The organism is Amycolatopsis australiensis (assembly GCF_900119165.1).
Classification (GTDB): domain Bacteria; phylum Actinomycetota; class Actinomycetes; order Mycobacteriales; family Pseudonocardiaceae; genus Amycolatopsis; species Amycolatopsis australiensis.
The window spans coordinates 559,945-1,011,202 of record NZ_FPJG01000006.1; the positions used below are offsets into that span (position 1 = coordinate 559,945).

At 71.1% G+C, this 451,258-nt stretch carries 451 protein-coding genes, 11 tRNA genes and 2 pseudogenes (2 of these 464 running past the window's edge); 191 read left to right on the forward strand and 273 right to left on the reverse strand.

What is annotated here, in order from left to right; all coding sequences use genetic code 11:
- Positions 1-418: the 5' portion of an SRPBCC family protein gene (locus BT341_RS03805; protein WP_072474934.1), read on the reverse strand. The gene continues 17 nt to the left of window position 1, outside the view; the window shows 418 of its 435 coding nt (coding positions 1-418); it begins with the start codon at positions 416-418; its stop codon lies beyond the left edge, outside the window.
- An 84-nt stretch (positions 419-502) separates the two neighbouring features.
- Here BT341_RS03805 and BT341_RS03810 point away from each other — a divergent pair, with 84 nt between their 5' ends.
- The 4 genes from BT341_RS03810 (at position 503) to BT341_RS03825 (ending at position 3,309) form a co-directional block, all read left to right on the forward strand.
- On the forward strand, positions 503-985 hold the full coding sequence (locus BT341_RS03810) for a MarR family transcriptional regulator (RefSeq protein ID WP_072474935.1): 483 nt from the start codon (positions 503-505) through the stop codon (positions 983-985).
- Between the two features lie 30 nt (positions 986-1,015).
- Positions 1,016-1,792, forward strand: a complete 777-nt coding sequence (locus tag BT341_RS03815; protein WP_072474936.1) for a class I SAM-dependent methyltransferase — start codon at positions 1,016-1,018, stop codon at positions 1,790-1,792.
- A gap of 79 nt (positions 1,793-1,871) precedes the next feature.
- A complete protein-coding gene (locus tag BT341_RS03820) occupies positions 1,872-2,435 on the forward strand; it encodes a winged helix-turn-helix domain-containing protein (protein ID WP_072474937.1) in 564 nt (187 codons plus the stop codon).
- Positions 2,422-3,309, forward strand: coding sequence for an SRPBCC family protein (locus tag BT341_RS03825; protein ID WP_072474938.1), 888 nt, complete (start codon positions 2,422-2,424; stop codon positions 3,307-3,309). The genes BT341_RS03820 and BT341_RS03825 overlap by 14 nt, the downstream gene beginning before the upstream one ends.
- Before the next feature lie 40 nt (positions 3,310-3,349).
- Here BT341_RS03825 and BT341_RS03830 read toward each other — a convergent pair whose 3' ends face one another.
- Complete coding sequence (locus BT341_RS03830; protein ID WP_072481766.1) at positions 3,350-4,273, reverse strand: ABC transporter substrate-binding protein; 924 nt, start codon at positions 4,271-4,273, stop codon at positions 3,350-3,352.
- A 137-nt stretch (positions 4,274-4,410) separates the two neighbouring features.
- Here BT341_RS03830 and BT341_RS03835 point away from each other — a divergent pair, with 137 nt between their 5' ends.
- The 3 genes from BT341_RS03835 (at position 4,411) to BT341_RS03845 (ending at position 6,896) form a co-directional block, all read left to right on the forward strand.
- Positions 4,411-5,109, forward strand: a complete 699-nt coding sequence (locus BT341_RS03835) for an ABC transporter permease (protein WP_072474939.1) — start codon at positions 4,411-4,413, stop codon at positions 5,107-5,109.
- Entirely contained in the window at positions 5,106-5,816 is a 711-nt protein-coding gene (locus BT341_RS03840) for an ABC transporter permease (RefSeq protein ID WP_072481767.1), read from the forward strand. The genes BT341_RS03835 and BT341_RS03840 overlap by 4 nt, the downstream gene beginning before the upstream one ends.
- A 144-nt stretch (positions 5,817-5,960) precedes the next feature.
- Positions 5,961-6,896, forward strand: coding sequence for a GNAT family N-acetyltransferase (locus tag BT341_RS03845; RefSeq protein WP_072474940.1), 936 nt, complete (start codon positions 5,961-5,963; stop codon positions 6,894-6,896).
- Positions 6,897-7,079: 183 nt separating this feature from the next.
- Here the strand turns inward: BT341_RS03845 and BT341_RS03850 are convergent, their stop codons facing one another.
- The 6 genes from BT341_RS03850 to BT341_RS03875 form a co-directional block, all read right to left on the reverse strand.
- Positions 7,080-8,525 carry an aromatic amino acid lyase gene (locus BT341_RS03850; protein ID WP_072474941.1) on the reverse strand — a complete coding sequence of 482 codons (1,446 nt, stop codon included), beginning with the start codon at positions 8,523-8,525 and terminating at the stop codon, positions 7,080-7,082.
- The gene (locus BT341_RS03855; protein ID WP_072474942.1) at positions 8,522-9,529 is read right to left on the reverse strand and encodes an ornithine cyclodeaminase family protein; all 1,008 of its coding nucleotides are present in this window, start codon (positions 9,527-9,529) and stop codon (positions 8,522-8,524) included. Before BT341_RS03855 ends, BT341_RS03850 begins: the two co-directional genes overlap by 4 nt.
- The gene (locus BT341_RS03860; RefSeq protein WP_072474943.1) at positions 9,526-10,068 is read right to left on the reverse strand and encodes a YbaK/EbsC family protein; all 543 of its coding nucleotides are present in this window, start codon (positions 10,066-10,068) and stop codon (positions 9,526-9,528) included. Before BT341_RS03860 ends, BT341_RS03855 begins: the two co-directional genes overlap by 4 nt.
- A 52-nt stretch (positions 10,069-10,120) precedes the next feature.
- Positions 10,121-10,414: a DUF2516 family protein gene (locus tag BT341_RS03865; protein ID WP_072474944.1), complete on the reverse strand. Its 294-nt coding sequence runs from the start codon at positions 10,412-10,414 to the stop codon at positions 10,121-10,123.
- A gap of 84 nt (positions 10,415-10,498) precedes the next feature.
- Entirely contained in the window at positions 10,499-11,179 is a 681-nt protein-coding gene (locus BT341_RS03870) for a hypothetical protein (protein ID WP_072474945.1), read from the reverse strand.
- Complete coding sequence (locus BT341_RS03875) at positions 11,176-11,589, reverse strand: helix-turn-helix domain-containing protein (protein ID WP_072474946.1); 414 nt, start codon at positions 11,587-11,589, stop codon at positions 11,176-11,178. The genes BT341_RS03870 and BT341_RS03875 overlap by 4 nt, the downstream gene beginning before the upstream one ends.
- Positions 11,590-11,737: 148 nt before the next feature.
- Between BT341_RS03875 and BT341_RS03880 the strand changes: the two genes are divergently transcribed.
- Positions 11,738-12,910 carry a methyltransferase domain-containing protein gene (locus BT341_RS03880; RefSeq protein WP_072474947.1) on the forward strand — a complete coding sequence of 391 codons (1,173 nt, stop codon included), beginning with the start codon at positions 11,738-11,740 and terminating at the stop codon, positions 12,908-12,910.
- Here the strand turns inward: BT341_RS03880 and BT341_RS03885 are convergent.
- From BT341_RS03885 to BT341_RS03895, 3 genes are read right to left on the reverse strand one after another with little or no spacing between them, the layout of a single operon-like run.
- Positions 12,907-13,518 carry an AAA family ATPase gene (locus tag BT341_RS03885; protein ID WP_072474948.1) on the reverse strand — a complete coding sequence of 204 codons (612 nt, stop codon included), beginning with the start codon at positions 13,516-13,518 and terminating at the stop codon, positions 12,907-12,909. The two genes, BT341_RS03880 and BT341_RS03885, sit on opposite strands and share 4 nt — an antisense overlap.
- A gap of 1 nt (position 13,519) precedes the next feature.
- On the reverse strand, positions 13,520-13,882 hold the full coding sequence (locus tag BT341_RS03890; protein ID WP_072474949.1) for a TFIIB-type zinc ribbon-containing protein: 363 nt from the start codon (positions 13,880-13,882) through the stop codon (positions 13,520-13,522).
- Between the two features lie 7 nt (positions 13,883-13,889).
- Positions 13,890-14,258, reverse strand: a complete 369-nt coding sequence (locus BT341_RS03895) for a VOC family protein (RefSeq protein WP_072474950.1) — start codon at positions 14,256-14,258, stop codon at positions 13,890-13,892.
- 90 nt (positions 14,259-14,348) lie between these two features.
- Between BT341_RS03895 and BT341_RS03900 the strand changes: the two genes are divergently transcribed.
- Entirely contained in the window at positions 14,349-14,813 is a 465-nt protein-coding gene (locus BT341_RS03900) for a CGNR zinc finger domain-containing protein (RefSeq protein WP_072474951.1), read from the forward strand.
- A 211-nt stretch (positions 14,814-15,024) separates the two neighbouring features.
- Here BT341_RS03900 and BT341_RS03905 read toward each other — a convergent pair whose 3' ends face one another.
- Complete coding sequence (locus tag BT341_RS03905; protein WP_072474952.1) at positions 15,025-16,323, reverse strand: DUF445 domain-containing protein; 1,299 nt, start codon at positions 16,321-16,323, stop codon at positions 15,025-15,027.
- Positions 16,324-16,352: 29 nt separating this feature from the next.
- Here BT341_RS03905 and BT341_RS03910 point away from each other — a divergent pair, with 29 nt between their 5' ends.
- Together BT341_RS03910 and BT341_RS03915 are read left to right on the forward strand one after the other, a co-directional pair.
- Entirely contained in the window at positions 16,353-17,519 is a 1,167-nt protein-coding gene (locus tag BT341_RS03910; RefSeq protein ID WP_072474953.1) for a pyridoxal phosphate-dependent aminotransferase, read from the forward strand.
- A 398-nt stretch (positions 17,520-17,917) separates the two neighbouring features.
- The gene (locus tag BT341_RS03915; RefSeq protein ID WP_245804880.1) at positions 17,918-19,291 is read left to right on the forward strand and encodes a hypothetical protein; all 1,374 of its coding nucleotides are present in this window, start codon (positions 17,918-17,920) and stop codon (positions 19,289-19,291) included.
- A gap of 495 nt (positions 19,292-19,786) precedes the next feature.
- On the opposite strand, the gene yczR is transcribed toward BT341_RS03915, so the two are convergent.
- Positions 19,787-21,235, reverse strand: coding sequence for a MocR-like transcription factor YczR (gene yczR, locus BT341_RS03920; RefSeq protein WP_072474955.1), 1,449 nt, complete (start codon positions 21,233-21,235; stop codon positions 19,787-19,789).
- A gap of 60 nt (positions 21,236-21,295) precedes the next feature.
- Here yczR and yczE point away from each other — a divergent pair, with 60 nt between their 5' ends.
- Entirely contained in the window at positions 21,296-21,937 is a 642-nt protein-coding gene (gene yczE, locus BT341_RS03925; protein WP_072474956.1) for a membrane protein YczE, read from the forward strand.
- Here yczE and BT341_RS03930 read toward each other — a convergent pair.
- Both BT341_RS03930 and BT341_RS03935 read right to left on the reverse strand, forming a co-directional pair.
- Positions 21,934-22,473, reverse strand: coding sequence for a Clp protease N-terminal domain-containing protein (locus tag BT341_RS03930; protein ID WP_072474957.1), 540 nt, complete (start codon positions 22,471-22,473; stop codon positions 21,934-21,936). The two genes, yczE and BT341_RS03930, sit on opposite strands and share 4 nt — an antisense overlap.
- Complete coding sequence (locus tag BT341_RS03935) at positions 22,473-22,682, reverse strand: sigma factor-like helix-turn-helix DNA-binding protein (protein WP_072474958.1); 210 nt, start codon at positions 22,680-22,682, stop codon at positions 22,473-22,475. Before BT341_RS03935 ends, BT341_RS03930 begins: the two co-directional genes overlap by 1 nt.
- 65 nt (positions 22,683-22,747) lie before the next feature.
- Here BT341_RS03935 and BT341_RS03940 point away from each other — a divergent pair, with 65 nt between their 5' ends.
- Both BT341_RS03940 and BT341_RS03945 read left to right on the forward strand, forming a co-directional pair.
- Complete coding sequence (locus tag BT341_RS03940) at positions 22,748-23,533, forward strand: protein phosphatase 2C domain-containing protein (RefSeq protein ID WP_072474959.1); 786 nt, start codon at positions 22,748-22,750, stop codon at positions 23,531-23,533.
- Positions 23,534-23,569: 36 nt separating this feature from the next.
- A pseudogene (locus tag BT341_RS03945) lies at positions 23,570-24,130 on the forward strand (DUF998 domain-containing protein); the annotation flags it as partial.
- An 84-nt stretch (positions 24,131-24,214) separates the two neighbouring features.
- Here BT341_RS03945 and BT341_RS03950 read toward each other — a convergent pair.
- Positions 24,215-25,249: a D-cysteine desulfhydrase family protein gene (locus tag BT341_RS03950; protein ID WP_072474961.1), complete on the reverse strand. Its 1,035-nt coding sequence runs from the start codon at positions 25,247-25,249 to the stop codon at positions 24,215-24,217.
- A gap of 85 nt (positions 25,250-25,334) precedes the next feature.
- On the opposite strand from BT341_RS03950, the gene BT341_RS03955 reads away from it, so the two are divergent.
- Genes BT341_RS03955 through BT341_RS03965 form a run of 3 tightly spaced genes read left to right on the forward strand, consistent with a single transcriptional unit; the run spans position 25,335 to position 28,107 of the window.
- Positions 25,335-26,711 (forward strand): amidase, encoded by a 1,377-nt coding sequence (locus tag BT341_RS03955; protein ID WP_072474962.1) that lies wholly within the window; start codon positions 25,335-25,337, stop codon positions 26,709-26,711.
- Positions 26,678-27,253 (forward strand): TetR/AcrR family transcriptional regulator, encoded by a 576-nt coding sequence (locus BT341_RS03960; protein WP_072474963.1) that lies wholly within the window; start codon positions 26,678-26,680, stop codon positions 27,251-27,253. The genes BT341_RS03955 and BT341_RS03960 overlap by 34 nt, the downstream gene beginning before the upstream one ends.
- Positions 27,253-28,107 carry an oxygenase MpaB family protein gene (locus BT341_RS03965; RefSeq protein ID WP_072474964.1) on the forward strand — a complete coding sequence of 285 codons (855 nt, stop codon included), beginning with the start codon at positions 27,253-27,255 and terminating at the stop codon, positions 28,105-28,107. The genes BT341_RS03960 and BT341_RS03965 overlap by 1 nt, the downstream gene beginning before the upstream one ends.
- 28 nt (positions 28,108-28,135) lie before the next feature.
- Here the strand turns inward: BT341_RS03965 and BT341_RS03970 are convergent, their stop codons facing one another.
- Positions 28,136-28,687 carry a CGNR zinc finger domain-containing protein gene (locus BT341_RS03970; RefSeq protein ID WP_072474965.1) on the reverse strand — a complete coding sequence of 184 codons (552 nt, stop codon included), beginning with the start codon at positions 28,685-28,687 and terminating at the stop codon, positions 28,136-28,138.
- A 53-nt stretch (positions 28,688-28,740) separates the two neighbouring features.
- On the opposite strand from BT341_RS03970, the gene BT341_RS03975 reads away from it, so the two are divergent.
- The 5 genes from BT341_RS03975 to BT341_RS03995 all read left to right on the forward strand — a co-directional run bounded on the left by BT341_RS03975 (position 28,741) and on the right by BT341_RS03995 (position 33,236).
- On the forward strand, positions 28,741-29,595 hold the full coding sequence (locus BT341_RS03975; protein ID WP_072474966.1) for an alpha/beta fold hydrolase: 855 nt from the start codon (positions 28,741-28,743) through the stop codon (positions 29,593-29,595).
- A 96-nt stretch (positions 29,596-29,691) separates the two neighbouring features.
- Positions 29,692-31,089: a hypothetical protein gene (locus tag BT341_RS03980; RefSeq protein ID WP_177328734.1), complete on the forward strand. Its 1,398-nt coding sequence runs from the start codon at positions 29,692-29,694 to the stop codon at positions 31,087-31,089.
- Entirely contained in the window at positions 31,086-31,478 is a 393-nt protein-coding gene (locus BT341_RS03985; RefSeq protein ID WP_072474967.1) for a FixH family protein, read from the forward strand. The genes BT341_RS03980 and BT341_RS03985 overlap by 4 nt, the downstream gene beginning before the upstream one ends.
- A 14-nt stretch (positions 31,479-31,492) precedes the next feature.
- Positions 31,493-32,635, forward strand: a complete 1,143-nt coding sequence (locus tag BT341_RS03990) for a hypothetical protein (protein ID WP_072474968.1) — start codon at positions 31,493-31,495, stop codon at positions 32,633-32,635.
- Positions 32,636-32,639: 4 nt separating this feature from the next.
- On the forward strand, positions 32,640-33,236 hold the full coding sequence (locus tag BT341_RS03995) for a hypothetical protein (RefSeq protein ID WP_072474969.1): 597 nt from the start codon (positions 32,640-32,642) through the stop codon (positions 33,234-33,236).
- Positions 33,237-33,383: 147 nt separating this feature from the next.
- Here BT341_RS03995 and BT341_RS04000 read toward each other — a convergent pair whose 3' ends face one another.
- Complete coding sequence (locus tag BT341_RS04000) at positions 33,384-33,638, reverse strand: DUF397 domain-containing protein (protein ID WP_072474970.1); 255 nt, start codon at positions 33,636-33,638, stop codon at positions 33,384-33,386.
- A gap of 429 nt (positions 33,639-34,067) precedes the next feature.
- On the opposite strand from BT341_RS04000, the gene BT341_RS04005 reads away from it, so the two are divergent.
- Positions 34,068-34,322 (forward strand): hypothetical protein, encoded by a 255-nt coding sequence (locus BT341_RS04005; protein WP_072474971.1) that lies wholly within the window; start codon positions 34,068-34,070, stop codon positions 34,320-34,322.
- 70 nt (positions 34,323-34,392) lie between these two features.
- On the opposite strand, the gene BT341_RS04010 is transcribed toward BT341_RS04005, so the two are convergent.
- From BT341_RS04010 to BT341_RS04025, 4 genes are all read right to left on the reverse strand, one after another.
- On the reverse strand, positions 34,393-34,995 hold the full coding sequence (locus BT341_RS04010; RefSeq protein ID WP_072474972.1) for a class I SAM-dependent DNA methyltransferase: 603 nt from the start codon (positions 34,993-34,995) through the stop codon (positions 34,393-34,395).
- Positions 34,992-35,840 carry an SAM-dependent methyltransferase gene (locus BT341_RS04015; RefSeq protein WP_072474973.1) on the reverse strand — a complete coding sequence of 283 codons (849 nt, stop codon included), beginning with the start codon at positions 35,838-35,840 and terminating at the stop codon, positions 34,992-34,994. The genes BT341_RS04010 and BT341_RS04015 overlap by 4 nt, the downstream gene beginning before the upstream one ends.
- Entirely contained in the window at positions 35,837-36,664 is an 828-nt protein-coding gene (locus BT341_RS04020; protein ID WP_072481769.1) for an SAM-dependent methyltransferase, read from the reverse strand. Before BT341_RS04020 ends, BT341_RS04015 begins: the two co-directional genes overlap by 4 nt.
- Before the next feature lie 88 nt (positions 36,665-36,752).
- Complete coding sequence (locus BT341_RS04025) at positions 36,753-37,616, reverse strand: helix-turn-helix domain-containing protein (RefSeq protein WP_072474974.1); 864 nt, start codon at positions 37,614-37,616, stop codon at positions 36,753-36,755.
- Between the two features lie 235 nt (positions 37,617-37,851).
- Between BT341_RS04025 and BT341_RS04030 the strand changes: the two genes are divergently transcribed.
- Together BT341_RS04030 and gndA are read left to right on the forward strand one after the other, a co-directional pair.
- Positions 37,852-38,772 carry an MBL fold metallo-hydrolase gene (locus BT341_RS04030; protein ID WP_072481770.1) on the forward strand — a complete coding sequence of 307 codons (921 nt, stop codon included), beginning with the start codon at positions 37,852-37,854 and terminating at the stop codon, positions 38,770-38,772.
- 64 nt (positions 38,773-38,836) lie between these two features.
- Positions 38,837-40,276: an NADP-dependent phosphogluconate dehydrogenase gene (gndA, locus tag BT341_RS04035; RefSeq protein WP_072474975.1), complete on the forward strand. Its 1,440-nt coding sequence runs from the start codon at positions 38,837-38,839 to the stop codon at positions 40,274-40,276.
- A 141-nt stretch (positions 40,277-40,417) separates the two neighbouring features.
- Here the strand turns inward: gndA and BT341_RS04040 are convergent, their stop codons facing one another.
- From BT341_RS04040 to BT341_RS04060, 5 genes are read right to left on the reverse strand one after another with little or no spacing between them, the layout of a single operon-like run.
- Positions 40,418-41,155, reverse strand: a complete 738-nt coding sequence (locus BT341_RS04040; RefSeq protein WP_072474976.1) for a Clp protease N-terminal domain-containing protein — start codon at positions 41,153-41,155, stop codon at positions 40,418-40,420.
- A gap of 48 nt (positions 41,156-41,203) precedes the next feature.
- Positions 41,204-42,427, reverse strand: a complete 1,224-nt coding sequence (locus BT341_RS04045; protein ID WP_072474977.1) for an NAD(P)/FAD-dependent oxidoreductase — start codon at positions 42,425-42,427, stop codon at positions 41,204-41,206.
- A 24-nt stretch (positions 42,428-42,451) separates the two neighbouring features.
- Entirely contained in the window at positions 42,452-43,243 is a 792-nt protein-coding gene (locus BT341_RS04050; protein WP_072474978.1) for an IclR family transcriptional regulator, read from the reverse strand.
- On the reverse strand, positions 43,240-43,563 hold the full coding sequence (locus tag BT341_RS04055) for an NIPSNAP family protein (protein ID WP_072474979.1): 324 nt from the start codon (positions 43,561-43,563) through the stop codon (positions 43,240-43,242). The genes BT341_RS04050 and BT341_RS04055 overlap by 4 nt, the downstream gene beginning before the upstream one ends.
- Positions 43,563-44,702, reverse strand: coding sequence for a 5-methyltetrahydropteroyltriglutamate--homocysteine S-methyltransferase (locus tag BT341_RS04060; RefSeq protein WP_072474980.1), 1,140 nt, complete (start codon positions 44,700-44,702; stop codon positions 43,563-43,565). The genes BT341_RS04055 and BT341_RS04060 overlap by 1 nt, the downstream gene beginning before the upstream one ends.
- 119 nt (positions 44,703-44,821) lie before the next feature.
- On the opposite strand from BT341_RS04060, the gene BT341_RS04065 reads away from it, so the two are divergent.
- Complete coding sequence (locus BT341_RS04065; protein WP_072474981.1) at positions 44,822-46,144, forward strand: nucleobase:cation symporter-2 family protein; 1,323 nt, start codon at positions 44,822-44,824, stop codon at positions 46,142-46,144.
- Here the strand turns inward: BT341_RS04065 and BT341_RS46270 are convergent.
- Complete coding sequence (locus tag BT341_RS46270; protein WP_425426289.1) at positions 46,095-46,355, reverse strand: TetR/AcrR family transcriptional regulator; 261 nt, start codon at positions 46,353-46,355, stop codon at positions 46,095-46,097. The genes BT341_RS04065 and BT341_RS46270 overlap by 50 nt on opposite strands.
- A gap of 39 nt (positions 46,356-46,394) precedes the next feature.
- Between BT341_RS46270 and BT341_RS04075 the strand changes: the two genes are divergently transcribed.
- Positions 46,395-47,591, forward strand: coding sequence for an alkaline phosphatase (locus BT341_RS04075; RefSeq protein WP_072474982.1), 1,197 nt, complete (start codon positions 46,395-46,397; stop codon positions 47,589-47,591).
- A gap of 71 nt (positions 47,592-47,662) precedes the next feature.
- On the opposite strand, the gene BT341_RS04080 is transcribed toward BT341_RS04075, so the two are convergent.
- On the reverse strand, positions 47,663-48,187 hold the full coding sequence (locus BT341_RS04080; protein ID WP_072474983.1) for a hypothetical protein: 525 nt from the start codon (positions 48,185-48,187) through the stop codon (positions 47,663-47,665).
- 170 nt (positions 48,188-48,357) lie between these two features.
- Here BT341_RS04080 and BT341_RS04085 point away from each other — a divergent pair, with 170 nt between their 5' ends.
- Both BT341_RS04085 and BT341_RS04090 read left to right on the forward strand, forming a co-directional pair.
- Positions 48,358-49,110 carry a rhomboid-like protein gene (locus BT341_RS04085; RefSeq protein ID WP_245804881.1) on the forward strand — a complete coding sequence of 251 codons (753 nt, stop codon included), beginning with the start codon at positions 48,358-48,360 and terminating at the stop codon, positions 49,108-49,110.
- A gap of 33 nt (positions 49,111-49,143) precedes the next feature.
- Complete coding sequence (locus tag BT341_RS04090; RefSeq protein ID WP_072474984.1) at positions 49,144-51,465, forward strand: sensor domain-containing protein; 2,322 nt, start codon at positions 49,144-49,146, stop codon at positions 51,463-51,465.
- Here BT341_RS04090 and BT341_RS04095 read toward each other — a convergent pair.
- From BT341_RS04095 to BT341_RS04130, 8 genes are all read right to left on the reverse strand, one after another.
- The gene (locus BT341_RS04095; protein WP_072474985.1) at positions 51,459-52,250 is read right to left on the reverse strand and encodes an arylamine N-acetyltransferase family protein; all 792 of its coding nucleotides are present in this window, start codon (positions 52,248-52,250) and stop codon (positions 51,459-51,461) included. The two genes, BT341_RS04090 and BT341_RS04095, sit on opposite strands and share 7 nt — an antisense overlap.
- 33 nt (positions 52,251-52,283) lie before the next feature.
- Entirely contained in the window at positions 52,284-52,634 is a 351-nt protein-coding gene (locus BT341_RS04100; protein ID WP_072474986.1) for a YciI family protein, read from the reverse strand.
- A gap of 107 nt (positions 52,635-52,741) precedes the next feature.
- Positions 52,742-53,323: a class I SAM-dependent methyltransferase gene (locus BT341_RS04105; RefSeq protein WP_072474987.1), complete on the reverse strand. Its 582-nt coding sequence runs from the start codon at positions 53,321-53,323 to the stop codon at positions 52,742-52,744.
- Between the two features lie 72 nt (positions 53,324-53,395).
- Positions 53,396-53,469 (reverse strand) — tRNA-Phe (locus BT341_RS04110).
- Positions 53,470-53,500: 31 nt separating this feature from the next.
- Positions 53,501-53,574 (reverse strand) — tRNA-Asp (locus BT341_RS04115).
- A gap of 22 nt (positions 53,575-53,596) precedes the next feature.
- Positions 53,597-53,669, reverse strand: a tRNA-Glu gene (locus BT341_RS04120).
- A gap of 99 nt (positions 53,670-53,768) precedes the next feature.
- On the reverse strand, positions 53,769-54,557 hold the full coding sequence (locus BT341_RS04125; protein WP_072474988.1) for an SCO6745 family protein: 789 nt from the start codon (positions 54,555-54,557) through the stop codon (positions 53,769-53,771).
- Positions 54,558-54,716: 159 nt separating this feature from the next.
- Entirely contained in the window at positions 54,717-54,971 is a 255-nt protein-coding gene (locus BT341_RS04130) for a hypothetical protein (protein WP_072474989.1), read from the reverse strand.
- A 1,244-nt stretch (positions 54,972-56,215) separates the two neighbouring features.
- Here BT341_RS04130 and BT341_RS04135 point away from each other — a divergent pair.
- The gene (locus BT341_RS04135; protein WP_072474990.1) at positions 56,216-56,653 is read left to right on the forward strand and encodes a hypothetical protein; all 438 of its coding nucleotides are present in this window, start codon (positions 56,216-56,218) and stop codon (positions 56,651-56,653) included.
- A gap of 83 nt (positions 56,654-56,736) precedes the next feature.
- On the opposite strand, the gene BT341_RS04140 is transcribed toward BT341_RS04135, so the two are convergent.
- On the reverse strand, positions 56,737-56,940 hold the full coding sequence (locus BT341_RS04140) for a cold-shock protein (RefSeq protein WP_003097368.1): 204 nt from the start codon (positions 56,938-56,940) through the stop codon (positions 56,737-56,739).
- A 425-nt stretch (positions 56,941-57,365) separates the two neighbouring features.
- Between BT341_RS04140 and BT341_RS04145 the strand changes: the two genes are divergently transcribed.
- The 4 genes from BT341_RS04145 to BT341_RS04160 all read left to right on the forward strand — a co-directional run bounded on the left by BT341_RS04145 (position 57,366) and on the right by BT341_RS04160 (position 60,111).
- Complete coding sequence (locus BT341_RS04145; protein ID WP_072481771.1) at positions 57,366-58,607, forward strand: L,D-transpeptidase; 1,242 nt, start codon at positions 57,366-57,368, stop codon at positions 58,605-58,607.
- Between the two features lie 169 nt (positions 58,608-58,776).
- The gene (locus tag BT341_RS04150) at positions 58,777-59,076 is read left to right on the forward strand and encodes a hypothetical protein (protein ID WP_177328736.1); all 300 of its coding nucleotides are present in this window, start codon (positions 58,777-58,779) and stop codon (positions 59,074-59,076) included.
- A gap of 4 nt (positions 59,077-59,080) precedes the next feature.
- Positions 59,081-59,635 carry a SigE family RNA polymerase sigma factor gene (locus tag BT341_RS04155; protein ID WP_072474992.1) on the forward strand — a complete coding sequence of 185 codons (555 nt, stop codon included), beginning with the start codon at positions 59,081-59,083 and terminating at the stop codon, positions 59,633-59,635.
- Positions 59,636-59,640: 5 nt separating this feature from the next.
- Positions 59,641-60,111: a hypothetical protein gene (locus tag BT341_RS04160; RefSeq protein WP_072481772.1), complete on the forward strand. Its 471-nt coding sequence runs from the start codon at positions 59,641-59,643 to the stop codon at positions 60,109-60,111.
- 336 nt (positions 60,112-60,447) lie between these two features.
- On the opposite strand, the gene BT341_RS04165 is transcribed toward BT341_RS04160, so the two are convergent.
- Entirely contained in the window at positions 60,448-61,815 is a 1,368-nt protein-coding gene (locus tag BT341_RS04165) for an MFS transporter (RefSeq protein WP_425426290.1), read from the reverse strand.
- A gap of 200 nt (positions 61,816-62,015) precedes the next feature.
- On the opposite strand from BT341_RS04165, the gene BT341_RS04170 reads away from it, so the two are divergent.
- Positions 62,016-62,612 (forward strand): PaaI family thioesterase, encoded by a 597-nt coding sequence (locus BT341_RS04170; protein ID WP_072474994.1) that lies wholly within the window; start codon positions 62,016-62,018, stop codon positions 62,610-62,612.
- Positions 62,613-62,630: 18 nt separating this feature from the next.
- Here the strand turns inward: BT341_RS04170 and BT341_RS04175 are convergent, their stop codons facing one another.
- From BT341_RS04175 to BT341_RS04225, 12 genes are all read right to left on the reverse strand, one after another.
- Positions 62,631-65,279 (reverse strand): serine/threonine-protein kinase, encoded by a 2,649-nt coding sequence (locus BT341_RS04175; RefSeq protein WP_072474995.1) that lies wholly within the window; start codon positions 65,277-65,279, stop codon positions 62,631-62,633.
- 55 nt (positions 65,280-65,334) lie between these two features.
- Positions 65,335-66,306 (reverse strand): glutamate ABC transporter substrate-binding protein, encoded by a 972-nt coding sequence (locus BT341_RS04180; protein WP_245804882.1) that lies wholly within the window; start codon positions 66,304-66,306, stop codon positions 65,335-65,337.
- Complete coding sequence (locus tag BT341_RS04185) at positions 66,303-67,715, reverse strand: hypothetical protein (RefSeq protein ID WP_072474996.1); 1,413 nt, start codon at positions 67,713-67,715, stop codon at positions 66,303-66,305. The genes BT341_RS04180 and BT341_RS04185 overlap by 4 nt, the downstream gene beginning before the upstream one ends.
- Positions 67,716-67,863: 148 nt before the next feature.
- Entirely contained in the window at positions 67,864-68,991 is a 1,128-nt protein-coding gene (locus tag BT341_RS04190; protein WP_072474997.1) for a sensor histidine kinase, read from the reverse strand.
- A 20-nt stretch (positions 68,992-69,011) separates the two neighbouring features.
- Positions 69,012-70,274 carry a GAF domain-containing protein gene (locus BT341_RS04195; protein WP_072474998.1) on the reverse strand — a complete coding sequence of 421 codons (1,263 nt, stop codon included), beginning with the start codon at positions 70,272-70,274 and terminating at the stop codon, positions 69,012-69,014.
- Positions 70,275-70,438: 164 nt separating this feature from the next.
- Positions 70,439-71,407 (reverse strand): alpha-ketoacid dehydrogenase subunit beta, encoded by a 969-nt coding sequence (locus tag BT341_RS04200; protein ID WP_072474999.1) that lies wholly within the window; start codon positions 71,405-71,407, stop codon positions 70,439-70,441.
- Between the two features lie 11 nt (positions 71,408-71,418).
- Positions 71,419-72,306 (reverse strand): thiamine pyrophosphate-dependent dehydrogenase E1 component subunit alpha, encoded by an 888-nt coding sequence (locus BT341_RS04205; RefSeq protein ID WP_072475000.1) that lies wholly within the window; start codon positions 72,304-72,306, stop codon positions 71,419-71,421.
- Positions 72,303-73,337 carry an ATP-NAD kinase family protein gene (locus BT341_RS04210; protein ID WP_072475001.1) on the reverse strand — a complete coding sequence of 345 codons (1,035 nt, stop codon included), beginning with the start codon at positions 73,335-73,337 and terminating at the stop codon, positions 72,303-72,305. Before BT341_RS04210 ends, BT341_RS04205 begins: the two co-directional genes overlap by 4 nt.
- A gap of 288 nt (positions 73,338-73,625) precedes the next feature.
- Entirely contained in the window at positions 73,626-73,850 is a 225-nt protein-coding gene (locus BT341_RS04215) for a heavy-metal-associated domain-containing protein (protein WP_072481774.1), read from the reverse strand.
- 64 nt (positions 73,851-73,914) lie between these two features.
- Positions 73,915-74,118 (reverse strand): cold-shock protein, encoded by a 204-nt coding sequence (locus tag BT341_RS04220; protein WP_072475002.1) that lies wholly within the window; start codon positions 74,116-74,118, stop codon positions 73,915-73,917.
- 206 nt (positions 74,119-74,324) lie between these two features.
- Positions 74,325-74,498 (reverse strand): hypothetical protein, encoded by a 174-nt coding sequence (locus tag BT341_RS45165; protein ID WP_177328737.1) that lies wholly within the window; start codon positions 74,496-74,498, stop codon positions 74,325-74,327.
- A 214-nt stretch (positions 74,499-74,712) separates the two neighbouring features.
- Positions 74,713-76,371 carry a thiamine pyrophosphate-binding protein gene (locus tag BT341_RS04225; RefSeq protein ID WP_072475003.1) on the reverse strand — a complete coding sequence of 553 codons (1,659 nt, stop codon included), beginning with the start codon at positions 76,369-76,371 and terminating at the stop codon, positions 74,713-74,715.
- 134 nt (positions 76,372-76,505) lie between these two features.
- Between BT341_RS04225 and BT341_RS04230 the strand changes: the two genes are divergently transcribed.
- Positions 76,506-77,786 (forward strand): hydroxyacid-oxoacid transhydrogenase, encoded by a 1,281-nt coding sequence (locus BT341_RS04230; protein WP_143168477.1) that lies wholly within the window; start codon positions 76,506-76,508, stop codon positions 77,784-77,786.
- Positions 77,780-78,193 (forward strand): acyl-CoA thioesterase, encoded by a 414-nt coding sequence (locus BT341_RS04235; protein ID WP_072475005.1) that lies wholly within the window; start codon positions 77,780-77,782, stop codon positions 78,191-78,193. The genes BT341_RS04230 and BT341_RS04235 overlap by 7 nt, the downstream gene beginning before the upstream one ends.
- 231 nt (positions 78,194-78,424) lie before the next feature.
- Here BT341_RS04235 and BT341_RS04240 read toward each other — a convergent pair whose 3' ends face one another.
- The 4 genes from BT341_RS04240 to lanKC all read right to left on the reverse strand — a co-directional run bounded on the left by BT341_RS04240 (position 78,425) and on the right by lanKC (position 85,023).
- Complete coding sequence (locus BT341_RS04240) at positions 78,425-80,488, reverse strand: ABC transporter ATP-binding protein (protein WP_072475006.1); 2,064 nt, start codon at positions 80,486-80,488, stop codon at positions 78,425-78,427.
- On the reverse strand, positions 80,485-82,152 hold the full coding sequence (locus BT341_RS04245) for an ABC transporter ATP-binding protein (RefSeq protein ID WP_072475007.1): 1,668 nt from the start codon (positions 82,150-82,152) through the stop codon (positions 80,485-80,487). Before BT341_RS04245 ends, BT341_RS04240 begins: the two co-directional genes overlap by 4 nt.
- Positions 82,153-82,279: 127 nt before the next feature.
- Positions 82,280-82,423: a SapB/AmfS family lanthipeptide gene (locus BT341_RS44100; RefSeq protein WP_086673630.1), complete on the reverse strand. Its 144-nt coding sequence runs from the start codon at positions 82,421-82,423 to the stop codon at positions 82,280-82,282.
- Between the two features lie 38 nt (positions 82,424-82,461).
- Positions 82,462-85,023, reverse strand: coding sequence for a class III lanthionine synthetase LanKC (lanKC, locus tag BT341_RS04250; protein WP_072475008.1), 2,562 nt, complete (start codon positions 85,021-85,023; stop codon positions 82,462-82,464).
- A 447-nt stretch (positions 85,024-85,470) separates the two neighbouring features.
- Between lanKC and BT341_RS04255 the strand changes: the two genes are divergently transcribed.
- Together BT341_RS04255 and BT341_RS04260 are read left to right on the forward strand one after the other, a co-directional pair.
- On the forward strand, positions 85,471-85,836 hold the full coding sequence (locus BT341_RS04255) for a hypothetical protein (RefSeq protein ID WP_072475009.1): 366 nt from the start codon (positions 85,471-85,473) through the stop codon (positions 85,834-85,836).
- Positions 85,837-85,858: 22 nt separating this feature from the next.
- Positions 85,859-86,230 (forward strand): hypothetical protein, encoded by a 372-nt coding sequence (locus BT341_RS04260; protein ID WP_072475010.1) that lies wholly within the window; start codon positions 85,859-85,861, stop codon positions 86,228-86,230.
- Here BT341_RS04260 and BT341_RS04265 read toward each other — a convergent pair.
- Positions 86,220-88,106: an ArnT family glycosyltransferase gene (locus tag BT341_RS04265; protein WP_072475011.1), complete on the reverse strand. Its 1,887-nt coding sequence runs from the start codon at positions 88,104-88,106 to the stop codon at positions 86,220-86,222. The two genes, BT341_RS04260 and BT341_RS04265, sit on opposite strands and share 11 nt — an antisense overlap.
- Before the next feature lie 259 nt (positions 88,107-88,365).
- Between BT341_RS04265 and BT341_RS04270 the strand changes: the two genes are divergently transcribed.
- On the forward strand, positions 88,366-89,082 hold the full coding sequence (locus BT341_RS04270) for a S1 family peptidase (RefSeq protein ID WP_072475012.1): 717 nt from the start codon (positions 88,366-88,368) through the stop codon (positions 89,080-89,082).
- A 21-nt stretch (positions 89,083-89,103) separates the two neighbouring features.
- On the opposite strand, the gene BT341_RS04275 is transcribed toward BT341_RS04270, so the two are convergent.
- Entirely contained in the window at positions 89,104-90,405 is a 1,302-nt protein-coding gene (locus BT341_RS04275; protein WP_072475013.1) for an alginate lyase family protein, read from the reverse strand.
- Between the two features lie 86 nt (positions 90,406-90,491).
- Positions 90,492-90,992 (reverse strand): SixA phosphatase family protein, encoded by a 501-nt coding sequence (locus BT341_RS04280; RefSeq protein ID WP_072475014.1) that lies wholly within the window; start codon positions 90,990-90,992, stop codon positions 90,492-90,494.
- Between the two features lie 27 nt (positions 90,993-91,019).
- Here BT341_RS04280 and BT341_RS04285 point away from each other — a divergent pair, with 27 nt between their 5' ends.
- Positions 91,020-91,424 (forward strand): contact-dependent growth inhibition system immunity protein, encoded by a 405-nt coding sequence (locus tag BT341_RS04285; RefSeq protein ID WP_072475015.1) that lies wholly within the window; start codon positions 91,020-91,022, stop codon positions 91,422-91,424.
- Here BT341_RS04285 and BT341_RS04290 read toward each other — a convergent pair.
- Together BT341_RS04290 and BT341_RS04295 are read right to left on the reverse strand one after the other, a co-directional pair.
- A complete protein-coding gene (locus tag BT341_RS04290) occupies positions 91,369-92,202 on the reverse strand; it encodes an SCO6745 family protein (RefSeq protein ID WP_072475016.1) in 834 nt (277 codons plus the stop codon). The two genes, BT341_RS04285 and BT341_RS04290, sit on opposite strands and share 56 nt — an antisense overlap.
- A gap of 164 nt (positions 92,203-92,366) precedes the next feature.
- A tRNA-Lys gene (locus BT341_RS04295) sits at positions 92,367-92,442 on the reverse strand.
- A 111-nt stretch (positions 92,443-92,553) separates the two neighbouring features.
- Here BT341_RS04295 and BT341_RS47805 point away from each other — a divergent pair.
- Both BT341_RS47805 and BT341_RS43415 read left to right on the forward strand, forming a co-directional pair.
- Positions 92,554-92,841, forward strand: a complete 288-nt coding sequence (locus BT341_RS47805) for an AAA family ATPase (RefSeq protein WP_072475017.1) — start codon at positions 92,554-92,556, stop codon at positions 92,839-92,841.
- Positions 92,747-93,091 (forward strand): P-loop NTPase family protein, encoded by a 345-nt coding sequence (locus BT341_RS43415; RefSeq protein WP_425426293.1) that lies wholly within the window; start codon positions 92,747-92,749, stop codon positions 93,089-93,091. Before BT341_RS47805 ends, BT341_RS43415 begins: the two co-directional genes overlap by 95 nt.
- Positions 93,092-93,110: 19 nt before the next feature.
- On the opposite strand, the gene BT341_RS04305 is transcribed toward BT341_RS43415, so the two are convergent.
- Entirely contained in the window at positions 93,111-93,956 is an 846-nt protein-coding gene (locus BT341_RS04305) for a COG1361 family protein (protein WP_177328739.1), read from the reverse strand.
- 201 nt (positions 93,957-94,157) lie between these two features.
- Here BT341_RS04305 and BT341_RS04310 point away from each other — a divergent pair, with 201 nt between their 5' ends.
- Positions 94,158-94,700 carry a DinB family protein gene (locus tag BT341_RS04310; RefSeq protein ID WP_072475018.1) on the forward strand — a complete coding sequence of 181 codons (543 nt, stop codon included), beginning with the start codon at positions 94,158-94,160 and terminating at the stop codon, positions 94,698-94,700.
- 4 nt (positions 94,701-94,704) lie between these two features.
- Here BT341_RS04310 and BT341_RS04315 read toward each other — a convergent pair whose 3' ends face one another.
- On the reverse strand, positions 94,705-95,349 hold the full coding sequence (locus BT341_RS04315) for a TMEM175 family protein (RefSeq protein ID WP_072475019.1): 645 nt from the start codon (positions 95,347-95,349) through the stop codon (positions 94,705-94,707).
- A gap of 68 nt (positions 95,350-95,417) precedes the next feature.
- Here BT341_RS04315 and BT341_RS04320 point away from each other — a divergent pair, with 68 nt between their 5' ends.
- Together BT341_RS04320 and BT341_RS04325 are read left to right on the forward strand one after the other, a co-directional pair.
- Positions 95,418-96,842, forward strand: coding sequence for a nitrosuccinate lyase (locus BT341_RS04320; protein ID WP_072475020.1), 1,425 nt, complete (start codon positions 95,418-95,420; stop codon positions 96,840-96,842).
- Positions 96,843-96,927: 85 nt separating this feature from the next.
- On the forward strand, positions 96,928-97,911 hold the full coding sequence (locus BT341_RS04325) for an SCO0930 family lipoprotein (protein WP_072475021.1): 984 nt from the start codon (positions 96,928-96,930) through the stop codon (positions 97,909-97,911).
- A gap of 32 nt (positions 97,912-97,943) precedes the next feature.
- Here BT341_RS04325 and BT341_RS04330 read toward each other — a convergent pair whose 3' ends face one another.
- On the reverse strand, positions 97,944-98,591 hold the full coding sequence (locus BT341_RS04330; RefSeq protein WP_072475022.1) for a DUF4383 domain-containing protein: 648 nt from the start codon (positions 98,589-98,591) through the stop codon (positions 97,944-97,946).
- A gap of 191 nt (positions 98,592-98,782) precedes the next feature.
- Between BT341_RS04330 and BT341_RS04335 the strand changes: the two genes are divergently transcribed.
- Positions 98,783-99,643, forward strand: coding sequence for a serine hydrolase family protein (locus BT341_RS04335; RefSeq protein WP_072475023.1), 861 nt, complete (start codon positions 98,783-98,785; stop codon positions 99,641-99,643).
- 9 nt (positions 99,644-99,652) lie between these two features.
- On the opposite strand, the gene BT341_RS04340 is transcribed toward BT341_RS04335, so the two are convergent.
- Positions 99,653-100,861 (reverse strand): alpha/beta hydrolase, encoded by a 1,209-nt coding sequence (locus BT341_RS04340; protein ID WP_072475024.1) that lies wholly within the window; start codon positions 100,859-100,861, stop codon positions 99,653-99,655.
- Positions 100,862-101,008: 147 nt separating this feature from the next.
- On the reverse strand, positions 101,009-101,971 hold the full coding sequence (locus BT341_RS04345; protein WP_072475025.1) for an alpha/beta hydrolase: 963 nt from the start codon (positions 101,969-101,971) through the stop codon (positions 101,009-101,011).
- A gap of 149 nt (positions 101,972-102,120) precedes the next feature.
- Here BT341_RS04345 and BT341_RS04350 point away from each other — a divergent pair, with 149 nt between their 5' ends.
- Positions 102,121-102,570, forward strand: coding sequence for a MarR family winged helix-turn-helix transcriptional regulator (locus tag BT341_RS04350; protein WP_072475026.1), 450 nt, complete (start codon positions 102,121-102,123; stop codon positions 102,568-102,570).
- 6 nt (positions 102,571-102,576) lie between these two features.
- On the opposite strand, the gene BT341_RS04355 is transcribed toward BT341_RS04350, so the two are convergent.
- Positions 102,577-103,515, reverse strand: coding sequence for a patatin-like phospholipase family protein (locus BT341_RS04355; RefSeq protein ID WP_245805297.1), 939 nt, complete (start codon positions 103,513-103,515; stop codon positions 102,577-102,579).
- A 105-nt stretch (positions 103,516-103,620) separates the two neighbouring features.
- Between BT341_RS04355 and BT341_RS04360 the strand changes: the two genes are divergently transcribed.
- From BT341_RS04360 to BT341_RS04370, 3 genes are read left to right on the forward strand one after another with little or no spacing between them, the layout of a single operon-like run.
- Positions 103,621-104,166, forward strand: coding sequence for a PadR family transcriptional regulator (locus tag BT341_RS04360; protein WP_072475027.1), 546 nt, complete (start codon positions 103,621-103,623; stop codon positions 104,164-104,166).
- Complete coding sequence (locus BT341_RS04365; protein WP_072475028.1) at positions 104,163-106,175, forward strand: FAD-dependent oxidoreductase; 2,013 nt, start codon at positions 104,163-104,165, stop codon at positions 106,173-106,175. Before BT341_RS04360 ends, BT341_RS04365 begins: the two co-directional genes overlap by 4 nt.
- A gap of 50 nt (positions 106,176-106,225) precedes the next feature.
- Complete coding sequence (locus BT341_RS04370; RefSeq protein WP_072475029.1) at positions 106,226-107,179, forward strand: prephenate dehydrogenase; 954 nt, start codon at positions 106,226-106,228, stop codon at positions 107,177-107,179.
- Positions 107,180-107,188: 9 nt separating this feature from the next.
- Here BT341_RS04370 and BT341_RS04375 read toward each other — a convergent pair whose 3' ends face one another.
- Both BT341_RS04375 and BT341_RS04380 read right to left on the reverse strand, forming a co-directional pair.
- Positions 107,189-107,398, reverse strand: a complete 210-nt coding sequence (locus BT341_RS04375) for an antitoxin (RefSeq protein WP_072481777.1) — start codon at positions 107,396-107,398, stop codon at positions 107,189-107,191.
- 23 nt (positions 107,399-107,421) lie between these two features.
- Entirely contained in the window at positions 107,422-109,389 is a 1,968-nt protein-coding gene (locus BT341_RS04380; RefSeq protein WP_072475030.1) for an FUSC family protein, read from the reverse strand.
- 67 nt (positions 109,390-109,456) lie between these two features.
- Between BT341_RS04380 and BT341_RS04385 the strand changes: the two genes are divergently transcribed.
- Both BT341_RS04385 and BT341_RS04390 read left to right on the forward strand, forming a co-directional pair.
- Positions 109,457-109,909, forward strand: a complete 453-nt coding sequence (locus tag BT341_RS04385; protein WP_072475031.1) for an SRPBCC family protein — start codon at positions 109,457-109,459, stop codon at positions 109,907-109,909.
- 109 nt (positions 109,910-110,018) lie between these two features.
- A complete protein-coding gene (locus tag BT341_RS04390) occupies positions 110,019-110,786 on the forward strand; it encodes a polysaccharide deacetylase family protein (RefSeq protein WP_425426295.1) in 768 nt (255 codons plus the stop codon).
- On the opposite strand, the gene BT341_RS04395 is transcribed toward BT341_RS04390, so the two are convergent.
- From BT341_RS04395 to BT341_RS04410, 4 genes are all read right to left on the reverse strand, one after another.
- Positions 110,783-111,256 (reverse strand): hypothetical protein, encoded by a 474-nt coding sequence (locus tag BT341_RS04395; protein WP_072475032.1) that lies wholly within the window; start codon positions 111,254-111,256, stop codon positions 110,783-110,785. The genes BT341_RS04390 and BT341_RS04395 overlap by 4 nt on opposite strands.
- Positions 111,253-111,858, reverse strand: coding sequence for an RNA polymerase sigma factor (locus BT341_RS04400; protein WP_072475033.1), 606 nt, complete (start codon positions 111,856-111,858; stop codon positions 111,253-111,255). The genes BT341_RS04395 and BT341_RS04400 overlap by 4 nt, the downstream gene beginning before the upstream one ends.
- A gap of 405 nt (positions 111,859-112,263) precedes the next feature.
- Positions 112,264-112,929 (reverse strand): SGNH/GDSL hydrolase family protein, encoded by a 666-nt coding sequence (locus tag BT341_RS04405; protein ID WP_072475034.1) that lies wholly within the window; start codon positions 112,927-112,929, stop codon positions 112,264-112,266.
- 62 nt (positions 112,930-112,991) lie between these two features.
- Positions 112,992-113,603, reverse strand: coding sequence for an NAD(P)-dependent oxidoreductase (locus tag BT341_RS04410; protein ID WP_072475035.1), 612 nt, complete (start codon positions 113,601-113,603; stop codon positions 112,992-112,994).
- 81 nt (positions 113,604-113,684) lie between these two features.
- On the opposite strand from BT341_RS04410, the gene BT341_RS04415 reads away from it, so the two are divergent.
- On the forward strand, positions 113,685-114,248 hold the full coding sequence (locus BT341_RS04415) for a TetR/AcrR family transcriptional regulator (RefSeq protein WP_072475036.1): 564 nt from the start codon (positions 113,685-113,687) through the stop codon (positions 114,246-114,248).
- Here BT341_RS04415 and BT341_RS04420 read toward each other — a convergent pair.
- Positions 114,245-114,733, reverse strand: coding sequence for a GbsR/MarR family transcriptional regulator (locus BT341_RS04420; RefSeq protein WP_072475037.1), 489 nt, complete (start codon positions 114,731-114,733; stop codon positions 114,245-114,247). The genes BT341_RS04415 and BT341_RS04420 overlap by 4 nt on opposite strands.
- Before the next feature lie 93 nt (positions 114,734-114,826).
- On the opposite strand from BT341_RS04420, the gene BT341_RS04425 reads away from it, so the two are divergent.
- Together BT341_RS04425 and BT341_RS04430 are read left to right on the forward strand one after the other, a co-directional pair.
- A complete protein-coding gene (locus BT341_RS04425) occupies positions 114,827-115,723 on the forward strand; it encodes an ABC transporter ATP-binding protein (protein WP_072475038.1) in 897 nt (298 codons plus the stop codon).
- Entirely contained in the window at positions 115,720-117,357 is a 1,638-nt protein-coding gene (locus BT341_RS04430; protein WP_072475039.1) for an ABC transporter permease, read from the forward strand. Before BT341_RS04425 ends, BT341_RS04430 begins: the two co-directional genes overlap by 4 nt.
- Before the next feature lie 13 nt (positions 117,358-117,370).
- Here the strand turns inward: BT341_RS04430 and BT341_RS45170 are convergent, their stop codons facing one another.
- The gene (locus tag BT341_RS45170; RefSeq protein WP_177328740.1) at positions 117,371-117,697 is read right to left on the reverse strand and encodes a hypothetical protein; all 327 of its coding nucleotides are present in this window, start codon (positions 117,695-117,697) and stop codon (positions 117,371-117,373) included.
- A gap of 120 nt (positions 117,698-117,817) precedes the next feature.
- Here BT341_RS45170 and BT341_RS04440 point away from each other — a divergent pair, with 120 nt between their 5' ends.
- A complete protein-coding gene (locus BT341_RS04440; protein ID WP_072475040.1) occupies positions 117,818-119,050 on the forward strand; it encodes an MFS transporter in 1,233 nt (410 codons plus the stop codon).
- 9 nt (positions 119,051-119,059) lie between these two features.
- Positions 119,060-120,385: a LuxR family transcriptional regulator gene (locus BT341_RS04445; RefSeq protein WP_072475041.1), complete on the forward strand. Its 1,326-nt coding sequence runs from the start codon at positions 119,060-119,062 to the stop codon at positions 120,383-120,385.
- On the opposite strand, the gene BT341_RS04450 is transcribed toward BT341_RS04445, so the two are convergent.
- Positions 120,359-120,919, reverse strand: coding sequence for a TetR/AcrR family transcriptional regulator (locus BT341_RS04450; protein WP_072475042.1), 561 nt, complete (start codon positions 120,917-120,919; stop codon positions 120,359-120,361). The two genes, BT341_RS04445 and BT341_RS04450, sit on opposite strands and share 27 nt — an antisense overlap.
- Positions 120,920-121,014: 95 nt before the next feature.
- Between BT341_RS04450 and BT341_RS04455 the strand changes: the two genes are divergently transcribed.
- Entirely contained in the window at positions 121,015-121,788 is a 774-nt protein-coding gene (locus BT341_RS04455; RefSeq protein WP_072475043.1) for a nuclear transport factor 2 family protein, read from the forward strand.
- Here the strand turns inward: BT341_RS04455 and BT341_RS04460 are convergent.
- The 3 genes from BT341_RS04460 to BT341_RS04470 form a co-directional block, all read right to left on the reverse strand.
- On the reverse strand, positions 121,751-122,539 hold the full coding sequence (locus BT341_RS04460) for a metal-dependent hydrolase (RefSeq protein WP_072475044.1): 789 nt from the start codon (positions 122,537-122,539) through the stop codon (positions 121,751-121,753). The genes BT341_RS04455 and BT341_RS04460 overlap by 38 nt on opposite strands.
- Positions 122,540-122,599: 60 nt before the next feature.
- Positions 122,600-122,953: an STAS domain-containing protein gene (locus BT341_RS04465; protein WP_072475045.1), complete on the reverse strand. Its 354-nt coding sequence runs from the start codon at positions 122,951-122,953 to the stop codon at positions 122,600-122,602.
- 206 nt (positions 122,954-123,159) lie between these two features.
- Positions 123,160-123,468 (reverse strand): WhiB family transcriptional regulator, encoded by a 309-nt coding sequence (locus BT341_RS04470; protein WP_072475046.1) that lies wholly within the window; start codon positions 123,466-123,468, stop codon positions 123,160-123,162.
- A 164-nt stretch (positions 123,469-123,632) separates the two neighbouring features.
- Here BT341_RS04470 and BT341_RS04475 point away from each other — a divergent pair, with 164 nt between their 5' ends.
- The 3 genes from BT341_RS04475 (at position 123,633) to BT341_RS04485 (ending at position 125,306) form a co-directional block, all read left to right on the forward strand.
- The gene (locus BT341_RS04475) at positions 123,633-124,049 is read left to right on the forward strand and encodes an ATP-binding protein (RefSeq protein ID WP_072475047.1); all 417 of its coding nucleotides are present in this window, start codon (positions 123,633-123,635) and stop codon (positions 124,047-124,049) included.
- Positions 124,046-124,825 carry a SigB/SigF/SigG family RNA polymerase sigma factor gene (locus BT341_RS04480; RefSeq protein WP_072475048.1) on the forward strand — a complete coding sequence of 260 codons (780 nt, stop codon included), beginning with the start codon at positions 124,046-124,048 and terminating at the stop codon, positions 124,823-124,825. Before BT341_RS04475 ends, BT341_RS04480 begins: the two co-directional genes overlap by 4 nt.
- Positions 124,826-124,886: 61 nt before the next feature.
- Positions 124,887-125,306, forward strand: coding sequence for an ATP-binding protein (locus BT341_RS04485; RefSeq protein ID WP_072475049.1), 420 nt, complete (start codon positions 124,887-124,889; stop codon positions 125,304-125,306).
- Here the strand turns inward: BT341_RS04485 and BT341_RS04490 are convergent, their stop codons facing one another.
- Complete coding sequence (locus tag BT341_RS04490) at positions 125,307-125,798, reverse strand: MarR family winged helix-turn-helix transcriptional regulator (RefSeq protein ID WP_072475050.1); 492 nt, start codon at positions 125,796-125,798, stop codon at positions 125,307-125,309.
- A gap of 41 nt (positions 125,799-125,839) precedes the next feature.
- Between BT341_RS04490 and BT341_RS04495 the strand changes: the two genes are divergently transcribed.
- The gene (locus BT341_RS04495) at positions 125,840-126,817 is read left to right on the forward strand and encodes an aldo/keto reductase (RefSeq protein WP_072475051.1); all 978 of its coding nucleotides are present in this window, start codon (positions 125,840-125,842) and stop codon (positions 126,815-126,817) included.
- A gap of 9 nt (positions 126,818-126,826) precedes the next feature.
- Positions 126,827-127,462 (forward strand): nitroreductase family protein, encoded by a 636-nt coding sequence (locus BT341_RS04500; protein ID WP_425426297.1) that lies wholly within the window; start codon positions 126,827-126,829, stop codon positions 127,460-127,462.
- Between the two features lie 82 nt (positions 127,463-127,544).
- On the opposite strand, the gene BT341_RS04505 is transcribed toward BT341_RS04500, so the two are convergent.
- The 3 genes from BT341_RS04505 to BT341_RS04515 form a co-directional block, all read right to left on the reverse strand.
- A complete protein-coding gene (locus BT341_RS04505; RefSeq protein ID WP_072475053.1) occupies positions 127,545-128,291 on the reverse strand; it encodes a 3D domain-containing protein in 747 nt (248 codons plus the stop codon).
- Positions 128,292-128,426: 135 nt separating this feature from the next.
- Positions 128,427-129,065: an alpha/beta fold hydrolase gene (locus tag BT341_RS04510; protein ID WP_072475054.1), complete on the reverse strand. Its 639-nt coding sequence runs from the start codon at positions 129,063-129,065 to the stop codon at positions 128,427-128,429.
- A gap of 10 nt (positions 129,066-129,075) precedes the next feature.
- Positions 129,076-129,747: an HNH endonuclease family protein gene (locus BT341_RS04515; protein WP_072475055.1), complete on the reverse strand. Its 672-nt coding sequence runs from the start codon at positions 129,745-129,747 to the stop codon at positions 129,076-129,078.
- 177 nt (positions 129,748-129,924) lie between these two features.
- Between BT341_RS04515 and BT341_RS04520 the strand changes: the two genes are divergently transcribed.
- The 5 genes from BT341_RS04520 to BT341_RS44105 all read left to right on the forward strand — a co-directional run bounded on the left by BT341_RS04520 (position 129,925) and on the right by BT341_RS44105 (position 138,488).
- A complete protein-coding gene (locus BT341_RS04520; protein ID WP_072475056.1) occupies positions 129,925-130,968 on the forward strand; it encodes a tetratricopeptide repeat protein in 1,044 nt (347 codons plus the stop codon).
- 38 nt (positions 130,969-131,006) lie between these two features.
- Complete coding sequence (locus BT341_RS04525) at positions 131,007-131,492, forward strand: hydrogenase maturation protease (RefSeq protein ID WP_072475057.1); 486 nt, start codon at positions 131,007-131,009, stop codon at positions 131,490-131,492.
- 119 nt (positions 131,493-131,611) lie between these two features.
- Positions 131,612-133,522, forward strand: a complete 1,911-nt coding sequence (locus BT341_RS04530) for a hypothetical protein (protein ID WP_084742753.1) — start codon at positions 131,612-131,614, stop codon at positions 133,520-133,522.
- Positions 133,522-136,329 carry an ATP-binding protein gene (locus tag BT341_RS04535; protein ID WP_072475058.1) on the forward strand — a complete coding sequence of 936 codons (2,808 nt, stop codon included), beginning with the start codon at positions 133,522-133,524 and terminating at the stop codon, positions 136,327-136,329. Before BT341_RS04530 ends, BT341_RS04535 begins: the two co-directional genes overlap by 1 nt.
- Positions 136,326-138,488, forward strand: a complete 2,163-nt coding sequence (locus BT341_RS44105; protein ID WP_072475059.1) for a midas domain-containing protein — start codon at positions 136,326-136,328, stop codon at positions 138,486-138,488. The genes BT341_RS04535 and BT341_RS44105 overlap by 4 nt, the downstream gene beginning before the upstream one ends.
- Before the next feature lie 3 nt (positions 138,489-138,491).
- On the opposite strand, the gene BT341_RS04545 is transcribed toward BT341_RS44105, so the two are convergent.
- The gene (locus BT341_RS04545; RefSeq protein ID WP_072475060.1) at positions 138,492-139,397 is read right to left on the reverse strand and encodes a LysR family transcriptional regulator; all 906 of its coding nucleotides are present in this window, start codon (positions 139,395-139,397) and stop codon (positions 138,492-138,494) included.
- A gap of 87 nt (positions 139,398-139,484) precedes the next feature.
- Here BT341_RS04545 and BT341_RS04550 point away from each other — a divergent pair, with 87 nt between their 5' ends.
- The 3 genes from BT341_RS04550 to BT341_RS04560 all read left to right on the forward strand — a co-directional run bounded on the left by BT341_RS04550 (position 139,485) and on the right by BT341_RS04560 (position 141,656).
- Entirely contained in the window at positions 139,485-140,810 is a 1,326-nt protein-coding gene (locus tag BT341_RS04550) for an aspartate aminotransferase family protein (protein ID WP_072475061.1), read from the forward strand.
- Between the two features lie 73 nt (positions 140,811-140,883).
- Positions 140,884-141,456 (forward strand): hypothetical protein, encoded by a 573-nt coding sequence (locus tag BT341_RS04555; RefSeq protein ID WP_072475062.1) that lies wholly within the window; start codon positions 140,884-140,886, stop codon positions 141,454-141,456.
- Positions 141,453-141,656, forward strand: coding sequence for a DUF6186 family protein (locus BT341_RS04560; RefSeq protein WP_072475063.1), 204 nt, complete (start codon positions 141,453-141,455; stop codon positions 141,654-141,656). Before BT341_RS04555 ends, BT341_RS04560 begins: the two co-directional genes overlap by 4 nt.
- Before the next feature lie 85 nt (positions 141,657-141,741).
- On the opposite strand, the gene BT341_RS04565 is transcribed toward BT341_RS04560, so the two are convergent.
- From BT341_RS04565 to BT341_RS04620, 12 genes are all read right to left on the reverse strand, one after another.
- A complete protein-coding gene (locus BT341_RS04565; RefSeq protein ID WP_072475064.1) occupies positions 141,742-143,088 on the reverse strand; it encodes a cellulose binding domain-containing protein in 1,347 nt (448 codons plus the stop codon).
- Positions 143,085-144,716 carry a glycosyl hydrolase family 18 protein gene (locus BT341_RS04570; protein WP_072475065.1) on the reverse strand — a complete coding sequence of 544 codons (1,632 nt, stop codon included), beginning with the start codon at positions 144,714-144,716 and terminating at the stop codon, positions 143,085-143,087. Before BT341_RS04570 ends, BT341_RS04565 begins: the two co-directional genes overlap by 4 nt.
- Positions 144,717-144,910: 194 nt before the next feature.
- Positions 144,911-145,915: a MerR family transcriptional regulator gene (locus BT341_RS04575; protein ID WP_072475066.1), complete on the reverse strand. Its 1,005-nt coding sequence runs from the start codon at positions 145,913-145,915 to the stop codon at positions 144,911-144,913.
- Positions 145,909-146,553, reverse strand: a complete 645-nt coding sequence (locus tag BT341_RS04580) for a HEAT repeat domain-containing protein (protein WP_072475067.1) — start codon at positions 146,551-146,553, stop codon at positions 145,909-145,911. The genes BT341_RS04575 and BT341_RS04580 overlap by 7 nt, the downstream gene beginning before the upstream one ends.
- 279 nt (positions 146,554-146,832) lie before the next feature.
- On the reverse strand, positions 146,833-147,027 hold the full coding sequence (locus BT341_RS04585) for a hypothetical protein (RefSeq protein WP_072475068.1): 195 nt from the start codon (positions 147,025-147,027) through the stop codon (positions 146,833-146,835).
- 9 nt (positions 147,028-147,036) lie between these two features.
- Complete coding sequence (locus BT341_RS04590) at positions 147,037-147,399, reverse strand: hypothetical protein (RefSeq protein ID WP_072475069.1); 363 nt, start codon at positions 147,397-147,399, stop codon at positions 147,037-147,039.
- A gap of 634 nt (positions 147,400-148,033) precedes the next feature.
- Positions 148,034-148,246: a hypothetical protein gene (locus BT341_RS04595; protein WP_072475070.1), complete on the reverse strand. Its 213-nt coding sequence runs from the start codon at positions 148,244-148,246 to the stop codon at positions 148,034-148,036.
- Positions 148,247-148,962: 716 nt separating this feature from the next.
- Positions 148,963-149,538, reverse strand: coding sequence for a DUF1643 domain-containing protein (locus BT341_RS04600; protein ID WP_084742756.1), 576 nt, complete (start codon positions 149,536-149,538; stop codon positions 148,963-148,965).
- Positions 149,538-149,807, reverse strand: a complete 270-nt coding sequence (locus tag BT341_RS04605; protein WP_072475071.1) for a hypothetical protein — start codon at positions 149,805-149,807, stop codon at positions 149,538-149,540. The genes BT341_RS04600 and BT341_RS04605 overlap by 1 nt, the downstream gene beginning before the upstream one ends.
- Complete coding sequence (locus BT341_RS04610) at positions 149,804-151,243, reverse strand: sigma-70 RNA polymerase sigma factor region 4 domain-containing protein (RefSeq protein WP_072475072.1); 1,440 nt, start codon at positions 151,241-151,243, stop codon at positions 149,804-149,806. The genes BT341_RS04605 and BT341_RS04610 overlap by 4 nt, the downstream gene beginning before the upstream one ends.
- Positions 151,244-151,330: 87 nt before the next feature.
- Entirely contained in the window at positions 151,331-153,085 is a 1,755-nt protein-coding gene (locus BT341_RS04615; RefSeq protein WP_072475073.1) for a DNA cytosine methyltransferase, read from the reverse strand.
- Between the two features lie 97 nt (positions 153,086-153,182).
- A complete protein-coding gene (locus BT341_RS04620) occupies positions 153,183-153,401 on the reverse strand; it encodes a hypothetical protein (RefSeq protein WP_072475074.1) in 219 nt (72 codons plus the stop codon).
- 396 nt (positions 153,402-153,797) lie between these two features.
- On the opposite strand from BT341_RS04620, the gene BT341_RS04625 reads away from it, so the two are divergent.
- Positions 153,798-154,214: a hypothetical protein gene (locus tag BT341_RS04625; protein ID WP_143168480.1), complete on the forward strand. Its 417-nt coding sequence runs from the start codon at positions 153,798-153,800 to the stop codon at positions 154,212-154,214.
- A gap of 8 nt (positions 154,215-154,222) precedes the next feature.
- Here BT341_RS04625 and mobF read toward each other — a convergent pair whose 3' ends face one another.
- The 12 genes from mobF to BT341_RS04685 form a co-directional block, all read right to left on the reverse strand.
- On the reverse strand, positions 154,223-158,686 hold the full coding sequence (mobF, locus tag BT341_RS04630; RefSeq protein WP_072475076.1) for a MobF family relaxase: 4,464 nt from the start codon (positions 158,684-158,686) through the stop codon (positions 154,223-154,225).
- Between the two features lie 220 nt (positions 158,687-158,906).
- Positions 158,907-159,815 (reverse strand): hypothetical protein, encoded by a 909-nt coding sequence (locus BT341_RS04635; RefSeq protein ID WP_072475077.1) that lies wholly within the window; start codon positions 159,813-159,815, stop codon positions 158,907-158,909.
- Positions 159,812-160,183: a hypothetical protein gene (locus tag BT341_RS04640; protein ID WP_072475078.1), complete on the reverse strand. Its 372-nt coding sequence runs from the start codon at positions 160,181-160,183 to the stop codon at positions 159,812-159,814. Before BT341_RS04640 ends, BT341_RS04635 begins: the two co-directional genes overlap by 4 nt.
- The gene (locus BT341_RS04645) at positions 160,180-162,510 is read right to left on the reverse strand and encodes a hypothetical protein (RefSeq protein WP_072475079.1); all 2,331 of its coding nucleotides are present in this window, start codon (positions 162,508-162,510) and stop codon (positions 160,180-160,182) included. Before BT341_RS04645 ends, BT341_RS04640 begins: the two co-directional genes overlap by 4 nt.
- Positions 162,507-164,351, reverse strand: a complete 1,845-nt coding sequence (locus BT341_RS04650; RefSeq protein WP_072475080.1) for a hypothetical protein — start codon at positions 164,349-164,351, stop codon at positions 162,507-162,509. Before BT341_RS04650 ends, BT341_RS04645 begins: the two co-directional genes overlap by 4 nt.
- On the reverse strand, positions 164,348-165,127 hold the full coding sequence (locus tag BT341_RS04655; protein ID WP_072475081.1) for a hypothetical protein: 780 nt from the start codon (positions 165,125-165,127) through the stop codon (positions 164,348-164,350). Before BT341_RS04655 ends, BT341_RS04650 begins: the two co-directional genes overlap by 4 nt.
- Positions 165,128-165,129: 2 nt before the next feature.
- Positions 165,130-165,366: a hypothetical protein gene (locus tag BT341_RS04660; protein ID WP_072475082.1), complete on the reverse strand. Its 237-nt coding sequence runs from the start codon at positions 165,364-165,366 to the stop codon at positions 165,130-165,132.
- Positions 165,363-165,740: an SsgA family sporulation/cell division regulator gene (locus BT341_RS04665; protein WP_072475083.1), complete on the reverse strand. Its 378-nt coding sequence runs from the start codon at positions 165,738-165,740 to the stop codon at positions 165,363-165,365. Before BT341_RS04665 ends, BT341_RS04660 begins: the two co-directional genes overlap by 4 nt.
- Positions 165,737-166,030: a hypothetical protein gene (locus BT341_RS04670; RefSeq protein WP_072475084.1), complete on the reverse strand. Its 294-nt coding sequence runs from the start codon at positions 166,028-166,030 to the stop codon at positions 165,737-165,739. The genes BT341_RS04665 and BT341_RS04670 overlap by 4 nt, the downstream gene beginning before the upstream one ends.
- Positions 166,027-166,506 (reverse strand): hypothetical protein, encoded by a 480-nt coding sequence (locus tag BT341_RS04675; RefSeq protein WP_218177719.1) that lies wholly within the window; start codon positions 166,504-166,506, stop codon positions 166,027-166,029. The genes BT341_RS04670 and BT341_RS04675 overlap by 4 nt, the downstream gene beginning before the upstream one ends.
- Before the next feature lie 5 nt (positions 166,507-166,511).
- Complete coding sequence (locus BT341_RS04680) at positions 166,512-168,617, reverse strand: type IV secretory system conjugative DNA transfer family protein (RefSeq protein ID WP_072475085.1); 2,106 nt, start codon at positions 168,615-168,617, stop codon at positions 166,512-166,514.
- The gene (locus BT341_RS04685; RefSeq protein WP_072481782.1) at positions 168,617-168,889 is read right to left on the reverse strand and encodes a helix-turn-helix domain-containing protein; all 273 of its coding nucleotides are present in this window, start codon (positions 168,887-168,889) and stop codon (positions 168,617-168,619) included. Before BT341_RS04685 ends, BT341_RS04680 begins: the two co-directional genes overlap by 1 nt.
- Before the next feature lie 204 nt (positions 168,890-169,093).
- Here BT341_RS04685 and BT341_RS04690 point away from each other — a divergent pair, with 204 nt between their 5' ends.
- Positions 169,094-169,924 carry a hypothetical protein gene (locus tag BT341_RS04690; protein WP_072475086.1) on the forward strand — a complete coding sequence of 277 codons (831 nt, stop codon included), beginning with the start codon at positions 169,094-169,096 and terminating at the stop codon, positions 169,922-169,924.
- Positions 169,925-169,978: 54 nt separating this feature from the next.
- Positions 169,979-170,737, forward strand: coding sequence for a PP2C family serine/threonine-protein phosphatase (locus tag BT341_RS04695; protein WP_084742757.1), 759 nt, complete (start codon positions 169,979-169,981; stop codon positions 170,735-170,737).
- Here the strand turns inward: BT341_RS04695 and BT341_RS04700 are convergent.
- The 6 genes from BT341_RS04700 to BT341_RS04725 form a co-directional block, all read right to left on the reverse strand.
- Positions 170,734-172,125: a site-specific integrase gene (locus tag BT341_RS04700; RefSeq protein ID WP_072475088.1), complete on the reverse strand. Its 1,392-nt coding sequence runs from the start codon at positions 172,123-172,125 to the stop codon at positions 170,734-170,736. The two genes, BT341_RS04695 and BT341_RS04700, sit on opposite strands and share 4 nt — an antisense overlap.
- Before the next feature lie 138 nt (positions 172,126-172,263).
- Positions 172,264-172,337: transfer RNA gene (locus tag BT341_RS04705), tRNA-Arg, on the reverse strand.
- A 46-nt stretch (positions 172,338-172,383) separates the two neighbouring features.
- A tRNA-Ser gene (locus BT341_RS04710) sits at positions 172,384-172,473 on the reverse strand.
- A 65-nt stretch (positions 172,474-172,538) separates the two neighbouring features.
- Positions 172,539-174,254, reverse strand: coding sequence for a phosphatidylglycerol lysyltransferase domain-containing protein (locus BT341_RS04715; protein ID WP_072475089.1), 1,716 nt, complete (start codon positions 174,252-174,254; stop codon positions 172,539-172,541).
- 37 nt (positions 174,255-174,291) lie between these two features.
- Positions 174,292-176,271 (reverse strand): acetoacetate--CoA ligase, encoded by a 1,980-nt coding sequence (locus BT341_RS04720; RefSeq protein ID WP_072475090.1) that lies wholly within the window; start codon positions 176,269-176,271, stop codon positions 174,292-174,294.
- A gap of 18 nt (positions 176,272-176,289) precedes the next feature.
- Entirely contained in the window at positions 176,290-176,919 is a 630-nt protein-coding gene (locus BT341_RS04725) for a dienelactone hydrolase family protein (protein WP_072475091.1), read from the reverse strand.
- A gap of 146 nt (positions 176,920-177,065) precedes the next feature.
- Here BT341_RS04725 and hisC point away from each other — a divergent pair, with 146 nt between their 5' ends.
- A complete protein-coding gene (hisC, locus tag BT341_RS04730) occupies positions 177,066-178,121 on the forward strand; it encodes a histidinol-phosphate transaminase (RefSeq protein WP_072475092.1) in 1,056 nt (351 codons plus the stop codon).
- Here the strand turns inward: hisC and BT341_RS04735 are convergent.
- The gene (locus BT341_RS04735) at positions 178,111-178,884 is read right to left on the reverse strand and encodes a sulfite exporter TauE/SafE family protein (RefSeq protein ID WP_072475093.1); all 774 of its coding nucleotides are present in this window, start codon (positions 178,882-178,884) and stop codon (positions 178,111-178,113) included. The genes hisC and BT341_RS04735 overlap by 11 nt on opposite strands.
- A gap of 182 nt (positions 178,885-179,066) precedes the next feature.
- Here BT341_RS04735 and BT341_RS04740 point away from each other — a divergent pair, with 182 nt between their 5' ends.
- Positions 179,067-179,768, forward strand: a complete 702-nt coding sequence (locus BT341_RS04740; RefSeq protein WP_177328741.1) for a FadR/GntR family transcriptional regulator — start codon at positions 179,067-179,069, stop codon at positions 179,766-179,768.
- A 4-nt stretch (positions 179,769-179,772) separates the two neighbouring features.
- Here BT341_RS04740 and BT341_RS04745 read toward each other — a convergent pair whose 3' ends face one another.
- The gene (locus BT341_RS04745) at positions 179,773-180,270 is read right to left on the reverse strand and encodes an FBP domain-containing protein (RefSeq protein ID WP_072475094.1); all 498 of its coding nucleotides are present in this window, start codon (positions 180,268-180,270) and stop codon (positions 179,773-179,775) included.
- A gap of 71 nt (positions 180,271-180,341) precedes the next feature.
- Here BT341_RS04745 and BT341_RS04750 point away from each other — a divergent pair, with 71 nt between their 5' ends.
- Positions 180,342-181,841: an adenylate/guanylate cyclase domain-containing protein gene (locus tag BT341_RS04750; protein ID WP_072475095.1), complete on the forward strand. Its 1,500-nt coding sequence runs from the start codon at positions 180,342-180,344 to the stop codon at positions 181,839-181,841.
- Here the strand turns inward: BT341_RS04750 and BT341_RS04755 are convergent.
- On the reverse strand, positions 181,829-182,818 hold the full coding sequence (locus tag BT341_RS04755) for a beta-ketoacyl-ACP synthase III (protein ID WP_072475096.1): 990 nt from the start codon (positions 182,816-182,818) through the stop codon (positions 181,829-181,831). The genes BT341_RS04750 and BT341_RS04755 overlap by 13 nt on opposite strands.
- 212 nt (positions 182,819-183,030) lie before the next feature.
- On the opposite strand from BT341_RS04755, the gene BT341_RS04760 reads away from it, so the two are divergent.
- Together BT341_RS04760 and BT341_RS04765 are read left to right on the forward strand one after the other, a co-directional pair.
- Positions 183,031-183,504, forward strand: coding sequence for an Lrp/AsnC family transcriptional regulator (locus BT341_RS04760; RefSeq protein WP_072475097.1), 474 nt, complete (start codon positions 183,031-183,033; stop codon positions 183,502-183,504).
- 179 nt (positions 183,505-183,683) lie between these two features.
- Complete coding sequence (locus tag BT341_RS04765) at positions 183,684-184,088, forward strand: SsgA family sporulation/cell division regulator (protein WP_072475098.1); 405 nt, start codon at positions 183,684-183,686, stop codon at positions 184,086-184,088.
- Between the two features lie 97 nt (positions 184,089-184,185).
- On the opposite strand, the gene BT341_RS04770 is transcribed toward BT341_RS04765, so the two are convergent.
- A complete protein-coding gene (locus BT341_RS04770) occupies positions 184,186-185,289 on the reverse strand; it encodes a S1 family peptidase (protein ID WP_072475099.1) in 1,104 nt (367 codons plus the stop codon).
- A gap of 480 nt (positions 185,290-185,769) precedes the next feature.
- Between BT341_RS04770 and BT341_RS04775 the strand changes: the two genes are divergently transcribed.
- Together BT341_RS04775 and BT341_RS04780 are read left to right on the forward strand one after the other, a co-directional pair.
- Entirely contained in the window at positions 185,770-188,679 is a 2,910-nt protein-coding gene (locus BT341_RS04775) for an ATP-binding protein (RefSeq protein WP_072475100.1), read from the forward strand.
- Between the two features lie 127 nt (positions 188,680-188,806).
- Positions 188,807-189,415, forward strand: a complete 609-nt coding sequence (locus BT341_RS04780) for a DUF1345 domain-containing protein (protein WP_072475101.1) — start codon at positions 188,807-188,809, stop codon at positions 189,413-189,415.
- On the opposite strand, the gene BT341_RS04785 is transcribed toward BT341_RS04780, so the two are convergent.
- From BT341_RS04785 to BT341_RS04800, 4 genes are all read right to left on the reverse strand, one after another.
- Positions 189,416-190,123, reverse strand: a complete 708-nt coding sequence (locus tag BT341_RS04785) for a G1 family glutamic endopeptidase (protein ID WP_072475102.1) — start codon at positions 190,121-190,123, stop codon at positions 189,416-189,418. It abuts the gene before it with no gap.
- Between the two features lie 226 nt (positions 190,124-190,349).
- Entirely contained in the window at positions 190,350-191,399 is a 1,050-nt protein-coding gene (locus BT341_RS04790; RefSeq protein WP_072475103.1) for an ABC transporter substrate-binding protein, read from the reverse strand.
- Positions 191,400-191,412: 13 nt separating this feature from the next.
- The gene (locus tag BT341_RS04795; RefSeq protein ID WP_072475104.1) at positions 191,413-192,297 is read right to left on the reverse strand and encodes an ABC transporter permease; all 885 of its coding nucleotides are present in this window, start codon (positions 192,295-192,297) and stop codon (positions 191,413-191,415) included.
- Positions 192,287-193,093, reverse strand: coding sequence for an ABC transporter ATP-binding protein (locus BT341_RS04800; protein WP_072475105.1), 807 nt, complete (start codon positions 193,091-193,093; stop codon positions 192,287-192,289). The genes BT341_RS04795 and BT341_RS04800 overlap by 11 nt, the downstream gene beginning before the upstream one ends.
- Before the next feature lie 192 nt (positions 193,094-193,285).
- On the opposite strand from BT341_RS04800, the gene BT341_RS04805 reads away from it, so the two are divergent.
- The gene (locus BT341_RS04805; RefSeq protein ID WP_072481784.1) at positions 193,286-194,869 is read left to right on the forward strand and encodes a sensor histidine kinase; all 1,584 of its coding nucleotides are present in this window, start codon (positions 193,286-193,288) and stop codon (positions 194,867-194,869) included.
- Positions 194,866-195,525, forward strand: coding sequence for a response regulator (locus BT341_RS04810; RefSeq protein WP_072475106.1), 660 nt, complete (start codon positions 194,866-194,868; stop codon positions 195,523-195,525). The genes BT341_RS04805 and BT341_RS04810 overlap by 4 nt, the downstream gene beginning before the upstream one ends.
- Positions 195,526-195,529: 4 nt before the next feature.
- On the opposite strand, the gene BT341_RS04815 is transcribed toward BT341_RS04810, so the two are convergent.
- Together BT341_RS04815 and BT341_RS04820 are read right to left on the reverse strand one after the other, a co-directional pair.
- The gene (locus tag BT341_RS04815; RefSeq protein ID WP_072475107.1) at positions 195,530-196,159 is read right to left on the reverse strand and encodes a hypothetical protein; all 630 of its coding nucleotides are present in this window, start codon (positions 196,157-196,159) and stop codon (positions 195,530-195,532) included.
- A gap of 190 nt (positions 196,160-196,349) precedes the next feature.
- On the reverse strand, positions 196,350-197,168 hold the full coding sequence (locus tag BT341_RS04820; protein WP_072475108.1) for an SDR family oxidoreductase: 819 nt from the start codon (positions 197,166-197,168) through the stop codon (positions 196,350-196,352).
- A 132-nt stretch (positions 197,169-197,300) separates the two neighbouring features.
- Here BT341_RS04820 and BT341_RS04825 point away from each other — a divergent pair, with 132 nt between their 5' ends.
- Both BT341_RS04825 and BT341_RS04830 read left to right on the forward strand, forming a co-directional pair.
- Positions 197,301-198,104, forward strand: coding sequence for a trypsin-like serine peptidase (locus BT341_RS04825; protein ID WP_072475109.1), 804 nt, complete (start codon positions 197,301-197,303; stop codon positions 198,102-198,104).
- A gap of 7 nt (positions 198,105-198,111) precedes the next feature.
- A complete protein-coding gene (locus tag BT341_RS04830) occupies positions 198,112-198,336 on the forward strand; it encodes an RNA-binding S4 domain-containing protein (protein WP_072475110.1) in 225 nt (74 codons plus the stop codon).
- A gap of 153 nt (positions 198,337-198,489) precedes the next feature.
- On the opposite strand, the gene BT341_RS04835 is transcribed toward BT341_RS04830, so the two are convergent.
- On the reverse strand, positions 198,490-199,431 hold the full coding sequence (locus BT341_RS04835; protein WP_072475111.1) for an Ldh family oxidoreductase: 942 nt from the start codon (positions 199,429-199,431) through the stop codon (positions 198,490-198,492).
- Positions 199,432-199,533: 102 nt separating this feature from the next.
- Here BT341_RS04835 and BT341_RS04840 point away from each other — a divergent pair, with 102 nt between their 5' ends.
- From BT341_RS04840 to BT341_RS04850, 3 genes are all read left to right on the forward strand, one after another.
- Positions 199,534-199,815, forward strand: a complete 282-nt coding sequence (locus BT341_RS04840) for a DUF2277 domain-containing protein (RefSeq protein WP_072475112.1) — start codon at positions 199,534-199,536, stop codon at positions 199,813-199,815.
- A 30-nt stretch (positions 199,816-199,845) separates the two neighbouring features.
- Positions 199,846-200,685, forward strand: a complete 840-nt coding sequence (locus BT341_RS04845; RefSeq protein ID WP_072475113.1) for a patatin-like phospholipase family protein — start codon at positions 199,846-199,848, stop codon at positions 200,683-200,685.
- A gap of 169 nt (positions 200,686-200,854) precedes the next feature.
- Positions 200,855-200,941 (forward strand) — tRNA-Ser (locus BT341_RS04850).
- 35 nt (positions 200,942-200,976) lie between these two features.
- On the opposite strand, the gene BT341_RS04855 is transcribed toward BT341_RS04850, so the two are convergent.
- Positions 200,977-201,450: a MarR family winged helix-turn-helix transcriptional regulator gene (locus BT341_RS04855; protein WP_177328742.1), complete on the reverse strand. Its 474-nt coding sequence runs from the start codon at positions 201,448-201,450 to the stop codon at positions 200,977-200,979.
- Positions 201,451-202,062: 612 nt separating this feature from the next.
- Here BT341_RS04855 and ypfJ point away from each other — a divergent pair.
- Positions 202,063-202,989, forward strand: a complete 927-nt coding sequence (gene ypfJ / locus BT341_RS04860) for a KPN_02809 family neutral zinc metallopeptidase (protein WP_072475115.1) — start codon at positions 202,063-202,065, stop codon at positions 202,987-202,989.
- 95 nt (positions 202,990-203,084) lie between these two features.
- Here ypfJ and BT341_RS04865 read toward each other — a convergent pair whose 3' ends face one another.
- A complete protein-coding gene (locus tag BT341_RS04865; RefSeq protein WP_177328743.1) occupies positions 203,085-204,626 on the reverse strand; it encodes a M28 family metallopeptidase in 1,542 nt (513 codons plus the stop codon).
- Between the two features lie 82 nt (positions 204,627-204,708).
- Between BT341_RS04865 and BT341_RS04870 the strand changes: the two genes are divergently transcribed.
- Positions 204,709-205,686 carry an NAD(P)H-quinone oxidoreductase gene (locus BT341_RS04870; RefSeq protein WP_072475116.1) on the forward strand — a complete coding sequence of 326 codons (978 nt, stop codon included), beginning with the start codon at positions 204,709-204,711 and terminating at the stop codon, positions 205,684-205,686.
- Positions 205,687-205,691: 5 nt separating this feature from the next.
- Here BT341_RS04870 and BT341_RS04875 read toward each other — a convergent pair whose 3' ends face one another.
- The gene (locus BT341_RS04875; protein WP_072475117.1) at positions 205,692-206,891 is read right to left on the reverse strand and encodes a cysteine desulfurase-like protein; all 1,200 of its coding nucleotides are present in this window, start codon (positions 206,889-206,891) and stop codon (positions 205,692-205,694) included.
- Positions 206,892-207,025: 134 nt separating this feature from the next.
- Here BT341_RS04875 and BT341_RS04880 point away from each other — a divergent pair, with 134 nt between their 5' ends.
- A complete protein-coding gene (locus BT341_RS04880; protein ID WP_072475118.1) occupies positions 207,026-207,595 on the forward strand; it encodes a bacterial proteasome activator family protein in 570 nt (189 codons plus the stop codon).
- A 49-nt stretch (positions 207,596-207,644) separates the two neighbouring features.
- On the opposite strand, the gene BT341_RS04885 is transcribed toward BT341_RS04880, so the two are convergent.
- Both BT341_RS04885 and BT341_RS04890 read right to left on the reverse strand, forming a co-directional pair.
- On the reverse strand, positions 207,645-208,784 hold the full coding sequence (locus BT341_RS04885) for an epoxide hydrolase family protein (RefSeq protein ID WP_072475119.1): 1,140 nt from the start codon (positions 208,782-208,784) through the stop codon (positions 207,645-207,647).
- 43 nt (positions 208,785-208,827) lie between these two features.
- A complete protein-coding gene (locus tag BT341_RS04890) occupies positions 208,828-210,063 on the reverse strand; it encodes a polysaccharide pyruvyl transferase family protein (RefSeq protein WP_072475120.1) in 1,236 nt (411 codons plus the stop codon).
- Positions 210,064-210,177: 114 nt separating this feature from the next.
- On the opposite strand from BT341_RS04890, the gene wzm reads away from it, so the two are divergent.
- Genes wzm through glfT1 form a run of 3 tightly spaced genes read left to right on the forward strand, consistent with a single transcriptional unit; the run spans position 210,178 to position 212,861 of the window.
- Positions 210,178-211,131 (forward strand): galactan export ABC transporter permease subunit Wzm/RfbD, encoded by a 954-nt coding sequence (gene wzm / locus BT341_RS04895; RefSeq protein WP_072475121.1) that lies wholly within the window; start codon positions 210,178-210,180, stop codon positions 211,129-211,131.
- A 6-nt stretch (positions 211,132-211,137) separates the two neighbouring features.
- Positions 211,138-211,953: a galactan export ABC transporter ATP-binding subunit Wzt/RfbE gene (wzt, locus tag BT341_RS04900; RefSeq protein WP_072475122.1), complete on the forward strand. Its 816-nt coding sequence runs from the start codon at positions 211,138-211,140 to the stop codon at positions 211,951-211,953.
- Positions 211,953-212,861, forward strand: coding sequence for a galactofuranosyltransferase GlfT1 (glfT1, locus tag BT341_RS04905; protein WP_072475123.1), 909 nt, complete (start codon positions 211,953-211,955; stop codon positions 212,859-212,861). Before wzt ends, glfT1 begins: the two co-directional genes overlap by 1 nt.
- 54 nt (positions 212,862-212,915) lie before the next feature.
- Here glfT1 and BT341_RS04910 read toward each other — a convergent pair whose 3' ends face one another.
- The 4 genes from BT341_RS04910 to BT341_RS04925 all read right to left on the reverse strand — a co-directional run bounded on the left by BT341_RS04910 (position 212,916) and on the right by BT341_RS04925 (position 216,340).
- Positions 212,916-214,406 carry a hypothetical protein gene (locus BT341_RS04910; RefSeq protein ID WP_072475124.1) on the reverse strand — a complete coding sequence of 497 codons (1,491 nt, stop codon included), beginning with the start codon at positions 214,404-214,406 and terminating at the stop codon, positions 212,916-212,918.
- Positions 214,407-214,416: 10 nt separating this feature from the next.
- Positions 214,417-214,992, reverse strand: a complete 576-nt coding sequence (locus tag BT341_RS04915) for a DUF3558 family protein (protein WP_072475125.1) — start codon at positions 214,990-214,992, stop codon at positions 214,417-214,419.
- A gap of 4 nt (positions 214,993-214,996) precedes the next feature.
- The gene (locus BT341_RS04920; RefSeq protein ID WP_072475126.1) at positions 214,997-215,446 is read right to left on the reverse strand and encodes a hypothetical protein; all 450 of its coding nucleotides are present in this window, start codon (positions 215,444-215,446) and stop codon (positions 214,997-214,999) included.
- 129 nt (positions 215,447-215,575) lie between these two features.
- Complete coding sequence (locus BT341_RS04925; protein ID WP_072481786.1) at positions 215,576-216,340, reverse strand: ESX secretion-associated protein EspG; 765 nt, start codon at positions 216,338-216,340, stop codon at positions 215,576-215,578.
- A gap of 113 nt (positions 216,341-216,453) precedes the next feature.
- On the opposite strand from BT341_RS04925, the gene BT341_RS04930 reads away from it, so the two are divergent.
- Positions 216,454-216,699 carry a hypothetical protein gene (locus BT341_RS04930; RefSeq protein ID WP_072475127.1) on the forward strand — a complete coding sequence of 82 codons (246 nt, stop codon included), beginning with the start codon at positions 216,454-216,456 and terminating at the stop codon, positions 216,697-216,699.
- Between the two features lie 51 nt (positions 216,700-216,750).
- On the opposite strand, the gene BT341_RS04935 is transcribed toward BT341_RS04930, so the two are convergent.
- Together BT341_RS04935 and BT341_RS04940 are read right to left on the reverse strand one after the other, a co-directional pair.
- Positions 216,751-218,670, reverse strand: a complete 1,920-nt coding sequence (locus BT341_RS04935) for a glycosyltransferase (RefSeq protein ID WP_072475128.1) — start codon at positions 218,668-218,670, stop codon at positions 216,751-216,753.
- 7 nt (positions 218,671-218,677) lie between these two features.
- A complete protein-coding gene (locus BT341_RS04940; RefSeq protein WP_072475129.1) occupies positions 218,678-219,145 on the reverse strand; it encodes a GtrA family protein in 468 nt (155 codons plus the stop codon).
- A gap of 125 nt (positions 219,146-219,270) precedes the next feature.
- Between BT341_RS04940 and dprE1 the strand changes: the two genes are divergently transcribed.
- The 7 genes from dprE1 (at position 219,271) to BT341_RS04975 (ending at position 225,351) form a co-directional block, all read left to right on the forward strand.
- Positions 219,271-220,644, forward strand: a complete 1,374-nt coding sequence (gene dprE1 / locus BT341_RS04945; RefSeq protein WP_072475130.1) for a decaprenylphosphoryl-beta-D-ribose oxidase — start codon at positions 219,271-219,273, stop codon at positions 220,642-220,644.
- Positions 220,641-221,396: a decaprenylphospho-beta-D-erythro-pentofuranosid-2-ulose 2-reductase gene (gene dprE2 / locus BT341_RS04950; protein WP_072475131.1), complete on the forward strand. Its 756-nt coding sequence runs from the start codon at positions 220,641-220,643 to the stop codon at positions 221,394-221,396. The genes dprE1 and dprE2 overlap by 4 nt, the downstream gene beginning before the upstream one ends.
- 61 nt (positions 221,397-221,457) lie before the next feature.
- Positions 221,458-221,934, forward strand: a complete 477-nt coding sequence (locus tag BT341_RS04955; protein ID WP_072475132.1) for a YbaB/EbfC family nucleoid-associated protein — start codon at positions 221,458-221,460, stop codon at positions 221,932-221,934.
- Positions 221,931-223,412 (forward strand): WXG100 family type VII secretion target, encoded by a 1,482-nt coding sequence (locus tag BT341_RS04960; RefSeq protein WP_072475133.1) that lies wholly within the window; start codon positions 221,931-221,933, stop codon positions 223,410-223,412. The genes BT341_RS04955 and BT341_RS04960 overlap by 4 nt, the downstream gene beginning before the upstream one ends.
- The gene (locus BT341_RS04965; protein ID WP_072475134.1) at positions 223,409-224,086 is read left to right on the forward strand and encodes a hypothetical protein; all 678 of its coding nucleotides are present in this window, start codon (positions 223,409-223,411) and stop codon (positions 224,084-224,086) included. Before BT341_RS04960 ends, BT341_RS04965 begins: the two co-directional genes overlap by 4 nt.
- Positions 224,083-224,673: a hypothetical protein gene (locus tag BT341_RS04970; RefSeq protein WP_072475135.1), complete on the forward strand. Its 591-nt coding sequence runs from the start codon at positions 224,083-224,085 to the stop codon at positions 224,671-224,673. Before BT341_RS04965 ends, BT341_RS04970 begins: the two co-directional genes overlap by 4 nt.
- Before the next feature lie 75 nt (positions 224,674-224,748).
- Positions 224,749-225,351, forward strand: coding sequence for a VC0807 family protein (locus BT341_RS04975; RefSeq protein ID WP_245804884.1), 603 nt, complete (start codon positions 224,749-224,751; stop codon positions 225,349-225,351).
- A 4-nt stretch (positions 225,352-225,355) separates the two neighbouring features.
- On the opposite strand, the gene BT341_RS04980 is transcribed toward BT341_RS04975, so the two are convergent.
- The 5 genes from BT341_RS04980 to glf form a co-directional block, all read right to left on the reverse strand.
- Positions 225,356-226,873 carry a hypothetical protein gene (locus BT341_RS04980; protein ID WP_072475136.1) on the reverse strand — a complete coding sequence of 506 codons (1,518 nt, stop codon included), beginning with the start codon at positions 226,871-226,873 and terminating at the stop codon, positions 225,356-225,358.
- Positions 226,874-226,944: 71 nt separating this feature from the next.
- Positions 226,945-227,733: a hypothetical protein gene (locus BT341_RS44110; protein WP_245804885.1), complete on the reverse strand. Its 789-nt coding sequence runs from the start codon at positions 227,731-227,733 to the stop codon at positions 226,945-226,947.
- 108 nt (positions 227,734-227,841) lie between these two features.
- Positions 227,842-228,789, reverse strand: coding sequence for a decaprenyl-phosphate phosphoribosyltransferase (locus BT341_RS04990; protein WP_072475137.1), 948 nt, complete (start codon positions 228,787-228,789; stop codon positions 227,842-227,844).
- Positions 228,786-229,304 carry a phosphatase PAP2 family protein gene (locus BT341_RS04995; RefSeq protein WP_072475138.1) on the reverse strand — a complete coding sequence of 173 codons (519 nt, stop codon included), beginning with the start codon at positions 229,302-229,304 and terminating at the stop codon, positions 228,786-228,788. Before BT341_RS04995 ends, BT341_RS04990 begins: the two co-directional genes overlap by 4 nt.
- The gene (glf, locus tag BT341_RS05000) at positions 229,297-230,520 is read right to left on the reverse strand and encodes a UDP-galactopyranose mutase (protein WP_072475139.1); all 1,224 of its coding nucleotides are present in this window, start codon (positions 230,518-230,520) and stop codon (positions 229,297-229,299) included. The genes BT341_RS04995 and glf overlap by 8 nt, the downstream gene beginning before the upstream one ends.
- Before the next feature lie 79 nt (positions 230,521-230,599).
- On the opposite strand from glf, the gene BT341_RS05005 reads away from it, so the two are divergent.
- A complete protein-coding gene (locus BT341_RS05005; RefSeq protein WP_072475140.1) occupies positions 230,600-232,609 on the forward strand; it encodes a DUF6541 family protein in 2,010 nt (669 codons plus the stop codon).
- Positions 232,610-232,745: 136 nt separating this feature from the next.
- Here the strand turns inward: BT341_RS05005 and BT341_RS05010 are convergent, their stop codons facing one another.
- Positions 232,746-233,627 carry an LLM class flavin-dependent oxidoreductase gene (locus BT341_RS05010; protein WP_072475141.1) on the reverse strand — a complete coding sequence of 294 codons (882 nt, stop codon included), beginning with the start codon at positions 233,625-233,627 and terminating at the stop codon, positions 232,746-232,748.
- Between the two features lie 96 nt (positions 233,628-233,723).
- Between BT341_RS05010 and BT341_RS05015 the strand changes: the two genes are divergently transcribed.
- Positions 233,724-234,521 carry a Cof-type HAD-IIB family hydrolase gene (locus BT341_RS05015; RefSeq protein WP_072475142.1) on the forward strand — a complete coding sequence of 266 codons (798 nt, stop codon included), beginning with the start codon at positions 233,724-233,726 and terminating at the stop codon, positions 234,519-234,521.
- On the opposite strand, the gene BT341_RS05020 is transcribed toward BT341_RS05015, so the two are convergent.
- The 3 genes from BT341_RS05020 to BT341_RS05030 all read right to left on the reverse strand — a co-directional run bounded on the left by BT341_RS05020 (position 234,518) and on the right by BT341_RS05030 (position 238,398).
- The gene (locus BT341_RS05020; RefSeq protein WP_072475143.1) at positions 234,518-235,246 is read right to left on the reverse strand and encodes a lysophospholipid acyltransferase family protein; all 729 of its coding nucleotides are present in this window, start codon (positions 235,244-235,246) and stop codon (positions 234,518-234,520) included. The genes BT341_RS05015 and BT341_RS05020 overlap by 4 nt on opposite strands.
- 69 nt (positions 235,247-235,315) lie before the next feature.
- Positions 235,316-236,752, reverse strand: coding sequence for a glycan biosynthesis hexose transferase WsfD (wsfD, locus tag BT341_RS05025; protein WP_072475144.1), 1,437 nt, complete (start codon positions 236,750-236,752; stop codon positions 235,316-235,318).
- Entirely contained in the window at positions 236,749-238,398 is a 1,650-nt protein-coding gene (locus BT341_RS05030) for a DUF2339 domain-containing protein (RefSeq protein WP_072475145.1), read from the reverse strand. Before BT341_RS05030 ends, wsfD begins: the two co-directional genes overlap by 4 nt.
- A 76-nt stretch (positions 238,399-238,474) precedes the next feature.
- On the opposite strand from BT341_RS05030, the gene BT341_RS05035 reads away from it, so the two are divergent.
- From BT341_RS05035 to BT341_RS47250, 5 genes and pseudogenes are all read left to right on the forward strand, one after another.
- Entirely contained in the window at positions 238,475-239,083 is a 609-nt protein-coding gene (locus BT341_RS05035) for a DUF6541 family protein (RefSeq protein ID WP_245804886.1), read from the forward strand.
- Positions 239,080-239,250 carry a hypothetical protein gene (locus BT341_RS45175; RefSeq protein ID WP_177328744.1) on the forward strand — a complete coding sequence of 57 codons (171 nt, stop codon included), beginning with the start codon at positions 239,080-239,082 and terminating at the stop codon, positions 239,248-239,250. The genes BT341_RS05035 and BT341_RS45175 overlap by 4 nt, the downstream gene beginning before the upstream one ends.
- 40 nt (positions 239,251-239,290) lie before the next feature.
- Positions 239,291-239,518 (forward strand): hypothetical protein, encoded by a 228-nt coding sequence (locus BT341_RS45180; protein WP_072475146.1) that lies wholly within the window; start codon positions 239,291-239,293, stop codon positions 239,516-239,518.
- Positions 239,500-240,009 (forward strand): annotated as a pseudogene (locus tag BT341_RS47605) (DUF6541 family protein); the annotation flags it as partial. The gene BT341_RS45180 and the pseudogene BT341_RS47605, both read left to right, overlap by 19 nt.
- Before the next feature lie 70 nt (positions 240,010-240,079).
- A complete protein-coding gene (locus tag BT341_RS47250; RefSeq protein WP_281255966.1) occupies positions 240,080-240,211 on the forward strand; it encodes a hypothetical protein in 132 nt (43 codons plus the stop codon).
- Positions 240,212-240,216: 5 nt separating this feature from the next.
- Here the strand turns inward: BT341_RS47250 and BT341_RS05050 are convergent, their stop codons facing one another.
- From BT341_RS05050 to BT341_RS05080, 7 genes are all read right to left on the reverse strand, one after another.
- The gene (locus BT341_RS05050) at positions 240,217-241,185 is read right to left on the reverse strand and encodes a lysylphosphatidylglycerol synthase transmembrane domain-containing protein (RefSeq protein ID WP_072475147.1); all 969 of its coding nucleotides are present in this window, start codon (positions 241,183-241,185) and stop codon (positions 240,217-240,219) included.
- Between the two features lie 11 nt (positions 241,186-241,196).
- A complete protein-coding gene (locus tag BT341_RS05055; protein ID WP_072475148.1) occupies positions 241,197-242,441 on the reverse strand; it encodes an acyl-CoA reductase in 1,245 nt (414 codons plus the stop codon).
- On the reverse strand, positions 242,438-243,490 hold the full coding sequence (locus BT341_RS05060) for a LuxE/PaaK family acyltransferase (protein WP_072475149.1): 1,053 nt from the start codon (positions 243,488-243,490) through the stop codon (positions 242,438-242,440). The genes BT341_RS05055 and BT341_RS05060 overlap by 4 nt, the downstream gene beginning before the upstream one ends.
- Positions 243,491-243,563: 73 nt before the next feature.
- The gene (locus tag BT341_RS05065; protein WP_072475150.1) at positions 243,564-244,958 is read right to left on the reverse strand and encodes an AMP-binding protein; all 1,395 of its coding nucleotides are present in this window, start codon (positions 244,956-244,958) and stop codon (positions 243,564-243,566) included.
- Positions 244,955-245,686, reverse strand: a complete 732-nt coding sequence (locus tag BT341_RS05070; protein ID WP_072475151.1) for an SDR family NAD(P)-dependent oxidoreductase — start codon at positions 245,684-245,686, stop codon at positions 244,955-244,957. The genes BT341_RS05065 and BT341_RS05070 overlap by 4 nt, the downstream gene beginning before the upstream one ends.
- On the reverse strand, positions 245,679-245,924 hold the full coding sequence (locus BT341_RS05075; RefSeq protein WP_072481789.1) for an acyl carrier protein: 246 nt from the start codon (positions 245,922-245,924) through the stop codon (positions 245,679-245,681). Before BT341_RS05075 ends, BT341_RS05070 begins: the two co-directional genes overlap by 8 nt.
- Positions 245,925-245,935: 11 nt before the next feature.
- Positions 245,936-246,655, reverse strand: a complete 720-nt coding sequence (locus BT341_RS05080) for an acyl-ACP--UDP-N-acetylglucosamine O-acyltransferase family protein (RefSeq protein ID WP_072475152.1) — start codon at positions 246,653-246,655, stop codon at positions 245,936-245,938.
- A 150-nt stretch (positions 246,656-246,805) separates the two neighbouring features.
- On the opposite strand from BT341_RS05080, the gene BT341_RS05085 reads away from it, so the two are divergent.
- Positions 246,806-247,912, forward strand: a complete 1,107-nt coding sequence (locus BT341_RS05085; RefSeq protein ID WP_072475153.1) for a DegT/DnrJ/EryC1/StrS family aminotransferase — start codon at positions 246,806-246,808, stop codon at positions 247,910-247,912.
- Positions 247,909-248,865: a Gfo/Idh/MocA family protein gene (locus BT341_RS05090; protein ID WP_072475154.1), complete on the forward strand. Its 957-nt coding sequence runs from the start codon at positions 247,909-247,911 to the stop codon at positions 248,863-248,865. Before BT341_RS05085 ends, BT341_RS05090 begins: the two co-directional genes overlap by 4 nt.
- Here BT341_RS05090 and BT341_RS05095 read toward each other — a convergent pair.
- The 8 genes from BT341_RS05095 to BT341_RS05130 form a co-directional block, all read right to left on the reverse strand.
- Entirely contained in the window at positions 248,862-250,253 is a 1,392-nt protein-coding gene (locus BT341_RS05095; protein WP_143168482.1) for a M20/M25/M40 family metallo-hydrolase, read from the reverse strand. The two genes, BT341_RS05090 and BT341_RS05095, sit on opposite strands and share 4 nt — an antisense overlap.
- A gap of 40 nt (positions 250,254-250,293) precedes the next feature.
- Positions 250,294-251,001, reverse strand: a complete 708-nt coding sequence (locus BT341_RS05100) for a hypothetical protein (RefSeq protein ID WP_072475156.1) — start codon at positions 250,999-251,001, stop codon at positions 250,294-250,296.
- Entirely contained in the window at positions 250,998-251,507 is a 510-nt protein-coding gene (locus BT341_RS05105; RefSeq protein WP_072475157.1) for a SigE family RNA polymerase sigma factor, read from the reverse strand. The genes BT341_RS05100 and BT341_RS05105 overlap by 4 nt, the downstream gene beginning before the upstream one ends.
- A gap of 255 nt (positions 251,508-251,762) precedes the next feature.
- Positions 251,763-252,137, reverse strand: coding sequence for a hypothetical protein (locus BT341_RS05110; protein ID WP_072475158.1), 375 nt, complete (start codon positions 252,135-252,137; stop codon positions 251,763-251,765).
- A 9-nt stretch (positions 252,138-252,146) separates the two neighbouring features.
- The gene (locus BT341_RS05115; protein ID WP_072475159.1) at positions 252,147-252,770 is read right to left on the reverse strand and encodes an acyltransferase; all 624 of its coding nucleotides are present in this window, start codon (positions 252,768-252,770) and stop codon (positions 252,147-252,149) included.
- Positions 252,757-253,953 carry a glycosyltransferase family 4 protein gene (locus BT341_RS05120; RefSeq protein WP_072475160.1) on the reverse strand — a complete coding sequence of 399 codons (1,197 nt, stop codon included), beginning with the start codon at positions 253,951-253,953 and terminating at the stop codon, positions 252,757-252,759. Before BT341_RS05120 ends, BT341_RS05115 begins: the two co-directional genes overlap by 14 nt.
- A 32-nt stretch (positions 253,954-253,985) precedes the next feature.
- Entirely contained in the window at positions 253,986-254,915 is a 930-nt protein-coding gene (locus BT341_RS05125; protein ID WP_072475161.1) for an NAD-dependent epimerase/dehydratase family protein, read from the reverse strand.
- A gap of 23 nt (positions 254,916-254,938) precedes the next feature.
- A complete protein-coding gene (locus tag BT341_RS05130; RefSeq protein ID WP_072475162.1) occupies positions 254,939-256,072 on the reverse strand; it encodes a DegT/DnrJ/EryC1/StrS family aminotransferase in 1,134 nt (377 codons plus the stop codon).
- A gap of 126 nt (positions 256,073-256,198) precedes the next feature.
- Between BT341_RS05130 and BT341_RS05135 the strand changes: the two genes are divergently transcribed.
- Both BT341_RS05135 and lhgO read left to right on the forward strand, forming a co-directional pair.
- Positions 256,199-259,291, forward strand: a complete 3,093-nt coding sequence (locus BT341_RS05135; protein ID WP_072475163.1) for an AfsR/SARP family transcriptional regulator — start codon at positions 256,199-256,201, stop codon at positions 259,289-259,291.
- A 54-nt stretch (positions 259,292-259,345) separates the two neighbouring features.
- Complete coding sequence (lhgO, locus tag BT341_RS05140) at positions 259,346-260,533, forward strand: L-2-hydroxyglutarate oxidase (RefSeq protein WP_072475164.1); 1,188 nt, start codon at positions 259,346-259,348, stop codon at positions 260,531-260,533.
- Here lhgO and BT341_RS05145 read toward each other — a convergent pair.
- Positions 260,530-261,531 (reverse strand): DUF3558 family protein, encoded by a 1,002-nt coding sequence (locus tag BT341_RS05145; protein ID WP_072475165.1) that lies wholly within the window; start codon positions 261,529-261,531, stop codon positions 260,530-260,532. The genes lhgO and BT341_RS05145 overlap by 4 nt on opposite strands.
- 64 nt (positions 261,532-261,595) lie before the next feature.
- Positions 261,596-262,855: a serine--tRNA ligase gene (gene serS / locus BT341_RS05150; RefSeq protein ID WP_072475166.1), complete on the reverse strand. Its 1,260-nt coding sequence runs from the start codon at positions 262,853-262,855 to the stop codon at positions 261,596-261,598.
- A 119-nt stretch (positions 262,856-262,974) separates the two neighbouring features.
- Here serS and BT341_RS05155 point away from each other — a divergent pair, with 119 nt between their 5' ends.
- The gene (locus tag BT341_RS05155; protein ID WP_072475167.1) at positions 262,975-264,270 is read left to right on the forward strand and encodes an aspartate aminotransferase family protein; all 1,296 of its coding nucleotides are present in this window, start codon (positions 262,975-262,977) and stop codon (positions 264,268-264,270) included.
- 33 nt (positions 264,271-264,303) lie between these two features.
- On the forward strand, positions 264,304-264,927 hold the full coding sequence (locus tag BT341_RS05160) for a TetR/AcrR family transcriptional regulator (protein ID WP_072481790.1): 624 nt from the start codon (positions 264,304-264,306) through the stop codon (positions 264,925-264,927).
- Here the strand turns inward: BT341_RS05160 and BT341_RS05165 are convergent.
- From BT341_RS05165 to BT341_RS05180, 4 genes are read right to left on the reverse strand one after another with little or no spacing between them, the layout of a single operon-like run.
- On the reverse strand, positions 264,924-265,829 hold the full coding sequence (locus BT341_RS05165) for a haloalkane dehalogenase (protein ID WP_177328745.1): 906 nt from the start codon (positions 265,827-265,829) through the stop codon (positions 264,924-264,926). The two genes, BT341_RS05160 and BT341_RS05165, sit on opposite strands and share 4 nt — an antisense overlap.
- A gap of 39 nt (positions 265,830-265,868) precedes the next feature.
- Entirely contained in the window at positions 265,869-266,321 is a 453-nt protein-coding gene (locus BT341_RS05170; RefSeq protein WP_072475169.1) for a DUF350 domain-containing protein, read from the reverse strand.
- A 44-nt stretch (positions 266,322-266,365) separates the two neighbouring features.
- Entirely contained in the window at positions 266,366-267,532 is a 1,167-nt protein-coding gene (locus BT341_RS05175) for a glutathionylspermidine synthase family protein (RefSeq protein WP_072475170.1), read from the reverse strand.
- Positions 267,533-268,069, reverse strand: coding sequence for a hypothetical protein (locus BT341_RS05180; protein WP_072481791.1), 537 nt, complete (start codon positions 268,067-268,069; stop codon positions 267,533-267,535).
- A gap of 154 nt (positions 268,070-268,223) precedes the next feature.
- Here BT341_RS05180 and BT341_RS05185 point away from each other — a divergent pair, with 154 nt between their 5' ends.
- The 4 genes from BT341_RS05185 (at position 268,224) to BT341_RS05200 (ending at position 271,500) form a co-directional block, all read left to right on the forward strand.
- The gene (locus tag BT341_RS05185) at positions 268,224-269,249 is read left to right on the forward strand and encodes a septum formation family protein (RefSeq protein WP_072475171.1); all 1,026 of its coding nucleotides are present in this window, start codon (positions 268,224-268,226) and stop codon (positions 269,247-269,249) included.
- Positions 269,249-269,599 (forward strand): metallopeptidase family protein, encoded by a 351-nt coding sequence (locus BT341_RS05190; protein WP_072475172.1) that lies wholly within the window; start codon positions 269,249-269,251, stop codon positions 269,597-269,599. The genes BT341_RS05185 and BT341_RS05190 overlap by 1 nt, the downstream gene beginning before the upstream one ends.
- 114 nt (positions 269,600-269,713) lie before the next feature.
- Complete coding sequence (locus BT341_RS05195; RefSeq protein ID WP_072475173.1) at positions 269,714-270,979, forward strand: MFS transporter; 1,266 nt, start codon at positions 269,714-269,716, stop codon at positions 270,977-270,979.
- Between the two features lie 38 nt (positions 270,980-271,017).
- Positions 271,018-271,500 (forward strand): hypothetical protein, encoded by a 483-nt coding sequence (locus BT341_RS05200; protein ID WP_072475174.1) that lies wholly within the window; start codon positions 271,018-271,020, stop codon positions 271,498-271,500.
- Between the two features lie 6 nt (positions 271,501-271,506).
- On the opposite strand, the gene BT341_RS05205 is transcribed toward BT341_RS05200, so the two are convergent.
- The 3 genes from BT341_RS05205 to pheA form a co-directional block, all read right to left on the reverse strand.
- Positions 271,507-272,148, reverse strand: coding sequence for a DUF4232 domain-containing protein (locus tag BT341_RS05205; protein ID WP_425426302.1), 642 nt, complete (start codon positions 272,146-272,148; stop codon positions 271,507-271,509).
- A 122-nt stretch (positions 272,149-272,270) separates the two neighbouring features.
- Entirely contained in the window at positions 272,271-272,888 is a 618-nt protein-coding gene (locus BT341_RS05210) for a histidine phosphatase family protein (protein ID WP_072475176.1), read from the reverse strand.
- Positions 272,885-273,793 (reverse strand): prephenate dehydratase, encoded by a 909-nt coding sequence (gene pheA / locus BT341_RS05215; RefSeq protein ID WP_072475177.1) that lies wholly within the window; start codon positions 273,791-273,793, stop codon positions 272,885-272,887. The genes BT341_RS05210 and pheA overlap by 4 nt, the downstream gene beginning before the upstream one ends.
- Before the next feature lie 97 nt (positions 273,794-273,890).
- On the opposite strand from pheA, the gene BT341_RS05220 reads away from it, so the two are divergent.
- The 3 genes from BT341_RS05220 to BT341_RS05230 all read left to right on the forward strand — a co-directional run bounded on the left by BT341_RS05220 (position 273,891) and on the right by BT341_RS05230 (position 276,042).
- Entirely contained in the window at positions 273,891-274,568 is a 678-nt protein-coding gene (locus BT341_RS05220; RefSeq protein ID WP_072475178.1) for a macro domain-containing protein, read from the forward strand.
- Between the two features lie 114 nt (positions 274,569-274,682).
- Complete coding sequence (gene coaA / locus BT341_RS05225; protein ID WP_072475179.1) at positions 274,683-275,615, forward strand: type I pantothenate kinase; 933 nt, start codon at positions 274,683-274,685, stop codon at positions 275,613-275,615.
- 220 nt (positions 275,616-275,835) lie between these two features.
- Positions 275,836-276,042 carry a hypothetical protein gene (locus tag BT341_RS05230; RefSeq protein ID WP_072475180.1) on the forward strand — a complete coding sequence of 69 codons (207 nt, stop codon included), beginning with the start codon at positions 275,836-275,838 and terminating at the stop codon, positions 276,040-276,042.
- A gap of 3 nt (positions 276,043-276,045) precedes the next feature.
- On the opposite strand, the gene BT341_RS05235 is transcribed toward BT341_RS05230, so the two are convergent.
- From BT341_RS05235 to BT341_RS05245, 3 genes are all read right to left on the reverse strand, one after another.
- The gene (locus BT341_RS05235; protein WP_072475181.1) at positions 276,046-277,554 is read right to left on the reverse strand and encodes a hypothetical protein; all 1,509 of its coding nucleotides are present in this window, start codon (positions 277,552-277,554) and stop codon (positions 276,046-276,048) included.
- A 254-nt stretch (positions 277,555-277,808) separates the two neighbouring features.
- Positions 277,809-279,188 carry a DUF6880 family protein gene (locus tag BT341_RS05240; protein WP_342750201.1) on the reverse strand — a complete coding sequence of 460 codons (1,380 nt, stop codon included), beginning with the start codon at positions 279,186-279,188 and terminating at the stop codon, positions 277,809-277,811.
- 88 nt (positions 279,189-279,276) lie between these two features.
- The gene (locus tag BT341_RS05245) at positions 279,277-280,197 is read right to left on the reverse strand and encodes a nitrate- and nitrite sensing domain-containing protein (protein WP_072475183.1); all 921 of its coding nucleotides are present in this window, start codon (positions 280,195-280,197) and stop codon (positions 279,277-279,279) included.
- A 133-nt stretch (positions 280,198-280,330) separates the two neighbouring features.
- On the opposite strand from BT341_RS05245, the gene BT341_RS05250 reads away from it, so the two are divergent.
- Entirely contained in the window at positions 280,331-280,648 is a 318-nt protein-coding gene (locus BT341_RS05250; RefSeq protein WP_072475184.1) for a nucleotide pyrophosphohydrolase, read from the forward strand.
- A gap of 1 nt (position 280,649) precedes the next feature.
- Here the strand turns inward: BT341_RS05250 and BT341_RS05255 are convergent, their stop codons facing one another.
- Together BT341_RS05255 and BT341_RS05260 are read right to left on the reverse strand one after the other, a co-directional pair.
- Positions 280,650-280,937 (reverse strand): DUF3024 domain-containing protein, encoded by a 288-nt coding sequence (locus BT341_RS05255; protein ID WP_072475185.1) that lies wholly within the window; start codon positions 280,935-280,937, stop codon positions 280,650-280,652.
- 23 nt (positions 280,938-280,960) lie between these two features.
- A complete protein-coding gene (locus BT341_RS05260) occupies positions 280,961-281,521 on the reverse strand; it encodes a P-loop nucleotide/nucleoside kinase family protein (RefSeq protein WP_072475186.1) in 561 nt (186 codons plus the stop codon).
- A gap of 50 nt (positions 281,522-281,571) precedes the next feature.
- Between BT341_RS05260 and BT341_RS05265 the strand changes: the two genes are divergently transcribed.
- A complete protein-coding gene (locus BT341_RS05265; RefSeq protein WP_072475187.1) occupies positions 281,572-283,809 on the forward strand; it encodes a helicase-associated domain-containing protein in 2,238 nt (745 codons plus the stop codon).
- Here the strand turns inward: BT341_RS05265 and BT341_RS05270 are convergent.
- Both BT341_RS05270 and BT341_RS05275 read right to left on the reverse strand, forming a co-directional pair.
- Positions 283,806-284,444, reverse strand: a complete 639-nt coding sequence (locus BT341_RS05270; protein WP_072475188.1) for a class F sortase — start codon at positions 284,442-284,444, stop codon at positions 283,806-283,808. The genes BT341_RS05265 and BT341_RS05270 overlap by 4 nt on opposite strands.
- A complete protein-coding gene (locus tag BT341_RS05275; protein WP_072475189.1) occupies positions 284,441-284,908 on the reverse strand; it encodes an excalibur calcium-binding domain-containing protein in 468 nt (155 codons plus the stop codon). The genes BT341_RS05270 and BT341_RS05275 overlap by 4 nt, the downstream gene beginning before the upstream one ends.
- A gap of 273 nt (positions 284,909-285,181) precedes the next feature.
- Between BT341_RS05275 and BT341_RS05280 the strand changes: the two genes are divergently transcribed.
- Positions 285,182-285,808 (forward strand): response regulator, encoded by a 627-nt coding sequence (locus BT341_RS05280; protein WP_072475190.1) that lies wholly within the window; start codon positions 285,182-285,184, stop codon positions 285,806-285,808.
- Positions 285,809-285,996: 188 nt separating this feature from the next.
- On the opposite strand, the gene BT341_RS05285 is transcribed toward BT341_RS05280, so the two are convergent.
- The 5 genes from BT341_RS05285 to BT341_RS05305 form a co-directional block, all read right to left on the reverse strand.
- Positions 285,997-287,385: a GAF domain-containing sensor histidine kinase gene (locus tag BT341_RS05285; RefSeq protein ID WP_072481792.1), complete on the reverse strand. Its 1,389-nt coding sequence runs from the start codon at positions 287,383-287,385 to the stop codon at positions 285,997-285,999.
- A gap of 59 nt (positions 287,386-287,444) precedes the next feature.
- Complete coding sequence (gene cydD / locus BT341_RS05290) at positions 287,445-290,663, reverse strand: thiol reductant ABC exporter subunit CydD (protein ID WP_072475191.1); 3,219 nt, start codon at positions 290,661-290,663, stop codon at positions 287,445-287,447.
- Positions 290,660-291,667 carry a cytochrome d ubiquinol oxidase subunit II gene (gene cydB / locus BT341_RS05295; RefSeq protein WP_072475192.1) on the reverse strand — a complete coding sequence of 336 codons (1,008 nt, stop codon included), beginning with the start codon at positions 291,665-291,667 and terminating at the stop codon, positions 290,660-290,662. The genes cydD and cydB overlap by 4 nt, the downstream gene beginning before the upstream one ends.
- A gap of 114 nt (positions 291,668-291,781) precedes the next feature.
- Positions 291,782-293,251 (reverse strand): cytochrome ubiquinol oxidase subunit I, encoded by a 1,470-nt coding sequence (locus BT341_RS05300; RefSeq protein WP_072475193.1) that lies wholly within the window; start codon positions 293,249-293,251, stop codon positions 291,782-291,784.
- A 71-nt stretch (positions 293,252-293,322) separates the two neighbouring features.
- Positions 293,323-294,282, reverse strand: coding sequence for a S41 family peptidase (locus BT341_RS05305; protein WP_072475194.1), 960 nt, complete (start codon positions 294,280-294,282; stop codon positions 293,323-293,325).
- A 187-nt stretch (positions 294,283-294,469) separates the two neighbouring features.
- Between BT341_RS05305 and BT341_RS05310 the strand changes: the two genes are divergently transcribed.
- Entirely contained in the window at positions 294,470-295,057 is a 588-nt protein-coding gene (locus tag BT341_RS05310; RefSeq protein WP_072475195.1) for a TMEM165/GDT1 family protein, read from the forward strand.
- A gap of 56 nt (positions 295,058-295,113) precedes the next feature.
- Positions 295,114-295,779 (forward strand): DUF998 domain-containing protein, encoded by a 666-nt coding sequence (locus BT341_RS05315; protein ID WP_072475196.1) that lies wholly within the window; start codon positions 295,114-295,116, stop codon positions 295,777-295,779.
- Here BT341_RS05315 and BT341_RS05320 read toward each other — a convergent pair.
- The gene (locus BT341_RS05320; RefSeq protein WP_072475197.1) at positions 295,776-296,417 is read right to left on the reverse strand and encodes an IclR family transcriptional regulator; all 642 of its coding nucleotides are present in this window, start codon (positions 296,415-296,417) and stop codon (positions 295,776-295,778) included. The two genes, BT341_RS05315 and BT341_RS05320, sit on opposite strands and share 4 nt — an antisense overlap.
- Positions 296,414-297,268 (reverse strand): hypothetical protein, encoded by an 855-nt coding sequence (locus tag BT341_RS05325; protein WP_281256034.1) that lies wholly within the window; start codon positions 297,266-297,268, stop codon positions 296,414-296,416. Before BT341_RS05325 ends, BT341_RS05320 begins: the two co-directional genes overlap by 4 nt.
- Positions 297,269-297,353: 85 nt before the next feature.
- Here BT341_RS05325 and BT341_RS05330 point away from each other — a divergent pair, with 85 nt between their 5' ends.
- The 3 genes from BT341_RS05330 (at position 297,354) to BT341_RS05340 (ending at position 301,141) form a co-directional block, all read left to right on the forward strand.
- Positions 297,354-298,526: a homogentisate 1,2-dioxygenase gene (locus BT341_RS05330; RefSeq protein ID WP_072481793.1), complete on the forward strand. Its 1,173-nt coding sequence runs from the start codon at positions 297,354-297,356 to the stop codon at positions 298,524-298,526.
- Between the two features lie 69 nt (positions 298,527-298,595).
- On the forward strand, positions 298,596-300,404 hold the full coding sequence (locus BT341_RS05335; protein ID WP_072475199.1) for a substrate-binding and vWA domain-containing protein: 1,809 nt from the start codon (positions 298,596-298,598) through the stop codon (positions 300,402-300,404).
- A complete protein-coding gene (locus tag BT341_RS05340) occupies positions 300,404-301,141 on the forward strand; it encodes a hypothetical protein (protein WP_072475200.1) in 738 nt (245 codons plus the stop codon). Before BT341_RS05335 ends, BT341_RS05340 begins: the two co-directional genes overlap by 1 nt.
- On the opposite strand, the gene BT341_RS05345 is transcribed toward BT341_RS05340, so the two are convergent.
- Complete coding sequence (locus BT341_RS05345; protein WP_072475201.1) at positions 301,068-302,333, reverse strand: MFS transporter; 1,266 nt, start codon at positions 302,331-302,333, stop codon at positions 301,068-301,070. The genes BT341_RS05340 and BT341_RS05345 overlap by 74 nt on opposite strands.
- Before the next feature lie 92 nt (positions 302,334-302,425).
- On the opposite strand from BT341_RS05345, the gene BT341_RS05350 reads away from it, so the two are divergent.
- A complete protein-coding gene (locus BT341_RS05350; protein ID WP_072475202.1) occupies positions 302,426-303,349 on the forward strand; it encodes a LysR family transcriptional regulator in 924 nt (307 codons plus the stop codon).
- Here BT341_RS05350 and BT341_RS05355 read toward each other — a convergent pair.
- Positions 303,316-304,341 (reverse strand): hypothetical protein, encoded by a 1,026-nt coding sequence (locus BT341_RS05355; protein WP_072475203.1) that lies wholly within the window; start codon positions 304,339-304,341, stop codon positions 303,316-303,318. The genes BT341_RS05350 and BT341_RS05355 overlap by 34 nt on opposite strands.
- 154 nt (positions 304,342-304,495) lie before the next feature.
- On the opposite strand from BT341_RS05355, the gene BT341_RS05360 reads away from it, so the two are divergent.
- Positions 304,496-305,290, forward strand: a complete 795-nt coding sequence (locus tag BT341_RS05360; RefSeq protein ID WP_072475204.1) for a DUF2470 domain-containing protein — start codon at positions 304,496-304,498, stop codon at positions 305,288-305,290.
- On the opposite strand, the gene BT341_RS05365 is transcribed toward BT341_RS05360, so the two are convergent.
- A complete protein-coding gene (locus tag BT341_RS05365; protein WP_072475205.1) occupies positions 305,282-305,743 on the reverse strand; it encodes a PPOX class F420-dependent oxidoreductase in 462 nt (153 codons plus the stop codon). The two genes, BT341_RS05360 and BT341_RS05365, sit on opposite strands and share 9 nt — an antisense overlap.
- A 22-nt stretch (positions 305,744-305,765) precedes the next feature.
- Between BT341_RS05365 and BT341_RS05370 the strand changes: the two genes are divergently transcribed.
- The 3 genes from BT341_RS05370 to BT341_RS05380 all read left to right on the forward strand — a co-directional run bounded on the left by BT341_RS05370 (position 305,766) and on the right by BT341_RS05380 (position 308,511).
- Complete coding sequence (locus BT341_RS05370) at positions 305,766-306,578, forward strand: CPBP family intramembrane glutamic endopeptidase (protein WP_072475206.1); 813 nt, start codon at positions 305,766-305,768, stop codon at positions 306,576-306,578.
- A gap of 40 nt (positions 306,579-306,618) precedes the next feature.
- A complete protein-coding gene (locus BT341_RS05375) occupies positions 306,619-307,806 on the forward strand; it encodes an arginine deiminase (protein ID WP_072475207.1) in 1,188 nt (395 codons plus the stop codon).
- 150 nt (positions 307,807-307,956) lie between these two features.
- Positions 307,957-308,511, forward strand: coding sequence for a ferritin (locus BT341_RS05380; RefSeq protein WP_072475208.1), 555 nt, complete (start codon positions 307,957-307,959; stop codon positions 308,509-308,511).
- A 61-nt stretch (positions 308,512-308,572) separates the two neighbouring features.
- Here BT341_RS05380 and BT341_RS05385 read toward each other — a convergent pair whose 3' ends face one another.
- The 4 genes from BT341_RS05385 to BT341_RS05400 form a co-directional block, all read right to left on the reverse strand.
- Complete coding sequence (locus BT341_RS05385; RefSeq protein WP_072475209.1) at positions 308,573-309,397, reverse strand: hypothetical protein; 825 nt, start codon at positions 309,395-309,397, stop codon at positions 308,573-308,575.
- Complete coding sequence (locus BT341_RS05390) at positions 309,394-309,906, reverse strand: SigE family RNA polymerase sigma factor (protein ID WP_084742763.1); 513 nt, start codon at positions 309,904-309,906, stop codon at positions 309,394-309,396. The genes BT341_RS05385 and BT341_RS05390 overlap by 4 nt, the downstream gene beginning before the upstream one ends.
- A gap of 177 nt (positions 309,907-310,083) precedes the next feature.
- Complete coding sequence (locus tag BT341_RS05395; RefSeq protein WP_072475211.1) at positions 310,084-310,437, reverse strand: DUF952 domain-containing protein; 354 nt, start codon at positions 310,435-310,437, stop codon at positions 310,084-310,086.
- Between the two features lie 535 nt (positions 310,438-310,972).
- Positions 310,973-311,854, reverse strand: a complete 882-nt coding sequence (locus BT341_RS05400) for a DUF5926 family protein (RefSeq protein ID WP_072475212.1) — start codon at positions 311,852-311,854, stop codon at positions 310,973-310,975.
- Positions 311,855-311,907: 53 nt separating this feature from the next.
- Here BT341_RS05400 and BT341_RS05405 point away from each other — a divergent pair, with 53 nt between their 5' ends.
- The gene (locus tag BT341_RS05405; RefSeq protein WP_072475213.1) at positions 311,908-313,074 is read left to right on the forward strand and encodes a cytochrome P450; all 1,167 of its coding nucleotides are present in this window, start codon (positions 311,908-311,910) and stop codon (positions 313,072-313,074) included.
- A 425-nt stretch (positions 313,075-313,499) separates the two neighbouring features.
- Here the strand turns inward: BT341_RS05405 and mca are convergent, their stop codons facing one another.
- Positions 313,500-314,345 (reverse strand): mycothiol conjugate amidase Mca, encoded by an 846-nt coding sequence (gene mca / locus BT341_RS05410; protein ID WP_072475214.1) that lies wholly within the window; start codon positions 314,343-314,345, stop codon positions 313,500-313,502.
- Positions 314,342-315,691, reverse strand: a complete 1,350-nt coding sequence (locus BT341_RS05415; protein WP_084742764.1) for a DHA2 family efflux MFS transporter permease subunit — start codon at positions 315,689-315,691, stop codon at positions 314,342-314,344. Before BT341_RS05415 ends, mca begins: the two co-directional genes overlap by 4 nt.
- A 94-nt stretch (positions 315,692-315,785) precedes the next feature.
- Here BT341_RS05415 and BT341_RS05420 point away from each other — a divergent pair, with 94 nt between their 5' ends.
- Positions 315,786-316,376 carry a TetR/AcrR family transcriptional regulator gene (locus BT341_RS05420; RefSeq protein ID WP_072475215.1) on the forward strand — a complete coding sequence of 197 codons (591 nt, stop codon included), beginning with the start codon at positions 315,786-315,788 and terminating at the stop codon, positions 316,374-316,376.
- Here BT341_RS05420 and BT341_RS05425 read toward each other — a convergent pair.
- From BT341_RS05425 to BT341_RS05480, 12 genes are all read right to left on the reverse strand, one after another.
- A complete protein-coding gene (locus BT341_RS05425) occupies positions 316,373-317,389 on the reverse strand; it encodes a DUF4328 domain-containing protein (RefSeq protein WP_072475216.1) in 1,017 nt (338 codons plus the stop codon). The genes BT341_RS05420 and BT341_RS05425 overlap by 4 nt on opposite strands.
- A gap of 2 nt (positions 317,390-317,391) precedes the next feature.
- On the reverse strand, positions 317,392-317,751 hold the full coding sequence (locus tag BT341_RS05430) for a rhodanese-like domain-containing protein (protein WP_072475217.1): 360 nt from the start codon (positions 317,749-317,751) through the stop codon (positions 317,392-317,394).
- Between the two features lie 51 nt (positions 317,752-317,802).
- Entirely contained in the window at positions 317,803-319,431 is a 1,629-nt protein-coding gene (locus BT341_RS05435; RefSeq protein WP_072475218.1) for a solute symporter family protein, read from the reverse strand.
- A complete protein-coding gene (locus BT341_RS05440; protein ID WP_072475219.1) occupies positions 319,428-319,778 on the reverse strand; it encodes a DUF485 domain-containing protein in 351 nt (116 codons plus the stop codon). The genes BT341_RS05435 and BT341_RS05440 overlap by 4 nt, the downstream gene beginning before the upstream one ends.
- Positions 319,779-319,893: 115 nt before the next feature.
- Positions 319,894-321,684, reverse strand: a complete 1,791-nt coding sequence (locus BT341_RS05445) for a sodium/solute symporter (RefSeq protein ID WP_072475220.1) — start codon at positions 321,682-321,684, stop codon at positions 319,894-319,896.
- Between the two features lie 31 nt (positions 321,685-321,715).
- On the reverse strand, positions 321,716-322,246 hold the full coding sequence (locus BT341_RS05450; protein ID WP_072475221.1) for a hypothetical protein: 531 nt from the start codon (positions 322,244-322,246) through the stop codon (positions 321,716-321,718).
- Between the two features lie 13 nt (positions 322,247-322,259).
- Entirely contained in the window at positions 322,260-323,093 is an 834-nt protein-coding gene (locus BT341_RS05455; protein ID WP_072475222.1) for a LytR/AlgR family response regulator transcription factor, read from the reverse strand.
- Positions 323,094-323,179: 86 nt separating this feature from the next.
- Positions 323,180-324,025 carry a S49 family peptidase gene (locus BT341_RS05460; protein ID WP_072475223.1) on the reverse strand — a complete coding sequence of 282 codons (846 nt, stop codon included), beginning with the start codon at positions 324,023-324,025 and terminating at the stop codon, positions 323,180-323,182.
- A gap of 19 nt (positions 324,026-324,044) precedes the next feature.
- Positions 324,045-325,361, reverse strand: a complete 1,317-nt coding sequence (locus BT341_RS05465) for a histidine kinase (RefSeq protein ID WP_072475224.1) — start codon at positions 325,359-325,361, stop codon at positions 324,045-324,047.
- 99 nt (positions 325,362-325,460) lie between these two features.
- Entirely contained in the window at positions 325,461-326,321 is an 861-nt protein-coding gene (locus BT341_RS05470) for an Fpg/Nei family DNA glycosylase (protein ID WP_072475225.1), read from the reverse strand.
- A 39-nt stretch (positions 326,322-326,360) separates the two neighbouring features.
- Positions 326,361-326,801: a DUF983 domain-containing protein gene (locus BT341_RS05475; protein WP_072475226.1), complete on the reverse strand. Its 441-nt coding sequence runs from the start codon at positions 326,799-326,801 to the stop codon at positions 326,361-326,363.
- Between the two features lie 103 nt (positions 326,802-326,904).
- Positions 326,905-328,422 (reverse strand): sigma-70 family RNA polymerase sigma factor, encoded by a 1,518-nt coding sequence (locus BT341_RS05480; protein ID WP_072475227.1) that lies wholly within the window; start codon positions 328,420-328,422, stop codon positions 326,905-326,907.
- A gap of 189 nt (positions 328,423-328,611) precedes the next feature.
- Here BT341_RS05480 and BT341_RS05485 point away from each other — a divergent pair.
- Positions 328,612-328,684, forward strand: a tRNA-Gly gene (locus BT341_RS05485).
- Positions 328,685-328,817: 133 nt separating this feature from the next.
- On the opposite strand, the gene BT341_RS05490 is transcribed toward BT341_RS05485, so the two are convergent.
- Positions 328,818-329,219 carry an immunity 7 family protein gene (locus BT341_RS05490; RefSeq protein WP_072475228.1) on the reverse strand — a complete coding sequence of 134 codons (402 nt, stop codon included), beginning with the start codon at positions 329,217-329,219 and terminating at the stop codon, positions 328,818-328,820.
- A 33-nt stretch (positions 329,220-329,252) separates the two neighbouring features.
- A complete protein-coding gene (locus BT341_RS05495) occupies positions 329,253-329,792 on the reverse strand; it encodes a DUF2716 domain-containing protein (protein WP_072475229.1) in 540 nt (179 codons plus the stop codon).
- Positions 329,793-329,926: 134 nt separating this feature from the next.
- Here BT341_RS05495 and BT341_RS05500 point away from each other — a divergent pair, with 134 nt between their 5' ends.
- Positions 329,927-330,601, forward strand: a complete 675-nt coding sequence (locus tag BT341_RS05500; protein ID WP_072475230.1) for an alpha/beta fold hydrolase — start codon at positions 329,927-329,929, stop codon at positions 330,599-330,601.
- On the opposite strand, the gene BT341_RS05505 is transcribed toward BT341_RS05500, so the two are convergent.
- Both BT341_RS05505 and BT341_RS05510 read right to left on the reverse strand, forming a co-directional pair.
- On the reverse strand, positions 330,586-332,118 hold the full coding sequence (locus BT341_RS05505) for a serine/threonine-protein kinase (protein WP_072475231.1): 1,533 nt from the start codon (positions 332,116-332,118) through the stop codon (positions 330,586-330,588). The two genes, BT341_RS05500 and BT341_RS05505, sit on opposite strands and share 16 nt — an antisense overlap.
- A 67-nt stretch (positions 332,119-332,185) precedes the next feature.
- Positions 332,186-332,809, reverse strand: coding sequence for a hypothetical protein (locus BT341_RS05510; protein WP_245804887.1), 624 nt, complete (start codon positions 332,807-332,809; stop codon positions 332,186-332,188).
- Positions 332,810-333,074: 265 nt separating this feature from the next.
- Here BT341_RS05510 and BT341_RS05515 point away from each other — a divergent pair, with 265 nt between their 5' ends.
- From BT341_RS05515 to BT341_RS05540, 6 genes are all read left to right on the forward strand, one after another.
- Complete coding sequence (locus tag BT341_RS05515) at positions 333,075-334,187, forward strand: hypothetical protein (RefSeq protein WP_072475233.1); 1,113 nt, start codon at positions 333,075-333,077, stop codon at positions 334,185-334,187.
- Positions 334,188-334,295: 108 nt separating this feature from the next.
- Entirely contained in the window at positions 334,296-335,507 is a 1,212-nt protein-coding gene (locus tag BT341_RS05520; protein WP_245804888.1) for a hypothetical protein, read from the forward strand.
- Position 335,508: 1 nt separating this feature from the next.
- Positions 335,509-337,839, forward strand: coding sequence for a glycosyltransferase (locus BT341_RS05525; protein ID WP_072475235.1), 2,331 nt, complete (start codon positions 335,509-335,511; stop codon positions 337,837-337,839).
- Positions 337,836-339,104, forward strand: coding sequence for an alginate O-acetyltransferase AlgX-related protein (locus BT341_RS05530; RefSeq protein WP_245804889.1), 1,269 nt, complete (start codon positions 337,836-337,838; stop codon positions 339,102-339,104). Before BT341_RS05525 ends, BT341_RS05530 begins: the two co-directional genes overlap by 4 nt.
- 24 nt (positions 339,105-339,128) lie before the next feature.
- The gene (locus tag BT341_RS05535) at positions 339,129-340,247 is read left to right on the forward strand and encodes a hypothetical protein (RefSeq protein ID WP_072475236.1); all 1,119 of its coding nucleotides are present in this window, start codon (positions 339,129-339,131) and stop codon (positions 340,245-340,247) included.
- On the forward strand, positions 340,226-342,610 hold the full coding sequence (locus BT341_RS05540) for a glycosyltransferase family 4 protein (protein ID WP_245804890.1): 2,385 nt from the start codon (positions 340,226-340,228) through the stop codon (positions 342,608-342,610). Before BT341_RS05535 ends, BT341_RS05540 begins: the two co-directional genes overlap by 22 nt.
- A gap of 4 nt (positions 342,611-342,614) precedes the next feature.
- On the opposite strand, the gene BT341_RS05545 is transcribed toward BT341_RS05540, so the two are convergent.
- The 4 genes from BT341_RS05545 to BT341_RS05560 form a co-directional block, all read right to left on the reverse strand.
- A complete protein-coding gene (locus tag BT341_RS05545; protein ID WP_072475238.1) occupies positions 342,615-343,538 on the reverse strand; it encodes an FkbM family methyltransferase in 924 nt (307 codons plus the stop codon).
- Between the two features lie 197 nt (positions 343,539-343,735).
- On the reverse strand, positions 343,736-344,404 hold the full coding sequence (locus BT341_RS05550) for a response regulator (protein ID WP_072475239.1): 669 nt from the start codon (positions 344,402-344,404) through the stop codon (positions 343,736-343,738).
- Positions 344,401-345,507 (reverse strand): sensor histidine kinase, encoded by a 1,107-nt coding sequence (locus BT341_RS05555; RefSeq protein WP_177328746.1) that lies wholly within the window; start codon positions 345,505-345,507, stop codon positions 344,401-344,403. The genes BT341_RS05550 and BT341_RS05555 overlap by 4 nt, the downstream gene beginning before the upstream one ends.
- Before the next feature lie 66 nt (positions 345,508-345,573).
- Positions 345,574-346,407 (reverse strand): helix-turn-helix transcriptional regulator, encoded by an 834-nt coding sequence (locus tag BT341_RS05560; RefSeq protein ID WP_072475241.1) that lies wholly within the window; start codon positions 346,405-346,407, stop codon positions 345,574-345,576.
- 101 nt (positions 346,408-346,508) lie between these two features.
- On the opposite strand from BT341_RS05560, the gene BT341_RS05565 reads away from it, so the two are divergent.
- The 3 genes from BT341_RS05565 (at position 346,509) to BT341_RS05575 (ending at position 349,401) form a co-directional block, all read left to right on the forward strand.
- Positions 346,509-347,939 (forward strand): MFS transporter, encoded by a 1,431-nt coding sequence (locus tag BT341_RS05565; protein ID WP_072475242.1) that lies wholly within the window; start codon positions 346,509-346,511, stop codon positions 347,937-347,939.
- A gap of 66 nt (positions 347,940-348,005) precedes the next feature.
- Entirely contained in the window at positions 348,006-348,530 is a 525-nt protein-coding gene (locus BT341_RS05570; protein ID WP_072475243.1) for an RNA polymerase sigma factor, read from the forward strand.
- Positions 348,523-349,401, forward strand: coding sequence for a VOC family protein (locus tag BT341_RS05575; RefSeq protein WP_072475244.1), 879 nt, complete (start codon positions 348,523-348,525; stop codon positions 349,399-349,401). Before BT341_RS05570 ends, BT341_RS05575 begins: the two co-directional genes overlap by 8 nt.
- On the opposite strand, the gene BT341_RS05580 is transcribed toward BT341_RS05575, so the two are convergent.
- From BT341_RS05580 to BT341_RS05595, 4 genes are all read right to left on the reverse strand, one after another.
- On the reverse strand, positions 349,402-351,156 hold the full coding sequence (locus BT341_RS05580; RefSeq protein ID WP_072475245.1) for a hypothetical protein: 1,755 nt from the start codon (positions 351,154-351,156) through the stop codon (positions 349,402-349,404). It lies immediately after the preceding gene.
- 70 nt (positions 351,157-351,226) lie between these two features.
- Entirely contained in the window at positions 351,227-352,993 is a 1,767-nt protein-coding gene (locus BT341_RS05585) for a gamma-glutamyltransferase family protein (RefSeq protein ID WP_072475246.1), read from the reverse strand.
- 28 nt (positions 352,994-353,021) lie between these two features.
- A complete protein-coding gene (locus BT341_RS05590; protein ID WP_072475247.1) occupies positions 353,022-353,438 on the reverse strand; it encodes a VOC family protein in 417 nt (138 codons plus the stop codon).
- A 29-nt stretch (positions 353,439-353,467) separates the two neighbouring features.
- Positions 353,468-354,772, reverse strand: a complete 1,305-nt coding sequence (locus BT341_RS05595; RefSeq protein WP_072475248.1) for a UDP-glucose dehydrogenase family protein — start codon at positions 354,770-354,772, stop codon at positions 353,468-353,470.
- Between the two features lie 140 nt (positions 354,773-354,912).
- On the opposite strand from BT341_RS05595, the gene BT341_RS05600 reads away from it, so the two are divergent.
- Positions 354,913-355,671, forward strand: coding sequence for an SDR family NAD(P)-dependent oxidoreductase (locus BT341_RS05600; RefSeq protein ID WP_072475249.1), 759 nt, complete (start codon positions 354,913-354,915; stop codon positions 355,669-355,671).
- Between the two features lie 43 nt (positions 355,672-355,714).
- Here BT341_RS05600 and BT341_RS05605 read toward each other — a convergent pair whose 3' ends face one another.
- The 3 genes from BT341_RS05605 to BT341_RS05615 all read right to left on the reverse strand — a co-directional run bounded on the left by BT341_RS05605 (position 355,715) and on the right by BT341_RS05615 (position 358,924).
- A complete protein-coding gene (locus BT341_RS05605; RefSeq protein WP_072475250.1) occupies positions 355,715-356,374 on the reverse strand; it encodes a class I SAM-dependent methyltransferase in 660 nt (219 codons plus the stop codon).
- A gap of 201 nt (positions 356,375-356,575) precedes the next feature.
- The gene (locus BT341_RS05610) at positions 356,576-357,202 is read right to left on the reverse strand and encodes a PadR family transcriptional regulator (protein ID WP_072475251.1); all 627 of its coding nucleotides are present in this window, start codon (positions 357,200-357,202) and stop codon (positions 356,576-356,578) included.
- Between the two features lie 81 nt (positions 357,203-357,283).
- A complete protein-coding gene (locus BT341_RS05615) occupies positions 357,284-358,924 on the reverse strand; it encodes a TM0106 family RecB-like putative nuclease (RefSeq protein WP_072475252.1) in 1,641 nt (546 codons plus the stop codon).
- A gap of 90 nt (positions 358,925-359,014) precedes the next feature.
- On the opposite strand from BT341_RS05615, the gene BT341_RS05620 reads away from it, so the two are divergent.
- The gene (locus BT341_RS05620) at positions 359,015-359,476 is read left to right on the forward strand and encodes a DUF6474 family protein (RefSeq protein ID WP_072475253.1); all 462 of its coding nucleotides are present in this window, start codon (positions 359,015-359,017) and stop codon (positions 359,474-359,476) included.
- Positions 359,477-359,533: 57 nt separating this feature from the next.
- On the opposite strand, the gene BT341_RS05625 is transcribed toward BT341_RS05620, so the two are convergent.
- From BT341_RS05625 to BT341_RS05640, 4 genes are read right to left on the reverse strand one after another with little or no spacing between them, the layout of a single operon-like run.
- On the reverse strand, positions 359,534-360,493 hold the full coding sequence (locus BT341_RS05625) for a glycine betaine ABC transporter substrate-binding protein (protein WP_072475254.1): 960 nt from the start codon (positions 360,491-360,493) through the stop codon (positions 359,534-359,536).
- On the reverse strand, positions 360,490-361,272 hold the full coding sequence (locus tag BT341_RS05630) for an ABC transporter permease (RefSeq protein ID WP_072475255.1): 783 nt from the start codon (positions 361,270-361,272) through the stop codon (positions 360,490-360,492). The genes BT341_RS05625 and BT341_RS05630 overlap by 4 nt, the downstream gene beginning before the upstream one ends.
- Complete coding sequence (locus tag BT341_RS05635) at positions 361,269-362,441, reverse strand: ABC transporter ATP-binding protein (protein ID WP_425426305.1); 1,173 nt, start codon at positions 362,439-362,441, stop codon at positions 361,269-361,271. Before BT341_RS05635 ends, BT341_RS05630 begins: the two co-directional genes overlap by 4 nt.
- Positions 362,428-363,075 carry an ABC transporter permease gene (locus BT341_RS05640; RefSeq protein ID WP_072475256.1) on the reverse strand — a complete coding sequence of 216 codons (648 nt, stop codon included), beginning with the start codon at positions 363,073-363,075 and terminating at the stop codon, positions 362,428-362,430. Before BT341_RS05640 ends, BT341_RS05635 begins: the two co-directional genes overlap by 14 nt.
- 292 nt (positions 363,076-363,367) lie before the next feature.
- Between BT341_RS05640 and BT341_RS05645 the strand changes: the two genes are divergently transcribed.
- From BT341_RS05645 to BT341_RS05660, 4 genes are all read left to right on the forward strand, one after another.
- Complete coding sequence (locus BT341_RS05645; protein WP_072481797.1) at positions 363,368-363,859, forward strand: hypothetical protein; 492 nt, start codon at positions 363,368-363,370, stop codon at positions 363,857-363,859.
- Between the two features lie 65 nt (positions 363,860-363,924).
- Positions 363,925-364,689 carry a YcnI family copper-binding membrane protein gene (locus BT341_RS05650; RefSeq protein WP_072475257.1) on the forward strand — a complete coding sequence of 255 codons (765 nt, stop codon included), beginning with the start codon at positions 363,925-363,927 and terminating at the stop codon, positions 364,687-364,689.
- Positions 364,690-365,238: a copper resistance CopC family protein gene (locus BT341_RS05655; RefSeq protein ID WP_072475258.1), complete on the forward strand. Its 549-nt coding sequence runs from the start codon at positions 364,690-364,692 to the stop codon at positions 365,236-365,238.
- Positions 365,238-366,266, forward strand: a complete 1,029-nt coding sequence (locus tag BT341_RS05660) for a copper resistance D family protein (protein WP_072475259.1) — start codon at positions 365,238-365,240, stop codon at positions 366,264-366,266. Before BT341_RS05655 ends, BT341_RS05660 begins: the two co-directional genes overlap by 1 nt.
- Positions 366,267-366,477: 211 nt before the next feature.
- On the opposite strand, the gene BT341_RS05665 is transcribed toward BT341_RS05660, so the two are convergent.
- Complete coding sequence (locus BT341_RS05665) at positions 366,478-367,329, reverse strand: phosphotransferase enzyme family protein (protein ID WP_281255969.1); 852 nt, start codon at positions 367,327-367,329, stop codon at positions 366,478-366,480.
- A 52-nt stretch (positions 367,330-367,381) separates the two neighbouring features.
- Entirely contained in the window at positions 367,382-368,767 is a 1,386-nt protein-coding gene (locus tag BT341_RS05670) for a helix-turn-helix transcriptional regulator (RefSeq protein WP_084742769.1), read from the reverse strand.
- A gap of 329 nt (positions 368,768-369,096) precedes the next feature.
- Here BT341_RS05670 and BT341_RS05675 point away from each other — a divergent pair, with 329 nt between their 5' ends.
- Positions 369,097-369,441 (forward strand): hypothetical protein, encoded by a 345-nt coding sequence (locus tag BT341_RS05675; RefSeq protein ID WP_072475261.1) that lies wholly within the window; start codon positions 369,097-369,099, stop codon positions 369,439-369,441.
- A gap of 13 nt (positions 369,442-369,454) precedes the next feature.
- Positions 369,455-369,880 (forward strand): hypothetical protein, encoded by a 426-nt coding sequence (locus BT341_RS05680; RefSeq protein WP_072475262.1) that lies wholly within the window; start codon positions 369,455-369,457, stop codon positions 369,878-369,880.
- 359 nt (positions 369,881-370,239) lie between these two features.
- Here the strand turns inward: BT341_RS05680 and BT341_RS05685 are convergent, their stop codons facing one another.
- Both BT341_RS05685 and BT341_RS05690 read right to left on the reverse strand, forming a co-directional pair.
- Positions 370,240-371,499, reverse strand: coding sequence for an MFS transporter (locus BT341_RS05685; RefSeq protein WP_072475263.1), 1,260 nt, complete (start codon positions 371,497-371,499; stop codon positions 370,240-370,242).
- Positions 371,492-372,814 carry a GH1 family beta-glucosidase gene (locus BT341_RS05690; protein WP_072475264.1) on the reverse strand — a complete coding sequence of 441 codons (1,323 nt, stop codon included), beginning with the start codon at positions 372,812-372,814 and terminating at the stop codon, positions 371,492-371,494. The genes BT341_RS05685 and BT341_RS05690 overlap by 8 nt, the downstream gene beginning before the upstream one ends.
- A gap of 128 nt (positions 372,815-372,942) precedes the next feature.
- On the opposite strand from BT341_RS05690, the gene BT341_RS05695 reads away from it, so the two are divergent.
- Positions 372,943-373,590, forward strand: a complete 648-nt coding sequence (locus BT341_RS05695; RefSeq protein ID WP_072475265.1) for a TetR/AcrR family transcriptional regulator — start codon at positions 372,943-372,945, stop codon at positions 373,588-373,590.
- Positions 373,591-373,638: 48 nt separating this feature from the next.
- Here BT341_RS05695 and BT341_RS05700 read toward each other — a convergent pair whose 3' ends face one another.
- Complete coding sequence (locus BT341_RS05700; protein ID WP_072475266.1) at positions 373,639-374,823, reverse strand: amino acid deaminase/aldolase; 1,185 nt, start codon at positions 374,821-374,823, stop codon at positions 373,639-373,641.
- An 84-nt stretch (positions 374,824-374,907) separates the two neighbouring features.
- On the opposite strand from BT341_RS05700, the gene BT341_RS05705 reads away from it, so the two are divergent.
- A complete protein-coding gene (locus tag BT341_RS05705) occupies positions 374,908-376,203 on the forward strand; it encodes a D-arabinono-1,4-lactone oxidase (RefSeq protein ID WP_072475267.1) in 1,296 nt (431 codons plus the stop codon).
- Here BT341_RS05705 and BT341_RS05710 read toward each other — a convergent pair.
- The 3 genes from BT341_RS05710 to BT341_RS05720 are packed head-to-tail and all read right to left on the reverse strand — an operon-like array spanning position 376,200 to position 378,458.
- The gene (locus BT341_RS05710) at positions 376,200-377,150 is read right to left on the reverse strand and encodes a ribose-phosphate diphosphokinase (RefSeq protein ID WP_072475268.1); all 951 of its coding nucleotides are present in this window, start codon (positions 377,148-377,150) and stop codon (positions 376,200-376,202) included. The genes BT341_RS05705 and BT341_RS05710 overlap by 4 nt on opposite strands.
- Complete coding sequence (locus BT341_RS05715) at positions 377,147-377,797, reverse strand: SDR family oxidoreductase (RefSeq protein ID WP_072475269.1); 651 nt, start codon at positions 377,795-377,797, stop codon at positions 377,147-377,149. The genes BT341_RS05710 and BT341_RS05715 overlap by 4 nt, the downstream gene beginning before the upstream one ends.
- A 10-nt stretch (positions 377,798-377,807) precedes the next feature.
- Positions 377,808-378,458, reverse strand: a complete 651-nt coding sequence (locus BT341_RS05720) for a hypothetical protein (RefSeq protein ID WP_072475270.1) — start codon at positions 378,456-378,458, stop codon at positions 377,808-377,810.
- 422 nt (positions 378,459-378,880) lie between these two features.
- Here BT341_RS05720 and BT341_RS05725 point away from each other — a divergent pair, with 422 nt between their 5' ends.
- Both BT341_RS05725 and BT341_RS05730 read left to right on the forward strand, forming a co-directional pair.
- A complete protein-coding gene (locus tag BT341_RS05725) occupies positions 378,881-379,951 on the forward strand; it encodes an HpcH/HpaI aldolase/citrate lyase family protein (protein WP_072475271.1) in 1,071 nt (356 codons plus the stop codon).
- Positions 379,948-380,805, forward strand: a complete 858-nt coding sequence (locus BT341_RS05730; RefSeq protein WP_072475272.1) for an HpcH/HpaI aldolase/citrate lyase family protein — start codon at positions 379,948-379,950, stop codon at positions 380,803-380,805. Before BT341_RS05725 ends, BT341_RS05730 begins: the two co-directional genes overlap by 4 nt.
- Before the next feature lie 35 nt (positions 380,806-380,840).
- Here the strand turns inward: BT341_RS05730 and BT341_RS05735 are convergent, their stop codons facing one another.
- Genes BT341_RS05735 through BT341_RS05770 form a run of 8 tightly spaced genes read right to left on the reverse strand, consistent with a single transcriptional unit; the run spans position 380,841 to position 389,126 of the window.
- Positions 380,841-382,226, reverse strand: coding sequence for an amidase (locus BT341_RS05735; RefSeq protein ID WP_072475273.1), 1,386 nt, complete (start codon positions 382,224-382,226; stop codon positions 380,841-380,843).
- Between the two features lie 10 nt (positions 382,227-382,236).
- The gene (locus BT341_RS05740; protein WP_072475274.1) at positions 382,237-382,992 is read right to left on the reverse strand and encodes an SDR family NAD(P)-dependent oxidoreductase; all 756 of its coding nucleotides are present in this window, start codon (positions 382,990-382,992) and stop codon (positions 382,237-382,239) included.
- On the reverse strand, positions 382,989-384,401 hold the full coding sequence (locus tag BT341_RS05745) for an aldehyde dehydrogenase family protein (RefSeq protein WP_072475275.1): 1,413 nt from the start codon (positions 384,399-384,401) through the stop codon (positions 382,989-382,991). Before BT341_RS05745 ends, BT341_RS05740 begins: the two co-directional genes overlap by 4 nt.
- Positions 384,394-385,164 carry an ABC transporter ATP-binding protein gene (locus tag BT341_RS05750; protein ID WP_072475276.1) on the reverse strand — a complete coding sequence of 257 codons (771 nt, stop codon included), beginning with the start codon at positions 385,162-385,164 and terminating at the stop codon, positions 384,394-384,396. The genes BT341_RS05745 and BT341_RS05750 overlap by 8 nt, the downstream gene beginning before the upstream one ends.
- Positions 385,161-385,892 (reverse strand): ABC transporter ATP-binding protein, encoded by a 732-nt coding sequence (locus tag BT341_RS05755; protein ID WP_072475277.1) that lies wholly within the window; start codon positions 385,890-385,892, stop codon positions 385,161-385,163. Before BT341_RS05755 ends, BT341_RS05750 begins: the two co-directional genes overlap by 4 nt.
- The gene (locus BT341_RS05760; protein WP_072475278.1) at positions 385,889-386,695 is read right to left on the reverse strand and encodes an ABC transporter permease; all 807 of its coding nucleotides are present in this window, start codon (positions 386,693-386,695) and stop codon (positions 385,889-385,891) included. Before BT341_RS05760 ends, BT341_RS05755 begins: the two co-directional genes overlap by 4 nt.
- A complete protein-coding gene (locus BT341_RS05765) occupies positions 386,695-387,639 on the reverse strand; it encodes an ABC transporter permease (protein ID WP_072475279.1) in 945 nt (314 codons plus the stop codon). Before BT341_RS05765 ends, BT341_RS05760 begins: the two co-directional genes overlap by 1 nt.
- The gene (locus BT341_RS05770; RefSeq protein ID WP_072475280.1) at positions 387,636-389,126 is read right to left on the reverse strand and encodes an ABC transporter substrate-binding protein; all 1,491 of its coding nucleotides are present in this window, start codon (positions 389,124-389,126) and stop codon (positions 387,636-387,638) included. Before BT341_RS05770 ends, BT341_RS05765 begins: the two co-directional genes overlap by 4 nt.
- 66 nt (positions 389,127-389,192) lie before the next feature.
- On the opposite strand from BT341_RS05770, the gene BT341_RS05775 reads away from it, so the two are divergent.
- Entirely contained in the window at positions 389,193-389,939 is a 747-nt protein-coding gene (locus BT341_RS05775; RefSeq protein WP_072475281.1) for a FadR/GntR family transcriptional regulator, read from the forward strand.
- Between the two features lie 10 nt (positions 389,940-389,949).
- Positions 389,950-390,990, forward strand: a complete 1,041-nt coding sequence (locus tag BT341_RS05780; RefSeq protein ID WP_072475282.1) for a patatin-like phospholipase family protein — start codon at positions 389,950-389,952, stop codon at positions 390,988-390,990.
- On the opposite strand, the gene BT341_RS05785 is transcribed toward BT341_RS05780, so the two are convergent.
- The 6 genes from BT341_RS05785 to BT341_RS05810 form a co-directional block, all read right to left on the reverse strand.
- Positions 390,976-391,578: a class F sortase gene (locus BT341_RS05785; RefSeq protein ID WP_072475283.1), complete on the reverse strand. Its 603-nt coding sequence runs from the start codon at positions 391,576-391,578 to the stop codon at positions 390,976-390,978. The genes BT341_RS05780 and BT341_RS05785 overlap by 15 nt on opposite strands.
- A gap of 4 nt (positions 391,579-391,582) precedes the next feature.
- Complete coding sequence (locus BT341_RS05790; RefSeq protein ID WP_072475284.1) at positions 391,583-392,257, reverse strand: hypothetical protein; 675 nt, start codon at positions 392,255-392,257, stop codon at positions 391,583-391,585.
- A gap of 161 nt (positions 392,258-392,418) precedes the next feature.
- Complete coding sequence (locus BT341_RS05795; RefSeq protein ID WP_072475285.1) at positions 392,419-392,997, reverse strand: class F sortase; 579 nt, start codon at positions 392,995-392,997, stop codon at positions 392,419-392,421.
- Positions 392,994-393,782: a hypothetical protein gene (locus tag BT341_RS05800; protein ID WP_245804892.1), complete on the reverse strand. Its 789-nt coding sequence runs from the start codon at positions 393,780-393,782 to the stop codon at positions 392,994-392,996. Before BT341_RS05800 ends, BT341_RS05795 begins: the two co-directional genes overlap by 4 nt.
- Before the next feature lie 61 nt (positions 393,783-393,843).
- Positions 393,844-394,884: a trans-sulfuration enzyme family protein gene (locus BT341_RS05805; RefSeq protein WP_072475287.1), complete on the reverse strand. Its 1,041-nt coding sequence runs from the start codon at positions 394,882-394,884 to the stop codon at positions 393,844-393,846.
- Between the two features lie 58 nt (positions 394,885-394,942).
- Positions 394,943-398,161, reverse strand: a complete 3,219-nt coding sequence (locus BT341_RS05810; protein ID WP_177328747.1) for a penicillin acylase family protein — start codon at positions 398,159-398,161, stop codon at positions 394,943-394,945.
- 140 nt (positions 398,162-398,301) lie between these two features.
- Here BT341_RS05810 and BT341_RS05815 point away from each other — a divergent pair, with 140 nt between their 5' ends.
- The gene (locus BT341_RS05815; RefSeq protein ID WP_072475288.1) at positions 398,302-398,676 is read left to right on the forward strand and encodes an FKBP-type peptidyl-prolyl cis-trans isomerase; all 375 of its coding nucleotides are present in this window, start codon (positions 398,302-398,304) and stop codon (positions 398,674-398,676) included.
- 116 nt (positions 398,677-398,792) lie between these two features.
- Complete coding sequence (locus tag BT341_RS05820) at positions 398,793-399,524, forward strand: S1 family peptidase (RefSeq protein ID WP_072475289.1); 732 nt, start codon at positions 398,793-398,795, stop codon at positions 399,522-399,524.
- Between the two features lie 105 nt (positions 399,525-399,629).
- On the opposite strand, the gene BT341_RS05825 is transcribed toward BT341_RS05820, so the two are convergent.
- A tRNA-Leu gene (locus tag BT341_RS05825) sits at positions 399,630-399,712 on the reverse strand.
- Between the two features lie 129 nt (positions 399,713-399,841).
- On the opposite strand from BT341_RS05825, the gene BT341_RS05830 reads away from it, so the two are divergent.
- From BT341_RS05830 to pknB, 7 genes are all read left to right on the forward strand, one after another.
- A complete protein-coding gene (locus BT341_RS05830) occupies positions 399,842-401,080 on the forward strand; it encodes an FHA domain-containing protein (protein WP_072475290.1) in 1,239 nt (412 codons plus the stop codon).
- Positions 401,081-401,180: 100 nt separating this feature from the next.
- On the forward strand, positions 401,181-401,642 hold the full coding sequence (locus BT341_RS05835) for an FHA domain-containing protein FhaB/FipA (protein WP_072475291.1): 462 nt from the start codon (positions 401,181-401,183) through the stop codon (positions 401,640-401,642).
- Positions 401,639-403,036, forward strand: coding sequence for a PP2C family protein-serine/threonine phosphatase (locus BT341_RS05840; RefSeq protein ID WP_072475292.1), 1,398 nt, complete (start codon positions 401,639-401,641; stop codon positions 403,034-403,036). Before BT341_RS05835 ends, BT341_RS05840 begins: the two co-directional genes overlap by 4 nt.
- Positions 403,036-404,523, forward strand: a complete 1,488-nt coding sequence (locus tag BT341_RS05845; RefSeq protein ID WP_072475293.1) for an FtsW/RodA/SpoVE family cell cycle protein — start codon at positions 403,036-403,038, stop codon at positions 404,521-404,523. The genes BT341_RS05840 and BT341_RS05845 overlap by 1 nt, the downstream gene beginning before the upstream one ends.
- A complete protein-coding gene (locus tag BT341_RS05850) occupies positions 404,520-405,989 on the forward strand; it encodes a peptidoglycan D,D-transpeptidase FtsI family protein (RefSeq protein WP_072475294.1) in 1,470 nt (489 codons plus the stop codon). The genes BT341_RS05845 and BT341_RS05850 overlap by 4 nt, the downstream gene beginning before the upstream one ends.
- A 3-nt stretch (positions 405,990-405,992) precedes the next feature.
- Positions 405,993-407,312, forward strand: a complete 1,320-nt coding sequence (locus BT341_RS05855; RefSeq protein WP_072475295.1) for a serine/threonine-protein kinase — start codon at positions 405,993-405,995, stop codon at positions 407,310-407,312.
- Positions 407,309-409,285: a Stk1 family PASTA domain-containing Ser/Thr kinase gene (gene pknB, locus BT341_RS05860; RefSeq protein ID WP_072475296.1), complete on the forward strand. Its 1,977-nt coding sequence runs from the start codon at positions 407,309-407,311 to the stop codon at positions 409,283-409,285. Before BT341_RS05855 ends, pknB begins: the two co-directional genes overlap by 4 nt.
- A gap of 53 nt (positions 409,286-409,338) precedes the next feature.
- Here the strand turns inward: pknB and BT341_RS05865 are convergent, their stop codons facing one another.
- From BT341_RS05865 to BT341_RS05890, 6 genes are all read right to left on the reverse strand, one after another.
- Complete coding sequence (locus BT341_RS05865) at positions 409,339-409,656, reverse strand: effector-associated constant component EACC1 (RefSeq protein ID WP_072475297.1); 318 nt, start codon at positions 409,654-409,656, stop codon at positions 409,339-409,341.
- A gap of 102 nt (positions 409,657-409,758) precedes the next feature.
- The gene (locus tag BT341_RS05870; protein ID WP_072475298.1) at positions 409,759-411,267 is read right to left on the reverse strand and encodes a caspase family protein; all 1,509 of its coding nucleotides are present in this window, start codon (positions 411,265-411,267) and stop codon (positions 409,759-409,761) included.
- A gap of 6 nt (positions 411,268-411,273) precedes the next feature.
- Positions 411,274-411,645, reverse strand: a complete 372-nt coding sequence (locus tag BT341_RS46280) for an effector-associated constant component EACC1 (protein WP_342750202.1) — start codon at positions 411,643-411,645, stop codon at positions 411,274-411,276.
- Positions 411,646-411,745: 100 nt separating this feature from the next.
- On the reverse strand, positions 411,746-412,387 hold the full coding sequence (locus BT341_RS05880) for a hypothetical protein (protein ID WP_072475300.1): 642 nt from the start codon (positions 412,385-412,387) through the stop codon (positions 411,746-411,748).
- Positions 412,375-413,166 (reverse strand): ABC transporter ATP-binding protein, encoded by a 792-nt coding sequence (locus tag BT341_RS05885; protein ID WP_072475301.1) that lies wholly within the window; start codon positions 413,164-413,166, stop codon positions 412,375-412,377. Before BT341_RS05885 ends, BT341_RS05880 begins: the two co-directional genes overlap by 13 nt.
- A complete protein-coding gene (locus BT341_RS05890; protein WP_072475302.1) occupies positions 413,163-413,807 on the reverse strand; it encodes an aminodeoxychorismate/anthranilate synthase component II in 645 nt (214 codons plus the stop codon). Before BT341_RS05890 ends, BT341_RS05885 begins: the two co-directional genes overlap by 4 nt.
- Positions 413,808-413,892: 85 nt before the next feature.
- Here BT341_RS05890 and BT341_RS05895 point away from each other — a divergent pair, with 85 nt between their 5' ends.
- Positions 413,893-415,239, forward strand: a complete 1,347-nt coding sequence (locus BT341_RS05895; RefSeq protein WP_245804893.1) for an FAD-dependent oxidoreductase — start codon at positions 413,893-413,895, stop codon at positions 415,237-415,239.
- A gap of 62 nt (positions 415,240-415,301) precedes the next feature.
- Here the strand turns inward: BT341_RS05895 and BT341_RS05900 are convergent, their stop codons facing one another.
- Positions 415,302-416,669, reverse strand: a complete 1,368-nt coding sequence (locus tag BT341_RS05900) for an MFS transporter (protein ID WP_177328748.1) — start codon at positions 416,667-416,669, stop codon at positions 415,302-415,304.
- Between the two features lie 102 nt (positions 416,670-416,771).
- On the opposite strand from BT341_RS05900, the gene BT341_RS05905 reads away from it, so the two are divergent.
- The gene (locus BT341_RS05905; protein WP_072475304.1) at positions 416,772-417,089 is read left to right on the forward strand and encodes an ArsR/SmtB family transcription factor; all 318 of its coding nucleotides are present in this window, start codon (positions 416,772-416,774) and stop codon (positions 417,087-417,089) included.
- A gap of 1 nt (position 417,090) precedes the next feature.
- Here BT341_RS05905 and BT341_RS05910 read toward each other — a convergent pair whose 3' ends face one another.
- Positions 417,091-417,747, reverse strand: coding sequence for a response regulator (locus BT341_RS05910; protein WP_072475305.1), 657 nt, complete (start codon positions 417,745-417,747; stop codon positions 417,091-417,093).
- Positions 417,687-419,510: a sensor histidine kinase gene (locus BT341_RS05915; RefSeq protein ID WP_072475306.1), complete on the reverse strand. Its 1,824-nt coding sequence runs from the start codon at positions 419,508-419,510 to the stop codon at positions 417,687-417,689. Before BT341_RS05915 ends, BT341_RS05910 begins: the two co-directional genes overlap by 61 nt.
- Before the next feature lie 170 nt (positions 419,511-419,680).
- Here BT341_RS05915 and BT341_RS05920 point away from each other — a divergent pair, with 170 nt between their 5' ends.
- From BT341_RS05920 to BT341_RS05930, 3 genes are all read left to right on the forward strand, one after another.
- On the forward strand, positions 419,681-420,394 hold the full coding sequence (locus tag BT341_RS05920; protein WP_072475307.1) for an ABC transporter ATP-binding protein: 714 nt from the start codon (positions 419,681-419,683) through the stop codon (positions 420,392-420,394).
- Positions 420,391-421,125, forward strand: coding sequence for an ABC transporter permease (locus BT341_RS05925; protein ID WP_072475308.1), 735 nt, complete (start codon positions 420,391-420,393; stop codon positions 421,123-421,125). The genes BT341_RS05920 and BT341_RS05925 overlap by 4 nt, the downstream gene beginning before the upstream one ends.
- Before the next feature lie 92 nt (positions 421,126-421,217).
- Entirely contained in the window at positions 421,218-421,610 is a 393-nt protein-coding gene (locus BT341_RS05930; RefSeq protein ID WP_072475309.1) for an SCO5389 family protein, read from the forward strand.
- 33 nt (positions 421,611-421,643) lie between these two features.
- Here the strand turns inward: BT341_RS05930 and BT341_RS44125 are convergent, their stop codons facing one another.
- On the reverse strand, positions 421,644-421,799 hold the full coding sequence (locus tag BT341_RS44125) for a hypothetical protein (RefSeq protein ID WP_143168487.1): 156 nt from the start codon (positions 421,797-421,799) through the stop codon (positions 421,644-421,646).
- Positions 421,799-422,833 (reverse strand): class E sortase, encoded by a 1,035-nt coding sequence (locus tag BT341_RS05935; RefSeq protein ID WP_072475310.1) that lies wholly within the window; start codon positions 422,831-422,833, stop codon positions 421,799-421,801. The genes BT341_RS44125 and BT341_RS05935 overlap by 1 nt, the downstream gene beginning before the upstream one ends.
- A 243-nt stretch (positions 422,834-423,076) precedes the next feature.
- Between BT341_RS05935 and crgA the strand changes: the two genes are divergently transcribed.
- Together crgA and BT341_RS05945 are read left to right on the forward strand one after the other, a co-directional pair.
- Positions 423,077-423,343, forward strand: coding sequence for a cell division protein CrgA (gene crgA / locus BT341_RS05940; RefSeq protein WP_043787021.1), 267 nt, complete (start codon positions 423,077-423,079; stop codon positions 423,341-423,343).
- A 70-nt stretch (positions 423,344-423,413) separates the two neighbouring features.
- Positions 423,414-423,833, forward strand: a complete 420-nt coding sequence (locus tag BT341_RS05945; RefSeq protein WP_072475311.1) for a PH domain-containing protein — start codon at positions 423,414-423,416, stop codon at positions 423,831-423,833.
- Here BT341_RS05945 and BT341_RS05950 read toward each other — a convergent pair.
- Positions 423,830-424,783, reverse strand: a complete 954-nt coding sequence (locus BT341_RS05950) for a rhomboid family intramembrane serine protease (protein WP_072475312.1) — start codon at positions 424,781-424,783, stop codon at positions 423,830-423,832. The two genes, BT341_RS05945 and BT341_RS05950, sit on opposite strands and share 4 nt — an antisense overlap.
- Before the next feature lie 38 nt (positions 424,784-424,821).
- Complete coding sequence (locus tag BT341_RS05955) at positions 424,822-425,340, reverse strand: peptidylprolyl isomerase (RefSeq protein ID WP_072475313.1); 519 nt, start codon at positions 425,338-425,340, stop codon at positions 424,822-424,824.
- An 89-nt stretch (positions 425,341-425,429) separates the two neighbouring features.
- Between BT341_RS05955 and BT341_RS05960 the strand changes: the two genes are divergently transcribed.
- Entirely contained in the window at positions 425,430-425,966 is a 537-nt protein-coding gene (locus tag BT341_RS05960; protein ID WP_072475314.1) for a hypothetical protein, read from the forward strand.
- Between the two features lie 66 nt (positions 425,967-426,032).
- Here BT341_RS05960 and BT341_RS05965 read toward each other — a convergent pair whose 3' ends face one another.
- Both BT341_RS05965 and BT341_RS05970 read right to left on the reverse strand, forming a co-directional pair.
- Complete coding sequence (locus BT341_RS05965) at positions 426,033-426,485, reverse strand: DUF6918 family protein (protein WP_072475315.1); 453 nt, start codon at positions 426,483-426,485, stop codon at positions 426,033-426,035.
- Between the two features lie 147 nt (positions 426,486-426,632).
- Complete coding sequence (locus BT341_RS05970; RefSeq protein WP_177328749.1) at positions 426,633-427,166, reverse strand: DUF2020 domain-containing protein; 534 nt, start codon at positions 427,164-427,166, stop codon at positions 426,633-426,635.
- An 82-nt stretch (positions 427,167-427,248) separates the two neighbouring features.
- Between BT341_RS05970 and BT341_RS05975 the strand changes: the two genes are divergently transcribed.
- From BT341_RS05975 to BT341_RS05985, 3 genes are read left to right on the forward strand one after another with little or no spacing between them, the layout of a single operon-like run.
- On the forward strand, positions 427,249-427,875 hold the full coding sequence (locus tag BT341_RS05975; protein WP_072475317.1) for a hypothetical protein: 627 nt from the start codon (positions 427,249-427,251) through the stop codon (positions 427,873-427,875).
- Between the two features lies 1 nt (position 427,876).
- A complete protein-coding gene (locus BT341_RS05980) occupies positions 427,877-428,515 on the forward strand; it encodes a pyridoxine/pyridoxamine 5'-phosphate oxidase (RefSeq protein WP_072475318.1) in 639 nt (212 codons plus the stop codon).
- Between the two features lie 43 nt (positions 428,516-428,558).
- Positions 428,559-429,950: an alpha/beta fold hydrolase gene (locus BT341_RS05985; RefSeq protein WP_072475319.1), complete on the forward strand. Its 1,392-nt coding sequence runs from the start codon at positions 428,559-428,561 to the stop codon at positions 429,948-429,950.
- Positions 429,951-429,965: 15 nt separating this feature from the next.
- On the opposite strand, the gene BT341_RS05990 is transcribed toward BT341_RS05985, so the two are convergent.
- The 11 genes from BT341_RS05990 to dnaA all read right to left on the reverse strand — a co-directional run bounded on the left by BT341_RS05990 (position 429,966) and on the right by dnaA (position 442,700).
- Positions 429,966-430,038, reverse strand: a tRNA-Ala gene (locus tag BT341_RS05990).
- A gap of 28 nt (positions 430,039-430,066) precedes the next feature.
- Positions 430,067-430,234 carry a DLW-39 family protein gene (locus tag BT341_RS44130; RefSeq protein ID WP_003100602.1) on the reverse strand — a complete coding sequence of 56 codons (168 nt, stop codon included), beginning with the start codon at positions 430,232-430,234 and terminating at the stop codon, positions 430,067-430,069.
- Between the two features lie 499 nt (positions 430,235-430,733).
- Positions 430,734-430,807 (reverse strand) — tRNA-Ile (locus BT341_RS05995).
- A gap of 49 nt (positions 430,808-430,856) precedes the next feature.
- Entirely contained in the window at positions 430,857-431,513 is a 657-nt protein-coding gene (locus BT341_RS06000; protein ID WP_072475320.1) for a DUF3566 domain-containing protein, read from the reverse strand.
- A 49-nt stretch (positions 431,514-431,562) separates the two neighbouring features.
- Positions 431,563-434,091, reverse strand: a complete 2,529-nt coding sequence (gene gyrA, locus BT341_RS06005; protein ID WP_072475321.1) for a DNA gyrase subunit A — start codon at positions 434,089-434,091, stop codon at positions 431,563-431,565.
- Between the two features lie 49 nt (positions 434,092-434,140).
- Positions 434,141-436,108: a DNA topoisomerase (ATP-hydrolyzing) subunit B gene (gyrB, locus tag BT341_RS06010; RefSeq protein ID WP_072475322.1), complete on the reverse strand. Its 1,968-nt coding sequence runs from the start codon at positions 436,106-436,108 to the stop codon at positions 434,141-434,143.
- A gap of 197 nt (positions 436,109-436,305) precedes the next feature.
- Positions 436,306-436,902 (reverse strand): DciA family protein, encoded by a 597-nt coding sequence (locus BT341_RS06015; RefSeq protein ID WP_072475323.1) that lies wholly within the window; start codon positions 436,900-436,902, stop codon positions 436,306-436,308.
- A gap of 106 nt (positions 436,903-437,008) precedes the next feature.
- Entirely contained in the window at positions 437,009-438,163 is a 1,155-nt protein-coding gene (recF, locus tag BT341_RS06020) for a DNA replication/repair protein RecF (RefSeq protein ID WP_072475324.1), read from the reverse strand.
- Between the two features lie 10 nt (positions 438,164-438,173).
- The gene (gene gnd, locus BT341_RS06025) at positions 438,174-439,064 is read right to left on the reverse strand and encodes a phosphogluconate dehydrogenase (NAD(+)-dependent, decarboxylating) (protein WP_072475325.1); all 891 of its coding nucleotides are present in this window, start codon (positions 439,062-439,064) and stop codon (positions 438,174-438,176) included.
- A 32-nt stretch (positions 439,065-439,096) separates the two neighbouring features.
- Entirely contained in the window at positions 439,097-440,230 is a 1,134-nt protein-coding gene (dnaN, locus tag BT341_RS06030; protein ID WP_072475326.1) for a DNA polymerase III subunit beta, read from the reverse strand.
- A gap of 859 nt (positions 440,231-441,089) precedes the next feature.
- Entirely contained in the window at positions 441,090-442,700 is a 1,611-nt protein-coding gene (dnaA, locus tag BT341_RS06035) for a chromosomal replication initiator protein DnaA (protein WP_072475327.1), read from the reverse strand.
- A gap of 574 nt (positions 442,701-443,274) precedes the next feature.
- Between dnaA and rpmH the strand changes: the two genes are divergently transcribed.
- From rpmH to BT341_RS06075, 8 genes are all read left to right on the forward strand, one after another.
- Positions 443,275-443,418: a 50S ribosomal protein L34 gene (rpmH, locus tag BT341_RS06040; protein WP_043787046.1), complete on the forward strand. Its 144-nt coding sequence runs from the start codon at positions 443,275-443,277 to the stop codon at positions 443,416-443,418.
- A 21-nt stretch (positions 443,419-443,439) separates the two neighbouring features.
- Positions 443,440-443,874: a ribonuclease P protein component gene (rnpA, locus tag BT341_RS06045; RefSeq protein ID WP_072475328.1), complete on the forward strand. Its 435-nt coding sequence runs from the start codon at positions 443,440-443,442 to the stop codon at positions 443,872-443,874.
- Positions 443,875-443,879: 5 nt separating this feature from the next.
- Complete coding sequence (gene yidD / locus BT341_RS06050) at positions 443,880-444,206, forward strand: membrane protein insertion efficiency factor YidD (protein ID WP_072481801.1); 327 nt, start codon at positions 443,880-443,882, stop codon at positions 444,204-444,206.
- Between the two features lie 5 nt (positions 444,207-444,211).
- Positions 444,212-445,345 (forward strand): membrane protein insertase YidC, encoded by a 1,134-nt coding sequence (gene yidC, locus BT341_RS06055; protein WP_072475329.1) that lies wholly within the window; start codon positions 444,212-444,214, stop codon positions 445,343-445,345.
- A 30-nt stretch (positions 445,346-445,375) separates the two neighbouring features.
- Entirely contained in the window at positions 445,376-445,939 is a 564-nt protein-coding gene (locus BT341_RS06060) for a Jag family protein (protein WP_072481802.1), read from the forward strand.
- A 231-nt stretch (positions 445,940-446,170) separates the two neighbouring features.
- Entirely contained in the window at positions 446,171-446,854 is a 684-nt protein-coding gene (rsmG, locus tag BT341_RS06065) for a 16S rRNA (guanine(527)-N(7))-methyltransferase RsmG (RefSeq protein ID WP_072475330.1), read from the forward strand.
- 77 nt (positions 446,855-446,931) lie between these two features.
- A complete protein-coding gene (locus BT341_RS06070; RefSeq protein ID WP_072475331.1) occupies positions 446,932-447,858 on the forward strand; it encodes a ParA family protein in 927 nt (308 codons plus the stop codon).
- Complete coding sequence (locus BT341_RS06075; RefSeq protein WP_072475332.1) at positions 447,855-448,853, forward strand: ParB/RepB/Spo0J family partition protein; 999 nt, start codon at positions 447,855-447,857, stop codon at positions 448,851-448,853. Before BT341_RS06070 ends, BT341_RS06075 begins: the two co-directional genes overlap by 4 nt.
- Positions 448,854-448,987: 134 nt before the next feature.
- Here the strand turns inward: BT341_RS06075 and BT341_RS06080 are convergent, their stop codons facing one another.
- Together BT341_RS06080 and BT341_RS06085 are read right to left on the reverse strand one after the other, a co-directional pair.
- Positions 448,988-449,932, reverse strand: a complete 945-nt coding sequence (locus tag BT341_RS06080; RefSeq protein ID WP_072475333.1) for a D-alanine--D-alanine ligase family protein — start codon at positions 449,930-449,932, stop codon at positions 448,988-448,990.
- Positions 449,933-449,960: 28 nt separating this feature from the next.
- Positions 449,961-451,258: the 3' portion of an aminotransferase-like domain-containing protein gene (locus tag BT341_RS06085; RefSeq protein WP_072475334.1), read on the reverse strand. It continues 22 nt past the right edge of the window; only the last 1,298 of its 1,320 coding nucleotides appear in the window; its start codon lies beyond the right edge, outside the window — the gene reads right to left on this strand; the stop codon is at positions 449,961-449,963.

Sequence of the window (451,258 nt, forward strand, 5' to 3'; positions counted from 1 at the left end):
GCTTCCGCAGCACGCCGTCGTAGATCTTCTTGAGGCCGCCGGGCGCGAACGTCTTCTCGAAGAAGCCGCCGATGCCGCCGGCGCCGTCCCAGGTGGTCTCGATCTTCACGTGGCTGCGGTCACCCGCCTCGGTGACCGTCCAGGTGGTGACCATGCTGGAGTTCGCGTCGGTCTCGACCAGGACACCGGGCTTCGGCTCGGTGACGGTGGCCTTGACGTCGCGCACGCGCTTGGACGTGGCCTGCAGCTTCCAGCGTGCCTTCGTCCCGGCGCCGACTCCGCCTTCGGTCACCTCGTAGTCGCGGTAGTGCTCGGTGAGCAGCTTCGGGCGCGTTTCGGCGTAGTCGGCGACGAGCGCGCGGACCTTGTCGGCGGGGGCGTCGATGGTGCGCTCCGCGGTGGCCGTGACCTTTCCCATTTCGCTCCTTCTCGCATCGCTGGTGGTCAGGGTCCACGATTCCACCACCGGCCGCGAGCGCGTCCACCGCGTTAGGCTGACGTCATGAGTTCCACATCGGACGCCGCCGCACGGCGGCGCGCCACCGTGGCGCTCAAGGAGTCGCTGCGGGACCTGCGCAACCAGCTCGCGCTGCTCAACCACCAGGTCAGCGCGCACCTCGCGCTCAAGGACGTCGACCTGGACTGCCTGGAGCTGATCGCCCGGCACGGCCCGCTGAGCCCGAGCGCGCTGGCCCGCCGCGCCGGGCTGCATCCGGCGACGATGACGGGCATCCTCGACCGGCTGCAGAAGGGCGGCTGGATCGTCCGGGAACGCGATCCGGAAGCCGCCGACCGGCGCGCGGTGGCGGTGCGCGCGGTCCGCGGCCGCAACACCGAGCTGTTCCGGCTCTACGCGGGCATGAACTCGGCGATGGACGAGCTCTGCGCGGACTACAGCGAAGAAGAGCTGGCGCTGATCGCCGGGTTCCTGCGGCGGGCGACGTCAGCGGGTCACACCGCGACGGGCGAGCTGGCCAACGGCTGACCAGCGGTTTTCTGTGCTGTACTGCAGCACATGTGGCAATCGGGCGACGCGTACGAGGCCTTCATGGGGCGGTGGAGCCGCCGGCTCGCGGAGACGTTCGTGCGGCGGCTGGACGTCCCGGCGAGCCGCCGCTGGCTCGACGTCGGCTGCGGAACCGGCGCGCTGACGGCGGCGGTGCTGGCCGCGGCCGACCCCGCGGAGGTCGCCGGCGTCGACCCGTCAGAGGGGTTCCTGACGACCGCCCGCCAGCGCGTGACCGATCCGCGGGCGTCGTTCACGGTCGCGGACGCGCGCTCGCTACCGTTCCCCGGCGACCGCTTCGACGTGGTGGTGTCCGGGCTCGTCCTGAACTTCGTCCCCGACCCGGCCGCGGCCGCCGCGGAGATCAGGCGGGTGACCGTCCCCGGCGGGCAGGCCATGGCCTATCTCTGGGACCTGGCCCACGGGATGGAGCTGCTGCGGTACTTCTGGGATGCCGCGGCCGAGCTGGACCCGGCGGCGGCGGACCTGCACGAAGGCCGCCGGTACCCGCTGTGCCGTCCGGAGCCGCTCGGCCGGCTGTGGACGGACGCGGGCCTGACCGGCGTCTCGGTGGACGAGATCAAGATCCCGACCGTGTTCACGGACTTCGACGACTACTGGCAGCCGTTCCTCGGTGCCCAGGGCCCGGGCCCGGTGTACTTGGCGGGCTTGCCGGAGGGCCGGCGGAACCAGATCCGCGAGCTGCTGCGCAGCCGTCTGCCGACCGCCCCGGACGGCTCCATCCCGCTCTCGGCCCGCGCCTGGGTGGTGCGCGGAACCGCGTAGGCCGAGGCATCCGGCGTCCACAAGGGAGCGCCCGGACCCATTGACAAAATAATTTTTTACATACAGGATCATTTTCGCTATGAGAGACGTCGTCTACCTCGATCGGATCGAGCAGGCCGAGGCCTTGCTCAAGCCGCAGCGGATCGAAGTCCTGCGGCAGCTCGCCGAACCCCGGTCGTGCACCGAGGTCGCGGCCGAGCTCGACCAGACCCCGCAGCGGGTCTACTACCACGTGAAACGAATGCTGGAGGCCGGCCTGGTCGGTCAAGTGGCGGAGCGCCGGGTCCGCGGGATCCACGAGGGGATCTACCAGGCGGCCGCCCGGTCGTACTGGCTGTCCCCGGACCTCGTGGGGCGGATCGGGCTGCGCCAGGCCCGCGACCGGCTCAGCCTCGGCTACCTGGTCGACCTGCTCGAGGACGTGCAGGCGGACATCGCGGACCTCGACCGCACCCGGCCGGACCTGCCGTCGATCGGCGTGTCCGGGGAAATCCGGGTGCGCCCGGAGCAGCGCACGGCGTTCCTCGACGAGCTGCAGCAGACGCTGCAGGACCTGTTCACCCGCTACGGCGGTGCCGAAGGCGACGCGTTCCGCCTGGCCGTCGCCTGCTACCCGAAGGGAAATCCCGATGACCGAACCTGACCTGGTCCTCCGCGCGGTCGTTCCGGCGACGCCGAAGGTCACGTACGAAGCGCTCACCGACCCGGCCGCGTTGCGCGTCTGGCTGGCCGAGCACGCCGAAGTCGACCTGCCCGGAAGGTACGAGTTCTGGGGCCGCTCCGTCCCGGACGGCGGCGAGCCGCACCAGCGCATGCTGCACGTGGACGAGCGGACCGTCCGGTTCGGCTGGACCGTGGAGGGCGCCGAGTCCACGGTCCAGTTCGAGGTGGACGAGGACGCCGACGGCACCCTCGTCACGCTCAGCCACAGCGATCTGCCCAGCTTCGAGGAGGTGCTGGCCGACAAGGCCGGGGCGCGGGGCGCACTGCAGACGTTCTGGGCGCTGGCGATCGCGAACCTGGCGGACTACCTGGCCGGCCGCGAGCTGACCCCGAAGATCGACTTCACGTCGAGCGAACTGCGCTCGTCGGTCGTCATCGGTGCGGCGCCGGACGAGGTGTTCGACTCGATGATCCAGCCGGAGCACTTCCGCAAGTGGTTCGGCGCCAACGTGGACATCGAGCCGCGGCTGGGCGGCCGGTTCGCGATGGGCGGGTTCGACCTGGACCCCGGCGGCGCCCGGTTCGTCGAGTTCGAACCGGGCCGCAAGGCGGCCCTGCGGTTCGCCGACAACGAGACGACCACCTGGGAGCTGGACGGCTCCGAAGGCAAGACCCGGCTCACCATCGTGCACAGCGGCTTCGACCCGGCCAATCCGCCGTACTCGGCCTGGGGCGGCTGGCTCAGCGGTCTCGCCGAGCTGCGTCGCTACCACGAGCTGGCGGACTGGCGCCCGATCTGGCGCAAGATCGAGATCGCCGGGCACCCCGAAGGGTTGCTTGTGACCGACCAGTGAGAGGTGGGGCCCTCCGTTCCGAGGGCCCCACCTCCCGCGTTCAGAGACCGGCCTGGGCCAGCCAGTCCTTCGCGACGTCGGCGGCCTTCTCACCGTCGGAGTCGACGCGCTTGTTCAGGTCCCGCATGACGTCGGTCGTCAGCTTCGCGCTGACCGCGTTCACCGCGTTCGCGAAATCGGCGCCGCGCTCGTCGAGAACCTTCTTGTTCACCGCGGGCACGACGTTCTCCGTCGGCACGATGTTCAGGTCGTCCTTGAGCACCGTGTAGTTCGAGTCACCGGTCAGCGGGCTGACCGAGTCGACCGGGATGACCGTGACGGCTCCCGACTTCAGCTGCTCGACCCGCGGGCCGGCCTCCTGGATCGTCTGGAACGTCGCGTTCGTCAGCTTGTAGACGTCCGTGAAGCCCTTGAAGCACGGAAGCCGCTTCTCGCACTCCGGCGGGCCCGCCATGACGACCTTGTCGAGCTTCTTCAGGTCGCTGATCGACGCGATGCCCTTGGACTTCGCGAGGTCGGACTTGATGATGTAGGTGTTCTTGTCCTCGGCCGCCGCGTAGTTCAGCAGCGCGACACCGCTCGGCTCGAACAGCTTGGCCAGCTGCTCGTGCTCCTCCTGCGCGGTCTTGCCCGCCTCCTTGCCGAAGCCGGTGGTGATCGCCGCGCCCTGGTACTCCGGGATGAATTGCAGCTCACCGGACTTCAGCGACGGGTAGATCAGCTCCCGCGAACCCAGGTTCAGCTTGCGCGTCACCGGGTAGCCCTTGGCTTCCAGCGCCTGCGCGTAGATTTCGGCGAGGATCTGGCTGTCGGTGAAGTTGAAGGACGCGACGACGATCGGCGCGCCACCCTTGCTCTGCGCGGCGGGCTTGTCACCGCTGTCGCTGCCACCACCACAGGCGGCCAAGCCGAGCGTCGCCGCGACGGCCACCGCCACCACGGACGCGTTCCGGAACCAGCGCACGAATCCCACTCCCTCGTCACTCGAACAGACGAAAGGACCCTAGACCCGCCCACCGACAAGAATCCACATGCTGAGAGGAGCGCGGCAGAATTCCCAGTTGGCGGGAATTGTCCGCCCGATCGGGGTAGGGTCGCCCGGTGCACGTGACCGCGGTGACCCCGCTGGCCGCCGACAGCGGACCCCCGCTCTTCCAGTGGAAGTGGGTGGACCGCAACGCGGACGACATCGTCCAGCGGCTCGGTGAACACATCTCGCTGACGGCCGCCGCGCTCGGCGTCGGGCTGGTCGTCTCGATCGCGCTCGCGGTGTTTTCGCTGCGGTACCGCTGGTCGTACGGCTTCATCCTGAGCGCGGCCGGCGCGCTTTACGTGATCCCGAGCCTGGGCGCGTTCGCCGTGCTGGTGCCGTTCTTCGGGCTGACGTTCCTCACCGCGATGATCCCGCTGGCGACGTACACGCTGCTGATCCTGGTCCGCAACATCGTCACGGGTGTCGACCAGGTGCCGAACGAGGTCCGCGAGGCCGCGGTCGGCATGGGCTACACGCGGGGACGGCTGCTCTGGCAGATCGAGCTGCCGCTGGCGCTGCCGGTGGTGATCGCGGGCCTGCGAGTCGCCGCGGTGACGACGATCGGCCTGGTGACGGTGACGTCGATGCTCGGCCTCGGCGGCCTGGGGTACTTCATCCGCGCGGGCATCCAGACCGCGACGCCCAACTCGACGGAGATCATCGTCGGCGTGGTGCTGTCGGTGGCGCTGGCGGTGGTCGTGGATCTGGTGCTGTGGCTCAGCGAGCGCCTGCTGGCGCCGTGGTCGCGGAAGGTGCGGGCGCGATGAGCTTCCTCGACCAGCTGAACGCGTGGCTCGCCGACCCGCACCGCTGGAGCTGGACCGACAAGGCGGGCGTCCCCTACCGGACACTGGAACACCTCAGGTTTTCCCTCCTCGCCCTGGTGATCGCGGCCGTGCTGACGATCCCGGCGGCCCTGTGGCTCGCCCACTACCGGCGCGGCGCGTTCCTGGCGAGCAGCGCGGTGAACATCGGCCGGGCGATCCCCAGCTTCGGCCTGATCATCCTGTTCTGGTTCCTGGCCAGCCGCTGGGAGCTGGACACGACGTTCTGGCCGTTGCTGCTGGCGCTCGTCGCGCTGGCGATGCCGCCGCTGTTCACCAACACCTACGCCGGCGTGGTCTCGCTGGAGCAGGAGACGGTGGACGCCGCCCGCGGCACGGGCTACCGCGAGTGGCAGATCATGCTGAGGCTCGAGCTGCCACTGGCGTCCCCGGTGATCCTGGCGGGCGCGCGGGTGTCGTTCCTCCAGCTGATCGCCACGGTCGCGATCGGCGCGATCGTCAACGACGGAGGCGGCCTGGGCCGCTACATCGTCGACGGCTTCGCCCTGGGCGCCCAGGGCTACGGCGAAATCTTCGCGGGCGGCCTGGCAGCGGTGATCCTGGCGCTGCTCTGCGACGGCGCGTTCGCGGTGATCACCCGCGTCGCGACGCCGCGCGGCCTCGCCTTGCAGAACGCCCGTCGGGAGTAGCGCTTCTCCGGCCGGGTGCGCCGCGAAGCCGAGGGACTGCCCGGCCACGATCTCGCGCTCACCTCGACGACGGCGACCCGGCCGTCCCCACCTACCCGGTAAATCGCTTGGCGGAGACCGGCGCGGCGCAGCACGATGCTGCCCATGCCCGCCGTCACGCGTCGCAGCTACACCGGTCCGGCAGACCTGCGGGCCATGCAGAGCCTGGCCCAGCGGATCTGGTCGAAGGCGAGTTCGGTGCACGTCGGCGATCTGGCGTGGCAGCGGTTCCAGCACGTCGGCCGCGAAGCAGAGTGGCCGACCATGCTGTGCGAGGCGGGTGGCGAAACCGTCGCGTGGGGCTGGGTTTCGCTACCCGGTGAACTGGCGCTGCTCGTCGATCCCGCGCGCCCCGAACTCGTGTCCGAGGTGCTCGCCTGGTTCGAAGACACCGCCTCCGCGGCCGAGCTCGAGGTCACCGTGCTCGACGCCGAGAAGCACGTCGTCGCCGCGTTGGAGCGAAGTGGTTACGCGCCGCGGAAAAGCCCGGTCTTCCAGTCGTATATGTCTCGCCTCCTCGACGATCTGCCCGAGCCCGTGGTGCCCGGCGGGTTCACCGTCCGGCCGGTCGGCGCGGACGATATGGAACGGCGCGTGGCCGTGCATCGTGCGGTCTGGCACCCGTCGCGGGTGACCGGACCGAGTTACCGGAACGTCATGGCGGCCTGGCCGTACCGCGCCCAGCTCGACTGGGTGGCGGAGGCACCCGACGGCCGGTTCGCCGCCCAGTGCCTGATCTGGCTCGACGAACGCAATGCCGTCGGCGAGCTGGAGCCCGTCGGAACTTTGCCGGAGTTCCGTCGCACGGGCCTGGCCCGAGCAGTGTGCCTCGCCGCGCTGCACGCGGCACACGACGCCGGCGCTCGCGAAGCCGTCGTGTATCCGGTGATCGGTCATCCGAAATCCGCCGGCGCCCTCCCGTTGTACGTCGCTCTGGGCTTCCGCCCCTATGCGCGCACCCTCACCTTCACGCGGACCCGCCGTCGTATCCCTCCTTCCCCGGGGCCCGCGTCCCCGGAGGGCGCACACCGACGAACGTAGCGCCCGGCCCGATCGGGATGTCCGTTTCGGCGGCGTTCGGAGGCCGGTTGTCCACATCGGGACGCACCTGTGGACAACCCGGTGAATTCCGTTGCTGTGCCCCGGAATCGTCGGTGCCACGCGATAGAGTCGAGACGGGGGGCGCCCCGCGGGCGGCTGGGGAAACGAGAAATCCCGCGAGACTCAGGCGAGCGTCACCAAGTCGTCGAAGGGCACCGCTCGACAAGCCGCGATCAGGCGCTCCACCTCGGGACCGAGCGGACGGTCCGCCTCAAGCGGCGGCACCACCGACCGCACCCACTCGTACGCCGCACGCAGCCCCGGCACACCGTCCCCGCCCGCCAGATACCGCGCCTGCGATTCCGTCACCAGCTCACAAGCCGTGATCGCGAAAAGGTGCGAAACCGCCGCGCGCAGTTGCTCTCCCGCAGCCCACGCGAAGGCCTGGACGTCCTCCTGACCTGCCGACGTGTCGATCGAACCGAGCGTCGCCGGGGTGGCCAAGCGGCGTAACGCGTGCAGTTCGCCGACCGCTCGCTTGTGCAGCGGGACCAGTCCAGCCCGCGGTCCCGGGTCCGCCGTGAGCTGCGCCGGCAGTCCGCTGAACCGCTCGTCGAGCAGGCGGTGCGTCCGCTGCACCGAAATCTCGCCGAGGTGCACCAGGGCCGCCGTCACCGCGTCCATCCGCAGCCCGAGATCCACCGCGTGGTACGCCGTTCCCGGGACGAAGGCACCGTCGATGAACGAAGGGGAATCACCGGGCATCGTGTCCCAGCGCCGCCGCGCCGCGTGCAGGTCGCTGTTCACGCGGCCGGCGTGCGCCAGCGCCCGCGGCGCGACCCGCACCGAGAGCGGCGCCTGCACGACGCCCGCGCGCACCGGGCCCGGACCCACCAGCCCGGTCAACGAGAGCAGCAGCGTGCGCAACTGATCGTCTTCCCCGGCCATCACCGGCGAAAACACCTCGCGCGGCGCGCCGAGCACGTCGATCGCCATCGCCTCGGTCAGCGTCTGCAGGTCGATGAGCTGCTGCGTTTCGGTCCAGCCGCGGTCGGCGTGCAGCACCGCCAGCGGAGAACCCTGAAGCAGCGAAGCACCTTCTTTCGGCCCGAGCACGTACGGCTCGACGCCCCGGCGGGCGAGTGCTTCCGCCGCCGGGACCTCGGCGCCGTCCTCGAGGACCGTGCCGATGCCGAGGAACGTCTGGAACGCGTGGGCCAGCGGGATGATCTCGCCGGAACTGCCGAGGCCGAAGCGCGGCACCGCCGGCGTGAACCCGTCGTTCAGGCGATCCACGAGGAACTGGACCAGCTCCGGGCTCAGCCCCGACCACGGCTGCAGGAAGTCGCGCAACCGCGCCAGAAGCAGCGCGCGGACGTCCTCGGGCGGCAACCACGGTGGCCCACCGACCGCGCGGCCCACCAGCAGGTTCCGCTGGTGTTCCGCTTGCTGCCGCGCGTCGAGCGCGACCCCGGCCAAGCGGCCCATCCCGGTGGTGACTCCGTAGACCGGAGCGTCTTCCCCCAGCGCCGTCAAGAGCGCTTCGCGACGCCGCGAAAGCGTCTCCACCAGCGGTTTGGCCAATTCCAACCGTTCACCGTCGGCGAAATCGGTTCCGGAGACGATCATCGGTACGGCAGCATGGTGCCGACGCCGGAAGCCTCGGCACGGGCGAGGATCATGTCCGCCACCGCGACGTCCGTTGTGGACAGTCCGCGGTGCCAGAACAGGATCCGTTCGGCGTCGTGCTCGCGGCCGGGCTTGTGGCCCGCCACGATGTCGCCGATCTCGGCGTGGACCCCGTCCGCGGTGAGGAGGCCGGCGTTGAGCTGCGGGCGCAGGGCGCCGAACCGCGGGTTGCCGGACTGCGATTCGCGCCAGTCGTCGACCACGACCTTGTCGATGTCGTCGAGCAGCGTGAGCTCGAGCGCGCTGATCGTGCCGTAGGGCACCAGGAAGGTGCCCGGCCGGAGGAACTCGCGGCGCACCAGCGCCTCGGGTTCGACCAGCCGGGACGCCTCCACCTGGATGTCCGCGCCGTCCAGGGTCTCCTCGGCCGTGGCGCAGACGCGGACGTCCTTGCCGAGCCGCTCGGACAGCCGGCGGCCGAAGTCCTCGCGGGACTCCGGGCGCTTGCTGGTCACGCGGATCTCGGCGAAGTCGAACAACGAGTCGAGCAGCACGACGTTCCACCAGGCGGTACCACGGGCGCCGATGTGCCCGAGCACCCGGGAGTCCGGGCGCGCCAGGTACTTCGCGCCGACGGCGGTCATCGCGCCGGTGCGGGCCTCGGTGATCATCGTGCCGTCGACGATGGCCCGCGGCATGCCGGTGTCCGGGTCCAGCAGCAGGATCAACGCCATTTCCGAAGGGAGGCCCCGTTCGAAGTTCCCCACGAAGTCACCGACGACCTTCACGCCACTGACCTGCTTGGCGGAGAGGTGGCCGCGCAGGATGTTGAAGTGGCCCTTGCCGCCGTTGTCCGGCACGAGGTGCGTCCGCGGCTCGAAGACGACCTGGCCGCGGCCGTGGTCGGCGAGGACGTCCTCGACCGCGCCGACGATGTCCGCGTCCGTGATGCCGAGCGAGTCGATGTCGGCACCGGTCAGGTACCGGAGCCAGACGGACGTCACCGGGCGAGGTCCTCGATGACCTCGGCGCCGGGCAGCGCGGCCAGCGCGGCACCGGAGATCAGCAGCTTGCTGCCGCGGATCCCGCTGCCGATGACGAGCTCCGGCGCGTCCGCGACGCGCTGGTCGATCAGGATCGGCCAGTCGCCGGGCAGGCCGACGGGCGTGATGCCGCCGTACTCCATCCCGGTCAGCGAGACGGCTTCGTCCATCGGCGCGAACGACGCCTTGCGCACGTCGAGGCGGCGCTTGATCACGCCGTTGACGTCGGCGCGGGTCGTCGCGAGCACGAGCGCGGCCGCGAACCGGACTTCGCCCGCGCGCTTGCCGGCGACGACGACGCAGTTCGCGGACGCCTCGAGCGGTGAGCCGTAGGCCTCGCAGAAGGCGGCGGTGTCGGCCAGCGACGGGTCGATCTCCGCGACGCCGACGGCGTCCGGGTCGGCGAGCGCGGCCAGTGCCTTCGCGACGGGCTCGGCGAGCAGGTCAGTACGCGTGGGGGCGAGAACGACCGTGAGGCTCCCGGCGATGGTCCAGGTCACGACTCCATTAAAACAGCGCCCCCGCCGGATGCGGCGGGGGCGGGAAGGAGGCTCACCAGCTGGAGCCGCCGCGCTGGACCTCGATCAGCTTGGGGCGCACGTCGACGATGTAGACCAGGACCGCGGCCATCGCCGGTACCCAGAAGATCATGCCCGGACCCATCACGCTGAACAACGCCATCGCGAGCGTGGCGCCACCGGTGATGAGCATCCAGATGGGCTTCGTCTTGCGGTCGGCCGCGGAATAGGCGTCGGCACGCTGCAGCAGCGCGTGCACGAAGGCGAAGAGCCCGACCAGCGCGCTGCCCCAGTGGATGACTTCGAGGATCCAGATGGCGACTAGCACAGCGACAGCTTACGGCAAACCGCCCGAACGGCCCCGGCCCCGCCACCGGGGTCCGGGGACGGGGCCGGGGTGTTCACGGCGTCTTTACTTGTCGGTCTTCGGCGCGGCCGGCTTCTTCGCGGCGGCGCTGGTGGTGGTCCGGCGGGCCGGGGTGGCCGTCTTCGGGGCCGTCTTGTTCGCGACCTTGCGGCTGGCCGAGCGGGTCTCGTGGGCGACGTCGTCACCCAGCTCCTCGATGGCGTCGGCGGTCTCGCCGGCGACGTCGGTCACCTTGCGGGCGGTCTTCTCGCCGGCCGAGCGGGTGCGCTTGGTCACCTTGGCCAGCACGCCGTCGACGCGCTCGCGGACCTCGCCCGCCACCTCCTCGACCTGGCCCTGCGCGGTGGTGAGGGCCTCCTCGAGCTGCTCGATGGCCTTCTTGACCTGCGGCTGCGCGGCGATCTTGTCCCACGCCTGCTCGCCCGACTCGGCCAGCTTGTTGTACAGCTTCAGCGCGGCCTCGGTGTACTCGTCGATGACCTTGCGCAGCTCGGCCGGGTCCAGCTTCTCGCGGAGGCTCTCGACGTCGGTCGGCAGCTCCTGCAGGTTCTTGCGGGCGGCCTCGCCGCTCTTGGTCACGTTCTCCTTGGCCTTCGCCACGGCGTCGGTGACGGCGTGGGTGGCCAGGTTGCCGGCGCCGAGCGCGGCGAGCAGCGGGGTGCGGACCTGGTCGAAGGCGGTGGTCACGGCCTTCTTGACGTCTTCGGTGCTCTTGGGGGTGGTCATGCTGACTCCTTGGTGTCTGCGGCTGTGGTGTCTGGGGTGGGAGCGGACTCGGCGGCCGGCCGTGCCGCGGCGTTCTCCCGGCGGAAGGACTCGTAGACGTCGAGCAGGACCTGCTTCTGCCGTTCGGTCAGCTCGGCGTCGGCGCGAATCGCGTCACCCACGGGACCACCCGTCGGCAGATCGAGGATCCCGGCCTGCACGTACAGCGCTTCCGCCGAAATGCGCAGGCCCTTGGCGATCTGCTGCAGGATCTCCGCGCTGGGCTTGCGGACCCCGCGCTCGATCTGGCTGAGGTACGGGTTGGACACGCCGGCGAGCTTCGACAGCTGGCGCAGCGAGATCTTCGCGTTGTTGCGCTGCTGGCGGATGTACTCGCCGATGTCGGAAGCGATGTCCGCGACCTTCTCCATCGGACTGCCGGATCCTGGCTGCCCACCGGGTTGTGTCATCCGGTCACCTCCTCGCGACGTCTTCCACGCTACGCCGGAGTGCTAGCTATTGCAAGCACTCTGCTTGCAACTATCGGGTGTGGTGGTGCTCACCCGCTAACGTGGTCGCATGACGCGCTCGGCCCGGCTGCGGCGGCGGCTCGTCGAGCAGCTGCTCGACGAGGACGTCCTGCACGCGCCCGAATGGATCGCCGCCTTCCGCTCGGTGCCCCGCCACGTCTTCCTGCCGCGGTTCTTCGTGCCGGCGGGCGGGCTGTGGGCGGCGGTCGACCGCGGCGACCCGGGTTGGCTGGAGACCGTCTACTCGCGGGACGTGCTCGTCACGCAGCTGGACGACGACCCGGACCGCTGGGAGCTCGCCCGGCGCACCGGGCCGGTGCCGGGCACGCCGACGAGCTCGTCGAGCATGCCGTCGATCATGGCGATCATGCTCGAGGAGCTGCGGGTGCGGGACGGGCAGCGGGTGCTCGAGATCGGCACCGGCACCGGGTACAACGCCGCGTTGCTGAGCCACCGCTGCGGCTCCGGTCAGGTGTCCACAGTGGACATCGATCCGGTGATCGTCGCCCAGGCACGCGAACGGCTGGCCGCGGCGGGCTACCGGCCGGCGTGCGCGGTGGGCGACGGCGCGCTCGGCTTCCCGGCCGGCACCGCTTTCGACCGCGTGCTGTGCACGGCCTCGGTTTCCTCGATCCCACTCCCGTGGCTGGCGCAGACGGTGCCCGGCGGGCTGATCGTGACGACGCTGAACCGGCCGATCGGCGCCGGGCTGGTCCGGATCGTCGCCCGCGAGGACGGCACCGGACAGGGCCGCGTCCTCGCGCGCGACGGCCGCTTCATGCCGCTTCGCGCGCACCGCCTGCCGGAAGCGGGCCCGCTGCCGATGCCGTCGCGGGACGACTGGGAGCAGACACGCCTGCCGATGGCGGACGTGATCCAGCCGCGCAAGCAGTTCGAGTTCTTCGCCGGGCTCGCACTGCCGGGGGTGCGAGCCGTGCGCGAACACGACGGCACGGACCCGAACACGGCGGGCGGGCCGGGCGGCACGGGGGTCGCGCTGGTGCACCCGGACGGCTCGTGGGTCCGGCACCGCAAGCGCGGCGGCGCGCACGAGGTGGCACAGGGCGGCCCGCGCGCGTTGTGGGAACTCGCCGAGGCGGCCTACGTCGAGTGGTGCGAACTGGGCAAGCCGGAACGCGACCGCTTCGGGTTGACCGTGACGGCGGAGCGCCAGGAGTTCTGGCTCGACTCACCCGACGGCCGCACCTGGCCCCTCTGTTAGGGCAGCCGCGCCCGGATCCACTTCTCGACGTGGTCGGCGGCCGCCTCGCTCGGCACCTCCGTCGTGTCGAACAGCTCCACTCCCAGCTCCGGTGCCGAGCGCCGCAGCCAGTCGTCGAACTCCAGCATCTCGGCGATGCGCGGCTCGTCCCACTCGCGCCACGCCGGGCGGGCGCGCAGCCGGGCGCGCAGTGACGACGGCGCGCTGACCAGCGCCAGGTAGTGGATCTCGGTGAAGAACGCCCGCTCCGGCAGCGGCTCGAACTCCGGCGGCGCGACCGTTCCGCACAGCACCACCGGGCGGCCGTTCTGGTGCAGCATCGCCGCCATCCGCAGCCACACCGCGCGGAACGCCTCGACGTCGTCGCGCAGGGCACCCGTCCAGAGCACGTCCTGCTCCAGCACCACCGCTTCGCCCGCCAGCCGCGACGCCAGTAGCGGCCCGAGCGTCGACTTGCCCGCGCCGCTCGGGCCCGTCAGCGCGAACAGCGGCAGCTTCCGGAACGGCCACTCGTGCCCGCAGCGCGCGCACGACAGCGTCGCGCCCGCGACGACCGGGCGGTCTGCCCGGTCGCCGCAGGCCGGGCAGATCCGCAGGTCGAGCCCCACCTCAGTCGAAGAGGTTCTCGAGGAAGCCGCGCTTGCGGTGGCCGTGCCCGTACGGCCGCGGCGAGTCCGAGTACCCGCGGTGCGGGCGCGGCGAGTCCGCGTACCCGCCGCGGTAGCCCTTCGGCGAATCCGGGTAGCCGCCGCGGTACGGGCGCGGTGAGTCGGGACGGCCGTGACCGCCCTGGTAGGGCGGCGGCTGGTGGCCGTAGAACGAGCTCTCCGCACCGGCGATCGCCTCGAGCTCACCGTGGTCGAGGAAGATCCCGCGGCAGCCCGAGCACTGCTCGATGTGGATGCCGTTCTTGTCCACGGTCCGCATCTGGTTCTGACACTTCGGACAAATCACGCATCTCAGCCTACGCACAAACGCGTCAGCAGGCGCAGAGGCAGAACGGGTGCCCGACCGGATCGGCGTAGACGCGGAACGTCTCCGGCTTGTCGTCCAGCAGCTTCGCGCCGAGGCCGAGCACGCGCTCGTGGGCCGCTTCCAGGTCCGTGACGTTCAGGTCCAGGTGCAGCTGCTGCGGGTTCTCCGCCGACGGCCACGCCGGCGGCCGGTAGTCGGGCACGCGCTGGAACGCGATCCCCGCGCCGCCCGCCGGGTTGGCCAGCGTCACCCAGTGGCCGTCCTCGGCGACTTCGGGCGCGTCCCACTCCAGCACCGCCCGGTAGAACCCGGCCAGCGCCACCGGGTCCGGGCAGTCCAGGGCCACCACACCCAGCGTCGGTACCGCACTCATCGTCGCTCCCTTCGATCGTGAGTAACCAGCGAACCGATTATGTGGGTTAGCTCGCACGGGGGCAACCACCCACCGCCGTACACTGGTGCGGTGCACACCGACGCTTCCCTCGTCGTGGAGTTCCTCAACACCGTCAACGTCGAAGAGGGCACTGACCTGCTCGAAGATCCCGGGCAGTGGCGCGAGTGGGCGGCCGGGCACGCGTTGACCGCCAATCCGGCCGCCGAGGCCCGCGCGGCGCGGGACGCGCTGCGCGCCGCGATCGGCGACCCACGGCTGCCCGGCGGCAGCGTCGACGTCGGCACGCGGATCTCGCTCACCGAAGACGGGCCGGCGCTCGTGGCGGACGACGTCGTCGGCGCGGTGTTCGCGGCCTGCGCGCGGCTCGTCGTGCGCGGCGACTGGATCCGGCTGAAGATCTGCCCGGCCGACACCTGCCTCTGGGCGTTCTACGACGAGTCGCGCAACCGCTCGCGCACGTGGTGCTCGATGCGTGTGTGCGGCAACCGCGAGAAGGCACGCTGCTGGCGGGCCCGCGCGGCCGCCGCGGGCTGACGGCTCATCCGAGCGGACGACCCTCGAACGGCTGTGGACAACTCAGTCGCGCAGCACCACATATCCACGCCCGGGGCGCCGTTACCCCCACACGTTGTGGACAGCGATTAGGCCATCACCGTGAAAACCTGTGGATAACCCCGGGGATAACTCAGCTTCCTGTGGACAACTCGTTTGAAGCTCCCCCAAGTGTGGTATACGGCGAGGTTGCTCAGAACAGCAGCTCCGCCACCGCGTAGATGACGAGCCCGGCGAGCGCGCCGACGACGGTGCCGTTGATCCGGATGAACTGCAGGTCGCGGCCCACCTGCAGCTCGATCTTGCGCGACGTCTCCTCGGCGTCCCAGCGCTCGACCGTGTCGGTGATGATCGTGGTGATCTCGCGCGAGTAGTTCTTCACCAGGTACGCCGCCGCGCCCTCGACCCAGCCGTCGGCCTTCTCGCGCAGCTGATCGTCGGAGACCAGCCGCGACCCCAGCGACACGAGGCCGAGGCGGACGCGCCGGCGCAGCTCGCTCGACGGGTCCTCGGCGGCGTTGAGCAGCATCTCCTTCGCCGTGCTCCACGCCGAGCCGATCAGCCGCTGCACCTCCTCGTGGTGCACGATCTGGCCCTTCACCTGCTCGGCGCGGGCCATCACATCGGGGTCGGTCTGCAGGTCCTGGGCGAACTCGCCGAGGAACTTGTCCAGCGCCAGCCGCATCGGGTGGTTGACATCGGTCTTCACCGCCCACGCGAACGACAGCACCTCGCCGTAGACCTTGTCCGCGAGCATCTCGTCGACGAACTTAGGCGACCAGCTCGGCGCGCGGTCGGACACCACGCGCAGCATCGTCGTGTGGTTGTCGCGCACCCACTCGTAGGCGCGGTCGCACATCAGGTCCACGAGCTTGTGGTGGGCGCCGTCGGCGAACACGCCCTGGAGGATCTTGCCCAGCGGCGGGCCCCACGGCTTGTCGATGATCCGCCGCGCGACGGCCTGCTCCATGATCGCCTGGATGTCCTCGTCGCGGAGCACCTTCACGGCGGCACGGACCATCGTGGCCAGCTCGGACGTCACGCGCTCGGCGTTCTCCTCCTGCGCCAGCCAGGCGCCGAGGCGGCGGGCGATCTCGACGCGCCGGAGCTTGTCGCGCACGACCTCCTCGGAGAGGAAGTTCGACCCGACGAAGTCGCCGAGGCTGTTGCCGAGGGCGTCCTTCTTGTTCGGGATGATCGCCGTGTGCGGGATCTTCAGCCCGAGCGGGTGGCGGAACAGCGCCGTGACGGCGAACCAGTCGGCCAGCGCGCCGACCATGCCCGCCTCGGCCGCGGCGCGCACGTAGCCGACCCAGCCCGGCCAGCCTGCCGACTGCGCCCAGCTGGTCAGCAGGAACACGAGCGTGGCGCCGAGCAGGAAAGACAGCGCGACGAGCTTCATCTTGCGCAGCGCACGCCGCTTTTCCGCTTCGCCTGCTGCGCCGCCCGGCGGGTCGGCCGGGGTCACCTTGGCGGGGGTCAGTTGCTCCACATCGCCATTGTCCGTGAGGATGGCTGATCGTGCGCGAACCTGCTCTCGTCCCCCGCCTGCGGCCGTTCACCTCGACCATCTTCGCCGAGATGACGGCGCTGGCGGTCAAGCACGACGCCGTCAACCTCGGCCAGGGCTTCCCGGACACCGACGGCCCGGCCGGCATGCTCGACGCGGCCAAGAACGCGCTGTTCGGCGGCGCGAACCAGTACCCGCCGGGGCCGGGACGGCCCGAGCTGCGGGCCGCGATCGCGCGGCACCGGCAGCGGTACGGCACCGAGTACGACCCGGACACCGAGATCCTCGTCACCGCGGGCGCCACGGAGGCCATCACCGCGACGCTGATCGCGCTGACCGAGCCCGGCGACGAAGTGATCGTCATCGAGCCGTACTACGACTCGTACGCCGCCGCGGTGGCGATGGCGGGGGCCGAGCGCCGGGTCGTCGGGCTGGTCGAGGGCCCGGACGGCCGGTTCGGCCTCGACGTCGACGCGCTGCGGGCCGCCGTCACGCCGCGGACGCGGGCGGTGCTGGTCAACTCGCCGCACAACCCGACCGGCACGGTGTTCACCCGCGCCGAGCTGGCGGCGCTGGCCGCGTTGTGCGTCGAGCACGACCTCGTCGCGATCACCGACGAGGTCTACGAGCACCTGGTCTTCGACGACGCCGAGCACATCCCGCTGGTCACGCTGCCGGGGATGCGGCCGCGGACGGTAAGCATCTCCAGCGCGGGCAAGACGTTCAACTGCACGGGCTGGAAGATCGGCTGGGTCTGCTCGACGCCGGAGCTGGTCGCGGCGGTGAAGGCGGCGAAGCAGTTCATCACGTTCGTCTCGGGCGGTCCGCTGCAGCCGGCGGTGGCGCACGCGCTCGACCACGAGCTGGCGTGGGTCGAGGGGTTGCGTGCTTCGCTGGCGGAGAAGCGTGACCGGCTCTCGGCCGGCCTCGCGGACGCGGGTTTCGCGGTGCGCCGGACCGCGGGGACGTACTTCGTGTGCGTCGACGTCCGGCCGCTGGGCTTCACCGACGCGGCGGACCTGGCGTGGGAACTCCCGGGTCGCGTCGGTGTGGCGGCGGTGCCCGTGAAGGTGTTCACCGATCACCCGGACGAGTGGAAACACCTGCTGCGTTTCGCGTTCTGCAAGCGCAACGAGGTCATCGACGAGGCCATCACCCGATTGCGCAAACTGGTCTGACGTCCGCGAGCGTCCCACAGTGCGGGCGTTCGCATGATCGTCCGGAGAAAATGTGGACGCACGCACAGACTGTGCCCGATGCGGCACGCACTGCTATGTGCGGCGGCGAAACATCAGGTCAGCGGCTTGGACGGGAAAACGGCGCACTCCTCCGAATGGCGGCAGAGAAACACCCGAACGGCACTGAGCGTGATCAACTCGTCGGCCGCAGATACCTTGCCCGGTAGGGCCGTTCCGCCTTACGGGCTGGATCGAACGCGGGAGAGATGAAAGACTCCCGAGCGGTGCTAGAAAGAGGGCAGCCCCGGGGGAACTGCGACCTGGCCGGAGAAAGACCCAGCAAGAACAGGCTCGAGCGTGCGACGCGAGAGCATCAGGCGCGGACGGTGGTGGTGGCGGTGAGCAGCACGGCGAACGCACGCCGCAGCACTCCGGCGCAGCCTGCGCCCACGCCGGGTGAGGTCGTGCCGGTTACGGCGGGTGTTTCCGGGCTGGGAGCACTACAGACACAGGTCGCGGACGGTGCCAGCGGGATTTCGGCACCTGCCGCTTCTCGCGCGCGGGCGCCGCGGCCGTGGGCGGCCGCGCTGCAGCGGCCCGCTGCCAAGATTCTTCTCGCCGGAGGGCTCACCCTGGCCGGGTGGCTGCTCAGCGGGGCGCTGGCCGGCGGCACCGCCGCCGCGGCCGAAAGCGCCGGCTGCCCCGATGCGCCCGCTGCCGTCAGCGCCGACTCCACTGTGGACCATGCCGCGAAGTCCCTCGCGCACGGCAAGCACCGCAAGGCCCACCGCGACACCGGCGCCGCCACGTGCGCGCAGCCGCCCGCGGCGGACCAAACGGCGGACCGAGCGGCCACGCCGCCCGACAGCACCGCGGCCGCCGAGACCACGGCCCCTGCGGACGAACAGACCACCGCCAAGGACGCCAGCAACACCGAGTCCACCAAGGACACGCAGACCACCGCCAAGGACACCAGCAGCACCGAGTCCACCAAGGACAGCGGCACCACTGAGTCCACCCAGGACACCACGACCACCGCCGAAGCGCCGACGGCCAAGGACCCCACCACGAAGGCGGCTCCGACCGGCGGCGGTCTCCTCGGCGGGCTCGTCGGTGGCGTCGTCAACGTGGTCGGCGGCACCTTGAACACCGTCACCACCACGGTCGGCGGAACGCTGGACACCGTCACCACCACGCTGAACACCGTCACCGGCACCGTGCTCGCGCCGCTCACGCAGCCGTCCGCGAACCACCCCGCCGCGCCTGTCCTGCTGCCCCTCGACGACCTCCTGAGCCCCGTCCTCGGTGGCTCCAGCTCCGGCGGCGTGACCGCGGTCGTGCCCGGCCTCCTGACCGGCTCCGGCACGCAGGTCACGACCACCCCCGCCGTCGCCGCCGAAGCCGTGGCCGCCGACGTGCCCGCCGTGACGACCGAGCCGCAGACCACTCGGGTCGTCGTCGCCCGCCTCGTCGAACGGCAGACCTCGCTGCCCGCGAAGGCCGCGCCCGATCAGCCGCGCGACTCCGGTGTCCACGCCCGCGACGGTGACGGTGACTCCACGCCCGGCCTGCCCGGCGGCACCAGCGGCCCGAGCGCGCCGGCCACCAGCGTCACCTCCGGCCACGACGGGCCCGGTGGCGCCCGGCACTCCTTCGCCGTCCACAGCGACGACGTCACCACCACCCAGCTGAAGCTCATCGGCGCCAGCCGCGACCACGACGTCGACGGCGCGGGCAGGGAAGCCGCCCTGCCCACCACCTCTCCCGACTGACCCGAAACCGGGCAGCCGGGGTGAACTGCGTCCAAATCAAGATCCACTAGACGCACGCGCGCGCCGTCAAGACGCGACGAATCCCCTGCTCCAGTACGTAATCCGTGACTCTTTCACGTCTCGTGACGCCGCGAAGCGTCCGACGTACCCCAGGGGCTCAAAGCCATGCGAAACCACCGTCTTTCCGACCGGCCGACCGCGCCCGGCCGGGTCGGATCCCGGTCCCGGCGCCGCGCTGCCCCCGCGGCGCCGGGACCCACACCGGGCGCGCTCCGGGAGTCCTCGCTCACCGCGCCGAGCGAGGTCTCGCAGTACCGGACGCGCGCCTGAGCCGCCGGCTTCCCGGCACGTCGAGGGGCTGTGCCGGGAAGCCGCGGCACCCACGAGCGGGGTCACGTCCGCGAAGGGGAGTGTGGAACAACGAACCGGTGCGCCGGCTGCACACGAACGCCGCCCATCCCTGGGAGCAGGCACGCAGCCGGCGCACCGGTTCGTTCATGCGATCGGCGCGTCCAGCGAGGCGGGCGTCCCGCGGACCGACGCCGCCGCGGCGCTCAGCCGGCGGACCGCCTCGTGGCTCTGCTCCGGCGGCAGCGAAAACGGCAGCCGGATCCACCGCTCCAGGCCGCCGTGGACGCCGAACCGCGAGCCCGGCGCCACCTGGACGCCGTGGCTCGCCGCCGCCACCGCCAGCCGCGAGCTCACCGGCTCAGGCATGCGGCACCACAGCGACAGGCCGCCCGGCGGCAGCGTGAACGTCCACTCCGGCAGGTGGTGGTGCACCGCGCCGGCCAGCGCGTCCCGGTAGCCGCGCAGCTCTTCGCGACGGCGAGCCAGCGCCGTGTCGTCGCCGAGCAGCTCGGTCAGCACGATCTGCTCGAACACCGGCGACCCGAGGTCGACCGCGTACCGGGCGGAAACCAGGCGGCCGAGCAGGTCCTCCGACGCGCGGATCCACCCGAGCCGCAGGCCGCCCCAGTGCGTCTTCGACGCCGAGCCGACGCAGATCGCCAGATCGCCGGCGAACGCGGCCAGCGGCGGCGGGCCGTCGAGCGGGTCGCCCGTCAGGTCCAGCTCGACGAGCGTCTCGTCGACGACGACCGGTGTCCTGGCCCGCGCGAGCACCGCGCCGAGCCGTTCGCGGCCTTCGGCGTCCAGGCGCAGGCCGGTCGGGTTCTGGAAGTCGACGACGAGGTAGGCGAACCGCGGCGCGGCCTGGCGCAGCGCCGCGTCGATCCCGGCGATGTCCCAGCCCCGCGTCCCGGCCGGGTCGAGCGCCACCGGGACCGGGATGGCGTGCGCGGCGCGGATCGCTTCCAGGGCGTTCGGGTACGTCGGCTGCTCGACCAGCACCCGGTCGCCGGGGCCCGCGAGCATCCGCAGGACCAGGACGAACGCGTGGTGGGCGCCGTTGGTCACCATCACCTGCCCGGGCGTGGTCGGCAGGCCGCGTTCGGTGTAGCGGCGGGCGATCCGCTCGCGCAGGCCAGGCAGCCCCCACTCCTGGTACCCGTGGTCCCCGAGGTGGTCGGCGAGCCGGACGCGGGCCGCGTCGACCGCCGCGGTCATGCCCGCGACGGCAGGCGAAGACGCGTGGGTGAAGTCGATCGAACCGGCCGCACCCGGCACGATGGGGCCACGACGGCGCCGCCCCGGCGCGGCGATCCACGATCCGGCACCGCGGCGGCTCGCGACGAACCCGTTCTCCCGCAGCCGGTCCAGCGCCGCGCCGATCAGCGTCCGGCTGGCGCCGAGCGCGTCGGCCAGCTCGCGCTCGGCGGGCAGCCGGGTGCCGAGCGGAAGCTGCCCGTCGAGCACCTGCAGCTCGATGGCCGCGGCCAGGTCGGCCGCGCCCTGGCGGGAGCCGCCTTGCCGCCACGAGCCCAGCATGACGGCCAATCGAGCACCCGAAATGCGTCCACCTGGTGGGAGCATAGGTTCCATAAGGCCAATATCCCGGAATTGGCTATGGTTTACCAGACCACTTCCGCCGATAGTGGAGACGTGGCTCAGATCGATCTCCGGCCCGTCCGGATCTCCCGTGACCCCGTCCGGCGCAGCGTGCAGCTCCTGTCCGGCCTCGCCCTCTACGGCACCAGCGTCGCCCTGGTCACCCGGGCCGGCCTCGGCCTCGAGCCGTGGAGCGTGCTCGCCGAAGGCGTCATGAAGCACACCGGGCTGACCTTCGGCACGGTCACCGGGCTGATCTCGGTGGCCGTGCTGCTGCTGTGGATCCCGCTGCGCCAGCGGCCCGGCATCGGCACGATCGCGAACGTCGTGGTCATTTCGGTCGTGGTCGACCTCGTCCGTGCCGTGCTGCCCGACCAGCACGACCTCGGCTGGCAGATCGCCCTGCTGGCCGGCGGGGTCGCGCTGAACGGCGTCGCGACCGCCACCTACGTCGGCGCGCGGCTCGGGCCGGGCCCGCGCGACGGCCTGATGACCGGACTGGCGGGCCGCACCGGCTGGTCGGTCCGGCTGGTGCGCACCGGCATCGAGGTCACCGTGGTCGCCGCCGGCTTCCTGCTCGGCGGGACCGTCGGAATCGGCACCGTGCTCTACGCGCTGGCGATCGGCCCGCTCACGCAGGCCCTGCTGCCGCTGACCACCTGGCGCGAAAAGCGTGAGCCGGAGCAGGGTCACTAGCTCGCCCGGCGCCGCACCACCGCGCCGCGCAGGGTTTCGTAGTCGACGCCGCGCCGCGCGAGCACGTCTTCGGTGCCTTGCTGGCGGGCCAGCGCCAGCAAGATGTGCTCCGGCCCGAGGAAGTCGTCGCCGAGCCCCTGCGCCTCGCGCAGGCTCAGCTCCAGCGTGCGCTTCGACCGGTCGGAGAACGGGATGTGTCCGCGCCGAGGCCGCGTCCGGCCGACGGCGAGCGCGCCCTGGCCGTGGGTCTGCTCGACCGCGTCGACGATCCGGTCGACGTCGATGCCCAGCTCGGTCAGCGCGGCCGCGTCGGCGTCACTGACTCCGCCCCGGCGCCGGATGCGGTCGAGGTCCGCGGTGATGTCGGCACGCGAGACGCCCAGTTCGGTCAGCAGCACGGCGCCGTCGCCCGGTTCGACCGCGGCGATCCCGGCCAGCAGGTGCGGGGTGTCGATCTCGGCGGCGTTCATCGCGCGCGCCTGGACCTGCGCCTCGACGACGGCCATCCGGGCGTCCTGGGTGAACTTCTCGAACATCAGTGCCTCCCGTACTTCTTGTGCACGGCCTGCCGGCTGACCCCCAGCTCGGCCGCGATCTCCTGCCACGACCAGCCGTTGATCCGCGCGCTGCGGACCTGCACGGCCTCCAGTTGTTCCAGCAGCCGCCGGAGCGCGGCGACCGCACGCAGTCCCACCCGGGGATCGCGGTCACCTGCCCGGGCGGCCAGGTCGGTTGCTTCCGTCATGCTGTCAACCTACGTTGACAAGCGGCCGGATGTCAACCTGAGTTGACGGGACGTACAGTCGGGTGATGCCCGGGATCGCCATCGCCGAGCGGGCCGGGGTGGGCGCCGACGGCCACCCGCGCCCCACCGAGGACCACGTCGTCGTGCTGGACAACGCCGTGCTCGTCCTCGACGGCGCCACCTCGTCGGACCCTTCGCAGCCCCCGGGCGGCTGGTACGCCGAACGGCTGGCCCACCGCCTCGCCGCCGATCTCCGCGCGGCGCCCGACGCCGACCTGGCGGACGTCCTGACCGGCGCGATCGCCGCCGTCACCACGGAAAACGCGCTCCGGCCGCGGCAGTCGCCGTCGAGCACGGTCGCGGCCGTGCGCTGGCTCGGCGACCGCGTCGACGCGCTGGTCCTGGCCGACAGCCCGGTGGTCGGCTTCGGCGCCTTCGGCGTCGACGTCGTCTCCGACGACCGGCTCGCACGGCTACGCCGCCGCGGGATGCTCCAGACCGGCGCGGACGTCCGCCGGCGGCGCAACGCCCACGACGGCTTCTGGGTCGCCGAAGCCGACCCGGGCGCGGCCGCGCACGCGGTCCGCCGCAGCTGGCGAAGAGCCGACGTCGAGGCCGTCCTGCTGGCCAGCGACGGCGTCTCCATCGGCGTCGACCAGTACGGGCTGTTCGGCTGGCGCGAAGTCCTGGAGGTCGCCCGCACCGACGGGCCGGACGCGGTTCTCGACGCCGTCCGGACCGCGGAGAAGCGGGACCCGGACGGCGAACGCTGGCCGCGGCCGAAGCGCCACGACGACCAGGCGCTCGTCCTGGTCGATTTCACCTCCGGGGGAATTCAGGGTCTTCCCTGATCACGACGGGACCCGTTCTCCGAGAACCTGGAGCGCATGGGGACCGGACAGGGAACACGCACGAGACCGTGGCGGCTCGTGGCGCTGGGCGCGATCGGCTGGGGACTCTTCACCGCCGTCGTGCTGCACATCATCAGCTCGCGCGACCCGGTGTACGACACGCTGTCGAGCTACACGGTGACCGACCGCGGCGAAGGCATGCTCGCGGCGAGCGTGCTGTCGCTGGCCATCGGGTCCCTCGCGGTGCTCGGCGCGCTGCACGTCGCCGGCGTGCCGCTCTCGCGGACGACCCGCATCCTGCTCACGCTCTGGTCGCTCGGCCTGGCCGCGGCCGCGGTGTTCCCGGCGAGCTATCCGGAGGCGCCGGACCCGGTGAGCGGCGAGATCCACCTCTACGCGTGCCTGGTGGCGTTCTGCAGCCTGCCCGGCGCGGCGATTTCGCTGCTGGAGCCGCTGCGGGACCGCCCGGAACGGGTCGCGCTGGTCCGGGCGATCCGGCTGACCGCCGGGGCGTTCGCGCTCTTCGCCACCAGCTTCGTCTTCGTGCGGCTGAGCGAAGCCGGAGTCGAGCCGTTCCGCGCGGTCTCGGACGCGTTCCCGATCGGCGTCATGCAGCGGGTGCTGCTGCTCGCCGACGTCGTCCTGCTGTGCACCCTGCTGGGGATCGCGACCCGGCTCGAGTCAGCCTTCGACGGCCGCCGCGAACTCGGGCGCGTAGCCGTAGAGACCGGGCATGCCGCCGGTGTGCAGGAACACCACGTGCTCGTCCGCGGCGAAGCGGCCGTCGTCCGCCCACTCGACCAGCGCGGCGGCCACCTTGCCGGTGTAGACCGGATCGAGCACGACACCCTCCCGGCTCCCGAAGAGGCGTAGCGCGTTCCAGACTGCGTCGGTCGGGATGCCGTAGCCGGGGCCGAGGGTCGAGTCGCTCATCCGCGTGTGGTGCAGCGACGGCGGCGCGACGCCGAGCAGCTGCGCCGCCCCGGCGGTCAGGTCGCGCAGGTTCTCCGTGGCTTCGTCGAGCGGGTGGCTGACGCACGCGATGTCGACCACGAGGTCGCCGAGCAGTCCGGCGGCGAGGGCGACGCCCGCCGCGGTGCCGCCGCTGGCGTGCGGGACGACGAGCCGGGCGCGCTCGATCCCGCGGTCGGCGAGCTGCTCGGCGAGTTCGTAGGTGGCGCGGACGTAGCCGAGGGCGCCGAGGTCGTTCGAGCCGCCGACCGGGACCGTCGCGACCTTCCGGCCGTCCCGCCCGGCTTCGGCGACCAGGCGGTCGTAGACGCGGCCGGTCTCCTCGCCGTCTGCGCAGACGTGGACGGTCGCGCCGAACAGCTTGTCGAGCGGGATGTTGCCGCCGCGTTCGTACGCTTCGCCGTCGCGCGGCACCTTCGCGGTGAGGACGAGTTCGCAGCGCAGCCCGAGCTTCGCGCACGCGGCGGCGGTCTGGCGGCCGTGGTTGGTCTGCAGCGCACCGAAGGTGATCACGGTGTCGGCGCCCGCTTCCCGCGCGGCACCGAGGTGGTATTCGAGCTTGCGGAGCTTGTTGCCGCCCGCGCCGAGCGGGTGGACGTCGTCGCGCTTGAGCAGCAGGTTCGGCAGGCCGAGGGCTTCGCCGAGCCGGGGCGCTTCGTGCAGCGGCGTCGGCCAGCCCCCGAGGTCGACGCGGGGAATCGCGGCCAGTGCGGCGTCGGGGAACCCGGCGAAGTCGAACGTCATCGGCCGATCGTAGAGGCAGGTGCTCGCGCGCCGAGCGGCCTTCCGGTAACGTTCGTTCGAACGAACGAGAGCATCGGGAGGTGCCGTGACCGCGACGAGCCTCGACTTCACCAGCCTGGCCACGCAGGCCGCCCGGCTCGCCGCCGGCGAGGTCACCTCCGCCGAGCTCACCGCGACGTCCCTCGGCCGCGCGCACGCGAGCCAGCCCACCCTCAACGCCTTCCGCCACCTGCGTGACGACGAAGCCCGCGCCGAGGCCGCGGAAGCGGACCGCCGGCTCGCGGCCGGCGAACGGGCGCCGCTGCTGGGCGTGCCCATCGCGATCAAGGACGACGTCGACCTCACCGGGTTGCCGACCGCGTTCGGCTGCGCCGGCGAGTTCCCGTGCGCGACGGCCGACGCGCCCGCCGTCGCGCTGCTGCGCGACGCCGGCGCCGTCATCATCGGCAAGACGAACACCCCCGAGCTGGGCCAGTGGCCGTTCACCGAAGGCCCGGCCTTCGGCGTGACGCGCAACCCGTGGCACCCCGGCCACACCCCCGGGGGTTCTTCGGGCGGGAGCGCGGCCGCGGTGGCGTCGGGGGCCGTCGCGGCCGCGCTAGGGTCCGACGGCGCCGGGTCGATCCGCATCCCGGCCGCGTGGACCGGGCTCGTCGGCATCAAGCCCCAGCGCGGCCGGGTCCCGGCCGAGGGCGAGCTGTTCCACGGCCTGACCGTGCTGGGCCCGCTCGCCCGGACCGTCGAGGACGCGGCCCTGCTGCTCGACGCCGCGGCCGGCACGCCAGGGACGTTCCGGGCCGCCGCGACCCGCGAACCCGGACGGCTGCGGATCGGCCTGTCCACGCGGATTCCGTTCACCGCCACCAGAACGCGGCTCGACCCGGTCGTCGAAGCGGCCGTCCGACGACTCGCCGGATCGCTCGCCGGGCTGGGCCACGAGATCGTCGAGGTCGAGCCGGACTACGGGCTGATCGGCCTGACGTTCCTGCCGCGCTCGCTCACCGGCGTCCGCGACTGGACGCTGCGGGTGCCCGACCGCGCGGGCCTCGACCCGCGCACGCGCAGCAACGCCGGCCACGGCCGGCTGCTGGCCGGTCCGGCCCTCCGGCTGGCCCGGGCCCTCGAACCGGGGCTGCACCGGCGGATCGGCTCGGTGTTCGGCCGGGTCGACGTGCTGCTGACACCGACCACCGCGACCCCGCCGCCGCCGATCGGGACGTTCGACGGGCTGTCCGGCTGGGAGACCGACCAGGCCATGATCGCCGCGTGCCCGTACGCTTGGCCGTGGAACGTGCTCGGCTGGCCGGGGGTCAACGTGCCGGCCGGGCAGACGGACGGCGGGCTGCCGCTGGGCGCGCAGCTGCTCGGCCCGTCGCACGCCGAGGAGCGGCTGATCTCCCTCGCCGCGCAACTGGAAGAGGTCGAACGGTGGCCGGAGCGGCATCCCGAGACAAGCTGGTAAGCACCCGGGAAGCCATCCTGCGCGGCGCGCTGACCGTCGTCGGCGAGCACGGCGTCGGCGGGCTGACGAACCGCCGGATCGTGGCCGCCGCCGGCGTCTCGCTCGGCACGCTGACCTACCACTTCCCCAGCCAGACGGCGTTGCTGCGCGAAGCGATGCTGCTGTTCGCCGAGGAGGAGACGGCGAAGCTCGGCGCGATCGTCGACGGCTACCGGTCGGACGGGCTGAGCGTCGAGCAGGCGGCGTCGGTCGTCGAGCACGTGATCGCGCAGCTGCCGTTCGGCGCCGACGAACTCGGCGCGCACGAGCTGTACCTGCAAGCCGCGCGTGACCCGGAATTGCACGAAGCGTCTTCGCGGTGCTTCGCGGCGTACGACGAGCTGGCCGTGACGATCCTGACCGCGCTCGGCGTTCCGGAGCCGCGGCGGCTGGCCGTGCCGGTGGTGGCGCTGATCGCCGGGCTGCAGCTGCGGCGGCTGGCCACCGGCGAGACGGACACCCCGGTCGCCGAGCCACTGATGATGCTGATCCGCGGGGCCTGATGGCCCGGCCGGTCGTCCGCGGCACGGCGGCGTGGAAGTACTTCGGCGACTTCCGCGACGTGCTGCTGGCCGGTCAGGTGCTGGTGCTGCAGGTGGCGCACCCGGTCGTCGCGGCGGGCGTCCGTGACCATTCGGACTACACGAGCGATCCGTGGACGCGGCTGATGCGGACGGGGGCATCGCTGTCGATCTACGTCTACGGCGGGAAGGCCGGCGCGCGCGTGGAGGCGGCACGGCTGCGTTCCCTGCACCGGTCGTTCACGGGCGTCGCGGACGGAAAGCGTTACAGCGCACTGGATCCGGCGGCCTACGCGTGGGTGCACGCGACTCTGGTACGGGTTCCGGTTGACGCGCAACGGTTTTTCGGCGTGCCGCTGACGGCGTCCGAGCTGGACGAGTACTACGCGCAGATGTGCGACATCGGCCGGATGCTCGGCGTGCGGGAGCGCGATCTGCCGCCGGACTGGGCGGCGTTCTCGCGGTACTACGACTCGATGGTGGCGGGTTTTACCGGAAACGCGGCCATCGACCAGCTTTTCGAGACGATCCGGACGGTGACCAAGCCGGTGCGGTGGCTGCCCGGCGCGTGCTGGCACTGGCACGCCCGGATCCAGATGTTCCTGATCCGTGCGACGTTGCCACCCGCGTTCCGCGAGCGTCTGGGTCTGCAGTGGACGGACGCGGACCAGCGGAGGTTCGACCGGTTCGCGCGCGCGATCCGCCTGCTCGCGACGCCGGTCCCAGCGGCCGTCCGTACCGCGCACATGCGGTGGATCGGCAAGCTGAACGTCTGGCTCCGCGCGCACCCGCACATCCGCCGCCTCCTGGTCCGCGACGGCGCAAGACGGTCGTGAGTGAGAAACAGTGTTCTAACCCTGTTTCTCACTCACGACCGCTGACCCGCGCGTAATGTGCCCGGGCCTTGGCGCGGTTCCCGCACCGGGCCATCGAGCACCACTGCCGGTTGCGCCGCGGAGAGGCGTCGCAGAACCGCAGCCCGCAGTCGTCCGCCGCGCAGATCCGCACTTCCGCGTCGCTCGCCGCCAAGTCGATCGCGTCCGCCGCCAGCGCCGCGAACGCGGCCGCCACCGGGTCCTTCGGCGCCGGCACCTCGCGGCGCAGCACGCCGTCCACCAACGCCAGGCGCGGCGGCGGGGCCGGCGCCGCCGCCGCCGCGTTGTTCACCAGGTCGATGTCCATCTTCTCCGGCGGCCCGTCGGCGAGCAGCACCCGGTCCACCGCCTCCCGCAACGCCTTCGCCGCCAGCACGTTCCCCGCCGTCACCGGCACCCGGCCCGTCGTGAACCCGGCCAGGGCCAGCCACTCCGCCAGCACCTCCGGCCCGGTCAGCAGCTCCACACCGGTGTCGTGCCGGTTCCGCATCGTGTTGACGAGGTCGAGGCACGGCCGCCCGCCGTCGAAGACCCACTCCATTCCCCCATCCTAACCCTTGAAGACAGTTAGAAGCAGCGCTACCGTCTAACCGTATGAACCAGTTAGAAAACATGGCCACCGTCGACGGGCTCCGCGTGCACTACCTCCGGGCCGGTGACGGGCCACCCCTGTTCCTGCTGCACGGCTGGCCGCAGACGTCGCACTGCTGGCACAAGGTCATCGGCCCGCTCGCCGAGACGCACACCGTGATCGCCCCTGACCTGCGCGGCTACGGCCGCACCGACAAACCCCGCACCGGCTACGACAAGCGCACCATGGCCGCCGACGTCGCGAAGCTCGCCGAGCAGCTGGGCTTCGCGAAAGTCGCCGTCGCCGGGCACGACCGCGGCGGCCGCGTCGCGCACCGCTGGGCCCTCGACCGCCCGGACCAGGTCGAGCGCCTCGCCGTCCTCGACATCGCGCCCACCCGCGCCATGTGGCAGCGCCTCGACGCCGGCGTCGCGAAGGCGTATTGGCACTGGCTCTTCCACCTGCAGCCCGACCTCCCGGAACTCCTCGCCGGCCGGGACATCGCCGCCTACCTCGGCTACTTCTTCGAACGCTGGACCTTCCAGCGCCACGCGCTCGACGCCGACGCGCAGGCCGAGTACGTCCGCGCCTTCTCCCAGCCCGGCGCCCTGCGCGCGGGTTTCGACGACTACCGCGCCTCCTTCCCGGACGACGCCGGGCTCGACGACGCCGACTACGAAGCCGGCAAGCGCGTCACGCAGCCGCTGCTCGCGCTGTGGGGCGCGAACGGCTTGCTCGGCACCCTGCCGACGCTGGAGATCTGGCAGGACTACGCCACCGACGTCACCGGCCACGCCATCGCCGAGTGCGGCCACTTCCTGCCCGAGGAACAGCCCGGAGAAGTCGTCGCCCACCTGCGGAAGTTCCTGAACCCCTGAGTTCCCGGGGTGCTCCGGTCCCCCGCAGTGGGGACCGGAGTTCCCTCGCCGCCGTGACGCCCGCCACCGCGCGCCGCCGCTAGGTTCGCCAGCACGATGGGGAGCAAACCGAAAGCGGCACTGCTGGTGCTGCTGGCCGTGCTGGGGATCGCGGCCGGCGGCGGGACCGCGCACGCCGACGGCGCGCCGTCCGGCACCGACATCCAGGTCGCGCAGACGCTCGGCGCGCGCGAGCTGACCGTGATCATCCGCCGCGTCGACACGACACCTTCGCCGCTGCGGGTCGACGTCGTGACCCACCAGGGCACCGCGCCCGGCACCCTGCACCTGGCCGTCGCGGCCGACGGCGTCGTGTCCGCGCGAACCGACGTCGTCCTCGGCGCGACCCCGGGCGTGTACGCCGGGAACCTGCGGGTCGGCAAGCCGGGTCCGTGGGAGCTGTCGCTGGACGACGGCACCGGGCCCGCCGCCACCATCCCGTTCGTCGTGCCCGCGCGCGTCGTGCCGCCGTGGGAGAAGGCCACCTACGGCGGGTTCGTCGCCGCGGGCGTGTTCCTGCTGCTCGCGTTGCTGGTCGGCGTCCGCGCGAAACGGACCGCCTTCGCGCTCATCCCGGCGGGTGGCGCGGTGGCGGCGATCGCCGTCGCTGTCACCGGCGCGCTGCTGTCGGCGCGCACTCCCCCGCCGCCCGCGCCCGGCAGCCAGCTCGACCCGACGTTCGACAACGTCACCGACCCGTACGCCAACGCCCAGCTCTCCACAGTGGACTACTCGCGGCCGCCGGTGAACCTGGCCGTCCGCGCCGAGCGCGGCGAGCTGCGGCTGGCCCTCACCGACGGCGCCACCGGCCGCCCGGTCGACGACCTGCTCGTCCACGACAACGCGCTGATGCACCTGGTGCTGGTGTCGCCGTCGGGCCGGATGAGCCACCTGCACCCCGTGCGCGTCGGCGCCGGTGACTACCGCGTCGCCCTCGCGGACCCGGAAGCGGGCACGTACGCCGTGGCCGCGGAACTGGTCCGGCGCGGCGGCGGGGTCCAGCTCGCCCGCTCCACAGTGGACGTCCAAGGCACCGCCGAGCCCGCGCCCGAACCACCCGGAGCCGGGCCCCGGACCGTCGACGGCACGCCGGTGGCCCTCACGATCGGCCCGGGCACGCCGACGACGATCACCGCGCACTTCCGGACCCAGGACCTCCAGCCGTGGCTGGGCATGCTGGGCCACCTCATCATCACCGGGCCGATCACCGGGCCCGTCGGGGAAAGCGCGGCCAAGGCACCGACGTGGGCGCACGTGCACGCGATGATCCCGCCGGTCGCGGGTCAGCTGGACCGCCCCGACGAGACGGTCGCCGCCTACGGCCCGGACGTCAGCTTCACCTACACCTTCGCCGCGCCCGGCCGGTACCGGATCTGGCTGCAGGCCGAACGCGGCTACCGCGTGCTCACCATCCCCGCCGTGGTGGACGTCCCGGCGACAGGAGCAGGCCGATGAGACGCCCGAGCGTGCTGGTCGCCGTGGTCGCGCTGGTCGTCGCGGCCGGCGCCGCGTGGCTGCTGTGGGGTGGCGGCGGCGCGAAACCGACCACGCAGCAGGCGGTTTCCGGGCCCTACACCGTCCAGTTCTCCGCAGACGAGCCGCGGGTCGGCGGCAACACCTTCGCCGTCGCGGTGACCGGTCCCGCACCGGACGCCGTCACGGTCGCTCCCGTCATGGCGCAGATGGGGCACGCGCTCGCGCCGGTGCCCGCCGGCCCGGACGGGCCGGGCCGCTTCCGCGCCGCGGACGTCGGGCTGCCGATGGCCGGGCAGTGGGAGATCACCGTTTCGCTGCGCGGCCCCGGCGGACCCGCCCAGGTCGTCTTTCCGTTGCTGGTCAAGTAGAAAGGGGTCGGGGGATGGATCTCACCGCATCCGGTGTCAGGGTGGCGCCGGTCGCGAAACAGGCACGGACGGGGTTGCTGCCGGCGAACGTCGTGCTCGGCGGCTCGCTGTTGTCGCTGGTCGGGCTCACCTGGGACATCCAGTGGCACAGCGACGTCGGGCCGGACACGTTCTTCACGCTGCCGCACCTGTTCCTGTACGCGGGCAGCGCGGTCGTCGGCCTGGCGAGCCTCGCCGTCGTGCTGCTGACCACGGCGGCGCGGCGCGCGGGCCGTCCGGTCGACCCGCGGATCGGCGGCCGCGTGGTCAACGTGTTCGGCCGGACGTTCGCGGCGCCGCTGGGCTACCTGGTCTCCGGCGTCGGCGCGGCGACGTTCCTGCTCTACGGCCTGTGGGACCAGTGGTGGCACGGGCTCTACGGCTTCGACGCGGTGATCGACTCGCCGCCGCACATCGGGCTGCTGCTGTCGATCACGGTGTCGCTGATCGGCACGACCGCGGTGTTCGCCGCGGCGCGCGAGCACCGCTGGGGCCGGCTCGGCACGCTGGCGTCGCTGACCGTGCTGCTCACCTTCGGGCCGGTGCTGGCACTGGGGTTGCAGCAGGTGCCGGACGACTACGCCGACGCCGTCTCGATCGGGACGTCGATGATGGCGGTGCTGCTCGTCGCCGTCGGCGCCGGGTTCCTGCGCCGTCCGGGCGGGGCCGTCGGCACCGCGGCGATGGCGGCGGCGGTGCAGGCGGTGTTCTGGTGGTTTTCGCCGTGGGCCGCGAAGGCTTACGCCGGAATGGTCGGCCTGCCGTTGCGGGACGCGGTTTCCGGCGTGCCCGAGATGCCTTCGCTGATGCCGATCGCGCTGCTGCCGGTGGCCGCGCTGATGGAGCTGGTGTACCTCGCCGGACGACGCCGGGGGTGGCGCGCCGGCCGGGTTTCCGTGGTCGCGGGCGGGCTCGCCGGGGTGCTGATCGGGCTGAGCCTGCCGGTGCAGCGAGCCCTGCTCTACCCGTACGCGCACGTGCCGCCGGCCTGGTACCTGACGACGACCGCCGTGCTCAGTGCGGCATTCGGGCTGCTCGGCGGGTTCGCCGGGTGGCGGTTCGGCGGGATGCTCTGCCTGCTGGCGCCCGCGAAGAAGGGGGAAACCGCTGATGCGTAAGACAATGTCATTCGGGGCGCCGCCCCGGCCGGGGGCTACGCCACCCGGAACCCCCACAAGACGAATCGTCCTGGCCTTGGCAGCCGTGGCCGGGCTGCTGTTCGCCACCGCTGCGCCCGCCGACGCCTACGAGCCGGTGAACATCGTGCACACCGAGCACGTCCAGGCCGGGCCGTACGGGCTGACGGTCGGGTTCAGCACCTGGCCGCTGAAGGCCATGCAGTCGCTGGACTTCACGTTCATCCCCGACGGCGGCATCGCCGACAAGTCCGGCACGCTCACCATGCTCGGCCCCGGCGGCGCGCAGCGCCGGACCCAGCCGCTCGTCCGGCACCCGCGCAAGCGGGAGGTCTGGGGCCTCGACGTCCGGTCCCTGCCCCGGGCCGGCGACTGGACGTTCGTGTTCACCGTCAACGGCCCCGCCGGGTCCGGCACCGGCCAGCTGCGCGCGCTGCCGGTGCAGGAACAGCCCGGGCCGCCGATGGGCCTCAGCTGGGCGATCAGCACGCTGCCGCTGATCGGGCTCGTCGTGCTGGTCGTCGTGGCCTGGCGGCGGACCCGCAGCCGGTTGCGCGGGGGCGAGCTTCCGGCAATCGGGTGAGATTCCGGTCACATTGGGCAGTCACGCGTATCCACGACGTCGCGGAGGCCTCCTTCCCCCTGAGAGGACGAGGAAGGGGGCCTTCGTCATTTCCGGAAGACGGCCGAGGACGGGTGGGGGATCATGATCACCTCCACGGGGGAGGGATCAGGCGGGCAGGTCGAACTGGCCGGCCTTCACGGCGACCAGGAACGCCTCCCATTCGGCGGTGTCGAACACGAAGACGGGGCTGGTCGCGAGTTTGGTGTCCCGGACGCCGATCAGGCCTTCGCGGCCCAGGTTGACCTCGACGCAGTTGCCCCCGTTGGGCTCGCTGGCGAACGACTTCTCCCAGGCAGCCTCTTCGAACAGGGTCACGGCCGTGTTCGGGTCGTAATCCGTGAACGACGGATAATCCGCCATGGGTCGTACCTCCGAGAATCGATGGGGGGCGCGGCCGCGACCTGGTCGAAACTACCCGCTCCCGGCTACTCAGTGTCTCAATGGAGTGCGCCGCACGGCCAAGCGGGTGATCAACTAGGTCTGGCCTCGACATGAAGATTATTCCAGGAGTAGGATTAATCGCATCGGCCGGGGGCGCTGCTGTCGGTGAATGACTGCCTGCCTGCGACGGGCGGTCTCCGCGGGACGCGGGCCACGGGCTGACGACCGGCAAACCACCACCGCGGAACCTCTTGGGGGAGGATCAGCATGATCGTCGAGGACAGTGCGCCACCAGGCGACGTCACCGGGCGCGAAGCCGCGGGAGACCCGACCGAGCTGGTCCGGAACCACGGCCGGGGAGCGTTTCCCCGCCGTCGGTCCCCGCGACGAGAGCTGGGGGTGTAGACGATGGCCGTCCGGCTGAACTCGCTCTTCCGCCGCGAGGAGGAAGACCACCGCGGCCGCCGCGGGATCGCGACCGAGCTGCGCAACCGCTTCGGCTTCAGCCTGATCCAGGCGCCGCTGCGCAAGACGACGCCGTGGGCGACGGACCAGGACCTCCCGCTGCAGCGCTACTCCGACGGCGTCCGCACGACGCGTCCGCTGGAGACGGCGATCGACTTGACTCCCCTGCTGCGCGGCCGGATCGGTTCGCGCGCCTGAGCCCTGACTGCCGTACCACCACCGCAGAGCCCCGGTTCCCGTCGCAACCGGGGCTCTTGCCGTTGCTCCGCTACGGTTTTCGCAGCAGCAGGCGGCCTTGGCGGAACGGGCGCTCGCCCGCGACGGGCTCGCGGGACACCCGGCCGACCTCGACCAGCCCGGCGGCGGACGCCAGCTCGGCGAGTGTGTCCAGCGGCCACCGGTAGGCCGTCGTGACCTTGTGGTCGAACTCCGAGACCGCGTCGCCGGACTCGAAGAACCCCAACAGAACGTGACCGCCGGACGCCAACGTCCGGGTGAACTCGGCGAAGTACGCCGGCAGCTGCCCGGGCGGCGTGTGGATCACCGAGTACCACGACAGGATCCCGGCCAGCGACGCGCCGGGCAGGTCCAGCGCGGCCATGGAACCGACCTCGAACCGCAGCCCGGGCTCGGCCGCGCGCGCCAGCTCGATCATCGCCGGCGACACGTCGACGCCGAACGCGTCCACGCCGAGGTCGCGCAGGTGGGCCGTCAGGTGCCCGGGTCCGCAGCCGAGGTCGGCGACCGGGCCGCGGCCACGCACGTAGTCCGCGAACGCGGCCCAGGCGGCCCGGTCCAGCGGGTCGTCGTCCCAGATGTCGCGGACGAATTCCGCGTACTGGGCGGCGACGGCGTCGTAGGCCGTCGTCACGGCTTGCGGCCGAGACCGCAGATGTGCCCGACGAACGCGGGGTCGTTCGCGAGCTTCTTCGTGGCCTTGGACTCCATCTCCTCCGGGTGCCATTCCGGCAGGTAGACGATGCCCGGCTCGACCAGCTCCAGCCCGTCGAAGAACGTCGTGAACTCCGCCCGGCTGCGCAGGTGGATCGGCGTGCTCGACTGGTTGTACTGCTTGATGATCGACTCGCGGCTTTCGGCGTCGGCCATGGCCTGCATGCCGTCGCTCGTCAGGTGCGAGGACAGGAAGTACGAACCGGACGGCAGCAGCGAGAGGTACTGCTGGATGGTCTGGGCCACCGGCTCGTCCGGGCCGAGGAAGTACAGGACGCCGACCATGATCAGGCCGATCGGGCGGTTCGGGTCGAGGACGCCGGTGTCGAGCGCGCGCTTCCAGATGTCGGCCGGGTCGCGCAGGTCGCCGTGCAGCACCGCGTGCCGTCCGGCGACGCCCTCCTTTTCGAGCAGGATCTGCGAGTGCGCGACCGCGACCGGTTCGTTGTCGACGTACACGCACCGGGCGTCCGGGTTCACCGCCGTCGCGACCTCGTGGACGTTGCCGACGGTCGGGACGCCCGAGCCGAGGTCGAGGAATTGGTCGATCCCGTTGCGCGCCAGGTACCGGACGCCGCGGCCGAGGAAGTCGCGGCCGACCCGCGCGACGGTCTTGATCATCGGGAACGCCTTGACCGCCTGCTCGCCGAACTGCCGGTCGATGGCCCAGTTGGCGTCGCCGCCGAGGAACCAGTCGTAGATCCGGGCGGCGTTCGGCCGGTCGAGGTCGACGCCTTCGGGGGCTTCGGGGTCCTGCGTGGTCATGGGCTTCCTCCAGGCTTGCGGCCGACACCGCCGACCACGCTCGCGAGGGGGACCGTGGCGGCGCCGGGCTCGGGACGCCACTGTCCCACAGGCACGATTCCCGGCTCGACCACCTCGAAGTTACCGAAGAACGCGGCGATCTCGTCGAGCGACCGCGACACCGCGGGCGAGCTGGACCGCTCCGACAGCTTCACCAGCCGCCGGATCTGCTCCAGCTCCTCGCCTTCGACGCCGGACTCAGTGGCGTGTGAAAGGACGTACGCCGACCCGGGCGCCAGCAGCGTCCGGTAGTCACGGATGGCCTCGCGCACGCCGGTGACGTCCGGCAGGAAGTGCAGCACGGCCACGGTGAGCAGGCAGATCGGCCGGTCGGGGTCGAGCACGCCGGTGGCCAGCGCGGCTTCCCACACTTCCTCGGCGTCCCGCAGGTCGGCGTGCAGGACGGCGTGACGCTCCGGGTCGCCTTCCTCGTCCAGCAGGATCCGGCCGTGCACGACGGCCACCGGCTCGTTGTCGACGTACACGCAGCGGGTGTCTTCGGCGAGTTCGTCGGCCACCTCGTGCACGTTGCCGGCGGTCGGGATGCCGGACCCGAGGTCGAGGAACTGCGTGATGCCTTCGGAAACGCAGTAGCGCACGGCCCGGCCGAGGAAGTCGCGGTTGCTGCGGGCGAGGGTCTTCGCCAGCGGGAACGCCTGCACCGCCTGCTCGCCGTACTGCCGGTCGACGGCCCAGTTCGCGGTGCCGCCGAGCGCCCAGTCGTAGATCCTCGCCACGTTCGGCCGGTCGAGGTCGACGGCGTCGGGGAGGAAGTCGGGGTCCACGGTGTCTGCTTCCGGCGGATTCGTGCGCAGCGGACCCACTCTACCGAAAGTCGTTCACCGGCTTCGACAGCTCGGACGGCCGTTCGCCCTATTGGATCTGCTGCATCTGGGCGCGGTAACTCTCCGCCAGCTCCTTGAGGAACTGCCGGGTCTCCTGGCGCTCCAGCGCCGCGCCGCGCAGCCTGTCCCACGAGTCGACGAAGATGTTGAAGTCCTTGACGTCGTCGAGGTACAGCCCGCCCGCCGAGTGCTCGATGTAGACGAAGTCCCGGGTGCGGTCCGGGAACCGCATGATCGTGAAGTCGTTGGGCACCGCGGCCAGCCGCGCGCCGAACGGCAGGACGTGCACGTAGACCCGCGGGTGCTTCTCGAGCGAGAGCAGGTGCTCGACCTGGTCGAGCATCACCGCGGGCGCGAAGCCGCCGGGGGCCCGGCGCAGCGCGCCTTCGCTGATGATGAACCGGTAGTACGGCGGTTGCTGCTGCTCGAACACGGCCTTGCGGTCGAGCCGGTTGCGCACCAGCGACGTCACGTCCGTCGCGCCGGCCTCGGTGAACTGCTTGAGCATGTAGTGCTCGGACTGCAGCGGGCCGGGGATGCGCTCACCGTGCCAGGTGAGGATCTCCGCGGCCGCGGGCTCCAGGTCGGTGAAGGTGCGGAACCAGTGCGGCACCACGGATCGGTAGCCGGACCAGTGCCCGCGCTGCCCGGCGGCGGCGCGCGCCAGGTTCATCAGCGTGTCGGCCTCTTCGCCGTTGATCCCGAACGCGTTCAGCATCGATCGCACATCCCCGAGCTTGACCCCGACGGCACCGGACTCGATCTTGTTGACCTTGCCCTGGGTGCAGCCGAGGACCTCGGCGACCTGCTGCTGTGTCATCCGCGCCGCGGTGCGGGCATGCCGGAGCTCGTTGCCGAGCTGCTTCCGGCGCGAGGTGACGGTGCTGGCCATCGCCCTGCTCTCCCGGACCACTACCAAGCGACGACGGCCGCCGGCCGCCGTCGCACGCGAACTATCGAACCCACCCAGGTTAGTGCTTCACCTTGCGAAGTTCGATGATGACATCGCGCAGCGTTCCAGGAAATGTCGCGGAATGCCAGTCACCCGTGTCTTCACTCGCCTGGACCAGCGGATTCGTGACCTTTCGGCCATCCGGCGGGCACGGGAGTGCGGCATAGTGAGCGCCGTGACCGATCGCTCGCCCTCCGCCGCCGCCGTCACCCGGCTGGCCGACCGGGTCCACGGCTACGTCCAGCCGGACGGGTCCTGGTACATCAACAACTGCGGGTTCGTCGACGCCGGCGACCACACGGTCCTGATCGACACCTGTTCGACCGAGCGCCGCACGCGCGCGCTGCTCGCCGCGGTCGAAGGCGCCACCGGGAGCCCGGTGACGACGCTGGTGAACACCCACCACCACGGCGACCACACGAACGGCAACTACCTGGTCGAGGGCGCGACGGTCATCGGGCACCGCAAGACGCGCGAGCTGCTGGTCACCGAGGGGATCCAGAAGTTCGACGGCATCTTCGTCGGCAACGACTGGGGCGAGCTGCGGCCGCGGCCGCCGGAGGTCGTGTTCGACGACCGGCTCACCCTCTACGCCGGGGACGTCGAAATCCAGCTGATCCACCCGGGCCACGCGGCGCACACCACCAACGACGTGCTCGTCTGGCTCCCCGCGCAGCGGGTGCTCTACGCCGGCGACCTGGTGTTCCACGGCGGCAGCCCGTTCGCGCTGATGGGCTCGGTGGCGGGCTGGCGCGCCGGGCTCGACGTGATCCGGGAGCTGGAGCCGGACGTGATCCTGCCCGGGCACGGCGGTCCCTGCGACCTTTCGGTGGTGGACACGGTCGACCGGTACCTGAAGTTCGTCCAGGAGACGGCGAAGCGCGGGAAGGCCGCCGGGCTGTCGCCGCTGGAGCTGGCGAAGGAGACGGACCTGGGCGAGTTCGCTTCGCTGACCGAGCAGGAACGGCTGCCGGGCAACCTGCACCGCGCGTATGCCGAGCTGGACGGCGCCGGGTGGGGCGCCGACATCGACCTCGTGGCGGCGATCACGGACATGCTCGCGTACAACAAGGGCCCGATCCGCTGCTTCTCCTGAACTTGCGGCACCCGCTCACCGTGCGACTACTGTCTGAATCGAGAGAGTCTTCGGAAGGATGCGGATGAGCAAGAAGGCGAGCATCGGGGTCACCGGCCTGGCGGTCATGGGCCGCAACCTGGCCCGCAACCTGGCCCGGCACGGGCACACGGTGGCCCTGCACAACCGGTCCGAGGAGCGGACCCGCGCGCTGGTGGAGCAGTTCGGCGACGAGGGCGACTTCATCCCGGCGTACTCCGCGCGGGAGTTCGTCGACGCGCTGGAGCGGCCCCGGCAGGTCGTGATCATGGTCAAGGCGGGCGCCCCGACGGACGCCGTCATCGAGGAGTTCGCGCCGCTGCTGGAAGAGGGCGATGTGATCGTCGACGCCGGCAACGCGCACTTCGCCGACACGCGCCGCCGCGAGAAGGCGCTGCGCGAGCGGGGCCTGCACTTCGTCGGCACCGGCGTCTCGGGCGGCGAGGAGGGCGCGCTGCACGGGCCGAGCATCATGCCCGGCGGCTCGAAGGAGTCGTACGAGTCACTCGGCCCGCTGTTCGAGGACATCTCGGCGAAGGTCGACGGCGAGCCGTGCTGCACGCACGTCGGCGCGGACGGTGCCGGCCACTTCGTCAAGATGGTGCACAACGGCATCGAGTACGCCGACATGCAGCTGATCGCGGAGTCGTTCGACCTGCTGCGGCACGCGGGCGGCTACTCCCCCGCCGAGATCGCCGACGTCTTCCGCACGTGGAACACCGGGCGGCTCGACTCGTACCTGATCGAGATCACCGCCGAGGTGCTCGCGCACGTCGACGCCGCGTCCGGCAAGCCGTTCGTGGACGTCGTCGAGGACGCCGCCGAGCAGAAGGGCACCGGCCGCTGGACCGTGCAGATCGGCCTCGACCTCGGCGTGCCGATCTCGGGCATCGCCGAAGCCGTCTTCGCCCGTTCGCTGTCCGGGTCCAAGTCGCTGCGCGCAGCGGCCCGCGGGCTCGGCGGTCCTTCCGCGGCGCCGCTTTCCGGGTCGGCGCTGGAGCGCTTCGCCGACGACGTCGAGCAGGCGCTGTATGCGTCGAAGGTCGTCGCGTACGCGCAGGGCTTCAACCAGATCCAGGCGGGCGCGACGGAGTACGGCTGGGACATCGATCTGGGCAAGGTCGCCTCGATCTGGCGCGGCGGCTGCATCATCCGCGCGAAGTTCCTCAACGACATCACCTCGGCCTACGCCGACGAGCCGGAGCTGCCGACGCTGCTGACGTCCGGCGGCTTCCGCAAGGCGGTCGAGGACGCGCAGGACTCGTGGCGCTCGGTGATCTCGACGGCGGTCAAGCTCGGCATCCCGACACCGGGCTTCTCGACGGCGCTGGCGTACTACGACGGCCTCCGCGCCGACCGCCTCCCGGCGGCGCTGGTCCAGGGCCAGCGCGACTTCTTCGGCGCCCACACCTACCGCCGGGTGGACCGCGAAGGCTCGTTCCACACGGCCTGGGCGGCCGAGGGCCGTCCCGAGTCCGAAGCCTGACCGAGCCCGTGACTGCCGCCTCCACGGGCGCTTGGTCCGTGGAGGCGGCAGTCACGCTTTCGGGTGAACCCCCTGGTCCCACCCGAGGTCAGAGCAGCGTCACCAGGAGCACCGCGAGCAGCGCGGCGGCCAGGAGGAGTCTCACTGCCCCCGTGCGGCGAGGATCTCCGCCAGCACCTCCTGGATCTTGGCCTCGGCCTTGTCCTTCTTGACGCCCAGGCCGTCGAGCACCTCGAAGCCGGCGCCTTCGCGCTGTTCCAGCAGCGCCAGGAGGATGTGCTCGGTGCCGATGTAGTTGTGCCCGAGCCGCAGGCCCTCGCGCAGCGTCAGCTCGAGAGTCTTCTTCCCGGCGGCGCTGAACGGCGGCACGACGGACGGTTCCTCGACCCGCTCGGGCAGCCGCGCTTCGGCGGCTTCCCGCACGGCGTCGAGCGTGACGCCCTGCGCGATGATCGCGCCCGCGGCGAGCGCCGCCGGCTCGCTGAGCAGCCCGAGCACCAGGTGCACGGTGTCGATTTCGGCGTTGCCGTGCGCGACGGCGGCCTTCTGCGCCTCCACGATGACGTGCCGGGCCCGGTCGGTGTAGCGGCCGTAGACGCGTTCGATGCTGCCGGTCGGGTCGCCGCCGGGATCGACCTTCGGCACGAACCGCTTTTGGGCGGCCTGCTTGGTCACGCCCATGCTCTTGCCGATCTCGGTCCACGAGGCCCCGGAGCGCCGGGCCTGGTCGACGAAGTGGCCGATCAGGTGGTCGGCGATCTCCCCGAGGTGCTGGCCGACGTAGACGGCGTCGGTCAGCTGGGCCAGTGCGTCCTGTTCGTTGTTGCTCTTGATGGCGTTGATGAGGTCGTCGAGCTTGATGTTGGCCGGAAGGGTCATGCGTCAACTGTAGGTTGACGCACAGTGGTCGTCAACCACGGGTTGACGTCAGGCGGCTCGCGACTTCAGGTGCGCCTTGAGGTCGAAGCCGCTCGCTTCGAGGTCGGCGTAGGCCGGGCGCGGGTCGGCGGTGAACAGCCGCCGCGCGGCGATGTGGTCAGCTGGGCGGTTCACCGACTCCACCGCGATCAGCACGTCGTCGCGGAAGGACAGCACGGAGAACTTGCCCGCGGCCGGGTCGCCGGCGACCACCGTCCGGTCGGCGCCCGCGAGGATCCCGGCGATCTGCAGCTTCGCCCCCGACTGGTCGGTCCAGAACCACGGCAGGCTCGCGTACGGCTCCGGAGCGCCGGTGATCGCCGCGGCCACGCACCGGGCCTGGTCGACGGCGTTCTGCACGGACTCGAGCCGGGTCGCGGTGCCCGCCTGCACGCAGGGGAAGTTCGCGCAGTCGCCGATCGCGAAGATCTTCTCGTCCGACGTCCGCAGGTGCTCGTCGACGACCACGCCGTTGTCCACGGCGAGCCCCGCCGCGGACGCGAGCGCCGTCTCGGGCACCACGCCGACGGCGACCACGACCAGGTCGGCGGGCAGCCGGGTGCCGTCGGACAGCTCGACCTCCCGCACCCGCGAGTCGCCGTGCAGTGCCGAAACGCCTTGGCCGAGCAGCACCGTGTGCCCGGCTTCGCGGTGCAGCGCCGCGAAATACGCGGAGATCTCAGGCGTCGCGACGCGGCTGAGCAGCCGGTCCTGAGCCTCGACGATGGTCACCGGCCGGCCGGCGTGCGAAGCGAACTCCAGCCCGATGAACCCGCCGCCGATCACGACGACGTTCCCGGCGTGCGCCAGTGATTCACGCAGCCGGTCGGCGTCGTCGCGGGTGCGCAGGGCCAGCACGCCCGGCAGGTCCGCGCCGGGCACCGGCAGCGTCCGGTTGCGCGCGCCGGTGGCCAGCACGAGGAAGTCGTAGGCCAGTTCGGCGCCGTCTTCGAGCCGGACGCGGGAAGCCCCGCGGTCGATCGCCACGACCCGGCCGGCGACCAGTTCGATGTCCTTCTCGGCGAAGAAGTCCATCCCACGCAGGTGCAGCTGCTCGAGCCCGGCGGTCCCGGCCAGGTAGGCCTTCGACAGCGGCGGCCGCTGGTACGGCACGCCCGGCTCGTCCCCGACCAGCACGACCCGGCCGTCGAAGCCGCGGTCGCGCAGCGAAGCCACAGCCTGGAACCCGCTCTGCCCCGATCCGACGACGAGCACCGTGTTCTGTCCACCCATGCCTGCCATCCGATCACAACGGGCTCAGCTCGTCGAGGAACCACCGGCGGTCCGCAGCGCCCGCGGTGCCCCCAGCACCCGGGAGATGCCCCGTGCGGCCGCCCGCACGGCCGGGACCAGCGTCCGCGGGTCCGTGCCCTCGGCCGGGACGACCACCGAGATCGCCGCCACGACCTCGTCGGCCGAGTCGTACACCGGCGCCGCGACCGACAGCGCGATCAGCTCGACCTGGCCGTCGCTGATCGCGTAGCCGTCCCGCCGGACGTCGGCCAGCACCCGCCGCAGCCGTGACGGCGAGCTGATCGTCTTGGGCGTGAACGACTTCAGCGGCCCGGTGAGCACTTCCTCCTGGACGTGGGGCGGGGCGTGCGCGAGCAGCACCTGGCCGACGCCGGTGGCGTGCGCGGGCAGCCGGCCGCCGACGCGGGTCAGGACGTTGACCGCGCCGCGGCCGGCGATGCGCTCGACGTAGACGACTTCCGGCCCGTCGAGGACCGCGAGCTGCACGTTCTGGTGTGTGGCCTCGTAGAGGTCCTCAAGGAACGGCATCGCGCTCTCTCGCAGCTCCGCGCCGTGTGGAGCGAGCGAAGCGACTTCCCACAGCCACAGCCCGACGCGGTAGACGCCCGCTTCGTCGCGGACCAGCGCGCCACGCCGGGTCAGCTCGCCGGCCAGCCGGTGGGTGGTCGACAGCGGCAGCCCGGCGCGCCGACTGAGCTCCGACAGCGTCAGCCGCGGCCGCTCGGCCGTGAACGCGCCCAGCAGGTCGAGGACGCGGTCCACGACCGACGGCGGCCGCTTCGCGCTGTGTCTCACAGGTCTTCGTCGTCGCCCGGCAGCAGTGGCCGCATGAACGTCCGGCGGTACCGGATCACGCAGCCGCTCTCTTCGCGGATCTTGTCGGCCTCGATGAAGTCCCGGTCGACGCCGAACAGCGTCCGGTAGCGCTCGTACGCGGCGAGGCTCTCGAAGCTGAACAGCGCACGGGCTTCGTCGCTCGCGCCCTCCGCCGGCAGGAAGTAGCCGTGGTGGATGCCGCCCTCGCGCTGCACCAGCCGCATCCACGCGGCGGCGAACCGCTCGAAGTCGGCGAGCTTCGCGGGGTCGATGACGTAGTCGACGACGCAGGTGATCATCAGTGGCCGCCCCAGACGCGGTCGGCGGTCGCCACGATCAGCTCCAGCTTCCGCAGCTGGTCGTCCGCGGTCAGGTCGTTGCCCTCCTCGGTCGAGGAGAACCCGCACTGCGGCGACAGGCAGAGCTGGTCGACGTCGACGTAGCGCGACGCCTCTTCGATCCGCCGCACCAGCACGTCCGGGTCCTCCAGTTCCGGCCGCTTGGTCGTGACCAGGCCGAGCACGACCTTCTTGTCCTTCGGCACGAACCGCAGCGGCTCGAAGCCGCCGGAGCGTTCGTCGTCGAACTCCAGGAAGAACCCGTCCACACCCAGCTCGCCGAAGAGCGCCTCCGCGACGAACTCGTAGCTGCCGGAAGCCACCCACGACGAACGGAAGTTGCCGCGGCACAGGTGGGTCGTCACCGTGAGGTCGTCGGGACGGCCTTCGAGCGCGGCGTTCAGCGTCGCGATGTTGCGCAGGTGCTGGCGGTCCGGGTCGCCGCCCATCCGCGCGACGAGCTCCCGCTGCGCCGGGTCGTTGAGGTAGGCGAGGCTGGTGTCGTCGAGCTGCAGGTACCGGCAGCCGAGGCCGTGCACGGCGGCGATCTCGGCCCGGTACGCCGCGCTCAGGTCGGCGTAGAACTCTTCGAGGTCGGGGTAGACGATCTCGCTGACCGCCGCCCGGCCGCCGCGGTAGTAGACCATGCTCGGCGACGGGATGGTCAGCTTCGGTGTCACGCCCGGGTCCACATGCGACCGCAGGAATTTGAAGTGGTCGGCGAAGATCGGCTCGTCGAGCCGCACCTTGCCGTCGACCTGCAGCCCCGGCGGGCTGAACTCGAGGTCCCCGGCGAGGTTGTGGAACTTGACGTGCAGCCGCTCGTCACTCTTCGAGACGCCGCCGAGCGCGTAGATGAAGTCCATGTGCCACGACGAGCGCCGGAACTCGCCGTCGGTGGCCGAGCGGAGCCCGGCCGCCCGCTGCATCTTGATGACGTCGCGAATCGCGTCGTCCTCGACCGCGCGCAGCTGCTCCGCGCCGATCTCGCCGCTTTCGTGCCGCCGTCGCGCGTCGCGCAGCACCGGGGGCCGCAGGAGGCTCCCGACGTGATCGGCGCGGAACGGCGGGCCCACCTGGGGAATGCCACCCGAAGTCATGCACCGATGGTCACACATCCGGGGCTGTTCCGCCGCCCCCCGAAACAAGATCATGACGCCGGGGACTTGCGGCGGTCACGCGCACCGCGTTGGCTGTCGGACGCGGAAAGGGGTTGTGCATGACGAAACACCCGGTCGACGAGGTCCTGCCCGCCGGACGGCTGGCCCTGCTGGGCCTGCAGCACATGTCGATCATGTACGCCGGCTCGGTCGCCGTGCCGCTGATCGTCGGCAGCGCGCTCAAGCTCGACCCGGCGACGATCGGCTTGCTGGTCAACGCCGACCTGCTGGTCGCGGGCATCGCGACGCTGATACAGGCGGTCGGCATCGGGAAGCTGCTCGGCATCCGGCTGCCGGTGGTGGCCGGGGCGACGTTCACCGTCGTCAACCCGATGATCCTGATCGCGTCCCAGTACGGGCTGCCCGCGGTCTACGGCGCGATGCTGGCCTCCGGCGTGTTCGGGCTGCTCATCGCGAAGCCGTTCGCGAAGCTGATCCGGTTCTTCCCGCCGCTGGTGACCGGCACCCTGCTGCTCGTCATCGGCGTCTCGCTGCTCGGCCCGGGCGCGCAGATGATCGCCGGCCACGACCCGGCGTCTCCGGACTACGCGGCGCCGTCGCACATCGGGCTGGCGTTCGGCGTGCTCGCGCTGCTGGTGCTGTTCACGCGGGTGCTGCGCGGGTTCGCCAACCAGATCGGCCCGCTGCTCGCGCTGGCGATCGGGCTGGTGATCGCGATCCCGATGGGGCTGGTGCACTGGGACGGCCTGCGCGCGGCCGGCTGGTTCGGGCTGGCGTCCCCGTTCCACTTCGGCGCGCCGGCGTTCCCGGTCGCGGCGATCCTGTCGATGTGCGTGGTCATGCTGGTGACGTTCACCGAGTCGACGGCGGACATGATCGCCGTCGGCGAGATCACCGGGCGGCCGCCGACCGACGCCGACCTGGCGCGCGGCCTGGCCACCGACGGCGTCTCGGCCGTGCTCGGCGGCGTCATGAACTCCTTCCCCGACACGGCGTTCGCGCAGAACGTCGGCCTGGTGCGGATGACCGGGGTGCGCAGCCGCTGGGTGGTCGCGGTGACCGGCGGGATCCTGGTGCTGATGGGTCTGGTGCCGAAGGTCGGCGCGTTCATCGCGGCCATCCCGGAGCCGGTGGTCGGCGGGGTCGCGGTCGTGATGTTCGCGATGGTCGCCGCGGTGGGCGCGCAGAACCTGCGCACGGTGGAGTTCTCGGGCAACCACAACACGTTCATCGTCGCGGTGGCGCTGGGCGTCGGCCTGCTGCCGGCGTTCGCGCCGGACTTCTTCAAGCACTTCCCGGCGTGGCTGCAGACGATCTGCGGCAGCTCGATCACGGTGGCGGCGGTGCTGGCGTTCGCGCTGAACCTGCTGTTCAACCACTTCGGCCGGCGTCGCGAGCCGGACCTGCTGAAAGCGCCGTGAGCAGCAGGTGGTCGCGGCTGCCCCAGCGCCGGTAGACGCTCGTCGGGTTCACACCCGCGCGTTCGGCGATCCGGGGAATGGCGGCGTCGATCTCCCCGGCGGCGTGCAGCTCGACGACGGCGTCGTGCACCGCCTCTCGGACGCGGGCGCTGCGGCCTCCGGGCGGGTCCTCCTCCCATCCTGGATCGGCGGCCTCGCCTTTCCCGGCCACATATGTTAGGAAAGTTTCCTAACTAGCACGGGAGGCGCGATGCGGTCAGGGGTTCTCGTGGCGGCACTGGTCCTGTTCGGCTCGGGCGTGGCGGCGTCGGCGGCGGAACCGGCGGCGGCGCACGCGCGGAACGTCATCTACATCCAGGGCGACGGCCTCGGCCCCGGGCAGCGGGAGCTGATCCGGCTCGCGACCGTCGGCAGGCACGGCGACCTCGCGATGAACCGGCTGCCGGTCACCGGGCTCGTGCACACCGACCCGGACGACCCCGAGGAGGTCGTCACCGACTCCGCCGCCGCGGCCACGGCGCTGGCGACCGGGCACAAGACCCGCAACGGCGCGGTCGGGGTCGACCCGGCGGGCCGTCCGCTGCGGACGGTGCTCGAAGACGCGAAACGCGCGGGCAAGGCGACCGGCCTGGTCACGACCGCGCAGGTCACCGGCGCGTCGCCGGCGGCGTTCGCCGCGCACGTCCCCAGCCGCGACGCCCAGAGCGACATCGCCCGCCAGTACCTCGTCGACAGCCGGCCCGACGTCCTGCTCGGCGGCGGGGAGGACTGGTGGTTCCCGAAGGGCGAGCCGGGCGCGTGGCCGGACAAGCCCGGCGAGGAAAGCCGGAGCACGCACGGCAACCTCGTCGCGCAGGCCCAGCGCACCGGCTACACCTACGTCCGCAACGCCCAGGAGCTCCAGCGGACACGGGCGTCACGGATCCTCGGGCTGTTCGCCAACGAGGACATGGTCGACTACGGCCCGGACGGCGTCGGGAAGTACGCGCCGAGCGTTCCGCTGGTCCAGATGGCGAAGAAGGCACTGGACACGCTGTCGGCCAACCCGCACGGGTTCTTCCTCTTCCTCGAAGAGGAAGGCATCGACGGCATGTCGCACGAGAACAACGCGCACGCGGTGATCGACGCGGGCCGCGCGCTCGACGCCACGGTCGCCGAGGTGCTCCGGTTCGTCCGGAGCCACCCGGACACACTGGTGATCGTCGGCGGCGACCACGAGACCGGCGGCCTGAGCATCGAGAACGCCGACGGGCCGAACGAGGGCGACGAGGACGGGCCGTTCCCGGTGCCCGGCACGAACCTGGCGTTCAAGGTGGACTGGACGACGGGCGACCACAGCGGCGCGAGCACGCCGGTGACGGCGACCGGGCCCGGCTCAGCCGCGCTCGACGGGACCGTCGACAACACCGACGTCCACCGCGCGATGGCGCAGGCCTTCGGCAGTTGAAGCCATCGTCATCGCTCTAGTCCAGCAGCAGGTCGCCGCCTACAGGTACGAGGCCTACGCCCACGTCGTGATCACCAGCAGATGATCAGGACGCACGTCGGTCGCGGCGCCGGCGTCTTCGTCGGTGGCGGCTGGTGACCACCCGTCGGCGTCGGCGTCGTTCCGGTCGGCGTGACCGAGGACTCCGGGCCGCCGCTGGTCGGCGTGGTGGTGGTCGGCGTCGCCGAGGACTCGGCGGTGCTGCTCTCGGTGGCCGGATCGCGGCCCGGCACCTCGGTGACCGTGGCGCGGTGCTCGCCGGCCCCCGGGACGACGTCGCCGCCGCCGGTGCCGCCGTCCGGCGGCGAGTCCGTGGCCTGGTCGGCGCCACCCAGTCCGGTGGTGCGCTGCGGGAAGGGGATGACCTGGATCTGGTCGACCGGGGACGCGTTCTGGCGCCCGTGCCCGCTCAGGCCGACCAGGACCGCGGCGACCCCGCAGCCGACGACGACGGCGAGCATGACCGCGAGCACCCGCCAGCGCGACTGGCCCGGCCCCGCGCGGTCGCCCCAGCCCTCGCGCACGAGCAGCTCGGCGACCGATACCTCGTCGTTCACCCCGGCAGACCTTCCCGAGAGGGCCATTCGGCCGACATCGTGGCCGTATTAATACCGCATAAAGCACCCGAACGGGTGAGGTGTTGGCAAAAATTCGTCACAGACCGAGTTAGCTGACCGTGAGTGACAGTCACAGCGGATTCACAGCTGCGCTTCGGCAGACTCCCAGCATGACCGCCGAAGCTGAGCCCATGCTGCTGAAAGCGGGACAGCCGATCGACGAGGTCGCCGTCTTGCCGCGCCGCGTCCGGCGGTCGCTGGTCCGGTTCGTCCCGAATCCGAGGACGACTCCGTTCACCTTCGGCTACCTGGTCGTCCTGCTCGGCACGACGCTGCTGCTCAAGTTCGCCGACCCCGCGCTGACCGCGCGGCTGCTCCAGCTGTCCAGCACCGACGCCCACAACCTGTGGCGGCGGCCGCTGACCTCGCTGCTGACCAGCGCGCTCTGGCTGTCCGACGAAGGCTGGCTGGCCTACGTCGTGATCTTCGCGATCGCCGTCGCGCCGCTGGAACGTCGGTTCGGCGTCCGCCGCACGGCGATGGTGTTCTTCTCCGGCCACGTGCTGGCCACCCTCGTCACCGAACTGCCGGTGATGGCGCTGATCAGCGCCCACGTCCTGCCGAACTCGGCCGGGCACTGGCTCGACATCGGCGTCAGCTACGGCTTCTTCACGACCGCCGGCGCGCTCGTGTTCCTCCTGCCCGGCCGGGCGCGGCTGCTGGCGCTGGCCGCCACCGAGGCGTTCATCGCGGCGATCTGGCTCAGCGACGACCCGGCGTCCCTCGACTCGGTCGTCACGCTGCTCGGCCACGCCGTCGCCGCGCACTTCGGACTGCTGTTCTGGGGCCCGCGGCTGGGCGGCGCATCCGCAGGCCGGGCCCTGATTCCGGCGGGTAGGCACGGACCGGAGTCGGTGGTGTAATCGACGGGCAGCAGCCGACGACCAGGGGGGCTCATGGAGGCAGACGCCCTCGCCGAACTGGTCGAGCTGAGCCCGGACGCGATCTGCGTCCACGAGGACGGCGTCCTGACCTACGCCAACCGCGCCGCGCTCGAGACGTTCGCCGCGCGTTCCGCGGACGAGGTCGTCGGCCGCCGGTTCACCGACTTCGTCGCCGAGGACTCGCGGGCCGCCGTGGTGGGCAGGCTCACGCGGCTGACCGAACCGGGCCAGGCGAGCGAGCCGGTCGAAGCGCTGATGTCCCGGCTGGACGGCAGCAAGTTCGCGGTCGAGACGGTGTCGGTCCGGCTCGGCAGGCCACAGGCCTACCAGGTCGTCATGCGCGACATCACGGCGAAGAAGGCCGCCGCCGACGCCCTCCGCTACCAGGCCGCGCTGGTGTCGCACGTCAGCGACGCCCTCATCGCGACCACCGGCGAAGGCGTCGTGACCAGCTGGAACCCGGCCGCCGAAGCGGTGTACGGGTGGACCGCGGCCGAAGCCGTCGGGCGGCGGGCGAGCGAGCTGGTCGGCGCGCCGCTGGACCTGCCCGCCATCCGGCGCGGCGGCGGCGTCGCGGAGGCGGTGCACCGGCGACGGGACGGCGCTCCGCTGGCCGTCCGCGTTTCGGCGGCGGAGATGACCGACGGTTATGTACTGGTCTGCGCGGACGAGACCGCGCGGCGGCGGGCCGAGCAGAACTACCGCACGGTCGTGGCTTCACTCGACGAAGGCGTGCTGGTGATGGGCCCGACCGGGCTCATCGAAGCGGCGAACCCGGCGGCGTGCCGGATCCTCGGTGTCGCCGAAGCCGACCTGATCGGCGTCCCCTGCCACACGCTGGTGCTGTTCACCGAATCCGGGCACTGGATCCCGCCGGACGAGCTGCCGTCGGTGCAGACGCGGCGGACGGGGGTCACGCACAACGGCCTGGTCGTGCGCCTGCGCCGGCCCGACGGCCGCGACGTGTGGGTGTCGCTGACCTCGCGGCTGCTCAACCCGGACGACCCGTCGGCGATGGCGGTGGTCACGTCGTTCACCGACATCACCGAGACCCGCACGATCAGCGCGCAGCTCGCGCACGACGCCACCCACGACCCGTTGACGCGGCTGGCGAACCGGACGCTCGTGCTCGGCAGGCTCAACGCCCGCGAACGGGGCGCGGTCACGGTCCTGTTCCTCGACCTGGACAAGTTCAAGGTCATCAACGACTCGCTGGGGCACTCGGTCGGCGACCAGGTGCTGCGGATCGTCGGCGAGCGCCTGCGCCGCTGCTCGGGCCGCGACGACCTGGTCGGCAGGCTGGGCGGCGACGAGTTCGTCGTCGTCACCGGCGAGGTCATCGAGCCCGGCGAGGTCCGCGCGCTGGCCGAGCACCTGCGGGCCGCGCTGGCCGAGCCGATCGGCGTGCTCGGCAGGCAGCTGCACCTCGACGCCAGCATCGGCGTCGTGCTCGTGGACGGCGCGGACCGCCGCAGCGCCGAGGACCTCCTGCGCGACGCCGACGTCGCGATGTACCAGGCCAAGGCGCTCGGGCGCGGCCGGCACCACTTCTTCGACGTCAGCCTGCGCGAGCGGATGCAGCGGCGGCTGCGGATGGAGCAGGACCTGCGCGACGCGGTGCACGACGGCCAGCTCTGGCCGGCCTACCAGCCGGTGGTCGACCTGCGGACCGGCGAGATGGTCGCGGTCGAGGCGCTGCTGCGCTGGACGCACCCGCGGCACGGCGCGATCTCGCCCGCGGAGTTCATCCCGCTGGCCGAGGAGAGCGACCTGATCAACGTGATCGGCAAGGAGATGCTGCGCGCGACGACCCGTGAGCTCGCCGAGCGCCGCCGTCAGGGCCTCGACCTGACGCTGAAAGTCAACTTGTCGACACGTCAGCTCGACGACCCGCACCTGGTGCCCGCGGTGCAGGACGCGCTGGCGAACACCGGTTTGGCGCCGAGCGCGCTGTGCCTGGAAGTCACCGAAAGCGCGTTGATGCGCGACCAGGAGGCGGCGGCGGAAGTGCTGGCGTCCCTGCGCGCGCTGGGGGTGCTGCTGGCGATCGACGACTTCGGCACCGGTTATTCGTCGCTCGCGCAGCTGCGCCGGCTGACCCTGGACACGCTCAAGATCGACCGCTCGTTCATCACCGGCATCGCCGAGTCCCGTGACGCGGCGGCGATCGTCACGAGCATCATCGCGATGGCGCACGCGGTCGGCCTGACGGTGATCGCCGAAGGTGTCGAGTCGGCGGAGCAGGTGGAGCTGCTCCGCTCGCTCGGCTGTGACCAGGCGCAGGGCTACCACCTCGGCCGCCCGGTGCCGGCGGCCGAGCTGTTCGGTCAGTAGACGGTCTTCAGCCTGCTCAGTTCGTCCGGCGTCAGCTCGATCCCGAGGTCTTTGAGGGTGGCGTCCAGTTCGCCGGGGCCGATCGTGGTGGTTTCGCCGCTGCCGCCGGGTTTTTCGACGGTCAGCTCGCGGCCGAGCAGCTTCCGGCTGACGCCCGGTTCGAGCGTCATGATCACCAGCCGCCCGGTGAACGGCGACTTCGGGTGCGTCGAGGTGTAGTGGTGGTAGACCTCGTAGTCGATGGGGTGCATCTCGTCGAGGCGGAACTCGAGGAGGTCCTCGTCGCCCTTCTGCAGCGTCCACCGGCCGTCGTGGTGCCGGATGCGGTGCGGCCAGCCGGCTTGGTCGGTTTCCTGGCCGTCGACGAGCGGGATCGGGGCGAAGATCCCGGCACCGAAGCCGACGTCGGCGAGGAAGCTCCGGCCGTCGACGTCGACGACCACGGTCATGTGGGTGGCGGGCCCGGGCCGCCGGGGCTGGACGCGCGCGGCGAGCCGGTGGACGGTGTAGCCGAGCCGTTCGAGGACGGCGGCGAAGAGGCCACTCTGTTCGTAGCAGTAGCCGCCCCGCCGCCGCCCGACGAGTTTCGCGGTGACGACGTCGAGCGAAATCCCTTGGTGCTGCCCGAGAACGACGTCGACGTTCTCGAACGGGATGGACTGGACGTGCGCGCGCATGAGATCCCGCAGCGCCGGCGCCGACGGCGGTTCCGCCCGGTGGCCGATGCGCGCGAAGTACGCATCGAGGTCGACGGCTTCGATGCCCCATTCCCCAGGTGTGGTCATGGGTTCAGGATGCACCCTCGACCTTGATCGAGGTCAACCTTCGTGGACGACCTTCCGGACTTCGACGGCGGTGTACTGCGCGTCGGGAATCCGCGCGGCGAGTTCGACGGCGCGCTCTTCGGTCTCGACGTCGACGACGTAGTAGCCGCAGAGGAAGGTGTCGGATTCGGCGAAGGGACCGGTTTGGACGGTCGGTTCGCCGTTGCGGACCCGGACGGTCCTGGTGTCGGCGGGTTCGGCGAGCGCCTTGGTTTCGACCATCTCGCCGGAGTCGGTGACGAGCTTGATGAAGGCGCCGTGTCCTTCGTAGACACCGGTTTTCTGGTCGTCGGTGAGGGTGGCCCAGAGAGTGGGGTTCATGTGCAACGTCAGCAGGTAGCGCATTGCGGGCTCCCGGTGTGGGTGGCGGCCCGGGGCGGGCTGCCGTTCACCCGCTGGTCGGAGCCTGTCCACAACTCCGGACACCGGTCGGCGCGGTTCACTCGTTCGGCCTAGTAGCGGCTGAAGAGGAGGTACCGCTCGTCGTCGATTTCGGCGCCCCAGAGCGCGGGATCGGTCAGCATCCGGAGGTCGGCTTCCCGCCGGTGCCGCCGGACGAGGTCCCGGCAGTCGCTCGCGGCGAGCCCGGCACCGGTGAACCAGCGGCCTTCGACGAGAAGGAGCCGGCCACCGGGCGCGAGCAGCCGCACCCAGGTTTCGACGGCGCTCGCGGGGTCCGGCATGGCCCACAGGACGTGCCGGACGAGGACGACGTCGCAGGAATGGTCGGCACAGGGCGGATCGGCGGCGTCGCCCCGCCGGAGTTCGAGCCGCACCCCGGCGGCGCGGGCTTTCCGCCGCGCGACGTCGAGCATCGCGCCGGAGAAGTCAATGCCGCAGACGTCATGTCCGGCCTCGGCGAGCAGAAGGGCAAGACTGCCGGTCCCACACCCGAGATCGACAACGGTGGCGGCGGACGGCATCAGCGGCAAGAGCAGCTCGGCCCAGGCCGCGCGGACGGCGGCGTCGTTGAGCCCGTGGTCGGGCTGGTCGTCGAAGGTGGCGGCTTCGGCATCCCAGATGTCGGGTGTCACAACTGAGGTTACCGTCCAAGACCGCCGGGACGAAAAAACCGCCCCGAGGATTCGAGGCGGTTTTCGTTGCGGTGGCCAGGGCCGGGGTCGAACCGGCGACCTTCCGCTTTTCAGGCGGACGCTCGTACCAACTGAGCTACCTGGCCGGGAACGCCGGCGAGGAGCCGAACGATCTTGCGACCCTGACGGGACTCGAACCCGCGACCTTCGCCGTGACAGGGCGACGCGCTAACCAACTGCGCCACAGGGCCTTGCATCTACTACGGTACTGCGTACTCCCAACGGGATTCGAACCCGCGTTGCCGCCTTGAAAGGGCGGAGTCCTAGGCCGCTGGACGATGGGAGCCCGGCCGGTTTCGGGTGACCGACCGACCGCGCTCTCAGGTCCCCCCGGGAGCGATTACAAGCATAGGGCACGCCGCCACCGCTTTGCAGCGGGGGTTGCTTAACGCTCCGGCACCGCCTGGACCTGCGCAAACAGGTCCGCCAGCCGGCGTTCCAGCTCGGCCTGCTCCGCGGCCGTCAGCACGTCTGCCAGCAGCTCGCCGATGCGGTCGTCCGTCAGGGACTCCGCGCGGTGCCAGCGCTCGCGCAGGTCCGGCTTGCGCTCGGCCGTCGCGACCAGCTCGTCGGCCGCCTCCGGGGGCCACGCCGTGCGCAGCAGGCGGGCGCGGCCGCCCTCCGGGTCCGCGATCACCGCTTCCGGCACCGACAGCCCCACCGTCCGCAGCGCCGCGAAGTGCAGACCGCCACGCAGCTCGCGGAAGACCATCAGCGCGAACCCGAGCCGCTCGACGTCGTCCGCGGGGCGGACGGCGTTCTTCCAGCCGGCGAACAGGGCCAGCCCGCTGGCGTCCGCCGCGTCGACGACGCGGAACAGCAGGTCCGCCAGGCGGCCGGGCTCCGGTACGGCCGAAAGGTTGACGCGCGACCACCGTGCCGATGACTCGGCGTAGGCGCGGACGGCCGCGGGAGCGTCCAAGGCCGCTGCCGCCTGCGGCAGGACGAACTCGAACAGCCAGTGCGGGAAGATCCCGAACAGCTCCGCGGCGACCTTCGGCGGGACATCGCCGAGCACGGCCGACCGGCCCCGCAGGTACAGCGAACGCGGCGGCAGGCCGGCCTCCGCCTCGACCGCCGCCAGCTCCGGCGACGTCATGAACTTGCCCCCCAGCACCTGCACCACCGGCCGGATCCGGTTGGCCAGCCCCGCCGCACCCTCGATCGTCGTCATGTCCGTCCCCTTTCGACACGGCAACCGTAACACTGTTACGAAACCCGCGTCAAGCAGCGGCCAAGACGTTGGGAATCACTCACCGAAAACGGCAACAACCAGCACAAACATCACCGGACAGGCCCGGCGGCACCCACCGGACCCACCAGCCGGCACCACTCAACGCTGAACCGGCGCCTGCCCGTCCTCATCCAGATTCAGGCCCAGCATCTCCAGCAACTGAACGCAGTCCTCGACCCCCAGCGCACCATGCGCCACCGCCAGCCGAGCCCGCCGGACCTGATCATCCGACACCCGCTGCGCATCCGCGGCCCCACTCCGCTGCGCCGGCAACCCCCCGGCAAACGGAGCACTCCCCCCATCGGCACCTTCGTACCGAAGGAGGAACTGCCGCACTTCAACAGACCCGCTCATAGCCCCTCCATACGGCTCACAACAGCTTGGCCGCGAGGCTAACCAGCGCCGGCCGCCACACACAGCCCCCCGGAGAGTGAACCTGAGGCCACGCTCCGCTCAACGCAGCGCAATCGGCACAACCGAAGAACAGCACCACCCGAAGGAGACCGGAAGTGACACCGCACGCGGAAAAATCCCGCTCTCCACTCGCCCGAGAACCCAACTCGTGCAACAATCGAAGTGCTGACACACCCCCGGTCAGCGCCTGTGGAGATCCCCTCCGACCCCCGCGTTCCTCCCCCTGGCGCGGGGGTCCTCCATTTCTCTGGGTCCGCTTCGGGCTTCGCCCTTCGCGGGCCCATTCATTCCGGCGTACTGCCCGGGGGGCCGAGCCCCCCGGACCCCCACGGTGCGGCTGGCTCGGCTTTTCGGGGTGGCTGGTTTTCGCTTCGGGCGCTGCGCGCCCTGGCGACGTGTGCCCCGGTCGGGCGCAGAGCGCCCTAGCGCCCGGCCGCCGTCTCAGCGCCACGCGGCCCAGTGACTCGAACCGCGTCGACCGCCCTCTCCGGGGTTCCTGCGCCCTGCCGCTCCTCCCGGACTCCCCGGCCGGGCGCCCCGCCACCTCTCCCGGGCTCCGCTGCCAAGCGCCTCGCCACGTCTCCCCGGTTCCGGGTGCCAAGCCCGCCACCTTTCCTCGGGCTCTGGTACCAGGCGCCCCGCCACCTCTTCCCCGGCTCCGGGTGCGAAGCGCCCCGCCACCTCTCCCCAAGTTCCGGGTACCAAGCGCCCCGCCACCTCTCCCCAAGTTCCGGGTACCAAGCGCCCCGCCGCGCCTGCCAGTTCGGCTGTAAGCGCCTCGCCATGCCTTCTCCCTCGGGAGCGGAGCCCCGGCTCCAACGCCGCCGCCGGGAGCGGAGCGCCCCCGCTACAACGACCCGCCAGCCGCGCAGTGCCCCGGCGAACCTCTCCGCAGCTCGGCACGGGCATCCCGGCCACCCTCGCCCACTTCGAGCCACTGCGCGTCTTCCCTCTGGCAGGCGGGCAAGGACCGCCTTTGGCGCCGCCGTTGCCGCGCCCTTCCACGGCCAGGCGTTCCAGGGTCCTACCTCCCGTGATCGACTCGTTGCGTTAGCAGGGCGTTGCAGTGCGTCTATTCCTCTTTGGGCCATGTGGGTGTGGGCTGCTCCGAACAGGGAGCCTTCGTGGCGTGTCGTGGCTCACAGTGGTTTGTCTTGTGAGACCTAACCGTTATCGTGGCCTGCGTGCCTCTTCCCTCCCTTGGCCGCTTGAGCAGCCGTACGAACCTCAAAGCCGCTACCTCCGGGCGTCACCGTGGTTCCGCCAAGCCCGCGGACGACGGTGTTGTCGAGGACACCGAACTCACCTCCTACCTCGCCGCCCTCGCTCCCGATGCCGACAACGAGAGCACCGGGTCCGGCAAGCGGTTCGGTGAGGCGCAGGTCTACCAGCTGCGAATGAGCCTCATCGCCAGCCAGCAGCTCAAGGACATCGCGCACGAGCGCAACATCTCGCCCCAGGCCCTCGCCCTCGAGTGGGTGCTCGAGCGGCTCAACTGGGAAGGCCAGGCCGCGTCCGCGCAGGACCAGCGGCAGCAGGCCGGCGCCGAGCTCTCCGACCTCACCGACGAGTTCCACTTCCCCGCCGACGCCTTCGACGCGCCCGCCCTCGGCCGGCACTGACGAAAACCCCACGAGAAAGGGCCCCCGGCATTGTCGCCGGGGGCCCTTCACTCAGGCCTTGAGATGCGCAGAGGGCCTGTCTCTCAGATCGCGCGGACCTTCTGGGCCTGCGGGCCCTTCTGGCCCTGGCCGACCTCGAACTCCACCCGCTGGTTCTCCTCGAGGGTGCGGAAGCCGCGGCCCTCGATCTCCGAGTAGTGAACGAACACGTCGCCTTCGCCGCCGTCCTGCGCGATGAAGCCGAAGCCCTTCTCCGCGTTGAACCACTTCACAGTGCCTTGCGCCACCGCTGTACTCCTCGTTACACAGATCCGCTTCGAATGCCACCGAAGCGGCACCCCGACCGTCCCGGGCGGTTCCAACGAGACGAGTCACGAGCGCCTCGGCTCCATGGCTCGCGTCAGAAGTTCCGCGAGTGTGAAGCCACGAACACGCAAAACGACGGCCTGAGAGCAGACTACCGGGATCTGGCCAAAGTTGAACCCCGTGATCGAGGCGAAAACCGCCTGTCCTGGCCAAGGTCACCGGAACGTCGTAGGGCTCCCGGCCGGTTTTGCCGGACTCACCGGATAGTCTTGCGCAGCACGGCGACACCGTGATCACCGGATACGGCTTGCAGTCGCCCGTGCCCCCTCAGTGAAAGCTCCCGCGGACTATTGTGACGTTCGTCACGTCATGTTTGCTCAACGTCACCGGTTCGCGGGACGTCTCGATGGGGGGAAGCACCAAAGGGGCAAAGGGGAATGGGTTGACGGTGAGGACTTCCACGCGGCGCCGGGGCGCCGCCGTGGCACTGGGCTTGGCAGCCGTGCTCACGCTGGGGGCGTGCAGCAGTGAACCGACGGTGTCGGCGAGCGGGACGTCGGGCGGGGGTCCGACGCAGGCGCCGGCACCGACCGCGCAACCCGCGAAGCTGACGGTGACGCCGGCCGCCGGCGCGCAGGACGTGCCGCCCGGTGAGCCGGTCGGCGTCCAGGTCGCCGACGGCACGATCGTCTCGGTCACGCTGACCAATCCGGACGGCAAGCAGGTCCAGGGCCAGACGTCGGCGGACAAGAAGAGCTGGACCACCACCGAGCAGCTGGGCTACGGCAAGACCTACACCTGGTCCGGCCAGATCAGCGGCTCCGACGGCAAGAACGTGCCGATCAGCGGCGCGTTCACCACGGTGAAGCCGAAGCGCCAGATGTCGGCCAGCCTGAACGTCGGCGACGGGCAGACGTACGGCATCGCGATGCCGATCGCGCTGACGTTCCCGAGCCGCGTCACGGACAAGGCGTCGGTCGAGAAGGCGCTGTCGGTCGAGACCACGCCGAAGACCGAGGGCTCGTGGGGCTGGACGAACGGCGACACCTCGGTGCACTGGCGGCCCAAGGAGTACTACAAGCCGGGCACCACGGTGAAGGTCAACGCCAAGATCTACGGCGTCAAGCTCGGTGACGGCAGCTACGGCAAGCAGGACGTCTCGGCCAGCTTCACCATCGGCCGCTCGCAGATCGTCAAGGGCAACACCCAGGAACACACCATGCAGGTGATCCGCGACGGCCAGCAGATCGCCGACTACCCGGTGAGCTACGGCCTCGACACCGACCCGGGCCGCGTCACCCACAGCGGCGTGCACGTCGTGATGGGCAAGCAGGCGACGTACGCGATGAGCAACCCGAAGTACCACTACGAGAACGTGGTGGTGCCGTGGGCGGTCCGGATCTCCAACAACGGCGAGTTCATCCACGGCCTCGCGGCGTCGGTCTGGGCACAGGGCAAGAAGAACATCTCGCACGGCTGCCTGAACCTCTCACCGGCGCGGGCGAAGGAGTACTACGACGGCGTGCTGACCGGCGACCCGGTCGAGATCACCGGCAGCACCCAGACGCTGAGCGCCAAGGACGGCGACTACAGCGACTGGACCTACGACTGGGCGAGCTGGCAGAAGCTGTCCGCGCTCGCCGGCTGAAGCCACCGAGGAAGACCGGGCGGCCGGGAAGTCCACGCGGACTTCCCGGCCGTTCGTGGTTCCGGGCGCGGAATTCGCGAAATCCGGTGCAACCCCGGCGATCACCCACCGCATGACTAGGGGCAGAGGCGCGACGATCCCGGTCGCGCCCGCGAGAAGAGGAGCTGTCTTGCGTATCCGCATCGCCCTGACCCTCGGCGCGCTCGTGCTCGCCGGTGGTGCCCTGACCGGTGGCATCGCGCTGGCTTCGGAGGCGCAGCCGCCCGCCCCGTCCGCGACGACCAGCCGTCCGAGCGAACCCACCGTGGCCCCGGCTCCGGGCCGGACCACCCAGCGGCCGGCGCCCAGCGCCACCCCCGCCCCGCGCGAGACGACACGGCCGGCGCAGGCTGCTCCGCGCGTGCCCCGCGCCGTGCCCGCCGGGCCGACCGGTGACCTGCACCTGCCGGCCATCGGGGTGACCCGGTAGCCCGGTGATCTCCCGCTCCCGTCCGTCGACCGGGCCGGGCTCGCCGTGGGACGGCGAGTTCGCCCGGTACTTCGGCGAGCGCGCGCACAGCCTGCGGTCCACGGCCTTCCTGCTCTGCGGTGACTGGCACCAGGCCGAAGACGTCACGCAGGCCGCGCTGCTCAAGCTGTACCTCGCCTGGCCGAGGCTGTCGCGCCACGACGCCTTGGACGCCTACGCCCGCAAGGTCGTGCTCCGCACGTTCCTCGCCGAGCACCGGCGCAGCAGGTGGAAACGGGAGCGGCTCACCGACGCGCCGCCGGAGCTGCCGGCGGAAGACGCCGGCCGGGACCAGGACGTGCTGGTCCGGCAGGCGCTGGCCGTACTGGCCCCCAAGCAGCGCGCCGTGCTGGTGCTGCGGTACTTCGAGGACCTGAGCGTCGAAGAGACGGCACAGGCGCTCGGCTGCAGCACCGGCACGGTGAAGAGCCAGGCTTCCCGGGGCCTGGCGACGCTGCGCAACCGGCTCGGCCCGCACTACGGCGCGCTGACCTTCAGCGCGACCACGGAGGGGAGGTGACGAACATGGACCCCGAAGACGACGTCCGCGCGTTCCTGACCGGCGCGGCCGGTGGCCCGCAGCCGCCGATGCGCCTCGACGCCGCCGACGTGATCGAGCGCGGCGGCCGGGTCCGGCGACGACGCAAGCGGCTGGCGGTCGCCGGCACCTCGACGGCGACGGCGGTGATCCTCGCGGTGGCCGGTTTCCTGGCCGGGCACCGCGCCGGGCCGGCGAACCCGGTGCTCCCGGCCGGGCCCGGGCTGTCCACGGTCGGCACCAGCGCCCCCGCGGCGCCGACGCGCACGGAGGTCGCGGCGACGTCGGTCGCGCCGCCGGCCGCCGCGCCCGACGAGCCCCCGCGCACGCAGCGGACGACCGTCGCTCAGCCCCCGTCGGCGACCCAGGTGCCGCGTCGGCCGTCGCGGTCGCTCTCGCCGTCGGTGACGCCGACCGAAACCAGCCGCGAGACGCCCCAGGCGATGACCAGCCGGTAACGTTTCCGCAGGTCAACCGCGTGGCGTAGATCACCGTTCCGATGTGGGTCGTTGGCGAAATACCTGTCCGGGTCGTGGCGATATGTCCTGTGGCGTTCCGCTCGGACGCCGGAACCCCGCTCAGCCGGCCGCCGTCGCCGGCCCGAGAACCCGAGGAGGAAGCACATGGTGTTCGCCGCACTCATCGTCGAAACCGGAGTCGCTGTCGTGGTCGCGAGTGCGCTCGCCGCCTGGTCTCGCAAGCGCTTCACTCCTCGTCGCGACGCGAACTGACCCGCGGCGCACGTGTGCCCCGCCCGGACCACCGGGCGGGGCACACGGCTTTCCGGCGGTCGCTCAGCGCTGAGCGGCCGCGGAGGTCAGCTTGCCGCCGGTGTCCGCGGTGTCGATCTTCTCGATCGGCACTTGCGACGTCTCCGGTATGCGGATGATCGGGATGATCGCGATCAGCGCCGCGGCCATCAGGTAGTACGCCGGCCAGTCCTCGTTGCCGGTGCTCTTGATCAGCGCCGTGACGATGACCCCGCACGTCCCGCCGAACAGCGACGTCGAGATGTTGTAGCCGATCGCGAACGAGCCGTAGCGCACGCGGGTCGGGAACATCGCCGGGAACGTCGAGCCGATCACGGCGAGCATGAACACCAGCAGGATCGCCACGATCAGGAACCCGACGAACAGCCACAGGATGCTGCCGGACTGCATCAGCTTGAGGCAGGGCCAGCTCAGCACCAGGAACCCGATGGCCGCGGTGAGCAGCAGCGGCTTGCGGCCGATCCGGTCGGACAGCGCGCCGAGCGGGATGATGATCGCCATCTGCAGCACCTCGACGGCGATGATGATCAGCGTCGACGTGTTGTCGTTGATCTTCAGCGTGTCCGTGAAGTACGTCGGCATCGTGGTGAGCAGCAGGTAGTCCGCGACATTCAGCAGCAGCACGATGCCGATCAGGTTGAGGATCATCCGCCAGTTGCGGACGAAGATCTCCTTCAGCGGCGCCTTCTTCGGCGTCTCGCCCTTGGCCTCCAGGCGGCGGAACTCCGGCGTGTCCTCCAGCTTGTTCCGCAGGTAGAGGCCGATCAGGCCGAGCGGCAGCGCGACGAAGAACGGGATCCGCCAGCCCCACGCCTCGACCTGGTCGGCCGGGAGCGACAGCGTCACGGTGAGGACCACGAGGTTGCCGAGCACGTAGCCGGCCAGCGTGCCGAGTTCGAGGAAGCTGCCGAAGAAGCCCCGGCGTTTCGTCGGGGAGTACTCGGCGATGAACGTCGCCGCCCCGCCGTACTCGCCGCCGGTCGAGAACCCCTGGATCAGGCGCAGGAGCAGGATCGCGATCGGCGCGAGGATGCCCATGCTGTAGCTGCCGGCGTAGGCCGGCAGGACGCCGACCAGGAACGTGCAGCCGGACATCAGCAGGATCGTGATCGCGAGGACCTTCTGGCGGCCGATCTTGTCGCCGAGCGGGCCGAAGAACGCCCCGCCGAACGGCCGGACGATGAAGCCCACCGCGACCAGGGCCAGCGACTTGAGCACGGCGTTGCCCTCGCCGGGGAAGAACACCGTGCCGATGCTGGTGGCGATCGCGCCCGAGGTGAAGACGCCGTAGTCGTACCACTCGGTGGCGTTCCCCATCGCGGACGCCAGCACCGCTCGCTTGACGGTTCTCTCGTCCACTGACGGCTTGCCCGTCGTAGCTGGTTCACTCATGCCGGCGACGACCTCCTCCGTGCAGTGCCCATCGGGCCGTTCGAGCTCATCAGCCCAGTCTCGACCGGACACCGCAGGTCGGCAGCCTGAGCCGGAAATCTTCTACGGTCGGGAACTTTCCGGCTACTGAGAGATATGCGTTACCGCACGCCCCGCGGGCCGCGCGCGGACGGCGTCTACCGGCGGGTTAACGTCAGCGCATGAGTCGTGTTTCCCAGCCCTGGCCACCGGTTCCGGTGGAGCCGGCGGTCCCGCACCCGAAGGCGCCGCCGCCGGGCACCGAGCTCGGCGTGCACTTCAGCGAGTGCTTCGGCTGCGGCGACGAGGCCGACGCCGGGCTGCACCTGCGCTCGACCGTCGGCGATGGCCAGGTCATCCACTCGCGGTTCACGGTGACCGCGGCCCACCAGGGCGCCCCCGGCCTCGCCCACGGCGGCCTGCTGGCCTGCGCGTTCGACGAGGCCCTCGGCTCGACGGTGGGCAACCTGATGCGCCGCCCGGCGGTGACGGGCAAGCTCGAGACGGACTTCCGCCGCCCGGTCCCGGTGGGTTCGACGCTGTACATCGAGGCCCGCCTGGACGGCATCGCCGGCCGCAAGATCTACGTCAGCGCCGACGGCCGGCTCGACGCCGAAGACGGCCCGATCGCGGTCAGCGCCCGCGCGCTGTTCATCGTGGTGGGGTTCGAGCACTTCAGCACCCACGGCGACCCGCAGGCGCTGGAAAAGCTGGCGGCCCAGCACGAGAAGAACCAGCAGCGGCAGCGCGAAGAGCGGGACTGGGACATCAACCCCTGACCCGCTCGTCCCCGGTGGTCAAGTCAGCGTGCGGGGACGGATGGCATTGGCCCGGTCGACGAGCTTCACGCGCTCGTCGACGGTGCTCGCCAGCCGCGCCAGGGCCCGGTAGCAGCGTTCCAGCCCGAACCGCAGCTCCCGCTCCTCCAGCGCGCACCCCAGCACCCGCGCGCCCGGGGTGGGTTTGCCCTGCTTGACCCACTCGTGCGCGGCCTCCAGCACGCCGGCGGACAGCCGCGTCCGGCGTTCGACGTCCAGCCGGAGCCGCTCCAGGCGGGTCGACGCGTCCAGCAGGTCGTGCTCGGTGACCGGGGTCTCGCGGCCGTTCGCCTTCGTCGCCGTCGTCTTGATCTTGATCGCCGCGACCTGCGCGTCGACGTAGTGCGTCGAGGACGGCGGAACCGTCTCGAGCACCTCCACCGCGCTGTTGCGCGCGCCCTGCGCGAGGTACACCCGGGCCAGGCCGAACGCCGCGCTGACGTACGTGCGGTCCGTGCGCCAGACCAGCTCGTAGAACCGGGCGGCGGCGAAGTAGTCGCCGACGCCCTCGGCGCTGATCCCCAGCGCGAGCTTCGGCGCGATCTCGCCCGGCAGGTCGTCGTAGACGGACTCGAACGCCACGTGTGCGACGCGGGACCGGCCGCCCGCCAGCTCGATCAGGCCGCGGTGCCAGTCGATCCGCCAGTCGTGCGGGAAGCCGTTCTTGATCGCCAGGTACTGCGCGGCCTGCAGCTGGCGCTGGGCCTCCGCCAGCTCGCCCAGCTCGACGCGGGCCCGCACGATCCGTAGCCGCACCTCGATCGACTCCCGTGGCGCGCCGGCGAGGGCCTCGATGGCCGCGCGCGGGTCGAGCGCGGTCGTCGTGGCGAGCACGCCCGCGGCCGGGTCGTCCGTGTCGACCTGCGGGATCGGCAGACCGGCGACGACCTCGTCGGCGCCGGGCAGCGGGACGCTCCGGCCCGCGTCCGGCACCACCAGTTGCACGCCGAACGTGCGGCTCTCCGGGCCGAACACCGTCGACGCGCCGGGCCGTGGCTTGCCGGTGCCGAGCGCCATGATCTCGCGCAGCACGCCGGTGAGCTGGTCGGCCATCTCCTCGGCGGAGAGGAACCGGCGGTCCGGGTCGGCGTGCGTCGCGCGGCGCAGGAACCGGTAGTACGACCCGAAGAGCGCGAACAGCGGGACCTGGTCCGGGCCGGGCAGCGTCGTCTTGTACTTGGTGGTGTAGCCGGTGAACTCGAAGCTGAGCACCGCGAGCGTGCGCCCGACGGTGAACAGGTCCGACGCCACCGACGCGCCCTGCTTCGCCAGTTCCGGCGCGCTGTAGCCGGTGGTGAAGAACAGCGGGCTCTCGTAGTCGTCCATCCGCCGGACCGCGCCCAGGTCGATCAGCTTCAGCTGCTCGTTCGTCTGGATCACGTTGTCGGGCTTGAGGTCGCAGTAGAGCAGGCCCTGGCTGTGCAGGTAGCCGAGCGCGGGCAGGATCTCCAGCCCGTACGCGATGACCTGCCCGATCGGCAGCGGCTCCGGACGGCGGCTCTCGCGGTGGTGTGCCAGCGCCAGCTGCCGCAGCGACTGGCCGCCGACGTACTCCATGACGATGTAGCCGACGGTGGTACCGGTCTGGCGGTCCGGGTGCTGGACGAAGTTGTGGATCTTGACGATGTTCGGGTGCTCGACCTCGGCGAGGAACCGCTGCTCGTTGGCCGCGGCCGCCATCGCCGTCTGGTCGCCGGTGTCGATCAGTCCTTTGAGGACGACCCAGCGGTCGCTGACGTTGTGGTCCTGCGCCAGGTAGATCCAGCCGAGGCCGCCGTAGGCGATCGCGCCGAGGACCTCGTACTGGCCGCCGACGAGCTCGTGCGGCTGCAGCTTCGGGACGAACGAGAACGGCGTGCCGCAGTTGTCGCACTTTCCTTCGGCGGCACCGGGTTCGCCGTTCTTGCCGCGGCCGACCTTCGCGCCGCAGTTGCCGCAGAACCGTTTTTCCTCCGACACGACCGGGTTCTGCAGCACGGCCGACGCCGGGTCGCGGGCGGGCACCGGCGGCACTTCGACCAGCCCGGCGCCGAGCCGGCCGCGGCGCGACCGCGAAGTCCGCGACGAGGTCCGCCGCGAGGTGCCGGGAAACGCCCCGGACCCGGAGCCCGAACCGCTGCCGGTTCCGGTGCCCGTGCCGGTCCCGGTCTGCCGTCCTTCGCTGGTGCGTTCCGGCAGGACGCTTTCGGTACCCGGGTCCGGCAACGGCGTCCCGGGCCCGGTGTCCGGCCGCGGCACCGGCGGCATGATGCTCTGGGTTTCGGGGGCGGGCGCGGCGAGCACGCTCGTCGGCTGCGGCGCGCCGGGGTCCGGGCGGACGGCCTGCGTCGGCTCGACCGGTGGCGCGACGGGGCTGATGCTGCCGGGCGGGCGGGTCGGGTCTTCCGCGCCCGGGATGGTCCCGCGGGCCGGTGCCGGCTGGCCGCGCGGCGGTGTCGGCGGGCGGCGCACGGGCGCGTGGAACACGGTCTCCTCGCCCCCGGACGGCACGGCGTCGTCGAGCCGCCCGGAGATCGACGGCTCCGGCGTCTCCCACCGCACCGGTGGCGGCGGCTGCCAGCTCGGCGTGGCGACCTGCTGCTCGTCGTCCGGCGCGGCGTGCCGAGGACGGCGCGGCTCCTCCGACACTGCTACCTCCCAGATCCCCGCCGACGTGCGGGAACCGATCCTAGTCGCGTCCGGCTCACTGGTACTGCGGCGCCGGCGGCGTCGCCGGGCCCAGTGACGGCTCCACCCAGCGGCGGTAACTGTCCTGCCAGGCACCACCGTTGCGGACGTTTTCCAGCACGGCGTTGACGAACCGGACCATGTCTTCGCGGTCCTTCGGCACGCCGATGCCGTAGTTCTCTTCGGTGAACTGGTCGCCGACGACCTGCAGCGTCGGGTCCTGCGCGGCCATCCCGGCGAGGATCGTGTCGTCGGTCGACACGGCTTCGACCTGGCCCTGCTGGAGCATCACCAGGCAGTCCGACCAGTTGTCGACCGAGACCGGCACCGGCTTCGCCGGGTCCGTCGCGATCTTCGCCAGCGACGTCGACTTCTTCGTCGCGCACACCTTCTTGCCGCTGAGGTCGGCCAGCTTGGTCGCCTTCGACTCCTTCGTGACCAGGATCCGCTGCCCGGCCTTGTAGTACACGGAGGAGAACTGGACGTCCTTCTTGCGCGCGCAGGTGATGCTGTAGGTCCGGACCACGACGTCGACCTGGTGCTTCTTCAGCACGTCCTCGCGCTGCGATGACGGGATCGCGCGGAACTGGACGTGGCCGTCGGCGGTGCCGAAGATCGCCTTGGCGATCTCCTTGACCATGTCGATGTCGAAGCCTTCGAGGTTGCCCGTGGTGGGGTTGCGGAAGCCGAACAGGTAGGTCGTCTGGTCGACGCCGGCGATCAGCTTGCCGCGGCGCTTGATCTCGCCCATGGTCGAGCTGTCCGGCACGCTCGTGCCGCTGGGGCTGAGGCTGGCCAGTGGGTTGCAGCTGGTGTCGGCGCCGCCGCCGGCCGTCGCGTCCGGCCCGCCGACGTGCGCGGGCTGCGGCCAGCCCGCGTCGCGCACCGGCGCCGGGTCGACCGGTTTCCCTGGGCTGCCGCAGGACGCCGCGAGCAGCGCGACGACCGCCAGCACGCCCGCCCGGACCGTGTTCCCCCGCCTGCTCACCGGTACTCCCTCAGTCGCTCCCGGATCCCCATGGTGACACCCGCCGCGGCGACGACGGCGAGCACGGCCAGGCCCGGCGCGAGGAACGTCAGCGCGCGGTCGCCGTGGTAGGTGTCGTCGAGGAACTGCTGCCTGCCGACGTCGATCGCCGCCTGCAGGCTGTCGTCGAGGCGCCGGAAAGCCGGTGCGGAACCGCCGTTCTTGTCCTCCAGCACCGCCGAGTCGACGGCTTCCTGGTACGCACCCGCGTTGTCCTGGGCGCGGACCTGCGCGTGCGCCTTCAGCCAGTCGCTGGCGGCCTTCGACGCGTCGGCGACCTTCGCGGCGCCTTCGCCGTCCTGGATCAGGCCGCGGGCTTCGCCGAGCAGACCGCCCTGGCCGTCCTCGCCGAGCAGTTGGACCGCGTTGCTGCCGAAGTCCTTCTCGTACGCGGCGCCGTCGCCGCGGGCGACCAGCGTCAGCGTCTCGTCGGCGCGGGCCTGCAGCGCGGCGATCCGCGCGCGGACGAGGACGTCGACGCGGTGCGAGCCGTCGTCCTGGCCGCTGCCGACCAGGCTGCCCTGCACGATCAGCGCGACCGCGCCCCACAGCAGCGACACCACGACCGCGGCCGTCGCGACGACGAGCCCGACGTTGAGCAGCCGGTTGGTGCGCCGGGTCAGGTAGACCTGGGCGACGATCAGCGCGGCCAGCAGCGCCACCATGAGGATCGTGGCGAGCCAGGGGAAGCCGGTGGCGCTGTCCTGCTCCTCGATCAGCCGCTCGGTGTCGACGCGGTAGAGGTCCTGCGCGGCGGGCAGGATCTTCGCCCGCATCAGCTCGGACGCTTCGCGCAGGTAGGACGCGCCGACCGGGTAGCCGAGGCGGTTGTTCGCCCGCGCGGTCTCGACGAGCCCGGTGTAGACGGGCAGCGACTGGTTGAGGACGTCGACCGGGCCGGCCGCGTCGGCGACGTCGGCCGCGTCGGACGCGGCCTTCGCGAGCGCGGCGCCGGCTTCGGCGATGTCCCGCTCGTAACGCTGACGCAGCTCGGGCGGCTCCGTGCCGATGGAGAGGAACGCGCTTGCCGCGGTCGCGTCGGCGTCCGAAAGCGAGCGGTAGACCTGCTGCGACGCGGCGGCGAGCGGCTCGCGGTGGTCGATGACGCCGGTGATCGTGTCGTCGCGGTCCTGCACCGACAGCGTCGCGACGAGCCCGGCGACGAGGGCCAGCAGCACCAGCCCGACGGCGATGACGGTCAGCCGGCCGGGCGTGGTCGCGGCGGAGCGGACGATCGCGCGGACGCCCTGGCCCGGCAGGTCCAGCAGGCCGAGCAGGCCGCCGCGGCCCCCGGTCCGGTCACGGCCCTCCGGCGGCGACGGCGGTGGGGGTCCCGGCGCGGGCGCCGCGGCCGTCGCAGTGCTCGTCATCCCCGATTCCTCCCCGTGCTTTCCGGGGCCTCGCCCCCCGGACCCCCAAAGCTCGACATGAGCCGTACCCGCAGAAGGTAGCCGAGTCGCCGCGCGCGCAGCCACCGGCACCGCCCGCTGTCATCAGCACGTGATCTCGGCGCCGGGGTCAGCGCACCTCGGCGAGTACGCGCCAGTCGCCGTCTTCCGGGCCGGCGGTCAGCGTGCCGCCGGCCAGTGCGAGCCGCTCGCGCATGCCCGCCAGCCCGAATCCTTCACCTTTTCGAGTGAATTCAGCGAGGGCGGTGCGGACGTCGAGCCGGACGACCCCGGGCTCGTAGGTCAGCCGCATCCGGACGTCCTCGCCGGGCGCGTGCTTGCCCGCGTTCGTCAGCGCTTCGCGCGCGATGCCCACCAGAGCGACGACCGCCGCGGAGGGCAGCGGCCGGGCGTCGCCGTCCGCGGTGAAGCCGACGGTGACGCCGTGGTCGGCGGAGTGCCGTGCGGCCACCGCGGCGAGCGCGTCGGCCAGCGGCGGGACGTCCCGGCGCAGCGCGGCGACGGCGTCGCGTGCTTCGGCCAGCCCGTCCGCGGCGAGCCGCCGCGACCGCCGGACCGACCGCAGCGCACCGTCCACATCGGACCGTTCGGTCAGCAGGGCCTCGGCGAGCTCGAGCTGGACCCCGAGCGCGCCCAGCGAATGCGCCAGGACGTCGTGGATCTCGCGCGCGATGCGGGTGCGTTCGTCGAGCGCGGCGGCGCGCGCGTGCTCGGCCTGCGCGAGCCGCGTCTGCTCGAGCAGCGCCTCGGCCTGGTTGGCCTGGACCTCGTACTGGCGGCGGTTCAGCCCGACCAGCACGAGCAGCAGCATCACGGCGGGGTCGGCGAGCGCGGCTGCGCCGGTCTGGCCGGCGAGCAGGTGCGCCGTCACCGCGGACGCGATGTCCAGCAGGCTCACCGCGACGATCGCGCCGACGCTCACGGAGGTCAGCGCGGCCAGCCGGCCGAGCGCGATGACGGACAGGATGATCGCCGACGAGTCCGCGGCCACGCCGACGAGCGCCGCCGGCAGCGCGCTGGCCGCCGCGAGCAGCACGGCCGCCGTCTTCGGCCGCCGGGAGGCGAGCACGACGAAACCGAGCCAGCACGCGCTCGCGACGCCGTACGCGGTCCAGATCCGCGGGTCGGGCTCGTGCGCCGTCAGCAGTGCCCCCGCCACGAACAGCGTGCCGAGCAGCTGGACCACGAGCCAGCTGGGCGCGATGGTGTCGGGCAGGCGTTTCGGCACGGCGTCCATGATCCTCCCCGGCGGGGAGGTCAGCCGCGGATGGCCGGGGCGAGCGAGTGCGGCAGCACGGCTTCCGGGCTCGGCGGCCGCCGGACCAGCACCTCGACGTCGTCGGCGAAGCGGTACGGCTTCGCGCCGAGGATGCCGCCGAAATGGCGGCGCAGCCGGGACATCTCGGCGCGGACCGTCACCGCGCGGCTCGCGTCGCCGAACAGGTCGGCCGACAGCTCGGACGCCGAGCGGCCGTCGCGGTGGCTGGCCAGCACGTACAGCATCTCGGCGTGCCGCGGGCTGAGCCGGTGCGTCCAGGTGCCGGCCGCGCCGGCCACGGTCAGCTCGGGTTCGCGCGGCGACCGGACGTCGAGGACGACCCGGGTCGGCGGTGCGGCCTCGTCACCGGTCACCCGGATGAGCCAGCCACCGGGTACCGGCTCGACCGCGCAGTTGCCGTAGGCGGGCAGCCAGACCCGGCCGGGCGTGAGGCCGGTGGGCAACGCGATCCGGTCGACCGGCGCGAGCCCGGCGGCCGCGGCGACCCAGCCGTGCTCGTCGGCGACGACGGCGCGTCCGCCGACCTTCGCGAGCACGGGGACGGCGAAGCCGCGCAGCCGTTCCAGCTCGGTCAGGTGGGCGGTGCGCAGCTGGGCTTCCGCGAGCCGCGTCACCGCGTCGACCAGCGCCAACGTCGTCGCGTGGACGGTGGGGGCCGGGCCGGAGAGGTCGACGACGCCGAGCAGCCTGCCGTCGCGCGGGTCGTGCAGCGGCGCGGCGGCGCACGTCCAGGAGTGGTGGGAGCGGACGAAGTGCTCGGCGGAGTACACCTGGATCGGCCGGCGGGCGACGAGCGCGGTGCCGATCGCGTTGGTGCCGACGGCTTCCTCCTGCCAGTCGACGCCTTCGACGAAGCCGAGCCCGTCGGCGCGGCGGCGGACCGCGGCGCTGCCGTCGCGCCAGAGCACCTTGCCGTCCGCATCGCCGATCACCATGATGTGCGCGGCCTGCTCGGCGAGGCTGATCAGGCCACCGCGCAGGGTCGGCAGCGCCTCGGCCAGCCTGCTCGTGCGACGGCGGGCTTCCAGCTCTTCGACGGTGAGGACGGGCGCCGCGGAACGGCTGTCCGGATCGATGCCGAGCCGGCGCATCCGCTGCCAGGACGCGTCGATGACCGGCCGCGGGCGGCCGGGCAGCGGCTTGCCGGTCAAGGCCGCTTCGTGCACTTGAGCGAGGACACGGGCGTGCCGCCGGGGGTCGGCCCCGGCCGGCAACGCTGCCTCGAGGTCTCGCTGCCCCAACCGTCGCTCCTTGTGCTGATCCTCCTCAGTCTGCCTTTTCGGTCCGGTGATCGGAAGGTGGCGGCCGTCTCGCCTCCGGCGGGGCCAAGAGCCACCGGAGGCGAGCCGGCCGGTCCGCGACGGCTGTCAGTCCACTTCGGACAGCCGCGGAGCAGCGCCGATGGTCATCGCCGGTATCCGACGACCGCCTTCGCCGCGTTGAAGACCTTCTGCGCGTCCGGGACGTAAAGGTCCTCGAGCGCGTCGGAGAACGGAACCGGCGTGTGCGGCGGCGTCACCATCTCGATCGGGGCGCGCAGCGAGCCGAACGCCTCCTTCGCGACGAGCGCGGAGATGTCCGTGGCGAGGTTGCAGCGGGGCGATGCCTCGTCGACGACCACGAGGCGGCCGGTGTGTCCGACGCTTTCGAGGATCGTCCCGGCGTCGAGCGGGCTGGTTGTGCGCGGGTCGATGACCTCGGCGTCGATGCCGTTGGCGGCGAGCTCCTTCGCGGCGGCTTCCGCGACGGCGACCATGCGGCCGATGGCGACGATCGTCACGTCCCGGCCCGCACGGATGACATTCGCCACGCCGAACGGGATCCGGTAGCCGTCCTCCGGGACTTCGCCGGTGGTGTCGTAAAGGGCCTTGTGCTCGCAGAAGATCACCGGGTCGTCGTCCCGGATCGCCTGGATGAGCAGGCCTTTCGCGTCGTACGGGCTCGACGGCACGACGACCTTCAGCCCCGGGATGTGCGTGAAGATCGGGTACAGGCACTGCGAGTGCCGCGCGGCGGCCCGCAGCCCGGCGCCGTAGGTCGTGCGGATCACCACCGGCGTCCGCGCTTCGCCGCCGAACAGGTACCGGAACTTGGCTGCTTGGTTGAAGATCTGGTCGAAGCAGACGCCCACGAACGCGACTTCCGCGACCGGCCGCTGCCCGCGTGTCGCGGCACCGATCGCCGCGCCGACGAAGGCGGACTCGGAACTCGGCGTGTCGAGCACGCGGCCGGGGAACTGGGCGAAGAGGCCCTTCGTGACGCCGGGCACACTGTCGCGGGCGTCGTCCTCGCCCATGGCGATGACGGACTCGTCGCGGGCCATCTCTTGGGCGAGCGCCTCGCTGATCGCCTCGCGGTAGCTGATCGTGCGCACGACGGCTCCCTTCAGTACGTCGCGTAGACGTCGGTTTCGAGGTCTTCCGGCGTGGGTTTCGGCGCGGCTTTCGCTTCGGTGACGGCGTCTTCGATGAGCTTCGCGACTTCGGCGTCGATGTCGTCGAGGGTCTGTCCGGCCAGCTCACCGCCGTCGGTGACGCGGTCCCGGAACCGCCGGAGGCAGTCCGGGTTCGCGCCCGCCCGGCCGAAGTAGCCGGCGAACTCCACCTCGATGAGCGTCGGACCGCCGCCGCCACGGGCGCGTTCGACGGCCTCGCCGGCGGCTTCGTGGATGGCGAAGAAGTCGAAGCCGTCGACGATCACGCCCGGCAGGCCGAACCCGGCGGCCCGGTCGGCGATGTTGTCCGCCGCGACGGACCAGCTGCTCGACGTCGCGTCGGCGTAGCCGGTGTTCTCGGCGACGAAGATGGCGGGGAGGTCCCAGACGGCCGCGAGGTTCAGCGCCTCCAGCGTCGTCCCCCGGCTGCCGGCGCTGTCGCCGAAGAAGGCGACGCCGACACCGCCGGTGTTCTGCTGTTTCGCGGCGAGCGCGGTGCCGCAGACGAGCGGCGGGCCGCCACCGACGATGCCGTGGGCGAGGTCGGCGAGGTGCGCCGAGCCACCCTTGCCGTGGCAGGAGCCTGTCTTACGGCCGTAGATTTCGGCCATCATGGCCTTGACGTCGACACCCTTGGCGATCCCGTGACCGTGGTGGGTGCCGGCGACGGTGTCCCGCTCGTCAAGGTGGAGGCAGACGCCGGTGGCCGAGGCTTCCTCACCGGCGTAGAGCTGCACGAACCCGGGGATTTCGCCGGCCGCGAACTCGTCGCGCACCCGCTCTTCGAAGGCACGGATGGTCCGCATCACCCGATACGCGGCCAGCAGGGTGTCCGTCATCTTCGACGCTCCTTGCCCAGTTCGGTCTCCGTGCGCAACAGGCCCTTCCGCGCCGCTTCCGCCATCGCGGCCCGCACGTCCACGACCCACGGGCCGTCCGGCTTGAGCTCGACGAACGCGCTCTCGCCGTTCTTCAGCTCGAGTTCGCGTTCGCCGTCGAGCGCGATGACCCCGCCGGCCGCGGCGAGTTCGACGCGCACCCCGGGCCGGAGCACGCCCCAGCCGCGCACGCCGACGGGCCGGACGAGCCCGGGCGCGATCGGCGCGTGCACGACGTACGGCGTCTCCCCGACGGGCCCGAGCTGCAGCGCAACGCCGTCCGGGCTGGAACGTGGGCTGGGGCACAGCTGTCCGGGGACGCTGGAGAGCCCGATGCCGTCAGGTTCGGCGAAGGTGCAGTACAGCTCGGTGAGCGAAGCGGGGTCCCAGAGGGCGCGGGCCCCGATGTGCCTGCTCAGCGACACGCAGACGTCGACGAGCGCGATCTCGCGACGCGCCTTCGTGACGACCTCCAGCACGCTGACGCGGTGGGTGACGAGATCGGGATCAACCTGGCCGGCGGCGATCAGCCCGGCGGCCAGCCCGGCAACGGTCGCCTCCCGCATCTGCGGGAAGGCGTTGTTGGTCCCGGTGGAGAGGGCGAGGATCGGAACGTCTTCGCAGGCCGCGGCGGCAACGCGGGCCGTGCCGTCCCCACCGAGGACGACGATGACCCCGGCCCCGGCCTCGACCATCCGCCGGACGGCGTTGGTCGTGTCGGCGGCGGTGCCGGTGAGCGGGTCGCCGTCGCAGAAGTCGACCTTGGGCCAGGTTCCGCCGCGTCCGAGTGCCCGCAGGACCGCGGCGGAGATCCCGCCGAGGTCGGTGGAGACGAGCGCCCGGTCCAGCCCGGTCACGGCAAAGGCGGCGAGGAGCCGCTGGACCATGTTCGCCTTCTCCGCGGTGGGGAACACCGAAGCCTGCGCGACCAGCCGACGGATGTCCCGCCCCGAAGCCGGATTCGCGACGATCCCCGCCACCGTTTCACCCACCTGACCTCCCGGAAGCGCGCACCGGAGAACAGGAGACCCCGAGGTCGGCAGGAGGGGAAGGGTTGCAGGGCGTTGCACTGTTCGGCCCAACGCGCACGCCGCCACCAGCGCACGGCCGCGCGTGACACCCGGCTTACGCCGTCACCTGCACGGGATCGCTGCGCGGACACAGGAACCCAGCGCGCAGCTGCGTCGAACATCACACCGGCGTCGCTCGCCAGTGGACTGTCCACCGTGGATGCGGAACCGGCGGAGAAGAACCAACCGAGGGCGGGCCCCGGTGGAAGGCTACGAGATCAGGCTGGCCGTGCCCTCGTAGGTGTAGCCCGCTTCCTCGACCGCGGCACGCACGTCGTCCTCGGCCAGCGCGGCTTCGGAGCGAACGGTCACCCGGCCGGTCGGCACGTCGACGTCCACTTCGGCCACTCCCGGCAGCGCCGTGAGTTCCTCGGTGACGGACTGGGCGCAGTGCCCGCAGCTCATTCCGGAGACGGTGTACCCGTGCTCGATCATGGTGCGCAGCATACGAAAAGGGCCGCCACCCCGATCGGGTGACGGCCCTTTCCCAAGATCAAAGTCAGATCAAGGTGACCGACGTGGCCTGCGGGCCCTTCTGGCCCTGGCCGATCTCGAACTCGACGCGAGCGTTCTCCTCGAGGGTACGGAAGCCGTTACCCTGGATCTCGCTGTAGTGAACGAAGACGTCGCCGCCACCGTTGTCGGGGGTGATGAAGCCGAACCCCTTCTCGGAGTTGAACCACTTCACAGTGCCCTGAGTCATCAAAAATCTCCATGTGTAACACCAAAACAGGAAGCCACTTCGGCGACCCGGGTCTGCACCCGGACGGTTTGCTTCCTCGGTGAGGAGACACTACGCCCGCTGAATTCTGCGAGCGTGACTCAACACGAACACAAAAATCGAGACCTTGACCAGTAAAGCACACCTCGCGGAGGGCGGACAAGCCATCTTCACCCGGGCGAGGTGAGCTATTCGCCACTCGCCGGACGCAGCCCCTCGGTACCGAACGGCGAACGCCAGGCGGTGTCGTGCTCCGCGGCGATGACGGCGTCGTCGTGGGCGTCCGCACTGGCGCTGAACAGCACCGGTACGACGCCGGAGGACTTCCGCGCTGGTTCGGGTGCGTGCTGGTGATCGGTCACGTCGAAACTCCCCTCGTTCCCGGCCCGCGGCTGTGCGGGTCATGACCGCGATGGTGCCATGGGGCACCGACAGAAACCGGTTGTCTCCCGCCGGGACCCGGCCGGGAAGGTTCAGCGGCGAACCACCACCGGAACACCGTCAGGTTACCCGAGCCATCGCTGTGCTACCACACAACTTTCCCGGCGTTTCCCGGAACGAAACCGAGCAAAACCCTTACTGGGCGGGAGGTTGCGGACGGGCCTGCCCGAGCAACGCCGAAAGCCGCACGTCCGGAGTCACGACGTCCGGGTCCGTGCGCACGTCGATGACGCACGGCCGTTGCCGCACCAGTGCGCTGGCGATGATGGGCTCGAGCTCCTCGCGATCGTCCACGGTGTACCCGGCCGCGCCCAGTCCACGCGCCCACGACGCGAAGTCGGTCAACGGGATGGACACCCCGGACAGCCGCCCGTAGGTCCGCGCCTGGTGCATGGCAAGCGCGCCGTGGACCCCGTTCTGGAAGACGACGACCATCACCGGAGCCCGGTACCGGACGGCCGTCTCGATCTCCTGGCCGGTCATGAGCGTCCCGGCATCGCCGACCATGGCGACGACGGTCCGCCGCGGCTCGGCGAGTTTCGCCGCCACGGCGGCGGGCACGGCGTAGCCCATCGCGGCGTTGCTCGGTCCCAGCTGGCTGCGCGGCGCGGTGAAGCACCAGTACCGGTGCATGAACTGCGCGAAGTTGCCGGCATCGCTGGTCACGATGGTGTCCTCGGGCGCCAGCTTCCGAAGCGCCCGCACGACGTCGACGGGGTGCACCCGCGTGTTGCCGCTGGTGTCGGGCGGGGTCATGAAGGTGTGGACGGCGGCGTTGGCGGCGGAAGCCCGCCTCGTCCGCGGCGACGCGACTGCGCGCAGCTCCCGCAGGAACGGCTCGACCTCGGAGTCGACGCGGAAGGTCAGCCCCCGCCGGCGCGGGCTGACGTCGATGCCGGTGCCGACCATGACGAGCGTCTGCTGGGCCGTCGGGTACCGGTAGGCCTGGGTGGTGACCTCGTCGAGCTGTGTTCCGAGCGCGAGCACCAGGTCGGCGCGCTCCAGCGCGTCCAGCTGCCGGGCCGGGATGCCCAGCCCGAGGTGACCGGCGTAACGCGCGTGGTTCTCCGGGAAGGCGTCCTGCCGCCGGAAGGCGTTGTAGACGGGCAACGCGAGCTCGTCGGCGACCGCGATCAGCTCGTCGCGCGCGGACCGCGCCCGTCCGCCGACGATGACCACCGGGTACTTCGCCTCGTCGACGAGCTGCGCCACGGCGTCCGCCGAACGGCCCAGCGTCCCGGACGCCGGCGGCCGCACCCGCGCCATCGGCTTCGCCGCGTCGTAGGGCATGCCCCAGACATCGCAGGGCACGCCGAGCACGACCGGCCCCGGCCGTCCTTCCTGCGACGTGGTCAGCGCGTGTGCCAGCAACCCGGGCAGGCCGTCCGGGTCGGTCACGCGCAACGTCGACTTGGCGATCGACTCGAACATGGCCGTCAGGTCCGACGTCGGCAGCTCCCCGGACGACGACGGCATCAGCTCGGTCGCCGGCATCTCCAGCAGCACGACCATCGGCGTCTCGTCCTGGTACGCCGTCTGGACGCCGATCGCCAAACTCGCCGCACTCGGCCCCCGGCTGGCGAGCAGCACGGCGGGACGCTCGGTGAGCTTGCCCTCCGCCTCCGCCATGAACGCCGCGCCCGCGTCGTGACGCGCCGAGACCAGCGTGATCTCCCGCTCGCGCTGCAGGGCATCGAGCAGTTCCAGGAAGGACTCACCGACCACCGCGTACACGCGGCGGACACGCGCCTCGGTCAGGATCCGCACGGCCGTCTGGGCGACGGTCGCTCCCAGTTGGTATCTAATGAGGAGAGCTTAGGCGGGCACCGTTCAGTGCAGTCAAGTGATCTTCGCCGAAACCCGGTAAGGATGGACTGAATGTCCGCTTTGACCGACTGTCAGCCGATCAGGGAGCGAGGACCGCAGTCTTGACCGCGACCGAACATGAAACCATTTTTACTTATGGCGCACCGGCGTTGAAGTACGGCACCGGCGCCAGCGACGAGATCGGCTACGACCTGACCCAGTACGGCGCCCACCGCGTACTGGTCGTGACGGACCCGCAGGTCGCCGCGACCGGCTGGCCGCGCCGCATCGCCGACGGCATCGCCGGCTACGGCATCGAGACCGAGATCTTCGACGGCGTACACGTCGAGCCCACCGATGTCAGCATGCAGAAGGCGGTTGACTTCGCCCGCGGAACCGGCCCGTACGACGCCTTCGTAGCCATCGGCGGCGGATCGGCGATCGACACGGCGAAGGCCGCAAACCTGCTGACCAGCAACGACGGCGAGCTGATGGACTACGTCAACGCGCCGGTCGGCGGCGGCCGAGCACCGGACCGCCCGCTGAAGCCGCTGGTCGCGGTCCCCACCACCACCGGCACCGGTTCGGAGAGCACCACGGTTTGCGTCCTGGACGTGCTGTCGCTGCGCGTCAAGAGCGGGATCAGCCACCTGCGGCTGCGCCCGACCCTCGCCGTCGTCGACCCGCGCCTGACTGTCAGCCAGCCCGCGGGCGTGACCGCCGCCAGCGGCATGGACATCCTCTGCCACGCCGCGGAGAGCTACACCGCGAAGCCGTACACCGAGTTCGAGCGCAAGCGCCCGGAGCAGCGCGTGCCGTACTGCGGCTCGAACCCCCTGGCCGACATGTTCGCCGAGCAGTCGCTGCGGCTGCTGTCGTGGGCCCTCCCCGGCGCGGTGCGCGACGGCGAAGACCTCAAGGCGCGGGAAGCGATGGCGCTGGCCGCCACGTTCGCCGGACTCGGGTTCGGCAACGCCGGCGTGCACATCCCGCACGCGAACGCGTACCCGATCGCCGGGCAGGTCCGAGACTTCCACCCGGACGGCTACCCAGGCGAAGAGCCCATGGTGCCGCACGGCATGGCCGTCTCGCTGACGGCACCCGCCGCCTTCCGCTTCACCTTCGACGCGGCACCGGACCGCCACCTGCGCGTCGCGCGCCTGCTGGCCCCCGACTTCGAGTGGCCCGGCGACTTCGCCGACCACCTGCCCGCGGTGCTGATCGACCTCATGCGGCAGATCGGCATCCCGGACGGCATCGGCGCCGTCGGCTACACGGAGTCCGATGTGGACTCTCTGGTCGAAGGAACGCTCAAGCAGCAACGGCTGCTGGCCACCGCACCCCGCGAGGCATCGGCGGACGACCTGTCGGGCATCCTGCGCGAGTCGGTGTCGCTGTGGTGAACTGGTACCCGCACTGGCAGACGGTGCCGTTGCGCTGGAAGGACAACGACGTCTACGGGCACGTCAACAACGTGGTGCACTACTCGCTGATGGACACGGTGATCAACACGTGGCTGATCGAGCAGGGCGGCCTCGACATCGAAGCCGGGGAGGTGATCGGGCTGTGCGTCGAGTCGCATTGCGGGTATCACTCATCGGTTTCCTTTCCTGGCACGGTGCGGGTGGGCTTGCGCGTGGCGCACCTCGGCAAGTCGAGCGTGCGCTACGAGATCGGGATGTACGCCGCCGACGAGTCCTTGGTCGCGGAAGGACACTTCGTGCACGTCTTCGTGGACCGCGAGTCCCGCCGGCCGACACCGGTCTCCGGCAAGCTACGTGAGGCGCTGGAAGCACTTCGGCCCACCTGACGCCACCGCCACCTGGTCACCTCCTTCTTCGGCGATGTCGTTTCGGGCCGTGTTCTTCCCGCGCTTCCGATGATGCACGAAGGCGGCGACAGAACCAGCCGATCGCCTCGAGTTGTCCACAGGCGGGGTGGAAATCGGCGAGTTGTCCACAGATTCGCAGCGGGGCCTTCCGTCGCGGCTCGACCGCGATAAGCTCGAAGTATTAGAGATCGGTCCACAGTGGACGGGCGGTCAGCTCACCCGAGCGGCTCGCGACACGGATGGCGACCTAGGCGTCGATCCGGTGGCAGCAGCAGAATGGTCAGCAAGAGGCCCGGAGGTGGTCCCGGATCCGTCGCCGGAAGGCGCCCCGCCGGCGGACGAGGACCCCGAACCCGGAAGTGGACCCAGAGTGGTTGCGGACCCGTTGCCGGAAGGCGCCCCGCCAACGGCCGCACCACCGCCCACACGCGGAACAGCAGTGGTCGCGGGCCCGTCGCCGGAAGGCGCCCCGCCGACGGCCGCACCACTGCCCGCGGGCAGCGAACCCCCGGTACCGGCCGGTTGGCTGTCCGCACCCGCTGCCGGGCGGGCACCGGTGGCCGCTTCCCCCGCCACCGGCGCTGCCCAAGCCTGCATGAGTTCGGCGTACCGCGCCGACCTGGCCAGCAGCTCGGAATGGGCGCCCAACGCGGTCTCACGGCCGTCCATGACGAGAACACGATCCGCGCGCAGGGCCGACGAAAGCCGGTGCGCGATCACGACCAGGACACCACCCCGCGCGGCGAAGGCCCGCTCCGCGCGAGCTTCCGACACCGGGTCGAGATGGGAGGTCGCCTCATCGAGGATCACGAATTCCGCCGCACTGGCGTAAACCCTGGCCAGCGCGAGAAGCTGCGCTTCGCCCGCGGAGATGCCTTCGCCACCGTGACCGATCTCGGCGTCGAGGCCGCCCAGGCGGCGAAGCAACGCGCCGGCGCACACGGCCTCCAGCGCGTCCGATAACACGTCGTCCGAAGCTGACGGAGCGAAGAGACCGACGTTGTCGCGGACTGTCCCCGCGAAGACGTATGCCTCCTGCGGGATCAACGCGACGAGTTCGTGTCGGAGCGCAGCGGGCACCTCGCGGACCGGGACACCGCCAAGCAGCACACGGCCTTCCTGAGGCGTGAGCATCCCGGTCAGCAAGCCGGCCAATGTCGACTTGCCGATTCCGCTCGGCCCGACGACGGCGAGGTGCTCCCCCGGCCGCAGGTCGAGGTCCAGTCCACGGACCACGGGCTCGGCGGTCGCGCCCCAGCCGAACGTCAGGCCACGGACTTGGACGTCGGCTCCGCGCGGGGTCGCCGTCCCGTCGGGCACGGCGGGAAGCTGGGCCGTCTCCGCCAACCTGCGAAGCGCGACCAGCAGGCGCAGGACGACCGTGCCCGCTGTGGCCGCCAGGCCGCGCAGGGCCGGTTGCATCGTCGTAGCCAGGTAGACCAGTGCGCCCAGGGCCGCGCCCGCGGTCAGCTCGCCACGCGCCACCAAGCCCGGCGCCAACGCCAGCGCGAGCAACAACGGGATGAACCCGCCGAGCGAGATCACCAGCGCCCGGAGGGCGTTCGACCGCGCCACGCGGATCGCGGCCATCGCCTGCGAGTCGACCGCGTCGTACATCGCCAACGCGGCGATGGGCTCGGCACCACAGGCCACGATGTCACGCATCCCGGCCAGGGACGCGCCGGCCGTCGCGGCCGTGTGCTCGTCCGCCAGGGCCAGCGCGCGCTGCCGACGAGCGAGAGACGGAAGGAGGCAGACGAACGCGACCAACGCGGTCACGACCGGCACCGCGACGGGGATCACCAAAGCTCCGGCAACCGTCACCAACCCGGCGATCGCGGATGCTGTGGTCACCAGCATTCCGCGGGCTTGCACCAGCAAGCCGCCGGTCGCGTCGCGGACCACCTCGACGTGCTGGGTGATCCGGGCGACGCCGCTGGAGTCGGGCTGGTTACGTGGCGGGGACGCGTCGTGCAGCACACCGCGAACCACAGCGGTCACCAAGGCGTCGCGCAGCGGCTCGACCACCTTGCCGAGCTGGTGCCAGACCATCCGCGCGCCGAACGCGCCGAGCACGGCGGCCAAGCCGAACAACGCCAGCCAGCCGAGCCCGGCAGCCGGGTCGCCGACCGAGAAACCGCGATCTACGGACAGCTCGACCAGCCGTCCCGAGAAGAAAGCAGGTACGCCTTCAAGCAGCGAACACCCGAGCAACACCACACCGCCACGCCATTGCCCGGCGAGAGCGGACCAGTACAACCGGCGCAGGCTCACTCGTCGTCCTCCGTGAAGACACCTCGGTAGCCGGGCTCCTGCCAGAGGGCGGCGTGCGGGGCGACCGCGCGGATCCGGCCGTCCTCGAGCCAGACCACCAGGTCGGCGCGGGCGGCGGTGCCCGCCCGGTGGGTCACGACGACGCGCGTGCGTCCGGGCAGCGCGTCGGACAGGGCACGCTCGACCGCGGCCTCGGTGACCGTGTCGAGGCTGGCGGTGGCGTCGTCGAAGATCAGGACGCGCGGGTTGTGCACGATCGCTCGGGCCAGGCCGAGCCGCTGGGCCTCGCCGCCTGAAAGCGGTGTCTCCGTCAACGGCGTGCGGTAACCGTCGGGCAGGCGGACGACGACCTCGTCGACCTGCGCGGTCCGGCAGGCGCTGCGGACGGCGGACTCCCCGGCCCAGGAGCCGTACCCGACTGCGTCGGCGACCGTGGCGCCGAGCAGCGCCGGGCGTTCGAAGGCGTAGCCGACGACCGCGCGCAGTTCCTCGCGGCGGATCTGCTCGAGCGGGCGACCGTCGAGCAGGACCTGACCCTCGTCGGGTGTGAGCAGACCGCCGAGCACGCCGGTCAGCGCGGACTTGCCCGAGCCGGAACGGCCGACGACGGCGACGAACGTGCCGCCGTCGATGCGCAGGTCGATTTCGGCCAGCGCACCCGCGACGCCGACGTGCCGAAGCTCGATGGTGCCGTCGCCGCGCAGGAGCGAGAGCTTGCCGGGCACGGGTTCGGGCTCGTCGAGAACCTCGGCGAGCCGCTCGGCGCAGCCGCGCGCCCGAGACAGCGTGGTGAGCAGCGGGATCTGGGTGACCAGCCCGAGGCCGAGGGCGACGTAGCCGAGCGTCGCCACGACGTCGCCGACGCTGAGTCTGCCTTCGAGTACGCCGAAGCCCGCCGCGGCCAGCACGGACAGCTCGACCGCCGGGGTCAGGAGACCCGCTCGCCAGACCATCCGGGCCTGGGTGCGCCAGAGGCCCTGACCGGCGAGCCTCAGCTTCGGCAGGGGGCGGAGGACTCGCTCGGCTTCGCGGTCGGCGGTGCCGGACGCGGCGATGGTGCGCAGGCCGGCGACCGCGTCGACCATCCGGGCCGCCAGCTCACCGGAAACCCGCTGGTAGGTGAGGACGTCGTCGGCGGTGCGGCGGAGGTGGCTGCGGGCGAGCAGCAGCGCGAACGGGATGCTGCCCAGGAAGACGAGCGCCAGGTGCCAGTCCAGCACGGCGAGCAGCACGACGGCGCCGGTCGAGATGATCAGCATCGAGCCGCACTGGACGACGATCGTGACGATGGCGCCGGCGCCGACGCAGTCGCCGGTGAGGCGGCTGATCGCGTCGCCCTCGGCGAGGCGTGACCGAGTGCCCAACGCGAACAGCTTGTCGGCGACCGTGCGGCGCAGCCAGGCGGACGCCGTCGCGGTGACTCGGGTGGTCAGGATGCCGCCGACGACGTCGGCCGCGATCTCCGCGCCGCCGACCAGCAGCAGCCAGGACACTTCGCGCCAGCTCGGGCGGCCCGCGACCACGGTGTCGACCGCGGCCGCGAGCGCGCCGGGCAGGAGGAGACCGGCCGCGGTGGCGACCAGCGCGGTGCCGACGACGGCGGCCAGCCGGGCGCGGTCGAGGCCGGCCACTCTGGCCAGCAACCGATCGGCGGGGCCGCGCATCTCACTCCTTCGGATGAGGTACCGCCGGGGCGGTACCGGGCCACAATGAAAGTGCGGGAGCGGCGCACTTGGCCTGTGCCGCTCCCGCACCATTCACCTGGGCACTACCTGCCCGTGCTCCGCCAGGTCAGTGGCAGGTCAGCAGGCTGATGGTGCTGTCGGCGCAGGAGGCCAGCAGGCTGAGGTTCGACGTGCCGCCGCCACCGCCACCGTGGCCGCCGTCGAGCACCTCGGGGGTCTCCATGGCCTGCAGGTCCAGAACGAGTTCCATCGGTGTTCCTTCCTTCGGTTCTTTCTCTGGTCCGCCGGTCAACGACCGGTGGTCTGGAGGGACGGCGTGCCGCCCAGGAAAGGCAGCACCTCCTTGCCGTCCAGGAGGGCGGCGAGCGCGAGCAGGATTCCCGCGCCGCCGGTCTTGAGGTCCATCGACAGGCGCAGCAGCTGGTTGCCGGGGAAGGCGAGGCCGCCCTTGAACGGCACCGCGTACCAGGCCAGCCGGGCCAGGTGCAGGTCGATCGCCGTGCGGATCGGCTGCTCCGGGGCCGGGTCCATGCTCAGCGCCACCGCCAGCCCGCACCGGCCGAACAGCAGGCCGGGGTGGATGACGAACTCGCCGCGGCACGATTCGCGCAGGCCGGGGAGACTCTCGCAGGCCTCGGCTTCCGGGCGGTGGCGGGCCAGCTGCTCGGCGACCATGAGGATTCCGGCGCTGCCGATCCCGGCGTAGGGCAGGGTGCGGGCCGCGCCGTCGCGGACCTGGAGTGAGCCGTCGTCGGCCTCGACGCATTCTTCGAGGTCACGGCACAGTGCCTGGTCGGCGAACGACAGCCAGGCCGGTTCGCCCGTGCGCTCGAAAAGCCGGACGAACAGCAGCGCCGGACCCGACCAGCCGGACAGCAGGCCGGCGCGGGCGAAATTCCCCGGTGGCGCCGCCGTGTCGAGTGCTTCGGCCAGCCGGACGGCCGTCGTCAACGCCTGGCGGCCGAACTCGTTGTCCTGGCGGACCGTCGCGAAGTGCAGCATGGTGAGCCCGATACCGGCCAGGCCACCCTCCAGGGCGTGGTCGGTGGTCTGCTCGACGAGCCGCGCGGACGACGCCAGCAGCTTGGTCGCCTCGTCGTGGTACCCCAAGTTCTCCAGCACGTAGGCGATGCCGTAGCTGCCGTCGTAGAAGCCGGGCCGGGTCGGCGGTTCACGGCGGACCGACTCGATCAGCCAGCGCTCGTGCTCGGGGAACCGGCCGGCGCCGGCGACGTCGAGGGCGTGCAGCACGCCCGCGGCACCGACGCCGAAGCAGGCGCCGCCGACCCGGAACTGCTCGATGTCGCCGGGGAACAGCCGGTCACGGCGCTCGGGCGTCGCGCCGGCCAGGATCGCTTCGGCGATCTGCTTGCGGACCAGCGGCCAGTCGGGCTTGTCCTGGTCGAGTTCCGTGTGGACCGGTGCCGGCTCCGCGGGCGCTTCACGCGGGGCCAGCACCGCGACTGCGGCGTCGGCGTAGCCCTGCGGCAGCGCGAACCTGCGTTCGACGAAGTCCGCGATGCCGCGCAGCTTCGCCGGCGCAAGCTCCGTCAGCTGCGAGAGCGGCAGGAACAGCCACAGCCGCAACGCCGCGACAGCGTGCTCGTCGATCTCGAAGCCGGTGCGGTCGGCCGGGGCGCGGAAGCCGGGCGCGCCCAGTGCCGGGCGGTCGCCGGACTCGACGTCGAAGGCCATCTCGAAGTCGATCAGCGAGATCCGGCCGCCGTCCTCGTCGATGAGGATGTTCAGCGGATGCAGGTCACCGAAGACGATGCCGCGGGCGTGGATCGCCTCGACCGTCTCCTCGACGCGGGCGACGATGTCCAGCGCGCGGCGGGCGTAGGCTGCCAGGTCGGCGTCCGTCGTTCCGCGCCTGGTCAGCGGGTAGTTTCGGGCCAGCCAGTTGCCCAGCGAGTTGCCCGGCATGAACTCCATGGCCAGGTAGTGGTGCTCCCAGACCGTGAACCGTTCGAAGACCCGCGGCACGCCGGGGATGCCGGCCAGCCGGTCGAGCACCTCGTGCTCGCGGCGCAGCCGCTCGACGGCGTCGATCCGCGCCTTGTCGAGGCCCGCGTACGGACGGGCTTCCTTGAGCACCACTTCGTCGCCGCCGGCCTTGGGCTCGGCGAGGTACACGCCGCCGCCGTTGGAGAAATGCAGAGAACGCTTCACCTGGTACCGGAACTGATCCGGGTCGCCGCTCTTGCGCGCCGCGATGCTGCTCTGCAGGCATGCGGGAATCTTCACCCAGTCAGGGACCGAGAACGTCGGCTCGCGCCTGTCCGGGACGAGCCTGCCGTCCGGGCGGCGGATCGCCAGGACGCGGTTGCCCTCGTGTTCGACCCACTGCTCGGCGAATCCACCGTAACGGACGTAGAGCGGACCGTCGCCGTATCTGAGGTCGCTCAGGATATAGGCGCCGTGCTCGCCGTCGAGACGGGCCGCCAGGTCTTCGAGAACACGCTCCAGCTCGTCTTCGTCAGCGGGGTAAATGGTGATGAGCTTGGCGCTGCCGTCACGGGGGGCGTATTTCGAATTCCGAGCGAGCAGGATCATCAGCGAGCGGAGGTGCTTGTAGGCGATCCGGTGCTCGACACAGTACTCGTGCACCTGCACGAGCACGCGCCGCGCATTGTCCAGACCAGCGGAAACGTGGATCTTCCAGCCTTGGGCGGGCAGCTCATGCCCTTCGGGACGCAGCGCGCGCCAGACCCCGCGGTCCGCGGTGACCCAGCCCTCGGCCGGCGCCGGCAGCGCCTGGGCGAAATCGTCGACCGGCGCACCGGTTTCCTGTTGTTCGTCGTAGAACAACGGGTCCGCGAAGCAAAAAGCTTCGTAGCGCAGGTCCATCGAAGATACCCCTCCGTGCGATCCCCGGGGCATCGCCACTCCGGGACGAGGAACATTCCCCCACGCCGGACCGCCTCGGGCCAATCCGCCAACCCGGGGGTTCAACTGGGCTATCCGAGGTAGGCAAAAAGAGCACTTACCAGTCGGTAGCCGAACGCAGCGTGATTCTTGGCCGACGGCCAACCACCCTGTCGGGGTGTAACACGAAGCTTTTTACGACATTCCCGCAGGTCCACACAAAGATAACACGGAATGGCCCACAAAATTGGCAGGCCGCCATCAAGACGGTCCAGTGATCAACTTTCCGGGTGCGCGCTCTCGGCGGCCACGGTGAGTCCACAATGGAACCACGTCGGGTGTCCCGCGCCACGCCCGCGGCACCTCGGCGGACGGACCAGCAGGTACCACGGAGTAAGTTGACGCCCGGCGGACCGGAAGGAGGAACGCGTGGTCTTCGGATTCGCCGTGACGGTCGCCGTGGCGGCGACGCTCGTCGCGCTCTGGAGCTTCGTCCAGTCGGCCCGCAACCGGCTGCCGGACAACCCGCTCCTGATCGGGCTCGCGGTCGTCGAGGTGCTACTCGTCGTCCAGCTGGTGATCGGGATCGTCCTGCTCGCGGGCGGCGAACGGCCCGGCAGCCTGGCGACCTACCTGGCCTACCTGATCGGCTGTCTGCTTGTCTTGCCCGCCGGCGCCGCGTGGGCGCTGGCCGAGCGGAGCCGGTCGAGCACGGTCGTGCTCGGCATCGCCTGCCTGGCGATCCCGGTGATGGTGCTGCGACTGAACGAGGTGTGGAGTGGAGCAACAGCGTAGGACGGCCTCCGGCCCCGGACGGGTGCTCGTCGCCGTGTACGCGATCTTCGCGCTGGCCGCGACGTCGCGGGCCGGCGTCCAGATCGGCACCAAGTTCCACGAAGCCCCGCTGGCCTACCTGCTCTCGGCGTTCGCCGCGGTCGTCTACATCGTCGCGACGGTCGCGCTGGCCAAGCGCGGCGACGCCTGGTGGCGCGTGGCACTGGTGGCCTGCTCGATCGAGCTGCTGGGCGTCCTGACCATCGGCACGCTCAGCCTCGTCGACGCGGCCGCGTTCCGGCACCCGACCGTCTGGTCGGTCTACGGCGAGGGCTACCTGTTCATCCCGCTGGTCCTGCCGGTCATCGGCCTGTACTGGCTGCGCCGCACGGCGCCGGCCAAGGTCACGGCCTGACGCCGCAGTCGAACAGCACTCCGGCGGTCGCCGCGTCCGGGCCGATCCGCGCGGGCGGTACCGGACGGCAGTGCCGGGCCTCCCAGCCGACCCGCCTGGTCAGCTCGCCGGCATCCGTTGACGCCGCTACCGCGCCTCGCTGCTTCGCCGCGGCGCGTCCCATGTCGACGAACACCCGGGGGAGCAGCACGAACCGCAGCTTGCCGGACGCCACCCACTGCGGAAGGTCGGCAGCGGACGGCGCCGGGTCGAAGCCGAGGTAGCCGCCGAGCGGCGCCACCCGCGCGTCGGTGTTCAGCAGGAACGGGTCCGCCCCGTAGGTACCGCCTTCGACCGCCAACGCGACCGAAGCGGACGACGCCTGGGCGTAGGCGAGCACCTCCCGCTGACCAGGGCTGAGCTGGTCCGCGCTGTCGATGAACCGGACATACCCGGCCTCGGCGCCCTGGCCGGTGTTCAGCCCGATGACCCGGTGCAGCGCATCGGTCGGCGGCGGTCCGGCCTCCGGGTCGGCCGTCTCCAGCACGGTGACCGGCCGCGCCGCGGTGTCGACGACGAAGGCCGCGGGGCCCGCCAAGAGAGCAGCCAGGCCGGTCACGGCCGCCACGCGTGGCGCCCGCAAGAGTGCCGCGACGACGCTGAGCACCGCCAGGACGAGCACGGTGTAGCGCAGCCACGGCGCCCAGTCCGGCGTCCGGTCGAGCAGGACGTACGCGAGCACGGCGGTCCCGGCGACTGCCGCCGGCAGCACGAACCGGGCACGTCCGCCCGCACGGAACCACTCCCAGGCCGTGACCAGTCCGGCCGCGGCGAGCGCGGCGATCGCCGGAGCCAGCTCGGCGGTGTAGTACGCGTGGAAGATGCCGCCGGTGAACGAAAAGACCGCGGCGCCGACAACCAGCCACCCGCCCCACAACGCCCAGCCCCCCTTGGTCTGCGGCGCGGCGCCACGAGCACGGCACGCGGCCACGATCAAGGACGTCACCGCGAGCGGCAGCAGCCACGCGATCTGCCCGCCGACCTCGGTGTTGAACAGCCGCAGCGGCCCGGCGCCGCCGCCGAGCGCCGTGCCGACCGCGGCGCCGTAGCCGCCGCCGATGCCCGTCGTGCCGCCGACCAGCCGGGTCAAGCCGTTGTAGCCGAAGGCCAGCTGCCAGACCGAGCCGTCCGTGGTGCTGCCGACGAACGGTTTCGCGCCTGGCCACAGGCTCACGACGACCGGCCAGGCCAGCGAGACGACCAGCGTCACGCCACCGGCCAGGCCGATCCGGGCGAGGCGCCGTCCGCGCGAACCGGGCGCCGCGACGAAGTACGCGAGCGCCAGGCCGGGCAGCACGATCCACGCGGCGAGCATCTTCGTCAGGAAACCCAAGCCCACGAACACGCCTGCCAACGACAGCCAGCGCGCGTCCTCGATCGCCCTGGTCACGCTGTACGCGGCCAGCAGGAGAAGGAGCACGAGCAGGGTGTCCGGCAGGTTGTCGTGGTTGATCGCCGCAGTGACCGGGGTCAGCGCGAACAGCGCCGCGGCGAGCAGCGCGGTCCTGGGTCCCGCCCAGCGACGCACTAGCCGGTTCAGCACGAAGACCGCCGCGACACCCTCGATGACCTGCACCAACGCGATCGCCCACGGGTGGAACCCGAACACGGCCACGCCGAGCGTCTGCGTCCAGAACGCGAGCGGCGGCTTGTCGACCGTGACGACGCCCGCCGGGTCGAAGCCCGCGAAGAAGAACGCCGTGACGTCGTGGGACATCGAGTGCACGGCGGACGCGTAGTACGGCTGCAGCGGGCGGCTGCCGATCGCCCACCCCCACAGCACCGCCGCCACCGCGAGAACTGTCCCGACCGCGATCCGTTCGGCCTTCACCGCCATGTCTCCCCCTCCGGTTCCGTCCGGCAACGCTAGGGCGGCACGGCGGCGAAGTCCTCAAGCCGCGGTTTGATCCACGTCCACCCTCGGGTGGAACGCGGAACAGTACGGGGAACTGCACGTAGGGCGGTCGGCGAAATAAATACGCAAGCAACCGGACTTTCGTCGGTTCCGGACATTCCCCGCGAACTCGGACACTCTTCTCGTTCGGTCCCCACCGGCTTTCGGCGTGCGGGTTTCTCCGCACGAAAAGGAGTTGAGCGTGAAATTCGGCAAGTTCGTCCTGCTGGCCGCGAGCACCGCGCTGGCCTTGGTCGGCCTCGGCGCCCCGGCGTCGGCCGAGAGCACCCCGCAGGCCCAGCCGTCGATCATCGGCGGCAGCACCGCCACGAGCGGTCCCTGGGCGGCCCGGCTGTTCGTGAACGGCCAGCAGAACTGCACCGCGACGATCATCGCGCCGCAGTACATCCTCACCGCTAAGCACTGCGTCAGCAGCGCCGGGACGTACACGTTCCGGATCGGCAGCCTCGACCAGTCCAGCGGCGGGACGCTGGCCACCGGCTCGACCATCACGCGTTACCCGGGCAGCGCCGACCTGGCGATCGTCCGGCTCACCACCTCGGTGAACGCCACGTACTCACCGCTCGGGAACGTCGGTGACGTCTCGGTCGGCCAGAACGTGTCGGTCTACGGCTGGGGCGCCACCAGCCAGTGCGGCTCTGAGATCAACTGCCAGTCGCGCTACCTGAAGGTCGCGACGGTGCGGGTCAATTCGATCAGCTGCAGCGACTACACCGGCGGCGTCGCGGTGTGCGCGAACCGCGTCAACGGCATCACCGCCGGCGGCGACTCGGGCGGCCCGATGTTCGCTTCGGGCCGCCAGGTCGGCGTCGCCTCGACCAGCGACCGTTCGAACAACACCGCGTACACGAACATCACGCGTTATCGCAGCTGGATTTCCCAGGTCGCCGGCGTCTGATTCGGGAAAGGACCCTTTCCGTCAGGACGTCGAAATGTCGTCGAGCTGTTCCGCGGCGGGCCGGACCGGGTAGAGGTCACCACCCGGTTCGGCCGGCACGCGCGGCAATGCCGTCCGCGCGGCCTTGTCGCCCGCGTCCGCAGCCGCATGGAGCACGTCCAGCGCGGCGTACTGCCGGAAGTCCAGCTCGGGGTACGGCCAGGCGGACGGCCCCTGGGTGGCGGCCGGGATCAGGAAGTCGACGGCCTTGAACAGCGTCGCGCCGCTGGGTGCGGTGTAGTGCCACAGGTCGACGCCGACGTGCTTGCCGATCTGCGCGAGCCGCGTGAGCGCGACGAGGTTGAAGTTCGAGTAGTGCCAGCTGCGGGTGCGGCTCGCTTCCTGCGGCTGGTAGCCGTTGGCCTGGATCTGCGCCGCGATCCGCTTCGGACCGGCGTCCTGAGCGATGGTCTTCGCCAGGTCGCGCCGTCCGGTACCGAGCGCGAGCCCGGCGGCGAGCATGTCGTAGAAGCTGCCGTGGTTGTTCTGCGCCGCGGCTTCGTCGGTGCCGTTCTTGCTGGTGCGCAGCCAGTTCAGGAACTGCGTGTACCAGCCCGTCATGCCGGCCTGGTCGGTGCGGGTCCAGCCGGGGGCGCCGGTGGCGAGGATGGCGGTGGCGTCGACGACCTCGGTGAGCGTGTAGGAGAACTCGATGATGCCGATGCCGCGCCCGTCGACCTTGCAGGGAATGCCCTGGGCGTAGTTCAGGTTCGGGTTCATCTTCGTGTCGGCGTCGAGGAACCACGTGCGCAGGTCGAGGGCCGCGCGCTGGGCGTAGCGCGGGTCGCCGGTGTAGTACCAGGCGAGGGCGAGCCGGTAGATGGCGCTGAAGGCCTGGCCGCGGTAGGCGTGGTCGGTGATCTGGTCGACGATCGGGTTGCGCTGGCCGTCCTTCTGCACGAACGGGCAGCCCCACGGGTTTTCGGCGGTCGGCTGGGTGGTCGGCCACCAGTAGGGGGCGAGGCTGAGGTAGTCGTGCTTGTCCCCGCTGGGCGGCACCTGAGCTTTGGCGGTGACGCTCCACGGACCGGCCGTGAGGTCGCTCTTCGCGGCGACGAGCAGGTCGTTCAACGCGGCGCGCGACGTCTTCTCGCCGACGAGCGCGGCGAACTTCGTCCGCAACAGCTGTCCGCCGTCGAGAACAGCGGTGTCGGGCGCGCAGATCGCTCCGATGACCGGGACGGTGCAGCCATGCCGCGCCGGGGCGGCCTCGGCAGGAGTCGCCAGAGGCGCGAGGAGGCCGAGCGCGGCGACCGCGGCCACGACGGTGTGGCGGAAGACCATGTCCGCTCCATTCACAGGTATGAACGTCAGACTAGTAAGTGAATGGAGCTTAGGCATGTGAATCCTGATTGGGCAATGCTTACCGGTCAGTCGCGAGGCCGGAAGAACGCGACGAGCTTGCCGGTCTCGAGGTCGGCCCAGCTGTCGGCGGTATCGACCACGACGGCGGCCCCGGTCGGGAACTTGGCCCGGACCTGCCGGGTGTCGTCCCCGTAGCCGGCGAGGTGGAGGGCGAGTTCGCTGACACCGGGCTCGTGGCCGACGACGGCCAGAGTGGCGACTTCGTCGGACACCCCGCGGATGGCGTGGAGGAACTCCGCGGGTCCGGCGCCGTAGAGGTCGTCGTCGTATTCGACGTCGGGCCGGCTCGGGAGTTCTCCTGCGATTCCGGCCCAGGTCTCTCGGGTGCGGCGGGCGGTGGAGCAGAGGACGTGCTCGGGGACGTAACCGTTGTCGCCGAGCCAGCGGCCGAGCCTGGGCGCATCCCGAAGGCCGCGGGGCCCGAGGGGGCGTTCGTGATCCGGGACGTCGTCCGGCCAGGCGGATTTGGCGTGCCGGAGGATGATGAGCCTCCGGGTCGTGTTCATGCTTCGAACCTACCGGGTGGAGGTGCCATGGGGTCCGGTCCCGACTCGCTCACGCTCGAACAGATCGAAGGCCGCTACTGGGGCGAGCCACCAGCCGACGCGACCCGGCTGATCAAGACCGTCCACGAGCTGCGACGCAAGCCGCTGGCTGCGCTGGACATCGAGGACCTGCGCGTGCTGCTGCTCCAGAAGGAGGGCGTCGACGTACTGGTCCCGATCGCGCTGACCCGCCTGGAGCAGAACCCGCTCGCGGAAGGCGACTTCTATCCCGGCGACCTGCTCAACGCGGTGCTGAAGATCCCGGAGGCGTACTGGCGGCAGCACCCCGATCAACATCGCCGCGTGTCAGCCGTGGTTGCGGCAGCCGAGCGCCTCGCTACATCGGAAAGACCGCCCGGAACGCCTTGGAGATCGGTTCGAGGTCAGCGATGAGGCGGTCGAGTTCGCCGGGGCACAAGGCGTTGTAGGGCGCCTCCGCGAGCCGGTCGGTCAGCGACTCGACGCGTTCCTTCGTGGCTCGGCCGGCGGCGGTGAGCCAGCCGTCGGTCCCGACGAGACCGCGGGCGCGCATGCCGTCGATGACGGCGTTCAGCTGCGCGGCCGGGAGGTGACCGACCCGGCCGAAGTCCTTCGCGGGAATGCCGACGGACAGGGCGTGGAGCACGTGGGCCTCCGTCCCGCCGACGCCTTCGGCCACCAAAGCGACGGTGTGGCCGTCGCCGCGGTGCTCGCGCAGCAGCGTGGCCGCGTGCCACAGCCGGGCCAGGGGTTCCTGCGGCACGGGGAGCGTGCGCAGGGCGGCGAAGAGGGCGCGTCCCTCCACGGGTGCGCTGGCCGCCGCCTTCTGCAGGAGGTCGCCGGCACTCGCGACACGCGGATCGTCGGCGAGTTCCCCGAGGATCCGCCGCATCCCCGCGACGCATCCCCGCTCGCGGGCGGCCAACGCCGCCTCGGGCGTGGTCAGGTCCCAGACCCGGGGCAGGTGACGGGCGACCTCTCCGGGAGCGAAGTTGTAGAAGACGGCATGCACGACCTCGGCCGGCACCGACGGCCCGAACGGCGCGGCCCGCCCGGCGAAGTAGGCGTCCCACGGGTTGCGCAGGCCCAGCGCCATCAGTTCCTCGTCGGACTCGTCGGCGAAGAAGGGCACCAGGCCGATGGGCTCGACGAGGTCGAACATGCGGCGGGCGACGGGCTCCGGGTGCGACATCTCGTCTCCTGAGGGTCCTGGCGGCGCCCTCGTGGCGGCCGCTCACCCACTCCACGAACGGCTCACGCGGAATCCGACACCCATGTTTCGCCGATCCGGCCGAGCGGAGTCGGGTCGGGCGTGCCGACTTCGAGATCGAGCTGCAGGAGGAACGACGCTGATCGTGGTGGGCCGCCTGGGGCTCGAACCCAGAACCTACGGATTAAAAGTCCGCAGCTCTACCAATTGAGCTAACGGCCCGCACCCCAAGTCTAGCCAGCACCCCCTCACCTGCTTGCACGCCGGGTCCGGCTCACGCCTCCGCCAAGGTCAAGACTGGTACTCGCCTGCGCCGGTGGACATGATTCCGGCATGGCTGGTTCGCTGCTGATCCTCACCGGACCGCCCGGTGCCGGTAAGTCCACCGTCGCGCGGCTGGTCGCCGAAGACGCGCCGCGGGCGACCGTGCACCTGCACACCGACAGCTTCTACGTCTGGATCCGGACCCGGGTTCGTGCCGCCCTACCTGCCCGAGGCCGCGCGGCAGAACGACGTCGTGCTCGGTGTGATCGCCGAGGCCGCCTGCGGCTATGCCCGCGGCGGTTACGACGTCGTTCTCGACGGTGTCGTCGGGCCTTGGGCCCTTCAGCCCTTCCGTGACGCCGCGAGGCGGGACGGTCTCGATCTCTTCTACGTCGTCCTGCGGCCGAGCCTCGACGTCACCCTCGCCCGCGGCACCGCTCGCGACGCCAAGGAGCTCACCGACGTCGGACCCCTCAAGGCCATGCATGATGCGTTCGCCGATCTGGGTGAACTTGAGCAGCACGTCATCGACACCGGCGAGCAGACCGTCGCCGAAACGGCCGACGCGGTGCGGGCGTGGGCCCGCACCGCGTCGTTCGCGCTGTGACTCTCCTCTGTGGACCGGCTCAGCAGTTCACGAACAAGCCGGTGTAGGCCGTGCACTTCTTCGACGCCGTGTCGTTGGCCGCGACCGGGTCCGCCGGGGCGCTGGCCGCCCGCTGGGCCGTCGCCGTGAACGGGCCCCACGCGAAGACGCCGCCCTCCGACGTGAACTTCGCCGTGGCCGTCGCGCCGGGGGCCAGGGTGCCGATCGCGCAGTTCACCGTCGCGCCCGACCGGGTGCACCCGGTTGCCGCCGTGACCGTGCGGGCCGTGCCCGCGTTGGCCGTCACGCGGACGCCCGTCGCCGTGGCCGGGCCGCTGTTCGACACCGTGATCACGTAGTCGACGCGGGCGACCAAGCCGGCACGCGGAGTCGCCGTCAGCGCTACCTTGACGTCGGCCTTCGCCGGCGGCGTGATCGTGAGGGCCGGGCCGTCTTCGACGCTGAACGCGTAGTTGTCGCCCGCGAACTGGTGCTGGAGCGTGAACTGGCTGGGCGCGACGTCTTCCTTCACGCGGAAGGTGAACGTCACGCTACGGCTCTCGCCCGCGCCCAGGTCGCCGACGCCGCCGCGGAAGCTGCTGAGGTACTGGTCGCACCCGATCGTTCCGGCGCAGGAGACCAGGTCCGCCAGGTCGACGATCGGCTTTTCCTTGGCGTACACCGCCGCCTTCGCGCCGGTGACCGTGAAGTCCGTCGGGTTGTACAGCTGCTCGGTCACCGTGAACGTGTCGCCCGCGTGCACCGAGGTGGCGCTGACGTCGATCGTGCTGGGTGCCGGCGCCGCGGACGCGACGGCGGGTGCCGCGAAGAGGGCCACGGTCGCCAGTGCGGCCAGCACGGCGGTTCTTCGACCGGTTCGCTCCATGGTCGTGATCTCCTGATTCCGGACGAGGGGCGCCGCTGGCGAGCGGGTGATCGCAGCAGCTGACGAAGATCAGATCGCCGCGTCCCGGCATTCGTTACCGCGTTGCCGAAACCGTGTCTGAACTGGGGTTTCACCCGGTTGCCGGGTCACCGGGCACGCTGGCGAACCGAAATTGTCAGACCCCTGTGGCACGCTCCGCACATGACCGAACACACCACCCCGGTGATCGCGCCGGGCCGCCTGAGCGGCGACCGGATCGACCCGGCGCCGCTCGCGGACGAACGCCAGGCGCTCGCCGAGAGCCTCGAGTACTACCGGCGCACCTTCGAGCTGAAATGCCGAGGTCTGGACCCGGCGAGGCTGTCCGAGCGCTCGGTACCACCGTCGACGCTGACCCTGCACGGGCTGCTCCGGCACCTCACCGGCTGCGAACGCTGGTGGTTCCGGATCCAGTTCGCGGGCGAGGACGTCCCGAACCTCTACTACTCGGAGGACGACCCGGAGCAGGACTTCACGGCGCTGGACGGTGACGTCGGCGAAGCTTTTTCCTTGTGGCACGCGGAATGCGAGCGTTCCCGGGAGATCGTCGCGGCGAGTTCGCTGGACCAGACCGGCACGCGGATCAGCACCGGGGAGCCGTTCAAGCTGCGCTGGCTGATGCTGCGGATGATCGGCGAGTACGCGCGTCACATCGGGCAGGCCGACCTGATCCGCGAACGGATCGACGGCGCCACAGGCGAATGACGGCTCAGGCTCGCGTCGCCGGCGGGCGGCGGAGCCGGAAGAGGAGGTTGACCACGAGCGGAATGACGACCCAGCACGCGTAGGCCCAGTGCGTGAGGAACGCGACCGGGATCGAGACGGCGAAGGCGGCGATCATCGTGCCGATGCCGCGGTAGATGCTGCCGAAGAGCTCCGGTGGCGTGTCCGCGCGGTAGAGGTGGTGACGCTGGACCTGTCCGGCCATGAGGAGGAACAGCGTCAGCGCGACGACCTGCACGAGTGCGTAGAAGACGAACCGGAACTCGAACCCGCCGTCCTCGGCGACCACCTTGGTGGCGAACGGCATGAGCACCATCGTCAGCAGCCAGCCGAAGGTGAGCCGGAGGAGCCCGCCACCCAGCGTGGGGACGTAGTGGAAGAGGCGGTGGTGGGCGCGCCAGTGCCCGCCGATGACGACGAAGCTGATCAGGAAGGAGATGTATTCGGAGCGATGATCGCCGAGTGAACGCAGCAGTTCGGCGCTGGTGGCGCCCTCCGGCAGCGGCAGCTCGAGCGCGAGCAGGGTGATCGCTATCGCGACGACGGCGTCCGAGAAGAAGGTGAGCCGCTCGGCGGCGATCCCGCGGGTTTCGGAGCCGACGGTCTCTTCATCGGACGTGGTGCTGCTCATGGGCGATGAGCGTGCCAGACCCGGCTGTGGGAAGGCAGCCGAGGTCGGCCGCGTGCGATGCTGGCGCCATGACCGTCGATCCCGATTCCGGACTCCTGTCCCCGGTCCGGGCCGGTACGCCGGCCGAAGCGTCGACCGGTGACGAGGCCTGGCTGCGCGCCATGCTCGACGCCGAGGCGGCGCTCGCGAGAGCGCAGGCGCGGCTGGGGACGGTGCCGTCCGAGGCCGCGGACGCGATCACGGAGGCCGCGGGCAGCGCGCGGATCGACGTCGCGGAGCTGGCGCGCGGGTCGCGGGCGACGGCGAACCCGGTCGTCGGGCTGGTCAAGGCACTGACGTCGGCCGTCGGCACAATCGCGCCCGAGGCCGCCGAGTACGTGCACCGCGGCTCGACCAGCCAGGACATCTTCGACACCGCGATGATGCTGGTCGCGGACCGGACGCTGCGGCCGCTCGCCGCCGACCTCGACGCGGCGGCCGAGGCCCTGGCCGGGCTGGCGCGCGAGCACCGGGACACGACGATGGCCGGGCGCACGCTGACGGCCCACGCGGTGCCGACGACGTTCGGGCTCAAGGCCGCGGGCTGGCGTCAGCTGGTGCTGGACGCGGCGGCGCGGATCAGGCGCGTCCTGGACGGCGGGCTGCCGGTCTCGCTGGGCGGCGCGGCCGGAACGCTGGCGGCGTACCTCGAGTACGCACGCCTGGCCGACGACGCGCGGTCCAAGCAGGCAGGCGCCGACGACGGCTATGCCGAACGGCTGGTCGCCGCCTTCGCCGAGGAGACCGGGCTGAGCGTGCCGGTGCTGCCGTGGCACTCACTGCGTACGCCCGTCGCGGACCTCGCCGGTGCGCTTGCTTTCACCGCGGGTGCGCTGGGAAAGCTGGCCGTCGACGTCGAGACGCTCACCCGCACCGAGATCGGCGAGGTCGCCGAGCCGGCCGGTGACGGGCGGGGTGGCTCGTCGGCGATGCCGCACAAGCGGAACCCCGTCCTCGCGACGCTGATCCGTTCGGCGGCGTTGCAGGTGCCCGTGCTGGCCGCGGGCGTCACGCAGTCGATGCTGGCCGAGGACGAGCGGTCGGCCGGGGTCTGGCACGCCGAGTGGCAGCTGATCCGGGAGTGCCTCCGGCTGACCGGTGGCGCCGCGCACACCGCCGTCGAGCTGGCGCGCGGGCTCAGCGTCCAGCCCGAACGGATGCGGGCGAACCTGGCGTCGACGCACGGGCTGATCGTCTCCGAGCGGCTCTCCACCGTGCTCGCGCCGCTGCTCGGCAAGGCGAAGGCCAAGGAGCTGCTCGGCGAGGCGTCGCAGCGGGCCGTGCGTGAAGACCGGCCGCTGCGCGACGTGCTGGACGAGCTGCCCGCGATCACCGACGTTCTCACCCCGGCCGCGCTGGACACCCTCCTCGACCCGGCCACGTACACGGGTGCGGCGGGCGCGCTGGTCGACCGGGCGCTCGGCGAAGGCGGGGTGGCCGGAAAATCTCTTTGAACCGCCTTCCGCGGGGGTCCGTGTAGTGGGTATCAGGCAGCCGCACCGAGCGGCGGGAAACCCAACGGACACAAGGAGAACTTCCATGCTTCGCACGCGCATCGCCGTCTCCGTCGCCGCTGCGGCAGCCGGGCTGGCAGTGCTCACCGCTTGCTCGGGTGCCGAAACTGCTCAGCCGGTCATCGCTCCGGCGGCGGCCGGTGGCACCGGGGGCGGGCAGACCGCCAACGGGCAGGTCGGGAACGCCGCACCCGCGTCGAACGAATCGAAACTCGTCGTCGCGGACGTCGCCAACGTCGGTCAGGTGCTCACCGACCAGAACGGCATGACCCTCTACCGTTTCGACAAGGACACGGCCAAGCCACCGAAGTCCAATTGCGACGGTGACTGCGCCAAGGCGTGGCCGCCGATGCCGGCCACCGGGGACGTGCAGGTGCAAGGCGTCGACAAGAGCCTCGTCGGGAAGGTGACGCGCTCCGACGGCACCGAGCAGATCACCGTCGGCGGCTGGGCGCTCTACCGCTACGCCAAGGACACCAAGCCCGGCGACGCGACCGGCCAGGGCGTCGGGGGCGCCTGGTACGCCGCCAACGCCAAGGGCGGCAAGGCCGGGCAGGCCGCCGCCGAATCCGGGGTCGTCAAGCTCAGCGCCAGCAACATCGACGGCCTCGGCGAGGCGATCGTCGACCAGAACGGCATGACGCTCTACCTGTTCACCAAGGACACCAAGAAGGCCAAGACGTCCGCCTGCAACGGCGACTGCGCCAAGACCTGGCCGCCGGTCCTGTCCAACGGAAAGGTCGAGCTCCAGGGCATCGACTCGAAGCTGCTCGGCAGCATCAAGCGCGCGGACGGCACCGAGCAGGTCACCATCGGCGGCTGGCCGGTCTACACCTTCTCGAAGGACCTGAAGCCGGGCGACGCGAACGGCATGGGCGTCAACGGCACCTGGTTCGTCATCGAGCCCAACGGCTGCAAGATCGGTACCACCCCCAGCTCCACCGCCAACCAGGCTCCGGCCGGCAGTGGCGCTGGGAGCAGCAACTCCTCCAGTGGCACGACCTACTGAGTGGCACGACCTACTGAGCCACCCCGAACTTCCTAGTGGGCGAGGCCCGGCGGACGCTCTTCGCGAGTGACCTCCGGGCCTCGCCCCGTGTGGTCACGACGCAGGAACGAACGGCGCCGCGGCGGTTCGGCGTCCGCGACGCGGTCGGTTTCGCCGACCCGGTCGGCTTCGCCGACCCGGTCGGTGCGCTGCTCGACGACCGTCGGCTCGTCGGCCACCTCGTCCTCCGGGACGTGGATGGTGCGACGGGCCGGGAGCACGGCGATCAGCAGGCCGAGCGCGGCGACGCCGAGGTGCAGCCACGTGTCGGCGCGCCCGAGGTCCATCGGGTTGCCGGCGTTGGCGAACGGGTTGGTCGAGATGAGGCCGTCGATCATGAGGCCCCACACGAACAGCGCGCCGTAAAAAATGAAGAGCAGCCAGCCGAACGCCCGTGCGCGGCCCGAGCCGAACGCCAGCAGCAGGCCGACGACCCCGGTCACGACGCGGACCACGCTCATCAGCGGGTTGCCGGAGAACCGCCAGAACCCCGCGTCGTGATGCCCGGCGAAGTTGCCGAGGCCGGTCCTGGTGAGCCCGATGATGCCGACCACGAGGAACGCGATCCCGGCCAGTCCGGCCAGCACCTGCGCCGGCTGCAGGCCGTGGACCCGGATGCGTGCGCCTTTCGCGTGAACCATGACTCCAGTCCTTCCCAGCGGGTGGTGACGACCGTCACCGCTCTCGGGTACCCCGCGACTACCGGGCGCGAAACGAGAGTGCTTGCCCGCGGGCCTCCCGGAGCGTTCGCGGATCGGGCCGGTTCGAGAGCTATCCCACAAAGTCACCCGATCCGGCGAACGCCAGGGGACGCTCCCGGCAATTCCGGGTCATGCGCGAGCTGAGCGGCATCTTCCTGGTGGGGCTGTGTCTGGGAGCGATCGGCGCGGTGGCCGTCACGGTGAGCCACGGCGCGGCCGAGGTGCCGCGGCCGATCGCCGTCACCGAGGTCGTGACAACGATGTCGGACACGCCGGCACCCACTCCGACAGCGACCCCGACGCCGTCGCCCAAGTCGCGGCCGGAGTCCAAGGTGGACGCCGCCGGGCTGGACCGGATGGTGCCCGGTGGCGAGGTCAGTGCCGTCGTGTTCGACCGGCAGCGCGGGGCGGTCACCGTGTCGGTGCACGCCGAGCGCGCGTACACGTCGGCGTCGCTGGTGAAGCTGCTGATAGCCCTGTCCGTGCTGCAACGCGACGGTCCCGTGGCACAGGTCGAGCGGATGCTGTCCCGCAGCGACGACGACCTCGCGAGCCAGTTCTGGGCGGCTTACGGTGGGCCGTCGATCGTCACGCGCTGGGCCGCGAAGCTCGGCCTGACCGACACGCGGCCGCCGGCGGACGCCGGCCGCTGGGGCGACACGCGGATCACGGCGCGGGACGTCGTCCGGATCTACGAGTACGTGCTGGCGCACGCGCCGGGCGCGATCCTGACCGCGCTGCGCGCCGCGACCGAGCGGGGATCCGACGGCTTCCGCCAGTACTTCGGCATCCCGGACGCGGCGGGCAACCGGCCGTGGGCGGTGAAGCAGGGCTGGTCGTGTTGCCGGCCGACGCGCATGCTGCACACCTCGGGCGTGGTCGGCGACGACGACCGGTACATCGTGGCGGTGCTGAGCGAGCACCCGGCCTCGGTCGACTACGCGACGGCCTCGAATCGGGTGACGGCGGTGGTCACCGCCCTGCTCGGCTGAACCCGCCGCCTACTGGTCCGTGTCCGCCAACGCGCCCGGTGCGCCCGACCGCGGCAGCGGCCACGGCTGCACTCCGCCCGTCATGTCGACTTGGCGGCCCGGCAGGGCCGGTGGGGTCGTGTGGGCGCCGATCCAGGTCAGGATCTCCGGGATCTGGGACTTGAACGTGTTCATGTTGTGGCCCGCGTCCGGGACGCGCCAGGACGAAAACCGCACCGGCGGCCGGACTCCCGTGCGGATCAGCTCCGCCGCCGAGCTTTCGAACTTCTCGTTCTCGCCCCAGATCGCCAGGATGTCCACCGGAGACGGGTGGAGGCGGACGGTGATACCGACGTTGTTCGCGTCGTCCACGTCGCGGCGGCCCTTGTACAGGTCCTCCGTCTCGGCGTCGACCTGGGCGCGGTCGTAGCCGCTGACGCTCACCGCCTGGCCGTACCACTGCGGGTGGCGGGTCACCAGGTTCATCGCGCAGTACCCGCCCGACGACCAGCCCGCGAACGTCCACGCCTTGCGGTCCGCCGCCACGCCCAGCTTCTGCAGGGCCCACTCGCGCAGGTCCGCCGTCAGGTACGTGTCGTTCGCGGTGCCGTTGACCTCGTCGACGCACTCCGTGTCGTGGCCCAGCTTCGGGACGCCCGTCGGGTCCGGCATGAGCACCACGACCGGGGGCAGCGCGTGCTTGGCGATCGCCGCGTCGAGCTGTTCCGGGAGGCGGTAGCCGTCGGTGACGACCTCTGGTCCGGACGGGTAGTTCGGGATCCACTCGATGGCCGGGAACCGGAGGTTTTTGTAGCTCGCCTCGAAGTACTGCGGCGGGAGGTACACCGTCACGTCGCGGGTGAGCTTGGTGCGCCGCCCGGTGACCTTCATGTGGACGACGGTTCCCTTGCCCTCCTTGGCGTGGGCCGCGCCGACGTCGCGGACGATCTCGAGGTTCTCGCCGTTCTGGGACGTCTCCGCGTCGATGCTGTCGGCCGCGTACACGCCGGTGCCGAGCAGGGACCCGACCGTCGGGAAGAAGCCGCCGATCATGTTGCCCGTCAGGCCTGTGGTGACGACGATGGCGACGACCGCGCAGAGGATGGTCGCGGTGCGCCACACCAGCTTCCGCTTCCACCGGTCCCAGCACAGCGGGACGGCGATGATCGCGAGCAGCGTCAGCACGATCACGACGGTCATGGTGACCGGCGAATCGAGCCGGATTCTGCTCAGGTGCATGGGGACGGTCCTTCCGGGCGGGCAGGGGAGGTGCGCGCCCGGATCACGGGACTCGCCTAAATATCACGTTTGAGCACCCCCGCGCGTTGCGGCCCTGTGAGTTCCGTCATAAGGCCGCAACGCGCGTCAGGCTCAGCGTTCTCTCAGCTATTTCCCCAAAGCGCGCGTCAGCACCGTAATGGCCTGGGTGATCGCGGCTTCGGCGGCATGGGTTTCGCGGAGCGCGTTGACCATCACGAAGTCGTGGATGATCCCGTGGTACCGCACGGCCGTGACGGCCACGCCGGCCTGACGCAGCTTCGCCGCGTACGCCTCACCTTCGTCGCGGAGCACGTCCGCCTCGCCGGTGATCACCAGGGCCGGCGGCAGGCCGGCCAGCTCGGCGAGCGACGCGCGCAGCGGCGACGCCGTGATCTCCGCGCGCTGGGCCGGGTCGGTCGTGTACTGGTCCCAGAACCACTTCATGCCCTCGCGGCCGAGGAAGTAGCCCTCGGCGAACTTCAGGTACGACTCGGTGTCGAAGTTCGCGTCGGTCACCGGGTAGAAGAGCACCTGCTGCCGGAAGGTGACGTCGCCGCGCTGCTTGGCCATGATCGTCAGCGCCGCGGTCATGTTCCCGCCGACGGAGTCGCCCGCGATCGCGATGCGCGAGGTGTCGAGCCCCTTCTCCGCGCCGTGCTCGGCGACCCACTTCGCGACCGCGTAGTTCTCCTCGATGGCGATCGGGTAGCGGGCCTCCGGCGAGCGGCTGTACTCGGGGAAGACGACGGCCGCGCCGACGGCCGCCGCCAGTTCGCGCACCAGCCGCTCGTGGGTGTGGAAGTCGCCGAACACCCAGCCGGCGCCGTGGATGTAGACGATCACCGGCAGCGGGCCGGCGACACCGGCGGGCCGGACGATGCGGGTCTCGACGTCGCCGTTCGGGCCGCCCGGGACGTTCAGCACCTCGATTTCGGCGTCGGCCATGGCGACCTCGCCGTCCTGGACGCCGTCGACGGCCTTGCGGCCTTCCTCCGGCGGCAGCTGGAACAGGTACGGCGGCTGGTCGGTGGCCTCGGCGAACGCCTGCGCGGCCGGTTCCAGGGCGAGGTTGTGCGGGTTGGCGGTCATGTCGTCCTCCTCGGTTCGGGCTGTGCCATCAAGGTAGCTCGCAACTCGATTGTGCACAACTAATTGGAGCCCAATGAGATTCGGGGCACTTAAGTTGCCACGCAGCAGCACGTCGGGGATCATGGAGTGTTACGAGAAAGGAGGACGCCATGGCATCGCTGCGGCTGGACGACCAGCTCTGCTTCGGGCTGTACGCGGCGTCGCGGGCGGTGACGTCGCTGTACCGGGCCGTCCTGGACGACCTCGACCTGACCTACCCGCAGTACCTGGTGATGCTGGCGCTGTGGGAGAAGGACCACCGCCTGGTCAAGGAGCTCGGCACCGAGCTGAACCTGGATTCCGGCACGCTGTCGCCGCTGCTCAAGCGGCTCCAGACGGCGGGACTGGTGACCCGGAACCGGCAGGCCGACGACGAGCGTTCGGTCCGCGTCAGCCTGAGCGACGCCGGGAAGGCGTTGCGCGAGAAGGCGAAAGGCGTCCCGGACGTGATCGGCGCGGCGATGGGCCTGGACGACGCCGGCGTCGCCCGGATGCGCGCGGAGCTGGACCGGCTGACCGAGTCGGTAAACGCCTACCGGGACGCACTGACACCGGCCTGATCGGCCTCAGGACGCTTCGCGCAGCCCGTCCAGCAGATCGAGGACGGCTCCCTTGCCGAGGTCGACGGCCTTGCGCAGCACCTCGGGATCGCGCTCCAGCACCATGACGTCCGGCGAGCCGGCGGGCGGCCGGATGCTGAGGATCCGCGGGTCGTCGGCCAGCACCTCCGCGTCTTCGATGTCCCGGCGGTAGGTGTCGCGCCAGGCCGGGATCGCGCCGGGCGCCTGGCGGCGGAGGAACCGCGGGACGACGACGTCGTGCACCCGCGGCGGCCGCACGGGCAGCTCGTCGGCGCGGCGGGTACGCAGTACCAGCACGTCGGTCGCGCCTTGGGCCAGCGCGGTGCGGTACGGGATCGGCTCGGCCACGCCGGCGTCGACGAACCGGCGGCCCGCCATCGGGATCGGCGGTCCGGCCAGCACCGGCATGCAGGACGACGCCGCGAGCGCGATCTTGATCGCGTCGACGTCGGTCAGGAAGGGGTGCAGGTCGGTCGACTCCCCCGTGTCGGCGTCGGTGGCCAGCGGGTGGAACGTGACCGGGTTGGCCAGGATCGCCGGGAAGTCCATCGGCTCCAGCACCGAGTACACCTGGTGGACGAGGTACTCGAGGTCGATCACCGCGCGCCCGCGCAGGGTGTGCAGCGGGTTGATGATCCGGCGCATGACGACCGGGTTCCACCAGGTCCGGACGCCGGTCGAGGAGCGGCCGCAGAGCAGCCACGCGCCGTTGAGCGCGCCGGCCGACGAGCCGTAGACGGCGTCGAACGCCGGGGTGACGCCGAGTTCGTCCAGTGCGAGGACCATGCCGCTGGAGTACGTGCCGCGGCTGCTGCCGCCTTCGATGGCCAGCGCGAGGCGCCTGCCGTCGGTACGTGCGCCCGGGACACTGCCCGCCGCCATCCGTTCGGAGATCAGTTCGAGTACCGGGTGCACGCCACCCATCCTGGTCGTTTCCGGCGCGCCGTCGACCCGTTTTGTCACACCCACCCGGGTGACGTGACGTGCGCCTCGTTGCACTGCAACTAGTTGCATATCATTCTGGCACTCATGGCACTGGAGCACGCGATCCTCGTCTCGCTGTCCGAGCGCGCCGGTTCGGGCTACGAGCTCACGCGCCGCTTCGAGAAGTCGATCGGGCTGTTCTGGCGCGCCACCCACCAGCAGATCTACCGCGTGCTGAAGCGGATGGAAGAGGCCGGCTGGGTCGCCGTCGACGTCGTCGCGCAGTCGGGCCGGCCGGACAAGAAGGTCTACACCGTCAGCGCGGCCGGACGCGCCGAGCTGGTCCGCTGGCTCGCCGAGCCCGACCCGGCCGCCGGCCCGGTCGAGCTGGCCGTGAAGATCCGCGGCGCGAGTTTCGGCGACCCGGCGAAGGTCGCCGAAGAGATCGTCCGGCACCGCGCGAAACACGCCGAACGCCTGGACGTCTACCGCCGGATCGAAAAACGCGACTTCCCCGCTCCCGGCGCACTGACCGGCCAGGACCTGCACCAGTACCTGGTCCTGCGCGGCGGTATCCGCGTCGAAGCGGGCCAGGTCGAGTGGTTCGACGAAGTCCTCGCCGCCCTCCGGACCCCCAAGGACGCCCGATGAGCCCGTACCCGCACCTGCTCAGCCCGCTCGACCTCGGTTTCACGACGCTGCGCAACCGCGTCCTGATGGGGTCGATGCACACCGGCCTGGAGGACAAGGCCGCGCACTTCCCGCAGCTGGCCGAGTACTACGCCGAACGCGCTCGCGGCGGGGCCGGGCTGATCGTCACCGGCGGGTTCGCGCCGAACCGAACCGGCTGGCTGCTCCCCCTGGCTTCGAAGCTGACGACGTCCGCCGAAGCCCGGCGGCATCGGCAGCTCACCGCGCCGGTGCACGAGGCCGGCGGCAAGATCGCGCTGCAGATCCTGCACGCGGGCCGGTACGCCTACCACCCGCTGAGCGTTTCCGCGTCGAGCATCAAGGCGCCGATCAACCCGTTCCGCCCGCGCGCGCTCACCGGCCACGGTGTCCGCAAACAGATCCGCGCTTTCGCCGACTGCGCCGCTCTCGCCCGCGAAGCGGGCTACGACGGGGTCGAGATCATGGGTTCCGAGGGCTACCTGATCAACCAGTTCCTCGCCGAACGCACCAACAAGCGCACCGACGCCTGGGGCGGCACGCCCGAGAAGCGCCGCCGGTTCGCCGTCGAGATCGTCAAGCGCACGCGGGAAGCGGCCGGTGACGACTTCATCATCATCTACCGGCTGTCCATGCTCGACCTCGTCCCCGGCGGCCAGCGCTGGGAAGACGTCGTCGCGCTCGCCGAGGACGTCGAGGCGGCGGGCGCGACGATCATCAACACCGGCATCGGCTGGCACGAGGCCCGCGTGCCGACGATCGTCACGTCGGTGCCGCGCGCCGCCTTCACCTGGGTGACCGGGAAACTCAAGCCGCACGTGAGCATCCCGGTCGTCACCTCGAACCGGATCAACATGCCGCAGGTCGCCGAGGAAGCCATCGCCAGCGGTGACGCCGACCTCGTATCCATGGCGCGGCCGTTCCTCGCCGACCCGGAGTGGATCCGCAAGGCCGGGAGCGGCCGCGAGGACGAGATCAACACCTGCATCGCCTGCAACCAGGCGTGCCTCGACCACGCGTTCAAGCGCAAGCTCGTGTCCTGCATGGTCAACCCGCGGGCCGGTCACGAGACCACGCTGACGCTCGCGCCCGCCCGCCGGTCCAAGCACATCGCCGTCGTCGGCGCCGGGCCCGCGGGACTCGCGGCGGCCACCGCGCTGGCCGAGCGCGGGCATCGCGTCGAACTCTTCGAAGCCGACGAGGAAATCGGCGGCCAGTTCGGCATCGCGCGGAAGATCCCCGGCAAGGAGGAGTTCGCCGAGACGATCCGCTACTACCGGCGCCGCCTCGAAGTCACCGGGGTCGAGCTGAACCTCGGCACCCGCGCGAGCGCCGGCGACCTCATCGGCTTCGACGAGGTCGTGCTGGCCACCGGGGTCGCGCCGCGCGTGCCGTCGCTGCCCGGCATCGACCACCCGAAGGTGTTGTCGTACGTCGACGTCGTCAAGCACGGCAAGCCCGTCGGCGAACGGGTCGCCGTGCTCGGGGCCGGCGGCATCGGCGTCGACGTCAGCGAGTTCCTCACACACGCCGCTTCGCCCGCGCTCGACCTCGACGCGTGGCGCGCCGAATGGGGGGTCGCGGACCCGGAGCAGGCGGCCGGCGGGCTCGCCGAGCCGAAGCCGGAGCCGTCGCCGCGGCAGGTGTTCCTGCTGCAGCGCAAGAAGTCCGGGATCGGGGCCGGGCTCGGCAAGACGTCCGGCTGGGTGCACCGGGCCGCGCTGAAGGCCAAGCGCGTCGAGCAGATCCCCGGCGTCACGTACGAACGGATCGACGACGACGGCCTGCACTTCACCGTCGGCGGGGTCCCCCGCGTCCTCGACGTCGACACGGTCGTCGTCTGCGCCGGTCAGGAGCCAGTGCGCGATCTCGAGGACGAGCTGCGCGCGGCCGGGGTGCCGGTGCACCTGATCGGCGGTGCCGACGTCGCCGCGGAACTCGACGCGAAACGCGCCATCGACCAGGGGACGCGGCTCGCGGCGGCGCTTTAGCCCGCGCGGCGTCCGGCACTGGCAGGATGGGCCCCGTGCGAGACGTATGCGTGATCGGGCTCGGGCTGATCGGCGGTTCGCTGCTGCGCGCGGCGGCCGCCAACGGCCGCACGGCGTGGGGTGCCGCGGTTTCCGAAGTGGACGCGGACGCGGCGAGCAGAGCGGGGTACGACGTCACGACGGACGTCGAAGCCGCCCTGCACCGGGCCGCCGCCGCGGACGCGATGGTCGTGCTGGCCGTGCCGCTCCCGGCGGTCGAGGACCTGCTGCGGCTGATCAGCCAGCACGCCTCGCACTGCCTGCTCACCGACGTGACCAGCGTGAAAGCGCCGGTCCTCGACGCGGTCCGCCGTCGCGTGCCCTACACGCGGTACGTCGGCGGGCACCCGATGGCGGGGACGTCGAGCTCCGGCTGGCTGGCCGGGGACGCGGCGTTGTTCCAGGGCGCCGCCTGGGTGGTCACGGTCGAGGAGGACACCGACCTCGAGGCGTGGGCCGAAGTGGCGCGGCTGGTGCTGGACGTCGGCGCGCACGTCGTCCCGCTGCCCGCCGAGTCGCACGACGAAGCCGTCGCCCGGATCTCGCACCTGCCGCACCTGTTCGCGGCCATCCTGGCCACGATCGGCGCCGAGGGCGGGCCGCTGGCCCTGTCGCTCGCCGCCGGGTCCTACCGCGACGGCACCCGCGTCGCCGGCTCGAACCCGCAGCTGGTGCGCGCGATGACCGAAGGCAACCGGGACGCGCTGCTGCCGATCGTCGACGAAGCACTCGGCCGGCTCGGCGCGGCCCGCGGTTCACTGGCCTCGACCGGCGGGCTGGCGGCCACGATCAACGCGGGCTACGAAGGCGCGCAGGCGCTGGCCGCCGGCCTCGACGTCGAGCGCGCGGGCGTCCGGATCAGCCTTTCGGCGCCGGACGCGCGGCAGGGGCTGATCGCGCTCGGCGAGCGCGGCGGCCGGATCACCGGCCTGGCGGACGGGATCGCGACCGGCGAGGTCCAGTAGCCGACGGCGTTACCGGGCGGGCGGGGTGTCCGGGGTGTCGTCGAACTTGTTGAGGAAGTCCTTCGCCTTCTCGACGCCGGTGTCGATCTGCGATTCGTGGCCGGCGAACTTCGACTTCGCGAAGTCGGCGGCCTTGTCGAGGCCCTCCTCGATCTTGTCGTTGTGCTCGCGCAGGGCCTCTTCGGCCTTGCCCTTCAACGCTTCGAAGTCGATTCCCATGCGGTCATTGAACAGCACGGGCCTCACGTGCGCCGGTGGTAGGGCAGGAACCGCCGGACGAGCCGCAGCGGCGTGCGTTCCGCCAGGTCGGGGCCGCGGACGGCGTCGAACGCCGACTCCAGCTGGTCGACCACGCCGGCCAGCTGCGGGCTGTCCGGCAGCGGCACCGACCGCGGCTCGCGCTGTTCGCGGACAGCCGAGGCGAGTTCACCCAACGCGGTGGTCAGCAGCTCGACGTCACCGGGGTCCGGCGGCGGCACACCGCGCCCGATGGTCACGCCCACCTCGGTGACGGCGTCCGCGACCCGCTCCTGCGCGGCGATCACCGGCCACCACGCGACCGCCTGCCGCCCGTTCGCCGACGGCTCGACGACGACCTGCTGGAACGCCGTCCGCAGGTCGGCCAGCGCCCGGTAGGCGCCCCGGCGGGCCCGGGACCGCGCCAGCCGCGCGTCCCCGGAAGACGCCTCGACGAGCGCCGCCCGCACGTACTTCGCGACGGCGTCGAGGCCGTCGGCCAGCCGGCCGCCGACCTGGGGACGGCGGCTGCCCGGCCACAGCAGGTAGCCGAAGACGAGGACGATCACGCAGCCCAGCACGGTGTCGACCAGCCGGGCGAGCACCACGCTCCAGCTCCCGCTGTTGGCCAGGTCCATCTGCAGGATGATCAACGGCGTCACGAACGCGCTGAGGATGCCGTAGTTGCGCACCTTCCCGACCGCGACCCCGCCGGCGAAGATCGCGATCAGCGCGACCAGCAGCCAGCCGTGCCCGCCGGCGCCGAGCACGGCCGCGCCCACCCCGACACCGACGAGCGTGCCGATGCCGCGCAGCACCGCGCGGCCGAAGACCGAGCCGAAGTCGGGCTTGAGCACGATGCCGACGGTCAGGGTGATCCAGTACGACCGTTCGAACGGCACCAGCAGGCCGACGACCTCGGCGATCGCGACGCACAACGTCAGCCGCAGCGCGGCGATCCAGGTCAGCGGCCCGGACGCCAGCGAGCCGGCCCAGGCCCGCAGCCGCCGGTGCCACGGCGTCGGCTCGCGGCGCTTGCGGTCGTCACCCTTGCCGATGCGGACCAGGCCGGCGTACAGCGCGGCGAGCACCGGGTCGGCTTCGCCCTCGGGCACCGGCGGTGGTTCCGGCAGTGGCTGGCTGGCGAGCACCGACGCCGACAGCGCGACGAAGTGGTCGATGACCTCTCGCGGCGCGCGACGTCCGGAGTTGACCATCGCGACCGACGCCTCGACCGCCGGGGTCGTCGCCGACAGCAGGTTGAGCAGCTGGCGGTAGGCGGCGTCACGGCCGGACAGCCACGAGCGCGCGGTCAGCAGCTGGTCGTAGGCGGTGTTCATGGCCGTGGTGAGCCGGTGCCGGGCCACCCGCGAGACGGCCTCATCGGTCGCCGAGAGCATCGCGGCCAGCTCGACGTAGACGTGCGCGACGGCGGTGCGTTCGGGGCTGGTCGCCCGGAACGTCCAGCTGACCAGCGCGACGCCGAGGCTCCAGGCGGCGCCGAGGCAGAAGAAGCCGAACAGGGCTTCGACGCGCACGCCGGTCGCGTGCTGGCCGGTGCCGAGCACGCAGAACACGAACATCTGCAGCCCGGCGACCGAGGCGTTGCTGCCGGCCGCGCTGATCAGCGCGGACACCGCCGCGACCAGGATCACCGCCGGCACGGACAGCGCGGGCGTGCCGCCGGTGAGCAGCCCGGCCAGGTAGCCGACGGTCGCGGCGAGGGTCGCACCGCCGAGCCGCCGGGCGCGGTAGCGGTAGGGCCCGGCCGACTCGGACAGCACGGCGGGCAGCGCGCCGGTCGAGATGAGCGCGCCGACGGCGATGTCGCCCGCCGCGTACGCCACCGCGAGCGGCACGGCCAGCGCGACGACGGCGCGGGCGACCATGTTCCACGGCACCGGCACCGGCTTGCTGCGCAGGAGCTGGACCAGCCAGTGCGGCGCGGCGAGGTCGGGGCGCGGCGTGCTCACCCCCTCATCTTGACCTACGCTGCCGGGGACACTTAATTATCGGGACGTCAACAACGCTGGAGGGTCGATGCCGGGCCGCAAGTTCTCCTTCGAGGTCAACCGCACGAGCACGGCGTCACCGGACACGCTGTTCGCGCTCGAAGCCGATGGCCCGAGCTGGGCGAAGTGGGGAAAGCCACTCGTCGTGCAGGCCCGCTGGGCCCGCCAGGGCACCGGTGAGCCGGCCGGCGTCGGCGCGGTCCGCGAGGTCGGCCTGTGGCCGGTGCTCGTCCGCGAAGAGACGGTGGAGTACGAGCCCGGCCGACGGCACGTCTACACGTTCTTCCGCGGCAGGCCGCTCAAGGACTACCGGGCCGAGGTGGTCTTCACGCCCGCCGACGGCGGCGGGACGCACCTGCGCTGGACCGGGTCGTTCACCGAGCCGGTCCAGGGCAGCGGGCCGCTGCTGGCCGCCGGCCTCAAACGCGTGATCGAACTGTTCTCCGGCAAGCTGGTCAAGGCGGCCGAAACCCGGCGCTGAGCTGCGTGGCCCGCGCCACACGAGATCATCCGACGCAACGTCACACACCCCTTTCGCGTCACTCGATCGGGTAGTCTTTTCGGACTGCCCGTGAGGAAGGGGACGCGGGATGAAGCGAGTGACGGCGGTGCTGGCCGCGGCGGCCTTGGCGCTGACCGCCTGTTCGGCGGGCGGCCCGGAGCAGCGGGAACCGGGCACCAGCCAGCCGAACCCGGCGCCCGGCGGGCAGGGCCCCGGCGTGACGGCGTCCTCGCCGTACCCGTTCGGCACGGTTCAGCAGAAGGCGCCCGCGATCGCGAACGGGCAGGTCCCGGTGGTCAAGCGGATCACCACCGACAAGCCGTACGTCTTCCTCACCATGGACGACGGCGCGGTCCAGGACCCGGACGCGCTGAAGCTGATGGAGCAGAACGGCACCCACCCGGTGCTGTTCCTGAACCAGAAGTACGTGAAGGGCCACGAGGCCTACTTCAAGCAGATCCTCGACGCCACCGGCGCGACGCTCGGCGACCACACGGTCGACCACCCGAACCTCAAGGGCAAGCCGCTGGAGTTCCAGCGCAAGGAGATCTGCGACGACGCCGACGACTTCCAGAAGAGCCTCGGCGTGCGGCCGTCGCTGTTCCGGCCGCCGTTCGGCAACTACGACCAGAACACGCTGCGCGCGGCCGCGGAGTGCGGCATGCGCGTCGCGGTGCTGTGGACGGCCGCGGTCAACGACGGGCACGTCCAGTTCCAGGCCGGCGACAAGCTCAAGCCGGGCGACATCGTGCTGATGCACTTCCGCAAGACCTTCAAAGAGGACTACACGGCGTTCGTGGAGCAGGCCAAGAAGGACGGGCTGACCCCCGTCCCGCTGGCCGACTTCCTGGGCTAGAGCACGACCGTCGGGGTCACGACCGTCCGGCGGCACGAGGTGTCGCCGAGGTGCACGAGGATCTGTGTGGTCCCGCGCGGCACGTTGTCGAGCACGAACCGGCCGCCTTCGTCGGCGGTCGTGGACGTCGTCCCGTGCTCGGCGACCCGGACCTCGACGCCGTACTGGCCGGCCGGCACCAGCCAGCCGTCGATGCGGTGCAGCTTGCCGATCTTCGTCAGGTTGATCATCACGGTCAGGTCGCTGACGGTGAAGGTGATCGTCCCGGTGCCGCCGCCGCGTACGCCGGCCAGGTCGTCCAGCCGCTCCCACCGCGCGACCTCGACGTCGAGGTCTTCGAGGGCGAGCGCGAACTGGACCCGCTGCACCAGGTCCTCCGGTGGCGGGTCCAGCTCGTCGAGGCAGCGGCCGACGCCGGCCAGGATCATGTCGTCGGAAAAGGCCTCGCCCGGCGCTCCGAGGTCGTTCATCGGCTTCCCCCTTCACTGGCGAGGAGATCGCGCATCTGGTCGAGGCAGCGCCCCCTGGTCGGGCCGACGCTGCCGCGGGGCATGCGCAGCGCCTCGGCGACGAGCTGGTACTCCGCGCGGCCCGCGAGCACGGTCAGCCGGAGCAGTTCCTGACAGCGGTGGGGCAGCCGGACGAAGGCGCGCCAGACCCGGCGGTCGCGGTCGGCGCGGACGGCTTCGTCTTCGGGTGCCGGTTGGGTGCTCGGCATCGCTTCGGCGACTTCGTCGCTCAGCGGCACGGGCTGCATGCGGCGGCCGAAGGGGTGCGTGGCTTCGCGCCGGGTCGTCGTGATCAGCCAGGCGGCGAGGGCCTTGGGGTCGCGCAGCTTGCCGAGCTGGCTGAAGAGGGCCAGCCAGACGGTCTGCACGACGTCCTCGGCCACCGAGCGGTCGAGGCCGTTGGCCCTGGCGACGTGCCAGACGAGCGGGGTCAGCTCCGCGACGAGGCGGTCCATCGCCCGGCGGTCGCCGTCCCTGGCCGCCTGCATGCAGGCGGCGTGCAGCTCGGCGCCGGTCAAGCCTTCCCAGGGCGGGTCCACCTCTGTGGTTTGCACATCGGTCACGGTATCTGCCCCTCTTCGGAAAAGTCTTCGAGTCGGCAATGGCAGTATCGCGGGTCCTTCGGGGGGAAGGAGCGTGCAGGCGGATCTCGGATACATCGGTCTCTTGTCGGTCGCTGCGGTCAGTTGTCGACGAGGTACCGGCCGGCACGGGCGGGTGAACCCGCACCGGCCGATACTCCCCTCCCTCACGGGCCCGCTCCCCAACGGGCCCCGCCGGATGTCCCCTCCCCCGAAAGGCACCCGGCCGACGGCGTCCGGGAGCCCCCTCGGCTCCCGGCCACCGCGTCCTCTCCGAACCCGACACCCCCTGTCGCGTTCTTCTTGCGTGGCTGCCCCACAGGACGCGGTGGCGGAACCGCCAGATACACGAGTTCCCGACTTTTTTCGAAGATCGACGCAGTGCGGTCAACTGATCACGGCGTGTGCCAGCGCGCGGGCCCAGCGGGCGTAACCGGCGGGCCCGGGGTGGAACCGGTCCCTCGCGAACGCCGCCGGATCGAGCAGGTCCGGGTCCATCGGGACGTGCGTGACGCCGGGGATCCGGGCGAGGACGGCGGCCGACGCGTCGAGAGCGGTGGAGCGGGCCGCGAGCACGTCCCGCAACGGCCGGGGCAGGGCCGGGAAGCGGGACATCGGCGGCACCCCGGCCAGGAGGACGCGGGCCGGGCCGAGCCGCCGCCGCAGCTCGACGACCAGGGCGAGCAGGTCCCGGCGGTAGGCCGGGGCCGACCGCAGCTCGATGGTGTCGTTGACGCCGAGCGCGATCACCACCAGGTCGGCGGGCCGGACCAGCGGGACCAGCTCGGCGCGGACGGTCCGGGCGTTGCCTCCGGTCCGGCCCACCGCCTGCCAGCGGACCGCGCGGCCGTCGCGGGCCAGCTCGCGGGCGAGGCAGCCGGTGAGCGCTTCATCGTGGGTCGCCGCGCCGACGCCGTCCACAGTGGACTCCCCCAGCACGGCGAGTCGGACGGGTTCCCCGGTGCCGGGCACGAGCCCTTCCGTGGGTCCCCCCGCGCCCGGGAGCCGCGGTGTCTTGCGCTTGACGTAGAGGGCTTGGGCGATGAGGACCATGGCTGAATTAGAACAGCGGCGCGAAGCGCCTCCGTTGAGGGCGGCGGCGGGGAGGAAGGCGGCTAGCCGTGGGCGATCGAAACCTTGCGCCTGATCAGCGTGGGGTCCGACACGGCGTCGAGCAGGTACGCGGCGACGTCGGCGCGCCGGATCGTGTAGCTGCCGCGCACGTTGCCGTCGAGACGGCTCTTCACGGCTCCGGTCCGCGGGCCGTTGAGCAGCATCGGTGGCCGCACCACCGTCCAGTCGACGTCGCTCGCCATGACCAGGGCCTCCATCGCGCGCATGTCGGCGTACCCGTCCTTGAAGACCGTGTTGAGCAGCGGTTTCACGAGCGTGCGGGTGAAGAAGCCGTCGCCTTCGGTGTCCAGGCCGCTGGCGCTGACCACCAGCAGGCGCTTGGCGCCGGCCGCGATCGCCGCGCGGGCGCCGTCGGTGCAGACCGTGGTGGGTTTGCGGTCCCGGGAGCCGAGCGCGGAGATCACCGCGTCCCGCCCTTCGATCGCCGCGGTCAGCTTGTCCTGCTCGGCCAGGCCGGCGACGACGACCTCGGCGGGCAGCCGCAGCCGGGCGGGGTCGCGCACGACGGCCGTGACGTGCCAGCCGCGGTCGAGGGCCTGCTTGACGACCTCGGTGCCGACCCCGCCGGTGGCTCCCAGCACGGTGATCTCCATGTCTTCCTCCTCGGTTAGTGAACACTCACCCGCTAGAGTAAGTGTTCACTCACCCCGCTGAGAAGACACTCAGGAGAAGCCATGGGAAGCCGCGAAGAGATCGTCGCCGCGGCCGCGAAGGTCATGCGCGAGCAGGGCTACGCCCACGCGACGACCAAGGTCATCGCGCAGACCGCGGGGTATTCGGAGGCGATGCTCTACAAGCACTTCCGCGACAAGACGGACCTGTTCCTCAGCGTGATGGCCGAGGAACTGCCGGCACTGGACTCGACGCTGGCCGAGCTGACCGCCGACCCGGGACAGGCGGCACTGCGGGACAACCTGGTCCGCGTCGCCCGGCTCGGCCTGGCTTTCTACCTCGACGGCTTCCCGATCGCGGTGTCGGTGTTCTCCTCGCGCGAGCTGCTGCGGTCGCACCGCGAACGCCTGGGCGGGCACGGGCCGCGCCGGCCGCTGAACGGCGTCGCCGCCTACCTGCGCGCCGAGCAGGCGCTGGGCCGGATCAAGCCGGACACCGACGCCGAGGCGGCCGCGGCCCTGCTGCTCGGCGCGTGTTTCCAGCAGGCGTTCCTGTCGACGTTCGAGGAAAGCGAGCCGGCGGACCTCGCCGGCCGGATCGCGGACACGCTGCTCGCCGGGCTCTAGCGGTTCGCCTCCTCACGGCGCTTGTGCCAGCGCTCGTACATGCCGTTCAGCTCTTCGAGCATGAAGGACAGGAAGTCCCGCATCTCGGCGAGCCGCTTGCCCGCTGGCGAGTCTTCGCCGAGGGCGTCGATGCCGTTCTCGGCCGCGTCGCGCCACATGATGATCAGGCGGTCGCGCTTGAGGAAGGTCGCGTACCAGAGGTCGTCGTAGAGGCGGTAGTGGTCACGGCGCTCGCCGGGCTCGCGTTCCTTCGCGACCAGGCCGATCTGCTCCAGGTAGCGGACCGCGCCCGAGACGGCCGCCGGGCTCACCGACAGCTGCGCGGCCAGGTCGGCGGCCGTCAGCCTGCCCTCGTCGGTCGTCATCAGCGCGGCGAACACCCGCGCCGGCATGCGTTGCATCCCGATCTGCGAGAGCACGAGCCCCAGGCTCTCGACGTAACGGCGGACGGCGTCTTCGTCCCGCTTGGTGCCAGGCGTCGTCATCGGACCATCCTCCCGTACCCGTCCCCCAAGATCACTCAATCTAGACATTTTCTTAACTTCACAACTTCGTGAAGCAAGTGTAGCTTCCGAACCATGGAAAACGCCATTTCGGTCACCGGCCTGCACAAGTCGTTCGGCCGGACGAAGGCCCTCGACGGCCTGGACCTGCAGGTGCCCGCTGGGGAGGTGCACGGCTTCCTCGGCCCCAACGGCGCCGGGAAGTCGACCACCGTCCGGGTCCTGCTCGGCCTGCTCCACGCGGACTCGGGGGACGTCCGGCTGCTCGGCGGCGACCCCTGGAAGGACGCCGCGAGCCTGCACCGCCGCCTGGCCTACGTGCCCGGCGACGTCAACCTCTGGCCCAACCTCTCCGGCGGCGAGGTCATCGACCTGCTCGGCCGGCTGCGCGGCGGGCTCGACGAGAAGCGCCGCGACGAGCTGATCGAGCGGTTCGACCTCGACCCGAAGAAGAAGGGACGGACGTACTCGAAGGGCAACCGGCAGAAGGTCGCCATCGTCGCCGCGCTCGCTTCGCGCGTCGACCTGCTGATCCTCGACGAGCCGACGTCCGGGCTCGACCCGCTGATGGAGGCGACGTTCCAGTACGCCATCCAGGAGGAGCGCGAGCAGGGCCGGACCGTGCTGCTCTCCAGCCACATCCTCGCCGAGGTCGAGGCCCTGTGCGACAAGGTCAGCATCATCCGCAACGGCAAGACGGTCGAGTCCGGCACGCTCGCCGACCTGCGGCACCTGACCCGGACGTCGATCACCGCCGAGCTGGCCGGGCCGCCGAACGGGCTGACGAAGCTGGCCAACGTCCACGACCTCAAGGTGGAGGGCAACCGCGTCCGGTTCGACGTCGAGACGCGGTCGCTCGACGAGGCCCTGCGCCGGCTCACCGAGGTCGGCGTCCGCAGCCTGGTCAGCCAGCCGCCGACGCTGGAAGAGCTGTTCCTGCGGCACTACACGACCGAGGCGAGCGCGAAATGACCGCGACCCTCTCGCGCGCCGAAGCCGAGGTCGCGCCGGCCCACGAGCTGGCGGGCACCTGGCACCTCACCCGGCTGGCGCTGCGCCGCGACCGCGTGCTCCTGCCGATCTGGATCGTGCTGCTCAGCATCGTCCCGGCGAGCACGGTCAACACGTTCACGCAGTTCTACCCGACGGTCGCCGACCGGCTGGCACTGCAGGCGGGCGCGAACACGAACCCGTCGTACGCGCTGCTCTACGGGCCGCCGTTCGACCTGACCACCGCCGGTGGGTTCATCGCCTGGCGCATGTGCGGGTTCCTGGCGCTGCTCACCGGGCTGATGGTGGTCTTCACGGTCACCCGGCACACGCGGGCCGAGGAGGACACCGGGCGCGCGGAGCTGCTCGCGTCCGCGGTCGTCGGCCGGTACGCGGCGTTGACGGCGTCGCTGCTGGTGGCCGGCGGGGCGAGCGTGCTGATCGGCCTCGTCCAGGCGGTCAGCATGATCGGCGCGGGCCTGCCCGCGGCCGGGTCGGTCGCCTTCGGGGCGGCCGAAGCGCTGACCGGGCTGGCCTTCACCGCGGTGGCGGCGGTCGCCGTCCAGCTCGCCGAGTACTCGCGCACGGCCAACGGGATCGGCACCGCCGTGGTCGGCGCGGCCTTCCTCCTGCGCGGCGCCGGGGATTCCACTGTGGACGCTCGCTGGCTGTCGTGGCTGTCGCCGATCGGCTGGGTGCAGCAGGTCCGCGCGTTCTCCGGCGAACGCTGGTGGGTCCTGCTGCTGCCGGTGGCGTTCGCGGTGGTCGTCGGCGCGGCCGGGTACTGGCTGCTGCCGCGCCGGGACGTCGGCGTCGGCTTCCTGCCGCCGCGGCCGGGCCCGGCGCGGGCAGCGCCGAGCCTGCGGTCGCCGTTCGCGCTGGCCTGGCGGCTGCACCGCGGCCCGCTGCTGGGCTGGACCGTCGGCACGGCCGTCGTCGGCGCGGTGTTCGGCTCGATCGCCAGCGGCATCGGCGACCTGGTCGGTTCCAGCCCTCAGGCGCAGCAGATCTTCGAGCGCCTCGGCGGCAGCCACGCGCTGACCCAGGCGTTCCTCGCCGCGATGGCCGGCATGTTCGCGATGGTCGCGTCGCTGTACGGGATCCAGGCGGCGCTGCGGATGCGGAGCGAGGAGACGGCGATCCGGCTGGAGCCGGTGCTGGCCACGAGCGTCGGCAGGCTGCGCTGGGCGGGCGGCCACCTGGTGTTCGCGTTCTTCGGGACGGCGTTGCTGCTGCTCGTGGGCGGGCTGTTCATGGGACTGGCCAACGGGCTGCGCACCGGCGACGTCGGCGGCTCGATCGGCGACGCGCTCACCGGAATGCTGGTCCAGCTGCCCGCGGCGTGGGTGGTGGTCGCGCTGGCGGTGACGATCTTCGGGCTGCTGCCGGGCTTCTCGGCCGCGGCCTGGGCGGTCGGCGCGCTGGCCCTGCTGGTCAGCCTGTTCGGCCCGGTCGTGAACCTGCCGCAGGCGGTGCTGGACGTCTCGCCGTTCCAGCACCCGCCGAAGATCCCCGGCCAGCAGTTCACCGCGACCCCGCTGGTCTGGCTGCTGGCGGTGGCGGTCGCCGCGCTGGCGACCGGCCTGCTCGGGTGGCGGCGCCGCGACGTGGGCTGACCCGGCGCTTTCGTCAGTCGCGCCAGCTGCTGGTCAGCGGCAACGCGGGGGTCGACGAGGTGGGCGTGGTCGAGGTCGGTGCGGTCGTCACCGTCACCTCGACCACGCTCGTCCTGGTGGTCGGCGATGCCGTCTCGACCGACGTGACGGTGGACGGCGGCACCGAAGCGGTCACGGTGACGGGCACGGCGGCAACGGTGCTGGTCGGCGCCGGAGTGGTGACTTCGGCGGCTTTCGGCCCCGGACGGCCCGCGATCAGCAACGCGGCCACCAGCAGCCCGGTGGCGAAGCCCGCGATCCCGGTCACCATGGCGGAACCCCAGGTAGGTCGGCCGCTCATCCGGCACCCCCTCGCCACGCGTAGCGCAGGTACGAGGAATAACTCGCGTTGATCTTAGCTCTTGTTACCGACCGTGCACCTTGAGCGTCATGGACTCAAGTTTCTTGCTAGCTTGGATTCATGGGGGCACTGGCGAACCGCGACTTCCGCCGGCTGTGGCTGGCGGACCTCGTGAGCCAGCTCGGCAGCCGGATCGACGCGCTGGCCGTGCCGCTGCTCGCGGCCACGACGCTCGGCGCGCCGGTCTTCGAGGTGTCGCTGCTGCGGACCGCCGAATCCCTGCCGTACCTGGTGCTCGGCCTGCAGGTCGGCGCGTGGTGCGACCGGATGCGCCACCGCCGGGTGCTGATCGCCGCCGACGTCGGGCGAGCCGTGCTCATCGCCTCGATCCCGATCGCCGCGTTGTTCGGCGCGCTGGGCCTGGCCCACTTGCTGGCCGTGGTCCTCGGGGCCGGGCTGCTGAGCGTGTTCTTCGACATCGCGCACCAGACGTACGTCCCGCGGCTGGTCCCGCGCGACGAGCTGCCGGACGCGAACGCCCGGCTCCAGACCAACCTCTCGATGGCCGCGGTCGCCGGGCCGGGCCTGGCCGGGCTGATCGTCCAGGCGCTCGGCAACGCCACGGCCCTGGCCGTCGACGCCGTCAGCTACCTGTGGTCGGCGTTCTGGCTGCGCCGGATCGAAACACCGGACGCGCGCCCCGAACCCCGGTCACGACGGCTGCTGCGCGAAATCGGCGACGGGCTGCGCGTGGTCCGCGCTGATCGCATCCTGCTGGCGATCAGCCTCCACGGCGCGGTGTCGAGCTTCTTCCAGTCGATGCACCTGGCGATCGTGATCGTCTTCCTCGCCCGCGACGTCGGGCTCCCGGCGTGGGCCATCGGGCTGCTCGGCACGGCGACCCTGACCGGCGCCCTCACCGCCGGGCTCACCGCGCGCCGCCTCGGCGAGCGGATCGGCGGGGCGCGGGCGCTGTGGGGCGCGGCCCTGCTGTACGGCCTGGCCTACCAGCTGTATCCGTTCACCGGCCGCGGCTGGGCGCTCGCCTGTTACGTCGTCGCGGGCTTTTTCACGAGCTTCGGCGTCATCGTGCTGAACGTGTTCGGCATGAGCTTCCAGCAGGCGGCCGCGCCACCCGGGCTGCTGGGCCGGGTCAACTCGATCACGCACACGCTGGTCTTCGGGGCCATCCCGCTCGGCAGCCTGCTCGGCGGCGCACTGGCGAGCGCGTCCGGGATGCGGACGACCCTGCACGTCGCGGCGGCCGGGGTTCTGGCTTCGGCCGCCATCCTCGTCTGCTCGCCGCTGCGGAAGCTGCGTGACCTGAACGGCGTCTCAGCACCGCACCCCTAGCTTCGAAGCATGGACGAAACCGCGCGGGCCCACCGGCTTTCCGAGGCGGCCCACTTCGCGTGGAAGGCCGGGAACCCCGCGCGGGCCCGGCGGCTGCTCGACGTCATGACGGCGACCGTGCCCGAGCCCGTCGCCCGTCCGCTCGCCGGGCGGCTGCGCGGGCTGATCGAGCTGTACAGCGGCAACCTCGCCGCCGCTCAGGACCACCTGACGCGGCTCGCGGGCCGGGTCGATCCCGGTCACGCGGCCCGCGTGCTCTTCCTGGCCATCGACGCCGCCCACCACCGTGACCGCTGGGACGACGTCCTCGCGCTGGCGCGGCGGATCACCGCGCTGCCCTGCGAACCCGGCTTCCACGTCCTCGCCGAGCTGCTCGCCGGCGAGCGGGAGACGCCCGATCCGTGGCAGATCCTCGACGCCGTGCCGGACACGCTCACCGAGCGGCACGCGCACCGCTGGCTCGTCACCATGGCGATCAGCCGCCGCGGGCCGCACCGGCAGGCGACGCGGGAGTTCGGGCTCGTCGCGGCGGAACGCTTGCGCGCCAACGGGATTTCCGCGCTGTACGCGGTTCTGCTGCCGTGGCTGGCCGAGCTGGAGCTGGACCTCGGCCGCTGGGACGACGCGCGAGCGCACGCGAAGGAAGCCCTGCGGGCCGCGGCCGAGCAGCGCGTGACAGCGGTGGACGCCCATGCGGTGCTCGCGCGGCTGGCCGCGTTGCGCGGCGACACCGAGGCGTGCCGCGAGCACGCGGGCCTGGTGCTGCGGGAAGCGCCCGCTCAGGACAACGCGCTGGCCGCGGCGCAGGCACGGTGGGCGCTGGGCGCGTTGCACCTCTCCCGTGGCGAGTACGACGCGGCGGTGGAGCGGCTCTCGTCGCTGGGGCACCGGGACGTCGCCGCCGCGGCCGCCGTCGACCGGGCCGAGGCGCTGTCCGGCGGTCTCACCCGCTGCCCGGCGCCGGACACACCGTTCGAACGGGCGCGCGGCCGGCTCCGCGACGGCCAGCGGCTGCGGCGCGAGCGGCGGCTCACCGCGGCGAAAGTCGAGCTGCGGGCGGCACTCGAGACGTTCGAGAGCCTTGGCGCGGCGGAGTGGGCCGCGACGGCGGGCCGCGAACTGCGGGCGGCCGGTTCCCCGGCGTCGGCGACCGGACGGCTGACGGCACAGGAGCGGCAGGTCGCGGAGCTGGCCGCGGCCGGGCTGTCGAACCGCGAGATCGGCGCGCGGCTGTTCCTCAGCCCGCGGACCGTCGGATACCACCTGTACAAGGTCTTCCCGAAGCTCGGCATCGCCAGCCGGGCACAGCTACGCGACGTCGCCCTCCCGGGGTGACGCGCGCAGGCCGTCGACGACGACGCGGACCAGGTGGCGGCTGCCCGGCGAATACCGCTCGACGGCGAGGCAGCCGACGATGAGCGCGCGCAGGTCGTCGCCGTCGATGTCGGGGCGGACCGCGCCGGCTGCCTGGGCCCTGGCCAGCAGCTCGCCGAGCGCGGCGCGGAACCCGTCGCCCGCGCCGGCCTTGAAGGCGTGGCCGCCCGACTCGGCGAGCGCGTCGCAGATGGCGCGGTTGAGCGACGCCTGCTTGATCACGCGGACGAAGTAGTCGAGGAACGCTTCCCCGGGGTCCTCGGCGTCGGCCAGCGCCCGCGCCTCTTCGGCGAACTGCTCGATCCGCTCCAGCACGACGGCCTGGAAGAGCGCTTCCTTGCTGGGGAAATGCCGGTAAACCGTGCCGGCCCCGACGCCGGCGAGCCGGGCGATGTCATCGAGCGGCACGGCGAGCCCGTCGACGGCGAACGCCTCTTCGGCGGCAGCCAGGACCTTCGCCCGGTTGCGCTGCGCGTCCGCGCGCATCTTCGCCATCTTGCCTCCTCGTTGACAACCGGAACGCACACTCCGTATCGTCGTAACCGGGTGCACCGTTCCGATTCAACACCCGAGTCCGCAGGAGAATTCCGATGCCACGCACCGTGCCCGAAATCGCCGCCCTGGTCCGCGAGGGAATGTCCACTTTCGACACCACGCCGTTCGCCGGCATCCTCGCTGTCGACGCCGTGTACGAGCTGCCGTTCCAAGGCCGGCGGATCGAAGGCCGCGAAGCGATCCTCGCTTCGCTCGACGCCGCCGGGGACCGGGCGCGGGCGGCCGGCCTGACGCGAGCGCGGGTCACGACCACTCCGGCGGACTCGGGGTTCGTGGTGGAACTGGTGGTCGCGGGCCCGTCGTTCGAGTTCCCGTCCTCCGTGGGCATCCTCACGGTCTCGGACGGCGAGATCACCGCCTACCGCGACTACCCGAACGTGGCGGCGGCTTCGCGGTTCGCGCGTGCGGTGTTCGACGAGTTCCTCGCGGCCTCGGTCGAAAACCGCTGGGACGACCTGGCCGACCTGTACGCCGAAGACGTCACGATCGAAATGCCGTTCACCCTGCCGGGTGTCCCCCGGCTGACGCACGGCCGGGAAGAACTGCGCCGCCGGTTCCGCGCGGCCGGGCAGGTCCGCCGCCTCACCGGAGCGGCCAACGTCGTCGTCCACGAGACCGGCGACCCCACGGTGCTGGTGGCCGAGTTCGACCTGCACGGCGAGACGCGTGGTGAGCCGTTCGTCTCGTCGTACGTGCTGGTCATGACGGTCGAGAACGGCCGGATCGCCTACTCCCGCGACTACACCGACACCGCCGCGGCGGCACAGCGGCTCAAGGCGTTGTCGCCTGCTGGGACGCCGGCGGAATGAACAACCGCTCGACCGTGCTCACCGTGTAGTCCCACACCCCGGGCACCAGCAGCACGCCGAGCACCACGAACACCGGGAAGACCAGCCGCTTCTCGACCTTCTTGCCCGTGCGGAACCGCAGGAACCGGGGCGGGCGCAGCTCGTACCACGTCTCGCCCGCGATCGGGACCGGGAACAGGAACGGGCAGCCCGCCTCGGTGAGCGCGTCGCCGAGGCAGTGCGTCAGGCAGCCCGCCGCGACCGCCACGCCGAGCCAGCCCGAAATGGCGGCCAGCTCGCCCGCGCGGTCCGGCGGGGCCGTGAAGAACCACCACGCCACCGCCGCGCCGCTGACCGGCAGGAGCCAGTCGCCCAGCGCGCCTTCCGCCAGCATCAGCCCGAAGATCACGACGCCGACCACGGCCCACGGACCACCCTCGGCGCAACCCCACGACGTGAGCGCGCCCAGGCCGGCCGCGAACAGCACGGTGTGGGAGAGGTGGCGGTGCTTGCCGGTCACCTTCTCGTCGCGCGGCCCCTTCGTCAGGGCGTAGACGGCCGCGGAGACGCGGCGCAGCAACCAGGACAAGGCGCCCGTCAGCCAGCCGAGAAGGCGGGACGCACTCGCACCGGGGTGGTCGAGGTCGGGCAGCAGGGCGAACCCCGCCGTCGTCGCCGCGAACACCACCGCCTGGTGCACCGAACCCGCCCCGACCGCGGGCGCCAGGGCCAAGCCCGCGCACCAGCCGGTCAGGGCGTGCGTCCGCCCCATCATCGTGCCGCCCCCATGCTCCGCGAACCGAAGACCAGTCCGCGGAACCGTAGCGGGCGGTCAGGCTTGGGGGTCCTCCGACACGCTCAGGTGCTCGGCAACGCCGGTGAGCTCGATCACGCGGCTCACCGCGGGACTCGGCACGACCTCGAGCTCGACGTTCTGCTCGCCGGCCTGGCGTTGTGCGCGCAGCACGACGTTCAGGGCGGAGGAATCGAAGAAGGTCACCCCGGTCAGATCGGCCACGACCCGCTGCGCGCGCTTGTCCGCGATCAGCCCCGCCAGGGCCTCCTGCAGCTGCGGGCTGGTCAGCAGGTCGAGCTCGCCGGTGACCACCACCCGGGGCTCCGTCGCGTCGGTGTCCAGCGTGATGCCGAACCCGGGCGGGGTGGCGTTCTGGTCGGCTGCGGGCATGCAGTTTCTCCTCGTCAGGCGCTGCTCCTGCGCCGGGTACGCGCCTGTTGTCTCAAGCGGCAACCGTGTCACCGTGCCTTCCCGATGCTGGCGCCGGGCACGGTCAAGGCAACTCCGGGGCCAACCCTAACCCAGGAAGCGGCCGAGCCCGCCACGGCCGCCTCCGTTTCCCGCCTGCTGCTCACGTACGATCCGATCCTGCCTGCTCAGTGCGCGCTCATCGCCTTGCGCGCCGCGCGGCGCTGGCGCAGGAACAGCTGCCGCCGTTCGATCTCCCCGAGCCCGCCCCAGATGCCGTAGGGCTCCTGCACGGTCATCGCGTGCTTGCGGCACTGCGCCAGGACCGGGCAGGTCTGGCAGATCGCCTTGGCGCGCGACTCGCGCCGCTCCCGCGCCGAACCACGCTCGTTGTCCGTGTGGAAGAAAAGGCTGCTGTCCGCACCCCGGCACGAACCGCGCAGCTGCCATTCCCACTCTTCAGCAACCACGTTGGGCAGCCGGCTCACGTCAGCCATGTCGTCCCTGCCTTTCCCAGCATCTCCCATGTCGACCGCTACATGCCCGCCGGTGGAGCGGATCAAACCCGGGTTTGGTTTGCTCACCCCACGGGCATCTCGCGACCGGGCGTGAAGAGGACACCGCCGAACACCTGGAGCGCGAGCCGGAGAAAGGAACAAACGTGGAGGACAACGCCCCGCTGGTCCCGGAAGGCGCGCAGGTCATCGAGGTGCGGACGGCCGCGATCCCGCACGTCGTGCCGACGCTGCGCACGATCGTGGCGGACATCGCCATGCGCCAGGACTTCGACCTCGACGCCGTCGAGGACCTCCGGATGGCGGTGGACGAAGCCTGCTCGCTGCTGCTCCCCGCCAGCTCGGACGGCCGCCTCACCTGCGTCTTCTCCTGGAGCGGGCCGCGCATCGAGGTCTCGGTTTCGGTGCTTTCGGACACCCCCGACCACGAGGACGACACGGGCCTGTCGTGGCAGCTGCTGACCGCGCTGGCGACGTCGGCCGAGCGCACGGTCACCCCGGAGAACGGCGGCTACCTGTCGCGGGTCGACCTCGTCCGGGAGAGCCAGGCGGCGGACTCGTGAACGATCCCGCCGGGAGCAGCGGGAACGACCTCGACGTCGGTGCGCTGTTCACCCAACTCGCCGCGCTGCCGGCGGACTCCCCGGAACGGGAGCGCATCCGGGACACGCTCGTGCGTGCCCACCTGGAGCTGGCGCGCAACCTGGCCCGGAAGTTCCGCAACCGGGACGAGGCGATGGAGGACCTGGTCCAGATCGCCACGGTCGGGCTCATCCACGCCGTCGACCGGTTCGACCCCACCCAGGGCACCGACTTCCTCGCCTTCGCCGTTCCCACCATTTCGGGTGAACTGCGCCACCACTTCCGCGACAACAGCTGGTCGGTGCGGGTCCCGCGGCGGCTCAAGGAGCTGAACGCGAACATCTCCGCCGCGCGCGAGGAGCTCACCGTGCAGCTTTCGCGGGCGCCGAAGCCGAGTGAGATCGCCGCGCGCCTCGGCGTGCCGATCGAAGACGTCTACGAGGGTCTTCGCGCCGGTCAGGGCCGCTACGGGGCATCGCTGGACCACCTGCTGGAGAACGCGGCGCACACGCGGTTCGGGGCGCCGGACGCCGAGCTGGGGCAGGCCGAGCTGCGCGAAGCGCTGCGCCCGATGCTGGAGAGCCTCCCGGAGCGGGAGCGCAAGATCGTCGCGCTGCGGTTCGGGTCGGGGATGAGCCAGTCGGACATCGCGCGCCGCGTCGGGGTGTCCCAGATGCAGGTGTCGCGGTTGCTGGCCGCGACGTTGAAGAAGCTGCGTTCGGGCCTGGACGAATCCGAGCTGGCTGACGGCACCTGATTAGCCGCTCAGCCGCTTGGGTACCTCGCGGACGGTACCGGACTCTCTGGGAGGGGGACCATTGACGACGTCGAACCTGCCGCAGCGCACGGCCGTGCCCGCCGCGCCGCTGACGGTGTTCCTCCCGGCCGACGTCACCGCCCCGGCCCGCGCGCGGCACGAGGTCCGCTCCGTCCTGCTCGGTTTCGGCCTGCTCGAGACGCAGCTCGACGACGTCCTGCTGGCCACGTCGGAGCTGGTGACGAACGCCTTCGAACACGGTGACCGCCCGCAGCGCCTGGAGCTGGCCTACGCCGACGGGCTGCTGACGCTGCGGGTGCACGACACCAGCAGCCGGCTGCCGGAGCTGCGGGCGCCGGCGCCGGCGCAGGCCCGCAGCCGCGGGCTCGTCCTGGTGCAGGCGTTGTCCGAGGACTGGGGCTTCGAACGCCGTCCCGGTGGCAAGGTCGTCTGGGCCGTCTTCCGCATCCCCGGCGCCTGATCAGGGGTCCAGCAGCTCGCGCGCCGCGGCGGTCTCGCCGATCCGCTGCCGGAACGGCTTCCGCTCCAGCGCCGCCACGATCGCGTCCAGCACGCCGCGCAGCGGGTACGGCAGCTCGGCTTCCAGGGCCTCCGCCGCCTCGGTCGTCGCCGTCCACTCCGCTTCGATCAGCGGGAGCAGCTCGCGGGTCTTCGCGGTGAGCGACACGATCCGCCGCCGGGCGTCGGCGCCGGGTTCGAGCCGGACCAGGCCGGCGCGGCTCATCTGCGCGACGGTCTGGCTGGCCGCCGAGTGCGTCACGCCCAGCTCCGCCGCGAGGTCGCGGATGGCCAGCGGGCCGCGCGCGAGCAGCGCCCGCACGACCGGCGAGTAGCGGGGGCGGTAGCCGTCGAGGCCGATGTCGGCGAGGAACCGCGCCACGTCGGTCTCGAAGATCTCGAGGACGTGCCGCATCCGGGTCCCGAGCCCGTCCGGACCCGACGTCATGGCCATGACGGCCGATCATAGGCGGCCGCGTGTGCTTGGATCGCGGCATGGAGAACCGGAAGATCGCCCGGCTGGGCCGCGAAGTGTCCGTCGTCGGGCTCGGCTGCTGGCAGCTGGGTGCGGACTGGGGCGAAGTCGACGAGAAGGACGCCTTGGCGGTGCTGCACGCGGCCGCCGACGCCGGCGTGACGTTCTTCGACACCGCCGACGTCTACGGCGACGGCCGCAGCGAGCAGCTGGTCGGCCGGTTCCTGGCCGAGCGCGGCGGTGTGTTCGTCGCGACCAAGATGGGCCGCCTCGTCGAGCAGGTGCCGGAGAACTACGTCGCGGCGAACTTCCGCGAGTGGAACGACCGGTCGCGCCGCAACCTGGGCGTCGACACGCTCGACCTGGTCCAGCTGCACTGCCCGCCGACGCCGGTGTACTCCTCCGACGCGGTGTACGACGCCCTCGACGCGATGGTCGACGAAGGGCGCATCAAGGCGTACGGCGTCAGTGTCGAGACGTGCGAAGAGGCGCTGACGGCGTTGGCCCGGCCGAACGTGGCGTCCGTCCAGATCATCCTGAACTGCCTGCGGCTCAAGCCGCTCGAGCGCGTCCTGCCGGCCGCGGCCGAGGCGGGCGCCGGCATCATCGCGCGCGTCCCGCTGGCGTCGGGCCTGCTGTCGGGCCGGTACACCGCGGACACGAAGTTCGCCGAGAACGACCACCGGAACTTCAACCGGCACGGCGAAGCGTTCGACGTCGGCGAGACGTTCTCGGGCGTGCCGTTCGAGGTCGGGCTGGAGGCCGTCGAGCGGCTGCGCGGGCTCGTGCCACCCGGTCAGACGCTGGCGCAGTTCGCGTTGCGGTGGATCATCGACCAGCCCGGTGTCAGCACCGTTATCCCGGGTGCGCGCAACCCCGGCCAGGCGACGGCGAACACCGCGGCGGCCGCGCTTCCGCCGCTGCCGCCCGAGGCGCTGGCGGGCGTGCGCGAGACGTACGACGACCTGGTCCGCCCCCTCGTCCACGACCGCTGGTAGGCCGCCATGATGACCCCCGAAGAGCTGCTGACCACGACCCGGACCGTGCGCAAGCGGCTCGACCTGGACCGGCACGTGCCCCTCGACCTGGTGAAGCACTGCCTCCAGGTGGCGTTGCAGGCGCCGAGCGGCTCGAACACCCAGCGCTGGCAGTGGCTGGTGATCACCGACGCCGGCCAGCGCGCGGCGCTCGGCCGGATCTACAGCCGGGCGTGCCACGAATACCTGGCGTCGGACCGGGCGGCGGGCAAGCTCTTCGCCGACGACCCGGCGCGCTCGGCCGTGCAGCGGCGGGTCGGCAGCAGCGTCGAGTACCTGGCGGACCGGATGGGTGACGTCCCGGTGCTGGTCGTGCCGTGCCTGGAGACGCCGTCGGCGGAACTGCCGCCGGGCAACCAGGCGGGGCTGTGGGCGTCCCTGCTGCCGGCGGTGTGGAGCTACATGCTGGCGGCCCGCTCGGTGACGCTGGGCACGGCGTGGACGACGCTGCACCTCAAGTACGAGCAGGAGGCGGCCGAGGTGCTCGGGCTGCCGCCGAACGTGCACCAGGCGGCCCTGATCCCGACGGCGTTCTACACGGGCGACACGTTCAAGCCCGCGGCGCGGCAACCCCTCGACGAAGTCCTGCACCTCGACCGCTGGTGACCGCCGCCGCGCGGACCTCCTTGCCGGGGCGTTTGGGGACGTCGGCGAGGAGGCCCGCGACGGCCTTCCGCGGGCGGGAGGTCTAGTGCACGGTCAGGGTCAGCCGCTGGACGCCCCAGGCGTCGGCCTGCGATCCCGGCAGCCAGACGTCGACGATGTCGTCCTTGATCCAGCTGCCGATGTCCGCCGCGTAGCACTCGCCGTAGCCGGGCACCGAAAACCGGGTGCCCCACGGGATGATCCGGGCGTCCACCGCGCAGAAGCCCGGCCCGGCGGAGTACCCGAGCGCCGTCTGCGCGACGTCGTTGTACGACGTGACGCGGTAGTTCAGCGTGGTGCCCGCCGGGATGCGGTAGGGCGCGAGCCGGTTCCCGGCGTCGAGGCGGTACGCGGTCGAGATCTGGCCGAGCGAGCCGGGTGAGTTGTCCTCGGCCGTCATGGCGTAGAGCTGGTAGTTCGCGTTCTGGCACGGGCTCGCGTCGGTCACCGTGAGCGTCGGCTGGCCCCAGTCGCTGATCCACTGCAGGGCCTGGCCGTTGCGGAACGCGCGGTACGCCTTCGCGCCGGCGACCCTGGCGAAGGTGAAGGTGACCTTGCCGTCGGCGCCGAGACCGCCGCTGACCGAGCCGGGTGCGGGCAGGCGGGTGCTGACGTCGACGGCGCCGACCAGCGTGCCGGGGCCCTGGCCGCCGGTGACCGGGCGGTCCGGGATGGGGCCGGGGTAGAAGTGCTGGCAGGCGGGCAGCGTGGCCGCGGACGCCGCCGGGGCGGGCGCGACCACCAGACCGGCGGCCAGCACCGCCGGGGCGAGGAACCTGGCGAGACGCATGACGGAACCTCCATGGTGGGGACCGGGGTGGAGGCGCGGGATCACCGCTGGCGCAAACGTTAAGTGGCCTGGACCACTCCGTCAATAGGTCTAGACCTTTAGCCGAGGCTGGTACCCGAACGGACCAAGCGGGCGCTACAGGTAGCTGATCAAGCGGTCGGCCAGTTCGGCCGGACGGCTCAGCGCGACGCAGTGCGAGCCGTCGATCTCGTCCGGCTCCAGCCCGAGCCGCTCGCGGGCCACCCGCCGCTGGAAGTCCCGGGTGAAGAACCGGTCGTCGCGGCACAGCAGCACGCGCGTCGGGACGTCCGGGTGGGCCGGCAGCGGCCACGGCTCGCCGCCTTCCCTGCTGGCCTGCTCGCGCCCGCGCGCCTGGCACTCCCGCGCCAGCTCGGGCGGAACGTCGTTGAAGTACGTCTCGAGGTCGTTCAGCCCGGCCGGCGACGCGAACCCGGTGTTGCCCCACCACTGCCCCGGCGGCTCCCCCGGCGCCGGGATCATCCCGGCCAGGTACACCAGCAGCCGCGCCCGCACCTTCGCCGCGACGAGCGGCGCGGTGAACCCGCCGTACGAATGGCCGACGACGGCGACGTCCGTGCGGTCGCCCAGCGCGTCCAGCACCGTCTCGGCGAAGGAATCCAGCCCCGCCGCCGGGTCGGTGATCGGCAGGTCCGGCGCGACCGCGTCGTGGCCGCGTGCGGCCAGCTCGGGTACCAGCAGGTGGAAGTCCCAGCCGCTGCCGCCGCCTCCGTGGATGAGCGCGAACGTCGTCATACCGCTCAGCTCAGCAGCGGCCCAGCATGTCGGTCAAGGCGGTCTTCTCGGCCTGCGTCACGGTGAGCCCGTAGTAGTGCTTCACGACGATCCAGTCGGTCGCGTAGGTGCACCAGAACGACACCAGCGGCGGCTTCCACTGATCGGGCGCCTTGTCGCTCTTCTGCTGGTTGACGTTGTCGGTGACGGCGAACAGCTGCGGGCGCGTCAGGTCGTTGGCGAACTGCTCGCGCTTCTCGGTCGTCCACGTCTTCGCGCCGCTCGCCCACGCCTGGCCGAGCGGGACCATGTGGTCGATGTCCACGTCGGTCGGCTTGGTCCACGTCTCGTCGTCGTAGACGCTGGTCCACGTGCCGGAAACGGGCCGGCAGTCCTTGTCGGTGCGCACGTCCTTGCCGTCGCGCTTGAGCACGACCTCGCGCGTGTCGCAGCCGCCGCCCTGGCTGTCCCAGTGCGGGAACTTCTCGCGCGAGTAGCCGTCCATCGACGTCCGCGGGGCGACGGTCAGCTCGTCGAGCTGCTTCCGCGCGTCGGCCGCACTGGCCGGAACCGGTGCCGGCGACGGCGGGGTCGCGCCCGCGCCGCGGCTGGTCACCCAGTACCCGAAGAGGGCGACCGCCAGGATCGCGACTACCAGCAGGATTCGCTGCGTCACGCTGAGCCGAAAGCCGCGGGCCGCCAAGATTTTCTCCTCTCACCTGCGCGTGCGCGCGGCGTAGTGTCACCTCCACCGGCCCGGGAAAACCGCGCCGACACGACGACCTGGCGCGAATGTGATCTCGCCCACCCACGGCGCAGCTGTCACATCAAGCCGAGCAACTGCGACTACCGGAGCAGGACCAGCCGGAGGGAGCAGCCGATGCCCGGTCGGCTCAAGAAGTTCGACGAGTTCTTCCAGCGCAAGGCCGCCGAGGGCGGCAACGTCGTCGCCATGGCCCGGATGGGGCTGGCGATGCGAGAGCGCGGGGAGCTCGCCGAGGCCGAGTCGTGGTACCGGAAGGCCGCCATGGGCGGCGACCGCGTCTCCATGACCGCGCTGGCGCACCTGCTGGCCGAACGCGGCGCCCACGACGAAGCCGAGCGCTGGTACCACGAAGCGGCGCTGGCCGGCGAGCCGCACGGGATGCTGAACCTGGCCCGCTCCTACGAGCGGCGCGGCAAGCGCGAAGACGCCCAGCACTGGTACAGCGAGGCGGCCCACACCGGCGACCTGCCCTCGATCGCCGCCCTCGGCCGCCTGCTGCGCGAGCAGGGCCGGACCGAAGAGGCCGAGCCGTGGCTGCGGCAGGCCGCCGAAGCGGGCATCACCGGCGCGATGATCGACCTCGGCATCGTGCTCCGCGACCGCGGCCAGGCCGCCGAAGCGTCCCGCTGGTGGCGGTCCGCCGTGCAGGCGGGCGACCTCGCCGCCACCTGCCAGCTCGGCAGGCAGGCCGAGCGCCTCGGCCGTCCCGGCGACGCCGAGTCGTGGTACCGCCAGGGCGCGAGCGGCGGGCACGTCGAGGCGATCGTCCGGCTCGGGCTGCTGCTGCACCGCCGAGGCGACCTCGAAGAGGCCGAGAACTGGTACCTCGACGCCGCCGAGCGCGGCGACCCGGCGGCGATGACGAACCTGGGCGTCCTGGCCCGCAACCGCGGCGACGAAGGTGAGGCCGCCGCCTGGTACCGCAAGGCCGCCGAGCACGGCAGCGTCCCGGCGCTCACCAACCTCGGACACCTCGCCGAGCACCGGGACGACCTCGCCGAAGCCGAGCAGTGGTTCCGGCGGGCCGCTCAGACGGGTGACGTCCAGGGCATGCTCAGCCTGGCCAGGATGCTGCGGTCGCGCGGCGCCGCCCACGAGGCGGAAGTGTGGCTCGCCCGCGCGGAGCACGTCCAGGACGACCGGGAGCACCAGTTCTGACTATTGTGTGATCCACTTCACAGTTCTAGCCTGGACGGATGAGGCCTCGGGTCCTGGTCGCGGGCATCGGCAACGTCTTCCTGCGGGACGACGGCTTCGGCGTCGAAGTGCTCCGGGAACTCGACCGGGCCGGCCTGCCGCCTTGGGTGCAGATCGCCGACTACGACATCGCGACGGTCCACCTGGCGTACGACCTGACCGGCGGCTACGACACCACCATCCTCCTGGACGCGACCCCGCACGGCCGCCCGCCGGGCACGCTGTCGCTGACCGAGGAGCTGACGTCGGCGTCGGCGACCGACACGCACGGCCTGCGCCCGGACGCGGTGTTCCGCCTGCTGCGTCTCCTGGGCGGCGACGCGGGCCGCGTGCTGCTGCTGAGCTGCGAACCGGCGTGCCTCGACGGTGGGCTCGGGCTGTCCCCGGCGGTCGAGGCCGCGGTGCCCGCCGCGGTGCGCGTGGTGACCGAACTGGCCTGGGGCGCCAGCCCGGAACTGCCGGCCCGGCAGGCCACCCAGGTCTGATCTGGCAGCACCCGGTCACTGTCCGGATGTGGACGATCGGGGGAACTCTGTCACTCCCGGGCGCGTTCTGGGGCACAATCGTGCGGCAATCGGGCGTACGGCGGACTCCGGAGGGGCCAGTGCAGGGGCGGGACGTCGTGGTCGGCGGGACGACCGAAATGTGGGAGCGGCTGTTCGGGTCGCGGGAGACGTGGGGCTGGGAGTTCACGCCCCCGGCGCCCGTCACCGTCAGCCCGGAGGCGGCGACCCCGCCGGTTGCCGAGCAGGTCTACGCGCCCCACGACTACCAGCTGCGGGAGAAGCGCAGCAAGCGCGCCTGGCTGGGGCTGCTCGGCTGGATCGCGCTCACCTTCGTGCTCGTCGTGATGCTCGACGCGATGATGGAAAGCGTCTCCAAGCAGGTCCCGCTGGCCGCCGAGATCTTCGCGAGCGTCGTGTTCGGCGTCGGCGTCCTCCTCGCGGTGATCCACTTCTTCCGGACGCGGCGGCGGTTCACCGTGCTGAAGCGCAGCTACGAGTCCCACTACAACCGCGCGCTCGAGTCCTACAAGCAAGCGCACTTCGCGTGGCAGCAACGCGTCGCCGAGCACGACCGGCGCGAGCGCGACCGCGTCGGCTCCGCGATGCTGTGGCAGCCGGTGAAGCTCGGTTCGCGGCCGAACCGGATCGACGTCTTCGGCGGGACCGAGGACGGCTGGGCGAGCCTGCTCGCCACCAGCGGCGCGGCCCAGCTGGCCGCCGGCGCGTCGATGCTCCTGCTGGACCTGACCGACATGGCCGTGGGCGACGACCTGGCGACCGCGGCGGCCGGCAAGGGCTACGAGGTCGCGGTGCACGAGCTGCCGCGCGACCTCGGCGCGTTCGGCCTGCTCGCCGACCTCGACCCGCACGAGCTGGCCGAGGTGCTCGCCGAGGCGATGCACAACCTGAACCGGACCGCGATGGGCGCCGACCTGCGCGGCCTGCACGCGGACCTGCTGGCCACGGTCGCCGAGCGGCTGAGCGGGCCGGTCACCTTCACCAAGCTGGTCGCCGGGCTGCAGGTGCTGCGCCGGGTGTACGACGCGGGCTCCGACGAGACACTGTCGGCCGACGAGCTGCGCAAGCTGAACTCCTACGTCGACACCGTCGGCAACACCGAGCAAGTCCGCAACGAGCTCATCGCGCTCGAAGGCGAGATCCGCGGGCTGGCGCGAGCCGAGCAGGCGCAGGACACCGCGCCCACCGGGTTCCGCGCGAGCTGGCCGGTGCGTGGCCTGTCCGTCGTCGCGACCCGGACCAAGATCGGCAGGCACAAGCGGTTCCTGGACCACGTCGTGTTCCACCGCGCCCTGCAGGAGCTGCACACCCGCGACACGACCGGCCGGGAGGTGCTGGTCGTCGCCGGCGCCGACCAGATCGGGCTCGAAGCCCTCGAAGCCATGGCCCAGCAGGCCCGGCGGGCCGGTGTCCGGCTCGTCTTCCTGCTCCGCCACCTGCGCGACGACCTGCGGAAGCTGCTCGGCGGCGCGGGCAGCGTCAGCCTGCTGATGCAGCTGGGCAACGCCGAAGAGGCGGCGGCCGCCGCCGAGTACATCGGGCGCGGCTTCAAGTTCGTGCTGTCCCAGCTGACCGAAGAGATGGGCAAGACGTTCACGCACGGCACGGCGTCCAGCCAGGGCGGCTCGGTCGGCACGTCGCACAGCCGCGGCTACACCTTCGGCACCAACAGCTCCTACACCAGCGGCAGCGGCGGCAACAGCTCGTCCACGATGGGCACCTCGTCGAGCCGCACGACCACGAACACGACCACGCGCGAGCGGAACTGGCAGGAAACGGTCAACCAGTCCGAAGGCATCTCGCGCAGCGAAGGCGAGACGATGGCCCGCGTCTACGAGTTCCAGGTGGAGCCGACCGCGCTGCAGTCGCTGGCGCCGACGGCGTTCGTGCTGGTGGAAGCCGGCCCCGGCGGCCGGCGCGTGGTCATGGGCGACTGCAACCCCGGCATCGTGCTGCTCGACCGGGTCGCCCGCGACGCGCTGCCCCGCTGATGTCGCCCCTCGACGGGTTCGGCTTTCACCGTCTGCTGTCGGTGCCGCGCGGCGACGACCTGGCGACGAACGCCGACCGGCCCGACGAGACGGGTGGCCGGGCCCCGGCCCAGCTGTTCGCCGCGCTGACCGCGGCCCACGCCGGGCTGCGCCACCACGGCCCGGACGCGGCGTTCGCCGTCGCCTGGGACCGCACGGGCGGGGCACGGCCGCTGCGGGTGCTGGTCGGCGGACGGCCGCACTCGCCGGTCGCGCGGCCGGCGGCCGGGCCGGTGCCGATCCTCTACCCGCCGGGCAGCCTCGGCACGCCCGTGCCGGCGGCCGAGGTCGCCGACCGCTGGGCGGCGCTGCCCGCGTGGACCCGCTGCGCGGGTGGCCATGATCCACTGTGGACGCCACAGTCCCGTTCGGAAGCGCCGGGCCGCGGCGGCTTCGACGACTACGTCGCCCACCTGCCCGGCGAGTTCGTCTGGCTCGTCGTCGCCGAGCCGCTGGGCGCCGACGCCGTGGAGCGCGAGCTCGTCGGGCTCGAGACGACGATCCCGCGGCTGCGCCAGCGGGAGAACTCCGAGCCGGACCGCATCGCGCTGCTGCGGGCGGAAGGCCGGTACCGGGAGCTGTCGCGGGCGCAGTCGGCGGGGCTGTGGACGGTGCACGTGCTGGTCGGCGGCCCGGACGAGCCGAGCGCCCGCGCGGCGGCCGCGCTGCTCTGCAGCGCCAGCGATCTCGACACGCTGCCGTACGTGCTGACGCCCGGCACGGAGTGCGCGAAGTTCGCCGAGGCCTGGCAGGCGCCGGGCGCTTTCTCCGCGCCCGGCGAGTTCGTCGCGGCCATCGCCCGCCCGCCGCGGCGCGAGCTGCCGGGGATCCGGATGACCGAGCCACCCCTGTTCGACGTCACCCCGGAACAGCAGGGCGAGGTCCCGCTGGGCACCGTCCTCGACGACGCCGACCAGCCGGTCGGCGAGTTCTCCGTCGCGCTGGACACGCTCAACCGGCACACGTTCGTCGCGGGCGCCACGGGTTCGGGCAAGTCGCAGACCGTCCGGCACCTGCTGGCCGGCCTGCACGAGGCGGGCGTGCCGTGGCTGGTGATCGAGCCCGCGAAGGCGGAGTACGCGGCGATGGCCGGCCGGATCGGGCCCGGAGGCCGGGTCACGGTGATCCGGCCCGGCGACCCCGACGCGTACCCGGCGGGGCTGAACCCCCTCGAACCGGTGGCGGGCTTCCCGCTGCAGACGCACCTGGATCTGACCCGCGCGTTGTTCATGGCCGCGTTCGACGCGGACGAGCCGTTCCCGCAGGTGCTCGCGCAGGCGCTGACCAGGTGCTACACCGAGCAGGGCTGGGACCCGGTGACCGGCGAGGTGCGCGGCCGCGTCGAGCCGGTGAAGTACCCGAGCCTGGGCGACCTGCAAGCGACGGCGATCGAAGTCGTCAAGGGCATCGGCTACGGCAAGGAGGTCGCCGACAACGTCCGCGGCTTCGTCGACGTCCGCATCGGCTCGCTGCGGCTCGGCACGCCGGGCCGGTTCTTCGAAGGCGGCCACCCGCTCGACGTCGCGGCGCTGCTGCGCGGCAACGTCGTGCTGGAGATCGAGGACATCGGCTCGGACATGGACAAGGCGTTCTTCATCGGCGCCGTGCTGATCCGGCTGTTCGAGCACCTGCGCGTCCACCACGGCGCGGGTTCGCCGGGGTTGCGGCACGTGCTGGTGCTGGAGGAGGCGCATCGGCTGCTGAAGCGGGCGGAGCCGGGCAGCCCGACCGAGCACGCCGTGGAGCTGTTCACGTCGCTGCTGGCGGAGATCCGGGCGTACGGCGAGGGAATCGTCGTCGCCGAGCAGATCCCGGGCAAGATCGTGCCGGACGTCATCAAGAACACGGCGTGCAAGATCCTCCACCGGCTGCCGGCGGAGGACGACCGGCTGGCGGTCGGGGCGACGATGAACCTGAGCGAGGCCCAGTCCCGGCACGTCGTCACGCTGCCACCCGGCCGGGCGGCGGTGTTCACCGACGGCATGGACCGCCCGCTGCGGCTGTCGATGCCGCTGGGCGAGTCACTGGAGGACGCTTCGGCCGTGTCGAAGACGCCGGCGCTGGCCGCGCGGCGAAGTGTCGCGTGTGGACAGTTGTGCGCGGAACGGCCGTGCACGTTGCGGGAGCTGGGCCGGGCGGTGTACCGCGCGGACGAGGACCCACAGCTGGTGCTGTGGCTGGAGCTGCTGACGGTCGCGCACATCACGGGTCGCCGTGCTCCCGAACCGGACCCGGGCTGGATCGCGTCGCTGCACACGGCGTACGACGAGCGGACCCTGGAATGCGCGGTGGCACACCGGATCCAGGCGGCGGTGGACGCCCGGTACGCGGGCATCACGGAGTACAACGCGGCGGACGAGTTCGTCGCGCACCTGGCATCGAGCGCCGGGCGGACGCTGGCCGGTGCGCCGTCCGGCTGCGACGGCACGGAAGTCCGCTGGCAGGCGGGAAGTTACCGCTGGTACGACGTCCTGGTGGCATTGAAGCGGGGCGAGCCGGTGGACACGTCGTCACGCGGGTTGGAGCTGCCGGGATCGACACCGGAGGAGCGGCTGGCATCGTTGCGCCGGCGACCGGACACGTGGCGAAACGACGACGCGACGGTGCTGGGCACGGTATCCCCGACACGGATCAATAAGGCGGCGAGCAGGCTGAGCAACGCACGGGACGCGGTGACGCGTTTCGAGTCGGCAACGGCATTCCTGAACTTGAAGTTCCCGGCGGCGCGGGTGCTGCGGATGGACACGAAGCGAGGGGCTGAGGGATGAATGAGACGAGCGACGCACCGGAAGCCCCGGAACCACCGCCGGAACCGGCGGAGGACGACCAGCCGGCGGGCCCGGTGGAGGACGAACCGACGGACTCGCCAGGCACTGACCAGCAGCAACCGGAAGGCTCGGCGGAAAACCCACCGGCAGCAGCGGACCCGGCGGACGATTCGGACCAGCAGAGCGGCCCGGTGGAGGACGAACCGACGGACTCGCCAGGCACTGACCAGCAGCAACCGGAAGGCTCGGCGGAAAACCCACCGGCAGCAGCGGACCCGGCGGACGATTCGGACCAGCAGAGCGGCCCGGTGGAGGACGAACCGACGGACTCGCCAGGCACTGACCAGCAGCAACCGGAAGGCTCGGCGGAAAACCCACCGGCAGCAGCGGACCCGGCGGACGATTCGGACCAGCAGAGCGGCCCCGTGGAGGACGAACCGACGGACTCGCCAGGCACTGACCAGCAGCAACCGGAAGGCTCGGCGGAAAACCCACCGGCAGCAGCGGACCCGGCGGACGATTCGGACCAGCAGAGCGGCCCCGTGGAGGACGAACCGACGGACTCGCCAGGCACTGACCAGCAGCAACCGGAAGGCTCGGCGGAGAACCCACCGGCAGCAGCGGACCCGGCGGACGATTCGGACCAGCAGAGCGGCCCCGTGGAGGACGTCGAGGATGAGGACGGCGCGGAAGGAGCGACCGCCACCGACGACCACACCGAAGAACCCGACAGCCGTCAGGACGAGGCAGCGACCGAAGAAGCCGCCCACCCGGACGAAGACGACCACAACGACGAAGCGAACCACCTCGCCGACGAAACCGAACAACGCAACGAGGAAACTGACGACAACACCGACCAAGCCGAGGAAACAGACCGCCACGACGCCGACGAAGATGATCGCCGCGCCGAGCAAGCCGACGACAGCCGTGCCGACGAGGACGACCGTCGCGACGAGGAGGACACCGACGCCGACGATCCTGACAACGTCGAGCGAGAACGGGAACTGAAGCCGAACGACCCACGCTGGGACGGCCCGTGGAACTCGGTGGCATCCGAATCCCGGACCGACCAACCGCCGACGGCCACCGCGGAGCAGGAACCCGGTCGTGAGCCGACGGAATCCTCTCAGGAGGGCGAGCGGAATCAAGACGACCGTCAGGCGTCCGAGCGTGACGCGGAGTCCCGGGACCAGGACGACTTCGGGCGCGAACGGGAACTCGCCCCGCGCAGCATGGCCGGGGACACGTCCGCGAGCGGATCCCGGGTCGAGCAGCCGGCGGCGCCCCAGGAAATCCCGTTGGTCCAGACCGGTCCGGAAATTGCCGGAGCCCGGCCGGAAGTTCCGCAGCGAACGCCCGCCGAAATGCCGGTTGTCCGTCCGCAGGAACAGACTGTCGCCTCGCCCGCGACGATGGAACTGAGTGCCCGAGCGGTCGCGGGAGACAGGTCCGAGGCCAAGCTCGCGCCTGGCGCCGAAACCCGGGTGGAGCCGACCACCGAGAGCCGGGGCCGGGAAAGCGACCGATACGAAGGCTTCTACGACCACAAAACCGGCGACCTTCGGCTCGGCCCCGAAGACCGAAGCACCGCCCCGGAACTGCAGCGCGCGCACCCCGGCGACACCACCGGCGGCGCGTGGCAAGAGCCGTTCTCCTCGGACGGCGACACCGTGGCGAGGTACGAGGAGGGCGAGGGCTGGACGCGCACGGAGCAACGCGAGCCCAGCAGCCGGAACGAAACCTCCGACCAACCGGACCGCGACGACATCGGCGTGGCCGACGACGAGGTTCCGGAGGAACCGGAAGAGGACCCGCTGAACGAGGCCGAGGAAGCGGCAGAGTACGTCGACAAGGTCGTGGAAGGCCGCCCGGAACAGGAGCGCTCGGAGACCGGCGAGGCAAAGACCGAGAGCGGCGAAACCAGGACCGGACACGAGGAAACCGTGATGAGGACCGGACACGAAGCTCATATCGAAGCGGTCCCGCCGACCGAGCCCACCCTGGGCGCAGCCACGTCCTTCCTGTTGGGTGCGGCCGCGCTGTCCAAATCGGGCGGCAGGGCCCTCGGCGACACGTGGAAGTCCCTGCGCGGGGACGAGCCGTCCATGATGCCAGAAGAGCCGGAAAACCCCGACGAGGACGAGGACGAGGAGAAATAGCCGTTACGGCCTCCACTCGGTGAGGGCCGGAAGATCGGGCGGCCGCCGAAGAGCGTCGAGGACCGCGTTCACCCCCGCGCGTAGCGGTGTTCCGCGGCGGACCACCGCCGCGATCGTGCGCGTCACGGGGGTGGCCAGCTCGCGGGTCGTCACCCGGTAACGCCGGTCCACCGCCAGGCCCGGCAGCAGCGCGATCGACAGCCCCGCCTCCACGTGCTGCAGGGTCATCAGGTAATTGCTGAACCGGCACACCACCCGCGGCTCGAAGCCCGACTCGCGGCACAGCCTCAGCGTCAGGTTCGCCATGTACGACTGCGGCATGTCCAGCGCCCACGGCTCGTCCGCGTAGGCCGACAGCACCGCCGGGCCGCGCGGGGCGTCGGCCGCCGAGACCAGGACGATCGGGTCCTTCGCCAGCGGGACGATGTCCAGGTCCGGGCCCAGCGGGAGCTCGACGAAGTCGGTCGTCGTGATGATCACGTCCGCGTCGCCGCCGCGCAGGGCCGGGATGCTCGCGTGCGGCTCCAGCTCCAGCAGCTCGACGTCCAGCCGCGGGTACGCGCTCGCCAGCCGCGTCACCGCCGGGACCGCCATCGTGTGGATCGCGCTCTGGAACGCGCCGAGCCGGACCAGGCCGGCCGGTTCGTCGCCGAGGCCGCGCAGCTCCGCCTCGACCGTGTCCATGTGGTCGAGGATCGCCCGCGCGCGCCGCGCCAGCATCAGCCCGGCCGGGGTCAGCCGGACGCGGCGGCCGGTGCGTTCCAGCAGCTGGGTGCGGGTTTCCGCTTCGAGCACGGCCAGCTGCTGCGACACGCTCGACGCGCTCAGGTTCGCGTCCTGCGCCACCGCGCGGACCGTGCCCAGCGTGTCGAGCCGGCTCAGCAGCCGCAGGCGCCACGGGTTCAGCATGCCCGCATTCTTGTACGGGAAAGCCGAACAAGAAAGCCGGAATCGTGAGATGGACGTGTCGCTCGACGCGGCCTTACCGTCGAAGCCATGGCTGCTCCGACCTCCGAAACCACCGCGGAAGCGTTCTGGACCGACGCCGACAAGCACCTCGTGCGCTACGGCGGCGCCTTCACGCGCGAAATCATCGACCACGCCGAAGGCAGCTTCGTCGTCACCGAAGACGGCCGCCGGATCCTCGACTTCACCTCCGGCCAGATGAGCGCGATCCTCGGGCACTCGCACCCGGAGATCGTCGAGACCGTCGCGCGGCAGGCCGCGAAGCTGGACCACCTGTTCAGCGGCATGCTGAGCCGCCCGGTCGTCGACCTGGCGCGGCGCCTCGCCGAGACGCTGCCGGCGCCGCTGGAGAAGGCACTGCTGCTGACCACCGGCGCCGAGTCGAACGAGGCGGCCATCCGGATGGCGAAACTCGTCACCGGCAAGCACGAGATCGTCTCGTTCGCCCGGTCGTGGCACGGCATGACGCAGGCCGCGGCGAGCGCGACCTACAGCGCGGGCCGCAAGGGCTACGGGCCGGCCGCGCCGGGCAACTTCGCCATCCCGGCGCCCAACGCGTACCGGCCGGACTTCACCGACGCCGACGGCCGCCTCGACTGGCGCAAGCAGCTCGACTTCGGCTTCGACCTGATCGACGCGCAGTCGGTCGGCAGCCTGGCCGCGTGCCTCGTCGAGCCGATCCTCAGCTCCGGCGGCATCATCGAGCCGCCACCCGGCTATTTCGCGGCCCTGCGGGAGAAGTGCCGGGAGCGCGGCATGCTGCTGATCCTCGACGAGGCCCAGACCGGGCTCTGCCGCACCGGGAACTGGTACGCGTTCGAGCGCGACGGCGTCGTCCCGGACATCCTGACGCTGTCGAAGACGCTCGGCGCCGGACTGCCGCTGGCGGCGGTGCTGACGAGCGCCGAAATCGAGCAGGAGGCGCACGAGCGCGGGTTCCTGTTCTTCACCACGCACGTCGCGGACCCGCTGCCGGCCGCGGTCGGCAACACGGTGCTCGACGTGCTGATCCGCGACCGCCTCGACGAGCGCGCGCTGCGGCTCGGCTCGCTGCTGCGGCACGGTCTCGAGCGGATCTCCTACCGGCACGAGGTCGTCGGCGACATCCGCGGCCGCGGCCTGCTGGCCGGGCTGGAGCTGGTGGTGGACCGCGAAACCAAGCGCAGTTCGGACGAGCTGGGCGCGCGCGTGACGCGGCGCTGCCTCGAACTGGGGCTGCACATGAACATCGTGCAGCTGCCCGGAATGGGTGGAGTGTTCCGGATCGCGCCGCCGCTGACGGCGACCGAGGACGAGCTGTCGCTCGGCCTGTCGATCCTCGACGAGGCGATCGGAGACGCCGTCAAGACGCTCTGAGGGCGGAATCCGCTGGCCGGGCGCGACGTTTTTTGTTAGCAATGACAAGGACCTGTCGCGAAGGAGCTACCCCATGGCTCTCGGCTTCCGCAGTCAGTCGCACTACGTCGACTTCCCGGTCGTCGCGCTCACCCTCGCGGCGATCGCGCACTGGATCCGCGGCGCGCCCGCGGACGCGCTGATCTTCCTGGCGGTCACGCTGCTGCTTTTGGTCACCGAGCGCCCGCGGGCGGACGTCGAGGCCGAACTCGCGGAGCCGTTCCGGGTCCCGGGGTTCGCGGTGGTCGCGGCGGGTCTGCTGGTGCTGGCGTTCGGCCGCGACAGCGTCCCCGTGGCGGTCGCGATCTCGGCGATCGGCCTGGTGGCGCTGTTCGCGGAGTGGCGCGACCCGTCCCTGCCGGCCGACCGCCCGGTGCCGCCCCGGGCGTGGCTGTGGTCGGCGGTGGCGCTGTCCTGGTGCGGCTGGGAGCTGCTGTCGTTCGTGTACGAGCAGGCGGCGGGCGGGCTGTCGCTGACCCACCCGACGATGAGCGACCTGGTGGACCCGCTGCTGAAGAGCCGGATTGTCCAGGCGCTGGCGATCACGGGCTGGCTGGCGGCGGGCCTGGCGATGCTGCGCGCGGCGGCGACGGCGAGGCGGTCGTGAGCACGCGGGTGATCACCGAGCTGGGCTTCGCCCTGATCGTCCTGGCGGCGATCGGGCTGGGGGTGGCGAGCCACGTGGCACCGAAGCGGGTCCCGAAGCTGACGAGCGTGCTGGCGGTGGTGATGCGCCGGCGCAGCGCGCGGATCGCGTTCGTGCTGGCCTGGTGGTGGGTGGGCTGGCACTTCTTCGTGGGACATTGAGCGGATGGACCGCTGAGTGCCCGGCAAAGAAAGGCCCCCTTGCCGGCCCGGGGAGCCGGCAAGGAGGCCTCCTCTCACGACAGCGTCAGAAACCCGCCGTGACCTTCGTGAAGTCCCAGTCGTTCTGGGCGATTCCGCTGCACGCCGACTGCACTCCGCCGCCCGGGCAGCCGCGGTCGCGGTTGACCGACCAGAACGCCAGCCGGGCGATCTTGTTCGACTTGGCCCAGTTCGTGATCTGGGTCCACGTCGAGACGTCCGTCAGCTCCTGCTGGTCGGACAGGCCGTTCATGCCCGAAATACCCAGGTGCGCGTACGCCGTGGCGTCGCTCCAGCCGAACGTCGACTTCAGCTTGTCGCGCAGCCCGTTCGCCGCGCTCACCGTGCTGTTGTACATGTTCGCGCCGCCGCCGAAGTCGAACGGCATGATCGTGTACACGTCCACCCCGGCGCCCAGCGCCTTCGACTGGTCGATGAGCCGGTTGCCGTAGTAGTTCGGGCCGGTCGTCGACGTGCCGAACGTCAGGATCGTCTGCACGCCCGGGTTGTTCTGCTTGACGATCTTCAGCGCGTTCAGGATCCGGTCCTGCACGGCCTCGTTCTCGAACTCGTCGGAGTTCTCGATGTCGATGTCGATCGCCTTGAGCCCGTACGCGTTGATCACCTGCTGGTACGCCCCGGCCAGCGCGGCCGGGGTCGAGCAGTTCGGGCCGAGCTTGGTACCGCTCCAGCCGCCGAACGACGGGACCACCTGGCCGCCCGCCGCCTTGATCTGCGCGATCGCGTTCGCGTCCGCGCTGCCCGTCAGCGGACGGCTGCTGTCCCACGCCGGGTTGCAGCCGCCCGAGGCGTTGACGAACGCCATCGTGAACCACTTGATCCCGGTCGCGTTCATCACCGTCTGCGGGTTCGGCGGGCTGCCCCAGCCCATGTACAGGTACGGCGCGCCGCGGCCACCCGGTGGTGGCAGCGGCGTGGTCGGTGGGGTCGTCGTCGTAGGCGGCGTAGTGGACGTCGGCGGTGTGCCCCCGGCGTCGCAGGAACCCCCGTTCAGCTTGCAGTTCGACGGCGCCGCGTACGAACCCGAGTACGTCACGTTGAAACCGAAACTCGCCGAAGAACCGTTGGCGACGTTGCCGTTCCACGTGTTCTTCACCGTGACGTGCTGGCCGGACGCCGTGTAGCTGCCGTCCCACAGCGACGAGATCTTCGCGCCGGAGGGCAGGTCGAACTCGACGGTCCAGGACGGGAGCGCCGAGCCCGAGCCGTTGGCGATCGTGTACTTGCCCTCGTACCCGGTGCCCCAGTCGGAGCCCTTGGTGAACGTCGCCGAGACGCCGCCCGCCGCGTTCGCCGGCGCGATCACGACCATGGCACCGATCGTCGCGGCCGCGGCCGCCAGCCCGAATGCGGGCAACCACCGGCGCCTCATGACAGGCCGTTCTTCATCGCGGTGATGAGCTCACCGTTGGTGGTGTCGCCGGTCAGCTCCCAGAAGAAGGCGCCGCCGAGACCCTGCTGCTTGGCGTAGGACATCTTCCCGCCGATGGTGGCCGGGGTGTCGTAGCTCCACCAGTTGCTGCCGCACTTCGCGTACGCGGTGCCGGCGATCGTGCCGGTCGACGGGCAGGTGTTCTTCAGGACCTTGTAGTCCTCGATGCCCGCCTCGTACGTGCCCGGCGCGGCGCCGGTCGCCGAGCCGCCCGGCGCGTCCTGCGTGACTCCGGTCCAGCCGCGGCCGTAGAAGCCGATGCCGAGCAACAGCTTGCTCGACGGGACGCCCTTGCTCTTGAGCTTCTGGATCGCCGCGTCGGAGTAGAAGCCGGCGGTCGGGATGCCGGAGTAGGACGTCAGCGGGGAGTGCGGAGCCGTCGGGCCCTGCGCCGCCCAGGCGCCGAAGTAGTCGTAGGTCATGACGTTGAACCAGTCGACGTACGGCGCCGCACCGGCGTAGTCGGCGACGTCGAGCTTGCCGCCGTTGCTGCCGTCCGCCGAGATGGCCGACGTGATGAGGAACGACGAACCGAACTTCGCCCGCAGCGCGGACAGCAGGTTCTTGTAGGCCGCGGCACCGCTGGTGTCACAGGAAAGGCCGCACGCGTTGGGGTACTCCCAGTCGATGTCGATGCCGTCCCAGATGTCCGCCCAGCGCGGGTCCTTCAGCAGGTTGTAGCAGGACTGCGCGAACGCGGCGGCGTTCTGCGACGCCTGGCCGAAGCCGCCCGAGTAGGTCCAGCCGCCGAACGACCAGATCACCTTGAGCCCGGGGTGCAGCTTCTTCAGCTTGCGCAGCTGGTTGAAGTTGCCGGCCACCGGCTGGTCCCACGTGTCGGCGACGCCGTCGACGCTGCCCGCCGCGTCGTAGGTCTTCTGGTAGTCGGCGTACGGGTCGTCGTTCGCCGAGCACTGGCCGTTCTTGACGTTGCCGAACGCGTAGTTGATGTGGGTCAGCTTGCTCGCCGAGCCCGACGTCTCGACGTTCTTGACGTGGTAGTTGCGGCCGTAGACGCCCCACTGCACGAAGTAGCCGACGTTCTTCAGGCCACCCTGCTGCGGCGGCGTCGTGGTGGTCGGCGGGGTCGTGGGCGTGGTCGGGGTGGTGGGGTTGGTGGTCGGCTGCGTCGGGGTCGTCGGCGTGGTGGTCGGGGTGCCGCCGCCGGCGTCGCACGAACCGCCGTTCAGCTTGCAGTTCGACGGCGCCGCGTAGGTGCCGGAGTAGGCGACGTTGAAGCCGAAGCTGGCGCTGCTTCCGTTGCCGACGTTGCCGTTCCAGGTGTTCTTGACGGTGACGTGCTGGCCGGACGCGGTGTAGCTGCCGTCCCAGAGGGACGCGATCTTCGCGCCGGACGGGAGGTCGAACTCGACCGTCCACGCGGCCAGCGTCGAGCCGGAACCGTTGGCGATCGTGTACTTGCCTTCGTAGCCGGTGCCCCAGTCGGAGCCCTTCGTGAAGCTGGCACTGACGCCACCGGCGGCATGGGCCGGCACGGTGGCGAGGCCGACCGCGAGCGCGCCGACCGCGGTGAACAAGCCGAGGAGGTGCCATCTCTTTCTGGACATCGCTCTCCCTTGAGCCAGGTACGGGACGGCGGACACCGGAGGGGGACCAGGACGGTGTTTTGCGCCGTTTGCGAAGACGGTACGTGGTCCAGACCAATTAGGGAAGAACAACTACGGACCGTACCGGAGGGAGGCTGACTGGCCAAGGCGACACCGCCTGACTGGTCTAGTCCAGTTACGTTGAGCAGCCGGCGTCAGCGCGCTTCCACGACTTCCGCCAGAGCCGACGCGATGAGGGCGACCGCCCGGTCTTCGTCGCGGGCCAGCTGCCGCAGCGGCTCCCCGGCGACCGTGCCCGGCAGCTCGGCGAGGGCCTGGGCCAGCCGGATCCGCACCGCGGCGTCCGCGGGATGCGCGGCGAGCTCACCGGCCAGCGCGTCCAGGACGCGGTCGGCGCAGCCTGCGGCCGAAGACAGCGTCGCGAGCACTTCGGACGCCTCGACGTCGCTCGTGCCCTCGACCACCATGCCGACGAGCGCCGGGACCGCGGCGGTCGCGCCACGCCGGCCCGACGCCAGCGCCGCGTGCCGTCGCACGTCCGGGTCCGCGTCGGCGAGTGCGGCCGTGAGGACGCCGGTCGCCTCGTCGCCGGGCAGCTCGGCGACCGCCAGCACCGCCCGCCGCCGTACCGCGACGTCGTCGGACCGCAGGCCGGCCGCCACGCTCGCCAGGCCGTCACCGCCCGCCCGCGCGAGCGCCCACCGCAGGGCGCCGGCGACGTTCGGGTTCGCTTCGGCGAGGACCGCCCTGGCCAGCAGTTCGGTGGGCAGCGGCACGTCCTCGGCCGGCGCGAGGATCGCCTGCTGCCGCCGGGACGGACTGGCCGAGTCCAGCCCGCGCAGGAGCTCGACGACGCGCAGGACGCCGTCCCAGCCGTAGGGCGCCGACGCGTCGATCGTCCGGAGCCGCTCGAGCAGCTCCTGTTCCCGCTTCAGCCGGTCTTCGGTCCGCCGGATGAGGTCACCGACCAAAGTGGACGGTGTGAAGACGGGATCCGCGAGCGCGCGCCCGATCTGCCGCAGCGACATGCCCAGCGACCGCAGGCCCTCCACGTGGAAGATCCGGCGGATGTCGGCTTCGGAGTACTCGCGGTAGCCGCCGACGGTCCGGCCGGTGGGCCGCACCAGCCCGAGGGAGTCGTAATGCCGGAGCATCCGCGTGCTCACCCCGGACCGGCGGGCCACCTCCCCGATCAGCACGCGCGTTCCGGCCCGAGCGCGACGATCCGCTGCGCCTCGTCGAACGCGGCGTCCGGGTCGCGGAGCAGCCGTTCCGTCGCCCGGGCGTGCGCCTGCACCGCCGGGTCGCGACTGGCCAGCGCGGTCCGCAGGGCCGGTTCGACGACGTCCCCGAGCGCGACGAGCGCCCGGCTGAGGCTCAGCCGCACACTCCGGTCCCCGCGGCCGAGCTGCTCGGCGAGGTCGGCGGCGAGCCGTTCCCGCTCCCCGGCGGGCACGAGGACGACAGCGGCACGCCACGCACTTCGGGCGACTTCGTCGTCGGGGTCGTGCAGCAGCGACCGCGTGATCGCGGGCCACGCGGCGGCATCACCGATTTTGGACAGCGTGTGCAGCGCCTGGCTCCGAGCCTGCGCGCGCCCGGATCGCAGTTCGGCGAGCAGCTTCGGAACGGTGACGTCGGCCGGAAGGCGGGTCAGGGCCCAGGTGAGCATGTCCCGGACGAAGAAGTCCGGCTCGACGGCGCACCGGGCCACGAGCACGTCGGCGGTGCCGGGATCGGCTTGCGACCCGACGGCCAAGGCCGCCTGCAGCCGGACCGACGAGCTGGGCGCGCTCAGGGCGTCGAGTGCGGTCTGGGTCGAGTTCACGGTGACCACCTCCTCCCCGCAGTGAAGACCTTGTCACAGTGTCAAGGTCAAGCAAGCCGGCGGGAAAAAGAAGAAGACCCCCTCTCGCGAGGGGGTCTTCTTGCTGTCTCAACCAGACGTGCGCCCGAAGGGATTCGAACCCCTGACCTTCTGATCCGTAGTTCTAGCGTTGACCTGCGGATAGTCGGTGACCTTGGCATTGCTGTGCGCGAGTTGCAGCGGACTGGGCATGATCGGCACCACTGAGCAGCAGTTCGTGGACCGGCATGTGGACCACGATCGCCGCCGCTACTCCGTCGCCACCTCGACCCAGGCTGGGCGATCGCGAAGCGTGCTCGCGGTGAGGACGCGAGCTTCCTCGAACTCGCCGGGACGGCGTTCGTAGATCACGGTCATGTCCGGCAGGACGTGCCAGCGGTCGACGGCGTTGGGCTGGCCAGTAGCGACGTAGGTTGTCGCGCCAGTGAGGTCGGGCTTGTCCATGGGTGTGGTTCACCTGCGACGGTAGCGGGTCGGCTTCGGTTCGAGCTTCATCTCCTGAAGCAGCCGCAGCGCCGCCTCACGGCCCGGGACGTGCTCGGCGCTGCTGGCGCAGGCGCGGATCAGCTCGGCGAGCGCCATGCCGGCGGTGCGGTGGCCGATCAGCTCGAACCAACGGGCCATCTCCGCCGCGTACATGCCGTGGAAGGTCACGAGCGGCGGGCCGTCGAGGTCGCGGATCACGATCTCGTCGCCGGTGGCGTCGAGTCGGCAGAACGGCAGCCTCGAGCCGACGGCGTGTACCTCGTCGGCGTGTTTGCGCATCCGTTTGGCTTCTTCGGCGCGTTCCAACTGCCGCTCGTACTTGGTGACCATGGCGTGCTCCTCATGCGAGGCATCGGGCAGGTACTTCCCCTACCTGCCCGATGCCAAGCCGAATATAGAACACATGTTCGATTGCGACAAGATGACTCTGACCACAGGCGGCGACAGCTCGGGGCCAAGCGAGGCGAGCAGCCCCAGAGAGCCTCATAGCAGGAGCTGAGTGCGCCATAGAGGACCGTTGCCGCGACCCCCGCACCCCCCAGAAGGCCCTGCATGCCCGGAAGCCGCCGTGGCCGCCTTCTGCCCGTGCCGTGCGGGCGCACCAGTGCGCCACCGAAGACAAGAGGCAACCCGGACAAGTCTGCGATAGGCATTGATTTGACCTCGCTGGTCGATGTACCGTGCCGCGCCTCGCGACGAAGTCAGGCCGTTTATCTTCCCGTGACCCTACGCACAGTAGATCAACCACACGCCCTCTGACCTGCTACGATGCCACTCGTCGGGGTGTTAATTCCTGGGAATTTGGCGGGATTCACTTCAGATTGACAGAAATATGTGCTGTCATAGCGGCCGTCCCTAGCGCATCCAACTTGGTAACGCTCGAGACGCAAGCAGCGACTGAAGCCTCGTACGGCGACGACCTGGCAGGCCGACCCGGATGAGAAGGATCCGGGCCGGCCTGAGATCAGCTGAAGAGCCTGATCACCGCGTCCACCGCCTGTACGACGGCGACCACGACCTGCGCGAAGGTGATAACACGCCGGGCCTTACCGGCCCGGCGTTCCTCGCCCCGGGGCGTCTCGAAGTCCTGGGCCGACATCGACCACCGAGACACATCGGCCCCGTGGGTCGGCTCCGGCTTGGGAGCATCGTCCCCTTCATCGTGCTGGTCGAACATGAGAGGATCTCACCTTTCCCGGACAGCGCCTTCGACCATCCGCGCGGTACAGCCGAGCTGCCCGCCAGGGGGTAGAGATCTCCCGTAGTTCGAACTTCCACAAAGGAGAACCTCGGGCAACCGGACCCGAGATCGGTTCCGACTGACGAGAAGCGACGGTACGTAACGAGAGCCGTGATCGGAAATTATTCGCATAGTGACCTACGTCACAGTAACGGCACACAACTCGCTTCGATACTACCGTTTACGCAGGTCAGGCCACCGTTATCTGGCCGTTTCCTAGCCGAGATAGAACACGAGTCGTGAGGCATGCGTCACGTGCTTTGCGCAGTGGGCGGACCATTAGTGGAGCCCTTCCTGCGAACGGTGGGGCACCATATGACTTTCAATTGGGGCCCGCCAGTCTTGACACAGCTGTTACGCATCCTGTAATGAAGTCGACGGCTGTTGGCAGTGGGCGCCGCAGTCCTGGCACACCCGCGACTTGCCCCGCGCCGGCGCGGGGCGTCCAGCTGAGCCGCGCTGGCCGGGCTCGGCGGCCACGCGCGCACGTCGAACAGCGCGAAGGTCTCCCAGCGGCCTCGCCAGTCCGTCGCGTCCACAAACACGTCCGATGTGCGGCCGTCGCAGCTGCGGGGAAACTCCAGCTCGGCCAACGCGGTCTTCGTCAGCAGATGCGCCGGCACTTGCCACCAGCCCCACGTATGTCTCGGTTATCAGCTCTCCCCCGGGGTTTGGTTCTCTTCGTAGCTGGTCAGCGTGGTGGTCGCGGGCAGGTACAGCGGGTGCCGCGGTTGGCCGCCCTTGGTCAGGCCCAGGCAGGCCAGGCCCGGCCGGTACTGCCGGGTCGCGGACCTGCGGAGCATCTGCGTCACCGTCGGGGCCCGGCGGGCCGCCGCGGGGTGGGCGCCCCACGCGGCGACGCACCGGTCCGCCTGCCGCGCGGTCGCGGCGAGGAACGCGTCGGTGGCGGGTCCGACCGGGTCCGGGTGGGTTTCCAGGGCGGCCGGGTCGGTGGCGCGCAGCGCGAACAGGTTGACCACCGCGAGGCTTCCGAATCCCCAGCTGCGGGCGAAGCGCGTCACGCGGCGCATCGTCGGGTCGTCGGCCGTCGCGTCGGCGGTCGACGGGTTCAGCATCACGAACATCACCAGCGGGCCCGGCGCCCACGCGCGGGTCAGCAGGTACCGATAGGTGCCGGTCGTGTCGAGCACCGCGAACGCGCTCTCGAACAGGTTCCCCGACTCCTGCACCTCGTGCTCGGCGGTCAAGGCGGGCGGCAGCGACAGCATCACCGGATCTCCTTCCGGTTCGCCGGCGGCAGCCGGCGTGCCTGGTCGGTCCGCTCGGCCTCGGCCCGCACCGGGCCGGACGGCGCCGGCGCGGTGACGATGAGGTAGACCCGCCCCTGGGCCGGGACGTCCGCGGTGGGCGGCAGGTACTTGGCGCCGCGGCGGCGGTTGGGGTAGAAGTCGCTGGCGTCCTCGATCGTCAGCACCGTCGCCAGCCGGGCGATCGTGGCGGTGATCTCGTGCTCGGTGCCTTCCAGGCGGATCCTCATAGGACGTACTCCTCGCTGGTCGAGCGGTCACGGGTGTTCGTGCGGGCGCGGGCTCGGGCGCGTTCGAGCTGGCGTTGCAGGCTCGCGGGTTTCACGCCGAGCTGGTGGGCGATCTCGGCGTGGTCGAGGCCGCGCTGGCGCAGTACGCGGTAGTCGGCGATGGTGTCGTCCAGGGACCGGGTGGTGCGCTCGTAGTCGGCGAGATCCCCGTGCCGCAAGACGTAGCTGTGGCATCCGGTGCACAGCCCGCGGCCGCAGTGCCGCACCATGCCCGGCGGGACGACCGTGTCGCGCTGGCCGGCCAACGGCCGGCGGCACCGCCTGCAGGGCCCGCCCGGCGCGCTCACCGCTCGTCCTCGATACGGGAGGCCAGGAACGCAGCCGGGTCGTTGGCCCGGGCGACGAACGCGCGGTCGCTGGCGCTGACGGCGTCCAGCACCTGCCGCGGGGTTTCGCCGCTGTGCTCGCAGCGACGCAGCACCTTGTACTTCAGCGCGCCGTAGGCGTCGGAGGTCGCGATCGCGTGCAAGTCCGTGCCGAACACCACGCCGAGGGGCGTCGGCGAACTGCTGCTCCAGCGTGCCCGCCACCGCGTCGGCGTCCGCGGCGGGTACCGCCGCCGGTCGCGGCGAGTCCGCCGCGACGTCCGCGTCTTCCGCGGTGGCCTGGGCGAGGGCCGGGATCGGCTTCGACACCGGTGTCCCGCTCGCCTGGCTGTCGGCGGGGTCGGTGTCGCCGGCGCCGTGTTCCTCGTCGAGTTCTTCGGACAGGTCCGCCAGGGCGGCGAAGCGCACCCGCTGCAGGGTGGTGGCCACGGATTCCAAGGCGAACATCAGGTCGACCGCTTCGTCGCGGCGGAGGCTGCCCAGGTGACGGCTGGTGAACGTGTCGCCGATCGCTTCCAGCACCGCGGCCGCAAGGGCGGCAGCCTCCGGGCGGCCCAGCCGGACGGGGTTGCCGTCGCGGCTCGGCTTGTAGTTCGTGTCGATCTCGACCAGGTGTCGGACTTCGTCGTCGTCCGCATAGCGGTAGTCGGCCTCGGCGACCTCGCCGCTGAACGTCGTGTCGTAGCCCTCAACCACCTCGACGCGCACGCAGTTGGGCCACTGCTCCAGGTCGTCGGGATCCGGGGTCCAGCCCTCGAAACTGGCCGTGAACGGCCGGCGGGGCGTGTGCGGTTCGGCCTGCTGCGCGACCGCGGCGGCGAGGCCCGCTTGCTCGCCGGTGCCGACCGGCGGCTCGTGGCGTGAGGTGAGCAGGACGGTCAGGCAGCCGCAGTCGTCGACGTTGTCGTGGTGGTAGCCGATGCAGCGGTCGTCTGAGCAGCCACAGGCGTCGCCGTGCCACTCGTCGGTGCCGAAGTGCCGCTGCGCCCACTCGGTCGGGGCGACGCCGAAGCTACGCAGCTGCTCGCGGGCGGTCGTATTGAGTTCCATGTCTTATGTCCTTTGTGGTCGGTGGTTGAGCAGCGGGAATGGATGGCCCGGGCGGGGCCGGCGTGCGGTCCCGCCCGGGAAGTGGGGTCAGGCGATGGCTTCGGCGGTGTGCAGGACGGCGCGCAGCCGGGTGCCGATCCAGGTGCCGACCGACGGCGAGACGGCGTTGCCGAAACCGTCGACCTGGTCGCGGGCCGAGCCCCAGACGACGAAGTCGCCGCGGTGGTCGGGGAAATCGACGTCGAAGCCGCAGCCCCGGCCGATCTCGTGGGCGGCGAGCATGCGGAAGTAGCAGTCCTCGAGCGCGATCTCGGCCAGCACGGCCCGCCACTCGGCGGCCAGGACGCCGGTGGTGTCGCGAGCGGTGAGCGTGCCGAGCGGGTCGGTCAGCGGGTGCGGCGCGGTCGCGTTGCCGCTGCCGCCGTTCTGCTTGAACCAACCGGAGAACAGCAGCGCCTGGCTGGCCGACGTGGACACGAGAGTGCCGAGCGGGTCGCTGACCGGGTGGGCTCGGTACCTGGCCTGGTCGATGGATCCGTTGTTGTTGATCGTCCCGGCGGCGGTCAGCAGGCCCGGGATCTGGTCGGACGTCACGGTCGGCATCGCTTCGGCGTGCACGGTCGGGACCGTGTTGCGCCGGAACGGCACCACGCCGGCGGACAGCATGCCGAGGGTTTCCGAACCACCCTGGGTCGGCAGCGGATCACCGGCGCTGCGCGGGCCGCCCTGGTAGTTGGCGACCGCGAGCATGACCGCCTTCTCGTGGGTCGAGGTCACGGTGTCCACCGAGCGGCTGAGGCGCTGTCCGTCGCCGTTGTGCGGGTGCACGGCCTTCGCCGGAATGAGCACCGCGGGGAACTCCGCGAACCGGCGGCGGCACCGCTCCGCGCGCTCCATCGTCGCCTTGGCGAGCGGGCCGACGGAGCCGTCGCGCTGCTTTTTGATCGGCTTGTCGCCGATGCGGGTGCCGAGGTTGCTCAGGTCGAGCGCGGCCAGCGACGGCGTCATCGGCGGGACGACCGGGCGACGGCAGGACGGGCAGGTGTAGTGGTACTGCTTGCCGTAGCGGACCGACCCGGTCGGCGGCACTCCCGTCTTCCACGACCACACGGCCTCGACGGTGCGGTTGCAGCGCGGACACCACGCCGCGGGCCGGTGGTCGAGGTCGGGCGTCGGGAGCTTCCTGTCCCAGAACGCGATGTAGAGGCGGTCCCGCGACTGCGGCACGCCGAAGAACATCGAGTTCAGGTAGAGCACGCGATGTCGGTAGCCGAGCATCCTGAACCGCTCGATCCACCAGTAGTACGTCGTGCCGTCGCCGACCTTCGGCCGGCCGGGCAGCGCCGGACCCCACGAGGTCAGCTCGGTGGTGCACTCGACGAGGATCAGCAGCGGGTGGTGCTGGGCGGCGTAGTGCAGCACGCAGTTGGCGGTCGCGCGGTCGCGCTCAGAGCGCGTCACGCGGGCGTCGAAGTCCGGGTCGTTGAGGTCGAACAGCGACAGGCCCTGCTCGTAGGCTTTCTGGGTGTTGGCCTGGGAGTGGTTGACGCAGGACACTCCCGCGCACAGCAGGTCCGCGGCAGGCAGGTCCCGAGCTGAGTGGTAGTCGGACGCGTCCGGGTCGACCAGGTCGGCGATCCAGTGCTCGGCCTCGGGGTGGTTGGCCTCGTGGACCTCAACCTTGTAGGCGTTGTGGTTGGCGGCCATGATCGTGGTGAACCCGGCCTTCTCGATCCCCCGGGTCAGGCCACCGAAACCCGAGAACAGGTCGACCGCGACCAGGTCGTCATGGCGGAACCGGCGACGGCGGGCGGCCGGGCGGTGCGTGGCGGTCCGGCTCATCGCTTGCCCTCCTTGGCGGCGGCTTCGCGGCGGGCGCGGTCGATCGCTTCCTGTTCGGCTTGCACGCGGCTGTGCCACGCGCCGGAGTCGTTGCTGCTCACGCCCCGCTCCCCTCGGGCTCGCACGCGAACAGCTGCTCCTGGCCGTCGACCTCGCCCCAGCCGGCGAGCTTCGCCGCGGCGCCGGCGGTCCCGGCCGGGCGCTTGCCGCGCTGCCTGGCGGCCGTGGTCTGGGCCTTCACGGCCCGGAACTGCTCGATCGTCATCCCGCACGCCTCGGCGGCGATCTGCTCGCGGGTCTTCTTCGCCTGGACCATCGGGTTTCTCCCTGGGGTGTCGGTGCCGGTAGCCGGGTCGCGAAGCCGGTGGACCTGGTGTGGTGGCCGGTTTTTCTTCGCTGCCCGTAGGGCGGGCGACGGCTTCACCCGTCGCTCTTCTCGGCGCCGTGCGCGGCCCCGGAGGCTCGCGATCAAGGGAAAAGGCAGAAAAGTTTTGGAGCCACGCGCTTTTTGTGGGTCCAAAAGTTTTCTGACCCCTTGATCGTGAGGTGGGGCCGTGCTAAGCCGGGCTGCGAAGCGGCAAAAACACCGTCCGCGCTTGCGCGGACCTTGTTCCGCCCGCAGAGGGCGGTGTCAGTGGCGGTGACCTGACCTGGGCGGGTTGGCCCGTTCGGGCTGCAGCTTTTGTCGGTCCCCCGTGTCACCATCGGGGGCATGGAGCTGACCGGACGCGACTTCGACCGCATTCCCCGCGGAAATGTGCGTGTGCCGGTGGTCGAGTTCGCGCGTTTGTGGCTCGCCGCCGAACAGGCCCTCGACCGCGAGCCGACGAACTGGACTTTCTTCGGCGTCGCGCAGACGTGTCGTTGGCTGGCCGGTGCCACCGTCCGCCGGGTCGGCCAGGCGCCGCGGCTCGCCGACGCGCCCATCACCCGCCGCTTCGGCGTGGCGCACGACGAGACCATCGAGGCGGAGTTCCTGGCCGCGGAGAAGCTGCTGTGGCGCCGGCCGGTGCCGGCGTGGCTGGCCGAGCGGCCCGGTTGGCTGCCGGCGATCGTGGCCACCCTGGCGTGGGCGCGCGGCCGCAGCGGGACCCCGCCGATCGACGTTCCCGCCCACGTCCAGGGCTGACCACCGGTTCATCGCGAGGACACCGCGCCGTCGTCGTCGGCCAGCTCGGCCGCGGCGGCGGCGTCGCTGATGTTGCGACGGTGCAGCTCCGCGGCCTGCGCTTCCTCCGCGGCGTGGCGTTCCTCGACTACCTGCCGGGCGGCGATCTCGCGCAGCGCCCGCTGCGCCCGCTCGATCGACTCGGCCGTCTCGTCCGCCGAGGCCACCCGGACCTCGTCGGACTCGGTCACCGGGGCTTCCGCGTCGGCGACGTCGCGGACGTCGGCCACCGCGGTCTCGGCCACCCCCGCCTCCGCGGCCGCGTCCTCGTCGTCGTTGACGGCGGCGAGGTCGCCGGCGCGCTCGTCGACCACGTCGGCCAGGTCGTGCTCGGCGGTGACCTCCCGGTGCGCGTCCTCGGCGGCCATGTGCTCGTTGTGGGCGTCGAGCCATTCCCCGGCCGTCACCGTCGGCGCCGGCTCGGTGTCGAGGTTGCGGGCGGCGATCTCGGCGCGGGCACGGTCGGCGGCGGCGCGGGTTTCGGCGGTGTGGGCGTACCACAACGCCCGCGCCTCGTCCGCGCTCTCCAGCTCGGCCGCCCGGTGGGCGAGCACCTCGGCCAGCGCCTCGGCCTCGGCGGCCTCCTGCAGCAGCCGGTCCCGCTCCGCCTCGTCGGCGGCGGCGTCGGCTTCGGCGCGGCGCATCGCCGCGTCCCGTCGCCGGGCGTCGAGAGCCTGGTGGATGCCGGCGAGTTCGTTCGCGACGAACTTCGGACCCCACGTCTTCTCCCGCTCCCACGCCCGCATCCGGACCAGCAGCTGCCCGTCGGACATCTCCAACTCGTCGCGCCCGGACTCCGGGCGCCCCAGCGCGCGCCAGGCCGAGCGCCACGACGCGTACGCCTCGACCTGCCCGGCCTTCGGCGCCGGGCCCAACGCGGCGGCCGGGTCGTCGTGCCCAGTCAGCTCCCGGTGCGCCGCGACCGTCCCCGCCTTCGCGACCCACGCGTCCCGCTCGTCGGCTCGCTCCGGGACCGGGCCGAACGCTTCGATCGCCCACTGCGGCGGCTCCGCCGCCAGCTGGGCGCCCAGCTCGTTGCGGCGGGCGTCGGCGGTCTCGGCCAGCGACCGCAGATAGGCCGCCCACTGCGGGTCCTCGACCTGGGGCAGCGAGTCGGCGTAGGAGTCGCCGACCGGGTCGAGGCTGACCGCGCCGGTGATCCGGTGGTGGATCACGTTGGTCAGCTGCCGCGCTCCGGACAGGCTGCGCGCGGTGACCGCGTCGTCGAGGACCTGGCGTGGGTCGTGCCCGGCCAGCTCGGCCCGCCGCAGCAGGCGGGCCAGCGTCGGGCCGCCGTCCTCGGCGGCGATCCGGGCCCGCTGGTTCTCGCTCAGCTTCCCCTGCTCCACCAGCTCGTCCAGCCACCGCGCCGTCCGGCCCGCGGTGGCCAGCTCGGTCGCGTCCGCGAGCAGTTCGGCCGGGGTGCGGATCGCCGCGGTCTCGGCGGCCGCCTCGACCGCCTCCGCCAGCGCGGAACGCTGCGGCCCGGTCCCCTCGAACGCCCCGGCCAACACCGCGGCCGGGCTCCGGTGCACCGCCTCCAGTGTCGCGCCGTCAGGGGCGTCGGCGGGGACGGCGACGGTGGTGACGTGTGCGGTGTTGCCGCGCCGGCCGCGGGTCAGCCCCACATAGAGGGCTTCCTGTCCGGTCGACTCGGTCACCACGGCGTGGCTGGTGTCCACCGTGAGCCCCTGGGCACTGTGGACGGTGGAGGCGTAGCCGAGCGCGACGTGCTCGGCCACGTAGCTGCCGGGCAGGGTGATCCGCTCCCCCAGCACCTCGCCGACGCCGTCCTCGCGACCCAGGACGCGGGCGACGACCAGTCCGCCGTCCTCGCGGGTGTCCAGGACGCGGTACTGCTTGCGGTTGATCGGCACCTCCCGGTTGCCCTCGACTCCGGCCAGGTCCCAGCCGTTGCGGCGGGCCTGGATCAGGTCGCCGGCGCCGGCGTAGGTGCCCTGCTTGCCCAGCGGCACCCCGGTCTCGGCCACCCGGCCGAGCCGGACCAGCTCGTTGCGCAGCTCCGCGCACAGCTGCGCGGCCTGCTCGTTGGTGTCCACGATCAGGATCGAGTGCTTCCCCGCGAGCGTGTCCGCCAGCCACGCGCGCCCGGCGGCGGCTTCGGCCTGCTCGCGGGTGCCGGCGTCCACGATCCGGCCGTGCTTGTGGTAGTCGGCGAGCACAGTCTCGTCGCCGTCGCGCAGCCGCAGCGACGCGCCGCGTTCCCACTCGGCGGCGAACCGGCGGACCTCGGTCAGCTCGTAGGTCGCGCCGGCATCGGCGACCAGTTCCATGCCGCCCCCGGCGCCGACCGCGGCGAGCTGCCGGTGGTCTCCGGTCAGCAGGAGTTTCGCCCCGGCCTGCTGGACGTGGTGGTGGATCTTGGCCAGGTCGGCGGTGTTGGCCATCGCCGACTCGTCCACCACCACCAAGTCGCCGGGGTTGAGCCGCCACGCCTCGTGTTCCGGGTGCGTCGAGCCCTCGGCGAGCTTGGCCTGAGCGTTCAGCCACCGCGCGATGTTCCGCGCGGTCAGGCCCTCGCCGGCGAGGACGTCGGTGGCAACCTGGCTGGAGGCCAGCCCGACCACCTTGCGGGCCTGGCCGCCCCAGAGGGCGGGGTCCTGCCACGCCTTCGCCAGTGCGCCGACCACAAAGGACTTCCCTGTCCCCGCCGGGCCGACCAGCGACTCCACCGCCGCACCCGAGGACAGCACGCCGCGCACCGCGGCGGCCTGGTCCGCGCCCAGCTCCACCCCGTTCTCGGCCAAGGCGGCCACGAACTCCTCGGCCATGGTGCCGTCCAGGGCCGGAGCCCCGCGACGGGCGGTCGCCGTCGCGAGCGCGCGTTCGGTGTGCACGTGCTCCGGTGTCGCGTACAGCTGCCCGGCCGGGGCGTCGTAGGCGGACTGGCCGTTGGCCAGCTTCAACGCCTCCGGCAGCACCGCCGTGCCGGGGCGGTCGGTCGCCAGCGGCGTCGCCAGCTTCAACCCCTCGGCGGTGAGGGTGTCCAGCAGCCGCGCCACCTGCGCCCCGTCAAGATCGCCGAGCTGATCCGGCAACGCATCGGAGATCGCGCGCGTCAGGTCCGGTGCCGTCCACCCGGCCTTTGTGGACTGCACGTCCGCGAGCGCGGTCTTGAGCACCTCCTCCGGCGAAAACGGCGTAGCCGCGCGCGGCTCGTGGGCGAGGTTCAGCACGTCGCGGGCGACGCCGGCGAGCCCGCCGGCGACCTCCGCGCGCAGCTCGCGGTCCCAGCGCTCCAACCGGGCCTCGACGGTCTCCCCGTCGTGGGACTTCGCCTTGCGGGTGGCGAAGGTGGCCTGCCGCTGCAGCCGGTCCAGTTCCAGCGAGGTCGGCTCCCGGTTGAACCGGGCCTCGAACTGCTCGACCAGCTTCGCCGTCTTGCGGGTGATCGCGCGGCGCCGCGAGCTGAACAGGTCCATCACCGGCTGCGCGATCCCCACGACCTCCCGCGAGCGGCCGTCCGGGCGGGTGGCGAACCGCACCCCCAGCGCACGGGCCAGGTGCTCCTCGGTGGTGCGCTCCCCCACCGCGGCGGCCGCGCCGCGGAACTTGTGGAGCCCGCGGGAATCCAGTGTCCGCCACTGCCCGTCGGCGCCCTGGACGCGGTTGAGGATCGCGTTGTGGATGTGCAGCTGCGGGTCGTGGTTGCGCGAGTCGTGCTGGAAGAACGACGCCACGACCAGGTCGTGGGCGTCGATGAACCGGCCCGCAGCGCCGCCGTGATGCCCCACCCGCGAGTAGCCGGCGTGCTCGGCCAGGTAGTCCAGCGCCGCCCGGTTCCCGGCCCAGATCGCGTCCTCCACCGCGTCGCGGTGCGCCCGCCACGACTCCGCCGCCGCGGCGGCGTCGTCGCGCTGGCGGGCCAGCTCGGCCAGTTCGGCCGGGCTGGCGCCCGCTGCCGTCGCGGCGGCGAGCGCGTCCGAGATCCGTCCAGCCGTCCGCTGTGCGTTCACCTGCTGGGCTTCGAACGCCGCGTGCAACACGGTGACGGACTTCTGGACGCTGAACGTGGCGTCCAAAAAGGCCACGTTCTTCCGCGCCCGCTTTCCCGCCTCCAGTCGAAGCTCGGCGCGGCGTTCAGCCGTCGCGCCCGGCTCGGCGTCCAACGCGGCGGCGTACAACTCGTCCTCCGTTGGATACTTCCGCCCGGTGTGCCCGAGAGTGGACGCCTCGCCCCACCGCGCCGGATCCTTGAACGCCGGGTCCCGCGGGTCGACGAAACACTCGTAGACCGCAGTCATGTCCTGCTCGTCGACCAGCCCCGTCAGGCCCAGTTTCTCGGCGCCGCCGCCGTACCAGCGGCCCGGCGGCTCCCCCGCCGCGACCGCGCCCGTGTAGTAGTTCTCCCGGCCCTTCGCGACCTCCTCGGTCAGGTACTTCACCGAGTAGCCCGTGGAAATCGACAGCATCCGAACCCCCTTTCAAGATCAACTCGCGGGCTTTGAAGATCAACAACGGCAGTCGCGTTCCCGCGCGCCGGCACCGGCGCAGCGGCCCATCGGATCGTGATGCCTAGGTGTGCATCTCTTCTTGGACTTGGTGAGTTGTTGCTGGGTGAGTGGCTGATGGTGGTCTGGGACTGCTGTGGTGGCTGACTGAGTGGTTCTGCTGTGGTGCTGCTGGTGTGGATCATGAGTGGGTGTTGCTGGTGGGAAGTTCGGTGATGAGCTGTAGGGGTGCGGGCTGTTCGCGGAGTTCCTGCAGGGCTGTTCCGGCGGTGCCGCGGGAGACTTCGGCGAGCTGCATCAGCTGATCGACGGTCGGGAGGTCGCCGTGCTGGGCCTGCCACCGACGGGCCGCCGCGCGCGCCCGGTCCCGCTTCGGCGACGGCGGCGGGCTGGCTGGACGCTCCGGCTTCGCCTCGGCCGCGCCGCGCTCCGCCGCGGCCGGCGGCTGGACGGATTCCGGCTCACGCGTTGTACGTTCAGCCCGCTCGACCGCGCTGGACGCGTCCAACGGGTCCAGCTGTACAGCGCCCGACTGAACGGACCCGGACTGGACACCCGTGGACTGAACGGCCGCCCCGGCGGCCTCGTCGGTGGACGCGTCGGCGCGCTCGGCGACCGCCGGCACCCGCTCCCCCGTCGCCGCCGACCCGGCGGCCGCCGTGACCAGTCCGCCCTCGGCGGCGAGCATGAACAACAGGTGCGCCACGATCGCCGCCGCCACCGCCGGCCACGCCCCCACGCCGAACCGCATCGCCGCGGGCAACCCCGCCGCCGAACTGGCCTCGGACACGCCACCGGCCAGATACACCGCCTGCGCCAAGCCCGACAGCCCAGCCGCGAGGATCACCACCGCCCACGCGTAGCAACGGCCACGCCTGGGCAACCGACCCGTCGACGCGTACGCCACGATCGCCAGCCCGTCGGTGATCACCGGGTAAATCCACGCGATCAACGCCGGCACCTTCGCCGCCAGCACCACCTCGAACAACCCGTGGGCCGTGGCCGCCGCCGCGCCCAACGCCACCACCAGACCCGGCGCCAGCGTCGCCAACGTCGCCCACCCCGACGACCTCGTCCGCTCGCCGCTCATGCCATCCCCCACTCGTCGGCCTCGCCGTCGTCGTCCGTGGCCACGCGGGCGCGCCGCGGGTAGTGCAGGTTGAGGCCGTCCTCGCCGACGTCCAGGCTGTCCACGCGCATCGCCTCGGCCGCGGCCCGCGCACGCCTCCGCTCGGTCTGCCGTGCCAGCACGGCGCCCTCGGCGTAGATCTCCAGGGCGATGTTCGCGACCGCGGTGTTCCCCGCGGTCAGCCGGTGCGCGGCCCCCTCGTTCAGCCCCAAGGCGATTGCCTGGTCGAACCGGTCGAACGCGTCGTAGATCAGCCGCCGCTGCGCGGCGTTCCTCATCAGCCGCCGCTGCTCGGCCACCACCGTCTCGCGCTGCTGCGCCGTGCTCATGCCTGCACCCAGCCTTCGCTCTGCACGACGGCCTGCTCGGCCATCGCGTCCTCGGCGTTCCACCGCGCGCACCGCTCGCCCCGGGCGGTGTCCTCGTCCTCGCGCCCCGCGCGCTGCACCGCCGACTCGGCGGCCGTGACCGCCTGCCCGCACTCGGCCACCTGCGCACCCAGCGGCGCTTCCTCGCCCAGAACCTCGTCGATCCGGCCCAGCACCTCGTCGGCGCGCGCAGGCATCGCGACGTCGCCGCGGCCGGCGTCGAGGCGACCGGGCCGCCGCGGGCCGCTCGGGCCCGGGTCGGTCAGGTTCCGCGCGATCCAGCTGTCCGGCTCGGGCCGGCGTTCCGGCACCTCGCCGCCCGTGCTCGCGTCGGCGTCGAGCTGCGCGAGCCGCCGGCGGGCGGCGGGGACCTGGTAGTTCCAGAACGTGTCGCTGCTGTCGTGTTCCTGCTCGTTGCAGGTGCCGCATTGGCTGACGTCGATGTGGCAGCCGCGCATGTGCCGGTCCAGGGCTTCCGCGTTGCGCAGGACCTCGCGCGCGTCGTCGGCGGTGTAGGACTCGACCCACCCCTCCAGCAGAGCGGCTTCCTCCGCGCGGTACTCGGCCGCATCCCGATCCATGTCCGCGTCGACCAGCCGGGACAGCTGCTCCGGGGTCACCCCGACCCGGGCCAGGTCCTCGTCGGTGAACGCGCCGTCACCGAGGCTGTCCACGGCGGCACGCACCCGCTCCAGTTCGTCGTACTCGGCCATGTCCCCCGGCCCAGCGGCGTGTTCGTGTTCGGCGTCCAGTTGCGCCTGCTCTTCCGCGCCGACACGCTCGGCCTGTTCGCGGGTGACCCGGTTGAAGTCGTCCCGGGTGATCCCGGCCTGCTCCAGGTCGGCGTCGGTGACCACGCCGGCGGGCAGCGAGTTCACCGCGGCCTGCACCCGGGCCGGGTCCGTCTCCAACCCCGTCGCGTCGTACACCGGCGCTGCGGCCTCGACGTCCGCGGCGCCGCGCGCGGACAGGTTGCGGTCGATCCAGCTGCCCGGCTCCGGCACGCGCTCCGGCACCTCGGGCCCGGGCGCGTCCTCGACGGTGTCGTAGTCGGCCGGATCCCAGCCCGCGGCGTTGCCGGTCACGGTGAACACCTCGCCCGTGCGGCGATCGCGGACCACGTCACCCAGCTGGAAGGTGTCGATCGCCCCGGAGGCGGCCTGCGGGGCCGGGTACTCGGCGAGCGCGGCCGCGATCTGCTGCGCGGTTTCGGCGCTCACGCGCGGGGTGTACCGGTCGGCAGTGCCGGTCACCGCGGCACTGCGCGCCGCCTCGTTGCCCATGCCATCGTCGACGTGGCGGCGGTACTCGGCGATGGTGTCGGCGGCCAGGCCGGTCTCGTCCTGGCTCGCGTCGACCGCGCGCGCGGCGGCCTCGTCGTGGCTCCAGCCCTCACCGATCAGCTGCACGAATCGGCCCAGCGCGTCGTCGGCGATGTCGTAATTGCGCAACGCATCCTCGGCCGGCATCAGCTCGGCCGGGTTGATCACCACCACCTCGACGTCCTCGCCAGCCGCCGCCGGCCGGGCGTGCTCGTCGTTGCTGTTCACTGCAGCTCCCATCCCTCGCTCGTGCTGGTCCTGTGCGTGGAGATCACCGGCCGAGCTGTCGGCGGCGGCCGCGAGACCGCGTTCGGTGATGACGTGGCGCGCGAGATCGCGGACGTCGTTGGGGTCTTCCATGTCGCCGCGGCGCACCAGGCCCCACAGGTGGCCCGCGTCGCAGTCGCGCACCGACAAGCGGTCAATGGAGGCGGCGCTGCCGTCGCTCCAGGCGAGCCGCACCTCGTCCTCGGGGCGGGCGCCGTGGGCGTCCACCAACATGCCGTCCGGCCGCCGCACCAGGTAGTGCAACTCGTCCCCGTCGAATTCCAGCTGCACCAGCGGCCAGCCGGTCTCCTCGTGCAAGGCCAAGGCAAGCCCGTGGCAGTAGCCGTAGTCGAATACGTCCTCGACCGACTCGAACCCCTCCGGGACGACCGGGCGAGCATCGGCCGCGCCGCTCGCGGTCGACGCTTCCCACCGTTCTTCCGCATCATGCGACGGATGCGGAACGGCCTGGTCAACCGACCAGAGGATGGCCGAGAGCCTGTCCATTCCGGCGTCGAGGTTCTTCCTGTACACCGCGACCGCGCGTTCGGCGAGTGCCGCGTCCTCGACCCCGGCGACGGCTTCCGCGCCCGCGGTCGCGTGGTCGATTCCCTTGCGGTGCAACATCTTGTAGCGCTGGATCACGTCCAAAGCGATGTTCCGGTCGTCCAGCCAGTTGAGATTCCTCGGGGTGGTCACTGCTGTTCCCACCCTTCGGTGTCGTTGTCGACTGCCTCGGCGGCCTGGTCCTCGGTGTTCCAGCGGGCGCACCGCTCGGCGCGTTCGCTGTCCTCATCGGCGGTGCCCCTGCAGGTGGCTGCGGCGGCTTCGGCCGCGGCGACCTCGGCGCCGCTCTCGGCCACTCGTTGCCCCAGCGAGGCCACGTCGTGCTGGTGGTCGATCCCTTCCGCGTCCGCGGTGACCGGGCTGCTGTCGGAGGCGGTGCCGAGTGAGTCCGGCTGGGTGGTGCTGCGCTGCGGGGTGAAGAGTTCGGCGGTGTCCAGCGCGGTCAGCGCGATGGCGGTGTCGTGGTCGAAACCGTCGTCGCAGCGGGCGATGAAGGTGTCCAGCGCTGCGGTGACCATGTCGCGGTCGTCGGGGCGGCAGGCGTCGAGAACCCAGGTTCGGGCCGTCTCGAGCTTCTCGCCGTGCCCGCAGTGCCGCGCGAACTGCGCGAGAGCCGTCTCGACGGCGTCGTAGTTGCCGTCGAACAGCTGCAGCTCGTGGTTCTCATCAAGCGGGTCCGCGGCGTCCGGTTCGTGCCCCTTGTCGGTGGCTTGGACTGCCTCGTCTTCGCTGGCGTCGCGCGGTGGCTCCAGCTGGTGCTGCAGCTCGCGGACCACTGTGTCCGCGGCGTGCAGAACGTTGAAGTCGTTGGCCGCGCGGACCTGGGCGGCGTGTTCGGCGGTGTCGGCGGCAGCCAGCAACCCGGCGGTGTCAGCATCCAGGCCGTGGCGGGTCAGCCACTCGAACCGGCGTACCGCCTCGCCTTCCAGCCCACTCGGCTCGGCGGGGACCGTGCCCGGGGTGTGGGCGGCCAGTGCCGCCTCGGCGGCCACGTGGGCGTCGTCGAATCCGAGCATGTCCTGGTGGTCCGGAATGGTCCCGCGGTAGCGGGCGCCGTAGCGGACGGTGGCGACCGCGGCCGCCCATGCGTCCGCCTCGGCGATGTCTTCGGGGGCACCGTTGCGGACGCGGGCGACGAACCCGCCGATCGCGTGCAGTGCCACCGGATCCCCGCCCGCCGCGGTCGCCGTGGCGGTGTCGGTGTCCACGCCGGCGTTGCGCAGGGACAGGAACTGCCCGATCGCCGCGTCAGCGACCGTGCCGGCCACCGCCGCGTCCCGGGCCGTCGTGAGGTCCGCTTCGGAGCGTTCGACGTCGTCGGCGAACTGCGCGACCGCGCCGTACACCCCGGGGCCGTCGCCGGCCAGCTCCAGCGCGTCCAGGTGCTCGACGCCCTCGGCCCGCGCAGCCAGGTAGGCGTCGATCCCGGCCTGCACCTGCGGCGCGACGATGCTGTGCCGGGCACCGGTCTCCCGGACTCCGGCCAGCTCGACCCCGTCCGGGATCACCGTGCCGTCGTCGAAGGCGACCATTACCGGCGCCGCGAGCGGGCCCTCGCCGTAGCCGTCGCCGCGCCACCCCACGATCGCCTCGCGGAAGTCGGCCAGCGCGGTGTCTTCACCACGGCCGGCGGCGACCTGGTCGGCCAGCACGCCGACGGCGTCGAACACCGCTTGGGCCTGCTCCCCGGCTCCGGCCTGCTGGCGCATCACCACCGCGGCCGCGGCCTGCGCCGCGACCTCGGCCGCCGCCTCGGGCGAGATGCCGTGCCCGGTCAGCCGGAGGAACAACCCGACCGCCGTCGACCCGACCGGCGGGGCCTGGCTCACCAGCTCCCGGATCTCCCGCTCGGTGAGGCCGTCTTCGGTGCGCCACCTCTCGTACTGCGCCAGCGTCCGGTCCGCGCAGCGTTCCAGGTCGGCGTAGTGGTGGGCGCGTTCGTACAGCGCCCGCGTCACCAGGTCCTCGGTCATCGCCGACCACCCCCGCTGCGGCGGCGGGCGGCCTCGGCCGCGCGGGCGTCCGCGACAACCTCGGCGTCCGGCTCGGGCGCCGTGCTGGTGCGGGCGGTGCCCCACCACGCGGCGATCGGGGCCAGTGCGGCACCGGAGGGCACCTGCGGGCCCGGGCGGTGTCGTTCGCCGCCGTCCTGGTGGTTCTCCAGCGAGCAGTTCGCGGTCGCGGCCTTGATCCGCTTCACCACACCCGGGCGGTAACGGTCGTGCCAGTCCGCGGCCCGCGCCACGGTCGCGTCGGCGTCCACATAGGCCGTCAGCCACGACCGCATCAGCCACACCAGTTCCTCAACCACGTCCGGGTGCCAGCACCAGCACTCCGGCAGCACGGCGTCGGAGTAGCGCAGGAACACCCGCACCAGCCAGACCGACAGGTCCGACAGCACTTCCTGGGCCAGCTCGGCCGGATCACGATCGACCTCCTGCCCGTCGGGCAGGTCCAGCCACGACAGCGGCCGGGTCCGGCCGCCCTCGTCATCCGGGTTCACCTGCTCCGCCAGGGTTTTCACGACCTTGGCCAGCCGCTTGACCTGCTCGGGCAGCGGCGCGACCTCATCGCGCAGCTGCTGCACCTGCTTCGGCAGCGGCGTCACCGCCTCCATCGCCGCCCGCAACCCCTCCACTTCGCGGGCCAGGCCGGCGACCGCCGTGCTGCTCGCGCAGCCGGGATGCGGCTGCCCGGCCCCGGCGCCGTTGGCGGCCGGGTTCGTCGGCGTTCCGTTGCTGTCGCTCATGATCAGGCCACCTCCACCAGGTCGTAGCGGGCGTGCAGTTCGGTCCAGCTGGCGTGATGCCGGCCGTCGGCGGTCTGGTAGGTCCCGTCCGGCCTGGGCTCCCAGCGGCGCATCAGGTCATCGCGCACCGGCGGGTGATCGGCCGGTTCCCGGGTCGGCGCGGCGAGCCCGGCGACCAGCCACACCCGCGGCCGGCCATCCGTGCCCGCGTCCTCCGTCGGGTTCGTTTCCGGGTTCACGGCGCCACCCCCGGGAAATCGGTGGTGTCCGACCAGTCCAGGAACTGCGACTCCTCACCGGGGCGGACCATCCGATGCGTGGCCGTCATCAACGCCTCGACGTCGTCGCGGCGGAACACCGCCCATCCGGCGCCGTCCGGCGTGGACAGGCCGAGCACGATCAGGTCGCCGCGCGCGACCATCTGCACGTCGACCGCTCCGGCGCGGCCGGCGGTCAACACATCGGCCAGCAGATCCCGGCCGATCACCCACTCCTCCGGGCACACCTCCGCAGGGAAGCGCAGCGTGACCGCGTACGGGTCGGTGGCCTCATAGCGAACGGACACCACGGCCTGTCCGTGGCTGAGCAGGGCGGGAAGCTCCATCCAGATCATCGCGACCGCCCCCGCTCCGGCCCCGTCGTGTCGGTCAAGCGGCGGCCGGACTCGGCCACCACCCACGCCACGAATTCCAGCCGTAGCCCCGCGGCGACCTGGCTGGCCAGGTAGTCGGTGATCTGCCGCGCGGTCTGCCCGTGCAGGGCACGCCACACGATGATCTCCACCAGGGCGGCCACCAGCTCGAACCGCTCACCGGTCTCGACCTGCGCGACCTCACGCGACAGCTCGGTGATCACCGTCGTGATCCGGGCGGTGTTGATCGGACCGAAAGGCATCGTGGTCACGGGATCACCGCCAGGGCCACCGCGGCGATGCCGAGCGCGAGCCCGTGCAGCGCCTGATCGGCCAGGTACATGCCGTTGAGGCCGTTGTCGGCCTGCCGCGCGAACCGGCCTTGCCGCAGCCGATTCAGCAGCCAGCGCACCGGCCACCGGCGGTCCAGGAAGGCGTGCGTGCCCGCCGACCACACCAGCGCGGCCAGGACTCCACGCGTCGACCACGGCAGCGGCAGAGCCAGCCAGGCGGCAAACCCGAGCAGCATCAGCACGGCGTGGTACTGCGCGACGTGCGCGAGGTTCGCCGCCCAGCCACGACGCGGGCTCGCTCCCGCGGCAACCTCCGCCGCGGTCGGCGCGCCCTTGCGTGCGGCCTGCCGGTCGGTCTGGCCGCCCACGTGGTCGGCCAAGGTGTGGCCGACCGACAACACCACCCACGACGCGGCGAACGTCACCAGCGTCATCAGCTCCGGCATGGTGATCATCCCGGTCACCGCCCCTCGCCACGGTCGTCGCCGGTGGCTTCGGCCCAGGTGGCGTCCAGCTCGGCCTCCAGCTCCGCCAGCGGATTCGCCTCGGCCGTCTCGGCCGCCCGGTCGTCGGCCGGCGTGTGCGCCGTGTCCGGTCCGGCGACGTCGAGGCGCACCGTCTCGGCGCGCACGACTGGCTCGGCGTGGTCCTGCACCGGCACCGCCGCCGCCTTGGCGGCGCGGGCGGCCTTGCGGTCGGCGGCCCACTGCTCGGCCTTGGCCATCCACGGCTCGACCAGGTCGGCGAGGGTGTCCACCACCATGGCCAGCCACGTGGTCGCGGCATCGTGGCGCTGAGACCAGCGGGCCGTGAACGCCTCCCGCCGCTCGGCGCGGGCCAGGGCCTTGACGTCCCGGCGCTTCCACGCCATCTGCAGCCGCCCGATCGCCACCGCCATCCCGCGGCGCACCACCACGGCGTGCAGCTCCGGCAGCTGCGAGATCTCCCCCGGCGTCAGCACCGGCACCCGCTGCGGCGACCGGCCGGTCACCCGGCCGTCGGCGTCCTGCTGCTCGACCATCTCCCGCCGCTCCGCGGTCAGCAGCGAATACGCCTGCAGGTCCTCCGGATCGCGGGCGCTGGCGAGGATCAGCACGCTCGCCGAGTTCGTCATGATCGCCGCGCAGCCCATGTCGCCCCACCGCTTGCGCAGCTGCGCCCGCGACTGGGCACCGATGTGGATGGTCACATTGCGGCCACCCATGTCCGCGGTCCAGTCCGGCAGCGGGATGGGGCAGATGATCGCCGCCTCGTCGAGCACCAGCGTCAACGCCGGATCCAGCCGCCCGCCCGGGGACTCCGCCGCGATCCGGCGGGCCTCCCGCGCGATGTGTGCGGTCAGCGCGGCCACCAGCGGCGCGGTGTGCGACTCCTCCGCGCCCAGCATGTAGACCGTCGCCTTCGACTCAAGCAGCTCGGCCACGTCCAGCCCGCGCACCATCGTGGTGGCCTTCGCGGTCGGGTCCATCAGCCACGCGAACGCCGGCTGCATCGACGTCGTGATCGACGACTGCGTCCGGTCGTTCGTGTTCAGGAACTGTTCGGCCGCGTCCACAAACGACGGTTCCGGCGACCGGCGCAGCAGCCGCAGCACCTCATCGGCACACTCGGCCGGCTTCGCCGCCCACGCCGCAACGTCGGCCATCATCAGCTCACCCAGCGCCGCAGCGTGCAGCAGAACCGCCAGCGCACGGCGAGCCTGATCCACCCAATGCTGCCGCTCGTCCGAGCCACCCTCACCCGGCAGCAGATCCGCGGCCCGATAGGTCGCCGTCACCGGGTTCTCACACCCGGCCAGCGGGTCCAGGCCGATCGTCGAGGGGATTTTCCCCATCCCCGAGGGGTTGTAGACGTGGACCGGCCCGCGCTGCTCACGCAGCTTCGCCGTCAGCTCGATCAGGTCAGTGCGGGTCGACGTGGCGATCACGGCGCCAGGGGCGTCCAACAGCCGCGACGCCAGCGTGCCCGTCTTCCCCGATCGCGGACCGCCCAGTGTCAGCGTCACGTCCTCCACCGGGGACCAGATCCACTGCCACCCCACCCGGGCCAGGCGGACGGCGTACTCCGTCACCGGCACCCGCCGGCGCGCCCACCACGACAGCTTCCGCAGCGACGGCTTCAACACCTTCGCCTTCCGGCGCATCGCCCACTTCGACGCCTTCCGCCAGATCTGAAACCGCGACGCCACCCCGCCGTTGCGCTGCGATCGGCGCGCCCACCGCCCGAGCAACCCCAGCGAACCGCCCCGCTTCCGCAGCCCCAGCACCACAAGGAACAGCAGCACCGGGCCGCCGAAGATCAGCCCCCACGGCCACACCCCGTAGCCCGGGGTCTCCGTCGGCACCCAGCCCACGAACCACACCGACAGGCCCACCAGCCCGGCCGCGAAGGTGCCGACCTTCGCCGAATTGCCCTGGACCAGCTCGACCACGCCCAGCACGCCGGCCGCGACACCCGCGACCACGAACCACGGCCAGACCACCGCGACCTTCACGTGCCAGTCGCTCAGCAACACGCCGATACCGATCAACGTCACCGCCACCAGGGCGGCCCCGAACGTGCGCATCAGGCCGCACCCCCAGCGACCTGGCCAGCGATCCTCTGCTCGGCGAGCCACCTCGTGGTCCACTCGGCGACGTCGATGCACCGGCCGACGGTGAGAACGTCGTTGATCAGCTTGTCCACCACGGCACGCGGGACGACGTACCGCGCTCCGATCTTCACGCCCGGGAACTGACCTTTGCGCAGGTGGCGGTACATGGTCGACTGGTCGAGGCGCAGAAGGGTTGCGGCCTCGGCCACGTTGTAGAACGCCGGGTCTTGAGTAGCCCCGGACAACGAGTGCTCCACTGGAGGTCCTCTCGATCACAGCCGCCGCGGCGACCAGCACTTTTATGGGCCTAAACAGCTCTCGCCACCCGATCTCGCCGACTTTTAGAGCCCTAAACGATGGCTGAGACGTGGGCAGGAGTGCTGTTTAGAGGCATAAAAGGCACGATAGGCCGAGTGTCGGCCCGCTGTCAAGACCTCTAAACTCGTGCCATGGCCGAGTTGGACGACTTCGAGTCGGTGCGGCGAGACACCGACCGCCTACGCCGCGCGAGGCGTGCGACCGCGCTCCTCACGGCGTATCAGCAGCGCGCCACAGAGCTGGCTCGCGTCCGGAGGTCGGCCATCGAAGAGGCGCACCGAATCGATGGGCTCAGCTATACGGAGATCGCGGCGGCAGTGGGCATCTCGAAAGGCAGGATCACTCAGATCCGGGGCTCCGCGCCTGGCCCGGAGCGCGCCTTCTTCGGTGTCGGTCCAGTTAGCGTCGGCGTGCCGTTGCGGCGTGGCGACGACCATCGGATGCGCACCTACATCGACGCGGCCGACGCTCGTGCCCAGGAAGACACAGAAAACCTGTTGTCAACCCTGTCGTTCGCAGTCGAGCGGTTCTCGATCGAGGCCGATCGTGAGGCCGCGCCCGCCGGCGACGCCGTGATCATCTGCGGGCCACGTTCGGCGCCAGTCGCGCGCGTTTTGCTGGCCGACGACCCGAAGCTGGGCTTCGAGAAAGACGACCGCTGGCGGATCGCAGATCGCGTCACTGGAGCGCACTACTACTCACCGCGTGCTGCTGACCCGGCAGACCGCATCGACTTCGGCTACTTCGCCCGCCACAAGTTCGATGATCGCGTGGTCGTGCACGTCGCCGGCATCACCGCAATCGGCTCTGCGGGTGTGCTTCACTACCTGGCGCCGAACGTCCGCTCGCTGTTCGACCAGGTCGGCGACGTCTCGTTCAGCATGGTGGTTCGGTGCTCGTTCGCAGAAGACGAGACCACCATCCTGGAGAGTGAACTTGTTGCTGGCCCTTACGTTTGGTGATCAATGCGAGTAGCAACAGCTCAATGGCCCCCATCCGCTGAGAGTCAAGATCGCGTGCTCGTCACAGACTCGTCCGTGGTTGTACTCGATGGCGCGAGCGCGTTCGCGCCTGTCGATGTTCCCACCGATCGTTACGTCGACAAGCTCGCCGCCGCGATCGGCATGAACGTCGAGCATGCCGACGTCTCACTGGACGTAGCAGTGGCGGAAGCGATTCGGGAGACGGCGAAGGAACTGCAGCTCAGTGCTGGAAATTCGCCGTCCAGCACGGTGAGCGTGCTGCGAGTCCGCCCTGACGTTATTGATCTTTATAGCCTTGGCGACAGCGCGATCTACTACGGGTCGGATGACGGCCCAGTGAACGTCATGATCGACCGTCGGCTCGCTCAGCTTGGCATTCCCGAGCACGAGATCTACCGGGAGCGAATGGCAGCTGGGTGTGGCTACGACGAACGCCACCGTGAACTGCTCGCTCGGCTGCAGCAGAAGCAACGTGAACGGCGAAACTGTGCTGGCGGGTACTGGATCGCTGAGGCGTCTCCGGATGCCGCGTACCGGGGCTACCTCAGCTCGCTACCACGCGACTTCTTGACGTGGGCCGTCCTCGCCACGGATGGCGCCTACGGGCCGATGCTCCATTTGGGATTGGCTGACTGGCCTCGTCTCGCGCACGAGAGCGGCCCGGAACTCGAACGCGTCCTTGAAGGTTGCGCTCGCTGGGAGCGCGATGAGGATCCCGACGGACGCATGCTGCCGCGCGCGAAGGTGAGCGACGACAAGACTCTTGTCGCCGTCGAACTGGACGGCGGTTAAGCCGATTCAGGCCCTGCGGTCGAGCGAAGTTTTGGCATCTTGCTGCCGATCGCAGCGGCCGCAGCTTTGTCCGCTGCGCCTACCCAGGCTGCGTAGTGGCGAAGGGTTGTCGTCCCGTCTCCGTGACCGAGTCTGCCGGCCACGGTACGGAGGTCGACGCCGGAGGTGAGTAGTTCGGTCGCCGAGTAGTGCCGTAGTTCCTTGAGTTGCGTCTCGATGCCGAGCTTCGCAACCAAGCGCGAGTACCGGCGCGTCAACGCACCCGGATCACGTGGACTACTGAAGTCGAGTTTAGCCGAGAAGACCCAGGTCTTTCCGGTCAATTCAAGTCCCAGACTCGCCAACTGCTTCGCAGTGGCCGCCTTCCTACGTTCGAGCAAGGCCACAGTCTCGGGATCGAGGGCCACCCTGCGCCCCTGATGGGTCTTCGTGTCCTTAATTAGCATCCCGTCCGGACCGCGGACATAGTTCTCGTTGAGGACGACGACGGCGCCCGCGAGATCCACGTCTTCCCACTGCAGCGCCGCGACCTCCCCACGGCGCGCCCCCGTGACAGCCGAAAGCCAGACGTAGGTTCCCCATTCCTCGCTGGCCTCATGCGCTGCCTCGATGATGCGAGCCATGTCCTCGCTGGACGGCGGCCGCGGTTGAGGTTTCCGTTTCGGTGGTAGGCGCACGGCCGGAGCCGGGTTGTACGGGATGCGGTTCCAACGCACGGCGGCGCTCAGTGCACCGCTGATGATGGCGTGCACCGAGCGGACCGAGGACGCGGCGTACGGCTTGCACTTGTGCAGCTGGCATTCGACGACCCCACATCCCGTCGCAGCGCAGTCGTGGTTCTCCAGCCAGCCCGCCGACGGACGATGGGACGGTCGGCGATGCTTCACCTCTCGACATTCATGCGGCCCAGCTACCCGGTGCTCCACGAAGGGCTTGCCGTCGCAACGCTGACGGCAACGTCGCAGGTCTGCGTAGAAGCGCTCCAGCCGCTCGGACGCGTCGCGCAGGAGAAGGACCAGCGGCACGTCGCCCAGGACGGGGCGAATGTGGTCCCGGATGATCCACTCGTAGTTCATCCGTGTCGTAGGGTCAATCTCGGCCTGCGGAAGCCACTGGTCGAGCAACGCGCCGAACGTGGACTTCGTCCGCGCGACCTTCAACGAATCGGCCTCAGCGAGAAGACGTGTCCGGAGCTTCTCCGCCTCTTTCCACGCAGCGCGCTCCGACCGCTCGTTGCCCGGCCGCTCGATCACAACCGAATCCGTGAGGACGATGCGATCCCCTGTCACCGGGTCCTTCCCCGCCGACACGCGCACCTGAAGGGCGTCGCGGTGGCGGCGGATGCTGCCGCGCTGCCGGCCCCCCTCGGGCTTCCCCTGGCTCGCCATACGAGCGAAGGTAGCAGGGGTGGTGGACCAGAATGTGGACCAAGATCAACCTGGCGGCAAGTGAGCGATCCCCCGGCCTGGGCCAGAAAAGAAGAAACCCCCTCGTCAGAGGGGGTTTCTTGCTGTCTCAACCAGACGTGCGCCCGAAGGGATTCGAACCCCTGACCTTCTGATCCGTAGTCAGATGCTCTATCCAGCTGAGCTACGGGCGCGTGTTCAGTTGTTCTCTAACCTAGCACCTGGCGAACCGGGTACCAGCGGAGGCTCCGGGATTTGAACCCGGGAGGGGGGGTTACCCCCAACCGCATTAGCAGTGCGGCGCCATAGACCAGACTAGGCGAAGCCTCCTGGGCCCAACGACCACTGCTCAGATAGGTTACACACCCCCCGATCACCCTCCAACAGCACCCCCCTCAGGCCCGAAGCAGCAGCCTGCGCAGGCGCGGGGAGCGGCCGCCGAGGCCTTCCGCCTCGAACGTCGCGATGCCGACGCGCGGCAGTTCGCGGACTCCCGGGTACACGAGGTAGCGGGGTACCCAGCGCGGGCGGAACTTCGCGTTGAACCGGTAGAGCGTCTCGATCTGGATCCACCGCGAAAAGAAGTGCAGCACCTTCGCCGACATCCGCGCCACCGGTCCCGCGCCGATCCGCTGGCCCTGTTCCATCAGGGCCCGGAACGCCGCGAAGTTCAGCGAGACGTGCTTCACGCCGTGGCGGCGGGCCGCCAGGAGGAGCTCCGAGATCATCAGCTCGTTGACGCCGTTGTCGGCTGTGCGGTCGCGGCGCATCACGTCCAGCGACAGGCCCGTCGAGCCCCACGGCACGAACTGCAGCACGCCGCGGACGCGGCCGCCTTGCTCGGCCGTCACCAGGACGGAGCCCGGGTCGCCCATGCGGCCCAGCGCCATCGAAAAGCCGCGCTCGGTGTCCGTGCCGCGCCAGTTCGCGGCCAGCGCCGCCAGCTCGTCCAGCTCGCCTTCGCGCAGGTCCTCGGCCCGCCGCACCAGCACCTTGTAGCCCGCGCGCTTGGTGCGGGCCGCGGCTTGGCGGACGCCCCGCATGACGCGACCGTCCAACGTGAACTCGTCGACGTCGACCACCGCCTCGTCGCCGATCTCCAGGACCTCCAGGCCGAACCGGGCCCAGACCGTCGCGCCCAGTTCCGAGACGCCCATCGCCGCCGGGACCCAGCCGTTGCGGCGGCAGACCGCCAGGTACTCCTCGATCGCGCCCGGCCACGCCTCGTGGTCGCCCAGCGGGTCCGCCGAGCACAGCGCCACCCCGGCGATCACGCGGTAGGTGACCGCGGCCTTGCCCGTCTTCGAGAACACCGCGAACTTGTCGCGGCGCAGCGCGAAGTAGCCGAGCGAGTCACGCTCGCCGTGCTCGTCGAGCAGCTTGCGCAGGCCGTCGACCTCCTCATCGGACAGCCGCGGCGCCGGCTCGGCCGAGCGCAGCAGGAAGTACGCCGAGACGAGGACCGCGGCGAGGCCGAACAGCAGGCCGACGGCGGCCGTCAGGTCCTCCAGCCACATCTGGTGGAACTCGGCCGGCCCGCTGGCCCCGACCAGCGCGAGCGCGGACTCGGCCAGCCGGTCCGGGAAGCTCATCGGCTCCAGCACCGCCCGCGACGCCACCGACAGCAGGATGAGGTTGATCACGAACCCGGCCAGCACCAGCTGCAGGAAAACGCGCACCGCGCGCCACCGGCCGACCACCGGGTCCGGCTTCGCGATGAAGTAGCGCCGGTTCGCGATCAGGCCCACCAGCAGCACGACCGACACGAGCCCGGCGCCGAAGACGTGCCGCAGCCCGAGGTGCGACACCGTGAGCAGCACGGTCGCGCCGATCGCGAGCTGCCAGGCGCGCCGCTTGCGGCGGCGCAGGCCGGCGGCCAGAAGGAGCAGCAGCACGCCGGTGACCAGCGCCACGGTCGCCGCCGCGACGGTCGCCTCCTGCGGCAGCTCCAGCCACTCCGACAGGCGGCCGCGCAGGTTGCGCCGCCCGGCCGGCACCAGGACCGACACGAGGGTCATCAGTCCGGCCAGCCGGGTCACCCACGTGATGACCCCCACGGTGGTGGCTCCGGCCACCTGCCAGGTGATCTGCGCGCGTGTCCCCGTCACCACCTGTGCAACCCGTTGCAGCCGATCATGCTTCCCCCATCTATCCCCCGGCGAGCTCCACGAACGGCGTCAGTGCCGCCGGGTTGGCCAGCGCGTCGCGGCTGACGGCCCGGTCGGGAGCCACACCGGCGAGGATCTTCTTCACCGGTACCTCACACTTCTTACCGTTCAAGGTACGAGGTATCTCTTGGACCACGACGAACCGATCGGGTACATGCCGCGGTGACAGCGCGCTACGCAGCTCCTTCCGCAGCCGCGGCTCGACGTCCGCCAGCCGCGCCCCCTCGGCGAGGACGAGGAAGCAGATCAGCTGCCCGTCCTCGTTGCCGGCCGCCGAGGTGTCCACGACCAGGGAGTCCGCGACCTCGTCGTAGCCCTCGACGACCCGGTAGAACTCCGCCGTGCCCATCCGGACGCCGCCCCGGTTGAGCGTCGAGTCGCTGCGGCCGTAGATCACCGCCGAGCCGCGGTCGGTGATCCGGATCCAGTCGCCGTGGCGCCACAGCCCCGGGTACATCTCGAAGTACGCCTCGCGCAGCCGCGAGCCGTCGGGGTCGTTCCAGAAGAACACCGGCATCGACGGCATCGGCTTCGTGATCACCAGCTCGCCGACCTGCTCGACGACGGCGTTGCCCGCCTCGTCGAACGCGTTCACCGCGGCACCCAGCGCCGGGCAGGACAGCTCCCCGAGCCACACCGGCACGTCGGGCGCCGACGCGACGAACGCCGCGCACAGGTCGGTGCCGCCGGAGACCGAGCAGATCTGGACGTGCTTGCCGATCTCGTCCGCGATCCAGCGGAAGCCTTCGACGCTCAGCGGCGCGCCGGTCGAGCCGATCGCGCGCAACGCCGTCAGGTCGTAGCGCTGCGCGGGCTTGAGGCCGGCCTTCAGGCAGCTCTGGATGAACGGCGCCGACGTGCCGAAGTAGGTGATGCGGTGCTGCTCGGCCAGGTGCCAGAGGGCGTTGAGGTCGGGATGTCCCGGGCTGCCGTCGTAGAGCACGATCGTGGTGCCGACGAGCAGCCCGGAGATGAGGAAGTTCCACATCATCCAGCCGGTGGTGCTGAACCAGAAGAACCGGTCGCCGGGCCCCAGGTCGGCCTGCAGGGCCAGTGCCTTGAGGTGCTCGACGGTGATGCCGCCGTGGCCGTGCACGATGCCCTTCGGCAGGCCGGTCGTGCCGGAGGAGTAGAGGACCCACAGCGGGTGCGCGAAGTCGACCGGCTCGAACAGCAGCGTCGCGCCCTCGTGCTTCGCGAGCAGCTCGGCCCAGTCGAGCGCGCCGTCCATCCGCCCTTCGCCGACGTACTCCACGAGCACGGTCGCGGCCAGCGACGGCAGCTTCTGCTGCAGGTCGGCGACCGTCGTCCGGATGTCGAACTGACGGCCGTTGTAGGAATAGGCGTTGACCGCGAAGAGCACCTTCGGCTCGATCTGCACGAAGCGGTCCGCGACCGCACGGACGCCGAAGTCCGGCGAGCACGAGGACCAGATCGCGCCGATGCTCGCCGTGGCGAGGAAGGCGACCAGCGTCTGCGGGCAGTTCGGGGCCAGCGCGACGACGCGGTCGCCCTTGCCGACGCCCAGTTCGAGCAACGCCGCCCGCGCCGCGGCGACCTGCGCGCGCAGCTCGCCGTACGTCAGGTGGCTCGCGAAGCCGTCTTCGCGGTGGAAGATCACCGCGGTCTCGTCGTCGCCCTTCGTCGCGCCGGCGACGCCAGGGGTCAGCGCGTGCTCCGCGTAGTTCAGCGTGCCGCCCGCGAACCACACGGCGTCCGGCATCTCGCCCGAGAGCACCTCGCCCGGCCGGTCGTGCCACCGGACGCCGAGGAAGTCCGCGACCGCCGCCCAGAAGTCCGGGCCGCGCTCCACGGAGAACTCCCAGAGCGAGCGGTAGTCGTCCACCTCGACGCCGCGCTCGGCGCGCAGCCACTGGCGGAAGGCTTCGATCTTGGTGTCGGCAACGTGGCTCGGCTCAGGGCGCCAGAGCACTTCGGGGGCGTCGGCGGTGTGCGTCACGTCACGAGGGTAATCCCCTCACCGGAGGTGGGCATCGAACCAGTTGAGCGTGCGCTGCCAGGCCTCGGCGGCCGCGCCGGGGTCGGCGTCGAAGCGGTGGTTCGCGCCCGGGTAGTGGACGACGTTCGTGGCCACCTTCGCCGACGCCGCCGCGTCGCGCAGGCGCTCGACGTCGGCACCGCCCGCCTCGTCGCCTTCGTCGCCGTACATGCCCAGCCACGGGCTGGTCAGGCGGCCGGCGATCTCGACCAGCGCGGGCAGTTCGGCGGCCTGCTGCCCGCCGACGCTGACGGCGGCGCCGAGCTTGCGGTGCGAGGCGACGACGAGCGCCGCGGTGCCGCCGAGGTCGAAGCCCATCACGCCGAGCAGGTCGGCCTGGACGCCGCGCTCGACGAGCCAGGCGAGTGTGATGTCCGTCGCGTCCAGCAGATCCTGCTGGGTCAGCTCCTCGTTTTCCAGGTGCGGGGTGACGGTCAGCCAGCCCTCGGTGGCGAGGCTGGCGAGCAGCAGCTTCACGCCGTCGGTGACCCCGTCTGCTTCGTGCAGCACCACCAAACCGCCGCGTAGCGCGCCTTCGGGTTCCGAAAAGGTCAGGCGCAGGGCGCGGCCGTCGGTGCGCTGGTAGTCCACGGTGCTGGTCGACGTCATTGCGTCACTCAATCACTTCGAGGTGAACGGGAGGAACCCAGTTAAGCAGCTCCGCCGCCCGGCTACCGCCTGAAGGGAGTCGCGGGGCGGCGGCCGGAAAAGATACGGTGACGAGGTTGTCCCGTTCTCCCGGAGGAGCGCCGAAGATGCCGTCCGTGTCCCCGCGTGCCGATCTCGAATCGTTGCCGAAATACGTCCCCGGCCGGACGATCGAAGGCGCGATCAAGCTGGCGAGCAACGAGGTGCCCGGCGGCGCGCTGCCGAGCGTGGCGCAGGCGATCGCCGAGGCCGCGGTGGGCATCAACCGCTACCCGGACACCGGCTCCCAGGCGCTGCGCGAGCGGCTGGCCCGCGAGCTGGACGTGCCGGTGGAGCGCGTCGCGATCGGCTGCGGCTCGGTGTCGCTGTGCCAGCAGACGATTCAGGCGGTGTGCGCGCCCGGCGACGAGGTGGTCTTCGGCTGGCGCTCGTTCGAGGCGTACCCGATCGTCACGCAGGTGGCGAACGCCGTGTCGGTGAAGGTGCCGATCACCGAAGGCCAGGAGCTGGACCTCGACGCGATGGTCGCGGCGATCACCGACCGGACGCGCGTGGTCTTCGTCTGCAACCCGAACAACCCGACCGGCACGGCGGTGCGGCGCGCGGAGCTGGAGCGGTTCCTCGACGCGGTCCCGGAGCACGTGCTGGTGGTGCTGGACGAGGCGTACAAGGAGTTCGTCACCGATCCCGAGGTGCCCGACGGCGTCGAGTACACGCGCGCGCGCTCGAACGTCATGGTGCTTCGCACGTTCTCGAAGGCGTACGGCCTCGCGGGTCTTCGCGTGGGTTACGCCGTGGCGCCCGAGCCGATCGCGGACGCGCTTCGCCAGGTGTACGTCGCCTTCTCGGTGAACATGCTGGCCCAGGTCGCGGCGCTGGCGTCGCTGGACGCGGCCGACGAGCTGCTGGAGCGCTGCAAGGAGATCGTCGCCGAGCGCGACCGGGTGCGCGACGCGCTGCTGGCGGCGGGGTACCGGGTGCCGGAGACGCAGGCGAACTTCGTCTGGCTGCCGCTGGGTGACGACGCGACGCGGTTCGCCGAGCACGCGCTGGACCGCAAGCTGGTGGTGCGTCCCTTCGCCGGCGACGGCGTGCGCGTGACCATCGGCACCCGCGAGGAGAACGACCTCTTCCTGGCGGCGGCGCGCGACTTCAGCCGCTGAACTGCTTGACGACGAGCTGGATCACGGCGGCGACGCCGATCACGACGATCACGCCGCGCAGCACCGCCGGCGGCAGCTTCCGGCCGATCTTCGCGCCGAGGAAGCCGCCGGCGGTGGAGCCGACGGCCAGCCACAGGACGACGGGCCAGCTGATCGGCGCGACGAAGGCGTAGATCACCCCGGCGACGACGTTGACGACGGCGGCGAGCACGTTCTTGACGCCGTTGAGCTTCTGCAGGGGTTCCGAGAGCAGCATCCCCATGACGGCCATCAGCATCACGCCCTGCGCGGCGGTGAAGTACCCGCCGTAGATGCCGATGAGGAAGATGAAGAACATCAGCAGCGGGCCGGGCTTGTGCTCGGTGCCGTTGTGCTCCCGCCGCTCCGCGACCCACTTCGACACTTTCGGCTGAATGATCACGAGGATCACGGCGAGCCCGACGAGCACGGGCACGACGGCTTCGAAGGCGTCCTTCGGCAGCGAGAGCAGCAGGATGGTGCCGCCGATGGCGCCGAGGAAGGAAGCGACGGCGAACCGGGCGGTCTGCCGCCAGTAGCCGGTGAGCTCGTGCCGGTAACCCCAGGCGCCGCTGAGGGTGCCGGGCGCGAGCCCGATGGCGTTGGAGGTGGTGGCGGTCACGGGCGAGAAGCCGAGCGCGACGAGAACGGGGAAGGTGACGAGCGTCCCCGACCCGACCACGGCGTTGATGGTCCCGGCCCAGACCCCGGCGACCACGACGATCAAGGCGTGCCACCACGTCATTTCGCGCTCACGCGGCGAGCGTAAGCAGGACCGCCCGCCGCCCGCGACGCGGAGGGGCCCAGATGTGGCAGGTCAGACACTGGACTTGCGGCGAGCCCGGTGAGCCTGGCCGCGCTTCCAGCCGTGAGCCGGGCGCACCCCGGGTCAGGCACTCGGGCGCCGCGGCCGCCGGAGCTGACAGGATGGGCGGCGTGGACACCGAGCAGGTCTGGAGCGCGACCGTCGACCGGCTGCGGGCGCGGATCGACTCCGGGGACCTGCCGCCCGGCAGCCGGCTGCCCGCCGAGCGCGTTCTCTGCGAGGAGCTCGGCATCAGCCGGGGTTCGCTGCGGCAGGCGCTGCGCGTTCTCGACTCCATCGGCTACGTCCAGATCCGCGCCGGCTCCGGCACCTACGTCCGTGAGCAGCGGGAACAGCCGCTGCGGACCTGGTTCACCGAGCACGACCAGCTCGTCGAAAAGCTCTTCGACCTGCGGGCGACCGTCGAGCCCACCCTCGCCGAACGGCTCGCGCGGCAGGCGAGCCCCAAGACCGTCAGCCGGCTCGAGGACAACGTCGCCGAGATGGCGCAGGCCGCCGCCGACGGGGACATGCTGCACGTCATCGCCGCCGATGCCGAGTTTCACCGGGTCATCGCCCAGAACGCCGGGAACGACGACGTCGCCGGGCTGCTGCGCTCCGTGCTCGCCCTGGTCGGCGAGGAGCGCCGCGCCGCGCTGCGGCTGCCCGGGCAGATCCGCAAGGCCGTCGACGACCACCGGGCCATCCTCGACGCCATCCGCCGCTCCGATCCCGCCGCAGCCCGCGAGCTGACCCTCAAGCACCTGCTCGACGCCAAGTCCTACGCCCACGACTTCGCCGCGCACCCTGAAGGGTCCACTTAGGACGCTAGCGGGACTCCAGCACGCGCGCGACGAACTTGTGCAGGTTCGCCTCCAGCCGCGCGACCCGCTCCTCCAGGGTGAGCGTCTCGTACGGCTGGGGCACGTCGGACTTCAGCTCCCCGCGCAAGTACTGGCAGCAGGCCAGGTTGCCGCACGCGTAGATGCCCAGCGTGTTGCCTTCGCGGCCGAGCTTCCCGGCGCGCCTGCCGGAGAACAGCGTGATGTCGGCGAGCCCGTGTGCCGTCGTGCAGAAGCCGCAGATGTTGCTGCGCAGGCGCGACTTCGGCGGCGCCGCCGCCCGTAGCGCGAGCCCGACCACCTCGCCGCCGTACGGCAGCACGAGGTAGGCGCGCGACGGCGCCTTCGGGTCGCGCCAGCCGAGGAACTCGCGGCGCTCCCAGGGGATTTCGGCGGCCCGGGCGGGCAGCGTCACGCCCTTGGCCTCGCCGCGGGTGCAGTTGACGAACGAGGCCCGGATCTCGTCTTGGCCGAGTGGGTCCATGCTCCGCACGGTAACCGCCGGACACGGGCAGTGGCGACGCATTTTTCCGCCGGCGCCGTACGATCGACGCCGTGCGCAAGATCGCCGTGGGGAACTTCCGGGTGGTACTGCGCACCAGCCTGGGCTTCGCCGGGCTGGGCGTCGGCTCCAGCGTCGCCGGGGCCGGGGTGGTCGCGCTGCTCCTGCTGCTGCAGGGCCTGCCGAACGACGTCGGCGACCGCGGCTGGGTGCTGGGCCTGACCGCGGCCGGGATCGTCGCGGTCGCGCTGCTCGTCGGAACACTGTGGACGGCCTTCCTGCAGCGGCGCACCGCGATCTGGTTCGTGTTCGGCCGCCCGCCGTCGGAGAGCGAGGCCCGGCGCGCGTTGCGGCTGCCCTTCGACATGGCCGTCGTCAGCGGCACGCTCTGGCTGGCCGGCACCGCCATCCTCAGCGTGCTGGCCGGCGTGCTCGGCTCGGCCCGGGACGCCGTGGGCATGGCGACGGTGATCGGGCTCGGCGGCCTCACCACCGTCGGGCTCACCTACCTCGCCGCCGAGTGGGTGGCCCGGCCGGTGATGACGATCGCGCTGGACGTCCTGCCGCCGCGCGGCTCACTGCCGGTCACCGTGCTGACGCGGCTGGTCGTCACCTGGGCGCTGGCCAGCGGCGTCCCGTTCGTCGGCGTCCTCCTCACCGCGACGCCGCCGGACCTCGGCTCGGCCAACCACACCGCGAGCCTGGTCATGCTGTCGGTGATCGGGCTGGCCGTCGGCGCGATCGGCACCGCGCTGCTGGCGCGGGCCGTCGCGGCGCCGCTGCACCGGCTGCGCGTGGCGCTCGACGAGATCGCCCGCGGCAACACCGACGTCACCGTCGACGTCGACGACTCCAGCGAGATCGGCATGCTCCAGACGTCGGTGAACCAGCTGGCCGCCGGCCTGCGCGAGCAGGCGCGGATGCGGGACCTGTTCGGCAGGCACGTCGGCGCCGACGTCGCCCGGCACGCGCTGGAGTACGGCGCGTCCCTGTCCGGTGACGTCCGCGAGGTGACCGCACTGTTCGTCGACGTCGTCGACTCGACCGCGCTCGCCTACCGCACCCCGCCGGAGGAGCTGGTCGGGAAGCTCAACCGGCTGTTCGCCGCCGTCGTCTCCGCGGTCAACGCGCGTGGCGGGCTGGTCAACAAGTTCCAGGGCGACGCCGCGTTGTGCATCTTCGGCGCCCCGACCCGGCTCGCGGACGCGCCGACCGCCGCGCTGGCCGCGGCCCGCACGATCCGGGACGCGGTGCGCGAGAACGGCGAGCTCGACCTCGGCATCGGCGTCTCGACCGGCCCGGTGTTCGCCGGGCAGCTCGGCACCAGCAGCCGGCTGGAGTACACCGTGATCGGGGACGCGGTCAACGAGGCCGCGCGGCTCACCGAGCTGGCCAAGGCGGTGCCGTCACGCATCCTCGCCAGCGACGCCGTCGTCTCCGCGGCGCTGCCCAGCGAGGCTGCGCACTGGGAGAAGCACGGCGAGCTGGAGCTGCGCGGCCGCCAGGAGCCGACCCCGACCTGGACGGCCGGCACGGCCGCTCAGGACGGCTGACCCAGATCGGGCCAGCGCAGCACCGTCGAACCCCAGGTCAGGCCCGCGCCGAACGCGCTGAGCAGCACGCGGTGGCCGGGCGCGAGGGTGCCGTCGGCGCGGGCGTCGGCCAGCGCGAGCGGGATGGACGCGGCGCTGGTGTTGCCGACCCGGTCGATGTTGGCGACGACGGCGTCGGCCGGCATGCCGAGCTGCTTCGCCGTCGCCTGCAGGATCCGGATGTTCGCCTGGTGCCCGACGAACCGGTCGACGTCGCCGACCATCCAGCCCGCCCGCTCCAGCACGGTCCGCGACGACTCGGCCATCCGCGCGCACGCGTGCCGGAACACCGCGGTGCCCTGCATGGCGAGGAACGCCTCGCCCGGCTCGTCCGGCAGCCGCTTCCGGGCGCCGCCTGCCTCGACCCACAGCAGGCCGGCGTGCTCGCCCTCGCTGTGCAGGTCGAACGGCCCGAACGCGCCGGGCTCGCCGGGGTCGCCCGCGCGCAGCAGGACCGCTCCCGCGCCGTCGCCGAAGATCGGGACGGTCGTGCGGTCACCGGGGTCGATGAGCGTGGTGAACGTGTCGGCGCCGATCACGAGGACGCGCTCGGCGATACCGCCCGCGATGAGGCCGGCCGAGGTGGCCAGCGCGTAGACGAACCCGCTGCACACGGCGTTGACGTCGAAGGCCGCGGCCGTGCCGAGCCCGAGCCGGGCGGCGACCTGCGGCGCGCTGGCCGGGCAGGGCTGGTCGGGCGTCGAGGTGGCGAGGACGACCGCGTCGGCGGAGCCGCCGCCGAGCGCCTCGCGCCCCGCCCCGACGGCGAGGTCCACAGTGGACTCGCCGGGGCCCGCGACGCGGCGCTCACGGATGCCGGTGCGGGTCCGGATCCACTCGTCCGAGGTGTCGAGCCGGGCGGCGATCTCGTCGTTGTCCAGGACTTTCGCCGGCAACGACGCACCGATCCCGGTCAGCACGGCGGCAGCTGCGGACACGACGGAGCCTCCCCACGCCGGCGGGTTGGCGGGCGACCGGCAGGTCTTCCACTTGTATGGGCTACCCCCTGGTAGACCGGTGAGTTGTGTTCGAGGTCACGGAAAAAGTTGTTTCAGTTTCCCCGCGAACGGAGTAGTGAGCGACGTCACGGTGGGGTGAGCCGGGAGCGAACGGACGGCAAATCGTCGGGGGTGCCGGTTAGCCTGCTGAGGTGCAGACTCCCGACCTCGACCAGCTGGACATCGCCATCCTCGCCTGCCTCCAGGCGGACGCGCGCACCATCGCCGAGACGATCGGCGCGAAGGTCGGGCTCTCGGCCGCGGCGGTGCAACGGCGGATCAAGCGGCTGCGCGAGGCGGGCGTCATCGAGCGCGAGGTGGCGGTGCTGTCCCCGGAGGCGCTCGGGCTGAGCATGACGTTCGTGGTGATGGTCGAGATGGAACGCGAGAACCTGGCGGTCCTCGACGCGTTCCGCCGCCAGGTCCTCGCCGACGACTGCGTCCAGCAGTGCTACTACGTCACCGGCAACGCCGACTTCGTGCTGATCGTGACGTGCCCGGACATGGCCGGGTTCGAGGCCTTCACCCGCCGGATGTTCTTCGACAACCCGAACGTCCGGCACTTCACGACGAGCGTGGCGATGGACCGGGTCAAGGTCGGCCTGAACCTGCCGCTGGGGCCGTGACCCGTCACCACCGGTCACCGGCCGGACGCAAGGGGTATGTGCCGGACGTTACACCACAATGGACGGATGCAACCGATCAAGTGAACGTGAGAGTTCCTTCGTCATGAGCGAAGGCCCTGGTCATCTCCTTGCCGAACAGTTCGCGCCGCGCGAACCACCGCGAGACTCCAGGAGGGGCCGTGCACACCGACGCCGTACACCAGAGCCAGTTCGTGGTGCTGAACGAGAGCACCACGCCCGTCCTGTCCCGCCTGTCCTACCACGCCCACGAGCCGTTCGCGGTCACCGTGGCGTTCCGGACCGAGCGCGGCCGGTGGATCGAGTGGACCTTCGCGCGTGACCTCCTCGTGTCCGGCCTCGACGAGCCGGCGGGCCTCGGCGACGTCCGGATCCGGCCGGACCTGTCCGAGGACGAGGACTTCGTGACGCTGGAAATCGAGTCACCGGACGGCTATGCGTCGTTCGAGCTGGAGTGCGAGGACATCCGGACGTTCCTCGAGGCGTCCTACGAGCTGGTGCCGCTCGGCGAGGAGAGCGCGCACTTCGACGTCGACGGGCTGATCGAGGAGATCAGCAACGTCTGACCCCGAAAACCTCCCATTCCCGCGGCGAGGAACAAGGGCGGGTTTCGAGTGCGCTGGAGGCACTCGAAACCCGCCCTTCCGCCGTTCCGGACCCGGCTCAGCTGGTCTTGAGCGTGGTCCCGGTGCCGGACAGCGCGGCACCGATCGGGAAGAAGTACGTCACGGTCGTGTTGCCGCCGGACAGGACGCCCTGCGCGTAGTTGCCGGCGATGAAGCCGCCGCCGGAGTCACCGGCCGCCGAGCGGACGTTGGTCGCGGTCATCCCGTACACCGTGCCCTCGGAGTAGCGGACGGTCTGGTTCTTCGCGCCGATCGTGCCGCAGGTCCAGCCGGTGGTCGAGCCGGCCTTGCAGACCGACGTGCCGGTCGCGGCGTTGGACGAGCCGCGCACGGCGGTGCCGTTGTTCATCTGCGCCAGCGGGGTCCAGTTGCTGTTCGTCCGGACCGCCGCGTAGTCGTTCGTCGGGAAGCTGTAGCGGCCCCACGAACCGAGGGAAGCACCGTTCGAGCCGGTCAGCGAGCCGCCACCGGTGAGGGCGGCGCAGTGGCCGGCGGTGAGGAAGCCCGTGGTGGTCGAGAACCCGACCGAGCAGCGCGACGAACCACCGATGTAGTACGCGTCCCCGCCGCGGATGTTGGCGTACAGCGAAGGCTGCGCGGCCGTTTCCACGATCGTGACCGCCGCGGTGTCCACACCGGACTTCGCGAGGAAGGCACCGGCGGCGCCGCGCTGGCCCGCCACGATCGAAACGGTGACGCGGTTGGTGGCAGAGTCCACGCCCCAGCCGGTCACCGCGGCGGGCGCGGCCTTTTCGGCCCGGTTCAGGGTGTCCACAGTGGAGTCCAGCTGGCGGGCGCTGAACTTGACGACTTCGGCTTCGGCGCCGGCTTCGCGGATCTTGCCGACCGCCGCGGCGTTCGTCGTGAGCACGTGCGCCTTGCCCGTGGCCGCGTTGTAGGTGGCGCCGCCGAAGGCGTCGCCGAGCGCTGCGCGGACGGCTTCGGTGACCTTGTTCGCGACGTCCTCGTTCTTGAGCCGCGTCAGCACCTGGTCGTGGGTCAGGCCGAGGTCGCGCTGCATGGCGGGCACGATGTCCGGGTTCAGCAGGTCCTGGCCCGAGGCGGGGACGGCGACCGCGACGAGCGCACCGGTCGTCATCACCGCGGCGGCAGCGGCACCGAAGAGTCTGGCGATCTTCATGCTTCTCCCTAGGTGGTTACGCGCGGCTCTGCACCGGCCACGCAGTGGTGCTCCCCCGGGTGAGGGTCCCCGCAGTGGGCGTTACGGTGCAATCCGGGCACCCGGCGAATGCGTATACGCATTCGGAGTGGACGAATCCCCTGCTCCAAGCAGTCGCCGCCGCGGGTCGTCACCCGGTCGGACAGGTCCGTAAGTAGGGTTTCCGTTAACTACTTTCCGTATCCACCCCTGGTCCCGGAACGCGTGAAGCGCCGCCGGAACGCGCGAACCGCCACTGATTCGCACGCGGCGTGACGCCGGACCGGCGGTTCCCGCGGCAAACCGGTGACAGTCGGTAGGCGGACGTGTGAGGACGGTACCGGCCGCGTATTCGGTGAAAGGTTTACGGACGCACAACCGCTGCTTAGGCTCCCGCGCACGGTGTCTCCCGGGGCCCGGCCCCAGACCCCATGGCCAAACGGTGTGCGTCGAGGAGGTCACATGTGGCTCACGACCCCCCGTCCCACCTCGGTCTCCGTCCGGTCCGGACCCGCCCGGCTGACCGGCCGCGACACCGAGCTGGACGCCATCGTCGCCGTGCTCCGGCGGCGCCCGGCCGCCGTGCTGATCGAGGGCGAGCCCGGCATGGGCCGCACCCGGCTGCTCGCCGAGATCGGGCGCCGCAAGGAGTTCGGCGGCGGCCGCGTGCTCACCGGCGCCTGCCAGCCGCTGCGGGAACCGTTTCCCTACGGGCCCGTCCTGGAAGCGCTTCGCTCGGTCGGCGACGCGCCCCTCGGCCCGCTCAGCCCGGTCGCCGGCGTGCTGCGGCCGTTGCTGCCGGAGCTCGCGGAAGCGCTTCCTCCGCGTCCCGAACCCCTCGCCGACCCGGTGGCCGAGCGCCACCGCGTGTTCCGCGCCGTGCGGGAGCTGCTCCACGCGTGCGGACCGGCCCTCGTGCTGATCGACGACCTCCAGTGGGCCGACGAGGACACCCGCGACCTCATGCGGTTCCTCGCCGGCGCGATGCCGCCGGAGCTGGCGGTGGTCGCCACCTACCGGTCGACGACCGACGTCCGCCCGGGCCCGCTCGGCACGCCGTTCCGGACCGACCCGGCCGTCCACTCCGCCCGGGTCGCGCTGGGCGCGCTCGACGCCGCCGCGGTGCGCAGACTCGCCGTCGAAATCCTCGAACTGCCCCGGGTCACCGACGAGTTCGCGGCGAAGCTGCACGAATGCACCGCCGGGATCCCGTTCGTGGTCGAAGAAACCCTGCGCGCCCTGCGGGAGGCGGCCGAGCGGTTGCCGGTCGGCGAAGTCCTGTCCGACCGGATGCTGGAGAACCTCGAAGTCCCGGTGCTGCTGCGGGAGGCCGTCACCGAACGGCTTTCCGCGCTGCCCGAGCCCGCCGTGCGCCTCGCGGGCGCGGCGGCGGTGCTCGGGGTCGGCGCCGAAGCCGCGGTGCTCGGCGAGCTGGCCGGGCTGTCCGAAGACACGCTGCGCGGTGCGCTGCTCGCCGCGTTGTCCGGCGGAGTACTCGGCGAAGTGGGCGACAGCAAGTACGGCTTCCGGCATCCTTTGGCACGCAAGGCGGTCTACGACACCGTGAGTGGGCCCGAACGCGCGTTGCTGCACGCGCAGGCGATCCGCGTACTCGCCGCCCAGCCGTCACCGCCGCTCACACTGCTGGCGCGGCACTCCCGCGCGGCAGGGCGTGTCGACCAGTGGCGTCACTACGCCGAAGCGGCCGCCGACGAAGCCGTGACGCGCGGCGAGACGTCCCGCGCGATCGACCTGCTCCAGTCGGTGCTCGCCGAACCCGGCCCCGCCCAGGCGGACATCGGGCGCGTGGCGGGCAAGCTGAGCCAGGTCGCGTTGCGCGGCTTCCGCCCCGACGTGATCGGCACCCTGCAACGCGTCCTCGAAGAGGTGGCGCTGCCGCCGTCGGTCCGCGGCTCGATCCGGCTGAGCCTCGGCATGCTGCAGGTCCGGACCATCGGCGGGCTCGGCCGCGGCCGGCTCGAGGTGGAGCGTGCGATCGGCGAGCTGACCGACCGGCCCGACCTCGCCGCGCGCGGGATCACGCTGCTCGCCCAGCCGATCGACGGGCTGACGCCGTTGTCCTGGCACGAAACCTGGCGGGCGCGGGCGAACGAGGTCTACGAGCGGCTCGACGACCCCGAGCTGCGGCTCGCGCTGACCGTCGACCGCATCGCGGCCGCGTCGCACGTCGGCGACGGCTCGGCGTGGGCCGAGTTCGAGGCGCTCTCGGACACCGTCGGCACGGTCGCCGAGCGCGTCCAGCTGGCCCGGTTGTGGTGCAACCTCGCCGACGGCCAGTCGTGGGCCGGGCACCTGGAACGCGCGGACCGGCTGGTGACCGAAGGCGTCCGGCGCGCGACCGACGCGGGCGCGCTGTACGCGATCGGCCTGATCCAGGGCACCCGCGTCCGGCTCGACTGGGTACGCGGGCGCTGGACCGGGCTGGCCGAGGCCGCCGAGCAGCTGCGGGACAGCTACCCCGAGCTGGGGCCGATCGTCATGGAGTCCTCGCTGGTGCTCGGCGGGCTCGCCGCGGTGCGCGGGGAGTTCGCCGCCGCGCAACGGCACCTGGCGGCGGCCAGCGTCCACGCGCCGGACCGGGGCCCGATCCCGGTGGTGCTCTCGGCGGCCGGAGTGCTGATTTCGGTGCTGCTGGCGACCGACGACGTCGACGGCGCCTGCGCGGCGGCCGACACGGCGGTGGCCGCGGCCGGCCGCAAGGGCGTCTGGATCTGGGCGGCCGCGCTCGTCCCGGCGGCGGCGCAGGCGTACGCGCGGGCCGGCCGCTGGCCGGAGGCGGACAACGTGGTCGAGGCGTTCGCGCGGGGCATCGAGGGCCGGGACGCGCCGGTGGCCGCGGCGGCGCTGGTGGCGGGCCGGGCGGTGCTGCTCGAAGCCCGCGGGAAGCACCTGGCCGCGGCGGCGCTGTTCGACGAAGCCGCATCGGGGTACTCCGCGCTGCCGATGCCCTACCCGGCGACGGCGATGCGCGAACGCGCCGCGATGTGCCGCCTGGCGGCGGGCAACCGGGAAGCCGTCGAGGAACTGACGGCGTCGGCCGAGGCGTACGAACAGCTGGGCGCGACGCGTGACGCGGGCCGGTGCCGCCACCAGCTGCGTGAACACGGCGCCTGGGCCCCTTCGCAACGCGGCCGGCGCGGGTACGGCAGCGAGCTGTCGCCGCGGGAACGCGAAGTCGCGCGGATGCTGGCGGAAGGCCGGACGAACCGGGAGATCGCGGACGGCCTGTTCCTCTCGCCGCGCACGGTGGAACAGCACGTCGCGAAGGTGCTCCGCAAGCTCGGGGCCCGCTCACGCACGGACGTGGCCCGCAAGCTCCCGAGCGACATGACCGCCGCCCCGGCGTCCTGAACTTTCCTGGCAGGACGCTGAGTGCGCGTTGGCGCCCCGGGCACCGCCGTCCTACGTTGAGCGCGTGACAGAAGAGGCACTCCCCGCGTGGCGCCGCCGAACCTCCGGCGAGACGCGCTGGCCGGCGATGGGCGTCGTCGTCGCCACCCTCGTGCTGCAGGTCGCCCTGCCCGACGACATGGCGTTGCACCCGTGGTGGCTGCTGCCTGCCGTGTCCGTGCTGCTCGTGGTGGCCCTGCTGCTGGTCAACCCGGGCCGGATGTCGCAGTTCAGCGCCGTCGAGCGGACCATCGCGCTGCTGCTCGTCGCGACCGTGACCGTGGTGAACGCCGCGTCCGCCGTCGGTCTCGTCTACGGCATCGCGACCGGCACCGTCGGCGACCGCGCCGGTGCCGTGCTGGTCACCGGCGGGGTCGTCTACTGGACGAACATCGTGGTCTTCTCCCTCTGGTACTGGGAGTTCGACCGGGGTGGCCCGGGCAGGCGGGCCGCGGGCCGGGCGCAGTTCCCGGACCTGCAGTTCCCGCAGATGGCCGATCCCGGACTGGCGAACCAGGACTGGGAACCGTCCTACCTGGACTACCTGTACTTCTCGTTCACCAACGCGGCGGCCTTCAGCCCCACCGACGTCATGCCCCTGCGGATCTGGGCGAAGATGACGATGATGCTGCAGGCCGCCGTCTCGCTGGTGCTGGCGGTGATGGTCGTCGCGTGGGCGATCAACAACCTGAAATGACTAGTGGCGCGAGATGGTGAAGCTCTGGCCGTCCGAGCCGATGGCGCCCGGGATCCACGTGTAGGTGCCGCGGTCGTCGGCGTCGAGCGCGGACGGGTTCGTCGAGGCCAGGTTCGTCCCGTTGAACTTGACGCCGGTGAACTTCACGCCGCCGGAGATCGAGGGGTACGAGTCGGTCGGCGACTCGATGATCGCCTCCGCCGACGCGTGCCTCGACGTCAGCGACTTCGTCGTCGACTTGGACCAGCCCTTGGTCGTGTCGGACAGGTCCAGCCGGTAGGTGTTGGTGGCGGTGCGCGTCACGGTCGCGGTGATGTGGTCGCCGGCGCTGACCGAGACGTTGTAGTACACCGGCGCGGCCGGGTACATCTCGTACCAGGCGGAGTACACCGGGCTCCCGCTGGCGCAGTCGGTCTCGACGCCGGTCTGTTCCACTGTGGACGATCCGTCGCCGTCGATGCCGACCCACGGCGCGAACAGGTCGTTGGTGGAGTTGCAGGTCACCGCCGGTTCCGTCCAGCTCGCCGTGGCCGTGGTGAAGCTGCCGAAGCTGACGTAGCCACCCCAGTTGCCACCGGCGAACTGGTGACCGTGGAAGTGCGCACCGAAGACGGCGCCGTGGGCCGTGCCGGAGACGGCCAGGCCGGCCGCCGCGGCGGCGGTAACGGTGAGCATGCGGACAGCGCGCGAAGAGAAGAACCTGGCCATGCGGGGACTCCGTTCACCGATGGGGACCGGGAAAACCGTGTGCCCAAGTGTTGGAGCCGGGCAGCCGGGAAGGTAGCTACTTTCGAAGGGTCTTCACATTCCGGGAAATACTCACCAATTTGCCGGTTTTCCGCCGTATTGAACGAAAAGACCCGTGAAGGCCTTCACGGGAAAGGCCTTCACGGGTCATCGCGCTCACCCACCGCCCGGTCAGGTGAACGGGGCTCTAGCCCTGTTTCGCGGCCGCGTCGACGAACTCGGTGGTGTACGTCTTCGACAGGTCGATCTTGTCCTTCTTCGGCTGCACGTTCTTCGAGAAGCTCGACAGCACCTCGAGCACGTTCTTCGCCCCGGCGGCGTCCATCTTGCCGTCGCCGTTGAACATCCCGATGCTGTCCTTGATGGACTTGACGTACAGCGCCTTGTCACCGCCGCTGTAGGACGGCGGCATCTTCGCCGCGATCTCCTCGGGGCTGTGCTGGCCGATCCACTTCAGCGTGGCCACGAAGGCGTTGGCCAGCTTCTGCACCACGTCGTGGTTCCGGTCGACGAACTCGCAGCTCATGTACAGCGACGAAGCCGGGTACAGCCCGCCGAGCGCGGCCTTCGTGCCTTCGGCCGTCCGCAGGTCGTAGAGCACCTTCGCCTTGCCCGTGTTGGTCAGCTGCGCGATGGTCGGGTCGGTCGTCATGCCGCCGTCGATGCCGCCGTTGTCCAGGCTGGCGATGAACGTCTGCCCGGCGCCGACCTTCACCGGCGTGTACTGGTCGGCCCCGACGCCGGCCTTGGCCGCCAGCGCCTTGGTGAGGAAGTCGGTGGACGACCCGAGCGACGTCACGCCCAGCTTCTTGCCCTTGAAGTCGGCCGCACCCTTGATCTGGTCGGCGTGCGCGGTGCCGACGACCTCGGCCTCACCGGGGATGTTGGCCAGCTGCACCACGCTCTTGATGCACTGGTCCTTGGCCTGCAAGTCGATCGTGTGGTCGTAGAACCCGACCACACCCTGCACCTGACCCGCGACGAGCGCGGTCTCGGCGTTGGCGCCCGACTGCTCGCTCTGCAGGTCGACGTCGATGCCCTGGGCGGCGAAGTTGCCCAGCTGCTGGGTGAGCATGGCCGGCAGGTAGATGACCTTCTCCAGGCCACCGACCATGATCGTGACCTTCGGCTTGCCTGCCTCGCCCGTCTGGACCTCGTTCGAGCCACGGCAGGCGGTGGTCGCGGCCGCCACCAGGGTCAGCGCGGCCAGCGCGCCGGCGATACGGCGAATCCTCATCGATTCGTTCCTTTCAGATGACGGTCTGGCTGGAGGTGGACATCGAGGGCCGCCAGCGCAACAGCCGGTTCTCGAGGTTTCCGATGCCCCATTCGGCCACCAGGGCGACGACGGTGATGATGATCATCGCGGCGTAGATGCCCGCCGAGTCGAAGGTGCCCTGCGCGTTCGAGATGAGGAAGCCGATGCCCGCCTTGGACCCGGCGTACTCGCCGACGACCGCGCCGATCAGCGCGAAGCCGAACGCGGTGTGCAGCGACGACAGAATCCAGGACGTCGCGCTCGGCAGCACGATCGCCTTGATCACCTGCATCCGGCCCGCGCCGAGGATCCGCGCGTTGTCGATCAGGTTGCGGTCCACTTCGCGGGCGCCGGTGAAGGCGTTGAAGAACACCACGAAGAACACCAGCACGACGACCGTGGCCACCTTCGACGCCAGCCCGAGGCCGAACCAGATCACGAACAGCGAAGCGAGCACGATGCGCGGCACGGCGTTGGCGGCCTTGATGAACGGCGCCAGCACGTCGGCCAGGTACTGGCTGCGCCCCAGGACCACGCCGAAGATCACGCCGGCCACCGCGCCGATGGCGAACCCGACCAGCGCCTCTTCGACGGTGACCCACAGCTGGTACCAGATGGACCCGAAGTCGGTTCCCTTCGTGAACCACTCGACCAGCCGCTCCCAGATGCGGGAGGGCATCGAGTAGTAGAACGGGTTGATCCAGTAGGTGGCGGCCAGCTCCCAGCTGCCGAGCCAGGCGACCACCAGCGCCAGTCGCAGCAACCAGGTGTTGCGCTTGCGGCGCGACGAAGCCCGCTTCGCCCGCGTGAGGATGTCCTGCTCGGTTTCCAGCACCGGGAGGGACGCGGCCGGAGCCGCCGGTGTCTCAAGCGACATTGCTCGCTCCCTTCTCGCGGGCCTTGTCGACCTCGCTGCGCAGTGATTCCCAGATGTCCGCGTAGAGCTTGCGGAAGTCCTCGGTGAGCCGGAGGTCCTCGACCTTCCGCGGCCGCTCCAGCGGGATCTCGAAGACGTCCTTCACGGTGGCCGGGCTCGTCGTCAGCACGACGACCTTGTCCGCGAGCGCGATGGCCTCGTCGAGGTCGTGCGTCACGAAGATCACCGCGGCACCCGAACCCGACCACAGCCGCAGCAGCTCGTCCTGCATCAGCGACCGCGTCTGGACGTCCAGCGCCGAGAACGGCTCGTCCATCAGCATGATCTTCGGCTTGGTGACCAGGGTCTGGGCCAGCGCGACGCGCTTGCGCATGCCGCCGGAGAGCTGGTGCGGGTAGTACTTCTCGAACCCGGCGAGCCCCACGCGGGCGATCCAGTCGACAGCCTGCGCGCGGGCCTCGGCCTTCGGCACACCGCGGAAGCGCGGGCCGGAAGCGACGTTGTCCAGCACCGAACGCCACGGCATCACCGCGTCGGTCTGGAACATGTAGCCGACACCGTCCGGAATGGACTTCACGTCCTCGCCGTTCACCCGCACCCGGCCGGCGGACGGCGGCTGCAGCCCGGAGACCAGCGAGAGCGTCGTCGACTTGCCGCACCCGGTGGGGCCGACGACGGCGACGAACTCGCCGGGCTGCACGGTCATGGTCAGATCGCGGACGGCCGTGTGCACGGACCCGGACCCGCTCGGGAACCGTTTGGTGGCTCCGGTGAGTTCGATCAGTGGGGGAACCATGGTGGAGGTGACTCCTTCGTCACGTGGTGGGGCTCACGTTGGGAAGGGACGTTAAGGAGCGGTTGCGCCGAGGTGAAGCTTGTCGACGTTCTGCGTCGCAACTGCGCGTTCTGAATGTTTTGCTCATTTAGCGCATCCCGCTGACCAGGGGGTATGTTCCCTGCCATGCCAAAGTGGGCGCTCTTCCCGCGCATGCGGTTCAGCCGGCAGGTGCTGCTGCTGCAGATCGGCGTGGTCGTCCTCGTCGTCGGGATCGGCGTCGCGCTGGTCAGCGCGCTCCTGTCGCGGACCCTCACCAACCAGTACGGGGAACGGGCGCTGGCCATCGCGAAGTCCGTGGCGGCGGACCCCGTCGTGGTGGCGAAGGCGGCCGCGAAGATCCCGGGCGGCGCACTCCAGGAACGGGCGCTGGCCGTGCGCGAACGGACCGACGCGCTGTTCGTCGTCATCACCGACGACAAGGGCATCCGGCTCGCCCACCCGACGGCGAGCGAGATCGGCAAGAAGGTCAGCACCCCCGCGGACCGGGCCCTCGCCGGCGAGGACGACGTCAGCGCCGTCCAGAGCGGCACGCTCGGGCTGTCCGTCCGCAGCAAGACGCCGATCTGGACGCCCGACCACCGGCGCGTGGTCGGCGAGGTCAGCGTCGGCTTCGACGTCTCCGACCCGACCGGCGACTTCAACCGGCTGCTGGCGAGCACGCTGCTGTTCGCCGGCGGCGCGGTGCTGCTCGGCGCGGGCGCTTCGGCGCTGCTGAACCGGCGGCTGCGCCGCGTCACGCACGGCCTCGAACCACACGAACTGACCGAGCTGCTCTACGAACGCGAAGCCGTGCTGCACGGGATCGGCGAGGGCGTGCTCGCCGTCGACGAGGCGAACCGCGTCTCGGTGCGCAACGACGAGGCCGAACGCCTGCTCGGCACCGAACTGCCGATCGGCGCGGCGCTGGGGGAACTGGAACTGAGCCCGCGGCTGCACAAGGCCGTCGCGGAAGGACGGCCGGTCGACAACCTCCTGGCCGTGGCCGGAAACCGGGTGCTGGTCATCAACTCCCGCGCCGTGCGCCTGGACGACCGGCCGATCGGCACCGTGCTCACCTTCCGCGACCGCACCGACCTCGACACGCTCACCCGCGAGCTCGACGGCATCCGCGCGCTTTCCGACGGCCTGCGCGCGCAGCGGCACGAGTTCGCGAACCGGCTGCACACGCTCTACGGCCTGCTCCAGCTGGGTCACCACGCCGAGGCCGTCGAGTACCTGCAGACGCTGACGGACTCGCCGTCGGCACGGCCGAGCGAGCTGGGCGACGCCGTCGCCGACCCGTACCTGCAGGCGCTGCTCGTCGCGAAAACCGAGCAGGCACAGGAAAAAGGGCTCACGCTGAAGCTGGCCGAAGACACGTGGGTGCCCACGGCCGTGACCGACCCGATCGCCGCGAACACCGTGATCGGCAACCTCGTCGACAACGCGTTGCACGCCGCCCGGATGGGTCCGCGACGGCCGGCGACGGTCGAAGTCAGCCTGCTCGCCGAAGGCGACACCCTGCACCTGTCCGTTTTGGACAGTGGCACCGGAGTTCCCGGCGAACTGCGGCGGACGCTGTTCGACGAAGGCGTCTCGACGAAGATCGCGCCCGGCCACGGGCTCGGGCTGGCACTGGCCCGCCAGGCGGCCCGCGCCCACGGCGGCGACGTCTGGCTGGCCGACCCCGGCGGCGGCGAGACCGGCGCCCTGTTCGTCGCGAAACTCCCGGGAATGCTCACGGAGGACCGATGATCCGCACGCTCATCGTCGACGACGACTTCCGGGTCGCCGGGGTCCACGCCGGGTTCGTCGAGGAGGTCCAGGGCTTCGCGGTGGTCGGCACCGCCCACACCGCCGCCGAGGCGCGCGCCCGCGTCCGGGAGCTGTCACCGGACCTGGTCCTGCTCGACGTCTACCTGCCCGACGAGTCCGGGCTCGTCGTGCTGCCGGAGCTGCAAACCGACACGATCGTGCTGTCCGCGGCGACCGACAGCGCGTCCGTCGCCGCGGCGATCCGGGCGGGCGCGCTGAACTACCTGATCAAGCCGTTCACCACGCGCCAGCTCGCGGAGCGGCTGACGTCGTACGCGCGCTACCGCGGCCTGCTCGCCGAAGACCGGGCACTGGCGCAGGACGACGTCGACCGCGCCTACCGCGTGTTGCACGACCAGGACCGCACGTCGGCGCCGAAAGGCCAGTCGACGGCGACGGCACGCCTGGTTTCGGAGCAGCTGCGCAAGGCGGGCCGCCCGCTCTCGGCCGCGGAGGTCGCCGGCGAGCTGGGCATGGCGCGCGCGACGGCGCAGCGGTACCTCACGGCGCTCGCCGAGTCGGGCACGGTCCAGATGCGCCTGCGCTACGGCGCAACCGGGCGCCCCGAACACGAATACCGCTGGTCCGGGGCCTGACCGGTCAGCGCCGCGTGCTGGTCGGCGTGTCGATGCGGTACTGCTGCATCATGCTCTCGGCGACGCCGACCCAGGACTGGACCAGGCCGGCCGACGGCTTCGGCTTGGCCGACGACGGCAGGTCCACGCGCGGCTCGTCGTCCTCCGGCGTGGCCTTCTTCGCCTGCGGCTTGCCCTGCGCCTGGACGTTCTTCGGCGCCGGCTTCTCGGGCACCGGCACGTAAACGGTCGTCGGCGCCGGTGTGGCCACCGGCGCGGGCGGAGCCTGCGGGTGGGGCGCGGGCGCTTCGGCGACGGCCGGGCGCGGGTCCAGCTGGGCCACGTCGGCCGGGTTCGGGCCGAACAGGCCGCCGGTGGCCATCCCGCCCGCCAGCCAGCCGACCGCGACCAGCAACACCGCGGCGCCGCTGCCGAGCCACGTGCGGGCGCGGCGCCGGATCACCACCGACTTCGGGCGCAGGTCCTGGTCGCACACCGGCGGCCGGGTGTAGATCGGCTCGTCGGCGGGCGCCTCGTCGTCGGTGCGGCGGCGCCGGGGCAGGCTCGCCGCGATGATGCCGGTGCGGTCCAGCAGCTCGACCGCGGTGCGGTCACTGGACGAACGGGTCGCACTGCGCGGTGCGGTGCGAAGCATCGGGGACCTCCGGTACGGGGCTCGCGGACCCCACGCATTCTGGACCATTTCGGACGGCCCTGTCAGAAATGCAACTCCATTGAGTGAAGCGGCATCCCGGCGGGCCACCCGCGCACGGCGATCCAGAGTGTCCTCCGACCTCCATTCCCGGCCAGGCCGTTCGCCCGAAAGTCGCAACGAGAACGAAAATTCAGCTTTCCATCTGCTTGAGACCGCGCCGCGCGAGGACGGCCAGCGGCCGCTGGTAGGCCGAGCCGAGCACGCGCGGGATGGCGTCGATGACGTACGCGTCCGGTCCGATGAGGATGCGCGCCGACTTCCGTTCGATGCCGCGCAGGATCGTCTGCGCCGCCTTCTCGGGTGTCGTGTGGGCGATCCGGTCGAAGCCCTGGGCGGCCTTCTCCTGGTCGTCGGCGAGACTGCGCGCGTTGCGCACGATGTTCGTCTTGATCCCGCCCGGGTGCACGCAGCTCACCGCGACCGGGTGCCGGGCGATCAGCATTTCTTCGCGCAGCGCTTCGGTGAATCCGCGGACGGCGAACTTAGCCGCGTTGTACGCGCTCTGCGTCGGCACGCCGACGAAACCGAACACGCTGGAAATGTTGACCACGTGCCCCTCGCCGGAAGCGATCAGGTGCGGCAGGAACGCCTTGGTGCCGTTGACGACGCCGCCGAGGTTGACGCCCATCAGCCAGTCGTAGTCCTCGAAGGTCATCTCCTCGACGGTCGCGCCGAGCGCCACACCCGCGTTGTTGACGATGACGTTGACCTTGCCGAAGTCGTCTTTCACCTCGTCGGCGTGCGCGAGCACGGCCGCGCGGTCGGCGACGTCGAGCGTGTACGCGCGGGCGTTGTCGCCGGCGAGCTTCGCCGTCTCCTCCGCGTTCGCGGTGTTGACGTCGGAGAGCGCGACCCGCGCCCCGCGCCGGGCGAACTCGAGCGCCAGCGCCCGTCCGATCCCCGATCCCGCCCCGGTGATCACCGCGACCTTGCCCGCGAACTGCTTCATCGGCCCTCCCTGGGTGTTACTCCGGAGTTACGGATACTAGCGCCTGTGAGGTTGCTGTGGGTGTGCTGATCGTGTCGGTGCGGCGCCTTATGGTGAAAGGGCGAACCCCAGGGCCGAGCGGACGAGGAGGCGATGCGCGTGCGGCGGCCCGCCGTCCTGCTCAGCCTCGCCGCGGTCCTGCTGATCGGCGCGGCTTTCGTCGTCTTCGCCACGCGGCAGCCGCGGTCCGCGGGCGCGACGGTCCCGGAAACCACCGTCGTCGAAGCGGCGCCGGTGTCGACCCCCGACCTGCCCGCGGGTTCCAGCGCCGCGATCGGCGCGTTGTTCGTCGACGGCGCGCACTACTGCACGGCCAGCGTCGTCCACAGCGACCAGGGCGACGTGCTGCTGACCGCGGCCCACTGCATCCACGACGGCGAGGGCGGCGACTACCTCACCGGCATCACGTTCGCGCCGGGCTACCACGACGGCGTCGCGCCGTTCGGCTACTGGGCGGTGTCGGACGAGCTCGTCGCGCCGGGCTGGCGGACGTCGTCGGACCCGGACCTCGACGTCGGCTTCGCGACCGCGCACCAGACGGGGAACCCGCGGACCCTGGAGAGCCTGGTCGGCGCGAACACCCTGGCCACCGGGACGGGGTTCGAGCAGCCCATCACGCTGACCGGCTACCCGGACGACTCCGAGCAGCCGGCGATCTGCCGGAACACGACGAGCCGCCAGGACACCTACCAGCTGAAGGTGGACTGCGCGGGCTTCCCGACGGGCACCAGCGGCGGGCCGTGGGTCACCGGCGAGAACCCGAAGACCCACCTGGGCACGGTGATCGGCGTGATCGGCGGCTTCGAGTACGGCGGCAACGACCCGGACACGTCGTATTCGAGCTACTTCGACACGGACGTGCAGGCGCTCTACCGCCAGACGACCGCCCGGGCATGATGCGGGTATGAGCGATCCCGTCGACGTACCGATCACCGGCGAGCCGATCCGCCTCGGCCAGTTCCTGAAACTGGCCGGCCTGGCGGAGGACGGCTCCCACGCGAAGGACCTGATCGACGCGGAGGAGGTCACGGTCAACGGCGAGGTGGAGACCCGCCGCGGCCGCCAGCTGACCGACGGCGACATCGTGGCGGTCGGCAAGGACCGCGGCAAGGTCGTCCTGGTCCACTGACCCGAGCGCCCCAAGGCCACATTGGTTGCGTCAGACGCACCGAAGGCCGCCTTGGGTGCGTCAGACGCACCGAAGGCCACATTGGGTGCTCCAACCCATGCCCCCACCGCCGCCCTCAGCGGAGGCCGTCTTGGGGCGCTTGCGTCCGCGCGGTCAGCCCACGCTGGTCAGCGGCGGCAGGCCGAGCGAGGCGGCCAGCGCGTCCAGTTCCCGCCGTACCGGGCCCGCCAGCGGTACGCCCAGGGCCCGGCACTGCTCCAGGTGCTGCGCCTCGCGCCAGCCGGGGTAGCGGATCGGCGCGCCGCCCTCCCAGCCGAGCATGCTGCCGAACAGCGCGCTCGCCGCACGGTAGAAGCCGTCCGGGCTGCGCAGGGTCGTCGGGGCGATCGCCAGCACCAGCAGGCCCGTGTCGTGCTCGTGGTCGGCAACGCCGGACAGCACGCCGGCCAGGACCTCGACCAGCAGCGACAACCCGGCGGCTTCCGGGCCAGGACGGTCCATGTCGAAGACGAACTCCGGGTAGGCGCCGCCCGGCGCCGCCATGCCCAGCGGGTTCATCGGCTGGCCGGGTTCGCCGCCGGCGGCGAGCACCAGCCCGATCATCGCGTGCGGCAGGGCGCGCGCTGCGTGGTGGCCGGCCCGGCCGAACGGCCCGACCCCGCGCATCGACACCAGCCCGACGCCGAAGCGGCCGGCCCGCGTCACCGCCCGGTCCATCGCGTCGCCGACCGCCCACAGGCCGGACGCCCGCCGGTAGTCGACGAGCGCGGCGGCCCCGCGGTCGGCGATCATCAGCGGCTCGGCGTGCGGCACGACGAGCCCGTCCTTCAGCAGTGGCAGGTGGACCCGCGTGAGGTCGGCGACGCCGGTTTCCGGTGAGCCGGTCAGGTCGCCGTGGCACAGGGCTTCCGCGGCCATGCGGGCGCGGACCTCGGGGAAGCCGTGCGCGGCGAAGACGTGTGCCACGAGGGTGACCAGCTCGTCGGCCCGCACACGCGGCCAGGCCTGTTCCGGGATCGGGGTTTCGCGGGGTTCTTCTTCGAGGATGCCGGGTTCGGGGCGGGCGGAGCGGAAGGGACGCGGTCTGAGAGGCACTCACCCGACATTGCCCAAGCGCGTGTTCGGGCGTCAACGAGGTTGGCGCGGCCCTACCCGACTGTGTGATCCGGACGTCCGAAGAGTCGTACCCTGGGCGGCATGTGCCGAAACATCACCACCCTCCGGGGGCTCCAGCCGGCCGCGACGGGCGAGGAGATCGAGGCCGCGGCCCGCCAGTACGTCCGCAAGGTGACCGGGGTGCAGTCGCTGTCGGACGCCACCCGCGAGCCGTTCGAGGCAGCCGTCGCCGAGATCGCGGAGATCACCGCGCGGCTGCTGGAGCAACTGCCGGAGCGACGCCAGCCACCGGCGACCGTCCCGCCGCTGCGGCGTCCGGAAGTCCGGGCGCGGATCGCGGCCCAGGCGATGAAACGCCCCTGAATCGTCGGACGGTCCCGATAGGCTGCCCGCATGGGTGGACAGGCTTTGGTACTGGGCGGCGGCGGAGTCGCCGGAATCGCGTGGACGACGGGATTGCTGACGGGACTGGCCGACCACGGCCAGGACCTGACCGGCGCGGACCTGCTGGTCGGGACGTCGGCGGGCGCGGCCGTCGCGGCGCAGGTGACGAGCGGGCGGTCGCTGGAGGAGCTGTTCGCGCGCCAGGCCGACCCGGCGCTGCAGGCCCCGGAGATCCCGGCGGACGTCGACCTCGAGAAGTTCGCGGCCGAGTTCGGCGGCGCGCTCGCGGGCGCGGCGTCGCCCGCGGAGGTCCGGCGCGCGGTCGGCAAGCTGGCGCTGGCGGCCGAGACGGTGTCCGAAGCGGACCGTCGCGCGGTGATCGAGGCGCGCCTGCCGGTGCACGAGTGGCCGGAGCAGCGCCTGGTGATCGTGGCGGTGGACGCGGAGACGGGCGAGCCACGCCGCTTCGACCGCGAGTCGGGAGTGTCCCTGGTCGACGCGGTGGCGGCGAGCTGCGCGGTCCCGGGGATCTGGCCGGCGGTGACGATCGGCGGCCGCAGGTACGTGGACGGCGGAGTCCGGTCGGCGGACAACGCCGATTACGCGGCGGGCGCCACGAGGATCACGGTGGTGTCACCGCTGGGCGACAGTGCCCCGCTCCCGGCGGAGAAGCCGTTGAGCGAAGTGCTGGCGGACTTGCGCGCGGCGGGCGCGGAGGTCGCGCTGGTCACGCCGGACGAGGCTTCGCTGGCGGCGATCGGCCAGAACCCGCTGGATCCGTCGACCCGCACCCCGGCGGCGGAGGCAGGACGGGCGCAGGGTGCGGCGCTGACACTGAACTGGAGCTGACCCGCGGGCGCCGGCACCGTGGCAACGGTGTCCGGCGCTTCCCGGGCGCACAGGTGGGCACGTGGCTCGAAGCACCACCGCTGCGCACTAGCCGCCGCCGCTCTCCGGAGCAGTTCCGCAGGCGGGGCCCAGGTCGTCCCGGACTCCGTCGGCTACCCTCGTGGGGCGAGGTAGCGTGTCCGAGCGGCCGAAGGAACATGTCTTGAAAACATGCGAGGGGGCAACCTCTCCGTGGGTTCGAATCCCACCGCTACCGCTCCAGGCCCCGGGCGCGGAGTAGCCGCGCCCGGGTCAGCCGTCCACCTCGGTCAGGTGGCCCAGCACCCGGTCGAACGCGGCGGCGATCGTCGCCTGCTCCTCGGGGCTCAGCAGGTCGATCAAGTGCTCGCGGACACCCTCCACGTGCGTCGGCGCCGCCTTTTCCAGCAACGCCTTGCCTTGGTCGGTGAGTTCCGTGATGACGCCGCGCTTGTCCTCGGGGTCGCGGACGCGGCGGACGAGGCCCGCGTCCTCGAGGCGGCCGACCTGGTGGGACAGCCTGCTCTTCGTCGATCCCATCAGGACCGCCAGCTCGGACATCCGCATCCGGTGGTCGGCCTGCATCTCCAGGCACACCAGCACTTCGTAGTCGGTCAGCGACACCGCGTGCCGGTCGGACAGCTCGCGGTGCAGCCGCTGCCGCAGCCGCAGGGTCGCCACGATGTAGGAGCGCCACGCCGCCATCTCGGCTTCGTTCAACCACCGCACTGGACGCTCCTCGGCCATAAGGCAGCGTAGAACGGTGATCAAGGCACCGCACGATCCGACGCCGAACTGCGCGCGGGGAAACACACGGCCGCAACATCGCCCGAAGGTGGGGTCACGAAAAGGTTGAGACTCGGCCGGAAAAGGCGCATTCTGCTTGTCGGCGGAAGGTCGGCCAGGGTATGCGGCGCGACATCGGCGACGTGCCGGCCCGGCTCTCCCCGCCGGGAGAGGACAGGTGGTTGCGTGGCGGGTGATTCTCGCGGTTGACCGCCCGCTGTGTCCCCGCGACCGGAACGGCATCCGAACGGGCCGGGCGCGATTGTGAACAGCACCCGCGCGGGCTTCCATGCGTCTCACGCATACGGCGTCGGTCGGGCCTGTATCAGGTCACGACCTCGGCAGTCGTGACGACAGCGCCTGAACGCCGGCCCGGTCCGCGGCCAACCGCTCGACCAAAGACACAACCTCGGTACAGAGCCTGGGTGTGGCCGTCAGCGCGACGGCCGCACCCAGGCTCGTTGCCAAGCCGACCGAAAGCGGGCGGACTCGACCCGCGGCCAACTCGGTCACCGGCCATTCCGCCGTGGCTGCCGGTCGGCCTGGTGACCGTCCAGACAGTACGATTTGCCGGTGAGATTCGACGACGACGCCGGCCTGGACGCCTCCGAGGTCCAGGACCTGCGCGGAAGCGGTGGTGGCGGCGGCGGGATCGGCGGCCGCGTGGCGCTCGGCGGCGGCGGACTCGGCGTCGTCGGGCTGATCATCTACTTCGTGCTCTCCCAGCTCGGCGGAGTGAGCACCGGCGGCAGCGGCCTGAGCGGCGGGCTCGGCAGCGTCGGCTCCGGCCAGCAGGTCGACAACTCGAAGCTGTCCAGCGAGTGCAAGACCGGCGCGGACGCCAACAAGAACCACGACTGCGCCATCGTCGCGATCGTCAACTCCATCCAGGACTACTGGACGCAGCAGTTCGCGCGCTCGGGCTCGACGTACCAGAAGGCGCCGACGAAGTTCTTCAACGGCGGCGTCCGCACCGGCTGCGGCAGCGCGACCTCCGACACCGGCCCGTTCTACTGCCCGGCCGACTCCGACGTCTACATCGACCTCTCGTTCTTCAACGAGCTCAAGACCCGCTTCGGCGCGCAGGGCGGCCTGTTCACCGAGGCGTACGTGCTGGCCCACGAGTACGGCCACCACGTGCAGAACCTCCTCGGCACGTCGCGCAAGGGCACCGGCACCGGCCCGACGTCCGGCTCGGTGCGCCTGGAACTGCAGGCCGACTGCTACGCGGGCGTCTGGGCCAACCACGCCTCGACAACGCCGACCGAGAGCGGCAAGCCGCTGATCACCGACGTCACCCAGGACGACGTCGCCTCCGCGCTGGACACCGCGTCCCGCATCGGCGACGACTACATCCAGGAGAACCTCGGCGGCGGCCAGGTCGACCGCTCGAAGTTCACCCACGGCACGTCGGCGCAGCGCAAGAAGTGGTTCACCACCGGCTTCCAGACCGGCGACCCGGCCCGCTGCGACACCTTCGGCACCAACAACCTCGGCTGACCCGAGCGCCCCAATGTGGCCTTCGGTGCGCCGGACGCAACCAAGGCGGCCTTCGGTGCGCCAGACGCAACCAAGGCCGCCTTGGGGCGCTCGGGTCAGGCGGTCAGCGCGTGCGGGTCACCCGCGACGGCTCGCGCGGAGAAGTTCCGCTGGGCCGAACGCTTCTGCGCCGTCAGCGACTTCGACTTGGCCTGGCCGGGCTGGACGCCGTTGATGCTCTCGGTGCTCGTCGCGTAGACGCCGAGGGCCCAGGCGACGCCGTCCGCGTTGCGCTCCAGCGCGACGCGGTCGATGTTGCCGAGGTTGTCGCAGGCCTGGTGGTAGCACGGGTCGAACGCGACGCCGGCCGTGCCGCCCCACTTCGCCGCCTGCGCCGGGGTCTTCAGCACCTCGGCGCCCGTGTCGAGGCCGCCCGCCGGGATGCCGACGGCGATGAACTCGCCGTAGTCCGAGCGGCCGGTGAAGTCGGTGCCTTCGACCGAGACACCCTTCGCGGCCTGCATGAAGTCGACGAACGTCTTTTCGATCTGCGCCGAGCCGTACGGGCCGGCACCCGCGCCGACGCCATCGGAGTTGTCACCGTCGTAGGCGAAGTAGCCGGCGTTCGGCGAGCCGATCATGTCGAAGTTCAGGTACAGCGCGATGTCGAGCTGCTGCTCGAAGCTCAGCTGGTCGACGTAGTAGGTGGAGCCGATCAGGCCGAACTCCTCCGCGCTCCAGAAGCCGAAGCGGACGGCGTTGTTGACCTTCGGGCTGCTCCCCAGCTGCAGCGCCGTCTCGAGCAGGGCCGCCGAGCCGCTGCCGTTGTCGTTGATGCCCGGGCCCGCCGGGACGCTGTCGAGGTGCGACCCCAGCATCACGACGTTGTCCTTGCGCCCGGTCTTGGTCTCGGCGATGACGTTGTAGCTGGTCCGCGCCTCCTGGAAGGCACGCAGCTCCAGCGTCACGTTCTGCCCGCCGAGCGTGGCCAGCTGCGCCCCCGCGGCCGCCGTGACGCCGCCGGTCGGGATCTTCGCGTTCTCCGGGCCGCCGAGCGTCCCGTTCAGGTCGCCGTCGGTGTTGTTGTAGACGATGGCGCCGATCGCGCCCGCCGCGGCGGCGGTCTGCTGCTTCTGCGCGAACGAGCAGCCACCGCGCTTGATGAGGGCGATCTTGCCCGCGACGTCGGCGGTGTAGTCGGTGACCTCGCAGCCGCTGGTGTCGTCGACCGCGACCACGGCGAGCGGCGCGGTGATGCCGCCGACGGGCGTCGAGACCGTGTACTCCATGGCGATGACCGGAACGCTCTGGCCGCCCGCGGTGAGCTTCTCGGCCAGCGTTTCCGAGTAGGTGAACGGGAACTCCTGGCGGGTCACCTGGAAACCGGCCGCTTCGAGCTTGGTCGCGATGTACTCGGCGGACTTCTGGTGGCCCGTGGTGCTCGCCGCCCGGGTGCCGCCGTTCGTGTCGGCGATCCGCTGCAGCGCGATCAGGTGCCGGTTGACGCCGTTGACGTCGACCTTCTTGACGAGCTGCTTGGCCAGCGCGGGGCCGTCGGGGACCGTCGTCGCGGCGGCGGCCGGGGTGAGGCCGAGCACCAGCGTCGCGCCGGCGGCGATGGCCACCGGCGGGAGGAGTCTTGCACGGAAGATTGACATGGTTGCTCACCTTTGTGCGCTTTGCGAAGTCCGTCAATGCGTCATTCGGCGGGACCTTCCCCGGGCGGTATACGGTCGACGCATGTACGCGATCACCATCCGTGAGCCAGGTGACCCGGAAGTTCTCGAGTGGGCGGAGGTCGCGGACCCGCGTCCCGGCCCCGGCGAGGTGCTGGTGAACGTCGCGGCGAGTGCGGTGAACCGGGCGGACCTCCTGCAACGCCAGGGCCATTACCCGCCGCCGCCCGGGGCCAGCGAGACGCTCGGCCTCGAATGCTCGGGCACGATCGCGGAACTCGGCGAAGGCGTCGAAGGGTGGAACGTCGGCGACGAGGTCTGCGCGTTGCTCGCGGGCGGCGGCTACGCGGAGAAGGCCGTCGTCCCGGCCGGGCAGCTGCTGCCGGTGCCGGGCGAGGTGGAGCTGCTCGCCGCGGCCGGGCTGCCCGAGGTGGCCTGCACGGTGTGGGCGAACGTCGTGATGCACGCGAAGCTGGCGGAGGGCGAGGTGCTGCTCGTCCACGGCGGTGCCGGCGGGATCGGCACGCACGCCATCCAGGTCGGCAAGGCGCTGGGCGCGACCGTCGCCGTCACCGCGGGCTCGGCGCAACGGCTCGAACGCTGCCGCCAGCTCGGCGCCGACATCACGATCAACTACAAGGAAGACGACTTCGTCGAGGTGCTCCGCAAGGAGACCGGCGGCGCGAACGTCATCCTCGACAACATGGGCGCGTCCTACCTCGGCCGCAACGTCGACGCGCTGGCCGCCGACGGCCGCCTGGTCATCATCGGCATGCAGGGCGGGGTGAAGGGCGAGCTGAACGTCGGCGCGCTGCTCGGCAAGCGGGCCAGCGTGTTCGCCGCGGGCCTGCGGTTCCGGCCGAAGGACCAGAAGGCGGCGATCGTCGCCGACGTCCGCGAGCGGCTGTGGCCGCTGGTCGAGCAGGGCTCGGTGAAGCCGATCATCGGCCAGGTCGTGCCGATGGCCGAAGCCGCGTCGGCGCACCGCGCGCTCGAAGAGGGCTCCGTGTTCGGAAAGATCCTGCTGGCGGCGAAGTCCTAGCTCCGTCAGCGCAGTTCGTCGAGGACCCGCACGAGCTGGTTGATCTCGAAGACGTTGGAGTAGTGGGCGAGCCCGATCCGCACGGCCCCGCCCACTTCTCCGACGCCGAGTGCCGCGAAGACGCCGCTCGTGCCGTCGTCGGCGAAGGCGCACAACCCCTGTGACGCCAGGTACTCGGCGACCTCCGGGGCCTTCTTGCCGGCGACGGCGAAGGCGAGCGCGGGGATGCGGCGCATGGCGTTGCCGATGACCATGATGTGCCGCAGCGACAGCAGTTCCGTGGACAGCTGCGCGAGCAGCCCGGCGTGGTAGGACTTCGCCGAGCCGAGCGACGTGACCAGCCGCTCGCGGCGGGATCCGGCGGCGGCGTCGTCGAGACCCGCCAGGTAGTCGATCGACGCGATCAGCCCGGCCAGCAGGGGGTACGCGTGCGGGCCCAGTTCCAGCCGCGCGGCGCCGCGGGCCATCGGGTCGAGCGAGACCGACGAGATCCGCTCGATGAGGTCGGGGTCGCGGAACACGAGCGCGCCCACCGACGGGCCACCCCACGCCTGCGCGGACACGACCATGACGTCGGCGCCGAGCGCGTTGATGTCCAGCGGCAGGAACGGCGCGGCGTAGGTGGCGTCGACGACGACCAGCGCGCCGACCCGCTTGGCGAACTCGATGATCGTCGGGACGTCCGGCCGGGTACCGACCGAGCCCGACGCGAGCGTGACGGCGACGGCCTTCGTGCGCGCCGACACGAGCTGCTCGTACTGCCACGCGGGCAGCTCGCACGTCTCGATGTCGATCTCGCCCCAGCGCACGACCGCACCGACGCGCTTCGCGGCGCGTTGCCACGGCGCGAGGTTGGCCTGCTCGTCGAGCCTCGACACGACGACTTCGTCGCCGATCGTCCAGCGCTCGGCGAGCGCGTCGACGAGCCGGCGCAGCAGCACCGGCGCGCTCGGCCCGAGCACGACGGCGGCCGGGTCGGCCCCGACCAGGTCGGCCACGGCCCGGCGGGCCGCGGTCACGATGCTTTCCGCGCGTTGTGAGGCCGGAAACGCTCCGCCCGGCCCGGACACCGGGGCGCGCATCGCCGTGGAAACGGCCGAAGCGACCTGTTCCGGTACCAGCATTCCGGCGGCGCCGTCGAAGTGAATCCAGCCGTCACCCAGCGCGGGAAAGAGCCCACGGATACGAGCGACGTCGAACGCCATGTGGACACCGTACGGACGTGCGGTTTCGCCGCGAACCCGGGGTTGGGTGGAGAGCCACCGGGAACCCCGGGAGCGGCTACGCTCGGAGACGGACACCGCGCGGGTGTCGCGGAGCGTGTCGAACGCGAGCCAGGATGGAGCACATGACCGAGCGGAACTTCACAGCCGGTGACGCTGGCCAGGAATCTTCACCCCACGTGGTGGTCGTGGGCCCGGACGGCACCCCGGTGGGAGCGGCGAAGCTGCCCACGGAGGAAAACCAGGAGTCGGTCGGCGATCTCGTCGAAGAGCCGGCGAAGGTGATGCGGATCGGCACGATGATCAAGCAGCTCCTGGAGGAGGTGCGCGCGGCCCCGCTGGACGACGCGTCCCGCAACCGCGTCCGCGAGATCCACGAGACGTCGGTGAAGGAGCTGGCGAACGCGCTGGCCCCGGAGCTGCAGGACGAGCTGGAGCGCCTGGTCCGCCCGTTCACGGACGACTCGACGCCGTCGGACGCCGAGCTGCGGATCGCGCAGGCGCAGCTGGTGGGCTGGCTGGAGGGCCTGTTCAGCGGCATCCAGACGGCCCTGTTCGCCCAGCAGATGGCGGCGCGCGTCCAGCTGGAGCAGATGCGCCGCGGGCTGCCCGCGGGCCCATCCGCGGCGGCGGGCCACGGGCACGACCACGGCCCGGGGATCTCGGGCACCGGCCAGTACCTGTGACGGCGGTTGTCCACAGACCGAGGGGCCTGTGGACAACCCCTGTGGACAACTACCGGTCGCGGAAGAACTGCCGGATGTCCGCGATCAGGGCGTCCGGCTCCTCCAGCGCCGGGAAGTGACCGCCCCGGCCGAACTCCGTCCAGTGGACGATGTTGTCCGTGCGTTCGGCCAGTGTCCGGACCGGCAGGCCGATGTCGCCGGGGAAGCTCGCCACGCCCGTCGGGACCGTGTTCGCCGCGGGCGGCGCACCCCAGCCGCCGGTCAACGCGGCGTACAACCGGGCTGACGAGTTCGCCGTCCCGGTGAACCAGTAGATCGACACGTCGGCCAGGAGATCGTCCCGGTCGATCAGGTCCACCGACGTGTTCGAGAAGGACCGGAACTTCTCCGCGATCCATGCCAGCTGGCCTGCCGGCGAGTCGTGCAGGCCGTACGCAAGCGTTTGCGGCTTGGTTGCCTGGATCATCGCGTAGCCCGTTCCGGACGCCGAGAACGCCTGGCCCTTCTCGAGTGCCCGGCGGCCGGCGGCCAGCTCGTCACCGGTCAGGTCCGCGAGGTCCGCCTCGCTCCGCGGCACCGCGGACGCCAGCATCGTGACGTGGATCCCCAGCACGCGCGCGGGAAACTGCAGCGCCAGCTCACGCGAGATCATCGCGCCCCAGTCACCGCCGTGGGCGCCGAAGCGCTCGTAACCCAGGATGGTCATCAGCTCGGCGAACGCCCGCGCGATCCGGTCCGGCCCCCAGTCCGGCGACGGCGTCGGGCCCGAAAAGCCGTAGCCGGGGATCGACGGCACGACGACGGTCAGCGCGTCCGCCGGATCACCGCCGTACGCGCGGGGATCGGTCAGCGGGCCGATGACGTCCAGGAACTCGACGATCGAGCCCGGCCAGCCGTGCGTCAGCAGCACCGGCGTCGCGCCCGGCTCCGGGGACACCACGTGCAGGAAGTGCACGTTCGTCCCGTCGATGGTGGTCGTGAACTGCGGAAATCCGTTGATGCGCTCCTCTTGGGCCCGCCAGTCGAAGCCCGTCCGCCAGTATTCGGCCAGCTCCCGGACGTAGTCGACGGGAGCACCGAGCCGCCAGCCGGCACCGGCGGGCTGATCGGGCCACCGGGTGTTCGTCAGGCGGGCGCGGAGGTCGTCGAGATCGGACTGCGGGACGGCGACGCGGAACGGTGTGATCATGCCTCGACGGTAGGAGGGATCGCGGACAGATGCGGTCCTCGAATCAGTCGAGAAACCGCTTCGGCCACCGGCGTCGCCGTTCCGGCTCGGGTTCGGCCGGCGCTCCGGGCGGCTGCGGGCGTTCGACCGGCAGATAGACCGCCTTGGCGACGTCGAGCTTGGCCGCGCGCAGCCGGTCCAGCACGTCCGGCGCGTATCCGCCGGCTTGCGGGCGGTCCGGCACCTGGCCGAGGTCCTCCAGGACCGTCCAGTTCGACCCCAGCGCGGCCAGCGAACGGTGCTTCGTCGCGTAGTAGTCCGGGTTGACCGATACCGCGACGCCGGAAGCACCCGCGGCCGCGGCCAGCAGGTGCACGTGGAACCGGGTGGAGATCCAGGTCTGCCGGGGGTTGGCGGGCAGGCCGTTCGCCCAGACGGCCGAGAACGGGTAGAAGCGGGCACCGGGCAGCTCGCGTTCCAGCAGGGCGAAGACCTCGCGGTCCACCCGGGGAACACCCTCGACGACGCCGATGCGGTCCGGCGGCACCTTCCAGGACCGCAGCGTGGACAGCACCGCGCCGGCCAGCTTGCCGATGCCGACCTCGACGAGGTCCGACTGGAGGCAGAGCATGACCTCGGGCTGGTCGTCGGCCGTCTCGTACCGCTCGCGACCGAGGCCCAGGAAAGCGTCGTCGATGCCGGCCGGGACGTCGACGAGCGCCGCCGACGCCTCGTCGCGCACGTCCACGACTTCGAAGTGGTCCACCAGGCTCCGCAGCAGCGGGGCGACGTCGGCCGAAGCCGGGATGAGGCCGTGCCCGGTCATCGCGGCCCGGCCGCCCGACCGCGCCACCGCCGCTGCGGCGCCCGAGAGCAGGCCGACCTGCTTGGGCCACAGCTTGTTGATGTACCCGCCGCCGACGACGTGCACGACGTCGGCCGAAGCGAGCAGTTCGATGCCGCCGTGCAGGCGGGGCATCATCCCGGGGTCGTGGACGGCTTCCCGCACCCAGGCGGCCGCCTGCCAGGGATCGTCGGACACCGCCTCCCAGCACAACCGCCACAACGTGTCGGTGAATCTCGCCCGGGGGTGGATGCCGTCGAGCAGCACCGCCGCCGGGCCCGGGGAGTGCGTGTCCACCCAGACGTCGGCGTCCGGCGCCGTCCGGGCCAGGTGGCCGAGCCAGCTCGCCGCGATGAGCTCGTCCCCGTAGTTCGGGTGCCCCACCGGCGCGACCAGGTAGTAGAGAGCGCGCCGGGCGGAATTCGTCGCGGGCGCACCCGTCCGGCTGATCACCATGGGCCCGAATTGTACGGTGTGACGCAGGGTGACCCAGGCCATCTTCGCATCACCGGCCGCCGGTTGCCACGGGGTGGACAGGGTCCGGGAGCGCGCATCGGTACCCTCGTCCACGTGCATGCCACCAGCACGGTTCAGGCCGCGAACTCCCCCGTTGCGACGCCGGCACCGCCGGTGTCGGACAGCAAGACGTTCTCGCGCGCCTTCGCCGACATCAATGCCGGTTTCCGCGCCCGCGAGCTCTGGGGTCACCTCGGCTGGCAGGACATCAAGCAGCGCTACCGCCGCTCGGTGATCGGTCCATTCTGGATCACCATCAGCCAGGCGGTCATCGCGCTCGGGCTCGGGTTGCTGTACTCGCAGCTGTTCAACTCGCCGATCGAGGTCTTCCTGCCCTACCTGTCCACGGGCTTCATCCTGTGGGGCTTCATCAGCGGCTGCCTGGCCGAGGGCATGGAGACGTTCATCGCGAACGAGGGGCTGATCAAGCAGCTGCCCGCGCCGCTGAGCGTGTACATGCTGCGGACGGTGTGGCGCCAGACGCTGCTGCTGGCGCACAACATGATCGTCTACGTCGTGATCCTCGTGATCTTCTTCAACGCGCTCGACAACCCCTACTCGCTGGGCAACAGCGAAGGCCTGTGCGTCGGCAACGCGTACTGCCACCCGGGCCTCAGCTGGAACATCCTGCTGGCCATCCCCGGCTTCCTCTTGCTCGCCCTCAACGCGGGCTGGGTGACGCTGCTGCTGGGCATCATCTCGACCCGCTTCCGCGACATCCCGCAGGTGATCAACTCGCTGATCCAGCTGCTGTTCTACGGCACACCGATCGTCTGGCCGGTGGACCAGCTGCTCGGCGGCGGAACGCGTGCCAGCATCTCGTGGGTGCTGCCGATCATCCAGCTGAACCCGCTGTACCACTTCATGCAGGTGGTCCGGGCGCCGTTGATCGGCCAGTCGTTCACACCGGGCAACTGGATCGTGGTCGGCTCCATCACCATCATCGGCTGGGCGCTCGCGCTCGTCGCGATGCGCAACTACCGTGCCCGCGTCTCCTACTGGGTGTGACACAACATGGTCAGCATTGACGTCCACAACGCCTACGTCGACTTCCCGATCTTCGACGCGAAGACCCGGTCGATGAAGAAGAAGGTCCTCGGCAAGGTCGGCGGCAAGATCGGCACCGACACGAAGGTGCCGATCATCGAGGCCCTGCACGACGTGACCCTGAACCTCCGCGAAGGCGACCGCGTCGGCCTGGTCGGGCACAACGGCGCCGGCAAGTCCACGCTGCTGCGGCTGCTCGCCGGGATCTACGAGCCCACCCGCGGCTCGGCGCGGATCGAAGGCAAGATCGCGCCGGTGTTCGACCTCGGCGTCGGCATGGACCCGGAGATCTCCGGGCAGGAGAACATCATCATCCGCGGCCTCTTCCTCGGCATGACGGCCAAGGAGATGGAGAAGCGGGTCGACGACATCGCGGAGTTCACCGAGCTCGGCGACTACCTCCAGATGCCGCTGCGGACGTACTCGACGGGTATGCGCGTTCGGCTGGCGCTGGGTGTCGTCACCTCGATCGACCCCGAGATCCTCATCCTCGACGAGGGCATCGGCGCGGTCGACGCGGCGTTCCTCAACAAGGCGCGGGACCGGCTCAAGGACCTCGTGAAGCGCTCCGGGATCCTCGTGTTCGCCAGTCACGCCGACGAGTTCCTGTTCGAGCTGTGCGACTCCGCCCTCTGGATGGACGAAGGTCACATCAAGCAACGCGGATCGCTGCGGGACGTCCTCACCGGGTACAAGGGCCGCGACCCGTTCGCGGACATGAGCAAGGAAACGCTGCAGCGCCTCGGCATCGAGCCGGTGGCGACGACGAACGGCGGGGAATGATGGCCAGCGAGACCCGACAGCTGCCCGACGGCGCGGTCGTCGGCGTGGTCGTCACGCGGCACCGGCGCGAGCTGCTCGCGGACTCGCTGAAGGTCATCGCGGCGCAGACCCGGCCGGTCGACCACCTGGTGGTGGTGGACAACGGGCCGGACGATTCGGCCCGCGAGGTCGTCGAGAGCTACCCGCTGCCGTACACGTACCTGCCGTCGCACCGGAACCTCGGCGGCGCGGGCGGGTTCGCGCTGGGCATGCTGCACGCGCTGTCGCTGGGCGCGGACTGGATCTGGCTGGCCGACGACGACGGCCGCCCGGCCGACGAGAACGTGCTGGCGATCCTGCTGGAAGAGGCGGAAAAGCGGGACCTGGCGGAGATCTCGCCGGTGGTGTCCAACATCGACGCCCCGGACAAGCTGGCGTTTCCGCTGCGCCGCGGCCTGACCTGGAAGCGGTCCCAGTCGGAGCTGGGCGCGGACTTCCTGCCGGGCATCGCGTCCCTGATGAACGGCGCGCTGTTCCGGGCGTCCACTTTGGACGTGGTCGGCGTCCCGGACCTGCGCCTGTTCTTCCGCGGCGACGAGGTGGAGCTGCACCGCCGGCTGGCCCGCTCGGGCCTGCCGTTCGGCACGTCGCTGAAGACGAAGTACCTGCACCCGGACGGCTCGGACGAGTTCAAGCCCATGCTGGGCGGCAAGTTCCACGCGCAGGACCCGGAGAACGAGGTCAAGCGGTACTACACCTACCGCAACCGCGGATATCTGTTGTCGCAGCCGGGAATGCGCAAGATCGGCGCGCTGGAGATCGTCCGGTTCGGACTGTACTTCGTGGGCGTGAAGCGCGACCCGAAGGCGTTCCTGCAGTGGCTCAAGCTGGTCCGGCAGGGCCGCGCGGAGAAGTTCTACCGCTACTGACAGAGGTTCCAGCGAAACGGCCCCGGTTGCCCGGGGCCGTTTCGCGTTCGTCCGTTATTCGCCGATGACCGGCGGGGCGGTGCGCAGGTCCGTGCCGAAGACCTCGTCCGGGTCACCCTCGACCAGGTACGTCGGCCGCGAGTGCTCCGTGTCCTCGTCGCCCTCGCCCTTCTGGCCGCGGCCCAGGCCGCCCGCGCCCATGCCGCCGCGGCCCGCTGCGCTGCCCGAGCCGAGGCCGCCCATTCCGCGTCCGGCGGCCGCTTCCGCCGCGCCGATGCCACCCGGCCGGGCCGCGCCCGACGCGGCACCCGCGCCCGTCGCGTTGCCGGCGCCCGAGCCGCCGGGGCCGAAGCCACCGCCGCGGCCGGCGCCGCCACCACCGCCGATCTTCGAGTTGTAGGCCTCGTCGCCGCCGAAGTTCATTCCGCCCATCGGCATCGGGCTCATCGGCGGCATGCCGCCGAAGGACTGGTTCGGGTTCGACGCCGAACCGCTCGCGACCGGGCTCGGCGTGAAGCTCGACGGCGTCGTCGTGCCCGCGGGCACGAACCCCGACCCGGTGGTCGAGCCGGGCCCGGAAAAGTGCGGGTTGCCGGTGGTGCCGGAGACGAAGCCGCTGGTACCGCCGGGGGTGCTCACCGAGCCGGGCCCGGGCATGTTCACCGAGCTGTGCCCGGGCATGTTCACGCTCGACGGATTGCTGATGCCGTTCTTGTCCCCGCTGCCGTTGGGGTCACCACTACCCCCACCGGTGCTGAAGCTCGGCGGCGGCGCGAAGGCGGGCTGCTTCGACGCGGCCTCGTAGAGGTTCTTGTCGTAGGTCGCCATGACACCGGCGGCCTGGTCGTGCGCGGCCTGGCTGTCCTTCTGCTTCTGAATGGACTTGTCGACGTTGTCGGCGAGGTTGAAGGGGTTCGACGTCGCCCACGACTTGAACTCGTCACCCCAGCTGAACGGAATGGGGTCGGGCATGGAGTTCTTCGCCGTCGCGGCGGCCTGGCCCTGGTCGTAGATGGTCTCGGACGCCAGGCGGGCGTTCTGCGAGTTGGCGTCGGACCACTTGCCCAAGCTCGTGAAGTACTGCTGCGCGTTCTCCGCCGCGCTGCCTTCCCAGGTCCCCTTGGAAGCGTTCACCGCGGTGTTCATCGACTGCGCGAACTTGTCGAAGACCTGGTGGACCTTGAAGTACGCCGTCGAAACGTCGGAGACCTGTTGGACGTTGAGGTTGCTGTCCAGGTAGGCCTTGAGCTGCGCGTGGTCGCTGCCCTTGTAGTCGGCGTTCGGTGCCTGCAGGCCCTGGACGTACTCGACGTCGCGGCCCTTGGTGGCGTCGGCGACATTCTTGTCCCCGATCTCCTGCGCCTGGTTCTTGGCCTTGGCCTGGGCGATCCACTGCTGGACCGGGCCGAACAGCCAGCTGCCCGGCTCGACGCCCTCCTCCGCCTTCTTCTGGAGGTAGGCGTCGCGCTCGGCGGGCGCCATGTTCTGGACTTCTTGCGGCGTCTTGTCCGCGGTCTTCGGCGGCGGTCCCTGTCGCGTCGTCATCTGGGTTCCCCTATCCCTTCGGCAACCGCGGTTCGACAGCGGTCTTCGCGACCGTTTCGGCGATCTGGCAGGCCTCGTCCGTCGAACCGACCGCGGTGACCAGGACGTCCACTCGCGAGTCACCGACCGGCAGGGCCAGCGTGCAGCCGACCCCCTGGGTCTCCGGGGCCTCCTTGGCCTTCCGGCCGTTGACGTCCTTGTCGGAGACACCGGCACCCTGGTCGTTGAGCTGGTCGGCCCGGGCGTCGTCACGCACGTTCACGCCGACCACCATGGACTTGTCGCTCGCCGAGGCGATTTTCTTCTGGTACTTGCACACCCGCGCGGTGCCGAGCGTTTTGTTCTCCGGCTCGTTGAAGTCCCCGTAGGTGGCCAGATCACCTTTTTCCAGGAGCGTGCAGGGATCGGTGATCGACTGGGTGCCACCCCCCGCGGCGGACGAACTCTCCGGGGCAGACGTCTCACCGCCGCCTGCCGTCGAGGACTGCGCGGGCGAAGCGGTTCCCTGCTGCGTGCTGGTGCAGCCGGCCAGGAGCGCGCCACCGGCCACGAGCGGGAGCAGGGCACGGACGAGAAGGAGTTTCATCGAGTCAGGCCTGCCGGGTCTGGAGCGAAGAGAACGCCTGGTCCTCGGTTTCCTTGTACAACCCGGCCGCCCGCGCCAGAGCTTCGTCGGCCTGCTTCGCTACCTGCTGGAGCTGGCTCAACACCGCTTTCGCCGAGCCTTCGGCGTCGCTGGCGCTCTTCTGGTCGTGCTTGGCGACGGCGTGCCCGTACGGGTGGTTGCCGAGCTGAGGTGCCTGGTCGAGCGCTGTGGCATCGTAGCCCAGGTTCGTGAGGTCGTTGACCAGTTCCATGAGCGCGTCCCGGAGGGGTTTCACTCCTTCGGGGGTGATCTTGAACCCGCCGCCCTTGGCGGCGTCCACCAGCTTCTGCGTCTCCGCCGTGACGCTCTGTACCGCGGCGCCCATGCTGGCCGACGAAAGCGGGTTGATCACGTCCGCGAACGAGCCGCCGCCACCGCCATCGGCTATCAACATCGCCGTTCCACCCCGAATCGCTTCGCCCGTGCGTGTGCACCCGGAAGTCTACTAGCCGGGTACCCTGCGCAACCGCCGTTCACCGATCTTCCCCTTCGACGCGGCCGCCGCGCGGGTGGTTCCCGGGGCTCAGAACTGCCCTTCGAGCTGGGCGTACAGCTGCTGGGCCAGCCGGGCGTTGTCGGCCGGGGCGTAGGTGATCCAGCGCTGGCCGTCCGCCGCCGCGCGGGAGGACATCAGCCAGCGGCCCGACGGGGTGTCGAACCAGGCCAGTGGCGGGAACGTGCCGCCGCGGGTCTGGGCCGTGAACTGGCCGATGCGCTTCTTCGGCTCCTGGAAGACGCGCTCGATCATGCGGACCTGGGGGCCGGCGCCACCGCTGTTCGACCGCGGGCCCGACACACCGGCGAACGGGTCGTACGCGTCGTCGCGGCGCTGGTGGCGGGGCTGTTCCACCGGCCGCGAGATGGTGACCGACTGGCCGGGCGCCGCCGGGGTGAGCGGGAGCAGGTCGACGATCGCCGGGACGATCCCCGTCGGGCGGACCTCCTCGAAGACGATCAGGTTCTCGTCCTGCCGGGCGAGCACCGCGAACTGGCCGTCGGAGGTGACGCGGGCGAACAGGTGCCGGTCACCCAGCTCGGCGGCCGCGTTGATCGTCACGCTGCCGCGGACGAACGTGGTCAGCGCCAGCTCGGCATCGGCGTCCAGGCGGCCGCGGCTCCACAGGCCCCGGCCGGTCAGGTCGCGGACGACCGCGTCGCGGATCATCGAGCGCTGCTCGACGGTGGTGCCGACGTGCGGCACCTCGAACGGCGTCGGCGCGCGGCCGAATCCCAGCTGTTCGAGCAGGATGTCCACCGCCGCCAGCGACAGCGAGAACGAATGAGGCATCGCTTCCATCCCCCCGCGGGTTCTTCCGGCCTTCGCCGAAAACGGTAGTCCACCGGCTCCGCCCTCAGCGAACCCGCTTGCCCCGGCAAGATCGCCGCTGGTCCGATGGACGCATGGCCGACCCGAAACCCGCACTCGTGCTGCACCTCGCCACCGGCGGGGAGCCGCTGCTGTTCGCACTGACGACCGAAGAAGCCGGCAAGCTGGCGGGCAGGCTCGCCCAGCTGGTGAAGGCAGGCGCGGTCGAGACGGTGACCACCAAGGACGACTCGGTGGTCGCGATCAACTTCGCCCACGTGGCCGCCGCGTACATCGACGACCTCACCCGCAAGAGCAAGGTCTTCGGTCTGCACGCCTGACACGCCGAAGGCCGCCTCACCGAAGTGAGACGGCCTTCGCTGCGTGAGACTTCAGAGCTTGTACAGGCGCTTCCAGTTCTCGCGCGAGGTCAGCTCCGGCATGGCGCGCTTGTACTGCTCCTGCACCGCCGCGCCTTCCTTGCGCAGCCGCTGGATCACCTTCGCACCCTGCTTGGCGAGGGCGAACATCTTCGCCCGGTCGTAGGAGCGGACGCGGACGCCTTCCTGGTTCGCGTCCGTGACCACCGCCGTGTCGAACAGGGCGATGTGCCACCAGTTCGCCTCGTCGATCGGGACCGCGCCGAGGCCGAAGCGGCTGCGGCCGAGCACCCGGTCGATGATCCGCTTGAGCAGCACCAGGCGCTGCAGGCTGGGCCGCGGCGCGCTGTTGATGATGCCGATGTCGTTGGACGCGATGCCCGGGACGTCGGTCGCCTTGTGGCGCTTGGTCTCCGGGTACGCGTCGCGGATGCGGCGGATCTCCTGCATCGCCGCGACCCCGCCGTCACGCAGGATCTCCGGGCCCTCCAGGAAGTCCTCGACGGCCTTGATCAGCGTCGCGGACAGGCCGTACTGCATGCCGAGCAGGTAGCGGACCAGCTGCGCGAGCAGCACCCGCGAGAGGAGGTTGAGGTTGAACGGCGAGTGCAGCGCCGCGGTGATGATCGAGTTGCGCAGGTTGAAGTACCGGTGCCACTCGTCCCAGTCCTTCATGTGGAAGTCCGCGTGCCACACGCCCGCGCCCGGCAGCGTCACGGTCGGGAAGCCGTGCGCGCGGGCCCGGTAGGAGTACTCCGCGTCGTCCCACTGGAAGAAGAACGGCAGCGGGTAGCCCGTCGCCTGGACGACCTCGTAGGGGATCAGGCACGACCACCAGCCGTTGTAGCCGGCGTCGAGACGCCGCTCCTGGCGGTTCGGCTTCAGCGTCTCCTCGTCGACGCCCAGCAGGTCCGCGGTCGACAGCGAGTGCTCGACCGGCTGGCCGGGCTCGAGGGTGTTGAGCCGGGCGTACTCGGCGCCGACGTGCAGCTGGTTCGGGTGGAACAGGTTCAGCATCTGGCCGCCGACGATGATCGGGTTGGCGGCGCGGTTGGAGAACGCCGTCATCCGGATCACCAGGTCCGGCTCCAGCAGGACGTCGTCGTCCATGAACAGGACGTTCGCGTGCTCGGTGGCGGTGTGCCCGGCCACCTCGTAAAGGCCGCGGGTGAAGCCGCCGGCGCCGCCGAGGTTCGGCTGCTTGATGTAGTGCAGCTTGTCGGCGAGGTCCTTGGCGACCTGCTCGAACCCGTCGCGGGACTCGACGAGGTCGGTGCCCTGGTCGGCGACGTAGATCGCGTCGAGGGTGTCCAGCGACGACACGTCCGCGGCGAGGGCCTGCAGGTTCTTCAGGCAGTCGTCGGCGCGGTTCATCGTGCAGATGGTCACCGCGGTCGGGCGGATCTTCTCCGGGGCTTCGACGGTCCAGCGGACCTGCTCGACGCGCAGCGTCTGGCCGCCCTCGGTCTCCAGGTCGAGCCAGAGCGCGCCGCCGTCGTAGAACTTGTCCAGCTTGCCGGTCAGCGTCACCTTCGCCTGCTTGGCGTCCTTGACCAGCTCGGCCGCCACCACACGCGGCTCGCCTTCGACGTCCGAAGCGCCCATCGACAGCTGGCCCGTGCCGGTGACGACGGCCTCGACCGAGACCTCGGTCACCGTCGTCCAGCGCTGCCAGTAGCTGGCCGGGAACCGGCCGAAGTACGTGTTGCCCGACACCTTGGTGGCCGGCTCGAGGGTGATGGACGCACGTTCGCGCACGGCCGCGCCCCACTCGAGCTCGGCGTAGAGGTCCTTGCTCACGATCGGCGCCGGACCGGCGTAGAGCCCGCGCTGCGCCGTCAGGCGTCCCTGCGGAGTGTGCTCGGTGAACCGCGTCTCGGCGGCCGCGCCGGCTTCGGTGGTCGGCGCCGGGGTGGCTGTTTTACCGGGCATGGGCTCCTCAGTTCTCCTCAGTCGACGGCTCGCGGAACACGACCCACTTCAGCATCACGAAATTGATCACGGTGGCGGTGGCCTGTGACACGGCCCAGCACAGCGTGTGCTGCCACGCGGACGGCGGCAGCACCTGCAGCATGAGCTGGTTCACCCCGACCGCGACGAAGAACGTCACGGTGTAGAGCAGGACGAACGAGCCGATCTGCGCCTTCCCGTCGCGGCGCCCGCCGGCGAAGGTGAACTTCCGGTTCAGGAAGAACGCCGTGGTCGTGCCCACGATGAAAGAGATAGCGCGGGCGACGTCGACCCACGGTGAAGTCGCCATCCCGGCCAGCTGGGTCAGCAGCGTGTACGTGCCCAGGTCGACCAGCGCGCAGAAGCCGCCGATCAGGGCGAAGCGGATGAGCTGGCCCAGCAGTCCCGGGGAGGACTGCGCAGCCGTCATGTCGGCTTGCGGATCGGTCGCCACCACTGCTTTACCTCGTCGCCTGAGCCATGGTCACCCGCGCGGGCGCTTGTGCCTTGATGCGCAAAGTGTAGAGACGGGCACTTCAGGGTCACGTCTCGGGCGTCGGTCGGCGTGGCTACCCTGGTCGAGTGACCCACTCCCCCGAGACACAGCGTCGCACGCTCACCGGCTGGGGACGAACCGCTCCGACCGTGGCCGACGTCCTCTCCACCCCGGACGTCGAGACCATCGCCAGGGCCGTGGCCTCGGCGGGTCCCCGCGGCGTCATCGCGCGGGGCCTCGGCCGCTCCTACGGCGACCCGGCGCAGAACGCGGGTGGCCTGGTCGTCGACATGACCGCGCTCGACCGGATCCACTCGATCGACCCGGACTCGGGTCTCGTGGACCTCGACGCCGGCGTCAGCCTGGACAAGCTGATGCGCGAGGCGCTGCCGTACGGCCTGTGGGTGCCGGTGCTGCCCGGCACGCGCCAGGTCACCATCGGCGGCGCGATCGCCAACGACATCCACGGCAAGAACCACCACAGCGCGGGCAGCTTCGGCAACCACGTCGTGTCGATGGACCTGCTGACCGCGGACGGCCGGGTGCGCACGCTGACCCCGGAGGGCCCGGACGCGGAGCTGTTCTGGGCGACCGTCGCCGGGATCGGGCTGACCGGGATCATCGTGCGCGCCACGATCCGGATGAAGAAGACCGAGACCGCGTACTTCGTCGTGGACGCCGACCGCACGTCGAACCTGGACGAGACGCTCGGCCTGTTCACCGACGGCTCCGACCTCACCTACGACTACTCGATGTCGGTGCCGGACCTGATCTCGTCGGACCACCGGCTCGGCCGGGCGACGTTCTCGCGCGGCTCGCTCGCGAAGCTGGACGAGCTGCCGCCCAAGCTGCGGTCCGAACCGCTCAAGTTCGACGCGCCGCAGCTGGCGACCCTGCCGGACGTCTTCCCGAACGGGCTGGGCAACAAGCTCACCTTCGGGCTGATCAACGAGCTGTGGCAGCACACCGTGCCGAAGAAGGGCGCGCGCGGCAAGATCCAGAACCTGACGCAGTTCTACCACCCGCTGGACATGCTCAGCGAGTGGAACCGCGCCTACGGCTCCAAGGGCTTCCTGCAGTACCAGTTCTCCGTGCCGTTCGGCGCGGAAGACCAGCTCAAGGCGATCTGCCGGCGGATCGCGACGTCGGGCCACTACTCGTTCCTGAACGTGTTCAAGCGCATGGGCGAGGCCAACCCCGCGCCCATGTCGTGGCCGTCGCCGGGCTGGATGCTCAGCGTGGACTTCCCGATCAAGCGCGGCCTGAGCCGGTTCTGCCTGGAGCTCGACGACGCCGTGCTGGAAGCCGGCGGCCGCCTGTACACCGCGAAGGACTCCCGGACCTCGGCGGAGACGTTCGCGAAGATGTACCCGCGGCTCGAAGAGTGGCGCAAGGTCCGCGCTTCCGTTGACCCCGAAGGCGTTTTCGCCTCTGACATGAGCCGGAGGCTCGAACTGTGATCGACGCGGTGGGCAACCCCCAGTCCCTGCTCCTGCTCGGCGGCACGTCCGACATCGCGTTGGCCATCGCCGAGAAGTACCTGGCCGAGAAGCCGCTGCGGGTCGTGCTGGCCGCGCGGCCGTCGCCGCGGCTGGACGCGGCCGCGCAGCGCCTCAAGGACAAGGGCGCCGAGGTGGCGACCGTCGACTTCGACGCGAAGGACACCGCGTCGCACCCCGGCGTGCTCGACAAGGCGTTCGAAGGCGGCGACATCGACGTGGCGGTCGTCGCGTTCGGCCTGCTCGGCGACCCGGAAGAGGTCTGGCAGGACCACGCGAAGGCCGTCGAGCTGGCGACCGTGAACTACACCGCGGCCGTGTCGGTCGGGGTGGCGCTGTCGGAGAAGCTCAAGGCGCAGGGCCACGGCACGGTGATCGCGCTGTCGTCGGTGGCCGGTGAGCGCGTCCGGCGGTCCAACTTCGTCTACGGCTCCACGAAGGCCGGCTTCGACGGCTTCTACCTGGGCCTCGGCGAGGCTCTCGCGCCGCACGGCGTGCAGGTGACCGTCGTCCGCCCCGGCCACGTCAAGACGAAGATGACGGCGGGTCTCAAGGACGCTCCGCTGGCGCAGACCGCCGAGCAGGTCGCCGAGATCGCCGTGTCCGCCGCCCGCTCCGGCAAGGACCTCGTCTGGGCGCCGGCGCAGTTCCGGCTGGTGATGTCGGCGCTGCGGCACGTCCCGCGGCCGATCTTCCGCAAGCTTCCCATCTGACGCGGAACCCGCGCGGCGCCGGAACCGTCCGAACAGGGCAACTGCGACGCGAGGGAGCAGAATGGACTTGGGGACGAAACTGGACGCCGCCCTGCGGTCGTTCCAGGAGCGGGCCGCGAAGGCAGCCGAGCTCAAGGAACGGATCGCCGGGCTGCGCGGGAGCGCCCGCAACGCCGACGGCTCGGTGACCGTGACGGTCGCGCCGTCCGGCGCCGTGCTCGGCCTGCAGCTCAGCCCGCGGGCCATGCAGCGCTCGCACACGGCGTTGCAGCAGGAGATCCTCGCGGCGATCCGTGACGCGACGAAGCAGGCTTCGGCGGCGCTGAACGAGAGCGTCGAGCCGATCCTCGGCGAGCGCGCGGACCAGTTCCGCGAGGCGTTCAACGCGCACGTCGAGCCGCTCGGCCCGAGCGCGCCGCCGCCGGCGGAGACGCTGGGCAGCGCACCCGGGCCCGTCCGGCCGCAGCCGTCGCGGCCCCGGCCGCCCGCCGATGAAGACGACTTCGGCGGCCCGATCCTGCGCCGGGAGCGGTTTTGAGCACGGGGTACGACGTCCAGCCGGAAGCGCTGACCGCCCACGCCGCCGGGTCGAAGGAGGCCGCCGGCCACTTCGGCAGCCTCGCGAACCTGCTGCAGCAGGCCCGCGTGAGCGACGACTGCTTCGGCCCGCTCGGTGAGCTGATGGCCTACAAGTACTTCGACTCGCTGCAGGAATGCCAGGACCTGGCTAACCAGGCCAAGTCGTTCCTCGACCAGATCGCCGAGAAGACGACGCTGGCCGCGAAGGCCTACGCCGACCACGAAGCCGGCACGTCGGCGGCCATCGCCGGGCTGGCCGACGGCGGCAGCGGCCCGGGCGGCCTCAGCGACCTCAACCACGCCGGCGACGCCGGCCGCAAGGGCTACTGGGAGCAGAACGGCGGCTACGGCAGCAGCTGGCTCTCGACGGCGTCGGAGGTGTCGCAGGCGAGCAGCCCGCCCGACGTCGCCATCGCCGCGGTCCACACGCGGATGGAACAGCTGCAGCTGGTCACCAGCCCCGGCCAGTCGTTCCTCGACAACGGCCTCGGCTTCCTGATCGGCATCGTGATCAGCCCGCTGGTCGAGTTCGTCCTCGAACCGGCCATCGGCGACCCCGAGCAGATGCGCAGCACCGCGAAGGGCTGGGAGCAGGTCGCGAAGTGGCTGGACGGCACCGCCGAGCACGAGCGCAAGCGCGCGGACCTCACGAAGGCGCCCTGGAAGGGTGACGCGGGCGACGCGTTCCGCACCCAGATGACCGAGTTCGCCGACGGCGCGAAGGCGTTCGCGAGCGAGGTCCGCGGGCTGCAGCAGATCCTGGAGATCGCGGCCGACCTGTTCGACGCGTTCGTGGAGATCGTCATCGACATCCTCCAGGAACTGGTCATGGGCCTGATCATCGAGTGGCTGGCCGCGCTGGCGGCCTCGTGGATCACGGCCGGCGCGTCGGTCGGCGCGGCGACGGCGGCCACCGAAGGCGAGGTGGCGGTCACCGGCGGGCGGCTCGGGATGAAGGTCAAGGAGCTGCTCGGCAAGCTGAAGCCGCTGATCGAACAGCTGGAAAAGCTGCTGCAGAAGCTGCGCACCGGGCCGCTCAAGAAGGTCGTCGAGCGCGCCGAAGGCCTGCGTAACGGCAACTTCCTGGAGAAGCGGCTGGCCGACCAGATCGACAAGAACCCGATCGCGAAGATCCTCACGAAGGCCAACCCGGTGACCGGCGCGTCGAAGACCGGCAACAAGTTCGCCGGCCGGTACGGCGTCGGCGGCGAAGGGGCCGACGCGTTGACCACGAACCTCACCGAGGCCGGGCTGCGCGCGGCCGGGCTGAGCGGCACGACCAGCGTCGGCAAGGCGGCGTGGCGCGGCAGTGCCGGCAACGTCGTCGAACAGGGCGTCGAGCAGGGCGTGAAGTACGGGTACAACGAGTCGCAGGACCCGTCGTCCGAGGAAGAGCGCCGCGAGGCGACCGACCGCGGGTTCACGCTCGAAGAATGAACCTCTCCGACCCGCTCGGCGCGGCCACCCAGGCCCGGCCGTACCTGCGCCCCGGCGAACAGCTGCGGTGGGCCGCGTACGGCCGGGGCTTCGCGTTCGACGTCCGCGGGCTGACGCCGGACGGGCAGCCGGCCAAGGGGTTGCTGCGCAAGATCGGTTCGGGCGCGGCCGAGTTCGTGGCCGAGGCGATCAGCGACAACGACAGCGGACCCGACCGGCCGCCGCCTCCGCAGGTGGTCGCGTTCGGTGGCCGCGCGGGGGTGCTGGCGCACGAGTTCCTGCGCGGCATCCCGGTCAGCGCGCCGATCCGGCGGCTGTGGGTCCTGACGCCGCTGCGGCTGCTGGTGCTCGACGAGCGCGTGCCCGTCGCGCCGCCGGAACCGGAGAAGTCGTTCCTGGGCAAGGCTATCGGCTTCGGCCGGGACGTCGCCGCGATCCTGACCGACCGCACGAAGACCTACGGCGACAACCGCGAGGGCGAGCCGATCGCGCTGCGGGACTTCGTGCCGGTGGCGGAACTCCCGCGTGACCGGATCGCCCGCGTCGACGTCGCCGAGCGGGGCCGGAAACCGGTGCTGCGGATGTCTCTTGTGGACGGTTCCGGCGTCGACTTCCGCTTCGACGCCGACGACCACTTCGACTGGCTGCTGGCCCGGACGAACGGAGCGCGGTGAACCTCGAGGTCACGACGGCCACGAAGGTCGACAAGATCATCGAACGCGAGCTGGCCGGGCACTGGCTGCGCCGCGGCGAGGTGCTGCGGCTGGGCTGCCCGCCGTACCACGCGCACGTCGGGCTGCGGCTCGGCGGCGTCCGGCACACGCCGTACGTGCCCGGCCGCGAGGTGCCGAAGGTGACCGGCGGGCCGGCCCGTTGGCCGCTGCCCAGCGACGTCGTCGCGGACGAGGACTGGACCGACGACCCGGCGCTCGGCTACTGGGCCACGGCGGACGACCCGGGCCAGGTCGCGGTCCGGCTGGCCGACCACTTCGCCGGCAGCGCCGGCCACGCCCGGCTGACCTGGACGAACCAGCGGCTCGCCGTCGTCTACCCGACGAACCGCTTGGCGGGCGGCACCGGCGGGCCGTTCACGACGGCGGAGGAGTTCGACGCGCGCGTGGTGGCTCGGCTGGACGCGGTGCTCGGCGGGCACAGCTTCCCGCCGTCACCCGCGATCCGGTTCGGCTTCGGCGACGGCTCCGCGGTGTGCCTGCGTGACGTACTGGCGCCGATGAAGGTGTCCCGCGCCCTGGCGCGCTGACATCCACCGATCGGTCGATCCCGGGAGAACCGGCTCGACGATGACCCGGACCGCGGCGACCGCGATGCTCGGAACGTGCTGATCACCCTGCTGTGCGACATCGTCGGCCCGGTCGGCGGCTACTACCTGCTGCGAGCGTTCGACGTCGCGCCGGTCTGGGCGCTGACGCTCAGCGGCCTGCCGCCGGCGCTGCGGGTGCTGTACCTGGCGCTGCGGCACCGGCGGATCGACGGCATGGGCGTGTTCGTGCTGCTGATCCTGGCGATCGGGTTCGCGACGACGCTGCTGACCGGCGACGCGCGGTTGCAGCTGGTCCGCGGGGCGTGGTTCAGCGTGCTGATCGGGCTGTGGATGCTGGCGAGCCTGCGCGTCGGCCGCCGCCCGACGACGTACCAGGCGACGCTCGCCCTCCTGCCGGGCCGGGCCGCGGCCGTGGAGGAGCGCTGGGCGGACACGCCGTCGTTCCGGCGGGTCTGGCGGGTGCTGACGGTGGTCTGGGGTGTCGGCGGGCTGGTCCACAGCGGGATCAGCATCGTGCTGGCCTACACGCTGCCGGTGGACGTGGTGCCGGGCCTCGACACCGGCGTCTCCATCGGGAGCTTCGTGCTGCTCCAGGTGGTCACGCAGGTGCTGCTGGCCAGGGAGGGCACGCTGAACCGGGTCGTCGCGCGGCGGTGACCGGTCAGTGGCCGACGGCGTGAGCGGGCACGAGGTAGAGGTTCTGCGTGCCCACCCACGGCGAGTCGATCCGCCAGGTGGCCAGCGCGGCCGGCGGGGGCGCCCGGCGGGTCGTCGCGAGGACCAGGTCCGGGCTCATCGGGGCGACGCTGTGGTCGAAGTTGTGGAAGTTCGCCTCCAGCAGCGCCCGGCCGAGGTCGCCGCTGCGGCGTTTGGTCTCGGTGATGGCGGGGTCGACGGCGCCGCGGTCGGAGAACTCGTCGACCAGCTCGCAGTCGCACGCGTACGCCAGCGCGCCGACTTCGCCCGCCGTCTCGACCGTGCGGCCGTGGGCGATCGACGCCAGCTGCGCGCCGATCTCGCGGTACTCGGTCGTCGACGCGTGGTTGCTGGTGATCGGCGCGAACTGGCGTGGCAGGCCGGGCAGCGCGTAGACCGCGACGCTCGCCATGAGGACGACACCCGCGGCCGTGCCCGTGCCGCGCCGGAGGCGTTCCGGCACCGCGCACGCGCAGGCGGCGAGGAAGATCGTCGCGCCGATGATGCTGGGCGCGTAGTACCAGTGGTAAGGCGGGACGCCGAGCCGGCTGTAGGCCACGTAGTGCAGGGCACCGGCGATCGCGAGAGCCGCGAACGGCGTCAGGCGGCGGGCTGTCGCCGAGCCGCGGCGGTACTGGACGATCCAGGCCACCCCGGCCAGGCCGGCCACGGCCAGCGGGAGGAACGACAGCGCGGCCTCGGCCGGGAAGTTGCGCCAGTAGAGCAGCGGGCCGTTGGTGAAGCTGAACGGCCCCCACGACTGCTGGCTGATCTTGATGACCAGCGTGTCCGGCACGGCCGAGCCGAGGACGAGCCAGCTGAAGCCGAACCACGGCAGCGTCACGGCGAGCGCGGCGAACGCGGTCCGCCAGACGCCGGTCCAGAACTCGCGGCGGGCGGCGAACAGCACCGCCGCGATGAGCAGCAGGTCGATCCGGACGAGCGCGAGCAGCCCGATCACGACGCCGAGCCGGGCCGGCCTGCGTTCGCCGGCGTAGACCAGCGTCCAGACGACACCGGTGGCGCCGAGCGTCACCTCCAGCCCGACGGACGACAGCAGCAGCGGGTTGACCAGCAGCAGCGCGAAGGCGAGCGGCGCGAAGACCGGCGGCAGGCCGGTGCGCTCCCCCAGCCGGCGCAGGCCGAGGACGAGCAGCACCTGCGCGGCGACGAACACGACCCCGGCGGCGAAGACGGCGTCGCGGACGACGAACGTCACGGCGGCCAGCGCCAGGACGTTCAGCGGCGAGGTCGCGGTGTTGGCGGTGCCCTGTTCGATCAGGCCCCAGTGGGCGTGGAAGGCGAGGTTCTTCGCGTAGGACAGCGTGATGTAGGTGTCATCGATGAGATGGCGGCTGACCAGGGCGAAGACAAGGGCGGAGGCGGCCGCGGCCCCAGCGGGCAGGGCCCACGAGCGGGCGACGGGCACGGCCGCCGGCAGCGCACCGGCGGCCTTCGGAAGTTCTGCGGAGGCGCTTCGCATCCCGGCCACCGTACTCCGCCCGTGATGCTTTCGTGATCTGAGCGGGGTAGGGGTGGCCCAGGCCACAGTGCTCAGATGCCGTCTCCGGAGCCCGGGTTGCCGGAATTGCCGCGGTTCCGGCCGGGGGCGCCGTGGTTGGGACCGTCGTACTGGCGGTGGACGCCCGGACGCCCGTCGCGCGGCCCGTGATGGCCGGCGGCGGCGATGCCACCGACGATGGCCCCGCCGACGAGCATCCCGAGGATCCCGGCGGCGACGAGCTGAGTGGCGCGGTGGCCGACGAAGCGCCGGAACCCGCCAGGCCGGGCGGCCTGGGTGGGCTGGGGAGCGCCCCAGGCACCGTAGGCCTGGGCGGGGCCGGGTTGGGACAGCTGCGGAGTGGGTGGGGCCTGCTGGCCGTGGAAGGCAGCCTGCTCGGCTGAAGACGCGCCGGTCCCCGGCCCGGCGGCGGCCTCGGCCCGGCCAGGCTCGCCCGGCGCACTGACCGGGGATTGCGCGGCAGCCGCGGCCCCGGAGGCCGGCTGCCCCGGCCGGGGCGAAGGCTGCGCGACGGTGGCGGCGTCGGCGGAGCCAGACTGACCCGGCCCGGCGGCATCGGGCGCGGGCTGCCCCTGCCCGGGCAAGGGCTGCGCACCGGTGGGCTCGCCGGAGCCAGGTTGCCCCGTTCCGGCGGAATCGCCCGGTCCGGCAGTCCCGCCAAGTGGCTGCGTGCCCGCTGCATCCGCGGGCCGGCCAGGTGCGTTGGCCGTCTCAGCCGCGGGCCGGCCGCCTGCCTCGGCGGCGGGCCGGGCCGTGGGTTGCTCGACGGTCGGCTGGTCGGCGCCCTCCGGGGTGGGCTCCTCGCGCGGCTGGTCGTTCATGGTCGCTCCCGTGGTCACGGGGACCGGCGTACTGCCCGCCCCCACCGCCTCAGGGTGCGCCGGTCAGCTGTGCGGAACCTGAATCCCAGCTGTCCGCCCGCCATGAGTTCACAGATAGAACGACAGGAACAGCGTGACCACCCAGGTCGCGCCCAGCACCTGCAGCACGCGGTCCTTGAGCGCGATCTCCTCCGGCTCGCCCGCGTTGCCGCCGTCGACGTCGACCGCGTAGCGCAGGACCGCCACCACGAACGGGACCATCGAGATGACCGCCCACACCGAGTTGTGCTCGCTCTGGCGGATCTCGAACGCCCACAGGCAGTACGACATGATCAGGATCGCCGCCGACGTCGCCCAGACGAACCGCAGGTAGCTGGCCGAATACTTCTTCAGCGACGAGCGGATCTTCGCGCCCGTGCGCTCGAACAGCATGATCTCCGCGTAGCGCTTGCCCGCCACCATGAACAGCGAGCCGAACGCCGTGACCAGCAGGAACCACTGCGAAAGCGCGATGCCCGCCGCGACGCCGCCGGCGATCGAGCGCATCAGGAAGCCCGAGCCGACGATCGCCAGGTCGACCACCGGCTGGTGCTTCAGGCCGAAGCAGTAGCCCAGCTGGACGGCCTCGTAGACCCCCAGCACGATGGCCAGGTGCCAGTTGGCGGTGAACGACACGCCGAGGCCGGCCAGGAAGAACACGACCGCGGCCCCGTACGCGACGGGGACCGGCACGATGCCGGCCGCGATCGGCCGGTTGCGCTTGGTCGGGTGGGCCCGGTCGGCCTCGACGTCGATGGCGTCGTTGATGAGGTAGACCGAGCTGGCGGTCAGCGAGAAGGCCACGAAGGCGATGATCGCGTCGATCAGGAGACCGGTGCGGTCGGTCGACTTCGAGAAGGCGAAGAACGGGGCCGCGAAGACCAGGACGTTCTTCACCCACTGCCGCGGCCGCGCCGTCTTGATGACGCCGCCGACCAGGCCGAACGGGCCGCGCGACGGCGTCTCCGGCGTCACGGCCGCTTCCTCGCTGGTGCGTTCCTCGGTCGTCTCGCTCATGGGTTCTTCTTCAGCTTCCGTCGTATCAGACCGCCGACCAGCCCCCCGAGGGCCGCACCGGCCAGAACGTCTGTCGGATAGTGAACGCCGAGCACGAGCCTCGAAGCCAGCATCGGCGGTACCAGGGCGGGCACCAGGTTACGCCCGGTCAATCCGGAGTAGAGCACCGCCGCCGCCGTCGTGGACGTCGCGTGCGAAGACGGGAAGCTCAGCCTGCTCGGCGTGCCGACCAGGACCTCGACGCTCGGGTGGTCCGGCCGCGGCCGCCTGACCACGCGTTTCACCGCGATCGAGGCGGCGTGCGCGCCGACGACCCCCGCCGACGCGACCAGCCAGTCCTTGCGCCGCTTCTTGTCCACGACGGCGCCGAGCAGGCCCAGGCCGAACCAGCCCAGCGCGTGTTCACCGAAGTGCGACATGCCGCGCGCAGCCTTCACCGAAGCTTCACTCTTCAGAAAGGCCTGGGCCTTCGCGAGAACAGCCACTTCGCCTGCCGGGCTGCCCTTCTCAAGCATCGAGGGACCCGTCCAGCGGCGCGCCGTCGGTCAGGTGCGGGGCGATCTTGTTGTCGAACACCGACAGCGCCGACCCGATGGCCATGTGCATGTCGAGGTACTTGTACGTGCCCAGGCGGCCGCCGAAGATCACGTTCTTCTCGCGCGCCTCGGCCTTGGCCAGCTCGCGGTAGCGCTCGAGCTTCTCGCGGTTCTCCGGCGTGTTGATCGGGTAGTACGGCTCGTCGTTCTCGTTCGCGAAGCGGGAGTACTCGCGGAAGATGACCGTCTTGTCCTTCGGGTAGTCCCGCTCCGGGTGGAAGTGGCGGAACTCGATGATCCGGGTGTAGGGCACTTCTTCGTCGTTGTAGTTGACGACCGAGGTGCCCTGGTAGTCGCCGGTCTGGGCGACTTCGGACTCGAAGTCGACGGTGCGCCAGGTGAACCGGCCCGCCGAGTAGCCGAAGTAGCGGTCCAGCGGCCCGGTGTAGACGGTCGGGGTGCCCGCCGGGATGTGCTCGCGCACGTCGAAGTAGTCGACGTTCAGCCGGATCTCGATGTTCTCGTGCTCGGCCATCTTCTCGAGCCACGCGGTGTACCCGTTGACGGGCAGGCCCTCGTAGGTGTCGTTGAAGTACCGGTTGTCGAACGTGTAGCGGACCGGCAGGCGCGTGATGATGTTGGCGCCGAGGTTCTTGGGGTCGTTCTCCCACTGCTTCGCGGTGTAACCGCGGATGAACGCCTCGTACAGGGGACGGCCGATCAGCGAGATCGCCTTCTCCTCGAGGTTCTGCGCGGCGTCCGTCTGGAACTCCGACGCCTGCTTGGCGATGAGCTCGCGGGCCTCGTCCGGGGTGTGCGACTTGCCGAAGAACTGGTTGATCAGCGCGAGGTTCATCGGCAGGGGGTAGACCTGGCCCTGGTACTTGCCGAACACCCGGTGCTGGTAGTTCGTGAACTCGGTGAAGCGGTTCACGTACTCCCACACGCGCTTGTTCGACGTGTGGAACAGGTGGGCCCCGTACTTGTGCACCTCGATGCCGGTCTCCGGGTCGGGCTCGGAGTAGGCGTTGCCGCCGATGTGGCTGCGACGCTCGAGGACGAGGACCTTCTTGCCCAGTTCGGCCGCGGCCCGTTCGGCGACGGTCAGGCCGAAGAAACCGGACCCGACGACGACGAGGTCGTAACCTGCGAAATCGTCTTCAGTAATCTGTGCGGGGTTCGTGTGCGCGCTCACGGGCGTCGAGGGTACGGGGGTCGGCAACCCGGCCTGCACCCGACTATCACATTTCGGCTTACGACACACCTGGAAAGCAGTGCCTGCACCCGAGGACTTCTGGAGCTACTTCGGCGCGGTGGCGACCTACCTGGCCGTGCTGGCGGTCCCCGGCGGGCTCGCCGGCTGGGCCGCCGGCCTGCGCGGCTGGGCGCTGGCCGGGCTCGCGCCGCTGCTCAGCTACGCCGTGACCGGCCTGGCCGGGCCGTGGCTGGCGATCGCGCACGTGCCGTACGGCCCGCTCAGCGTCGCCGCGTGCACGCTGCTGCTCGCCGCCGTGCTTTACGGCATGCGACGACTCTTCACCGTGCGTGGCTCGCTCACCCCGGGCGCCGAGGAGCCCGCGCTGCCGTGGACGCGGCGGGCGCACCTGGCCGTGGGGACGTGCGTCGCGATCGCCGTCGGCGTCTCGATCGCCGTGGTGGTCACCGGCCGCGGCGGGACGACCGCGGTGTTCCAGCGCTGGGACACCGTCTTCCACGCGAACGGCATCCGCTACATCGCCGAGACCGGCGACGGCTCGCTGACCGGCATGGGCACCATCAACTGGTACCCGGACGGCTCCTTCTACCCGAACGCCTACCACCTGGTCGGCGCGCTGGTCTACCAGCTGTCCGGGACGTCGATCCCGGTCACGCTGAACGCCGTCACGATGCCGATCGCCGGGCTGTTCGCGCTGGCCATGGCCGCGCTGGTGCGCCAGCTCGGCGGCCGCGCGGTCTTCGCCGGCAGCGCGGCGCTGGTCGCGGGCGGCGCGACGACCGGGGCGTACGAATCGGTGTCGAGCGGGCTGCTGCCCTTCGCGCTCGGCATCGTGCTGACGCCGCTGGCGGCCGTCGCGCTGCAGCGGTTCGTCGTGCGGCCGGGCGTCGACACCGGCGCGGTGCTGGCGCTGAGCGCCACCGGCCTGCTCGCCGCCCACTCGAGCGCGCTGTTCGGGGCGATCCTCTTCGCGTTCCCGCTGGTCGTCCAGCGCTGGTACCGGGCGCTGCGCGGCCGCCGCGTCGACGGCGTGCCCGAAGGCAAGCGTGCGCGGCGGGTCATCGGCGGCGACGTCCTGCGGGTGGTGCCGGTGATGGTGGCGGCCGGGCTGCTCGCCGCGCCGATGATCCTCGGCGCGATCGGCTTCACGTCGGGGTCGTACCCGTACCACGCCTGGGGCTCGCACATGCCGGTGTGGAAGGCGCTGGCGATGCTCGCGACGTTCAAGCAGGTGCTGCCGGTGCCGCAGATCTGGCTCACCGTGTTCCTCGCCATCGGCGTGCTGACGCTGGTCGCGTTGCGCCGGATGCGCTGGCTGGTGCTCTCGGCACTCGGGCTCTCCGCGCTGTTCGTGCTCGTCGCGTGCTTCGGCGGCGAAGACTGGGTGATCGCGCTGTCGCGGCCCTGGTGGAACGACCGGTTCCGGCTGATGGCGCTGGCCGCGATCCCGATGTGCCTGCTCGCCGCGCACGGGATGAGCGAGGCCCAGCGGTGGCTGGCGAAGGTCGCGAGCGGGCGCGCGTGGGTGCGGGCCCGGCCGTGGCTGACCGGCCGCGTCGGACTCGCGTCGGCCGTGCTGCTGGTCGTGGCGATGGGCGTGCTGACCGGCGGGTTCTACCGCGCGGCCAACGCCAAGACCGTGTCGCTGCTCTACTACAACGGCCTGCCGGGCGAGGTCGTCCCGCCGGTCAGCAAGGACGAGATCGACGCGATGGAGCACCTCGGCACGCTGGGCATCCCGGCCGACCAGAAGGTGCTCAACGACCGCATGGACGGCACGGCCTGGATGTACGCGCTGACCGGCGTGCACCCGGTGGCCGGCCACTACGACGCGGGTGTCGCTCCCCCGGACGCGCTTTACCTGGCCCAGCACTTCGCCGACTACGACAGCGACCCGGAAGCCCGGGCGGCCGTGCGGCGGCTGAACATCCACTACGTGCTGGTCGGCAGCGGCACGATCCGGCGGGACACGCCGATCGCGCGCGGGCTGCAGCACCTGGACGGGCGCGACTTCGTCCAGGAGATCTACCGGAACCCGGGTGCGGTCATCTACCGGATCGTGAAGTGACGCCCTCGTGGCCGCGGCGCCCCTACCGCGGCCACGAGGGCTCCCGCACCCCCGGGGTGATCTCGGACGTCTGCAGAGAACGACGCCCGGCGGGCCGGATTCGGTTTCCCGCGTACCCGGATGTCACCCGTTCGGCCTAGCGCAGCTCCGGCAGGACGTCGCTCGCCACCTGCTCGAGGACGGCTTCGCGGCCTTCGTACGGCGACGACGACCGCGGCCAGTGCGAGATCACGTCGGTGAAGCCCAGCTCGCGCGCGCGACCGACGGCGTCACGGAACGCCTCCACGCTGCTCAGCGAGAACACCGGCGACGCGTCCAGGCTCAGGTGCCGCTGGATGCTCGCCCGTTCGCGGCCGGCCGCGTCGAGCCGCCGGTCGAACACCTCGACCAGCTCCGCGATGCCCCGCCACCACTCGTCTTCCGTCGCGCCGCCCTTGCCCGTCGTCACCCAGCCCGCGCCGAACCGCGCCGCCAGCGTCATCGTGCGCGGCCCGTTGGCCGCGACCACGAACGGCAGCCGGGGGCGCTGGACCGGGCCGGGCAGGTTGCGGGCCTCGCGGGCCCGGTAGTACTCGCCGTCGAAGTCGAACTTGTCCGTCATGAGCAGCCCGTCGAGCGCCTCGACGAACTCGGCGAACCGGTCGGCGCGCTGCTTCGCCGTCAGCTCCGGCGCGCCGAGCACCGCGCCGTCGTAGTGCTGGTGGTCGACGCCCGCGCCGACGCCGAGCACGAGCCGTCCGTCGGAGACGTCGTCGAGGGTGTTCAGCTCGCGCATGAACGGCACCGGGTGCCGGGCGACCGGGGACGCCACGAACGTGCCCAGCCGGATGCGGGACGTCACCATCGCCGCCGCGGTGAGGGTCGGGATCGCGGAGAACCACGGGCCGTCGACGAGGTTCCGCCAGCCCAGGTGGTCGTAGGTCCAGGCGTGGTCGAAGCCGTACTCCTCGGCGGCCCGCCACTTCGGCTCGGCGGCCCACCAACGATCTTCCGGAAGAATGACGATGCCTACTCGCACACTGCCGGACCGTACTGGCAACCACCGACAGTCGCACGGACGGGGAACGCCTCCCCCGAACGTGTCAGGGACAATGGCGGGGTGGAGAGACCCCAGTTGATCGCGTCCGACGTCGACGGCACCCTGCTCGGCCCCTCCGAATCCCTCACCGGCCGCACCATCGCCACCGTCCGCCGGGCGATCGCGGCGGGGGTGCCGTTCGTGCTGGCCAGCGGGCGTCCGCCGCGCTGGATCGCACCGGTGGCCAAGCCGCTCGAGCTGACCGGGTTCGCGGTGTGCGCGAACGGTGCCGTCCTGTACGACTGCGGTCGCGAGGAGGTCGTCGCGGTGCACGGCCTGCTGCGGCCGGAGCTGCTCCACGACATCGCGCACGCGCTCGACAAGGCGCTTCCCGGCTGCCGGCTGGCGGCCGAGCGCGTCAGCACCGGCGCCGACCACGAGATGCGCAGCTTCGTGATCGAGCCGGACTACCACAACCCGTGGGGCGACGGCGAGGGCCGCGTCGGCCCGCGCGCCGAGGTGCTCGGCCACCCCGCGATCAAACTGCTGGTCAGCCACCGCGGGATGTCGTCGGAGGAGATGTCCGACGCGGTGAACGCGCTGTTCGAGCACGAGGTCGACGTCACGTACTCGTCGTCGGGCGGCCTGGTGGAGCTGTCCGCGCACGGGATCACGAAGGCGACCGGCCTCGCCGACGTCGCCGAGCGGCTGGACGTCGACGCCGAGCGGGTGATCGCCTTCGGCGACATGCCCAACGACGTCGAGATGCTGCGCTGGGCCGGCCACGGCGTCGCGATGGAGAACGGGCACCGGGCGGTGCTCGCGGTCGCCGACGAGGTCACCGGCCCGGCCGGCGACGACGGCGTCGCGCAGGTGCTCGAACGCTGGTTCTAGCGGCGGTCGAGCTCCGCGGCTTCGGCCGGCGTCGGCGCCGTACCGCCCAGGTGCGCGGGCAGCCACCAGCGTTCCTCGTCGGACGCCGGCTGCTCGGGGTACTCGGCCTGGGCGCGGTCGAGCAGCGCGCTCATCCGGGCGCGCAGCTCCTTCGTGACGGCGTCCCAGTCGTCACCCTTGGCCGGGTGCATGGGCTCACCGATGAGGATCGAGATCGGCACGTGCCGCCGGGTCAGGTCCTTCGGGCGGCCTTTCGTCCAGAGCCGCTGAGTGCCCCACAGGGCCATCGGCACGACCGGCACGCCCGCCGCCGCGGCCATCCGGATCGCGCCGGACTTGATGTCCTTGACGGTGAACGACTGGCTGATCGTGGCCTCCGGGAAGACACCGACGACCTCGCCGGCCCGCAGCTTCTCCACGGCGGCCCGGTAGGACGCCAGCCCGGCGGCGCGGTCGACGGGGATGTGGTGCATGCCCCGCATCAGCGGCCCGGCGATCTTGTTCTCGAAGATCTCCTTCTTCGCCATGAACCGCGTCAGCCGCTTCGCCGGACGCGCGCCCAGGCCGCAGAAGATGAAGTCGAGGTAGCTCACGTGGTTGCAGGCGATGACGGCACCACCGCGGCGCGGGATGTGTTCCGCACCCTCGACCCGGATGCGGTTGTCCAGTACCCGGAACATGGTCCGGGCCGCCGCGATCACGGGCGGGTACACGAGGTCGGCCATCGGACCAGGTTACGGAACCGTAGGTTCGGGTGGGCGGTTCCGCGTCGAAGAACACAAACCGGGCGAAGCTCACGCCGGCTGAACGGCGTCCCGGTTCCGGAGCGGAAACGCCAGTACGACGGCCAGCAGGAGCGCGAACAGCGCGATCGACTGGTGCTTGACGCCCTCGATGCCGTCGCCGAGGGCGGCCGTGCCGAACTGCGTCACCGAAACCGTGAGCAGGAACGCCAGCACCACGCCCAGCGGACCGCGACGCTGGGTCCAGGCCCTGACCAGCACGAACAGCCAGATCGGCACCAGCGCGAACAGGCCCAGCGGGGCGAGCAGGCCGGTCAGCCACGACGCGACCGGCACCCGGTACTCCTGCGCGTGCGGGGCGAAGCCGGCGTCCTCGTCGAAGCTGCCGAGGTAGCCTGGGCGGGCGGTCAGCTGGTCGGTCGCCGCGCGGTTCAGCACCTCCAGCGTGCGGGCCGGGTGGTTCGCGAAGTACGCGATGACGTTCGCGCGGGCCATCCGGTCGCGGTAGCGCGGGTAGAGCGGGTCGATCCGGGCCGGGTGCGGGTGCCACCAGCCGTTGCCCGCGTACTGCGCGAACGACGGCGGCAGGCCCAGCTCGGCGAGGTCGGCCTGGGTGTCGTGGTGGCCGTCGACGATGTTCAGGAAGATCGAATTGACCATGTTGATCTCCCGCGAGTCGTCGCCCGGCAGCTCCGCGTACGTGCCGTCGGGAGCGAGAGCAGGTTCGACGCTCTGCTGCGCGTAGAGCGTGACGGCTCCGACGGCCCCGATGACCAGCACCGCCGCCGCCCACCGGCGCAGTCCGCGCAGCGTGCCTGGCCGGGCGAGGAGCACCGCGACCGCGAGGATCGGGAGGACGATCAGCGTCTGGACCTTGGCGTTGGCCGCCAGGACGCCGCCGGCGAACGTCACCGCCATGCCCGAGTAGCTCCAGCGGCCTTCGCGCGCGGTGAGCAGCAGCCCGCCGGTGACCAGCAGCAGGCCGAGGAACGCGGCCCCTTCGCCGAGGATCGCGGCGAAGTAGCCGAAGAACGCCGAGTCGGCGACGACCAGCAGCAGCCCGGCCGCGACGAAGAGCCGCGTCCGGCGCCGGTACGGCAGGCCCAGGACGATCGCGGTGACCGCCGCCGCGGCGATGACGCTGCTCAGCAGGCCGAGGATGACCAGGCTGAGGGTCCCGTGCAGGCCGATCAGCCCGCCGACGCGGACGGCCAGCTCGGCGAGCCAGCTCTGCGTGAGCAGGTACGTCGGCCGGCACGGCGGAACGCCCGGCGACGGCGTGTAGGCGAGGTGGACGAACGGCTCGGGCAAGCCCTTCCAGGTGATCCCGGCGCCGCAGAGCACGCGGCCGCCGTCGCCGTTGTTCGACATCGCGATCGGGCGCGGCACCAGGAACCGCGCCACGAACAGGGCGAGCGACGCGGCGAAGACCCCGATCCCGAGCCGGGCTTCGGTGCCCAGCTGCCGGTTCGGGGCCTCGAGCTTCACGAAGGACAGGGTACGTAGCGGAAGTCCGGGCCCTTGTCGAGGTCGGTGACCACGGACTTCGCCTGTTCCGCGCGCGGGTACACCGACACCCAGTACGGCGTGCCGACGCGGCGGAACGTCGCAACCTCGTACTTGCCCGCGTAGACCGGGTCGATCGCGCAGCGCTGGCGGTCGGCGTACCCGCCGTCGGACGGCACGGCGACGGTCGGACGGCGGCCGTTGACGACGTAGTCGTAGTCCGTCGCGACGCCGCCGTCGTGCCGTCCTTCGCGGGCGATGTGGTCGTCCGTGCGGCCCAGGACGTCGACGATGAGCAGCTGGCCGCCGTGGGCGGCGAGCGCGCCGGGCGCGGCCGCGCTGACCACCGACCCGGGCGGCAGGTACCGGCCGAGCCAGCCGCCGATCTCGGCCAGCTCGGTCCCGTGCGTGCGCCAGTCGCGGACGCGGTCGAGCATCTCCGGGCTGAACACCGAGACGAGCACCGCGATGCCGGCGAGCCCGCAGGCGGTCACCGGGACCAGCCGCGTCGCGGCGGGCCACGCCTTCGGCCGCGGTGACGGCTTCCCGGCCGCCTCGGCGGTGAGCACGCCGTACGTCGCGCAGGCCGCGACGGCGAGCAGCGGCGGCACCGGGGCCAGCAACCGCCATGCCGGGCCGGTGTCGCCGCCGATCAGCACCGCGGCCGCGGCGACGCCGACGGCCGTCGCGAACAGCAGCCAGATCAACGCGCGCGGCTCGGTGGCCGCGGTGCGGCGCAGCAGTAGCGCGATTACGGCGACCAAACCGAGCAGCAGGAAACCCTGGTGTGCCAAGGCGAAGCCGGACAGGTACGGCCAGCCGGTGGCCAGCTGCGAACCGGGTGCCCCACCGAGCTTCGCGGCCAGCGGCGCGGGGAGATAGTGCTGGTAGAACGTCATCCGCCAGGCCAGCCGGGGCACCAGGAAGACCAGCGCGCCCAGCAGGTAACCCGCCGGCGCCCACCAGCTGTGCTTCTTCCGGAGGGCGGCGCCGGCCAGCCACAACGCGCCCAGCGCGGCGACGACCAGGCCTTCCGGGCTGGTCATCACGGCGAACGCGACGAGCACCCCGGCGACCACCGGGCGGCGGGCCGCGAGCGCGTAACCGACGCCGAGGACGAGGAGCACGAACAGCGGCGTCTCGGAGCCCGACGGTCCGTAGACGGCGAGGCCGCCGGCGCTCGCGGTGAGCACCGCCGCGGCGACGCCGATGGCCGGCCGCGGTTCGGCGCCGGTTCCCGTGACGATGCGATTCACCAGAAAGGCGGAAAGGACCACGCAACCGAGCGCGGAAACGACGCTGAAGAAGACGGCCACCGTTTGCACGTCGGCGCCGAACGCGGCCCGCGGAAGCGCGATCAGCACCAGCCAGAGGAAGTTCGTGTAGCCCTCGACGCGTTCGCCGGGATTGAACACCGGACCGTTGCCGTCGGCGATGTTCTGCGCAAAGCGGAACGAAACGAACGCGTCCTCGGTGACGGCCGCGAACAACAGCTGGTGCAGCAGCGAAAGGCCGAGCGTCAGGGCGAGCACGAAGCCGCGCCAGCCGCGGTCGGTGTCGAGGCGTGCCCAGGTCAGCACCACGATCGCGGCGAGGACCAGCCACGCCACCACGACCGCGTAAACCACCCGGCCCCCTCTGAAGATCGCCCCGCCGGCGCCAGTCAAGCAGGGAAACGCACCCGCCAATATAACCCGATTGGGTATGGCGAAGAGATATTCGCCGACCGTCCCGATCGGACTGCTCACCCCGGAGCACCCGGCCGATCACTGTCGGCTTCCTCGCCACCGTGCTTTTCGTCTGCGTCCCGTTGTCGTCATCGCCGTCCCGGGCCTCCTGACGGGACTGGCCGCGGGTTTGCGCGGCTGGGCACTGGCCGGAACGGCCCCGTTGCTGAGCTACGCCATCGGCGGCCTGACCGGGCCGTGGGCTGCGGCGGCCGGCTGGTCGTTCACGCCGCTGACGTATGCGGTCTCGACCGTCGTGTTCACCGCGATCGCCTACGGCGTCCGGAAACCGGCTGTGCGCCGCCGGCCACCGGAACCGGAGCCGGGGTTGTGGGCGCGTCGCGGGCACCTCGCGGTGGTGGCGTGCCTGCTGTTCGCAGCGGCGGCCGGGTGCTACGCGACGTTGCGCGGCCTCGGCCGCATCGGCGCGCTGCCGCAGGGGTTCGACGCCGTCTACCACGGCAACGCCGTCCGCTACATCGCCGACACCGGCGACCGCAGCCTGTTCGGCACGGGCCACGTGAACTGGTACGGCGACGCGCGAACACCGTGCTGCTGCCGGGATTGCCGGCGTTGTCCCTGGTGACGCTGGGGCGCGAGTTCCGCGGGCGCGCGGTGCTGGCGGGCGCGGTGGCGCTGACCGCGGTGGCGCCGGTGATGGGCGTGTACGAGTCGATGGACCGCGGGCCGCTGCTGCCGTTCGCGCTCGGGGTGACGCTGACCGCGGTGGCGCCGGTGGCGTTGCGGCGTTAGGCGGATCGGCCGGGACCTGCTGGCGCTGCTGGCGATCGCGGTGGTTTCGCTGCTGGTGGCGTGGCTGGAGCTGTTCGGGGCGCCGGGCCTGGCCACGGGCAGCCTGCGGTACTACGGCTGGCCGAGCGAGTGGCGCGCGACCACGGCGTTCGGCGCGCTGCTGGGCTTCCAGCACTACGAAGCGCATCCACAGGTGTGGCTGTCGGTGGCGTTGTTCCTGGGATCGTCTTCTTCGCGCGGGCGGGGGCGATGCGCTGGATCGGCCTGACGGCGGCCGTCACGGGCCTGGCGTACATCGCGGTGGCGTCGTCGTCGGACGACCCGCTCGTGATGGCGTTGGCGCGGCCCTGGTGGGACGGCCCGTACCGGTTCTTCTCGATGGCGGCGATCCCGCTGTGCGTCCTGGCGGCCCATGGCCTGGCGTCGACCCAGGCGTGGCTGCGCGACCGGCTGCCCGCCCGCGTCCCGGCGGTCGCCGTGGCGGTGGTGGTGCTGCTCGGTTTCGTGGTGCTGTCGAACGGCCTGTACTTCCGCTCGAACGGCGACCTCGTGTACCTGGGCTACCAGGCGGATGACCCGTCTGAGCTGCGCGTCACCCCGGGCGAGCAGGCGGCGATGGCGGAACCGGGCAAGCTGGCCGCGCCGGGCGAGTGGGCGATGAACGACCGCTTCGACGGAACGGCGTGGACGTATGCCCTGTCGGGAGTCCGGACGGTGGCCGCGCACTTCGACGAGACGTACCCGCCGAAGGACGCGCTGCTGCTGGCGGCGAAGTTCCGCGACTACGAGACCGATCCCGAGGTCCGCGCGGCGGTTGAACATCCACTGGGTGATCTTGGGGAAGCCGTCGGCGGAACCGGGCAAGCCGTACCCGCCGGGGTTGGTGGGGCTGGCCGGAGAGCCGTTCCTGAAGGAGGCGTACCGCAACCCGGACGCGGTGATCTACCGGCTCGTTTCCTGAGCCCGTCAGGCCGGGGTGATCGCCGGGCGCGCCGAGCGGGCGGCCACCGCGGCCAGGCCCGCCGTCAGCAGGTCCGCGATCGTGAACATCACCCGGGACGCCACCGCGAACGCGGTCGCCTGGCCGACCGTCAGGCCACTGGCCGTCAGGACCGCCACCTGGGCCACCTCGCGGACGCCCACTCCGCTCGGGAGGATGAACGCGAACGTGCCCACCGTCATCGCCACCGCCATCGCGCCCACGCAGAGCACGAAGCCGCTGAACCCGGGAGTGCCCACCGAGTTCGCCAGCAGCCACAGGTGGACGCCCTGCAGGCACCACGCCGCCGTGGAGGCGCCGAAGACCTTGCCCACCACGCGCCAGCCCAGCGGGTGCTCCAGCGGCGGACGGCGCAGGATCCGCAGCACCAGCGACGTGCCCCAGGTCAGGACCTTCGGGTGCAGCATCGCCAGGCCGGCCGGGATGAGGACGAACAGCCACAGCGCCCGCGGGCTGTTGCTGAACACCGCCGGCGCCGCCAGCAGCGAGACCACCAGTGCCGACACCACGCCGACGCCCAGCTGGATCAGCGAGCCCGTGAAGATCCTCGCGCGCGCCAGGCCCGCCTTGCGGCCCAGTTCCATCTGCAGCAGGTACGCCCAGACCGAGCCCGGGACGTACTTGCCGAGCGAGCCGACCAGGCAGATCTGCGCGCCGCGCGCGTAGCCGATCGGCTTGCCCAGGTCGTCGACCATCACCTGCCAGCCCCAGGTCGACACCATGATCGCCGCGACCAGGGCCACCAGGCTCAGCAGGGACGACTCCCACGCCACGTCACGCAGGGTGTGCCAGAACTCGCCCCAGTTCGCCGCCAGCTGCTTCGCCGCGAAGCCGACGACCAGGAGGATCGCGATCCACCGGACGACGTCGAGGATCTTCGCCTTGGCGGACTTCGGCGGCTTCCCCGCCGCCGGCAGGTCCTCAACTGTCGTCATCGACCGTCTCCTCAGGCCTGCACCGTCACCAGGCGGCTGAACTCGGAGAGCAGATCGTAACCGTCCCAGACCGCGGAGAACGTCAGCGCCGAGCCGAACGGCACGATCCGGTCGACACCCCGGCCGGCCAGCTCCCGCGCGAATGCCGTGAGCTCCTCGGTCGTGAAGCCGAACTGGCTGACCGTCTGGTCCTTCCGCACCACGATCGGCACCAGGTCGGACAGCGAGGACACCCGCGCGTTCGCGAAGGTGCCCGCGCCGAGCCACTCGCGCGGCAGCGCCGCCGGGTCGGCCAGCTCCAACGTGGCCAGGCCGTTGCCCTGGAACTCGATCTCCTTGACCAGCCCGTCGGCCGCCGCGCCATACGCCGAGACGCGCTTCTGGACCGCCATCGCCGGTTCGGTGACGTGCTGTTTCGCCGCCAGCACCGACGCCAGCAGCGTGCGGAACTCCTGGCCGGCGGCCTGCGCACCAGCCGCGGCGCCGACCCAGAACACCGCTCGCGGTGACGAGCAGGCGGCCTGGTCGAACCAGTACGAGTCGTTGTAAAAGCCCTCGGCCGCCACGCGGCGTTCTTCCGAAGACGCCCGCTGCCAGCCCGCCACCGACGCTACGGCGAACGACGAGCGGTCCGGGAACGTCAGGTCACGCGCGTGCGGGGCCAGCGGGTACCGGCGCAGCGCGGCGACCGAGGCGTCCCCGCCCCAGATGACGCGCAGGTCGGCGGCCAGCGACAGGGCGCCGCTCACCTCGTCGCTGCGGTCGTAGGTCACCATGCGCTGGGTCGCCGTGATGGCGGCCGCCGTCGAAGCATCCACTTCGGACAGTGCCGCGTTCAGCGCCTCCAGCACCGCTTCCGCGGCACCGGCCGAGCGCGACGACACCCGCACGACGTTGTGGTTGCCCGCCAGCGCCGACAGCGCCCACGAGTAGACGAAGATCGTGTCGACGTTCGCCGGCGGCACGTGGAACACGAGCCCGCGCGGGAACCGCAACGCGGTCCCGGACGTGTCCAGAGTGGACAGCGCCTTGGCGATCTCGCCCTTGCGCAGGAAGAACCCGAGCGACGCCAGCTCCGGGTACCGCCGCGCGGTCGCCGGCGCCAGCAGCTTGCGCGCGAACTTCGTGACGAACTCGACGATCCGCGGGTCGCCGACCGTCAACCGGCCACCGGGCGGCTCGGCGCGCAGCTGGTCGACGAGTGAGCCGACCGCAACCGGGTCGCCCGCGGGGAAACGCTGGGTCAGAGTCGTCACGCCGCCGCCCCCGAGAACGTGTCGGAGCAGCCACGGGCCTCGGCCTTCGGCAGCCGGCCCAGGACCGAGAAGTGCTTGCCCGGCCAGTCGCCGTCGTCGATGCCGTTGCAGACGCCGAGGTCCTCGGTCAGCAGCACGTGCCCGGGGTACGACCGCGGCAGCGTCGAGACGACCTCGATCACGCCCGGCTCGCCGACCGGCTGCTCTTCCCAGGTCTCCGGGTTGCGGATGACGACGTCGGCGAAGTCCGGGCAGTACAGCGAGTTGCCGGACGGGCCTTCGAGGAACACGGTGCCGATCTGCTCGATCATCCCGTAGTAGTTGTGGATCCGGGTCAGGCCGGTGTCCTCTTTGAACCGCCGGCGGAACTCCGTGTTGTCGACCGCGCGGTCGATCAGCTTCTTCCAGCCGCCGCTGTGGATGAGGATGCCGTTCGACAGGTCCAGGTTGTTGTCCCGCGCGACCTCGTACAGGTACAGCCACACCATGAACGTGAAGCCGAAGATCAGGAACGGCTTGTCGCCGTACTCGGCCAGGAACTTCTTGACCGCTTCGACGTCCGGCTTGTCGTTTTCGTCGAGCACGTACGTGTGCTTGCGGCCGAAGTTCGCCATGCCCAGCACGCCCGCGCCGCGCGCGGAGAACGACCGGCGGTTCTTGATGATGCCGATCGTGTCGACCATGAGCATCGGCAGCCGCTCGCCGCCGAGGACCTCCTGCAGCGTCGCGCCGAGCTGCTTGGTCTGCGCGGCCGCCGCCTCCTTGTCCAGGTAGATCCGCGACGCGCCGGCGCCGGTGGTGCCCGAGGAGGTCAGCGTCTTGAAGACCGCACTGTCCGGAATGGACTTCAGGTCGTGCGTCTTGAACATCCGCACCGGCAGCCACGGCAAGTCCGCGATCGTGGCGAACGACGCGTCCGCCGCGATCCCCAGCGAGGACAGGATCCGGTCGTAGCCCTCGGAATTCGCCCGATGGTGGGTCGTCAACGCGGCCAGCTCGGGCAGCAGCAGGGACTCCCGGTCGGCCCGCGAGCGAGTGAACACGCTCATGCGCCGGCCTCGCTGACGCTCAGTCCGGCCTGAGCGGCGAGCGCTGTGCCGAATGATTCACTCGCGAGCTCGCTCATACCTTCGCCTCCAATGACCGGTAGTCGATCTTGCCGCTGGCCAGCAGCGGCACGGTGTCGATCGGGCGGACGTCGAACCCGCTGGCGTGCAGGTGCAGCCGCTCGGCCAGCGCCCGCGACGCGTCCTTGCAGATGTCCTTGTCCGCCCCTTCGGCGAACAGGACGACCTTGTCGCCCGCGGGCACCGCGGCCACGACGTCGATCCCGACCGCCGCCGTGCGCACGGCCTGCTCGAGATCGTCGAGGCTGACCCGGTTGCCGAACACCTTGCCGATGCGCTTGAGCCGCCCGGTGATGAACAGGTACCCCTCTTCGTCGAGGTACCCGAGGTCACCGGTGGCCAGCACGCCGCCGTACTCGTCACCCTTGGCCAGCCCGGACTCGTCGTCCGCGTAGCCCATCATCACGTTGGGCCCACGGTAGACGACCTCACCGACGATTTTCGGATGCGTCGTCTCCGACCCGTCGTCCCGGCGGACGGCGAACGAGCCGCCCGGCAGCGCCGGCCCGGCGGACCCGATCTTCTCGTGCAGCCGCTCGGCGGGCACCGTCGTCATCCGCGGCGACGCCTCGGTCTGGCCGTACATGACGTACATCCGGCCGCCGACCGCGCGCATCTTGTCGTTGAACTCGGCGACCAGGTCGTCGCGCAGCTTCCCGCCCGCCTGCGTCAGCGTCCGCAGCGTCGGGTACTTCGCGGGGTCGAACTTGAGCCGCCGCAGCATTTCGTAGTGGTACGGCACGCCCGAAAGCGACGTGACGCCGTGGGTGTTCACCGCGTCCCAGAACCCGCGGCCGAGCACGCCGGACGGCTCGATCACGATCGTCGCGTCCCGCACGAGGTGCGAGTTCAGCACGGACAAGCCGTAGCTGTAGTGCAGCGGGAGGCAGGTCGGCGCGACCTCGTCGGAGTCGATGTGCAGCACCTGCGCGATGGCGTCGGCGTTGGCCAGGATCGCCTGGCGCGAGAGCCGGACGAGCTTCGGGTTGCCGGTGGACCCGCTGGTCGGGAGCAGGACGGCGAGGTCGGGGTGCGGCTGGACGCCCTCGGCGCTCGAGCGGATCCAGTCGGAGCCGCGCGTGACGTACCCGTCGGGAGCGTCGCCGGAAGCCGCCAGCACCGCCGCCGGGCGGAACCGCGCGACCAGCCCGGCCAGCACGTCGGCGTCCAGCGCCGGGTCGATCAGCGCGATCGCGCGCCCGGACTCGAACGCGCCCAGGTAGGTCAGCACGCTCGGCAGGTCGATCGACATCCGGGCGAACACGACGCCGGCCGGCAGCACGCTCAGCGCCTCCATCGCGCGGCCGACCTCGGCCGACAGTTCCGCGCCCGCCAGCGTGCGGCCCCCGGCCGCATCGACCAGCCGGGCTCCCGCACCCAACAGCGTCACAGCACCAAGCCTCCGTCGATGCCCAGCACCTGGCCGGTGACGAACGACGCCTCGTCGCTCACCAGGAACCGGATCGCGTTCGCCACTTCTTCCGCCCGGCCGAGGCGGCCGAGCGGCGTCTTGGCGGCGTTCTCCGCCTTCGCCTCTTCGCTCAGGCCGGCGGTCAGGTCGGTCTCGATCACGCCCGGCGCGACCGCGTTGACCCGGATGCCGGACCGGCCCAGCTCCTTCGCCGCCGACTTCGCGATGTTCGCCACCGCGGCCTTCGACGCCGCGTACACGGTCTGACCAGCGCTTCCGTACTCGCCGACGATGGACGCGAGCACCACGATCGCGCCGGTCTTCTTGCGCATCATCGCCCTGGCCGCGGCCTGGACGGTGTGCAGCGTGCCGGCGACGTTCGTGCTCAGCGTCGCGTCAACGGCCTCCTCGCGGATCATCCCGAGCAGCGCGTCTTCCATGATCCCCGCGTTGGCGACCACGATGTCGAGCTTGCCGTGCTCCTTCGCGACGCTCCTGACCAGCGAAGACACGGCTTTGGCGTCGGTGACGTCGAGGGCGAGCCCGGCCGCGGCGCCCGCCGAAGCGGCCGCCTCCTTGGCCCGGGACTCGTCACGGCCGGTGAGCACCACCGTCGCGCCCGCCGCCACCAAAGCGCGGACGGTGGCCAGGCCGATCCCCCGCGTCCCGCCGGTGACGAGCGCGACGCGACCGGTCAGATCAGGCATTCTTCGCCTGGAGCTCGGTGACCATGTCGACCGCGACCTTGAAGCTCGACATGTCGATGACCTGGTCGGTGTCGAACTCGACGTCGAACTCGTCCTCGATGGCCGCGACCAGCGCCATGTGGCCGACCGAGTCCCACGCCTCGATGTCGCGGTACTTCAGGTTCTCGACGTCCACGTCGCCGTCGAGGTCCAGCGCCTCGACGAAGACCTCGCGCAGCTTGGGGGCGACATCCGGCATGTTCATGACTCCTAGTGTTCCTCGCGCGGGCGGGCGTCCCACGCCTTGACCAAGGTAGAGAGGTCGCCGGGCAGCGCGACGTCCGGGAGGCCGCCCTTGCCCTTGAGCCACGGCCCGAGCGCCTCGATCGTCGCCTCGTCGAGGCCGCGGCGGGACAGGCCCACCACGTTCACGCCGGTGACGCGGGCCGGGTTGCCGACGGCGATCGTGAACGCGCCGATCTCGCGCCGCACCGCCGAGCCCATCCCGATCATCGCGCCGGGGCCGATCACGACCTTCTGGTGCAGGATCGCGCCCATGCCAAGGTTGGCGCCGTCCCAGATGTGGCAGTGGCCGCCGGTGACGGCGTTGGAGGCGACCGTCACGCCGTCGCCGACCAGGCAGTCGTGGGCGATGTGGGAGTTGCGGAGGAAGTAGCCGTCGCTGCCGACGGTCGTCGTCCGCCAGGTCCCTTGGTGGACGCTCACGTACTCGCGGATCCGGTTGCGGCTGCCGATGACGACGCCGTGGCCGTCGTGATCGGGGTCACCCACCGGCGCGGCCTCCCAGGCGGCCGGGTGGGGCCGGTTGCGGTCCTCGCCGGGCGTGCCGATCGTCACGTGCGGGCCGATCCAGTTGCCGTCACCGATCCGCGTGGGCCCGACGATCACGGCGAACGGCCCGATGACGTTGTCCTCGCCGAGCTCGACGCCTTCGCCGATGACGGCGGTCGGGTGGATGCGGTTGGCCACGGGTGGTCGTCCGTTTCGTCGGCGGCTGGGTACTGGGCGTGCTGCCGCGCCCGGTAACGTGTGGCCCGCGTTGCTGCAGGGCGGCCGGGCGCAGAACCGGCGGCTCACTGTACCGGACGCGCCGAAATCGCCTGCCGAGAGAGACTGCCCATGATCCCCATCACCGTGGTCGACGTACGCGACGCGGAGGACCTCGTCGTCGAGGTGCTGCGCTCGGGCGCCATCGCACAGGGACCGATGGTCAAGCGCTTCGAAGACGCCTTCGCGGCGGTCTCCGGGACGAAGCACGCGATCGCGGTCAACAACGGGACCACCGCGCTGGTCGCCGCCCTCCAGGTCCTCGACCTGAAGCCGGGTGACGAGGTCATCACCTCGCCGTTCACCTTCGTCGCGACGCTCAACGCGATCCTCGAGGCCGGCGCGACCGTCCGGTTCGCCGACATCCGGCGCGACGACTTCGCGATCGACCCCGACGCCGTGGCGGCCGCTCTCACCGACCGCACCAAGGTGCTCATGCCGGTGCACCTCTACGGCCAGACCGCGGACATGGGCAAGCTCGCACCGCTGGCCGCCGAGCGCGGCCTGCAGGTGATCGAAGACTCGGCGCAGGCCGTCGGCGCGTCGTTCGAGGGCAAGCCGGCCGGCTCGTTCGGCATCGGCTGCTTCTCGCTGTACGCGACGAAGAACATCACCACCGCCGAGGGCGGCGTCATCACGACGGACGACGACGCGCTGGCCGACAAGCTGCGCATCCTGCGCAACCAGGGCATGCGCGCCCGCTACCAGTACGAGGTCGCCGGGCACAACTACCGGATGACCGACCTGCACGCCGCCGTCGGCATCCCGCAGCTGGCCAAGCTCGACCAGCTGACCGCCGCCCGCCAGGCGAACGCGAAGCGGCTCTCCGAGGGCCTCGCCGGCACGCCAGGCCTCGACGTCCCGCAGGTGCTGCCGGGCCGCGAGCACGTGTGGCACCAGTACACCGTGCTGGTCGGCCCGCACGCGTTCCTCTCGCGCGACGAGCTGGCCGCGGCGCTGACCGAGCGCGGCATCGGCAACGGCATCTACTACCCCAAGATCGTCTTCGACTACGACTGCTACGCCGGTCACGAGCTGATCCCTGGCGCGCGCGTCGAGGACTTCCCCGTCGCGAAGTCGGTCGCCGAACAGGCGCTGTCGCTGCCGGTGCACCCGCACCTGACCGAGTCCGACCTGGACACCATCATCGAGACCGTTCGTGAGGTACTGGGCGCATGACGCATCGGATCGCTCTGGTCGGGACCGGCAACATGGGTTCCCTGCACGCGCGCGTGCTCGCCGCCAACGAGCGCGTCGACCTGGTCCGGGTGATCGATCCGCGCGAAGAAGCGGGCAAGGCCGTCGCCGACCGCTACGAGACGCAGTGGACGCCGGAGATCGGCTCACTGTCCGATGTGGACGCCGTCGTGCTCGCGTCGGCCACCGAGGCGCACTACGACCTGGCGCAGGAGATCCTCGGCCAAGGCAAGCCGGTGCTGGTGGAGAAGCCGGTCTGCAACAGCTTCGAGAAGTCGCAGGAGATCGTCTCGCTGTCGGCGTCGAAGGACGTCCCGCTGATGTGCGGCCTGCTGGAGCGCTACAACCCGGCGGTGATGACCGCGCGCGCACTGGTGAACGAGCCGGTGCACCTGATGGCGCGCCGCCACGGCCCGTACGCGCCGCGCATCAAGACCGGCGTCGCGTGGGACTTGCTGGTGCACGACGTCGACCTGGCGATCCAGTTCTTCGGCGGCGCGACTCCGACGCGCGTCACCTCGGGTGCGGGCTACTTCCACCCGCAGTCGGTCGAGGGCGCCGAGGACACGATCGAGACGGTGCTGTCGTTCCCGACCGGTCTGGCCACGGTTTCGGCCTCGCGGCTGGGCCAGCGCAAGGTCCGCTCGCTGGTGGTGTCGGAACTGGACCGGCTGATCGAGATCGACCTGCTGCGCCGGGACGTGACGATCTACCGGCACGTCTCCCACGACTCCGTCACCCCGGACGGCCTCGGCTACCGGCAGCAGACGGTGATCGAGATCCCGGAGCTCGTCACCGCCCGCGAGCCGCTGGCCACGCAGCTGGACCGGTTCTGCGACCTCCTCGAAGGCAAGATCGACGCCGACACCGAGCGTGAGCTGATCCTGCCGTCCCACCACGTCGTCGAGCAGGTCCTGACGCAGGCCGCCGCCTAGCTGACCGGTACCGGGAACGCGGCGGGGCTCCGGCGCCCGTCGGGTCCCACCGCGCGGACGCCGAAGAAGACGTTGTCCTTGGACAGGTCGATCTTCGCCGTCCGTGCCGGGCCGACGTCGATCGCGTGCGTCCAGTCCGGGGCCGTCGTCTCGCGCCAGAGGACCTCGTAGCCCGCGGCGCCCGGTGTGGCGTCCCAGAGCAGCTCCGAGTCGTTCGTCAGCGCCGCCGTGCGGATCTTCACGCCCTTCGGCGTGCCCGGTGCCGTCGCCAGTGACCACAGCGCGGCGCCGTTCACCCGCGCGACCCGCGCGATGAACGGGAAGTCGCAGAACTCCGGCAGGTCGCCGTACTGGACGCCGTTCTCCACGCGGACGTCCTGGTGCTGGTGGGCGAAGTCCTCGGCGGGCTCGGTGAACCGCGCCGCCGGGTAGCCCTGTTCGAGGAAGCCGATGTGGTCGCCGCCGCGCAGGTAGCGGTCGCGGCGGTAGATGATCCGGACGTTCATGCCGGTCGCGTCGTTCTCCGCGACGGACTTCACGAACCGGGCCAGCTGCCGCGGCGGGGAGTCGTTCTCGCCGCCGATGCTGCGGCGCAGGTTCGCCTCGGCCGGCGTTTCCGCGGTCGGGACGCCCTCGGCGAACAGGCGGATGGTGAACGGGTCGCGCGTGCCGTCGTCGGCGCGGCTGGAGCCGACGATGTCGTCGGTGAACATCGCCTGGACGTCGGTGCCGGCGGCCTTGAACTGCTGCGCCATGTGCCGCGCGCCGTAGAGGCCCTGTTCTTCACCGGCAACGGCGGCGAAGACGATCGTCGCGGCCGGCTGCCGGGTCGAGAGGACGCGCGCCAGCTCCAGGGCGACCGCGACACCCGAAGCGTCGTCGTCCGCGCCCGGGGCGTCGCCGGTGAAGTCCATGACGTCGCTGCGGCGCGAGTCGTAGTGCCCGGAGACGACGTACACGCGTCCCGGGTCGGTGGCGCCATGCAGGGTCGCGACGACGTTGGTGATCTTCGTCGGCACCGGGATCCGGTCGGCGGGCGGCTGGACGTACGACTGCAGCTCGACGCTCAGCCGGCCCCCGGAGGCCGCCGCGACCTGCTGGAACTGCGCGAAGAGCCAGTCACGCGCGGCGCCGATGCCGCGCGCCGGGTCGTCCTGCGCCGACAGCGTGTGCCGGGTGCCGAACGCGGCCAGCCGCCGCACGGTCGCCTCGATCCGCCGCTCGTCGACCTGGCGGAGCAGGGCCCGCAGCTCGGGACCGGGACGTTGCGGCCGGACGGGGACGCCGGGCCCGCGGTCCCCGAGTTCGGCGGCGCCGGCCGGAACTCCGGCCGCCGAAGCCAGGCCGAGCGCGGCCGAGGCAGTGAGGAACACTCGTCGAGAGGTCACGGTGGGGTTCATACGCTCCCTACGCGCCGGCCGGTACCGCCTACCTGGTGAGCCGCTTGCCCGCCGCGTCGTAGGCGATCAGCGGCGTGAGGACGCCGGAGTTCGGGACGGCGGCCGGGTCGAACCAGAAGATGACCACGTTCGGGTCTTCGGTCCACCTCGCCAGCTTGGCTTCGACGGTCCTGCCGTGCACCGTCGTCGTGATGCGGGCCGCCGGGCCGGCGAAGTAGCCGAACACCGGGATCCGCTCGTTGCCGGCCAGCTCGCCGCCGTCGGTGGCGTGGAAGCCGAACGAGCGGTCGGAGCCGCGGATCTCGTTCGCCATCAGCACGGACTGCAGCGAGCTGCCGGACCGGAAGCCCGCCACCAGGCCGAAGTGCACGCCCGGCAGCTCCGGCAGGTCGACGGCCCGCGCGAAGAACACGAGTTCGCCGGACTTCGTCTGGATCCCGGTGCCGACGACGTCGCCCATCGGCGCCGCCGCGGGTGGCGCACTGGCCGTCGGCGTCACGGAAACGGGTGACGGCGGTTGCGCGACCGGGGCGGGCGCGGGCTGCCGCACCTGGACGGCGAAGGCGACGACGAGCACGACAGCGGCCGCGGCGGCGATCCCGGCCGCGCCGGTCAGCACGCGGCGGCGACGGCGCAGGCGTGTGCCGTCGGCCATGATCCGGGCGAGGTCGGGCTCGGCGAAGGGCTCGTCGGGCGGCTGCCGGAGGGCCGCGCGGAAGTCGTCGAGGTCGTTCATCGCCCGCTCCCTCCGATCAGCGTGTCCTCGGTGCCGGCTTCGACGCGCAGCTTGGCCAGCGCCCGCGAGTTCGTGCTCTTCACGGTACCCAGCGAAACGCCCAGCTCACGGGCCACGTCGGCTTCCGGCAGGTCGAAGAAGTGGCGCAGGACGACGACCGCGCGTTCCCGTTCGGTCAGCGTCTTGAGCACGGCGGCGAGCCAGGCGCGCTGGGTGACGGCCTGGTCGACGTCGAGCCGGTCCTGCCGGTCGGGCATCGCCTCGGTGGCGTACTCGCGGATGGGCCGCCGCCAGCCGTCGATGACGTGGTTGACCAGGACGGTCCGCGCGTAGCCGTAGGCGTCCTTGTGCCGGACCCGCGCCCAGGCGGCGTAGGTGCGGGTGAAGGCGGTCTGAGCGGCGTCCTCCGCCTGGTGGCGGTCACCGGTGAGCAGGTAGGCGGCGTGGGTGAGCCGGGCGGAGGACGCGCGCACGAACTCCGCGAACTCGTCGTCGCCGCGCGCCATGCGTCACCCCCGTTCCTCCCCCAGCGACGGCCGGGCCGCGGGAAAGGTTGCTTTCTCGATCATCCCGAGCGTACGCGCCGGATGCGCGATCGAAACGTTGCGTAACCGATATTTCGCACTGGGTCACAGCGCATTAGATTGTCACCGTGCGCTTTCGTGCGCAGGAGCCCACCGCCAGACGGGCGGTTTTCGAGACGGCGGCGCCGGCGGTCGGCGCCGGCGCCGCCGTCATCCACTTCACAGCCGATCGGATTGTCACCCCCGGCGGACGGCGAGCCACTGCCAGCGACGGCGCTCGGTGACCACCGTGGCCGCCGCCAGCAGCGTCACGGCAAGAGCCGCCCACATCGGCCACGCCAGCCATGAACTGACCACCGCCGCGACGAGCTGCAGCAGCACCAGCAGGATCGTCACCCAGCCCGGCACCGCGATCAGCACCTTCGCCTTGTCGCCCGGGGTCGAAAAGCACGTCGGGAGGCCGATCAGCACCACCACCGACAGCACCGCGAGCACCCACGAACACCCGGCCAGCGCCCACGGCGCGGCCACCCACGCGACGAGTTCCGTCGCGAAACGCAGTACGGACGGAACGCGGTCGTCGGGCCGTTCCGCCGGAGATTCCCCAGTCACCCGCCGAAACTACTCCGGAAAGTCGCCCGGTGGCGCTCCCCAGCCCGAAGACTCTCCGCGTTCCTCCGCGATCGCCCGGCGGCGGGCGTTCTCCGCCCGTACGCGCTCCACTTCGGACTGGATGTACTCCTCGTCGTAACGCTGGAACACCCGCGCCGGGTTGCCCGCCACCAGCGTTCTCGGCGGGACGTCCTTGGCCACCACCGAATTGGGCTGCACCGTCGCGAAGTCGCCGATCGTCACGCCCGCCATGATCACCACCAGGCCGCCGATGAAGCAGCCCTTGCCGATCTTCACCGGCTTGCGCTCGATCAGGTCGCTGCCCGAGTGGTTCTGCAGCGTCATGTTCGCCAGCCAGCTGGAGTGGGTGAAGATCAGCGTGTTCAGCCCGATGCTGGTGTGCTCGCCGATCTCGAGGCCGCCGCTCGCGTCGAGCGCCGCGCCCTCGCCGATCCAGCAGTGGTCGCCCATCTTGAGGTTCTCGGGGCTGATGATCTTGACGCGCTCGCGCACGCGGCACGTCGGAGGCAGCCCGTAGAACGCCGCGCGCTCGGCGTCGTTCATGTACTGCGAGACGAGCTCGGTCAGGATCTGCGGGCGCAGCCGGTGGCTGCGCTCGTCATCGAAGAACATCGGCTTCCGACACCAGCTTTTCGAACGTGCGGAGGTGTTCCTCCGCGACGACGTCGAGGCCGAAGTTCGCCCGCACCAGCTCGCTCTCCCGCTGCGCGATCAGGGCCCGGCGATCCGGGTCGTCGAGCAGCTCGATCACCGTCCGCGCCACGGCCTCCGAGTCGTCCGGGCGGACCAGCAGCACGTTCTCGCCGTTGCGCAGCTCGATGCCCGGGTAGTTGTCCTCGGTGACCGACGCGATCGTCGCCGTGCCGGACAGCATCGCCTCCAGCGACGCCGTGCCGCAGCCGCCGTTCAGGTCGTGCGTGACGATGTCCGCCGCCGCGAAGTACGCCGGGACGTCCTCCTTCGGCACCGCGCCCGTGACGACCAGCGCGTCCGACACGCCCAGCTCCGCCGCGCGCTTGAGGAACGCGTCGTGGTAGACGCGGCCGACCACGACCACCCGCACGCCGGGGTGCTTGTCCAAAATGGACGGCAACGCCTCGATCAGCGGCAGCCGGTTGCGCAGCGGGATGACGTGCCCGAGCGAGACGATCAGCGGCGCGTCGCCGACTTCGTGCTCCGCGCGGACGTCCTTCGTCACCGGCTTCGCGAAGTGGCCGGTGTCGACCGCGATCGGGAAGTACTCCGAGTTCGCGTCGCTCGTGCCATAGCGCTCGACGCAGTAGTCGACCCCGAGCTTGTCGAGGATGACGTACCGCGGCCGGATGTAGGACAGGATCGGCCGGACCAGCGCCGCGTCGAGGAACCGGAACACGCCGCCGTACAGCTTGTTGTCGCTGATCAGCAGCGTGTGGATGGTCAGGAGGGCCGGGATGCCGTGCCGCCGCGCGTAGACGCCGGCCAGCCACGACAGGTCGAAGAACTGGCCGTGCAGGTGGACCGCGTCCGGCTGGAACTCGTCCAGCAGCTTCCACAGCCGCCGCCAGTTACCGGGCCGCAGCGCCGTGAAGCTCATGTCGAAGTCGATCGACAGCCCGATCTGCGGCATCTTCACCGCGGGGAGCCGCACGACGCGGTAGCCGTCGCGCTCCTCCTCGGCCGGGGCTTCGCCGTACGCGGCCGTGATCGCCAGTACCTCGTGCCCGGCCTTGACGAACTCCGCCGCCAGCGACGCCGCCATGTGCGCGCTGCCGCCCACGCGCGGCGGGAAGAAGTTGTTCACCACCGCGATGCGCATCGCACGTCCTCGGGCCGGCCCCGCGGTGGCACTCACTCCGTTTCCTTGACCAGTTCCCGCATCCCGTCCTCGACGGTGATCCGCGGCTCCCAGCCCAGCACCTCGCGGGCGCGGCTGATGTCGGCGGCGCGGCGCGAGACCAGCACGTCACGCTCGTTGAACAGCGGCTCGACGTCGACGCCGACGGCCTCGATGAGGATCTTCGCCAGCGCCGCGATCGAGGTGTCGATGCCGGTGCCGATGTTGATCGGCAGGTTCGCCCGCTCCGACTCCAGCGCCGCGACGACGGCCCGCGCGAGGTCGGTGACGTGCACGAAGTCCATCGACTGGTCGCCGCGGCCGTCGATGATCGGCGGCTGGCCGGCGCGCAGGCGCTGGATGAAGTGGTTGATCACCGACGTGTAGTAGGCCTCGATCTTCTGGCCGGGGCCGTACACGTTGAAGAACCGCAGCGCGTTCCAGGACAGGCCCTCGGTGCGCTCGTAGAAGCCGAGCAGGTCCTCACCGGCGCGCTTCGAGATGCAGTACGGCGTGAGCGGGCGCAGCTCGTCGTCCTCGTGCATCGGCAGCCGCTTCGGGTCGCCGTAGACCGACGCCGTCGAGGCGAACACCAGGCGCTCGACGCCTTCGTCGGCGGCCGCCGCGAACACGTTGTGGTTGCCGATCATGTTGATGTCGATCGACTCGTGCGGGTCGGCGATCGACTTGTTGATCGACACGGTCGCGAAGTGGATGACGTGCGTGCAGCCGCGCATCGCCTCGCGGACCGCGCCGCCGTAGCGGACGTCCTTCTCGACCAGCTCGACCTTGCCGGTGGCGACGAACTCGTTGACGCGGGCGCGGTCGCCGCGCGTCATGTTGTCGAAGATGCGGACCGTGTAGCCACCTTCGATCAGGAGCGGGATCACGTGCGCGGCGATGAAGCCACCGCCCCCGGTGAAGAGCACCTTCTTGTCGGACACCAATTTCTCCTCGGTAGGCGGCTTCAGGACAGGGACAGCACGGCTTCGCGCACGACCTCGGCGACGCGCGTGACCTCGGCGTCGGTCAGGTTGGCGTGCATGGGGATCGCCAGCTGACGCGCGAACGCGTCGGCCGAGACGGGCAGCGGCGCCTGCGGGCCGTAGATCGGCTGCAGGTGCGAGGCGTAGGTGCCGAAGTTGCACTGGACGCCCTGTTCGCGGATCCGCAGGGCCAGCGTGTCGCGGCTGACCTCCGGCGCGACCGTGAGCAGGTACGCCTGCCACGGGTGCTCGCGGTCGGGCAGCTCGACCGGCACGGTCAGCGCCTCGACGTCGGCGAAAGCCTCGTGGTAGCGCTTCGCGACCGAACGGCGGGCGGCGAGGAGGTCCGGCAGGCGGTCGAGCTGGACGTTCATGATCGCGGCCTGGACGTCCGACAGGCGGAAGTTCCAGCCCAGCTCGTGGAACTCCGGGATCGGCAGCGTGTCCGAGCCTTCGCGGCTGATCGCCGGCTCGATGCCGTAGGTGTGCAGCTTGCGGGCGTGCGCGATGAGGTCCTCGCGGTCGGAGACCAGCGCGCCGCCCTCCCCCGCGGTGATGCCCTTGCGGCCGTGGAAGGAGAACGCGGCCAGGTCGGCGAGGCTGCCGGCGGGGCGCGTCTTGTAGGTCGCGCCGGCGGCGCACGCCGCGTCCTCGAAGAGCCAGAGACCGTGCTTGTCGGCGATCGCGCGGTACTCGTCGAAGTCACCGGGCTGCCCCGCGACGTCGACGGCGAGGATGCCGACGGTCCGCGGGGTGACGAGAGCTTCGACGTGCGCCGGGTCGGCGCTGAAGATGTCCGGGCGGATGTCGGCGAACACCGGGGTCGCGCCGGCCTGCACGACGGCGTGGCCGGTGGCCGGGAACGTGTAGTCGCCGACGATGACCTCGTCGCCGGGTTTCACCCCGAGGACCTTGAGGCCCAGGAAGAGCGCCGAGCCGCAGTTCGCCGTGGTCAACGCGTGCGCGGTGCCCGTGACCTGCGCGAACCGCTCCTCGAAACGACGGCAAGCGGGGCCGGCGCCGGCCAGCCAGCCGGAACGGAAGACCTCGGCTACGGCGGCGAGCTCCTCTTCGCCGACGGTCGGTTGACCGAGGGCAATGCTGTCGGACGCCATACCTCTCCCATTGCGTGGGGACCCGGCGAAGTGTATAGACGCGCGCTCAGCCGGCTCACAGGCCCACACCCAACGCCATTTTCGAGTGACGTCCCCCGCCGGTCGCGGACGTCCTAGGCTGAACGCATGCGATTCGGGGTGCTGGGGGCGGTCGCCGCATGGCGCCCGGACGGCACGCAGGTGACGATGGGCGGCCCCCGCTCGCGGACCCTGCTCGCGCTGCTCGCGCTGGAGGCCGGCCGGTTCGTCCCGGCCGAACGGCTGATCGACGGCATGTACGGCGAGCACCCGCCCGAAGGCACCGCGAACGCCCTCCAGTCGCAGGTGTCGCGGCTGCGGACGGCGCTCAAGGAGCTGGCCCCGGTCGAGTTCACCGCGGCCGGGTACCGCTTGGCCGTCGAACCGGACGAAGTTGACGCCCTGGCTTTCGAACGCCTGCTGTGCGAAGGCCGGGCGCTGCTGAAGAACGGCGAAGCCGCTCGCGCCGCGCAGCTGCTGGGCGACGCACTGGCGCTGTGGCGCGGGCCCGCGTTCAGCGACCTGGCGGACGCGCCGTTCGCCGCCGCGCAGGCCACCCGGCTCGAGGAGCTGCGGGCCGACGCGGCGGACGACCACGTCGAGGCCCGGCTGGCGCTGGGCCAGGCCGAGGACGTGCTGGCCGGGCTGCGGGAGACCGTCGCCGCGCAGCCGCTGCGGGAACGGCCGCGCGCGCAGCTGGTGCGGGCGCTGGCCGCCGCGGGCCGCCCGGCCGACGCGCTGGCCGCGTTCGAGGACGCCCGCCGCACGCTGGCCGACGAGCTGGGTGCCGACCCCGGCCCCGAACTCGCCGAAGCCCACCTCGCCGTGCTGCGGGGCGAGCCGGAGAAGCCGGCGGTTCCGGCGTTGCCCGCGCAGCTGACCAGCTTCGTCGGCCGGTCCGGCGAGCTGCGGCAGGTCTCCGAGCTGCTGGCCCGCAACCGGCTGGTGACGCTGACCGGGCCGGGCGGCACCGGCAAGACGCGGCTCGCCGTCGAGGTCGCGGCGGCCGAGGCGGGGCCGGTCGCCTTCGCCGAGCTGGCCGCGCACGACGGCACCGGCGTGGCCGGCGCGGTGCTCGGCGCGCTCGGCCTGCGGGAAAGCTCGCGCGGCGGGCCGCAGGACCCGGCCGAGCGGCTGGTCGGGGCGTTGCGGGACCGCTCGATGCTGCTGGTGCTCGACAACTGCGAGCACGTCGTCGACGTCGCGGCCCGGCTGGCGGGGCGGCTGCTCGCCGCGTGCCCGGGCCTGCGGGTCCTGGCCACCAGCCGCGAGCCGCTCGGCATCACCGGCGAGCAGCTGGCGCCGGTGCCGCGCCTGGCCGTCCCGCCGCCCGGCACGCCCGCGGCGGAAGCGTTGACGTACCCGGCGGTCCGGTTGTTCGCCGACCGCGCGGCCGCGAGCGATCCCGCGTTCGCCGTCGACGAGTCGACGATCGGCGACGTCCAGCACATCTGCGCGGCGCTCGACGGCCTGCCGCTCGCGCTGGAGCTGGCCGCGGCGCGGGTCCGCGGCCTCGAGCTCGGCGAGATCGCGACCCGGCTCGACGACCGGTTCCGGCTGCTGGCCCGCGGCAGCCGGACGGCCGAGGCACGCCACCGGTCGCTGCGGGGCGTCGTCGAGTGGAGCTGGGAGCTGCTCGGCGACGAGGAACGCGAACTGGCCCGGCGGCTGTCGGTGTTCCCCGGCGGCGCGACCCTCGCGGCGGCGGCCGAAGTCTGCGGCGCCGACGACGCGCTCGTGCTGGAGCTGGCCGACAAGTCGCTGGTCGAAGCCGTCGGCGGCCGGTTCCGGATGCTGGAGACGATCCGCGCGTTCGGCGCGGAAAAGCTCGCCGAAGCGGGCGAGGCGGAGACGTACCACCGCGCGCACGCCGAGTACTTCCTGCGCTTCGCCGAGGAAGCCGATCCGATGCTCCGGACCGCGGCGCAGCTGGAATGGCTCGACCGCGTCGACGCCGAGTACGACAACCTCCTGGCCGCGCTGCGCTGGGCGACCGACCACGACGTCACGCTGGCGTTGCGCCTGGTGCCGCTGCTGGCCATGTACTGGTGGATGCGCGGACGGCGGTCCGAGGGCGCGGTGCTTTCGCTGGCCGTGGTTTCGCAGTGCCCGCCGGAGCTGCAGGAGGAGTACGCCGAGGAGTTCCTCGTGTGCGTGCTCGGCGCGTTGTCCGGGCAGCCGCACGAGTCGCTGGAGCAGCACCTGCCGCTCGTCCGGCGCTACGCGGCCGACGGCGACTGGTCGCCGCGCAACCCGATGCTGGTGATGCTGATGGGCGTCGTCGTGGGGCCGCCTGCCGACGACGAGCAGGTGCTCGGCCGCGGCGAGGGCCTTCTGGCGCAGGGAGACGCGTGGGGCTGGGCGCTGCTGCCGACGGGCATGGGCCTGCGGGCGATGATGGCCGGCGACCTGGCCGCGGCGGAGGAGGGACTGCGCGAGGGCGCGGCGCAGTTCCGCGCGCTCGGCGAGCGGTGGGGCCTGTCGATGGCGCTCGACCACCTGTCGCTGCTGCTGACCTGGCGCGGCGAGCACGACGCCGCCTTGCCGCTGATGGACGAGGCACTCGGCCTGATGTCCGAGATCGGCGCGACCGACGACGCCGCGGACCTGATCTGCCGCCGCGCGTGGACGCGCCTGCTCGCGGGCGACCGGGCCGGCGCCCGGGCGGACTACGAACTGGCGGCGGCAACGGCTCGGCGCTCGGGAATGCCGGAGTCCCGCGCGGCGGCGTACGTCGGGCTGGCGACACTGGCGCGGCTGTCGGGTGACCTTGCGGCGTGTCGCGACCTCTGCGAGCGCGCGTTGGCGGTGTGCACGGGCGGGTCGTTCGCGGCGGAAACGGCCCGGGCGTCGGCGCTGATCGCGCTGGGCTGGCTGGCGGCCGTGGAGGGCCGTCCCGCCGAGGCCGCGGCCTTGCACCGGGACGCGTTGCTGACGGGCCGCCGCTGGCACGCGGGCGACGTGGTGGCGTTCGCGTTGGAGGGCCTGGCGGGCACGGCGGAAGCCCCGGAGCAGGCCGCGGTCCTGCTGGGCGCGGCGGCAGGCGTGCGCGGGACGGCGATCGCCGGGGATCCGGACGCGTCGTCGGTGCGAGCCAGGGTGCGGGGCTCGCTGGGGACGGACGGGTTCGACCGCGCCTACCGCGCCGGGCTGGGGATGGGGGCGCAGAAGGCGCTGACCGCGGCCGGGCTGGCGGACTGACGCCGTCTCAGCCGCTTGGCCAGGCCCTTCACCGCTCGCGTAGCCTGGTCGATCGTGCGCAACGTGGTGGTCGTCGGGGGCGGGATCGTCGGTCTGGCCGTGGCCTGGGAGCTGACCAGGCGGGGGCTGGACGTCACCGTGCTGGAGAAGGAGTCCCGCTGGGCGGCCCATCAGACCGGGCACAACTCGAACGTCGTGCACGCCGGGCTCTACTACAAGCCAGGGTCCTTCAAGGCGCGGATGTCCGTCGCCGGCAACCGGTCCATAGTGGACTTCGCGCGCCAGTACGGCGTGCCCGTCGAGGTGTGCGGGAAGCTCGTCGTCGCCACCAGCGAGGCCGAGGTGCCGGCCCTGAACACCCTCGCCGAGCGGGCCGAAGCCAACGGCGTTCCCGCGAAGAAGATCTCGCCCGCCGAGGCCCGCGAGTACGAGCCCGAGGTCGCCTGCGTCGCCGCGCTGCGCGTGGAGTCCACCGGGATCATCGACTTCCCCGGCGTCTGCCACGCGCTCGTCCGCCTGCTCGACGAAGCCGGCGTCGACCTGCGGCTGAACAGTCCCGCGCTGGCCATCCGGGCCGGTCGCGCCGGCGGGGTCGAGGTCGCCACCGGGGACGACGTCGTCGCCGCCGACGCGCTGGTCAACTGCGCCGGCCTGCACTCCGACCGCGTCGCGCGGCTGGCCGGGCTGACGCCGTCCGCGCGGATCGTGCCCTTCCGCGGCGAGTACTACGAACTCAAGCCGGACCGGCGGCACCTGGTCCGCGGCCTGATCTACCCGGTGCCGGACCCGACGCTGCCGTTCCTCGGCGTGCACCTCACGCGGATGCTCGACGGCAGCGTCCACGCCGGTCCGAACGCCGTCCTGGCCCTGCGCCGCGAGGGCTACCGCTGGGCCGACTTCTCCGCGAAGGACGTCGCCGAGGTCGCGGCCTTCCCCGGGATCTGGCGGCTCGCGCGCAAGTACGCGTTCCCGACCGGGCTCGACGAGGTCCGGCGGTCGTTCTCGAAGAAGCGCTTCGCCGCGAGCCTGGCCCGGCTGGTCCCGGCCGTCACCGAGGACGACATCGTCCGCCACGGCTCCGGCGTGCGCGCCCAGGCGATGCGCCGCGACGGCTCGCTCGTCGACGACTTCCTCATCGAGACCGCGCGCGACCAGGTGCACGTCCTGAACGCGCCGTCGCCGGCCGCGACGAGCGCGCTCGAGATCGCGCGCCACATCGCCGACCAGGTCGCGAAGGACTAGCCCGGCAGGTTCGCCGTCACCAGCGGCAGCCCCTGCTTGACCAGATCGCAGGTCTTGGAGTCGTCGCCGATGAACCCGCTGACCACCTGCACCGACGACGTGTCGGTGATCGCCAGCGTCGCGCCGCAGGTCACGCGCAGGCCGCCCATGTTCGGGAACAGGCCCCACTTCCGGCCGCCGACGTCGACGGTCTCGGCCGGCGTGACGCCCTTCGCGCCCGGCCACTCACCGACCGGCGTGCTCGGGCCGAACCAGACTTCGAACGCCTTCTGGCCCTCGTCGCCGTCGGTGTCGTCCCACAGGCAGTAGGTCGCGTTCGGCACCGAAGACGAGGTGTCCTTTTCGCCGGTGGGCGAGATGTTCTTCAGCTGCGCCACTTGATCGGGCTTCAGCATCGCGCAGGGATCGGCCGACAGCAGCGGTCCGCCCGGCTCCGGCTTCGCCGACGTCGTCGGCGTGATCGGCGGCGCCGGCTGCCCGCCCGGCAGGTGTGCGGCGGCCTGCGGGATCGCGGCCTTCGCCAGCTCGCACGACTTCTCCAGCGGCGGCTCCGACACGCTCACGTACGCGAAGGACCGGTCCCCGAGGATCGTGTACAGCACGCAGTCGTCGGCGAGGATCGAGGCGTACCGCGTCCAGGTGAGGCCGCCGATCTGCTCCGGCTGGGACTTCGGGACGGCACCGGCGATGAACTCGTTGAAGTCCATGTCCTTCGTGTAGCCGACGTTCAGGATGGCCGACGGCTCGACGTCGTCCTTGGTGTTCCAGAGGCACATCGCCGTCTGATCGTGGTCCTTGTTCTCCGGCACCGACCGGCCGGGCGACTCGTAACCGAGGGCGTCGACCTGCTCCGGCGTCAGCAGCGAGCAGGCGTCGACGGCCTGGGCCACCGGACCCTGGCCCGGCACGGGCGACGCCGACCCGCTGACCGCCACCGTGCAGCCGGACACCACGGTCAAGGCCGCCGAAGCCACCACGACCTGCCACTTCACGCGCATGAATCCTCCCGTTCGGCCCGGACTGTACTGGGACGAACGACAACAGCACGCGGATCCGCCCGATTCAGCGCGGGGTGAGGACTTCCTTGCCGCCGACGAACGGGCGCAGCGCCTCGGGCACGCGCACCGAGCCGTCCTCCTGCTGGTGGTTCTCGACGATAGCGACGATCCACCGGGTGGTGGCCAGCGTCCCGTTGAGCGTCGCGGCGATCTGCGGCTTGCCGTTCTCGTCGCGGTAGCGGACCGACAGGCGGCGGGCCTGGAACGTCGTGCAGTTCGACGTAGAGGTCAGCTCGCGGTAGGTGTCCTGCGTCGGGATCCACGCCTCGCAGTCGAACTTGCGGTGCGCCGACGTGCCGAGGTCGCCGGTCGCGGTGTCGATCACCCGGTAGGGCACCTCGATCTTGGCCAGCATCTGCTCTTCCCAGCCGAGCAGCCGCTCGTGCTCCGCCTCGGCGTCGGCCGGCTTGGCGTAGACGAACATCTCCACCTTGTCGAACTGGTGGACGCGGATGATGCCGCGCGTGTCCTTGCCGTACGAGCCGGCCTCACGGCGGTAGCAGGACGACCAGCCCGCGTAGCGCTTCGACTCGGTCAGGTCGAGGATCTCGTCGGCGTGGAAGCCGGCGAGCGGCACCTCCGACGTGCCCACGAGGTACAGGTCGTCGTCCTCGAGGTGGTAGATCTCGCTCGAGTGCTGGCCGAGGAAGCCGGTACCCGCCATGATCTCCGGGCGCACCAGCGACGGCGTGATCATCGGCGTGAAGCCGTTCTCGAGGGCCTGGGCGATGGCCATGTTGAGCAGGCCGAGCTGCAGCTGCGCGCCGACGCCGGTGAGGAAGTAGAACCGCGAGCCCGACACCTTCGCGCCGCGTTCCATGTCGACCCCGCCGAGGCCTTCGAGCAGCTCGAGGTGGTCACGCGGGGTGAAGTCGAACTTCGTCGGCTCGCCGACGTGCTTGAGCACGGCGAAGTCGTCCTCGCCGCCGACCGGCGCGTCCGGGTGCACGAGGTTCGGCACGGTGCGGAAGAGCTGGTCGAACTCCTCCGACGCGGTGTTCTGCTCGGCCTCGGCGGCCTTGACCTGCGCGGCGAGCTCCTTGGCCGTGGCCAGCAGCTGCTGCTTCTCCGCCGGCGGCGCCTTCGGGATCTGCTTGCCCAGGAGCTTCTGCTCGTTGCGCAGCTTGTCGGCGGCCGCGATCGAAGACCGGCGCCGGGAGTCGAGGGCGAGCAGCTTGTCGACCACTCCCTCGTCCTCACCACGGGCGCGCTGCGACGCGCGCACGGCTTCCGGGTCTTCGCGCAGAGTCCTGGGGTCAATCACGAAGACAGAGGGTAGTCCGTACACACTGTGCGGCCGTACTGGGTTATCCCGACAGTCTGATCGTTGAAGCCCTGTTCACGGCGTCCCCATACTCCAGGGAAACCCTGAGGAGGCGCCCGATGACCGACGAGCTGCTGGCCCGGCACCGCGCTGTCATGCCGTCCTGGATGTCGCTGCTCTACGAGGAGCCGATCGAGATCGTGCACGCGCACGACCGGCGGATGACCGACTCGCAGGGCCGCACGTACCTGGACTTCTTCGCGGGGGTGCTGACCAACTCGATGGGCTACGACGTCGCCGAGATCGGCGACGCCGTCCGCAAGCAGCTCGACACGGGCATCCTGCACACCTCGACGCTGTACCTGATCCGGTCGCAGGTGGAGCTGGCCGAGCGGATCGCGAAGCTGTCGGGCATCCCGGACGCGAAGGTGTTCTTCACCAACTCCGGCAGCGAGGCCAACGACACGGCGTTGATGCTGGCGACGCAGTTCCGGCGCAGCAACCAGGTGCTGGCGATGCGCAACTCCTACCACGGGCGCTCGTTCGGGACGGTCGCCATCACCGGCAACCGCGGCTGGTCGGCGTCGGCGCTGAGCCCGGTGAAGGTCAGCTACGTCCACGGCGGGTACCGGTACCGCAGCCCGTTCCGCGATCTGTCCGACGCGGACTACATCAAGGCGTGCGTGGCGGACCTGGTGGACGTGCTGGACACGGCGACGGCGGGCGACGTCGCGTGCCTGATCGCGGAGCCGATCCAGGGCGTCGGCGGGTTCAGCCTGCCGCCGGACGGGCTGTTCCGCGCGATGAAGGAGGTCCTGGACTCGTACGGGGTGCTGTTCGTCTCGGACGAGGTCCAGACCGGCTGGGGCCGGACGGGCGAGCACTTCTGGGGCATCACGGCCCACGGCGTTACGCCGGACATGATGACGTTCGCCAAGGGGCTCGGCAACGGACTGGCGGTCGGCGGCGTGGTGGCCCGCGGCGACATCATGGACTGCTTCCAGGCCCAGTCGTTCTCGACGTTCGGCGGCAACCCGGTCTCGATGGCCGGCGCGACGGCGGTGCTGGACTACATCCAGGACCACGACCTGCAGGCGAACTGCGCGGCCCGGGGCGCGCAGCTGCTGTCCGGCCTGCGGGCGGCCGCGTCACCGCTGGTGGCGGAGGTGCGCGGCAAGGGGCTGATGATCGGCGTGGAGCTGATCAAGCCGGGCACGACGGAGCCGAACGTCCCGGCGGCGGCGCGGATGCTGGAGGAGACGAAGAAGCGCGGACTGCTGATCGGCAAGGGCGGCCTGCATGGGAACGTGCTGCGCCTCGGGCCGCCGATGACGCTGACGGCGGAGGAAGCCCAGGAAGGCTTGGACATCCTGGTCGACTCGCTCGCGGCCACCCACGCGGCACTGGGCGGATGAGCGAACGCGATGAAACGGACTATGCTCCGTTTCATGGCTGACGGCACCACCACCGGAGCGCGAGCCGCTGCCGCGGAGGCGGCGGAGGCGCGCGCGCTGCGGGCGGACGCGACCCGCAACCGCGACCAGTTGCTCGCGGTGGCGACCCGCATGTTCGTGGCGGCCGGCGCCGAGCCGTCGATGCGGGCCATCGCCCGCGAGGCCGGCGTCGGCATCGCCACGCTCTACCGGCACTTCCCGACCCGCGAGTCGCTGGTCGACGCGGTCTACCGGGACCAGGTCGAGCGGCTGACGGCCGGCGCCCGCGAACTGCTCGACCGGCTGCCGCCCGCCGCGGCGATGCGGCACTGGATGGACTTGTTCGGGGACTGGATCGCCACCAAGAACGGCATGCTCGACACGCTGCTCGCGATGATCGAGGCGGGCGAGATCGCCCATGCCCGGACCCGGACCGAGCTGCTGGCGGCCATCACCACGATCCTCGACGCCGGACGTGCGGCGGGTGACCTCCGCTCCGACGTCACCGCCGAGGACATCGCCGCCGCCCTCATCGGCATCTTCACCGTGGCCCCCCGCCCCGAGCACGAAGCCCAGGCCGCCCGCCTGCTCGACCTCCTGATGGACGGCCTGCGCCCCCCGGCCCGGCCTGCGCCCTAACCTCGCACGAACCGGGCCACGTGCTCGGCCAGCTCCTCGCCCGCGTCCTCCTGCAGGAAGTGGCCCGCGCCCGTGATCACCGGGTGGTCGAGCCCCTGCGCGCCCTTCATCGAACGCCGCAGAATCGGGGCCATCCCGCCGGTGATCGGGTCGCCGTCGGAGAACGCCACCAGGAACGGCAGGTCCAGTTCCGTCAACGTCCGCCACGCCGCTCGGTTCGCCGCCGACTCCGGGTTGTCCGGGCGGTAGGGCACCAGCGCAGGCATCGCCCGCGGGCCCGCCTTGTACATCTCGTTCGGGAACGGCGCGTCGTACGCCGCCCTGACCTCGGGGGACAGCGGAGACGAGCAGCCGGACTGCACCAACCTGCCGATGTCCAGCACCGGCGCCTTCTGCACGGCCTCGCGGAACGAGTGCCACACCGCCGGCATGTCGACGTCTCCGGTGGGCAAGCCCGTGTTGGCCGCCACCACCCGAGAGAACCGGGACGGGTCCGAGGCGACCAGCCGCAGGCCGATCAGCCCGCCCCAGTCCTGGCCGACCAGCGTCACTTCGCGGAGGTCCAGCGCGTCGAACGCGAACGCGCGCAGCCACTCGACGTGCCGCGCGTACGTGTGGTCGGCCAGGTCGCCCGGCTTGTCGGACCGGCCGAAGCCGACCAGGTCCGGCGCGATCGCGCGCAGCCCGGCCGAGGCCAGCACCGGCAGCATCTTCCGGTACAGGAACGACCAGCTCGGCTCGCCGTGCAGCAGCAGCACGACCGGGCCGTCCGCCGGGCCCGCCTCGACGTAGCCGACTCTGATCACGCCGCCGTGTGGGTCGCCGAACTCGGCGTACCGGGGTTCGAAGGGGAAGTCGGGCAGGTCCGTGAACCGGTCGTCCGGTGTCCTCAGCAGGCGCACGCGCCCCACGCTAGTGCGACCGGGCGAACGCAGCCAGGCTCAGGAGATGCCGATCGCCACCACGAGACCGAGGCCGATGTGCGCGGCTGCCACGACGACGCTCACCGGGGCGAACTTCTCGCTCTCGATGGTCGACGCGACGTCGATCCGGGTCGCCCACTCCAGCAGCCGGACGGCGACCACCTGGACGACGATCCCGAGCAGGCCGTAGACCAGCGACGTGATCAGGCCCTCGGTGAGGTCGCTCGCCGAGTTGAAGATCGCCACCACGACGATGAACGACATCGCGAGCAGCCCGGACGCGGTCACGATCACCGCGTTCGGCAGGCCGGCGTGCACGAGCTTCGACAGCTTGCCCGGCGTGGTCCAGTCGATCGCGTAGAAGCCGGCGAACATCAGCAGCAGGCCGACGACGCCGTACAGCAGGATCGCGCCGATCCCCCGCACGAGGTCGGAGCCGAACGTGTCGGACAGCGCAAGGGTCGAGGTCACGGGTCACTCCTGGGTGAAAAGGGCGGATCGGCAGCGGTGTTCTATCACGGCTCGGGAATCCGATGTGGGACGAATGCCGCACCGTCGTCGGTCACCAGCCCGCCGGTCTCGCGGATGCCCAGCCCCGCGGAGCTGTCACCGACGATCCACGCGCCGAGCGCCGGCCGGTAGCCGTCGAACTCGGGCAGCGGGTCGAACGCCTGGTAGACGAACCCTTCGGCGCCGTAGACGCCGTCGGTCTGGGTCTCGTAGCCGGTCGCGACGATCTGGACGTTCGCACCTTCGCGGCCCAGTTTCGGCTTCCGGACGTACTCGGTGAGGATGCCGGGGTCGTCGGCGAACGCGGGCAGCAGGTTCGGGTGGCCCGGGTAGTTCTCCCACAGGATCGCCAGCAGCGTCTTGTTGGAGAGGATCATCTTCCACAGCGGCTCGATCCACAGCGTCCGCGGCAGCGACTCGACGGCGTGGCGGCCGAACTCCTCGTCGACGATCCACTCCCACGGGTACAGCTTCAGCACGGTCGCCATCTGCGCCTCTTCGAGGTCGACGAACCGCTTGAGCACCGGGTCCCAGCCGATCTCCTCGATCGCCAGGCCCACCGTGTCGAGCCCGGCCTCGGCCGCCGTCTCCTGCAGGTACGCCGTGGTGACGTTGTCCTCGCCGGTCGGGTCGGCCGCCGACCAGGTGAAGTGCAGCTCGTTCGACGGCAGCTTGTCCCGCAGCAGCCCCCAGCGCTCGACCAGCTTCTCGTGGATCGAGTTCCACTGGTCGTCGTCCGGGAAGACGTCGGTCTTCCAGTGCCACTGCAGCAGCGACGCCTCCAGCAGCGTGGTCGGCGTGTCCGCGTTGTACTCCAGCAGCTTGGCCGGCGACTTGCCGTCGTAGCGCAGGTCGAACCGGCCGTAGACGTGCGGGTCCTGCCGCTTCCACGACTCGGCGATGTGCGGCCAGACCCACTCGGGGATGCCGAAGCGCTGGTAGCCCTCGGTCGTCACGACGTTGTCGACGGCTTCGAGGCACATCGAGTGGAGCAGCTCGACGTCGGCCTCCAGCGACAGGACCTCGTCCATGTCGAAGACGTAGTGCACCGACTCGTCCCAGTACGGCCGCACGCGGCCGCTGCTGTCGCGGGCCGGCGTGCCGTAGACGAGTCCCTGCTCCTCGACGATCCGCTGCCAGTCGCGCCGCGGCTCACGTCGGTCCCGGTACACCTACGATCCCCCGCTCTTGCCGCTGCCGCCGCTGCCGCTCTTGCCGCTGATGCCGAACCCGCCGCGCTGGACGGACTTCCCGCTCTTCGTCGTGACGTTGGTGCGCGCCGACGGCGGGTCGTACGAGCCGCCGGAGACGTGCTGGCCGATCGTGCCGGTGCCGCCGTAGTTGTACCGGTAGCTCTGGTAGCCGCCGCCGGGGATCGGGATGAACCAGAATCCGCCGCTCGAGTAGCCGTGGTGGCTGGTCACGTACGACTCGTCGCAGTAGTCGTCGTTCTGGACGACGCCGTTCGCGTCGGTGCAGACCGCGGTGACGTTCTCGGTCTTGGCGACCGAGTAGAACGTCGCGACCAGGCCCACGAGCCCGACGGTGACGCCGCTGCCGATGAGGATCTTGCGCCGCGTGGCCGCCTTGGCGTCGGCCTGGCGGGCCAGTTCCTCGTCCCGCTCCTGCTGCGCCAGCGCCTGCTGCCGCGCCCGCTGCTCGGCGATCGACGGCTGCTTCGGCTGGGTGTTCGAGTCCTGGAACCTCATCGAGCCACGCTTCGGCGGCTCGGGGGGCGGCTGGTCCCCAGTGTTGCTGTCCTGCGTCATGTGCGCTCCGTAATCACCGGCCACCACGAAACCGTGACCACCCTAACCACCCGGATCGCGCACGTCGCGCGCGGCGCGGGCATCATGGACTGCGATGTCTCCCAGCGCCGATCGGTTCCCCACCGCCACGCAGACGCTGCGCACCCGCGTCGTGATGGGCGGGATCTTCGCGGGCGCGCTCATCGCGCTCGCGCTCAGCGTCGTGTTCTCGTGGAGCGACGGCATCACCGGCGGCTCCGGCGGCGGGACGGGCAAGCTGTCCGCGGCCGCCGAGGAAGCCTTCCACTCCCCGCCGGGCAGCTGTCTGACCTGGGACAACCCGGACGCGAGCGACGCGCGCAAGGTCGCCTGCACCCAGCCGCACCTGTTCGAGGTGACCGCGCTCGTCGACATCGGCGCCCAGTTCCCGGCCGGCGCTCCGGTGCCCTCGCTGGAGCAGTGGCAGCAGATCGCGCAGCAGAAGTGCACCGCCGACGTGAAGCCCTACCTCGGCCACAACCTCGACCCGTACGGGAAGCTCACCACGAACCTGCTGCGCCCGACCCCGTCGCAGTGGGACGACGGCGACCGCCAGCTGCGGTGTGGCCTGCAGTGGGCCGGCCCCGGCGGCAAGCTCCTGCCGACGACCGGGCCCGCCAAGGAGCAGGACCAGTCGCTCGTCTTCCCGCCGGGCACCTGCCTGGCGCTGCGGGGCAAGAGCGTCGGCGACCCGATCGAGTGCACCAACCCGCACTCCTACGAGATCATCGCGATCCTCGACCTCAAGACGAAGTTCAAGGACGCCTACCCGTCGCAGGACGACCAGAAGGCCTGGCTCGACACCGAGTGCACCAAGCAGGCCGCCGACTACACCGGCGGCGCCGACCTCGACGCGAAGAAGCTGATCCTGACCTGGGACGTGCGCGAGCAGGAGAGCTGGGACGCCGGGTCGACGAAGGTCAACTGCAAGGTGGCGGCGCTGCTGCCGGACAAGAGCGGCCTGCAGGCCGTCACCGGCAGCATCAAGGCCGCGCCCGGCGGCCCCGACGGTGGCCAGCCCCAGGACGGCGGCCCGCCGTCGGACGGCGGCGGCGGCCCGAGCACGAACTCCGCCCCGCCGTCGACGAAGCAGAACGGCTGATGCCCGTCGAGATGAGCCGGGAGCGGTTCGAGGAGCTGGTCTCGGAAGCGCTGGACGAGGTCCCGCCGGAGTTCGCGCGGGCGATGGACAACGTCGTCGTCCTCGTCGAGGAGTTCAACGACGAGGCACCGGAGATCCTCGGGCTCTACCACGGGATCGCGCTGACCGAGCGGACGTCCTCCTACGGCGGGGTGCTGCCCGACCGGATCTCGATCTACCGGCAGCCGATCCTCGCCATGTGCGAGGACGAGGACGAGGTCGTCGAGGAGGTCCTCATCACCGTCGTGCACGAGCTGGGCCACCACTTCGGCATCGACGACGCGCGCCTGCACGAGCTCGGCTGGGGTTGACCGCCGCCGGTTTTCCGGCACCGGTAGTGACAATGTGACCACACCGGGCCCGGCCCGCCGTTATCCTTGTCACCCAAAGTCGTGGGGTGACTTCGATTCGTGCGGGGAGGCACAGTGAACGAAGCCCGGAACGACGGGAGCGGCCGAAGACTCACGTGGCTGCTGACGTCGAGCGCGGCGTCCCACCTGGGGGACGGGATCGGGAAGGTCGCGCTGCCGCTGCTGGCCACGACCCTGACCCGGGACCCGGTGCTCATCGCCGGGTTGTCCGCCACCCAGTTCCTGCCGTGGCTGCTGTTCGCCGCGGTCGCCGGCGCGCTGGTCGACCGGATCGACCGGCGGCGCGCGATGATCGTCGCGAACACCGCGCGCGCCGCCGCGGTCGGGACGCTGGCGGTGCTCGTCGCCTTCGGCGGGATGACGATCTGGCTGGTCTACCTGACGGCGCTGGTCATCGGGACCGCCGAGACGATCGCGGACAGCGCGGCCAACGCCCTGATCCCGGCGGTCGTCGGCGACGGCTCGCTCGACGCGGCCAACAGCAAGCTGCAGGCGTGCGAGATCGTCGGTCAGACGTTTCTCGGTGGCCCGGTCGGCAGCCTGACTTTCGCGCTCTTCGCCGCGTTGCCGTTCATCCTCAACTCCGCGGGCTTCGCGATCGCGGCGGCGGTGCTGCTCGGGCTGGCCGGCACCTACCGCGCGAAGGCGGAAACCCCGGTCAAGCCGGCGAAGCTGCGCACCGAGCTGGCGGACGGCCTGCGCTGGTTGCGCGGGCACGCGCTGCTGCTGCGGCTGGTCGTCGTCGCCGGATTGCTCAGCCTGGTCAGCGAACTCGCGCAGGCGCAGCTGGTGCTCTACGCGCTCGAAGACCTGCACTTGTCCGACGCGACGTACGGGCTCTTCGCGTTCGTCGGCGGGATCGGCGGGCTGCTCGGCGCGGGCGTCGCCCCGCGGCTGGTGCGCGCGACCGGCCGTCGCGTGGTCGTGGTCGGCGGGATCGTGTGCTGCGCCGCCGGGTTCGGCGGCATGGGCCTGGTGCGGTCGCCGGTCGCGGGCGCGGCGCTGTTCGGCCTGTTCGCGGCGGCCGTGGTCGCGGTGAACGTCGTGCTCGCCACCGCGCGGCACACGCTGGTGCCGGGCGAGCTGCTGGGCCGGGTGCTCGGGGTGTGGCGCACGGTCGTCTGGGGCGCGATCCCGCTCGGTGCCCTGCTCGGCGGCGTGCTCACCGAGGCGCTCGGCACGGCGGCGCGGACGTTCGCGGTGTCCGGATTGGCGATGCTGCTGATCGCCGGCTTCGCCGCCGTCGCGCTGCGCCGGTTCTCGCTCGATGACAAATCGGACTCAGCCGCGGCGCTGACGCACCAGGATCCCGGATTGTGAGCTGAAATATCTCATCACCCAGGTGGTGGGAGGCGGCTATGCGCACCGTGGAACCCGGCACCGGCACCGACGCCGGTCCCGACTTCGACGAACCCCCGGCGGAATCCGGCGAGGTCATGGCGGCACCTCAGCCGTCGCGGCGGCTGCTGGTGCTGTGCGCGGTCGCCGGGTTCGTGCTCGGCGGCGGGGTGCTCGGCCTGCTGTGGGGCCTGTCCGGCGTGCACGCCGGGGCGCTCGACGACGCGCTGGCCGCGTGCCAGGCCCTCGACCGGGTCGGCGAGCTACCGGACACGAGCCGGGACGCGCAGCCGTCGCTGACGCCTGGCCTCACGCCCGAACGGCTGCACCGGATAACCGCCGCCCGCGAGCTGTCGGCGGCGGCCGCACAGGTCAACGCGACCTACCAGCCGCTGGCCGACCACATCGACGGCGTGGCCAGGATGGTGCTGAGCCTGCACTTCAACGACATCTCCGGCCAGCGGCACCTGGTCCAGGCCCAGGAGATCTGCGCCCGGATCTGACCCGCGTCAGGCCGGGTGGACCGTCTTGACCGCGAGCTGGTTGCCCGGGATCTTCGTGCTCGCGCAGCCGGTGCCCTCGGCCGGGACGAAGTTCGACGCGGTCTCCTGCGGCAGGTAGATGCGCAGGCCCTTCACCGGCGTCGGGTCGCAAGTGCCGGGGTCGAAGTTGTGCACGTTGACGAACTGGATGTCGGCGGCGGCTGTCTGGCCCGGGTCCAGCTTGACCGCGTTGCCCTTGGTGCCTTCGCGGAAGGCGTCCTTGCCGACCTGGTGGCCGTCGCTGCCCGCCACGTACGAAACGCCGGGGAAGCCCTGGATGGTGCACGGCTTGGAGCTGACGTTCTTGATGAGCAGCGGCCGGTAGACCGAACCGGCGCCGGCGTCGCCCTGGCCGAGGGACAGCTTGACGTCCCCGGCCTTGCACAGGCCGTTGTCCGCCGGCTGCGCGGCCGGCGGCGTCGTCGCCGCGGAGCTGGTGGCGCTGGACTCGGTGGTGGTCACGGTGGTGGAGGTCGGGGACGCCGTGGTCGACGGCGTCGAGCTGCTCGCCGAGTTCGTCGTCCCGCCACTACCGCAGGCGGAGAGCGCGAGAACGCCCGCCGAAGCCGCGACGACCGGGAACAACCGTGAAAGCTTCGTCCGAACCATGTCAATCGCCTCCCTGGTGTGCTGCTACTGGGTAGACGTGCGGGTCTCCGGCGGGTTGGCCCGTTCTGTTAATTCCCCACCAAACGTATCTCAAACGTGACGGGATTACACTTTCGTGACGATCAGAGCGGCGTGTCAACCCAGGTCAGGCAGTGCCACCCGCCCTCCGGACGCGCCGCCAGCTCCACCAGGCCGGTGTTCGGGATCAACGCCGCGTTGGCGACGTCCGCGTGGACGTTCGGCGCGAGCCACTCGCCGGCCAGCCGGATCGCGCCGCCGTGGCTGACCAGTGCGACCACGCCGTCGGGATCGGCCTGCTCGTGCTTGGCGCGCAGCCGGGCGACCGCGTCGAGCATGCGGGTGCGCACGCTCGTGCCGCTCTCGCCACCGGGCAGCGACGGCGTCAGCTCGCCGAGGGTCCACCGCCGGACCGTGTCCATGTACGTCCGGATCGACTCGTGGTCGGTCGCGCCTTCCAGGTCACCGGCGACGACCTCGTGCACGCCGTCGACGACCTGCACGTCCAGCCCGAACTGCGCGGCCAGCGGCGCGGCCGTCTGCTGGGCCCGGGTCGCCTGCGACGCGTAGACCGCCACGATCGGCTCGCCCGCTAGCCGCGCGGCGAGCTTCTCGGCCTGCGCGCGGCCCAGCTCGGTCAGCGGCGGGCCGGGCAGGGCGGTGTCGAGCGCGCCGCGGACGTTCCCTTCGGTCTGACCGTGGCGGATGAGCAGCAGCCTCACGCCAGGTCCCCCTTGCGGACCGCGTCGGCCCACACCGCGGCGTCGACGAAGTCGTCGTTGCCGAAGCCGGGCTCGATCGTGGTACGCGTCCCATCGGCGCGCGGGTGCGAGCCGAGGAACCGGAGGTTGCGGCACTGCCGGCGCAACGCCGTCAGCGCGTCGAGGATCCGCGGCTCGGCCACGTGCCCCTCGAAGTCGATGAAGAAGCGGTACTCGCCGAAGTTGTTCCGCGTCGGCCGCGCGTCGAGCCGGGTCAGGTTGATGCCGCGGGTCGCCAGCTCGGTGAGCAGCTCGGCGAGCGTGCCGGTGCGGTTCGCGGCCGCGGCCACGACCGACGTCCGGTCCGCGCCCGTCGGCTCCGGCAGCTCCCCCGGCGCGCGGACCAGCAGGAACCGCGTCGCCGCGTCGGTGACGTCGGCGACGTCGGTGGCCAGCACCTCGAGGTCGTAGTGCTCGACGGCGACCGGCGCGCAGACCGCGGCGTCGAACTGGCCCTCCAGCACGCCGACCGCGGCCGCCGAGGTCGAGGAAGACGCCACCGGGTGCGCGTCCGGCAGGTTCGCCTCCAGCCATTCGCGGACCTGGGCGAGCGCGTGCGGGTGGCTGGCGACGGTCTTGACGTCCCCGCTGCCGCGCCGGGTCAGCACGCTGAAGCGGATCGGCAGGATGGCCTCGGCGACGGCCACCAGCGGCGTCGACTCGCTCAGCGCGTCGAGCGTGGCAGGCACCACCCCTTCGACCGAGTTCTCGATGGGGACGCACGCGGCGTCCGCCTCGCCCGTGCGGACGGCCGTCATCGCCAGCCGCACGGTCTCGACCGGAAACAGTTCTTCGCCGCCGGCGAGGACCCGCGCGGCTTGTTCGGTGAAGGTCCCTTGGGGGCCGAAGTATGCGATCCGTGACACAACCCCAGGCTACGGGGCCTCGCCGTGGCGACTTTCACTCGGACAGCCGGTACTCGAACCGGTTACGCCGGGTGGCATTTTTTGCGATGCTAGGGACGTGACCGCCGACTCGGGCACGCACACCGGCCGTGAGGGTACGAACCCGCCGGTCTCCCCTCGCACACCGGAGCTGGTGCTGTGCGCCGTCGATGAACCACTCGCCACCGCCTGGACCACCGTCGCCGAGAAGCTGTGTTCAACCGGGGCTCCGCCCCGGGCCGGGGGCTCCGCCACCCGGACCCCCGAAGGCGTTCCAACGGGCCGGGTCCGGGTGCACCGCGGGTCGGTCCTCGACGTCGTCGCCCAGGCCGTGGTCAGCCCGGCCAACTCCTACGGCTGGATGCGCGGCGGCATCGACGCCGTCTACGCGCGGGCGTTCCCCGGCGTGGAGCAAAGCGTCCGCAGCGCCGTCCTGGCCTTTCACGGCGGTGAGCTACCCATCGGCGAGGCCGTGGTCGTGCCGACCGGCGAAGCCGAGCCGGCCTGGCTGATCAGCGCGCCGACCATGCGCGAGCCCGGCGAGCTGCTGCCCGCCGACACCGTGCACCCCTACCTCGCGGCTCGCGCCGTGTTCCTGCTGTGGCGCGACGGCAAGCTCGACCAGGGACCGGTACGCGAAGCCGTCGACACGATCGCGATGCCGGGCCTGGGCACCGGCGTCGGCGGCGTCGACCCCGCGACGTGCGCGCGGCAGGTCGCGGCGGCCTGGGACGAGGTTTTTCGTCACGCGCGGTGATTCCTCGTAAAGGCGAGGTGGACTACATCACAGCGCGTTCACCCGCGGTAAGCCCTACCGTTAATCACGCAGGTGAACGTCCGCCAGTGCAGGCGACGGCCGGAGGAGTGTGCGATGACCCGGGTCCGCGAACTCAGCCCGTATGTCGAGCTGCACCGGGAGCAATGGAAGGAACTGCGCAGTTCCACGCCGTTGCCGCTGACGGCGGCCGAGCTGCTGCGGCTGCGCGGTCTGGGCGAACAGGTCGATCTGGCCGAGGTCGCCGACGTGTACCTGCCGCTGTCCCGCCTGATCAACCTGCAGGTCGCCGCGCGCCAACGGCTCTACGAAGCGACCACGACGTTCCTCGGTGACGACTCCCGCGGCACGAAGGTGCCGTTCGTGATCGGCATCGCCGGGAGCGTGGCGGTCGGCAAGTCGACCACCGCGCGCATCCTGCGCACGCTGCTCGCCCGCTGGCCCGACCACCCCCGCGTCGACCTGGTCACCACCGACGGCTTCCTGTACCCGCGCGCCGAGCTGATGCGGCGCGGGATCATGCACCGCAAGGGCTTCCCCGAGAGTTACGACCGGCGGGCGCTGCTGAGGTTCGTCACCGAGGTCAAGTCGGGTGCCGAGCGGGTCACCGCGCCGGTGTACTCGCACCTGGCCTACGACATCCTGCCCGGCCAGGAGCAGGTGGTGCAGCAGCCGGACATCCTCATCCTCGAGGGCCTGAACGTGCTGCAGCCGGGGCCGCGGCTGATGGTGTCCGACCTCTTCGACTTCTCGATCTACGTCGACGCGCACACCGACGACATCCAGCGCTGGTACATCGAGCGGTTCCTGGAGCTGCGGCACACGGCGTTCGCGGACCCGGCGTCGCACTTCCACCACTTCGCCGGCCTGCCCGACGACGAGGCCCGCGCCGAGGCGCGGCACCTGTGGCGCTCGATCAACGAGCCCAACCTGATGGAGAACATCAAGCCGACCCGGCCCCGCGCGACGCTCGTGCTGCGCAAGGACGCCGACCACACGATCAACCGGGTCCGGCTGCGCAAGCTCTGACGTCGTCACGCACCACGTCACCCACATGCCCGCGATTCGCACGCTGAGCGAAGGCGCGGACACGGTTCGTCAGGGCTTTGCGACTCTCCGCGCCGGAACCCCGGCCGATCGGCCGAGGCGGGCCGTTCAGCCGTAACCGGTTGGCCGATACCCCCGGCCGCCGGTGAAAGCGACCCTGAAGGAGTCAGGAAAACGGCTCTGAGCTGGGAGGAGGCCCACGATGTTCTCGATGATCCTCACGTGGGTCGGCGCGGTTCTCGGGCTGGCCTTGCTGATCGCGATGGCCGCCGGAACGTTCGTCGTGGACTTCGACGACCGGTTGCAGGAGCGCCGCCGCAAGGCTGTGCCAACCGGGGCCGGGGGCTTCGCCACCCGGAACCCCCGAAACCTCGCGAAGCCCGCCGAACCGGCAGGCCCCCTCCCCTAGGCGTCAGAGTCCGGCCAGCGCCGCCACGTAGGCGTCGGCGTCGTATTCGAGCGTTTCCACGTCCACCAGGCTGTTCTCCAGCGCGTCGATCAGCTGCTCGAAGATCTCGTCGCGGTCGAGCTCGCCCTCCTGCAGGCGTTGCGCGGCCTGCCAGGCTTCGGCGGGCTCGTCGTCCCAGAGCTGGTCGACGACGGTCGCGCGCAGGATCAGCCGCTGCTCGTCCTCGTCTTCGTCGGCTTCGGCGATGACGAGCGCCCGGCGCTGCTCCGGGTCGGTCGGGTCGAGGTCGACTTCCTCGTCCTCGATCTCCGTGGTCAGCGACGGCACGGCGAACATCCGGCGTTCCAGCGCGTCCGCCAGCTCGGTCGGCGACAGGTCGCCGACGTCGCCGAAGTAGCGCTCCAGCGGCGAGTCGTCTTCGTCGGCGTACTCGCTCAGGTAGTCGGCGACGGCTTCGTCGAGCGCGGCGATCGCCGTCTCGGTCAGCCCGGCCCGCTCGGCCGTCCACTGCACCCAGGCGAGGACGACCGGCTCGACGGCGTCCTCGTGGTCGGCGTCCAGCTCGTACTCCTCGCCGAGCACGCCTTCGAGGAACCGCGCGATCTTCTCGGGCCCGACGCGCAGCGGGTTCGCCGGGTCGGTGCGCAGGCCGTGCTCCAGCAGGAGCGTCCCGATCGCGCGAGCGGCGTCGGCGTCTTCGCCGCTCGCCGCGACGAACTGCTCGACGACGGCGGCCCGTTCGTCGTCGGACCACGCGGCGACCTCGGGGACGAGCGCGGGTTCGGGCAGCTCGCGCGACCACGTCAGCGCGATGGCGTGGAAGCGCCCGTAGTCCTCGCTGACGTCGGCGTCCTCGAGGTGGTCGGTCGCGGCGAGGCCGTCGGAGAGCAGGCGGTGCGCCTCGGCGGGGTCGACCGCCTCGAACACGACCAGCTCGGGATCTGCTTCGGCCTGTTCGCGCATCTCGGCGAGGACGTCCGCGGGCTGCTCGATCACGACGAGGTCCCGCACCCGGCCGCCTTCGGTGAAGTCGAGCAGCGCAAGCAGGCCGTACGCCGTGTCGCCGTGGGAGAAGACGCAGAGCAGGGACGATTCGTCGCCGTAGACGTCACCGGTCCGCCAGCACTCGCCGGCGGTGACGCGGCCGAGGTCCGCGGCCCAGGCGGGCTCGGGAATGCCGCGACCGAGGACGACCTGCAGCCCGGCCTCGGCGGCCTTGCGCTCGACGTCGGTCTCCGCGACGACCTTCAGCGCGGCCAGCAGCGCCGCGGCGCCGGGCGTGATCTTGCGCTGCGCGAAACCGATCAGCTCCAGGCCCAGCGGCTCGTCGCCGTCTTCGAGCGGCACGTCGCGGAACTGGCCGAGGACTTCGGAGGCGAGCAGCTCGACGTCGACCGGCGCGGGGTCGGCGCCCAGCGCCGAGAAGTCGTTCAGGATTTCCTTGAACAGGCCGGTCACGCTGTGGGTGACGGGCTGCGGGGCCTTCTTGCGGGCGCGACTCACCGGGCTCATGGCTTCATGTTTTCACCTGCGCGACTTCATGCGGGGGCCCGGGTGGCGAAGCCCCGCATGTCACAGCTCAGCGGTCGCGGTGGCCCTGGCGCGGGTCCCGCCGGGTGCTCGACGGGGAGGCGCCGAGCCGGACGGCGGGACAGGGCCACCGCGACGTCGCTGGCCAGAGCGGCGTCATCGCCTTGGCGCGCTAGCGGTGTCCCGGTGCACGTGCACACCGGTTCACCGGGGTCAACGAGAGGCGTGGGGCGAGGTTACGAGGCTTTTCGGGGGGTCCGGGTGGCGGCGCCCCCGGCCCGGGGCGGAGTCCCGGCTGTCACGGCTTTGGGCAACGCGATTCGCGCGGCGCGGATTTCCGTGATCAGCCGGGTTTTCCGGCGGTGGGTTTCCACCAGCGCGGCGAGGTAGGCGGTGAACTCGTCCGCGGTCTCGGCGCGTTTGTGCAAGGTGCGCAACAGCTTCAGCCGGCGCGCGGCCTCGCGGTAGGCGTGCGGGTCCTTGCGCTCGATCAGCTCCTCGACGTGCTCGCGGAACACCGGGATCGTCTCGGCCGGGTGCTCGGCGGCCCGCTGTTCGGCCAGTTCGAGCTTGAGCTGCGGTGACGCCCCGAACCGGACGCAGGCGCGCCAGGCTTCGTCGGGACGGCCGTCCTCGAGCAGCACGCGGGCCAGCTCGTCGGCCTGCTCGACGCCTTCGGCGGCCAGCTCGCGCAGCCGGGCGAGCGCGGCCCGGCGTTGCGCCGTCCACTTCCCCTCGGCCTGCGCGGCTTCACGCAGCGCAAAGTACGTCTCGCGGCTTGGCCGGTCGTCGAACTCCCTGCGCCGCCGGGTCGTTTCGCTGTCGCTGTCGCTGTCACGGCTCGCGGGCTCCGGCGGGTGCTTGTCGTGCGTGAGGGCGCGGGCGGCGTGGGCGATGGCCTCGCTGTGCCGTCCGGCGGCCCGCAGCACCCGGACGATCTTGAGGCTGACGTCGACGCGCGGCGGCTTGGCCGAGAGGATCGCGACCAGCTCGTCGACGTCGCCGCGCACTTCCGCCAGCTGCTCCCGCAGCCGTTCGGCCACGTCGCGGCGGTGCCCGGACACGCCCGTGGCGAGCACGTCGTCCACAGTGGACTTGATGCGCGCGAGCCCGCGCTCGCCCAGCGCCGTCGCGAACTCGGCGAGTTCGAGCACCGGCCAGCCGGGACCGTCGAACTCGACTTCGAGGATCCAGTCCGCCAGCTTCTCCGGGTCCGGCGGCCGGGCGGCGCACGCGCGGGCGTACAGCTCGACGGCGCGTTCCAGCCGGTCACCGAGGTCGCCGGCGTGGTCGCCGGACTGCTCGAGGACCTCGCTGATGTCGTCGACCGTCCGGCGGGCGAGCGGGGCCAGGTCGGCGCGGCTGCCGGCGTCGAGCATGCGCTGCAGCGTGTCGAGGACCGCGCCGATCTTCGCGGTGTACTCGACGTTCCCGTCGGTCACCGCGGTGTCCAGCAGCCGGTGCGCCTCACTGACGTCACCGGATTGGGTGGCGGCGCGCAGTTCGAGCGAATGCCGTAGCTCAGGGTCACGCTCGGCTTGGGCGTGCAGCAGGTCCGCCAGCGTCTCCGCGTCCAAAGTGCGCAGGTAGGGGCGAAGATCCGAGTGGGGACTCACGCGCACCAGTCTGCCCGACCACGTCGGCTCGGCGTGTGGGCCAACCGCGTGCTCTTTTCGGCGTAACCGGTGACGGCGGGTGACGTGCTCATCGACGGCGCAAGTCGTCGAGCACGGCTTTCATCGGCCAGGGTTCGGGTGCGCGCGGCCGTCGTGACGCTGCGTGCCGGGGTCGCGGGATCGCCGCCCGCATCGTCGGCACCATGATCGGCACGACCGGCACCGGCACGCGCGCGACCAGCCGCCGCACGACGACGAGCAGCAGCGCGGCCCCCAGCAGCAGCGCCGCACTCGCGGCGAGCGCGCCGGTCAGCGTCCGGCGGCCTTCGTCGAGGGTGAGCTGCACGGCGTACTGGTTCTGCTGCGTGTACAGGAAGCCGAGTTGCTGCGACACGGTGTACGCGGCGCTGCGCCAGGTGGACTCGGGGACGGGCAGCGGCCGGCCGGCGGCCAGGGCGTCTTCGGCAGCGGTCAGCGTGGTCCAGTCGGCGCTGCGGGTGAGCGACTCGTATGCCGTCCGGCCACTGTCGGTGAGCTGCGGCGCGATCCGGGCCAGCCCGGTCCGGTAGCCGGCGACGGCCTCGGCGAACGACGGCCGCGTGACGTCGTCGAGCCCGGCCAGCGCGAGGGAATCGGAGCGGTACATGCCTTCGGCGGCGGAAAGCAGCTCGACCGCGGTCATCTGCTGGTAGGCCGATTCCGCGTCCGGCGCGTGACGGGCGTAGTCGCGCAGGCCGTCGATGGCGGTGTCGATCCGCCGGGTGAAATTCGCGTACGCGGCGGAACGCCGGCCAGGCACGGACATCGCTTCACTGCGCTGGGTCCGGAGCGCGACCACGGCGCGGGCGGTCCGGTCGGCGGCGTTGGCCGTCTCCACCCCGGCGTCGCGGGTGCGATCGGCTTGCTGCACCAGGAAGAACGCGATCACGAGGGCCACGAGGACGAGCGCGCCGCCGGGGACGAACGCGATGCACAACATGCGGCCGCGGACGGATCGCAGGTACTTCAAGACGTTCCTTTCCCGGTCTTGGGCCCGCACACATCCCGACGAAGTTCAACCTATTGAGTGAGAGATTCACCGGTCAACGGCAGTCCGCCATACGGCTGTTAGCGCACCGTGACGGCCGGGGACAATCGGCACCGTGACCTTCGACGACGTGACCGAGCGGCTCCGCGGCTTCGCGGCGGCCCGCGCCTGGGAGCCGTACCACACCCCGAAGAACCTAGTGATGGCGTTGTCCGGCGAGGTCGGCGAGCTGACCTCGTTGTTCCAGTGGCTGACGCCGGAGGAGTCCGACGCGTGGCGCGAGGATCCTTCGCTGGAGGCGCAGGTCCTGGACGAGATCGCCGACGTCACGCTCTACCTGCTGCAGCTGGCGGACCGCCTCGGCGTGGACCTGGCGGCCGCGGCGCACGCGAAGATCGACCGCAACGAGCTGCGCTTCCCGCCGCCGGACTGAGTCAGAGCCGGCCGAGCAGGGGCGGCGGAGTGCTGGCGACGGGCCCGTCCGGATCGGCCAGCCACCCGCCGGCGCCGTCGGACCGCAGCATCGACCAGATGCCGAAGGAGTCGAGCCGCAGCTGCGCGATGTCCCGCTCGGTCCCGGCGTCGGCGTGCAGTTCGACGATGGTGACCACCCCGTCCCGGACCCGGCACTCGACGGTGAGGCGATCACGGAGGTGCTCGGGCACCCGCCGCGCGCACCACCGTTCGATCTGCCGCAGCGCGAGTTCGGGGATCACGGTCATGACTCCAGTGAACAACACGGCCCTCAGCGGGCGGAAACCCCGTCGACCAGCGCGACGACATCGGCATAGGTCTGCTCGGGCGTGCGCCCGCCGGTGGGCACTACAAGGCAGCCCGGCCGCAGCGGGAGGTAGGCGGCGAGCTGGTCGTGAATGCGTTCGACGACGGCGGCCCCACCGAGTTCGTTGACGACGTCGTCGACGCCACGGGTCGTGGCGTCCCCACCGGCGGCCCGCCCGGCGAACCGCGCGCAGGCAACGGGTTTCGGCGCGGTCAGCAGGATCTCCCGGTATTCGGCCCCACACTGCCGAGCAGCGGTTTCGAAGGGCTCGACATCGGCAACGCGGGTGGCGAGCTGCGGCATGACGACGTCGTGCCCGGTCCGCAGGTGCGTCTCGGCCATGGCGAGCGCGAGCAGCTGCGCGGCCCTGAAGGTCTGGAAGAAGGTGTCCCGCCAGCCCCCGATGAGGCAGACGACCCGATCGGTGTCGAGATCGAGCACGCCGGGATGCCGTTCAGCGTAACTGAGCGCGATCGTCGACTTCCCGATCCCGGAGGGCCCGTTCAGGTGGATGAGCCGTGGCACCGGCCCGACCGTACCGGCGGCGGTGAACCGGTCGCCAGTAGCCTCGGAGCATGACCACCGCCGACGAGCTGCTCGGCAGGCTCGCTGCCATGGGGCGGGACGAGCTGGCGGACGTGCTGGGCCACCGGCCGGACGTGCTGCGGGATCCGTGGCCGCGGCGGCTCGACGTCGTCGCGGCGCGGCTTGCCTCCGCCCAGTCCGTCAACGATGCCGTGCTCGGGCTTGCCCTGCCGCAGGTGCAGGTCGTGCGCGCCGTTCAGGTCGGGTACGCCTTGGGAAAGCGGCCCATGCCGGTCACCGAAATCGCGCGGCTCCTCGGCGCCGCTCCCGGTCGCGTCGAGTCCGTTGTGGACGAACTTACTGCGCGGGCCCTGCTGTGGCGCGACTCCGGCGGCGTCACCCTTCCCGACCTCCTGCGCAAGAACACCTTTCGCGCCGAAGGACTCGGGCAGCCGGTCGCGGATCTGCTGGGGGAAATCGGCCACATGCGCCGCGCGCGGCTGTGCCGGGTCCTCGGGCTGCCCGAAGGACTGCAGAACCTCGTGCGCTTCTACCGCGACGGTGACCGCGTGCGCGAGCTGTTCCGCACCGCGCCCGAGCCGGCGCGGAAACTGTTGCGGGACATGGCCGACGGCGTTCCCGAAATCGACGGCGTCGCGCCGGACGGCTGGCCGTTCGAGCACGGTTTCCTGTTCGCCACCCACCACGGCGGCGCCGTCATGCCGATCGAGGTGGCGCTCGCCCTGCGCGGTCCGGACCACCAGCTGCCGTTCACGCCCGACGAGCCCGGGTGTCCCGTCACGCACGTCGGCACGGAGTCGGCCGAAGCCACGTCGTCGGCCGCCGCCTTGCGGTTGCTCGACCGCGTCTCGGCGCTCCTCGACCTGGCCGCCGAACCGTTGCCGCTGCTCAAGGACGGCACGATCGGGACGCGCCTGGTCAAGAAGCTCGCCAAGGAGACCGGCGCGACACCGCCGGAGATCGAGCTGGCCCTCGACCTCGCGGCGCAGGCCGGGCTGCTGCTGGCCGACGAGCCGCCTCCGGCGCGTCGCGGCCAGCAGGCGCCCACGCTCGCGCCCGACCCCGGCCTGGCCCGGCCGGAACCGGCGCTGCTCTACCGTCTTCTGCTCACGACCTGGTGGGACCCGGTGCCGCCGGAGTACGAGACGGACGTCGCCACGCTGGTGCGGCACCTCGTCGTGCGGCTGCTGGCGCGGCTCGAACCCGGCACGGCGATCGCGGATGTCGACGCGCTGACCACGCTCGCCGAGTGGCACGCGCCGATGCTGCCGACCGAGGACTTCGCCGGGCAGGTCCAGGACGCGCTTTCCGAGTCCGAGCTGCTCGGCGTCGTCGCGCACGGCGCCGTCACCGCGGCCGGTCGCGCCCTCCTCGGCGACGGCAAGCTGGTCGAAGTCACCGGCGAGCTGGTCGCCCGCGCGCGGACGACGGCGTTGTTCGGCACCGACCTGACCGCGATCGTGCCGGGTTCGCCGGACGCCCGGCTCGCCGCGTCGCTCGACCGCGTCGCCGACCGCGAGGCTCAGGGCACCGCGACCAGCTGGCGGTTCTCGCCCGCCAGCGTGCGACGGGCGTTCGACCAGGGCACGACGGCCGCGGAGCTGCTCGGCGAGCTGCGCGCGATCGCCGCGGGCGAGCTGCCGCAACCACTGGTGTACCTGGTCAACGACGTCGCGCGGCGGCACGGCGAGGCGCAGGTGCACGAGGTCGCGAGCGTCGTCGTCGGGGAACCGGCCGTGCTCGCGGAACTCGCCGCGCACCGCAAGCTGGCCAAGCTCGGCCTGCACGCGGTGGCGCCGACCGTGCTGACGTCCACGGTGGACGCTTCGGGCACGCTGGAGGCGTTGCGTGACGCGGGGTACGCGCCGACCCGCCACGCCGCCGACGGCAGCATCGTGCTGCCCGCCCGCGAACCGGCGGCGCCGACGGCCGTCATCCGGGACGCGCAGCCGGCCGATGGGCCGCCCGATCCGCTCCGCCACGCCGAACGGCTGCTCGCGGCGCCGGCGACCGGGCCCACCCTGCTGCGCGGGCAGCTGGCCCGTGCGATGAGCGACCGCTACGCGGGCCGTCTGACGCCGAAGCAGCAACAGCTCTGCTGGCAGCTGGAGGCCGGCATCCCCGCGGAGGTCGTCTATCGCGGGGACGCCGGGCCCGTCCGGCTGGTGATCGCGTACCCCGAGCTGGACGGCGACGTCCTGGACGTCTGGTCGCTCGGCGACCGCGGCTACCGGCGGCTCGAGCTGGCCCGGGTCGATCTGGCCTAGTCCTCGACGGCCGTGAGCCGCGCGTAGACCACGACGTTGTCCAGGTAGTTTCCACTCGATCGGTCGAATTCGCCGCCGCACGTGATGAGCCGCAGCTCGGGCTCGGCCGTGTCGCCGTAGACCTCGTCCGTCGGGAACTCCGCCTTCGCGTAGCGGTCCACGCGGTAGACAGTGAAGACCGCGGTCCGGCCATCCGCGCGGCGGACCTTCGCCTGCTCACCCGGACGCAGCTCCTTCAACCGGAAGAAGGCGCCCGGGACGTGCTTGTAGTCGACGTGCGCGGCCAGCACCGCCGGCCCGATCTCGCCGGGCGACGGCGCGCCGGTGAACCAGCCGACCGTCGTCGCGTCGCCCGGGACCTCCAGCTCGCCGTTCGGCGTCAGCCCGAGGTCCTTGATGCCGTCGGCCCGCACGCCGATCGCCGGGATGCTCAGGGACGCCGGCTTCGCCGCCGGGAGCGCGCCGCCGGAGGGTGTGGCCGTGGTCGCCGGCGCGATCTCGACGGGCGTGGCGGACGGCGGTGCGAGCGGGACCGCCGGGCGCGGCGAGAAGGCGAAGATGGCGGCCACCACGAAGATCGCGCCGAGCGCGGCGGCGACCGCCGTGACCGCCGGCCACAGGCGCGGGTGCCTCAACTCGTGCGCCGGCGCAGGTAGAGCACCATGCCACCGGAGGCCGCCGCGGCGAGCAGCGCGCCGCTTGCCACCAGGAACCCGGGCACGCTCTCGTCCGGCTCACCGCCGCCGGTGGCCACGCCGCCGACCGGCTTGATCTTCACCTGGCTGCCCGTCGCGGGCTTCTTGGCCGTGGTTTTCGGCGCGGTTTTCGCCGTGGTGGCGGCCTTTTCCGGCACCGGCGCGGTTGTGTGCTGCCGCGGGCGCGACGGCAGCGACTCGCAGGCCTTGCCGTCCTTGTCCTCGTCGAGGTGGTTGGGGTCGGCCGGATCCCGGTCGAGCACCGCCTGCGCGTCTTCCTGGTACTGGAAGTCCGAGCAGTCCCTGTCCGCGGCGAGCTGCGCGGAGGCGAGGGGAATGGGGCCGACGAAGGCGAGGCCGGCGGCGACGGCGGCCGTCGTCAGGGCACGGCGGAACAAGGACACCGGAAGTCCTTTCGGGGAAGAATCGGGGCGAATGTGCTGGTTACTATCGCGGCCGCGGCGGCCCTGTTACGGAGTTTCGCGAATGTCGGCGGCTCACCGGAACCGGTCTGGCTGGTGATTCTTTCTCGTTCGTCTTTGACCTGCGTAGTCGTCGGCGGAAATACGCACCCGCGGAACTGTTACGTGGTTTCCGGTCACACTTTGGGCGTATGGCCGGTGTGACGTGCGGACCGGACGTCACCACGGCGCCGGCACACCCCGTAGCCTGGGGATATGCCGATCCAGGTACTGCTCGTCGACGACCACGAACTGGTCCGCCGAGGGCTCCGCGACCTCCTCGGCGACGAGCCCGACATCGAGGTCGTCGCCGAGGCGAGCAGCGTCGAAGAGGCACTGGCGGTGGCCATGCACGTCGAGCCGGAGGTCGCGGTGGTCGACGTCCGCCTCGGCGACGGCGACGGCATCACGCTCTGCCGCGAGCTGCGGTCCAAGCCGAACCCGCCGGCCTGCCTGATGCTGACGGCGTTCGACGACGAGGAGGCGATGGTCGGCGCGATCATGGCCGGCGCCGCCGGCTACCTGCTCAAGCAGGTGCGGGGGCAGGACGTCGTGCACGCGGTGCGCGAGGTGGCAGCCGGGCGGTCGCTGCTGGACCCGCTGAGCACCGCGCGGGTGCTGGACAAGATGCGGCACCCGCCGACGGACGAGCTGGCGACGCTGACCGAACGTGAGCGGGACGTGCTGGAGCTGATCGGCCAGGGGTTGTCGAACCGCGAGATCGCCGAGCGGCTGTTCCTCGCCGAGAAGACGGTCAAGAATTACGTCACGTCCGTGCTCGCGAAGCTGGGCATGCAGCGCCGGACGCAGGCCGCCGCCTGGATCGCGCGCCGGGAGAAGTGACTCTGCGCGGCAATCGTGTCCGCAAGCCTCCGTTCGCTGCGTTGTGGTCACGGACTGCCATGTCGATCAGCGCTTTTCCCGCTTCACTTTCACTCGAACGTGAGTCGAATATGTGTTCGACGAACCGGTACGATCTTCCTTGAGGGCGAGGAAGGGAGGCTGGATGACCCGAGAAGGCTAGATCGCGGTCAATCGAGTGGGAGGTCGAACGCGACGAGTGTGCCGAGACTGGGCGAGGAGTTCAGGAAGAACTTGCCGCCCGCGGCGTCCGCGCGTTCGGCGAGATGACGCAGGCCACGAGTGGCGACGCCTTGGGGAACACCGGAACCGTTGTCCCGGACGCGGAGTTTCACGCCGCCGGCGTCCCTGGTGAGGGTCACGCGGGTTTCACTGGCACCGGAGTGTCTGACCACATTGGACAGTGCTTCGCGCAGCGCGGCCCGGATGTGGTCGGCGCGTTCGGCGGGGATGTCGGCGAATTCGCCGGACAGCTCCAGGGTCGGCGGGTACCCGAGCAGCTCGCCGGCGATGCGGACCTCGCCGCGCGCCGACTCGGCGAGGTCGGTGGGCGTGCCGGTGTCGTGGCGAGGCTCCGGTGACCGCAGCGCGCGCACAGTGCCCCGGATCTCCTCGATGGTCTGGTCGAGCTGGTCGATCGCGTCCGAGAGGCGAGCACCATCGGCCTGAGCGAATCGTTTGCGCATGTTGCGCCGGACCCGGTCGAGCTGCATGCCGGCGCCGTAGAGCCGCTGGACGATGACGTCGTGAAGCTCGCGGGCGATCCGCTCCCGCTCTTCGTAGAGCGCGACGCGGTGCCGGGCGTTGGCGCCTTCGGCGAGAGCGAGCACGACGCCGGCCTGGGCAGCGAAGGCGACGAGCATCTCGACGGTCCCGGCCGAGAAGGGCTCACGGCCCCGCTTGCGGTAGACGGTGAGAGCGCCGAGAACCCGCCCTCCAGAGCCGAACGGTGCGGCGGCGAAGGGGCCGTAGCCCTGCAGCTCGGCGGGCACGAAAGGCGCCGTACGTGGATCGACGGTGAAGTCGGCACTGGCGACGGGCTCACCACCGCGGGCCACCCGCCCGGCAGCGGAGTCCGCGGGGAGGGCCAGGCCGCGGAGGGATTCACCGGCGGTCGTGGACGTGCCCTGGTCGCGGGACGGTTCGGCGGCTGCTGGTCGCGCACTCGCGGCGGCAGTTGGCTCGCCCGGCGCAGGGCTGCCCGCTGCCCCGGCAACGTCGACCACTGGTCGCGCACTCGCGCCGGCGGTTGGCTCGCCTGACGCGAGGCTGCCTGCTGTCCCGCTGCCGGTCGCTGGCGGCTCCGCCTCCGTGCTCCAGCCGGCGCGCGGGTCGGCCACCTCGCCTACCTCCGGGTGGGGGTTTGCGTAGTGCGCCGCTTCCACCACCACTCGGCCGTCTTCCGCGCTCACCATCGCCAGGCCCAGGTCCGCGTCCGCCAGTTCGGCCGCCCTGGCCACGACCGTGTCCAGCACCGCTCCCGGGTCGTCGCCGGACAGGGCGGTGCTCGTGATCTCCGTGGCTGCGGACAGGGCCCGCGCGGCAAGCGTTGGATCCATGAGTTCCGTCATTATCGCGCGGTGCTGCGGCGGGGCGGCAAGCACGCTTCCCGAATCGATCACGAAACCGGCACCCGCGCGACGACCCGCCCGTCGCGGACCTCCAGCACCACGTCCGCGCCTTGCGCCTCCTCCGGGCGGTGCGTCACGTGCACCACAGTCCGGCCCGCCAGCGCGTCACGCAGCCTCGCGCGCACCGCCTGAGCCGTCGGCTCGTCGAGGTGCGCCGTCGGCTCGTCCAGCACCACCAGCCCCGACGACGGCGCCCCCAGCAACGCCCGCGCCAACGCCACCCGCTGCGCCTGACCACCGGAGAGGCCGCTGCCGCCGCTGCCGAGCAATGTCGACAACTCGACATCATCCAACGCCGCCTGGTGCAACGCCTCGCGCAGCTCGTCCTCGGTCGCCGTCGGGCGGGCGAGGCGCAGGTTTTCCGCGACGGTCGTGGCCGCGAGCATCGGCTCCTGCGGCGCCCACGCGACGGCCTCCGGGACCGCCACCACTCCGCGCCGAGGCTCGAGGAAGCCCAGCAACGCGGCCATGAGCGTCGACTTCCCGGCGCCACTCGGCCCGACGACCGCGGCGTACGTCCCCGGCGCGAGGTCGAGGTCGACGTCGCGCAGCACCACCGGTCCGCCCGGCCAGCCGAGGTCGGCCTCCCGCAGCACCACGCGGCTGTCGACGACTCGCGACGCGGGCCGCTCGGGTGTGTCGGCCAAGCGACGGCGGGCGCGCTGCAGCGTGTCCCAGTGCTGGGCCACCGGCGGCAGCAGCGCCAGCACCTCGGCCAGCGCCAGGGGCACCAACGCCAGCAGCGGCGCAAGCACCGGGTCGAGCCGTCCGGCCGCGACCGCGGCCCCCGCGAGTGCTGTGCTCGCCACCGCTGCCGCGCCGCAGGTCAACGTCACCACGGCTTCGGCCGCACCCGCGCCGAACGCCTGCCGGCGCGCCTCCGCCACCAGGCGCGTGTCGGCCTCCGCGAGGGCTTGGCGGTGGTCGCGGGCCTTGCCGAAGGCGAGCAGTTCGGCCGCCGCTTCGAACATCACCAGGACTCGCGACGACACCTCACGCCGCCCGTCCGCCAGCGCCGACGTCGCACGACGCTCCACCCGCAACGCCACCCAAGGCGTGCACAGGCCCAGCGCGACCGCCGCCGTCAAGGCCAGTCCCGCCGCGGGCAGGACCCACGTCTGCACGGCGATCGCCCCCGCCGCGACCAGCGCCACCACCAGCGGCGGCGATACCACCCGCGGCAGCAGGTCGCGCACCGTGTCGACGTCGGCGACCAGGCGACGCTGTCCTTCGCCCGCGCGCAGGCTCCGCGCCGGCCCGAGGCGGACCAGCGAATTCCACAGCCGCACCCGCAGCCCGCCCGCGATGCGGAACGCGGCGTCGTGCGTGACCAGCCGTTCCACGTACCTCAGCCCCGCGCGGCCGAGCCCGAACGCGCGGACGCCGACCACCGCGACCGTCAACGTCAGGATCGGCGGCTGCTGCGACGCCTTGGCGATCAGCCAGCCCGACGTCGCGGTCAGCGCCACCCCGGCCAGCAAGGCCACCGCACCCAGCACGGCGCCGCCGAAGAGCCGGCCGTCGAGCAGTGCCCGCCAGCCGAGCGGCGGCCGAGAATCGTCCACTGTGGACGTCTCCGGAACGGCCGCCGCTTCTGGCGACATGTCGACAGCCGTCGTGCGCTCGTGGGCCGCGATGATCGCCGCCGCGCCGTTGTCGACGGCGCGCTGCACCGCGTCGAGCACCAGGCGGGCGTTGACCTCGTCGAGGTGCGCCGTCGGCTCGTCGAGCAGCAGCAGCCACGCGCCGCTCCGCACCCGATGCAACGCGCGCGCCACCGCGACGCGCTGACGCTGCCCCAGCGACAGCCGGTCCACCGGGCGGTCCGCGAGCCCGTCGAGACCGAGTTCGGCGAGCGACGCACCCGAGCCGACCTCCTCGCGGACCGTGCCGCCGGTGAACACCGGGGACTGCGGCACCCACGCGACCTGCTCGCGCCAACGCTCGAGGTCGGCGTCGGCGAGGTTCGTCGTGCCGACCGTGATGGCACCGTCGTGCGCTGGGACGAAGCCGAGCAGCGCCGAAAGCGTCGTCGACTTGCCGCCGCCGCTCGGGGCGCGCAGCCAGACCGTCTCGCCCGGACGGACGACGAACGTCTCGCCGTCCGGCGCGAACCCGCTGCGGCGCGCCACGCGCAGCGACGAAACGCGCAGCTCGCCCCGCGGCGGGACGGCGCTCCCGCGAGCGGCGACCGGCAACGCCGGCAGGTCGGCGACGCGCCGGACCGCCTCGACACCGTCTTCGCTGGCGTGGAACGCGGCGCCGACGGCCCGCAGCGGCTGATAGCACTCCGGCGCGAGGATCAGCACGCCGAGCCCGATGGCCAGCGGCAGGTGGCCGCCGACGAGCCGGACACCGATCACCACCGCGACCAGCGCCACCGACAGCGTCGCGATCAGTTCGAGTACGAACGCCGAGGAGAAGGCGACCTTCAACGTCTTGAGCGTCGCGCGGCGGTGGCGTTCGGACAGCTGCCGGACGGTCTCGGCCTGCGCGGTGGCCCGGCGGAACGCGGTCAGCACCGGCAGCACGCGGACGAGTTCCAGGAGCCGTTCGGACATCCGGTGCGTCGCGTCCGTCGCCCCGGCGACGCGTCCGGCCGTGAACTTCCCGACGAGGATCGCGAACACCGGCAGCAGCGGGACCGTCAGCGCGACGATGACGCCGGACGGCCAGTCGGCGAACAGGATCGCCGCGCCGGCGCCGAGCGGCACGACGGCCGCCGTCACCAGCGCGGGCAGGTATTCGCGGAAGTACGCGTCGAGGGCGTCGAGCCCGCGGGTGGTCAACGCCGTCAGCTCGCCGTGCCCGCGGCGGGCGATCCACTCGGGACCCAGGCGAAGCGCGTGGTCGACGGCCCGGGCGCGCAACTCGCGTTGCGCCGTCGCGGCCGCGCGGGCGGAGACCGTGCGCACCGCCCAGCCGGTCACGGCGCGCGTCGCGACGAGCGCGAGCAGCGCGGCCAGCTGGGCGGTGCGTCCCCCGGAACCTGCTCCGACGATCGCCGCGAGGACGTCGGCGAGCAGGAATGCCTGTGCCACCAGCGCGGCGGCGTTGAGGAACGCGAGGAACCCCACCAGGGCCAGCGCCCGGCGCACGGCAGGCACGAGGGCCGGCAATGCGCCGAGCGGGCCCTTTCCCGGCCGCGCCGAGTCCACTGTGGACTCCGAGGCGGAAAGGGGAGCGCGTCCGGGAAGATTGGTCATGGCGCGTGGACCGCCGGAATGTGCTGCGTGCCGATGCGCTTGCGGAACACCCAGTACGTCCAGCCCTGGTAGATCAGCACGGCCGGAGCACCGAAGACGGCGACCCAGGTCATGACGGTCAGCGTGTACGGGCTCGACGCGGTGCCTTCGATCGTCAGCGTGTTGGCGGCGTCGAGCGTCGACGGGAGCACGTTCGGGAAGAGCGCCCCGAACAGCGTGACGGCGGCGCCGGCGATGACCACGGCGAGCGCGGCGAAGGCCTGTCCGTCGCGGTCGGCGCGCAGCCGCAGCCAGGCGACGGCCGCCGCGAGAGCACTGATCCCGAACGAGAGCAGCGTCCACAGCGTGCCCTGACGCCACTGGACGACCGCGAGGAACGCGACGATCGGCACCATGGCGGGCGGCAGCAGCCGCAGGGCCAGCGAGCGCGCACGTTCGCGCAGCTCACCGCTGGTTTTGAGGGCGAGGAACGCGGCGCCGTGGGTGATCGAGAAGGCGGCGATGGCGACCGCACCGAGCAGGGTTTCCCACCGGAAGGCGGCGAACGCGGAACCGACGCGGTTGCCTTCGGCGTCCAGCGGCAGGCCGAGGACGGTGGTGGCGAGGATCAGGCCGACACCCAGCGGCGGGATCCACGAGCCGAGCACGATGACGCGGTCCCAGGTGCGCCGCCAGCGCTCGGAGTCGACCTTGCCGCGGTACTCGAAGGCGACGCCGCGGCCGATGAGGGCGAGCAGCACGAGCAGGAGTGGCAGGTAGGCGGCCGAAAACAGGCTGGCGTACCACCCGGGGAAGGCGGCGAACATCGCTCCGCCGGCGACGATGAGCCAGACCTCGTTGCCGTCCCAGACCGGACCGATCGTGTTGACCATGACGCGGCGCTCGGTGTCGTCGCGCCCGAGGACCGGCAGCAGCATGCCGACGCCGAAGTCGAAGCCCTCGAGGAACAAGTAGCCGAGCCAGAAGAAGGCGATGACGACGAACCAGACGATGTCGAGGGTCATCACGCACCTCCACCCGACCAGTCGCGGTGAGTTATCCACAGCAAGGCGAGTTGTCCACAGATTGACTGTGGGTAACTCGGGAGAGTGATCACATCGGCACCCATGGTCAGCACCTCAGTAGGCGAAGGCGAGCGCGTCGCCTTCGGTCTTGTCGGAGTCCTTCTTCGGGGGCATCACCGCTTCGACGCCGCCGCGGATGTACTTGCGCATCAGGAACAGCTCGACCACGCCCAGTGCCGCGTACACCGTCGTCAGCGCGATCAGCGACGTCCACACCTCGCCCGTCGTCAGCCTCGACACGGCCTGGGCCGTGAACATCCACACGCCGTCGACACCCGACGGGTTGGGGGCGACCACGAACGGCTGACGACCCATCTCGGTGAAGATCCAGCCCGCGCTGTTGCCGAGGAACGGCGTCGCGATGCCGCCCAGGACCAGCAGCGGGAACCAGCGGCCGTCCGGGACACGGCCGCGACGGGTCAGCCACAGCGCCAGCAGGCCGATGCCCGCCGAGATCGCGCCGAAGCCGATCATCATGCGGAAGCCCCAGTACGTCACCGGCAGGTTCGGCACGTAGTCGATCGGCTTGCCCGCCAGCGACCCGAGGTCCGGGTCGTCCGGGTAGTTCGTGCCGTACTTGGCCTGGTACTCCGTGACGAGGTTCTCCACGCCCTTGACCTCGGTCCTGAAGTCGTTGTGCGCCAGGAAGGACAGCAGCGCGGGCACGTTGAACGTCTTGACGTCCTCGCAGTTGGCGCCCGACACGTCCCCGATCGCGATGATCGAGAAGCTCGCCGGCTTTTCCGTGTGGCACAGCGCTTCGGCCGACGCCATCTTCATCGGCTGCTGCTCGAACATCAGCTTGCCCTGCGCGTCACCGGTGATCGCGAGCACCGCGAACGCCGCCACGCCGACCCAGCCGCCGAGACGCAGCGAGGAACGCCAGACGTCCGCGTGACCGCGCCGCCGCCACAGGTGCCAGCCCGCGACACCCACCAGGAACGCGGCCGCCACCGAGAACGCGCCGGCCAGCGTGTGCGGGATCGCGGCCAGCGCCGTGTTGTTCGTCAGCACCGCCCAGATGGAGTTCATCGTCGGCTTGCCGTTCTCGAACGTCACGCCGACCGGGTGCTGCATCCACGAGTTCGCGGCCAGGATGAAGTACGCGGAAGCCATCGTGGCCAGGGAAAACGCCCACACGCACGCCAGGTGCACCTTCTTCGGCAGCCGGTCCCAGCCGAAGATCCACAGGCCGAGGAACGTCGACTCGACGAAGAACGCGACGAGCCCTTCCATCGCCAGCGGCGCGCCGAAGACGTCGCCGACGAAGCGGGAGTACGCGCTCCAGTTCATCCCGAACTGGAACTCCTGCACGATGCCGGTCACGACGCCCATCGCGAAGTTGACCAGCAGCAGCTTGCCCCAGAACTTCGTCATCTTCAGGTGCCGCGGCTCACCGGAGCGGGCCCACATGGTCTGCATCGCCGCGACCAGGATCGACAGCCCGATGGTCAGCGGGACCATCAGGAAGTGGTAGACGGTGGTGATGCCGAACTGCCACCGCGCTAGCTCAAGGACCTCCACGTGGTCCAGCCTGCTCCGGCGCTGGTGACGCGGCCAGATCAAGTGGTCCCGTCCGGCCCGGGACCAACGTCCTAGCGCCGGTCGAGCGCCTGCCGTGCCTCTTCCGCGACCAGCCGCCGCGGACCGGTGTCACCCAGTTCGAGGACGTGCTTGAGCGCCAGCTCGTACGCCGTGTCGAACGCCTGGTCCGCCACCACCGGGATGTCCGGCCGGACGCCGGTGCCCTCCCAGTTCTCGCCCGTCTCCGGGTCGAACGACCGCGCGATCGAGACCGTCACGTCGAGGTAGGTGTCGATCTTGTACTGCTCACGCGGGTGGGCGCCGCCGCGGGTGGCCTCCCCCACCGTCTTCGCCCGGCCCTGCCGCTGGAGCGAGAACGCGAGGTCCTCACCGCCGGAGAACGTCTGTGGGCCGGTCAGCACCCAGATCGGCTTGGTGCCGCCGAACCGCGGGCCGGGGACGTACGGCAGGGTCCACATCTGGGTCGTGCGGTCGCCCTCGCGCTCGTAGATGTCGAGGTAGTGCACCGGCTCGTCGACCAGGTAGGTCTGCAGCAGGGCGCTCGTGCCGGGACTGCCACCGCGGTTGCGCCGGACGTCCAGCAGCAGCGCGTCGGACGGCGCGAGCAGCGTCATCGCCGCCGTGATCGCCGGGCCGGCCAGTTCGGGCTGGTAGAGCATCGTCGTGTCCAGGTAGCCGACGTTGCCGGCCAGCCGCCGGACCTCCGCGACGCCGAAGCCCTCCAGCTCTGCCTGGAGCCGGTACTCGTCGGAGTTCGCCTCCGCGTCGCCGTCCTCGGCCACCGGGTCGACGTGGTGACGCAGGCGGAGGTGCTTGTCGCCGTTCACCGACTGCAGGTCCGCTGTGACGAGCGTCGCGAACTCGGCGTCGCTGACGTCGGCGTACGCGCCTTCGCCGAGACGCTGGCGAAGCACCTCCGCGAGCTTCGTCGCGACCTCGGGGAACACGTAGTGAGCTTCCAACCGGCGGATGACCTCTTCGACCTGCGCAGAACGCGCCTCAGACCCCATGGCAGTCAACCTACCCCAGGCCACAAACGAGTTTTCGGCATGCCGAAAACAAATGTGCGCCGCGACTGGATGACAAATTCATGGATGCCGACGGGGCAATTTCGCAGAAGCCATCAGCTTGCGACGTTCAGAACCGTCCCTTTATCGTTGCAGTGAAAGGGGCGCAGAAATTCTCATGACTACCGCGATGGTGGCGCTGATCAGCGCGTTCGGCCTGGTGCTCGCCGTGGAACTGCCGGACAAGACGCTGGTCGCGACCCTGGTGCTGACCACCCGTTTTCGCGGCGGGCCGGTTTTCGCCGGAGTCTGCGCGGCGTTCGCCGTGCAATGCGTGATCGCGGTCGCGTTCGGCAGCGTGCTGACGCTGTTGCCCGACGTGGTCCTTTCATTGGTCGTCGCCGGGCTGTTCGGCCTCGGCGCTTTCATGCTCCTTCGCGAGGGATTCAGCGAAGCGGACGAAGCCGGCGAAGACGCTTCGCGCATCGGCCCCGCGCCGAAGTCCTTCATCCGCTCCGCGATGACATCGTTCGGCGTGCTCTTCGCCGCCGAGTGGGGTGACGCGTCCCAGCTCGCGACGGCCAGCCTGACGGCCCGGATCGGCAACCCGGTCGCCGTCGGCGTCGGCGCCTTCGCCGCGCTCGTCGTGGTCGCCGGGCTCGCCGTGTTCATCGGCGGGAAGATCCGCAGCCGGATCCGCCCGAAGCTGATCCAGCGCTGCGCCGGGTTCGTGTTCGCCGGGTTCGCCGCGTTCGCCCTGCTCCAGCTGGCCTTCTGACCGCTGCTTCACAGGTTCGCCAGGTAACCTTTCGGAAACGAAAGGGAGAGCACCAGGTGAACTCGAAGTCGCTGCACGCCGTCTCGCCGGTGCACGGCAGGCTCGCGCTCGGCGGAATCGGCCTCGCCGTGGCCATCTCGATCGACCTGCACCTGCGGCTGTCCGCGCAGGTCAGCCCGATCTGGCAGACGCTGTCGGAGTACGTCTACGGCAAGCTCGGCACGTCATCGGCCGCTCCCCTGTTCAGCGTGATGTGCCTGGCCCTGTCGCTCGGCTCGGTCGCCCTGCTCGCCGGCATCGCGAAGGCCCACCGGCCCGGCACCACCGCCGTGTGCGTGCTGCTCGGCACCTGGTCGGCCGGCCTGCTGGTGTGCGGCCTGGTCCCGGTCGACCCGGACGGCCAGGCGCGTTCGCTGTCCGGACAGGTGCACAACCTCGCCGCGCTCACGGCGTTCGTCGCCCTGCCCGCCGCCGCGTTCGTGCTGACCCGGCGCGGCCGCGAGCGCTGCCCGTGGGAACCGCGCCGGACCACCATCCGGCGCCTGGCCACCGCGAGCTTCACCAGTGTCGGCGTGGTCCTCGGCGGGTTCGTCCTCACGCTCGTCCTCGGCCCGGCACAGCAGGACGTCACGCTCGGCCTGTTCGAGCGCCTGCTGTTCACGATCGACGTCGCCCTGCTGCTGACCATGGTGCGGCCGCTGCTGGCGGTCTCGCGGCGTTAGGCGTCCGCGCGCAGGATGTCGGCCAGCCGTCCGGCGGCCGCGACGACCTGGGGGCCCACCTCGGCCGCCCGCAACGGTTCCAGCGAGACGACGCCGACGCTCGCCTTCAGTCCCGGCACTCCGCGGACCGGTGCCGCGACGCCGGATGCGCCCGCCTGCAGCTCGCCCGTCGACGTCACCCAGCCGTCGCCGCCCGGGCGCAGGCTCATCGCCTTGCCGGCCGCGCCGGCGGTCAGCGAATGCCGGCTCCCGACGCGGTAGGCGACGTGGAAGCTGGTCCACGACGGCTCGACGACGGCCACCGCAAGCGCTTGCTCCCCCTGCGCGACCGACAGGTGCGCCGTCGCGCCGACCTTCTCGGCCAGCTGGCGCAGCACCGGCCCGGCCGCGTCCCGCAGCTGCGGCAGCACCTGCCCGGCCAGCCGCAGGAGGCCGACGCCGAGCCGGACCTTCGTGCCGTCCCGCCACACCAGCCCGCGGTCCGACAGCGGCACGAGCAGCCGGTAGACGGCCGCCCGGCTGGCTCCGATGGCCACGGCCAGCTCCGAGATGGTCGCCGCGTCGCCGCCGGCGTCGGCGACCGCCTGCAGCAGCGCCAGGCCCCGGTCGAGCGTCAGCGACCCTTCCCGGCTGGTCACAGCAAGCCGAGCTCGCCCATGTCGGCAACGGGCTGCTCGAACGAAGCCGCCGCGTACGACGCGAAGAGCGCCCGAACGGCCTTCGCGGCCTGCTCGGACAACGCGCGCGCCTCGTCGGCCAGCGCTTGGCCGTCGGTCGACTGCAGCGCCGCGCGGACGTCACCGCCGGAGAGGCTGCGCGCGGACGCCACGAGCAGGTTCAGGAAGCCGTGGTGCACGAACCCGGTGTCCGGGTCGGTGTGCCGGACCGCGCGGTGCAGGCTGTTCGTCGCCTTGAACGACGCACCGGTGGACCCGCTGACGACGGCCAGGAAGTCGGCCACCTCGTCGACGCTGGGGAAGTTCTCGCCGGCCTGGCCGCCGCAGCGGATCTTCGGCCAGCTGCCGTGCTCGATCACCTTGCGCACGCCGTCGAGCCAGCCGACACCGCGCCGCGGCTCGACCACGCGGATGACGTCCTCGGGCACGAACTCCGAGACGCGCTCCAGCCACACCTCGTCGACGTCCGACGGCGCGGGCATCTCGACCATCCGCAGCGCCAGCAGCTCGCTGCGCGACTCGACGATCGAAATCGCCTTCGGGACGCCGCCCAGCCCGGTGTCGATGATCAGCGACAGCGGCAGCGGCTGCTTCGGCTTGATCTTGATCAGCTCGGTGATCAGCTCCGGCAGCCGGGACGCCTGGCAGAGGAAAACCCCCAGTACACCGGCGTGCTCGGACTCCCGGATGGCGAAGTGCGCACGCAGCGCTTCGGGCATCGCCGCGTCGCCCGGAGGGAACAGCGCCGAGTCGTCGACGAGCCTCGCGAACAGGGGAGGAATTCCACGGGGGCCGGGGGGCGTGAGTTCCACAGCGCTTGACACGACTGACACGCTAGTAGCGTACGACATCAGGACAAAATCGTTCGCACAACGGACACGTCAGAAGGGGGTGCCGATGCCTTACTACCGGCAAGTAGGCGAAGTCCCGCACAAGCGGCACACCGCGTTCCGGAAGCCGGACGGCGGGCTCTACGCCGAAGAGCTGATGGGCGTCGAGGGCTTCTCCGCCGACTCCGCGCTGCTCTACCACCGCGGGCTGCCGACGGCGATCGTCGACGCCGTGGCCGTCGAGGAAGACCGCGGCCCGCTCGCGCCGAACCACCCGCTCAAGCCGCGGCACTTCAGGACGCAGGACCTCAAGTTCGGCGGCGACACCGACGCGGTGACCGACCGGCGCCGGCTGTTCGGCAACAACGACGTCACCATCGGCTTCGTCAGCGCGACCGCGCCCAGCCCGCTCTACCGCAACGCGATCGGCGACGAGCTGTTCTACGTCCAGGGCGGCTCCGCGACCGTCGAGACGATCTACGGCCGCCTCGAGGTCGGCGACGGCGACTACCTCGTGATCCCGACGTCGTGCACCTACCGCGTCCTGCCCCACGGCGAGGTCGGCCTCTTCGTGCTGGAGGCGCGCGGCCACATCGGGCCGCCGAAGCGGTACCTGTCGGCGAAGGGCCAGTTCCTCGAGCACTCGCCGTACTGCGAGCGCGACATCCGCGGGCCGTCCGAGCCGCTGCTGGAAGACGGCGAGGACGTCGACGTGCTCGTGCGCCACCGCGCCGGGCTCACCCGCTACACCTACGCGACGCATCCGTTCGACGTCGTCGGCTGGGACGGCTGCCTCTACCCGTGGGCGTTCAACATCGACGACTTCGAGCCGATCACCGGCCGCGTGCACCAGCCGCCGCCCGTGCACCAGACGTTCGAGGGCCCGAACTTCGTCGTCTGCTCCTTCTGCCCGCGGAAGGTCGACTACCACGAGGACTCGATCCCGGTGCCGTACAACCACGCGAACGTCGACTCGGACGAGCTGATGTTCTACGTGCGCGGCGACTACGAGGCCAGGAAGGGCTCGGGGATCGGGATCGGCTCGCTGTCGCTGCACCCGTCCGGCTTCACGCACGGCCCGCAGCCGGGCGCGGCGGAGGCGTCGATCGGCGCGGAGTTCTTCGACGAGACGGCGGTCATGGTCGACACGTTCGCGCCGCTGGAGCTGGGCGAAGCCGCCGAGGCGTCCGAAGATCCCGGCTACGCGTGGACGTGGTCGCGCCGCGGCCCCAAGGGATAGCCGAAATACCGTCCCCTCCCCCTTCCGTTGCCGGATAATGGAATCTCCGGCCGAAGGGGGAGGGGCTCGATGATCAATTCCCAGCCAGCGCGGCGGAGGAGAAAAATTCTCCCGTTCGCGGCCGCTGTCGTGGTCGCCGCCGGGCTGATCATCGGCATCCGGGTCTGGACCAGCGGTTCGGGTGACGACGCCGACGCGCCGAAATGCACCGGCTCGGACGCGGTCGCGCTCAATGTCGCTTCTTCACCCGAAAAGGTGGGAGTCGTCCAGGAAGCCGCGAAGGCGTACTCCGGTCGCTCGGTCGCCGGCCACTGCGTCGACGTGGTCGTGCGGTCGAAATCGTCGGGTGTGGCGATGCAGGCGCTGGCCAACGGGTGGAACGAGGCCGTCGACGGGCCGCGCCCGGACGTCTGGACGCCGGCCGCCGGCGGCTGGGTCAACCTGCTGCGCGTCAACGCCAAGGGCGACACGGCGTCGATCGTGCCGGACGGCGATCCGCCGTCGATCGCGAACGCGCCGCTGGTCGTCGCCATGCCCAAGCCGATGGCCGAGGCCCTCGGCTGGCCGGGCAAGGAGATCGGCTGGAAGGAGCTCGCCGGCTTGGCCACCGACCCGGCCGGCTGGGCGAAGTACGGTCACCCGGAGTGGGGGAAGTTCCGGCTCGGCAAGACGAACCCGAATATCTCGACGTCGGGCCTCAACGCGACGATCGGCGCGTACTACGCCGCCACCGGCACGTCGTCCGACCTCACCGCGGCCGCGCTCGAAAAGCCCGAGGCCAAGCAGTTCGTCACGAACATCGAGCAGGCGATCGTGCACTACGGCGACACCACGCTGACCTTCCTGACCAACCTGCAGAAGGCCGACGACAAGGGCGCCGCGCTGTCGTACATCTCCGCGGTCACCGTCGAGGAGAACTCACTCATCGGCTACAACCAGGGCAACCCGACCAACGACCCGGCGAAGGTCGGGCAGCACGCGCCGCCGAAGGTGCCGCTGGTGGCCATCTACCCGGGTGACGGGACGCTCAACTCCGACCACCCGTTCGTCACGCTGAACTGGGCCGACCAGACGCGCAAGCAGGTCGCCGCCGACTTCCTCGGCTACCTGCGCGGCCAGGAGACGCAGGCGAAGTTCGCCGCGCTCGGGTTCCGCTCGTTCGACGGCAAGCCGGGCCCGCAGGCGACCACCGCGAACGGCGTGCAGCCGGACGCGAAGATCAGCTTCCTGCGGCCGCCGTCGCCGACGGTGCTGGCCAAGCTGCTGACCACGTGGACCGACCTGCGCAAGAAGGCGAACGTGCTGCTGGTCGTGGACGTCTCGGGGTCGATGGGCGACGAGGTGAAGGGCACCGGCAAGAGCAAGATCGACCTGGCGAAGCAGGCCGCGATCGACTCGCTCGGCCAGTTCGTGCCGCGCGACCAGGTCGGGCTCTGGCAGTTCTCCACCCACCTCGACGGCGACAAGGACTACCAGGAGCTGGTGCCGGTGCAGGCGCTGGGCAACAGCGGCAAGGAGACACTGGCGATGCGGCTCAGCGGGCTGACGCCGCAGGCGGGCACCGGGCTCTACGACTCTTCGCAGGCCGCGTACGAGTACATGAAGGCGCACCTCGACCCGGCCGCGATCAACGCGGTCGTGGTGCTCACCGACGGCCGCAACGAGGATTCCGGCGGCGTCGACCTCGAGCACCTGCTGCCGGAACTGCGTCCGGAAGGCAACGCGGAGACCGTCCGGCTCTTCACGATCGCCTACGGCTCGGACGCCGACCAGGACGTGCTGAAGCAGATCGCGGAGGCGACCGAGGGATCGGAGTACGATTCGTCCAAACCGGACTCGATCAACCAGGTGTTCACATCCGTGATCTCCAATTTCTGATGAAGTTCGCCCGTGAGCTCGCCGAGCCGTGGGGGCTGCTGCTCGCCGCCACCTCGGCCGGCGTGGCGTGGGCCGTGCAGCTGCCGGTCGTCGCGTCGGTCGGAGTCGGCGTGGCCGTGCTGGCGGCGTGGGCGGGCGTGGCCGCCGCGACCCGCGAGAAGGAGCCGGAACGGCGTGAAGCGCGCGTGCTCGACGTCGCGCCCGGGTCGGCCGAGGAGAGCTGGCTGCGGCGGGCCGAAGGGGCGGCGGCCGGGTTCTCGTCGCTGAGCGAATCCCTCGACGCGGGGCCGCTCGCCGACCGCGTCGCGGACATGGAACCGGTGGTCCGCGAGACGCTGACGACGCTGCGGCGCCTGGCGGGCCGCGCGTCGGCGACCGGCAAGGCGCTGGCCAGGGTGGATCTGGACGCCGTCACGCGGGAACGGCGCCGGCTGGAGCAGTCGCTGGCGTCGGCGCGCGAGGAGGTCCGCGGCGACCTCGAACAGGCGCTGACGGCGGTCCAGGCGCAGGCGGACGTGCACGCGCGGCTGTCCGGCGCGCGGGACAAGCTGCTGGCGCAGCTGCAGTCGGGCGCGCTGGGGCTGGACAGCCTGGTGGCCCGCGTCGCGGAGCTGACGGCGGCGACGACGGACGTCGCGGTGGACACCGGCGCGGTGCGCGAGCTCAGCGACCAGCTGGAGGGGATCCGGCAGGGTGTGCTGGAGACGGAGCAGGCGACGCGAAAGTCGCTGGGTTAGGCGTCCGGGGCAGCATCAGCGGGGTCGCCAGCACCAGCACGCCGGCGATCCCGATCGCGACGCGCGGACCGGTCAGGCTCGCGAGCACGCCCCACAGCGCGGTCAGCGCGGCGATCGACGCCTTCGTGCTGACCGACCAGGCCGACAGCGTCCGCGCGACGCGGTCCGCGGGCAGCTGTTCGAGCCGGTAGGTGGCGAGCACCGGGTTGAACACGCTGCAGGAAGTGATCAAGCCGAGTTCGACGACCATGACGAAGACGAGCCCGCCGGTCCCGCTCGGCAGGAAGGCCAGCCCGAGCAGCCAGCACGCCCGGAACGCGCCCGCGCCGCGGAGCACGCGGTGCCTGCCGAACCGCTCGACGAGCCGCGGGGTCAGCCGGGAGCCGGCGAGGCCGCCGAGGCACGGCACGGCGAACGCGAGCCCGTACTGCCACGGCGTGAACCCGAGGTGGTTCAGCATCAGCACGGCCAGCAGCGGTTCGGTGCCCATGATCAGGCCGTTGAACAGCAGGACGTTGCCGTACAGCGGCCGCAGCCCGGGGTGCGCCAGGATCGTGCGCCAGCCGTCGGCCAGGTCCCGGGCGCGCAGCCGGGCGGTGTTCCGCGGCCGGGGCTCCCCGGTGCCGATGGCCCGGATGCCGAGCGCGGAGAGCAGGAAGCTGACGGCGTTGGCGAGCACCGCGGTGACCGGCCCGAAGAGGGCGAACGCGGCACCACCGAGCGGCGGCCCGAGCGCGGTGGCGGTCCAGTTCGTCGACTCGAACCGGCCGTTCGCGACGAGCAGGTCTTCGGGCGGCACGAGTCCCTTGAGGAAGGCACCACTGGCGGAGGTGAAGGTGATGTCCGCCGCGGCGACCACCACGGAGACGGCGAGGAGCTGGCCGAAACTCAGCCGGCCGAGGGCGTAGGTGGCGGGGACGCTGATCAGCGCGCCGAAGCGGACGAGGTCCATGGCGACCATGACGGGCCGCTTCCGGCGGTGGTCGACCCACGGACCGAGCGGAACGGCAACGAGCGCCCCGACGGCAGGCCCGACGGCGGCGAGCGCGGAAACGGCCGCGGGCCCGGTGTGCAGCACGAGGATGGCGAGCATGGGAAAGGCCCCGAAGCCGAGCCAGGTGCCGAAGGCACTGACGGCATAAGCGGACCAGAGCCACCTGAACCGCGGCCCCAGCGACCGCCCGCGCATCACCGGGAGATCAAAGCGAGAAAGGGCACCGGGAGGCAAACAACCGGCACGGCGGCGAGCCACAACGCCGCGTTGTGAATCTAGAGTCGGTCGCCGTGGACCTCGATGCCGTGCGCACCTTCGTCGCCGCTGCCGACGCAGGTCGCTTCCAGGACGCCGCGGCCGATCTTTCGATCACGCAACAGGCGGTCTCGAAGCGCATCGCCGCGTTGGAGAAGGCCCTCGGCGTGCGGTTGTTCACGCGGACCGCGCGTGGAGCCGTCCTCACCCGCGAGGGGACGGCTTTCCTGCCGCACGCCCGCGATCTGCTGCTCGGAGAGGCGCGGGCGATCGCGTCGGTGCGGGGCGGACCACTCCGGGTCGACGTCATCGGCCGTCGCCTCCGTCCGGCGGCGCTGCTTCGCGGGTTTCACGAGGCGCACCCCGAGGTCCCGCTGGAAGTGGTGACCCTCCCCGGCACGGCGCTCGCCGCGATCCGGGACGGTTCGATCGACGCCTCTTTCCGCGCGGTGGCCGAGGTGCGCGAGGGCATCGAGGCACAGTGGGTGGACGACGAGCCGATCCAGCTGCTGTGCGGACCTGGTCACGCGCTCGCGGCCGAACCGGCCGTCACACCGGAGCAGCTGGTGGGGCACCGGATCTGGATGCCCGGCGTGGTGCCCGGGACCGAGTGGGGCACCTACTACGCCGAGTTCGCGGCCGCGTTCGGGCTGTCGATCGACGCGGCCGGGCCGAACTTCGGGACCGAGGTCGTGCTGGACACGATCGCGAAGACACCCCGGCTGGCGACCCTGGTCGGGGCGGGCAGCCGGGTGCTCTGGCCGCCCGGGCACGACCTGCGGCGCGTGCCGATCGACGACCCGGTGCCGGTGTATCCCCATTCGCTGGTCTGGCGCCGGGACAACGCACACCCCGGACTGGCGGCGCTGCGGAGCCATCTCGAGCACGGCCAGTGCATCGCCGGCGCTTGGCGGCCCGGCTGGGCTCAGCCCAGCCAGACCGTGCCCAGCACCGGGTAACCCGGCACCCCCGCCGTCGCTCCGCCTGGCCTCGGGATACCCGCTATCCACAGGCGTCCCGTTGTGGCGATGTTCGCTGCCATCGACGGGTCCGCCTTGACCATGCGGAAGCCCACCACCGTTCCGTCGGCGAGCATCGTCAGGCCGCTCAGCCGGGCGCCGCGGCGGCCCATGCGGACCGGGCCGTCCAGGACCGCGCGCAGTTCCGTCCAATGGTCCGCGGCCAGCGGGCGGCCGTACGCGAACGAGCGCGTTGCCGCGACCAGCGCCGTCAGCAGGGCGCCGCCCGCGCACGTCCACGCGATCCAGCCCGTCGCCGGGAAGTCGTGCCGCACCCACACCGCGAAACCCGCCAGTACCAGCAGGAACGCGGCCGCCGCGCGTAAGTCTCTGGCGATCCGGCGCCGGTGTGCCGTCAGGACCGGGTCCAGCCTCGGGGTGCCGGCACCCGTTGCCGGTGGCACCGCCACCGCACCCGCCGGCGGCGTCGCGAAGATCCGGCCGCGGCGGACCCGCACCACGCCGGAGAAGCCCACGAACACCTTCGGCCCCCGGCCGAGCAGCCACACCCGGCGGTGCCCGGCCAGCAGCAGCCGGTACGGCTCGTCCAGCCGGATCCGCAGCCAGCGGCCGTCCGGCAGGCGCACGCCGACCGTCCGCCCGGCCGCGACCAGCCCGTCCGCGGCGATGTCCACCTGCCGGAACGCTTCCCGCTTCAGCCGCGTCTCCGGTACACCGACGTACGCGCGGTACCACCACATCGCCTCGGCCGAGCCGGCCAGCGCGAGGATCCCGACCGGCAGCACGACCCCGGCGCCCGTGAAGAACTGGGCCACCCCGAACAGCAGGAAGAACCACGACAGCAGCCGCCGGTCGGCGGCGTTGCGGCCGATCCGGTCGAGGTACTCGCCGAAGATCGGCAGCGCTCCCGACGGCATGGCGGGGTCGAGTTCGAACGCGCGCACGCGTTCGGGAACCGGGACGATCTGCACGCTGGGCCCCCACCGTGTCGGCTTTGGTCACCGGCCTTTTCGGGAATCTGCACAGCGGCGTTACCGGATGCTCCGTTCAGCGGAGCCCACGTGACGGGCACGACTACCCAGGCCGCGTGATTCAGGTTAGGCTCACCTAAGTAGGAGGTGAGCCGTGACCGAGGCACCCGCATCCATCCGCCGCCCGCCGGCGCCGAACCCCGCCGAGCGCGCCAAGACGATCGCGACCCGGGGCGGTCCCGCGTCGGTGCTGCCCACCTGCGAACGCGCCGGCCTGGACGGCGAACGCGTCGTCCCGCTCCTGCACCACGTGCACCACAGCGGCAGCGTCAGCGTGCTGCTGGCCGACGACCACCCGATGGTCGACGCGGCCAAGCAGACCCAACGCGGCGAGCTGGCCGTGATGCTCGAGCTGGCCGACCACGCGCCCGTCGACCTGCGGGAACCGATCCGCGGGCTGCTGTGGATCACCGGCTGGCTGCGGCCGCTCTCACCGGTTTCGGCCCGCGCGCGGGCGGTGGCGATCGCCGAGTCGCGGCCGGACGAACGCCTCCTCGACGTCGGCCACGGCGTCACGCTGCTGCGGCTGACCCCGGCGTCCCTCGTGCTCGCCGACGCCGAAGGCACGCACTCGCTGCGCCCGCACACGTTCAGCGCGGCGCCACCCGATCCGTTCCACGACTACGAGGCCCAGTGGCTGCGGCACCTGGAAAGCGAGCACGCCGACGTCGTCGGGCAGCTCGCCCGGCACCTGCCGGCGGAGCTGCGGGGCGGCCGGATCCGCCCGCTCGGGCTCGACCGGTTCGGGCTGCGGCTGCGCGTCGAGGCCGAGGCGGGCGACCACGACGTCCGGCTGGCGTTCTCGCGGTCGGTCGAAAGCCCGCCGCAGCTCGCGGCGGAGCTGCGGCGGCTGGTCGGCTGCCCGTTCCTGCGCGGGGCGTCAGGCTAGTTCGGCGGGGAAGCCGCCCTTGGCGATCGGGCCCCAGCTCTCGATGGTCACCCGGATGATGCTCTTGCCCTGCTTGACCATGGCTTCGCGGTATTCGTCCCAGTCCGGGTGTTCGCCGGAAATGGCGCGGAAGTACTCCACGAGCGGCTCGACCGAGTCGGGGATGTCCAGCACCTCGGCGGTGCCGTTGATCTGCACCCACTGGTCGTTCCACTCGTCGGAGAGGACACAGGCGGAGACCTTCGGGTTGCGCTTCACGTTCACGACCTTGGCGCGCTTCGGGTAGGTCGACACGACCAGCCTGCCCTCGGCGTCGACGCCGCAGGTGACCGGCGACAGCTGCGGGCCGCCGTCGGCCTTCGTGGTCAGCAGGATCGCGCGGTGACGGGTGGACAGGAACTCGACCAGCGCGGCGCGGTCGACGGTTTCGTTGGTGGCGATGCTCCTCGGCATACCCCGAAGGTAGCGTGCGCTCATGACGTTCACCGCGCGATCGTGGCTGGCCCCGGCCCGGCCCGAGTTCCCCGGCGCGATCGAGGACCCGGCCGAGCGCCGGGCCGTCAAGCTGGAGCTGCTGATCGTCTTCGGCATCACGCTCGGGCTGTCCGGCGTGCGCAGCCTGCTGTCCCTTGTGGACTCGCTGCTGCAGCCGACGCCGCTGGCCCAGCAGCAGGTCCAGCTCAACGTGCCGCAGGCGGCGGCGAGCCTGATCGACCTGCTCAAGCAGCTGCTGTCGGCCGCCCAGCTCGTCGGCTGGGGCGCGCTGGGCCTGTACCTGCTGTGGCGGGCGGGCATCAAGATCGCGCGGATCGGCCTGGACCGCCGGACCCCGGGCCGCGACGCGCTGCTGACGCTCGGGCTCGCCGCGCTGATCGGGATTCCGGGCCTCGCCCTGTACTTCGTCTCCTACGACCTCGGGTTCAGCCTGGCGGTGCAACCGTCCACTTTGAACGACACGTGGTGGCGGCCGATCTCGCTGACGCTCTCGGCGTTCGGCAACGCGTTCGCCGAAGAGGTCCTGGTCGTCGGCTACCTGCTGACGCGGCTGCGCCAGCTCGGCGTCCGGGAGAACACCGCCGTGTTCGGCGCCGCGGTGCTGCGCGGGTCGTACCACCTGTACCAGGGCTTCGGCGGGTTCATCGGGAACTTCGTCATGGGGCTCGTGTTCGGGCGGCTGTGGCAGAAGACCAACCGGCTGTGGCCGCTGGTCGCCGCACACACGCTGTTCGACTTCGTCTCTTTCGTCGGGTACGCGTTGCTCAAGGGTCACGTTTCGTGGTTGCCCTGAGTACGCTCACTGGGTGATCGACGAAACGACACCTCCCCGGGTGGACAGCGAAGTCGGACCCCTGCGCGCGGTGCTGCTGCACCGGCCCGGCAACGAGCTCAAAAGGCTGACGCCCCGCAACAACGACCAGCTCCTGTTCGACTCGATCCCGTGGGTCGACCGGGCCCAGGCCGAGCACGACGCGTTCGCCGACGTGCTGCGCGGCCGCGGCGTCGAGGTCCTGCTGCTGGCCGACGCGCTCCGGACGGCACTCGCGGACGACCGGGCGCACGCGGCGGGCGTGCACGCGGCGGTCGACGACCGGCGTCTCGGCGGCGACCTCGCCGACTCGCTGCGTTCGCACCTGTCCGGCGTCGACGCGGCGGCCCTCGCCGAGGTGCTGATGGCCGGGATGACGTTCGAGGAGCTGCCGTCGTCGGAAGGCGCGTCGCTGGTGCGGATGATGAACCACCCGCACGATTTCGCCGTCGACCCGCTGCCGAACCTGCTGTTCACGCGCGACTCGTCGGTGTGGATCGCCGACCGGGTGGCGATTTCGTCGCTGACCATGCCGGCGCGCCGCCGGGAAACCGCCGTGCTGGACCTGATCTACGCCTACCACCCGCAATTCCGCCACGCCGCCCGCGCGTACGGCGCCCATTCCGCGCCGATCGAGGGCGGTGACGTGATGCTGCTGGCGCCGGGCGTGCTCGCCATCGGCGTCGGCGAGCGGACGACGGCAGCCGGCGCCGAGTCCCTCGCCCGGTCGGTGTTCGCCGACGGCATCGCGCACACCGTGCTGGCGGTGCCGATCGAGCAGTCCCGCGCGACCATGCACCTGGACACGGTGTGCACGATGGTCGACGTCGACGCCGTGGTGATGTACCCGCTCGCCCGCGACTCGCTGACGGCGTTCACGCTGCGCCCGACCGGCGACGGCGGCGTCAAGGTCGCCGGTCCGGCGCCGTTCCTGGTGGCCGCGGCCGAGGCGATGGAGATCGACCGGCTGCGCGTCATCGACACGGGCCTCGATCCGGTGACGGCCGAACGAGAGCAGTGGGACGACGGCAACAACACGCTCGCACTGGCGCCCGGCGTGGTCGTCGGCTACGAGCGCAACGTCGAGACGAACGAGCGGCTGGAGGCGGCAGGCATCGAGGTGCTGCCGATCGCCGGGTCGGAGCTGGGGTCCGGGCGCGGCGGCCCGCGATGCATGTCCTGCCCGGTGCGTCGCGATCCCCTGCCGTAAATGAAGTAAGCCTTCCCTAAAATTGACACGCCGTTTTAGGGAAGGCTTACTTAAATAAGGTTCGTCTTCTTTAGGAATGGTAACCCTAATCGGGGGTCCATCACCACCCCGAAGTGGCAATCCGGCGAATCTTGATCTATTCTGATCTGCATGGCCCTCACCAAGAAGAAAGAACCGCGCTCGAAGTTCTTCGAACTGCTGCAGGCGCAGATCCACAACGAGTTCAACGCGTCCCAGCAGTACATCGCGCTCGCGGTCTGGTTCGACGCCGAGGACCTGCCGCAGCTGGCGAAGCACTTCTACAAGCAGTCCGTCGAGGAGCGCAACCACGCGATGGCGCTCGTGCAGTACATGCTCGACCGCGACCACCACGTCGAAATCCCCGGCACGGGTGAAGTGCGCAACGACTTCTCCAGCGTCACCGAGCTGATCGAGCTCGCGCTCGAGCAGGAGAAGGAAGTCGCCGCCGACATCTCCGCGATGGTCAAGGCCGCGCGTGCCGAAGAGGACTACATCAGCGAGCAGTTCACGCAGTGGTTCCTCAAGGAGCAGGTCGAAGAGATCTCGCAGATGAACACGCTGCTGAACGTCGTCAAGCGCGCGAACGGCAACCTGTTCGAGGTCGAGAACCACCTCTACCGCGAGTCGGTCGGCGACGGCGGCCGCGACTCCGGCATGCCGCCCGTGGCCGGCGGCGCGCTCTGACCTACCGGAAACCCGGGCTCTCCCCCTGTGGACAGCCCGGGTTTCCGCATGCGGCCGGGGTTCAGCCGGCGCAGTCCTGGTTGACGCTCGCGAGGCTGATCTGCACGACCCCGGAGCCGTCGAGCCGGAAGTGGTATGCGGCGGCGGAGGTGACTGGCGCGACGACACCGCCGGTTTCGTCCTTCGCGGCGGGGTAGGCGGCGAGCACCTGTTCCTTGGTGGCGCCCGCGCCGATGCCCTCGGCGGTGTGCGCCGCCTGTTCCGGCGTGACGACGGTGAGGCCGGCCGCCTTCGAGACCACCACGGTCGCGCTTGACGGCACCCCACCCCCCTGTGCCTTGTAGACGGTGCAGCTCGCGCTCGCCTGCGGGTCACTGAGGGTGACACCCTGCGCGGCGATCTGGGTCTCGGTCATGCCGAGCTTGAGGGCGCCGAAGCCGTCCGGGCCGAGCTGCGGCCCGCTCAGCACGGTCGGGGGCTTCGACGACGGCCGTTCCGACGGCGGGCGCGACGCCCGGGACGTCGGCGTGGGCGCAGGCACCGAAGCCTCGATGTCGTGGGTGCCGGTCGGTTCCGGGATCGACGGCTGGGGCTGCCGCCCGGCCGTGAGGTTCTCGGGTGGCTTGACGCTGAGCGACGACCCGCCGGCGGACATGACCGCGGTGCCGTCCTCGGTGTGGAGGTTGAGCAGGGTGAGGCCGCCCGAGACGGCCACCACAGCCGCCGCGACCCCGGCGGCGGCGAGCACACCCTGACGGCGGCGGCGGCGCCGTCGCGCGCCGGCGACGATGACCGCCCCGGCGTTCGGCGGTGGCGGCAAGTCGAGCCGCTCGTCGGCGAACAGCGCGCGCAGGCGCTGCTCCAGCTCGTCCTCGGAGATGTTCAACCCGCGTCACTCCCTTCGCCTTCGATGCCGGCCGCCGTGAGTTTCATCCGCAGCGACGCGATCGCCTTGCTGGCCTGGCTCTTCACGGTGCCCTGCGTGACACCGAGGGCCGCGGCGATTTCCGCTTCCGACAGACCCTCGTAGTAACGCAGCACCATCACGGCCCGTTGTCTCGGCGGCAGGGTTCGTAACGCGCGCCACAGCGGCTCGTGCTCGAACGGGTCATCCGGCACGTGCGGACTGGTGTCCGGCAGGTCGGCGACGAGGTTCTCCCGCCGCGTCCGCCGCCACCGGCTGACGTGCGCGTTCGCCATCGACCGGCGCACGTAGGCCAGCGGGTCACCCGTCTTTTCGTGCACGTAGGCCCAGCGCGACCCGATCTTTTCCAGCACGGTCTGGACGAGATCCGCCGCGTCGTGCGGGTTGCCGGTGAGCGCGTGGCCGTACCGCAGCAGCCCGGGCAGGGTGGCCTGCACGAAGTCGCCGAAGTCGGCCAGCTCACCTGGCAACGTGGCGGCCCTCCCTCGGCCTGCGCTGGTCACCCAGGTATCTCCCCCGGTGAAGACGGGTGCCGCAGCGGTCACCGTATCGCCTCCCATCGGGATCGAGCCGCTTTCCTCCCCAACACGCATCACAGCCCCCTCAGGTTGCCCGCGTTCCCCGTTCGTGTTCGCCGGCGGTCCACGTCAGCGCCGCGCGAGCGCGTCGGGCAGCCGGAAGCCACCACCGGCGGACTCGGTGAAGTCGTGCACGCCGACAACGGCAGCGCGCGGAACAGGGCCGTAGACGTGCGGAAACCACACACCGGCCGGATGCGGCGGCACGCCGTCCTCCCAGCGGACGGGAGCCCCGACTTTCGCGGGATCGATCTCGAGCAGCACCAGGTCGGTGCGGCCCCGGTAGAGCGCGTTGGCAGGCAGGTGTGCCGTGCCGAAATCGGAGCAGTGGACGAACCCGACATCGTCGAGCGAAGCCGGCCGGTACTCGCCGACTTCGTCCACCTCGGCCCAGTCGGCCGCCCCGCAGATGTGAAGTATCACGCGGAGAATCGTCCCACCGCCACGAACGGGCGGCGCTGTCTCGTGCGCCACATAATGCCTGGTTGAACGCTCATCGAGCGCTTCCCGCCCACCGGGACGGCGGGTGGTTCGGGACTGCAGAGATCGACCGCTGGCGGCCGGTGAAGGTGACTGGCGGCCGAGCGCCGGCGGGCGCCGGTGGGCGGTGCTTTGCGGCCGGTGGCTGGATCGGCCGGCAGCCGGTCGGCTGGCAACCTCGGCCCGCGGCCGGCCTGGAGTGGCGGCACGGGGCAACCGGTCGGAGGGGCCGAGCCCGCCGCTGGTCTCGGCGCCGGTCAGCACCGGGCGATGGCTCACCTCGGTCCGGCCCGGCAACCGGTCGGCGAGTCCGAGACCGCCGGTCTCGGCGCCGGTCAGCCCACGCCTGTCCCAGCAGGCGTCGGCAGTCAATCTCCGCGCCGGGCGGCCCAGGCCGGTCCTGGCGGTCGGCCCGCGGCCGGTTGGCCAGGCGACTTCGGCGCGTGCCCGGGCCCCGGTTCGCGGCGAGTGCCCACGGTCAGCGCAGGGTGAGCTGGCGGCCGATCAGGCCGTCGCGGGCGCGGCGCTCCGCTGCGTTCAGGGGCTCTGCGTCCAGGGACTTGAGGGCCGCGTCGAGGCGGGTTCCCAGGGCTTCCTTGGCCTCGGCCCACTCGCGGGCGTGGGCCTCGGGGTCGAGGTCCCACACCGGGACCAGCAGGCCGTGCGCGCGGAACGAGCCGGCGTAGCGCGAGCCCTCGCCCAAGCCCAGCTCGCCGGCCGCGGACAGGCGGGCCAGTGCCTGCAGCAGCAGGTTCTCCGGCTCCGGGCGGACCCAGCGCAGGTGCGCCTTTTCGCCCGCGAGGACCCAGTACGCGCCCGAGCCGAGGCGCTCGGTCGGCATGATCGCCGCGTTCGCGCGCTCGAGGGACACTGCCACGTCGCCCGTCGCGTCCGCGTCCTCCGGGAGCCACCAGCCGAAGTCCTGGTGGAGCGTGACGTCCAGCTCGGCTTCCGGGACCAGCAGGTCCTGCAGGCGGGCGTGCTCGTCGGCCGCCGGCGGGGTGGTTGTGTCCGGTACTCCGAGGACGTCACCCTCCTTGGCGTCCAGCAGCCACTTCAGCGAGCGGCCGAGGTCGCGGCTGATGTCGGAGGAGCGGGTCTGCACCTGGAGGCCGAGGTAACGCTCGCCGTCCGAGCGGACGAACGCCGCCGCGGCCATCGGCAGCACGGTGCCGAGCGTGACGTCGCCGCCGTCGGCGAGGGTCAGCTTGGCCGTCGCGGACGGCACGAACTCGCGCAGCGCGATCAGCTCAGGCTCCGCCGCCAGCCCCTCGAACGGCTGGCCGACGAAGACGTCGCGCACCTTCGGCTTGCGGTCCGACGCCTGCTTGGGACCCTTCTTGCGCGCGCCCTTGCCCACTGCTGCCTCCTCTGGCTCGGCCTGTGACGCTATCGAAGGGTTACTCTCGCGACGTGTTCGACCCCCGCGATCCCGCGTTCCTGGAAGACCCGTACCCGGCGTTCGCCGCGCTCCGCGCGGAAGGCGACGTCCATTTCCACGAAGGGCTCGGCTTGGCCGTCGCCGTGTCGCACGCCGCGTCTTCGGCGGTGCTGCGCCACCGCGGGCTCGGCCGGATCTGGCAGGACGCCCAGCCGCTCGAGCGCTTCGCGTCGTTCAACCTGCTGCACCGCAACTCGCTGCTGGAGAACGAGCCACCGGCGCACACCCGGCTACGACGGCTGATCGCGGGCGCGTTCGGCCGCGGGCACGTCCAGCGGCTGCGCCCGATGGTCGCGACGCTCGCCGACGGGATGGTCGACGACCTCGCGGCCGCCATCGCCGCCGACGGCAGCGCGGACCTGCTGGAGCACCTCGCCCAGCCGCTGCCGGTCGCGGTGATCGCCGAGCTGCTGGGCGTGCCGATTAGCGACGGCCCGCGGATGGTGCAGCTGTCGAACACCATCGTGAAGATGTACGAGTACGGCCTTTCCGAGGAGGGCCGCGACGCCGCCGAGCAGGCGTCCGCCGAGTTCGTGGCGTACGTCCGCGAGGTGGCGGCTGCCCGGGCCGCGTCCCCGGGCGACGACATCATCAGCGACCTCCTGCGCAGCGAGCTGACACCGGACGAGCTGGTCGCGACCGCGGTGCTGCTGCTGATGGCCGGCCACGAGGCGACGGTGAACGTGCTCGGCAACGGCATCACGGCCCTGCTCACCCACCGCGACCAGTGGGAACGGCTGCTGGCGTCTCCTTCCTTGCTGGACTCCTGTGTCGAAGAGCTGATCCGGTTCGACGCGCCGCTGCAGCTCTTCGAGCGGACAGCGACCGAGGACGTGTCGATCTGTGGTTATGTCGTTTCGCGGGGCCAGAAGATCGGCGCGCTGCTGGGAGCGGCGGCTCGCGACCCGAAGGTGTTCGACGACCCCGACCGGCTCGACATCGGCCGGACGCCGAACGCGCACCTCGGGTTCGGACTCGGGATTCACTACTGCGTCGGTGCTCCCCTCGCTCGGGTGGAGATCGCGGCGGCTTTGCGTGCGCTGGCCGAGAAGCTGCCGGGGTTGCGGCTCGCCGAGCCCCCGCAGCGGCGGCCGGAGTTCGTGATCCGGGGACTGCGGGAGCTTCGGGTCACGACCTGACCAGCCCGCTGCTGGGCCGACCTTGCGAGCTTCGAGACCGGACTCGCACGGCCCGGCGCACCCACGGCCCATCCCGCACGATGGCGGCCAGGACTTGTGATCCCGAGGCTGCGGGAACTTCGCGTGACCACCTCACTCCGGACCGGCCCGCTGCTGGACGGATCTTGCGCGGTTGGAGGCGTGACCCGCACGGCCCGGCGCGCCCACGGCCCATCCCGCACGATGGCGGCCAAGGCTTGTGATCCCGAGCTGCGGGAGCTTCGCGTGACCACCTGACCTCCGGATCGGCCCGCTGCTCGGCCGACTTGCGAGCCTCGAGACGGGGCTCGCGAGCTGGCGTACCCACGGCCGACCCGACCGGGCTGCGGGAGCTTCGGGTCACGACCTGAGCCGGGTCCGGCGGACCTTGCGTGATGGGACGCGGGTCATGGGGTCAGGCCCGCGAAGAGGTCGGTTTCGAGTTCCGGGCCTGGGGTCGGGTGGGCCAGGTGGTAGTCCTCGTGAGGCCAGATCTTTCGTTCGATCTCGCGGGGGTGGGCGAAGAACGGGTGGGCTGGGTCGATCTGGGTCGCGTGGGCCCGGAGGGCTCGGTCGCGGGTGGCGAAGTGGGCCTCGCAGCGGATCTGGGTGGTGATCGGCAGGATGTCTTCGGCCGGGAGTTCGTCCAGGATCTCGCCCATGGCTGACTCCAGGCCTGCGGCCAGTGTCGCCTCGTGGATCGCTTCGAACCATGCCCGGCTGAGCGCCACCTGGTAGTAGAGCTTCCGGGCTTGCCACGGTGCGCCCGTGCCCGGGTAGCGAGCGGGGTCCGCGGCCGCGGCGAAGGCTTCCACCGTGACCTCGTGGGTGCGGATGTGGTCCGGGTGCGGGTAGCCGCCCGTTTCGTCGTACGTGATCACCACGTGGGGACGGAACTCGCGGATCAGTGCCACCAGCGGGGCTGCCGCTTCGGACAGCGGCAGAGCGGCGAAGCACCCTTCGGGCAGGGGCTCGCCCTCGGCCGGCAGCCCCGAGTCGACCATTCCCAGGAAGCGCTGGCTGACGCCCAGGATCTCCGCGGCCGCCGCCATTTCACGGCGGCGGATCGCCGGGAGGTTCGCGCGGGTTTCCGGGGTGTCGAGCGCCGGGTTGAGGATGTCGCCGCGCTCGCCGCCGGTGCAGGTGGCGACCAGGACGTCGACGCCTTCCTCGGCGTAGCGGGCCAGCGTCGCCGCGCCCTTGCTGGACTCGTCGTCCGGGTGGGCATGGACGCTCAGAAGGCGGAAGGTCACCGGGGACTCCTCGTCGGGAAGAAGGCTGCGGGAATCAGGGTCAGCGCCGACAGCGCCAGTGCCCACGTGAACGCCACCCCGAAGGCCGCCGGAGCCGCCGAGGACGTCAGTGCGCTGTGGAGGATCGCGGCCAGCAGGGCCGTGCCGAGCGAGCCGCCGATCCGGTTGATCACGTTGAACGCGCTCGCCGCTCGCGGGATGCGGGACCGCTCCAACGAGCCGTACAACGTGGTCATCCCCGGCGTGGTCGCCGCGCCGAGGCCGGCTCCGCGGACCAGAAGGGACAGTGTCAGCAGAACTCCGCCGGGTGCCGAGCCGAGCTGGGTGAACGCCACCGTGCCGAGCAAGGACAGGACGATACCGGCCAGCATCATCCGGCGGGGACCGAAACGGGCCAGGAGCCGGCCGCCGGCCAGCATGACCGCCGCCGAGCCGAGGGCCTGCGGGGCCAGCAGCAGCCCCGCCGTCAACGCGCTCGCCTGCTCGACCTGCTGGTAGTACAGCGGCAGCAGCAGCATCGAGCTGTAGAGCGACGCGCCCAGCAAGAACGTGCTCGCACTGGCCACCGTGAACGCCTTGGCACGGAACAGCTTCAGGTCCAGCACCGCGGACGGCGTCCGGGACGCGTGGACCCCGTACGCCACCAGCAAGACGGCTCCGGTGATTCCGACGACGGCAACGCCCTCCGCCAGCCCGTAGACGAACGCGGCCAGCCCCGGCGAAAGCAGCAGAATCCCGCGGACGTCGAGCGGCGTCCGGTTGCCCTCCGGCGGCGAGGCCGGAAGCAGCCGCCGCGCGGAGACGAACGTCGCCACGCCCAGCGGGACGATGCCGAAGAACATCCACCGCCAGCCGAAGTCCGCCACCAGCGCACCGCCGAGCATCGGGCCGAGCACCGGGGCCACTGTGGCCGGCAGCGTGATCACGCCGATCATGCGGCCCAGCGCCGGGCCCGCTTCCTGCGCGAACACCGCCTGGCCGACCGGCTGCATCAGCCCGCCGCCGAGGCCGTGCAGCACCCGGAACACGATCAGGGCCGGCGCCGACCACGCGAACCCGCACAGCAGCGTGCCCGCCGTGAAGATCGCCACCGCCGCGAGCCACACCGCGCGGCCGCCGAAGCGGTCGGTCAGCCAGCCCGACAGCGGGATCGCCGCCGACGCCGCCAGCAGGTACGCACTGGCCACCCACTGCACCGTCGGCAACGGACTGCCGAGGTCGCGGGCGATCGAGTCGATCCCGACGGTCACGATCGTCGCGTCGAGGATCGACAGCACCGCGCCCATGATCAGGACACCGCCGAGCCGCCACAACGCCGCGTCCGGACGGGCCATCGGCGTAGTCATGTCTCCCCCAGAAGATTAGGTCGAACCTCAGATTAGGTCCGACCCACCGAATAGGTCAAGCACATTTTTGGGTCGAACCCAGTAGGGTGGCAGCATGAGCGAGGGACTCCGGGCCCAGAAGAAGCACGAGACCAGGAAGACCATCTCGAACGTCGCGACGAAGCTCTTCATCCGGAACGGCTTCGACGACGTGACGATCGCGGACATCGCCGCCGAGGCGCGGGTCGCCAAGATGACCGTGACGAACCACTTCCCGCGCAAGGAGGACCTCGTCTTCGACATCCGCGCGGACTTCACCGCCTGGCCGGCCGCGCTGATCCGCGACAGCGTCTTCCACGACACCCGGGAGCTGTACTTCGAAGCGCTGGGCGCCGAGCAGGCGCTGGTCGGCTTCTCCGGCCCCGGGTTCGTGCGGATGATCAAGGAGAGCGCGGTACTGACGAACGCGCTGCACGAGATGCACCGCGAGCGCGAGGAAGCCCTCACCGACCTGCTGCTCCGGCGTCACCCGGAGGAGGGTCTCGGGCCGGTGCTCGCCGCCGCGCACCTGACGACCCTGCTGCGCGTGCTCTTCCAGGAGGTCTTCGACCGGACTCTCGAAGACGAAAAGGGCATCGCCGACGCCGTGTGGCCGATGGCGGAACTGGCCTTCGACCAGCTGGAACCGGCCTTCGGCAGGTACTAGCGCGCCGCGCCGGCCGGTCGCGAAGGACGCAGCTCGGGCTCCGGGGCGCCCGCCACCTTGAGCACGCGCATCGAGCGCACGGCCCGGGCGTCCGACGGCGCCAGCAACGCCGAGAACCGCCGCACGACCAGGGCGGTCACCACGGCCAGCACGGCCGCCGACAGGTCGGTCAGCGCCACCAGCACGACGCTGTCGGCCATCGACTGCACGTCGTCGCGGAAGCGCCAGGCGATCGTCACGCCGAGCAGGATCCAGTTCAGCAGCCAGGCACCCCACCACACGAGCACCTGGCGCGACGGCTTCGGCCGGATGTCACGCGGGCGGCCCAGCACCGCGTGCTCCAGCTCGCTGACGATCGACAGCGCCATCGGCAGGTTCACCACCGGCACGAGGATGCCGACCAGCACCTGCCACACCGGCCGTGGCGGGTCGTCGCCCGAGACGTCCGCGGCCGCCTGACGCGCGACCAAGAGCCACCAGATCGCCAGCCCGGCGGGCAGCAGCGCGAGGATCGACGCCAGCAGGCCCGCGGTGAGCACGAAGCCGTCGGAGAACGCCACGACCGAGCGGTTCAGCGCGGCCTCGCGTCCTTCGACGAGCAGCACGTACCGCCAGATCTCCGCGCCGGCGGCGACCGCCGCGAGCACGGCGAAGCCGAAGAGGATGCCGATCAAGCTGCGGCTGAGCACCGGCAGCCGGTCGATCGGGCGGATCTCGTCCGACGCCGTGCCGGGCACCGACGTCGGACGGCGCCAGACCAGGTTCGGGAAGCCCCACCGGGGCGGCACCGGGTACGACGGCGGCCCGAGGTACCGCTCGGGCGGCGCCACCCGGCGGTGCGGCCACGCGCCCGGCGGCGGGGTCGCCACCCAGCGCAGCTTCGGCCGGTACACCGGACGGCGCTGGTACGGGTACGGCTCGGGCTGGGCCGCCAGGTTCCGGCCCTGCAGCTGCTGCGCCGTGGGCGGCGGATTCTGGCGCGGCCAGTACCCAGGAGGCGGACCCGGCTGCAACGCTAGATCACTTCGGGTTCGATGCCGGGGTGCTCGCCGACCATCGGCCGGCCTTCGCGCTGCCACGCGCCCATGCCGCCGGCGACGTTGACGGCGTCCCAGCCGCTCTGGTTGAGCCACGCCGTCGCGCGCGCCGACCGGCCGCCGCTGCGGCAGATCACGTGGATCGGCTGGTCGTCGGGCAGGTCGGCCAGCTCGCCGACGCGGGCGGGCAGCTCTCCCATCGGGATGTGCACCGCGCCGGGCGCGTGCCCAGCGGCCCACTCGTCGTCTTCGCGGACGTCGAGCAGGACGAGACCGTCCTTGGGCAGGTCGCGGACCTCAGCGGTCGGCAGTTCAGCAGGGCTCACCACGATCTCCATGCTGCCATGCGGGGGCGTTGCCCGCGCGTGAGGTCACGCCCCCGCGAAGGGTCAGTGCGTAACGGCTTTCTCGGCACCCGCGCCGGTCAGCGCGCGCACCTCCATCTCGGCGTACTTCGCGGCGTTGCGCTCCTTCGACAGGATGGTGCCGAGCCAGCCGAGCAGGAACGCGACCGGGATCGAGACCAGACCCGGGTTGTCGAGCGGGAACCAGTGGAAGTCGACGCCCTGGATCATCGACGCGCTCTTGCCCGTCTTGGCGTCCACGGGCTTGCCCGAGACCGCCGGCGAGAAGACGATCAGCACGATCGTGACGACCAGCCCGCCGTAGATCGACCAGAGCGCGCCCTGGGTGTTGAACCGCTTCCAGAACAGCGAATACAGGATCGTCGGCAGGTTCGCCGACGCCGCCACCGCGAAGGCCAGCGCCACCAGGAACGCCACGTTCTGGCTCTTCGCCAGGATGCCGCCGGCGATGGCCAGCGCGCCGATCACCAGCGCCGTGATCCGGGCGACCCGGACCTCGCCGCCCGTCGAGATCTGGCCCTTCTTGATCACGCTCGCGTAGACGTCGTGCGCGAAGGACGCGGACGCCGTGATCGTCAGGCCCGCGACCACCGCGAGGATCGTCGCGAACGCGACCGCGGAGATGAACCCGAGCAGCACCGGGCCGCCGAGTTCGAGGGCCAGCAGCGGCGCCGCCGCGTTCGTCGTGCCCGGGGCCTTGGCGATCTTCTCCGGTCCGACGAGCGCGCCCGCGCCGTACCCGAGCACCAACGTGAACAGGTAGAACACGCCGATCAGCACGATCGCCCAGACCACCGAGCGACGCGCGTCGCGAGCCGTCGGCACGGTGTAGAAGCGCATCAGGACGTGCGGCAGGCCCGCGGTGCCGAGGACCAGCGCGACGCCCAGCGAGAGGAAGTCGAGCTTGGTCGTGCCCGTCTTGCCGTACTGCTTGCCCGGGTCGAGCAGCGCCGCGCCGCCCTTGCCGCCCTTGTCGACGGCCGCCTGGAACAGGCTGGACAGGTTGAAGCCGTACTTGCCGAGCACCCACAGCGTCATCGCGAACGCGCCGACGATCAGCAGCGCCGCCTTGATGATCTGCACCCACGTGGTGCCCTTCATCCCGCCGATCAGCACGTAAAGGATCATGATCACGCCGACGACGGCGATCACGACGTCCTGACCCGCCTCGCCGGAAATGCCGAGCAGCAGGTTGACCAGGCCGCCGGCGCCCGCCATTTGCGCCAGCAGGTAGAAGAACGACACGGCCAGCGTCGAAATCGCCGCGGCGGCGCGGACCGGCGTCTGCTTCATGCGGAACGCCAGCACATCGCCCATCGTGAACTTGCCGGTGTTGCGCAGCAGTTCCGCGACCAGCAGCAATGCCACGAGCCACGCGACGAGGAAGCCGATCGAATAGAGAAAACCGTCGTAGCCGTTGACGGCGATCGCGCCCGCGATACCCAGGAACGACGCCGCCGAAAGGTAGTCACCGGAAATCGCGATGCCGTTCTGCGGGCCGGTGAACGCGCGGCCGGCGGCGTAGTAGTCCGACGCGGTCTTCGTGTTGCGGCTGGCCCGGAACACGATCACCAGCGTGATCGCGACGAAGACCAGGAAGATGATGATGTTGAGGGTGGAGTTGCTGCCCTCCACGCCCGCGGCGAGGTTCATCGGCCGGCTTCCCCTTCGATCCGGGCACGGATGCCGTCGGCGACCGGGTCGAGCTTCCGGTTGGCGTAGCGCACGTAGACACCCGTGATGACGAACGTGGAGACGAACTGCAGCAGGCCGAAGACCAGGCCGACGGTGATGTTGCCGAACAGCTTGGTGCTCATGAAGCCGTGCGCGTAGTCCGCGAGCAGCACGTAGAGCAGGTACCACAGCAGGAACAGCGCGGTCATCGGGAACACGAACACCCGCAGCCGGCGGCGCAGGCCGGTGAATTCGGGACTTTGCTGGATCGTCTCCCAGTCGGTTTGCGGCTCCGCGCCACCGACGCCCGGTTCGGTGCTGCTCACGGCGGATCTCCACCTTCCGTTCTCGTACTGGTAGAAACCAACGGAACGTATGGAGTCGACCGTGTAGTCGGTAAGCCCTCGATCGGGTATTAATTTCTTACTGAGTGTCAACGCGCTACTTGCGATGCCGTCCCCGGCCGGCGACCCGCGTCTTCTCCTCGGCCTGGCCGAACCGCGCGACGGCCCGGTCCCGCATGAAGCCCAGCGGGTCGGGCGCGTGCAGCCGCAGCATGATGTCGTGGACGTGGTCCGGGCGCCCGTACCCGGTCACCCGGCTGACCAGGTACGTCGTGACGAAGGCGGCCGGCACGGTGATCAGCGCGGGCTGGGTGACGAACCACGGCGCCCAGCCGCCGGTGTAGCCACTCACGACGTTGACCACCAGCGCGGTCAGCACCAGGCCGCCGCCGACGAACATCCCGGCCAGCGCACCCGGCCAGGACAGCTTGCGCCACCAGATGCCCAGCACCAGCAGCGGGCTGAACGTCGACGCGGCGAGCGCGAACGTCAGCCCGATCGACAGCGAAATGTCGTCCGGCCGCAACGCGACCGCCAGCCCGATCGGGAACAGCGCGACCAGCCCGGTCGCCACGCGGAAGTCGCGCACCCGGCCGGGCAGCAGGTCGGTCGACACCACCCCGGCGACGCTCACCAGCAGCCCCGACGTGCTCGACAGGAACGCGGCGAACGCGCCGGCCGCGGTGACCGCGCCGAGGATCTGGCCGCCGACGCCGGGCAGCATCGCCGTGGGCAGCCGCAGGATCGCCGCGTCCGTCTTGCCGGTGACCAGCAGCTCCGGCACGTACATCCGGGACAGCGCGCCCAGCAGCGTCGGGAACAGGTAGAACAGTCCGAGCAGCAGCAGGACGTGCACGGTGGTGCGGCGGGCGGCCTTCCCGTCGGGGTTGGTGTAGAAGCGCACGAGCACGTGCGGCAGGCCCATCGTGCCGAGGAACGTCGCGAACATCAGCGAATACGTCTGCAGCAGGTCGGTGAGGCTGCCGGAGCCGGGGTGCAGCCAGTTGGCGTTGTCCGCGCTCGCGTCGCTGACCACCGGCACCGGCGTGCCGGCCAGGAACTTCAGCTTCGTGCCCTCGGACACCGTGTGCGGGGCCAGCGGGGTCCAGTGCGTCGGCCCGGCCGCCGGGCCGTTGTCGGTGCGGCCGTAGGCCCAGAGGTAGGTGTCGCTCCGGACCTGCAGGGTGACGTCGGTCTGCACGTCCACCGTGGTGTCGCTGGTGAACACCGGCGGCGCGGCCGAACCCAGCGGGCGGAACCCGTCCGGCCCGCCGCCGGCGAAGAAGACCAGGCACAGCACGAACGCGGGCACCGAGATCGCGAACAGCTTGAGCCAGTACTGGAAAGCCTGGACGACGGTGATCGCGCGCATGCCGCCGGCGATCACGTTGAAGGCCACCACGACCATCACCGCGACCGCGCCCGCCCACACCGGCACCGGGAGGATCGTCGCCAGCGCGAGGCCGGCGCCCTGCAGCTGCGGGACCATGTAGAGGATCCCGATGAACACGACGAACGCCGTGGAGAACCGGCGAAGCCCCTTCGAGCCGAGGCGCATCTCGACGAAGTCGGGCAGCGTGTACGCGCCGGAACGCCGCAGCGGGGCCGCGACGAAAAGCATCAGCGCGAGGTAGCCCGCGGTGAAGCCGATCGGGAACCACAGCGCGTCGGCGCCGTCCTTGAGCACGATCCCGGCGATGCCGAGGAACGACGCCGCGGACAGGTACTCACCGGAGATCGCGGCGGCGTTGCGGCGGGACCGCACGGTGCGCCGGGCGACCAGGAAGTCGTGCGTGGTCGTCGCCGAACGCGAGGAGCGGTGACCGAGGAAGAACGTCACCACGGCGACCAGCACGATGCCGGTCACGGCCCACGGGTTCAGCTGCACGGGAGGAATCCTCGCACGACTTGGTGCGGAACTAGTTTTCGATCATGTCCACGAACGCGCGTTCGTTGCGCTCGGCCAGCCGGTTGTACCAGATGCCGACGCCGAACAGGAACGGGAACGGCAGCACGCCGAGGATCAGCCACGCCACCGGGATGCCGACCACGCTCAACCGGGAGAACCCGGGAACCAGGTAGAACAGCACCGGCAGCGAGCCGAACACGACGACGACGAGCAGCGTCAGCAGCAACGCCGTCCGCAGCTGCACCTTCACCAGGTGGTCGCGGACGAGCAGCTTCCCCCAGCTGGTCTGCTCCTCCAGCTCGACGCGGGCGCGCAGGGTACCGGCGCCGCGGCGCGGGTCGGCGAGGATCACCCGCTCCCGCTTGGGTTTCGCGTGGTGCTCCGGCTTGGCCGGCTTCTCCGGTTCCGGCGCCGGCGGCAGCGACTCGACGACGGCCCGGTCCATCGGCTGCGGCAGCGGCCGCTGGCGCGCGCGCCTGCCGAGCGTCGGGTCGGGCTCGCGGACGCCGTTCGCGCGCCGCTCGTAGAAGTCGTCGGTCATGACCGGTCCCGGCTCAGCCGTTCCGGCCCGAACCGACCAGCCGGTCCTTCAGCGCGCGGGTGTGCCGCCTGCTGACCGGCAGCACCTTCTCCTCGTTGCCGATCACGACCTGGTAGCCGCCCTGGCCCATGCGTAGCTCGGTGATCAGCGGCAACGCGACCAGGAACGAGCGGTGGATCCGGACGAACCCGGCCTTCTCCCAGCGTTCTTCCAGCTGGGCCAGCGGGATGCGGACCAGGTGGCTGCCTTCGGTGGTGAACAGCCGCGCGTAGTCGCCCTGCGCCTCCACCCAGCGGACCGAGGAGCGCGGGATCAGCTTGGTGGTGCCGGCCAGCTCGACCGGGATGACCTCGTCGTCGTTCTTCACCGGCTCGCCGCCCATGGCGCCCGGCGGCGGGGCCGCGGCCGCGGCCAGCTTCTCCATCACGCGCGTGATCGCGCGGTCGAGGCGATCCTGCTGGTACGGCTTCAGCACGTAGTCGAGGGCGCCGAGGTCGAAGGCGTTGACCGCCTCTTCGGCGTGCCCGGTGACGAACACCAGCGCGGGCGAGGGCCGGAGCGCGGCGAACACGCGGGACATCTCCATGCCGGACAGGCCGGGCATGTCGATGTCGGCGAACACCGCGTCGACGATCGGCAGGCCGCGGTCCTTGCGCTCGCGCAGCCGCGGGTCGTCGGTGGACAGCAGCCGCAGCGCCTCAGAGGCGTCGATCGCCGGGAACACCTTCGCCACGTACGGGCTGTTACGCAGGCAGTGGACGAGTTCGTCAAGACCGTTCGGCTCGTCGTCCACGGCCAGGACCACGAGCTTCCGGGTGTCATCGTGAGCACTCACAGTGAAACGCATCCTGCCCATTGCCGAGTGCAATGTCCAGCCCCCGTCCGCATCGAGTGAGCCCGCACTGCTGTGCACGGACGCGGGCACGCCGGGGTTCAGAGGCCGAAGCGGGCCCACGCCGCCTTCTGCGTCACCGCGTCCAGCACCGCCGACGCCGCGGCCGGTGCGCCGATGCCGAGGCGCGCGAGCAGCGGCTTCTTCGGCTCGGCCACCGAGATCTCGGCGTCCGGGTAGCGCTCGCCGACGATCTGGCGGAGGCTGCCGAGACCGTCGGCCAGCCCCAGCTCGACCGCCTTCTCGCCGAGCCAGACGTCGCCGGTGAACAGGTCGTCGGAGTCGGCCAGCCGGTCGCCGCGGCGCTCCTTGACCCAGTTCACGAACAGCTCGTGCAGCTGGGTGTGCATCTTCTTCAGCCACTCGACGTCTTCGGGCTTCTCCGGCGAGAACGGGTCGAGGCGCGACTTGTTCTCGCCCGCGGTGTGCAGCCGCCGCTCGATCCCGAAGCGTTCGAGCAGGCCGGTGAAGCCGAAGCCGCCGCTGATCACGCCGATCGAGCCGACCATCGACGTCCGGTGCGCGTAGATCTCGTCGGCCGCGCAGGCCAGCCAGTAACCGCCGGACGCGGCGACGTCCTCGCAGAAGGCCAGCACCGGCACCTGCTTCTCGTCGGCCAGCTGCCGGATCCGCTCCGCGACCAGCCCGGACTGCGTCGGCGCGCCACCGGGCGAGTTGATCAGCAGCGCGACCGCCTTGAGCCGCTCGTGGCCGAACGCCCTGGTCAACGCGGTCTCCACCGCGGCGAGGTTGATCGCGCCCCTGGCCAGCGGCGACGGCGACGGCGTGATCACGCCGTGCAGCTTCACCACGGCCACGACGTCCTTGCGCTCGACCCGGTCGGCGAGCACCGGGATCCGCGAAGCCAGCTTGTCCGTAACGCTCATACTGCCAGGCTAGCCGGATTCACGACATGGGGAGGATGCCGGAGCGCGAGCCGTTGACGCCGTTGACCTCGGCGCCGTTCAGCTGAGCAGGGCCGCCCTGCGCGGGGACGTCGGCTTCGGTGTCGGAGCTGTAGTCCGGCATGTTCGGCCGGACGCCGGGGACGAACTTCGGGACCCGCAGCGTCACCTTCATGCCGGCGCCGGGCGCGGTCTCGACCATCACCGCGTAGTCGCTGCCGAACACCTGCTGCATGCGCTGGTTGATGTTGCCGAGCCCGACGTGCGCGCCGGTGCGGTGGGCGCTCTTGAGCTCGTTGAGCCGTCGCGGGTCCATGCCGATGCCGTCGTCCTCGACGCTGATCAGCGCCTCGGTGCCGTAGTCCTGGGCGATCACCGTGACGCAGCCGCCGCTCGGCTTGCTGGCCAGCCCGTGCTTGACCGCGTTCTCCACCAGCGGCTGGATGATCAGGAACGGCACGACGACGCTGAGCACCTCGGGCGCGATCTTCATCCGCACCTCGAGCCGGCCGCCGAAGCGGGCGTTCTCGATGGTCAGGTAGCGGTCGATGTTCCGCAGCTCCTCGGCGAGCGAGGTGAACATGCCTGACGTCCGGAACGAGTAGCGCGTGAAGTCGGCGAAGTCCTGAAGCAGCTCTCGCGCCTCTTCGGGATCCGTGCGGATCAGCGCGGAGATCGTGTTGAGCGCGTTGTAGACGAAGTGCGGCGAGATCTGCGCGCGCAGTGCCTTGATCTCGGCCTGCTGGAGCTGGTGCTTGGACTCGTCGAGCCGCGCCAGCTCGAACTGGGTGCAGACGAACTGGGCGACGGCGTCGGCCATCTGCACCAGCCGTCCCCGGGTGCGGCCGACGACGATCAGTGCCGCCTCGGTCTCGCCCTCGACCAGCAGCGGCACGATGACGGCGGTCTTCATCCGGCACGTGCCGCGGTGGTTGCAGGGCATCCGGTCGTGCGCGACGACCTCGCGGCGGTGCTTGCGGATGGCCGCGCCGATCGCGTCGACGAGGTCGACGTAGTGCTCGTTCGCCTCGCCGTCCCAGGACAGCAGCGTGCCCTCGCTGTCGGTGATGCCGACGGCCACGCAGTCCAGCATCTGCAGCAGCTGGGTGGTGATCTTGTCGGCGGCGTCCTCGTCGAGACCGGAACGCAGGTTCGGCGCCGCCTTCGACATCCGGTGCACCGCCTGCAGCATGGCGTCCTCCACCACGCTGACCGGGCGGCGCTGTTTCACGAGCAGCACGACCACCACGATGAGGAGCACCACCACGATGCCCCACGGAATGATCTGCGCAAGCGGGAACCCGGACACGGCGTCCATGCTCTGCGCTCGACCAAGCGGGTGCAAGGCCTGATCCCACTTTCTGTCCAACGGTGCTGACCCAGCGTCGAGGCGACCCTACCGAGCGTCCGGGAACGGCTACTTCAGCAGGCGCGACATCCGGCGGTCGGCCAGCGGCTTGCCGCCCGTCTGGCAGGTCGGGCAGTACTGGAACGACTTGTCGGCGAACGATATTTCGCGGATCGTGTCGCCGCAGACCGGGCACGGCAGTCCGGTGCGGGCGTGCACCCGCAGCCCGGAGCGCTTCTCCCCCTTCAGCCGGGCCGCCTTCTGCCCGACCGAGCGCTCGACGGCGTCGGACTCGATCTCCACGATCGCCTCGGCGAGGGTCTCCAGCGCGCCGTCGTCGAGCTTGCCGATCGTCGCGTACGGCGAGAGCTTCGCGCGGTGCATGATCTCGTCGGAGTAGGCGTTGCCGATGCCGGCGATCAGCGACTGGTCGGTGAGCGCCCACTTCAGCCGCGTGTTCTTCCCCGCGAACAGCTCGCGCAGCTGGGCCGCGTCCAGCGAGAGGGCGTCCGGGCCGAGGCGGGCGACGCTCGCGATCTCCTGCGGGTCCTTCACGATCCACACCGCGAGGCCCTTCTTGGTGCCCGCCTCCGTGAGGTCGAAGCCGGGCCCGGTGGCCGACTCGAGGTGCACGCGCAGCGAGATCGGGCCCTTGCCCGGCTTGAGCGGCGCCGCGGCCAGCCCGTCGGACCAGCGCAGCCAGCCCGCCCTGGCCAGGTGGACGACCAGGTGCAGGTCACCGGCGACGACGTCGAGGTGCTTGCCGTACCGGGTCGCCCCGGTGATCTCCCGGCCGTGCAGGTCCGTCCACGGCGGGGTCGCCGTCTTCAGCACACTCAACGATGCGACATCGATGCGGAAGATCGTCTGGCCGACGGCGTTCTCGCGCAGGTGGTGGGCCAGCGCTTCGACCTCGGGTAGCTCGGGCATGTCCCCAGTTTCACCCCTTCGGCCGAATTCCGGTACTCACTACTCGACCGGGTGCAGCGGCCCGTCGAAGTCCGGCAGCGAATGCCGCTGGATGGTCTTGGAGATCTGCTTGACCTCGCCCTGCACGCGGAACATGCCGCGGATGGTGCCGACCCAGCGTTCGGACGGCCGGTCGCCGGTCGCGTCGCCCTCGGTCTCCGCGACCACCGTCCACGGACGGCGCAGGATCCACCGCAGCGGGAAGAACAGCACGATGAGCAGCAGGGCCAGCAGCACCCACGCGGGGATGTTGACCTGGTCCGGCGTCCACACGATGAGGATCACGGCCAGCAGGGCCGTCACCACGACCATCGCGATCCCGGGGCCGTAGCTGCCCGCCACGTCGTGCTCGAAGTCATCGGCCGTCGCCGGTGCGCGCCATTCCATCTGGGCACGGACCACCCAGTCGCGGCCGTCTTCGCCGCGTACCAGCCGGTTCATTCAGTAGCCTCCCGGGCCGCCCGCAGGGTGAGCAGCTCAACGGTACCGTGCGCGGGCTCGTCCGCGCGAGGGAGGAACCGGACATCCCACGCGCGGGAGTTGATCATCGCTGTTCAGGGTCGGTCGGGGCCGGATCCGCCGGTTCGCCCGAACCAGTGACTTCGGAGGTGCTGGTCGGGCACGATTTCCCGGACGTCGGCGTCACGCTCGGCTTCCCCGTCGCCGTGCCGCTCTCGGGCGGCTGCGGCTTGCGCGGCACCGTCGTCGTGGTCACGGTCTGGTCGGGCGGCGACAGCTCCGGCGCGTCGGCGTTCTCGCTGGACTCCGTCATCCTGGTGCTCGTGATGTCCATCCGCGGCGACGTCCCGGGCTGGTCGGTCGCGCTGAACGTCGAGGTCGTCAGGTCGTCGCGGGGGGTCTCTCCGCTCGGGCCGGTGACCACCACGGTGCCGGCGTCCACGGCCGGGACGTCGTGGACCGGCACGCCGGGCACCTCGTTCGCGGCCACCGGCCGGGCTTCGCCGCCACGCGGCCGGACCGGGACGGCTACCCCGGTGCCACGGCCGTTCAGCACACCGAAGCCGATCCGCGGGTCCGCCTGCGGCTGCGGGGGCGGCTGGTGGTGCGACTCCGTCGGCGGCACCACGACGAGCTCGGGCGCGCCGCCGCTCAGCCCGACGTCCTGCGTCGGCGTCGTGCCGAAGAGCACCGGACCGGCCGCGACCCCGACGGCACCCACGGCCGCGGTCGAGGCCAGCGCGAGCCCGATCTTGACCTTCGAGCCGACCAGGACACCCTTGATCGTGGCCCCGAGCCCGGCCAGCGCGCCGCCACCGCTCGCGGCGGCCGGCACCAGCAGGAGCAGCACCCCGGCGTGCGCGCGCAGCGACGAGCAGACGTCGCGCAGCTCGTCCTGGGTCGCGCGGCACGACGCGCAGCCGTGCAAGTGGGCCTTGATCCGCTCGGCCTCGGCGCCGGTGACGCTGCCCGCGGTGAACCCGCCGAGCTTCTCGACGACCGCGCGGCACGAGTCCGGCCCGCGGTTCACCGAGAGGTGGGCCTGCAGGTAGGCCGCACGCAGCCCCTGCCGGGCGCGGCGGGCCAGCGCCGCGGTGGCGTTCGCGCTCAGCCCGAAGTGCGTGGCGACCATGGCGGGCTGCTCGCCCTCGACCTCGGTCTGCCACAGCACGGTCCGCCAGCGCTCGGGCAGGCTGGTGAAAGCGGTCGTGATCAGCGTGTGCTCGGCCGTGCGGGCGTGCGTGTCGGCGCCCGCCCCGGCGCGGAAGTTCAGCTCGTCGTCGGAGACCGGGACGTCCCGGCGGGCACCGTGCCACTCCCAGGAGACCCGGCGGGCGACGGTGAGGAGGTAGGCGCGGACGTAGTCTCTCGGACCGGCGCCGCGGCGAAGGGCCTGCAGCACGCGGAAGAAGGTCTCCGCGGTGATGTCCTCGGCCTCGGACCGGTCGGCGGCCAGGCTCTGCGCGAGCCGGCGGACGGCGGCGGCGTGGAGTTCGAACAGCTCCCCGAAGGCGGCGTCCTCACCGTCGCGAAGCCGTTGCAGCAGTGCCTGCTCGTCGGATTCCGCGGCCGCTGGTGGCGGCACCGTGCCCAGCTCGGTCATCCCGGCCCGGCACCTCCTCCCCGAAGGTCTCCCCATTCGGTCGAATGGGGACACCATACGGAGGGAATCAGCCGTCGTCACCCCTTGTACGCCAGCTGTGACACCGAAGCACCGGTCACAGCGAGGGGGGGACCCCGTCGTCGAAGCGGATCCGGGACGGTATAGAGTGCTCTCCAACAGCAAGACAACGCGGATGTAGCGCAGCTGGTAGCGCATCACCTTGCCAAGGTGAGGGTCGCGGGTTCGAATCCCGTCATCCGCTCAGTGACAGGGGCCGTGTGTCGACGGAAAGCGTCGACCTCGGTCCCTTTGTCATTTCACCCAGGTGCCCGAGCCCCGGAGCCCCCACGGCGCGGCAGCCGGACTTTGCGACGGTGCCGTGAACGAGGCTGTGGCTACAGCTCGTAGACGTCCAGGACCGTCGGGGCCACCGGCGTCAGGTGGGGGTCGTCGCGTTCCGTCACCTGGCCGCGGGCCATCCGGTACACGCGGAAGTCGTTGTCGTGTTCGGTGTCCTGGTCGTCGAACGTGTACAGGAGCCCGTACGAGCCCGGCGCAAGTTCACCCACTCTGGTGAACAGGTCGAGCAGTTCGGGCCCCAGGCGGCCGCCGTGCTTGTCGAAGCCGCCGAAGTGCAGCATCGGCATGCCCGCGCTCCAGCGGAGGTCGACCAGGTCGAAGTCACCCGCGTCGCGGATCGCGCGGTGCACGCGGTCGACCAGGCGCTCCAGGAGCGCCGCGTCGTCGTCGCCACTCGCGGTCGCCTGGATGGTCACCCAGCCGTGATACTCGAACACGCGCAGAACGGTAGCAAGAGATCAACGCGGGACTCAGCGGGCCAGCGCGGACGGCTTCCCGTCACGCCGCAGGACGTTCGTCAGCACCCCTTCACCGAGCCGCTCGAACGCCGGCACCAGCTTCTCGCCGAACACGCACAGCGTGCGCTCCCACGGGTGGCCGAGCGTGCCGAACGAGAAGTCCGCGGCGAGGAACAGGTGGTAGTCCGCGCGCGGGAACACCGGCACCGGCCAGCGCGCGCCCTCGGTCATCAGGTGCGGGCGGACGCGGTAGGACTGGTGCTGCCAGTGCAGCGCCCACATCCAGTCGTCCGGGCCGCACGCCTCGCGGAACGCGGCCAGCGCGATGGCCGCGACCTGCGGTTCGTCGACCGCGTACGGGCCGAGGCGGAACTCGGCCGAGGAACGGTCCAGGTCACCGGGCGAGAGGTCCCAGGTCCGCGAGGGCACCGGCTCGCGGAAGCCCGGCCACGCGTGGGCGTAAGTGCTCGGCCAGAACCCCAGCTTGTCGTACACCCAGTACCAGGCGGGCTCGTCGGCGACGCGGGAGACGGCTTCCCAGGCAGCATTCACTGTTACGACCCCTGACTCGGCCGGGCACGAAAGAACACGCGAAAGCTTCGTGTTCGGCTCCGGGTTTGTCCAGTCCTCGTCCGCCCGCCGCGAACTGTCTCACTCGTCCGAGTGGGTTCTGCCAGGTTGTCACCATGCGAATCGTCTTCGTCCACGGTGCCTTCGTCCGCGACGGCGCCTGGTGGTGGCGGCCGACGGCCGACGTACTCGCCGAGCACGGTCTGCGCAGCTCAGCGGCGGTGCTGCCGAGCTGCGAGAGCGAGCCGCGCGGCGACCTCCGCGACGACGCGGCGGCCGTCCGCGAGCTGCTCGACGCCTCCGCCGAACCGGCGCTGCTCGTCGGCCATTCCTACGGCGGGATGGTGATCACACAGGCCGGCGACCACCCCGCGGTGCACCGGCTCGTCTACGTCACGTCGTTCCTGCCGGAAGCCGGCGAAGCACTCGCCGGCTTCGGCACGGGCGAACCGCCACCGTGGCACGTCAGCCACGGCGACGGCACGGCGAGCGTCCGGGAGGAGCTGGTGCGGCCGCTGTTCGCCCAGGACTTCGACGACGCCACGTACGCCGGCGCCGCGGGCCGGCTCACGGCGCAGAACGAGGTGGTGTTCGGCCAGCCGGTGACGACGGCGGCGTGGCGGCGGATCCCGTCGACCTACGTCGTCTGCGCCGAGGACCGCGCGACCCCGCCGGCCAAGCAGCGGGAGCAGGCCGCGCGCGCGACCGACGTCGTCGAGCTGCCGGTGGCGCACCACCCGTTCGTCACCCGGCCCGACCTGGTGGCCGGGTTGCTTCAGACGATGACGTAGCCCATCAGGAACTCCTTGGTCTTGCCCTCGCAGCCGGCGTCGAGCGAGTCGAAGTGGTTCGCGCCCGCGTTGCAGCGGTACAGCGCCCGCGCGCCCGTCCAGGACGGCGGGTCGGCGTAGATGTGGCCGAGCAGGCCGAGCGGCTGCTGACCCTCGCACTTGCCGCTCTGGTCGGGCGAGGTGAACCAGTCCTTCTGGTCCTTCACCTTGCAGGCGAACAGCTTGCGCGTGCCGGGCTCGTCGGTAGCGACGAGTGCGCCGAAGACGCCTTCTTTGACGAAGCCGTCCGGCGGGCCGACCTTCTTAGTGCCGCTGAAGTGGCCGCCGTCGGGCTGGTGGTAGCGGATCAGCGGCACCTCTTCGAGCTTCGGCGGCCGGCCCGCGGTGGTCGACGGCGGCGCGACCGAACTCGCGGGCTTGCTCGGGGACGGCGTCGGCTTCTTGGTGCTGTGCTTCGTGGTTGTCGTCGGGGTCGCGGGCGACGACGTCGACGCGGGGCCCGGGGCACTCGCGGCCACCGGCGTGGCGCCGGCGGGCTTAAGCAGGAAGATCGCGCCCAGCGCGGCGACGACGGCCGCCGCGACGCCCGTCAGCACGAGCGGGAGCCGCTTCTTCCGCGGCGGCTTCCAGTCCACAGTGGTCGGTGACGGCGCGGCGACCTTCGCCGTCACCGGCTCGAAGACGATCGTCGGCAGCGCGGCCGGGTCGACCGCCTGCGTCGGCGAGTCGGTGATCGCGGTACGCGCGGTTTCCAGCAGCCGCCGCAGTGCCGGCGCACCCAGCCGGTCCGAAGTGGACTGCGTGAGCAGCCCGCGGACGGCCTCGGCGAGCGGGCCGCGGCAGCGCTCCAGCACGGGCTGGTCGTACATGATCGCGTGCAGGGTCGCGGCCGTGGTGGTGCGCTGGAACGGCGCCCGCCCTTCCGCGGCGTGGAACAGCGTGGCGCCGAGCGACCACAGGTCCGACGCGGGCGACGGCCCGGCGCCGGCGAACAGCTCGGGCGCCATGTAGCCGGGCGAGCCCATGACGCCGCCGGTCTGCGTGAGCGCCGGGTCGTCCATCGCCCGTGCGATACCGAAGTCGGCGAGCTTCACGCGGTCGCCGGGCAGCACCATGATGTTGCTGGGCTTGACGTCCCGGTGCACGACGCCGGCCGCGTGCGCGCTCTCCAGCGCGCCGAGGACCTGCAGGCCGATGGCGGCGACGCGGTCGTTCGCCAGCGGCCCTTCCCGGCCGACGAGGTCGGCGAGCGTCGGCGCGACGACGAGCTCCATGACGATGAAGGTGGCGCCGTGTTCGCTGACGACGTCGTAGACCGTGACGACGCCGGGATCGTTCAGCCGCCCCGCGGTCCGCGCCTCGCGCATGACCCGCTCGAGGTTGGTGCCCGGCGGCGTGGCCAGCTCCTTCAGCGCGACCGGCCGCCCGAGCACCCGGTCTTCGGCGCGCCAGACGACGCCCATGCCGCCCCGGCCCAGCTCGGCCGAGATCGCGTACCGCCCCGCGACCAGTCTCATCGTCGCCCCCCTGAACGCTCGGGGCGATGCTAAGGGAGGCGCTGGACGGTCCCGGCGCCTCCCCGGCTCAGGCGGCGTCCCAGAGCGTCAGGAACGCCGACGCCTCGCTGCGGGCCCAGGGCCGCAGCCGGTCACGGTCGCGGGCGGAGAGCTGGAACTCCTTGCTCCGGCGGACGTCGACCACCAGCGCGTGCCCGCCCGGCAGGACGTCCGGCATCGCCTGTTCCAGCACCCACAACGCGAGCTGCGCGGAGTCCTTCGTCAGCGGCTCCTCCTTGAAGTAGAGCCAGGTGGCGTACCGGCGCCCGTCGCTCTTGCGCAGCCCGAGCTGCGGGCTGACGCCGATTTCGAGCTCCCCGATCCGGCACCGGCCACGCCCGACCTCCACCAGCCGCGGCGACTTCCGCCCGAGGTACCGCAGCCACCCGTCGGCGATGGCGGCGTAGTGCGGTTTCGCCCGTTCGTCGGCGGCGTTGACGAGCGCGCGCAGCGCCACCTCGTCCTGCCCCGCCGCCCGTCCGGACCGCACGGCGTTGGCCGCCCGCCGGTAGTAGTTGAACGCGGCCCGCGCCGGGTCCTCGTAAAGCCGGCGCTGCCGCCGGACGAACGACGACCGCGACGGACCGGAACTCGCGCTGTAGCCCACGAACGTGGGCAGGGTGATGTAGGCCATGGCCCTGCCTTCCTCCATCACGCCACCCGCGCACACGGGTGGCATCTCCCCTGGACAACGCCCATTTTAGAACATATGTACGACAGTTTCCGGGGCCGAAGAGGTGACGGTCGCCCGCGGGCCGCCGGATCGGTCGCCGCAAGACGGCGATCGGCTGGTCTCCGTCGAGTACTCCCGAAACCGCGTCCCGTGCGCTACGTTGCCGATCAACCTCGAACAGCACCTCACAGGTCGGCCACGCGTGCCAGACTGATGCCCCGAACGGTGGATGGGGGGTCTACTCATGAGCTGGCAGGAAGACCTGCGCCAGCTGGACGCGGACCTGGCGGCCGGGCGCATCGAACCCGCCGCCCACCGCAAACAGCGGGACGAACTGCTCGCGCAGGCTTCCGGTTCGACCGTGCCATCGCCCGTCCCGTCACCGCTGCGCCGACCGGCGACCGCCTGGCAGAGCAAGAACCCCGCCGCACAGCCGGAGGCCGCGCCGGCACAGCGGCTCGACACGCCGTCGAACCCGCCCGGCTACCAGCCACCCATCCGTCCGCCGGTCCGCCAGACTCCGCCCGTGCCGCCGTGGCAGCGCACGGGGATCAACGTTCCGCCCGTCGCGGATCACCTGACCACCGCGCCGAGCCCGGCCGACATCACGCCGACCCGGTACCTGACGGTCGAGGGCGCGGTTCCGGACCGGCCCCAGGTCAGCCGGTTCCCGCCACCGTATCCGCCCGGCGCGGCCCCGGCGCCGCCCGCGCCGGACGAGCCGGGGAAGCACCGCTCGGACGAGCCGGGCGCGCGGCGGCCGACCTGGCTCTTCCTCGCGCTGGGCGTGCTCCTGGTCCTGGCGATGATCGTCGGGGTGACCGCGTGGATCGGTTCCGGCTCGGATCCCGCGCCCGAGGCGAACGCGCCGTCGTCCGCGTCCGACTCGACCCGCACCCCGCCGCTGGACGACCGGGTGCCGCAGATGCCGGGCAAGCAGAATCCCAACAACTCGACCATGTCGGTGGCGAAGGGCCTGGAACTGGGCCTCTACCCGGCATCGACCGCGGACCTGCTGAACGCCAACGGAGCCACCAAGGTGATCTACCGGGGCGCGGCCGACGGTGACGTCTCGTATCTGGTCCTGGTCGTGCCGACGAGCAGCCCGGGCAACGCGCAGACCGTCGTCGAGAAGCTCTACCAGGACGCGCTGACGGGTGGCTTCCGGTCGGTCCAGTCGCCGTTGCGCACGGTCTCGGGCAGGGACGGCGCCACCTTCCTGAACACCACCTGGTACGGGTCGGGCAGCAACGTCGTGAGCATCGGGATCGCCGAGCCGTACCGAGGTCAGGCGGGGCTGAGCAGCGAACTCGACAAGGCCGTGGACGCACTCGAAGCGGTGCTCCCGGTCAGCTGAGGCCGAGCGGGTCCCGAACCGACCCTCTGGACCTCCGCGAGCAGGGCTGAGTGCACAATGATGCGGGAGCCGGCTGGGCTGGCAACGCTGACACGAAGGGGGCCGGGTTTGTCCTGGCAGGAGCAACTACGCCAGTTGGACGAGGAGCTGGCCGCGGGCCGGATCTCGGCCGACGACTACCGGCTGCGGCGAGACGGCGTCCTTTCCGCGGCAGTCAACGCCGATCCCCAGCCCAGCCAGACCGGGACCGGCGACGCGGAGAGCACCCACATCATCGCCCCGGTGACCCCGCCGCCCGGCCAGCCGCAGCCTCCGGCGCCGTCGGGCGACCAGACCCAGATCGTCAACACGTCGTTCGGTGACGGCGAGCGCACCCAGGCCGTCTCGCAGGGGCCCGCCCCGCAGGGCTGGGCGCCCGCCGGCCAGGGCGACGCCGACCGGACGCAGGTCGTGCCGGGGGTGCCGCCGCAGGCCACCGCCGGTGGTTACCAGGGTGGCCACGGTTCGGGCGGCTTCCCGGCCCAGCAGCCCCCGCCGCAGTACGCACCGCCACCGAGCATGTCCGGGCCGAACCAGCAGCTGCCGTGGGCCGCGCCCGCCCAGAACACGAGCACGCCATGGGGTGGCTCGGACTTCCCCGCCGACACCAGCTGGGTCGGTCAGGGACCGGAACCCTCGTTCGAGACCACTCCGGCCAAGGGCAGCAAGAAGATCATCGCGATCATCGTCGCGGTCGTCGTGCTGGCCGGGCTCGGTGTCGGCGGCTACTTCCTCTTCTCCGGCGGCAACCAGCCGACACCGCCGGTCGCGCAGTCGTCCACGGCGCCGCCGCCCCCGACCCAGAAGCCGAAGGACGACCTCGAGATCGCCAAGCTCCCCGGCGACATCAAGGAAACCACCGACTTCGCCAAGTTCGACGACTTCGAGGCACGCAAGGTTCTCACCGACGAGGAGAACGCCGCCGTCGCCTCGGCCGACCCCACGACCGCGCGGATGTCGGTGTCGAACCTGCCCTCCGGCGTGACGGTCGTGGTGGTCACGGTCAAGACCTCCGGCGCCTCCGCCGCGGCGAACACGGTCGAGAAGCTCGGCGAGCTGCAGGCGAAGTACAAGCTCGGCAAGTACACGGGCACGACGCCCCCGGGTGTCGACATCATGCAGCTGGTCAAGGAAGACGGCAGCGCCCTGATCCGCGCCCACTACGTGCACAAGCAGACGGTGGTCCGCGTGCAGGTGAACGGTGCGGACATGTCCGGTGTCTCCCGAGCTTTCGACGAGATCCTCGCGAAGCAGCTGGCAGAGCTGCCCGCCAACAGCTGACATGGCGGGCAGCCGGTTCGTCGCCTGCACCGTGGTCACCCGGGACCGCCTCGCCGCCGCCGAGGTGCTGGCCGGGTCGTACCGCGCACACCACCCCGGCCACGACTTCACCGTGCTCGTGGCCGACGGCGACACCGTGCCCGGTGAGCTCGGTCTCGATCCGGAGGAGTACTTCCGGCTGGTCACCTGCCACGCCGGTGCCGATCTCGTCGACGTGCTGCGGCCGCTGCTGCTGCGCACCTTGCTGGAGCGGTTCGACGTCGCGGTGCTGCTGGACGCCGACATCGAGGTCCACGCGCCCTTCGAGGACGTCAGCGCGCTCGCGGTGGACCACGGCCTGGTCGTCGCGGCCGCGCTGCTGGCCCCGCTCCCCCGGGACGGCCTGGAACCCGAAGACGTGCCGGGCGTCTACGACGGCTTCCTCGCCGCCGGGCCCGCCGCCCAGCCGTTCCTCGACCACTGGGCCGATCGGGCCCGCCGCCGTCCCCCGCTCCGCGCGACGACCTGGCGCTGGCCGGACCTGCTGCCCGGCCCGTTCGAGCACCTGGTCGTCCGTGACCCCGGGCTGGCCGTCGGCTACTGGAACCTGCACGAGCGCTCGCCGTCCGAAAGCCGGTTCATCGCCTTTCGCGGCTACGCCCCCGAAACGCCCTGGTTGCTGACGACCGACTGCGCGGCACGGCCGCGGGTGCGGCTGTCCGCCGACCCGGTCCTCCGCCGGTTGTGTGACGCCTACGGCGCCCGCGTGGGCACCACACAGGCCGGCGACGGCCGGTTTTCCGCGCTGCCGGACGGTTCTCCGCTCACTCCGCAGATGCGGCAGCTCTACCACGACGCCTGGCTGCGCACGGAACTGCCGGACCAGCCGGCCGAGAAGCTCCCACCGCATCCCTTCGGCGACGACGGCGGCCGCGCGTTCCGGGCGTGGCTGGCCGAGCCGGCGAACCCGGTCGACGCCGCGGGCGGGATGACCCGGCTGGCGGCGGAGGTCTGGCGCGCCCGCATCGACCTGCAGGCGGTTTTCCCGCACCCGCGTGGCGAAAACGCGCCCGGCTTCCGGCAGTGGTGCGCGACCCACGGCGTCGCGGAAGGCGTGCTTCCGGAGTGGGCCGTGCCGGTGCCCGCCGCGACGCCGCTGGCGCCCGTCGAAGACTTCGGGGTCAACGTCGTCGGCTTCCTCACCGCCGAGCTCGGGCTCGGCGAGATGGCCCGGTTGATCCAGCGGATGATCGTCCGGGCCGGGATCCCGATGGCGTCGGTCGTCGAAGAGCGGTCCATCTCCGGCTCGGTGCGCACCGGGCTGGCCGCGCCGGAAAGCGTGGGGCCGCCGCGGTTCGGGGTCAGCTTGCTGACGGTCAACTCCGACTTCACCAGGGTGGTCGTCGACAGCCACCCGGACGCGACCGCCGGCAGGTACCGGATCGGGTTGTGGGCGTGGGAGCTGGAGGACTTCCCGGCCGAGATGCACGACGGCTTCGCGTTCGTCGACGAAATCTGGACGCCCAGCGAGTTCGCGACCCGGGCGATCGCCGCGCACTCGCCGGTGCCGGTCCGGACCATTCCGGTGCCGGTGCCCGACCCGGGCCCGGTGGTCCGCGAACCGGGTCCGGGCACGCGGTTCCTCTTCGTCTTCGACTTCAACTCGACCGGCGGCCGGAAGAACCCGTGGGGTGTGGTCGAGGCGTTCCGCCGCGCCTTCCCCGGCCGCGAAGACGTCCACCTCGTACTGAAGGCGACCAACGGCCACCGGAACACGGCGGCGGTCGAACGGCTCCGGCGCGCGATCGACGGCGACGCGCGGATCGAGCTCGTGGAGCGCTACCTCACGACAGCCGAACTCGACGCCCTGTATGCCGGAACCGACGCCTACGTGTCACTGCACCGGAGCGAGGGGTTCGGGCTGACGGTGGCCGAGGCGATGGTCAGGGGGCTGCCGGTGATCGCGACGGACTATTCGAGCACGACCGAGTTCTTCGGGCCGGCGTCCGGCTGGCCGGTGCCGTACACCATGACGGAGGTCGGCCCGGGCTGGCCGCCGTACCGCGGTGACGGCCGCTGGGCCGACCCGGACCTCGACGCGGCGGCCGCGGCGATGCGGGCCGTCGCCGATGATCCGGCCGAAGCCCGAAAGCGCGGTGCAGCCGCGCGAGAGCACATCCTGCGCACGCACGCGGCCGACGTCACCGTGGCGTGGCTGCGGGAACGACTGGGCGAAGCGCACCAGACGTGGCTCGCCCGGCGAGCTCCCGAACCGCCGCCACGGTCGCCGCTGGCCGCCCGAGCCCGTCGCCTGCTGCGGCCCGTGGCCCGCCGGATGCGAGTGACGTCGTGACGCGGCCGGGGGGTCAGCAGCAGACGATGCTGCCGGTCTACGAAGCCTTCCTGCCCCGCGAGCACGCGCTCTACCGGCCGCGCCACGGCGGGAAGCAGCTGGTCGCGCTGATCTGCGCGACCGTCTTCTTCCTGACGCCGAACCTGTCGGTCGTCTTCGGCGCCCGGCCCGGCGAGTTCGAAAACCGCGCGCTGACGCCGTTCCCGAGCCTCGGGCAGGGCTGGTCGTTCTTCCCGCAGCTCGGCAACTGGGCCACCGACCACCTGGTGCTGCGCGAGCAGGCGGTGCACGCCGCCGACGCCATCAGCCGGGGCGTGTTCGGCGAACCGCCGCCGCTGAACCAGGAACACCAGCAGGGTCCGCTGCAGGTCCCGGACAGCACCAAGATCGACCCGCGGCAGTTCCCCACCGTGATCGAGGGCAAGGACGGCTGGCTCTACCTGGGCGACGAGGTCACCAGCCACTGCGTGCCGGCCGAAAGCCTGGACACCACCTTCGACCGGCTGCGCCGCTTCCGCGACGGCATCGAAGCTTCGGGCCGCCAGCTCGTGGTCGTCGTCGCGCCGGACAAAGCGACCATGGTCCCGCAGCACATGCCCGACAACTACCTGGGCAAGGACTGTCACGACGCCGTCCAGAACGATTTCTGGCGCCACGTGGACGCCGAGAACTTCATGGTCGACCTCCGTGGCCCCTTGCAGGACTGGGCGAACCGCAAGGGTCAGCCGCTGTACGGCCCGCAGGACGCCCACTGGAACGACGAGGGCGCGGTCACCGCGGTCCGCGAGGTCACCGAAAAGCTGCGGCCGGGCATCACCGGGAGCTGGCGCGTCCAGCCGAAGGAGAACTGGGAAGTGCCGGCCGACCTGCCGCGGCTGATCGGCCGGACCGGGCTGACCGACGGCACGCACTACGCGCTGATGCCCGACGGCCGGACCGACCTCACCCGCACGATGCCCGCCGACTACATCCCGCCGGTGCACACCGACACCGCGTCCGGGACGGGCACCTACGGGCTCCGCACGGCGTGGCTCGGCGACTCGTTCACCATCCGCACGCTGCCGTACCTGGCCGCCACGTTCCGGGACCTGACCGCCATGCACTACAGCACGTCCGACCAGGACGGCGGCGCCGCGATCGCCGGGCTGCTCGCGCGCAGCGACGTCGTGGTGGTCGAGTTCGCCGAACGGGGGCTCATCGCGGGAGCCGCCTCGATGCTTACGCCCGCCGTGCAGCAGAACATCTTCCGCGAGCTCAACCGATGACCGCGCCGAACTGTGGGACTGTGCATGTCTTCTGACCAGCTGGCCGCCGCGCTGGCCCGCCTCGACGAACACCGCGAGCTGCACCTGCCGCTGCGCCGGACCGACCTGCTCGGCCGCTTGGCTCTCCGGTTCCTGTGGAAGCGCCAGGTGAAGTGGCAGATCGAGGCCAACCTGGCCATCCGGGACGCACTCGCCGCCGTGCACCACGCTCAGCGCGAGCTGCCGCCCGACGCCGTCCGCCACGCCGAGCTGGCGCACGAGGTCGAGCAGCTCCGGCAACAGGACCGGACCATGACCGCCGGCCTGAACCAGCGGCTCTACGCGGGTCTGGGCCGGATCGAATCGCAGTTGTCCGAGCTGAAGCTGCAGCAGGCGGAGACGGCCGAGCACGCGGACGACACCGAGCTGCGGCTGAAGGCGCTCGAGGCGCAGGTCGCCGCGCTGACGTCGGCGTCGGCCGACGTCCGGCTGCGCCACGCCCAGCTGGACGTCGCGCTCGACCGCGTCCGGACCGGGGCCGCGGTCACCGAGGTCGCCGTGGATGTCGCCGATCGCGAGTCGTTCCTCGGACTCGCGCTCTCGCAGCTGCTCGACGGTCCGGAAAGCCGCGTGCGCGAAGCCCGCAAGACACACCTGCCGCTGATCACGGCGACGCGGGAAGCCGGTGCGACCGGTCCGGTGTTCGACGTCGCGCCGGGCCGCGGCGAATGGCTCGAGGTGCTCCGCTCGGCATCGGTGCCGTACCTGGCGGCGTCGGACAACAAGCTGGTCCGGCAGCGCTGCGCGGGGCTCGGCCTCGACGTCGACGCGCAGGAGCCCCTGGCCGCGCTGGCGGCGGTGCCGTCCCGCACGCTGGGCGCGGTGACCGCGTTCCGTTTCGCCGAGCGCCTGACGCCGGACGCCCTCGCGCGCTTCGCCGATCTGGCCGCGACTGCGCTGCAGCCCGGTGGTGTCCTGCTGGTGGAGACGCCCGGCACCGACGCGGTGACGGAGTACCAGCTGGACCCCTTCGCGCAGAAGCCGTTGCATCCGGTGTACCTCCGGTTCGTCGCCGAAGCGGCGGGCTTCCCGGAGGTCGAGGTCCGCGAGGTGACCACTGCCGAGGGACTGGGTGAGCGCCTGTGCCTGATCGCCCGGCGATGAAGGGTTCGTGCGCCCGCGCCACGATGTGGACCCCGCTGCCGCCGCGGACCAGCGGGATCGCGGACTACAGCTACCACCTGACCGAAGCCCTGTCCGAGCTCCTCGACGTCGCCGCGATGACCGACGCGCCGGGTGCCCGGGTCCCCACCGGCGTGCGGCTGCTCGGCGCGGGCGAGCCGAGCGAAGGCGTGCCGATCTACCACGTCGGCAACCACGCCGGCGTCCACGGCGGGATCTACCGCCAGGCGATCGCGGCCCCGGGTGTCGTGGTGCTGCACGACCCGTCACTGCTGGACTTCCACGCCGGGATCCTGGGCAGCGTGGCCTCGGCGGCGTTCCGCGAAGAAGTGCGATACGCGCACGGCCCGATCTGGGGGCACCAGCACGACCCGGCGCTGCTGCACGGCTTGCCTGCCATCGAGGTCGACGGCGTCAAGACACTCGACCACGCGACGCTGACGCTGGAACGCCGGCTCGTCACCGGCAGCCGTGGCGTGGTGGTGCACGACCCGCACACCGCCGGGTTCCTCCGGGCCAGGTATCCCGGAATCCCGGTGCACACCGTGCCACACGGCGCGCTGCTGCCCGATCCCGCGCGCCGCGAGCCGGTGCGGGCCGGGCTGGGCTGGACCGACGACCTGGTCGTCTTCGGCGTCTTCGGCAGCCTGGCCGGGCACCGGCGGGTCACGGCCGCCGTGCTGGCCTTCGCCGAGCTGCGCCGCCGCTGGCCGAACGCGCGGCTGGTGATCGCCGGCCACGCCGGGGACCCGGTGCTGCTCGACCAGGTGCGGCAGGTGGTCGCCCAGAGCGGGTTCGCCGAGTCCGTCCACTTCGAACTGTCGCCGGCGGAAGACCGCCTCGACGACCTGATCCTGGCCGCGGACGCCGTGCTCAGCCTGCGGTGGCCGACGGCGGGTGAAACCAGCGGCACGATGCTGCGGGCCTTCGGCGCCGGGCGCGTGGTGATCACCAGCAACCTGCCGCAGCACCGGCACTACGACAGTTCGTTCTGCTGGACCGTGCCGACGTCGCCGGCGGGCGAAGCGGCCGAGCTGTACCGGTTGCTGGAACGCGGGATGTGCTGGCCGGAAGAACTGCGCGCGGCCGGCGAGCTCGCGCGGAAGTGGACCGGGGAGAACGCCACCTGGCCGATCGCCGCGCAGGGCTACGCCGACGCGATCGAAGCGGCGGAAAACTTCGTCGCGCCACCGGAAACGCCGCGGCACGGCGTGAACGTCTTCGCCGACGTCCGCGCCACGACCGGGCTGTCCGAGTCCGCTCGCCGGTACGTCCAGGCGATGGCCGCGAGCGGTACCGAGATGACGTTCACGGAGTTCAACAGCCAAGCGCCGTTCCGCACGATCGAGGTGCCGCCGGACATCACCGCCCTGCGCCGGGGCAAGGAGTTCGACCTCGACCTCTGGATCGTGAACGTCAACGAGTGGCAGCTGATCCCCGAGCACGCACTCGACCGCTACACGATCGCCGTGTGGGCCTGGGAACTGCCGGAGCCACCGGTCCACGCGCTGCCGCACCTGCCGGGCATCGACGAGCTGTGGCTGATCTCCCAGTTCGTCTCGGACTCGTTCCGCACGGTCACCGACATCCCGATCACCGTGGTGCCCAACGTCGTTCCCCAGGCCCCGGACGTCACCGGGAACCGCGCGAAGTTCGGCCTCCCCGAGGACGGCCTCATCGTGCTGTTCACCTTCAGCGCGTCGTCGAGCGACGCCCGCAAGAACCCGTGGGCGGTGATCGAGGCGTTCCGCCGGGCGTTCCCGCCGGAGGAGCGCGGCACGAAGGCCCACTTGGTGCTCAAGGCCAACGACCTGCAGCGCTTCCCGGACCTGGACGCCTCCCTGAGCGCGGCGGTCGCCTCGGTCGACGGAACTTTGCTGCGGCGCGAGATGTCCCGCGCGGACATGGACACGCTGCTCGCCACCTGCGACGTCTACACGTCGCTGCACCGCTCCGAAGGCTTCGGGCTGGGCATGGCCGAAGCGATGGCCATGGGCAAGCCGGTGGTGGCGACCGGCTTCGGCGGCAACATCGACTTCATGCCGCCCGGCGCGGCGGCGGTCGTCGGCTACCACGCCCGGCCGATCACCCCGCACGACCACAAGTTCGGTGCCGAGTTCGGCGACTGGTACACGGTCGGGCAGCTGTGGGCGGACGCGGACGTCGACCAGGCCGCGCGCTGGCTGCGCAAGCTCGCCGACAGCCCGCGGCTCCGCGCGGAAATGGGCGCGAAGGCGATCGAGGCGATCCGCGACTTCTGCAGCCCGGCGGCGGTCGCGAAGGTGATCAACCGGCGGCTGGCCGAGCTGGCCCGCGACGGCGTCCGGCCACGGATGCGGCGCTGAGCCGTCAGCGTCGGGAGAGCCGGCCTTCCAGCTCGGACACGCGGTGTTCGAGAGCGGCGGCCCGGCGCCGGCTCTCCTCGACGGCACGGCCGGCCTGCTCCAGCTCGCGCCGGGCTTCCGCCAGCTCCAGCCCGAGCTCGGTGCGGGCGCGTTGCGCCTCGGCCACGGTCTCTTCGAGCCGCCGGATGTAGCCGACCTCGGCGGGGCGGCTCGCCTGCGCCGCCGCGAACTCCTCGCGCAACCGGGCGTGCTCGTACGGCTCGTATTCGTCGAACACGTTCGCGGGCGCCGACAACGCGGCCAGTACGTCGGTGTCGTCGGCCCGGCCGTAGAAGCGGTTGAGTCCGTCGAACAACGCGCAGCGGTAGCCCGCGTCGAGCAGCATCGGCTCCCACTGCTCGTGCGTCGGCTTCGGCGAGCCCGGTTCGGTCGCCTCGACGACGAGCACTCGCGGCCGGTGGCGGGTCCAGTCCGCGCCCTCGATCACCGCGCGTTCGGCGCCCTCCACGTCGATCTTCAGGAAGTCGACCGGACCGGGGTGGGCGTCGAGGATGTCCGCGAGCGTGGTCAGCTCCACTTCGAGGGCGCCCACCTGCCAGCGGCGGTCGTCGCGGTAGCGGACCGCCAGGTCGTCGTCGAGGGTCGACCAGCCCCATTCGTCCTCGACGACGTGCAGCTTGGCGGTGCCGGGCGCGGCCCCGACCGCGACCTGCAGGGTCAGGTCGTCCGGGCGCGCGCTGCGCAGCTCACGGGCCTTGGCCGGGATCGGCTCGACGTTGATGCCCCGCCAGCCGAGGTCGTAGAAGTGCTTGGTGACCGACGCGACCACGGGGTCGCCGGCGCCGAGGTCGACGTAGCGCCCGCCGGCCTGCCCCGCGAAGACGCGGGCGAGGACGACGTCTTCCGCGTTCTGCGCGTAAGAGATCACCCGCCGAGGATAACGGGGGACCGCCCCGCGTTTAGCCCGAAGGTGTGACTTCCGCCGTGTCGGTGAACGCCCTCCCGTTGCCGGACGCCTTCTGGACAGAGCATCGGGTCCGAGAGGAGGCGACATGGTCTGGATCTGCCTGGTCGCCGTCCTGGCCGTGGTGTTCCTGGTCCGCGCCGTGCGGCTGGTGCGCCGGGTCAGGCGGAGTGACGTGGGGTGACCAGCCCCGACTCGTAGGCCAGCACCACCAGCTGGGCCCGGTCCCGTGCCCCGATCTTCGTCATGATGCGGCTGACGTGCGTGCGCGCCGTCGCCGTCGAGATCACCAGGTGGGCGGCTATTTCGTCGTTCGACAGGCCGCCCGCGACCAGGCCCAGCACCTCGCGCTCGCGGTCGGTGATCTCGCGGACCGCGCTCGTGTCGATGCGCCGGTGCTCCGGGCGGCCCACGAACTCCTGGATCAGGCGGCGCGTCACGGTCGGCGCCAGCAGCGCTTCCCCGCTCGCCACGACCCGCAGCGCGCGCAGCAGCTCCACCGGCTCGGTGTCCTTGAGCAGGAACCCGCTCGCGCCCGCGCGCAGCGCCTCGTAGACGTATTCGTCGACGTCGAAGGTGGTCAGGACCAGCACCTTCGTCCCGCCGAGGTCGGGGTTCGCGGTGATCCGGCGGGTGGCTTCGAGGCCGTCGACCCCCGGCATCCGGATGTCCATCACGACGATGTCGGGCCGGTGCTCGATCGCGAGCGCGACGGCCTGTTCGCCGTCGCCTGCCTCGCCGACGACCTCGAAGCCGTCCTCGGTCTCCAGCAGCACGCGGAACCCGGCGCGGACCAGGACCTGGTCGTCGGCCAGCAGGACGCGGATCATGCTTCTCCCTCGATCGGTAGCTCGACGCACACTTCGAAACCGCCGTCGACCGGGCCGGCGGTGCACCGCCCGCCGAGTGCCGCGGCGCGTTCGGACATCCCGCGCAGGCCGTGGCCCGGGGTCGGCCGGGCGGTCCCGCGGCCGTCGTCCCGGACCCGCAGCGTGAACGACCCCGGTCGTCTTTCGAACCGGACGTCGACGCGTTCCGGCTGGTCGGCGTGCCGGACGACGTTGGTCAGCGACTCCTGCAGGATCCGGTACGCGGCCGCGTCGACGGGCGCCGGGAGGTCGACGGCCTCGCCGTGGACGTCGACCGTGAGCCCGGCGTCGCGCGCGTGGGCCAGCAGCTCGCCGGCCTGGGCGAGGCTCGGCGCGGGCGCCTTGTCCTCTCCGGAGCGCAGCACGGCCAGGGTCGCGCGGAGGTCTTTCAGCGCGGACGCGCTGGCCTCCTTGATGTTGAGCAGCGCCTCTTTCGCCTGTTCGGGGCGCCGGTCGGCGACGTGCGCGGCGACCCCGGCCTGGACGTTGATCATGGCGAGGCTGTGCGCGACGACGTCGTGCACCTCGCGGGCGATCCGCAGCCGTTCCTGCTCGGCGAGCCGGTGCCGGTGCTCGTCGGCCTGCTCGCGGCGGGCGGCGAGCGCGTCGAGCTGGTAGCGGACGGCGGTCCCGACGCCGATGACGGCGACCAGCCACACGACGACGAACCCGGCGCCCAGCTCCAGCGCCAACGACCGGGTCGTGACGACGTGCACGACGTAGGCCACGACCAGCGCGGCGGCGCCGGTGCTGCCCGCGGTGAGCGGCCCGCGCTGCCGGGTCAGCACGAACAACGCGATGGTCGGCACGACGATGACCGGGCCACCGGGCAGCCCGGAGGAGTAGTAACCCAGTGCCGAAGCCGCCGTGACCAGGAAGAGCGTGAGCGGGAAGCGGTGGACGAGCAGCAACGTCAGCACGGTCCCGGCCAGCCACGCGGCACCGAGCGGGGTCAGCGGCGACGCGCCGGGCTGCCACCGCGACGACGCGCTCGTCGCCCCGAGCACGAAGCCCAGGACGACGACGGTGCGCACCACACGCCCCACCCACGGCGGCCATCTCATGCCGCGAAAGCTACCGGTCGCGGCCGGTCGGCGCGTCCGTCCCAGAGCGGCTCTCGGCGTACGTCGTCAGTCGAACATGAGGGGCAGCTTCTCCGCCGTTTCCTCGTCGGCCGGGGTGTAGGTCGTCATCGTGACCTCCGAGCGGCGGCCGCAGTAGAGGTACGTGAAGTTGAACCGCAGCAGCCCGACGTCCGGGTGCAGGTAGCGCTTCGTGCGGATCGGCTCGGAGTTCACGTCGTGCTTCGGCCACAGCTCGGCGAACAGCGGCGACTCCGCTTTCAGCCGCTTGACCAGGTTCTTCCACGCCGGCTCGGCGACGTGGTCGGCCATCGCGGCGCGGAAGGACGCGATCACGCGCGGGATGTTCGTGTCCCAGTCGAGCAGCCGCTCGCGCCACTCCGGGTTGAGCAGGCACTGGACCATCGTGTTGCGGTCCTCGAACGGGATCGCGTCGACGTCCCCCATCAGCCACGTGTAGCCGCGGTTGTAGCCGAGCAGGTCGCAGCGGGCGTTGCGCACCGCGACCGGGTACGGCTCCAGCTTCTTGAGCATCAGCTCCATCGACGGCGTGATGACCGGGCAGTCCTTGTCGCTCTCCGGGTCGGGCGCGCCGGCGAGGCGGAAGAGGTGGGCGTGCTCGTGCGGGTCGAGGCGCAGCGTGCGCGCGATCGCCTGCAGCACCTGCTGGGACGCGTTGATGTCGCGGCCCTGTTCGAGCCACGTGTACCAGGTGACACCGACGCCGGCGAGCTGCGCGACCTCTTCGCGGCGCAGCCCCGGCGTCCGGCGGCGGCCCACGATCGGAAGACCGACCTGCTCGGGTGTGATCCGCTCGCGACGGCTGCGGAGGAACCTCGCCAGCTCCTGACGGCGGACCTCGGACTCGACGGCGGTGGTCATGGTGCCAGGATGCCACGCCGCTGAACCTGGTACCAGGTAGTCGCAATACCTGGATAAGCGACACCTGGTACCAGTTTCAGAACGCCTGGATCGTAGTACTCATGACCACGACAGAACTCGCGCCGATCCCGGCCGAGGCCAGATTTCGGCCGGGATTGACCCCCGCCGGCCTGGTCACGGTGCTGCTGGGAGCGGCACTGCCCATCATCGACTTCTTCATCGTCAACGTCGCGCTGCCAACCATCGACGCCGACCTGCACGCGTCGACGGCCACCCTGGAGCTGGTGGTCGCCGCCTACGGGATCGCGTACGCGGTGCTGCTGGTGGTCGGGGGCCGCCTCGGCGACTCGTTCGGCAGGCGGCGGCTGTTCTTCACCGGACTGTGGCTGTTCACGCTGACGTCCCTGGCCTGCGGAATCGCGCCGACCGCCGGCACGCTGGTGGTGGCCCGCGCCGCGCAGGGGGCGGCGTCGGCGCTGCTGCTGCCGCAGGTGCTCTCGATCATCCAGGCGACGACGTCGGGCGAGCGGCGCTCGCGCGCGCTGGGTCTGTACGGCGCGACGGGCGGCATCTCGACGATCGTCGGCCAGCTGCTCGGCGGTGCCTTGGTGGCGGCCGACCTGTGGGGTACCGGCTGGCGCCCGATCTTCCTGGTGAACGTGCCGATCGGGCTGGTCGTGCTGGTCATGGCGCGCCGCCTGCCGGAAAGCCGCGCGCACGACCCGCTGGGCGTCGACCGGCTCGGGACGTTCCTGCTGGCGGCGACGCTGCTGTCGTTCCTCGTGCCGCTGATGGAAGGTCGGGCGCTGGGCTGGCCGGCGTGGACGATCGCGCTGCTGGCCGTTTCGCCGGTGTCGGCCGCGGCGTTCGTGCACGTCGAACGGCGCCTCGAGCGGCTGGGTGGCACGCCGCTGCTGCCGCCGTCGGTGATGCGCCTGCCGAGTGTGCGGCGCGGGCTGACGGTGGCGATCCCGTTCTTCGCCGCGTTCGGCTCGTTCATGTTCGTGTTCGCGATGACGCTGCAGGAGGGCCTGCACTTCGGGCCGCTGGGCGCGGGTGGCGCGCTGACGCCGCTGGCGGTCGCGTACTTCACGGTGTCTATGCTCAGCAGCCGTCTCGTGACCCGCTACGGCCAGAAGGTCGTCCCGGTCGGCGGGGCGATCACGGCTCTCGGCATGGTCGCGCTGCTGTGCACGACCCTGGCGGCGTGGCCGCACGTGACGATCCTCGACCTGGCGCCCGCGATGGTCGCGATCGGCGTCGGGAACGCGCTGGCGATGACGACGTTGTTCCGGATCGTGCTCTCGCACGTGCCGACCGACCTCGCGGGCGTCGGCTCGGGCGTCATGACGACCAACCAGCAGACGTCGCTGGCGCTGGGCGTGGCGACGCTCGGCAGCCTGTACGCGGCACTGTCCGCGCCGGGTGCGCTGGGGTCGCGGGAGGCGTTCGCGCTGGTGATCGGCCTGGTGGCGGTGCTGGCGGCGATCGTGGCCATCACCGGACGGCGGCTGCCGGACCCGCGCGGGTAGCCGCGCCGCCGAAAAAGACCGGGATTCACCCGTCGGAAAACGCGCGCGCCGGACGACGATGAGGGTGTGACGGAACCTCGGGTACGACCGGACCCGGCCTTCGCGCTGCTCGGGCTGTACGAAACGGCCCTGCCGGAGGTCTACGGGTACCTGCTGTCCCGCTGCGGCGACCGCACGCTCGCCGAGGAGCTGACGTCCGAGACGTTCCTCGGGGCGGTCGCCGCCTGTCGCAAGGAGTACGCACCTCCAGTGAGCACCGGGTGGCTGATCGGCGTCGCCCGGCACAAGCTCGCCGACCACTGGCGGCGCAAGGAACGTGAGGAACGCGGGCTGCGGCTGGTGCACGACAGCGAGCCGGACGTCGAGGACCCATGGGACGAGCAGCTGGACGCGCTGCGCGCGAGACAGGTCCTCGAATCCCTCGGGCCGCACCACCGCGCGGCCCTGACCCTGCGGTACGTCGACGGTCTCGGTGTCCCCGAGGTCGCCGGCCACCTGGGCCGCAGCGTGCACGCCACCGAGGCGTTGCTCGTGCGGGCCCGTGCCGCGTTCCGCCGTGCCTACGAGGAGAAGGAGGGTCGCGATGCCTGAGCCTTTCGACGCGCTTCGCCGGCCCTCCGAGCGGGTCGACCCCGACCCGGACTTCGCCGCCGAACTGCGCGACAACCTGCGTCGCCTGATCTTGAACGGAGCCGACATGACGACCACCGAAGCCCCCGCCGCCCACGCCGAACTGCGCTCGCTGACGCCGTACCTGGCCGTTTCCGACGCTCGTGCCGCGCTCGACTTCTACGTCGAGGTCTTCGGCGCCGTGCGGCGCGGCGACCCGATTGTCATGGACGACGGCCGGATCGGGCACGCCGAGCTGGCCATCGGCGACGCCGTGCTGATGCTGGCCGAGGAGCACCCCGAGATCGGGCACGTGGCGCCGCGCGAAGGAGGGGCGTCGGTGCGGGTGGAGGTGCCGGACCCGGACGTCTCGGTCGCGCGGGCGCTCGAACGCGGAGCGACGCTGATCCGCGCGGTGAGCGACTCGCCATACGGGCGGGGCGGCTCGTTCCGCGACCCGTTCGGCCAGCGCTGGCTCGTCTCGCAGGCGGCCTCCCCGGCCGCGGGCCCTCGCCCGGCCCGCCACGGCGAGGCCATGTACTTCACGTTCCAGGTGCCGGAGGCCGAGCCCGCGAAGACGTTCTACGGCGCGGTGCTGGGCTGGCAGTTCACGCCCGGCCGGGTTCCGGACGCATGGCAGTTCTCGGGTCCTGGCCTGGAGGGCGGCCTGTGGGCCGGCGACCGCCAGGTCGGCTGGAAGCTGATGTACGCGGTCGACGACCTCGAAGCGGCGCTGACGCGCGTACGCGAGCAGGGCGGTCAGGCTGGTGAGATCGAGCACCACCCGTACGGGCACACCGCCGACTGCACCGACAACCAGGGCATCGAGTTCTGGCTGTGGCAGAAGCCCTGATCACTGCAGCGTGAACACCACCACGTCGTTCGACTCGGCCTTGGTCAGCGGCAGGCCCGCGGTCGGCCGCTGGAGGATGCCCATGGCGCCTTCCATGGACTTCACCACGACGACCTTGCGGATGCCGTAGCGCTTGAAGACGTCGATGCTGTGCTTGTCGGGGAACGTGGCCGACGAGTCCTGCATGTCGTGGAACTGCGGCCCGTAGTTGCTGGCCGTGCCGTTGGCCGTGGTCGGGAATCCTTCGGTGGACCAGAGCTGGTACTTGAAGTTGCTCCACAGGTCCATCGGCAGCAGCGCGATCGGCTCCTTCGTGGTCGTGAACACCTGCTTGACGTCCGGCGGGATCCCGGGGTTCTCGACCTGCTGCCAGCGCGGAATGCCTTCGATGAGCGCGAAGAAGGCCGGGAACATCATGTAGAACGCGATGACCTGCCGGGCCATCCGGGTGTGCTCGTCGATCAGCCGGTAGAGCCGGGGGACCAGACCGGCCGCGAGGATGGCCAGGCCGAGGGTGACCCACATGATCATCCGGCCGGGCGTGCGCATGGCGTCCCAGCCGGGCAGGAAGTTCCAGAACAGCCAGTAGAGACCGCCGCCGAAGAACGTGGTACCCAGGGAAAGCGCGACGTTGAAGGCCACGAACACGCCCAGGACGAGCCGGGCTCGCCAAGTCCAGGCGCTGACGAAGAGGCCGACGACACCGAGCACGACCACGACGAGGCCGGGGAACAAGAGCATCTCGCCGGCGCCGTCCGGCGGCAGGGCGGCCTCGTTGTTGAAGAAGGTCTCCAGCCACACCCACGTTTCGTACGGCGCGGTCCACAGGCCGCTGACCGGGGGCGAGAAGACCTCCACCTCGTGCCACGTGCGCGTGAAGCCGTACTCGGCTCGCACCCGCAGGAACGGCACCACGAGCCAGTACGTGATGCCGAGGAACGCCACCACGCCGGCGGCGTTGGCGATGATCATCCGACGGCCCAGGCGCCACGCGTAGCACGCGATGGCGATGCCGACCACGCCCATCAGGTAGACGAACGGCAGCCCGATCGCCCAGCCGATGCTGACCTGCCAGGCGGCGATGAGCCAGCCGGCGACGACCCAGCGCGGCTTCGTCTCACCGCGCTCCCCGCGGAAGGTGAAGCCGTGGCCCTTGGCCAGCGCCCACAGGGCCAGCGCGATCCCGCCGGTCGAGAGGACGTTGAGGTGCGCGATGTGGCTGAGCCGCCACGGCGCCCACGCCCATACGACCCCGGCCAGCAGCGCGCCCTGCCAGTTGCTGCCGAGCTGCTTGGCCAGCAGGTACGCGCCGGCGAAGGCCAGCGCGAAGCAGAACACGAACAGGACGTTGTAGAGGAAGACGTTGGCGTACTGGCCGTTGCCGGCGAACACGCTGAACGGCAGGTAGCCGAGCAGTGTTTCCCCGAACGCGTAGTTGTCGACCGCGGGGTAGAACTGGTTCGACGTCCAGAAGTCGCCGCCGTGGGTCAGCCAGTGGTGCTGCCAGCCGAGCTCCCACACCCACAGCAGCGGATCGCCGAGCCCGCCGGTCAGCAAGGACTTCGGGTGCGTGACGATCCGGTGGTTGAACACCATCGAAATCGCCAGGCCGACGTAGAAGGCGATCAGGCCTTCGCTGATGAGCAGCCGGCCGAGCCAGAGTGCCGCCCTGCGGGCGTCGAACCGGCGGCCGGACTTCCGCGGCGCCTCCTCGGCGGGCGGCGAAACGGTTTCTTCGGCCGTGGCTCCTTCCACGTCCTGCCCCCTTAGTGCTTGGTTTGGGGGCAGCCTACCTGCGGACTTCCCGCGCTTTGCGGCCGTGGCTCTAGCGGCCCACGGCGTAGCCCTGCATTCCGCGCGCGTTGGCTGCTGCTCGCAGCAAGCCGTTGGTTCGGGAGACCGCGGACAGGCGGCCCAGCGCCCACTCGCCCGCGTCCACCACCTCGTGGCCGCGGGCGCGTAGGGCGTCCACAGTGGATTGGCCGAGGCGGGATTCCACCACCAGCTCGCGTGGGTTCCACGAGCGCGGGTAGAACGAGCTGGGGAACGCCGTCGTATGCCAGGCCGGGGCGTCGATCGACTCCTGGAGGTTCAGGCCGCCGTACGTGTGCGCCAGCCAGAAGCACAGCTGCCACTGGTCCTGCTGGTCGCCGCCCGGGGTGCCGAATGCCAGTGCCGGGACGCCGTCGTGCAGGGCCAGCGATGGCGACAGCGTGATCCTGGGGCGCTTGCGGGGGGCCAGGGAGTTCGGGAGTCCCTGCTCCAGCCAGAACATCTGGCCCCGCGAGTCCAGGCAGAAGCCCAGCGACGGGATCGTCGGGCTCGACTGCAGCCAGCCACCCGAAGGAGTGAGCGATACCAGGTTGCCCGCCGCGTCGGCGACGTCCAGGTGGACCGTGTCGCCGCGCGTCTGGCCCTGGGGGCCGACCGTCGGCTCGCCCGTCGCGCCGCTCTCCGCGTGCACGCCCCGCAGGGAATCCAGGATCGCCGGCAGCCGCGCCGGGCCGCGAGCGTCGCCCGGGCGCAGGTCAGGCGAGGCCGTTTCGGTGATCAAAGCCCGGCGCGAGTCCGTGTAAGAAGCCGAAAGCAGCACGTCGAGCGGGACGTCCGTGTCGCCGTACCACGCCTCGCGGTCCGCGAACGCCAGCTTCGCCGCTTCGACCGCCAGGTGCACCGTACGCTCCGACGGAATTCCGTCCACATAGGACAGCTCGTCGCGGAAGCCGTGCAGCAGCAGCGCCTGCTGGAGCAACGCCGGGCCCTGCGTCCAGCCGCCCATCTTGACCAGCCGCCAGTCGCCGACGTCGACGGACACCGGTTCCTCGTACGACGCCGACCACGACGCCAGGTCGTCGCCGGTCAGCAGGCCCGCGTGGTCGCGGCCGGAGTCGTCGCGGAACGCCGTCCGGCTGAACTCCTCGATCGCTTCCGCGACGAACCCCTGTGACCAGGCACGACGTCCCGCGTCGAGCTGCGCTTCCCGGCCTGAGACGGACTCCGCCTCGCGCAGCAGACGCTCCCACGTGTCCGCCAGCGCCGGGTTCCGGTGCAGGCCCGAAGCGGGTTTGCCGCCGGGCAGCCAGAGCGCCGCCGACGTCGGCCAGTGCTCGGTGAACAACCGGGACACGGCGCGGATCGTGTCCCCGACCCGCGGCACCAGCGGGACGCCGTTGCGCGCATATCCGATCGCGTAGCTGAGAACCGAGCGAAGCGACTTCGTGCCGTAGTCGCGAAGCAGCAGGAGCCAGCCGTCCCAGGCGCCCGGGACGGTCGCGGGGAGCAGGCCGCTGCCCGGGATCAGGTCCAGCCCCAACGCCGCGAAGTGCGCGGCGGTGGCCCCCGCGGGCGACGGGCCTTGCGCCGCCAGCGCCCGCGGGGTCGGGTCGTCCGCCGTCACGAAGAGGCCGGGCACCTGGCCCGCCGGGCCGCACAGGTGCGGCTCGGCGACCTGCAGGACGAATCCGGCCGCGACCGCCGCGTCGAACGCGTTGCCGCCGTCCTCCAGCACCGCCATCCCGGTGGCCGAAGCCAGCCAGTGCGTCGATGCCACCATCCCGAAGGTGCCGGCCAGCTCCGGCCTCGTCGTGAACATGCCCCCGATAGTACGCAGAGCTAACGAATTACCAAGCCCGCGGACGCCGCCGCTCCGGCTCGTACGGCTGCGTGATGATCTCGATGCCGTTGCCGCCGGGATCGAGGAAGTAGACGCCACGGCCGCCGTGGTTGTGGTTGATTTCGCCGACCAGCTTCCCCTGCGGATCGGCGTGGTAGGTCACGCCGGTTTCGACGAGCCGCGAAAAGACGGCGTCGAAGTCGTCCTCCGGGATCAGGAAGCAGTAGTGCTGCAGGCGCAGGTCCTGCTCGGGGACGGTCGCGAAGTCCAGCCGGACGCCGTTGCGCGTCTCGACGGGGATGAACGGCCCCCACTCCTGCCCCACTTCGAGGCCGAACAGGTTCGCGAGGAATTCGGCGGATTCCCGGTTGTTCCGGGACGGAATGATCAGATGGTTGAGTTCGACGGAAACGGATACGGACACGACCGGTGAGCGTAACCAGCGCCGCTCGGTCAGGAAACCGAAATCCGCGCCGCCGCCCGCGGCCGGCCGACGCCCTGCCAGGACAGCCCGGCGTCCACGATCACCCGCGGGTCCAGCAGGTTCCGCGTGTCGACGACGTCGATGCCCTCCATCAGCTCGGCCATCGCGCGCCAGTCGAGCTGCTTGAACTCGGCCCACTCGGTCAGCACGACGACCACGTCCGCGTCCTTCGCGACCTGGTAGGCGTCGTCGACCAACGTCATCCCGTCGATCCCGCCGTCGACGGCCGGGTCGTAGGCCACCAGCTCGGCGCCGAGCGCGCACAGCACCGACGACACCGCGAGCGCGGGCGAGTCGCGCAGGTCGTTCGTGCCCGCCTTGAACGCCAGCCCCAGTACGCCGATCCGCGCGCCGGCCAGCGTCCCGCCGACCGCGCCGGCGATCTTCGCGACGATCCGGTCGCGCTGGGCGATGTTCTCGTCGATGGCCGAGGTCAGCATCCGGAAGTCGTAGTTGACCGACTCGGCGACCTTGACCAGCGCGCTCGTGTCCTTCGGCAGGCACGAGCCGCCCCAGCCCGGCCCGGGCTTGAGGAAGGTTCGCCCGATCCGGCGGTCGTAGCCCATGCCCTCGGTGACGAGGTCGATGTCCGCGCCCAGCCGTTCGCACAGCTCGGCGATCGAGTTGACGTAGGACAGCTTCAGCGCGAGGTAGCAGTTCGCCGCGTACTTCACCAGCTCCGCGCTCGCCGCGTCGGCGACGACGAGCGGCGCGTCCAGCTCGGCGTACAGCTCGCCGACCCACTGCGCGGCCGCGCGGTCGTCCGAGCCGACGACGATCCGGTCCGGGCCGAGGAAGTCCGCGACCGCGGTGCCTTCGCGCAGGAACTCGGGGTTGGACACGACCGGCACGTCGGCCCGGCCGAGCATCTCCTGGATCCGCTTCGACGTGCCGACCGGCACGGTCGACTTCGTGACGAGCGCGCAGCCCGCGGGCAGGACGTCACCGATCTCGGCGGCCACGGCCTCGACCGCGCGCAGGTCGGCCGACCCGCCCGCGCCCATCGGCGTCGGCACGCAGAGGAACACCGCCTGCGCGTCGCGGACCGCTTCCCGGGCGCCGACGACGAACTGGAGACGTCCCGCCGCGATCCCGCGGGCGACCAGGTCGGCCAGCCCCGGTTCGAGGATGTCCACCCGGCCCGCCGCCAGCCGGGACACCTTCGCGCGGTCGACGTCCGCACACGTGACGGAATGACCCAGACTGGCCAGGCAGGCCCCCGTGGTCAAGCCGACGTAACCGGTACCTACCACCACGATCCGAGCTGGGGTCATGCTGCTGAAGGTGACAGCCGGAGTTGACCACCGCGCTAACGGAAACAGTCGCGCCCGAAAGCGGTGAGCGAAGACACGAACCCGCCGATGCGAACGAGCGTTAACCTGTCTCCGCGAACCACAGCGAAGGGAACCCGCAGATGCAGATCACCGACACCGCGGCGCTCGTCACCGGGGGCGCCTCCGGCCTCGGCGGGGCGACGGCGAAGGCGCTCGCGGCCAAGGGCGCGCGGGTGTTCGCGCTCGACCTCGCGCCGTCCATCGAGAAGGCCGAGCAGGTCGACGGCATCACCTACGTCGAGGCGGACGTGACCGACGTCGAGCAGGTCGAAGCCGCCGTCGCGACCGCGGCCGGCTCCGGGGTGCCGCTGCGGACCGTGGTGAACTGCGCCGGCATCGGGCCGTCCGCGCGGATCCTGTCCAAGAAGGGCCGCCACGACCTCGCGCTGTACGCGAAGGTCGTCCAGATCAACCTGGTCGGGACGTTCAACGTGCTGACCATCGCGTCGGAAGCGATCGCGAAGACCGAACCCCTCGCCGACGACGCCCGCGGCGTCATCATCAACACCGCGTCCATCGCCGCGTTCGATGGGCAGATCGGCCAGGTCGCCTACTCCTCGTCCAAGGGCGGGGTCGTCGGCATGACGCTGCCCGCGGCCCGCGACCTGGCCTCGCACGGCATCCGCGTGCTGACCATCGCGCCCGGCATCGTCGACACGCCGATGCTCGCCACGGTCAGCGACGAGTTCCGCGCGTCGCTCGCCGCCGGCGTCCCGTTCCCGAAGCGCCTCGCGCGGCCGGACGAGTACGCGCAGCTCGCGCTGTCGCTCATCGACCACGACTACCTCAACGGCGAGGTCGTCCGCATGGACGGCGCCCTCCGGATGGCCCCGCGCTGACGCCGGGGGCGGCACTTTCCCGGGAAAGTGCCGCCCTGGCCGGTCAGCGGGTCAGGCGGACCTCCAGGCCGATGCCATCGGCGGTGACCGAGCAGCCGCCGAACGCGCTCTCCGCGGCCAGCGTCTCGAACTGCGCCGGCGTGAACGCGCGGCGGCGCAGCCAGCCGAGCGTCTGGCGCACGGTGAAGCCGCTGACCACGCCGACGTGCATCCGGGCGACCTCCCGGTCGATGTCCGCGGCGGTGGCCTCGTGGTTGAGGTCGTGGATCACCGCGAACCCACCCGGCCGCAGCACCCGGTGCATTTCGTTCAACGCCGTCACCGGCTGCCGGAAGTTCTTGAACGCGGCCTGGCAGACCACGAAGTCGAACGACTCGTCGTCGAACGGCGTGTGCGTGACGTCGCCCTGCCGGAAGCCGACGTCGACCCCGGCCTGGCGCGCCTCTTCGCGCGCGATCTCCACCATCGTGTGGCTGATGTCGAGCCCGGTGACGCGGTAGCCGCGCTTCGCCAGCTCGATGGCGAAGAAGCCGGGGCCGGGCGCCACCTCCAGGATCTCGGCGCCGTCCGGCAGCCCGGCGGTGACTTCGGCCGCCTGCCGCCGGTACTGCGCCAGCTGGGCCTCGGTACCGCGGTTCTTCGCGTACCAGCGGGCCTGGAAGCCCTCCATCTCGGGCACTTTGTGCTTGCGGGTCGTCTCCATGGATCTCTCCTCTTCGGGTGAACCGAACCGGAGAGCCACCCGGTTATCCTTGCGGTGCCACCTCGGGACCGGGCGTGCTCGGTTCGGGGTCGAGGACCCCGGGCGGTGTGCCAGCACCACCCGGGGTCCGTGCTCATCTCTGTGACATCCGGGGCTCCGCCCCGGGCCGAGGGCTCCGCCGTCCGGGCCCCCGGAAATCGGTCATTCCACGAACTCCCCCAGGTCCTCGGGCAGTTCGCCGGTCTCGTGGAAGCGCCGCCAGGCGTCGATGCCCGGCACGGCGCCGCTGGTCAAGTCGTCGAGGAAGGCCCGCACCCAGCGCGCCTCGGCCTCCGCCATCGCGAGGTCGTACTCCACCTCCACCAGGAACATCCGCGGCAGTTCGGGCCGCAGGTCGTCCAGGGACTTCCGCTGCGCCGCGATGTGGTCGTCGAGCTGGGCCACCCGCTGCCGCAGCAGGCTGATCGCCTGGTCCGGGCCGAGGACGCCGATCATCGACAGCCCCGACTGGAACCGCGGCGGCTCCCGCTCCACCGTGCCGACCAGCTCGCGGACCCAGTCCTCGAACTCCGCCCGCCCGGCCGGCGTGATCCGGTAGACGGTCCGCTCGGGCCGCCCGCCCTCCTTGACGCTCGCCACGGCCTCGACGAAACCGTGCTTTTCGAGGTTCGCGACGACGGTGTACAGCGAGCCCCACTTGATCGGCAGGTCGGCGTCCTTGCCGCGCTGCTTGAGCACGGCCGCCATCTCGTACGGGTGCATGGGCCGCTCGTGCACGACGGAGAGCACGGCGAGGCCCAGCATGTTGCCGACCTTCCGCTTCTTCATACCTGCTCCTCGTCGACGAGTACTCGTCTACGAGTATACGCAGCACGTGCCAGAAGACAAGTGTCTTAGTCGGCGAACTACTCAGAGATCGAACATGTACGGGACTTCGGCCTGCGCCCGCGTGCTGATCCACTCACGCAGCGCGCGCGTCGCCAGGACGTCGTCCTCGTTGTAGCGCAGCAGCCGTTCGCGCTGGGCCGCGTCCGGCGTCTCGCCGTCCATGCCCACCGCATCGCGGTACCAGCGCATGGACGCCTCGCCGCCCGCTTCCGGATCGCGCCAGGCGAAGCCGGCGACCGGGGCGATCACCTTCAGGCCCTTGCCGTGGGAGCACAGGAACTGGTCGGTGACGCTGCGGAACAGGTCCACCCACTCGTCGGAGTCCACAAAGGACTGGATTTCCTTCTTCGTCGGCATGCCCGGGTGGTCGCCGAAGCGCTCGACGGACCCGAAAAGCCAGCGGTTCTCCGCGAGCGCGTTGTAGCAGTAGGCGCGGAAGGTCAGCCCGGCCGCTTCGGTGCGCTCCCGGACGTCGGTCAGCCACGCCCAGAACTCGGCGAACGAGCGGGCTTCGTCGCCGGTGGGCAGCGGGTCCCACGTCGCGAAAGCGCGGTAGCCCTGCTCCAGCCCGATGTCGGCGCCGCTCAGCAGGCAGCCCCAGAGGTACGCGCCGGCGTCGCCGAAGCTTTCCATGTCGACGTCGACCTCGACGTCGGCGCGCGGCACCTCGACCTCCTCGACGCGGCGCACGAGCGTCAGGTCGGCCAGCCAGGCGCGGGCGAGCACGACCGCGTCCGGGAACGTCACGCCGGTCCAGTTGACCGCGGGTGACTCGCCTGCCGGATCGAGCGCGGCCAGCTTGTCCACAGTGGACACGCCGGCGCGGCGCAGCTCCATCGCGTCCTCGCCGCGGACGACGAGGCTGACGTCACGGGTCTCGGTGAGCACGACCTCGCAGGTCGGCCACCACGGGCAGCGGCGGCACTCCAGCACGCGCGACGGCTCGGCGAGCGCCGGCTCGCCGTTCGCGGCCGCGGTGGCGATCGCCAGCCGGTCGGCGAACCGGACCTGGTACTCGGTGAGCGCGTTGCGGCCGCCCGGCCAGGTGCCCGCGGTCAGGTCGTGCCACACGACGACGTCGGCGTCGAGGCCGATCACGCCGCCGAGGGCGAGGCTTTCGTCGGCCTGCCCGAGTGTCTGCAGCATGCGGCGGATGTGGACGAGCCGGAGCTGGTCACGCGGCTGGGAACGGACCTTGCGGGTCTCGTCGGCGCCGCGGTGCGCCGGGTCGAGATCGGTCAGGCCGGTGACGATCGCGCCGGTACCGCGGTCGGTGATCCGGTGGCGCACGACCAGCACCGGGACGTACCCGCGGCCGGTGCGCACGAGCAGGTCGATGCCGCCGCGCCGGTGCCCGGCCGTGTCGACCGGCAGCAGCGCGCCCCAGATGTACGGCGCCTGCTCGGCGAAGGCGTGTTCGGTCTGCTCCACGCGCTCGTGCGCGGGCAGGTCACGCCCGATCTTGACCCAGTCGCCGGGGTTGGCCGCCATCAGCCGCGTGACGATGTCCTCGCGGTGCGCGGCGGCGTCGGCGATCCGCTGCTGCGCGGTCGGGTCGGGCGGGGAAAGCGGTACCTCGCGCATCGCGGGATCGTGCTCGAGGTGCACACGACGGCGGCAGCGGCTGACCGCGCCCGCGTCGAGTACCACCTCGGTGTTCATGGAGATCACTCTAGATTCCCACCGCCGAGCCGACATGCCCGCCACCCAGGCGACCAGTAAGTTCGACCTCGACACGTCGCAGGAGGTGCCATGGCGCGCAAGGCCAAGGTCGCGGGTGAAGCCAGGTTCACCCCCAAGAAGGCGAAGAACGCGGTCGCGGTGGCGAAGGTGCTCGGGCCGGCCGTCATCCCGGTGGTCGCGCCGTACGCGGTGCGCGCGGCGGGCGCCGCCCGGGAGCTGTACGACCGCTACCAGGCGCGCAAGCTCGGAGTCGCGGTGGACCAGCTGGCCGCGTACACCGGCCGGGGCGCGGCGCTGCACGCGCGCATCGCCGGGCTGGCGGAAGGGTGCCGGGACCTGGAGAAGGCCGCGAAGGCCACGGCGGCGGACAAGTCGTTCGCCCAGGAATCGCTGGGGACGCTGGAACAGCTGGCGGCGACGGTCCGGGCGGCGGAACGGATGCCGTCGGCCCGCCGGAAGTCGGCGCACCGGGCGGTGGCAGGCGAACTGGAGCGGCTGGAGGGCCAGCTGCTGCACCGGCTGGGAATCTGACGCACCCGGTCGTGAGTGAGAAACAGGGTTAGAACACTGTTTCTCACTCACGACCGGTTACTTGACGAAGCCCTTCTTGACCATCCAGTCGTGGGCGACCTTGCCCGCGTCCTGCCCGTCGACGTCGACCTGCTTGCACAGCTCGACCATCTGCTCGTTCGTGATCGCCGCGGCGACCTGCTCCAGGGGACCGCGCAGGTCCGGGTGGGCCTTGATGAACTCCGTCCGCAGCGTCGGGACGGCGTTGTACTGGGGGAACGCTTTCTTGTCGTCCTCCAGGACCCGCAGGTTCAACCCCGAGATCCGGCCGTCCGTCGTGAAGACCTCGCCGACCGGGCAGGTGCCGCCGGCCACCGCCGAATAGATGGTGCCGATGCCGAAGTTCTTCACCGTCGGGTGCTGGAAGCCGTACGCCTTGACCGCCGCCGGGAAGCCGTCCTGACGGCTGGTGAACTCCGTCTCCAGGCAGAACACCCCCTGGTCGGGGTGCTGCTTGATGAACGCGGCCAGGTCCGACGTCGTCTTGAGGTTGTTCTTCGCGCCGTACGCCTCCGTGACGGCGAAGGCGTACTGGTCGTTCAGCGGCGAGTAGTTCAGCCACGTGACGCCGAACTTCTCCTCGTCCGCCTTGGCCGTCGCCTCGTACTGGGCCTTCTCCCCGCCCGGGACGGGCAGCTCGTTGCCCTGGTAGTTGATCCAGCCCGTGCCGGTGTACTCCCACGTGACGTCGGTCTGCCCGGACAGCAGCGCCTGCCGCGAGGAGTTGGAGCCCTTGATGTCGGACAGGTCGACCACGTCCGCGCCGGCCGCCGTCAGGGCCATCTCGGCCATGTACGCCAGGATGATGTTCTCGGTGAAGTCCTTCGACCCCACCGTCACCTTCAGCCCCTGCAGCGACGGGATCGGCTGGATCGAGCCCGGCTTGATGTCGTACGGCACGGCCTGGTTCACCGTCAGCCCGCAGGAGGAGAGCGTCGCGCCCAGCAGGGCCACGGCCAGCAGCCGCCGGAGTTTCATCGCAGCCCCTTCGGTCCGAAGTACTGTTCGGCGACCGCGCCCAGCCAGTCCACCAGCAGCGCCAGCGCGACGGCCAGCACCGAGCCGGTCACCAGCACCGAGGTCAGGTTCAGCTTGTAGCCGGTGTCGATCAGCAGCCCGAACCCGCCGGCGTTGACGAACATGCCGAACGTCGCCGTGCCGACGGCCAGGACGAGCGACGTGCGCAGGCCCGCCAGGATCAGCGGGACGGCCAGCGGCAGTTCGACCCGCCACAGCACCGCGCCCGCCGACATCCCGATGCCGCGGCCCGCGTCGATCAGCGCCGGATCCACCTGCTGGATGCCGACCATCGTGTTCCGCAGCACCGGCAGCAGCGAGTAGAACGCCAGCGGCAGCGCGGCCACCCAGATGCCGCCGGTGGCGCCGGTGATGATGAACCACAGCACCAGCACGCCGAGGGCGGGCGCGGCCTGCCCGATGTTCGCCACGGCCAGGAAGACCGGCGCCAGGAACCGCGCCCACGGCCGGGTCACGAGCACCCCGAGCGGGACCGCGACCAGCACGACGATCGCCGTCACCACGAGCGTCATCAGCACGTGGTCCCACAACGCCGTGAGCAGGGTCGACGCGTTGAGCGTCTCCTTTTCCGTCGCGGTCAGCCCGCTGGAGAACACCCAGACCAGCGTGACGGCGACGATCACCAGCACCGCGGCGGGCTGGGCGAGCAGCCGGACGCGTTCCGCGCGCCGGGAGCCGGACTCCGTGCTGAAGCCGGTGTCGACGGCGGCCGTCGTCATGCGGGCACCTCTTCGCCGTTCGAGTGCTCGTCCCGCAGCTGCTGGATGGTCGCGATCACGGTGTCGAGCTGGATGGTGCCCGCGTACTCGCCGCGCGCGCCGGTCACCGGCACCGAGCCGCCCTCGGCGAGCATCGCTTCGAGCGCGTCCTGCAGCGTCGACTGCAGGCTGACGATGTCGCGCAGCGGCTTGCCGGCCACGGCCAGCGAGGTCGCCGAGGCGAGCTGGCGGACGTGCACCCAGCGGATCGGACGGCGGCGCTGGTCCAGCACCAGCGCGAAGTGCTTGCGCTGCTGCTCCAGCTTCTGGCGGACCTCCGCGGGTGAGTCGGTGACCGTCGCCGTCAGCGCGTCCTGCTGGAGCTCGACATCGCGGACCCGTAGCAGGGTCAGCTGCTTCAGCGAGGCACCGGCGCCGACGAACCCCGCGACCGTGTCGTCCGCCGGGTTGGCCAGGATCGCCTCGGGCGTGTCGTACTGCAGGATCGTCGACTGGTTGCCGAGCACGGCGATCTTGTCGCCGAGCTTCACGGCCTCGTCGAAGTCGTGCGTGACGAACACGATCGTCTTCTTCAGCTCGCTCTGCAGGCGCAGCAGCTCGTCCTGCAGGTTGCCGCGGGTGATCGGGTCGACCGCGCCGAACGGCTCGTCCATGAGCAGCACCGGCGGGTCCGCGGCGAGCGCCCGCGCGACGCCGACGCGCTGCTGCTGCCCGCCGGACAGCTGCCGCGGGAAGCGGTCGCGGAAGTCGGCCGGGTCCAGCCCGACCAGGTCCATCATCTCCTCGACCCGGTCGTTGACCCGCTTCTTGTCCCAGCCGAGCAGGCCGGGCACCACCGCGATGTTCTGCGCGACGGTGAAGTGCGGGAACAGCCCGGCCTGCTGGATGGCGTAGCCGATCCGGCGGCGCAGCGTGTCGACGTCCAGCTTCAGCGCGTCCTCGCCGCCGATGGTGATCTTGCCGGACGTCGGCTGGACCAGCCGGTTGATCATCCGCATGGTCGTCGTCTTGCCGCAGCCGGACGGGCCGACGAAGACCACGATCTTGCCGGCGGGCACGACCATCGAGAAGTCGTTCACGGCCGGCTCGCGGGTGCCGGGGTACCGCTTGGTCACGTGCTCCAGCTCGATCTCGACGCCGGAGACTTCCTCGTTCTCAGCCACGGACACCCCTAGAGACGGTGAAACGCTTGATCAGGACGTAGACGCCGTCGAGGAGCAGGGCGAGGATGACGACCCCGACCGTGCCGGTGACGGCTTGGTTGAGGGAGTTGGTGCTCCCCGCGTTCGTGAGCCCGGAGAAGACCTCGGCGCCGAAGCCGGGACCCTTCGCGTACGCGGCGATCACCGCGATGCCCATCAGCATCTGCGTCGCCACCCGCATGCCGGTGAGGATCGCCGGCCACGCCAGCCGCAGCTCGACCCGGGTGAGCACGCCGAAGCGGCTCATCCCGATGCCGCGGGCGGCGTCGGTGACCGCCGGGTCGACGCCGTCGAGCCCGACGATCGTGTTGCGGACGATCGGCAGGAGGCCGTAGAGCACCAGCGCGATCACGGCCGTCGTCGGCCCGAGCCCGGAGATCGGGATCAGCAGGCCCAGCAGCGCGAACGACGGGACCGTGAGGATCGTGCTCGCCAGCGCCGTGGCCACCGCCGAACCGATCGGGCTGCGGTACACCGCGATCCCGATCAGCACGCCGAGGACCGCGGCGAGGATCGTGCACTGCACCACCATGCTGGTGTGCAGATAGGCCTCCAGCCAGAGCTTGCTCGCCCGGTCGGAGATGTAGTCGAAGAGGTTCATCCGTGTCCGCTCTCCCGCCCTTCGTGCAGGTGTTCACCCGAACGGGCTAGTTCCTGACCGACGGCTCAGTACCCAGCGTGCGGCCGGTCCAAACCCCTGCTTTCGGCCCAACCGTGGCCCAATCCGCCGGGATCGGCAACAAATGCCTGAACCACGGCGTGGCGCGGAACGTGCACTCGGTGTGTGCTCATTTCCCGGGATCACACGTTCACCCCGGGGCAGGTCCCTTAGGCTGCTCCTCATGAGCGTTCCGGCCCGGCGTCCCGCCGTGCTCGGTGCTACCCGAGGTGTGTTGCTGGCCGTGTGCGCCGCGACACTCTCGGTGACCGCTCACCGCCTCGCCGACGGCGGCCTGCCCGACCCGGCGATGACCGTGCTGCTCGCCACCCTGTTCGGCTGGACCGGGACCTACCTCGCCCGCAAGGCGCGGGGCGCGGCCGCCACGATCGCCGTGCTGGGCGTCGCCCAGCTGGTGATGCACCTGCTGCTCACGACACTCGCCGGCCACCACGACATGTACGCCTCGCCCGGCAGCACCGGGCTGGGCATGATCGCCGCGCACGCGTTCGCGACGCTGCTCACGGCGTTGCTCCTCGCCCGCGCGGACGCGACGCTGCTGACGGTCCTCGCCGTGCTGCGCGCGATCCTGCCGCGGCTGCTCGGCCCGCTGCCGGTGCCGTCCGCCCCCGCGCGGGTCCCGGTCCGCGTCGACCCGGCAGACCACCTCGTCGGCGTCGACCTGCGCCGGATCCGCGGGCGGCGGGGCCCGCCCGCGCACTCCTGACCTCAGCTCGTCCCGAACAGCGGATTCCCGCTGCCCTTTTTCTTGAGTTCATCAGGAGTGAACCCATGTCCCAGCACGTCTTCAAGCGCGCCGGTTTCCTCGCCGCCACCGTCGGCGTCGCCGGTCTCCTCGGCGCGGGCGTCGCCGCCGCGCACGTCACCGCCAACGTCTACGGCTCCCAGCCGACGAAGGGTGGGTACGCGGCGATCGTGTTCCGCGTGCCGAGCGAGGAGAAGGACCCCGTCACCACCACGAAGGTCACCGTCGACTTCAAGGCGGACTACGGCATCGGCTCGGTGCGGACCAAGCCGCTGCCCGGCTGGACCGCCGAGGTGACCAAGTCGAAGCTGCCCACCCCGATCACCAAGGACAACGGCACGCAGATCACCGAAGCCGTCACCGCGGTGACGTGGACCGCGCAGCCCGGCAACGAGCTCAAGGCCACCGACTACCAGGAGTTCTCGGTCAGCTTCGGCCCCCTGCCGACCAACGTCGACCAGGTCGAGTTCCCAGCGCACCAGACCTACAGCGACGGCAAGGTCGTCGACTGGAACCAGCCGACCCCGGCGAACGGTGAGGAGCCGGAGCACCCGGCGCCGGTCGTGAAGCTGGCCGCGAAGACCGACGGCGACGGCGACCACGCCGGGATGGCCGCGGGTACGGCCTCCACCCCCGGGGAGCACACTGAAGCCGCGGCGACGACGTCGGACAGCACGGCCCGCTGGCTCGGCGGGGCCGGTCTGCTCGTCGGCGCCGTCGGCCTCGGTGTCGGGGCCGGCGCGACCATCCGGGCCCGCAAGGCCACGGCGAAGCCGGGAGGCAACAGCTAAATGCGCAAGGCGCTCGTCGCGCTGGCGTTGACCGGGGTGGCCGTGCTCGGCACGGCCACCCCGGCGCTGGCGCACAACGTGCTGATCTCCTCGGACCCGGCGAACGGCTCGTCCATCGCCGCCGGCCCGCAGAAGATCAGCCTGACGTTCGACCAGTACGTGCAGGGCGCGGACGTCAACCAGATCGCGGTGACCGGACCGGGCGGCGGGCAGTGGGCCGAGGGACCGATCAGCGTGGTGAACAACGTCATCAGCGCGCCGTTGCGGCCGCTCGGCCCGGCCGGGAAGTACACCGTCGGCTACCGGGTGCTGTCCGCGGACGGCCACCCGGTGACCGGTGAGCTCACCTTCACCCTCACGACCGCGGGCACCGGCACACCGGCGACCGTCGACGCGGCGAAGTCGCCGGGTTCGGCTTCGCAGGCGGCTCCGCAGTCGTCGTCGAGCGGCGTGCCCATCTGGGTCTGGATCGCCGGCGCGGTCGTGCTGCTGGCGATCGGGCTGACCGTGGCACTGCGCTCCGGCGGCAAGATCGAAGAGAAGAACTGATGACGCAGGCCGAAACCACCGCGAAGCCCCGCTACGCGACGCTGCTCTGCGTCGTGACCGCGGGCTTGCTCGGCGCCCTGATCGGCGTCGCGCTCATGTCCACGACCCCGGTCCCCGGCGTGGTGGAGCCGAGCGCGGTGGTCTCGGCCGGCATCCCGGTCGTGCGGGTGCTGCTCGACCTGGCCGCCGTGACGACCATCGGGCTGGCCCTGCTGTCGGTCCTCGTCGGCTACGACCGGCCGAAGCTCACCGAGCCGGTGATGCGGCTGGCCCGGCCGGCCGGCGTCGCGGCCGCGCTCGTCTGGGCCACGGCCGCGGTCGTCGCGCTGATCCTGCAGACCGCCGAGTACAAGCCGGGTTCGGCGACGCTCTCGCCCGGTGACATCGGCAGCTACATCGCCGACGTCGGCGCCGGGAAGGCGCTCGTCATCGTCGCGGTGCTCGCGCTCGTCCACGCCGGGATCGGCGCGCTGGCGCTGCGCTTCGGTGAGAAGGTGCCCGCCGAGGTCCGCGTCGGGCTCGGGTTGTTCGCGCTCCTGCCGCTGCCGGTCACCGGGCACGCGTCGAACTGGAGCTACCACGACTACACGATGATCTCGATGGAGCTGCACGTGATGAGCGCCGTCGCCTGGACCGGCGGGCTCGGCGCGATGACCGTGCTCCTCGTGGCGAACCGGACGCTGCTGGCGCACGCGCTGCCGCGGTTTTCGAAGCTGGCGACGCTCTGCCTGGTCCTCTCCGCGGCGACCGGGCTGTTCAACGGCCTCGTCGAGATCTCGCTCAACCCGACCATCGGGTTCTGGGCGGCGATCTTCACGACGCCGTACGGGCAGCTGTTCCTCCTGAAGTTCGTCTGCACCGGCGTCATCGCGTTGCTCGGCGCCAACGTCCGCTGGCGGCTGATGCCGCAGATCGTCCGGCACAACCGGACGGCCATCGCCGCGTGGGCCACGCTCGAGCTGACCGTCATGGGCTTGGCGTTCGGCTTCGCCGTCGTGCTGACGCGCGCGCCGGTCGTCGCCTCCTGAAAGCCCTTCCCCGCAGGTAGCACCCGGTGCCGGTGACGGCGAGTAGCTGCAAGTTGCGCATTGGGATGGCGGGTGGTCCATTGGGGGTGACCGGTCGGGCTGAACTTTCTACCCAGAGCGGACCGCATTTCGGAAGCGACGAACGGTCATTTGCAGTCGGCGAATGCACGTGCAGCCTGTGGCACCGGTCACATGAAGTGACAGATCAAGGTCAACGGTAACGGGTCCACCGCGTGTCCGTCCGCCCGCTGCGAAGGTCGTCCAGCCGCCGGTAGAGCTCCGGCCGCACCTGCGGCCGACTGCGCAGGATCGGCAGCACGCTCGTCGTCAGCTTCAGCTCCCGGATCCCCCGGAGCACGGCGAACCCGGGCCACGACGTGACGTCGAAGCCGTACGCCGCGGCGAACGTCCGGTAGCGCACCGGCGGGTCGCCGAACCGCTCGCGTCCGACCGCCAGCGGCGTCAGATCCCACTCCAGCGGCCCGACGCAGGAGGAGTCGAAGTCGCAGAGCACCGGCCCGTCCGGGCCCGGGATGACGTTGCCCGGGTGCGCGTCGCCGTGCACCAGGCCCCTGGGCAGCGGAAACTCCAGTTCGGCCAGCGCGGCTTCGAGCTCGGCGCACCGGTCGAGCAGGAACACGCGGTCGGTGTCGCTGAGCTCTTCGGCATCGGACACCCTGGCCCGCACCGCGGCGAACGGCGCCCACTCGGCCAAGCCGTCGGGCGCGGGGAGCGCGTGCACCCGGCGCAGCAGGTGCGCCAGGTCTGCGGAGGTCGCCGGGCGGCCGATGCTCGGCACCTGGTGCCACACGGTCACCAGGTGCTCGCCGACTTCCAGCGGCTGCGCCACGGTGTCGAGCAGCCGGATCGCCGGGACGCCGTGCCGTTCGAAGTGCCGGGCCACCCGCACGACGGTCTCGACGCGGTGCCGGAGCCGGGTCGAGCCGACGATCCGGATCACGAAAGGCGCGGTGACCAGCGCATACACCGCGTTGTTCGTGAACCGCAGCAGGCGCGCGCCCGCCGGGTCGAGACCCAGCAGCGCACAGGTCTCGGCCAGCACGCCACGCAGTTTGCCTGCGGTGAACCGGCCGTCGGAAATGGCGACGGCGCCGTTAGGCGACGTAGAAGGCTTGGAGGCGCTCGGCGAGGACGTTGACATCGGAGTTGTTGCGCCGCCGTTCGGCCTCGGCCAGGAGCGGGCGCATCCGGTCCTTGACCCGCTGGGACTTGATGGACTCGGCGCAGTCGATCGTCTTGCCGCCGACCTTGGCACCGTGGTCGAGGTCGCCGTCCAGGAGGTGGTTGGTGGCGAGCGCGCTCAGCATGAACGTCTTCGACCGGGCCATGTCGTCGTCGTAGGAGTCGACGGCCTTGGTCAGCGCGGGGATCGCGTACTTCGTGTGCTCCGGGTTCTTCTGCGCCAGCACGGTGTGGACCGTGCCGATCATGGCGTAGACGTCGGTCTCGGTGAAGAACTTGACCCACGACTCGGCCTCGGCGTGGTTGGCGCGGGCGAACTCGTCCTTGCTGCGGCCGAGCAGCTTCACCGCCTGCTCTTCGTTGCCCATCATCGCGTAGGCCCACGCCTCGTTCGCGCAGAGCACCGCGACGGCCAGCTCCGAGCCGGATTCCTGGGCGGCGATCTGGCCGAGCTGGAACAGCTTCAGCGCGTCGTTCGCCGCGTCCTGGTGCAGGTAGACCCGCCCCATCCGGTACAGCACGTTGGCCACCAGCGGGTGGCTGTTGCCCTGCTTGGCCAGGTCGAGCGCGTTGGCGAAGTGGCCGCGGGCGGAGTCCAGCAGGCCCGTGTCGAAGGAGGTCCAGCCGGCCAGGGAATGCAGGTCGGCGAGGGCGACGTAGAGCCGGTTCTTCACGAGTTCGGTGCTGTGCGCTTCGAGCATCTGCTGTCCCCAGGACAGCTGCGCGACGACGGCGTCGCGGCAGAACCCGCCGCCGTACTGGTAGTCCAGCGCCCGGAGCGCGCGCGTCGCGGCCTCCACCTGGCGGACGTCGGTCATGCCGATGCGCCCGGGCGCCGGCGTCCTGGCCGGGCCCGCCGACCACGTGCCGGACTCCGGACCGAACACCGCCGCACCCATCGTGACCTGGGCGGCGTGCGCGAGGAACCTCCGTCGCTTCACGGACTCGTCCTCCTCAGCCTGCTGGCCGTCGGCGGAGCCGACGACCCGTATCGCCGTGGCCTCGTCGTAAGCGAGGCCCATGTACCCACGGGGGACGCCAAGACCGTCGGCGATCCTCGTGAGCACGTCGTAGGCCATGACCTGGCGACCCTTGAGGATCTCCGACACCTCGGACTGGGACTGGCCGGTCATCGCGGCGATCTGGCGCTGCGAGACACCGTGCTTGCGCAGGAGGCGGTAGACGGCGCTGATCTCGCGGGATGCGAGCGCGGCTCTCATCTCCGGCTGCTCCCACGCGTCAGCGGGAACTGCGTGGCTCTGCCGGGCGTCGGCACTGCCACCGTTACTGGCGTCCATCGCGCCCCCTCCACTGTCCGGTCGGGCGTCTGTGAAACAGCGTAGGCAAACCTGCGAAACCGTGTGAACAGCCGAACTGGCGCCCTGATCGGTCCGGGCGAAGTCCGTTGACCGCTTACCGTGGAACCCGGTCCGGTCACCGCTATGACGCCGTTTCGACCTTCTATCGCACCCGGTTTCACCTCACTGTAGTTGTCAGATCTCCGTCACCGCCCGGACACCGGCAGCGATCACGGAGAGCTACGAAAACCGCAGCGTCGTGCAAGGGGCGATGTTGCAGAAGGCATCTTCGAACCCGGTTCGGAGAAGACGACAGAGCGGAGAGAGGCGTGGAGTTCGTGGACTCGTTCGCAGGGGGACATGCCGGCACGGCGACCCGCGCCGTGCGGCCGGCGGTCGCGTCGGTCTCTCCCGTCTCCGCCGTCCGTCCCGTCACCCCCGCCGCCGCGGTGGATCCCCGTACCGCGAGCGTCCGGCACTACGAGGGTGGACAGCTGGTGTGGCGCGTGCAGTGCGGCGACCTCATCAGCCGGGAACGCGCGGTGACGGTGTTCGTCGAGGACAACCAGGTGGTACTGGTCTCGCCTCCCGGTGAGACCGCGCGGCTGACGTCCGGCCAGCTCGGCCAGCTGCGCGCCGCGCTCAACGAAGCCGCCAAGATGGCGGAAAGGTGACGGTGAGCTGACGATGGATCAGGTACTCGGGCAGGTCCTCCGCAACGCGGTCTGGGAGCGCCTGGACATGCTGACCGACCTGGCGAACCGCGCCGACGCCCAGTCGCTCGTCTCGGTCGCGCGCTCCGAACTGCCCCGCCTGACGGAGGCGTGGCGGGCGATGCTGAAGATGCACGAGCCCGACGAGCGTGGCGACTGCCCGACCTGCTCGACCCGGTGGCACCGCTGCAAGGCGCCGTGCTCGGTTTGGCAGGTCGCGCACGAGCACCTGGTGGCCGGCGGGCTGGCCCCGCAGCAGCAGGCTCCGGCGGACCGCCGCCTGCAGGGACGGCGCAAGAGCCCGGTCCCGGCGCAGGCGCGTCCGGTCCCGGCGCCCACCGCGGCCGAGACCACCGGGCGCCACGCGCTGGTGAACCCGCGCCGAGCCGTCACGGCCTGATCCGCCCGGGCCCTCGCCACCTCCCGCGGTGACGGCCCCCTTGATCCGGCGAGCGCGGCCGACCGATCGCCCCATCGGACCCGCGCCGGCTCTCGCCGTGGCCGGGGACTGTTTCGCCCGCACCCCCGAGCAGCGCGAACCAGTCCTCGGCCACCCACCCGGTCCCCACCGCGATTAATCGAAAAAATTACGCGTTAGGTCTGGCCCAGGCCGTAATCGCCCGCTAGATTGATCACCGAACGAGGCGTGGACCAGTGGTTCACCCGTGCTGATCCGCTCGACTGAGCGGTCCCCGAATTCCGCGGGCCGGTGCCGTTGCACTCCCCTCCCCCGACCGGCACCGGCCCGCGGTTCCACGTCTAGCGGACGGCCTTGACGCGCAGCACCAGGACGGCGGCGAGCAGCGTCGCGACGGCCGAGGCGGCGAACAGCCCCGAGTAGCCGCCGAGGTAGGTCAGTACCAGCGGCGTCAGCAGCGGCGCGACCACCTGCGGCAGCGAGTTCGCGATGTTGATGACGCCGAGGTCCTTCGCCCGGTCCTGCGCCGCCGGCAGCACCTGCGTCAGCATCGCCAGCGCCACCGCCATGTACGCTCCGAAGCCGACCCCGAGCAGCGGGGACGCGGCGAGCGCGACGGGCCAGCTCTGCCAGATCACCAGCAGCAAAGCGGCCAATGCCATCACGGCGGAGGCCGCCAGGACGTAGGGCTTACGCCGCCCGGACCTGTCCGAGAAGTGCCCCGCCAGCACCGCGCCGGCCACGAGGGCGACGCCGTAGAGCGCCATCATGATGAGCAGCCCGGTGCCGGGGTCCGGGTAGTGCACCGCGTCCTGGAGGAAGAACAACAGGTACAGCGTCCCGAACGCGTTGCCGAGGTTGATCATGAAGTGGCACGACCACGCCCAGGCGAAGTCCGGGTGCCGCCGCGGCGAGACCCACAGGGTGCGGAGGACTTCACCGGCCTTGGCGGACGGGCGGAACTCGACCGGCAGCCGCGCGTCCGGGGTCCGGAAGACGAAGAACGCGGCGCCGGCGACGACGATCACCGCGCAAACCGCGTACGCCAGCGGCAGCCCGGCGATGCCCAGCATCAGGACGACCACGACCGCACCCAGCACCGTGCCGAGCATCTGCGCGATCCCGACGAGCCCGCCCACCTGCGCCCGCTGGCCGACCGGGACACGGTCGGCGATGGCGGACATCAGCGTGGCGAGCATGCCGTTGAGCCCCGCCTGCACGAGGCACCAGCCGGTGATCATGAGCGCGACGTCCGGCGCGAACGCCAGCACGAGCAGCCCGACGGTGGCGACGGCCGCGCCGATCACCGTCCACGGGTGACGACGGCCGAAGCGCGAGCACGTCCGGTCCGACAGCAGCCCGACGGCCGGGTTGACGACCAGCGCGACGACCGCGCCGACGCCCATCACCAGCCCGAGCACGAACTCCTTGTTCACCTTGTCGAGCAGCTCGGCCTGCTGCGGCAGCAGCACCTGGATCGGCGCGTAGATCCCCAGCCAGAGGGCGATGTTCGCGAAGAACAGCAGGCTCATCCAGCCGGGGCGGACCCGCACGGTGGGTTCGGCGAGCGCCTCCGGGAGGACCTCGGTCGTTTCACTCATCGCGCACCAGCTTCCGGTACCAGTGGAACGAGTCCTTCGGCGTCCGCCGCAGGGTCTCGTAGTCGACGTGCACCAGGCCGAAGCGCGGCGCGTAGCCCTTGGACCACTCGAAATTGTCCATGAGGGACCAGCAGAAGTAGCCCCGCACGTCGACGCCGGCGTCCATCGCCTCACGCAGCGCGACGAGGTGGCTGTGCAGGAAGTCGATGCGTTCGGGGTCGTGCACGCCGCCGTCCTCGGCGACTTCGTCGGCGAAACTGCAGCCGTTCTCGGTGATCTGGATCGGCGGCAGCTTGTCGCGGTAGCGATGGTGGAAGTCGAGCAGCAGCTCGCGCAGGGCGTGCGGGACGATCGGCGAGTCGTTCGTCGTCATCGGATACCCCTCGATCGGGCGAAGATCGAAGGGCAGCGGGTTGCCGGGGCTGGGCTTCGCGACGCCCTGCGGCTCGTAGTAGTTGATGCCGTAGAAGTCGAGCGGCTGCGCGATGGTCGGCAGGTCGTCGACGAAGCCGGCCGGGAGGTGCGCGTGGAGCTGCTCGGGATAGCTGCCGAGCAGGACGGGATCGGCGTACAGCCGGTTGAGGAGCGCGTCGAGCCACTCGGCGGCTTGCGCGTCTTCCGGGCTGTCGTCGCCGGGCCAGATCGGCGAGTGGTTGTTCGCGGTCCCGATGTTCGTCGCGCCGGCCGCGCGGAGGGCCTGGACGGCGAGGCCGTGCGCGAGGTTCTGGTGGTGCGCGGTCGGGACGGCGTCGAGCAGGAGCGTCTTGCCCGGCGCGTACTCGCCGATCGCGTAGCCGAAGATGGACATGACCATGGGCTCGTTGAGCGGAATCCACAGTTTCACCCGATCGGCGAAACGTTCGCCGAGGATGTGGGCGTACTCGGCGAAGCGGTCAGCGGTCGCGCGGGCGAGCCAGCCGCCTTCGTCCTCGATGGCCTGCGGGGTGTCCCAGTGGTAGAGCGTGACGGCGGGCGCGATGCCGGCCTCGCAGACGGCGTCGATGAGCTTGTCGTAGAAGCCGAGGCCCTCGGGGTTCGGCGCGCCGCGGCCATCGGGCTGGATGCGGGGCCACGCGATCGACATCCGGTAGGCCCCCACGCCGAGCTCCGCCATCAGCGCGATGTCTTCGGGGTAGCGGTGGTAGTGGTCGGCGGCTACGTTGGCTCGTTCACCGCGGGCGATCTTGCCCTCGGTCGCGGTGAACGTGTCCCAGATGGACGGTCCGCGCCCACCTTCGCTGGTGGCGCCTTCGATCTGGAACGCGGAGGTGGAGACACCCCAGAGGAAGCCGGGCGGGAAGATCGGGTTCTGCACCGCTGCTGACCCTTCGTCAGGCCACCCGTACGGGTGAACATGAAAAGTTCTCATATACTAGGTCTTCACTCGTCCGTGGGGAAGCCCGTCGGCACGATAAAGTCCCAGATCAGACGAGGAGGAGCGCCGTGTCCGACATCCAGGCCGCGAAGGTGCCGGCAGAAGCCACCCCCTTGCGCCGTCAGCCGGTCCAGCAACGCAGCGCGAAGCGGGTCGAGCAGATGCTCGACGCGAGCGCGGCGTTGATCGACGAACTCGGTTACGACGCACTGACGACGACGCTGATCGCCAAGCGGGCGGGCGTGGCGGTCGGTTCGCTGTACCAGTTCTTCCCGGACAAACGCGCCGTGGTGCAAGCGCTCACCGCCCGCAACTTGGAGCGCTTCGTGGCGGCGGTGAACGAACGCCTGAAGCAGCTGGGCCCGGAGCACTGGTGGGACGTCGTCGACTCGATCCTCGACATCTACCTGGAGATGCACCGCTCGGTCCCCGGCTTTTCCAAGGTCCACTTCGGCGACATCATCGACCGTCAGCTGCTGGACGAAACCCGCGACAACAACGCGGTGATCGTGGATTCCCTGACCGAGATCCTGACGGCCCAGGTCGACCGCCCGGTGGAGGACCTGCGGTTCGCGATCACGATCGCCAACGAGGTGGCGGACGCGTTGTTGAAGCTGGCGTTCCGGCGAGAGCCCAGTGGCGACGAGAAGATCGTCGCCGAGGCGAAGTACGTGGTGAAGGGGTACTTGGCGGCTCGGTTCGGAGAGCAGTCCTAGCTGTCCACAGAAGTTGTCCACAGGTATGCACAGCTGTGGACAACCCGGTCAGCCGAAGTTCTGGTGCTCGCCTCGGTAGGTCGGGACCGTGCGCTCCACCTGGTCGCCCTGGATCAGGTGGTAATGCGTGAAGCGCTCTGCCAGTTCGCCCGCCTTCGCGTGGCGCAGCCAGACCCGGTCGCCCAGCTTCAGGGTGCGGGCCGCACGGCCGGTCACCGGCGTTTGGACCTCGCCCGCCCCCTCGAAGCCCAGCAGTTTCAAGCCCGTCGGCAAGTACGGCTGCGGCTGGCGGGATGGTCCTGTGGGGCCCGAAGCGATGTAACCACCCGAGAACAGCGTCGCGATCTTGCGTGTCGGACGGCGCACCACCGGCAACGCGAACAACGCCGCCGGGCGAGGGTGGAAGCGGGAGTAGCCGTCGAACAGCGTCGGGCCGATCAGGCCCGAGCCCGCTGCTATCTCCGTGACCACGGCGTCCGCCCCGGTGGACTCGATGCTTCCGGTGCCGCCGCCGTTCACGAACTCCAGCGGCGTCACCGCCTCGACCGCTCGGACCGCTTCGCCCCTGCGCCGGTTCAGCTCCGCTGCCGAACGGCGTTGCATCCAGCCGATCACCGCCTGGTTGACCCGGCGGCCGGCCGCGTCGCCGAGGCCCGCGATCTGGCCCTCGTACGCCATCACGCCCACCAGGCGGAACCCCGGGCGCGCCACGATCTGCTCCGCGAACGTCGATGCCTGCTTCGGCGTGAACACCGGCGAGCGGCGCGTGCCCACGTGGACTCCCGGCAACGGGCGCCACGACGCGTCCAGCTCCAGGCACACCCGGATTTCCGGGTGACCGTGGCCCAGCGCGGCGTCCACCAGGTCCAGGTGCGACGGCGAGTCGACCATGATCGTGATGGCCGCGCGGGCCTCGTCGGACGCGGCCAGTCGGCGGAGTGCCTCGTGGTCGGCCGTCGGGTAGGCGACGACGATGTCATCGGTCGTACCCTGCTCGACGTGCCAGATCGCCTCCGCCAGCGAGTAGCACATCAGGCCCTCGAAGCCCGGCATCGCGAGCACGCGCTCCAGCAGCGCCCGGCAGCGGACCGACTTGCTGACCACCCGGATCGGCTTGCCCGCCGCGCGACGGCGGAGGTCTTCGGCGTTCGCGTCGAAGGCCGCCAAGTCGACTACCGCCAAGGGGGGATCGAGGTCCTTGGTCGCCAAGTCGTACACCGTCGCACTGGTCACGAGGTCTAAAGTACGACACGAAGGCTTGAAACGCGAATACTATTCACTTACTGTTTCGGGCACTCGACGAGGAAGGGTGCGCGCATGACCCGGTGGACCAACTGGGCGGGCACGGCGTCCGCCTCGCCGCAGCACGTTCACCAGCCGCGCAGCGCGGCCGAGATCGCCTCGACGGTCGCCGCCATCGCCGCGGCCGGCCGGACCGTGCGCCCCTGGGGCAGCGGGCACTCCTTCACCGCGATCGCCGCCGCCGATTCCGACGCGCTCGACCTGCGTCACTGGACCGGGATCGAACAGGCCGACGTGGAGACGGGTCTCGTGACCGTCCGCTCCGGCACCACGATCCGGCAGCTCAACGCCGAACTCGACGCGCTCGGGCTGGCCATGACCAACCTCGGCGACATCGACGCGCAGACCATCGCCGGCGCGATTTCCACCGGCACCCACGGCACCGGCGCGAAGCTCGGCGGCCTCGCCACCCAGATCGCCGCGCTCGAACTCGTCCTCGCGGACGGCACGATCGTCAACTGCTCGGCCGACGAAAAGCCCGATCTCTTCGCCGCCGCCCGCGTCGGCCTCGGCGCGCTCGGCGTGATCACCACCGTGACGCTGCGGTGCGAGCCGGCGTTCTTCCTGCGCGCGCAGGAACGACCCGAGCCGCTGGAGCAGGTCCTCGAGGGCTTCCACGACTTCGCCGCGGAGAACGACCACTTCGAGTTCTACTGGTTTCCGTACGGCAAGAACGCTCTGGTCAAGCGCAACAACCGGACCGGCACGGCCCGGCCGCTGAGCAAGGTCCGGGAGTTCGTCGACTACCGGATCATGGAGAACGTCGCGTTCGGCGGGCTGTGCCGGACCGGGCGGCTGATGCCGCGGCTCGTGCCGTCGCTCGGCAGCTTCGCCTCGAACGTCCTCTCCGCCCGCGAGTACAGCGACCGCTCGCACCGCGTCTTCGTCACCGCGCGAGACGTCCGGTTCACCGAAACGGAATACGCTGTTCCACGTGAATCAGTGCTCGACGTGCTCGCCGAGCTGCGCGCGCTGGTTCCGAAGCTGAAGGACCCGGTGATGTTCCCGGTCGAGGTGCGCGTCGCCGCGGCCGACGACATCTGGCTGTCGACCGCGCAGGGCCGCGACTCGGCCTACATCGCCATCCACCAGTTCGTCGGCATGCCCTACCGCGAGTACTTCGGCGCGTTCGAGAAGATCGCCGGCGCGGTCGGCGGCCGCCCGCACTGGGGCAAGCTGCACGACCTCGACGCCGGCGTCCTCCGCTCCCGCTACCCGCACTTCGACGACTTCCTGCGCGTGCGCAAGGAGACCGACCCGCGCGGCGTGTTCACCAACACCTACCTGGACCGGGTCCTGGGACCGGCCTAGAACAACGCCGACACCGATTCGCCGTTGTGGATGCGGCGGATCGCCTCAGCCATGGCCGGCGCGATCGACAGGATCTTCAGCTTCTCGGTGCGTTCCGCTTCCGGCACCGGGACCGTGTTGGTGCAGACGATCTCCAGCACCTCGGGCCGTCCGCCGATCCGCTCGATGGCCTTCGCGGCGAACAGGCCGTGCGTGCACGCGACCCGGATCGAGCGCGGCTCGAGTTCGGCCAGCCGGTCGAGCAGCTCCAGCACGGTGCTGCCCTTCGCGATCTCGTCGTCGAGCACGATGACGTCCCGGCCGGTGATCTCGCCGATCACCGACGTGATCTGGACGCGGTCGTCGGGGAACCGCTCCTTCGCCCCGGCCGCGACCTGCACGCCGAGGAGCCGCGCGAAGTGCGACGCCTCCTTGGCGTTGCCCAGATCGGGTGAAACGACGGTGGTGCGGGACAGGTCGTACTGGCGGAAGTGCTTGGCCAGCTCCTGCAGCGCGTGCAGGTGGTCGACCGGGACGCTGAAGAAGCCGTGGACCTGCGGCGAGTGCAGGGTCATCGCGAGCACGCGGCTCGCGCCCGCGGTCACCAGCAGGTCGGCGACCAGCCGGCCGCCGATCGAGATGCGCGGAGCGTCCTTCTTGTCCGAGCGCGCGTACGAATAGTGCGGCATCACGGCGGTGATCCGGGACGCCGAGGCGCCGCGGGCCGCGTCGAGCATCAGCAGCAGCTCGACGAGGTGTTCCTGCACCGGCTTGACCAGCGGCTGGATGATGAAGACGTCCCGCTCGCGGCAGTTGGCCTGCAGCTGTACTTCGAGGCAGTCGTTCGCGAACCGCTGGATTTCGACCGGCCGCAAGGGCACGCCCAGGTGGGCGCAGATTTCTTCGGCCAGCTCAGGGTGCGCGCTGCCGCTGAAGACGGCGATCTCTCGCGAGGCTTCGGTGATCACAGCGCTGAGATCGCCTCGTCGACGGCGACCTCACCCGAGATCAGCGTCAGGGTGCGGTGCACCGAAGCGCGCGTCCCGAGCAGGCCGGCGATGACCGCGGCGACGTCGTCGCGCGGGATCGGGCCGCGGTCGGTCTTCTCGGCCAGCAGGACCCGGCCGGTGCCCGGCTCGTCGGTCAGCTGCCCCGGCCGGAGGATGGTCCAGTCGAGGTCGCGGGCCTTGAGGTCGTCCTCCGCCGCGCGCTTGGCACGCAGGTAGTGCCGGAACTCCTCGGTGACGTCGGGATTCTCCGGGTTGTCGGCCCCGATGGAGCCCACCTGGAGGTGCCGCCGGACCCCGGCCCGCTCGGCCGCTTCGGCGAACAGCGCCGCGGCGCCCCGGTCCACTGTGTCCTTGCGGGCGGTGCCGCTGCCCGGGCCGGCGCCGGCGGAGAACACCGCGGCGTCGGCACCCTTCAGCACCTCGGCGACGGCGTCCACATCGGAGTTCTCCAGGTCGAGCACGACGGCCTGGGCGCCGGCGGCCTCGAGGTCCGCCACCTGGGCGGGGTTCCGGATCAGCCCGACCGCTTCGTCCCCGCGTGCGGCGAGCAGCCGCTCGAGCCGCAGCGCGATCTGACCGTGTCCACCAGCAATGACGACTCGCATGGAGCCGACTTTAGTGCGAAGCGGGCGCCTCCGCGGTCCGGAGCAGGTGGTCGTAGACCAGCTCGTTGACCAGGCGGGAGACCGGGTCCTCGGCCAGCACGACGCGCTCGGTCCGGCCTTCGAGGTCGAGGTCGACGACCGCGTTCGGGTCGGCGGTCACGACGGCGAGGCCGTACGCGCGGGCGCGCGGCAGGCAGTTGCCGACGTAGTCCTCGGTGAGGACGGCCGGCGAGGGAAGAACCATCGCGGCCTCGCCGTAGCGGGCGAACGGAACCGCGGAGGCCATCGCGGTGCGCCAGTGGCGCGCGACGGCCAGGACACCGACGATCTCGGCGGCCGGGGCGGGGGCGGTTCCGGCCAGCTCCGGCCAGGTCCAGGTGTCGACGGTGGCGCGGTCGGCCACCGGGCCGGCACCCATCGCGATGCGTTCGGCGTGGACTTCGGTGCGCAGCTTGGCGACCACACAGACCTTGCGGCCGAGGATCGTGGTCTCGGGGAGCACGATGCCGTTCCAGCCCAGCTGGGCGGCCGCGGCGCGGGCGAGCTCGTCGACGCTCGCGGGGAGCTCGATCGGCGGCACCACGCGGCTCGGCATCGACCGGCTGCGCTTCGCGCCACCGGCGACCGTCGAGCGCTCGGTGTTCTGAGGTGTAGCCGCCACGAGTCCGCCTCCTTCAAGCCTGCACTGCATCGTGACCGGGGAAAACCGGCACACCATCTGTGTAACAGCGCGACGCCGCGGCGTCGCCGGGTAGCGCCGGTGGCTGCGATCGGCGGCGCCCAGCGGTCGATGACCGGTCGGTAGGCGGTCATCCGACTTCGGCCGAACGGTGCGGCCAACCGAGTGAGGGCGGGGTGAGTGGCATTACGGTCCGCCTGCGCCCGACTACCCGTGGCGGACCCCGCCAAACCCCATCCGGTTAGCCCGTTCGGCGCAACCGATAGAGAATCCACAGTGGACGTGGGCCGCTGAGCTGCGGTTGTCGGCCCTCACCGACATGGCGGTGAGCTACGCCGCAGCGCGCGCGTGTCCCCCGGACTAAAGTTACCGATCAGTCACTTAGTCGCCGCCGTGGAGGACCGATGCGCTCCCCGAAGGACTTCTTCGCCCCGCTCGCCCTGGGCGCGCCCGCCCCCGTGCGCGAGATCCCGGTGACGCCGTCCCGGATGATCCACTTCTTCGACCCGGGCAACGAGAAGATGGCGGCCAAGGTGCCGGACCTCGCGAAGAAGGTCGACGTCCTGCTCGGCAACCTCGAGGACGCCGTGCGCGCCGACCGCAAGGAGGCCGCGCGCGCCGGGCTCGTCGCGATCGCCAAGGCGAACGACTTCGGGAAGACGCAGCTGTGGACGCGGGTCAACAGCCTGGACTCGCCGTGGGTGCTCGACGACTTGATCACGCTGGTCACCGAGATCGGCGACAAACTCGACGTGATCATGGTGCCGAAGGTCGAGGGCGCGCAGGACATCCACTACGTCGACCGGCTGCTGGCCCAGCTCGAAGCCCGCGCGGGCCTGACGAAGCCGCTGCTGGTGCACGCGATCCTCGAGACGGCGAGCGGCGTGGCCAACGTGGAGGAGATCGCCGGCGCCAGCCCGCGCATGCAGGGCATCTCGCTCGGGCCGGCCGACCTGGCCGCGAGCCGCCGGATGAAGACGACCCGCGTCGGCGGCGGCCACCCCGGCTACCTCGTGCGCACCGACCCGGTCGGCGACGACCTGACCGCGGGCCGGACGACCTACCAGCAGGACCTCTGGCACTACACGGTGGCGCGGATGGTCGACGCCTGCGCGATGCACGGGATCCTGCCGTACTACGGGCCGTTCGGGGACATCCGCGACGTCGTGGCCTGTGAGGACCAGTTCCGCAACGCGTTCCTGCTCGGCTGCGTCGGCGCGTGGAGCCTGCACCCGGTGCAGATCGGCATCGCGAAGAAGGTGTTCTCGCCTTCGCCGTCCGATGTGGCCTGGGCGCGCCGCGTGATCGCCGAGATGGGCGACGGCACGGGCGCGGTGATGATCGACGGGAAGATGCAGGACGACGCGTCGGTAAAGCAGTGCCGCGTGGTCGCCGAACTGGCCGACGCCCTCGCGGCGGACGACCCCGAACTCGCCGCGGCCTACGACGCCGCTACCAAGGAGGCCCTCGGATGACCGAGCTGAAGCCGAGGCGGTCCGTCCTCTACATGCCCGGCGCCAACGAGCGGGCGCTGGAGAAGGCCAAGACGATCCCGGCGGACGCGCTGATCCTCGACCTCGAGGACGCCGTCGCGCCGGACGCGAAGGAAGCCGCCCGTGAGCGGGTCTGCGCCGCGGTGGGTTCGTACGGGACGCGCGAAGTGACCATCCGGGTCAACGGCCTGGACACCGAGTGGCACGACGCCGACCTGCGCGCGGCCGCGTCGGCGGGCCCGGCCGCGGTGGTCGTGCCGAAGGTGAACTCGGCGGCCGAGGTGCACAACATCGAGCGCGCGCTGGAGCTGGGCGGCGCCCCGGACCACACGAAGATCTGGGCGATGGTCGAGACGCCGGTGGCGATGCTGCACGCGGAGGAGATCGCGGCGGCGTCCGAGCGGCTGACGGTGCTGGTGATGGGCACGAACGACCTGGCCAAGGAGCTGCACGCGGAGTTCGTGCCGGGCCGCGGGCCGTTGCTGGGCGGGTTGTCACTGTGCCTGCTGGCCGCGCGCGCGACCGGCAAGGTCATTCTCGACGGCGTCTACAACGACGTGAAAGACCTTCCCGGTTTCGAGGCCGAGTGCGAGCAGGGCCGGCAGTACGGCTTCGACGGCAAGACGCTGATCCACCCGGCGCAGGTCGAGCCGTGCAACCGGATCTTCGCGCCGTCGGAGGCGGAGATCGACCGGTCACGCCGGATCATCGAGGCGTTCGAGGAAGCTCGCGCCGCGGGACGTGGCGTCGTGACCGTCGACGGCCGGATGATCGAAAACCTGCACGTCGAAAACGCACGGCGGGTGCTGGCGCTGGCCGAGGCCGTCCGGAACTGACGACCTCGGCACCCTGCGGGCTCAGAACTTCTTCGCTAGCCCACCGGCCAGGGCCGCTGCGGCGGGCGAATCCGTTCGTACGCCGCCGCGGCACGCAGGACGCCCACGTCGTCGAAGCGGCGGCCGGTGAGCTGGAGGCCGATCGGGCGGCCGTCGCCCGTGTAGCCGCAGTTCAGGGACACCGACGGCTGGCCGGACATGTTGTACGGGACCGTGAACGCGATGTGCTCGAACGGCCGCGACGGGTCGTTCGTCGGGGACGCCCACTCCGCCGGTGGGGCCGCCACCGGGCACGTCGGGGACAGGACGACGTCGTACGCCGAGGTCGCGCGCAGGGCCGCGACGCTGATCGCGTCGATCTGGGCGAAGCCGCGGTAGACGTCCACTCCGGACACTTCCGCGCCGCTCGCGGCCCAGTCCGCGATGTACGGCAGGACCTTCGCGCGGCGGTCCGCCGGCAGGGCCGCCATGTCGGACCAGGCGCGGGTGCGCCAGAAGACGTCCAGGCCGTCCAGCATCTCGCGGGTCAGGAACGGCCCGACCGGCTCGACGACCGCGCCCGCCGCCTCGAAGGCACGGGCCGCCGCCGTGACGGCGTCCAGCGTCGCCGCGTCCACCGGCAGGCCCACTCCCGGGTCGAGGTGCAGGCCGACGCGCAGCCCGGCCACGGACGGATCCAGCGACGTCCACGGCAGGTCGGCCGGCGGCAGGCTCAGGTGGTCGCGGGCGTCGGGCGCCGACAGCACGCTCATCAGCAACGCCGTGTCGGCGACCGTGCGGGTCATCGGACCGGCGACGCGGCCGAGGAACGGCGGGTCGACCGGTACGCGGCCGAAGCTCGGCTTCAGCCCGACCAGCCCGCACCAGCCGGCGGGCAGCCGGATCGAGCCACCGATGTCCGTCCCGACGTGCAGCGGGCCGTAGCCCGCGGCCGCCGCGGCACCCGCGCCCGCGCTCGACCCGCCGGGCGTGCACCGGACGTCCCAGGGGTTCCGCGCCGTGGCGTGGAAGCTCGACAGCCCCGACGTCAGCATCCCGTAGTCCGGCATGGTCGTCTTGGCCAGCAGGACGCCGCCGGACTCGCGGACCCGCGCGGCCGCCGGCGCGTCCTCGGCCGCCGGGACGAGCGCGGTCGCCGCCGTGCCGAGCGGGACCGGGGTGCCGCGGGTCGCGATGTTCTCCTTGAGTGTCAGCGGGACGCCGTCGATCGGGCCCAGCGCCTCGCCGGACGCCCAGCGAGCTTCGGACGCCTTCGCGTCTTCGCGAGCAGCTGAAGGGTCGTACGCATACAACGCGTGCAGCTCCGGCTCTCGCGCCTCGATGCGCGCGAGAACGGCTTCGGTCACCTCAACCGGCGACAGCGTCTTCGCGCGGTACTGCGCGACGAGCTCGACAGCGGTCAGGTCGGGCAGCTCGGTCATGCGACCTCCTTCACGAAGCAGGCGGTTCGAAGCGGCCGTCGACGGCGGTCCACCCGCCGTCCACCGCCAGCACAGAGCCGGTCACGAACGACGAAGCGTCCGAAGCGAGGTATACGACAGCGCCGGCGAGTTCCTCCGGACGCGCCCAGCGGCCCAATGCGCCCTTCGTCGCGTACGCGGCGTACCACTCCGGGTTCGCCTTGATCTGTGCGGTCAACGGCGTTTCGACGACGCCGGGCGCGATGGCGTTGACCCGCACACCGGACGGCCCGAACTCCGCCGCCGCCGTCCGGAACAGCTGGACGAGCCCGGCTTTCGTCGCCGCGTACGGGCCTTGGCCCGGCTCGACGGTCGTGCCGCGGATCGACGAGAACCCGATGATGCTGCCCCGCCCGCGGGCGGCCATGCGCGCGCCGAACGCCCGCACGACGTCGAAGGTCGCGCCCAGGTTGAGCGCGATGACGCGGTCGAACTCCTCGCGGGTGTAGTCGGTCAGCCGCTTGCGCACGTTCGTCGCCGCGGTGAGCACGACGACGTCGGCGTCACCCAGCTCGTCCGCGGCACGCTCGACGGCATCGGGCCGCAGGAGGTCGATCTCGTACGGCTCGCCCACGCCCGCTTCGCGCGCGGCTTCCAGGTCACGGTCCGCGCACACCACCGAAGCGCCGTGGGCCGCCAAGGCACGCGCGGCTTCGCGGCCGATGCCACCCGCGCCGAGGACGACGGCCCGGCGTCCGTCCAGGCGGAACAACGTCGAATAGTTCACGGGCGCAGCACCGCCATCCTCGTCACGGTCAGCTCTTCGACCGCGAAGCGCGGCCCTTCGCGGCCGATGCCGGAGTCCTTGACACCGCCGTACGGCATGGTGTCCGAGCGGAAGCCGGGCACCTCGTTGATCACGACACCGCCCACTTCGAGCTCGTCGAGCGCGCGGAACGCCGTGTCGAGGGACCGGGTGTAGACGCTGGCGTGTAGGCCGTAGCGGGACGCGTTCACGGCGGCGAACGCCTCGTCCACATCGGACACCGTGCGCAGGCAGACGACCGGGCCGAAGATCTCCTCGTCCCAGACCTCGACGCCGTCCGGGACGTCGAGCAGGACCGTCGGGCGCAGCACGGTGCCGTCGACACCACCGCCGACCCGGCGGGCGCCGGACTTCTCGATCCACGCGGCGACGCGATCGGTGGAAGCGGGGTCGATCAACGCCGACACCCGCGTCTTCTCGTCGCGTGGGTCGCCGACGACGACCTCGTCGAGCCGCGCCAGCAGCCGGTCGGTGAACTCCTCGGCGACCGACGAAACGACCAGGACCCGTTGCACCGAGATGCACGCCTGGCCGGACGCGTAGAAACCGCCGCGCAGCACGGCATCCACCGCGGCGTCCGGATCCGCATCGTCAGCGACGACCAAAGCGGCGTTCGAACCCAGCTCCAGCAACGTCTTCGTCGGGGCCGCGTCGCGGGCGATCCGGTGGCCGACCGCGGCCGAGCCGGTGAACGACACCGCGCCGATCCGGCGGTCGGTCGTCAGCGCCGCGCCCACGGCGGCGTCGCCGGTGACCAGCTGGACCATGGCGGGCACGGGCGCCACCGACCGCACCAGGTGCACGAGCCACAGCGTGGCCAGCGGCGTCTGCGGGGCCGGCTTGACGATCACCGGGCAGCCGGCGGCGATGGCCGGCGCGATCTTGTGCGACGCGAGCAGCAGCGGGTAGTTGAAGCCGGCGATGCCGACGACCACCCCGATCGGCTTGCGCTTCCAGAACCCGACCAGGCCATCGCCGGACGGCAGGAGGTCGAGCGGCACTGTCTCGCCGTGCAGCCGCGACACCTCTTCGGCCGCGGCCTCCCACGTGACGATGGTGCGCGCGACCTCGACCCGGCAGTCGACCAGCGGCTTGCCCGTCTCCAGCACGAGCAGGTTCTCGAACTCCGCCCGCCGTTCCCGCAACGCCGAAGCGACGTCGTTGAGCAGGGAACGCCGAGTCCGCGAAGGCAGCGAAGCCACTTCCCGCGCCACGGCGACAGCTTCGTCCACAGCGCGCGTAGCCAGTTCGGGCGTGCCGACCGGCGCGTGGCCGACCACGCTCCCGTCGTAGGGGAAAACGATTTCTTGCGTGTCCACAGCAGACACCCAGCCGGCGCCGACCGGCAGGCCGTCCGGATACTCAGCCATCGTCACCTCCGCTCAGCCGGGCCAGCTCCGCACGCAGGTTCGGCGCGGCCTGCAGCAGCTCCCGGGTGTACTCGTGCCGCGGCGCGTCGTAGACCTGCGCCACGTCGCCCAGCTCGACGATCTCGCCGCGGCGCATCACCGCGACCCGGTCGCAGACGTGCCGGACCACGCCGAGGTCGTGCGACACGAAGATCAGCGTCAGCGCGAACCGCGCCACCAGCGAGCCGAGCAGGTCGAGGATCTGGCCGCGCACGGAGACGTCGAGCGCGCTGACCGGTTCATCGGCGATGAGCACGCTCGGGTTCGGCGCCAGCGCGCGGGCGATCGAGATCCGCTGCCGCTGGCCGCCGGAGAACTGGTGCGGGTAGCGCTGGGCGGCGTCGGCGGGCAGGCCGACGGCGGCGAGCAGCTCGGCGACGCGCTCGGGGTCGCGCCGGCCCAGCGGCTCGGAAACGATGTCGCGCACGCGCATCCGCGGGTCGAGCGAGCCCATCGGATCCTGGAACACGATCTGCAGCTCGGAGCGGAGAAACCCCAGCTTCCGCTCGGGCAGCGTGTCGATCCGCCGTCCCTGGAACGAGATGGTGCCCGCGGTCGGCCGGTCGAGCGCGGCCAGCAGCCGGACCAGCGTCGACTTGCCGGAGCCCGACTCGCCGACGATGCCGAACCGCTGCCCCGCTTCGACGCCGAAGCTGACACCGCGCAGCGCGTGAACGTCGCGGCGGGCGTACCGGCGTTCGAGGTCGCGGACTTCGAGGATCATCGACGGGCCTCCAGGTCCGAAGCGTCGAGCAGCTTCCGCGTGTACTCGTGCTTCGGCGACGTCAGGACTTCGCGCGTCGAACCCGCTTCGACGATTTCGCCGTCGAGCATCACGAGTACCCGCTCGCACACCGACGCGACCACGGCGAGGTCGTGCGTGATGAACAGCAACGCGCTCTCGGCGGGCAACGACGTCTTGATGAGCGAAAGGATCTGGGCCTGCACGGTGACGTCGAGCGCGGTCGTCGGCTCGTCGCAGATGAGCAGCGACGGCTCGTTGGCCAGCGCCATCGCCAGGACCACCCGCTGCCGTTGCCCGCCGGACAGCTGGTGCGGGTACGCGCGGGCCGTGCCAGGCAGCCCGACGGCGTCGAGAAGATCCTCGGCGCGGTGGCGGCGGCCGTGGATGCGGCCCGGTTCGGTGACCTGGCGGCCGACGCGCATGGCCGGGTTCAGCGCGGTCATCGGCTCCTGGAAGACCATGGCCAGCTCGTCGCCGCGCAGCCGGGACAGGTCCTTTTCGGACATTCCCAGCAGCTCGCGGCCGTGCAGGCGGATCGAGCCGGACGCGCGCAGGTCCTCCGGCAGCAGGCCGATGACCGACAACGCCGTGAGCGACTTCCCGGACCCGGACTCGCCGATCAGGCCGACACGCTCGCCGGCCCCGATCTCGAAGGAGACGTCACGAACCAGGGAGCCCACGCTGAGGCCACGCACCGAGAGCGTCATACGCGGGCCGCCAATCGGGGGTCCAGCCGGTCGCGCAGGCCGTCGCCGAGGAGGTTGAAGCCGAGCACGGCGACGGCGATCGCGATGCCCGGCACGAGCGCCAGCCGCGGCTGCACGGTGAGCAGCTCCTGCGACTCCTGCAGCATGCGGCCCCACGACGGCGTCGGCGGCCGCGTCCCGAAGCCGAGGAACGACAACGCGGCTTCGGCCAGCACAGCGATCGCGAACGACACCGACGCCTGCACGATCAGCAGCCCCGAGATGTTCGGCAGCACGTGCCGCACCGCGATGTCCGGCCGCGACCGGCCGCCCGCCCGCGCGGCGAGCACGAACTCCGTGCTCATCACCTGCAGCGTGCCGGAGCGGGCGATCCGCGCGAACGAAGGGATCGTCGCGATGCCGATCGCGACCATCGCGGTCAGCGTGTCCGCGCCGAACACCGCGCCGAACATGATGGCCAGCAGCAGCGCCGGGAAGGCGAGCACGAGATCGTTGACGCGCATGACGAACTCGCCGAGCCAGCGCGGCGACATGCCCGCGAGGACGCCCAGCGGCGTCCCGATCACCGCGGCGATCCCGACCGCGACCACACCGACGTACAGCGTGGTCCGCGCGCCGACCATGATCTGGCTGAGCACGTCCCGGCCGAACTTGTCGGTGCCGAACCAGTGCGACGCGCCGAAGCCGAGCAGCCGGTGGGTCGCGTCGACCTTCACCGGGTCGAACGGCGTCCACAGGAACGACAGCAGCGCCGCCACCACGACCAGGCCGACGAGCACCCCGCCGACGACGAGATTGCGCATCACGAACCTCGCAATCGGGGATCGAGCACGGTGTAGAGGACGTCGACGACGAAGTTGACCAACAGCACGCCGACCACCAGCACGAGCACGATCCCCTGCACGGTCAGCAGATCACGCGCGGCGACGGCGTCCAGCAGCATCGAACCCAGCCCCGGCAGCACGAACACGCGCTCGACGACGACCGCGCCGATCAGCAGCGTCGCCAGCTGCAGCCCGAGCACGGTGACCACCGGCACCGACGCGTTGCGCAGGCCGTGGCGCACCAGCGCCTGCCCGGGCCGCAGGCCCTTCGACCGCGCGGTGCGCAGGTAGTCCTGGCCCAGCGTGTCGAGCACGGCCGACCGGACGTACCGCGTCAGCACCGCGCCCTGCACCAGCCCCAGCGACAACGCCGGCAGCACCAGGCCGCGGAGGAACTCGCCCGCGTCCTGGTCCGGCGGTGTCCAGCCGCCCGACGGCAGCCAGCGCAGCTGCACGGCGAAGATCTGCACGAGGATGATCCCGGCGAGGAACGCGGGGATCGCGACGCCGATCTGCGACAGCCCGGAAACGCTCGCGCCCGCCGTTTTCCGGTGCTTCACCGCGGCGAACGTCCCGGCCGGCACGGCGATCACCAGCGCCACCAGCATGCCCGCGCCGACCAGCCACAGCGTGACGCCGAGACGGTCGAGCAGCTGCGGGCCGATCGCGTCCCGCGTCACGTACGAGCGCCCGAAGTCGCCGCGCAGCACTCCGCCGATCCAGTCGAAGTACTGCGTGACGAGCGGGCGGTCGATGCCGAACTCCGCGCGCGTCTTCGCCAGCAGCTCCGGTGTCGCGTTGACGCCGAGCGCGACCTGAGCCGGATCGCCCGGCAGCACGGCCATGAACAGGAACACCACGATCGACGCGACCAGCACGCTGACCACGAAGATCGCCACCCGGCGCAGCACCTTGGCGGTCATCGCGGCGCCAGCCCGGTGAGGTCGAAGGACTCGCTCACCTGGTTCCGCACGAACCCGCCGACCTTCGTCTTCGCCACGATGACGTTCGGGAACAGGAACAGCCAGTCCGCGGCCGCGTCGGTGTTGATCTGCCGCGCCACCTGCTTCATGTCGGCGACCTGCTGCTCCGGCGTCCCGCTGTCGGCTTCCGCGAGCAGCTGCTGGACGCGCTTGCTGTCGTAACCCCAGTAGTACTTCGGCTTCCCGAACGTCGTGATGTCCCGCGCCTCGACGTGCTGGATGATCGACAGGTCGTAGTCGTGGTCGGTGAAGACCTGCTTGAGCCACACCGCGGGGAAGTCGAGCGGCTCGATCGTGGCCCGCACGCCGACGTCGGCGAGCTGCGACTGGACGACCTGCGCCGCCGACACCGCGTACGGCAGGTTCGGGATCCGCATCCGCAGGTTCAGGTTCGTCGCGCCGGCTTCGGTCAGCAGCGCTTTCGCACGCGCCGGGTCGAACGGGTAGACGTTCGACAGGTCCTCGTACCACGGATCGGTCGGCGGGACCATGCTGCCGATCAGCGTGCCGCGGCCCGCCCACGCCGTGTCCAGCAGTGCCTTCCGGTCGATCGCGTACGTCAGGGCCCGGCGCACGCGGACGTCGTTCAACGGCGGCCGCTGGTTGTTCATCGCCAGCGTGACCTCGCTGTTGGACGTCCCTTGGACGACCTGGAACCGGTCGTCGGCCTGGAACTGCGGGATCGAGTCGGGCGCGGTGATCGCCGAGATGACGTCGATCCCGTTGCTGTAGAGGGCGTTGTTCAGCGCGGTCGGGTCCTTGATGTACTTGAGGACCACCGTCGAGTACGCCGGTTTCCGGCCCCAGTACGCCGGGTTCGCCTTCAGCACCACGGAGTCGCCGCGCTTGCGCGCCGCCACCACGTACGGCCCGGTGCCGACCGGCTTGTTCGCCAGGTCGGCGACGCCGGTCGGGCTGAACATCGCACCGAGCCGGCTGGTCAGGCTGAACAGCCAGCCGTTGGACGGCTTCGAGAGCACGACCCGCGCGTGGTCCGGCGCCACGACGTCGACGTGGTCGACGACGTCCATCGTCGACTTGATCGAGATCGTCCAGTCGGTCTTCACGCGCAGGAGCGAAAACTTGACGTCCTCGGCGGTGAACGGCGCGCCGTTGCTGAACTTGACGCCCGGCTGGAGCTGGAAGTCGTAGGTGCGGCGGTCCGGGCTGATCGTCCACGACTTCGCCAGCAGCGGCACGATCCGGCCCTGCGAGTCGAGCTTCACCAGACCTTCGTAGACGTTGTAGAGCAGCGCCTGCGGGATGGCGGCGCCGTCGGTGCGGGTGAAGTCGAAGTTCGCCGGCTCGGCGGTGAACCCCACCGAAAGCGTGTCCGGACCGGCGGAAACGCTGGCGGACGACCCGGCCGAGCAGCCGGACACCGCGAGCAGCAGGGCCGCTGCGCACGCCGTGATCCGGGCTTTCATTCCGCCTCCAGGTCAGTACACTGGTCTGACCAGTAGCCTGACATTGCGGGGACGACGAGGTCAAGGATGCGGTTCGAACCGGTGGCTCCGGTCCGCGCGTACGAGCGGGTCGTCGAGCAGATCGAGCACGCCGTGATCAGCGGCGAGCTCAAGCCGGGCGAACGGCTGCCGAGCGAACGCGAGCTGATGACGCAGTTCGGCGTCGGCCGCTCGACGATCCGCGAAGCCCTGCGCGTGCTGCAGGCGGCCGAGATGATCCGCTCGCGCCCCGGTGACCCGCGCGGCCCCGAGGTACTCGCCGCCTCCCCCGCCGCGCTGGCCCGCTCGATGCACCGGCTCGCGCGCGCGGAGCACGTCGGGCTCGCGGAACTGCTGCAGTTCCGGATGATCCTCGACGGCTCGGCCCACCTGCTCGCGGCCGAGCTGCGCACCGACGACGACCTGACCGGCCTGGACGCGGCGCTGGAGTCGATGCGCGAAGGCGTTTCCCGCGGCTACGCCGAGTTCAGCCGCGCCGACGTCGCGTTCCACGAAGTGATCGCGCGCATCTCCCGCAATCCCCTGCTGGTGGTCAGCGAAGAAGTCGTGCGCGGGGTCGTGCTGGAGCTGATCGAGGACAAGCTGGAGCACGCCAGCAACCGGACGTCGCTGATGCGCACGTGGCTCGCGCACCACGCCGAAGTGCTCGACGCGATCCGCTCGGCCGACGGCGCCGGCGCGGCCCACCTGGCCAAGCAGGCGTTGTACGACAACTACGCCGAATACGTCCCCGCCGAGCAGCGGCCCCTCCTCGCACCGCTGCTGCGGCCCTAAACTCGGCCGGGTGGACGCGGCGAAACGGGACGGTGTCGGGCTCGCGCTCTCCGGTGGCGGCTACCGGGCCATGCTCTTCCACGCGGGCGCCCTGTGGCGGCTCAACGAACTCGGCTGGCTGCCGAAGCTGACCACCGTCTCGAGCGTCTCCGGCGGGTCGATCGCGGCCGGGGTGCTCGCGCACGCGTGGCACAAGCTGTACTTCGGCGAAGACGGTGTCGCCGAGAACTTCGGCAAGGAGGTCGTGCAGCCGATCCGGAAGCTGGCCCGCACGAACCTCGACGTCCCGGTGACGCTCAAGGCCATGTGCATCCCGTGGCGCAGCGCGGGTGAGGAGCTCGCCCGCCGCTACGCGAAACACCTCTTCGGCGACTGCCGTCTCGCGGACCTCGACCCGGCCGGACCCAACTTCGTGTTCACCGCGACCAGCCTGCAGGACGGCTCGCTGTGGTGGTTCTTCCGCCAGCCGGGCCCGCACGGGCAGGTCCCGCTGGCGACCGCGGTCGCCGCGTCGTCGGCCTTCCCGCCGATGCTCTCACCGGTCGTGATCCCCGACCCGCACCAGCCGGACCGCAAGATCGTGCTGAGCGACGCCGGCGTGTACGACAACCTGGGCCTCGACCCGATCGAAAACCAGCGCGCGACCGTCCTGGTCAGCGACGCCGGCAAGAAGATGAAGCACGAGGCGAACCCGAAGCGGAACTGGCCGATGCAGCTGCTGCGCGTGCTGACCGTGATGGACAACCAGGTCCGCGAGCTGCGCACCGGCTCGCTGCTGAAGAGCTTCGAGGACAAGACGTACGCCGGAACCTACTGGGCGACCTACAGCGACATCGCGAACTTCGAGCTGCCGGACGCCCTGCCCGCGCCCGTGGCGCACACCCGGCGGCTGGCCGAGACGAAGACCCGGCTGACCAGCATGTCCGAGAAGATCCAGGACCAGCTGATCAACTGGGGCTACGCCGTCTGCGACGCCGGCATGCGCCGCTGGGTGTGCCCGGAAACCACGGTGCGGCCCGGATTCCCGTACCCGGGCTCAGGCGTTGGCTAGGTTCGCGTACACGACGATGTTGTCCTTGTAGCTGTGCTCGGCGTGGTCGAACGCGCCACCGCAGGTGATCAGCCGCAGCTGCGGCTTGTCGGTGTTGCCGTAGACCGCGTCGCGCGGGAACGTGTCCTTGGGGACCTGTTCCACGTGGTCGACGACGAACTTCAGCTTCTTGCCGTCGCTGCGGTCGACGTCCACCTCGTCGCCCGGCACGAGATCCTTGAGCTTGAAGAAGATCCCGGGCTTCTTGTCGCCGTCGACGTGCCCGAGCACGATCGACGGACCGGTCTCGCCCGGCACCGGCGACATCTTGTACCAGGCCGCCTGCATCGGCGTGTGCACCGACGGGACCGAGATCCCACCGTCGGCCTTCGGCAGCACCGAGACCAGCGATGACTGCGCCCCGATCTTCGGGATGTTCAGCTGCGTCGGGCGCAGGCCGGCGAACGGCTTGGTCACCGGCGGCGGAGCCGGCGCGGACGAGGACGGGGCCGCCGCCTGCGGGGTGGAGCTCCCGCAGCCGGCCAGCGCGAAGGACAGCGCCAGGGCGGCCGCGAACACGCGGCCGCCGCGGCGGAACTGCTTGGTCATGCGGTCAGGACCGGGCCGTCGCGCCGCCACCGGTCTCGACACCGCCGGCCTTCGGGGTCACCTTGACCTGCGCGCCGACGGTGGCCGAGCCGCCGCCCGGCGCGACCGGCTTGGTGACCGGCTTGCCCTCGCAGGTCCAGGAGACCTCGGTGGCGTCGGACAGGTGCTTGCCCTCGTTCAGCTGGATGTCGAAGCCCCAGTACCGGCCGTCCGCGCCGTCCTGGTACGGGCCGCCGACCACGGAGAAGTCGTTGGAGACGACGTTCTTCGGCTCGCCCGCGGCACAGGCGATGGCCAGCAGGCCGGCGCCCTTTTCGAGCTCCCACGCGTACGCGACGTTGTCGAGGTAGTCGTCACCGTGCGGGAACGGGTCGGTCGGCTCGGTGGTGGGCTCGGTGGTCGATTCGGACGGCTTGGTCGGCTTGCCCGAGGTGGGCGTGCCGGTGCCGGTCGACGTCGGCGGCTGCTCCGACGTCGGCTGCTCCGAGGTGGGCTGCTCCGAGGACGGAGCCGAGGTGCTCGTGGGCGCCTCCGTCGTCGTCGGGGCCTCGGAGGTGGGCGCGGCCTCGGTGGTCGAGGTGGCCGGGGCCTCCTGCGCGAGCGCAGCGGGCGAGACGGTGAGCGTGAGCAGGGCCCCCGCGAGCACAGCGCCCGCGAGACGGCCCAGGGTCTTCTTCAAAATGACTCCCTGGGGAAGGAAACGCGCAATGACCCCCACTACGCGTGCCGCTCGTTGCCGAGAAAAGACACGATCGGGCGACTCGGACATCCTGCCCTATTACTGGTCTATACCGGAAACGAAAAAGAGGTGAAGAAAACCACTGCGGAAACCTGTAACGCTCAGGCCAGGTTCGCGTATACGACGATGTTGTCCTTGTAACTGTGCTCAGCGTGGTCGAAGGCGCCACCGCACGTGATCAGCCGCAGTTCGGGCTTGGTGCTGTTGCCGTAGACGGCATCGCGCGGGAACGTGTCCTTCGGGACCTGCGTGACGCGGTCGACGACGAATTTGAGCTGCCGCCCGTCGCTGCGGTCGATGTCCACTTCGTCGCCGGGCACGAGATCCTTCAGCTTGAAGAAGATTCCGGGCTGCTTGTCGCCGTCGACGTGCCCGAGCACGATCGCCGGGCCGACGTCACCGGGCACCGGCGAAAGTTTGTACCAGGCCGCCTGCATCGGCGTGTGCACCGAAGGAACGGAAATCGTGCCGTCCGGTTTGACCGCGACGGCCAGGAGGCTGGACTCCGCGCCGATCTTGGGGATTTTCACCGACGTCGGCCGGAGTCCCTTGAACGGCTTGGTGACCGGAACCGACGACGGGACGGACGCCGGCGCCGCGGCCTTCGGCGGCTCGCTGGTGCCGCACGCGGCCAGCGTCAGCACCAGGGCGAGCGCGGCGCCCACCCGGCGGACGGTCACCGGGCCGTGCCGCCGAAGCCCGTCTCGACCCCGCCCTTCGGCGCGACCTTGACCTGAGCCTTCGGAGCGGCGTTGCCGGGCGCCGTCGCGGTGGATGTAGCAGTGGTGGATGCGGCAGTGGTGGATGTGGCCGAGGTGGACGCGGCCGTGGTGACCGGCGCGGTGCTCGACGGAACGCTGCTGCTGGTGCTGGTGGTCGGCGTCGTGCTGCTCGCCGGCGGCTGCTCCTGCTCGAACTCGACGATCCCGTTGCCCTCGGCACCGTTGCAGGTCCAGCTGAACTTGGCGGTCGTGGTGCCGGCGGGCGCGTCGGCCACGCGCACGGAGTAGTTCCACAGCCGGCCGTCGGCGCCGTCCTGATCGGGCCCACCGGTGACGCTCAGGTACTGGGTCGCCACGTTGCCGGGCGCACCGGCCGCGCACGCGATGACCAGCACGCCTTCGCCGCCGAGGCCGACGAACCCGTGGCCGGTGTTGTCCTGGTAGTCGTCCTTCGGCGGCTCGGACGATTCCGGTGCCGAAGAGGTGGTCTTCGGGGTCGTGGTCTTGACCGCCGAGTGGGTCGGTTCCGCCGCGGTGGTCCCGGTGGTCGTGACCGAAGTGGACGGTGCCGTGGTCTCCGACGTGGTGGGCGTCGTGGTCGTCTCGGACGTCGTCGTGGTGGTCGTCGTGGTCGTCTCCGAAGTGCTCGGCTTCTCCTGCGCCAGCGCGGCCGGCGCGGCGGCGAAGGTGACCAGGGCAGCCGCGAAGGCGACTCCGGCGACACGGCTCAACGATCTGCCCACGATGACTCCCAACGGCGGTTGACCTGCGATGCCGCGACTATCGAGGAATCACTCGCCCGTGTTACTCCGGCAGCGCGGCCACCAGGTCGCGCCACAGGTCCTCCGGGTCTTCGAGGCCGACGCTGAAGCGGATCAGGCCCGGCGGGACCCGTTCCTCGCCGGCGAGCCAGGCCCGCCGTTCGACCAGGCTTTCGACGCCGCCGAGGCTCGTCGCCGGGCGGATCAGCCGGACCGCCGCGCAGAACCGGTCCGCCGTCTCGGCGTCGGCCAGCTCGAAGGAGACCATCATCCCGAAACCCGGGTAGCGCACCAGCCGGACGGCGGCGTGCCCGGCGAGCCGCTCGGCCAGCAGCGCGGCGGTGCGGGACTGCTCGGCGAGCCGCACCGGCATCGTCCGCAGCCCGCGCAGCGCGAGCCAGGCTTCGAGAGCGCCCGGCGTCGAGCCGACGCGGGTACGGGCGCCGCGCAGCTCGGCCGCGACCGCCGGGTCCTTGGCCACCGTGATGCCCAGCAGCAGGTCGCTGTGCCCGCCGATCAGCTTCGTCGCGCTGTGCACGACGACATCGGCGCCCAGGTCGAGGGGCCGCTGCTGCAACGGCGTCGCGAACGTGTTGTCGACGACGACCCGGCCGCGCGCGGCGGCGGCGATCGTCGCGATGTCCATCAGGTCGAGCGTCGGGTTGGTCGGCGACTCGAGCCAGACCAGGTCGGACGTCGCGGCCTCGGCCACCCAGGCCTCGGTGTCGGCCGGCTCCAGCTCGGTGACGGCGAGCTTGCCGAGCTTCTGCGCGTGGGCCAGCACCCCGCGCGTCACGGCGTAGCTGAAGGTCGGCACGACCACCCGCGACCCGACCGGCAGCAGGTCGAGCACGGCCGACAGCGTGGCGACGCCGGACGCGAACGCCGTCGCGTGCCCGCCTTCCAGTGCGCCGACGACCTCCTCGAGCGCGACCCACGTCGGCGTGCCGTCACTGCGCGCGTACGTGAAATCGCCACCGGCCTCGTAGGTGCTGGTGGCGACGAGCGGCGTGTTCAGCGGCTCGCCGGGCCCGTGCGGGCGGCCGGCGGCGATGGCCTTGGTGCGGGGCGTCCAGTCGTCCATCCGCCCACGGTAACGGGCGGCCGGGGCACCCACGCGTCCGCGAGTGCCCCGGCCGGGCTCAGTGCGCGTACACCTCGAACTCGTAAAGCGAGTAGCCGTACTTCGTGCCGCGCTGGACGCCCTGCATCTTCACGAAGCGGGCGGGCGTCGCGGCGAACGAGACGTTGTCCTGTCCGCCGTTGCCGTCGGTGACCACGGCCGCGTCCGTCCAGTGGACGGAGTCCGGCGAGAGCTGGATCTTGTAGCTCTTGCCGTACGCGGCTTCCCAGCTGAGGATCACCCGCGAGACCTGCTGCACCGAGCCGAGGTCGACGGTGATCGCCTGGTCGTCGCTCCAGTCGCTGGCCCAGCGGGTCGAGGCGTTCCCGTCGATCGCGTTCGACGCCGGCGAGTTGTAGAAGCCGGTTTCGGCACTGGTGGCGCTGACCGTCTTCCCCGCCGACAGGTTCGCGATGCTGTCACCGCGGTGCGCGGCGTACTCCACGACCTGCTGGAATGTGGGGCGGTTCTGCCAGCTGATCTTGTCCTGCGTGATGCCGCCGAGCGGGGTGTGCACGATCGTGTCGGCACACCACTGGTCACCGGCCGAGCAGGACGCGTCACCGGGGTAGACGGTGTTCGCGGCCTGGCCGGCGGCGGTGGTCAGCGAGTCGGCGAGCGCCTGGCGGCACGCGGTGACGTCACCGTTCCCGCAGAAGGTCTGCGCGAGCGGGCCGGCCACCGGCTGGCCGAGGACCTGCCGGATGTCCTTGCTGACGTACCCCCACCAGCCGAACTGGAACGACGAACCCTTGTGCGGCTGGCCAGTGTGCTGCCCGTTGCCGTTCTGCCAGCCGGACGGGCTTTCGTTGATGCCCAGCACGTTCGTCATCGCGTTGTACGCGTCGTCGCCCATGCCCGGCTTGAACTCGGCCTGGACGAGCAGCGGCCACCACGCGTCGAAGATGCGGATCGCGTCGGCGTCGGCGTAGGTCTTGCTGCCCGGCGACGTCTCCTTGCGCAGGTGGCCGTTCGCGAGCCACGTCTTGAGCTTCGCCTCGGCGTCCGCCGCCGCACCGGTCGCCGGCGCCTTGTCGAGCACCTGCAGCAGCAGCGGCAGCACGCGCTCGGCCCGCAGGTCGGCGAGCGCGGCGTCCTCCATCGCCTGGGTCAGGTTGACCCGGGTGACCTTGGTGCCGCTGCTGATCAGCTGCTTGACGCGCGAGTCGAGCAGGTCGACGCGGTGCACGGCGGACTTGTCCGCGCCCGCGGCCGCGTAGCCGTTGGCCTGCGCGTTGTTCCAGCTGACGTAGTAGTCCTGGTTGATCGACTGCGGGTGCTGCGACGCCGGCGTGTAGGTCGCCACGTTGCCCGCCGGGTTCCAGCCGACCCAGTCGTGGCCCTGGTCGCCCCAGACGGGCATGTTCGGGTCCACATCGGACTGCCGGGCCGGGTTCGCCCCGGAGTTGAAGTAGGCGATGTCCCTGGAGTCGGCGTAGAACCAGTTGAAGGTGTAGTTGATGTCCGCCGCGGCCTTCTGGAAGTCCTGTGCCGAGTGGACGAAGCCCGGGTCGTTCAGCTCCTGGAAGCCGATCAGCGAGTCGACCTCGTGGAAGTAGGTCGAGCGCAGCGCCGCGTACGCCACCGGCTTGCCGCCGACGGTCGCCCGGCTCTGCACCGGCCCGTACTTCGTCCGGTAGCTGCGCAGGGTGTACGAGCCCGCCGCGGTCCCGTCGGCCACGGTCGGCTTCCAGGCGTTCTTGACCTCCACGGTGTCCATCGGGACGCACTGGCCCTGGTAGGTGTAGTAGTTCGAGTCCTTCGTCGGCGCCTTGCCGCTCGGGTCGCACAGCTGCAGCGCGTAGGTGTCGATGATGTCCTGCGCCGACGTCGTCGCGCTCCACGAGTAGTCCTGGCCGCGGCCGAGCAGGACGTACATGCTCAGGCCCGCGAACGCCGCACCGCGCGCGCTGATGCCCGGGCCCTGCAGTTCCTGCAACAGCAGCAGCTGCGGGGCGAAGTAGCCGGTCTGCGGACCGAACACGGCGACCGGATGGCCGCTCGCCGTCTTCGCACCGGAGACGACCAGCGCGTTCGACATGCCGTGCTTCTCGCTCAGCATGTTCGCCGGCAGCACGCCGTTGTCGAACATGCCGCGGGCCGGGTCCAGCTCGGCGGGCGCGGCGACGTCCACAGTGGACGGCGTCGCGGTGGCGGCCGAGCCGGTCTTGTCGAACACCAGCTGCTGCGGCGTCACGGAGTTCTTGTCCGGCATGGCCCGGCCGACCGCGTTGGCCGGCGTCTTGCCGTACGGGAACGTCTGGCCGTCGTGCAGCGTCTTGACGGCTTCGGGGTCGTCTTCCGCACGCAGGCTCTGCCACACCTTCTCGCCCTGCACGACGCCGTACTTCTCCTGCAGCGCGAGCTTCGCGATGGCGTTCTGCACCTCCCCGCCGCCGCCCGCGCCGAACTCCGCGCCGACCAGGGAGGCGAGCGCGACGAGGTCGGTCAGCTTGAACGGGTCGATCGAGCCGGCGTTGGTGATGGAGTCGACGTGCCCGGTCAGCACGTACTCGCCGGGGAAGTAGCGGCCGTTGTAGGAGTCGCTGATGTACTTGTTGATGCCGTCGACGTAGGCCTGCGCGTCGGCCAGGCCCTGCGCGCCACGCGGACCGCTGGCGGCGACGTGGTCGATCTGCTGCTGCAGCTCCGCCTCGGTGTACGGCGCGTTCGCGAAGAACTGCTGCTCGAGTTCACGGTTGGCTTCGGCACCGCCCGCGAACGGCGTGACCTGGCCCCGTGCGGCGTGGCGCAGCACGTCCATCAGCCACAGCCGGTCCTGCGCGGCGGCGTACCCGGCGCCGAACTCGGTGCCGGCGCGGGTGGTCCCGGTGATGTGCGGGACGCCGAGGGCCTTGTCCCGCACGATCGTCACGTCCGAGCGCGGCTTGGTCGTGCTCGCGACCTGGTCGGCGGGCACGCCGAAGGACGAGTCGTTGAAGTACTGGCTGATCGTGCTCGTGCTCAGCGTCCGGTAGCCGTTGGCCAGCGACGAGTACTTCCCGAGCTGGTCGGCGGCGTGCTCGGGGCGCGTGCCGAGGAGCTTGTGCGCCAGGATCTCCGCGAGGGTGGCGTTGCCGTTCTCGCCGGGCGGCAGGATGTCGTTGCACTGCCCGCCGCAGTAGTCGTCGGGTGACAGGGCCGCCTGCGCGGCCGGCGCGGTGACGGCGACCTGGGTCAGCCCGGCCACGAGGGCCCCCAGTGCCGTGACGGTCAGGGCGCGGATGCCACGTCGCATACCGGGCTCCCCTCAGGTCAGAAGAGTGACGAAGCGCACGCTACCGAGCAGTAGGACAAGTGTGAAGAGTTTTCGCGTTTTTCCGCCCTTGGGCGTAGTCCGATCGGCGCAGCCTCGCGCGCGTGGGTACGGTGAGCGCCATGACCTTGGAAAAGCCCCAGATCGACCGCCCGGACGGACCACCTCCGGCCGACCTCGAGATCACCGACATCACGGTCGGTGACGGCGCGGAGGCCACCCCCGGCAAGGCCGTCACCGTGCACTACGTCGGCGTCTCGCACTCGACGGGCGAGGAGTTCGACGCCTCCTGGAACCGCGGTGAGCCGCTGCGCTTCGGGCTGGGCGCAGGCCAGGTCATCTCCGGCTGGGACCAGGGTGTCGCGGGCATGAAGATCGGCGGCCGCCGCAAGCTGGTCATCCCGCCGCACCTGGCCTACGGCGACCGCGGCGCGGGCGGCGTGATCAAGCCCGGCGAGACCCTCGTCTTCGTCGTCGACCTCGTCGGCGTGAACTAGTTCGTCCGCACGGCGTCACCCGGTGGGACACCGGGTGACGCCCGGCCAGGGAATTCCCCGACCGCGGCCGCGGCCATAGCCTCGAACGTCGATCACTCATCCGACGAAGGGGAAGAATGCGCCTGCGCGCCCTGCTCGCCGCCGCTGTCCTGACCACCATCACCGCTCCGGCCGCATCGGCCGTCGGCCACGGTTCCGACGTCCCACCGGGCCAGTACGGGTTCGTCGCGAAGCTCGCGATGACGAAGATCCCGCGCCCGGACGGCTCCACCTACACCAGCTACTGCACCGGATCGCTGGTCGCTCCCGGTTGGGTGCTCACGACCGGGCACTGCTTCCACGACGCCCAGCGCAACCGCGTCTCCGGCAAGGTGCCCTACCCGACGACGGTGACGCTGGGCCTGGTCGACGAGTCCGCCGAATCGGGCGTGGCCCGCAAGGTCACCGAGGTCCTGCAGGCCACGGAGAACGACGTCGCGCTGGCCCGCCTCGACACCCCGGTGACCGTGGTGGCGCCGCTCGGGATCAGCCGCGCGGTGCCGAAGGTGGGCCAGCAGCTGACGCTGGCCGGCTGGGGCAGCCTGACGAGCACGGACCCGGCCCCGGCGCCCCACATGCAACAGGGCACGGTCTCGGTCGCGAAGGTGGATCCGACGACGCTGGGCGTCCGCGGCGCGGCCCCGCAGACCACGACGAGCGCGTGCACCTACGACTCGGGAGCGCCGTACTTCACGGACGGCAGGCTCGTCGCGGTGGAGGCGACCGGACCGGGCTGCCCCCACGCGGGCATCGAAACGACGAGCCGCGCGGACGTGATCGCGGACTGGATCGCCACCCACACGGCCTAACCCGGGAAAGTCCGCCAGGAGCGAACAGGGGGCGGTGACGTAGCCCACGGCCCTGGTCCAGGCCACGAAAAAGGGCCCCGGCAACCAGCCGGGGCCCTTTTCGGGTGGGCGAGGAGGGAGTTGAACCCTCACGTCCTTTCGGACACACGGACCTGAACCGTGCGCGTCTGCCATTCCGCCACTCGCCCGAGTGCTTCTTGAAGCAGCGAGGAGAAGACTAGCAGGTCGTTTGAACGGGTTTCACCGGGGGCCGTGTAGAGGCTCGCTCACCCGGATAGGATCGATGCGGAAGCACACGTGTGAGGAGGTTTTCCCCGGTGGGCCGCGCCGAGCGTTTCGACAGACGCCTCGAGAGGCTGGTGGGGAACACTTTCGCGCGCATGTTCGGTGGCAACGTCGTCACGCAGGAAGTGGCGATCGCCCTGGAGCGGGAGAGTGAGGAGAACGTTCGTGAGCTGGCAGGCGGTCGGCAGCTCGCCCCCAATCACTACATCGTGTCCCTGGGAGCGGCTGACCACGAGCGCATGGCCGGCGACGAGCAACGCGTCACGCGGATGCTGGCCAGGGCGGTGTCGGAACACCTCGCCGCCGAGGGCCTGGACACCTATGGTGACGTCGTCGTATCACTCGAGCGCAACGAGGCGCTGCATACTGGACAGTTCAAGACCCGTTCGTCCGTCGACCCCGACGCCCGCCCCTCAGGCGCCGGTTCACCACGGCCGGCACGACCCAGCAACGCAGGAGACCCAGCAATGAGCCAGCCCCCCGGCTACGGCCAATACGACCAGGGTGACCCGTACGGCCAGCAGGGCCAGTACGGCTACGGACAGCAGGGTGGCCAGCAGCCCGGGTACGACCAGGGTTACGGCCAGCAGCAGGGCGGCTACGACCAGTACGGCCAGCAGCAGCCGGGTGGCGGCTACGACCAGTACGGGCAGCCTCAGGGCGGTGGTTACGACCAGGGCGGGTACGCGCAGCCCCAGGGCGGCGGCTACGACCAGGGTTACGGCCAGCACCAGGGCGGCTACGACCAGGCCGGCTACGCCCAGCCGCAGGGCGGGTACGACCAGGGTGGCGGCTACGGGCACCCGCAGGCCGGCGGCTACGAGCAGGGCGGCTACGCGCAGCCCGGCGGCTACGACCAGTACGGCCAGCAGCAGCAGGGCGGCGGGTACGACCAGTACGGGCAGCAGGCGTACGGCCAGCCCGCGGCGGACCCGTACGGCCAGCCGCAGGCCGGCTACGGCCAGCCCGCGCCGGGCCGGCAGCTCGCGGCGAGCCTGCAGCTGGACGACGGCTCGAACCGGACGTACTCGCTGAAGCAGGGCGGGAACGTCGTCGGCCGCGGCCAGGACGCGGACTTCCGCCTGCCGGACACCGGCGTTTCGCGCCGGCATCTGGAGATCACCTGGGACGGCCAGAGCGCGACGCTCGCCGACATCGGGTCGACCAACGGCACGACCGTGAACGGCACCCCGGTCCAGACCTGGCAGCTCGCCGACGGCGACGTCATCCGGGTGGGGCACTCCTCGCTCGTGTTCCGTACACAGGGCTGACTGGGGGCACGGAATACTGTTCCCGCAGAATTGACGTGCGGGGGGACCGCGGCGTACCCGCGTCGCGGCTGCGCGGAAGAGTCGGGAGCGGACACACCAAGTGCCAGAGCTGGTCGTACAACTCACCAGGGTGGGCTTCCTCGTGCTGCTCTGGCTCTTCGTGTTCGCCGCGCTCCGAGTCGTCCGCTCGGATCTCTACGCGGCTTCCGGCATGCGCGTCCAGGTGCCGCCCTTCGGGCGCAAGAAGGAGAAGAAGCCGCGCAACAGCAAGTCACCGCAGCAGCTGCTGGTGACCCACGGCGCGCTCGCCGGGACACGCATCGCCCTCGACGGACGGCCGATCCTGATCGGCCGGGCCGACGACTCCACGTTGGTGCTGGACGACGACTACGCCTCGACCCGGCACGCCCGGATCGCCCAGCGCGGCGAGGACTGGTACGTGGAAGATCTGGGCTCGACGAACGGGACCTACCTGGACCGGGCTAAGGTCACTGCACCCCTCCGGGTCCCGCTCGGAGTCCCCATCCGGATCGGCAAGACGGTGATCGAGCTTCGCCCATGACTCTCGTCCTCCGCTACGCAGCCCGCAGCGACCGGGGCCTGGTGCGTTCGAGCAACCAGGACTCCGTGTACGCCGGCCCTCGCCTGCTCGCGCTCGCCGACGGCATGGGTGGGCACGCGGCGGGTGAAGTGGCCAGCAAGGTCGTCATCGCCTCGCTCGCCCCGCTCGACGACGACGAGCCGGGCGACGACCTGCTCGCGCAGCTGCGGGAGGCGGTGGCCAACGGCAACGCCGCGATCGCCGAGCTGGTTTCGCAGGACCCGGACCTCGACGGCATGGGCACCACGCTGACCGCGGTGCTGTTCGCCGGCAACCGGCTGGGCCTGGTGCACGTCGGCGACTCGCGCGCGTACCTGCTGCGCGGCGGCCAGTTCGCGCAGATCACGCGGGACGACAGCTTCGTCAACGAGCTGCTGGAGCAGGGCCGGATCACGCCGGAAGAGGCGGCGGTGCACCCGCAGCGGTCGCTGTTGCTGAAGGCGCTCACCGGGCACGAGGTCGAGCCGAGCCTGACCGTGCGCGAAGCGCGTGCCGGTGACCGGTACCTGATCTGCTCGGACGGGCTGTCCGGCATGGTCAGCGATGAGACGCTGGCCGAGGCCGTGCAGATCCCGGACCCGCAGCAGTGCGCGGACCGGATGATCGAGCTGGCGCTCAAGGGCGGCGGCACCGACAACGTCACGGTGATCATCGCCGACGTGGTCGACGTCGACTTCGGCGAGGACGCGCCCATCGTGGGCGGCGCCGCCGGGGACGGCAGCGACGAACGGCACCAGGGCGACTCCCCCGCGGCGCGGGCCAGGGCGCTGACCCAGCCGCCACCGCCGCCGCGGCCCGAGCTGCCGCAGCCGACCGAAGACCCCAAAGCCAAGCGCCGGAAGCGGTTCCGCTGGCTCGCCGGCGCGCTGGTGGTGCTCGTGGTGCTCGCCGCGGCCGCCATCGCCACCCGCTACTTCGTCCTGAGTCAGTACTATGTCGGCGAGGGAGCGGACCAGGAGGTCGTGATCTACCGCGGCGTCCCCGGCAGCATCCTCGGCATCGACCTGCACACCTACGAGCAGGGTTCCTGCCCGCCCAACCAGGTGTGCACCGACAAGCTGCGCGTCGACCAGCTCCAGGAGGACGCGCGGCTGGCGGTGCAGAACGGCGTCAAGAAGGACAGCCTGGACGACGCCCGGAAGTACATCGACGACTTCCTCCAGCTGCACAAGCGCCTGAACAACTGCGCGCCGGCGGGCGGCCAGCCGTCCCCGTCGCCGACCCCCACGGTCACGCCGACGCCCACTCCGTCGGCTCCGGCCGGCTCCACTGCTCCGTCGTCGGCGAACCAGCCAGCGGGGAGGGACTGCTCGACGCCGAGTTCGACGGCACCGACGACGGGAGGCGGTAACTGATGGGCCAGCCCGTCGCGCGTTCCGCCGAGCCGCTCGCCGCGCAGTTCCAGACGAACCCGCCGCGCGAGGTCCCGACCCGCCGCAACACCGAGCTGGTGCTGCTGGGCTTCGCCGCGTTCATCGTCACCCTCGCCCTGGTGCTCGTGGAAGCGAACCAGGAGCAGGAGCTCACCTGGTCGATCATCTGGCTCGGCCTCGCCTACCTCGCGATCTTCGCCGCGGCGCACCTGGCGGTGCGGAAGTGGGCGCCGTACGCGGACCCCGTCCTGCTGCCCTGCGTCGCGCTGCTGAACGGCATCGGGCTGGTGATGATCCACCGGATCGACCTGGCGCTGGCGGAGCGGGCGGCCCAGAACGGCAAGGACTACACGCCCGCCGTCACCGCGCAGGTGCTGTTCACGGTCATCTCGCTGGCGTTCTTCGTCGCCGTGCTGATCGTGGTGAACGACCACCGCACGCTGACGCGCTACGGCTACACCGCGGGCCTGGCCGGCATCGTCGCGCTGGCCCTGCCGGCGCTGCTGCCGTCGAGCCTGTCCGAAGTCAACGGCGCCAAGGTGTGGCTGAAGCTGCCGTTCTTCTCCATCCAGCCCGGCGAGTTCGCGAAGATCCTGCTGATGGTCTTCTTCGCCTCGTTCCTCGTGTCGAAGCGCGACCTGTTCATGGTGGCGGGCAAGAAGTTCCTCGGCGTCGAGCTGCCGCGCGCGCGTGACCTCGGCCCGATCCTCATCGCCGCGGTCGCCTGCATCGGCATCCTGGTGTTCGAGAAGGACCTCGGCACGTCGCTGCTGTTCTTCAGCGTCATCCTGATGATGTTGTACGTGGCGACCGAGCGGATCATCTGGGTCGTCCTTGGCCTGAGCTTCTTCGTCGGCGGCTGCCTGATCGCCTACAACCTCTTCACGCACGTCCAGCAGCGCGTCGCGAACTGGCTGGACCCACTGGCCACTTACGACAAGCCCGGCGGCGGCTACCAGATCGCGCAGGGCCTGTTCGGGCTCGGCACCGGCGGCATCGGCGGGACCGGACTCGGCGCGGGACGCCCCGACATGGTCCCGGAGGCCAACACCGACTTCATCACCGCGGCGATCGGCGAAGAGCTCGGCTTCATCGGGCTGGCCGCCGTCCTGATGCTGTACCTGCTGGTCGCGATGCGCGGCATGCGCAGCGCGCTGGCGGTGCGCGACACGTTCGGCAAGCTGCTCGGCGGCGGCCTGGCGTTCACCATGGTCATGCAGATCTTCGTCGTCGTCGGCGGGGTCACGAAGCTCATCCCGGAGACCGGTATCACCGCCCCCTTCCTGTCCAAGGGTGGTTCGTCGCTGCTGGCGAACTACATCCTCGTCGCGCTGCTGCTCCGGATCTCCGACGCGGCCCGCCGTCCCGCGACCCGGCCGAAGCCGCAGCCCCAGCCGCAGGCGCCGATCGCCGAGGCGCACACCGTGCTCGTGCAGCGCCCGCCGGCGAACGGGGGCCCGCAGGCATGAACACCCCGCTGCGCAAGGTCGGCATGACGATGCTCGTCATGGTCGTCCTCCTGCTCGCGAACACCACCTACATCCAGGTGGTGAAGGCCGACGACTACCGCACCGACTCGCGCAACGCCCGGGTCCTCTACGACGAGTTCGCCCGGCGGCGCGGCCAGATCGTGTCGCAGGCGAACGGCGAGGTCCTGGCGAAGGTCGACCCGTCGAACGACAAGTACAAGTACATCCGGTCGTACGTCGACGGGCCGATGTACGCGCCGGTCACCGGGTACTACTCGATCAACTACGGCTCCGGCGGGCTCGAGCGCGCCGAGGACGACGTGCTGAACGGCTCCGACCCGCGGCTGTTCGTGCGGCGGCTGTCGGACATGGTGACCGGCCGTGACCCGAGCGGCGGCAACGTCCGGCTGACCATCGACCCGGCCGTGCAGAAGGCCGCGTACGACCTGATGACGCAGAAGGGCTACACCGGCGCCGTCGTCGCGATGGAGCCGAGCACCGGCCGGATCCTGGCGATGGTCTCGACGCCGTCGTACGACCCGAACAAGCTGGCGTCGCACACGTCGAAGGCGCAGACCGACGCGTGGAACTCCTACGTCCACGACCCGAAGAACCCGATGCTGAACCGGGCGATCTCGGAGACCTACCCGCCGGGCTCGACGTTCAAGCTGGTCACGGCATCGGCGGTGCTCGAGGACGGCAAGGGCCCGGACACCCAGGTCAACACGGCGCCGAACACGAAGCTGCCCGGCACGAACGTCACGCTGGAGAACTACGCCGGCGAAGCCTGCCCCGGCAACACGTTCAAGGACGCGCTCGCGCACTCCTGCAACGTGCCGTTCGCGGAGTTCGCCGGTCAGCTCGGCGCGGACAAGCTGAAGAAGACGGCGGCGAACTTCGGCATCGGGCAGCCCGACCTGACCGTGCCGATGAAGGTCGCGCCGTCGACGGTCGGGCCGCTGGACTCGCAGGGCGCGCTCTTCCAGAGCGGCATCGGCCAGCGCGACGTCCGGCTGACCCCGCTGCAGGACTGCCTGCTCGCGGCCACCGTGGCCAACGGCGGGATGGCGATGAAGCCGCAGCTGGTGCAGTCGGTGCTGGCACCGGACCTGTCGACCATCGAGGACTACAGCCCCACCGAGCTCACCGGCACCCCGGCGCTGTCGTCGTCGAACGCCGCGATCCTCAAGGACATGATGATCGCTTCCGAAGGCTTCACCAAGGGCGGCGGCAAGCGCCCGGACATCCAGATCGCGTCGAAGACCGGCACCGCCGAGCACGGCACGGACTCCAAGAACACCGCCCCGCACGCTTGGTACACCGCTTTCGCCCCGGCCGACAAGCCGCAGATCGCGGTCGCGGTCATCGTCGAAGACGGCGGCAACCGCGGGCTCGCGGCGACCGGCGGCACGGTCGCCGCGGAGATCGGCCGCGCGGCGATCAACGCCAAGCTCGGGGGTGGATAGCGGATGCTGTCCTCGGGTCAGCTGCTGGCCGAGCGGTACAAGCTGACGAACCGGATCGCCGTCGGCGGGATGGGCGAGGTCTGGCAGGCCAGCGACACCCGGCTGGACCGGACCGTGGCCGTCAAGATCCTCAAGGCCGAGCTTTCCGGCGACGCCGAATTCCTCCACCGCTTCCGCACCGAAGCGCGGATGACGGCGTCCCTCAACCACCCCGGCATCGCCGCCGTGCACGACTACGGCGAGACGATCTTCGACGGTGACCTGTCCATCGCGTACCTGGTGATGGAGCTCGTCGACGGCGACCCGCTGGCCGGCCTGCTGGCCAAGCACGGGCGGCTGTCGGCGGAGTTCACGCTCGACATGCTGGAGCAGGCGGGCAACGCGCTGCAGGCCGCGCACGAACAGGGTCTGGTCCACCGGGACGTCAAGCCGGGCAACATCCTGGTGACGTCGAACGGCCAGGTGAAGATCACCGACTTCGGGGTCGCGAAGGCCGCCGACGCCGCCCCGGTCACCCGGTCCGGCATGGTCATGGGCACCGCGCACTACATCGCGCCGGAGCAGGCGCTCGGGCATCCGGCGGAGCCGGCGTCCGACGTCTACTCGCTGGCCGTGTGCGGCTACGAGTGCCTCGCCGGGCACCGGCCGTTCCTGTCCGAGAACGCCGTGACGGTCGCGATGATGCACATCCGCGACATCCCGCCGCCGCTGCCGCCGGACGTGCCGCCCGCGGCGCGCGCGGTGATCGAGGCAACGCTGGTGAAGGATCCGCGGCAGCGCTACAACAACGGCGGCGAGTTCGCGGCCGCGGTCGCCGCGGTTCGCGCGGGCCTGCCGCTGCCGACGCCGTCCGGGCTGGTCAACGCGGCGTACGTGACCGGCCAGCAACCGCAGCAGCAGCTGCCGCCGGTGCAGCAGCAGGTTCCGCCGCCGGTGCAGCAGCCGCAGGTGCTGGGCGGCCCGCCGTCGCCGGCGGTGAACCCGATGGTCGCCGTCGGCCCGCCGTCCCGGCCCGTGATGCGTCCGGTCATGGTGCCTGCCGCCAGGAAGAAGTCGCAGTGGGGCTGGTGGGCGCTGCTCGCGGCCATCCTGCTCGTTGTCCTCGTAGCGGGCATCGTCCTGGTGGCCAAGATGATCGGCAGCTCGGGCTCGCCACCGCACACCGGCCAGCCGACGAGCCAGGTGGTCCCGGGCAGACAACCGCCCGCGGAGCAGCCGCCCGCTTCGAGCGCCTACCCGGCGGACACTCCCGCAACGACCGACGATGGCCAGCAAGGCATCATGACCGCACCTTGGACGGAATGGAACGGCACCCAGAGATGAGCACACCCAGACTGCTCTCCAACCGGTACGAGCTGGGCGAAACGCTCGGCTACGGAGGCATGTCCGAGGTCCATCACGGCCACGACGTGCGCCTCGGCCGGGAAGTCGCGATCAAGATCCTCCGTGCCGACCTCGCCAGGGACCCGCAGTTCCAGGAGCGCTTCCGCCGCGAAGCGCAGAACGCCGCCGCCCTGAACCACCCGGCGATCGTCGCGGTGTACGACACAGGTGAAGCGAACACCGAGTTCGGCCCGCTGCCGTACATCGTCATGGAGTACGTCGAAGGCCGGACGCTGCGCGACATCGTCAAGACCGAGGGCCCGATGTCGCAGAAGCGGGCGATGGAGGTCATGGCCGACGTCTGCGCGGCACTCGACTTCTCGCACCGCCACGGCATCGTGCACCGCGACGTCAAGCCGGCCAACGTGATGATCACGAAGAACGGCGCGGTCAAGGTGATGGACTTCGGCATCGCGCGCGCGATGCACGACGGCCAGTCCGCGATGACCCAGACGGCCGCGGTGATCGGCACGGCGCAGTACCTGTCGCCGGAGCAGGCTCGCGGCGAGTCGGTCGACGCGCGCTCCGACGTCTACGCGGCCGGCTGCGTGCTCTACGAGCTGATCACCGGCGAGCCGCCGTTCACCGGCGACTCCCCCGTCGCGGTGGCCTACCAGCACGTCCGGGAGGACCCGAACCCGCCGTCGTCGGTGAACCCGGCGGTGGCGCCCGAGCTGGACGCGGTCGTGCTGAAGGCGCTGGCCAAGGGCCCGGCGAACCGCTACCAGTCGGCGGCGGAGATGCGTTCGGACCTGGTGCGCACGCTGTCGGGCCAGCGCCCGGCCGCGCCGATGGTGATGTCCGAGGACGAGCGCACGCAGGTGATGAACGCCGACCGGCGGCAGCCGCAGCGCTACGAGGAGTACGCCGAACCGGACGACGAGGACCCACGGGACAAGCGCCGCCGCCGGACGCTGCTGGCCGCGCTGGCCGCGCTGTTCGTGCTCGGCGCGGTGGTGCTGATCATGTGGCTGTCCGGCGCGTTCAAGAGCGGCAACGACACCGCGACCGTGCCGATCCCCGACGTGAAGGGCCAGTCGGAGCTGGCGGCCAAGAACACCCTGCGCGAGAAGGGCTTCAACAACTTCGCGCCGAACAAGACCGTGGTCTGCGGGGTCCCGGACGGCAACGGGAACACGCCCTGCACCACCGACCAGATCAACCAGGTCATCGCCGTCACCCCGGACGTGGGCACGCCGGTCGCGACGTCGGCGCAGATCACCCTCACGATCGGCCAGAAGCCGGGTCAGGCGACGGTGCCGGAGCTCAAGGGCCTGAGCCGCGACGAAGCCGAATCGAAGCTCAAGGAAGCCGGGCTCACCCTGAGCCAGTCGGTGCAGGAGGTCGACGTCGACGACCAGAGCCAGGTGGGGAAGGTCGTCTCGCAGAACCCGCAGGCGGGCAGTCAGGTCCAGCAGGGCTCGAGCGTGACCATCTCCGTCGGCAAGGGCAAGCAGCAGAAGCAGGTTCCGAACTACATCGGCAAGACCTACAGCGAAGCCAACGCCGCCCTCACCGGCATGGGCTTCACCGTGAAGCGGGTGGACCAGCAGTCCGACCAGCCGAAGGACCAGGTCATCCAGCAGACGCCGAACGGCGGTTCGGTGCCGGTCGGCAGCACGATCACCCTGACCGTCTCGTCCGGCCCTGGCGACACCAAGATCGAGCTGCCCAGCCTGGTCGGCATGACGTTGGACGAGGCCCAGCAGAAGCTGCAGAGCATGGGCTGGACCGGCAGCTTCAAGCAGCAGTCCGACAAGAGCAGCAAGCAGCCGGAAGGCACGATCACCCGGCAGAGCCCGGCGCCGGGGACGCAGATCGACAAGGCGGCGACCGTCACGGTGTGGCTGTCGGAAGGCAACGGCGGCTTCCCGTTCCCGACCGGCACGACGACGACCCCCGGTGGCGGCTGACAGCTTCCACGCAAGAAGGCCCGCACGGTGCGCCGTGCGGGCCTTCTGCGTTCTCAGGCTTGGTCGAGAAAGCCGCGCACGGCGCCGAGAACCTGCTCGGCGTCACTGCCGGCACCGCAGTCGAGCTCGAGCTCCTCGGCGGCACCGGAGCGCTTGACCTTGAGGCAGACGCGGGCTTCGCGGCACCGCCGCAGCCACGCACACAACGAACGGCAGAAGACCCCGGCGGAGTTGCTGGTCACGCCGACCACGACGGCGTCGAACAGCTGGACGCGGCCGCGAAGCTCGTCTTCCCCACGCAGCCAGGCGGCGAGCTCCCGCAGCTCGCCGTCGGAATCCGGCCCGGTGATCGCGACGATCCCCGCCGTCACCCGGTCTCCCTTCACCCAGGAACCCCGCCAGGACCCGAACCTTAGTCGGCCGCGCGCACCCCCCGGAAGGCCGTCACGTAAATTGCAAACGGCAATTTGCACTCACGCGGCTTGGACCGCGGAGTCGTCATCCGACTGGGCGGGGCGGTACACGCGGAAGAGCTTGTAGGCGCTCGCGCCGGCGAACATCGTGAACAGGAATACGCCCCATGCACCTGAGGCCACGTTGCTCGTCACTGCGGTGGTCGTGCCCGAAGTGGCAAAACCTGTGCTCCATGCAGCGATCATCGCCGCACCGAAGATCAGCGAAGCAACGAGGATGACCACCAATGAGGCCAGGCGGACCTTGGCCAGCCCCTCGCCCCACACCGGGAACACGTCCGCGAGCCGGACGGGTTTTGCTACCCGGAGTTTTCTCATCCGCCTGCGGACGAAAAACCCGCAGATTGCGCCAACCGCGAGCATGGCCAGACCAAACGGCAGGTCGGCGGATGTGTGCCCGGGTGGGACCTCACCGAAGATCTCACCAACGACCCCCGGCACACCCATGCTGGTGCCGGCATAGAAGCCTGCCCACAGCGACGTCGCCCCAACGGCGCCCAGAGCCCAGCGGGTAAAGATCTTTCCTCGGTCCGACGATACTGCGGCCGGCTGCGGCTGCGGCTGCGGCTGCGGCTGCGGCTGCGGCTGCGGCTGCGGCTGCGGCTGCGGCTGCGGAGTGACGAAATACTGACCTGATATCCGCGCGACCCGACGCTGCGGCGGGTCGGTGGAGAGCAGTGGCCCAGACGGCGGCGAGACGGGATGTCTCTGCACCGTCGGTGCATCCAAGTGATCGACCGGCTGCTCAAGCGGCACCGGCTCCGGCGGCACTGGCTCCGGTTCGCGCCGGAGCAGGAGACTGCCGCTCGTATTGCCGGTTTGAGTCTGTGGCTGCGGAAGCCCGCGTCTTGCCATCGCCGCTCTCAGCGAACGAATCAGCCGGCTGACGTCCAGTTGCTCGCCAGGAAGCGGAACCCCACGCGTCAGGAGCGAAAGCAACTCGGTGGTAAACGCCGTGTTCCGCTCGTCCGGCGGCGAATGTGAGATGGAGTTTCGCGGCGAGGAGGCGATTACAGTCGTCCCGCTCACCTCGAGGTCACGCGCGTCTACCCCGGTTCCGGACATCGCCCCGATAGCCATCCCGGAGTAGCAACAGTCCAAAATCAGCACGCGGGTCCGGGCAGGGCTGTCCTCGATGATTTCCCTGACTACCTCGAACGCCACCGCCGTGGCATCGAGTTCGTCGGGGTCGGTCTCTCTCGTACTCAGGTAGAGCTTGTCCTTGTGCTGGTGGCGAATGCCGTGCCCGGAGTAATAGACCAGTAGCAAGTCTTCGGCTTGTTGAGCTGCCTTCCGCAGTCTGGCCAGAAGGCTCTTCGGAGAGTCTGGAGTATCGACGACCGTGCACTGCGCCCAGCTGACGATGCCCGATGCCTGATCAGTAAGCGCACCCCTCAGGTCGGCGAGGTTATGGTGGACGGCCGGCAGATCGGGTAGCTCATCGGACTGGAACTCTCCGGTCCCGATGAGAATGACTCGAGAGAGCTGGGCAACGGGAAGCGCACACACCCCGGTTCAGGCTCCTTCGCCGAGGAAGTCCCGCATCGACTCCAGCAACTCAGTGGCGTCGTCTGCGGATCCGCATCTGAGTGTCAGTTCCTTACCTGCGGCGTTCGTGATCTTCAGATCTACCTTTGCCGCGTCTCGGCGATGCTTCAGCCAGCCGAACAAGGCGGTGCATAAGGCCGGTGCTGTGCTGCTGGTCGCGATGACGACCACGGACTCAAGCACACCGCCCATCTGGCCAGGCAACGGAGACCGAACCGAGAACTTGACCCGACCACGAAGCGGCTCTTCATCCCGCAGCCACGCCCCAAGCCTCCTCAGCTCGTCAGGCTCCGACACCGAGACTTCGATAGTTCCGGACGACACTCGCAACCCCCTCACCCGCGTCTCACCGACGCGGCCAAACAGAGTAACCCTGCGCCCCAGGAAACGGGAAGGCTCTGATAGCAATTGTTCTCAGCAATTGCGCCAAGATCAGCGCTCAGGTGCGTCGCTGGGCAAGCCGCGTCACGACAAGGGAGCTGGTCACCAGCATCACCGCCGACGTCACGACCGCGAGGACCAGCGGTCCCGCGACCGGTTCGTCGTCGGTCAGGGCGTGCAGCAGCGGGTGGACCAGCGGGATCTTCGCCAGCAGCACCACGAACAGCGCGATCACCGCGGCGAGCACCGTCCAGCCGATCCGCGACACCAGCAGCCGCGAGCACGGGAGCGCGATCGCGATGCCCAGCAGCGCGCACGCCAGATGGGCGAGCAGCCCGACCCCCAGCGCCGACGGCTGGAACCTGACCGACTTGACGGCCGACCAGACCTCGGTGAGCACGGTGAGGACCACCGAGCAGGCGAACACGGTGAGGATCGCACCGACGATCATTCGCCGCCACTGCCGGGCGTGGCTCAGGGTGACCAGCCGCTGCACCGGGTCCTCGATGTCGAGCAACGCGATCGTCAGCCAGCACGACACGACCAGCAGCCCGCCGGCGCTCACGCCGAACAGCGGCAACGGCGGCGAGTGCGGGTCGGCGTAGAGGATCACGCACAGCGCCAGGTACGCCAGCAGAGCCGGCAGGTACCGCTGCGAGTGGCCGAGCAGTGCCAGGTAGTACCGCGTCAGGGCGAGCACGGCGCCACCTCTCGCACCGACCAGCCGTCCTTGAGCGACCGCAACAGCACGGCGTCGACGCACCCGACCTCGACGGTGAGCACCACCTGCGCGCCCTCGGTGACGGCGTGCCGCACGCCGGGCTCGCCCGCCCAGCCGGTGCCGTGGCCGCGCAGCACGATCCGGGTCGTCGGCTCGGCGCTCTCGGCCGTCAGCCGTCCGTCGTGCATGAGGTGGACGACGTCGGCGTGGTCGTGCACCACCTGCGGCCGGTGGTCGGTGAACACGACGCTCGCCCCGCGCGCCCGCGTTTCGGCGACGAGCTCGCCGAGGATCGCGTGCGTGCCGACGTCGAGCCCGGACCACGGCTCGTCGAGGATCAGCAGGTCGGGCCGCACCATGACGGCCTGCGCGAGGCCGACCTTCTGCGCGTTGCCCTTGGACAGCGTCCGCAACGGCGCGGCCGGGCCGCCGACCAGCGCCAGCCGTTCGAGCAGCGGGTCGATCATCGACAGGTCGGTGAGCCCGCGGACGCGCGCCATGTGCCGCAGGTAGGCCCGCGCGCCCATGCGCTGGCCGGCCGGGAAGCGGTCGGGCAGGTACCCGATCCGCGGGTTGCCCGTCACCACTCCGGTGGTCGCGTGCGAGACGCCGGCCATGATCCGCAGCAGCGTCGACTTGCCGGAGCCGTTGCTGCCGAGGACGCCGACGACGTGCCCGGGCTCGATGGTCAGGTCGACGTCGCGGAGGACGAAGTCACCACGTCCGTAGCGCTTGCCGACCCCCTCGAGCCGGATCACGCAACAGCGGCCTTCTGGAGCGCCTTGGTCGCGCGCTCGAGCTCGTTCACGCGGGCCGGGTCGACGGGGTGGCCTGCCGCGGCCATCCAGTTCGCCAGCATCCGGTGGCCGCCTTCGGTGAGCACGGACTCCGGGTGGAACTGGACGCCTTCCAGCGGCAGCTCGCGGTGGCGCATGCCCATCACGATGCCGGATTCGGTGCGGCCGGTGACCTCGAAGACGTCGTCCGGGATCGTGTCGGGGACCACGGTCAGCGAGTGGTAGCGCGTGGCGGTGAACTCCTCCGGCAGGTCCTTGAGGACGCCGATGCCGGCGTGGCGCACCTGGCTCGTCTTGCCGTGGAGCAGCTCGGGCGCGCGGTCGACGGTTGCGCCGTAGACGACGCCGAGGGCCTGGTGGCCGAGGCAGACGCCGAGCATCGGGGTGCGCGTCTCGGCGCACTTGCGGATGACGTCCATGCTCTGACCTGCGCGTTCGGGCGTCCCGGGGCCGGGCGAGACGAGCACGGCGTCGAATTCGGGCACGCGGTCGAGGTCCACGACGTCGTTGCGCCAGACCGTGCAGTCGGCGCCGAGCTGGGCCAGGTACTGGACCAGGTTGTAGACGAAGCTGTCGTAGTTGTCGACGACGAGAACGCGCATGGCGCCGAGCTTACCGGCTCCCACTCCGTGGACCGTACGCCAAATCACATTTTAGGTTAGGTCATCCTAACTTACCGTGGGTCTGGTGAGCCGTTCTCTTCGCGTAGCCGTGGTCGGTGCCGGTCCCGCCGGGATCTACGCCGCCGACATCCTGGACAAGTCCGACGCCGACGTGCGGATCGACCTCTTCGAGCGCATGCCGGCGCCGTTCGGGTTGATCCGCTACGGCGTCGCGCCCGACCACCCGCGGATCAAGGGCATCGTGACGGCACTCCACAAGGTGCTGGACAAGCCGAACATCCGGCTGCTGGGCAACGTCGACTACGGCACCGACATCAAGCTCGACGAGCTGCGCGAGTTCTACGACGCGGTGATCTTCTCGACCGGCGCCTCCGCCGACCGTGCGCTCGACATCCCGGGCATCGACCTCGACGGCAGCTACGGCGCCGCCGACTTCGTCTCCTGGTACGACGGCCACCCGGACGTGCCGCGCACCTGGCCGCTGAACGCTTCTTCGGTCGCGGTGCTCGGCGTGGGCAACGTCGCGCTCGACGTGGCGCGGATCCTCGCGAAGACGGCCGACGAGCTGCTGACCACCGACATCCCGGACAACGTCTACCAGGGCCTGAAGGCCAGCCCGGTGACGGACGTGCACGTGTTCGGCCGCCGCGGCCCAGCACAGGCGAAGTTCACGCCGCTGGAGCTGCGGGAGCTGGACCACTCGCCGAACGTCGAGGTCATCGTCTACCCCGAGGACATCGAGTTCGACGACGGCAGCATCGCCGCGCTGCGGGCGTCGAAGCAGATCGACATGGTCGTGAAGACCCTCCAGGAGTGGGCGATCCGCGAGCCCGGCACCCGGCCGCGGCGGCTGCACCTGCACTTCTTCCACTCGCCGTCGGAGGTGCTCGGCGAAGGCGGCCGGGTGACCGGCCTGCGCACCGAACGGACCGAGCTGACCGGCGACGGCACCGTGCGCGGCACCGGCGAGTTCCACGACTGGGACGTCCAGGCGGTGTACCGCGCGGTGGGCTACCTGTCGTCGCACCTGCCGGAGATCCCGTTCGACCACGGGCGCGGGGTCGTCCCGAACCAGGCCGGCCGGGTGCTGGACCTGGACGAGAACCAGCTCCCCGGCGTCTACGTGACGGGCTGGATCAAGCGCGGCCCGGTCGGCCTGATCGGCCACACGAAGGGCGACGCGGCGGAGACGATCGCGAGCCTGCTGGCCGACGCGGACACGCTCGCCCCGCCCAAGTTCACCTCGCCGGACGCGATCCTCGACTTCCTCGCCGCGCGCGGCATCCCGTTCACGACCTGGGAAGGCTGGGGCAAGCTCGACGCGCACGAGAAGGCGCTGGGGCTGGCGGCCGGCCGGGAGCGGATCAAGGTCGTGGAGCGCGAGGAGATGACCCGCGTCTCGCGCGGCTGAGTTTCCCGACGCCGTGGCGGCCACTCCCGGGTTGGCCGGGGTGGCCGCCGCGGACCAGCTTTCTAGGCAGGCACCGGCTCGCGCACCGCGCGCGGCACCGCCCGCGTGAGCAGCAGTCCCGCGAGCATCCCCGCCGCGGTGAGGAGCACGGCCGCGCGTCCGCCGCCCGCGCCAGTTCCGTTGGCCACCGCGACGAGGACGGCGAGGCCCACCGCGTTGCCGACGTTCAACGTCGTGGTGGCCAGCCCCGAGGCCACACCCTGTTCCCTGGCCCCGACCCCGGCCGCCGCGGCGATCCACATCGCCGTCCAGGTGATGCCCTGGCCCACCCCGGAGACGACCAGGCCGGGCACCAGCGCGAGGTACCCGCGGCCGGCGTCGAACCCGAACGCCAGGACGGCGGTGCCTGCCACGCCGAGCACGAACCCGGTGACGAGCGCGCGGCGCGGGCCGAGCCGCGTGGTGAGCCGCTCCCCGAGCTGCGTCCCGGTGGCGATGGCGACGGACGGCACCAGGAACGCCAGCCCGGTCGCCAGCGCGCTGAAGCCGTGCACGGTCTGCAGGAGCACGGTCAGGAAGTACGGCAGCGCGCCGAAAGTCGCCATGTAGACGAACGTGATCGCGACCCCGGCCGCGAGACTGCGGTTGCGCAGCAGCCGCGGCGGCATCAGCGGGTCGGCGCCGCGGACTTCGACCACGACGAACGCCGTCAGCAGCGCGACCGCGAACACTGCGGCCACGAGGACCGCCGGGGCGGTCCAGCCCAGTTCCGGCCCCTGGACCAGCACGAACACCAGCAGGGTCGTGCCACCGGTGGCGGTCAGCGCGCCCGGCAGGTCGAACCGGCGCGTGCCCGCTTCGCGCTCGTCTCGCGGGATCACGGCCAGCGCGGCCACGGCGACGAGCCCCGCCAGCGGCACGTTGACGAAGAAGACCGCCGACCAGCCGAACGCCTGGGTGAGGACCCCGCCGAGCAGCGCGCCGACGGTGAGGCCGCTCGCGCCGGCTCCACCCCACACGGCCAGCGCCCGGTTGCGCCGCGGTCCCTCCTCGAACAGGGTGCTGATCAGCGACAACGTCGACGGCAGCAGCAACGCGCCGCCGATGCCCTGCACGGCACGGGCGACCACGATGACGGCCGGGCTGCCGGCGAGCCCGCCCGCGAGCGAGGACACCGCGTAGATCGTCAGGGCCAGCACGAACATCCGGCGCCGGCCGAGCAGGTCCGCGGCGCGGCCGCCGAGTAGCAGGAAACCGCCGGCGAACACGGCGTACGCGCTGACCACCCACTGCTGGGTCTGGCCGGAGAAGCCGAGGTCCGCGCCGATCTCCGGGAGCGCGACGAAGACGATGTTCAGGTCCAGCGAGAAGATCAGCTGGGCCAGCGCGAGCAGCGCGAGGCTCCAGCGGAGCCGGTGAGGCGAAGACATCCGGGATCCCTCCAGTTCGACTGTACGAAAATAAACGTACAATCGAACCGATCGCACGGACAAGACTGTTTGAGAGTTCGCGAACTGTGGCACACTGGCGGGGTGATCGCTCAGCACCCCGCGCTCGATCAGCTCCGGGTGGAGAACATCCTCTCCGCACTGGGCAACCCGATCCGGCTGCGCATCGCGCGGATCCTCGCCGAGGACGGCGAGCTGACGTGCGGCGCGGTGGGCGTCCACCTGGGCGGCCAGCTGTCGAAGTCGACGCTGACGCACCACTGGCGCGTGCTGCGGGACGCCGGCGTCATCCGGCAACAGCCGTCCGGCCGCGAAAACCTGCTGTCGCTGCGCCGCGAGGAACTCGAAGAACGCTATCCCGGGCTGCTCAGCACGATCCTCGACAGCGCCGGGCAGGACTGACTCAGCTCGCGCCGAGGTAGGCGAGGACCGCGAGCACCCGGCGGTTCGTGTCGTCCGAAGCCGTGATGCCCAGCTTGGCGAAGATGTTCGCGGTGTGCTTGCCGACCGCGCCTTCGCTGAAGTGCAGGCGGGCCGCGATCGCCGCGTTCGAGCAGCCTTCCGCCATCAGCCCGAGAACTTCACGCTCGCGCGGGGTCAAGGCGACCAGCGGGTCGGAAGCGTTGCCCGCCACCAGTTTCGCGATCACCTCGGGGTCCATGACCGTGCCGCCGTCGGCGACCCGGCGGACCGCGTCGACGAACTGGCCGGCGTTGAAGACCCGGTCCTTCAGGAGATAGCCGATCGCGCCGGTGCCGTCCGCCAGCAGCTCACGCGCGTACAGCTGCTCGACGTGCTGGGACAGCACCAGGATCGGCAAGCCGGGGATCTCCCGCCGGGCGGCCAGTGCGACCTGCAGGCCCTCGTCGGTGTTCGTCGGCGGCATCCGGACGTCCACAATGGACACGTCCGGCCGGTGTGCGCGCAGTGCCGCGGCCAGTTCGGGCCCGCTGCCGACCGCCGCGACGACGTCGAATCCGTGGGCCTGCAGCAGGTGCGTCAGGCCGTCTCGGAGGAGGTACTGGTCTTCGGCGACGACGGTTTTCGGCCGATCTGACACGGGATCTCCAAGGTCGCCTTCGTCGGGCCGCCGAGTGGGCTGGTCAGCGTCAACCTACCGTCGAACCCGCCCAGCCGGCGCTCGATCCCGCGCAACCCCGAGCCGCGAGCCGGGTCGGCGCCGCCCGTGCCGTCGTCGGTGACCACGACCGTCAGGAGGTCGTCGGCGAACCCGAGTTCGATCGACGCGCGTCCCGCGCCGTGCTTCGCCGCGTTGCCCAGCAGCTCGGACACCGCGAAGTACGCGCACGCCTCCACCGGCTCCTCGATCCGTCCCGGCAGCGAGCCGGTGACCTGCGTTTTCAGCGGGCTGTCGAGGGCCAGCGCGCGCACGGCGTCGAGCAGCCCGCGCTCGGACAGGACCGGCGGGTGGATGCCGCGCACGAGCACCCGCAGCTCGGTGAGCGCCTCCGCCGAAGCCGCGCGCAACTCGGCCGCGAGCCGCTTCGCCGCCGCCGGATCGGTGTCCACGAGCGCCTCGACCGCGCCGAGCTTCATCCCCATCGCGACCAGCCGCGACTGGATCCCGTCGTGCAGGTCGCGTTCGATCCGCCGCAGCTCCGCGGCCTGCGTCACCGTGACGTCGCTGCGGGTCTGCTTCAGCCGTTCGACGCGCTGGGCGAGCCTCGTCGACTCCGTCGGCCCGAGCCATACCCGCGCGAAGCGGGCCTGCTGCCGAGCCAGCCACGTCGCCGGCGCAACCCCGGCGACGACCAACGCGACCGCGACCGGTGTCTGCGCGAGCGCGCCGAGGTGCGTCGAGACCTCGGGGAACGGCCACCACGTCACCGGCGACGACGCGAACGGCCGCCACACCCACAACGTCATGAGACCGACGACGCCCCGGCCGATCAACACGACCGCGGGCAGTACCAGGACCAGCGAAACGAGCGAGATCAGCGCGGCGCCCACCATGTCTCGCCAGGTGGCCCGGTCGCGCAGGACCCACCGGGTGCGCGCGTGCTGGACCGGCCAGAACGGTTCCTCGTACAGCTGCTTGCCGACCTGGTAGAGCCCGTCCGGGCGGGGCACGGGCAGGCCGGGCGGCGGCAGGTACGGCCGGGCGATCCGCACGCCGGTCCAGTTGCCTGCCTCGCGGCGCAGCGTGTCGGTGATGGACCGGCTCCACAGGATCACCGGCGCCGCGACCGGCAGCGCCCCGGCGACCACGACCAGCTGCCACAGCGAGAAGAACAGCATCACCACGGCCAGCGCGAGGATGCCGATCTGGTGGCCCAGCGACTCGAGGCGCCGGTGCAGCCACCATCCCCGGCCGGGTACCGGGGCCGGCCGCCGGCCGAGCCACCAGCGCGTCCACCGGCCGTGACCGCGCAGCGCCCGCGGGCCGCCGAGCAGCACCGCGACCGGCAGCACGAGCGTGACCAGCGGGTTCAGCAGCTGCCACAGCAGCTCGCGCCCGGACGCCGGGTCCTCCATCACCCAGGTGAAGCGGCGGTTCCAGCGAATCCAGAACGCGCGCTTGTAGAGCTGGTTGCCGTCGCGGTACCAGCCGTCGCGCTCCCGCACCGGGTCCGGCGGCGGCGGCCGATACGGCGCTTCCACCTCGACGTCACACCAGCGCGCGGCCAGCACCCTGGCCGTCGCCGAGCGGTGCCGGGCCCACTCGATCGCGGGGCCGAGGAAGAAGACGAGGCCGACGCACAGCAGCGCGAACGCGACCAGCTCGACCAGCACGTCGACCCAGCTCAGCAGCGCCAGCCCGGCCAGCGCCAAGGCCCGCCCGATGGCACGCGGGTACGTCATCCGGCCACCTCCTTCCCCCGTGATCGTCGCCGATCCGCGCCCGCGCGCGCAGTGCCCGAAGCCCCACGAACGGGGTGGGCCCAGCCCCACCCCGGCGTCAGCAAAACCCTACTTGAGCTGGGGATTCAGCGTCATACCGCGCGCGGCCACGCGTTCGTAGCGTCGAAGCCATGCCTCTCCTCGAAGTCACCGGCCTCCGGAAGCGCTACGGCGCCCGGGTCGCGGTCGACGGCGTCTCCTTCACCGTCGAGCGCGGCGAAATCTTCGGCGTCCTCGGCACGAACGGCGCCGGCAAGACCACCACCGTCGAATGCCTCCTGGGCCTGCGCCGGCCCGACGGCGGCACGATCTCCGTGCTCGGCCTCGACCCCGTGACGGACCGGGCCGCGCTCACCCGCCGCGTCGGCGTGCAGCTGCAGGAAAGCCGGCTGCCCGCGAAGCTGCGGGTGCGTGAGGCGATCGAGCTGTTCGCCTCGTTCTACCCGGACCCGGCCGACGTCGACGTCCTCCTCGACCGGCTCGATCTCCGCGCCCACGCCCGCAGCGCGTTCGGGAAGCTCTCCGGCGGCCAGAAGCAGCGCGTGTCGATCGCGCTCGCGCTGGTGGGCAACCCCGAGCTGGCCATCCTCGACGAGCTGACCACCGGGCTCGACCCGCACGCCCGCCGTGAGACGTGGCGGCTGGTCGAAGGCGTCCGCGATGCCGGTGTCACGGTCCTGCTGGTCACCCACTTCATGGCCGAAGCCGAGCGGCTTTGCGACCGCGTGGCGGTCTTCGACGCCGGCCGCGTGGTCGCGACCGGCACCCCGGACGAGCTCCGCGCCGCCGCCGGCGCCTCCACTTTGGACGACGCGTTCGTCTCGCTGACGAGGAGCACCCGGTGAACACCTTCGCCAAGATCACCGCCACCGAAACGAAACTGTTCCTGCGCACGCCGTTCATGGTGATCGCGGGCCTCCTGCTGCCGGCCGCGGTGCTGCTGGCGGTCGGCGCGATCCCGGGCATGACGAAGCCCAGCCCGGCCGCCGGCGGGTACCGGTTCATCGACGCCTGGGTGCCCTCGGTGCTTGTCGTCAGCCTCGCGATGCTGGCCCTGCAGTCGATTCCCGGCGCGGTGGCGACCTACCGCGAGCAGGGTGTGCTGCGCCGGCTGGCCACGACGCCGGTGCACCCGGCGAACCTGCTCGGCGCGCAGCTGCTGATCCACGTCGTGCTCGCGCTGGCGGGCATCGGCCTGGTGCTGGGCCTGGCCAACGCGGTCTACGACGTCCCGCTGCCGAAGCATCCGCTGGTGTTCCTGGTGACGCTGCTGCTCGGCACGGTCTCGATGTTCTCGCTCGGCCTGCTGGCGGCGGCGCTCGCCAGGACGGCCAAGGCCGCGGGCGGGTTCGCGCTGGTCGCGTTCGTGCCGACGATGTTCCTCGGCGGCGTGTACCTGCCGCGGCCGCTGCTGCCGGAGGTCCTGCGCCGGATCGGCGACTACGTCCCGCCGGGCACACAGCCGCTGCAGGACGCCTGGGTCGGCACCGGCGTGCAGCCGCTGCAGCTGGTCGTGCTGGCCGCCTTCGCGGTGATCGGGACGGCGCTGGCGGCGAAGCTCTTCCGCTGGGAGTGATCCGCCAAAGTGGTGATGATCATCGTTTTCTCTTGTGGCGGGGCCACCCGGCCGGTAGCCAGGGAGGTGGCCCTGCTCAAACTGGAGGTTCGATGTCCCTGGACGTGTCACCCGCGTTGCTGGAGAAGGCCGAGCGCGGGGAGGTCACCGACGCCGAGTTCGTCACCTGCGTCAAGGAATCCCTGCCGTACGCCTGGGAAGTCATCACCGGAGTGATCGCGGACGCCGAAGCGGCGGCCGACGGCTTCGCGGACAACGAGACACCGCCGCCGAGCGAGGCGGCCCGCGGCCAGCTGCTGCGCGCGCTGGCCTCGGACGCGATCCGCGGCGGCCTCGAGCGCCACTTCGGCGTCAAGCTGGCGTTCCAGAACTGCCACCGGGTCGCGGTGTTCCGCCGGTCCGAAGTGGACGGTGATCGCTACCGCGCGTTCGTCTCCCCGCGCGGCCAGCTGCTCAACCAGAGCCCGGAGCTGCGGGACTGCTGACGGGCCTCCGGCGCACCCCGGTGCGCCGGAGCCTCAGTTGACCGCGACCTCGTTGAACCACAGCCGTGGCTCCAGCCACGGGAACACCACGAACATCAGCAGCGCCACGACGCCGAGCACGAGGATCACGGCCAGCGTCAGCTTCGCCGCGAACGGGCCCGGCAGCTTGCGCCAGATCCACGCGTACATCAGGCCTCCCCGATCTTCGACAGCAGGTCGCCGTAGTCCTTGACCTGGTTCTTGGGTACCTGCTGGGTCAGCACCGACGTGATGATCAGCCGCTCGCGGGCGGAGAACTGCGGGTGGCACGTGGTGAGCGTGAGCAGCGCCGCCTGCTGGGCCTTCGGGAGCACGTCCGCGTCCTTGTACGGGACCGGGTTCACCGCGGTGCCCTCGCTGGGCAGCACGACCTTGCGGCCGAACGTCTTGTTGTAGGCGCCGCCGTCCTCGGCGTTGGGGTCGCGCAGCGTCGAAACGCCCTTGCACTTCGGGTCGGCGCCCTTGCCACCCGCCCAGTCCTTGATCTCGTCGTCGTAGGGCAGGACCTTGTAGATGTAGAAGTCGGTCGAGGTCTCGATCACGATCTGGTCACAGGAGGAGAGGTTGTCCAGGTCGTTGAACGGGGCACCCTTGCCGACGCGGTGGCCGGCCACGGCGAAGTTGCCGGGTTCGCCGGGCAGCGCCGTGCCCTTGTAGTGGCCGGGGCCGACCTCCAGGGAGGCGTCGTCGGTGCCCTCCTGGATGGTGAAGTTGTAGTCGACGCCGAAGCTGGGGATGTGGATGCGGGCGAACGCCTTGCCGTCGACCAGCTCGGGGTGCAGCGTCCGGTCGTGCGCCCATTCGCCGTCGAGCTGGTCGCTCGCCTCGGACTGCTTGCCCGCGGAGAACAGGTCGGTCACGTACAGCTCGTAGACCATGAACAGCAGCACGACCAGGCCGAGCGTGATGAGGATTTCGCCGGCGGTCCGGATCGCGACGCCGCCCTTGCCCAGCGGCGACGGGGCCGGCTTCTCCTTGGTCGCGGTCCCGCCCTTCCCGACCGGGGAGAACACGACGGTCTCCTCGTTCGCGCCCGGCGGCGGGGGCGGGCTGGTGTAGCGGCGGGGCGCCGGGCCCGGCGGACGCCGCGGCGGCTGGCCGGCGGGCTGGCGGGGCGGCTGGCCGGGGGCCGGGCGGGGCGGCAGCTGGCCGCGCGGGGGCGTGGCGGGACGGCGCGGGGGCATCGGCCGCTGTCCGGGGTGTCTGCGCCGGTCGTCATCCGGTCCTTCGCGCGTAGCCACGCAAGCTCCTCTCAAGCCGCGTCGAACACTTGGTGACCCCGACGTCACGGTACGGGAAATCCAACCACTCCCGGCCGCTGCTTTCCTGCGGTCGTTTACGTTAACGTGTGCACGTGGCGCTGGTTGCGCACCCCGAGCGGGACATCGCCACCAGACGAGCCCGTAGAGCACCGCGAGGAACACACGATGCCCAAGTCCAAGGTCCGCAAGAAGACGGCTTACACCCCGCCTGCCGACCGGCGCACGCCGGTGAAGGTGCGGGCGGCCGGCCCCACCGGCCTCGCCTGGAAGATCCCCATGTTCGGGTTGATGCTCCTGGGCCTGGTCTGGCTGCTGGTGAACTACATCGCCGGGGACAAGATCTCCTGGATGGCCGACCTGGGCAACTGGAATTTCGCCGGCGGGTTCGCGCTGATGATCGCCGGTCTGCTCATGACGATGCGCTGGCGCTGACGATTACTCCGAACGGCGGCTTGACGTCGAATTACACCGGTGTGACTCATCCCCAGTGTGGATAACCCCTGTGGATAACTACCCCACCTCGTGGGCACCGCGTCCGGCCCTTGTGGTATCGGCCTGGGTCGTCACCGCGTTGCTGCTGGCCGGCGTGGTCACCGACGCGGTGACCGGCGACCACGGCGGGCTCGTGCTGTTCGCGTTGGCGACACTGGCGGTGGGCGCGTTCGCGGCCCACTCGACACTCGTCCGGCCCCGGCTGGCCGCCGGCCCGGACGGCTTGGTCGCCCGCACATTGCGCGGTCCCCGGCGGCTCCCGTGGGCGCAGACCCGCGCCCGGCTGCGCACCACCCGCCGGCTGGGCCGCGACGGCGTCACGCTCGAGATCGAGCACGACGACCAGCTGTACGTCTTCGGGTGGCTCGAACTCGGCGAGGATCCCCGCGACGTGCTGGACGTGCTCAGCACGCTGCGCGCGCGGAGCTAGCCGCAGCTGTAGAGCTCCTGCCCGCGGTACTGGACGAACTGGCACGTCTGGGCCGCCACCTGCGTGTCCTTGTAGACCAGCAGCCCGATCATCGCGACGACGAGGATGGCGACCCCGGCCGCCTGCCACTGCGCCTGGCGGACCTGCGGCGCGTAGAGCATCGCCACGGTCACCAGCGCGCCGGTGACCAGGCCGCCGACGTGGCCGAGGATGGAGATGTTCGCGACGCCGAAGGTGATGAACGCGTTCAGCGCGAGCGTGACGATCAGCCCGGTCGGGTTGAGCCGCAGCTTCAGCACGATGACCGCGTAGGCGCCCATCAGGCCGAACAACGCGCCGGAGGCACCCGCGGTGCCGCCGTCGAGGTTGTCGAACAGCAGCACGGCCGTGGACGCGCCGAGCATCGAGACGAAGTACAGCGTGAGGAAGCGGATCTTCCCGAAGACCTGCTCCAGGGCGCGGCCCATCATCCACAGCGAGAACATGTTGACCGCGATGTGGATGGGCCCGTAGTGCAGGAAACCCGAGGTGAACAGGCGCCACCACTCGCCGGCGCCGAGCGTCGCCTGGCCCCACAGGACGCCGAGCTGGAAGACATCGGAGACCTGGTTGTCGTTCAGGCTCCTGGCCTGCAGGACGGTGACGAGGAAGACCAGGACGTTGACCGCGAGGATGACCTGGGTGGCCAGGATCGACCGCGACGGCCGGGCCCCGGCGATCGTGCGCACGCCGAAGCCGGCTTCCTGGTAACCGCGGTGCTGACGGCGTTGCTGCTGGCCGCCGGCGTGGACGCAGTCGGTGCACTGGAAGCCGACGGGGGCCTCGCGGAGGCAGTCCGGGCAGGCCGGACGCCCGCACCGGGAACAGCTCAGTCCGGTCGGGCGGTTCGGGTGCCACCAGCACCCGGGGAGCGCGGCTTGTTCGGCGGCGGGGTTCGGCGGTTGGTTCACGATGAGACCAACCTACCGAAACCCGGCGCCGCGAGCCGTCAGTGCTCGATGGTGACCTTCTCGATCACGACGTCGGCCAGCGGGCGGTCCGCCGGGCCGGTCGCCGTGCGGGCGATCGTGTCGACGACGTTGCGCGACTCCTGGTCGGCCACCTCGCCGAAGATCGTGTGCCGGAAGTTCAGGTGGGTGGTCGGCGCGACGGTGATGAAGAACTGCGAGCCGTTCGTGCCCGGCCCGGCGTTCGCCATGGCCAGCAGGTACGGCTTGCTGAACTGCAGCTCCGGGTGGAACTCGTCGCCGAACTTGTAGCCGGGGCCGCCGCGGCCGGTGCCGGTCGGGTCGCCACCCTGGATCATGAAGCCGTCGATGACCCGGTGGAAGATCGAACCGTCGTAGAACGGGCCGGAGGTCGTGCCCGCCGCGTTCGGCTGGGTGTACTCCTTGGTGCCCTCCGCGAGCCCGACGAAGTTCGCGACCGTCTTCGGCGCGTGGTCCGGGAGCAGGTTCAGGTGGATGTCACCCTGATTGGTGTGCAGCGTAGCTTTCACGCGGTTCATCGTGCCATCTGCAGCGGGCGGCGCAAAAAAGGGGCACGATAGGTTACGGGTAACAGAGCAGTGTCAAAACGAATGATGAGGTGAAGCCCATGTCCCGGGCGACAGCCCAGGCCGCCGAGACCGCCGACAAACTCGTCTCCGAGGGTGTCAAGCAGGGCCGGCGCGCGCAGAAGCAGCTCGCGAAGAAGACCGAGCTCACCCGCAAGGAGCTCAAGAAGAGCTCGAAGGCCGCCCGCGAGGAGGCCCTCGCCCGGCTTTCCGAGCTGCGCAAGCCGGGTCGCAAGGCGAAGAAGGCCGCCATCAAGGCCGCGAAGGCGGCCGGGCAGTCGAAGCGCCGCGGCAAGAAGGACTTCAAGGCGGCGAAGAAGGACTTCTACGCCGCTGTCGTCGAGGCGAAGGCCGCCGCGAAGGGCACGCGCAGCCGTCGCAAGTGGCCGTGGCTGCTGGGCCTGCTCGTGGTCGGCGCCGGCGCCGCCTACGTGCTCCGTTCGAAGCAGGAGCCGCCGGTCGCGCCCGCGCCGCCGAAGGCGACCCCGCCCGCGCCGAAGCCGGCCGAAGCGGCGAAGCCTGCCCCGCAGGCCAACGGCAAGGCGCCGTCCCCGGCTCCCGCCGAGAAGAAGAACTGACCGCGGCGCGAAGAGGCCCCTCGGGCGTGCACCCGAGGGGCCTCTTCAGTCGTGCCGGCGTGCTGATCAGGCGTTGGCGGCGTGCTTGTCGATCAGCTGGCCGAGGCGGGGCAGCGCCTCCTCGACGTTCTTCTTGCCGTTCGGACGCAGCTTCGAGTACACCTTCTTGATGCTGTCGCGGCTGCTGCGCTCCGCGCGCGCGTCGGTGACGCTCAGCAGCGCGTCGGCGGCCTCGTCCGAGCGGCTGCTCAGGTAGGCGCCGAAGTCGTTGCCGCCCTTGGCGCGGTAGTCGCCGTAGAACGGCTCGAGCGCGTTGGCGAAGTCGTCCAGCAGCGTGTCGACCGCGGCGGGGATGATGCCCGGCTTGATCTTCTTGACGGCGGCGAAGCCGGTCTTCACGACGGCACCCGAAACGCCGCCCTTGTCGGAGACCTCCGCGTCCACGAGGCTCTCGAAGTCGGAAACGACAGCCGGGCGACGGCTGGAGTCGAGCAGGATTTCCTTGAGGGTGTCAGCCACGAATCTTGTCCTTTGTCGTTGCAGATTTGGTGCCCGGCCCCGGGGTGGGGATCCCCCGATGGCTGCGGTGCGCGAGTCCACGAAGCCTGCGCGTGACGCACAGGGTAATACAAGATCAACATCACTCACCCGTGTGGAGCCCACTACCTAGAGCTTCAGGGCAGCGATAGCCTTCTTCACCACTGTGCGTGCCTTCACGCTCTGCTTCTGGTTGGTGGTCGCGATGACCGCGGTTCCCCCTTTCGAGACGGCATAAACGGCCCCGTCGCCGGTCGACTGGTAGCCGCCCTTCCAGCCCGCCGGGTCGCTCGCGGGGTTGGACGTGTCGACCGGCGCCGCCTTGTTGACCAGGGCCGTTGCCGTCTTCGGGTCCCCGACGTACACCCGGACGGTCAGCTGGACCTTCCCGTCCGGGCGGTAGAAGAAGCAGGCCGGGTGCGGCTTGTCGGCCGAGACGCGCACCTTCGAGACGTGCTGGCCGTTCGAGTCGGCCACGAACTCGCTGTCGAGGTACGGGCAGTCCTCGGTGGCGCCCGGCTGCGGGTCCGGCGGCAGGGCCGTGCCCGCGGCCGTCGCGGTCGACGTCGACGGCGGGCTGGGGGTCGCGGTCCCGGGCACGGTCGAGGGGCCACAGCCGGCCAGCAGGGCCACGGCGGGCGCGAGAAGTACGAGTCGTCGCATAGCGCGCACAGTCAACCATGAAGCATGTGTGAAAACCGCTGGCTGAACTCGCCGTGCCGCGCGGGCGTGCGACCATGACGTCGTGCTTACCCCCGAGCAGTACCTCGGCGTGGTGGCCGAGCGCATCCAGCGTTCCGGCGGCCGGCTGAACACCGTGCAGATCGGGCCCGCGGCCTGCCCGGTCGGGCTGTTCACCGAGTCGGTGATGATGTCGACGATGAACTACTGCGTCATCGCCGCGGCCGTCCCCGAGGTCACAGCGGCGGCGCTGTACGACTTCACCGCCCGCGCCACCCAGCACGCGCGCGCCAACCTGGTCGGCACCATGGGCTTGACGGCGGCGTCGGTCGTCATCGCCGGGCTCGTCGGCCGGCGCGTGTACCCGGACGCCGCGCAGGCCGCGTCGGCGAAGACGAGCAACCAGTTCGGCGGCGAGACGCGGATGGTCGCGGTCGACCTCTCGGCGGGCCAGACGTACGCGTTCACCGGCGGGAAATTCTGGGGCGCCGCGATGCACGGGGCGATCCGGGCCAAGCTGACGTTCTGCTTCCCGCACCCCGCGGAGGTTTACCAGCAGGCACAGTGGCAGCAGCCGCCGATGGCCGCGCCGCCGGTGCCGCCACCGCCGTACGCCGGCCCGGCCGGTCCGCAGCCGCCGATCTACCCACCGCCGGGACACCCGCCGCAGCAGGGGCCGTACGGTTGCTGACATGGTCGCGTTGCGCGGATGGCCCTCGTTTCCCGAAGAACTGCCCGTGTTCACGCCCGGAACGGCGCCGGCGGAGCCGCAGGCATTGTTCGTGGAGTGGCTGACCGAAGCCGGCGAGCACGTGCTGGCCCCACACGCGGTCACGCTGTCCACTGTGGACGCCGATGGCGCGCCCGACGCGCGCGTGGTGATCCTCAAGGACGTCGGCCCGGCCGGCTGGGCGGTCGCCACCAGCTCGGAAAGCCCGAAGGGGCTGCAGCTGCGGAAGGACCCGCGTGCCGCGTTGACGTTCTTCTGGCCGGGACGCGGCCGTCAGGTCCGGTTGCGTGGCCCGGTGTCCCCCGCGTCGGCCGAGGTGTCGGCCGAGGACTTCCTGGCTCGTCCGCCTGCTTCGCGCGTCGAGGCGTTCATCGGCCACCAGTCGCAAGTGCTGCACGACCCGGCGGACCTCGCCGCGGCGGCCGCGGAAGCGGAGCGCTGGGTGGCGGAAAACCCTGACGTGGCACCGGAAACGTGGACGCGCTACCTCGTCGACCCGGACGTCGTCGAGTTCTGGCAGGCCAGTCACGACCGCCGGCACGTCCGGCTGCGGTACCGCAAGTCCGATGCCGGGTGGATTCGCGAACGCCTTTGGCCCTGATCGGGGGTATGCCGGGCGCGGGCGGCTGTGCGCATGATGGATCATGCGCTCGAAACTGCTGACCGCCGGGCTGGTCCTGGCGCTGACTGCCGCACTCGGGGGTGTGGCCGCGGCCGACGCGCGTCCTGGGGGACGACCGAAGCTGGCGGATCCGCACCCGTGCCCGGGACAACCGGGTTTCACGTGCTCGACGCTGACCGTGCCGCTGGACCACACCGGCCGCGTGCCGGGCACGCTGGACCTGCCGGTCGCGACGGCGGACAACGTGACGGCGCCGAAGGGCGTGCTGCTGTTCCTCACCGGCGGCCCCGGCCAGGGCGGCGTCGGGACCATCACGCGGATCGCGACGAAACGGCTGCCGGAAGTCGCGAAGGACTACCGGTTCGTCATGCTCGACCAGCGCGGCACCGGCGCGGGCGCACTGCGGTGCCCGGGCCTGCAGGCGCAGATGGGCAGTTCGGACATCGCGACGCCGGCGCGCGACGCGGTCACCGAGTGCGCGCGCATCCTGGGCCGGACGGCGCCGTTGTATTCGACGGACCAGAGCGTCGCGGATTTCGACGACCTCCGCCAGGCGCTGGGCGTGCCGAAGATGGTGGTCGACGGCGTCTCGTACGGCTCGTTCACGGCGGCGCGGTACGCGATCGCGCACCCGGACCGCGTCCGCAAGGTGGTCCTCGACTCGGTGCTGCCGCACCACGCGACCTCGTCCGCATCGCTGTACCTGACGGGTTTGACGGCGGAGTCCCGCGTACTGAGGGCGGCTTGCGCAGCGCCCCCGGCGTGCGGCTACGACCCCGCGGAAGACCTCGCCTGGGTGGTCCGCCACCGCAGCGCGGCCGAGGGCGTAAAGATTTTCGACGCGATCGTCGCGTACGAATTCGCGGACCCGACGTACCGGGCACCGGCAGCCGGAGACGTGCTCGGCGCACTCCACGAGGCCCGCGGCGGCGCACCGGCCCGGTTCGACCAGCTGGTGGCGGATTACACGACGGAAGACGTCGCGCCGGAGAGCTTCAGCGCGGGCCTGCACGCGGCGACGTTGTGCGCGGACCAGCGCTTCCCATGGGGCAGCTCGGAAACCCCGATGTCGCTGCGGCAGCCGTTGCTGTCGCTGGCCGCGCGGACGCTGCCGCCGTCGGCGACTTGGCCGTACACAACGGAGGTCGCGACGCAGCAGGGCTTCATCCAGAGCTGCCTGCCGTGGCCGGTGGAACGCGTGGGCTCGAACCCGGCGTCGCGCCTGCCGGACGTCCCGGTACTGCTGCTGAACGGCGACCGCGACTTGTCGACACCGCTGGAATGGGCGCGGCAGGAAGCGGCCCAGGCGCCGAAGGGAAAGCTGGTGATCGTGCCGGGCGAGTCCCATTCGATCCAGAACCGCGAGCGCGGCCACGCGGGCCGGGACGCGGTGATCGGCTTCCTGGCCGAGTGAGGACCGGGAGTTCTGTGGAGCTGAGGGGAATCGAACCCCTGACCCCCGCCTTGCAAAGGCGGTGCTCTACCAATTGAGCTACAGCCCCGGGTGCGGGCGTGTGCCCGCGATGAAGATCAGTTGTGGGACGCGCCCGCCGGCTTGGCCGGGGTCGTGCCGTTGGTGGAGGGGACCGGCGCGGTCGCCTCGCGCCAGAGGTCGGCTTCGGCCTTCGCCGCCTTGTTGCGCTTGACCACGAACAGGACGCCGCCCGCGATGACCGCGAGTGCCAGCAGCTTCTTCACCGAAGCCCCCTTCTCAGCTTGCTTCCCTTACCCCGTGATGTTACTGCACAGGCCCCGGGCACCGTCGGGCGGTTGGTTCCACGTGGAACCGCGAGCCCGCCGGTAACGCAGTTCACACGCAGCGGGAAATACCGGACCGGGTGGTCCTGTTGTACCCACTGGTCGGTGCGCCCACCGTGTCCCCCGGGCCTCAACCACTTGCCTTCGCGGAGTTCCGTCCGGCTGGAGCCGCGATGCGCCTTTCGCCGAGAGGCGACCGTGGCGCGCACCGACCGCGAACTCAGCCCTGCCGGCTCTTCTCTTCCCGGCAGGGCTGACCTGTATCCAGGAGCCAGATTCCGGGTCCGCGGAAATCAAGACGGCGCGACTCTCGTCGGCACGCAACCACGCTGGGTCGGGGACCAGCCGCACCGTGGGGGTCTGGGGGCTCGGCCCCCAGAGACAAAAAAACACCCGGTCAAGTGCAGGGTTTTCACTGCACATGACCGGGTCAACCGGGTGGGCCTACCAGGACTTGAACCTGGGACCTCTTCGTTATCAGCGAAGCGCTCTAACCGCCTGAGCTATAGGCCCTTGAACGAGGAGAACTGTACAGGACCCCCGGAGGGGCCCTGCAACCGGGTTACTCTCGCTCCGACAGCGTGACCTCCAAGCCTCCCGCGAGGTCGGCCGACACGTTGTAGATGAACGCGCTGACCGTGGCCAACGCCGACACCAGGACGATGTTGATCGCGCCGAGGATGGCCGCGATGCCGAACACCCGGCCCGCGCTGATCAGGGGTTCCGAGGACGCGTTCGCGCCCTCGCCGCCGACCAGGGACGAGTACGTGCCGTTCAGCTTGTCCCAGACGCCCATGCCGTCCAGCACCGTGTACAGCACTCCGACCGCCACCAGCCAGACGAAGAACATCGCCACGCCCAGTACCAGCGACAGCTTCAGCACCGACCACGGGTCGAACCGCTTCACCTGCAGCGACGCCCGGCGCGGGCCGCGGCCCGGGCGGCGCAGCGCGCTCGGGCGGGCCCGCTGGGTGGCGGCCGGTGGGACGGCCGTCTCGCCTCCCGGGGGCGTGTCCCCGGCGCCGCCGAAGAGGCGGGGGGCCGCGCTTCCCGTCACCACCGGGCGCTGCTCCGGGTTTTCGCCGGATGGTGGCTGGGCGTCCTCCGTGGCCAGTTTGACCGTCGCTTCGGAGTCGCCTTCCTTGTCGACCCGCTGCCAGGGCGGGCTCGCCGGCGTCCCGTTCGAACCCGCTGCCTCGGGATTCTCGGATGGTGTCACGAAGAGTCAGTCCTTACCCGTGCCGTGGGGCCGCCGTCGGAGAGCAAACTTACTGCTCCGGCGAGGCCGTCGTTTCGTCACCCGCTTCAGCGGCGTCACCATTGGCGACGTCCGAGGGCTCGTCCGCGTTGCGTGCGACCGCGAGAAGGGTGGTGCCTTCGCCGAGGTTCATCAGCCGGACTCCCTTCGTCTGCCGCCCTGCCTTGCGCACGTCGCCCGCCGGCGTGCGGATCACGCCGCCGCTCGAGGTGATCGCGTAGAGCTCGTCCTCGGCGTCGACGATGAGCGCACCCACCAGCCTGCCACGTTTCCGGTCGTGCTGAATGGTGAGCACGCCCTTGCCGCCGCGGCCTTGCACCGGGTAGTCCTCGATCGCCGTCCGCTTGGCGTAGCCGCCGTCGGTTGCGACCAGCAGGAACTTGTCCGGCTTGACCACGCTGATGCCGAGCAGCTCGTCGCCGTCGTTGAACCGCATCCCGAGTACCCCGGAAGTGGGACGGCCCATCGGCCGCAGCGCCTCGTCGGTCGCGTGGAAGCGGATGGACTGGCCCTCCGCGGACACCAGCAGCAGGTCGTCCTCGGGGCCGGCCAGCACGGCGCCGACCAGTTCGTCGCCTTCGCGCAGGTTGATGGCGATGAGGCCGCCTGCCCGGTTCGAGTCGAAGTCGGTGAGCTTCGTCTTCTTCACCAGGCCGCGCTTGGTGGCGAGCACCAGGTACGGCGCGACCTCGTAGTTCTTGATCTCGATGACCTGGGCGATCTGCTCGTCCGGCTGGAACGCCATGAGGTTCGCCACGTGCTGGCCGCGCGCGTTGCGGTTGGCCTCCGGCAGGTCGTACGCCTTCGTCCGGTAGACGCGGCCCTTGTTCGTGAAGAACAGGATCCAGTCGTGCGTCGAGCAGACGAAGAAGTGCTGGACGATGTCGTCCTGCTTCAGCGTCGCGCCCTGCACGCCCTTGCCGCCGCGCTTCTGCGAGCGGTACAGGTCGGTTTTCGTTCGCTTGGCGTACCCCGTGCGGGTGATGGTGACGACCACGTCCTCGACCGCGATGAGGTCCTCGACCGAGACGTCGCCGTCGAACGGGATGATCTGGGTGCGCCGGTCGTCGCCGTACTTGTCGACGATCGCCATCAGCTCGTCGCGGATGATGCTCCGCTGCCGCTCCGGCTTCTCCAGGATGTCCTGCAGGTCGGCGATCTCGGCCTCGATCTTGGCCAGGTCGTCGATGATCTTCTGCCGCTCGAGAGCCGCCAGGCGCCGCAGCTGCATGTCCAGGATCGCGGTGGCCTGGATCTCGTCGACGTCCAGCAGCTCCATCAGGGCCGGCCGGGCTTCGTCCGCGGACGGCGAGCGCCGGATCAGCGCGATGACCTCGTCGAGCGCGTCGAGCGCCTTGACGTACCCACGCAGGATGTGGGCCCGTTCCTCGGCCTTCTTCAGCCGGTACCGCGTCCGCCGGACGATGACGTCCATCTGGTGCTTCACGTAGTGGCGGATCATCTGGTCGAGCCGCAGCGTGCGCGGCACGCCGTCGACCAGCGCCAGCATGTTGACACCGAAGTTCTGCTGCAGCTGGGTGTGCTTGAACAGGTTGTTCAGCACGACCTTCGCGACCGCGTCCCGCTTGATCGTGACGACGATCCGCATGCCGGAACGGCTGTTGGACTCGTCCGCGATGTCCGAGATGCCGGTGAGCTTGCCGTCGCGGACGAGGTTCGCGATGTTCTCGACGAGGTTGTCCGGGTTGACCTGGTACGGCAGCTCGGACACGACGAGGATCGTGCGGCCCTTCGCGTCCTCCTCGACCTCGACGACCGCGCGCATCCGGACCGACCCGCGGCCGGTGCGGTAGGCGTCCTCGATGCCGGAGGTGCCCAGGATCATCGCCTTGGTCGGGAAGTCCGGGCCCTTGATCCGCACCAGCAGGGCGGCCAGCAGCTCGTCGTCGGTCGCGTCCGGGTTCTCCAGCGCCCAGACGACGCCCTCGGAGACCTCGCGCAGGTTGTGCGGCGGGATGTTGGTCGCCATCCCGACCGCGATCCCGGAACCGCCGTTGACCAGCAGGTTCGGGAAGCGCGACGGCAGGACGTCGGGCTCCTGCGTGCGGCCGTCGTAGTTGTCGGAGAAGTCGACGGTGTCTTCTTCGATGTCGGCCAGCATCTGCATGGCCAGCGGCGCGAGCCGGGACTCGGTGTACCGCATGGCCGCCGCCGGGTCGTTGCCCGGCGAGCCGAAGTTGCCCTGCCCGTCGATCAGCGGGTACCGCATCGACCACGGCTGGGCGAGCCGCACCAGCGCGTCGTAGATCGCCGAGTCGCCGTGCGGGTGGTAGTTGCCCATGACGTCGCCGACGACGCGGGAGCACTTGTTGTACCCGCGGTCCGGCCGGAAGCCGGAGTCGAACATCGAGTACAGGATCCGGCGCGCGACCGGCTTGAGGCCGTCACGCACGTCCGGCAGCGCCCGCGACACGATCACGCTCATCGCGTAGTCGATGTAGGAGCGCTGCATCTCCTGCTGGATGTCGACCGGTTCGATCCGGTCGTTCTCCGGAGCCGGCGGCAGGGTTTCCGTCATCTGGTCCTTCTCGAGTGAGGAGTCCTAGCGGGACAAGGGGCGGGGACGCTCACACGTCCAGGAAGCGCACGTCCTTCGCGTTGCGCGTGATGAACGAGCGGCGGGCCTCGACGTCCTCGCCCATCAGGACGGAGAACAGCTCGTCCGCCTGGGCCGCGTCGTCCATCGTGACCCGGCCCAGCAGCCGGTTCGCCGGGTCCATCGTGGTCTCCCACAGCTCCTCGGCGTTCATCTCGCCGAGACCCTTGTAGCGCTGGATCGCGTCGTCCTTCGGCAGCTTCTTGCCCGCCTCGACCCCCGCCTGGATGACGGCGTCGCGCTCGCGGTCGGAGTAGGCGTACTCCGGCTCCATCCGCGGCCACTTGATCTTGTACAGCGGCGGCCGCGACAGGAAGACGTGGCCGTGCTCGATCAGCGGGGTCATGAACCGGAACAGCAGGGTGAGCAGCAGCGTGGTGATGTGCTGGCCGTCGACGTCGGCGTCGGCCATCAGCACGATCTTGTGGTAGCGCAGCTTCGACAGGTCGAACTCGTCGTGGATACCGGTGCCGAGCGCGGTGATCAGCGACTGGACCTCGGTGTTCTTGAGGACGCGGTCGATGCGGGCCTTCTCGACGTTGATGATCTTGCCGCGGATCGGCAGGATCGCCTGGTAGCGCGAGTCGCGGCCCTCCTTGGCGGAGCCGCCTGCCGAGTCACCCTCGACGATGTAGAGCTCGCACTCCTCCGGGTTGGTGGAGCGGCAGTCCTTCAGCTTGCCGGGCAGGCCGCCGATGTCCAGCGCGCCCTTGCGGCGGACCAGGTCACGCGCCTTGCGCGCGGCCATCCGCGCCTGCGCCGAGGAGATCGACTTGTTGATGATCGTCTTCGCCTCGGTGGGGTTGCGCTCGAACCAGTCCGCCAGCCACTCGTTCGACGTCTGCTGCACGAACGTCTTGGCCTCGCTGTTGCCCAGCTTGGTCTTCGTCTGGCCCTCGAACTGCGGCTCGGACAGCTTGATCGAGACGATCGCGGCGAGGCCCTCGCGCACGTCGTCACCGGTCAGGTTGGCGTCCTTCTCCTTGAGCAGCTTCTTCTCGCGCGCGTATGCGTTGACGACGCGGGTCAGCGCGGCGCGGAAGCCCTCTTCGTGGGTGCCGCCCTCGTGGGTGTTGATCGTGTTGGCGAACGTGTAGACCGACGGCGTGAAGCCGTTGTTCCACTGCATCGCGACCTCGACCTCGAGGCCGGTGCCCTTGGCGTCGAAGGAGATGACGCTGGGGTGGATCGGGTCCTTGCTGCCGTTGATGTGCTTGACGAAGTCCTCGAGCCCGCCCGGGTAGCAGTAGGTCTTCTCCTTGACCCGCGCGACCTTGCCCTCGGCGTCCGCTTCGGTCTCTTCGTCGGCGACGCGCTCGTCGCGCAGCGACAGTGTCAGGCCCTTGTTGAGGAACGCCATCTCCTGGAGCCGGCGCGAGATGGTCTCGAAGTTGTACGTCGTCGTCTCGAAGATGTCCGGGTCGGCCCAGAAGGTGATCGTGGTGCCGGTCTCCGACGTCGGGCCGAGGTCCTCCAGCGGGCCCGGCACCTGGTTCGTGTACTCCTGGCGCCAGCTGCGGCCGCCGCGCTTGACCTCGGCGAGCAGCCTCGTCGACAGGGCGTTCACCACGGAGACACCGACGCCGTGCAGGCCGCCGGACACCGCGTAGGAGTCGCTGTCGAACTTGCCGCCCGCGTGGAGCACGGTGAGGACGACCTCGATCGTCGGCTTCTGCTCCTTGGGGTGCATCTCGACCGGGATGCCGCGGCCGTCGTCGACGACGCGCACCCCCCCGTCGGCGAGGAGGGTAACCTCGACCTTGGTGGCGTACCCGGCCATCGCCTCGTCGACCGAGTTGTCGACGACCTCCTGGACCAGGTGGTGCAGGCCGCGTTCACCGGTGGACCCGATGTACATGCCGGGGCGCTTGCGGACCGCTTCGAGGCCTTCGAGCACCGTGATCGACGACGCGTTGTACTCGCTCTTGTTCTCGGTCACCGGCGTTGTTTCTCCTCGTCTCGCCCGAGCGGACGCTCGCTACCTTCCAGTGTACTTGGCCGCGTCCGCTGGCATGCGGCAAGGACACCCCTGAACGCGTCACAGACGAACGAAATCGGTTCGAGCCGAGTCTTGACGTATCCCGAGAGGTCTGGATGCGTTCTCGGGGCATTCAACCGAGCATCGCGCAACCCGGGTCAGCCGTACGTGTCACGTGGGCCGCGGCCCGGCACGTGGCGGGGCCCTTTCCGCCAGCTCGGCGCGGTCGGGCCCTGGATCCGCATCCGCTTGACGACGCCGTTGCCGACCCCCGCCGCGATCTTGGCGAGTAGCTTGCCCTGCAGCAACCGGAGCTGGGTGGCCCAGGCCGTGGAGCTGGCGCGGACGGTCAGCTCGCCGTCCTTGAGCGCGACCGGCTGGGCGTGTTCGGCGACGTCTTCGCCGACCAGCCGGGCCCACTGGGCGAAGACGCGGGCGCTGGTGACGTTCTCGTTCCAGCCGCGGTCGCGCATCAGCCGCGAGACGAGCCGGCCGAGCGGCTGCGGGTCCCGCGGGTCGGCGCCCGGCCCTGACCAGCGGCGACGCCGCGGGTTCTGGCCGCCGCCGACCGTGGGGCGACGCCGTCCTGGCGGGACGCCGCGCTCCTTCGCCTTGGCCTTCGCGGCTTCGAGGGCGGCGTGCGCGAGGTCGCGACCGGTGAGGGAAGCCCCGTTCGGCCCAACGTCACTGTCACGTGCAGTATCGACAGGGGCCTCACCGGCCGCTTGAGGCCACTCATTTGGCCGCGGGGTCACGGGCAGCGATAACTCATTCACCGCGTTATCCACACTGTCCACAGGTTTGTCCCCAGATTGGGTACGGTTCGTGTCGCCCGTCACACGAGGTGTTCGTTCGCCCTGTTCAGCCACGCGTGATCTCACCATCCGCCACCAGGAACCGGCAGCCGGCCAGCTCCGCGGGTACGTCTTCGTCGACGGCGGCGGTCACCAGCACCTGTTCGGCGCTCGCGGCCACCTCGGCCAGCCGGGCCCGGCGCTTGCGGTCCAGCTCGGCGAACACGTCGTCGAGCAGCAGCACCGGCTCGCCCGCCTCCGCGCGCAGCAGCTCGTAGCTGCCGAGCCGCAGCGCGAGGGCGAAAGACCACGACTCGCCGTGGCTCGCGTACCCCTTGGCCGGTGCCTGGCCGAGGATCAGCTCCAGCTCGTCCCGGTGCGGGCCGACCAAGCTGATCCCGCGCTCCAGTTCGGCCTTCCGGGCTTCACCGAGCGCCTTGAGTAAGACGTCTTTGAGGACTTCCGGTTGCGCCAGCTCGCCATCCGGTACGCCGTACGTCTCCGGCAACGCCGCCCCCAGCGAAGAGCGGTAGGCGATCTTCGCCGGCCGCGAGTCCGGCGCCACGCCCATGTACGCCGAAGCCGCGTACGGCGCCAGGTCGGCGACGAGGTTCAGCCGCGCGGCCAGCAGCTCCGCGCCTGCCACAGCGAGATGGTCGTCCCAGACTTCGAGCGTCGACAGCGCGTACGGGTCTTCGCGGCCCGTACGTCGCTTCCCGGCCGTCTTGAGCAGGGCGTTGCGCTGCTTCAGCACCTTCTCGTAGTCCGCCCGGACGCCGGCGTACCGCGGTGCGCGCAGCACGAGCAGCTCGTCGAGGAACCGTCTTCGCTCACTCGGGTCACCCCGCACGAGTGCCAGGTCCTCCGGCGAGAACAGCACTGTGCGCAGGATCCCGAGTACGTCACGCGGACGGCCGACCGCGCCGCGGTTGACCCGGGCGCGGTTCGCGCGGCCGGCGGTGATCTCCAGCTCGACGGTCAGCTCGCGGTCGTCGTTGACCACCGCGACCCGCACGAGCGCGCGCTCGCAGCCGTGCCGGATCAGCGGCGCGTCCGTCGCGACGCGGTGCGAGCCCAGCGTCGCGACGTACCCGATCGCCTCCAGCAGGTTGGTCTTGCCGCGACCGTTCTGGCCGACCAGCACGGTCGGCCCCGGTTCCAGCGCGAGATCGGCCTGTGGCCAGGAGCGGAAGTCGGTGACCTGCAGGTGACGCAGATACACCAGCTGCTCCTTACCCGCCGACCTTCTTCACGGCGTGCCCGCCGAACTGGTTGCGCAGCGCGGCGACCGCGCGCATCGCGGCCGAGTGCTCCTGGCGCGAGGCGAAGCGGGCGAAGAGCGCGGCCGAGATGACCGGCGCCGGCACCGCGTTGTTGATCGCCTCTTCCAGCGTCCAGCGGCCTTCGCCGGAGTCCTCGACGTAACCCTCGAGGTCGTCCAGCTCCGGGTCCTCGTCGAGCGCGCGCACGAGCAGGTCGAGCAGCCACGACCGGACGACCGTGCCGCGCTGCCAGCCCTTGATCACCGCGGGCACGTCCTTGACGACCTTCGCGGCCTCGAGCAGCTCGAAGCCCTCGGCGAAGGCCTGCATCATGCCGTACTCGATGCCGTTGTGGATCATCTTCGCGTAGTGACCCGCGCCTACGTCACCCGCGTGCGAGAAGCCTTCCTCGCGCGGGCCCTCGGGACGCAGCGCGTCGAAGATCGGCATCGCCCGCTCGACGTCGGCGGCCGCGCCGCCGACCATCAGGCCGTAGCCGTTCTCCTTGCCCCACACGCCACCGGAGACGCCGCAGTCGAGGTAGCCGATCTTCTTCGCCGCCAGCAGGTCGGCGTTCAGCCGGTCGTCGGTGTACTTGGAGTTGCCGCCGTCGATCACCATGTCGCCCTCGGCGAGCAGGTTGCCCAGCTCGGTGACGGTCTGCCGGGTCGGCTCGCCGGCCGGCACCATGATCCACACGATCCGCGGGGCGTCCAGTTTGGACACCAGGTCTTCGAGCGACGTCGTGTCGCTGACATCGGGGTTGCGGTCGTAGCCGACCACCTCGTGACCGGCCGCGCGCAGCCGCTCACGCATGTTGAAGCCCATCTTGCCCAGGCCGATCAGACCGAGCTGAACCATGAGATCCCCTTACGTGCTCAGGAAATTGCGGGTCAGCCCGGAAGGCGGACCGGCATCAGGAGGTACAGGTAGCCGGGGACGACGTTGCCCTCGGCGTCGGCGGGCTTGATGAGCGCGGGCCGGTTCGGCGTGGTGAACGTCAGCTCCGCGCGGTCGCTGTGCAGCGCGCCGAGGCCGTCGACGAGGTAACCCGGGTTGAACGCGATGGTCACCGGCTCACCTTCGTACTCGACCTGCAGCTCCTCTTCGGCACTGCCTTCGTCGTCACCGCCCGCGGACAACCGCAGCGTGTTGTCCCCGAACTCCAGTCGTACCTGAGTCCCCCGCTCCGCCACCAGCGAAACGCGCTTGATGGACTCGGTGAGAGCCGACACGTCGATGACCGCGCGTGAGGTGTGCGACGCGGGCAGCAGCTGCCGGTACGGCGGGAACTCGGCGTCGAGCAGCCGGGTCGTCGTGTAGCGCCCGGAACCGGACAGGCCGAGCAGGCCTTCGCCGCTGGCGAGCGCGAGGCGGATCGTGGCGCCGCTCGCGCCGAGCGTCTTGGCGGCCTCGGCGAGCGTGCGCGCCGGGACGAGGACCGCGGCGTCGGCCAGGCCCTCGGCAGGCTGCCAGGTGAACTCGCGCATGGCGAGCCGGAAGCGGTCGGTCGCGACGAGGGTCAGCGAGCTGCCGGAGATCTCGAGCCGCATGCCGGTGAGCATCGGCAGCGTGTCGTCCTTGCCCGCGGCGACGACGACCTGGGTGACGGCCTGGCCGAACGCGTCGCCGGCGAGCTCGCCCGCGAAGGCGGGCTGGGACGGCAGCTGCGGGTAGTCCTCGACCGGCATGGTCGGCAGGGAGAAGCGCGCGCTGCCGCACGTGATGGTCGCGCGGGCGCCGTCGACGGAGATCTCGACCGGCTGCGCGGGCAGCGCCTTGGTGATGTCGGCGAGGAGGCGACCGGAGACCAGCAGGCGGCCGCCGTCGGCGATCGTCGCCGGGACGCCGACCGTGGCGGAGACCTCGTAGTCGAACCCCGAGACGGTGAGGGCGTCGGTGTCGCCGTCGGAACCGGCGTCGAGCAGGACACCGCCCAGTACCGGCACCGGCGGCCGGGAGGGCAGGCTTCTGGCCACCCACGCGACGGCGTCGGCGAGCCCGTCACGCTCGACGCGGATCTTCATGCGCGCATCCTTTCGACGACCGAGCCACTGCCGGCTCGGGCCAGGCCTCGTTCTCGCGGGACAGTGACCGGCTGCCCCCTCCGGCCGGTCCGCCCTCCGCGGAAGCGGCCGGAGCGCGGACCAGGTGCAGGCGTCCACGTTAGGCCGTCGCGGGGCCCGCCGTCACCTCGGCCTCCCCTTGACTTTGTCGACATGACGACACCGTCTCGCGGCTGTCCCCAACTTCGTCCGCCGCCTGTTTTTGTTTTGTTCTCTCTTAGAAGAGATCTAAGGGCAGTAGCAGTAGTAAGCGGTGTGGATTGTGTGGATTGAGGGCGTTCGCGCAGGTCGGAGCGGGCGCGGGCGTGTGGGTAACCATGGTGGCGGACCTGTGGGCAGATCGGGGCGTCCGTGGATGGTTTCGGGCGCGCCCCGGTTCGTCCACAGCTGTCCCCAGTTGTCCCCATGGTTGTCCCCAGGTGTGCGGCCATCCGTCCCCAGGGTCTGGGGGTGCGCGAGGTGGTCCGAATCGCCCTACCGAGTGACCGGGCTGTCCTGTGCACACAATGTGGGCAACCTGTGGAATCCCCGTGGACAAAGGTGTGGACGGGCTGTGGACTTCCTGTGGGCGGGGTGTGGACGTAATCCGGATCGTCGCTGGTGGGAGATCCGTTGGCACTGTGGGCAATCTGCCCACACCATGGGGAAACTTCCTTGTGTATCAATGGTTTCCGCCTCATGACGAAGCACGCGTACGCGCCTTCGCTGCTTCGCGCGCGTACGCGTGCTTCGCGTCCAAATTGGGCACACACATGAAACGGCTGCGGGGCGTCCATCCGATGTGGACGCCCCGCAGCCGTTGAGGGATAAGGAAGAGCGGCTACTGACGCGCGCGCTGCTTGATGCGCGAAGTCAGCTCCTGCACCTGGTCGTAGATGCGCCGGCGTTCGGCCATCTCCTTGCGGATCTTCTTGTCCGCGTGCATGACGGTCGTGTGGTCGCGGCCGCCGAACGTCTGCCCGATCTTCGGCAGCGACATGTCGGTCAGCTCGCGGCAGAGGTACATCGCGATCTGGCGGGCCGTGGCGAGCGCTTTCGTCTTGCCTGGCCCGCACAGGTCGTCGAGCGTCACGTCGAAGAACTCCGCCGTGACGCCCATGATGGTCGGCGCGGTGATCTCCGGCGCGTGCGAGTCCGGGATCAGGTCCCGCAGCACGATCTCCGCGAGCCCGACGTCGACCGGCTGCTGGTTCAGCGACGCGAACGCGGTGACGCGGATGAGGGCGCCCTCGAGCTCCCGGATGTTCGCCTCGACGCGCGAGGCGATGAACTCCAGGACCTCGCCGGGCACCGCCAGCCTGTCCTGTGCCGCCTTTTTCCGGAGGATCGCGATGCGCGTCTCCAGTTCGGGCGGCTGGATGTCGGTGATCAGGCCCCACTCGAACCGCGTCCGCAGCCGGTCTTCGAGGGTCTCGAGGCGCTTCGGCGGCCGGTCGGAGCTGACGACGATCTGCTTGTTCGCGTTGTGGAGGGTGTTGAAGGTGTGGAAGAACTCTTCCTGCGTCCCTTCCTTGCCCTCCAGGAACTGGATGTCGTCGACGAGCAGGATGTCGATGTCGCGGTAGCGCCGCTGGAACGCGACCTTGCGGTCGTCGCGCAGCGAGTTGATGAAGTCGTTCGTGAACTCTTCGGTCGAGACGTACCGGACGCGCATGCCGGGGAAGAGCCGTTGCGCGTAGTGACCGACCGCGTGCAGCAGGTGAGTCTTGCCGAGGCCCGACTCGCCCCAGATGAAAAGCGGGTTGTACGCGCGGGCGGGCGCTTCGGCGACGGCGACCGCGGCCGCGTGCGCGAAGCGGTTGGAGGCGCCGATGACGAAGGTGTCGAAGGTGTACTTCTCGTTCAGCTTCGTCTTGGAAGTCTGCGGCTGGGCCGGCGCGGTGTAGGGCTGGCCGGCGATCGGCTGGCCGGAGAACGTCGGCCAGATCTCGTGGACGGCGGCGAGCGCCTCGCCTTCTTCGTCCACCTCTTCGTCGGTGTCGTCGCCGTCGTCCGGCTTCGCCGCGACGGCCTGGTGCGGCGGCAGCGGCGGCGCCGGGTCGGGTCGCGGCGGGGGCATCATCGGCGCGCCGTTGGCCGGCAGCGGCGGAGCGGGTTCGGGACTCGCGCCGTTTTCCACCCGGCCGGGTGACGGTGCGTAGCGGGGCGCGGGCGCCGGCGCGACGGCCTCGGCGCTGTCCACCTTCACCGCGAGCGAGATGGCGCGGCCGAGCCGGCGCGAGAGCGCGTCCGTGATCGCGCCGCGCAGGCCGCGTTCGATCGCTTCCTTCGCGAAGTCGCTGGGGGCCGCCAGGAGAGCCGTGCCGTCGAGCAGGCCGATCGGGCGGGTCACGCGCATCCAGGCACGCTGCTGGGGGGACAGGGTCCCGTCGGACAGTTCGCGGACCACCTGTTCCCAGATGACGCCCAGGTTGTGCTGGTGCTCCGACACCTGTCTGGCTCCCCTCCCCTCGTCGGCGTGGACGGCCGAACGCCCCCGGTCACCCCGCCCGGCACTCACCGGCGGACCTGCGTGCGCGTCGGCACGGCGAATATCCACATAGTTGTCCACAGCTGTGCACTAATGTACGGCGACCCGCGGCGACGCCACCTGCGGGCTCGTCGTAAGCCGGTGGGCACTCCACCACCCGGATACTCGTGCACCTCGACCGGTGACCCGAGAGAGGCACGCTAACAAGCCCCGCCCGCTGCCACAAGGCATCCTGGGCCGCCAGCATTTCACGGTGTACGGCGTGTTGCCATTCGGTGCCCCGGCGTCGACGATCCGGGGCCGGCGCACCGGTCGCGGACCGTGGCCGAGGGGGTGCTTACCGACCGCCGGACGGGGGTGCGTACCCTCGTAAGGTCTCCCGTATGCGACGGGTGCGTTTCGCGTGCCCACGTTGTCGTCGCTCGTCGTGACGAGGCCACACGTTGGTAGGAGACACCAGAGACTGCCGTGCGCCCGCACGACACGCCAGGCGGGAAGGGAATCTTTCCGCCCGACGCGACACACAGGAGAAGCAGTGAGCAAGGGTAAGCGCACCTTCCAGCCGAACAACCGCCGCCGCGCGAAGACCCACGGGTTCCGCCTGCGCATGCGCACCCGCGCCGGCCGGGCCATCCTGGCGGCCCGCCGTCGCAAGGGCCGCGCCGCGCTGTCCGCCTGATCCGGCACGTCGGGGCGCGCCGTGCTGCCTGCTGCCGCACGTCTGCGGCGGAGTGAGGACTTCCGCGTGGTTCTCCGTCGCGGGTCCCGGGCAGGCAGGCGCCGCCTCGTCGTCCACGCGCTGACCACGGACCCGTCCGAGGCCACCGGCACGCCGCCGGTGGCCAGGGCGGGTTTTGTGGTGAGCAAGGCCGTCGGCAACTCGGTGGTCCGCCACCGCGTCACCCGGCGGTTGCGTCACCTCGTTTCGGCCCGCCTCGGAACCCTGCCGTCCGGCAGCGCGTTGGTCATACGGGCATTGCCGCCGTCCGCGAACGCGTCCAGCGCCGAGCTCGGAGCCGATCTCGACGCCGCGTTGCGTCGGCTGGGTCTTTCACCGTCGCGCCGTCCGGCCGGGGATGTCCCCCGCCCGACGCGTCCCCCGGACGCGGCCCCCGACCACGGATCAGCGGTGTGACCGGCATGCGAGCCACCTCCGAGCACGAATCCCACGAGCACGACGTGGAGCCCGCGCCCCCGCGGCCCGGTCCCGTCGCCTGGGTCCTGCTCCTCCCCATCAAGCTCTACCGCAAGGCGATTTCGCCCTTCCTTCCGCCGGCTTGCCGGTTCTACCCGAGCTGCAGCGCGTACGCAGTCGAAGCCCTCACCCGGCACGGCGCCGGCCGCGGCTCCTACCTCGCGCTGCGCCGGCTGCTGCGCTGCGGCCCGTGGACCCCGCCCGGCCGCGACCCGGTACCCGAGCAGTTCTCGTGGCGCCACCGACGACCTGAAACACCGATCGAGGAGTAGCAGCAGTGCTCGATTTCATCTACTACCCCGTGTCCTTCATCCTCTGGTGTTGGCACAAGGTCTTCGGGTTCGTCTTCGGGGAATCCACCGCGGTCGCCTGGATCCTCGGCATCATCTTCCTGACGTTCACCGTCCGCGGCATCATGTTCAAGCCGTTCGTGAACCAGGTCCGGTCGATGAAGAAGATGCAGGACTTCGCGCCGGAGATGAAGAAGATCCAGAAGAAGTACGCGAACGACCGGCAGCGCCAGGCCGCGGAGATGCAGAAGCTCCAGAAGGAGCACGGCGTCAACCCGCTCGGCAGCTGCCTGCCGATGCTTCTCCAGATCCCGGTGTTCATCGGCCTGAACCACGTCCTGCGCGCGTTCACGATGCCGCCGCCCGGTGGCGGGGTGAAGACCGAGAACTACTTCTTCAGCCAGCACGACGTCGAGTCGTACGTCAACGCGAAGCTCTTCGGCGTCAACCTCGGTGAGGCCGTCTACAACGGTGTCGGTGTCGTCAGCGGCGGCGCCACGAACGTCGGCTTCCACTGGAGCGTGCTCCCGGTCGCGCTGCCGCTGATGATCGTCGCGTCGATCGCCACGCACCTCACCGCGCGGCACTCGGTGGCCCGGCAGAACGCCGCATCGGCCACCCCGCAGACCGCGATCATGAACAAGCTGACGATGTACATCTTCCCGCTCGGTGTCCTCGTCTTCGGTGCGCTGTTCCCGCTCGGCCTCCTCTTCTACTGGCTGGCGAACAACGGCTGGACCCTGATGCAGCAGCGCCTCGTCTACACGAAGATCGACAAGGAAGAGGCGGCCCGCAAGGCGGAGGCCGCGGAGAAGCGCTCGTCGCTCGGCCCGAAGCCCGGGCAGAAGCCGGCCGCGCCGAAGGTCGGCCAGAAGCCGGTCCAGCAGAAGAAGAACCAGTCCGCGCAGACCGGTGGCCAGAAGAAGGTCACCAAGGCCGGCTCGGCCCACGGCTTCGCGCAGACCACGCCCGCCGCGTCGGGTGCGACGGCGGCCTCCGCGAGCGACGGCGACAAGACCCCGGCCGACACGAACGGCCAGAACGGCTCGAAGGACAACGGCACCGGCGTGCCCGGCCTTCTCAAAGACTCGACCAGGAAGTCGGGCCGGAAGCGTCGCTGAGACGCGACCGGTTCGGAGAGGAGACGAATGATGTCGGAGACGATCGACACGATCGACACCGATCAGGACGACGCGGCCCCGGGCGCGACCACCGGCGAGGCGGCCGAGCAGAAGGCGGGAGGTGGCGACGACGACATCCTCGTGCGGGAGGGTGACATCGCCGGCGACTACCTCGAGCGCCTGCTGGACCTGCTCGACTACGACGGTGACATCGACTTGGACGTGGAGGCCGGCCGCGCGATCGTGAGCATCGACGGCGGCGAGGACCTCGAGAAGCTCGTCGGTCCCCGCGGCACGGTGCTCGAGGCGCTGCAGGAGCTGACCCGTCTGGCCGTCCAGCAGGAGACGGGCTCGCGGAGCCGCCTGATGCTGGACATCGCGGGCTGGCGCGCGGACCGCCGCGAGGAGCTGAAGGAGCTCGGCCGCTCGACAGCGGAGTCGGTCCTGCAGAGCGGCGAGCGCGTGCGGCTGCAGCCGATGAGCCCGTTCGAGCGCAAGGTGGTCCACGACGCCGTGGCGGCAGTGGCCGGCGTGACGAGCGAGAGCGAGGGCGAGGACCCGAAGCGCCGCGTGGTGATCTTCCCGGAGTCCTGAGACGCGATCGACCGAAGCGGCCCCATCCGACTGGTTCGGATGGGGCCGCTTCTTTGTGGGCTGTGGGCGACGAACTACAGCGGTGTTGTTTCACGTGGAACCGGCCGCAGCCGCCGCCGGGTGAGTGGAGTTGTCCACATCTGCGGTCTGTCGGCTCGTTTTCTCCTCGGCATCGGGGACAATCGACACAGCGCCGTTTCACGTGAAACGCGCGGACGAGGAGTAGACGGAGTGAGCTTGGAGCAGGCCGCGGAGACGACACGAGCCGCGGCGGACCGGGTGTTCGGTGCGCACGTTGACCAAGCCGCTGGGTACGTCGAACTCCTGGAGCGCCACGGCGTCGAGCGCGGGTTGATCGGGCCGCGGGAGGTCGAGCGGCTGTGGGAGCGGCACGTCCTCAACTCGGCCGTCATCGGCGAGCAGATGGCCGAAGGGGTCCGGGTCGTTGACGTCGGCTCGGGAGCGGGGCTTCCGGGAGTACCGCTCGCCATCGCGCGACCGGACCTCGATATCGTCTTGCTCGAACCGATGGCCCGCCGGGTGGACTGGCTGGCCGAGGTGGCCGAGAAGCTGGAACTCCCGATCACCATCGTCCGTGGACGCGCGGAGGAGCGGCCTGTGCGTGAGCAGCTCGGTGGCGCCGACATCGTCACCGCTCGCGCGGTCGCCCCACTCGCCCGGCTCGCGGACTGGTGCCTGCCGCTCGTTCGTCCCGACGGTTTCCTGGTCGCTCTCAAGGGGGCCAGCGCGGCGGACGAGATCGACCGGGACGGCGCCGCCATCCGCAAGGCCGGCGGGGCTGACCCTCTGATCGTCGAATGCGGCGCCGCGGTACTCGAGGTGCGCAGCACGGTCGTGAAGATCCGTCGCCTGCCGACGGCCGGCAAGCCGAAGGCGCGGAGCAGGAAGCGCTAGCGGGTCGCGATGTTCCACGTGAAACGACGCGACTCGACCACCGACCAGACGTCTACATGGAGGAGGTGTCGAGACCGGTGAATCCCCCGCCGTCCGACTCCACGGAGACCACCCCCGACGTGGGCTGGACCCCGATCGCCGAAGAAGCCGCCCGCGCCGCGCGTCTGCTGCACCCGAAGGAGGGCGAACTCCCCCGACCCAGCCGTCGCCGCGTGCTGACCGTCGCCAACCAGAAGGGCGGCGTCGGCAAGACGACGAGCACGGTCAACCTCGCCGCCGCGCTCGCGCTGCACGGGCTCAAGACGCTCGTCGTCGATCTCGACCCGCAGGGCAACGCCAGCACGGCGCTCGACGTCGACCACCGGTCCGGGACACCGTCCATCTACGAGGTGCTCATCGGCGAGGTGACGCTCGCGGAGGCCGCCCAGGCGACCGAGCAGTCCCCGAACCTCTTCTGCGTTCCCGCCACGATCGACCTCGCCGGCGCCGAGATCGAGCTCGTCTCGATGGCGTCCCGCGAGTCCCGGCTCAAGGAAGCGATCTCCTCGGAGATCCTCAACGAGATCGGCGTCGACTACGTCTTCATCGACTGCCCGCCGTCGCTCGGCCTCCTCACGGTCAACGCGATGGTCGCCGCGCAGGAGGTACTCATCCCGATCCAGTGCGAGTACTACGCGCTCGAAGGGCTCGGGCAGCTGCTCAGCAACATCGAGCTCGTGCAGCAGCACCTCAACCGCGAGCTGCACGTCTCGACCATCCTCCTCACCATGTACGACGGCCGCACCAAGCTGGCCGACCAGGTGACGAACGAGGTCCGGAACCACTTCGGCGACACCGTTCTGAAGACGGTCATTCCCCGCAGCGTGAAGGTGTCCGAGGCGCCCGGGTACGGCCAGACCGTCCTCGCGTACGACCCGGGTTCTCGCGGCGCAATGAGCTACGTCGACGCGGCCAAGGAGATCGCCGTGCGCGGCGCACAGTTGGAGAGGGGTAGTTCCACATGACCGAGCGCAGAGGAGGGCTGGGGCGCGGCCTCGCCGCCCTGATCCCGACCGGACCGGCCGGCGGCGGCCCCCTGCCCGCGCCCGGTGACCCGGCGGCCGACAAGAAGGCCGCCGAGGACAAGGGCTGGTTCGCGGCCAACGGCGCGGCGAAGGCGCACAGCGGCGAGGTCGCCGGTGCCGTCTACCGCGAGATCCCGGTCAGCTCGATCAAGCCGAACCCGAAGCAGCCGCGCCAGGTCTTCGACGAAGACGCGCTCGCCGAGCTCGAGCACTCGATCCGCGAGTTCGGGCTCATGCAGCCCATCGTCGTCCGCGAACTCGGGGACAACGAGTACGAGCTCGTCATGGGCGAGCGTCGGCTGCGTGCTTCGCAGCAGGCGGAGCTGGAGGCGATCCCGGCGATCGTCCGGCAGACCGCCGACGAGTCGATGCTGCGCGACGCGCTCCTGGAGAACATCCACCGCGTCCAGCTGAACCCGCTCGAGGAGGCGGCGGCGTACCAGCAGCTGCTCGACGAGTTCGCCGTCACGCACGAAGAGCTGGCGAGCCGGATCGGCCGCAGCCGTCCGGTCATCACCAACACGATCCGGCTCCTCAAGCTCCCCTTGCCGGTGCAGCGCCGGGTGGCCGCGGGCGTCCTGTCCGCCGGTCACGCGCGGGCGTTGCTGTCGCTCGAGGACCCCGAGAGCCAGGAGGAGCTCGCCGCGCGGATCGTCGCGGAAGGCATGTCGGTGCGGGCGACCGAGGAAGCCGTCACGCTCAAGAAGAGCGAGAAGCCGGCGAAGCCGAAGGCCGCGCCGCGCAAGCCGATCCAGGCGCCCGGACTGCAGGAGCTGGCGAACCGGCTTTCGGACACGTTCGACACCCGGGTGAAGGTCGACCTCGGCCGCCGCAAGGGCCGGATCGTGCTCGAATTCGGCTCGGTGGACGACCTCGAGCGCATCGTCTCGATCATTGACGCGAACGCGGCAAATCGGGCACCGGAAACCGATTAGGGATCACCCCGGGGTGTTTCGTCACGGTGATGATTGCGCATCGCAGCCGCGACGAACACACTTGGTGATCACCATCTGGGACGCGAAAAAGGCCACCGCGGAAGCTTCCGCAGTGGCCTTTCGTGCGTCCCGGGTCAGCGAGTGACGGCTCGCGCGATCAGGTCGGCGAACACCGTGCCGAGCGACTTGCCCGCCGCCTCGATCGCCATCGGCACCGTCGAGGTCTCGGTGAGCCCCGGCGACGGGTTCACCTCCAGGAAGTGCGCGGTGCCGTCCGGCGTGATGACCGCGTCGGTGCGGGAGATGTCCCGCAGGCCGAGCACGCGGTGCGCGGCGACGGCCAGCTCGGCCACCGACTTGGCCGCGTCGTCGTCGAGCCGGGCCGGGGTGAAGAAGTCGGTCAGGCCGGCGGTGTACCGGGCCGTGTAGTCGTACACGCCGCTCTCCGGCACGATCTCGACCGCCGGCAGGGCCTCGGGCCCGTGCTCGCCCTCGATGACCGTCACGGCCACCTCGACGCCGTCCACGAACCGCTCGGCGAGCACGGTGTCGCCGTAGGCGAAGCAGCCGACCATCGCCGCCGGCAGCTCCGCCGCCTCGCGGACCACCTGGGTGCCGAGCGCGGAGCCGCCCTGGTCCGGCTTGAGGATCAGCGGCAGGCCGAGCCGCTCGACCATCGCGTCGAGCACCGCCTGCGCGCCGAGCTCGCGGAAGGTGCTGTGCGGCAGCACGACCCAGTCCGGCGTCGCGAACCCGGCCTTCTGCAGCAGCGCCTTGGCCGTCGGCTTGTCCCACGCGCGGCGGCAGCCCTGGGAACCGGTGCCGACGAACGGCACGTCCAGCATCTCCAGCACCGTCTGCACCGAACCGTTCTCGCCCTCGCCGCCGTGCAGCGCGACGACGACGGCGTCCGGACGCTGCGTGCGCAGCCGCTCAAGCAGGCCCGCGTCGGTGTCCCACTCCTCGATGCCGAAGCCCTCGGACTTCAGCGCCGCGGACAACCGGCGGCCGGACCTCAGTGAGACGTCGCGTTCGTGCGAAAGCCCGCCGGCGAGCACGGCAACGGTACGGTCGACCACCGTGGGAACTCCTTAACTTCGAACAGAACTAGACCGTGTCCGGGGACGGGTTCTGCGGTCCCTGGATCTGGCGCGAGGTCACGCTACCGAAGGTGCGCGCGAGGTCCATTTCGGACTCCAGCACGGCGGCCAGCCGCCGCACGCCCTCGCGGATCCGCTCCGGCGTCGGATAGCAGTAGGACAGCCGCATCTGACGGCTGCCGAACCCGTCGGCGTAGAAGCCGGTCCCGGACGCGTACGCCACCCGGGCGGTCACCGCGCGCGGCAGCATCGCCTTGGTGTCCACGCCTTCCGGCACCGTCACCCACATGTAGAACCCGCCCTCCGGCTTGGTCCACGAGCAGCCCGGGGGCAGGTACTGGTCGAGCGCGGACAGGATCGCGTCCCGCCGCTCGCGGTAGTTCTCCCGGAACTTCTTGATCTGGCCCTTCCAGTCGTGCGTGGCCAGGTAGCGCGACACGATCATCTGGTTGAACGTCGGCGGGCACAACGTCGCCGACTCCGCGGCCAGCACGAGCTTCTCGCGCACGGCGTGCGGGGCGAGCACCCAGCCGACGCGCAGGCCGGAAGCGAACGTCTTGGAGAACGAACCGAGGTACACGACGTTGTCAGGGTCGGTCGAGCGCAGCGCCGGGTAGGTCTGGCCGTCGAAGCCGAGCAACCCGTACGGGTTGTCTTCGACGACGAGGACGCCGTGGGCGCGGCAGATCTCGAGGATCTCCGCGCGGCGCTCGACGGCCAGCGTGACGCCGGCGGGGTTGTGGAAGTTCGGGATCGTGTAGAGGAACTTGACCCGGCGGCCGGCCTTCTTCGCCTGGTCGAGCGCCTCGCGAAGCAGCGACGGCACCAGGCCGTGGTCGTCCATCGCCACGTGCACGACCTGCGCCTGGTAGGCCGCGAACGAGCCCAGCGCGCCGACGTAGGACGGGCCCTCGGCGATCACGACGTCACCCGGGTCGCAGAACAGTCGCGTGACCATGTCCAGGCCCATCTGCGAGCCGACGGTCACCACGACGTCGTCCGGGTGCGCCTTGATGCCCTCCAGCGCCATGATCTCGCAGATCTGCTCGCGCAGCACCGGGATACCGTGCGCCGAGCCGTACTGCAGCGCGACGAGCCCGTCTTCGGCGATGATCTCCGCCACCTGGGCCGACAGCGTGTCGAGCGGGAGCGCGGCCAGGTTCGGCATGCCGCCGGCCAGCGAGACCACCTCCGGACGGCTGGCCACCGCGAACAGCGCCCGGATCTCGGAGGCGGTCATCCCGGCGGTGCGCGCGGCGTACCGCTCGAGATGCGGGTCGAGGTTCTGGCGGCCGCTCTGCGGCT

Coding starts and splice junctions, on each gene's coding strand:
- BT341_RS04920 (WP_072475126.1), bottom strand. CDS start 215,446: ATGTTGATAGCCGATGGCGGTGGCGGCGGCTCGTTCGCGGACGTGATC.
- BT341_RS05890 (WP_072475302.1), bottom strand. CDS start 413,807: ATGCGCGTTCTCGTCGTCGACAACTACGACAGCTTCGTCTACAACCTG.
- BT341_RS05745 (WP_072475275.1), bottom strand. CDS start 384,401: ATGGCTGAGTATCCGGACGGCCTGCCGGTCGGCGCCGGCTGGGTGTCT.
- BT341_RS04810 (WP_072475106.1), top strand. CDS start 194,866: ATGATCCGCACGCTCATCGTCGACGACGACTTCCGGGTCGCCGGGGTC.
- BT341_RS05820 (WP_072475289.1), top strand. CDS start 398,793: ATGCGCCTGCGCGCCCTGCTCGCCGCCGCTGTCCTGACCACCATCACC.
- BT341_RS04965 (WP_072475134.1), top strand. CDS start 223,409: ATGAACCTCTCCGACCCGCTCGGCGCGGCCACCCAGGCCCGGCCGTAC.
- BT341_RS04220 (WP_072475002.1), bottom strand. CDS start 74,118: ATGACTCAGGGCACTGTGAAGTGGTTCAACTCCGAGAAGGGGTTCGGC.
- BT341_RS05415 (WP_084742764.1), bottom strand. CDS start 315,691: ATGACTACGCCGATGGCCCGTCCGGACGCGGCGTTGTGGCGGCTCGGC.
- BT341_RS04910 (WP_072475124.1), bottom strand. CDS start 214,406: ATGACGACGCGACAGGGACCGCCGCCGAAGACCGCGGACAAGACGCCG.
- BT341_RS05120 (WP_072475160.1), bottom strand. CDS start 253,953: ATGCGCATCGCGGTGGTGAACAACTTCTTCCCGCCGCGCGTGGGCGGC.
- BT341_RS04635 (WP_072475077.1), bottom strand. CDS start 159,815: ATGAGCGGCGAGCGGACGAGGTCGTCGGGGTGGGCGACGTTGGCGACG.
- BT341_RS04450 (WP_072475042.1), bottom strand. CDS start 120,919: ATGGCGAAGATGCGCGCGGACGCGCAGCGCAACCGGGCGAAGGTCCTG.
- BT341_RS04405 (WP_072475034.1), bottom strand. CDS start 112,929: ATGGTCCTCATCGCCCAAGCCCTCTACGTCAAGCGCAAGACACCGCGG.
- BT341_RS05180 (WP_072481791.1), bottom strand. CDS start 268,069: ATGAGGTTCCAGGACTCGAACACCCAGCCGAAGCAGCCGTCGATCGCC.
- BT341_RS05920 (WP_072475307.1), top strand. CDS start 419,681: ATGCCTCTCCTCGAAGTCACCGGCCTCCGGAAGCGCTACGGCGCCCGG.
- BT341_RS04130 (WP_072474989.1), bottom strand. CDS start 54,971: ATGAGCGGGTCTGTTGAAGTGCGGCAGTTCCTCCTTCGGTACGAAGGT.
- BT341_RS05155 (WP_072475167.1), top strand. CDS start 262,975: ATGACCGACGAGCTGCTGGCCCGGCACCGCGCTGTCATGCCGTCCTGG.
- BT341_RS05200 (WP_072475174.1), top strand. CDS start 271,018: ATGCGCACCGTGGAACCCGGCACCGGCACCGACGCCGGTCCCGACTTC.
- BT341_RS04865 (WP_177328743.1), bottom strand. CDS start 204,626: ATGTCAATCTTCCGTGCAAGACTCCTCCCGCCGGTGGCCATCGCCGCC.
- BT341_RS05455 (WP_072475222.1), bottom strand. CDS start 323,093: ATGCGTTTCACTGTGAGTGCTCACGATGACACCCGGAAGCTCGTGGTC.
- BT341_RS05460 (WP_072475223.1), bottom strand. CDS start 324,025: ATGAGCGTTACGGACAAGCTGGCTTCGCGGATCCCGGTGCTCGCCGAC.
- BT341_RS05660 (WP_072475259.1), top strand. CDS start 365,238: ATGACGCAGGCCGAAACCACCGCGAAGCCCCGCTACGCGACGCTGCTC.
- BT341_RS03935 (WP_072474958.1), bottom strand. CDS start 22,682: ATGACGGAAGCAACCGACCTGGCCGCCCGGGCAGGTGACCGCGATCCC.
- BT341_RS05980 (WP_072475318.1), top strand. CDS start 427,877: ATGGTCGCGTTGCGCGGATGGCCCTCGTTTCCCGAAGAACTGCCCGTG.
- BT341_RS04275 (WP_072475013.1), bottom strand. CDS start 90,405: ATGGTCTTCCGCCACACCGTCGTGGCCGCGGTCGCCGCGCTCGGCCTC.
- BT341_RS05340 (WP_072475200.1), top strand. CDS start 300,404: ATGAAGTTCGCCCGTGAGCTCGCCGAGCCGTGGGGGCTGCTGCTCGCC.
- BT341_RS04930 (WP_072475127.1), top strand. CDS start 216,454: ATGGCCGACCCGAAACCCGCACTCGTGCTGCACCTCGCCACCGGCGGG.
- BT341_RS04325 (WP_072475021.1), top strand. CDS start 96,928: ATGCTTCGCACGCGCATCGCCGTCTCCGTCGCCGCTGCGGCAGCCGGG.
- BT341_RS04520 (WP_072475056.1), top strand. CDS start 129,925: ATGCCCGGTCGGCTCAAGAAGTTCGACGAGTTCTTCCAGCGCAAGGCC.
- BT341_RS05130 (WP_072475162.1), bottom strand. CDS start 256,072: ATGGCGTCCGACAGCATTGCCCTCGGTCAACCGACCGTCGGCGAAGAG.
- BT341_RS04390 (WP_425426295.1), top strand. CDS start 110,019: ATGAAGCGAGTGACGGCGGTGCTGGCCGCGGCGGCCTTGGCGCTGACC.
- BT341_RS03825 (WP_072474938.1), top strand. CDS start 2,422: ATGACCGAACCTGACCTGGTCCTCCGCGCGGTCGTTCCGGCGACGCCG.
- BT341_RS04565 (WP_072475064.1), bottom strand. CDS start 143,088: ATGAGGCGCCGGTGGTTGCCCGCATTCGGGCTGGCGGCCGCGGCCGCG.
- BT341_RS04015 (WP_072474973.1), bottom strand. CDS start 35,840: ATGACCACGCAGGACCCCGAAGCCCCCGAAGGCGTCGACCTCGACCGG.
- BT341_RS05135 (WP_072475163.1), top strand. CDS start 256,199: ATGCGATTCGGGGTGCTGGGGGCGGTCGCCGCATGGCGCCCGGACGGC.
- mobF (WP_072475076.1), bottom strand. CDS start 158,686: ATGCTGTCGATTTCCACGGGCTACTCGGTGAAGTACCTGACCGAGGAG.
- lanKC (WP_072475008.1), bottom strand. CDS start 85,023: ATGGACCTGCGCTACGAAGCTTTTTGCTTCGCGGACCCGTTGTTCTAC.
- BT341_RS44100 (WP_086673630.1), bottom strand. CDS start 82,423: ATGGAACTCGTTCTGGACCTGCAGGCCATGGAGACCCCCGAGGTGCTC.
- BT341_RS05725 (WP_072475271.1), top strand. CDS start 378,881: ATGCGCTCCCCGAAGGACTTCTTCGCCCCGCTCGCCCTGGGCGCGCCC.
- BT341_RS05090 (WP_072475154.1), top strand. CDS start 247,909: ATGACGCATCGGATCGCTCTGGTCGGGACCGGCAACATGGGTTCCCTG.
- BT341_RS04025 (WP_072474974.1), bottom strand. CDS start 37,616: ATGGCCAGCACCGTCACCTCGCGCCGGAAGCAGCTCGGCAACGAGCTC.
- BT341_RS04345 (WP_072475025.1), bottom strand. CDS start 101,971: ATGACCGCCAACCCGCACAACCTCGCCCTGGAACCGGCCGCGCAGGCG.
- BT341_RS04545 (WP_072475060.1), bottom strand. CDS start 139,397: ATGCTGAACCCGTGGCGCCTGCGGCTGCTGAGCCGGCTCGACACGCTG.
- BT341_RS05810 (WP_177328747.1), bottom strand. CDS start 398,161: ATGCGACGTGGCATCCGCGCCCTGACCGTCACGGCACTGGGGGCCCTC.
- BT341_RS04825 (WP_072475109.1), top strand. CDS start 197,301: ATGCGCGTGCGGCGGCCCGCCGTCCTGCTCAGCCTCGCCGCGGTCCTG.
- BT341_RS04780 (WP_072475101.1), top strand. CDS start 188,807: ATGGGCGTCGTCGTCGCCACCCTCGTGCTGCAGGTCGCCCTGCCCGAC.
- BT341_RS04360 (WP_072475027.1), top strand. CDS start 103,621: ATGGCACTGGAGCACGCGATCCTCGTCTCGCTGTCCGAGCGCGCCGGT.
- BT341_RS04000 (WP_072474970.1), bottom strand. CDS start 33,638: ATGGCGGATTATCCGTCGTTCACGGATTACGACCCGAACACGGCCGTG.
- BT341_RS04265 (WP_072475011.1), bottom strand. CDS start 88,106: ATGGCGGTGAAGGCCGAACGGATCGCGGTCGGGACAGTTCTCGCGGTG.
- BT341_RS05815 (WP_072475288.1), top strand. CDS start 398,302: ATGACCTTGGAAAAGCCCCAGATCGACCGCCCGGACGGACCACCTCCG.
- BT341_RS05035 (WP_245804886.1), top strand. CDS start 238,475: ATGGCGAAGAGATATTCGCCGACCGTCCCGATCGGACTGCTCACCCCG.
- BT341_RS04665 (WP_072475083.1), bottom strand. CDS start 165,740: ATGATCTGGATGGAGCTTCCCGCCCTGCTCAGCCACGGACAGGCCGTG.
- BT341_RS05430 (WP_072475217.1), bottom strand. CDS start 317,751: ATGGAGATCGTGGTGAGCCCTGCTGAACTGCCGACCGCTGAGGTCCGC.
- BT341_RS04320 (WP_072475020.1), top strand. CDS start 95,418: ATGACCGTCGATCCCGATTCCGGACTCCTGTCCCCGGTCCGGGCCGGT.
- BT341_RS03950 (WP_072474961.1), bottom strand. CDS start 25,249: ATGACGTTCGACTTCGCCGGGTTCCCCGACGCCGCACTGGCCGCGATT.
- BT341_RS05850 (WP_072475294.1), top strand. CDS start 404,520: ATGAACACCCCGCTGCGCAAGGTCGGCATGACGATGCTCGTCATGGTC.
- BT341_RS05100 (WP_072475156.1), bottom strand. CDS start 251,001: ATGAACGACCTCGACGACTTCCGCGCGGCCCTCCGGCAGCCGCCCGAC.
- BT341_RS05575 (WP_072475244.1), top strand. CDS start 348,523: ATGCCTGAGCCTTTCGACGCGCTTCGCCGGCCCTCCGAGCGGGTCGAC.
- BT341_RS05105 (WP_072475157.1), bottom strand. CDS start 251,507: ATGGCGCGCGGCGACGACGAGTTCGCGGAGTTCGTGCGCGCGTCCTCC.
- BT341_RS44125 (WP_143168487.1), bottom strand. CDS start 421,799: ATGTACGCGTGGATCTGGCGCAAGCTGCCGGGCCCGTTCGCGGCGAAG.
- BT341_RS04840 (WP_072475112.1), top strand. CDS start 199,534: ATGTGCCGAAACATCACCACCCTCCGGGGGCTCCAGCCGGCCGCGACG.
- wzt (WP_072475122.1), top strand. CDS start 211,138: ATGGTCAGCATTGACGTCCACAACGCCTACGTCGACTTCCCGATCTTC.
- BT341_RS05615 (WP_072475252.1), bottom strand. CDS start 358,924: ATGAACACCGAGGTGGTACTCGACGCGGGCGCGGTCAGCCGCTGCCGC.
- BT341_RS03940 (WP_072474959.1), top strand. CDS start 22,748: ATGCCCGGGATCGCCATCGCCGAGCGGGCCGGGGTGGGCGCCGACGGC.
- BT341_RS04550 (WP_072475061.1), top strand. CDS start 139,485: ATGGCTGCTCCGACCTCCGAAACCACCGCGGAAGCGTTCTGGACCGAC.
- BT341_RS05515 (WP_072475233.1), top strand. CDS start 333,075: ATGAGCTGGCAGGAAGACCTGCGCCAGCTGGACGCGGACCTGGCGGCC.
- BT341_RS05655 (WP_072475258.1), top strand. CDS start 364,690: ATGCGCAAGGCGCTCGTCGCGCTGGCGTTGACCGGGGTGGCCGTGCTC.
- BT341_RS04145 (WP_072481771.1), top strand. CDS start 57,366: ATGGGGGGAAGCACCAAAGGGGCAAAGGGGAATGGGTTGACGGTGAGG.
- BT341_RS05310 (WP_072475195.1), top strand. CDS start 294,470: ATGGTGGCGCTGATCAGCGCGTTCGGCCTGGTGCTCGCCGTGGAACTG.
- BT341_RS04805 (WP_072481784.1), top strand. CDS start 193,286: ATGCGGTTCAGCCGGCAGGTGCTGCTGCTGCAGATCGGCGTGGTCGTC.
- BT341_RS04305 (WP_177328739.1), bottom strand. CDS start 93,956: ATGGAGCGAACCGGTCGAAGAACCGCCGTGCTGGCCGCACTGGCGACC.
- BT341_RS04585 (WP_072475068.1), bottom strand. CDS start 147,027: ATGGACAAGCCCGACCTCACTGGCGCGACAACCTACGTCGCTACTGGC.
- BT341_RS05735 (WP_072475273.1), bottom strand. CDS start 382,226: ATGACCGAGCTGCCCGACCTGACCGCTGTCGAGCTCGTCGCGCAGTAC.
- BT341_RS04430 (WP_072475039.1), top strand. CDS start 115,720: ATGACCGCGACCCTCTCGCGCGCCGAAGCCGAGGTCGCGCCGGCCCAC.
- BT341_RS04620 (WP_072475074.1), bottom strand. CDS start 153,401: ATGGTCCAGGCGAAGAAGACCCGCGAGCAGATCGCCGCCGAGGCGTGC.
- BT341_RS04410 (WP_072475035.1), bottom strand. CDS start 113,603: ATGGAGATCACCGTGCTGGGAGCCACCGGCGGGGTCGGCACCGAGGTC.
- BT341_RS04185 (WP_072474996.1), bottom strand. CDS start 67,715: ATGACGAGCACTGCGACGGCCGCGGCGCCCGCGCCGGGACCCCCACCG.
- gnd (WP_072475325.1), bottom strand. CDS start 439,064: ATGGTTCAGCTCGGTCTGATCGGCCTGGGCAAGATGGGCTTCAACATG.
- BT341_RS04510 (WP_072475054.1), bottom strand. CDS start 129,065: ATGACGACGTTCGCGCTCATCCACGGAGGCGGCGGCAGCGGCTGGGAC.
- BT341_RS05970 (WP_177328749.1), bottom strand. CDS start 427,166: ATGCGACGACTCGTACTTCTCGCGCCCGCCGTGGCCCTGCTGGCCGGC.
- BT341_RS04495 (WP_072475051.1), top strand. CDS start 125,840: ATGGAGAACCGGAAGATCGCCCGGCTGGGCCGCGAAGTGTCCGTCGTC.
- BT341_RS06060 (WP_072481802.1), top strand. CDS start 445,376: ATGTCGGAGACGATCGACACGATCGACACCGATCAGGACGACGCGGCC.
- BT341_RS05550 (WP_072475239.1), bottom strand. CDS start 344,404: ATGATCCGCGTCCTGCTGGCCGACGACCAGGTCCTGGTCCGCGCCGGG.
- BT341_RS05805 (WP_072475287.1), bottom strand. CDS start 394,884: ATGGACGACTGGACGCCCCGCACCAAGGCCATCGCCGCCGGCCGCCCG.
- BT341_RS05525 (WP_072475235.1), top strand. CDS start 335,509: ATGGCGGGCAGCCGGTTCGTCGCCTGCACCGTGGTCACCCGGGACCGC.
- BT341_RS44105 (WP_072475059.1), top strand. CDS start 136,326: ATGAATGAGACGAGCGACGCACCGGAAGCCCCGGAACCACCGCCGGAA.
- BT341_RS05285 (WP_072481792.1), bottom strand. CDS start 287,385: ATGGATCCAACGCTTGCCGCGCGGGCCCTGTCCGCAGCCACGGAGATC.
- BT341_RS04005 (WP_072474971.1), top strand. CDS start 34,068: ATGGCCGTCCGGCTGAACTCGCTCTTCCGCCGCGAGGAGGAAGACCAC.
- BT341_RS05070 (WP_072475151.1), bottom strand. CDS start 245,686: ATGCCTGATCTGACCGGTCGCGTCGCGCTCGTCACCGGCGGGACGCGG.
- BT341_RS03840 (WP_072481767.1), top strand. CDS start 5,106: ATGAGCTTCCTCGACCAGCTGAACGCGTGGCTCGCCGACCCGCACCGC.
- BT341_RS05280 (WP_072475190.1), top strand. CDS start 285,182: ATGCCGATCCAGGTACTGCTCGTCGACGACCACGAACTGGTCCGCCGA.
- BT341_RS04610 (WP_072475072.1), bottom strand. CDS start 151,243: ATGGAACTCAATACGACCGCCCGCGAGCAGCTGCGTAGCTTCGGCGTC.
- BT341_RS04465 (WP_072475045.1), bottom strand. CDS start 122,953: ATGCCCGCAGCCGACCAGAACGCCACCCCGCCCGGGTTCGGCATCACG.
- BT341_RS44110 (WP_245804885.1), bottom strand. CDS start 227,733: ATGAACGACCAGCCGCGCGAGGAGCCCACCCCGGAGGGCGCCGACCAG.
- BT341_RS05585 (WP_072475246.1), bottom strand. CDS start 352,993: ATGTTCACGACGAGGCCGGAGCTGGCCGGCACCTTCGGGATGGTGGCA.
- BT341_RS04085 (WP_245804881.1), top strand. CDS start 48,358: ATGACCGCCGAAGCTGAGCCCATGCTGCTGAAAGCGGGACAGCCGATC.
- BT341_RS05075 (WP_072481789.1), bottom strand. CDS start 245,924: ATGCCGGATGTCGCCCCCAAGCTGCGCGAGGTCTTCGTCGAGGCGCTG.
- BT341_RS04125 (WP_072474988.1), bottom strand. CDS start 54,557: ATGACGACGATCGAGGGTGCGGCGGGGCTGGCCAACCGGATCCGGCCG.
- BT341_RS05900 (WP_177328748.1), bottom strand. CDS start 416,669: ATGTCTTCGCCTCACCGGCTCCGCTGGAGCCTCGCGCTGCTCGCGCTG.
- BT341_RS05255 (WP_072475185.1), bottom strand. CDS start 280,937: ATGACCGTGATCCCCGAACTCGCGCTGCGGCAGATCGAACGGTGGTGC.
- BT341_RS05760 (WP_072475278.1), bottom strand. CDS start 386,695: ATGCGCAATCTCGTCGTCGGCGGGGTGCTCGTCGGCCTGGTCGTGGTG.
- BT341_RS47805 (WP_072475017.1), top strand. CDS start 92,554: ATGGCTGGTTCGCTGCTGATCCTCACCGGACCGCCCGGTGCCGGTAAG.
- BT341_RS04995 (WP_072475138.1), bottom strand. CDS start 229,304: ATGCTTGAGAAGGGCAGCCCGGCAGGCGAAGTGGCTGTTCTCGCGAAG.
- BT341_RS04815 (WP_072475107.1), bottom strand. CDS start 196,159: ATGCTTCGCACCGCACCGCGCAGTGCGACCCGTTCGTCCAGTGACCGC.
- BT341_RS04455 (WP_072475043.1), top strand. CDS start 121,015: ATGCCACGCACCGTGCCCGAAATCGCCGCCCTGGTCCGCGAGGGAATG.
- BT341_RS03850 (WP_072474941.1), bottom strand. CDS start 8,525: ATGATCGTCTCCGGAACCGATTTCGCCGACGGTGAACGGTTGGAATTG.
- BT341_RS05640 (WP_072475256.1), bottom strand. CDS start 363,075: ATGAACCTCTTCGACTACATCTCCGACCGGGCGAGCAAGCTCTGGCTG.
- BT341_RS03985 (WP_072474967.1), top strand. CDS start 31,086: ATGAGACGCCCGAGCGTGCTGGTCGCCGTGGTCGCGCTGGTCGTCGCG.
- BT341_RS04160 (WP_072481772.1), top strand. CDS start 59,641: ATGGACCCCGAAGACGACGTCCGCGCGTTCCTGACCGGCGCGGCCGGT.
- BT341_RS04690 (WP_072475086.1), top strand. CDS start 169,094: ATGGCCGAGTTGGACGACTTCGAGTCGGTGCGGCGAGACACCGACCGC.
- BT341_RS03930 (WP_072474957.1), bottom strand. CDS start 22,473: ATGTTCGAGAAGTTCACCCAGGACGCCCGGATGGCCGTCGTCGAGGCG.
- BT341_RS04700 (WP_072475088.1), bottom strand. CDS start 172,125: ATGGCGAGCCAGGGGAAGCCCGAGGGGGGCCGGCAGCGCGGCAGCATC.
- BT341_RS05685 (WP_072475263.1), bottom strand. CDS start 371,499: ATGAGTGAAACGACCGAGGTCCTCCCGGAGGCGCTCGCCGAACCCACC.
- BT341_RS04555 (WP_072475062.1), top strand. CDS start 140,884: ATGGCTCTCGGCTTCCGCAGTCAGTCGCACTACGTCGACTTCCCGGTC.
- BT341_RS04375 (WP_072481777.1), bottom strand. CDS start 107,398: ATGGGAATCGACTTCGAAGCGTTGAAGGGCAAGGCCGAAGAGGCCCTG.
- BT341_RS03980 (WP_177328734.1), top strand. CDS start 29,692: ATGGGGAGCAAACCGAAAGCGGCACTGCTGGTGCTGCTGGCCGTGCTG.
- BT341_RS04615 (WP_072475073.1), bottom strand. CDS start 153,085: ATGAGCCGGACCGCCACGCACCGCCCGGCCGCCCGCCGTCGCCGGTTC.
- BT341_RS04795 (WP_072475104.1), bottom strand. CDS start 192,297: ATGTCGCTTGAGACACCGGCGGCTCCGGCCGCGTCCCTCCCGGTGCTG.
- BT341_RS05420 (WP_072475215.1), top strand. CDS start 315,786: ATGAGCGAGGGACTCCGGGCCCAGAAGAAGCACGAGACCAGGAAGACC.
- BT341_RS05605 (WP_072475250.1), bottom strand. CDS start 356,374: ATGGAGACGACCCGCAAGCACAAAGTGCCCGAGATGGAGGGCTTCCAG.
- BT341_RS04590 (WP_072475069.1), bottom strand. CDS start 147,399: ATGGTCACCAAGTACGAGCGGCAGTTGGAACGCGCCGAAGAAGCCAAA.
- BT341_RS04770 (WP_072475099.1), bottom strand. CDS start 185,289: ATGAAGATCGCCAGACTCTTCGGTGCCGCTGCCGCCGCGGTGATGACG.
- BT341_RS04170 (WP_072474994.1), top strand. CDS start 62,016: ATGAGTCGTGTTTCCCAGCCCTGGCCACCGGTTCCGGTGGAGCCGGCG.
- BT341_RS04505 (WP_072475053.1), bottom strand. CDS start 128,291: ATGCGTCTCGCCAGGTTCCTCGCCCCGGCGGTGCTGGCCGCCGGTCTG.
- BT341_RS04745 (WP_072475094.1), bottom strand. CDS start 180,270: ATGGACCCACTCGGCCAAGACGAGATCCGGGCCTCGTTCGTCAACTGC.
- BT341_RS04680 (WP_072475085.1), bottom strand. CDS start 168,617: ATGCGCACGTTCGGGGCCGCCCTGGTGGCGGTGACGTTGATCGGTATC.
- BT341_RS05560 (WP_072475241.1), bottom strand. CDS start 346,407: ATGACCACCGCCGTCGAGTCCGAGGTCCGCCGTCAGGAGCTGGCGAGG.
- BT341_RS04925 (WP_072481786.1), bottom strand. CDS start 216,340: ATGCCTCATTCGTTCTCGCTGTCGCTGGCGGCGGTGGACATCCTGCTC.
- BT341_RS04065 (WP_072474981.1), top strand. CDS start 44,822: ATGACGAAACACCCGGTCGACGAGGTCCTGCCCGCCGGACGGCTGGCC.
- BT341_RS04640 (WP_072475078.1), bottom strand. CDS start 160,183: ATGAGCACGGCGCAGCAGCGCGAGACGGTGGTGGCCGAGCAGCGGCGG.
- BT341_RS04915 (WP_072475125.1), bottom strand. CDS start 214,992: ATGAAACTCCTTCTCGTCCGTGCCCTGCTCCCGCTCGTGGCCGGTGGC.
- BT341_RS03965 (WP_072474964.1), top strand. CDS start 27,253: ATGGCCCGGCCGGTCGTCCGCGGCACGGCGGCGTGGAAGTACTTCGGC.
- BT341_RS04605 (WP_072475071.1), bottom strand. CDS start 149,807: ATGAGGATCCGCCTGGAAGGCACCGAGCACGAGATCACCGCCACGATC.
- BT341_RS04420 (WP_072475037.1), bottom strand. CDS start 114,733: ATGACGACGCCTGGCACCAAGCGGGACGAAGACGCCGTCCGCCGTTAC.
- BT341_RS05470 (WP_072475225.1), bottom strand. CDS start 326,321: ATGCCCGAGCTACCCGAGGTCGAAGCGCTGGCCCACCACCTGCGCGAG.
- BT341_RS04490 (WP_072475050.1), bottom strand. CDS start 125,798: ATGGCCATGACGTCGGGTCCGGACGGGCTCGGGACCCGGATGCGGCAC.
- BT341_RS04460 (WP_072475044.1), bottom strand. CDS start 122,539: ATGGGGCGGACGCACGCCCTGACCGGCTGGTGCGCGGGCTTGGCCCTG.
- BT341_RS06075 (WP_072475332.1), top strand. CDS start 447,855: ATGACCGAGCGCAGAGGAGGGCTGGGGCGCGGCCTCGCCGCCCTGATC.
- BT341_RS04395 (WP_072475032.1), bottom strand. CDS start 111,256: ATGAACGACCTCGGAGCGCCGGGCGAGGCCTTTTCCGACGACATGATC.
- BT341_RS04415 (WP_072475036.1), top strand. CDS start 113,685: ATGGGAAGCCGCGAAGAGATCGTCGCCGCGGCCGCGAAGGTCATGCGC.
- BT341_RS04785 (WP_072475102.1), bottom strand. CDS start 190,123: ATGGCCAGGTTCTTCTCTTCGCGCGCTGTCCGCATGCTCACCGTTACC.
- BT341_RS04500 (WP_425426297.1), top strand. CDS start 126,827: ATGACCCCCGAAGAGCTGCTGACCACGACCCGGACCGTGCGCAAGCGG.
- BT341_RS05730 (WP_072475272.1), top strand. CDS start 379,948: ATGACCGAGCTGAAGCCGAGGCGGTCCGTCCTCTACATGCCCGGCGCC.
- BT341_RS04980 (WP_072475136.1), bottom strand. CDS start 226,873: ATGCGAAGCGCCTCCGCAGAACTTCCGAAGGCCGCCGGTGCGCTGCCG.
- glfT1 (WP_072475123.1), top strand. CDS start 211,953: ATGGCCAGCGAGACCCGACAGCTGCCCGACGGCGCGGTCGTCGGCGTG.
- BT341_RS05020 (WP_072475143.1), bottom strand. CDS start 235,246: ATGGCCGACCTCGTGTACCCGCCCGTGATCGCGGCGGCCCGGACCATG.
- cydD (WP_072475191.1), bottom strand. CDS start 290,663: ATGACCAATCTTCCCGGACGCGCTCCCCTTTCCGCCTCGGAGTCCACA.
- BT341_RS04285 (WP_072475015.1), top strand. CDS start 91,020: ATGGGGTCCGGTCCCGACTCGCTCACGCTCGAACAGATCGAAGGCCGC.
- BT341_RS03975 (WP_072474966.1), top strand. CDS start 28,741: ATGAACCAGTTAGAAAACATGGCCACCGTCGACGGGCTCCGCGTGCAC.
- BT341_RS04955 (WP_072475132.1), top strand. CDS start 221,458: ATGGACTTGGGGACGAAACTGGACGCCGCCCTGCGGTCGTTCCAGGAG.
- BT341_RS04525 (WP_072475057.1), top strand. CDS start 131,007: ATGAGGCCTCGGGTCCTGGTCGCGGGCATCGGCAACGTCTTCCTGCGG.
- BT341_RS05600 (WP_072475249.1), top strand. CDS start 354,913: ATGCAGATCACCGACACCGCGGCGCTCGTCACCGGGGGCGCCTCCGGC.
- BT341_RS05770 (WP_072475280.1), bottom strand. CDS start 389,126: ATGAAAGCCCGGATCACGGCGTGCGCAGCGGCCCTGCTGCTCGCGGTG.
- BT341_RS04885 (WP_072475119.1), bottom strand. CDS start 208,784: ATGATCACACCGTTCCGCGTCGCCGTCCCGCAGTCCGATCTCGACGAC.
- BT341_RS04355 (WP_245805297.1), bottom strand. CDS start 103,515: ATGGGTGGCGTGCACCCGGTACTCGAACTGATCTCCGAACGGATGGCG.
- BT341_RS03820 (WP_072474937.1), top strand. CDS start 1,872: ATGAGAGACGTCGTCTACCTCGATCGGATCGAGCAGGCCGAGGCCTTG.
- BT341_RS04075 (WP_072474982.1), top strand. CDS start 46,395: ATGCGGTCAGGGGTTCTCGTGGCGGCACTGGTCCTGTTCGGCTCGGGC.
- BT341_RS04385 (WP_072475031.1), top strand. CDS start 109,457: ATGCCGGGCCGCAAGTTCTCCTTCGAGGTCAACCGCACGAGCACGGCG.
- BT341_RS05915 (WP_072475306.1), bottom strand. CDS start 419,510: ATGACGTACCCGCGTGCCATCGGGCGGGCCTTGGCGCTGGCCGGGCTG.
- BT341_RS04790 (WP_072475103.1), bottom strand. CDS start 191,399: ATGAGGATTCGCCGTATCGCCGGCGCGCTGGCCGCGCTGACCCTGGTG.
- BT341_RS04340 (WP_072475024.1), bottom strand. CDS start 100,861: ATGCACCTGAGCAGAATCCGGCTCGATTCGCCGGTCACCATGACCGTC.
- BT341_RS03970 (WP_072474965.1), bottom strand. CDS start 28,687: ATGGAGTGGGTCTTCGACGGCGGGCGGCCGTGCCTCGACCTCGTCAAC.
- BT341_RS05840 (WP_072475292.1), top strand. CDS start 401,639: ATGACTCTCGTCCTCCGCTACGCAGCCCGCAGCGACCGGGGCCTGGTG.
- BT341_RS04775 (WP_072475100.1), top strand. CDS start 185,770: ATGTGGCTCACGACCCCCCGTCCCACCTCGGTCTCCGTCCGGTCCGGA.
- BT341_RS04875 (WP_072475117.1), bottom strand. CDS start 206,891: ATGGCGTTCGACGTCGCTCGTATCCGTGGGCTCTTTCCCGCGCTGGGT.
- BT341_RS05505 (WP_072475231.1), bottom strand. CDS start 332,118: ATGAGACTGGTCGCGGGGCGGTACGCGATCTCGGCCGAGCTGGGCCGG.
- BT341_RS05235 (WP_072475181.1), bottom strand. CDS start 277,554: ATGAGCCCGGTGAGTCGCGCCCGCAAGAAGGCCCCGCAGCCCGTCACC.
- BT341_RS05305 (WP_072475194.1), bottom strand. CDS start 294,282: ATGGGGTCTGAGGCGCGTTCTGCGCAGGTCGAAGAGGTCATCCGCCGG.
- BT341_RS04445 (WP_072475041.1), top strand. CDS start 119,060: ATGGACGAAACCGCGCGGGCCCACCGGCTTTCCGAGGCGGCCCACTTC.
- BT341_RS04365 (WP_072475028.1), top strand. CDS start 104,163: ATGAGCCCGTACCCGCACCTGCTCAGCCCGCTCGACCTCGGTTTCACG.
- BT341_RS05620 (WP_072475253.1), top strand. CDS start 359,015: ATGGCGCGCAAGGCCAAGGTCGCGGGTGAAGCCAGGTTCACCCCCAAG.
- BT341_RS03995 (WP_072474969.1), top strand. CDS start 32,640: ATGTCATTCGGGGCGCCGCCCCGGCCGGGGGCTACGCCACCCGGAACC.
- BT341_RS04205 (WP_072475000.1), bottom strand. CDS start 72,306: ATGACGGACACCCTGCTGGCCGCGTATCGGGTGATGCGGACCATCCGT.
- BT341_RS05855 (WP_072475295.1), top strand. CDS start 405,993: ATGCTGTCCTCGGGTCAGCTGCTGGCCGAGCGGTACAAGCTGACGAAC.
- BT341_RS04165 (WP_425426290.1), bottom strand. CDS start 61,815: ATGAGTGAACCAGCTACGACGGGCAAGCCGTCAGTGGACGAGAGAACC.
- BT341_RS05190 (WP_072475172.1), top strand. CDS start 269,249: ATGCCCGTCGAGATGAGCCGGGAGCGGTTCGAGGAGCTGGTCTCGGAA.
- BT341_RS04655 (WP_072475081.1), bottom strand. CDS start 165,127: ATGAGCGACAGCAACGGAACGCCGACGAACCCGGCCGCCAACGGCGCC.
- BT341_RS03990 (WP_072474968.1), top strand. CDS start 31,493: ATGGATCTCACCGCATCCGGTGTCAGGGTGGCGCCGGTCGCGAAACAG.
- BT341_RS05845 (WP_072475293.1), top strand. CDS start 403,036: ATGGGCCAGCCCGTCGCGCGTTCCGCCGAGCCGCTCGCCGCGCAGTTC.
- BT341_RS04090 (WP_072474984.1), top strand. CDS start 49,144: ATGGAGGCAGACGCCCTCGCCGAACTGGTCGAGCTGAGCCCGGACGCG.
- BT341_RS04190 (WP_072474997.1), bottom strand. CDS start 68,991: ATGGACGCCGTGCCGAAACGCCTGCCCGACACCATCGCGCCCAGCTGG.
- BT341_RS04740 (WP_177328741.1), top strand. CDS start 179,067: ATGGGCGGCGTGGACACCGAGCAGGTCTGGAGCGCGACCGTCGACCGG.
- BT341_RS05705 (WP_072475267.1), top strand. CDS start 374,908: ATGACCCGGTGGACCAACTGGGCGGGCACGGCGTCCGCCTCGCCGCAG.
- BT341_RS04290 (WP_072475016.1), bottom strand. CDS start 92,202: ATGTCGCACCCGGAGCCCGTCGCCCGCCGCATGTTCGACCTCGTCGAG.
- pknB (WP_072475296.1), top strand. CDS start 407,309: ATGAGCACACCCAGACTGCTCTCCAACCGGTACGAGCTGGGCGAAACG.
- BT341_RS05610 (WP_072475251.1), bottom strand. CDS start 357,202: ATGAAGAAGCGGAAGGTCGGCAACATGCTGGGCCTCGCCGTGCTCTCC.
- coaA (WP_072475179.1), top strand. CDS start 274,683: ATGACCCGGGTCCGCGAACTCAGCCCGTATGTCGAGCTGCACCGGGAG.
- BT341_RS04535 (WP_072475058.1), top strand. CDS start 133,522: ATGTCGCCCCTCGACGGGTTCGGCTTTCACCGTCTGCTGTCGGTGCCG.
- BT341_RS05465 (WP_072475224.1), bottom strand. CDS start 325,361: ATGGACGCCGTGTCCGGGTTCCCGCTTGCGCAGATCATTCCGTGGGGC.
- BT341_RS05650 (WP_072475257.1), top strand. CDS start 363,925: ATGTCCCAGCACGTCTTCAAGCGCGCCGGTTTCCTCGCCGCCACCGTC.
- BT341_RS05060 (WP_072475149.1), bottom strand. CDS start 243,490: ATGAGCGTGTTCACTCGCTCGCGGGCCGACCGGGAGTCCCTGCTGCTG.
- BT341_RS05775 (WP_072475281.1), top strand. CDS start 389,193: ATGCGGTTCGAACCGGTGGCTCCGGTCCGCGCGTACGAGCGGGTCGTC.
- BT341_RS05500 (WP_072475230.1), top strand. CDS start 329,927: ATGCGAATCGTCTTCGTCCACGGTGCCTTCGTCCGCGACGGCGCCTGG.
- BT341_RS05670 (WP_084742769.1), bottom strand. CDS start 368,767: ATGGACGCCAGTAACGGTGGCAGTGCCGACGCCCGGCAGAGCCACGCA.
- BT341_RS05145 (WP_072475165.1), bottom strand. CDS start 261,531: ATGCGCGTGAAGTGGCAGGTCGTGGTGGCTTCGGCGGCCTTGACCGTG.
- BT341_RS04820 (WP_072475108.1), bottom strand. CDS start 197,168: ATGAAGCAGTTCGCGGGCAAGGTCGCGGTGATCACCGGGGCGGGATCG.
- BT341_RS05085 (WP_072475153.1), top strand. CDS start 246,806: ATGATCCCCATCACCGTGGTCGACGTACGCGACGCGGAGGACCTCGTC.
- BT341_RS04845 (WP_072475113.1), top strand. CDS start 199,846: ATGGGTGGACAGGCTTTGGTACTGGGCGGCGGCGGAGTCGCCGGAATC.
- BT341_RS04830 (WP_072475110.1), top strand. CDS start 198,112: ATGAGCGATCCCGTCGACGTACCGATCACCGGCGAGCCGATCCGCCTC.
- BT341_RS05535 (WP_072475236.1), top strand. CDS start 339,129: ATGTCTTCTGACCAGCTGGCCGCCGCGCTGGCCCGCCTCGACGAACAC.
- BT341_RS05475 (WP_072475226.1), bottom strand. CDS start 326,801: ATGAACCGGCTGGTACGCGGCGAAGACGGCCGCGACTGGGTGGTCCGT.
- BT341_RS04935 (WP_072475128.1), bottom strand. CDS start 218,670: ATGCCCGGTAAAACAGCCACCCCGGCGCCGACCACCGAAGCCGGCGCG.
- BT341_RS04280 (WP_072475014.1), bottom strand. CDS start 90,992: ATGAACACGACCCGGAGGCTCATCATCCTCCGGCACGCCAAATCCGCC.
- BT341_RS05185 (WP_072475171.1), top strand. CDS start 268,224: ATGTCTCCCAGCGCCGATCGGTTCCCCACCGCCACGCAGACGCTGCGC.
- BT341_RS05230 (WP_072475180.1), top strand. CDS start 275,836: ATGTTCTCGATGATCCTCACGTGGGTCGGCGCGGTTCTCGGGCTGGCC.
- BT341_RS05115 (WP_072475159.1), bottom strand. CDS start 252,770: ATGTTCTTCGATGACGAGCGCAGCCACCGGCTGCGCCCGCAGATCCTG.
- BT341_RS05755 (WP_072475277.1), bottom strand. CDS start 385,892: ATGACGCTCTCGGTGCGTGGCCTCAGCGTGGGCTCCCTGGTTCGTGAC.
- BT341_RS04245 (WP_072475007.1), bottom strand. CDS start 82,152: ATGCGCGGCCCCGCCGATCGGTTGCTGGCCAGAGTGGCCGGCCTCGAC.
- BT341_RS05680 (WP_072475262.1), top strand. CDS start 369,455: ATGGATCAGGTACTCGGGCAGGTCCTCCGCAACGCGGTCTGGGAGCGC.
- BT341_RS03810 (WP_072474935.1), top strand. CDS start 503: ATGAGTTCCACATCGGACGCCGCCGCACGGCGGCGCGCCACCGTGGCG.
- BT341_RS04650 (WP_072475080.1), bottom strand. CDS start 164,351: ATGACCGAGGACCTGGTGACGCGGGCGCTGTACGAACGCGCCCACCAC.
- crgA (WP_043787021.1), top strand. CDS start 423,077: ATGCCCAAGTCCAAGGTCCGCAAGAAGACGGCTTACACCCCGCCTGCC.
- BT341_RS04725 (WP_072475091.1), bottom strand. CDS start 176,919: ATGACGTCGACCAGCACCGTGGACTACCAGCGCACCGACGGCCGCGCC.
- dnaN (WP_072475326.1), bottom strand. CDS start 440,230: ATGAAGATCCGCGTCGAGCGTGACGGGCTCGCCGACGCCGTCGCGTGG.
- BT341_RS04470 (WP_072475046.1), bottom strand. CDS start 123,468: ATGGCTGACGTGAGCCGGCTGCCCAACGTGGTTGCTGAAGAGTGGGAA.
- BT341_RS04990 (WP_072475137.1), bottom strand. CDS start 228,789: ATGAGCGAGACGACCGAGGAACGCACCAGCGAGGAAGCGGCCGTGACG.
- BT341_RS05510 (WP_245804887.1), bottom strand. CDS start 332,809: ATGGAGGAAGGCAGGGCCATGGCCTACATCACCCTGCCCACGTTCGTG.
- BT341_RS05480 (WP_072475227.1), bottom strand. CDS start 328,422: ATGACCGAGCTGGGCACGGTGCCGCCACCAGCGGCCGCGGAATCCGAC.
- BT341_RS05715 (WP_072475269.1), bottom strand. CDS start 377,797: ATGCGAGTCGTCATTGCTGGTGGACACGGTCAGATCGCGCTGCGGCTC.
- BT341_RS04425 (WP_072475038.1), top strand. CDS start 114,827: ATGGAAAACGCCATTTCGGTCACCGGCCTGCACAAGTCGTTCGGCCGG.
- BT341_RS04855 (WP_177328742.1), bottom strand. CDS start 201,450: ATGGCCGAGGAGCGTCCAGTGCGGTGGTTGAACGAAGCCGAGATGGCG.
- BT341_RS04100 (WP_072474986.1), bottom strand. CDS start 52,634: ATGCGCTACCTGCTGACGTTGCACATGAACCCCACTCTCTGGGCCACC.
- BT341_RS03845 (WP_072474940.1), top strand. CDS start 5,961: ATGCCCGCCGTCACGCGTCGCAGCTACACCGGTCCGGCAGACCTGCGG.
- BT341_RS05595 (WP_072475248.1), bottom strand. CDS start 354,772: ATGACCCCAGCTCGGATCGTGGTGGTAGGTACCGGTTACGTCGGCTTG.
- BT341_RS05985 (WP_072475319.1), top strand. CDS start 428,559: ATGCGCTCGAAACTGCTGACCGCCGGGCTGGTCCTGGCGCTGACTGCC.
- BT341_RS05565 (WP_072475242.1), top strand. CDS start 346,509: ATGACCACGACAGAACTCGCGCCGATCCCGGCCGAGGCCAGATTTCGG.
- BT341_RS05935 (WP_072475310.1), bottom strand. CDS start 422,833: ATGCCCCCGCGCCGTCCCGCCACGCCCCCGCGCGGCCAGCTGCCGCCC.
- BT341_RS03815 (WP_072474936.1), top strand. CDS start 1,016: ATGTGGCAATCGGGCGACGCGTACGAGGCCTTCATGGGGCGGTGGAGC.
- BT341_RS04095 (WP_072474985.1), bottom strand. CDS start 52,250: ATGACCACACCTGGGGAATGGGGCATCGAAGCCGTCGACCTCGATGCG.
- BT341_RS05370 (WP_072475206.1), top strand. CDS start 305,766: ATGACGTTCACCGCGCGATCGTGGCTGGCCCCGGCCCGGCCCGAGTTC.
- BT341_RS05955 (WP_072475313.1), bottom strand. CDS start 425,340: ATGAACCGCGTGAAAGCTACGCTGCACACCAATCAGGGTGACATCCAC.
- BT341_RS05750 (WP_072475276.1), bottom strand. CDS start 385,164: ATGATCCTCGAAGTCCGCGACCTCGAACGCCGGTACGCCCGCCGCGAC.
- BT341_RS04735 (WP_072475093.1), bottom strand. CDS start 178,884: ATGACGTGGTGGCACGCCTTGATCGTCGTGGTCGCCGGGGTCTGGGCC.
- BT341_RS05205 (WP_425426302.1), bottom strand. CDS start 272,148: ATGGTTCGGACGAAGCTTTCACGGTTGTTCCCGGTCGTCGCGGCTTCG.
- BT341_RS04335 (WP_072475023.1), top strand. CDS start 98,783: ATGCGCGAGCTGAGCGGCATCTTCCTGGTGGGGCTGTGTCTGGGAGCG.
- BT341_RS04675 (WP_218177719.1), bottom strand. CDS start 166,506: ATGATCACCATGCCGGAGCTGATGACGCTGGTGACGTTCGCCGCGTCG.
- BT341_RS05960 (WP_072475314.1), top strand. CDS start 425,430: ATGTCCCGGGCGACAGCCCAGGCCGCCGAGACCGCCGACAAACTCGTC.
- hisC (WP_072475092.1), top strand. CDS start 177,066: ATGCCGTCCGTGTCCCCGCGTGCCGATCTCGAATCGTTGCCGAAATAC.
- BT341_RS05160 (WP_072481790.1), top strand. CDS start 264,304: ATGGCTGACGGCACCACCACCGGAGCGCGAGCCGCTGCCGCGGAGGCG.
- BT341_RS05765 (WP_072475279.1), bottom strand. CDS start 387,639: ATGACCGCCAAGGTGCTGCGCCGGGTGGCGATCTTCGTGGTCAGCGTG.
- BT341_RS04890 (WP_072475120.1), bottom strand. CDS start 210,063: ATGGTGATCAGCCGGACGGGTGCGCCCGCGACGAATTCCGCCCGGCGC.
- yczR (WP_072474955.1), bottom strand. CDS start 21,235: ATGGAACCTATGCTCCCACCAGGTGGACGCATTTCGGGTGCTCGATTG.
- BT341_RS05380 (WP_072475208.1), top strand. CDS start 307,957: ATGGCCCTCACCAAGAAGAAAGAACCGCGCTCGAAGTTCTTCGAACTG.
- BT341_RS04045 (WP_072474977.1), bottom strand. CDS start 42,427: ATGGGTGGACAGAACACGGTGCTCGTCGTCGGATCGGGGCAGAGCGGG.
- BT341_RS03870 (WP_072474945.1), bottom strand. CDS start 11,179: ATGACCACCCCCAAGAGCACCGAAGACGTCAAGAAGGCCGTGACCACC.
- BT341_RS05930 (WP_072475309.1), top strand. CDS start 421,218: ATGTCCCTGGACGTGTCACCCGCGTTGCTGGAGAAGGCCGAGCGCGGG.
- yidD (WP_072481801.1), top strand. CDS start 443,880: ATGCGAGCCACCTCCGAGCACGAATCCCACGAGCACGACGTGGAGCCC.
- BT341_RS05625 (WP_072475254.1), bottom strand. CDS start 360,493: ATGAAACTCCGGCGGCTGCTGGCCGTGGCCCTGCTGGGCGCGACGCTC.
- BT341_RS05450 (WP_072475221.1), bottom strand. CDS start 322,246: ATGACCGACGACTTCTACGAGCGGCGCGCGAACGGCGTCCGCGAGCCC.
- BT341_RS03895 (WP_072474950.1), bottom strand. CDS start 14,258: ATGAGTGCGGTACCGACGCTGGGTGTGGTGGCCCTGGACTGCCCGGAC.
- BT341_RS04870 (WP_072475116.1), top strand. CDS start 204,709: ATGTACGCGATCACCATCCGTGAGCCAGGTGACCCGGAAGTTCTCGAG.
- BT341_RS03875 (WP_072474946.1), bottom strand. CDS start 11,589: ATGGAGAAGGTCGCGGACATCGCTTCCGACATCGGCGAGTACATCCGC.
- BT341_RS05330 (WP_072481793.1), top strand. CDS start 297,354: ATGCCTTACTACCGGCAAGTAGGCGAAGTCCCGCACAAGCGGCACACC.
- BT341_RS04040 (WP_072474976.1), bottom strand. CDS start 41,155: ATGACCCTTCCGGCCAACATCAAGCTCGACGACCTCATCAACGCCATC.
- BT341_RS05555 (WP_177328746.1), bottom strand. CDS start 345,507: ATGAGATGGCCGCCGTGGGTGGGGCGTGTGGTGCGCACCGTCGTCGTC.
- BT341_RS04310 (WP_072475018.1), top strand. CDS start 94,158: ATGACCGAACACACCACCCCGGTGATCGCGCCGGGCCGCCTGAGCGGC.
- BT341_RS04440 (WP_072475040.1), top strand. CDS start 117,818: ATGGGGGCACTGGCGAACCGCGACTTCCGCCGGCTGTGGCTGGCGGAC.
- BT341_RS04055 (WP_072474979.1), bottom strand. CDS start 43,563: ATGATCACCTGCGTCGTCGACTACGTCATCGACCCCGCGAAGCTCGCC.
- BT341_RS05050 (WP_072475147.1), bottom strand. CDS start 241,185: ATGACGACAGTTGAGGACCTGCCGGCGGCGGGGAAGCCGCCGAAGTCC.
- BT341_RS04060 (WP_072474980.1), bottom strand. CDS start 44,702: ATGACTTCGGGTGGCATTCCCCAGGTGGGCCCGCCGTTCCGCGCCGAT.
- BT341_RS05335 (WP_072475199.1), top strand. CDS start 298,596: ATGATCAATTCCCAGCCAGCGCGGCGGAGGAGAAAAATTCTCCCGTTC.
- BT341_RS05365 (WP_072475205.1), bottom strand. CDS start 305,743: ATGCCGAGGAGCATCGCCACCAACGAAACCGTCGACCGCGCCGCGCTG.
- BT341_RS04880 (WP_072475118.1), top strand. CDS start 207,026: ATGGAGCACATGACCGAGCGGAACTTCACAGCCGGTGACGCTGGCCAG.
- BT341_RS04330 (WP_072475022.1), bottom strand. CDS start 98,591: ATGGTTCACGCGAAAGGCGCACGCATCCGGGTCCACGGCCTGCAGCCG.
- BT341_RS04350 (WP_072475026.1), top strand. CDS start 102,121: ATGGCATCGCTGCGGCTGGACGACCAGCTCTGCTTCGGGCTGTACGCG.
- gndA (WP_072474975.1), top strand. CDS start 38,837: ATGAGCAAGAAGGCGAGCATCGGGGTCACCGGCCTGGCGGTCATGGGC.
- BT341_RS04215 (WP_072481774.1), bottom strand. CDS start 73,850: ATGATCGAGCACGGGTACACCGTCTCCGGAATGAGCTGCGGGCACTGC.
- BT341_RS05630 (WP_072475255.1), bottom strand. CDS start 361,272: ATGACGACGGCCGCCGTCGACACCGGCTTCAGCACGGAGTCCGGCTCC.
- BT341_RS05785 (WP_072475283.1), bottom strand. CDS start 391,578: ATGACCAAGCAGTTCCGCCGCGGCGGCCGCGTGTTCGCGGCCGCCCTG.
- BT341_RS04315 (WP_072475019.1), bottom strand. CDS start 95,349: ATGAGCAGCACCACGTCCGATGAAGAGACCGTCGGCTCCGAAACCCGC.
- BT341_RS45170 (WP_177328740.1), bottom strand. CDS start 117,697: ATGAGCGGCCGACCTACCTGGGGTTCCGCCATGGTGACCGGGATCGCG.
- BT341_RS05435 (WP_072475218.1), bottom strand. CDS start 319,431: ATGAACCTCGCCGCGGGCGTGGAGGGCAGCAACTCCACCCTCAACATC.
- BT341_RS04595 (WP_072475070.1), bottom strand. CDS start 148,246: ATGTTCGACCAGCACGATGAAGGGGACGATGCTCCCAAGCCGGAGCCG.
- cydB (WP_072475192.1), bottom strand. CDS start 291,667: ATGACCCTCGACATCGTCTGGTTCGTCGTCATCGCCTTCTTCTGGCTC.
- BT341_RS03880 (WP_072474947.1), top strand. CDS start 11,738: ATGACGCGCTCGGCCCGGCTGCGGCGGCGGCTCGTCGAGCAGCTGCTC.
- BT341_RS04570 (WP_072475065.1), bottom strand. CDS start 144,716: ATGTCCAGAAAGAGATGGCACCTCCTCGGCTTGTTCACCGCGGTCGGC.
- BT341_RS04625 (WP_143168480.1), top strand. CDS start 153,798: ATGGAGCTGACCGGACGCGACTTCGACCGCATTCCCCGCGGAAATGTG.
- gyrA (WP_072475321.1), bottom strand. CDS start 434,091: ATGACGGAAACCCTGCCGCCGGCTCCGGAGAACGACCGGATCGAACCG.
- BT341_RS04800 (WP_072475105.1), bottom strand. CDS start 193,093: ATGGTTCCCCCACTGATCGAACTCACCGGAGCCACCAAACGGTTCCCG.
- BT341_RS04600 (WP_084742756.1), bottom strand. CDS start 149,538: ATGCTGTCGCTGCCGCCCGCCTTGACCGCCGAGCACGAGGTGCAGGAG.
- BT341_RS05265 (WP_072475187.1), top strand. CDS start 281,572: ATGACCACCGCCGACGAGCTGCTCGGCAGGCTCGCTGCCATGGGGCGG.